At 58.3% G+C, this 461,373-nt stretch carries 408 protein-coding genes, 6 tRNA genes, 1 other RNA gene, 6 pseudogenes and 1 riboswitch (2 of these 422 cut by a window edge); of the genes and pseudogenes, 174 read left to right on the forward strand and 247 right to left on the reverse strand.

From position 1 onward, the window contains the following. Both argF and BKD70_RS06245 read left to right on the forward strand, forming a co-directional pair. Positions 1-181: the 3' portion of an ornithine carbamoyltransferase gene (argF, locus tag BKD70_RS06240; protein ID WP_047274302.1), read on the forward strand. The gene continues 740 nt to the left of window position 1, outside the view; the window shows 181 of its 921 coding nt (coding positions 741-921); its start codon lies off the left edge, out of view; it ends in the stop codon at positions 179-181. Beyond that, positions 178-1,287 carry an ABC transporter ATP-binding protein gene (locus BKD70_RS06245; RefSeq protein WP_047273996.1) on the forward strand — a complete coding sequence of 370 codons (1,110 nt, stop codon included), beginning with the start codon at positions 178-180 and terminating at the stop codon, positions 1,285-1,287. Before argF ends, BKD70_RS06245 begins: the two co-directional genes overlap by 4 nt. A 44-nt stretch (positions 1,288-1,331) precedes the next feature. On the opposite strand, the gene ybaK is transcribed toward BKD70_RS06245, so the two are convergent. Then, complete coding sequence (gene ybaK, locus BKD70_RS06250; RefSeq protein ID WP_047273994.1) at positions 1,332-1,802, reverse strand: Cys-tRNA(Pro) deacylase; 471 nt, start codon at positions 1,800-1,802, stop codon at positions 1,332-1,334. Positions 1,803-2,195: 393 nt separating this feature from the next. On the opposite strand from ybaK, the gene BKD70_RS06255 reads away from it, so the two are divergent. The 14 genes from BKD70_RS06255 (at position 2,196) to BKD70_RS06320 (ending at position 16,386) form a co-directional block, all read left to right on the forward strand. After that, positions 2,196-3,047 carry an MIP/aquaporin family protein gene (locus BKD70_RS06255; RefSeq protein ID WP_047273992.1) on the forward strand — a complete coding sequence of 284 codons (852 nt, stop codon included), beginning with the start codon at positions 2,196-2,198 and terminating at the stop codon, positions 3,045-3,047. Positions 3,048-3,134: 87 nt separating this feature from the next. Then, complete coding sequence (gene glpK, locus BKD70_RS06260) at positions 3,135-4,640, forward strand: glycerol kinase GlpK (protein ID WP_047273991.1); 1,506 nt, start codon at positions 3,135-3,137, stop codon at positions 4,638-4,640. Positions 4,641-4,775: 135 nt separating this feature from the next. After that, positions 4,776-5,531: a DeoR family transcriptional regulator gene (locus BKD70_RS06265; RefSeq protein WP_047273988.1), complete on the forward strand. Its 756-nt coding sequence runs from the start codon at positions 4,776-4,778 to the stop codon at positions 5,529-5,531. 231 nt (positions 5,532-5,762) lie between these two features. Next, positions 5,763-7,301 carry a glycerol-3-phosphate dehydrogenase gene (gene glpD, locus BKD70_RS06270; RefSeq protein WP_047274299.1) on the forward strand — a complete coding sequence of 513 codons (1,539 nt, stop codon included), beginning with the start codon at positions 5,763-5,765 and terminating at the stop codon, positions 7,299-7,301. A 308-nt stretch (positions 7,302-7,609) separates the two neighbouring features. Then, entirely contained in the window at positions 7,610-8,527 is a 918-nt protein-coding gene (locus tag BKD70_RS06275; RefSeq protein ID WP_047273986.1) for a glutamate/aspartate ABC transporter substrate-binding protein, read from the forward strand. A gap of 195 nt (positions 8,528-8,722) precedes the next feature. Then, complete coding sequence (locus BKD70_RS06280; RefSeq protein ID WP_047273983.1) at positions 8,723-9,469, forward strand: amino acid ABC transporter permease; 747 nt, start codon at positions 8,723-8,725, stop codon at positions 9,467-9,469. Continuing rightward, the gene (locus BKD70_RS06285) at positions 9,469-10,143 is read left to right on the forward strand and encodes an amino acid ABC transporter permease (protein ID WP_047273982.1); all 675 of its coding nucleotides are present in this window, start codon (positions 9,469-9,471) and stop codon (positions 10,141-10,143) included. Before BKD70_RS06280 ends, BKD70_RS06285 begins: the two co-directional genes overlap by 1 nt. Beyond that, positions 10,140-10,874: an amino acid ABC transporter ATP-binding protein gene (locus BKD70_RS06290; RefSeq protein WP_047273980.1), complete on the forward strand. Its 735-nt coding sequence runs from the start codon at positions 10,140-10,142 to the stop codon at positions 10,872-10,874. Before BKD70_RS06285 ends, BKD70_RS06290 begins: the two co-directional genes overlap by 4 nt. Before the next feature lie 115 nt (positions 10,875-10,989). After that, complete coding sequence (locus BKD70_RS06295) at positions 10,990-12,894, forward strand: ATP-binding protein (protein ID WP_047273978.1); 1,905 nt, start codon at positions 10,990-10,992, stop codon at positions 12,892-12,894. After that, positions 12,891-14,216, forward strand: coding sequence for a sigma-54 dependent transcriptional regulator (locus BKD70_RS06300; protein WP_047273976.1), 1,326 nt, complete (start codon positions 12,891-12,893; stop codon positions 14,214-14,216). Before BKD70_RS06295 ends, BKD70_RS06300 begins: the two co-directional genes overlap by 4 nt. A gap of 8 nt (positions 14,217-14,224) precedes the next feature. Further along, positions 14,225-14,551 carry a GlpM family protein gene (locus BKD70_RS06305; RefSeq protein WP_169835823.1) on the forward strand — a complete coding sequence of 109 codons (327 nt, stop codon included), beginning with the start codon at positions 14,225-14,227 and terminating at the stop codon, positions 14,549-14,551. Positions 14,552-14,664: 113 nt separating this feature from the next. Further along, positions 14,665-15,585, forward strand: coding sequence for an arginase (locus BKD70_RS06310; protein ID WP_047274297.1), 921 nt, complete (start codon positions 14,665-14,667; stop codon positions 15,583-15,585). Then, the gene (locus BKD70_RS06315) at positions 15,582-15,956 is read left to right on the forward strand and encodes a transporter (protein WP_047273972.1); all 375 of its coding nucleotides are present in this window, start codon (positions 15,582-15,584) and stop codon (positions 15,954-15,956) included. The genes BKD70_RS06310 and BKD70_RS06315 overlap by 4 nt, the downstream gene beginning before the upstream one ends. A gap of 10 nt (positions 15,957-15,966) precedes the next feature. Next, positions 15,967-16,386, forward strand: coding sequence for an EamA family transporter (locus BKD70_RS06320; protein ID WP_047273970.1), 420 nt, complete (start codon positions 15,967-15,969; stop codon positions 16,384-16,386). A gap of 28 nt (positions 16,387-16,414) precedes the next feature. Here BKD70_RS06320 and BKD70_RS06325 read toward each other — a convergent pair whose 3' ends face one another. Further along, a complete protein-coding gene (locus tag BKD70_RS06325; protein ID WP_047273968.1) occupies positions 16,415-17,176 on the reverse strand; it encodes a MipA/OmpV family protein in 762 nt (253 codons plus the stop codon). 227 nt (positions 17,177-17,403) lie between these two features. Here BKD70_RS06325 and BKD70_RS06330 point away from each other — a divergent pair, with 227 nt between their 5' ends. The 6 genes from BKD70_RS06330 to BKD70_RS06355 are packed head-to-tail and all read left to right on the forward strand — an operon-like array spanning position 17,404 to position 24,649. After that, positions 17,404-18,099, forward strand: a complete 696-nt coding sequence (locus BKD70_RS06330; RefSeq protein ID WP_047273966.1) for an MtnX-like HAD-IB family phosphatase — start codon at positions 17,404-17,406, stop codon at positions 18,097-18,099. Then, positions 18,092-19,486: an aspartate aminotransferase family protein gene (locus BKD70_RS06335; RefSeq protein ID WP_047273964.1), complete on the forward strand. Its 1,395-nt coding sequence runs from the start codon at positions 18,092-18,094 to the stop codon at positions 19,484-19,486. The genes BKD70_RS06330 and BKD70_RS06335 overlap by 8 nt, the downstream gene beginning before the upstream one ends. Further along, positions 19,483-20,361 carry a carboxylesterase gene (locus tag BKD70_RS06340; protein ID WP_047273961.1) on the forward strand — a complete coding sequence of 293 codons (879 nt, stop codon included), beginning with the start codon at positions 19,483-19,485 and terminating at the stop codon, positions 20,359-20,361. Before BKD70_RS06335 ends, BKD70_RS06340 begins: the two co-directional genes overlap by 4 nt. Before the next feature lie 15 nt (positions 20,362-20,376). Continuing rightward, a complete protein-coding gene (locus tag BKD70_RS06345; RefSeq protein ID WP_047273959.1) occupies positions 20,377-21,501 on the forward strand; it encodes a GNAT family N-acetyltransferase in 1,125 nt (374 codons plus the stop codon). After that, the gene (locus tag BKD70_RS06350; RefSeq protein ID WP_047273957.1) at positions 21,501-23,261 is read left to right on the forward strand and encodes a HAMP domain-containing sensor histidine kinase; all 1,761 of its coding nucleotides are present in this window, start codon (positions 21,501-21,503) and stop codon (positions 23,259-23,261) included. Before BKD70_RS06345 ends, BKD70_RS06350 begins: the two co-directional genes overlap by 1 nt. Continuing rightward, positions 23,258-24,649 carry a sigma-54 dependent transcriptional regulator gene (locus BKD70_RS06355; RefSeq protein WP_047273955.1) on the forward strand — a complete coding sequence of 464 codons (1,392 nt, stop codon included), beginning with the start codon at positions 23,258-23,260 and terminating at the stop codon, positions 24,647-24,649. Before BKD70_RS06350 ends, BKD70_RS06355 begins: the two co-directional genes overlap by 4 nt. 2 nt (positions 24,650-24,651) lie before the next feature. Here BKD70_RS06355 and metE read toward each other — a convergent pair whose 3' ends face one another. Continuing rightward, positions 24,652-26,964: a 5-methyltetrahydropteroyltriglutamate--homocysteine S-methyltransferase gene (metE, locus tag BKD70_RS06360; RefSeq protein WP_047273953.1), complete on the reverse strand. Its 2,313-nt coding sequence runs from the start codon at positions 26,962-26,964 to the stop codon at positions 24,652-24,654. Between the two features lie 107 nt (positions 26,965-27,071). Between metE and metR the strand changes: the two genes are divergently transcribed. Beyond that, positions 27,072-27,989, forward strand: coding sequence for a transcriptional regulator MetR (metR, locus tag BKD70_RS06365; protein WP_047273951.1), 918 nt, complete (start codon positions 27,072-27,074; stop codon positions 27,987-27,989). 33 nt (positions 27,990-28,022) lie between these two features. On the opposite strand, the gene BKD70_RS06370 is transcribed toward metR, so the two are convergent. Genes BKD70_RS06370 through BKD70_RS06380 form a run of 3 tightly spaced genes read right to left on the reverse strand, consistent with a single transcriptional unit; the run spans position 28,023 to position 29,677 of the window. Then, positions 28,023-28,553, reverse strand: a complete 531-nt coding sequence (locus BKD70_RS06370; protein WP_047273948.1) for a GNAT family N-acetyltransferase — start codon at positions 28,551-28,553, stop codon at positions 28,023-28,025. Between the two features lie 12 nt (positions 28,554-28,565). Next, a complete protein-coding gene (locus BKD70_RS06375) occupies positions 28,566-29,201 on the reverse strand; it encodes a LysE family translocator (RefSeq protein WP_371304168.1) in 636 nt (211 codons plus the stop codon). 32 nt (positions 29,202-29,233) lie between these two features. Continuing rightward, positions 29,234-29,677 (reverse strand): NUDIX domain-containing protein, encoded by a 444-nt coding sequence (locus tag BKD70_RS06380; RefSeq protein WP_047273944.1) that lies wholly within the window; start codon positions 29,675-29,677, stop codon positions 29,234-29,236. Between the two features lie 421 nt (positions 29,678-30,098). Here BKD70_RS06380 and BKD70_RS06385 point away from each other — a divergent pair, with 421 nt between their 5' ends. From BKD70_RS06385 to BKD70_RS06395, 3 genes are all read left to right on the forward strand, one after another. After that, complete coding sequence (locus BKD70_RS06385; RefSeq protein ID WP_047273942.1) at positions 30,099-31,718, forward strand: FMN-binding glutamate synthase family protein; 1,620 nt, start codon at positions 30,099-30,101, stop codon at positions 31,716-31,718. Positions 31,719-31,929: 211 nt separating this feature from the next. Further along, positions 31,930-36,942: a dermonecrotic toxin domain-containing protein gene (locus BKD70_RS25540; protein ID WP_047273940.1), complete on the forward strand. Its 5,013-nt coding sequence runs from the start codon at positions 31,930-31,932 to the stop codon at positions 36,940-36,942. 166 nt (positions 36,943-37,108) lie between these two features. Next, the gene (locus tag BKD70_RS06395; protein WP_047273938.1) at positions 37,109-38,215 is read left to right on the forward strand and encodes an OpgC domain-containing protein; all 1,107 of its coding nucleotides are present in this window, start codon (positions 37,109-37,111) and stop codon (positions 38,213-38,215) included. Between the two features lie 54 nt (positions 38,216-38,269). Here the strand turns inward: BKD70_RS06395 and BKD70_RS06400 are convergent, their stop codons facing one another. Then, entirely contained in the window at positions 38,270-39,700 is a 1,431-nt protein-coding gene (locus tag BKD70_RS06400; RefSeq protein WP_047273936.1) for an amino acid permease, read from the reverse strand. A gap of 369 nt (positions 39,701-40,069) precedes the next feature. On the opposite strand from BKD70_RS06400, the gene BKD70_RS06405 reads away from it, so the two are divergent. The 3 genes from BKD70_RS06405 (at position 40,070) to BKD70_RS06415 (ending at position 44,665) form a co-directional block, all read left to right on the forward strand. Next, positions 40,070-43,168, forward strand: coding sequence for a transglycosylase domain-containing protein (locus BKD70_RS06405; RefSeq protein ID WP_047273934.1), 3,099 nt, complete (start codon positions 40,070-40,072; stop codon positions 43,166-43,168). 133 nt (positions 43,169-43,301) lie between these two features. Further along, the gene (locus BKD70_RS06410; RefSeq protein WP_047273932.1) at positions 43,302-43,883 is read left to right on the forward strand and encodes a PadR family transcriptional regulator; all 582 of its coding nucleotides are present in this window, start codon (positions 43,302-43,304) and stop codon (positions 43,881-43,883) included. Continuing rightward, on the forward strand, positions 43,880-44,665 hold the full coding sequence (locus BKD70_RS06415) for a siderophore-interacting protein (RefSeq protein WP_047273930.1): 786 nt from the start codon (positions 43,880-43,882) through the stop codon (positions 44,663-44,665). Before BKD70_RS06410 ends, BKD70_RS06415 begins: the two co-directional genes overlap by 4 nt. A 51-nt stretch (positions 44,666-44,716) precedes the next feature. Here BKD70_RS06415 and BKD70_RS06420 read toward each other — a convergent pair whose 3' ends face one another. Both BKD70_RS06420 and BKD70_RS06425 read right to left on the reverse strand, forming a co-directional pair. After that, entirely contained in the window at positions 44,717-45,364 is a 648-nt protein-coding gene (locus tag BKD70_RS06420; protein ID WP_047273928.1) for a Pr6Pr family membrane protein, read from the reverse strand. A gap of 7 nt (positions 45,365-45,371) precedes the next feature. Then, on the reverse strand, positions 45,372-45,602 hold the full coding sequence (locus BKD70_RS06425; protein WP_047273926.1) for a VF530 family DNA-binding protein: 231 nt from the start codon (positions 45,600-45,602) through the stop codon (positions 45,372-45,374). A gap of 223 nt (positions 45,603-45,825) precedes the next feature. Between BKD70_RS06425 and BKD70_RS06430 the strand changes: the two genes are divergently transcribed. From BKD70_RS06430 to BKD70_RS06460, 7 genes are all read left to right on the forward strand, one after another. Next, on the forward strand, positions 45,826-47,862 hold the full coding sequence (locus tag BKD70_RS06430; protein ID WP_047273924.1) for a TonB-dependent receptor: 2,037 nt from the start codon (positions 45,826-45,828) through the stop codon (positions 47,860-47,862). A 179-nt stretch (positions 47,863-48,041) separates the two neighbouring features. Then, a complete protein-coding gene (locus BKD70_RS06435; RefSeq protein ID WP_047273921.1) occupies positions 48,042-49,016 on the forward strand; it encodes an L-tyrosine/L-tryptophan isonitrile synthase family protein in 975 nt (324 codons plus the stop codon). A gap of 48 nt (positions 49,017-49,064) precedes the next feature. Beyond that, a complete protein-coding gene (locus BKD70_RS06440; protein WP_047273919.1) occupies positions 49,065-49,916 on the forward strand; it encodes a TauD/TfdA family dioxygenase in 852 nt (283 codons plus the stop codon). 426 nt (positions 49,917-50,342) lie between these two features. Further along, positions 50,343-51,725, forward strand: a complete 1,383-nt coding sequence (locus BKD70_RS06445; RefSeq protein WP_047273917.1) for a carbohydrate porin — start codon at positions 50,343-50,345, stop codon at positions 51,723-51,725. Positions 51,726-51,863: 138 nt separating this feature from the next. Continuing rightward, positions 51,864-54,293: a glucose/quinate/shikimate family membrane-bound PQQ-dependent dehydrogenase gene (locus tag BKD70_RS06450; protein ID WP_047273915.1), complete on the forward strand. Its 2,430-nt coding sequence runs from the start codon at positions 51,864-51,866 to the stop codon at positions 54,291-54,293. 295 nt (positions 54,294-54,588) lie between these two features. Continuing rightward, on the forward strand, positions 54,589-55,833 hold the full coding sequence (locus BKD70_RS06455; RefSeq protein WP_047273913.1) for an aminotransferase class I/II-fold pyridoxal phosphate-dependent enzyme: 1,245 nt from the start codon (positions 54,589-54,591) through the stop codon (positions 55,831-55,833). A gap of 40 nt (positions 55,834-55,873) precedes the next feature. Next, positions 55,874-57,052, forward strand: a complete 1,179-nt coding sequence (locus BKD70_RS06460; protein WP_047273912.1) for an MFS transporter — start codon at positions 55,874-55,876, stop codon at positions 57,050-57,052. Positions 57,053-57,102: 50 nt separating this feature from the next. Here the strand turns inward: BKD70_RS06460 and BKD70_RS06465 are convergent, their stop codons facing one another. After that, complete coding sequence (locus BKD70_RS06465) at positions 57,103-59,445, reverse strand: GGDEF domain-containing protein (protein WP_047274295.1); 2,343 nt, start codon at positions 59,443-59,445, stop codon at positions 57,103-57,105. Positions 59,446-59,860: 415 nt separating this feature from the next. On the opposite strand from BKD70_RS06465, the gene lon reads away from it, so the two are divergent. The 7 genes from lon (at position 59,861) to cmoB (ending at position 66,473) form a co-directional block, all read left to right on the forward strand. After that, positions 59,861-62,290: an endopeptidase La gene (gene lon / locus BKD70_RS06470; protein WP_047273909.1), complete on the forward strand. Its 2,430-nt coding sequence runs from the start codon at positions 59,861-59,863 to the stop codon at positions 62,288-62,290. Between the two features lie 158 nt (positions 62,291-62,448). After that, the gene (locus tag BKD70_RS06475; RefSeq protein ID WP_047273907.1) at positions 62,449-62,949 is read left to right on the forward strand and encodes a hypothetical protein; all 501 of its coding nucleotides are present in this window, start codon (positions 62,449-62,451) and stop codon (positions 62,947-62,949) included. An 89-nt stretch (positions 62,950-63,038) separates the two neighbouring features. After that, the gene (locus BKD70_RS06480; protein WP_047273905.1) at positions 63,039-63,431 is read left to right on the forward strand and encodes a protease inhibitor I42 family protein; all 393 of its coding nucleotides are present in this window, start codon (positions 63,039-63,041) and stop codon (positions 63,429-63,431) included. Between the two features lies 1 nt (position 63,432). Continuing rightward, positions 63,433-64,068 carry a lysoplasmalogenase gene (locus BKD70_RS06485; RefSeq protein WP_047273903.1) on the forward strand — a complete coding sequence of 212 codons (636 nt, stop codon included), beginning with the start codon at positions 63,433-63,435 and terminating at the stop codon, positions 64,066-64,068. 87 nt (positions 64,069-64,155) lie between these two features. After that, entirely contained in the window at positions 64,156-64,665 is a 510-nt protein-coding gene (locus BKD70_RS06490; RefSeq protein WP_047273901.1) for a hypothetical protein, read from the forward strand. A 111-nt stretch (positions 64,666-64,776) separates the two neighbouring features. Beyond that, entirely contained in the window at positions 64,777-65,520 is a 744-nt protein-coding gene (gene cmoA / locus BKD70_RS06495; protein WP_047273899.1) for a carboxy-S-adenosyl-L-methionine synthase CmoA, read from the forward strand. Next, positions 65,517-66,473, forward strand: a complete 957-nt coding sequence (gene cmoB / locus BKD70_RS06500) for a tRNA 5-methoxyuridine(34)/uridine 5-oxyacetic acid(34) synthase CmoB (protein ID WP_047273897.1) — start codon at positions 65,517-65,519, stop codon at positions 66,471-66,473. Before cmoA ends, cmoB begins: the two co-directional genes overlap by 4 nt. Positions 66,474-66,489: 16 nt before the next feature. On the opposite strand, the gene tadA is transcribed toward cmoB, so the two are convergent. The 7 genes from tadA to treP form a co-directional block, all read right to left on the reverse strand. Beyond that, the gene (gene tadA / locus BKD70_RS06505) at positions 66,490-66,987 is read right to left on the reverse strand and encodes a tRNA adenosine(34) deaminase TadA (protein ID WP_047273895.1); all 498 of its coding nucleotides are present in this window, start codon (positions 66,985-66,987) and stop codon (positions 66,490-66,492) included. Next, a complete protein-coding gene (locus tag BKD70_RS06510) occupies positions 66,987-68,363 on the reverse strand; it encodes a multicopper oxidase family protein (protein ID WP_047273893.1) in 1,377 nt (458 codons plus the stop codon). The genes tadA and BKD70_RS06510 overlap by 1 nt, the downstream gene beginning before the upstream one ends. A gap of 140 nt (positions 68,364-68,503) precedes the next feature. Further along, entirely contained in the window at positions 68,504-68,770 is a 267-nt protein-coding gene (locus BKD70_RS06515; protein WP_047273891.1) for a PTS transporter subunit EIIB, read from the reverse strand. Positions 68,771-68,772: 2 nt separating this feature from the next. Next, entirely contained in the window at positions 68,773-71,295 is a 2,523-nt protein-coding gene (gene ptsP, locus BKD70_RS06520) for a phosphoenolpyruvate--protein phosphotransferase (RefSeq protein WP_047273889.1), read from the reverse strand. 59 nt (positions 71,296-71,354) lie between these two features. After that, positions 71,355-72,578, reverse strand: a complete 1,224-nt coding sequence (locus BKD70_RS06525) for a carbohydrate porin (RefSeq protein ID WP_047273887.1) — start codon at positions 72,576-72,578, stop codon at positions 71,355-71,357. Between the two features lie 69 nt (positions 72,579-72,647). Next, on the reverse strand, positions 72,648-74,294 hold the full coding sequence (gene treC, locus BKD70_RS06530) for an alpha,alpha-phosphotrehalase (protein ID WP_047273885.1): 1,647 nt from the start codon (positions 74,292-74,294) through the stop codon (positions 72,648-72,650). Between the two features lie 85 nt (positions 74,295-74,379). After that, positions 74,380-75,822: a PTS system trehalose-specific EIIBC component gene (treP, locus tag BKD70_RS06535; RefSeq protein WP_047273884.1), complete on the reverse strand. Its 1,443-nt coding sequence runs from the start codon at positions 75,820-75,822 to the stop codon at positions 74,380-74,382. A gap of 267 nt (positions 75,823-76,089) precedes the next feature. On the opposite strand from treP, the gene treR reads away from it, so the two are divergent. Continuing rightward, complete coding sequence (gene treR / locus BKD70_RS06540; protein ID WP_047273882.1) at positions 76,090-76,794, forward strand: trehalose operon repressor; 705 nt, start codon at positions 76,090-76,092, stop codon at positions 76,792-76,794. Positions 76,795-76,937: 143 nt separating this feature from the next. Here treR and guaA read toward each other — a convergent pair whose 3' ends face one another. From guaA to BKD70_RS06560, 4 genes are all read right to left on the reverse strand, one after another. After that, on the reverse strand, positions 76,938-78,515 hold the full coding sequence (gene guaA / locus BKD70_RS06545; RefSeq protein ID WP_047273880.1) for a glutamine-hydrolyzing GMP synthase: 1,578 nt from the start codon (positions 78,513-78,515) through the stop codon (positions 76,938-76,940). Positions 78,516-78,617: 102 nt separating this feature from the next. After that, positions 78,618-80,087 (reverse strand): IMP dehydrogenase, encoded by a 1,470-nt coding sequence (guaB, locus tag BKD70_RS06550; protein ID WP_047273879.1) that lies wholly within the window; start codon positions 80,085-80,087, stop codon positions 78,618-78,620. Positions 80,088-80,238: 151 nt separating this feature from the next. Then, complete coding sequence (locus BKD70_RS06555) at positions 80,239-80,787, reverse strand: hypothetical protein (protein ID WP_047273877.1); 549 nt, start codon at positions 80,785-80,787, stop codon at positions 80,239-80,241. Between the two features lie 102 nt (positions 80,788-80,889). Continuing rightward, positions 80,890-81,636, reverse strand: a complete 747-nt coding sequence (locus tag BKD70_RS06560) for a sulfite exporter TauE/SafE family protein (RefSeq protein WP_047273876.1) — start codon at positions 81,634-81,636, stop codon at positions 80,890-80,892. A gap of 80 nt (positions 81,637-81,716) precedes the next feature. On the opposite strand from BKD70_RS06560, the gene xseA reads away from it, so the two are divergent. From xseA to leuA, 3 genes are all read left to right on the forward strand, one after another. Then, positions 81,717-83,096 carry an exodeoxyribonuclease VII large subunit gene (gene xseA, locus BKD70_RS06565; protein ID WP_047273875.1) on the forward strand — a complete coding sequence of 460 codons (1,380 nt, stop codon included), beginning with the start codon at positions 81,717-81,719 and terminating at the stop codon, positions 83,094-83,096. A gap of 3 nt (positions 83,097-83,099) precedes the next feature. Then, the gene (locus BKD70_RS06570) at positions 83,100-83,924 is read left to right on the forward strand and encodes a M23 family metallopeptidase (protein WP_047273874.1); all 825 of its coding nucleotides are present in this window, start codon (positions 83,100-83,102) and stop codon (positions 83,922-83,924) included. Between the two features lie 330 nt (positions 83,925-84,254). Further along, entirely contained in the window at positions 84,255-85,934 is a 1,680-nt protein-coding gene (gene leuA / locus BKD70_RS06575; RefSeq protein ID WP_047273871.1) for a 2-isopropylmalate synthase, read from the forward strand. 101 nt (positions 85,935-86,035) lie between these two features. Here leuA and BKD70_RS06580 read toward each other — a convergent pair whose 3' ends face one another. The 21 genes from BKD70_RS06580 to trmJ form a co-directional block, all read right to left on the reverse strand. After that, positions 86,036-86,830, reverse strand: a complete 795-nt coding sequence (locus BKD70_RS06580; protein WP_047274293.1) for an amidohydrolase — start codon at positions 86,828-86,830, stop codon at positions 86,036-86,038. Continuing rightward, complete coding sequence (locus BKD70_RS06585; protein WP_047273870.1) at positions 86,818-87,966, reverse strand: pyridoxal phosphate-dependent aminotransferase; 1,149 nt, start codon at positions 87,964-87,966, stop codon at positions 86,818-86,820. Before BKD70_RS06585 ends, BKD70_RS06580 begins: the two co-directional genes overlap by 13 nt. Before the next feature lie 123 nt (positions 87,967-88,089). Further along, positions 88,090-89,559, reverse strand: coding sequence for a ribosome biogenesis GTPase Der (der, locus tag BKD70_RS06590; RefSeq protein ID WP_047273868.1), 1,470 nt, complete (start codon positions 89,557-89,559; stop codon positions 88,090-88,092). 140 nt (positions 89,560-89,699) lie between these two features. Further along, positions 89,700-90,851, reverse strand: coding sequence for an outer membrane protein assembly factor BamB (gene bamB, locus BKD70_RS06595; RefSeq protein WP_047273865.1), 1,152 nt, complete (start codon positions 90,849-90,851; stop codon positions 89,700-89,702). Beyond that, entirely contained in the window at positions 90,844-91,485 is a 642-nt protein-coding gene (locus BKD70_RS06600; RefSeq protein WP_047273864.1) for a tetratricopeptide repeat protein, read from the reverse strand. The genes bamB and BKD70_RS06600 overlap by 8 nt, the downstream gene beginning before the upstream one ends. A gap of 41 nt (positions 91,486-91,526) precedes the next feature. Next, on the reverse strand, positions 91,527-92,816 hold the full coding sequence (gene hisS / locus BKD70_RS06605; RefSeq protein ID WP_047273862.1) for a histidine--tRNA ligase: 1,290 nt from the start codon (positions 92,814-92,816) through the stop codon (positions 91,527-91,529). Positions 92,817-92,838: 22 nt separating this feature from the next. Beyond that, positions 92,839-93,948 carry a flavodoxin-dependent (E)-4-hydroxy-3-methylbut-2-enyl-diphosphate synthase gene (gene ispG, locus BKD70_RS06610; RefSeq protein ID WP_047273860.1) on the reverse strand — a complete coding sequence of 370 codons (1,110 nt, stop codon included), beginning with the start codon at positions 93,946-93,948 and terminating at the stop codon, positions 92,839-92,841. Positions 93,949-93,951: 3 nt separating this feature from the next. Then, a complete protein-coding gene (locus tag BKD70_RS06615; RefSeq protein WP_047273858.1) occupies positions 93,952-94,956 on the reverse strand; it encodes a RodZ family helix-turn-helix domain-containing protein in 1,005 nt (334 codons plus the stop codon). Further along, positions 94,956-95,714 (reverse strand): type IV pilus biogenesis/stability protein PilW, encoded by a 759-nt coding sequence (gene pilW, locus BKD70_RS06620; protein ID WP_047273857.1) that lies wholly within the window; start codon positions 95,712-95,714, stop codon positions 94,956-94,958. Before pilW ends, BKD70_RS06615 begins: the two co-directional genes overlap by 1 nt. 12 nt (positions 95,715-95,726) lie before the next feature. Further along, entirely contained in the window at positions 95,727-96,863 is a 1,137-nt protein-coding gene (gene rlmN, locus BKD70_RS06625; RefSeq protein ID WP_047273855.1) for a 23S rRNA (adenine(2503)-C(2))-methyltransferase RlmN, read from the reverse strand. 28 nt (positions 96,864-96,891) lie between these two features. Further along, a complete protein-coding gene (ndk, locus tag BKD70_RS06630) occupies positions 96,892-97,317 on the reverse strand; it encodes a nucleoside-diphosphate kinase (protein WP_047273854.1) in 426 nt (141 codons plus the stop codon). Between the two features lie 94 nt (positions 97,318-97,411). Then, positions 97,412-97,612 (reverse strand): Fe-S cluster assembly protein IscX, encoded by a 201-nt coding sequence (gene iscX, locus BKD70_RS06635; RefSeq protein ID WP_047273852.1) that lies wholly within the window; start codon positions 97,610-97,612, stop codon positions 97,412-97,414. A gap of 102 nt (positions 97,613-97,714) precedes the next feature. Then, a complete protein-coding gene (gene fdx / locus BKD70_RS06640) occupies positions 97,715-98,056 on the reverse strand; it encodes an ISC system 2Fe-2S type ferredoxin (RefSeq protein WP_047273851.1) in 342 nt (113 codons plus the stop codon). Between the two features lie 3 nt (positions 98,057-98,059). Continuing rightward, a complete protein-coding gene (gene hscA, locus BKD70_RS06645) occupies positions 98,060-99,922 on the reverse strand; it encodes a Fe-S protein assembly chaperone HscA (protein ID WP_047273848.1) in 1,863 nt (620 codons plus the stop codon). A 50-nt stretch (positions 99,923-99,972) separates the two neighbouring features. Further along, entirely contained in the window at positions 99,973-100,494 is a 522-nt protein-coding gene (gene hscB, locus BKD70_RS06650) for a co-chaperone HscB (protein ID WP_047273845.1), read from the reverse strand. 8 nt (positions 100,495-100,502) lie between these two features. Beyond that, positions 100,503-100,826, reverse strand: coding sequence for an iron-sulfur cluster assembly protein IscA (iscA, locus tag BKD70_RS06655; protein ID WP_047273844.1), 324 nt, complete (start codon positions 100,824-100,826; stop codon positions 100,503-100,505). A 62-nt stretch (positions 100,827-100,888) separates the two neighbouring features. Continuing rightward, the gene (iscU, locus tag BKD70_RS06660) at positions 100,889-101,275 is read right to left on the reverse strand and encodes a Fe-S cluster assembly scaffold IscU (protein WP_007929523.1); all 387 of its coding nucleotides are present in this window, start codon (positions 101,273-101,275) and stop codon (positions 100,889-100,891) included. 96 nt (positions 101,276-101,371) lie between these two features. After that, positions 101,372-102,586 carry an IscS subfamily cysteine desulfurase gene (locus BKD70_RS06665; RefSeq protein ID WP_047273840.1) on the reverse strand — a complete coding sequence of 405 codons (1,215 nt, stop codon included), beginning with the start codon at positions 102,584-102,586 and terminating at the stop codon, positions 101,372-101,374. 49 nt (positions 102,587-102,635) lie between these two features. Then, positions 102,636-103,127, reverse strand: a complete 492-nt coding sequence (gene iscR, locus BKD70_RS06670) for a Fe-S cluster assembly transcriptional regulator IscR (RefSeq protein WP_047273839.1) — start codon at positions 103,125-103,127, stop codon at positions 102,636-102,638. A 240-nt stretch (positions 103,128-103,367) separates the two neighbouring features. Further along, the gene (gene cysE, locus BKD70_RS06675; protein WP_047273838.1) at positions 103,368-104,144 is read right to left on the reverse strand and encodes a serine O-acetyltransferase; all 777 of its coding nucleotides are present in this window, start codon (positions 104,142-104,144) and stop codon (positions 103,368-103,370) included. Between the two features lie 2 nt (positions 104,145-104,146). Then, the gene (trmJ, locus tag BKD70_RS06680; RefSeq protein WP_047273837.1) at positions 104,147-104,917 is read right to left on the reverse strand and encodes a tRNA (cytosine(32)/uridine(32)-2'-O)-methyltransferase TrmJ; all 771 of its coding nucleotides are present in this window, start codon (positions 104,915-104,917) and stop codon (positions 104,147-104,149) included. A 143-nt stretch (positions 104,918-105,060) separates the two neighbouring features. Between trmJ and suhB the strand changes: the two genes are divergently transcribed. Next, entirely contained in the window at positions 105,061-105,876 is an 816-nt protein-coding gene (gene suhB, locus BKD70_RS06685; RefSeq protein WP_047273836.1) for an inositol-phosphate phosphatase, read from the forward strand. A 132-nt stretch (positions 105,877-106,008) separates the two neighbouring features. Here the strand turns inward: suhB and BKD70_RS06690 are convergent, their stop codons facing one another. From BKD70_RS06690 to queA, 6 genes are all read right to left on the reverse strand, one after another. Further along, a complete protein-coding gene (locus tag BKD70_RS06690) occupies positions 106,009-106,536 on the reverse strand; it encodes a glycine zipper 2TM domain-containing protein (protein ID WP_047273835.1) in 528 nt (175 codons plus the stop codon). A gap of 121 nt (positions 106,537-106,657) precedes the next feature. Continuing rightward, complete coding sequence (gene secF / locus BKD70_RS06695; RefSeq protein WP_047273834.1) at positions 106,658-107,572, reverse strand: protein translocase subunit SecF; 915 nt, start codon at positions 107,570-107,572, stop codon at positions 106,658-106,660. Positions 107,573-107,581: 9 nt separating this feature from the next. Then, positions 107,582-109,450: a protein translocase subunit SecD gene (secD, locus tag BKD70_RS06700; RefSeq protein ID WP_047273833.1), complete on the reverse strand. Its 1,869-nt coding sequence runs from the start codon at positions 109,448-109,450 to the stop codon at positions 107,582-107,584. Between the two features lie 67 nt (positions 109,451-109,517). Beyond that, on the reverse strand, positions 109,518-109,853 hold the full coding sequence (gene yajC / locus BKD70_RS06705; protein ID WP_047273832.1) for a preprotein translocase subunit YajC: 336 nt from the start codon (positions 109,851-109,853) through the stop codon (positions 109,518-109,520). Positions 109,854-109,895: 42 nt separating this feature from the next. Next, positions 109,896-111,011, reverse strand: coding sequence for a tRNA guanosine(34) transglycosylase Tgt (gene tgt, locus BKD70_RS06710; RefSeq protein ID WP_047277921.1), 1,116 nt, complete (start codon positions 111,009-111,011; stop codon positions 109,896-109,898). An 11-nt stretch (positions 111,012-111,022) separates the two neighbouring features. Continuing rightward, positions 111,023-112,084 (reverse strand): tRNA preQ1(34) S-adenosylmethionine ribosyltransferase-isomerase QueA, encoded by a 1,062-nt coding sequence (gene queA / locus BKD70_RS06715; RefSeq protein WP_047273828.1) that lies wholly within the window; start codon positions 112,082-112,084, stop codon positions 111,023-111,025. Positions 112,085-112,190: 106 nt separating this feature from the next. On the opposite strand from queA, the gene BKD70_RS06720 reads away from it, so the two are divergent. Further along, positions 112,191-112,275 (forward strand) — tRNA-Leu (locus BKD70_RS06720). A 93-nt stretch (positions 112,276-112,368) separates the two neighbouring features. Next, positions 112,369-112,698, forward strand: a complete 330-nt coding sequence (locus BKD70_RS06725; RefSeq protein ID WP_047273827.1) for a hypothetical protein — start codon at positions 112,369-112,371, stop codon at positions 112,696-112,698. On the opposite strand, the gene BKD70_RS06730 is transcribed toward BKD70_RS06725, so the two are convergent. After that, complete coding sequence (locus BKD70_RS06730) at positions 112,692-113,087, reverse strand: cytochrome c family protein (RefSeq protein WP_047273826.1); 396 nt, start codon at positions 113,085-113,087, stop codon at positions 112,692-112,694. The genes BKD70_RS06725 and BKD70_RS06730 overlap by 7 nt on opposite strands. A gap of 180 nt (positions 113,088-113,267) precedes the next feature. Here BKD70_RS06730 and BKD70_RS06735 point away from each other — a divergent pair, with 180 nt between their 5' ends. The 3 genes from BKD70_RS06735 (at position 113,268) to BKD70_RS06745 (ending at position 117,271) form a co-directional block, all read left to right on the forward strand. Then, positions 113,268-113,774, forward strand: coding sequence for a sigma-70 family RNA polymerase sigma factor (locus BKD70_RS06735; protein ID WP_047273825.1), 507 nt, complete (start codon positions 113,268-113,270; stop codon positions 113,772-113,774). Beyond that, a complete protein-coding gene (locus BKD70_RS06740; protein WP_047273824.1) occupies positions 113,771-114,739 on the forward strand; it encodes a FecR domain-containing protein in 969 nt (322 codons plus the stop codon). Before BKD70_RS06735 ends, BKD70_RS06740 begins: the two co-directional genes overlap by 4 nt. Before the next feature lie 99 nt (positions 114,740-114,838). Continuing rightward, positions 114,839-117,271, forward strand: a complete 2,433-nt coding sequence (locus BKD70_RS06745) for a TonB-dependent receptor (protein ID WP_047273823.1) — start codon at positions 114,839-114,841, stop codon at positions 117,269-117,271. Between the two features lie 41 nt (positions 117,272-117,312). Here BKD70_RS06745 and BKD70_RS06750 read toward each other — a convergent pair whose 3' ends face one another. Next, complete coding sequence (locus tag BKD70_RS06750) at positions 117,313-117,927, reverse strand: LysE family translocator (RefSeq protein ID WP_047273822.1); 615 nt, start codon at positions 117,925-117,927, stop codon at positions 117,313-117,315. Between the two features lie 159 nt (positions 117,928-118,086). On the opposite strand from BKD70_RS06750, the gene BKD70_RS06755 reads away from it, so the two are divergent. Further along, the gene (locus tag BKD70_RS06755) at positions 118,087-118,539 is read left to right on the forward strand and encodes an Lrp/AsnC family transcriptional regulator (RefSeq protein WP_047273821.1); all 453 of its coding nucleotides are present in this window, start codon (positions 118,087-118,089) and stop codon (positions 118,537-118,539) included. Between the two features lie 14 nt (positions 118,540-118,553). On the opposite strand, the gene BKD70_RS06760 is transcribed toward BKD70_RS06755, so the two are convergent. The 10 genes from BKD70_RS06760 to BKD70_RS06800 all read right to left on the reverse strand — a co-directional run bounded on the left by BKD70_RS06760 (position 118,554) and on the right by BKD70_RS06800 (position 132,090). Continuing rightward, entirely contained in the window at positions 118,554-119,108 is a 555-nt protein-coding gene (locus tag BKD70_RS06760) for a DUF924 family protein (RefSeq protein ID WP_099421423.1), read from the reverse strand. Positions 119,109-119,374: 266 nt separating this feature from the next. Beyond that, positions 119,375-120,733: a formyltransferase family protein gene (locus BKD70_RS06765; RefSeq protein WP_047273819.1), complete on the reverse strand. Its 1,359-nt coding sequence runs from the start codon at positions 120,731-120,733 to the stop codon at positions 119,375-119,377. Between the two features lie 3 nt (positions 120,734-120,736). Next, positions 120,737-122,323: a membrane protein insertase YidC gene (yidC, locus tag BKD70_RS06770; RefSeq protein ID WP_047273818.1), complete on the reverse strand. Its 1,587-nt coding sequence runs from the start codon at positions 122,321-122,323 to the stop codon at positions 120,737-120,739. Between the two features lie 84 nt (positions 122,324-122,407). Next, positions 122,408-122,635: a hypothetical protein gene (locus BKD70_RS06775; protein ID WP_047273817.1), complete on the reverse strand. Its 228-nt coding sequence runs from the start codon at positions 122,633-122,635 to the stop codon at positions 122,408-122,410. After that, positions 122,632-123,798, reverse strand: a complete 1,167-nt coding sequence (locus tag BKD70_RS06780; protein WP_052892205.1) for a CDP-glycerol glycerophosphotransferase family protein — start codon at positions 123,796-123,798, stop codon at positions 122,632-122,634. Before BKD70_RS06780 ends, BKD70_RS06775 begins: the two co-directional genes overlap by 4 nt. Position 123,799: 1 nt before the next feature. After that, entirely contained in the window at positions 123,800-124,579 is a 780-nt protein-coding gene (locus BKD70_RS06785) for an NTP transferase domain-containing protein (RefSeq protein ID WP_047273816.1), read from the reverse strand. After that, entirely contained in the window at positions 124,579-125,229 is a 651-nt protein-coding gene (locus BKD70_RS24130) for a gamma-glutamyl-gamma-aminobutyrate hydrolase family protein (RefSeq protein ID WP_099421422.1), read from the reverse strand. The genes BKD70_RS06785 and BKD70_RS24130 overlap by 1 nt, the downstream gene beginning before the upstream one ends. Then, complete coding sequence (locus tag BKD70_RS06790) at positions 125,226-128,279, reverse strand: PEP/pyruvate-binding domain-containing protein (protein WP_047273815.1); 3,054 nt, start codon at positions 128,277-128,279, stop codon at positions 125,226-125,228. Before BKD70_RS06790 ends, BKD70_RS24130 begins: the two co-directional genes overlap by 4 nt. Positions 128,280-128,342: 63 nt before the next feature. After that, positions 128,343-130,472: a sulfatase-like hydrolase/transferase gene (locus BKD70_RS06795; protein WP_080960305.1), complete on the reverse strand. Its 2,130-nt coding sequence runs from the start codon at positions 130,470-130,472 to the stop codon at positions 128,343-128,345. A 517-nt stretch (positions 130,473-130,989) separates the two neighbouring features. Further along, complete coding sequence (locus BKD70_RS06800; protein WP_047273813.1) at positions 130,990-132,090, reverse strand: polyamine ABC transporter substrate-binding protein; 1,101 nt, start codon at positions 132,088-132,090, stop codon at positions 130,990-130,992. A 587-nt stretch (positions 132,091-132,677) separates the two neighbouring features. Between BKD70_RS06800 and BKD70_RS25610 the strand changes: the two are divergent. Next, positions 132,678-133,103, forward strand: a pseudogene (locus tag BKD70_RS25610) (MCP four helix bundle domain-containing protein); the annotation flags it as partial. 3 nt (positions 133,104-133,106) lie between these two features. Further along, on the forward strand, positions 133,107-134,237 hold the full coding sequence (locus BKD70_RS06805; RefSeq protein WP_371913983.1) for a methyl-accepting chemotaxis protein: 1,131 nt from the start codon (positions 133,107-133,109) through the stop codon (positions 134,235-134,237). A 91-nt stretch (positions 134,238-134,328) separates the two neighbouring features. On the opposite strand, the gene cyoE is transcribed toward BKD70_RS06805, so the two are convergent. From cyoE to hmpA, 7 genes are all read right to left on the reverse strand, one after another. Further along, positions 134,329-135,216 carry a heme o synthase gene (gene cyoE / locus BKD70_RS06810; protein WP_047273811.1) on the reverse strand — a complete coding sequence of 296 codons (888 nt, stop codon included), beginning with the start codon at positions 135,214-135,216 and terminating at the stop codon, positions 134,329-134,331. A gap of 10 nt (positions 135,217-135,226) precedes the next feature. Further along, positions 135,227-135,553 (reverse strand): cytochrome o ubiquinol oxidase subunit IV, encoded by a 327-nt coding sequence (gene cyoD, locus BKD70_RS06815; RefSeq protein ID WP_047273810.1) that lies wholly within the window; start codon positions 135,551-135,553, stop codon positions 135,227-135,229. Continuing rightward, positions 135,554-136,180: a cytochrome o ubiquinol oxidase subunit III gene (locus tag BKD70_RS06820; protein WP_047273809.1), complete on the reverse strand. Its 627-nt coding sequence runs from the start codon at positions 136,178-136,180 to the stop codon at positions 135,554-135,556. A gap of 3 nt (positions 136,181-136,183) precedes the next feature. Further along, positions 136,184-138,208, reverse strand: a complete 2,025-nt coding sequence (gene cyoB / locus BKD70_RS06825) for a cytochrome o ubiquinol oxidase subunit I (protein WP_047273808.1) — start codon at positions 138,206-138,208, stop codon at positions 136,184-136,186. Between the two features lie 3 nt (positions 138,209-138,211). Further along, positions 138,212-139,150 (reverse strand): ubiquinol oxidase subunit II, encoded by a 939-nt coding sequence (gene cyoA, locus BKD70_RS06830; RefSeq protein ID WP_047273807.1) that lies wholly within the window; start codon positions 139,148-139,150, stop codon positions 138,212-138,214. Between the two features lie 799 nt (positions 139,151-139,949). Continuing rightward, positions 139,950-140,459 carry a disulfide bond formation protein B gene (locus tag BKD70_RS06835; RefSeq protein ID WP_047273805.1) on the reverse strand — a complete coding sequence of 170 codons (510 nt, stop codon included), beginning with the start codon at positions 140,457-140,459 and terminating at the stop codon, positions 139,950-139,952. A gap of 242 nt (positions 140,460-140,701) precedes the next feature. Then, positions 140,702-141,883: an NO-inducible flavohemoprotein gene (gene hmpA, locus BKD70_RS06840; protein ID WP_047273803.1), complete on the reverse strand. Its 1,182-nt coding sequence runs from the start codon at positions 141,881-141,883 to the stop codon at positions 140,702-140,704. 162 nt (positions 141,884-142,045) lie between these two features. Here hmpA and norR point away from each other — a divergent pair, with 162 nt between their 5' ends. The 3 genes from norR to BKD70_RS06855 all read left to right on the forward strand — a co-directional run bounded on the left by norR (position 142,046) and on the right by BKD70_RS06855 (position 145,293). After that, entirely contained in the window at positions 142,046-143,593 is a 1,548-nt protein-coding gene (gene norR / locus BKD70_RS06845) for a nitric oxide reductase transcriptional regulator NorR (protein WP_047273802.1), read from the forward strand. 316 nt (positions 143,594-143,909) lie between these two features. Beyond that, on the forward strand, positions 143,910-144,812 hold the full coding sequence (locus BKD70_RS06850) for a chemotaxis protein CheV (RefSeq protein WP_047273801.1): 903 nt from the start codon (positions 143,910-143,912) through the stop codon (positions 144,810-144,812). A 4-nt stretch (positions 144,813-144,816) separates the two neighbouring features. After that, the gene (locus BKD70_RS06855; protein ID WP_047273800.1) at positions 144,817-145,293 is read left to right on the forward strand and encodes a GNAT family N-acetyltransferase; all 477 of its coding nucleotides are present in this window, start codon (positions 144,817-144,819) and stop codon (positions 145,291-145,293) included. A gap of 4 nt (positions 145,294-145,297) precedes the next feature. Here the strand turns inward: BKD70_RS06855 and BKD70_RS06860 are convergent, their stop codons facing one another. The 3 genes from BKD70_RS06860 to BKD70_RS06870 all read right to left on the reverse strand — a co-directional run bounded on the left by BKD70_RS06860 (position 145,298) and on the right by BKD70_RS06870 (position 147,689). Continuing rightward, complete coding sequence (locus BKD70_RS06860; RefSeq protein ID WP_047273799.1) at positions 145,298-146,884, reverse strand: PAS domain-containing methyl-accepting chemotaxis protein; 1,587 nt, start codon at positions 146,882-146,884, stop codon at positions 145,298-145,300. A gap of 152 nt (positions 146,885-147,036) precedes the next feature. Next, positions 147,037-147,282, reverse strand: a complete 246-nt coding sequence (locus tag BKD70_RS06865) for a hypothetical protein (RefSeq protein WP_047273798.1) — start codon at positions 147,280-147,282, stop codon at positions 147,037-147,039. Between the two features lie 71 nt (positions 147,283-147,353). Next, positions 147,354-147,689 carry a hypothetical protein gene (locus BKD70_RS06870; protein ID WP_052892206.1) on the reverse strand — a complete coding sequence of 112 codons (336 nt, stop codon included), beginning with the start codon at positions 147,687-147,689 and terminating at the stop codon, positions 147,354-147,356. A 145-nt stretch (positions 147,690-147,834) separates the two neighbouring features. Between BKD70_RS06870 and BKD70_RS24135 the strand changes: the two are divergent. The 7 genes and pseudogenes from BKD70_RS24135 to BKD70_RS24140 all read left to right on the forward strand — a co-directional run. Next, positions 147,835-148,337: pseudogene (locus BKD70_RS24135) on the forward strand (transposase); the annotation flags it as partial. A 329-nt stretch (positions 148,338-148,666) separates the two neighbouring features. After that, on the forward strand, positions 148,667-151,333 hold the full coding sequence (locus BKD70_RS06885; protein WP_047277707.1) for a hypothetical protein: 2,667 nt from the start codon (positions 148,667-148,669) through the stop codon (positions 151,331-151,333). A 400-nt stretch (positions 151,334-151,733) separates the two neighbouring features. Then, positions 151,734-151,958: a hypothetical protein gene (locus BKD70_RS06890; RefSeq protein ID WP_047273795.1), complete on the forward strand. Its 225-nt coding sequence runs from the start codon at positions 151,734-151,736 to the stop codon at positions 151,956-151,958. 190 nt (positions 151,959-152,148) lie between these two features. Next, the gene (locus BKD70_RS06895) at positions 152,149-153,468 is read left to right on the forward strand and encodes an OprD family porin (RefSeq protein ID WP_047273794.1); all 1,320 of its coding nucleotides are present in this window, start codon (positions 152,149-152,151) and stop codon (positions 153,466-153,468) included. A gap of 82 nt (positions 153,469-153,550) precedes the next feature. Continuing rightward, positions 153,551-155,044, forward strand: coding sequence for a sensor domain-containing diguanylate cyclase (locus BKD70_RS06900; protein ID WP_047273793.1), 1,494 nt, complete (start codon positions 153,551-153,553; stop codon positions 155,042-155,044). Positions 155,045-155,163: 119 nt separating this feature from the next. Then, the gene (locus BKD70_RS06905) at positions 155,164-156,183 is read left to right on the forward strand and encodes a cache domain-containing protein (RefSeq protein ID WP_169859493.1); all 1,020 of its coding nucleotides are present in this window, start codon (positions 155,164-155,166) and stop codon (positions 156,181-156,183) included. Positions 156,184-156,195: 12 nt separating this feature from the next. Further along, positions 156,196-156,642 (forward strand): annotated as a pseudogene (locus BKD70_RS24140) (GGDEF domain-containing protein); the annotation flags it as partial. 75 nt (positions 156,643-156,717) lie between these two features. Here the strand turns inward: BKD70_RS24140 and lpxC are convergent. The 18 genes from lpxC to rsmI form a co-directional block, all read right to left on the reverse strand. Further along, a complete protein-coding gene (gene lpxC / locus BKD70_RS06910) occupies positions 156,718-157,629 on the reverse strand; it encodes a UDP-3-O-acyl-N-acetylglucosamine deacetylase (RefSeq protein ID WP_047273792.1) in 912 nt (303 codons plus the stop codon). A gap of 112 nt (positions 157,630-157,741) precedes the next feature. Continuing rightward, positions 157,742-158,959 (reverse strand): cell division protein FtsZ, encoded by a 1,218-nt coding sequence (ftsZ, locus tag BKD70_RS06915; RefSeq protein ID WP_047273791.1) that lies wholly within the window; start codon positions 158,957-158,959, stop codon positions 157,742-157,744. Between the two features lie 65 nt (positions 158,960-159,024). Beyond that, the gene (gene ftsA / locus BKD70_RS06920) at positions 159,025-160,284 is read right to left on the reverse strand and encodes a cell division protein FtsA (protein ID WP_047273790.1); all 1,260 of its coding nucleotides are present in this window, start codon (positions 160,282-160,284) and stop codon (positions 159,025-159,027) included. 15 nt (positions 160,285-160,299) lie between these two features. Next, positions 160,300-161,166: a cell division protein FtsQ/DivIB gene (locus tag BKD70_RS06925; protein WP_047273789.1), complete on the reverse strand. Its 867-nt coding sequence runs from the start codon at positions 161,164-161,166 to the stop codon at positions 160,300-160,302. Between the two features lie 4 nt (positions 161,167-161,170). After that, complete coding sequence (locus BKD70_RS06930; RefSeq protein WP_047273788.1) at positions 161,171-162,127, reverse strand: D-alanine--D-alanine ligase; 957 nt, start codon at positions 162,125-162,127, stop codon at positions 161,171-161,173. Beyond that, positions 162,124-163,584, reverse strand: coding sequence for a UDP-N-acetylmuramate--L-alanine ligase (murC, locus tag BKD70_RS06935; RefSeq protein ID WP_047273787.1), 1,461 nt, complete (start codon positions 163,582-163,584; stop codon positions 162,124-162,126). Before murC ends, BKD70_RS06930 begins: the two co-directional genes overlap by 4 nt. Further along, positions 163,577-164,647, reverse strand: coding sequence for an undecaprenyldiphospho-muramoylpentapeptide beta-N-acetylglucosaminyltransferase (murG, locus tag BKD70_RS06940; protein ID WP_047273786.1), 1,071 nt, complete (start codon positions 164,645-164,647; stop codon positions 163,577-163,579). The genes murC and murG overlap by 8 nt, the downstream gene beginning before the upstream one ends. Continuing rightward, positions 164,637-165,848 (reverse strand): putative lipid II flippase FtsW, encoded by a 1,212-nt coding sequence (ftsW, locus tag BKD70_RS06945; RefSeq protein WP_169835820.1) that lies wholly within the window; start codon positions 165,846-165,848, stop codon positions 164,637-164,639. The genes murG and ftsW overlap by 11 nt, the downstream gene beginning before the upstream one ends. Continuing rightward, a complete protein-coding gene (gene murD / locus BKD70_RS06950) occupies positions 165,848-167,194 on the reverse strand; it encodes a UDP-N-acetylmuramoyl-L-alanine--D-glutamate ligase (protein ID WP_047273784.1) in 1,347 nt (448 codons plus the stop codon). The genes ftsW and murD overlap by 1 nt, the downstream gene beginning before the upstream one ends. 5 nt (positions 167,195-167,199) lie before the next feature. After that, complete coding sequence (mraY, locus tag BKD70_RS06955) at positions 167,200-168,282, reverse strand: phospho-N-acetylmuramoyl-pentapeptide-transferase (RefSeq protein ID WP_047273782.1); 1,083 nt, start codon at positions 168,280-168,282, stop codon at positions 167,200-167,202. Then, positions 168,282-169,649, reverse strand: a complete 1,368-nt coding sequence (gene murF, locus BKD70_RS06960; RefSeq protein ID WP_047273780.1) for a UDP-N-acetylmuramoyl-tripeptide--D-alanyl-D-alanine ligase — start codon at positions 169,647-169,649, stop codon at positions 168,282-168,284. The genes mraY and murF overlap by 1 nt, the downstream gene beginning before the upstream one ends. Next, entirely contained in the window at positions 169,642-171,105 is a 1,464-nt protein-coding gene (locus BKD70_RS06965) for a UDP-N-acetylmuramoyl-L-alanyl-D-glutamate--2,6-diaminopimelate ligase (protein WP_047273779.1), read from the reverse strand. Before BKD70_RS06965 ends, murF begins: the two co-directional genes overlap by 8 nt. Then, a complete protein-coding gene (locus tag BKD70_RS06970; RefSeq protein ID WP_047273778.1) occupies positions 171,105-172,847 on the reverse strand; it encodes a penicillin-binding protein 2 in 1,743 nt (580 codons plus the stop codon). The genes BKD70_RS06965 and BKD70_RS06970 overlap by 1 nt, the downstream gene beginning before the upstream one ends. Continuing rightward, the gene (ftsL, locus tag BKD70_RS06975) at positions 172,844-173,137 is read right to left on the reverse strand and encodes a cell division protein FtsL (RefSeq protein WP_019823808.1); all 294 of its coding nucleotides are present in this window, start codon (positions 173,135-173,137) and stop codon (positions 172,844-172,846) included. Before ftsL ends, BKD70_RS06970 begins: the two co-directional genes overlap by 4 nt. Next, a complete protein-coding gene (gene rsmH, locus BKD70_RS06980; protein ID WP_047273775.1) occupies positions 173,134-174,081 on the reverse strand; it encodes a 16S rRNA (cytosine(1402)-N(4))-methyltransferase RsmH in 948 nt (315 codons plus the stop codon). The genes ftsL and rsmH overlap by 4 nt, the downstream gene beginning before the upstream one ends. Continuing rightward, entirely contained in the window at positions 174,078-174,533 is a 456-nt protein-coding gene (gene mraZ / locus BKD70_RS06985) for a division/cell wall cluster transcriptional repressor MraZ (RefSeq protein ID WP_047273774.1), read from the reverse strand. The genes rsmH and mraZ overlap by 4 nt, the downstream gene beginning before the upstream one ends. A gap of 356 nt (positions 174,534-174,889) precedes the next feature. Continuing rightward, an RNA gene (gene rnpB, locus BKD70_RS06990) (RNase P RNA component class A) lies at positions 174,890-175,243 on the reverse strand. A 140-nt stretch (positions 175,244-175,383) separates the two neighbouring features. Beyond that, entirely contained in the window at positions 175,384-176,256 is an 873-nt protein-coding gene (gene rsmI, locus BKD70_RS06995; protein WP_047273773.1) for a 16S rRNA (cytidine(1402)-2'-O)-methyltransferase, read from the reverse strand. Between the two features lie 218 nt (positions 176,257-176,474). On the opposite strand from rsmI, the gene BKD70_RS07000 reads away from it, so the two are divergent. The 4 genes from BKD70_RS07000 to BKD70_RS07015 all read left to right on the forward strand — a co-directional run bounded on the left by BKD70_RS07000 (position 176,475) and on the right by BKD70_RS07015 (position 179,919). After that, complete coding sequence (locus BKD70_RS07000; protein ID WP_047273772.1) at positions 176,475-178,247, forward strand: penicillin-binding protein activator; 1,773 nt, start codon at positions 176,475-176,477, stop codon at positions 178,245-178,247. Beyond that, a complete protein-coding gene (locus BKD70_RS07005; RefSeq protein ID WP_047273771.1) occupies positions 178,247-178,609 on the forward strand; it encodes a YraN family protein in 363 nt (120 codons plus the stop codon). Before BKD70_RS07000 ends, BKD70_RS07005 begins: the two co-directional genes overlap by 1 nt. Before the next feature lie 138 nt (positions 178,610-178,747). Then, entirely contained in the window at positions 178,748-179,341 is a 594-nt protein-coding gene (locus BKD70_RS07010) for a phosphoheptose isomerase (RefSeq protein WP_047273770.1), read from the forward strand. Next, positions 179,338-179,919, forward strand: coding sequence for a BON domain-containing protein (locus BKD70_RS07015; RefSeq protein ID WP_047273769.1), 582 nt, complete (start codon positions 179,338-179,340; stop codon positions 179,917-179,919). The genes BKD70_RS07010 and BKD70_RS07015 overlap by 4 nt, the downstream gene beginning before the upstream one ends. 120 nt (positions 179,920-180,039) lie before the next feature. On the opposite strand, the gene BKD70_RS07020 is transcribed toward BKD70_RS07015, so the two are convergent. The 7 genes from BKD70_RS07020 to rplM all read right to left on the reverse strand — a co-directional run bounded on the left by BKD70_RS07020 (position 180,040) and on the right by rplM (position 184,951). Next, positions 180,040-180,453 (reverse strand): ClpXP protease specificity-enhancing factor, encoded by a 414-nt coding sequence (locus BKD70_RS07020; RefSeq protein WP_047273768.1) that lies wholly within the window; start codon positions 180,451-180,453, stop codon positions 180,040-180,042. Positions 180,454-180,470: 17 nt separating this feature from the next. Next, a complete protein-coding gene (locus tag BKD70_RS07025) occupies positions 180,471-181,088 on the reverse strand; it encodes a glutathione S-transferase N-terminal domain-containing protein (protein WP_016779514.1) in 618 nt (205 codons plus the stop codon). A gap of 184 nt (positions 181,089-181,272) precedes the next feature. Further along, positions 181,273-182,052 carry a cytochrome c1 gene (locus BKD70_RS07030; RefSeq protein ID WP_047273767.1) on the reverse strand — a complete coding sequence of 260 codons (780 nt, stop codon included), beginning with the start codon at positions 182,050-182,052 and terminating at the stop codon, positions 181,273-181,275. Beyond that, positions 182,052-183,263: a cytochrome bc complex cytochrome b subunit gene (locus tag BKD70_RS07035; RefSeq protein WP_047273766.1), complete on the reverse strand. Its 1,212-nt coding sequence runs from the start codon at positions 183,261-183,263 to the stop codon at positions 182,052-182,054. The genes BKD70_RS07030 and BKD70_RS07035 overlap by 1 nt, the downstream gene beginning before the upstream one ends. Next, positions 183,263-183,862, reverse strand: a complete 600-nt coding sequence (petA, locus tag BKD70_RS07040; protein WP_047273765.1) for a ubiquinol-cytochrome c reductase iron-sulfur subunit — start codon at positions 183,860-183,862, stop codon at positions 183,263-183,265. Before petA ends, BKD70_RS07035 begins: the two co-directional genes overlap by 1 nt. 253 nt (positions 183,863-184,115) lie before the next feature. Next, positions 184,116-184,508 carry a 30S ribosomal protein S9 gene (gene rpsI / locus BKD70_RS07045; RefSeq protein ID WP_047273763.1) on the reverse strand — a complete coding sequence of 131 codons (393 nt, stop codon included), beginning with the start codon at positions 184,506-184,508 and terminating at the stop codon, positions 184,116-184,118. Positions 184,509-184,522: 14 nt separating this feature from the next. Further along, positions 184,523-184,951: a 50S ribosomal protein L13 gene (gene rplM / locus BKD70_RS07050; protein ID WP_047273761.1), complete on the reverse strand. Its 429-nt coding sequence runs from the start codon at positions 184,949-184,951 to the stop codon at positions 184,523-184,525. A 246-nt stretch (positions 184,952-185,197) separates the two neighbouring features. Here rplM and BKD70_RS07055 point away from each other — a divergent pair, with 246 nt between their 5' ends. Further along, a complete protein-coding gene (locus BKD70_RS07055) occupies positions 185,198-186,238 on the forward strand; it encodes an NADP(H)-dependent aldo-keto reductase (protein ID WP_047273759.1) in 1,041 nt (346 codons plus the stop codon). 286 nt (positions 186,239-186,524) lie between these two features. After that, positions 186,525-187,445 (forward strand): GlxA family transcriptional regulator, encoded by a 921-nt coding sequence (locus BKD70_RS07060; protein WP_169859498.1) that lies wholly within the window; start codon positions 186,525-186,527, stop codon positions 187,443-187,445. Between the two features lie 68 nt (positions 187,446-187,513). Here BKD70_RS07060 and zapE read toward each other — a convergent pair whose 3' ends face one another. The 3 genes from zapE to BKD70_RS07075 all read right to left on the reverse strand — a co-directional run bounded on the left by zapE (position 187,514) and on the right by BKD70_RS07075 (position 190,715). Continuing rightward, a complete protein-coding gene (gene zapE / locus BKD70_RS07065; RefSeq protein ID WP_047273757.1) occupies positions 187,514-188,608 on the reverse strand; it encodes a cell division protein ZapE in 1,095 nt (364 codons plus the stop codon). A 91-nt stretch (positions 188,609-188,699) separates the two neighbouring features. Beyond that, positions 188,700-190,055: a tryptophan--tRNA ligase gene (locus BKD70_RS07070; protein WP_047273755.1), complete on the reverse strand. Its 1,356-nt coding sequence runs from the start codon at positions 190,053-190,055 to the stop codon at positions 188,700-188,702. Between the two features lie 24 nt (positions 190,056-190,079). Next, positions 190,080-190,715 carry an alpha/beta hydrolase gene (locus BKD70_RS07075; RefSeq protein WP_047273753.1) on the reverse strand — a complete coding sequence of 212 codons (636 nt, stop codon included), beginning with the start codon at positions 190,713-190,715 and terminating at the stop codon, positions 190,080-190,082. Positions 190,716-190,854: 139 nt separating this feature from the next. Here BKD70_RS07075 and BKD70_RS07080 point away from each other — a divergent pair, with 139 nt between their 5' ends. Beyond that, positions 190,855-191,289, forward strand: coding sequence for a YhcB family protein (locus BKD70_RS07080; RefSeq protein ID WP_047273751.1), 435 nt, complete (start codon positions 190,855-190,857; stop codon positions 191,287-191,289). Between the two features lie 154 nt (positions 191,290-191,443). On the opposite strand, the gene BKD70_RS07085 is transcribed toward BKD70_RS07080, so the two are convergent. From BKD70_RS07085 to BKD70_RS07105, 5 genes are all read right to left on the reverse strand, one after another. Beyond that, the gene (locus BKD70_RS07085) at positions 191,444-192,160 is read right to left on the reverse strand and encodes an OmpA family protein (RefSeq protein ID WP_047273749.1); all 717 of its coding nucleotides are present in this window, start codon (positions 192,158-192,160) and stop codon (positions 191,444-191,446) included. A 101-nt stretch (positions 192,161-192,261) separates the two neighbouring features. Next, the gene (locus BKD70_RS07090) at positions 192,262-192,903 is read right to left on the reverse strand and encodes an MBL fold metallo-hydrolase (protein ID WP_047273748.1); all 642 of its coding nucleotides are present in this window, start codon (positions 192,901-192,903) and stop codon (positions 192,262-192,264) included. A 30-nt stretch (positions 192,904-192,933) separates the two neighbouring features. Next, positions 192,934-194,700 (reverse strand): DUF1302 domain-containing protein, encoded by a 1,767-nt coding sequence (locus BKD70_RS07095; RefSeq protein WP_047273746.1) that lies wholly within the window; start codon positions 194,698-194,700, stop codon positions 192,934-192,936. Positions 194,701-194,815: 115 nt separating this feature from the next. After that, positions 194,816-196,468, reverse strand: coding sequence for a fatty acid--CoA ligase (locus BKD70_RS07100; protein WP_047273744.1), 1,653 nt, complete (start codon positions 196,466-196,468; stop codon positions 194,816-194,818). Positions 196,469-196,571: 103 nt separating this feature from the next. Then, positions 196,572-197,201, reverse strand: a complete 630-nt coding sequence (locus tag BKD70_RS07105; protein WP_047273742.1) for a LysE family translocator — start codon at positions 197,199-197,201, stop codon at positions 196,572-196,574. 80 nt (positions 197,202-197,281) lie between these two features. Here BKD70_RS07105 and BKD70_RS07110 point away from each other — a divergent pair, with 80 nt between their 5' ends. The 3 genes from BKD70_RS07110 to BKD70_RS07120 all read left to right on the forward strand — a co-directional run bounded on the left by BKD70_RS07110 (position 197,282) and on the right by BKD70_RS07120 (position 200,122). Further along, positions 197,282-198,247 carry a 2-hydroxyacid dehydrogenase gene (locus BKD70_RS07110; protein WP_047273740.1) on the forward strand — a complete coding sequence of 322 codons (966 nt, stop codon included), beginning with the start codon at positions 197,282-197,284 and terminating at the stop codon, positions 198,245-198,247. Between the two features lie 30 nt (positions 198,248-198,277). Continuing rightward, a complete protein-coding gene (locus BKD70_RS07115; RefSeq protein WP_047273738.1) occupies positions 198,278-199,276 on the forward strand; it encodes a class I SAM-dependent methyltransferase in 999 nt (332 codons plus the stop codon). Between the two features lie 50 nt (positions 199,277-199,326). Continuing rightward, positions 199,327-199,446, forward strand: a riboswitch (yybP-ykoY riboswitch). A 91-nt stretch (positions 199,447-199,537) separates the two neighbouring features. Next, positions 199,538-200,122, forward strand: coding sequence for a TMEM165/GDT1 family protein (locus BKD70_RS07120; protein WP_047274281.1), 585 nt, complete (start codon positions 199,538-199,540; stop codon positions 200,120-200,122). A 49-nt stretch (positions 200,123-200,171) separates the two neighbouring features. On the opposite strand, the gene BKD70_RS07125 is transcribed toward BKD70_RS07120, so the two are convergent. The 4 genes from BKD70_RS07125 to BKD70_RS07140 are packed head-to-tail and all read right to left on the reverse strand — an operon-like array spanning position 200,172 to position 202,158. Beyond that, positions 200,172-200,993 carry a M48 family metallopeptidase gene (locus BKD70_RS07125; protein ID WP_047273736.1) on the reverse strand — a complete coding sequence of 274 codons (822 nt, stop codon included), beginning with the start codon at positions 200,991-200,993 and terminating at the stop codon, positions 200,172-200,174. Positions 200,994-201,038: 45 nt separating this feature from the next. Then, positions 201,039-201,665, reverse strand: a complete 627-nt coding sequence (locus BKD70_RS07130) for an SOS response-associated peptidase (RefSeq protein WP_047273734.1) — start codon at positions 201,663-201,665, stop codon at positions 201,039-201,041. A gap of 44 nt (positions 201,666-201,709) precedes the next feature. Next, entirely contained in the window at positions 201,710-201,970 is a 261-nt protein-coding gene (locus tag BKD70_RS07135; RefSeq protein WP_047273733.1) for a putative signal transducing protein, read from the reverse strand. Between the two features lie 5 nt (positions 201,971-201,975). Next, entirely contained in the window at positions 201,976-202,158 is a 183-nt protein-coding gene (locus tag BKD70_RS07140; protein ID WP_047273731.1) for a CPXCG motif-containing cysteine-rich protein, read from the reverse strand. 105 nt (positions 202,159-202,263) lie between these two features. On the opposite strand from BKD70_RS07140, the gene BKD70_RS07145 reads away from it, so the two are divergent. Next, positions 202,264-203,430 (forward strand): 1-acyl-sn-glycerol-3-phosphate acyltransferase, encoded by a 1,167-nt coding sequence (locus BKD70_RS07145; RefSeq protein WP_047273729.1) that lies wholly within the window; start codon positions 202,264-202,266, stop codon positions 203,428-203,430. Between the two features lie 132 nt (positions 203,431-203,562). Continuing rightward, positions 203,563-203,769, forward strand: a complete 207-nt coding sequence (locus tag BKD70_RS07150; RefSeq protein WP_047273727.1) for a hypothetical protein — start codon at positions 203,563-203,565, stop codon at positions 203,767-203,769. Between the two features lie 58 nt (positions 203,770-203,827). On the opposite strand, the gene BKD70_RS07155 is transcribed toward BKD70_RS07150, so the two are convergent. Then, positions 203,828-204,412, reverse strand: coding sequence for a YajG family lipoprotein (locus BKD70_RS07155; RefSeq protein ID WP_047273725.1), 585 nt, complete (start codon positions 204,410-204,412; stop codon positions 203,828-203,830). Between the two features lie 157 nt (positions 204,413-204,569). Here BKD70_RS07155 and BKD70_RS07160 point away from each other — a divergent pair, with 157 nt between their 5' ends. Together BKD70_RS07160 and mqo are read left to right on the forward strand one after the other, a co-directional pair. Further along, entirely contained in the window at positions 204,570-204,803 is a 234-nt protein-coding gene (locus BKD70_RS07160) for a hypothetical protein (RefSeq protein ID WP_047274279.1), read from the forward strand. A gap of 739 nt (positions 204,804-205,542) precedes the next feature. Beyond that, the gene (mqo, locus tag BKD70_RS07165) at positions 205,543-207,042 is read left to right on the forward strand and encodes a malate dehydrogenase (quinone) (RefSeq protein WP_047273723.1); all 1,500 of its coding nucleotides are present in this window, start codon (positions 205,543-205,545) and stop codon (positions 207,040-207,042) included. A gap of 86 nt (positions 207,043-207,128) precedes the next feature. Here the strand turns inward: mqo and BKD70_RS07170 are convergent, their stop codons facing one another. The 3 genes from BKD70_RS07170 to BKD70_RS07180 all read right to left on the reverse strand — a co-directional run bounded on the left by BKD70_RS07170 (position 207,129) and on the right by BKD70_RS07180 (position 208,611). Next, the gene (locus BKD70_RS07170) at positions 207,129-207,584 is read right to left on the reverse strand and encodes a hypothetical protein (RefSeq protein ID WP_047274277.1); all 456 of its coding nucleotides are present in this window, start codon (positions 207,582-207,584) and stop codon (positions 207,129-207,131) included. Positions 207,585-207,777: 193 nt separating this feature from the next. Further along, positions 207,778-208,065, reverse strand: a complete 288-nt coding sequence (locus BKD70_RS07175) for a PA4642 family protein (RefSeq protein WP_047273721.1) — start codon at positions 208,063-208,065, stop codon at positions 207,778-207,780. A gap of 51 nt (positions 208,066-208,116) precedes the next feature. Beyond that, positions 208,117-208,611, reverse strand: coding sequence for a hypothetical protein (locus tag BKD70_RS07180; RefSeq protein WP_047273719.1), 495 nt, complete (start codon positions 208,609-208,611; stop codon positions 208,117-208,119). Between the two features lie 182 nt (positions 208,612-208,793). On the opposite strand from BKD70_RS07180, the gene BKD70_RS07185 reads away from it, so the two are divergent. Continuing rightward, positions 208,794-209,201, forward strand: coding sequence for a hypothetical protein (locus BKD70_RS07185; RefSeq protein ID WP_047273717.1), 408 nt, complete (start codon positions 208,794-208,796; stop codon positions 209,199-209,201). 88 nt (positions 209,202-209,289) lie between these two features. On the opposite strand, the gene BKD70_RS07190 is transcribed toward BKD70_RS07185, so the two are convergent. Together BKD70_RS07190 and BKD70_RS07195 are read right to left on the reverse strand one after the other, a co-directional pair. Further along, a complete protein-coding gene (locus BKD70_RS07190; protein ID WP_047273716.1) occupies positions 209,290-209,850 on the reverse strand; it encodes a response regulator transcription factor in 561 nt (186 codons plus the stop codon). Continuing rightward, positions 209,843-211,105 carry an ATP-binding protein gene (locus tag BKD70_RS07195; RefSeq protein ID WP_047273714.1) on the reverse strand — a complete coding sequence of 421 codons (1,263 nt, stop codon included), beginning with the start codon at positions 211,103-211,105 and terminating at the stop codon, positions 209,843-209,845. The genes BKD70_RS07190 and BKD70_RS07195 overlap by 8 nt, the downstream gene beginning before the upstream one ends. A 270-nt stretch (positions 211,106-211,375) precedes the next feature. On the opposite strand from BKD70_RS07195, the gene BKD70_RS07200 reads away from it, so the two are divergent. The 9 genes from BKD70_RS07200 (at position 211,376) to BKD70_RS07240 (ending at position 223,215) form a co-directional block, all read left to right on the forward strand. Beyond that, the gene (locus BKD70_RS07200; protein ID WP_047273711.1) at positions 211,376-212,095 is read left to right on the forward strand and encodes an SIMPL domain-containing protein; all 720 of its coding nucleotides are present in this window, start codon (positions 211,376-211,378) and stop codon (positions 212,093-212,095) included. A gap of 420 nt (positions 212,096-212,515) precedes the next feature. Beyond that, positions 212,516-214,141 carry an ABC transporter substrate-binding protein gene (locus BKD70_RS07205; protein ID WP_047274275.1) on the forward strand — a complete coding sequence of 542 codons (1,626 nt, stop codon included), beginning with the start codon at positions 212,516-212,518 and terminating at the stop codon, positions 214,139-214,141. Positions 214,142-214,440: 299 nt separating this feature from the next. Next, complete coding sequence (locus BKD70_RS07210; RefSeq protein ID WP_047273710.1) at positions 214,441-216,039, forward strand: ABC transporter substrate-binding protein; 1,599 nt, start codon at positions 214,441-214,443, stop codon at positions 216,037-216,039. Between the two features lie 166 nt (positions 216,040-216,205). Next, positions 216,206-217,585 (forward strand): OprD family porin, encoded by a 1,380-nt coding sequence (locus BKD70_RS07215; protein WP_047273708.1) that lies wholly within the window; start codon positions 216,206-216,208, stop codon positions 217,583-217,585. Positions 217,586-217,661: 76 nt separating this feature from the next. Beyond that, positions 217,662-219,257 (forward strand): ABC transporter substrate-binding protein, encoded by a 1,596-nt coding sequence (locus BKD70_RS07220; RefSeq protein WP_047273706.1) that lies wholly within the window; start codon positions 217,662-217,664, stop codon positions 219,255-219,257. 75 nt (positions 219,258-219,332) lie between these two features. Next, entirely contained in the window at positions 219,333-220,343 is a 1,011-nt protein-coding gene (locus BKD70_RS07225) for an ABC transporter permease subunit (protein WP_047273705.1), read from the forward strand. A 10-nt stretch (positions 220,344-220,353) separates the two neighbouring features. Next, positions 220,354-221,265, forward strand: a complete 912-nt coding sequence (locus tag BKD70_RS07230; protein WP_047273702.1) for an ABC transporter permease subunit — start codon at positions 220,354-220,356, stop codon at positions 221,263-221,265. Positions 221,266-221,275: 10 nt separating this feature from the next. Then, the gene (locus BKD70_RS07235; RefSeq protein WP_047273700.1) at positions 221,276-222,244 is read left to right on the forward strand and encodes an ABC transporter ATP-binding protein; all 969 of its coding nucleotides are present in this window, start codon (positions 221,276-221,278) and stop codon (positions 222,242-222,244) included. Beyond that, positions 222,244-223,215, forward strand: coding sequence for a peptide ABC transporter ATP-binding protein (locus tag BKD70_RS07240; protein WP_047273698.1), 972 nt, complete (start codon positions 222,244-222,246; stop codon positions 223,213-223,215). The genes BKD70_RS07235 and BKD70_RS07240 overlap by 1 nt, the downstream gene beginning before the upstream one ends. An 84-nt stretch (positions 223,216-223,299) precedes the next feature. Here the strand turns inward: BKD70_RS07240 and BKD70_RS07245 are convergent, their stop codons facing one another. The 3 genes from BKD70_RS07245 to BKD70_RS07255 form a co-directional block, all read right to left on the reverse strand. Beyond that, positions 223,300-223,626: a hypothetical protein gene (locus BKD70_RS07245; protein WP_047273697.1), complete on the reverse strand. Its 327-nt coding sequence runs from the start codon at positions 223,624-223,626 to the stop codon at positions 223,300-223,302. A gap of 223 nt (positions 223,627-223,849) precedes the next feature. Further along, a complete protein-coding gene (locus tag BKD70_RS07250) occupies positions 223,850-224,797 on the reverse strand; it encodes a hypothetical protein (RefSeq protein ID WP_052892210.1) in 948 nt (315 codons plus the stop codon). A 407-nt stretch (positions 224,798-225,204) separates the two neighbouring features. Beyond that, positions 225,205-226,788 (reverse strand): peptide chain release factor 3, encoded by a 1,584-nt coding sequence (locus tag BKD70_RS07255; RefSeq protein WP_047273695.1) that lies wholly within the window; start codon positions 226,786-226,788, stop codon positions 225,205-225,207. Positions 226,789-227,127: 339 nt separating this feature from the next. Here BKD70_RS07255 and BKD70_RS07260 point away from each other — a divergent pair, with 339 nt between their 5' ends. The 5 genes from BKD70_RS07260 (at position 227,128) to BKD70_RS07280 (ending at position 232,166) form a co-directional block, all read left to right on the forward strand. Further along, complete coding sequence (locus tag BKD70_RS07260; protein ID WP_047273694.1) at positions 227,128-227,844, forward strand: ABC transporter permease; 717 nt, start codon at positions 227,128-227,130, stop codon at positions 227,842-227,844. Positions 227,845-227,868: 24 nt separating this feature from the next. Further along, complete coding sequence (locus tag BKD70_RS07265) at positions 227,869-228,762, forward strand: glycine betaine ABC transporter substrate-binding protein (RefSeq protein WP_047273692.1); 894 nt, start codon at positions 227,869-227,871, stop codon at positions 228,760-228,762. 9 nt (positions 228,763-228,771) lie between these two features. Further along, a complete protein-coding gene (locus tag BKD70_RS07270) occupies positions 228,772-229,425 on the forward strand; it encodes an ABC transporter permease (RefSeq protein WP_047273691.1) in 654 nt (217 codons plus the stop codon). Then, positions 229,422-230,579: a betaine/proline/choline family ABC transporter ATP-binding protein gene (locus BKD70_RS07275; RefSeq protein ID WP_047273689.1), complete on the forward strand. Its 1,158-nt coding sequence runs from the start codon at positions 229,422-229,424 to the stop codon at positions 230,577-230,579. Before BKD70_RS07270 ends, BKD70_RS07275 begins: the two co-directional genes overlap by 4 nt. 423 nt (positions 230,580-231,002) lie before the next feature. Further along, positions 231,003-232,166: a type III PLP-dependent enzyme gene (locus BKD70_RS07280; RefSeq protein WP_047273687.1), complete on the forward strand. Its 1,164-nt coding sequence runs from the start codon at positions 231,003-231,005 to the stop codon at positions 232,164-232,166. Between the two features lie 53 nt (positions 232,167-232,219). On the opposite strand, the gene BKD70_RS07285 is transcribed toward BKD70_RS07280, so the two are convergent. From BKD70_RS07285 to BKD70_RS07305, 5 genes are all read right to left on the reverse strand, one after another. Beyond that, positions 232,220-233,233: an alpha-xenorhabdolysin family binary toxin subunit B gene (locus BKD70_RS07285; RefSeq protein WP_139047528.1), complete on the reverse strand. Its 1,014-nt coding sequence runs from the start codon at positions 233,231-233,233 to the stop codon at positions 232,220-232,222. A gap of 18 nt (positions 233,234-233,251) precedes the next feature. Further along, positions 233,252-234,460 carry an alpha-xenorhabdolysin family binary toxin subunit A gene (locus tag BKD70_RS07290; RefSeq protein ID WP_047273683.1) on the reverse strand — a complete coding sequence of 403 codons (1,209 nt, stop codon included), beginning with the start codon at positions 234,458-234,460 and terminating at the stop codon, positions 233,252-233,254. A gap of 273 nt (positions 234,461-234,733) precedes the next feature. Continuing rightward, positions 234,734-235,948, reverse strand: coding sequence for a hypothetical protein (locus BKD70_RS07295; RefSeq protein ID WP_047273681.1), 1,215 nt, complete (start codon positions 235,946-235,948; stop codon positions 234,734-234,736). Between the two features lie 209 nt (positions 235,949-236,157). Next, positions 236,158-236,913 carry a tetratricopeptide repeat protein gene (locus BKD70_RS07300; RefSeq protein ID WP_047273679.1) on the reverse strand — a complete coding sequence of 252 codons (756 nt, stop codon included), beginning with the start codon at positions 236,911-236,913 and terminating at the stop codon, positions 236,158-236,160. A 3-nt stretch (positions 236,914-236,916) separates the two neighbouring features. Continuing rightward, entirely contained in the window at positions 236,917-237,597 is a 681-nt protein-coding gene (locus tag BKD70_RS07305; RefSeq protein ID WP_047273677.1) for a Fe2+-dependent dioxygenase, read from the reverse strand. 216 nt (positions 237,598-237,813) lie between these two features. Here BKD70_RS07305 and BKD70_RS07310 point away from each other — a divergent pair, with 216 nt between their 5' ends. Then, positions 237,814-240,132, forward strand: coding sequence for a TonB-dependent siderophore receptor (locus tag BKD70_RS07310; protein ID WP_047273675.1), 2,319 nt, complete (start codon positions 237,814-237,816; stop codon positions 240,130-240,132). A 122-nt stretch (positions 240,133-240,254) separates the two neighbouring features. Continuing rightward, the gene (locus BKD70_RS07315; RefSeq protein WP_047273673.1) at positions 240,255-242,789 is read left to right on the forward strand and encodes a sulfite reductase flavoprotein subunit alpha; all 2,535 of its coding nucleotides are present in this window, start codon (positions 240,255-240,257) and stop codon (positions 242,787-242,789) included. A 65-nt stretch (positions 242,790-242,854) separates the two neighbouring features. Here BKD70_RS07315 and BKD70_RS07320 read toward each other — a convergent pair whose 3' ends face one another. From BKD70_RS07320 to ptsP (BKD70_RS07335), 4 genes are all read right to left on the reverse strand, one after another. Further along, complete coding sequence (locus BKD70_RS07320) at positions 242,855-243,259, reverse strand: hypothetical protein (RefSeq protein WP_047273672.1); 405 nt, start codon at positions 243,257-243,259, stop codon at positions 242,855-242,857. A gap of 176 nt (positions 243,260-243,435) precedes the next feature. Further along, on the reverse strand, positions 243,436-245,178 hold the full coding sequence (locus tag BKD70_RS07325) for a PTS fructose-like transporter subunit IIB (protein WP_047273670.1): 1,743 nt from the start codon (positions 245,176-245,178) through the stop codon (positions 243,436-243,438). Further along, positions 245,175-246,131 carry a 1-phosphofructokinase gene (pfkB, locus tag BKD70_RS07330; RefSeq protein WP_047273669.1) on the reverse strand — a complete coding sequence of 319 codons (957 nt, stop codon included), beginning with the start codon at positions 246,129-246,131 and terminating at the stop codon, positions 245,175-245,177. The genes BKD70_RS07325 and pfkB overlap by 4 nt, the downstream gene beginning before the upstream one ends. Continuing rightward, on the reverse strand, positions 246,131-248,992 hold the full coding sequence (gene ptsP, locus BKD70_RS07335) for a phosphoenolpyruvate--protein phosphotransferase (RefSeq protein ID WP_047273667.1): 2,862 nt from the start codon (positions 248,990-248,992) through the stop codon (positions 246,131-246,133). Before ptsP (BKD70_RS07335) ends, pfkB begins: the two co-directional genes overlap by 1 nt. A 340-nt stretch (positions 248,993-249,332) precedes the next feature. On the opposite strand from ptsP (BKD70_RS07335), the gene cra reads away from it, so the two are divergent. Beyond that, positions 249,333-250,328 carry a catabolite repressor/activator gene (cra, locus tag BKD70_RS07340; RefSeq protein WP_047273666.1) on the forward strand — a complete coding sequence of 332 codons (996 nt, stop codon included), beginning with the start codon at positions 249,333-249,335 and terminating at the stop codon, positions 250,326-250,328. Positions 250,329-250,330: 2 nt separating this feature from the next. Next, positions 250,331-251,107, forward strand: coding sequence for a TatD family hydrolase (locus BKD70_RS07345; RefSeq protein ID WP_047273665.1), 777 nt, complete (start codon positions 250,331-250,333; stop codon positions 251,105-251,107). Between the two features lie 38 nt (positions 251,108-251,145). Here BKD70_RS07345 and ampE read toward each other — a convergent pair whose 3' ends face one another. The 3 genes from ampE to BKD70_RS07360 all read right to left on the reverse strand — a co-directional run bounded on the left by ampE (position 251,146) and on the right by BKD70_RS07360 (position 254,113). Continuing rightward, positions 251,146-251,982, reverse strand: coding sequence for a regulatory signaling modulator protein AmpE (gene ampE, locus BKD70_RS07350; RefSeq protein ID WP_047273663.1), 837 nt, complete (start codon positions 251,980-251,982; stop codon positions 251,146-251,148). After that, positions 251,979-252,542, reverse strand: a complete 564-nt coding sequence (ampD, locus tag BKD70_RS07355) for a 1,6-anhydro-N-acetylmuramyl-L-alanine amidase AmpD (RefSeq protein ID WP_047273661.1) — start codon at positions 252,540-252,542, stop codon at positions 251,979-251,981. Before ampD ends, ampE begins: the two co-directional genes overlap by 4 nt. Positions 252,543-252,634: 92 nt before the next feature. Next, positions 252,635-254,113 carry a DUF1631 family protein gene (locus BKD70_RS07360; RefSeq protein WP_047273659.1) on the reverse strand — a complete coding sequence of 493 codons (1,479 nt, stop codon included), beginning with the start codon at positions 254,111-254,113 and terminating at the stop codon, positions 252,635-252,637. A 352-nt stretch (positions 254,114-254,465) separates the two neighbouring features. Between BKD70_RS07360 and nadC the strand changes: the two genes are divergently transcribed. After that, a complete protein-coding gene (nadC, locus tag BKD70_RS07365) occupies positions 254,466-255,314 on the forward strand; it encodes a carboxylating nicotinate-nucleotide diphosphorylase (RefSeq protein WP_047274271.1) in 849 nt (282 codons plus the stop codon). Positions 255,315-255,335: 21 nt separating this feature from the next. Here nadC and BKD70_RS07370 read toward each other — a convergent pair whose 3' ends face one another. From BKD70_RS07370 to BKD70_RS07385, 4 genes are all read right to left on the reverse strand, one after another. Further along, positions 255,336-255,833, reverse strand: a complete 498-nt coding sequence (locus BKD70_RS07370; RefSeq protein WP_047273657.1) for a methylated-DNA--[protein]-cysteine S-methyltransferase — start codon at positions 255,831-255,833, stop codon at positions 255,336-255,338. Positions 255,834-255,835: 2 nt separating this feature from the next. Beyond that, positions 255,836-257,335, reverse strand: coding sequence for a DNA-3-methyladenine glycosylase 2 family protein (locus tag BKD70_RS07375; protein WP_047273655.1), 1,500 nt, complete (start codon positions 257,333-257,335; stop codon positions 255,836-255,838). 146 nt (positions 257,336-257,481) lie between these two features. Continuing rightward, positions 257,482-257,557 (reverse strand) — tRNA-Thr (locus BKD70_RS07380). 46 nt (positions 257,558-257,603) lie between these two features. Beyond that, on the reverse strand, positions 257,604-258,011 hold the full coding sequence (locus BKD70_RS07385; RefSeq protein ID WP_047273654.1) for a prepilin-type N-terminal cleavage/methylation domain-containing protein: 408 nt from the start codon (positions 258,009-258,011) through the stop codon (positions 257,604-257,606). A gap of 223 nt (positions 258,012-258,234) precedes the next feature. On the opposite strand from BKD70_RS07385, the gene BKD70_RS07390 reads away from it, so the two are divergent. From BKD70_RS07390 to yacG, 4 genes are read left to right on the forward strand one after another with little or no spacing between them, the layout of a single operon-like run. Beyond that, positions 258,235-259,440: a type II secretion system F family protein gene (locus BKD70_RS07390; protein ID WP_047274269.1), complete on the forward strand. Its 1,206-nt coding sequence runs from the start codon at positions 258,235-258,237 to the stop codon at positions 259,438-259,440. Positions 259,441-259,442: 2 nt separating this feature from the next. Further along, positions 259,443-260,303: an A24 family peptidase gene (locus BKD70_RS07395; protein ID WP_047273652.1), complete on the forward strand. Its 861-nt coding sequence runs from the start codon at positions 259,443-259,445 to the stop codon at positions 260,301-260,303. A 1-nt stretch (position 260,304) separates the two neighbouring features. Beyond that, a complete protein-coding gene (coaE, locus tag BKD70_RS07400; protein ID WP_047273650.1) occupies positions 260,305-260,928 on the forward strand; it encodes a dephospho-CoA kinase in 624 nt (207 codons plus the stop codon). Then, the gene (yacG, locus tag BKD70_RS07405) at positions 260,925-261,128 is read left to right on the forward strand and encodes a DNA gyrase inhibitor YacG (protein WP_047273648.1); all 204 of its coding nucleotides are present in this window, start codon (positions 260,925-260,927) and stop codon (positions 261,126-261,128) included. Before coaE ends, yacG begins: the two co-directional genes overlap by 4 nt. Before the next feature lie 64 nt (positions 261,129-261,192). On the opposite strand, the gene BKD70_RS07410 is transcribed toward yacG, so the two are convergent. Beyond that, a complete protein-coding gene (locus tag BKD70_RS07410; protein WP_047273646.1) occupies positions 261,193-261,882 on the reverse strand; it encodes an energy-coupling factor ABC transporter permease in 690 nt (229 codons plus the stop codon). 131 nt (positions 261,883-262,013) lie between these two features. On the opposite strand from BKD70_RS07410, the gene BKD70_RS07415 reads away from it, so the two are divergent. The 4 genes from BKD70_RS07415 (at position 262,014) to BKD70_RS07430 (ending at position 264,764) form a co-directional block, all read left to right on the forward strand. Continuing rightward, the gene (locus BKD70_RS07415; RefSeq protein WP_047273644.1) at positions 262,014-262,643 is read left to right on the forward strand and encodes a DUF1780 domain-containing protein; all 630 of its coding nucleotides are present in this window, start codon (positions 262,014-262,016) and stop codon (positions 262,641-262,643) included. Next, positions 262,640-263,167: an MOSC domain-containing protein gene (locus BKD70_RS07420; protein WP_047273642.1), complete on the forward strand. Its 528-nt coding sequence runs from the start codon at positions 262,640-262,642 to the stop codon at positions 263,165-263,167. The genes BKD70_RS07415 and BKD70_RS07420 overlap by 4 nt, the downstream gene beginning before the upstream one ends. A 55-nt stretch (positions 263,168-263,222) precedes the next feature. Continuing rightward, positions 263,223-263,396, forward strand: a complete 174-nt coding sequence (locus BKD70_RS07425) for a DUF3094 family protein (protein WP_047273641.1) — start codon at positions 263,223-263,225, stop codon at positions 263,394-263,396. Positions 263,397-263,462: 66 nt separating this feature from the next. Then, positions 263,463-264,764 (forward strand): NAD(P)/FAD-dependent oxidoreductase, encoded by a 1,302-nt coding sequence (locus tag BKD70_RS07430; protein WP_047273639.1) that lies wholly within the window; start codon positions 263,463-263,465, stop codon positions 264,762-264,764. Positions 264,765-264,845: 81 nt separating this feature from the next. On the opposite strand, the gene BKD70_RS07435 is transcribed toward BKD70_RS07430, so the two are convergent. Next, on the reverse strand, positions 264,846-266,243 hold the full coding sequence (locus BKD70_RS07435) for a glutamate decarboxylase (protein WP_047273638.1): 1,398 nt from the start codon (positions 266,241-266,243) through the stop codon (positions 264,846-264,848). 168 nt (positions 266,244-266,411) lie between these two features. Here BKD70_RS07435 and glsA point away from each other — a divergent pair, with 168 nt between their 5' ends. Both glsA and BKD70_RS07445 read left to right on the forward strand, forming a co-directional pair. Beyond that, a complete protein-coding gene (gene glsA / locus BKD70_RS07440; RefSeq protein ID WP_047273636.1) occupies positions 266,412-267,356 on the forward strand; it encodes a glutaminase A in 945 nt (314 codons plus the stop codon). Between the two features lie 23 nt (positions 267,357-267,379). Further along, positions 267,380-268,909: an amino acid permease gene (locus BKD70_RS07445; protein ID WP_047273634.1), complete on the forward strand. Its 1,530-nt coding sequence runs from the start codon at positions 267,380-267,382 to the stop codon at positions 268,907-268,909. 261 nt (positions 268,910-269,170) lie between these two features. Here BKD70_RS07445 and BKD70_RS07450 read toward each other — a convergent pair. From BKD70_RS07450 to rluD, 7 genes are all read right to left on the reverse strand, one after another. Further along, positions 269,171-269,247: transfer RNA gene (locus tag BKD70_RS07450), tRNA-Pro, on the reverse strand. A 94-nt stretch (positions 269,248-269,341) separates the two neighbouring features. Beyond that, positions 269,342-269,417, reverse strand: a tRNA-Lys gene (locus BKD70_RS07455). 5 nt (positions 269,418-269,422) lie between these two features. Beyond that, positions 269,423-269,499: transfer RNA gene (locus tag BKD70_RS07460), tRNA-Pro, on the reverse strand. 9 nt (positions 269,500-269,508) lie between these two features. Further along, positions 269,509-269,584, reverse strand: a tRNA-Asn gene (locus tag BKD70_RS07465). Between the two features lie 328 nt (positions 269,585-269,912). After that, positions 269,913-272,477 (reverse strand): ATP-dependent chaperone ClpB, encoded by a 2,565-nt coding sequence (gene clpB, locus BKD70_RS07470; RefSeq protein WP_047273631.1) that lies wholly within the window; start codon positions 272,475-272,477, stop codon positions 269,913-269,915. 120 nt (positions 272,478-272,597) lie between these two features. After that, positions 272,598-273,332, reverse strand: a complete 735-nt coding sequence (gene pgeF, locus BKD70_RS07475) for a peptidoglycan editing factor PgeF (protein WP_047273629.1) — start codon at positions 273,330-273,332, stop codon at positions 272,598-272,600. Further along, entirely contained in the window at positions 273,329-274,291 is a 963-nt protein-coding gene (rluD, locus tag BKD70_RS07480) for a 23S rRNA pseudouridine(1911/1915/1917) synthase RluD (protein WP_047274267.1), read from the reverse strand. Before rluD ends, pgeF begins: the two co-directional genes overlap by 4 nt. 148 nt (positions 274,292-274,439) lie before the next feature. Between rluD and BKD70_RS07485 the strand changes: the two genes are divergently transcribed. Continuing rightward, positions 274,440-275,453, forward strand: a complete 1,014-nt coding sequence (locus tag BKD70_RS07485) for an outer membrane protein assembly factor BamD (RefSeq protein ID WP_047273627.1) — start codon at positions 274,440-274,442, stop codon at positions 275,451-275,453. A 117-nt stretch (positions 275,454-275,570) separates the two neighbouring features. After that, entirely contained in the window at positions 275,571-275,798 is a 228-nt protein-coding gene (locus BKD70_RS07490) for a PP0621 family protein (protein ID WP_047273625.1), read from the forward strand. Between the two features lie 54 nt (positions 275,799-275,852). On the opposite strand, the gene thiO is transcribed toward BKD70_RS07490, so the two are convergent. From thiO to pilV, 5 genes are read right to left on the reverse strand one after another with little or no spacing between them, the layout of a single operon-like run. After that, positions 275,853-276,953 carry a glycine oxidase ThiO gene (gene thiO / locus BKD70_RS07495; RefSeq protein WP_047273623.1) on the reverse strand — a complete coding sequence of 367 codons (1,101 nt, stop codon included), beginning with the start codon at positions 276,951-276,953 and terminating at the stop codon, positions 275,853-275,855. Positions 276,954-276,986: 33 nt separating this feature from the next. Next, a complete protein-coding gene (locus BKD70_RS07500) occupies positions 276,987-277,388 on the reverse strand; it encodes a type IV pilin protein (protein WP_047273621.1) in 402 nt (133 codons plus the stop codon). An 11-nt stretch (positions 277,389-277,399) separates the two neighbouring features. Then, a complete protein-coding gene (locus tag BKD70_RS07505) occupies positions 277,400-277,942 on the reverse strand; it encodes a PilX N-terminal domain-containing pilus assembly protein (protein ID WP_047273619.1) in 543 nt (180 codons plus the stop codon). Between the two features lie 8 nt (positions 277,943-277,950). Continuing rightward, complete coding sequence (locus BKD70_RS07510; RefSeq protein WP_047273617.1) at positions 277,951-278,646, reverse strand: PilW family protein; 696 nt, start codon at positions 278,644-278,646, stop codon at positions 277,951-277,953. After that, the gene (gene pilV / locus BKD70_RS07515) at positions 278,643-279,116 is read right to left on the reverse strand and encodes a type IV pilus modification protein PilV (RefSeq protein ID WP_047273615.1); all 474 of its coding nucleotides are present in this window, start codon (positions 279,114-279,116) and stop codon (positions 278,643-278,645) included. The genes BKD70_RS07510 and pilV overlap by 4 nt, the downstream gene beginning before the upstream one ends. A gap of 261 nt (positions 279,117-279,377) precedes the next feature. Between pilV and BKD70_RS07520 the strand changes: the two genes are divergently transcribed. Beyond that, positions 279,378-279,884 carry a GspH/FimT family protein gene (locus BKD70_RS07520; protein WP_047273612.1) on the forward strand — a complete coding sequence of 169 codons (507 nt, stop codon included), beginning with the start codon at positions 279,378-279,380 and terminating at the stop codon, positions 279,882-279,884. On the opposite strand, the gene ispH is transcribed toward BKD70_RS07520, so the two are convergent. The 6 genes from ispH to murJ form a co-directional block, all read right to left on the reverse strand. After that, the gene (ispH, locus tag BKD70_RS07525; protein ID WP_047273610.1) at positions 279,881-280,828 is read right to left on the reverse strand and encodes a 4-hydroxy-3-methylbut-2-enyl diphosphate reductase; all 948 of its coding nucleotides are present in this window, start codon (positions 280,826-280,828) and stop codon (positions 279,881-279,883) included. The two genes, BKD70_RS07520 and ispH, sit on opposite strands and share 4 nt — an antisense overlap. Before the next feature lie 68 nt (positions 280,829-280,896). Beyond that, positions 280,897-281,334 carry a peptidylprolyl isomerase gene (locus tag BKD70_RS07530; protein ID WP_047273608.1) on the reverse strand — a complete coding sequence of 146 codons (438 nt, stop codon included), beginning with the start codon at positions 281,332-281,334 and terminating at the stop codon, positions 280,897-280,899. Continuing rightward, positions 281,327-281,845, reverse strand: a complete 519-nt coding sequence (gene lspA, locus BKD70_RS07535) for a signal peptidase II (protein ID WP_047273606.1) — start codon at positions 281,843-281,845, stop codon at positions 281,327-281,329. The genes BKD70_RS07530 and lspA overlap by 8 nt, the downstream gene beginning before the upstream one ends. After that, the gene (gene ileS, locus BKD70_RS07540) at positions 281,838-284,669 is read right to left on the reverse strand and encodes an isoleucine--tRNA ligase (RefSeq protein ID WP_047273604.1); all 2,832 of its coding nucleotides are present in this window, start codon (positions 284,667-284,669) and stop codon (positions 281,838-281,840) included. Before ileS ends, lspA begins: the two co-directional genes overlap by 8 nt. Further along, positions 284,666-285,616, reverse strand: coding sequence for a bifunctional riboflavin kinase/FAD synthetase (ribF, locus tag BKD70_RS07545; RefSeq protein WP_047273602.1), 951 nt, complete (start codon positions 285,614-285,616; stop codon positions 284,666-284,668). The genes ileS and ribF overlap by 4 nt, the downstream gene beginning before the upstream one ends. Positions 285,617-285,733: 117 nt before the next feature. Beyond that, entirely contained in the window at positions 285,734-287,272 is a 1,539-nt protein-coding gene (gene murJ / locus BKD70_RS07550; protein ID WP_047273600.1) for a murein biosynthesis integral membrane protein MurJ, read from the reverse strand. A gap of 251 nt (positions 287,273-287,523) precedes the next feature. Between murJ and rpsT the strand changes: the two genes are divergently transcribed. Next, a complete protein-coding gene (gene rpsT, locus BKD70_RS07555; protein WP_003443902.1) occupies positions 287,524-287,802 on the forward strand; it encodes a 30S ribosomal protein S20 in 279 nt (92 codons plus the stop codon). 137 nt (positions 287,803-287,939) lie between these two features. Here rpsT and BKD70_RS07560 read toward each other — a convergent pair whose 3' ends face one another. The 5 genes from BKD70_RS07560 to rplU form a co-directional block, all read right to left on the reverse strand. Next, a complete protein-coding gene (locus BKD70_RS07560) occupies positions 287,940-288,401 on the reverse strand; it encodes a CreA family protein (RefSeq protein ID WP_047273598.1) in 462 nt (153 codons plus the stop codon). Positions 288,402-288,414: 13 nt separating this feature from the next. Further along, the gene (gene proB, locus BKD70_RS07565) at positions 288,415-289,533 is read right to left on the reverse strand and encodes a glutamate 5-kinase (protein WP_047274265.1); all 1,119 of its coding nucleotides are present in this window, start codon (positions 289,531-289,533) and stop codon (positions 288,415-288,417) included. Between the two features lie 123 nt (positions 289,534-289,656). Beyond that, positions 289,657-290,883: an Obg family GTPase CgtA gene (cgtA, locus tag BKD70_RS07570; RefSeq protein ID WP_047273596.1), complete on the reverse strand. Its 1,227-nt coding sequence runs from the start codon at positions 290,881-290,883 to the stop codon at positions 289,657-289,659. 194 nt (positions 290,884-291,077) lie between these two features. Continuing rightward, positions 291,078-291,353 (reverse strand): 50S ribosomal protein L27, encoded by a 276-nt coding sequence (gene rpmA, locus BKD70_RS07575; protein WP_047273595.1) that lies wholly within the window; start codon positions 291,351-291,353, stop codon positions 291,078-291,080. 34 nt (positions 291,354-291,387) lie between these two features. Then, positions 291,388-291,702, reverse strand: coding sequence for a 50S ribosomal protein L21 (gene rplU / locus BKD70_RS07580; RefSeq protein WP_007901869.1), 315 nt, complete (start codon positions 291,700-291,702; stop codon positions 291,388-291,390). A gap of 241 nt (positions 291,703-291,943) precedes the next feature. Between rplU and BKD70_RS07585 the strand changes: the two genes are divergently transcribed. The 3 genes from BKD70_RS07585 (at position 291,944) to BKD70_RS07595 (ending at position 293,911) form a co-directional block, all read left to right on the forward strand. Then, positions 291,944-292,912 (forward strand): polyprenyl synthetase family protein, encoded by a 969-nt coding sequence (locus tag BKD70_RS07585; protein ID WP_047273592.1) that lies wholly within the window; start codon positions 291,944-291,946, stop codon positions 292,910-292,912. A gap of 153 nt (positions 292,913-293,065) precedes the next feature. After that, complete coding sequence (locus tag BKD70_RS07590; protein WP_047273590.1) at positions 293,066-293,407, forward strand: zinc ribbon domain-containing protein YjdM; 342 nt, start codon at positions 293,066-293,068, stop codon at positions 293,405-293,407. A gap of 231 nt (positions 293,408-293,638) precedes the next feature. Further along, a complete protein-coding gene (locus tag BKD70_RS07595; RefSeq protein WP_047273588.1) occupies positions 293,639-293,911 on the forward strand; it encodes a hypothetical protein in 273 nt (90 codons plus the stop codon). A 61-nt stretch (positions 293,912-293,972) separates the two neighbouring features. Here BKD70_RS07595 and BKD70_RS07600 read toward each other — a convergent pair whose 3' ends face one another. Together BKD70_RS07600 and BKD70_RS07605 are read right to left on the reverse strand one after the other, a co-directional pair. Further along, complete coding sequence (locus tag BKD70_RS07600) at positions 293,973-294,590, reverse strand: FKBP-type peptidyl-prolyl cis-trans isomerase (protein ID WP_047273586.1); 618 nt, start codon at positions 294,588-294,590, stop codon at positions 293,973-293,975. A gap of 143 nt (positions 294,591-294,733) precedes the next feature. Further along, a complete protein-coding gene (locus BKD70_RS07605; RefSeq protein WP_047273583.1) occupies positions 294,734-295,222 on the reverse strand; it encodes a TIGR00645 family protein in 489 nt (162 codons plus the stop codon). 142 nt (positions 295,223-295,364) lie between these two features. On the opposite strand from BKD70_RS07605, the gene BKD70_RS07610 reads away from it, so the two are divergent. Beyond that, positions 295,365-297,197: a hypothetical protein gene (locus BKD70_RS07610; protein ID WP_047273581.1), complete on the forward strand. Its 1,833-nt coding sequence runs from the start codon at positions 295,365-295,367 to the stop codon at positions 297,195-297,197. A gap of 9 nt (positions 297,198-297,206) precedes the next feature. Here BKD70_RS07610 and BKD70_RS07615 read toward each other — a convergent pair whose 3' ends face one another. Together BKD70_RS07615 and BKD70_RS07620 are read right to left on the reverse strand one after the other, a co-directional pair. Beyond that, entirely contained in the window at positions 297,207-297,524 is a 318-nt protein-coding gene (locus BKD70_RS07615) for a hypothetical protein (RefSeq protein ID WP_047273579.1), read from the reverse strand. A 161-nt stretch (positions 297,525-297,685) separates the two neighbouring features. Then, positions 297,686-300,124, reverse strand: a complete 2,439-nt coding sequence (locus BKD70_RS07620) for a Lon protease family protein (protein WP_047273577.1) — start codon at positions 300,122-300,124, stop codon at positions 297,686-297,688. 272 nt (positions 300,125-300,396) lie between these two features. Here BKD70_RS07620 and BKD70_RS07625 point away from each other — a divergent pair, with 272 nt between their 5' ends. The 5 genes from BKD70_RS07625 to BKD70_RS07645 all read left to right on the forward strand — a co-directional run bounded on the left by BKD70_RS07625 (position 300,397) and on the right by BKD70_RS07645 (position 304,136). Then, positions 300,397-300,885, forward strand: coding sequence for a DUF3015 domain-containing protein (locus BKD70_RS07625; RefSeq protein WP_019411892.1), 489 nt, complete (start codon positions 300,397-300,399; stop codon positions 300,883-300,885). A 75-nt stretch (positions 300,886-300,960) separates the two neighbouring features. After that, positions 300,961-302,814, forward strand: coding sequence for a DUF4105 domain-containing protein (locus BKD70_RS07630; RefSeq protein WP_047273575.1), 1,854 nt, complete (start codon positions 300,961-300,963; stop codon positions 302,812-302,814). Between the two features lie 15 nt (positions 302,815-302,829). Continuing rightward, positions 302,830-303,135, forward strand: a complete 306-nt coding sequence (locus tag BKD70_RS07635) for a chorismate mutase (protein WP_047273573.1) — start codon at positions 302,830-302,832, stop codon at positions 303,133-303,135. 89 nt (positions 303,136-303,224) lie between these two features. Beyond that, the gene (locus BKD70_RS07640) at positions 303,225-303,596 is read left to right on the forward strand and encodes a hypothetical protein (protein WP_047273572.1); all 372 of its coding nucleotides are present in this window, start codon (positions 303,225-303,227) and stop codon (positions 303,594-303,596) included. A gap of 45 nt (positions 303,597-303,641) precedes the next feature. Further along, entirely contained in the window at positions 303,642-304,136 is a 495-nt protein-coding gene (locus BKD70_RS07645) for a GreA/GreB family elongation factor (protein WP_047273571.1), read from the forward strand. Here the strand turns inward: BKD70_RS07645 and gdhA are convergent. After that, positions 304,133-305,470, reverse strand: a complete 1,338-nt coding sequence (gdhA, locus tag BKD70_RS07650; RefSeq protein WP_047273570.1) for an NADP-specific glutamate dehydrogenase — start codon at positions 305,468-305,470, stop codon at positions 304,133-304,135. The two genes, BKD70_RS07645 and gdhA, sit on opposite strands and share 4 nt — an antisense overlap. Positions 305,471-305,773: 303 nt before the next feature. After that, entirely contained in the window at positions 305,774-307,441 is a 1,668-nt protein-coding gene (ettA, locus tag BKD70_RS07655; RefSeq protein ID WP_047273569.1) for an energy-dependent translational throttle protein EttA, read from the reverse strand. A gap of 1,003 nt (positions 307,442-308,444) precedes the next feature. Between ettA and BKD70_RS07660 the strand changes: the two are divergent. Both BKD70_RS07660 and glyA read left to right on the forward strand, forming a co-directional pair. Continuing rightward, a pseudogene (locus BKD70_RS07660) lies at positions 308,445-311,594 on the forward strand (EAL domain-containing protein); the annotation flags it as partial. 131 nt (positions 311,595-311,725) lie between these two features. Further along, on the forward strand, positions 311,726-312,979 hold the full coding sequence (gene glyA, locus BKD70_RS07665) for a serine hydroxymethyltransferase (protein WP_047273567.1): 1,254 nt from the start codon (positions 311,726-311,728) through the stop codon (positions 312,977-312,979). Between the two features lie 81 nt (positions 312,980-313,060). Here the strand turns inward: glyA and yjiA are convergent, their stop codons facing one another. The 3 genes from yjiA to BKD70_RS07680 all read right to left on the reverse strand — a co-directional run bounded on the left by yjiA (position 313,061) and on the right by BKD70_RS07680 (position 316,449). Then, entirely contained in the window at positions 313,061-314,032 is a 972-nt protein-coding gene (yjiA, locus tag BKD70_RS07670; RefSeq protein ID WP_047273566.1) for a GTPase, read from the reverse strand. A gap of 137 nt (positions 314,033-314,169) precedes the next feature. Next, entirely contained in the window at positions 314,170-314,367 is a 198-nt protein-coding gene (locus BKD70_RS07675) for a YbdD/YjiX family protein (RefSeq protein ID WP_047273565.1), read from the reverse strand. A gap of 15 nt (positions 314,368-314,382) precedes the next feature. Continuing rightward, entirely contained in the window at positions 314,383-316,449 is a 2,067-nt protein-coding gene (locus BKD70_RS07680) for a carbon starvation CstA family protein (protein WP_047273564.1), read from the reverse strand. A gap of 169 nt (positions 316,450-316,618) precedes the next feature. Here BKD70_RS07680 and BKD70_RS07685 point away from each other — a divergent pair, with 169 nt between their 5' ends. After that, positions 316,619-316,990, forward strand: coding sequence for a PilZ domain-containing protein (locus BKD70_RS07685; RefSeq protein ID WP_047273563.1), 372 nt, complete (start codon positions 316,619-316,621; stop codon positions 316,988-316,990). 3 nt (positions 316,991-316,993) lie between these two features. Here BKD70_RS07685 and radA read toward each other — a convergent pair whose 3' ends face one another. From radA to katB, 3 genes are all read right to left on the reverse strand, one after another. Then, positions 316,994-318,361 (reverse strand): DNA repair protein RadA, encoded by a 1,368-nt coding sequence (radA, locus tag BKD70_RS07690; RefSeq protein ID WP_047273562.1) that lies wholly within the window; start codon positions 318,359-318,361, stop codon positions 316,994-316,996. Positions 318,362-318,407: 46 nt separating this feature from the next. Beyond that, positions 318,408-318,938 (reverse strand): ankyrin repeat domain-containing protein, encoded by a 531-nt coding sequence (locus BKD70_RS07695; protein WP_047273560.1) that lies wholly within the window; start codon positions 318,936-318,938, stop codon positions 318,408-318,410. A 63-nt stretch (positions 318,939-319,001) separates the two neighbouring features. Next, positions 319,002-320,543: a catalase KatB gene (katB, locus tag BKD70_RS07700; protein WP_047273559.1), complete on the reverse strand. Its 1,542-nt coding sequence runs from the start codon at positions 320,541-320,543 to the stop codon at positions 319,002-319,004. Positions 320,544-320,828: 285 nt separating this feature from the next. Between katB and mscL the strand changes: the two genes are divergently transcribed. Continuing rightward, a complete protein-coding gene (gene mscL, locus BKD70_RS07705; protein ID WP_047273558.1) occupies positions 320,829-321,242 on the forward strand; it encodes a large-conductance mechanosensitive channel protein MscL in 414 nt (137 codons plus the stop codon). Between the two features lie 66 nt (positions 321,243-321,308). Here mscL and BKD70_RS07710 read toward each other — a convergent pair whose 3' ends face one another. After that, positions 321,309-322,085, reverse strand: a complete 777-nt coding sequence (locus BKD70_RS07710) for a ferredoxin--NADP reductase (protein WP_047273557.1) — start codon at positions 322,083-322,085, stop codon at positions 321,309-321,311. 402 nt (positions 322,086-322,487) lie between these two features. On the opposite strand from BKD70_RS07710, the gene BKD70_RS07715 reads away from it, so the two are divergent. After that, positions 322,488-323,201 (forward strand): LuxR family transcriptional regulator, encoded by a 714-nt coding sequence (locus BKD70_RS07715; RefSeq protein ID WP_047273556.1) that lies wholly within the window; start codon positions 322,488-322,490, stop codon positions 323,199-323,201. Between the two features lie 167 nt (positions 323,202-323,368). Further along, the gene (locus tag BKD70_RS07720) at positions 323,369-324,493 is read left to right on the forward strand and encodes a methyltransferase (protein WP_047273555.1); all 1,125 of its coding nucleotides are present in this window, start codon (positions 323,369-323,371) and stop codon (positions 324,491-324,493) included. A gap of 105 nt (positions 324,494-324,598) precedes the next feature. Here the strand turns inward: BKD70_RS07720 and BKD70_RS07725 are convergent, their stop codons facing one another. Genes BKD70_RS07725 through BKD70_RS07735 form a run of 3 tightly spaced genes read right to left on the reverse strand, consistent with a single transcriptional unit; the run spans position 324,599 to position 327,275 of the window. After that, positions 324,599-324,766 carry a DUF2474 domain-containing protein gene (locus BKD70_RS07725; RefSeq protein ID WP_047273554.1) on the reverse strand — a complete coding sequence of 56 codons (168 nt, stop codon included), beginning with the start codon at positions 324,764-324,766 and terminating at the stop codon, positions 324,599-324,601. Between the two features lie 58 nt (positions 324,767-324,824). After that, positions 324,825-325,832 carry a cytochrome d ubiquinol oxidase subunit II gene (gene cydB / locus BKD70_RS07730; RefSeq protein ID WP_047273553.1) on the reverse strand — a complete coding sequence of 336 codons (1,008 nt, stop codon included), beginning with the start codon at positions 325,830-325,832 and terminating at the stop codon, positions 324,825-324,827. 3 nt (positions 325,833-325,835) lie between these two features. Next, positions 325,836-327,275 carry a cytochrome ubiquinol oxidase subunit I gene (locus BKD70_RS07735; RefSeq protein ID WP_047273552.1) on the reverse strand — a complete coding sequence of 480 codons (1,440 nt, stop codon included), beginning with the start codon at positions 327,273-327,275 and terminating at the stop codon, positions 325,836-325,838. Positions 327,276-327,685: 410 nt separating this feature from the next. Between BKD70_RS07735 and BKD70_RS07740 the strand changes: the two genes are divergently transcribed. Then, the gene (locus BKD70_RS07740) at positions 327,686-328,912 is read left to right on the forward strand and encodes an MFS transporter (RefSeq protein WP_371913981.1); all 1,227 of its coding nucleotides are present in this window, start codon (positions 327,686-327,688) and stop codon (positions 328,910-328,912) included. Positions 328,913-328,932: 20 nt separating this feature from the next. Here the strand turns inward: BKD70_RS07740 and BKD70_RS07745 are convergent, their stop codons facing one another. Beyond that, complete coding sequence (locus BKD70_RS07745; RefSeq protein WP_047273550.1) at positions 328,933-329,370, reverse strand: DUF4879 domain-containing protein; 438 nt, start codon at positions 329,368-329,370, stop codon at positions 328,933-328,935. 211 nt (positions 329,371-329,581) lie between these two features. On the opposite strand from BKD70_RS07745, the gene BKD70_RS07750 reads away from it, so the two are divergent. Together BKD70_RS07750 and trmA are read left to right on the forward strand one after the other, a co-directional pair. After that, a complete protein-coding gene (locus tag BKD70_RS07750; protein WP_047273549.1) occupies positions 329,582-330,877 on the forward strand; it encodes an NCS2 family permease in 1,296 nt (431 codons plus the stop codon). Continuing rightward, entirely contained in the window at positions 330,874-331,962 is a 1,089-nt protein-coding gene (gene trmA / locus BKD70_RS07755; protein WP_047273548.1) for a tRNA (uridine(54)-C5)-methyltransferase TrmA, read from the forward strand. Before BKD70_RS07750 ends, trmA begins: the two co-directional genes overlap by 4 nt. A 95-nt stretch (positions 331,963-332,057) precedes the next feature. Here trmA and BKD70_RS07760 read toward each other — a convergent pair whose 3' ends face one another. The 7 genes from BKD70_RS07760 to BKD70_RS07790 form a co-directional block, all read right to left on the reverse strand. Beyond that, complete coding sequence (locus BKD70_RS07760; RefSeq protein WP_047274263.1) at positions 332,058-333,350, reverse strand: TolC family outer membrane protein; 1,293 nt, start codon at positions 333,348-333,350, stop codon at positions 332,058-332,060. Positions 333,351-333,379: 29 nt separating this feature from the next. Then, positions 333,380-334,708: an HlyD family type I secretion periplasmic adaptor subunit gene (locus BKD70_RS07765; RefSeq protein WP_047273547.1), complete on the reverse strand. Its 1,329-nt coding sequence runs from the start codon at positions 334,706-334,708 to the stop codon at positions 333,380-333,382. Continuing rightward, the gene (locus tag BKD70_RS07770) at positions 334,705-336,459 is read right to left on the reverse strand and encodes a type I secretion system permease/ATPase (RefSeq protein ID WP_047273546.1); all 1,755 of its coding nucleotides are present in this window, start codon (positions 336,457-336,459) and stop codon (positions 334,705-334,707) included. The genes BKD70_RS07765 and BKD70_RS07770 overlap by 4 nt, the downstream gene beginning before the upstream one ends. Before the next feature lie 125 nt (positions 336,460-336,584). After that, positions 336,585-337,214 carry a heme acquisition protein HasA gene (locus tag BKD70_RS07775; protein WP_047273545.1) on the reverse strand — a complete coding sequence of 210 codons (630 nt, stop codon included), beginning with the start codon at positions 337,212-337,214 and terminating at the stop codon, positions 336,585-336,587. A 93-nt stretch (positions 337,215-337,307) separates the two neighbouring features. After that, complete coding sequence (locus BKD70_RS07780; protein ID WP_047273544.1) at positions 337,308-340,088, reverse strand: TonB-dependent receptor; 2,781 nt, start codon at positions 340,086-340,088, stop codon at positions 337,308-337,310. A gap of 176 nt (positions 340,089-340,264) precedes the next feature. Beyond that, positions 340,265-341,281 carry a FecR family protein gene (locus BKD70_RS07785; protein WP_047273543.1) on the reverse strand — a complete coding sequence of 339 codons (1,017 nt, stop codon included), beginning with the start codon at positions 341,279-341,281 and terminating at the stop codon, positions 340,265-340,267. Between the two features lie 86 nt (positions 341,282-341,367). Continuing rightward, positions 341,368-341,874 (reverse strand): RNA polymerase sigma factor, encoded by a 507-nt coding sequence (locus tag BKD70_RS07790; protein ID WP_047273542.1) that lies wholly within the window; start codon positions 341,872-341,874, stop codon positions 341,368-341,370. Positions 341,875-342,100: 226 nt separating this feature from the next. Between BKD70_RS07790 and BKD70_RS07795 the strand changes: the two genes are divergently transcribed. Continuing rightward, entirely contained in the window at positions 342,101-342,991 is an 891-nt protein-coding gene (locus tag BKD70_RS07795; protein WP_047273541.1) for a neutral zinc metallopeptidase, read from the forward strand. 55 nt (positions 342,992-343,046) lie between these two features. Here the strand turns inward: BKD70_RS07795 and BKD70_RS07800 are convergent, their stop codons facing one another. The 3 genes from BKD70_RS07800 to BKD70_RS07810 all read right to left on the reverse strand — a co-directional run bounded on the left by BKD70_RS07800 (position 343,047) and on the right by BKD70_RS07810 (position 345,179). Then, on the reverse strand, positions 343,047-343,637 hold the full coding sequence (locus tag BKD70_RS07800; RefSeq protein ID WP_047273540.1) for an HAD family hydrolase: 591 nt from the start codon (positions 343,635-343,637) through the stop codon (positions 343,047-343,049). Further along, on the reverse strand, positions 343,634-344,503 hold the full coding sequence (locus BKD70_RS07805; RefSeq protein ID WP_047273539.1) for an acyl-CoA thioesterase II: 870 nt from the start codon (positions 344,501-344,503) through the stop codon (positions 343,634-343,636). Before BKD70_RS07805 ends, BKD70_RS07800 begins: the two co-directional genes overlap by 4 nt. Positions 344,504-344,609: 106 nt before the next feature. Beyond that, positions 344,610-345,179 carry a GNAT family N-acetyltransferase gene (locus BKD70_RS07810; RefSeq protein WP_047273538.1) on the reverse strand — a complete coding sequence of 190 codons (570 nt, stop codon included), beginning with the start codon at positions 345,177-345,179 and terminating at the stop codon, positions 344,610-344,612. Between the two features lie 91 nt (positions 345,180-345,270). Between BKD70_RS07810 and BKD70_RS07815 the strand changes: the two genes are divergently transcribed. Next, positions 345,271-346,191: a histone deacetylase gene (locus BKD70_RS07815; RefSeq protein ID WP_047273537.1), complete on the forward strand. Its 921-nt coding sequence runs from the start codon at positions 345,271-345,273 to the stop codon at positions 346,189-346,191. Positions 346,192-346,476: 285 nt separating this feature from the next. After that, the gene (locus tag BKD70_RS07820) at positions 346,477-347,718 is read left to right on the forward strand and encodes a TIGR03862 family flavoprotein (protein ID WP_047273536.1); all 1,242 of its coding nucleotides are present in this window, start codon (positions 346,477-346,479) and stop codon (positions 347,716-347,718) included. Between the two features lie 43 nt (positions 347,719-347,761). Here the strand turns inward: BKD70_RS07820 and BKD70_RS07825 are convergent, their stop codons facing one another. The 4 genes from BKD70_RS07825 to BKD70_RS07840 form a co-directional block, all read right to left on the reverse strand. Beyond that, positions 347,762-349,096, reverse strand: coding sequence for a DEAD/DEAH box helicase (locus tag BKD70_RS07825; RefSeq protein WP_047273535.1), 1,335 nt, complete (start codon positions 349,094-349,096; stop codon positions 347,762-347,764). Positions 349,097-349,163: 67 nt separating this feature from the next. Beyond that, positions 349,164-350,054, reverse strand: coding sequence for a drug/metabolite exporter YedA (yedA, locus tag BKD70_RS07830; protein ID WP_047273534.1), 891 nt, complete (start codon positions 350,052-350,054; stop codon positions 349,164-349,166). Between the two features lie 125 nt (positions 350,055-350,179). Further along, complete coding sequence (locus tag BKD70_RS07835; RefSeq protein ID WP_047273533.1) at positions 350,180-350,791, reverse strand: PolC-type DNA polymerase III; 612 nt, start codon at positions 350,789-350,791, stop codon at positions 350,180-350,182. 28 nt (positions 350,792-350,819) lie between these two features. Further along, positions 350,820-351,296: an NYN domain-containing protein gene (locus BKD70_RS07840; protein ID WP_047273532.1), complete on the reverse strand. Its 477-nt coding sequence runs from the start codon at positions 351,294-351,296 to the stop codon at positions 350,820-350,822. 208 nt (positions 351,297-351,504) lie between these two features. Here BKD70_RS07840 and BKD70_RS07845 point away from each other — a divergent pair, with 208 nt between their 5' ends. Both BKD70_RS07845 and BKD70_RS07850 read left to right on the forward strand, forming a co-directional pair. Next, the gene (locus BKD70_RS07845; RefSeq protein WP_047273531.1) at positions 351,505-352,164 is read left to right on the forward strand and encodes a YciC family protein; all 660 of its coding nucleotides are present in this window, start codon (positions 351,505-351,507) and stop codon (positions 352,162-352,164) included. An 89-nt stretch (positions 352,165-352,253) separates the two neighbouring features. Then, positions 352,254-353,336 carry an endonuclease/exonuclease/phosphatase family protein gene (locus tag BKD70_RS07850; RefSeq protein ID WP_047273530.1) on the forward strand — a complete coding sequence of 361 codons (1,083 nt, stop codon included), beginning with the start codon at positions 352,254-352,256 and terminating at the stop codon, positions 353,334-353,336. 21 nt (positions 353,337-353,357) lie between these two features. On the opposite strand, the gene hrpB is transcribed toward BKD70_RS07850, so the two are convergent. Continuing rightward, complete coding sequence (hrpB, locus tag BKD70_RS07855) at positions 353,358-355,892, reverse strand: ATP-dependent helicase HrpB (protein WP_047273529.1); 2,535 nt, start codon at positions 355,890-355,892, stop codon at positions 353,358-353,360. 102 nt (positions 355,893-355,994) lie between these two features. On the opposite strand from hrpB, the gene BKD70_RS07860 reads away from it, so the two are divergent. Both BKD70_RS07860 and BKD70_RS07865 read left to right on the forward strand, forming a co-directional pair. Beyond that, positions 355,995-356,414, forward strand: coding sequence for a hypothetical protein (locus BKD70_RS07860; protein ID WP_047273528.1), 420 nt, complete (start codon positions 355,995-355,997; stop codon positions 356,412-356,414). Between the two features lie 14 nt (positions 356,415-356,428). Next, on the forward strand, positions 356,429-357,322 hold the full coding sequence (locus BKD70_RS07865) for a cation diffusion facilitator family transporter (RefSeq protein ID WP_047273527.1): 894 nt from the start codon (positions 356,429-356,431) through the stop codon (positions 357,320-357,322). Here BKD70_RS07865 and BKD70_RS07870 read toward each other — a convergent pair. Continuing rightward, positions 357,316-358,326, reverse strand: a complete 1,011-nt coding sequence (locus BKD70_RS07870) for a DUF6515 family protein (RefSeq protein ID WP_047273526.1) — start codon at positions 358,324-358,326, stop codon at positions 357,316-357,318. The two genes, BKD70_RS07865 and BKD70_RS07870, sit on opposite strands and share 7 nt — an antisense overlap. A gap of 396 nt (positions 358,327-358,722) precedes the next feature. Here BKD70_RS07870 and BKD70_RS07875 point away from each other — a divergent pair, with 396 nt between their 5' ends. Beyond that, entirely contained in the window at positions 358,723-359,220 is a 498-nt protein-coding gene (locus BKD70_RS07875; RefSeq protein ID WP_169835849.1) for an Lrp/AsnC family transcriptional regulator, read from the forward strand. A gap of 88 nt (positions 359,221-359,308) precedes the next feature. After that, a complete protein-coding gene (locus tag BKD70_RS07880) occupies positions 359,309-359,518 on the forward strand; it encodes a DUF2788 domain-containing protein (RefSeq protein ID WP_047273525.1) in 210 nt (69 codons plus the stop codon). Here the strand turns inward: BKD70_RS07880 and BKD70_RS07885 are convergent. The 4 genes from BKD70_RS07885 to BKD70_RS07900 all read right to left on the reverse strand — a co-directional run bounded on the left by BKD70_RS07885 (position 359,513) and on the right by BKD70_RS07900 (position 365,984). After that, complete coding sequence (locus tag BKD70_RS07885; protein ID WP_162493716.1) at positions 359,513-360,079, reverse strand: pseudouridine synthase; 567 nt, start codon at positions 360,077-360,079, stop codon at positions 359,513-359,515. The genes BKD70_RS07880 and BKD70_RS07885 overlap by 6 nt on opposite strands. Before the next feature lie 250 nt (positions 360,080-360,329). Beyond that, positions 360,330-361,802 (reverse strand): AMP nucleosidase, encoded by a 1,473-nt coding sequence (gene amn / locus BKD70_RS07890; RefSeq protein ID WP_162199724.1) that lies wholly within the window; start codon positions 361,800-361,802, stop codon positions 360,330-360,332. 84 nt (positions 361,803-361,886) lie between these two features. Continuing rightward, a complete protein-coding gene (locus tag BKD70_RS07895; protein WP_047273523.1) occupies positions 361,887-363,536 on the reverse strand; it encodes an acyl-CoA dehydrogenase family protein in 1,650 nt (549 codons plus the stop codon). Positions 363,537-363,611: 75 nt separating this feature from the next. Continuing rightward, positions 363,612-365,984, reverse strand: coding sequence for a hybrid sensor histidine kinase/response regulator (locus tag BKD70_RS07900; RefSeq protein ID WP_047273522.1), 2,373 nt, complete (start codon positions 365,982-365,984; stop codon positions 363,612-363,614). A gap of 288 nt (positions 365,985-366,272) precedes the next feature. Between BKD70_RS07900 and BKD70_RS07905 the strand changes: the two genes are divergently transcribed. The 4 genes from BKD70_RS07905 to BKD70_RS07920 all read left to right on the forward strand — a co-directional run bounded on the left by BKD70_RS07905 (position 366,273) and on the right by BKD70_RS07920 (position 369,798). Next, positions 366,273-367,070, forward strand: a complete 798-nt coding sequence (locus BKD70_RS07905) for a hydroxymethylpyrimidine/phosphomethylpyrimidine kinase (protein ID WP_047273521.1) — start codon at positions 366,273-366,275, stop codon at positions 367,068-367,070. A gap of 16 nt (positions 367,071-367,086) precedes the next feature. Continuing rightward, positions 367,087-367,710: a thiamine phosphate synthase gene (thiE, locus tag BKD70_RS07910; RefSeq protein WP_047273520.1), complete on the forward strand. Its 624-nt coding sequence runs from the start codon at positions 367,087-367,089 to the stop codon at positions 367,708-367,710. Between the two features lie 31 nt (positions 367,711-367,741). Then, complete coding sequence (hemL, locus tag BKD70_RS07915) at positions 367,742-369,025, forward strand: glutamate-1-semialdehyde 2,1-aminomutase (protein WP_047273519.1); 1,284 nt, start codon at positions 367,742-367,744, stop codon at positions 369,023-369,025. 224 nt (positions 369,026-369,249) lie between these two features. Then, entirely contained in the window at positions 369,250-369,798 is a 549-nt protein-coding gene (locus BKD70_RS07920; RefSeq protein ID WP_047273518.1) for a tetratricopeptide repeat protein, read from the forward strand. 50 nt (positions 369,799-369,848) lie between these two features. Here the strand turns inward: BKD70_RS07920 and BKD70_RS07925 are convergent, their stop codons facing one another. Continuing rightward, a complete protein-coding gene (locus BKD70_RS07925; protein ID WP_019411970.1) occupies positions 369,849-370,175 on the reverse strand; it encodes a DUF1820 family protein in 327 nt (108 codons plus the stop codon). A gap of 132 nt (positions 370,176-370,307) precedes the next feature. Here BKD70_RS07925 and miaB point away from each other — a divergent pair, with 132 nt between their 5' ends. The 5 genes from miaB to lnt all read left to right on the forward strand — a co-directional run bounded on the left by miaB (position 370,308) and on the right by lnt (position 375,727). Then, entirely contained in the window at positions 370,308-371,636 is a 1,329-nt protein-coding gene (gene miaB, locus BKD70_RS07930) for a tRNA (N6-isopentenyl adenosine(37)-C2)-methylthiotransferase MiaB (RefSeq protein ID WP_047273517.1), read from the forward strand. Positions 371,637-371,829: 193 nt separating this feature from the next. Then, on the forward strand, positions 371,830-372,849 hold the full coding sequence (locus BKD70_RS07935) for a PhoH family protein (RefSeq protein WP_047273516.1): 1,020 nt from the start codon (positions 371,830-371,832) through the stop codon (positions 372,847-372,849). Next, a complete protein-coding gene (gene ybeY / locus BKD70_RS07940; RefSeq protein WP_047273515.1) occupies positions 372,842-373,300 on the forward strand; it encodes an rRNA maturation RNase YbeY in 459 nt (152 codons plus the stop codon). Before BKD70_RS07935 ends, ybeY begins: the two co-directional genes overlap by 8 nt. A 41-nt stretch (positions 373,301-373,341) precedes the next feature. After that, positions 373,342-374,181 carry an HlyC/CorC family transporter gene (locus BKD70_RS07945; protein ID WP_047273514.1) on the forward strand — a complete coding sequence of 280 codons (840 nt, stop codon included), beginning with the start codon at positions 373,342-373,344 and terminating at the stop codon, positions 374,179-374,181. Between the two features lie 22 nt (positions 374,182-374,203). Next, entirely contained in the window at positions 374,204-375,727 is a 1,524-nt protein-coding gene (lnt, locus tag BKD70_RS07950; RefSeq protein WP_047273513.1) for an apolipoprotein N-acyltransferase, read from the forward strand. A 74-nt stretch (positions 375,728-375,801) separates the two neighbouring features. Here lnt and BKD70_RS07955 read toward each other — a convergent pair whose 3' ends face one another. Further along, positions 375,802-376,563, reverse strand: coding sequence for a YdcF family protein (locus BKD70_RS07955; RefSeq protein WP_047273512.1), 762 nt, complete (start codon positions 376,561-376,563; stop codon positions 375,802-375,804). A 155-nt stretch (positions 376,564-376,718) separates the two neighbouring features. After that, the gene (locus BKD70_RS07960; protein WP_047273511.1) at positions 376,719-377,012 is read right to left on the reverse strand and encodes a hypothetical protein; all 294 of its coding nucleotides are present in this window, start codon (positions 377,010-377,012) and stop codon (positions 376,719-376,721) included. Between the two features lie 236 nt (positions 377,013-377,248). On the opposite strand from BKD70_RS07960, the gene leuS reads away from it, so the two are divergent. The 5 genes from leuS (at position 377,249) to BKD70_RS07985 (ending at position 383,264) form a co-directional block, all read left to right on the forward strand. Further along, positions 377,249-379,855 carry a leucine--tRNA ligase gene (leuS, locus tag BKD70_RS07965; protein WP_047273510.1) on the forward strand — a complete coding sequence of 869 codons (2,607 nt, stop codon included), beginning with the start codon at positions 377,249-377,251 and terminating at the stop codon, positions 379,853-379,855. Between the two features lie 90 nt (positions 379,856-379,945). After that, positions 379,946-380,551 carry an LPS assembly lipoprotein LptE gene (gene lptE, locus BKD70_RS07970; protein WP_047273509.1) on the forward strand — a complete coding sequence of 202 codons (606 nt, stop codon included), beginning with the start codon at positions 379,946-379,948 and terminating at the stop codon, positions 380,549-380,551. 42 nt (positions 380,552-380,593) lie between these two features. Continuing rightward, positions 380,594-381,631 carry a DNA polymerase III subunit delta gene (holA, locus tag BKD70_RS07975; protein ID WP_047273508.1) on the forward strand — a complete coding sequence of 346 codons (1,038 nt, stop codon included), beginning with the start codon at positions 380,594-380,596 and terminating at the stop codon, positions 381,629-381,631. Between the two features lie 128 nt (positions 381,632-381,759). Then, positions 381,760-381,909, forward strand: a complete 150-nt coding sequence (arfA, locus tag BKD70_RS07980) for an alternative ribosome rescue factor ArfA (protein WP_047273507.1) — start codon at positions 381,760-381,762, stop codon at positions 381,907-381,909. A 50-nt stretch (positions 381,910-381,959) separates the two neighbouring features. Continuing rightward, entirely contained in the window at positions 381,960-383,264 is a 1,305-nt protein-coding gene (locus tag BKD70_RS07985) for a lytic murein transglycosylase (protein WP_047273506.1), read from the forward strand. A gap of 35 nt (positions 383,265-383,299) precedes the next feature. Here BKD70_RS07985 and BKD70_RS07990 read toward each other — a convergent pair whose 3' ends face one another. The 13 genes from BKD70_RS07990 to BKD70_RS08050 all read right to left on the reverse strand — a co-directional run bounded on the left by BKD70_RS07990 (position 383,300) and on the right by BKD70_RS08050 (position 395,715). Further along, a complete protein-coding gene (locus tag BKD70_RS07990; protein WP_047273505.1) occupies positions 383,300-384,253 on the reverse strand; it encodes an LD-carboxypeptidase in 954 nt (317 codons plus the stop codon). A 4-nt stretch (positions 384,254-384,257) separates the two neighbouring features. Then, positions 384,258-385,298, reverse strand: a complete 1,041-nt coding sequence (gene lipA / locus BKD70_RS07995; RefSeq protein ID WP_047273504.1) for a lipoyl synthase — start codon at positions 385,296-385,298, stop codon at positions 384,258-384,260. A 1-nt stretch (position 385,299) separates the two neighbouring features. After that, on the reverse strand, positions 385,300-385,953 hold the full coding sequence (lipB, locus tag BKD70_RS08000; RefSeq protein WP_047273503.1) for a lipoyl(octanoyl) transferase LipB: 654 nt from the start codon (positions 385,951-385,953) through the stop codon (positions 385,300-385,302). Then, complete coding sequence (locus BKD70_RS08005; protein WP_047273502.1) at positions 385,953-386,228, reverse strand: DUF493 domain-containing protein; 276 nt, start codon at positions 386,226-386,228, stop codon at positions 385,953-385,955. Before BKD70_RS08005 ends, lipB begins: the two co-directional genes overlap by 1 nt. Positions 386,229-386,307: 79 nt before the next feature. Further along, complete coding sequence (locus BKD70_RS08010) at positions 386,308-387,465, reverse strand: D-alanyl-D-alanine carboxypeptidase family protein (protein WP_047273501.1); 1,158 nt, start codon at positions 387,463-387,465, stop codon at positions 386,308-386,310. A 175-nt stretch (positions 387,466-387,640) separates the two neighbouring features. Further along, complete coding sequence (locus BKD70_RS08015; protein WP_047273500.1) at positions 387,641-388,639, reverse strand: septal ring lytic transglycosylase RlpA family protein; 999 nt, start codon at positions 388,637-388,639, stop codon at positions 387,641-387,643. Continuing rightward, complete coding sequence (gene mltB, locus BKD70_RS08020; protein ID WP_371913982.1) at positions 388,639-389,661, reverse strand: lytic murein transglycosylase B; 1,023 nt, start codon at positions 389,659-389,661, stop codon at positions 388,639-388,641. The genes BKD70_RS08015 and mltB overlap by 1 nt, the downstream gene beginning before the upstream one ends. Positions 389,662-389,666: 5 nt before the next feature. Next, complete coding sequence (gene rodA, locus BKD70_RS08025; RefSeq protein ID WP_047274257.1) at positions 389,667-390,770, reverse strand: rod shape-determining protein RodA; 1,104 nt, start codon at positions 390,768-390,770, stop codon at positions 389,667-389,669. Between the two features lie 31 nt (positions 390,771-390,801). Next, positions 390,802-392,697 carry a penicillin-binding protein 2 gene (gene mrdA, locus BKD70_RS08030; protein WP_047273498.1) on the reverse strand — a complete coding sequence of 632 codons (1,896 nt, stop codon included), beginning with the start codon at positions 392,695-392,697 and terminating at the stop codon, positions 390,802-390,804. 12 nt (positions 392,698-392,709) lie between these two features. Beyond that, positions 392,710-393,177, reverse strand: coding sequence for a 23S rRNA (pseudouridine(1915)-N(3))-methyltransferase RlmH (gene rlmH / locus BKD70_RS08035; protein ID WP_003444191.1), 468 nt, complete (start codon positions 393,175-393,177; stop codon positions 392,710-392,712). Between the two features lie 9 nt (positions 393,178-393,186). After that, positions 393,187-393,681, reverse strand: a complete 495-nt coding sequence (rsfS, locus tag BKD70_RS08040; RefSeq protein ID WP_047273497.1) for a ribosome silencing factor — start codon at positions 393,679-393,681, stop codon at positions 393,187-393,189. Positions 393,682-393,752: 71 nt separating this feature from the next. Beyond that, the gene (nadD, locus tag BKD70_RS08045) at positions 393,753-394,409 is read right to left on the reverse strand and encodes a nicotinate-nucleotide adenylyltransferase (protein WP_047274255.1); all 657 of its coding nucleotides are present in this window, start codon (positions 394,407-394,409) and stop codon (positions 393,753-393,755) included. A 34-nt stretch (positions 394,410-394,443) separates the two neighbouring features. Next, positions 394,444-395,715 carry a glutamate-5-semialdehyde dehydrogenase gene (locus tag BKD70_RS08050; RefSeq protein ID WP_047273496.1) on the reverse strand — a complete coding sequence of 424 codons (1,272 nt, stop codon included), beginning with the start codon at positions 395,713-395,715 and terminating at the stop codon, positions 394,444-394,446. Between the two features lie 177 nt (positions 395,716-395,892). On the opposite strand from BKD70_RS08050, the gene BKD70_RS08055 reads away from it, so the two are divergent. Both BKD70_RS08055 and BKD70_RS08060 read left to right on the forward strand, forming a co-directional pair. Next, positions 395,893-396,561, forward strand: coding sequence for a DNA-3-methyladenine glycosylase (locus tag BKD70_RS08055; protein WP_080960309.1), 669 nt, complete (start codon positions 395,893-395,895; stop codon positions 396,559-396,561). A 48-nt stretch (positions 396,562-396,609) separates the two neighbouring features. Then, complete coding sequence (locus BKD70_RS08060) at positions 396,610-397,926, forward strand: bifunctional DedA family/phosphatase PAP2 family protein (RefSeq protein ID WP_047273494.1); 1,317 nt, start codon at positions 396,610-396,612, stop codon at positions 397,924-397,926. 20 nt (positions 397,927-397,946) lie between these two features. Here BKD70_RS08060 and BKD70_RS08065 read toward each other — a convergent pair whose 3' ends face one another. Genes BKD70_RS08065 through BKD70_RS08075 form a run of 3 tightly spaced genes read right to left on the reverse strand, consistent with a single transcriptional unit; the run spans position 397,947 to position 399,635 of the window. Further along, the gene (locus BKD70_RS08065) at positions 397,947-398,549 is read right to left on the reverse strand and encodes an LON peptidase substrate-binding domain-containing protein (protein ID WP_047273493.1); all 603 of its coding nucleotides are present in this window, start codon (positions 398,547-398,549) and stop codon (positions 397,947-397,949) included. A 10-nt stretch (positions 398,550-398,559) separates the two neighbouring features. Continuing rightward, positions 398,560-399,276, reverse strand: a complete 717-nt coding sequence (locus tag BKD70_RS08070) for an LrgB family protein (protein WP_047273492.1) — start codon at positions 399,274-399,276, stop codon at positions 398,560-398,562. Beyond that, the gene (locus BKD70_RS08075; RefSeq protein ID WP_047273491.1) at positions 399,273-399,635 is read right to left on the reverse strand and encodes a CidA/LrgA family protein; all 363 of its coding nucleotides are present in this window, start codon (positions 399,633-399,635) and stop codon (positions 399,273-399,275) included. Before BKD70_RS08075 ends, BKD70_RS08070 begins: the two co-directional genes overlap by 4 nt. Before the next feature lie 170 nt (positions 399,636-399,805). Here BKD70_RS08075 and BKD70_RS08080 point away from each other — a divergent pair, with 170 nt between their 5' ends. Further along, positions 399,806-401,488: a C13 family peptidase gene (locus tag BKD70_RS08080; protein ID WP_047273490.1), complete on the forward strand. Its 1,683-nt coding sequence runs from the start codon at positions 399,806-399,808 to the stop codon at positions 401,486-401,488. Between the two features lie 61 nt (positions 401,489-401,549). Beyond that, positions 401,550-402,191 (forward strand): oxidoreductase, encoded by a 642-nt coding sequence (locus BKD70_RS08085; RefSeq protein WP_047273489.1) that lies wholly within the window; start codon positions 401,550-401,552, stop codon positions 402,189-402,191. A 4-nt stretch (positions 402,192-402,195) separates the two neighbouring features. Here BKD70_RS08085 and BKD70_RS08090 read toward each other — a convergent pair whose 3' ends face one another. The 3 genes from BKD70_RS08090 to mpl are packed head-to-tail and all read right to left on the reverse strand — an operon-like array spanning position 402,196 to position 404,451. Then, the gene (locus BKD70_RS08090; protein ID WP_047273488.1) at positions 402,196-402,483 is read right to left on the reverse strand and encodes a YceK/YidQ family lipoprotein; all 288 of its coding nucleotides are present in this window, start codon (positions 402,481-402,483) and stop codon (positions 402,196-402,198) included. Next, positions 402,476-403,105, reverse strand: coding sequence for a flavin prenyltransferase UbiX (gene ubiX, locus BKD70_RS08095; RefSeq protein ID WP_047273487.1), 630 nt, complete (start codon positions 403,103-403,105; stop codon positions 402,476-402,478). Before ubiX ends, BKD70_RS08090 begins: the two co-directional genes overlap by 8 nt. Next, a complete protein-coding gene (gene mpl / locus BKD70_RS08100) occupies positions 403,102-404,451 on the reverse strand; it encodes a UDP-N-acetylmuramate:L-alanyl-gamma-D-glutamyl-meso-diaminopimelate ligase (RefSeq protein ID WP_047273486.1) in 1,350 nt (449 codons plus the stop codon). Before mpl ends, ubiX begins: the two co-directional genes overlap by 4 nt. A 206-nt stretch (positions 404,452-404,657) precedes the next feature. On the opposite strand from mpl, the gene BKD70_RS08105 reads away from it, so the two are divergent. Continuing rightward, positions 404,658-405,722, forward strand: a complete 1,065-nt coding sequence (locus BKD70_RS08105; protein ID WP_080960304.1) for an RHS repeat-associated core domain-containing protein — start codon at positions 404,658-404,660, stop codon at positions 405,720-405,722. Between the two features lie 62 nt (positions 405,723-405,784). On the opposite strand, the gene BKD70_RS08110 is transcribed toward BKD70_RS08105, so the two are convergent. Next, entirely contained in the window at positions 405,785-407,671 is a 1,887-nt protein-coding gene (locus tag BKD70_RS08110; protein WP_047273485.1) for a sigma-54-dependent Fis family transcriptional regulator, read from the reverse strand. 345 nt (positions 407,672-408,016) lie between these two features. Here BKD70_RS08110 and BKD70_RS08115 point away from each other — a divergent pair, with 345 nt between their 5' ends. From BKD70_RS08115 to BKD70_RS08150, 8 genes are all read left to right on the forward strand, one after another. Then, entirely contained in the window at positions 408,017-409,537 is a 1,521-nt protein-coding gene (locus BKD70_RS08115; protein ID WP_047273484.1) for an aldehyde dehydrogenase family protein, read from the forward strand. A 113-nt stretch (positions 409,538-409,650) separates the two neighbouring features. Then, positions 409,651-411,099, forward strand: coding sequence for an ethanolamine permease (gene eat, locus BKD70_RS08120; RefSeq protein ID WP_047274251.1), 1,449 nt, complete (start codon positions 409,651-409,653; stop codon positions 411,097-411,099). 52 nt (positions 411,100-411,151) lie between these two features. Further along, entirely contained in the window at positions 411,152-412,552 is a 1,401-nt protein-coding gene (locus BKD70_RS08125; RefSeq protein WP_047273483.1) for an ethanolamine ammonia-lyase subunit EutB, read from the forward strand. Then, entirely contained in the window at positions 412,549-413,364 is an 816-nt protein-coding gene (gene eutC, locus BKD70_RS08130; protein ID WP_162199725.1) for an ethanolamine ammonia-lyase subunit EutC, read from the forward strand. Before BKD70_RS08125 ends, eutC begins: the two co-directional genes overlap by 4 nt. Before the next feature lie 257 nt (positions 413,365-413,621). Continuing rightward, positions 413,622-414,269, forward strand: a complete 648-nt coding sequence (locus tag BKD70_RS08135; protein WP_047273481.1) for a DedA family protein — start codon at positions 413,622-413,624, stop codon at positions 414,267-414,269. Positions 414,270-414,282: 13 nt separating this feature from the next. Continuing rightward, positions 414,283-415,095 (forward strand): zinc-dependent peptidase, encoded by an 813-nt coding sequence (locus tag BKD70_RS08140; protein WP_047273480.1) that lies wholly within the window; start codon positions 414,283-414,285, stop codon positions 415,093-415,095. Positions 415,096-415,196: 101 nt separating this feature from the next. Continuing rightward, positions 415,197-415,724: an inorganic diphosphatase gene (ppa, locus tag BKD70_RS08145; protein WP_016779241.1), complete on the forward strand. Its 528-nt coding sequence runs from the start codon at positions 415,197-415,199 to the stop codon at positions 415,722-415,724. A gap of 229 nt (positions 415,725-415,953) precedes the next feature. Further along, entirely contained in the window at positions 415,954-416,703 is a 750-nt protein-coding gene (locus BKD70_RS08150; protein ID WP_047273479.1) for an XRE family transcriptional regulator, read from the forward strand. 480 nt (positions 416,704-417,183) lie between these two features. Here the strand turns inward: BKD70_RS08150 and BKD70_RS24150 are convergent. The 6 genes and pseudogenes from BKD70_RS24150 to BKD70_RS08185 form a co-directional block, all read right to left on the reverse strand. After that, a pseudogene (locus tag BKD70_RS24150) lies at positions 417,184-418,345 on the reverse strand (IS3 family transposase). 215 nt (positions 418,346-418,560) lie between these two features. Then, positions 418,561-420,369 carry an AIPR family protein gene (locus BKD70_RS08165; protein ID WP_047277746.1) on the reverse strand — a complete coding sequence of 603 codons (1,809 nt, stop codon included), beginning with the start codon at positions 420,367-420,369 and terminating at the stop codon, positions 418,561-418,563. Then, a complete protein-coding gene (locus tag BKD70_RS08170) occupies positions 420,369-421,382 on the reverse strand; it encodes a PD-(D/E)XK motif protein (protein WP_047277749.1) in 1,014 nt (337 codons plus the stop codon). The genes BKD70_RS08165 and BKD70_RS08170 overlap by 1 nt, the downstream gene beginning before the upstream one ends. Further along, positions 421,382-424,201: a Z1 domain-containing protein gene (locus tag BKD70_RS08175; RefSeq protein ID WP_047277751.1), complete on the reverse strand. Its 2,820-nt coding sequence runs from the start codon at positions 424,199-424,201 to the stop codon at positions 421,382-421,384. The genes BKD70_RS08170 and BKD70_RS08175 overlap by 1 nt, the downstream gene beginning before the upstream one ends. 13 nt (positions 424,202-424,214) lie before the next feature. Continuing rightward, positions 424,215-425,660, reverse strand: coding sequence for an ATP-binding protein (locus BKD70_RS08180; protein ID WP_047277755.1), 1,446 nt, complete (start codon positions 425,658-425,660; stop codon positions 424,215-424,217). Between the two features lie 88 nt (positions 425,661-425,748). Continuing rightward, positions 425,749-427,350 (reverse strand): DNA cytosine methyltransferase, encoded by a 1,602-nt coding sequence (locus BKD70_RS08185; protein WP_047277757.1) that lies wholly within the window; start codon positions 427,348-427,350, stop codon positions 425,749-425,751. 29 nt (positions 427,351-427,379) lie between these two features. Between BKD70_RS08185 and BKD70_RS08190 the strand changes: the two genes are divergently transcribed. Then, on the forward strand, positions 427,380-427,793 hold the full coding sequence (locus BKD70_RS08190; protein WP_047277759.1) for a very short patch repair endonuclease: 414 nt from the start codon (positions 427,380-427,382) through the stop codon (positions 427,791-427,793). 31 nt (positions 427,794-427,824) lie between these two features. On the opposite strand, the gene BKD70_RS08195 is transcribed toward BKD70_RS08190, so the two are convergent. Both BKD70_RS08195 and BKD70_RS08200 read right to left on the reverse strand, forming a co-directional pair. Further along, positions 427,825-428,817 carry a hypothetical protein gene (locus tag BKD70_RS08195; protein ID WP_047277761.1) on the reverse strand — a complete coding sequence of 331 codons (993 nt, stop codon included), beginning with the start codon at positions 428,815-428,817 and terminating at the stop codon, positions 427,825-427,827. A gap of 390 nt (positions 428,818-429,207) precedes the next feature. After that, a pseudogene (locus BKD70_RS08200) lies at positions 429,208-430,358 on the reverse strand (IS3 family transposase). A 255-nt stretch (positions 430,359-430,613) separates the two neighbouring features. Between BKD70_RS08200 and BKD70_RS08210 the strand changes: the two are divergent. Continuing rightward, positions 430,614-431,150 carry a hypothetical protein gene (locus tag BKD70_RS08210; RefSeq protein ID WP_047277766.1) on the forward strand — a complete coding sequence of 179 codons (537 nt, stop codon included), beginning with the start codon at positions 430,614-430,616 and terminating at the stop codon, positions 431,148-431,150. A 725-nt stretch (positions 431,151-431,875) separates the two neighbouring features. On the opposite strand, the gene BKD70_RS08220 is transcribed toward BKD70_RS08210, so the two are convergent. Genes BKD70_RS08220 through tssA form a run of 16 tightly spaced genes read right to left on the reverse strand, consistent with a single transcriptional unit; the run spans position 431,876 to position 452,022 of the window. Next, positions 431,876-432,772 carry a serine/threonine-protein kinase gene (locus BKD70_RS08220; protein ID WP_186348509.1) on the reverse strand — a complete coding sequence of 299 codons (897 nt, stop codon included), beginning with the start codon at positions 432,770-432,772 and terminating at the stop codon, positions 431,876-431,878. Next, a complete protein-coding gene (locus tag BKD70_RS08225; protein ID WP_047277928.1) occupies positions 432,769-433,467 on the reverse strand; it encodes a PP2C family serine/threonine-protein phosphatase in 699 nt (232 codons plus the stop codon). The genes BKD70_RS08220 and BKD70_RS08225 overlap by 4 nt, the downstream gene beginning before the upstream one ends. Before the next feature lie 11 nt (positions 433,468-433,478). Next, the gene (gene tssM / locus BKD70_RS08230; protein WP_047277770.1) at positions 433,479-436,976 is read right to left on the reverse strand and encodes a type VI secretion system membrane subunit TssM; all 3,498 of its coding nucleotides are present in this window, start codon (positions 436,974-436,976) and stop codon (positions 433,479-433,481) included. Further along, a complete protein-coding gene (gene icmH / locus BKD70_RS08235; RefSeq protein WP_047277773.1) occupies positions 436,976-437,857 on the reverse strand; it encodes a type IVB secretion system protein IcmH/DotU in 882 nt (293 codons plus the stop codon). The genes tssM and icmH overlap by 1 nt, the downstream gene beginning before the upstream one ends. Positions 437,858-437,862: 5 nt before the next feature. Then, entirely contained in the window at positions 437,863-439,194 is a 1,332-nt protein-coding gene (tssK, locus tag BKD70_RS08240; RefSeq protein ID WP_047277776.1) for a type VI secretion system baseplate subunit TssK, read from the reverse strand. Further along, positions 439,191-439,694, reverse strand: coding sequence for a type VI secretion system lipoprotein TssJ (gene tssJ / locus BKD70_RS08245; protein WP_047277778.1), 504 nt, complete (start codon positions 439,692-439,694; stop codon positions 439,191-439,193). Before tssJ ends, tssK begins: the two co-directional genes overlap by 4 nt. A gap of 5 nt (positions 439,695-439,699) precedes the next feature. Then, positions 439,700-440,878 (reverse strand): type VI secretion system-associated FHA domain protein TagH, encoded by a 1,179-nt coding sequence (gene tagH / locus BKD70_RS08250; RefSeq protein WP_047277930.1) that lies wholly within the window; start codon positions 440,876-440,878, stop codon positions 439,700-439,702. 20 nt (positions 440,879-440,898) lie between these two features. Further along, on the reverse strand, positions 440,899-441,039 hold the full coding sequence (locus BKD70_RS08255) for a hypothetical protein (RefSeq protein WP_047277780.1): 141 nt from the start codon (positions 441,037-441,039) through the stop codon (positions 440,899-440,901). A 52-nt stretch (positions 441,040-441,091) separates the two neighbouring features. Next, positions 441,092-442,600, reverse strand: coding sequence for a sigma-54-dependent Fis family transcriptional regulator (locus BKD70_RS08260; RefSeq protein ID WP_047277782.1), 1,509 nt, complete (start codon positions 442,598-442,600; stop codon positions 441,092-441,094). A gap of 10 nt (positions 442,601-442,610) precedes the next feature. Continuing rightward, positions 442,611-445,199, reverse strand: a complete 2,589-nt coding sequence (tssH, locus tag BKD70_RS08265) for a type VI secretion system ATPase TssH (protein ID WP_047277785.1) — start codon at positions 445,197-445,199, stop codon at positions 442,611-442,613. 11 nt (positions 445,200-445,210) lie between these two features. Then, complete coding sequence (gene tssG, locus BKD70_RS08270) at positions 445,211-446,218, reverse strand: type VI secretion system baseplate subunit TssG (RefSeq protein ID WP_047277787.1); 1,008 nt, start codon at positions 446,216-446,218, stop codon at positions 445,211-445,213. After that, on the reverse strand, positions 446,182-447,948 hold the full coding sequence (gene tssF / locus BKD70_RS08275; RefSeq protein ID WP_047277789.1) for a type VI secretion system baseplate subunit TssF: 1,767 nt from the start codon (positions 447,946-447,948) through the stop codon (positions 446,182-446,184). Before tssF ends, tssG begins: the two co-directional genes overlap by 37 nt. Before the next feature lie 46 nt (positions 447,949-447,994). Further along, positions 447,995-448,411: a type VI secretion system baseplate subunit TssE gene (tssE, locus tag BKD70_RS08280; RefSeq protein WP_047277793.1), complete on the reverse strand. Its 417-nt coding sequence runs from the start codon at positions 448,409-448,411 to the stop codon at positions 447,995-447,997. A 13-nt stretch (positions 448,412-448,424) separates the two neighbouring features. Continuing rightward, a complete protein-coding gene (tssC, locus tag BKD70_RS08285) occupies positions 448,425-449,900 on the reverse strand; it encodes a type VI secretion system contractile sheath large subunit (protein WP_047277795.1) in 1,476 nt (491 codons plus the stop codon). 29 nt (positions 449,901-449,929) lie between these two features. Beyond that, the gene (tssB, locus tag BKD70_RS08290) at positions 449,930-450,436 is read right to left on the reverse strand and encodes a type VI secretion system contractile sheath small subunit (RefSeq protein ID WP_047277797.1); all 507 of its coding nucleotides are present in this window, start codon (positions 450,434-450,436) and stop codon (positions 449,930-449,932) included. A 32-nt stretch (positions 450,437-450,468) separates the two neighbouring features. Beyond that, positions 450,469-452,022, reverse strand: coding sequence for a type VI secretion system protein TssA (tssA, locus tag BKD70_RS08295; RefSeq protein WP_047277932.1), 1,554 nt, complete (start codon positions 452,020-452,022; stop codon positions 450,469-450,471). Between the two features lie 413 nt (positions 452,023-452,435). Here tssA and BKD70_RS08300 point away from each other — a divergent pair, with 413 nt between their 5' ends. From BKD70_RS08300 to BKD70_RS08315, 4 genes are all read left to right on the forward strand, one after another. After that, positions 452,436-452,678: an exodeoxyribonuclease VII small subunit gene (locus BKD70_RS08300; RefSeq protein ID WP_047277800.1), complete on the forward strand. Its 243-nt coding sequence runs from the start codon at positions 452,436-452,438 to the stop codon at positions 452,676-452,678. Then, a complete protein-coding gene (ispA, locus tag BKD70_RS08305; protein ID WP_047277803.1) occupies positions 452,675-453,562 on the forward strand; it encodes a (2E,6E)-farnesyl diphosphate synthase in 888 nt (295 codons plus the stop codon). Before BKD70_RS08300 ends, ispA begins: the two co-directional genes overlap by 4 nt. 133 nt (positions 453,563-453,695) lie before the next feature. Further along, positions 453,696-455,594, forward strand: a complete 1,899-nt coding sequence (gene dxs / locus BKD70_RS08310) for a 1-deoxy-D-xylulose-5-phosphate synthase (protein ID WP_047277805.1) — start codon at positions 453,696-453,698, stop codon at positions 455,592-455,594. A gap of 97 nt (positions 455,595-455,691) precedes the next feature. Beyond that, positions 455,692-457,554 (forward strand): TonB-dependent siderophore receptor, encoded by a 1,863-nt coding sequence (locus BKD70_RS08315; protein WP_047277807.1) that lies wholly within the window; start codon positions 455,692-455,694, stop codon positions 457,552-457,554. A gap of 38 nt (positions 457,555-457,592) precedes the next feature. Here the strand turns inward: BKD70_RS08315 and BKD70_RS08320 are convergent, their stop codons facing one another. The 6 genes from BKD70_RS08320 to ribE all read right to left on the reverse strand — a co-directional run. Then, positions 457,593-458,393, reverse strand: a complete 801-nt coding sequence (locus BKD70_RS08320; protein ID WP_047277810.1) for a cobalamin-binding protein — start codon at positions 458,391-458,393, stop codon at positions 457,593-457,595. Further along, a complete protein-coding gene (locus BKD70_RS08325; protein ID WP_047277812.1) occupies positions 458,393-458,812 on the reverse strand; it encodes a hypothetical protein in 420 nt (139 codons plus the stop codon). The genes BKD70_RS08320 and BKD70_RS08325 overlap by 1 nt, the downstream gene beginning before the upstream one ends. After that, positions 458,809-459,426, reverse strand: a complete 618-nt coding sequence (gene ribA, locus BKD70_RS08330; RefSeq protein ID WP_047277934.1) for a GTP cyclohydrolase II — start codon at positions 459,424-459,426, stop codon at positions 458,809-458,811. The genes BKD70_RS08325 and ribA overlap by 4 nt, the downstream gene beginning before the upstream one ends. Before the next feature lie 153 nt (positions 459,427-459,579). After that, positions 459,580-460,533 carry a thiamine-phosphate kinase gene (gene thiL, locus BKD70_RS08335; protein ID WP_047277815.1) on the reverse strand — a complete coding sequence of 318 codons (954 nt, stop codon included), beginning with the start codon at positions 460,531-460,533 and terminating at the stop codon, positions 459,580-459,582. A 15-nt stretch (positions 460,534-460,548) separates the two neighbouring features. Then, positions 460,549-461,049 carry a transcription antitermination factor NusB gene (nusB, locus tag BKD70_RS08340; protein WP_047277816.1) on the reverse strand — a complete coding sequence of 167 codons (501 nt, stop codon included), beginning with the start codon at positions 461,047-461,049 and terminating at the stop codon, positions 460,549-460,551. Continuing rightward, positions 461,046-461,373 carry the 3' portion of a 6,7-dimethyl-8-ribityllumazine synthase gene (gene ribE / locus BKD70_RS08345; RefSeq protein ID WP_047277819.1) on the reverse strand. It continues 149 nt past the right edge of the window, so 328 of the gene's 477 nt are visible here — the last part of the coding sequence; its start codon lies off the right edge, out of view; the stop codon is at positions 461,046-461,048. The genes nusB and ribE overlap by 4 nt, the downstream gene beginning before the upstream one ends.

Below are 461,373 nucleotides of genomic sequence, written 5' to 3' on the forward strand. Positions count from 1 at the left end.
GGATCTGGCGGCCGACGATGTGCTGTTCATGCACTGCTTACCCGCGCACCGCGGGGAAGAAATCAGCGAAGACCTGCTGGACGATCCCCGCTCTGTTGCGTGGGACCAGGCTGAAAACCGTTTGCACGCGCAAAAAGCGCTGCTCGAATTCCTTGTACAACCGGCGTACCACCACGCATGAGTCAACCTCTTCTGCTGAACCTTCGTGATCTGGCCTGTGGCTATCAGGGCCAGAGCGTTGTGCAAAACCTCAACCTGCACCTCAACGCCGGCGACATCGGTTGCCTGCTGGGCTCTTCAGGCTGCGGCAAGACCACCACCCTGCGTGCAATCGCAGGCTTTGAACCTGTGCATCAAGGTGAAATCCAGCTGGGCGGCGAAATCATCTCCAGCGCAGGCTTCACCCTCGCGCCGGAGAAACGTCGCATAGGCATGGTGTTTCAGGACTACGCACTTTTCCCTCATCTCAGCGTGGCCGACAACATTGCATTTGGTATTCGCAAACTGCCGAACAAAGACCGTATCACTGAAGAACTGCTCGAACTGGTCAACCTGAAAAACCTCGGCAAGCGTTTCCCCCATGAGCTTTCGGGTGGCCAGCAGCAACGTGTGGCGCTAGCGCGCGCCTTGGCGCCTGAGCCACAGTTGCTTCTGCTGGACGAGCCGTTCTCCAATCTGGATGGCGAGTTACGTCGCAAGCTGAGCCACGAAGTGCGGGATATTTTGAAAGCCCGCGGCACCAGCGCGATTCTGGTGACACACGATCAGGAAGAAGCCTTCGCTGTTAGTGACCACGTTGGCGTGTTCAAAGAGGGCCGGTTGGAACAGTGGGATACGCCTTACAACCTCTACCACGAACCGCTGACCCCTTATGTGGCGAGCTTCATTGGTCAGGGTTACTTTATTCGCGGCCAGTTACTGAGCCCGGAGTCGGTGCAAACAGAGCTTGGCGTCCTGCAGGGCAACCGCGCCTACACATGGCCAACGGGCGGCGCCGTCGACGTGCTGCTGCGCCCCGACGATATCGTCTATGCGCCGGACAGCGACCTGAAAGCCAGAATCATCGGCAAGACCTTCCTCGGCGCATCGACGCTGTATCGCTTGCAACTACCGACCGGCAGTCAGCTGGAATCCATCTTTCCAAGCCACGTCGATCATCTTCCAGGCGCAGAAGTTGGCATCCGTGTGGCGGCTGAGCACCTGGTGATGTTTCAAACCAGCGGCAGCACCGCTGCGCAAATCCCCCACACCGACTCAGGTGTAAGACGTTTGAGCAGCGCTCACTGAACCAGGTGAAGCACAAGCGACGTAACGCCCGCGTCGCCTGTGCTTCAAACCCGCCCAATATTCGCAAAGGTCGCCCGCGTCTGCTCTGCCAGCACTGAGGGCGCCAATTCGACCTCCAGCCCGCGTCGCCCGGCGCTCACATAAATCGTCTCAAAACCTTCAGCGCTGCTGTCTATAAAGGTACGCAAGCGCTTCTTCTGCCCCAGCGGGCTGATCCCGCCCAACAAATAGCCGGTCGAGCGCTGCGCCGCTGCCGGGTCTGCCATTTCGGCTTTTTTCACTCCGGCGGCATGTGCCAGCGCTTTTAGGTCAAGACTTCCGACGACCGGTACGACAGCCACCAATAATTCACCCTTTTCACTGCTGGCCAACAACGTCTTGAACACCTGAGCGGGCGCCAGGCCAAGCTTTTCCGCCGCCTCATGGCCGTATGACGCCGCTTTGGGGTCATGTTCATAGCTGTGTATCCGATGTTCGGCGCGAACTTTTTTCAGCAGGTCCAGTGCAGGGGTCATGAGCATTCCTGTCGTTCGGTGATGGCACACTTGAGTGGGTGGATTCTAGGGCAATTCGGGCCTCAAGACGCGCTGGAACGGGCGTTCCATATGACTTTCATATGAACTGGGCGCTGAATCGTTACATCCATCCCTACCAATTTGTAGTCTTTGCTTACAGAAAAACCAATACCAAAACATCCGGCAAAAGTCAGAATGTGAATGGTCGTTCACTTTCGACCTTTGACAGCAGTGTTTCTTGTCTATATTTTTTCGATTCTGAATATATCTGCCAAAATTATGTTCCTATTTACCCGCACACGAAAAACCGGGATAAGCCATTCCCGGTATGTGTGCAGCTCCACTGCCACCTGACTGACGACGTCAAAAAACAACAAAAACGAGGTTTTACACATGACGACTGCATCGCAGCACCCCACGCTTTCAGGCCAGTGTATGGCCGAGTTTCTCGGTACCGCACTTCTCATTTTCTTTGGTACCGGTTGTGTCGCGGCGCTCAAGGTCGCGGGCGCAAGCTTCGGCTTGTGGGAGATCAGCATCATCTGGGGCATTGGCGTGAGCATGGCGATTTACCTCACGGCGGGCGTGTCAGGTGCTCACCTGAACCCGGCCGTCAGTATTGCGCTGTGCCTGTTCACCGACTTTGAAAAACGCAAACTGCCGTTCTATATCCTCGCGCAGGTCGCGGGGGCGTTTTGCGCCGCTGCACTGGTGTACACGCTGTACAGCAACCTGTTCTTCGATTACGAACAAGCCCATCAAATGGTGCGGGGCAGTAAAGAGAGCCTGGAACTGGCGTCTGTTTTCTCGACATACCCGCATCCATCCTTGTCGACGCTGCAAGCCTTTCTCGTGGAAGTGGTGATTACCGCCATCCTCATGGGCGTCATCATGGCCCTGACAGACGACAAAAATGGTCTGCCACGCGGGGCAATGGCGCCTTTACTGATCGGCCTGCTGATTGCCGTCATTGGCAGTTCGATGGGCCCGTTGACCGGTTTTGCAATGAACCCTGCGCGTGATTTCGGGCCTAAGCTGATGACTTTCTTTGCGGGCTGGGGTGAAGTTTCGTTCACCGGCGCGCGCGATATTCCTTATTTCCTGGTTCCAATCTTTGCACCCATCGTGGGTGCTTGCCTCGGCGCAGCCATTTACCGCGGGATGATTGCCCGCCACCTGCCTGCCGTCGAACCTGTGGCAACGGATGCCCAAGCAAGCGCTGAAGTGAAAACCCAAGCGTCCTGATATCGACTTATGAAACGGGGCGCACGAGACTCTGCCCGTTATCTTCTCGCGCCCTGAACCCATTACTTCATTCTGCAAGGCAATCCCATGACCGACATTCAGAATAAGAACTACATCATTGCGTTGGACCAAGGCACCACCAGTTCGCGAGCGATCATCTTTGACCGTGACGCAAACGTGGTCTGTACCGCCCAACGCGAGTTCCAGCAGCATTACCCGCAAGCAGGCTGGGTCGAGCACGACCCGATGGAGATCTTCGCGACCCAAAGCGCGGTGATGGTAGAAGCCCTGGCGCAGGCCGGCTTGCATCACGACCAAGTCGCCGCCATCGGTATCACCAACCAGCGTGAAACAACCGTGGTGTGGGACAAGGTCAGCGGCCGTCCGATCTATAACGCCATCGTCTGGCAGTGCCGACGCAGCACTGAAATCTGCGAACAGCTCAAGCGCGACGGCCACGAACACTACATCAGCGAAACCACGGGCCTGGTGACTGACCCGTACTTCTCCGGCACCAAGCTGAAGTGGATCCTCGACAACGTTGATGGCAGCCGCGAACGCGCCCGCAAAGGCGAACTGCTGTTCGGCACTGTCGACAGCTGGCTGATCTGGAAATTTACCGGCGGCAAAACCCACGTCACCGACTACACCAACGCCTCGCGCACCATGCTCTTCAACATCCACACGCTGGAGTGGGACGCGAAGATGCTGGACATCCTGGACATCCCGCGTGAAATGCTGCCGGAGGTGAAATCGTCCTCCGAGATCTATGGCCGCACCAAAAGCGGCATCGCCATTGGCGGCATCGCGGGCGACCAACAAGCCGCGCTGTTTGGCCAAATGTGCGTTGAGCCGGGCCAGGCCAAAAACACCTACGGCACCGGTTGCTTCCTGCTGATGAACACCGGCACCAACGCGGTCAAGTCCACCCACGGCATGCTGACCACCATCGCCTGCGGCCCCCGTGGCGAAGTGGCGTATGCGCTGGAAGGCGCCGTATTCAACGGTGGTTCAACCGTGCAGTGGTTGCGCGACGAATTGAAGATCATCAACGACGCCCACGACACCGAGTACTTCGCCAGCAAGGTCAAAGACAGCAATGGCGTGTACCTGGTACCCGCCTTTACCGGTCTTGGCGCACCGTATTGGGACCCGTATGCACGGGGCGCCCTGTTCGGCCTGACCCGTGGCGTACGCGTTGATCACATCATTCGTGCAGCACTTGAGTCCATTGCCTACCAAACCCGCGATGTGCTGGACGCGATGCAGCAGGACTCCGGCGAACGCCTCAAAGCCCTGCGCGTGGACGGTGGTGCTGTGGCCAACAACTTCCTGATGCAATTTCAGGCTGACATTCTGGGGACCATGGTCGAACGTCCACAAATGCGCGAAACCACTGCGCTGGGTGCGGCCTATCTGGCGGGTCTTGCGTGCGGATTCTGGAGCAGCCTGGACGAGTTGCGCGGCAAGGCCGTGATTGAACGCGAGTTCGAACCCACCCTTGAAGAAGCCAGCAAAGAGAAACTCTACGCTGGCTGGAAAAAGGCCGTGAGCCGTACCCGCGACTGGGAACCCCACGAAGAAAACAACTAAGTCCCACGCTAAATACAGCAGTTGGCGCTTCACGCGCTGGCTGCTGCATGCTGGCTTGCTCTCACCTGCGAGTAGCAGACGGCGCTTTCCTGCGGCATCATGGTCGAATTTGCTTCGCCGCCCAAAGGAAACTCCATGAATCTGCCTCCACGCCAGCAGCAGATCCTCGAACTCGTTCGCGAGCGCGGCTATGTCAGCATCGAGGAAATGGCGCAGTTATTCGTTGTCACGCCCCAGACCATTCGTCGCGATATCAACCAGTTGGCAGAAGCCGATTTGTTGCGCCGCTATCACGGTGGTGCGGCGTATGACTCCAGCGTAGAAAACACCGCCTACGCCATGCGCGCCGATCAGATGCGCGATGAAAAACGCCGCATTGGCGAAGCCATTGCCGCCCAGATACCTGACCACGCCTCTATTTTTATCAATATCGGGACGACCACCGAGTCCATTGCCCGGGCACTGCTCAATCACAACCACCTGAAAATCATCACCAACAACTTGCACGTTGCCTCGATCCTGAGCGCAAAGGACGACTTCGAAGTACTGATTGCAGGGGGCAACGTGCGCCGTGATGGCGGCATCGTCGGCCAGGCCAGCGTCGACTTCATTAATCAGTTCAAGTTTGACTACGCCTTGGTGGGCATCAGCGGTATTGATTCTGACGGCAGTTTGTTGGATTTCGACTATCAAGAAGTGCGCGTATCCCAAGCCATTATTGCCAATGCCCGACAGACCATTCTGGCGGCGGACTCCAGCAAATTTGGTCGCAATGCCATGGTGCGCTTGGGGCCCATCACCCTGATTGATTGCCTGGTCACCGACCAACCGCCTGTCCCGGAGCTGGCGCAGTTGTTGGCACAGAACAAAATCCGCCTCGAAGTGGTTTAACCCCTCCTACGCAGGATCGGGGCTCGCGCTGGCCGAGCCGCTCGGGCGCTTCGCGGGTCAGTCCTGACCTGCCCACCCATCGTAAATGTTCGAAATTCTTCCTTTAGCCGGTCTTCGATGAGTTTTTTCAATCGAAGCAGGCTGGCTGTGCGCGTGTTTATCCGCTACCATTTTCGAAAATGAACATTAATGTTCGAATTCAAATATGCGTATTCAACGCGAGGCTCCTTCATGTCGCACACCACCTTGCCTGCCACGCCTCTTGCCGAGGTTTACGACGTTGCCGTGATTGGCGGCGGAATTAACGGTGTCGGCATCGCCGCAGACGCTGCTGGCCGTGGCCTGTCAGTGTTTCTCTGCGAAAAGGATGACCTCGCCAGCCACACGTCCTCAGCCAGCAGCAAGCTGATCCACGGCGGCCTGCGCTATCTGGAACATTACGAGTTTCGTCTGGTGCGTGAAGCCTTGGCCGAGCGTGAAGTGCTGTTGGCCAAAGCCCCGCACATCGTCAAACCGATGCGCTTTGTATTGCCACACCGCCCGCACCTGCGTCCGGGCTGGATGATCCGTGCCGGCCTGTTCCTGTATGACCATCTGGGCAAACGCGAAAAATTGGCCGGCTCAACCAGCGTCAAATTTGGCGCCGACAGCCCGCTAAAAGCGGAAATCACCAAAGGTTTCGAATACTCGGACTGCTGGGTTGATGACGCACGCCTTGTCGTACTCAATGCCATGGCTGCGCGTGAAAAAGGCGCTCATGTCCACACCCAGACCCGTTGCGTCGGTGCGCGTCGTAGCAAAGGCCTGTGGGAACTGAACCTGGAACGCGCTGACGGCAGCCTGTTCTCAATTCGCAGCAAAGCACTGGTCAATGCCGCCGGCCCGTGGGTGGCCAAGTTCATCAAGGACGACCTGAAACTGGACTCGCCTTACGGCATCCGCCTGATCCAGGGCAGTCACTTGATCGTGCCGAAGCTGTATGACGCGCCGAACGCGTTCATTCTGCAGAACGAAGACCAGCGCATCGTGTTCACCATTCCGTACATGGATCAGTTCACCATCATCGGCACCACTGATCGCGAATACACAGGCGACCCGGCCAAGGTCAGCATCACTGAGCAAGAAACGGATTACCTGCTGAATGTGGTCAACGCTCACTTCAAAAAGCAGTTGAGCCGCGACAATATCCTGCGCACTTACTCCGGGGTGCGTCCGCTGTGCAATGACGAGTCCGACAATCCGTCCGCCGTAACCCGTGACTACACGCTGGCTTTATCTGGGGCGCCGGGCGAAGCACCTTTGTTGTCGGTGTTTGGCGGCAAGCTGACCACCTACCGCAAACTGGCAGAGTCGGCGATGGCTCAACTGACTCCGTTCTTCCCCCAGATCAAACCCAGCTGGACGGCAGCCGCTACCTTGCCCGGTGGCGAAGACATGACCACCCCGGCGGCACTTAGCGCAGCCTTGGTCAGTAAACACAGCTGGCTGGATGCCGCTATCGCCAAGCGCTGGGCCATTACGTATGGCAACCGCGCCTGGACGCTGCTGGAAGGCGCTCAAGGCCTGGAAGATATGGGTGAGCACATTGGCAGCGGCTTATACAGCCGCGAAGTTGACTACCTGTGCAGTCAGGAATGGGCCCTGGACGCTCAGGACATCCTGTGGCGCCGCACCAAGCTGGGGTTGTTCACCACCGCCGAAGAACAGCAACACCTGGCCCACTACATGGCCAGCCTGAACCTCAAACACCGCAAGGTAGAAGCCGCTTAACTCTCCCTTTAACGCCCACCTCGATGTGGGCGTTTTTTTATCCCCGCGCGCCCTAATCATTCGGATTTCCGAACGCGGTCCTTCATACAAGTTCGGCTTTCCGGGCAACCGCATGTTCACGCCTGCCTGCAACAAACCTATAATCCCATATAAATCAAAGTGTTAGCTTTATTAACAGGATCTGGCACGACTCATGCTCTACACTCTGGGCCGACTGCTTAAACAGCCTTAGCCTGTTGAGTTGTTCGAAGTACATAAAGGGTCCAGTGAACTGGCTCAATAAAAAAAACAATGTCGAGGAACCACCGATGCGCATCGTCCCGCAACTTTTGGCCGCAGCCATTACTGCAGCCCTGATTAGCACTCCAGTTTTTGCAGCCGAATTGACCGGCACACTGAAGAAAATCAAAGAATCCGGCACCATCACCCTTGGGCATCGTGACTCCTCCATCCCGTTCTCCTACATCGCGGACGCTTCCGGTAAACCGGTGGGTTACTCCCACGATGTGCAACTGGCAATTGTCGAAGGCCTGAAAAAACAGCTCGACATGCCGGACCTCAAGGTCAAGTACAACCTGGTCACCTCCCAGACCCGCATCCCGCTCGTACAGAACGGCACCGTCGACGTTGAATGTGGCTCTACCACCAACAACGCCGAACGCGCCCAGCAAGTCGACTTCTCGGTCGGCATCTTCGAAATCGGTACCCGTCTGCTGTCCAAAAAAGACTCGCCATACAAAGATTTCGCTGACCTGAAAGGCAAAAACGTCGTGACCACCGCCGGGACCACTTCCGAGCGCATTCTCAAGGCCATGAACGCCGACAAGCAGATGGGCATGAACGTGATCTCGGCAAAAGACCACGGTGAAGCGTTCAACATGCTCGAATCGGGCCGCGCCGTCGCATTCATGATGGACGACGCCCTGCTCGCCGGTGAAATGGCCAAGGCCAAGAAGCCCACTGACTGGGCTGTAACCGGTACGCCTCAATCGTACGAAATCTACGGTTGCATGATGCGCAAAGGCGATCCTGACTTCAAAAAGGCCGTGGATGACGCCATCGTTGCGACCTACAAGTCTGGCGAAATCAACAAGATCTACGACAAGTGGTTCCAGCAGCCAATCCCGCCTAAGGGGCTGAACCTGCAGTTCCCGATGAGCGACGAGCTAAAAGCGCTGATCGCAAACCCTACCGATAAGCCTGCTGACGACAAGCCAAAAGCCTGATGCCGGTTACTACCGGGCGTGAATAATCGCGCCCGGTAGCCTTGATCACCCGCTGTACTCGCTACTGACTGCATTAGAGAGCACTCGACCCGCCGGTTGTCGAGCGGGGAGCGTGTGCCTGACGATCGTGTCAGGTGAGAACGGATTCCCTGAAGCAAGTGCTTGTGACTAGAACCATCTGAGGGGAGACCCTGCATGAATTACAACTGGGACTGGACCGTGTTTTTCAAGTCCACCGGCGTAGGCAGCGAGACGTATCTCGACTGGTTTATTTCGGGCTTGGGCTGGACCATCGCGATCGCTGTCGTCGCCTGGATCGTTGCCTTGATGCTGGGTTCGCTGCTGGGCGTGATGCGCACCCTGCCGAACCGCTTCATCGCCGGCATCGCCACCCTTTACGTTGAAATCTTCCGTAACGTACCGCTGCTGGTGCAGTTGTTCATCTGGTACTTCCTGGTGCCCGATCTGCTGCCGCCGGACTTGCAGGAGTGGTACAAGCAAGACCTCAACCCGACCACCTCGGCTTATCTGAGCGTCGTGGTGTGCCTGGGCCTGTTCACCGCCGCCCGGGTGTGCGAACAAGTGCGTACCGGTATCGAAGCGCTGCCCCGCGGTCAGGAGTCAGCCGCTCGCGCCATGGGTTTCAGCATGACGCAGATTTACTGGCACGTGCTGCTGCCGCAGGCGTACCGGATCATCATTCCGCCCCTCACCTCCGAATTCCTCAACGTGTTCAAGAACTCGTCGGTGGCCTCGTTGATCGGTTTGATGGAACTGCTGGCGCAAACCAAACAGACAGCCGAATTCTCAGCCAACCTGTTTGAAGCCTTCACATTGGCCACGTTGATTTACTTCACCTTGAACATGAGCCTGATGTTGCTCATGCGCCTGATCGAGAAGAAAGTCGCCGTACCCGGCCTCATGTCTCTGGGGGGCAAATAATGGACTTCTTTGATTTCAGCGGGATCGTCCCTGCCCTGCCGGGCCTGTGGAACGGCATGATCATGACCCTCAAGCTGATGGTGATGGGCGTGATCGGCGGCGTAGCGCTGGGGACCGTTTTGGCCCTCATGCGCCTGTCTTCAAGCAAGTGGCTGTCCAATCTGGCGGGCGCCTACGTCAACTACTTCCGCTCGATTCCGTTGCTGCTGGTCATCACCTGGTTCTACCTGGCCGTTCCCTTCGTGCTGCGCTGGATCACGGGTGAAGACACCCCGATCGGCGCCTTCGAGTCGTGCCTGGTGGCATTCGTCATGTTCGAAGCGGCGTACTTCTGCGAGATCGTGCGAGCGGGCGTACAAGCCATTCCTAAAGGCCAGATGGGCGCCGCCAAAGCGCTGGGCATGAGTTACGGCCAGGCCATGCGCCTGATCATCCTGCCTCAGGCATTCCGCAAAATGACCCCGCTGCTGCTGCAACAAAGCATCATCCTGTTCCAGGACACCTCGCTGGTTTACACCGTAGGCCTTGTGGACTTCCTCAATGCCTCGCGCTCAAGCGGCGATATCATCGGCCGCTCCAATGAGTTCCTGATCTTCGCCGGTCTGGTGTATTTCATCATCAGCTTTTCCGCCTCGCTGCTGGTCAAGCGTCTGCAAAAAAGGTTTGCCGTATGATCTCGATCAAGAACATCAACAAGTGGTACGGGGACTTTCAGGTACTGACCGATTGCAGTACTGAAGTCAAAAAAGGTGAAGTGGTGGTGGTCTGCGGGCCATCGGGCTCCGGCAAGTCGACCCTGATCAAGTGCGTCAACGCCCTTGAACCGTTCCAGAAAGGCGACATCGTAGTGGACGGCATTTCGATAGCCGACCCTAAAACCAACCTGCCGAAATTGCGTTCGCGCGTGGGCATGGTGTTCCAGCATTTCGAACTGTTCCCGCACATGACCATCACCGAAAACCTGACCATTGCTCAGGTCAAGGTACTGGGGCGCAGCAAAGCCGAAGCCACCAAAAAAGGCCTTGAGTTGCTGGAACGCGTGGGCTTGTCGGCCCACGCCCACAAACACCCTGGCCAACTGTCGGGCGGCCAGCAACAGCGTGTGGCGATTGCCCGTGCGCTGGCGATGGACCCGATTGTCATGCTGTTTGACGAACCCACTTCAGCCCTCGACCCGGAAATGGTCAACGAAGTGCTCGACGTGATGGTGCAACTGGCCCACGAAGGCATGACCATGATGTGCGTCACCCATGAAATGGGCTTTGCCCGCAAAGTGGCCGACCGGGTCATCTTCATGGATCAGGGCAAAATCGTCGAAGACTGTCAGAAAGATGAGTTCTTTGGCGATGTGAGCGCCCGCTCGCAACGCGCTCAGGACTTCTTGGGCAAGATCCTGCAGCACTGATAACTCAACCACCCGTCAGGGTGTTCGCCACACGCCTGTAACCGGGCGCAGCCTGCGCCCGGTTACAGCATTGGCCACCTCTTTATTGCGCAGTGGTTGACCCAAGGCATCTGTGATGAAATGCGACCCCACACTTTATCGCGGTGCCCCGCCCTCACTTGCCGTGAAACCTCGTCTGCTGCGCCATTGGCTGTTGCCGCCCCTGATTATCCTGCTGACTATCGGCCTCGGGTACGCGGGCTATCGCGTCAGCGAGCATTTCGGTATCCGCGCCCTCAGCGAAAACGGTGAACGCCAGCTGGAGCTGCACGCCCGCACCGTCGAAAGTGAACTCGGCAAATACACCTACCTGCCCAGCTTGCTGGAGCTTGAGTCCAGCGTATCGAAGCTGTTGGCCGACCCGAATTTGCAAAACCGCAACACCGTCAATCAATACCTAGAAGGCCTCAACCGCCGCAGCCGCAGCCGCGCCATCTATGTCCTCGACACCACGGGGCGGGTGCTGGCCACCAGCAACTGGCGAGATGCCGACAGCTACCTGGGTGAAGACCTGTCCTTTCGGGCGTACTTTCAAGACGCCGTACGCGGCCAACCGGGGCGCTTCTACGGCATCGGCAGTACCAGCGGCGAGCCCGGTTACTACCTGGCCCACGGTCTGGAAGAACAAGGCAAAATCATCGGCGTCGCGGTCATTAAAGTGCGCCTGGAAGCCCTGGAAGAACGCTGGCAGCGGGCACGGCTTGAAGCCTACGTCAGCGATGAGAACGGCATCATCATCTTGTCCAGCGACCCTACCCGGCGCCTGAAATCAGTCAGACCGCTTTCGGCCGACACCAAAGAAAAACTCGCGCGCAGCCTTCAGTACTACTGGTGGCCGCTCAACGAGCTGCAACCGTTGCAGCGCGAACAGTTGGCCGAAGGCGTCGAGAAAGTCACCTTCGCCACCAACAGCGAAGTCATCACCGATCATCAGCAAGTCAGCTACCTGGCGCAAACGCGCAACCTCAACGACACACCGTGGGACATCACCCTGCTCACCCCCCTGCAAGACCTGCGTCGCGAGGCGGCGAATCAGGGCATGCTGGTGGCGGTCGGTTTTGCCCTGCTGGCCTTCCTGCTCATCGCGTGGAACGAGCGGCGCAAGGTGATTGCCACCCGGCTGGCCGCACGCGAAGCCCTGCAAGAAGCCAACAATCAGCTGGAACGGAAAATCACCGAACGCACCACCCACCTGCGCGCCAGTAACGAACGCCTCAAAGGGCAGATACGCGAACGGCGTCAGGCCGAAGACACCCTGCGCCGCGCCCAGGACGAACTGGTGCAGGCTGGCAAACTTGCTGCGATCGGGCAAATGTCCACCAGCATTGCCCACGAACTCAACCAGCCCTTGGCCGCCTTGCGCACGCTCTCGGGCAACACGGTCCGGTTCCTGGAGCGTGGCGACTTGAAAGTGGCGGCTGAAAACCTCGGCACCATCAACAACCTGGTGGACCGCATGGGCCGTATCACCGCCAACCTGCGCTCATTTGCGCGGCGCGGCGACGACGATGGTCATGCCAGCCTGAGCCACGCCGTAGACGCCGCCTTGCAACTGCTCGATGCCCGGCTGGAAGCGTCGGGCGCAAGCGTGCAGCGTGATTTCAGCGACGCCCATTTGAAAATTGACCAGACGCGGCTCGAGCAAATCCTGATCAACCTGATCGGCAACGCGCTTGATGCCATGCAGGGCCAAAGCACGCCGCCGCACGTGTGGCTCGAAGGCGCTGTCAGCGAAGGCAAATATCGCCTGCAAGTGCGCGACAACGGCCCGGGCATTGACCCCGAAACCCGCAAGCACCTGTTTGAACCGTTCTTCACCACCAAACCCGGCGAGCAAGGGCTCGGGCTCGGCCTGACCCTGTCAGCCAGCCTCGCGGCCGCCGCCGGTGGCAGCCTGAGCGTTGAATTCCCGGCCAGCGGTGGTGTTGCGTTTGTCCTTTTATTACCGTTGCTGCAACCCGTTAAGGCCGAGCCGCTATGAACCCTGAATTAAGCGTCCTGATTGTCGAAGACGACCCCCATGTCCTGCTGGGTTGCCAGCAGGCGCTGGCCCTGGAAGACATCCGCAGCGAAGGCGTAAGCAGCGCCGAACAAGCCCTGGCACTGGTGGGTGACAATTTCCCCGGCATCGTCATCAGCGATATTCGACTGCCCGGCATTGATGGCCTCGAACTGCTCAAACGCCTCAAGGCCCGCGACCACAGCCTGCCCGTGGTGTTGATTACCGGGCACGGCGACATTTCCATGGCCGTGGGCGCAATGCGCGATGGGGCCTATGACTTCATGGAAAAACCGTTTTCCCCCGAGCGCCTGGTGGACGTCGTGCGTCGCGCGCTGGAACAACGCAGCCTGGCCCGTGAAGTGTGGTCGCTGCGTCGGCAACTGGCGGAGCGCGATTCCCTGGAAGGCCGCATCATCGGGCGCTCGCCCGCCATGCAACACTTGCGCGAACTGATTACCAACGTTGCTGATACGTCTGCCAACGTGCTGATCGAAGGCGAAACTGGCACCGGCAAAGAACTGGTCGCCCGCTGCCTGCACGACTTCAGTCGACGCCACCCCCAACAGTTCGTCGCCCTGAACTGCGGCGGCTTGCCCGAGAACTTGTTCGAAAGTGAAATCTTTGGCCACGAAGCCAATGCCTTCACGGGGGCGGGAAAACGGCGGATCGGCAAAATCGAACACGCCGACGGCGGCACGCTGTTTCTCGATGAAGTCGAAAGCATGCCCCTGAACTTGCAAATCAAACTGCTGCGGGTGTTGCAGGAACGCACACTCGAACGTCTGGGCTCGAACCAGAGCATTGATGTCGATTGCCGCGTGATTGCGGCCACCAAATCCGACCTCGACCAACTGGGCAAAGCCAACCAGTTTCGCAGCGACCTGTACTACCGGCTGAACGTGGTCACCCTCGAACTGCCGCCTTTGCGCGAGCGCCGCGAAGACATCCTGCAGTTGTTCGAATATTTCTTGCAGCAATCCTCCTTGCGCTTCGACCGCGCCGCACCCGAGCTGGACAACCAGACCCTCTCCAGCCTCATGAGCCACGACTGGCCCGGGAACGTGCGCGAGCTGCGTAACGTGGCTGAGCGCTTTGCCCTGGGGCTGCCCGCGTTTAAGAAAACCGGCGGCAGTGTTGCGCAAGGGCTGGGGTTTTCCGAAGCAGTGGAAGCCTTCGAGCGCAACCTGCTCAACGACGCCCTGCAACGCAGTGGTGGCAACTTGACCCAAGCCAGCCAGGAGTTGGGCATGGCCAAGACCACCCTGTTCGACAAAGTTAAAAAATACGGTTTGGCGCACTGATGGATCTGATTTTAAAAGCAGCCCTCGGGGCAGGCGTGGTCATCATTCTGGCCATGCTGGCAAAAACCAGAAACTACTACATTGCCGGGCTGGTGCCGCTGTTTCCAACCTTCGCCCTGATCGCGCATTACATCGTGGGCAAAGGCCGGTCCATCGAGGACCTGAAAACCACCATCGTGTTCGGCATGTGGTCGATCATTCCCTACTTTGTGTACCTGGCGGCCTTGTACGTGCTGGTCGACCGCATGCGCCTTGAAGCCTCGCTGGCGCTGGCAGCGGTGGCCTGGCTCATGGCCGCAACCGTATTGGTCAGCGTCTGGGTCAGGCTCCACTGACCCCAAACCGGCGGCGCCGCTCACCTCGCTGACACCTTGGCCCGTCCCTTGCATTTACCCCTTAACGCCCGCCGAGCTTGATCCGGCGGGGATTGAATGGGGTAAAGCTGACGTTGAACATTCTCGATCTCGATTCCAGCCTGACGGCGCAACCCGCCATCGCTGAACGGCTGCTGGATGGCCGTGCCACGCGCCTTGACCTGCTGGCGCTAGGCCCGCAACTGCGGTTATGGTCCACCGTGCGCACCTACCGGCGCTTCGAGCAGCAACTGAAAAAACGACCGCCGCGCCCGGCGCACCGGCCTGAACTGTTCTTTGTCGGTTCCGGCGACTATCACCACCTGACCCCGGCATTGCTCAGCGATTTGCCGGAGCCCGTCAGCCTGATCCACTTTGACAATCACCCCGACTGGGTGCGCCTGGCGCCCAAGCGCCATTGCGGTTCCTGGGTCAATCGTGCGCTCGAAATGCCCAACATTGCGCGCATCATCACCCTGGGCCCGTGCAGCGACGACCTGGAAAATCCGCAAATCAAGGGCGGCAATCTGGGCGCCCTGCAACGCGGGCACTTGCAACTGTTCCCCTGGCAGCACGCACCCACTCAAGTCTGGGGCCGCATCGGCGATGGGCCGGGCCATGAGCAACATGAAAACCTGCTGCACTGGCGCAACCTTGCGGACGAGGACTGGCCCGCGTTTATCGACGCCCTGATCGACGACCTGCCCACCGGGGCGGTGTGGATCACGATCGACAAAGACGTGCTGGCCAGCGAAGACGCCGCCACCAACTGGGATCAAGGCGGCATGCGCCTGACCCACTTGCTGCACGCCATCCGCGCCTTGGCCGCACGCACACGTGTACTGGGGATCGACGTGTGCGGCGAGTTTGCCAAGGCCCCGCACCGCAATTGGCTCAAACGCTGGGAGGCCAAATCCGACCAGCCCCCGCCGCAGCGTTGGAGCGAGCAGGACCTGCTGCGCAATGCCCACACCAACGAGGCATTGATCACACTGTTTGAGGAGCTTTTTCCGTGACCCTGATCGTGATTGCGCTGGTGGCGTTTTCCATCGTGCTCGATGTGATCGGGCAGCTGTGTTTCAAAATCGGCCTCGACCGCTTGCCTGAGCTGGAGGGCGGGTTCCGCCTCAATGCCTTCTGGGCACAAGTATTTAACGCCCCGATGCTGTGGGCCGGGATCGCCGCCTACGTGATCGAGTTTTTCGTCTGGCTGGAAGCGCTGTCGCGCGCGCCCTTGAGTCTGTTGTTTCCCGCCGCAGCCCTGGCGTATTGCGGCGTGGTGTTCGCTGGCAGCGTGCTGCTCGGCGAACACGTCAGTCGGCGCCGCTGGCTGGGCACACTGGTGATTACCGTTGGCGTGATGCTGGTCTGCATCGCCGGGACCTGAGGAGTTGAACATGCAATCTGAAAACACCCTGAGCACTGCCGCAGACGGTTGGCTTCACGGGCGGTTGGGCACCGTTGTGCTGTGGGCGCTGCTGATTGCGCTGGAAAGCAGTGGGCAGATCGCCACCAAAGTGGGCGGCGACCAACTGGGACAGATGGACTTCAGCCTGCAATGGCTCCACGCGGTGATGATGAACCCCGGCGTGTGGGTCGCCATTGCCTGCTACATCGGGGCGTTTTTCGTGTGGATGCTGATTCTGCGCCGCAGCAGTTTGTCGCTGGCATTCCCGTTGAGTTCGCTGGTGTTCGTCGGCGTCTTGCTCGGCTCGTGGCTCGGGCTGGGGGAACACATCAGTGTCCTGCACTGGGTGGGTGTGGCCGTGATCATGATCGGCATCGCCCTGCTGGCCGACGGAGAACCTGAGCATTGATCCGCCTGCGCACAGGGCGGCAGCAGGGTCAGAATGTATAACTGATGGCCGTCTGCACGCTGCCCTGGTTCACCTCGCCGCGCTCTTTGACGATGCTGCTGTCTGCGGCCGATCCCAGCAGGTGCATCCAGCTGGCACTGGCCACCAGCGACCAGTGCGCGGCCAGCGGGAACTCAAGGTTCTGGGTCAGGCTGATCTGCTGGAACCCGCCGCTGGCCTTGTACGCGCCGATGCCTGACGCTTGCGCTTCACGGCTGCTGACACCAAAAAACGTTGAGGTCTGACGCCCGTCTGCAAAATGAGCGGCTAATTGGCTGCTGCCAATAATCCCCCTCCCCAGCGGGTAACCCAACTCGCCACCGACTTGCCCCAGCACCCCGCCCTGACCGCCTGCGCCGCCGACCGCTTGCCCCAGCTTGGCGTACACCCGCCAGAATTCGGCCGGGCTGTACTGCACAAAACCGCCCAGTTGGGCCATGTCCGAGACATCGCGCAAACCACGCAACGAGCCGTTGGCATCACGCCCCGGCAGGTAGTTAACGAACGGCCCCACCGTCCAGTCGCCCGCCTGGAGCGCACGCCAGCTCAGGCCATCCTCGGTGTCCAGGCTGACATCGCCCCACTCCACATCGACATACGGCAACGGCACGGTTTCATAACGGCTGGCGCTCGGGTCATAAGGCTGATAACCCACGCCTGCACCGATTTCGCCAGTCGGGCCATCGGCGGCGAACACCCCCGCCGAACCGAACAGGACAAACAGCAAAACAGCAGGCAAGGGCGTTTTCATCTCAGGGGTTCCGTGGAGGTTCAGGCGCGCATCAATCCCTGTTTTGCCCACCCTGCGCAAGCACTGATGTTGTTTGTAGCAACCTACAAAAATTGTAGCTTCAACCCCCCCGCTGAACCCCCGTCTCGCTCAAAGCCCCGGCCCGCCGGGCGTGCGCAGGTTGGCACAGTCAATGCAATCCCCTGTTGCAAGCGCACTGTGCGCACCTCCTCCACAGGACAACGCAGATGATGCAATGGCATATCGTGTGTGACTTCGACGGGACCATCACCCGGACTGACGTCATCGACAACATTCTTCAGCGCTTCGCCGACCCGAGCTGGCAAGCCATTGAAGCGCAATGGGTGCAGGGCGAGATTGGCTCGCGGGAATGCCTGAGCCGCCAACTGTCACTGGTCAACGCGTCACCCGCGCAATTGCTGGCCTATTTCGACAGCGTTGAGATCGACCCAGACTTCCCGGATTTCGTCGATCACGTCATTGCACGGGGCGCCTCCCTCGAAGTCGTCAGTGACGGCATCGAACAAGGCATCGCACGGATTCTGGCCCGTCACTACGTGACCTTGCTGCCGATCCTTGCCAATCGGCTGCGTCAGGTCGACCAGCACAGCTGGCGCATCGATTTCCCCTACGCCAGCGATGCATGCCGCGCGGCCTCGGGTAATTGCAAATGCGCCTCCACCCCCGCAGGCAAACGCGTGCTGGTGATCGGTGACGGTCGCTCAGACATGTGCGTGGCCGCCAAAGCCGACTTTGTGTTTGCCAAGGACAGCCTGGCCGACCATTGCGAGCGCAATGGCATTCCTTACGCGCGCTTCGATTCGTTCGCTGAACTGCCCGCCTTGCTCGCCCGCTTGCCGAACCATGCCGCCAACGCCCCCCACTTTTCTCGTGAACAGCAGGAACTCTTCAACCATGTCTGACATCCGAATCGCCACCCCTGAAGACCAGATCCTTCTGGAAAAAGAAGCCAAATACTGCTCTTACGGCGACACCGTTCACTACATTGAGCCCCCGCGTATTTTCAGCCGCTGCGAAGGTTCCTACGTTTGGGACACCGAAGATCAAGCCTACCTCGACCTGCAAATGTGGTACTCGGCGGTCAACTTCGGGTACGCCAACCCGCGCCTGAACAACGCGCTGAAACAGCAAATCGACACCCTGCCGCAAATCGCCAGCCAGTACCTGCACAAGGGCAAAATCGAGCTGTCGGAGTGCATCGCCGTCGATGCCAAAAACAAATTCGGTCTGGACGGCCGTGTGCATTTCAACGTGGGCGGTTCGCAGTCCATCGAAGACTCGTTGAAAGTGGTGCGTAACGCCAGCAACGGCAAAAGCCTGATGTTCGCGTTCGAAGGCGGCTACCACGGGCGCACCCTCGGCGCGTCCTCGATCACGTCCAGCTACCGCTACCGTCGCCGCTATGGCCACTTTGGCGAGCGCGCCAACTTTATTCCGTTCCCGTACCACTTCCGTGGGCCGAAGGGCATGACCAAGGAAGAATACGGCAGCCATTGCGTGCAGCAATTCGCCCGTTTGTTTGAGACGGAATACAACGGCGTGTGGGACCCGAAAGTCGGCCAGAGCGAATACGCCGCGTTTTACGTCGAGCCGATTCAGGGCACTGGCGGCTACGTCATTCCCCCGATGAACTTCTACAGCGAGCTCAAGCACGTGCTGGATCAGCACGGCATCTTGATGGTGGTCGATGAAATCCAGATGGGCTTTTGGCGCACCGGCAAGCTGTGGTCGATTGAACACTTCGACGTCAAACCCGACGTGATCGTATTCGGCAAAGCATTGACCAACGGCCTCAACCCGCTGGGCGGCATTTGGGCCCGCGAAGAGCTGATCAACCCGACGGTATTCCCGCCAGGCTCCACGCACTCCACCTTCGCCTCCAACCCGCTGGGCACCGCCGTGGGCCTGGAGATGTTCAAGATGACCCACGAAGTCGATTACGGCGCGATGGTCATGGCCAAGGGCAAGCACTTCCTGGCCGGGTTGCAAGACCTGCAAAAGCGCTACCCGATCATCGGGGACGTGGACGGCCTGGGGCTGGCGCTGCGCTGCGAAATCTGCGGCCCGGACGGCTTTACCCCGGACAAAGCGACCCTGGACTACATGGTGGAAGAAGGCATGAAGGGCGACATCGACATCGATGGCAAGCGTCTGGGCCTGATTCTGGACGTGGGCGGCTACTACAAAAACGTCATCACCCTGGCCCCGTCGCTGGAAATCAGCTACGCAGAAATCGACCTCGGCATCGCCCTGCTCGACCGCCTGCTGCACCGGGCCATGCAGCGGTGAACGCGGCCGTTTCACTGACAGGCGCCATCGACTTGGGTGAAGGCGACGCCGGTTTCGTGATCGGCACCGGTGAGGTCGCGGTGTTGTTAATCCACGGCCTGACCGGCACCCCGACAGAGTTGCGTCGGGTGGCCATGGGCCTGGCCAAAGAGGGCTGTACGGTGTACGTCCCGACGCTGGCCGGGCATTGCGGCGACAACGCCGATTTGCAAGCCACGGGCTGGCAAGACTGGTACGCCAGCGCCCGCAACACCTTTGTCGGCATTCGCCAAAAACACGCTCAGGTGTTTGTCGGCGGGCTGTCCATGGGCGCGGTGATGTCGATGCACCTGGCTGCCGAACACCCTGGGCAGGTCGCGGGCTTGCTGCTGTATTCCACGACCCTGCGCTACGACGGCTGGAACATGCCAAAAGCGGCGGTGTTGACACCGCTGCTGATGGCGATTCCGTTTGGCGTGCACCTGTGTCGCTTCAACGAAACACCGCCCTACGGGATCAAAGACCCGCGTTTGCGCGCCATCGTTGAACGCCAGATGAAAGCAGGCGAAAGCAGTCATGCCGGGCTGTTGACCATGTCGGGCGTCAGCGTGCGCGAGTTGCATCGCCTGATCGCGGCAGTCAAACGCGCCATGCCCAAGGTGATGACGCCCGCGCTGGTGATTCATTCCCGTGAAGACGACATCACCAGCCGCTGGAATGCCGATTATGTCGAACGTCGCCTGGGCGGCCCGGTGACCAAGGTGCTGCTCGACAACTGTTACCACATGATTACCGTCGACTTGCAATACCGACGCGTGATCGAGTTAAGCGTTGATTTCGTGAGAAACCACAGCGCCGATTCAGAGGCCGCCGCGCCGTACGCGCAGCAGGCCTGACAACAAGGACGCCACATGATTGAAGCCCACGCCTTTTCATCGATTCAGGCCATCGAACGCGACGCCTGGAATGAGTGTTTTCCAGACGCGCTGGAGGATTGGGATTACATCGTGGCGGTAGAAAAGGCCGGCATTGAGGGGTTCAACTGGCGTTACCTGACGCTGTTTGAAGGCCCGACCCTGATTGCCGTCGCCACCGCCTTCACCACCTGCTATCGCCTGGACACCACTGTGCAAGGGGTTGGCAAGCGTTTTACCGAAGCACTCCATCGAGTGCTGCCGGGGCTGATGCAATTACCGCTGTATGCCATCGGCTCGCCGGTCACCGAACAATGCCGCGCCGGCACCGCCCGCCACATCACCCCGTCACAGCGCCCCGCGCTGTTAGGCCGCTTGCTGAGCCTCGCGCAGCAGGATGCCCGCGCGCTGGGCATCGGCCTGATGGCAGTCAAGGACGTGCCGAGCCATGACGACGATTGGGCAAACAGCTGCAAAGGCGCCGGGTTTCAGTCCATGCCCAGCTTGCCGAGCGCGCTGCTGCCTGTGCCGTTTGACTCGGTCGACGGTTACTTGGGTTCGCTGGGCAAATCCACCCGCAAAGACATGCGCCGCAAATGGCGCGCGCCGGGGCCGCAGGTCGAGTGGCGCAGCCACATCGACGACGTGCTGCCCGACGTCATGCGTTTGTACGAAGCCTCGCTGGCGCGCAGCGACCTGCAATGGGAGCGCTTACCCCCCGCGTATTTCACGGGTATCCTCCAGCAACTGGGTGACCGGGCCCTGTGCGCGCTGTACTGGATCGATGACACGCTGGTGGCCTTTAATCTGGTGCTGCTCGATGAGCACCGGTTGATCGACAAGTTTTTCGGCCACGACCTGGCGCTGACCCGCGAATACAACCTGTATTTCAGGAGCTGGCTGGTGAACGTCGACTACTGCATCCGCAATGGCATCGGGCTATACGAATGCGGGCAAGCCGGTTACGCCAGCAAGATTCGCCTGGGCTGCACGTTTGAAGGCAACACGCTGTTTTTTCGTCATCGCAACCGGCTAATCAATAACGCGCTCAAACTGGTCAAATTGTTTATCCGCCCTGACCGCCATGACCCTGCCATGGCCGCCGCTATAAGCGAGTCCTAATGCCGACCACGCCCGACGCATCGCGCCCCCCGCAACCGTTCAAGGTCTCGCGCTGGACCGTGCAACGCAAACTGGTGCTGGCCTTCTGGCTGGTGAGCGTGATCCCGACCATGATCGCCGCCGAACTGGCCGCCACCACGCTGTCGCAGATTTTCGACAGCAACGTGCGGGTCTGGCTGCAAGAGTCGACCAAGATCGTCAAGGATGAGATCAGCGAAATCCTCGCGGACAACGCCCGAGTGGCCAAGCTGTTCTTGCAGTACACGCACCCGCAGACCGACCGAACAGTCATTCGCCACGAACGGCTGACCGCCGACATTGCCGATGCCTTGGGTATCGATGTGGTCGCCCTGATTCGCGACAGTGACCACAAAGTGGTGTTCAGCACCGCCAGCGACAACATTGTCGATCAGATCAGTCTGGCGCCGAACGCGGTGTTGCAGACCATCAAGGTAGGCGAAGTGCCGACTGGCACCGTCGTCTCGACGTTCCCTACTACTCAGGACGGTGTGGATTACCAGTTATTGGTCGCGACCTACATGGACAGCAGCTTCCTGACCAGCGTGGCCGAAGTCCACTCGCTCGACTTGCGGCTCTATCTGCACAACCCCAGCGGCTTTGCCGAGATTTTCTCCAGCCAGCGCTTTGAAGACCGCCAACCCACGGTGCCTCAGGCCATTGAGCAAACCCTGCGCGACACCAAACTGCCCAGCGAACAGTTCACCAGCCGCTACAGCGGTTTGTACTGGCCGATTCTGAACGACACTGGCGAACTGCAAGGCGTGATTTACAGCGGCCTGCTGCGCCACACCAGCCTCGTAGGGCTGGTCAACCAGACCAACCTGTTTGTGCTTATTTTCCTGCTCGGTTCGGTACTCTCGCTGACGGTTGGCTGGCTGGTTTCCGAACGCCTGACACGCCCGTTGCGGGCGCTTTCCGAAGGGGTGCGCGCCGTCACGGCGGGGGATTACAACCAGCGCGTGGCGGTGTCCGGTAACGATGAACTGGCTGAGCTCAGTAGCACCTTCAACCACATGACGGTGCGTTTGGGTCAGCTGCATCACCTCGAAGCGCAACTGCGGCGCCGCGATCGCCTGCACGCGCTGGGGGAAGTGGCCATGGGCCTGGCCCACGAAATCCGCAACCCGCTGGGCATCATCAAAACCGCCACCCAATTGCTGCACCGGCGCGCCGACCTGGGCGACAACGACAAGCGCCACCTTGAGTACGTGGTCAGCGAAGTCACGCGCATCAACGACCTGATTACCGAGTTTCTCGACTTCGCCAAACCCAGTGCGCCCGTGCGCTGCGTTCAGCCCGCACAGCCTCTGGTGGAGGACATTCTGGGGTTCTGCAAACCTGAACTTGAGTCTCATCGCGTTGAAGCCCGCATCGATGATCAGGCACCCGGCGCCACCTTGTATGCCGATGCGCGGCAGTTGAAGCAGGCGTGCCTGAACCTGATTATCAACGCCATCGACGCCATGCCCGACGGCGGCCACCTCACCGTCGGCATTGCGCAGGAAGACGATTACACCGTCATCAGCATTACCGACACGGGCGAAGGCATTGCGCCCGACATGATGGAGCGGATTTTCACGCCCTTTGTGACGACAAAAGCCTCGGGCACAGGCCTGGGGCTGGCCAAGGTGTTCTCAATCATGGACAGCCACGACGGCCGCATCGAATGCGTCAGCGACAAAGGCGCCGGTGCCACCTTCAATCTGTATATTCCGGCCCACGGAGGGGATGAGTCATGAGTCATAACGTGCTGGTGGTCGACGACGAACCGAAGCTGTGCGACCTGCTCAGTTCGGCACTCAGCCAGAACGATGTGCAGGTGTTCACGGCAGGCAATGGCTTGCAGGCGCTGGCGATCCTGGAACAGCAAGACATTGACCTGGTGATCAGCGACTGGCGCATGCCGGGCATGGACGGCCCGCAATTGCTGGCCGAGGTCAAACAGCGCTACCCGCAGTTGCCCGTGATTGTGATGACCGCGTACAGCACCGTAAAAAACGCCGTCCAGTCGATGCGCAATGGCGCCTACGACTACATCGCCAAACCCTTTGACATTGACGAGCTGGACATCACCGTCAACAAGGCCCTGCAATTTCGCGACATCTTGCGCGACAACGCCCGCATGCGCGCAGAACTGGACGAACATCAGCACGTTGATAGCCTGATCGGTGACAGCCCGAGCTTTCGCCGCGTGTTGCAGGCCATCGACTCCGTGCGTGACAGCAGCGCCACCATTCTGCTGACCGGCGAAAGTGGCACCGGCAAAGAGATGGTCGCCCGCGCCATTCACAAGCATGGCAGCCGCGCCGACAAGCCGTTTGTCGCGGTCAACTGTGCGGCGATTCCTGAAGGTTTGCTTGAAAGCGAGATGTTCGGCCACCGCAAAGGCGCGTTTACCGGCGCCGTAGCCGACCGTGTCGGGCGTTTTCTACAGGCCGACAAAGGCACGTTGTTTCTCGATGAAGTCGGTGACATGCCGTTGGCGCTGCAAGCCAAGATTCTGCGCGCGCTGCAGGAGCGAGTCATCGAGCCGGTGGGAGATCCCCGCGAGCGCAAGGTCGACGTGCGAGTCATTGCGGCCACCCACAAAAATCTGCTGGAGGCCGTGGCCAATAAAGAGTTTCGCGAAGACTTGTACTACCGCCTGAATGTGTTCCCGATCCCACTACCCGCCTTGCGCGAGCGTGTGGAAGACATTGCCCCGCTGGCCCGCCACTTCGCCCACAGCCTGGGCGCGACGGCCGGTAAACGCATCACCGGCTTTAGCCCCGACGCCTTGCAGGCCATGGCCGAATACAACTGGCCGGGCAACATCCGCGAACTGCAAAACTGCGTTGAGCGCGCCACCATCGTGGCCACCAGCCAGACCATTGAAGACAGCGACTTGCCGCCGTACCTGTTTACCCCACAACCGAATCAACACGGCGCCGTACCGGAATCGGGCCCCAGCGTGCCGCCGGACCTTGAGGCCGCCTTGGCCGAGGTCGAGAAAGCGTACATCCTGGCGGCCTTGCAACAGGCCAACGGCGTGCAGGCGGCTGCGGCGCAATTGATCGGTATTTCAGAAAGAAGCTTTTGGTATCGACTGAAAAAGCTAAACATCCATGTCGAAAAAATAGCCCGCTAAAGTCAGACCACTTCAGCCCGTAGCTTGCGGGCGGCGGCCACCATGTTGATCAACGCAGCTTCGGTCTCGGCCCAGGCGCGGGTTTTGAGGCCGCAATCGGGGTTGACCCACAACCGTTCTGCCGGGATGCGCTGCGCGGCCTTGCTCAGCAATTTGACCATTTGCGCCGTGTCCGGCACCCGTGGCGAGTGGATGTCATAGACCCCCGGTCCAATGTCGTTCGGGTAATCGAACGCTTCAAAGGCCTCCAGCAACTCCATGTCCGAGCGCGAGGTTTCGATGGTTATCACGTCGGCATCCATCGCGGCAATCGACTGGATCACGTCGTTGAATTCGCTGTAGCACATGTGGGTGTGGATCTGGGTTTCGTCACTCACGCCCGAGGCGCACAGGCGGAAGGCTTCCACCGCCCAGTCCAGGTACTCCTGCCACTGCGCGCGGCGTAACGGCAAACCTTCGCGGAACGCCGCTTCGTCAATTTGCACAATCTTGATACCGGCTTTTTCCAGGTCGAGCACTTCGTCACGGATGGCCAGCGCCAATTGTCGCGCTTGCACGTGGCGCGGCACGTCTTCGCGCGGGAATGACCACATCAACATGGTCACAGGACCGGTCAGCATGCCCTTCATGACTTTGTCGGTCAGGCCTTGGGCGTACGTGATCCACTCCACGGTCATGGCGTTGGGGCGGCTCAGGTCGCCAAAAATGATCGCCGGTTTCACGCAGCGCGAACCGTAGCTCTGCACCCAGCCATAGTGAGTAAACACGTAGCCGTCCAGTTGCTCGGCGAAGTATTCGACCATGTCATTGCGTTCGGCTTCGCCGTGAACCAGCACGTCCAGACCGAGGCGCTCCTGAGTCTCTACGGCATTGCGGATTTCACTGTGCATGGCGTCGGTGTATTCGCTGGTCGACAACTTGCCCTGTTTGTACGACTGACGCGCCAGACGAATCGAAGCGGTCTGCGGGAAGGAGCCGATGGTTGTGGTCGGAAACGCTGGCAGGTTCAAGCGCGCACGCTGCACTTCAATACGTTCGGCAAAGGGCGATTGACGCTGGCTGTCAGCAGCCGTGATGGCCTCCAGGCGCGCTTGCACCGCCGGTTTATGGATGCGCGGCGAGTGGGCACGGCTGTGCTGTAGCGCGCGGCTTTCGGCCAGCGCCAGTTGCACCTTTGGGTCTTGCGGGATGTTCAGTGCGTCACGCAGCACGGCGATTTCGCTGCATTTTTGTTTGGCGAAGGCGAGCCAGCTTTTGAGCTCCGCGTCCAGTTGGGTTTCGCGGTCCAGGTCCACCGGGCTGTGCAACAGCGAGCACGAACCGGCGACCCACACATTGTCCCCAAAACGTTCTTCGGCCAGTTGCAATTGCGCCAAGGCGTTTTCCAGGTCGCAGCGCCACACGTTGCGACCGTTGACCAGCCCCAACGACAGCACTTTGTAGGTCGGCAAGCGATCCAGAATCCCGTGCAACTGGTCCTGAGCACGCACCAGATCAACGTGCAGCCCTTCCACCGGCAGGCTGACCGCCAGACCGAGGTTGTCTTCCAGCCCGCTGAAGTAAGTCGCCACCAGCTTTTTCAGGGGCGAGTACTGAAGAATGTGATACGCGCGTTCGAAGGCGTTTTTCCAGGCTTGCGGCAAGTCCAGCGACAGGATCGGCTCGTCGATCTGCACCCACTCCACCCCTTGCTCAGCCAGGCGCGAAAGGATCTGTGCGTACACCGGCAGCAGGTTTTCCAGCAGGTCGAGTTTGTCGAACGCGTTGCCTTTGGCCTTGCCCAGCCACAGATACGTCAGCGGACCGATGATGACGGGCTTGACCTTGTGGCCCAACGCCAGCGCTTCATCGACTTCCTCAAACAGTTCGTTCCAGCTCAGCTCGAAGCGCTGAGCCGGCGTGAATTCCGGGACCAGGTAGTGATAGTTGGTGTCGAACCACTTGGTCAGTTCCTGAGCGTACTGGCCTTGGCTGTGTTCGCCGCCGCAGCAGCTGTGGCTGGCGCCACGGGCCATGGCGAACAGGGTGTCCAGGGTCGGGCGGCCGTTGTTGTCCAGCGTGTTGGCGAAACGCGCCGGGATCGCCCCGAAGGTCAGCGAGTGGGTCAGTACCTGGTCGTACCAGGCGAAGTCGCCCACGGGCAGCAGATCAATACCCGCGTCTTTTTGCAGTTGCCAGTGTTTGGCGCGCAATTCACGGCCCACGGCTTGCAGCGCGGCGTGGTCGATGTCGCCTTTCCAATAGGCTTCAAGGGCTTTTTTAAGTTCGCGATCCGCGCCGATGCGTGGGAAACCAAGATTGTGGGCCAGGGCCATGACGGCATTCCTCCATGTCAGTAATGGCCCAATTATCGACAGACGGTGCAACATGAGACAAACTCAACGTTTTCGTGTTCATCATCAAAATTACTCATGGAGCACCCGTGCTGGAAATTCGTCACCTCAAAACCCTGCACGCCTTGCGCGAATCCGACAGCCTGGTGGAAGCGGCAGAACGCCTGCACCTGACCCAGTCGGCGTTGTCTCATCAATTCAAAGAGTTGGAAGAACGCATGGGCATGCCGTTGTTCGTGCGCAAAACCAAACCCGTGCGCTTCACCAGTGCCGGTTTACGCCTGTTGCAACTGGCCGACGCCATGTTGCCGCTGATGCGCAGCGCGGAGCGTGATATCGCGCGCCTGGTGGGCGGCACTGCCGGACGCCTGCACATGGCCATCGAATGCCACAGCTGCTTTCAGTGGCTGATGCCGACCATCGACCAGTTCCGCGATGCATGGCCCGAGGTGGAGCTCGATCTGGCCTCGGGGTTTGCCTTCGCCCCGCTCCCGGCGCTGGCCCGAGGCGACCTGGACCTGGTGGTGACTTCCGACCCGCAGGAGATTGCGGGCCTGACGTATGTGCCGTTGTTCACCTATGAAGCCATGTTGGCGGTGGCCAATCAGCACCCGTTGGCCAGCAAGCCGTTTATCGTGCCCGACGACCTGAAAAGCGAAACGTTGATTACCTATCCGGTGGAACGTGATCGCCTCGATATCTTCACCCGCTTTCTGGAACCCGCCGACGTGGAGCCCGCGCAAGTGCGCACCTCGGAGCTGACCGTCATGATGATGCAACTGGTCGCCAGCGGGCGCGGGGTCTGCGGCATGCCGCACTGGGCGCTGCATGAATACAGCTCGCGGGGCTATGTAAAGGCCAAGCGTCTGGGGGAAAAAGGCTTGTTCGCCACGCTGTACGCAGCCATTCGGGCAGACATGCTGGATGCGCCCTACATGCGTGACTTCCTGCTGACCGCCAAGGACACCTCGTTCTCGACGCTGGACGGTGTCAGCGCGGTGCGTTGACACCCGCTCTGCACCTGTCGACGCCGGGCGCAGCTATGCCGCTGCGCCTGCCGGGTCATCCGGTCGATTGACCTGCCGGCGCATGTGCACACGGTCGTAATAGTCCTCGCCCACCCTGATGGCGCAGTCTTCCAGGCCCGACTGTTGAAACCCGCAACGGGTGTACAGCGCCAATGCCGGGAGGCTGTTCGCACTCACCGTCAGCTCAATCACGTTGAGATCGGGTTCTTCTTCAGCCAGTGACAGCACGGCCTGCACCAACTGCTCGCCCAGCCCCTGCCCCCGGCAGTGCTCACCCACGTACAAGCCAAACAAGGTGGCCTTGTGCTGCATGTCTTCCCAAGGTTCGAACGCCAGACCGATAACCCCCACCAACTGCCCCTCCACAAACGCGCCATACAGCGTGCTCAGATCGTCGTCCAGCTGCGATTCCCACCAGCTCAACGGCATTGTTTCGCGACGGGTAATGCGGGAGACAAAGGCCTCGGGGTGGTGTGCGAACGCCGCAAGCATTAACTGGCGATACGCCCTGGCGTGTGAAGGGTTAAGCAGTTCTATAGCCATTACAGGTCCACGTCATACGGTTTTTCGTTGCTCCAGCATCAGTCTCACGGCCAGCGCAGCCAGCACCCCGCCCATCACATAACGCTGCACGGCCAACCACAGCGGGTTACGCACGAACCAGACGGCAATGCCGGAAGCGAACAATGCAATCAACAGATTCACGGTGAAACTGACGCTGATTTGCGTCAGGCCCAACAGGATACTTTGGATAAACAGCGAACCGTGCTCCGGACTGATGAACTGCGGAAAAATCGACAGGTAGAACATCGCCACCTTTGGGTTCAGCACACTGGTCAAGAACCCCATCAAAACCAGCCTTGACGGGGCATCCGGCAGCAACTCCCGGGCCTCGAACGGCGAGCGCGCGCCAGGCCGCACCGCTTGCCAGGCCATCCATAAGAGGTACAGCGCGCCTGCCCACTTCAAGGCTTCATAGGCCAGTGGAACCGCGAGGAACACGGCCGTAAGCCCGATCGCAGCCGCCAGCATGTGCACGAAAAAGCCGGCCACCACGCCTAGCAGCGACGTCACGCCCGCCTTGCGACCCTGACAGATCGAACGTGAGATCAGATAAATCATGTTCGGCCCGGGCGTCAGCACCATCACCAGACACGCGGCGGCAAACATCAGCACATCATGGGCAGGCATCAGGGACAGTCCTTGTCAGCAGTCAGTCGGGATCAGGCAGGAATAATCTGGCGGTAGAACGGCAAAATCACATCACGGGTCAAAGGGGCCAGGGTTAGGCCACCGTCCCCGCTCGGGTCAATCCACTGCACTTCCTCGATCTCCGCAGCCGGGGCCACGACCGTATCGATGTGCAGCAAAAACAGTTCGGCCTGCACTTCAAACCCCGGTTCATTCACCGCTGGCGCGCAAAAATGCCCCAAATAGGTGGCACGGGCCGGGTCGATCGTGAGCGCCAGCTCTTCTTCCAGCTCTCGGGCTAACGCGTCGATAGGTTGCTCATGGGCATCGATTTTGCCACCCGGCTGCATGAACGCCTGCGTGCCGCGCTTGCGCACCAGCAAGGTTTGACCGTCAGGGCCGATCAGCACGGCCGCCGCGATTCGAATGGTATTGGGAGGGATAGCGCAGGAAATATCTGAAGAACTCACAAGCATCAGCCAACTAACCAGAAAGAGCGCGAAGGATCACATGACTGCCCCCTGACGAAAAGACACAGATAGCGCGCTGCCAGCTTCAGTCTGTATGGTGAGGCCCTTGAAAGCCCCGTCATTGATGCGGTGTGCGTTCACGCCACGACTTTCGTCGGGATGCTGCGCCCTGCGAAATCTCGTTCAATGGCGAGTCTGCTTTCTGTACTGGCGCTTGCTTGATACAGGGCAAGCACCTCCCCGGGGAAACCTCCAGGCTAAAGAGAGGGTCCCAAGGGTCAGTACGCCATGTTTCAACGCCGCCTGAGCGAGCGCAGATTCATGTCGTACCGAGCCTGACCGCAGCGTGAGTCCCTGCTCGTGCTGCAGACGAGCCCTTCAGGCGCAATGGCCTGACTGAACAAATAAGCCTGAAACAGGAAACCGTATGAGCCTGTCACTGTTGAGCCGTTATGCGTTTTTTGCCTTTTGCGTGATATTCACGCTCGCCAGCCTGCCGTTCATGCACCACGAGTGGTTGTGGCCGTTTACCGCGGTCACCCTGGTGTTGAGCCTGATCGGTATTTTCGACCTTATGCAAACCCCCCATGCGGTGCGCCGCAACTACCCGATTCTGGGCAACATCCGCTACATGGTTGAAACCATCCGCCCGGAGATTCGCCAGTATTTGCTGGAGTCCGACAGCGATGCGCTGCCCTTCTCCCGCGCCCAACGCTCGCTGGTCTATTCCCGCGCCAAAAATGAAAGCGCTGATAAACCGTTCGGCACGCTGATTGACGTGTACCAGTCGGGCTTCGAGTTCATCGGCCACTCCATGCGCCCTGCGCCGCTGAGCGACCCGGCCAGTTTTCGGGTGATGGTGGGCGGCCCGCAGTGCACCCAGCCGTACTCCGCGTCGGTGTTCAACATCTCGGCCATGAGCTTTGGCTCCCTCAGCGCCAACGCGATCCGCGCGTTGAACCAGGGCGCCAAGCTGGGCAATTTTGCCCACGACACGGGCGAAGGCAGCATCAGCCCTTACCACCGGGAAAACGGCGGCGACCTGACCTGGGAACTGGGCAGCGGTTATTTTGGGTGCCGCACCGCCGACGGGCGCTTCGACCCGGAGCGCTTCGCCGTCCAGGCGCAAAACCCGCAAGTGCGCATGATCGAAATCAAGATGAGCCAAGGCGCCAAACCCGGCCATGGCGGGATCTTGCCTAAAGACAAAGTGACGCAAGAGATCGCAGAAACCCGCGGCATCATGATGGGTGAAGACTGCATTTCGCCGTCGCGGCACAGCGCGTTTTCGACCCCTATCGAGCTGATGCACTGGATTGCCCAATTGCGCGAGTTGTCCGGCGGCAAACCCGTGGGCTTCAAGTTCTGCCTGGGTCATCCGTGGGAGTTCATGGGGATCGCCAAGGCGATGCTCGAAACCGGCATCCTCCCGGACTTTATCGTGATCGACGGCAAGGAAGGCGGCACGGGCGCCGCCCCGGTGGAATTCACTGACCACATGGGTGCGCCCATGCGTGAAGGGCTGCTGTTCGTACACAACACGCTGGTAGGGCTGAACCTGCGCAGCAAGATCAAACTGGGCGCCAGCGGCAAAATCGTCAGCGCCTTCGACATCGCCAGCGTGCTGGCCATCGGCGCGGACTGGGCCAACTCCGCGCGGGGCTTCATGTTCGCCATCGGCTGCATTCAGTCGCAGTCGTGCCACACCAACCGATGCCCCACCGGCGTTGCCACCCAAGACCCCTTGCGCCAACGCGCACTGGTGGTGCCCGATAAAGCGCAGCGGGTGTTCCACTTCCACCGCAACACGCTTAAAGGGCTGGCAGAGATGCTGGCAGCGGCGGGCCTTGAGCACCCGTCACAGCTCCAGGCCAAGCACTTGGTACGTCGTGTATCGGCAACCGAGATCAAGCTGTTCTCCCAATTGCATGTATTTCTCAAACCCGGTGAATTGCTCACCGGCGAAGTGAATGGCGAATTTTATTCGCGCATGTGGCAAATGGCGCGCGCAGACAGTTTTGAGCCCAATGTGATTGCCGCCGCGTAAAGGTATATTCAACGACGCCGGGGCATATTAAACACATACCCCGGCCACCGAATGCCATTAAACCTAACCCCCTAACAGCGGGCAGTAAATAACTACTTTTGAATACTAAATACAGGTTCAAATTGTTACTTATCCGATCAGCCATTTAGACTTTTTACTCACCCTTAAACTTCCTAGACTCAAGGTCTTTTCACGCCATGGAAGTTTATACATGCCCACCTCTTCAGCCACGCCAGTGCCCGACCTTCAACAACTTGGCATTCATCACGACTTCATTAAAAACGCAGTCCACGAGCCGGTCAGACAAGCCCCCCAACAGGTCTTATCCCAACTGCCCGATCATGCCCTTGATATCCCGCGCTGGTACAGCGACGCGTCTGACGCTCAACGTGAAGCCTTAAAAGAGATACAGGCGCTTAATAATGTGTCACTCACGGCCCTCAATACGTACCTCAATCAAATAAGCTCCGTTGAAGCCTTCGCCAAACCTTTATTGACCACTGCGCTGTTCACGCGTTTCGGCATCGAGTGCGATGTCGACAACAACATCATTACCCAGACCACACTTAATTACTTCACCCAGGAAGTCACCCGCACGACCACGCAAACATTGTTGCAAGCGGCGTTGAATAACTTCGAAGACAGTCAGGCCCAGGCGGGCGGTATCCCCAAAGGCTCGCACCTGTGGAGTCATAAATCTCAGGGCAATGACACCTCGGCGCCGCGCCTGATTGATATACCCCCTGTTGAATTCGCGCAGTTGTGCCGAGAACTGGATATTGGCGGTCAATATCAGACGCACTTGACGACCCTCTTCAATCCCGCCGACAACGCCGCGAAGAACCAGCTGTTTAAAACGTTCGAGCGCCATGAGCGCAATGTCATGATGTTGCAGGCACAAATTGCCCTGATGAAAGGTGACATCAGCGCCTCGACACACTCGATGTTGCTGGGTTATTGCCGGGGGGATAACAACCCCGTCTTCCATGGTTTGCCATTAACCTGTAACGCCCTGCAAATGGACGACATTCCCTTCAACTCGATGATCCTGTCCCATGGCGACCCGCTTGAGCGTGATCGCCGCTGCGTGCTGTATATCCCCGGCGATCCGATCAGTTGCATCAAGGAATATGCATCTGTGCGTCTGGCTGCGACCGATTGGTTATATAAAATGCAGGACCCGGAATACCGGCGTTTCTTTATTCATCTCGCACCCCAACGCCAAAAACTGCAACTGACCAAACGCTTGAATGCGCGTTTTATCGACAAGAACAACGACCCGCTGGAGATGACGCGCAACCCGATCAGCACGAACCTGTTCAGTTATCTGTTTGAACTTAAAAAATTCCAGCTCATGAACGACGCACGCTTTATTGCCGTGCCCACGGCAGAAATAAATCGGCTCTCGTTACTTAACCGCATCGAACATTATTTCGATGTCGGCCTGAATGTTTTAAATATCGCCGCACTGTTTGTTCCCGGCCTTGGGGAAGTGATGACCGTGGTGTTTGCCGCGCAGATCATGACCGACATTTACCACGGCATCGAGGCGTGGGAACAAGGCGATCAGGCGCAAGCCTGGTCTTACACCCGTAGCGTATTGCTGAACGTGGCTTTTATCGCTGCCGCTGGAAAGTTGGCCAAGGAATTCAAAGCCGCCCCGGCCATTGAACGGTCGCCCCTTGTGGAAGAACTCGACACCGTTGAAATGCCGGACGGCAAAACACAGCTATGGATGCCCGACCTCGCCCCCTTTGAGCATGATGTACCGCCCCACGCCGCTGCCAAGGTTGATCAGCGCGGTCTCTATACCCATGAGGGCAACAGTTATCTGGAACTCGAAGGCAAGCAGTATCAGGTTCAATACCAGGCCAACAACACCTATCGCTTGAAGCACCCCACCCGGACGAATGCGTATTCACCATTAATCACGTCCAATGGCCAGGGTGCCTGGACACACGAGATTGACGAGATTCAAACGTGGGAGCCGGCCACATTTGTGCGCCGCCTCGATGTTGCCCTTCAGGGACTGAGCGATGAGCAAGCGCTCAACTTTTTAAAGGTGTCTGGCACAGACGAATCAGCCGTCAGGCAGAGTTTTATCGATCAGCAACCTCCCCCCGCGTTACTGAGTGATTGCATCCAGCGCTTTAAGGCACGTCAGGACCTCAATGAATTCATTACACGCATGCACGCCGGGGACGTGCAGGCCGACCCGTTGTCACAGCTTCAAGTGCTGACCCATCCCGAGATCTGGCCTGCCAACAAACGCCTGCGTTGCATCGACAGCGCGGGCAACACACTGATCGAATATGGGCCGGTTCAAGCAGGCAAAGTGCCTGTGATCCAAGTGCTCGACAGCCAGGTGCGCCAAGGCCAGTTGTTTAAAACGGTGCTCATGTCGCTGGACACGGCAGAAATCATGGACCTGATCGGGGTAGATCCCCTGACAGGCACCTTTGAATCGGATATCAACGAACAGGTCAGGTTATTGGGCTCAAGGGTTGCCAAACACACTGAATATCTGCGCGAAGACCTGCTCGATGTGCAATACCGGCAGTCTCAGGAATCGGATGATCCACTGATTCAAACGCTGACCCGCAACGCCCCGACGTTACCGCTCTCAGCGGCCAACGAAATCATTGGCGCGGCCACATCCAGTGAAATCGTTCACCTTGAAGAGGGACGCGTTCCCTTGCGTTTGAAAGAAGAAGCCCGGCTTTTCGAGCAGGAAAACCGCTTGATGCGTGCCTATGAGGGACTGTACTTCGAGCACGCGCCCTCCCTGGACACCCAAAAACTGATCCTGCACAGCCTGGCCGAGATGCCGGGTTGGCCGAAGGATTTGCGACTGGAAGTGCACGACAGCACGCTTTCCGGGACCGTGATCGATGAAATCGGTGCCCCGGATGCTTCCATTCGTAAAGTGCTGGTCAAACAGGGCACTCGCTACATCACCTACAACGGCGAGCATCAAGAGCTGCACGGGCTGGATAACCTGTACGCCTCAGTGCTGCACGCCTTGCCTGATGCGCAACGGGCCGCGCTGGGTTTTCCATCCACCGCTCAGGGGAAATTGCTGGAAGAAGCACTGCTGGAGCGCCCCATTCTTACCCGCGCCAAAGCCAGAAAATTACTGAACTTACCCCCACAAACCACGGCGCCTCACTCTCCGTTACGCCGGGTCAAAGGGCGCATGGGCTACCCTCGGCTTGAAGCCGAAGGCGCGCGTTGTGTTCGGGCCCCCTTTGCCTGTATGTCGATGCACCCGCGACGGATCAGGCATTTGACAACAAAGCTGTTCCCGGCGCACAGCACGGAGAACATCCAGGGGTTTATCGGCGTTGACAGCCTGTTCAGCCGTGCGGGGTTGAGCCGGCTTGAGGCCTTGAACAAAGAGTTCAAGGCGTTGAAGAACAGCCTGGCCGATTGGCAAAACGAACCCCTGGAGTTTGTACAGTTCAGCGATGAGCATATTCGGCCGGTGCACATACGGGACAAAGCGCGTTTTGCCGACAAGCTGATCAAATGCTGGCAGCGCCATCCGGAATCCGGTGCGCTGATGCATGGCTCACGTTTGGACTTCAGCAATATTCAGCTCGGCAAACTGCCCACGCTGGAGGCTGATTTCAGTCATGTCACGTCCCTGAAAATGAATAACCAGTACTTGCATTCCAGTTATGACGCCTTTTTAAAACGCTTCCCCAATCTGAAAGAACTCAGCTTTGAATCGACCCATCTGCGCGAACTCCCTGAATCACTCTTCACGCTGCAAGGGCTGAGCACACTCAAGTTGCACAAAAACAAGTTGGCGCTCACCCCGGCAGCGGCCAGCAAACTCGCCACCTTAAAGAACCTCAAGGTGCTGGACCTCAGCCATAACAAGCTGGAACACCTGCCTGACTTCAGCCAGATGACAGAGTTACGCAGCCTGAATGTCAGCCAAAACCGACTCACGCAATGGCCTGCGGGCGTTGACGATTTACCTTTTTTAACCCAGCTCGACCTGCGCGGGAACAGGATCACGACCCTGCCAGAAGGGTATTTCCAGCTACCCGCGGACAGGCTCAGGGGCACGTTCTTGCATGACAACCCGTTAAACGCCCGTACCCATGATTCCGTCAACGAACTCAGAAGCCGTTTCGGGCTTGCGCTGGAGTCGCGGGTGCATGCCCCTGACACGCCGCACCCGGCCAATCTGTGGATGGCCCCGGACTTGCCTGCTGCCGACGTCAGTTTGAAAAATGACCTGTGGGACGCTTTGAGTGCAGAACCCGGCTCTGAGAGCTTCTTCAAGGTCATTCGAGACCTGGTGGCCAGTGCTGATTTTGAGCGTGATCGCGCACTGTTGACCGACAGGGTCTGGCGCGTCCTCGAAGCTGCTGCCATCGACAGCGACTACCGCGCCAGCGTGTTTGCCCACTCGATTGAAAACGAGACCTGCGTTGACCGGGTGGCGACTATTTTCAGCCGCTTCGGGTACAGGGTCTTATTGCGCGAAGCCTTGTTATCGGAGGGCGCCGAAAAAGAGCTCAAACTGCTGAAACTGATGAAAAGCGAAGTTCGACTCATTGAGCTCAACGACATCGCTGAGACCCAGATCGCGTTGCAGCAAGAGGCCTATAACGCCGCGTTACGCCAGGCTGTATTGCCCACATCGGACATTGCACAGCTCAAGCCTGACCCGCTTGAAGTCAAACTGATTTACCAGGTTGACCTGGCCAAACGGCTTGAGCTGCTTTGGCAGCCTGCGCATATGAAGTTCAGGAATGTGTCGAAGATAACGCCAGCGCAAATTGAGGACGCTTACCAGATCATCGTCAACAAAGAGGCCTCGCCCGGTTTTATGGCCAATCAGCTGCTTGAACTGGAGCCCTGGAAAAACCACATTGAAGCGGCCTACAAAGGCAATATCAAAACCAGTAACGCGTTGCTCGACCAGCGCTATCTCAACCTTGAAACCTTGAGTGAAAAACACAAGGCATGGGTCGATGCCGTGGCGGCGAACAATCAGGACGCCGTGGCCATGCTGGAAGGCGAACTCAAGGAACTGGCGCAGACGTTAGTCATTGATGAAAGCAAGGTGTTCACGCAGACCACTGCGTTTGAGGGTCTCTACAATGGCGAATTGACCACACTGGCCAACATGAAGAAAAAAAACCTGGTGCAGATCACCCAAGGCATTTTGGATAAAAAGCCCCTCGAAACGATTAAAGAGGAGTGAGTGAGCAACTTTAGCCGCCCCGTCTGTAGCAATTAGAGACAATGCGTCATATCAAGACTTTGCATTTACCGCTAATTGCCTTCACCCTGCGCGCCGCCGTTGTGCGGCGCGCAACCTCTGCCGCGCCTGCGGGTCTTTTTATAACCTTTGTCTGAGTACTGCCGTGATGACGACCGGACGCGACCACCGCATCGATTTCTTCCGCGGGCTGGCGCTGATTTTTATTTTCTGGGATCACATTCCGCACAACCCGCTGGCCGAACTGACCGTGCGCAATTTCGGTTTCAGCGATGCGGCGGAAATTTTTGTTTTTCTGGCCGGATACGCCGCCGTACTGGCTTACGGCAAGATCGCACAACGTGACGGCTTCGTTCGGGCAGGGATCAAAATCCTGCGCCGTGCCTGGGTGCTGTACGTGGTGCACATTTTTTTGCTGGCAGTGCTGATGGGCATCGTGTTCTTCGCCAACAGCCACGTCGAAACCCGTGATCTGGTGCAAGAAATGGGCTTGCAGTACTTCTTGAGCAACCCGCAGCAGGCGCTCACCGATGAGCTGTTACTGCGCTTCAAACCCAACCTGATGGACCCGTTGCCGCTCTACATTCTGCTGTTACTGGGGTTACCGCTGGTGTTGCCCCTGCTGCTGCGCGGGTGCGCCGTGGTGGTGGGCGTTTCGTTTCTGGTGTACCTCACAGCCCCCTACTGGAACTTGGCCGCACAGGAAGGCGGCGTGTGGTTTTTCAACCCGCTGGCGTGGCAGTTCCTGTTTGTCCTCGGGGGCGCTGCGTCCCTGTGGGCGCAACGCGACAAGGCGCCAGATCTGCGTCCCCTGACGCGCCAACCGATGTTCATTGGCGCTGCGTTGTACCTGCTGTTGACCGGGCTGCTGGCGTTGTCCTGGAAATGGCCTCAGGTACACGATGCAATTATCCCGCTGTGGCTGGGCGAACAGCTCTACCCGATCAGCAAGACCAACTTGTCCCCTGTGCGTTTATTGCACTTTCTGGCGTTGGCGTATGTGGCGGCAAAACTGGTGCCCCACAGCCATTGGCTCAACCTCTGGGTGGCACGGCAAACCTGTCGGATGGGGCGGTATTCGCTGGAAGTGTTTTGTCTGGGGGTGGTGCTGGCGCCGCTGGCTGACATGCTCAATGCACTGGGCGGTGACACGCTGGCGATCAAACTGATCAGCGCCGTGTTGGGCGTGGGGATGATGGCGGTACTGGCAGCGTGGCTGGACTGGAACAAACAGTTGAATGCCACTGCAAAATAACCGTGCCGCAATGAGTTCACTCGCTCCGGCACGGTGTGTCACTGGGTCAGTGCATCAGCTTTTTTTCAGCTGCGCGCCCGGGTTCGGCTCGCTCACCTGAGTCGGCTGCAACTTGAACACGTAAAACAGCACGGTCAGCAGGATCAGAAACGCAGGCCCTACAAACAGCGCCACGCGTGTCTCCACGAAGTACGCCATCAGCCCGACCACCAACAGCAAGAACGCCAAAGCGGCATAGGAGCTGTACGGGTACAGCCACATGCGGTATTTGAGGGCGGCGGCTTCTTCCGGGCTCAGGTTTTTGCGGAAGCGCAGTTGCGCCAGCAGAATCATCAACCAGGTCCAGATCGCGCCGAAGGTGGCGATGGCCGTCACCCACACAAACACTTTTTCCGGGGCCAGGTAGTTCAACACCACGCCCAACAGCAACATCGCAATCGACAGCAGCAACGCCTGACGCGGCACGCCGTTCTTGGAGGTTGTACCGAAATTGGCAGGCGCCTGACCATTCTGCGCCAGGCTATAGAGCATGCGCCCGGTGCTGAAAATGCCGCCGTTGCACGACGACAATGCCGCCGTAATGACCACGAAGTTGATGATACCGGCAGCGGTCTTGATGCCCAGACGCTCAAAGGTCATCACGAACGGGCTGCCCTGGGTGCCGATTTCGTTCCATGGATAAATCGACAGGATCACGAACAGCGCGCCCACGTAGAACAACAGAATGCGCCAGAACACCGAGCCAATCGCGCTCGGAATGGTTTTTTGCGGGTTTTTCGCTTCACCGGCGGTGAGGCCGATCATCTCAACGCCCAGGTACGCAAACATCACCATTTGCAGGGACATCAGCACGCCCTGCACGCCATTGGGCATGAAGCCGCCGTGGGTCCACAGGTTGGAAATACCCAGCGCGACGCCATCGTTGCCAAAACCGAAGGCGATGATACCGATGCCACCGAGCACCATCGCAATGATGGTCACGATCTTGATCAGGGCAAACCAGAACTCGAACTCACCGAACGCCTTGACCGCGATCAGGTTGATCGAGCCCATGCTGATCAGCGCCGCGAGCGCCCAGATCCAGCGCGGGACATCCGGGAACCAGATCCCCATGTACACCGCCACCGCCGTGATTTCCGCGACGCAGGTCACCAGCCACAGGAACCAGTAGTTCCAGCCCGTCAAAAAGCCCGCCAACGGGCCCAGATAATCTTGTGCGTAGCGGCTGAACGAGCCGGCTACCGGGTTGTGCACGGCCATTTCGCCGAGCGCGCGCATGATCACCAGAATGGCCAGGCCACCGATGATGTACGACAGCATGATGGCAGGGCCTGCCATTTCAATTGCCTTGGCCGAGCCCAGGAACAGGCCGACGCCGATACAGGCGCCAAGCGCCATCAAGCGAATGTGACGCTCGCCCAGTTCACGCTTGAGCGGACCGCCCTGAGCGGTGTCGCTGTGGGGCTGGTGGTTGCCGACTGGCATAAAAGTACAACCTCATATTGTTATTGGATGTGGCATCAATCGGGCGCTCTATCAAGCCGGGCGTGTGGCCCGGCTCCCCTCTTGATCGGCCCGGACCTCGTGGGTCGGCAGGTCAAAAGGGAAATGCCCTACTGAGATCGGCGGCGAGTATTGCACAGCGTTGGTGCACAGTCATGCCCCTACCTAGGACGTATTTACCTTACTTGAAGGCTCTATCCCTACACTCTTGGGACAAACGCCTTACAGCCGCAAGTGGGGCAACGGGTGGAAATCCCACGCGAAGAACGGCACACAAAGTTCTCGTGCCCGTGGCCCACCGTCTACGCTTGATTCAAGCGCAGCCAAAATGCGCACGTGGATCGGTCAACTATGGGCGCACTGTGGCATTCAACCTCCAGCAAACTCGCAGTGCCTGATACGGCAGTGGAGGACGCCCCGTCCCCGGCCCCACGGCACCGCGGGCGGCGTTATGGCTGGATGGCGTTGGGCGTGCTGCTGTTGATCGCGCTGGTGGTTCTGGGGTTCGCCATCGAAAAAGAAGTGCGCACTTCCCGGCTACAGGCGCAAGCGTTCAGTCGCTTTGCCGCAGCCCTGAACTATTCGATGCACGCGGGCGCCAGCGACTCCATGCTGTATCCCGGCGCAGGGCCGTTCGACAAGCGCTTGGGTTACAGCTCGCTGGGCGACTTTTTGCCGCGCCTGTTAAAACGCGATTACGTGATTGCCGAGCAAACTCGCTTCTCGCCAGAACTGTTGAGCTACAGCAAGAAAGGGTTTTTCGTCCCCTACTCGGAAAAAATTCAGGCCGGGCTCTCCATTACGGATTGCTCGGGCGCGCCGCTGTACCACTACAACTACCCGCAGCAGCTGTATTCCGACTTCGCCAGTATCCCGCCCGTGGTGGTGCAGAGCTTGCTGTTCATTGAAAACCGCGACTTGCTCGACCCCGCCCAGCCGTTGGCCAACCCGGCGGTGGACTGGCCGCGCTTCGCCATGGCCGCCTGGTCACAGGTGGCCAAATTACTCCACTTGCCCGGCCAGTCAGCGGGTGGCAGCACGCTAGCCACCCAGCTTGAAAAGTACCGGCACTCCCCCGATGGGCTGACCGTGTCGGGCAGTGAAAAACTGCGGCAGATGGTTTCTGCCAGCGTGCGCGCATATCAGGATGGCCCCGACACCTTAAAAGCACGCCAGACGATTGTGCGTGACTACCTCAACAGTGTGCCGTTGTCGGCGGTGCCCGGGCATGGCGAGGTGCACGGTATGGCCGAGGGCTTGCGCGTCTGGTACGGCGCCGATTTCAACCAGGTCAATCAGCACCTGGCCAGCACCGCCAGCGACCCGCAAAGCCTGGCGCAACGCGGGTTGGCGCTGCGCGAAGTGCTGTCACTGATGATTGCCCAACGCCGACCTTCGCATTATTTGGCCAAAGGCCGCGACGAGCTGGCGGTGCTGACTGACAGCCATATCCGCCTGCTGGCCCAGAATCAGGTGATCAACCCTGCACTGACCACTGCGGCATTGGCCAGCCGTGTGGCTTACCGGGACTGGAACACCGCCCCGACGATCCAGCCGATCGAAACCAACAAAGGCATCAGCGTGGCCCGCGGTCGTTTGTCGGCCCTGCTCCAACGCCCGCTGTATGACCTTGACCGCCTCGACCTGTCAGCCACCAGCACCTTGCAGTACGACTTGCAGCGCCAGGTCAGCGAATACTTGCGCAAACTGGCCGACCCCGCTGTTGCCGGCAAACTCGGACTGCTGGGCGAGCGGTTGCTGACCCCCAGCAGCACGGCGCAGGTGCGTTACAGCTTCACCTTGTTTGAGCTGACGCCCGATGGCGCCCGCGCACGGGTGCAAACCGACAGCACGGACCAGCCGTTCGACATCAATGAAGGCAGCAAACTGGAGCTGGGCTCGACCGCCAAGCTGCGGGTGATGACCACTTACCTGCAAATCATCGCCGAGTTGCATGAGCGTTACGGGGGCCAGTCCAGCGCCAACCTGAAGAAAGTCCAGATCAATGAGCAAGACCGCTTGAGCCGCTGGGCCGTGGACTACTTGATCCGCGACCCGAACGCGAGCCTTGCCGGCATGCTCGATGCAGCGCTCAACCGCACCTATTCGGCAAATCCGGGGGAGCGTTTTTTCACCGGCGGCGGCATGCATCACTTCAATAACTTCCGCGTTCAGGACAATGGCCGCAACCCGACCCTGCGTGACGCGATCCGTGAATCCATCAACCTGCCGTTTGTGCGCCTGATGCGCGATGTGGTGCGTTACACGACGTATCAGGCGCCGAGCAACAGCGCAGAACTGCTCAAGGACGACCTCAACCCCCGTCGGCAGGAATACCTGGCGCGCTTTGCGGACCGTGAAGGCACCACCTACATGCTCAAGTTCTGGAAAAAGTACAAAGGCAAGGACACGCAGGCGCGCCTCGATACCTTTCTGGACAGCATGCACCCCACCCCTATTCGCATGGCGGCGGTCCACCGGTATCTGTTTCCGCGCGCCGATCAGGCGACCTTCAACAGTTTCGTGCGTTCGCATTTACGCAGTGACAAGGTCCCTGACGAGCGCCTGGCCAAGCTCTATCAAAGCTACGGCCCTGGCGCGTATGACCTGCCGGATCAAGGCTACATTGCCAAGGTCCACCCGCTGGACCTGTGGCTGATGGGCTATTTGCTGAACAACCCGCAAGCCACCTTCCAGCAAGCCGTCACCGCCAGCCAGTTTGAGCGTCAGGAGGTTTACAGCTGGCTGTTCAAAAGCCGACACAAGAGTGCCCGTGACAGCCGGATTCGCACGATGCTGGAGATTGAAGCGTTCCTCGATATCCACCAGCGCTGGCAGAAAGTCGGCTACCCGTTTGATCACTTGGTGCCTTCACTGGCCACCGCGCTGGGCAGCTCGGGGGATCGTCCGGCAGCGCTCTCCGAGCTGATGGGGATTATCTTGAACGATGGCGTGCGTTTGCCGGTGTTGCGCATCGATACCCTGCATTTCGCCGCCGACACCCCCTACGAAACCCGCCTGATCAATGACCCGGACAAAGGCGAGCGGGTCATGCCCAGTGAAGTGGCCAACGCACTGCGCGAGGCCCTGTCACAGGTGGTGGACGCCGGTACGGCACGCCGTGTGTCCGGCAGCTTTAAACAACCCGACGGCGCTGTGCTGGCCATGGGCGGCAAAACCGGCACCGGCGATAACCGCATCGAAAGCATGGGTGCTGGCGGGCGCCTTATCAGCTCCAAGTCGATCAACCGCACGGCGACCTTTGTGTTCTACATCGGCGAACAGCACTTTGGCACCCTGACAGCGTTTGTGCCGGGCCGCTCGGCCGAAGCCTTCACATTCACCTCCGCGTTGCCGGTGCAAGTGCTCAAAGGCATGGCGCCCATCCTCACGCCCTATCTGCAACCCGCCACCCACACGTTGTGTCATCCGCCCACCGCGCAGTTGTAACGCCTGCCCAAACACCCGCATCTGAAAAAACGCCGGCGCTCACTTGAGAATCGTTACCGTTCATCCTTTCAGCTTGAACACTCTTAAGATATATCTTAAGTTGTATCTAACTTATACAGAGAGCGAAGAGAACATGAGCGAACATCATCACCCCCACCACCGAGAGCATGGCGTGCACGCGGATGGTTTCGAGAAGCGCCCCGGCCGTGAACGCGGTGGACGAGGCCCTCGTGTGTTTGCCCCGGGCGATCTGAAATTGCTGCTGCTGGCCCTGATCGCCGAACAGCCTTGCCACGGCTATGACCTGATCCGCCAGATCGAAACCCTGTTCGAGGGCGCGTACAGCCCAAGCCCCGGCGTGATTTACCCGACCCTGACGTTCCTTGAAGAAAGCGAGATGATTCAGGGCGAAACCGAAGGCGGTAAAAAGCGTTATGCCATCACCGAGGCGGGTCGCCAGTCGTTGACTGAACAGGCGATTGCGCTGGACGGCGTGCGGATGCGCATTGACGTGAGCAAGCGCTCGCTGCGCGGCCATGACCGGCCGGAAGAAATCCACGAGGCCGTGCACAACCTGCGCCACGCCCTGCAAATGCACCACGGCCGCTGGAACCCGGAAGAAATCCTGCGCGTTCGCGACCTGCTCAACACCACCGCCAAAGCCATCGTCGACGGCCCCGTGACTCCCCGGCCCACGCAGGAGAATGCCCAATGAATGCCGCAACGCCGCAGACCATTCACCGCGTCATGCATGAAATCAAACGCCGAAAACTGACGGTACTGCGTCTCGTCGACCTGACCCCGCGCATGCGCCGCATCACCGTCGGCGGGCCTGAGCTGGCCGGTTTTATCAGCCTGGGCAGCGATGACCACGTGAAGCTGTTCTTCCCGCAAACCGCTGAAGAACAGGCGTCACTTGAAGGGCTGGAGCTGAGCGCCGGCCTGAAAAGCAGCAGCCTGCCACCGATGCGCGACTACACGCCGCGTCGCTTTGATCTGAAGACAGGCGAACTGGACATCGATTTCGTGCTGCACGGCGACGGCCCTGCGTCCACTTGGGCGGCGCAGGCGCAACCCGGCCAAACCCTGCACATCGGCGGCCCGCGGGGCTCAATGGTGGTGCCGGATATGTTCGACAGTTATCTGCTGATCGGCGACGAAACGGCCCTGCCCGCCATCGCCCGCCGTTTGGAAGAGTTGCCGGCCAACCGCCGGGCCACGGTGGTGGTTGAGGTCGAAAATGCGGCAGAAGAACAACCGCTCCAAAGCGCCGCGAGCGTTGAGGTGATCTGGGTCCACCGCGATCAGGCCACTGAAGACCTGCTCAAAACGGTCGCGCAATTGAAGATGCCCGAAGGCCATTTGTACGCATGGGTGGCGACCGAAAGCGCACTGTCGCGCAAAGTGCGCAGAGTGTTGCTCGACACCCATGGTTTGAATGACGAGTGGGTGAAAGCCGCTGGCTACTGGCGGCTGGACACCAGCGCCGAAGAATAAACCGCCTGGCGGATCGCTGGCACAGCGCCATGATTCACCGGCGCTCATCTCCTACTTCCAGCGATCCAGCCCCACCACGATGACGGCCACGACGATAAACCCCGCCAATATGCCGCTGGCATTCAGGATCGTCAGCGCGTAGCCCAGCTTGTCTACATCCACAAACGGATACGGGTAGACGCCTAACAGATGCCCGCGTAGCAGGATGTAGCCGAAGTACACGAGCGGGTACAGCACCCACAGCCCGATGTGACGGATACGCAGCGCCCCTTTAGGCACGCACCACCACCAATACAGCGCGTACAGCACCGGCATCACATCGTGCAGCAGCTCATTGGCGAGCCATTGCAGCCCCTCGGGTTGCCAAAGGTTGCGCAACAACAGGCTGTAGGCAACGCCCACCACGATCATGCTCACGCAAATTCCGCTGCTGACCTTGGGTTGCAGGAAAAACCGCCTGCCCGCCGAGTCAAGCCGCGTGGCTTGGCAGGTCAATACCGCTGCGGCCAGGGTGTTGGTGAGGATGGTGAAGAAACCGAAGTAATTCACCAGCCCGCCCAACAGGCTGGCGCCTGACGTCCAGCGCGCCATCAGGATCAGGTCGAGCTGAATCGCCAAGCCGCTCCAGCCGAGGATCGCCAGCCAGGAGCACAGCGTGCGTACAGTGGCTGCGCTGAATGTCGTCGGGCGAGAAGTCATCGGGCCGTCAAATATCGCGCTTGGTGCGGGCGTATTTCACATACAGCTTCTCAACCTTTTCCCGCGCCCAAGGGGTTTTACGCAAGAAGGTCAGGCTCGACTTGATGCTCGGGTCACTCTTGAAGCAGCGAATATCAATGCGTTGCGCCAGCCCTTCCCACCCGTAATGCGCCACCAGCGCGGTCAGGATGTATTCGAGCGTCACGCCGTGCAGGGGATCGTTGTTGGGTTCAGTCATGCCGAGCCTTAAGTAAGCAAAAGAAGGAAAGCCGCGCACCTTAGCCGAGCGCTGCCTCAGGGGGAAGTGCGAGTGCCCTGCCGCAGTTTAGCCCTGAGTGGGCATACGGGATGAAAGTTCCCCTTGGCGACCATTAAAGCGATGTTATATTGTAACTATTATTATCCCGATAGCGCGTACGCCGCGTCCGTTTTTCGCTGCCCACCTTGCCAAGGAACTTGCAATGTCGTCCCCTGCTTTGCCCCGCCCTCTTCGCCGTTTACCCCTCACCCCGTTGGCCGCCGCTCTGCTCATCGCCTCTCCCGCCTACGCTTTGGAACTGCAACCCCAAGTGATTACCGGCAACCCGCTGGGCAGCAGTCAACTGGCGTCCCCGACCACCGTGCTCGAAGGTGACGACCTGACCCTGCAACAGCAAGGCAGCCTGGGTGAAACCCTGAACAAGCAACCCGGCGTGTCGTCGTCCTACTTTGGGCCGGGCGCCAGCCGCCCGATCATTCGCGGCCTCGATGGCGACCGTATCCGCCTACTGCGCAATGGGGTGGGCGCGCTGGATGCCTCGTCACTGTCCTATGACCACGCCGTGCCGCTGGACCCGGTCAACGTCGAACGGATTGAAATAGTGCGCGGCCCCGCTGCCCTGCTGTACGGCGGCAATGCGATTGGCGGGGTGGTCAACACCTTTGACAATCGCATCCCCACCGAGGCCATTGAGGGCATTCAGGGTGCCGGGGAACTGCGTTATGGCGGCGCAGCCACAACGCGCAGCAGCGCAGGCAAACTCGAAGCCGGCGATGGCAGCTTCGCCTTGCACCTGGACGCGAATGCACGGACCTTCAATGACCTGAAAATCCCCGGCTACGCACGCAGCCGTCATGCACCGCAAAGCGAAGACGGCGACGAGAAGAAAGGCCGTCTGGGCAACAGCAATGGCCGACAGGATGGCGGTGCTGTCGGCGGTTCCTACACGTGGGACGACGGATACGCGGGCCTGTCCTACAGCAACTACGACGCCAACTACGGTTCGCCAGCGGAGCAGGATGTGCGCATCCGCATGAAACAGGACCACTACGCGTTCGCCTCAGAGCTGCGCAACCTGCAAGGCCCCTTCAGCTCACTGAAATTCAACGCGGGCTATACCGACTATGAGCACCGTGAAATCGAAGACGGCGAAGTCGGCACCACCTTTAAAAACAAGGGGTATGAAGCCCGGATAGAGGCCAGGCACGTACCCCTGGGCCCTCTTAATGGAGTGGTGGGTGCACAGGTCAATCGCAATGAGTTTTCTGCCTTGGGCGAGGAAGCGTTCGTCCCGCACACCGACACCCACAGCGGCGCGCTATTCATTCTCGAAGAGCTTCAGGCCACCGACCGCCTCACACTCAGCCTGGGCGGACGACTGGAGCACACGGTGGTTGACCCGGACGCCAAAGGCAATGAGCGCTTCAGCGCAGCGGACAGCTCAAAAAACTTCACCGCTGGCAGCGTCTCTTCAGGCGCAGTCTTTAGCCTGACGCCGGTCTGGTCGCTGGCAGCCACGCTGGGCTACACCGAGCGCGCCCCGACGTTCTACGAGCTGTACGCCAACGGGGCACACGTGGCCACCGGCACCTATGAAGTGGGCAACGCCAACCTGTCGAAAGAAAAAGCCGTCTCCAGCGACTTGGCACTGCGTTTTGACAACGGCACCCACACAGGCAGCGTTGGCGTGTTCTACAGCCATTTCTCCCATTACATCGGCCTTCTGGGCACAGGTCGCACGCTCAATGACGAAGGCGAACCTGACGCTGATGGCATGCCCGAATACACCTACTCCGGGGTTCGCGCACGTTTCACCGGGTTTGAAGCGAAAGATCACTGGAAGCTGGGCGAAAGCGCCTACGGTAAATTTGCACTGGAACTGTCGGGCGATTACACCCGCGCCACCAACCTCGACACCGGCCAAGCCCTGCCGCGGATTGCCCCCTTGCGCCTGAGCAGCGGTTTGCTCTGGGAGCTGGACCGCTGGCAGGCGCGGGTGGACGTCGAACACGCCAGCAATCAGGGGCGCGTCCCGGACAACGAGTCCGGCACCGACGGCTACACCACGTTGGGCGCCAGCGCCGGTTATCACTTTGATGTGGGCGGCAGCCAATGGCTGGCATTCGTCAAGGGCGAGAACCTGACCAACCAGACCGTGCGTTATGCCAGCTCGATTCTGCGAGACATCGCACCAGCCCCTGGCCGCAGCATTGAAGTGGGCTTGCGTACGACGTTTTAACGCAAGCGGCTAGCAAAAACGCCTGCGGCCCACGCCCGCAGGCGCTCGGCAACAGCTCTGGATCGGGCATGAGGTCATGACCTGAGCAAAAAAATAAAAGCAAACACCCGCAGAATCGCTACGCTCCCACTCCGTTCTCACTGTGTCACTGTTACATCCATGGAGCGTCAGGAGTCCCTATGAACGGAAGCTATCGTCACACCACTGCCTCAAAAATTCTGCATGAAATCCTGCACTACAGACGTCGTTTTTCCGGTAGCGATCAAGATATATCCCTGGAAAACGAACTCGTCATCCTCACCCAATTGCCGCGCATTCAGACATTTGTCAGCGCCAATCTGCCGATTCACTTCATCCTCCCGGCATTCCCCGCCAAATCCCCGAACCCCAACAAAGTGCTCGGCACCGTGCCGGACATGGCTGAAAAACTGGCGCTGACGTTTCTCAACGCGCTGTGCGAGAACATCAAAGCCCACTATGCGCCAGGCGCGAGGCTGACCATCTGCTCGGATGGGCACGTCTTTTCTGACCTGATCAACGTCAATGACGACACGATCAACACCTATCAAGGAAAGATCAAAGCATTGATTCACGATGAGCAGTTGAGCTGCCTGGACGTGTTGAACCTGGGGGATATCGACGAGTTCGCCGCCTTGACTGATGACTATGACGTGCTGCGCAGCACCTTGTTGCAAGGCTATGCAGACCCGCTGGAAGACATCCGCACGTTCCTGATCAACGATGAAGACGGCACCCGCCTGTACCGGGCCATTACGCGGTTTATGTTTGAAGACGGCTTGATGCCCGACTACCAGGGCTCCAAAACGGCACTGCAGCGGGACGCTCGACAGCGCGCCTATGGGGTGATTCAAAGCAGTTGGGCCTGGGGCAATTTACTGGCGCAGTGCTTCCCGGATGCCATCCGCCTGTCCATTCATCCGCAACCGGCATCGAGCCTGAAAATGGGCATTCACATGCTGCCCACTAAAGATGACTGGCTAACCCCGTGGCACGGCACGGCTGTCGAAGTGGACGGGACATTCTTGCTGATGAAAAAGACCGAAGCCGTGGAGTTGAACGCCGAACCGGTCTGGGTGGATGGCAAGCACAGCCACTACACGCTGGACTCGCGAAAGTCCGTCGCACACGCGTGAGCCGCCCCCTGCGTCTGAACGTTCACCCTCTGACTCCGGTAACCCGTTATGGAAAACACACACGCTTTCAAGGCCAGCCTTCACGCACCCTTTGGTTTACTGATCACCCCCGGCTTTGCGGGGCAAACGGCTGAACAACTGGACGTTGAAGTACTCAAACAGCTGGCGCGCGAGCACCACTTACTGATCCTGCGCGGATTTGCTCCGACCTTCGTCGATTCAGCCAGCTTCACCCGCTTTGCCGAGCAATGGGGTGAGATCAAGATGTGGCCCTTTGGCGCCGTGCTTGACGTCAAGGAACACCCGGACGCCACCGACCATATTTTTGATCACAGCCTGGTTCCGCTGCATTGGGATGGCATGTATAAGCCGACAATTCCTGAGTTTCAGTTGTTCAATTGCCTCTTTGCACCCGGCGAAGATGAAGGAGGTCGTACGACGTTTCTGGATACCCAAGGATTGCTGGCGCGCACGCCCAAAGCCGTGATCGAACGTTGGCGCCGCATCAGCGTGACCTACCGAATTCGCCAAGTGGTGCATTACGGCGGACAGGTGTGCTCGCCCTTGCTGGTGGAGCATCCGCGTACCGGCCAAACCGTCTTGCGTTACAACGAACCGGCTCAGGATGACGTACGGTTCCTCAACCGCCATGCATTGCACTACCACGGCCTCAGCCCTGAACAGGTGCAAGGGTTCGAGGAGGACTTGCAGGCCCGGCTGCATGACCCGCGCGTTTACTACCGGCATGCGTGGCAACAAAACGACGTGGTGATCGCCGACAACTTTTCCCTGTTGCACGGGCGCGAAGCCTTCACCGCGCGCTCCGCACGGCATCTGCAACGCGTGCATATTCACGCCAATCCCGTTTGCCATAACAGCGCCCTGCAACCACAGGGCTAAGCCGCAACCTCGCTCATCGTCGCGTTTGGCGATGAGCGAGGTCGGGGCCTGGCGCGCTACCCGGCGACGCAGTCATTAACCCAAGACGTGTAAAAAACACTGCCTGCGCCCCATTTCGTCTCCGTGCGAGGGAGATCGACGAAGTTTTTTTCACCCCGCATGCGTTCGCCGCCCTGACCCGGCAAAGCCAGCAAATACAGGGCCGTAAAGCCCTGAGACGATCGGTCGCAGCACACTGTTACCAATTACGAAATGATCCATGTCATTTAAAGTGCTGTTTCAAAACGTTACAGCACTTTATCATTCCATTTGTAGAGGCTGAACCGATTCATTCCGCCTCCAAATCCAGAAGGGCTAGCACTGTTTTTCTCAAGACAGCGCTACCACAGCCACAGCCATACCTACAAAGACTCGCAACCTCAACCTATGTCCAAATTTCAGATTTTGCGCAAACACAGTGCGTTGTTTCCTATTGCCGGGCAAAAAGCCGTGAACCTGATGGGCGGACTCACCGCTCTGGGGCTGGCCACCTGCGTCAACGCGGCCCCTGCTTTCGACAGCGATTCCAAATGGATGCTCGGTGACTGGAATGGCACCCGTAGCGAGCTGGAGCAAAAAGGCTACGCCTTCTCCCTCGATTACGTAGGCGAGGTAGGCTCCAACCTGCATGGCGGTTATGACCACGACCGCACCGCGCGCTACAGCGACCAGTTCGGCCTGGGCACGCACCTGGACCTGCAAAAGATTCTGGGGTGGAGCGATGCCGAGTTTCAGCTGACGATCACCCATCGCAGCGGCAACAACATCAGCAACGACCGCATCAATGACCCGCGCGTGGGCGGGTTCACCTCCGCTCAGGAAGTCTGGGGCCGCGGCCAGACCACTCGCCTGACGCAGATGTGGTATCAGCAGAAATTTTTTGACCAGAAGCTCGACATCAAAGTCGGCCGCTTTGGTCAGGGCGAAGATTTCAACAGCTTCCCGTGCGACTTCCAGAACCTCGCGTTCTGCGGCTCGCAAGTCGGTAACTGGGCTGGCAGCATCTGGTACAACTGGCCCGTCAGCCAGTGGGCGTTGCGCGTCAAATATCACCTGACCCCTGAGCTGTATGCGCAGGTCGGTGCTTACGAGCAGAACCCGTCCAACCTCGATCGCGGCAATGGTTTCAAGCTCAGCGGCAGCGGCACCCAAGGTGCGGTGTTGCCGGTTGAGTTGGTGTGGACGCCAAAAATCAACGGCCTGCCAGGGGAATATCGTGCCGGTTACTACTACAGTAGTGCCAAGGCAACAGATGTTTACAAAGATGCCAATGGCCAGCCGGCAGCCTTGAGCGGCGAAGCCTATCGCAGCAGTTCGAGCAAGCACGGCATGTGGTTGGGTGTGCAGCAGCAACTCACCAGCCGCGCCAGCGATCAGTCGAGGGGCTTGAGTGTGTTCGCCAATGCCACCGTGCACGACAAGAAAACCAACCCTATCGATAACTATGTTCAGGCGGGCATCGTTTACAAAGGCGTATTCGATTCACGCGCCAAAGACGATATCGGCTTTGCCATGGCACGGGTTCACGTCAACCCGGCGTACCGCAAAAACGCCCAGGCGACCAATCAGGCCCGTGCTGTCTACGATTTCGACAACGCCGATTACCTGCCACCCCAGGACACTGAATACAGCGCCGAACTCTACTACGGCGTGCACGTGACCAACTGGCTGACCGTTCGACCGAACCTGCAATACATCCGGCACCCCGGCGGCGTGAGCCACCTGGACGACGCGTTGATCGGCGGTCTGAAGATTCAAAGCTCGTTCTGATTCTGGGACGGACTCTCGCGACGAGCACGAAGCTTGAAGCTGACTCACAAGGACTTATTTCACTGATTCGCACCCGCCTGGCGCTGCGTTCTGCAGGGCCTGCGCGGGGACACTATCAACGTAACGGAGAACCACACTATGAGCACTGAAGGTGCTTCAAGTCGTAGCCGCCTGTTACCGACGTTGCTCGGTATCCTGCTGCTGCTAATGGGCCTGGCCATGCTGGTCGGGGGTATCAAGCTGGTCACGCTGGGCGGGTCGTTGTACTACCTGCTGGCAGGTATCGGCTTCGGTCTGTCGGGCGCATTGCTGATGGCGGGACGCCGCGCGGCGCTTGGCTTGTACGCAATCGTGCTGTTCGCCAGCACGGTGTGGGCACTGATGGAAGTGGGCCTGGACTGGTGGCAATTGGTACCGCGCCTGGCCCTGTGGTTTGCGATCGGTATCGTACTGCTACTGCCTTGGTTCCGTCGTCCGCTGACGGGCAGCCAATCGGCGCCGGTCACGACGGGCGCACTGAGCGTCGCCGTGGTACTGGCAGGCCTGGCTGCACTGGCCAGCCAATTCACCAGCCCCGGCGAAATCAAAGGCGAACTGGACCGCGATGCCGTTCCAGGCATGACCAACACCGCACCGGCCATGCCGGACGGTGACTGGCAGTCCTACGGGCGTACTGCCCATGGCGACCGCTACTCGCCGCTGAAAGAAATCACCCCGGAAAACGCCCACAAGCTGGTACCTGCGTGGACATTCCGTACCGGTGACATCCCGGGCGAAGGCGATCCGGGCGAAACCACGGCCGAGAACACCCCGCTGAAAGTCAACGGCATGCTGTACGTGTGTACCCCACACAGTCAGGTGATTGCCCTTGATCCGGACACCGGCAAGGAAATCTGGCGTTACGACCCGAAGATCAGCACGCAGAACGCTGAAAACTTCAAAGGTTGGGCCCACATGACCTGCCGTGGCGTGAGCTATCACGACGAAGCGGCCTATGCCAACACCGCCACCGAGCAGAGCGCTGCCGAGCCAGCGGCTGAAGCAGCCACGGCGACCGCCAGCAACTCGTGCCCGCGTCGCCTGTTCCTGCCGACTGCCGACACCCGTCTGATCGCGCTGAACGCCGACACCGGTAAAGTGTGCGAAGAGTTCGGTGACCACGGTGCCGTCGATCTGCGCCACAACATCGGTAGCTTTGCACCGGGCGGTTACTACTCCACGTCGCCACCTGCCGTGACCAAAGATCTGGTCGTGATCGGCGGCCACGTGACCGACAACATCTCCACTGACGAGCCGTCGGGCGTGATCCGTGCGTACGACGTACGTACCGGCAAGCTGGTATGGAACTGGGACAGCGGCAATCCGCAAAACACCACGCCGATTGCTGAAGGCCAGACCTACACCCGCAACTCGCCTAACATGTGGTCGATGTTCGCGGTCGATGAAAACCTCGGCATGCTGTACCTGCCGATGGGCAACCAAATGCCTGACCAATATGGCGGCGACCGTACCGAAGACTCCGAGCGTTACAGCGCCGGCGTAACTGCGCTGGACATCAACACCGGTAAAGTCCGTTGGTATCGTCAGTTCACGCACCATGACCTGTGGGACATGGACGTGGGCGGTCAACCGACCCTGATGGACCTGAAAACAGCTGATGGCGTGAAACCGGCTCTGCTGGCGTCCACCAAACAAGGCAGCATCTACGTTGTTGACCGTCGTACCGGCGAAGACATCGTACCGATCCGTGAACTGCCAGCTCCGGGCGGCGCTGTAGAAGGCGACCACACCGCACCGACCCAGCCACGTTCGGACCTGAACATGATTCCGCCGGAACTGACCGAGCGTGACATGTGGGGCGTGACACCGTTTGACCAAATGCTGTGCCGGATCAACTTCAAATCCCTGCGTTACGACGGCATGTACACCCCGCCATCGCTGCAAGGTTCGATCGTTTATCCGGGCAACTTTGGCGTGTTCGACTGGGGCGGCATCTCGGTTGACCCGATCCGTCAAATTGCCTTCCTGAACCCGAGCTACATGGCCTTCACCTCCAAACTGGTTCCCCAGGCGGAAGTGGCGGCAATGGGCCCGCGTAAAGGCGAGACCTCCGGCGTACAACCGAACAAAGGCGCGCCCTACGGCGTCATCCTTGAGCCTCTGTTGTCCCCGTTGGGCCTGCCTTGCCAGGCACCGGCATGGGGTTACGTTGCAGCGGTCGACCTGACCAACAACAACGTGATCTGGAAACACAAAAACGGCACCGTGCGTGACAGCTCGCCGGTACCGATCCCACTGTCGATGGGCGTTCCAAGCCTGGGCGGGACCTTCACCACCGCAGGTGGCGTAGCCTTCCTGAGCGGCACCCTCGACCAGTACCTGCGTGCCTACGACGTCCGTAACGGCAAGCAGCTGTGGGAAGGTCGCCTGCCAGCAGGCGGTCAGACCACCCCGATGACCTACACCGGCAAGGACGGCACGCAATACGTCGTCGTCATGGCGGGCGGTCACGGCGGTCTGGGCACCAAAAAAGGTGACTACATCATGGCGTTCAAACTGGCCGACTAAGTAACACGGCTCGTTAAAAGAGAAGCGGCTATCGAGAGATAGCCGCTTTTTTTGTGGGTGCAAGGTGCTACACCTTCAGCCCCGCAACAGAAAGTTTGACAAGGCCAGGCACATAAGTCGCGCTAACACTGACAACAATCCTTGTGATTTTAAAAAATACATTTATTTGTAGGCACATTCATAAAAATAAAAAAGAACCCACCTACAATCAATCCTCCACCACACCACATACTTAAAGTACTTCAAGGGCTATAAATATGCTTTTCAGCGTTTGGAAAACAGTGGGAGACACTCTATGCCGCCTATTTCTACGACCCAAAAAAACCAGTTCAACAACTATAAAAAAATGATCTCCTTGGCAGAGTCTGACTGGCAGAAGGCTGACCTCGATAAGGTATCCAACCTCAACGTTACCATTGAAGGCGTAAATTATTTAAAGGATCAACATGGCCGAAACTTCCACCATTTCTGCACCACCTCCTATCTTGGACTTGACTATCATCCCGCACTATTGAAAGGCGCAATTGATGCCCTCACCCTGACCGGTTCCTTGCGCATACCCAACTCAAAGAATCGATGCAAACTCAATATCCTGGAAAATTATGAGCAGGAACTATCATCACTTTTTTCCGCCCACTGCCTGAGCACGCTATCCTGCAGTGCGGCCAGCGCTGGCCTACTTCCACTGCTCGCCAGCGGAGTCTTCACTCAAAATACTGCTCCGTTGATGTGCTTCGACCAATATGCCCATTATTCAATGAATCACATCAAGGCTTCTTGTTCAGATGAAACGGAGGTTGTTACCTGCCCCCACAATGACATGAACTATCTGGAAAGCCTATGCAAGAAAAATAGACGCGTTGCCTATATTGCAGATGGCGTTTACAGCATGGGTGGGATCGCCGATATTGAAGCCATAAAATACCTGCATCATCGGTATGGTGTGTTTATTTACATAGATGATTCGCACGCCGTTTCAGCCGTAGGAAGACAGGGCTTAGGCTATGTCAGAACCCACATAAACACGCTTGATCAACACTGCATTGTTGTTGCCTCCCTGGCAAAATCATTCGGCGCCAGTGGCGGCGTAATTATGTTCGGCAACACCGAACACAAACAAAAAAGCCTGCGTTATGGAGGCCCGTGCAACTGGTCGCAAAGCCTTAATAGCGCCGCTATTGGTGCGGGTCGAGCATCCATAGCCTTGCACCTTACTGATGAACTGACAAACCTTCAAAACAAGTTGCTCGCCAACATCATGTACTTTGACAGCCTTATAAAAACAAAACAGAACGGCAGCTTTACACCTATACGTCTTATTCACTGCGGTCAGGCAGAGACTGCAACCCGTGCCGCCTCCTATCTGGCAGAAAATGGTTTCTTCACCGCCTCAGTATTTTTTCCGGTTGTCCCTAAAGATCAAGCTGCACTTCGTATTACGTTGCGAGCTGACATGTCCTCCGAACTCATCCAACAATTTTGCACTCTCGTGCATGCATATTGGCATCAGCATAATTTACCCACTTTGGCCCAACTATAAAAAATAAGCGGCCTCCATCGCCCACTCACAGAGAACCGCAATGATTAAAGCCGCAAACAGTGGCGTGATCGTCAGCATGGCCTGTATGACTGTTTTCCTGGCACAGCTAGGAATGATGATTTATTTGCCGGGCGTTCCTGCGATTGCATACTCCTTTCATGCGTCAAGTAGCGTGATTTCGTTGTCACTGCCAATTTACTTAGTGGGCATGGCTGCACCCATGTTGATATGGGGGCATTGGGGTGGGCGCTGGGGAACTAAAAAAGTGTTAATGGTTTCACTCCTTCTTTTCAGTCTGTGCAGCGCGTTACTGGCGCAAAGCAATACGATCGGGACGTTTCTGTTTTTGCGTTTCTTTCAAGGATTTGCTGCCAGCGGGATGTCAGTCATGGCACGCTCTTTGATCGCTCAGCGTTTCAAAGGTGCTCAACTCGCCAAGGCACTTTCCTGGTTATCCATTGCGTTCGTTATTTCTTTGGGAGTCGGGCAATACATAGGCGCTGTTTTAATAAATGCAGCGGGTTGGACTGCCACGTTCTGGCTTCTTGCACTCGGCGCGTTATTTCACACAGGATTATTTTTTTGGTTCATACCGGATTCACAACAACCCGAACGTTCCTCCACTGGCTGGAAGCTGTATCTGACGATAGTCAGACATGGCCCCTTCCTTACGCCGGCGCTGATGGGAGGATTGGGCTATGGGTTACTGATAGCGTTCAATACTGCCGCGCCCGCTATTTTTCAAACGGTTTATCAGTGGTCCGTCACGGATTACGGGAACTTTGGCTGGGCGATGAGTGTGGCTTATATGTCGGGATCGTTGAGCGTCAATCGCTGGGTGATGAGTCTCGGGCAATCACGGTTCAATACTCTGGGCATTCGAATCATGATGGCGGGGAGTACTGCCATGACGTGCGCAGTCATTGTTGCCCCCACTTATGCCCTGATGATGTGGCTCCCCTACTGTTTTATCGTTTTCGGTCAGGCGATCAACTACCCCGTCAGCTTGTCGCAAGCCAGTGAAAACACCCCTATTGAAGGGCCTTATACAATGGCTATGTGCGGTTTCATTCATCAATTGCTGGCTGCTTTTATAGGTATGACTGTCAGTCTGATTGACGCTAGAGAACCTTTGCATCTGGCTTTTATTTTCCTGTTATTGGCCTGTGTGATCGGGAAATTAAACTCGGTGAATCAACGTTTCATCAAGGCGAGTTAATGGAGTGATGCGACGTAACCGATGGAGCCGGCATGTCACGCCCCCCCATTTCAGGCCGTTTCTTCCAACCGTGACAGCCATGCTTCTAACGCCGACGCCTCCAGCGGGCGGCTGATGAGGTAGCCTTGGGCCGTGTCGCATTGCCAACGCGCCAGCAGGTCAAGGGTGTGCGGGTACTCCACGCCTTCGGCCACGACCTTCAACCCCAGGTTATGGCTCATCTCCAGAGTCGAGCGCACGATGACTGCGTCTTCGCTGGTCTCGTCCAGGTTACGGATAAACGACTGGTCGATTTTCAGCTCTTGCACTGGTAGCCGCTTGAGGTGCGCCAGTGACGAGTAGCCCGTGCCGAAATCGTCCACCGACAGCCCTATGCCACCCTCGCGCAGTTTTTCCAGCACGCTGAGGGAGTGCTCCGGGTCGCGCATGACCGCACTTTCGGTGATTTCAAAAATCAATTGCCCGGCCGATACCTGATAGCGCGAGAGCAAGGCGTCGACGCTCAACAGCAGGTCTTCGCCCTGTAAATCCGCCGCCGAGATGTTGAGGGACAGTTGCAGGTGCAGCCCTTTGCGATTCCACTCGGCCAGTTGGCGCACGCCCTCTTCGATGACCCAGTGCGTGAGCAACGGCATGCTGCCGGTGCGTTCGGCCAGCGGGATGAATTCGGCTGGCGACACCACGCCCAATTCGGGGTGGCGCCAACGCAGCAGGGCTTCAGCCTGTTGCACGTGGCCGCTTCTGATGTCGAGTTTGGGCTGGTACAGCAAAAACAGTTCGCCCTCGCTCGCCGCGCTGCGCACGTCGCGTATCAGCTGGATTTGCCGTTGATGGGCCAGGTCGCGGTCTTGCTGGTACACCTGCAAATAACCCGGCAGCGCAGCAGCATCGCGTCGGGCGAGGGCAGCGCGACTGATCAGTTCTTCGACGCTTTGCCCGTTGATCGGGTAGGCCGCAATGCCCATGCAGATTTCCAGCGACACCTCATGCCCATCGATGCTCAGGGGTCGATTAAACAGCCGGTAGAGCCTGTCGGCCATGGCCACGGCGGCATCGATCTGGGTGCTTTCCAGAAGCAATAAGAACTCATTGCCGGTGATGCGCGCGGCGGTGTCCCGTTCGTGCAAGGTGTCGAGCATGACGCGGCTGATTTCGCGCATGATCAATTCCAGGCCGTCCTGGCCGAAGCTTTCGTTGATCACCCGGTAGTTTTCGACCCCCAGATAAATCAGCACCACTCCCCTTCTCGCACTGATGGCGCTGCCCAGTCGCTCCATGGCCAGCGCGCGGTTGGGCAAACCGGTCAGCGCGTCGTGCAGCGCGTTATGCGCCAGTTGCTGTTCGCGCAGGGCGATGCCGCTTTGCATCGCGTTGATTGCCTTGGCCAAAAAACCCAACTCATCCTTGCGCTTGAGTTCGACCGGCACCTGATAATTGCCGCGTCCGATTCGCTGGGCGGCCTCGGCCAGCAAGCTGACCGGGCGCGACACCGCACGCGCCAACCACAGGGCGCCGAGCAACGACAGCAACAACGCGCCGAGGGATATCCACAAGAACTTGCGATCCAGTGAGTTGAACGCCTGCATCGTCTGGTCCAGCGGGCTTTGCAAGAAAGCCATTACGTGCCCGTTTTGCGGATCGTTTGAGGTGGTCAGTTGCAGCAACTGACCGAGAAAGCGTTTGTCCTGAAACTCGTTGAAATAGACCTGGGTGCCGACCGGGCGGTCCCTCATGAAGGTGGCGATGCTGGTGTTCATGGCGTCAGGCAGGGTGCTGCTGAGAACGCCACTTTCGCCCTGTTTGAGGGCCATGAATGACACTTCCAGGTTGCTCAACGAGCGCAGCTCGTGGGCAAACACGTCGTCCATCGGCATCCCCGACACCACCCGCACGACGGGCAAGGGGGTGAGCACCACGCCCTGGACCATCATGTAGGGGCGATTGTCCAAAACGCCGATCAACATGGATTGCGCGTGGCGGCGTGCGAGCCTCAAGTCTTTGGCGTAAGGAAAGCGCTGTCCGGGGGGCAGGCCTTTGAGGGTGCTGGTGATGATGCGACCGTTGAGGTCCAGTACGAATAACTCACTGCCGCGAATGCTCGGTTCGAATTCTTGCAGGGCGGCTTCGATTTGTGAGGGGCTGCCGTTGAGTGCCGCCTGGCGAAAGTCCGAGTCATTGGTCAGCCAGTTGAGGCCGTACTGGATCCGCCGCCAGCGTAAATCCATGAAGCGCTCGAACACTCGCGTGCCTGTGTGCAGCTGCTCTTCGGCCTGGTCTCTGGCAACGGTGATGGTCACGGTCTTAACCGCGAAATACACCACCCCCATGAGCAACAGCAGGAGCAACGCCAGAAACAGGCTGATACGGGCCTGAAAACTGTTGCGCAGCTTCATGGCGCGGCCTCGATCCACTGAGTCAATGCCTGCACCCACCTTGCGATGATTCCCTGAGGCATACGCGCTCCTTGTGCGCCCTGAAGGCAGCCACGGAAGCGGCCGCCCACTCCATCTTTATTGTTATGAATCGTAACTGTCGCCCAACAGAAGATCGCCTAATAATTTCGGGCCGTCTACCGTCAAGTTGTTGGCGACAAAGGCCTAGCGAATACGCGGGTGTACCCAGGTTTTATCAATCACCGGCAGAGGTTTTGCGCTGGCTGCCGGGCCCTTGCAAAAAGCCGTCCGGGCGCCATCGGCTACGCTACCGGCGCAGTCTTCGGCAGCGGCTAGAGGATGAAAAACGTTTCACCATTGAAACCACTGACACCGCGCCCCATCTAACCCCCATACCCCATTGCGCAGGTGCCCCATGAGCGACCAGCAAGATTTCCCGGATAACACCACTGAATACGCAGACATAGAACACACCGAATCCGTACACAAACCCCACTCGGTCGGGACTGAACTGGCATTGCCGGAGCAGAATCTGCCGGACAAGGTGTACATCATCCCGATTCACAATCGCCCGTTCTTCCCGGCGCAAGTATTGCCGGTCATCGTCAATGAAGAACCGTGGGCCGAAACACTGGAACTGGTCAGCAAATCACCTCATCACTCGCTGGCCCTGTTTTTTGTCGATACGCCACCTGATGACCCTCGCCATTTCGACACTTCCAGCCTCCCGGAATACGGCACGCTGGTGAAAGTGCATCACGCCAGCCGCGAAAACGGCAAATTGCAATTCGTGGCCCAGGGCCTGACCCGTGTGCGCATCAGCATGTGGCTCAAACACCACCGCCCGCCTTATCTGGTGGAAGTCGAATACCCGCAGCAGCCCAAAGAGCCCACCGATGAGGTGAAGGCTTACGGCATGGCGCTGATCAATGCCATCAAGGAGCTGCTGCCGCTCAACCCGCTGTACAGCGAAGAGCTGAAAAACTACCTCAATCGCTTCAGCCCCAACGACCCGTCGCCGCTGACCGATTTCGCGGCCGCACTGACCTCGGCAACCGGCAACGAGCTGCAAGAAGTGCTCGATTGCGTGCCCATGCTCAAACGCATGGAGAAAGTTCTGCCGATGCTGCGCAAGGAAGTCGAAGTCGCGCGCCTGCAAAAAGAAATTTCCGCCGAAGTGAACCTGAAAATCGGCGAGCATCAACGCGAGTTCTTCCTCAAAGAACAGCTCAAGGTAATCCAGCAGGAACTGGGCCTGACCAAAGACGACCGCAGCGCGGACATCGAGCAGTTCAAGCAGCGCCTTGACGGCAAAACCCTCACGGCTCCGGCGCAGAAACGCATCGATGAGGAAATGAACAAACTGTCGATCCTGGAAACCGGGTCGCCAGAGTACGCAGTCACCCGCAACTACCTGGACTGGGCAACGTCGCTGCCCTGGGGTGTGTTCGGGCAAGACAAACTCGACCTCAAGCATGCCCGCAAGGTGCTCGACGCCCACCATTCGGGGCTCGACGACATCAAAAACCGCATCCTCGAATTTCTGGCAGTCGGCGCCTACAAGGGGTCGGTAAGCGGTTCGATCGTGTTGCTGGTCGGCCCGCCGGGCGTGGGTAAAACCAGCGTCGGCAAGTCGATCGCCGAGTCCCTGGGACGACCGTTCTACCGCTTCAGTGTCGGCGGCATGCGTGACGAAGCCGAGATCAAGGGCCATCGTCGCACGTACATCGGCGCCCAGCCGGGCAAGCTGGTGCAGGCCCTCAAAGACGTCGAAGTGATGAACCCGGTCATCATGCTCGACGAGATCGACAAGATGGGTCAGAGCTTCCAGGGCGACCCTGCCTCTGCCCTGCTCGAAACCCTTGATCCGGAACAGAACGTCGATTTCCTCGACCATTACCTGGATTTGCGCCTGGACCTGTCCAAAGTGCTGTTCGTCTGCACGGCCAACACGCTGGACTCGATTCCGGGGCCTTTGCTCGACCGTATGGAGGTGATTCGCCTGTCGGGTTACATCACCGAAGAAAAGATCGCGATTGCCAAGCGTCACCTGTGGCCTAAGCAGTTGGAGAAAGCCGGGGTGTCCAAAAACAGCCTGAGCATCAGCGACAGCGCATTGCGGGCCGTGATCGATGGCTACGCCCGCGAAGCCGGTGTGCGTCAGCTGGAGAAGCAACTCGGCAAACTGGTGCGCAAAGCCGTGGTCAAGTTGCTGGAAGACCCCAAGGCGGTGATCAAGATCGGCCCCAAAGACCTCGAAGCGTCATTGGGCATGCCGGTGTTCCGCAATGAGCAGGTCATCAGCGGGACGGGCGTGATCACCGGGTTGGCGTGGACCAGCATGGGCGGCGCGACCCTGCCGATTGAGGCTACCCGTATCCACACCCTCAACCGCGGGTTCAAGCTGACCGGGCAATTGGGTGATGTGATGAAGGAGTCTGCCGAGATTGCATACAGCTATGTCAGCTCCAACCTCAAGCAGTTTGGCGGTGATCCCAAGTTCTTCGATGAGGCGTTTGTGCATTTGCACGTGCCCGAAGGCGCCACGCCCAAAGACGGCCCGAGCGCCGGTGTGACCATGGCCAGCGCGCTGCTGTCACTGGCGCGCAACCAGCCACCGAAAAAGGGCATCGCCATGACCGGCGAGCTGACCTTGACCGGGCATGTGCTGCCCATTGGCGGCGTCCGTGAGAAAGTCATCGCGGCACGCAGGCAGAAGATTCACGAGTTGATCCTTCCCGAAGCCAACCGCGGCCACTTTGAAGAACTGCCTGACTATTTAAAAGAAGGCATTACCGTGCACTTTGCCAAACGCTTCAATGACGTGGCCAAAGTGCTGTTCTAAACCGCTGAAAGCCACGGGCTACAGCGCCGCCATGCAAACATGACGGCGCGGTAGCACCGCCCGTGCAAGACTACCCCTGTCATTTCTGTCAGTAGACACAACACCCGTTCCCGACACTAATAGGCCCCAGAACCGTTAGCGTTGGATGGGCTTTGATCATGCCACTGCAACACCCTGCATATGGAAACCCTGCCGTTATATGGCACAAACTTCTGGGCAAGCCGGTGTTCAACCCGCGAACAACGGGCGAGCTAAGGGCTGAGGTGGCCTGCCGGCATCTATTCGAAGCGCAAGAAATTACCTTTGCCAGCAGCAAAAAAAAGATAGTGATCACCGCTGAGATCGAAGACTTCGGGTCGCCGCAATATCGCAGCTTGGCTTTGACCCTGGACGTCAATATCCAGTCCGGCATTTACCTGTACAAACGCGGGCAACCCGGCCCAATACGCGACATGTCCTACATTGAATGCATCGAGAAGGATGGCGATCTGGTGTATCACCTGACCCAGGCTGATATTGGCACCCTGCACCTGTCCGTCATCGAAAGTTGCTACAGCGCACGCCTGTTCACCTTTGAAGGCACTGATCACCTCAGCGACCCGTTCGAGGTCTGCGGCGAATTCACGGTGACCCCGCCTCACGCCGCAATGAGTTATTGAGCACCACGGGCAACTTTAGCCGCGTGGCATAGCCCGATTGCCGTCTTGGGTTATGCTGCGCGCTTGTTCTTGTCCCGATGGAGCCTTCAATGTCCCCCGCGCGTCTCATCCCCTTGCTCACCTTGACCTTGCTGACGGCTTGCGCCCAGCAACCGGCGCACAACGTGATTGTGGAAGAACAGAGTGACTGCCCGATGCAATTGCACACCGGGCAAAATCTGACGCTGACGCTGCCCAGCAACCCCACGACCGGTTACCGCTGGGCCATTCAGGATTCGGCAGGCGGCGTGTTGCGCAGCCTCGGCCCTGAAGTCTACAAAAGCGCCGACAGTGGCCAGTTGCTGGGCAGTGGCGGGCAATCCACCTGGCGCTTTCAGGCCTTTGCGCCGGGCACCGGTCGCCTGCGCCTGACCTATCAGCAGCCCTGGGAGCCTGAAGCAGAGCCCGCCCACGTGTTTGACTGCCCTGTCACGGTGAACTGACATGCCGTGGCTGATCCTCGCGGTCATGGGCGCCGCCGCCTACCTGTATGGCGTGCACATGCAGTCCACGCTGTTGTGCCTGCTGAGCAAACCCTTGCCCGTGCTGGCCTTGCTCGGTTGGCTACAAGACGCGCCGCCCAGCCTTTATCGGCGCTGGATCAGTATCGGTTTACTGTTTTCGTTGCTCGGTGACGTGCTCCTGGCCTGGCCCGTAGACCTGTTCGTGTTTGGCCTCGGGGCTTTTCTGCTGGCCCATTTGGCGTACCTCAAGGCCTACCTGGCCGATTGCCGACGCATCGCAGCGCTGCCTCTGCTACTGGCGCTGGTCGCCGGCGGCGGGTTGTTGAGCGTTATGGCCAGCCATGGCCTGGGGGATTTGCTGATCCCGGTCATCGTCTACGCCCTCACGATCAGCGCCATGCTGTGGCGCGCCCTCGCCCGATTGGGGACTGACGTGCCTGCGCGCTCGGCCTGGCTGGCAGCGGGCGGCGCACTGGCATTTGTAGTCTCTGACAGCCTGATCGGCATTGACCGCTTCGTGATCAAGTTCGGTGCCGCGCCCTACCTGATCATCCTCAGCTACTGGCTCGGTCAATGGGGCATTGCCGCATCGGTGTTTAGCCAGCGCAAACGCTGACCCTCCTGTCACTTATGACAGTAGACGCCATGCCCGTTGCCATCATTAATACCGTCTCTGCACACTCAATCAGTCAGCGAGGGTTCGATGATGGCCAATCACTTTTCTACGCGTGGCAAAGACAAAATCAAAGGCACGCTCAAACCAAACCCCAAGCAACCGCCACGCTCTAAACAGGCACTGATCAGCGATGCATCGGCCACCATTACGGACCGCGCCGATTTCAAGGCCGATGACATCATGTTGGGCAGCGGCCTCAAGACCCTGTCCATTGCGGCCTCGGCTGCAACCTTTGGCTCTTACGAATACCGGGTGATTAATTTCATTTTTGACCTGGGTATTGAAAGCGGTACACACATCTTCGAGCCGGGTGGAGCCGGACCGATCCGGGGCTTGTCGTATGTGGAGTTCGCGGTCGTGGGCGGCAATGAAATCTATTACAACTGCGAAGGAATCAGCGGCTCTTTGACGCTGGACATCATCGACCACGCGTACTACATCCGTGAGTTCACGTTCACCGCACAGGACAGCGAACAGAAAAACATCACCCTGACCGGCCATGTGAGCGTCTCGTCCTCGTTGTGTGAATGCCCCTGACACCCTGTCAGCACATTCAGAATGCTGCGCGGTTTATCAGACAGACCGCGCACTCCGGCGCCAACTTGGCTAAAATGCCGCCCCTTTTGAATTTCCATCGCCGGAACCCTCGTGAGCAAAGAACCCGACCGTATTTTCGCCCAGCCCCTGGCCCAGGTGCCGGACTTCGCCTTTAACGAAGACGTGGTACGGGTGTTCCCGGACATGATCAAACGCTCGGTGCCCGGTTACCCGACCATTGTGGAAAACCTCGGTGTGCTGGCGGCGCAATTCGCCCAACCCCACAGCGTGCTCTATGACCTGGGCAGTTCGCTGGGTGCGGTGACGCAGGCGTTGCGCCGTCATGTGCGCAGCGAAGGGTGCAAGGTGATTGCGGTGGACAACTCGGCGGCGATGGTCGAGCGCTGCCGCGAATACCTCAACGGGCAGAACTCGATGTTTCAGGAGCTGTTGCCGGTTGAGGTGATCGAAGGCGACATTCTTGCGCTGCAATTTGAACCGGCCTCAGTGGTTGCGCTGAACTTCACGCTGCAATTCATTGCCCCCGAGCAACGGCTGGCGCTGCTCGGGCGCATCCGCCAGTCGCTGTTGCCGGGCGGCGCGCTGATCCTGTCGGAGAAGCTGCGCTTCAATGACGCTCAGGAGCACGCCTTGCTCACTGACTTGCACATTGCGTTCAAGCGCGCCAATGGCTACAGCGATCTGGAGATCGCGCAAAAACGCAGCGCCATCGAAAACGTCATGAAGCCCGACAGCCTCGAAGAACACCGCGAACGCCTGCTGGCCGCCGGGTTCTCGACCGTCGTGCCGTGGTTCCAGTGTCTTAACTTTGCCTCGTTGATTGCCTTGCCATGATTGATCTTTCCCCTCTTGCCCGGCGTCTGGCCGGCACGCCCCTGGCCGAATGGGCCACCACGCTGCAGGCTCAGCTCGACCTCAAAATGGAGAAAGGCCACGGCGACCTTGAGCGCTGGCAAAGCGCGCTGGATGCGTTGCCCGACGTCAAGCCTACCGAGATCGACCTGCTCAACGGGCTGACCCTGGACACCGACTGCGACGACGACACCCGCGCGCAGATGCATCAGGCGCTGATGGGGCTGTCGCCGTGGCGCAAAGGGCCGTTCGACCTGTTCGGCGTGCATGTGGACACCGAATGGCACTCGGACTGGAAATGGTCGCGGGTCGCGCCGCACATCGACCTCACAGGCAAGCGCATCCTCGATGTGGGCTGCGGCAACGGCTACTACATGTGGCGCATGTTGGGCGCCGGCGCCCACAGCGTCATCGGCGTAGACCCGAACTGGCTGTTTTTCTGCCAGTTCCAGGCCGTGCAGCGCTTCTTGCAGCAAGAAGCCGCGTGGCATTTGCCCTTCCCGTTCGAAGACCTGCCAGCGAACCTCGAAGGCTTCGATACCGTGTTTTCCATGGGCGTGTTCTACCACCGCCGCTCCCCCATCGAGCATTTGCTGGCGCTCAAGGACTGCCTGGTCAAGGGCGGCGAACTGGTGCTCGAAACCCTGGTGATTGAAGGCGACGAAAATCAGGTGCTGGTGCCGGAAGACCGCTACGCACAAATGCGCAACGTGTGGTTCCTGCCGTCAATTGCGGCGCTGGAGCGCTGGTTGCGGCGCGCCGGTTTCAGCGAGGTGCGCTGTGTCGACGTGAGCATCACCACCGTGCAAGAACAGCGGGCAACGCCGTGGATGAAATTCCAGTCGTTGAGCGACTACCTCGACCCGAACGACCACAGCAAAACCATTGAAGGTTTGCCTGCGCCGATGCGCGCAGTGATTGTGGCCCGCAAGTGACCACGCGTTAACCCGGCTACAACGGCTGTTTGGCGCGGCGGGCCTTGAAAAAGTCGCTCAGGATCGCGCCGCATTCGTCGGCCAGCACCCCGCCTTCAAACAGCACCCGGTGGTTGAGAAAGCCCTGGGTGAAGAACTGCCCCTGACTCTGCACAATCCCGGCCTTGGGCTCCAGCGCGCCATACACCACGCGTGACACCCGCGAATGCACGATCAGGCCCGCGCACATGCTGCACGGCTCCAGCGTGACGTACAGCGTGCTGCCCGGCAGGCGGTAGTTACAGGCCGAGGCGGCTGCGGCACGTATGGCGACCATCTCGGCATGGGCGCTGGGGTCGTGACCGCTGATCGGGCAGTTGAACCCGCGCCCGATAATCTCGCCGTTTTGCACCAGCACCGCACCCACCGGCACTTCCCCCAGGGCCGCCCCCTGAGCAGCCAGTGCCAGCGCTTCACGCATGTAGTCTTGATCGCGGCTGCGGTCGATGATCTGGGGTTGACGCCCTTGTCGCATCAGGAAACCTCAATGGCGGCCATCAGGCCGGTTTCCATGTGGTCAATCACATGGCAGTGGAACATCCACACGCCGGGATTATCCGCCACCAACGCCACGCGGGCACGTTCGTTTTTACCCAACAAATAGGTGTCGGTGAAATACGGGGTGATTTTTTTGCGATTGGACGCCAGCACCTTGAAGCTCATGCCGTGCAAATGGATCGGGTGCTGGTACTGGGTCATGTTCTTCAATTCGAAGATGTAGCTCTGCCCCAGCTTGAGTTTGGCAATCGGCCGATCGGCGCAGGTCTTGTCTTTGATGTCCCAGGCAATGCCGTTGATTTGCCACAGGCTGGGGGGTTGATCGCCGTCTTGATTCTCGGACACCGAACCGACCCATTCAAAATTGAAGTTGAGCTTCTCGGCATTGGCCACATCCGGCTCGGCAATCGGGTTGGCCGGCAAGGCGGCAGGCCACTGGGTCGCGGCACCGGGGCTGGCCACCGCCCGCAACGTACCCAGGCGCACAGGCCCGTCACGCAGGGACAATTCTTCGCCTTCGGCGGGTGCCTTGATGGCCAGGCAAATGCGCATACCGGGGCCCAGCCAGTATTCCTTGCCCAGCGGCCGTGGCTCGATGGGGTTGCCGTCCAGCGCGTAGATCCTGGCCTCCACCCCCGGGATGTTGATGCGGTAGGTCAAGGTGTTGTCAAGGTTGAGCAGACGCACACGGGTGATTTGCCCGGCGGGCAGTTCGATGGTCGGCACATGGCTGCCGTTGATCGTGGACAGGCGCCCCGCCGTACCGCCGCGTGCGGCTTCGCGGGTGATGCTGAACGGCATGAACCCGCCCTCTTCATCCACGTGCCAGTTTTTGAGGCTCAAAGTGCGTTCGTGGGCAAAACCGGTCGGCTCGCGCTCCTCGACAATCAGGGGACCCACCAGCCCGCGACCCAGCTCTTCACTGCTGTTGACGTGCGGGTGATACCAGTAGCTGCCAGCGTCCGGCACACGGAATTTGTAGTCGAAATACTCGCCCGGCAGTACCGGCAACTGGGACACATAAGGCACGCCGTCCATCTCCAGCGGCAGACGGATCCCGTGCCAGTGAATGGTGGTGGGCACCGGCAGGTGGTTGATAAAGCGCACCCGCAGCCATTCGCCCTGACGCACCCGCAACTCGGTACCCGGTGCCGACGGACCAAAGGCCCAGGCTTCGGTCTGATGCCCGGGCACCAGTTCGACGTCCAGCGGTGCGGCAATCAGCTCGTAATCGTGGCCGGCCTCGGCGTCGGCCATTTTCCCCAGCCAGTAACGCGAAGCGCCACCCGCTCCGACACCCACCACGACCAGGCCGGCCAAACCACCGAGTATTTGTCGACGGGTAAAGGACATGGGCTCAACTACCTCTCGTATCGTAAACGGGCTTACGCCCCGCAAAAGGCGAATACGATACACCTGCAGTTGAGAAACAGTAAGGCCGGGGTGGCGAAGGGCCGCACCCACGCCCGCAAGCCTGAACCTCGACGAGGCGTTTACAGCCCTACGAGCACATGCACCACGCCATTGGCCAAGGGCATGACATTCGGTAATTGCTGCGCGTGCAGGGTCAGTTTCGAGGCATCGCACACTTGGACGCGCACGCGGGTAAGTGCGACTTTCTGTTCGGATGTAATGTTCTCGGCCCCGCCCAACGCCGCCAATACAGCACTGTCCAGCAACGACGAGGCCGGGCGGGTCACGTCGGGCACCAGATCCGGGGTCAGCGCTTTCCAGAGCGCCTGATGAAGTTTTTCAAACATGTTCAATGCTCCAGCACTAACGATTGAGGCTGTAAGGTGGCCCGCACGTGCTCGGCGCTTTCCAGCGCCAGCACCTTGTCGGCCAATGCCTTGCAGGCGGTGAATTGCACTTCGCGTACTCGTGCCTTGATGGCCGGGATCAGCGGCACGCTGACCGACAGTTCATCCACCCCCAAGCCCAGCAGCACCGGCACCGCCAACGGCTCGGAGGCCAGCGCGCCACACACGCCCACCCACTTGCCATGGGCGTGGGCGGCCCGGACCGTGTGAGCGATCAGGCGCAACACGGCCGGGTGCAAGCTGTCGGCCTGACGGGCCAGGCGCGGATGATCGCGGTCCATGGCCAAGGTGTATTGGGTCAGGTCGTTGGTGCCAATCGAGAAGAAATCCACCTCGGGCGCAAACAGGTCGGCCATCAAGGCCGCCGCAGGCACTTCGATCATGATGCCCAGCTTGGGCAACGCGCTGAGCCCCAGCCGCTGCGCCTCTTCCTGCAACATCTGCCGCGCGACCCGCAGCTCGGACAGGTGCGTGACCATCGGCAACAGGATGTGCAGTTGCGTCAGCCCGGCACAGGCCAAAATGGCGCGCAATTGGTCGCGCAGCAACTGCGGACGTTCAAGGCACAGGCGAATACCGCGCATGCCCAGGAACGGGTTGAGTTCACTGGCCATTGGCACGTAGGCCAGCGGTTTGTCACCGCCCACATCCAGCGTACGCACCACCAGCGGGTGTTCCGTGCCCACGGCGCAGGCAATCTCGCAATAGGTGGCCACTTGCTCGTCATGGGAAGGGGCGCGGCTGCGATCCAGATACAAAAACTCCGAGCGCAGCAACCCGACGCCGTGGGCGCCCAAGGTCATCGCGTGTTCAGCCTCCGCGCGCGAGGCAATATTGGCGGTGATGTCCACCGGGTGCCCGTCCAGGGTGCAGGCCGCCAACGACGCGAGCTGTAAATCCCGTTGTTGACGGTCCTCACGCAACGCGCGCTGCGCACCCAGTCGCTCCACCTGCCCCACATCAGGCTGCACGTGCAACTGACCCGCATCGGCGTCCAGCAATACCGGCAGGCCACTGGCCAGCGCCCGCACCTGAGGTGACACCCCGCACAATGCCGGGATGCCCAAGGCACGGGCCAGAATGGCGACATGGCTGGTGGCGCCGCCGCCCACGGTGACAAACCCCACGACTTTGCGGGTGTCGAGCCCGGCCGTTTGCGAGGGCGTCAGTTGTTCTGCCACCAATATCGCCTGATCGGGCAACGCCAGCGCACGGTCATCCACGCCGAGAATCCGTTTGAGCACGCGCAGCCCCACGTCTTCCAGATCCAGCGCCCGCTCAGCCAGTAACGGACTGCCCAGGCCCTTGAACAACGCCGAGGTGGCTTCGGTCGCATTGCGCCAGGCAAAGGCTGCACTTTTGCCCGCGTTGATCAGCTCGGCGGCATGCTCCAGCAAGCTCGGGTCTTGCAACAGCTGCTGATGCGCCCGAAAGATGTCGCGCTGCGCCGGGTTGGATGCGTTATCGCGCAGCCCCTGCAACTCATCGGCCGCCCGGGCCAACGCGTGTTGCAGCGCGGCGTGTTCGCGTTGCGCTTCGCAGGCATGTTCGTCCACCTCCAGCGCGCTCTGCGCCACCTGCACCACGTACCCGAACGCCGAACCGGTGGAGGCGCACACGCCGCGCAGCCCATCCGACACCTCGTCATGGGCGACAGGGTCGGGATCTGGGGCCAACACCACGTGCTCAACCTCTTCGCCACAGCCTTGGCTCAGCAGCTCGGACAACTCGCGCAGGGCCGCCTCGGCATCCGGCCCCGCCGCACTGAGGTAAACGCTGTCTGCATACGCGGTTTGCAACGCCATGATCGCCACCAGCGACTTGGCGTTGGCGCTGTCGTGCTGGCGATGCAGTTGAACACGTGCCGCAAAGCCTTTCGCCGCCTGGGCCAACACCCCGGCCGGTCGCGCATGCAGGCCATTGGGGTTGGGCAGCAACACGGCCTGCGAATGCAACACCGGGCTGTCTTCATGACCGGTTGCCCCATCGCCTTTACCCGCGTGCACTTGCACGTGCAAAAGAGGCTGCCCGGTCTGGATGTGCGCCTTGCCGTGCGCCAGCGCCTGAAAACCCTCACCGCTGATCACCAGCATCAGCGTCAGCAAACTGCGGGCATGCAGCGCCAGGTAGTCGGCATCGAACTCAATCAGCGGCTGCCCGGCCTCAACCCGCTGGCCTTCCTCAACCTGCGCGATAAAACCTTTGCCCTGAAGGTTCACCGTGTCCAGCCCAATGTGCAGCAGCACCTGCACACCGCTGTCATGGGTGATGCTCAGGGCATGCCCCGTGTGTTGCAGGTTGCTGACCACCCCGGCCAGCGGGGCGCATAACATCTGTGACGTCGGGTCGATGCACACACCATCGCCCATCAGGCGACTGGAGAACACCGGATCAGGGACATCGTCGAGCGCCAGCACTACGCCTGACAGGGGCGCCAGCAGTTCCAGTTGTGAGGGTGTGACCATGACTTCACCTGCAATAGAGAGTTTGAATGCCGAGGGCGTGCGCGCCTCGCCAGCGTCGCTTATTTCCACCAGTACTCGACCTGCAATCCCATATTTGAACCGTGCCGCGCCCTGCCAAACGCGCCGCTATCAGATAACGCCGACCCGGCGTCCAATCGATTGGCGGCCAGCTGTGCGGCTTTGTTCCAGCGGGCATAGGTGTAATACAGGCGAATTTCGGGGCGCTCCCAAAAGCCGGGCCCCTTGGGCGACCAGGTGGGCGCAAAGGTAAATTTGCTCAAGGTGCGGGTGCCGTCGGCGGCCTTGACCTGATCGTGGCCAAGCTCGGTGACCAGCTTGAACTGTTGACTGATCGCGTACGCCGGGCGCACACCCAGCGACAGCCACTCTTGATTGCCACCCTGGGGGCGAACGTCTTTTTGATAGACCGCCTCGACCTGACCGCCGAAGCGCGGCGTCACTTGCCAGTCAAAAAACTCCACCAGCCGATACCGTTTACTGCTGTTGTCCAGCCGAGTGTTGCCGGTGTAGCCAAGCCCCGTCCCTGGACCCTCGCCGTATTGCAGGGCAACGGTGTTGCGCCCCCCCAAAAAGGCGTTTTGCACGTGCTGCGCCGTGATCGCCCAGCCACTGTGGGCATCGGTGCGCCGGGGTTTTTCGAGGTAGCTCACACCGAACTCCAGCTCGCCTCCGGGGTTGGTCTTGAACCCGGCAACGTTGACGTCGTGACGGGTGACAGCCTGCTCCTGATAAAGGCTGTCTTTGCGCGAAAACGCATAGCTGTATTTCAACCCGCCGATCAGCACATCTTCGATGCCGCCGCCCGTGGCGCTCTGGTTCCAGTAGTAAAAGTCGGAGATGTGGATGTCATTGCGTTTGTAGTAGCGACGCCCGGCCCACAGCGAACCGCCATTGAGACGCGGCAGGTTCGACCATTGCGCGTACAGCTGGGGCATGCGCACCGAACCGTTCTCCCCTTGAAAGGTGAGCTGGTGGTTGTACTGGTTGTAAAACGAGGCCATGCCGTCGACGCTGAGCACCGAGCCGTCATCCAGGGTCAGGATGTCCTGGCGAAGTTCCAGCTCCGCGTACTGCTCGCACTCGTTACCCAGCCGGTATTTGGTTTCAGCGCCGGGCAGTTTGAAACACGATTGTTTGCCCCCGTTGAGCGAGTTGCCGACGCCGCTGCGCAGGTAACCCGAGAATTCCAGCGCCTGCGCCGGGAGCGGTGCCAGCAGGCATAACGATGCGGTAAGCACGCAGCGGTTGAGTGGTGTGTTCATAAAAGATGACCTTTCTTATTGTTATGGGTAAATCACAACGGCTAAACCGCTGGCAGGGGTTAGCCCGCGTCAGTCCTGCACGTGCAAGGCGAACGATTCGTAGGGCCGTAACGTGATGCGCCGCGTTCGCTGCGGGCAGTCGTCGTAGTTACTGATGAGCACACGCTGTTGCCGGTGTGGGTCGATGACCTCAGCGGGCAATTCGACATCGCAGGGCGTGCCGTAAAAGTTGTTGAGCACCAGCAATCGCTCGTTATCGCCCTGACGCAGGTAGGCCCAGACACGTGGGTGGTCCAGCAGCAACGGGCGGTATTCGCCGTGTTGCAGTAACGGCTCGGCACGGCGCAAGGCGATCAGGCGGCGGTAGTGGTGCAGCACCGACGACGGGTCGTGGCGCTGGTCTTCGACGGTGATGCGAGTGGCGTTGTCCGGCAGGTCTATCCAGGGTTTCGCGGTGCTGAAACCTGCATTCGGCTGGTGGTTCCATTGCATCGGCGTACGGCCGTTGTCCCGCGACTTTTGCATGATCGCGGCCATGCACCCGGCATGGGGTTCGCCTGCGTCGCGCTTGAGGCGGTAGATGTTCAGGGTTTCGACGTCGCGGTACTGCTCGATGTGCTCGAAGCCGGGGTTAGTCATGCCGAGCTCTTCCCCCTGATAGATAAAGGGTGTGCCTTGCAGGCCATGCAGGGCGGTGGCCAGCATTTTGGCCGACAGCACGCGGTGTTCGCCGTCATCGCCAAAGCGCGAAACGGCGCGCGGTTGATCGTGGTTACACCAGAACAGCGCATTCCAGCCGCCCCCGGCCTGCATGCCCTGCTGCCACTCGCTGAGGATGCGTTTGAGCGCGAGGAAGTCGACGTCGGCGCGCACCCACTTTTGCTGGTTCGGGTAGTCCACCTTCAAGTGATGAAAATTGAAGGTCATCGACAGCTCGCGGCGCTGCGGGTCGGAATAACGGATGCAGTGTTCAAGGGAGGTCGAGGACATCTCTCCGACACTGAGCAAGTCATGCCCGGCGAAGACTTCGCGGTGCATCTCTTGCAGGTACTCATGCACCCGCGGGCCATCGGTGTAAAAACGGCGCCCGTCACTGTCATCCTGGGCAAAGTCCGCGGGCTTGGAGATCAGGTTGATGACATCCAGACGGAAACCGCCCACGCCTTTGTCGCGCCAGAAACGCATCAACGTGTAAACCTCGGCGCGGACCTTGGGGTTGTCCCAATTGAGGTCGGCCTGGGTGTGGTCAAACAGGTGCAGGTAGTACTGGCCGGTTTGCGCCTCGTACTCCCACGCCGACCCGCCAAACTTGGAATGCCAGTTGTTTGGCTGGTCGCGCCAGATGTAAAAGTCTCGGTACGGGTTATCGAGGCTGCTGCGGGCCTGCTGGAACCAGGGGTGCTCGATGGAGGTGTGGTTGACCACAATGTCGAGCATCAGCTTGATGCCCCTGGCACGGGCTTCGAGAATCAGCAGTTCGCAATCGGCCATGCTGCCGTAGCTCGGGTCAATGGCGTAGTAGTCGCTGATGTCGTAGCCGTTGTCGCGCTGGGGCGAGCGCAGAAACGGCGTCAACCACAGGTAATCCACCCCCAGCCATTGCAGGTAGTCGAGCTTGTCGACCACCCCCAGCAAATCGCCAGTCGCGTTGCCGGCATGACTATGAAAACTCTTGGGGTAGACCTGATAGATCACCGAACGCTGCCAATCGTGCATGGGGGGAAGTTCCTTGTATTGCCTTGGGTTATCGCGGTTGCGCCTTTCAGGAGTGGCAGCCTGCCGCCGCCCCTCAAGTGAGGGTTCAGGCCACCCGGTAACCGGGGCGGATGATTTTCATGCTCAGCACACACGTCAGGGCAAACGGCACGACGATGGCCACCAGCATCCCGATGACGAACATCGGGATGTGCTCGGGGATGATCGAGATAAAACCGGGCAACCCGCCGACACCGATCGCCGAGGCCTGCACCTGATTGAGCGACAGGAAAATACTGCCCAGTGCCGACCCGGTGAGCGCCGCATAAAACGGGAATTTGTAACGCAGGTTGATGCCGAACATCGCCGGTTCGGTGATGCCGAAATAGGCGGAAATTGCCGAGGTTGACGCCATGCTGCGCTCGCGCAGGTTGCGGCTCATGTAGAACACCCCGAGCGCGGCACTGCCTTGGGCCAGGTTGGACATCACAATCATCGGCCAGATAAAGGTGCCGCCCTGCGTGGAGATCAACTGCAAATCGACCGCGAGGAACATGTGGTGCATGCCGGTAATCACCATCGGCGCATACAGCACACCAAAGATCAGCCCGCCGATCACCGGCGCCAGGTCAAACAGCATCACCAGGCCCTGGGTAATCAGAATCCCCAGATGCCGGGTGACCGGGCCAATCACGGCCAGCGCCAGCACCCCGGTGATGACAATCGTGGTAATGGGCACCACCAGCAGTTGAATGGCATTGGGCACCCGCGCGCGCAGCCATTTCTCGATCACGCTCATCACGTAGGCAGCCAGCAGAATCGGCAGGATTTGCCCCTGATAGCCGACTTTTTCAATCTGGAACACGCCAAAGATGTCGAAGTACGGCAGGCTCTGGCCCTCCAGCCCCGCCACCGCCTTGCCGTAGTTCCAGGCATTGAGCAGGTCGGGGTGCACCAGCATCAGGCCCAGCACGATGCCGAGGATTTCACTGCCGCCAAAGCGCTTGGCCGCTGACCAGCCGACCAGCGCGGGCAGGAACACAAACGAGGTATTGGCCATCAGGTTGATCAGGCTCCACAGCCCGTCCAGCGAGGGATAAGCGTCGAGCAGGGTTTTGTCGGCAATGAACATGCCTTTGGCGCCGATCAGGTTGTTAATGCCCATCAACAGGCCCGCAATGATGAGCGCCGGCAGAATCGGCATGAACACATCCGAAAACACCCGCACCAGGCGCTGCAAGCCATTGCCCTTGTCGGCGCCCATCTGTTTGACGTCTGCGAGCGTCGAGGCCGCCAACCCGGTTTGCTCGCGCAAGGCGGCGTAGACCTTCTCGACATCGCCGGGGCCGATCACCACCTGAAACAGCCCGCCGTTGAAAAAGGAACCTTTGACCAGATCGATCTGATTGAGGGTCGCGCTGTCGACCCGGTTTGCATCTTTGAGGGCCAGGCGCAAACGCGTGACGCAATGCGCGGCCTGTTGGATGTTCTCGGCACCACCGAGGCTGGTGATCAGCTCGCTGGCGATGGAAGAGTAATCGTGGCTCATGCCGGATCTCCTGCCTGGAATTATTGTTATGGGGCGTCGTTGAGGCAGCACGCTGAAACGAAAAATACTCGTCTGTACCAGTTAAATCAACAACTGGTACAGACGAGTTAAAGTATTGTATGTTTCGCTCGCCAGCACAGGACCGGGACTGAAAGACAAATCTGAAGACTGCGTGTGATGGCTCCCAATCTTTTATGGGACTTGCGCTACCTGAACCCTGCACTTAAGGTTCGGGCCCAGAGCACCCATCGGCATCGAGCCATCGCCATGACCAAATACAACCAGATCTACAGCGATCTGCTTGCCAGCATCACCAGCGAGCGCCTGCAACACGGCGCCCGCCTGCCCTCGGAAGCTGAATTGATGGCCACCTACGAGGCCAGCCGCGGCACGGTGCGCAAAGCGATTGAGCAACTGCAGGAACGCGGTTTTGCGCACAAGGTGCATGGCAAAGGGACGTTTGTACTGTCCACCCGCCCGATTGAGTTTCAACTGGGCGGCATCGTCAGTTTTCAAGAAACCTGGCCGCGGCTGGGTGAAAACGTCAGCACCGACGTGGTCGAATTCAGCCAGATTGCCCTTGAAGGCGCGCTGCACGCGCACATTGATGCCGAGGCTGGCAGTTCGATCACCCGCATCAAACGGGTCAGGCGCATCGATGGCAAACGCGTAATTCTGGACATCAACCACTTCGTGACCGACCTGATCCCGGGGTTGGACGAAGGCATCGCCCAGCACTCGATTTATGCCTACATCGAACAGCACCTGAAGCTGCAAATCAGCTACGCCCAGCGCACTATCGAAGCCGTGCCGCGCAACCAGGACGATCAGCAACACCTGGACATGGACGGCCAAAGCCATGTGATCGTGGTCAGCAACCAAACGTTTTTGCAGGACGGACGGCAGTTTGAGTACACCGAGTCGCGGCACACGCTGGACAAGTTTTACTTTTCCGATGTGGCACGGCGCTAGGCTCACGGGTTACGCGCAGCCTTGCGCTCGTCAGTAACCGCCACCCCGCTTAGCCGCACGGTGACAAAGCGCAGAAACAAAAAAGGCGGTCAACACTGAGTGTTGACCGCCTTTTTCACATTGAACCGGTTAACCGGCCAGGCTTATTCCCACTCAATCGTTGCCGGCGGCTTGCTCGACACGTCGTAGGTAACGCGGGAGATGCCTTCGATTTCGTTGATGATGCGACCGCTTACGGTTTCCAGCAGTTCGTAAGGCAGGTGTGCCCAACGCGCAGTCATGAAGTCGATGGTTTCTACGGCACGCAGGGCAACAACCCAGGCGTAACGACGGCCGTCACCGACCACACCCACCGATTTCACCGGTTGGAACACCACGAACGCTTGGCTGACTTTGTGATACCAGTCGGCCTTGCGCAGTTCTTCGATGAAGATGTGGTCAGCACGACGCAGGATGTCGGCGTATTCCTTTTTCACTTCACCCAGAATGCGCACGCCCAGGCCCGGGCCCGGGAACGGGTGACGGTAGACCATGTCGTACGGCAGGCCCAGTTCCAGACCCAGACGACGAACTTCGTCCTTGAACAGCTCGCGCAGCGGTTCAACCAGCTTGAGGTTCATTTCTTCCGGCAGGCCGCCCACGTTGTGGTGCGACTTGATGACGTGCGCCTTGCCGCTTTTGGCGCCAGCCGATTCGATCACGTCCGGGTAGATGGTGCCTTGGGCCAGGTACTTGATGTTGTCCAGCTTGCAGGATTCGGCATCGAACACGTCGATGAAGGTACGGCCGATGATCTTGCGCTTTTTCTCAGGGTCGGATTCGCCCGCCAGGTTGTTGAGGAACTGGTCCTCAGCGTTGGCGCGAATCACTTTGACGCCCATGTTCTCGGCGAACATGGCCATCACTTGCTCGCCTTCGTGCAGGCGCAGCAGGCCGTTGTCGACGAACACGCAAGTCAGCTGGTCGCCAATGGCCTTGTGCAGCAGGGCCGCCACGACCGAGGAGTCCACGCCGCCCGACAGACCGAGCAACACGTTGTCGGTGCCGACCTGGGCGCGGATGTTGGCGATTGCGTCTTCAGCGATCTTGGACGGCGTCCACAGGGCTTCACAGCCGCAGATGTCGAGGATGAAGCGCGACAGGATACGGCCGCCCTGTTTGGTGTGGGTCACTTCCGGGTGGAACTGAACGCCGTAGTAGCCGCGTTCGTCGTTGAACATACCGGCAATCGGGCAGCTCGGGGTGCTGGCCAGAATGTGGAAGTCAGACGGCATTTTGGTGACTTTGTCACCGTGGCTCATCCAGACGTCCAGGCCGAACAGGCCGTCGGAGTCGATATGGTCTTCGATGCCGTCGAGCAGGCGGCTTTTGCCGACAACGTCTACGCGGGCATAACCGAACTCACGCAGCTCGGAACCTTCAACCTTGCCGCCCAGTTGCTCGGCCATGGTCTGCATGCCGTAGCAAATGCCAAAGACCGGTACGCCCAGATCGAAAACGGCCTGTGGCGCGCGCGGGCTGTTGGCTTCGTGAACCGACTCCGGGCCGCCTGCCAGGATGATGCCTTTAGGGGCGAATTCGCGGATCGCGGCGTCGTCCATGTCGAACGGGTGCAGTTCGCAGTAGACACCGATCTCGCGCACGCGGCGGGCGATCAGCTGGGTGTACTGGGAACCGAAGTCCAGGATCAGGATGCGGTGAGCGTGAATGTCGAGGGCCATGACAAAATCTCGATTAATTTCAGAAACGACACGGGGCTGAATCAAACAGCCCCGGTTACTTAATTCGCATCGCACCCGGCATTGGCCTGGGTGCGATTACTATCAACCTACGCGATAGTTTGGCGCTTCCTTGGTGATCTGCACGTCGTGGACGTGAGATTCAGCCATGCCGGCACCGGTGATACGCACGAACTCTGGCTGGGTACGCATTTGTTCGATGTCGGCGCTGCCGGTGTAACCCATCGAAGAACGCAGACCGCCCATCAGTTGGTGAATGATCGCTGTCAGCGAGCCTTTGTACGGCACGCGACCTTCGATGCCTTCGGGCACCAGCTTCTCGGCACCCGCGGAGGAGTCCTGGAAGTAACGGTCGGAGGAACCCTGGGACTGCGACATCGCCCCCAGCGAACCCATGCCGCGATAGGCCTTGTAGGAACGGCCCTGGAACAGCTCGATTTCGCCCGGTGCTTCTTCAGTACCGGCAAACATCGACCCCATCATCACGCAGGACGCACCGGCCACGATGGCCTTGGACAGGTCACCGGAGAAACGGATGCCGCCGTCAGCGATCAGGGGAACGCCAGTGCCTTCAAGGGCAGCGGCCACATTGGCAATCGCGCTGATTTGCGGAACGCCCACACCGGCCACGATACGGGTGGTGCAGATCGAGCCAGGGCCGATACCGACCTTGACGGCGTCCGCGCCCGCTTCAGCCAGCGCCAGTGCCGCTGCGCCGGTGGCAATGTTGCCGCCAATGACTTGCACGTCAGGGAAGTTCTGCTTGACCCAACGCACGCGGTCGATCACGCCTTTGGAGTGACCATGCGCGGTGTCGACTACGACAACGTCAACGCCGGCAGCAACCAGGGCTGCAACGCGATCAGCGGTGTCTTTGCCGGTGCCGACCGCAGCGCCCACGCGCAGACGACCCTGGTCGTCCTTGCTGGCCAACGGGTAGGCCTTGGCTTTTTCGATGTCGTTGACGGTCATCATGCCTTTGAGGGCAAATTTGTCGTCAACGATCAGAACGCGCTCGATGCGGTGTTTGTGCAACAGCTCGCGGGCTTCTTCTTTGTCGGCGCCTTCCTTGACGGTGACCAGACGCTCTTTGGGCGTCATCACATCGCGTACGGAGGCTTCCAGACGGTTTTCAAAGCGCACGTCACGGGAAGTCACGATGCCGACCAGGTCGCCATTTTGCAGGACCGGAACGCCGGAGATGTTGTGCTGGCGGGTCAGTTCGAGCAGTTCACGGACGGTGGCATCCGCTTCGATCGTGATGGGCTCTTTGACCACACCGGCTTCGAAACGCTTGACCTTGCGGACTTCGTGAGCTTGCTGCTCGATGGTCATGTTCTTGTGGATGATACCGATACCGCCTTCCTGAGCCATGGCGATTGCCAGACGGGCTTCAGTTACGGTGTCCATTGCGGCGGAAACCAGCGGAATATTCAGTTCAATGCCACGGGTCAAACGAGTCTTGAGGCTGACTTCGTTCGGGAGAACCTCGGAATAACCGGGGACGAGAAGGATGTCATCGAAAGTGAGTGCTTCTTGGCTGATACGCAGCATCGCTGGGGCTCCCGAGCGGGAAAATGGAAGCGCGCCATTGTACTTAAAACACCTGTGCGGCTCAACGGAAACCTTTAGAGAGTTTTGCGCTAAGGGTCAATGATTTGCTGACTCTCAAGGCAGAAAAAATGCCCCGGCGCTGGCGCACGCGTTAAAGCTCCACCCTCACCCACGCCACGGGTTGATCCAGCCAGTCGGCAAACTCGTCCAGGAAGCTCTGTTTGAAACCCGCCTCGGCCCAATTATTGAAGATGAACCCCAGATTGGAGAACGCACAGGGCTGCAGGAACAGGAAACCATTGATGTCATCTTCATGGCCGCACAACGGGCACGTGAAGTTGTCGGTGCGCCCCGGCATCCAGTCTTCAAGGCTTTCGAACAGGGCCTCACCGACTTCCTTGCGACACTCGGCGCATCCGGCCTCTTCAAGAAACCCTTTGGCCGGGGTGTAGATGCAGCGCTTGGTAATGATTTCCAGACCATTGACCGGTTCACCGAACGGCAGCGCCTCGGGGTGCAGCACGACCTCGGCAGCGCCTGGCGCGATGGCATGGGCCATGCCGTTGCCGGTGCGACCGCAGGTGGTCAGGGCTTCTTCAATGATATTTTTGCGCACCAACCAGCGCACGATGGCGCGGGCGCGCGGCTCATGAACCGGCAAGGTGGAGATTTTGGGGACGATGATGCTTTGCGAATTCATGAAAAACGACACGTATAAAAAGAGAACAAAGCCAAAGGTGTAAACGCTGGCGCAGACTGCAAGGGTTTCAGGGGGCGCAGCTTAAAGCCTGATCCCCCGAGGTCAAGCGCTCAAGTAGCGCACGATCAGGGCAATGCCGCTGGCCAGCACCAGCCATGTCACCAGTCGCACAAAGGCCTCGCGGGACAATTTGCGCGTCAATCGGCGTCCCGTCCATAACCCGAGTGCCATTGCCGGTAACAGACAGACGGCCAATAGCAGCAGCGCGCCATCGGCGTACACCCCGGCCATCACAAACAAGATCAAGCGCACCACCGTGCTGCAACTGATCAACGCACTTTGCGTGGCCCGCGCCGCCTCTTTGGGCAAGCGTGCATTGAGGTACAGCGCATACAAAAAGCCGCCACTGCCAAACAATGCACCAAACAACCCGCCCACCGTGCCGGTCGGAATCGCCCAACCGGCCGCCACCTGCCTTGGCCGCGCCTTCACGGCCAGGCTGTAGATCGCATAGGCGCTGATGAAAATCCCCATCATCAGCAGCAACACATCTGATTTGAGGTTCAGCAGAAACACCACACCGACCAGGCAACCCAGCGCCATGCAGGGCAGCAAGCGTAAGAGCTCGGCGCGTGCCACGTCGCGACGCGCGGGCAACCAGTTCCCGAATGCCGCCACAAAATCGAGCAGCACCAGCAACGGGATGATTTTCGATAACGGCAGGCACAGGATCAACAGCGGGCCCGCCACCAACGCGGTGCCGAACCCGGCCACGCCAAATACGATGTACGCCAGCGCGATGGCCAGCTCCAACAACAACCACTCGCTCCCGGTGTAAGGCAGATCCATGGGACAACTTCCTTGTTTTTAGTGCGCGGACTGTAACCAGATACGTGCAGTGATAACAATCCGCCCTTATGATGGCCGACATGATTAAAGACCCCTTTGCAAGACTCAATCTGGACCGCGAAGTCCTGACCGTCAGCCAGCTAAACGGCCGTGCCCGAGTGTTGCTCGAAGACGTGTTCAGCAACATCTGGGTCGAAGGCGAAATCTCCAACCTCGCTCGCCCGGCGTCCGGCCACGTGTATTTCACCCTCAAGGACAGCGGCGCCCAGGTGCGGTGCGCGCTGTTTCGCAACAACGCTGCCCGCGTACGCCAAGCCTTGAAAGATGGCCTGGCGGTCAAGGTGCGCGGCAAGGTGTCGTTATTCGAAGGCCGGGGCGATTACCAACTGATCCTCGATACCGTTGAGCCTGCGGGTGACGGCGCGCTACGGCTGGCCTTTGATGCGCTGAAAGAAAAGCTCAGCGCCGAAGGCCTGTTCAGCGCTGAACGCAAGGTCGCGCTGCCCGCCCACCCGCAGCGCATCGCAATTATCAGTTCGCCCACCGGCGCCGTGATACGCGACATCATCAGCGTATTTCGCCGACGCGCACCTCAGGTCGAGTTGACCCTGATTCCTACCGCCGTTCAGGGGCGCGAAGCCACTGCGCAAATCGTGCGTGCGTTGAAAATTGCCGATGCACGTGGCTTTGATGCGCTGATTCTGGCCCGTGGCGGGGGTTCGCTGGAGGACTTGTGGTGCTTCAACGAAGAGGCCGTCGCCCGCGCCATCGATGCCTGCGTCACCCCGATCGTGAGCGCTGTCGGTCACGAGACCGATGTCTCGATCAGTGACTTCGTGGCCGATGTGCGAGCGCCTACGCCGTCTGCCGCCGCCGAGTTGCTGGCCCCGGATTCCAGCGACTTGCAACACCGCATTGAAAGCCTGCACAGACGCCTGGTGATGCGTATACGTGACCGTTTGATGCGTGAGCGCCTGCGCCTTGACGGGCTCGCGCGTCGCTTGCGTCACCCCGGCGAGCGTCTGCGCCAGCAAGCGCAGCGCCTGGATGACCTGGACATGCGCATGCGCCGCGCCTTTGAACGCAGCCTCAATACCCGTCGAGAGCGCCTGATTCGCCTGGAAACGCGCTTGGCCGGTCAACACCCCGGGCGTCAACTGGCTCTGCTGCGCCAGCGCCTCGACAGTCTGGCCGAGCGCTTGCCGCGCGCGATGCGCGAAGGCCTCAAGGCCCGTCGACTGCAGTTGCAAAGCCAGATGCAAACGCTGCACGTGGTCAGCCCGCTGGCCACCCTGGGACGCGGGTACAGCATCCTGCTCGACGAACGCGGCAACGCCATTCGCAGCGCCGGACAAACCCACAACGGCCAACGCCTGAAAGCCAAGCTGGGTGAAGGCGAACTCCATGTGCGCGTCGAGGACAACCACCTCACGCCTGTCACCCTTTCATTACTGGATTGATCGATGCTGCGTTTCGCCTCTGCTCTTTTGTTGCTATGCCTGACCGTCAACGCGAACGCGGCTGACAGTTACATCACCCGCCTGCTCAACAAACCGGTGCCGGGCGGTGTGGCCGTGATTGAACTGGGCAGCGGCGCGCAAGCGCCCAAGGCCACCTACCAGGGCAAACCGGTGCTGGTGGTCAAGGAACAGGACACCTGGCGTGCCATCGTCGGTATTCCGTTAACGGTCAAACCCGGCACTCAATCCATCAGCGCAGGCGGCCGTGACCTGAATTTCACGGTTGGTCACAAAAAATACCCCGAACAGCGCATCACCCTGAAAAACCAGCGTCAGGTCAATCCGAACCCCGCTGACCTCAAACGCATCGACAACGAGCTGGCCATTCAGATCAAGGCCTACCGCACGTTCAGCCCCACGACGCCGAGCAACCTGTTGCTCGACAAACCGGTCAATGGACCGCTGTCGAGCAAGTTTGGGGTGCGGCGCTTCTTCAATGGCGAAGAGCGTAACCCGCATGCCGGTCTGGATTTTGCCGTGCCCGCAGGTACGCCAATCAAAACGCCCGCAGCAGGCAAGGTGATTTTGATCGGCAATTATTTCTTCAACGGCAATACGGTGTTTGTTGACCACGGCCAAGGGTTCATCAGCATGTTTTGTCACATGTCGAAGATTGACACCCAGGTCGGGCAGCAACTGGCACGGGGCGATGTGGTGGGCAGGGTCGGATCAACCGGCCGCGCTACCGGACCGCACATGCATTGGAATGTCAGCCTGAATGATGCGCGCGTCGACCCGGCGATTTTCATTGGCGCTTTCCAGCCGTAACATTTGCACCGAGCGCGCAGAGCACAAAACGCTGGCAGTACTCCTTGAAGCGCAATCTAAAGCAACAATAAAAGACAATTGCGCTATTTACCTTCGAAAACCATTCATTTACGAGCATTCCTCTCAAAGTTTTTTGGCCGCTTGCCATCCTTACTGCCAATGGTTAGGGTTGAGGCCATGAAAACCTCTCACACCCTCATTCTGCAACGTCAACATCGCAGCCTTTGCCTCGTCAGCGCACGACTGCAAAGCTGATTGCGGTGCCTCGCCCCTCTGCTTTGTATCTCCGGTTAGCCGCCTTTTTTCGGCTCGTACAATAAGGATTGCCTGATGACCATGCTCAAAAACCCGTCTTCCAAGTACCGCCCGTTCCCCGTCATTGATTTGCCTGACCGGACCTGGCCGTCGAAAACCATCACTCAAGCACCTATCTGGTGCAGCTCCGATCTGCGCGACGGCAACCAGTCGCTGATCGAACCGATGGATGCGGCGAAGAAGCTGCGCTTCTGGAAGACGCTGGTGAGCGTGGGTGTGAAGGAGATTGAGGCGTCGTTCCCGGCCGCTTCGCAAACCGATTTCGACTTTGTGCGCACCCTGATTGAAGACGGCCATATCCCGGATGACACGACCATTCAGGTCTTGACCCAGGGCCGCGAAGATTTGATCGCCCGCACGTTCGAGTCGCTTCGCGGTGCCAAAAAAGCCATCGTTCACTTGTACAACGCGACCTGCCCGGCCTTCCGCCGCATCGTGTTCAACCAGGACAAGGACGGCATCAAGGAAATCGCCGTCAGTGCGGCCAAGCTGTTCGTCAAATACGCGTCGCAACAGCCCGAAACCCAGTGGACATTCGAGTACTCGCCCGAGACGTTCAGCGCCACTGAGCTGGAATTTGCCAAAGAAGTGTGTGATGCCGTGATTGAGGTCTGGAACCCGACCCCTGAGCACAAGATGATCCTCAACCTGCCTGCCACGGTTGAGTGCGCCACGCCGAACATTTACGCCGACCAGATCGAGTGGTTCGGTCGCCATATCAACCGTCGTGACAGCGTGATCATCAGCCTGCACACCCACAACGACCGTGGCACCGGTGTGGCGGCCACCGAACTCGGCCTGATGGCGGGCGCCGACCGTGTCGAAGGCTGCCTGTTCGGCAACGGCGAGCGCACCGGTAACGTCGATCTGGTAACCGTGGCATTGAACATGTACACCCAGGGCCTGGACCCGCAACTGGACTTCTCGGACATCGACGGCGTGCGCAAAGTCGTCGAAGAGTGCAACCAGATTCCGGTTCACCCGCGCCACCCGTATGTGGGCGACCTGGTGCATACCGCCTTCTCCGGCTCGCACCAGGATGCCATCCGCAAAGGCTTCGCTCAGCAGAAGCCAGACGCGTTGTGGGAAGTACCGTACTTGCCAATCGACCCGGCAGACATCGGTCGCAGCTACGAAGCCGTGATTCGCGTGAACAGCCAGTCCGGCAAAGGCGGCATTGCCTACTTGCTCGAGCAGGAATACGGCATCAGCTTGCCGCGCCGCATGCAGATCGAGTTCAGTCAGGTGGTGCAACGTGAAACCGACCGTCTGGGCCTTGAGATGACGGCCCAGCAGATCCACAGCCTGTTGCACAGCGAATACCTGCAAGCCAACACGCCTTACGCGCTGGTGAGCCATCGCTTGCAAGAAGAGAACGGCCACAGTGCTGTCGACGTCGAGGTGTCTGCCAAGGGCGCGGGCGAAACCAACCTGCGCTGGAGCGGTAAAGGCAATGGCGCTTTGGAGGCACTGGTAGCAGGCTTGCCGGTCAAGGCCGAGATCATGGATTACAACGAGCATGCCATCGGTGCGGGCACCCACGCCAAAGCGGCGGCCTACATTGAATTGCGGGTCAACGGCGAGCGCGCCGTGCATGGCGTCGGCATCGATGAAAACATCACCACCGCCAGCTTCAAAGCCCTGTTCAGCGCACTGAACCGTGCCCTGAGCGAAGCCGAAGCAAAAGCCGCTTAACGCAGGCCAGCGACACAAAAGCCCCCATGGTGAAGGCCATGGGGGCTTTTTTTGCGCGCTACACCCTGAACGCCCTCACCGCCCGGCTGGACGGTGCGCCATCAGACTTTCAGCTCGAACGCATCGGCATCCAGATCCGCCGGAAAACGCTCACGGTAGGCGGCCAGTTCACCGGCGTTCAAGCTGACCTGGAACACGCCATCCGCCTCACCTGCGCTGAGCAGTGACTCGCCCTGAAAATCGAGAATATGGCTGTCACCCGTGTACACCAGTCCCTTGCCATCGGCTCCGACCCGGTTTACGGCGGCGACATAACACAGGTTTTCAATGGCCCGGGCAGGCAGCAGGCGATTCCAGTGCAGACGCCGCGCCCCCGGCCAGTTGGCGGTGTAAAGCAACAAATCGGTGTCATGGGGATCGCAACTCCAGACCGGGAAGCGCAGGTCGTAACAGATCAATGGCCTGATGCGCCAGCCCTTCACTTCGAACTGAACCTGACGTTCACCGGGGGTGAAGTGTTCGTGCTCGCCTGCCATACGGAACAAGTGACGTTTGTCGTAGTGCAGCACGACACCGTCCGGGCGGGCCCACAGCAGCCGATTACGATGGCTGCCATCCGCCGCTTCAATGATGATGCTGCCTGTCACAACGGCATCGAGTTTTTTGGCTTGCTCGCGCAACCACGTGGTGGTCGGGCCATTTTCTGCTTCAGCCAGGGCTTTGGAGTCCATGCTGAAACCGGTGGTGAACATTTCAGGCAGTACCACCAGGTCCGCGCCCGCGGCCTGCTGCAGCAGGTCGTCGAAATGATCGAAATTGGCCTGACGGTCATGCCAGGCCAGGGTGGTCTGAACCAGCGCTACAGTTAAATCGGGTAAACCACTTAGATCACGCATAGTTTTTCTGCTGCTTCACGCAGCGTCTCCTCGCGTTTTGCAAAACATAGGCGAACCAGCCGCTGCCCTTCGGGCGGGGTCTGGTAGAACACCGAAACCGGAATCGTCGCCACGCCATGTTCGCGGGTCAGCCACACGGCCATGTCGACATCATTAAGGTCCGGACGAATAAGGGAGTAATCAACCAACTGAAAGTAAGTCCCCGCCACCGGCTTGAAGGTAAAGCGCGATGGGCTTAACAAATCACAAAACAGGTCGCGCTTGGCCTGATAAAAAGCAGGCAGTTCTTCGACGTGCTGCGGGCAAGCGGCCATAAAATCGGCCAGCGCATATTGCAGCGGCGTCACCCCACAAAAACTGACGTATTGGTGCACTTTACGCAGCTCTGACGTCAGGGCGGGCGGCGCGACCACATACCCGGTTTTCCAGCCGGTGACGTGGTAGGTCTTGCCGAAAGAACTGACAACGAATGCGCGATGGTACAACTCGGGATGTGACAAAACACTGACGTGGGGCACCCCGTCGAATACCAAATGTTCGTACACCTCATCGCTGATGAGGTAGATGTCACGGTGTTCGATCAGTTTTGCCAACTGGTCCAGCTCCCCGCGGCTGATCAGCGCCCCGCTCGGGTTGTGGGGGCTGTTGAGGATAATCATGCGCGTACGGGGGCCAATGGCCTCACTGAGTTTTTGCCAGTCGATGGAGAAATCATCCAGTGCCAGCGGCACGTGAACGCAACGGCCACCGGCCAGCTCTACGGAAGGCTCGTAACTGTCGTAACAGGGGTCAAACACGATGACTTCATCACCAGGGTGAATAACAGCCTGAATGGCACAGAAAATGGCCTGAGTCGCACCCGGCGTGATGGTCACTTCAGCGTCCGCATCGACCGTTACGCCATAGCTGCGACTTATTTTGGCGGCCACTTGCTGACGCAGCGCGGGCAAGCCGGTCATCGGGGCGTATTGGTTGTGACCACTGGCAATGTGTTGACCGACAGCATCACGCAAGGCTTGCGGGCCATCAAAGTCAGGGAACCCCTGAGACAAGTTGAGGGCGCCGGTTTCAGTCGCGAGCTGCGACATGCGCGTGAAGATGGTGGTGCCGACGTTCGGCAACTTGCTGGTGATCATGGCCGTTCCCTGTTGAGTTCCCGGCACTGACTGCGGCACAGGACCCACGGAGGATAGCCCAAACACCAGACACGAAAAAGGGCCCGTCAGGACCCTTTCTCATTACGCGTGGAGGTTGCGCGATCAGCGCTTGTCTTTGCGTTTTTTCTCGGCTTTCTTGTGGTGCGACATCATGCGGCGCTTCTTGTTGACCTGACGGTCGGTCAACGAGTTTTTGTTCGCCTCGTACGGGTTCTCACCCCCTTTGAACTCGATGCGGATCGGCGTACCGACCAGCTTCAAGACACGACGGTAGGTGTTTTCGAGGTAACGGACATAAGACTTCGGCACCTTCTCAACCTGGTTACCGTGAATCACGATAATCGGCGGGTTGGCACCACCCAAGTGGGCATAACGCAGCTTGATGCGACGGTTGTTGACCATCGGCGGAGCGTGCTCGCCCACGGCATCTTCAAGGATCTGGGTCAGGCGGTTCGTTGGCCAGCGGGTCACCGCCGACTTGAAGGAGTTCTGTACCGACTGGTACAGGTTACCCACGCCCGTGCCGTGCAGCGCCGAGATGAAGTGGATGTCGGCAAAGTCGACGAAGAACAAGCGGCGTTGCAGCTCGGTCTTGACGTAGTCGCGCTCGCTCGGGGTCATGCCGTCCCACTTGTTGATCGCGATGACCAGAGCCCGACCGGCCTCCAGCGCAAAGCCCAACAGGTTCAGGTCGTGATCCACCACGCCTTCGCGCGCGTCCATGACAAAGATCACCACGTTGGCGTCTTTGATCGCTTGCAGGGTTTTGACCACGGAGAATTTTTCGACTTCTTCGTGGATCTTGCCGCGCTTGCGCACACCGGCCGTGTCGATCAGCGTGTACTTCTCGTCGTTACGCTCAAACGGGATGTAAATACTGTCACGGGTCGTGCCCGGCTGGTCGTACACGATAACCCGGTCTTCACCGAGCATGCGGTTGACCAGTGTCGATTTGCCGACGTTCGGACGACCGATGATCGCGATCTTGATGCCGTCTTTCTCGCCCGGCCCAGGAATGCGCTTGGCTTCCTCGCCTTCAAGAACGATTTCCGGTTCGCCTTCTTCGGCATCGTCTTCGTCACGCGGGAACGAGGACAACGCCACTTCGAGCAACTGCGAGATACCGCGGCCGTGGGCACCGGCGATCGGAATCGCGTCGCCCATGCCCAACGGTGCGAATTCTGCGCGAGCCATGTCCGGGTCGATGTTGTCGACCTTGTTGGCAACCACATAGGAACGCTTGTTTCGTTTGCGCAGGTGTTCGCCGATCATCTGGTCAGCGGCAGTGAAACCCGCCTTGGCATCTACCAGGAACAGCACCACATCAGCTTCTTCGATGGCCAGCAGTGACTGCTCGGCCATCTTTTCGTCCATACCGTGCTCGTCACCGGAGATACCGCCGGTGTCGACCAGAATGTAGGAACGCCCTTGCCACTTGGCCTCACCGTATTGGCGATCACGGGTCAGACCGGACAAGTCGCCGACGATGGCGTCACGTGTCCTGGTCAGGCGGTTGAACAAGGTGGACTTGCCGACGTTTGGTCGGCCCACCAGGGCGATTACGGGAACCATGCGGCTCTCCACTTCGTTATTTCAGAAAATACAAAAGCCGCTGCAAGGCAGCGGCCAGAGTTCGGAACAGCACAAAAATGTGCCGCAAACCTTGCCAGAGCAAGGCTGCCCGAGGCCCTAGAGCCTCAAGCATAGACGCCTTAGCGAATGGTCAGGGCTTCCAGTTTGCCGCTGTTACCAAACACGTAAATCATGTCACCGACCACCAGCGGACGTGCCCGCAGGCCATCGCTGTCAATGCGGGTACGGCCTACGAAACGACCATCAACCTGGCTCAACAGGTGCAGATAGCCTTCCATGTCGCCGACCGCTACATAGCTGGAGAAGACTTCCGGTGCCGACAGCTGACGGCGGGCCAGGGAATCGTTGCTCCACAGGGCGGTGGTCGAACGCTCGTCGACGCCTTCAACAGTGCCGGACGCCAGGCTGACGTAGACGCTGCCAAAACCTTGTGCGACACCGGCGTAGCTGGAAGCATCACGCTGCCACAGCACACGGCCGCTTTCCAGTTCCAGTGCCGCCATGCGGCCCTGGTAACTGGCAACGTACAGCGTGCCACCAGACAGCAGCAGGCCACCGTCGATGTCAACAATGCGCTCCAGTTCGGAACGGCCTTGCGGGATGGCAACACGCTGCTCCCAAACGGGCACGCCATTGCGAGTGTCCAGCGCCACCACTTTACCGGTGGAAAGACCTGCCACCGCCAAATGGTTGGTGACCACAGGAGCCCCCGTACCCCGCAGGGTCAGAACACCCGGCGTGCTGTCGTAGGTCCAGCGCTGGTCGCCGGTCGAGGCATCCAGGCCGATCAGGCGGTCGTCCTGGGTTTGAACCACCACCACGTCACCGTTGGTGGCAGGCGGAGCCAGGACTTCGCTGGTCACTCGGGAGCGCCACTTTTCTTCGCCAGAGCTGGCGTCAAGCGCAACCACTTCACCTTGCAAGGTACCCAGCAGGACCAGACCGTAACCCGCGCCAACAGCGCCGGAAACAGGCAGTTCAAGGTCCTTTTTCCATTTGACGTCGCCGTTCATGCGGTCCAGCGCCATCACGACACCGGTCACATCGGCCGCGTACAGGGTATTACCTTCAACGGCTGGCACCAGCATGTTGTAGGTTTTGCCCTGGCCGTCGCCAATCGAGCGGCTCCACTGCTTTTGCAAAACGACTTCTTCTTTGAAGTCGGTCAGCGCGGCCGGTGGCAGTTCTTTTTTGCTGTTGCTGCTGCAACCCGCGGCCAAAATGGCCAGAGCCAGCAATGCTGCATGTTTCCAACGAATCACGTTACGCATCCCCTTTGGCCAGGTCGTCGAGCTTGATTTGTAAGCCGCCGACTGCCGCCTCATCCGAGAGCGCCGCCTTGGCTTTTTCGTAGGCTGCACGCGCGTCATCAGTGCGACCTTGCTGAACCAGCAGGTCACCCTTGAGCTCTTCACGGCTGGCCAGGAATGCTTTGTCCGAATCACCTTCAAGCAGCTTCAAGGCTTCATCAACCTTGTTCTGTGCAGCCAGAACCTGGGCCAGACGCTGACGCGCGACTTCGCCCAACGTGGCATTGGCAGGCTTGTCGACGATGATTTTCAGCTCATTGGCCGCGTCATCCAGCTTGCCGCTGTCAACCGCCACCTTGGCAACAAACAGACCACCAAATTGCGCGTAGGCGCTGCCGCTGTATTCGTTCTTCAGCTTGTTGGCCAGATCAGCGACTTGCGCGGCATCAGGCTGGCCGCTCGGCGTCAATGTGGTTTCAAGCAGTTGTTGGTAGAGAATCGACGCACCCTGCGACTGATTGCTCTGATATTTGTGCCAAGCCTGCCAGCCGAACACCACCACCAGCGCCAGCAAGCCGCCAGTGACCAGGGGTTTGCCGTTGCGCTGCCACCAGTCTTTCAACTCGCCCAGCTGATCATCATCGTTACTCGACACCCCAACACTCCTTATTCGATAAATCGGCTGTTTTTACAGCTTCAACCCTGCACGACGCAGGTGGCCAAGTGCTCTGAAAGAGCATCCCAGGCAATAGTTTGTTGTTCACCCTGGCCACGCAGGGGTTTGACGCCTACCACTTGCCGGGCCAATTCGTCGTCGCCCAGGATCAGCGCATACAGCGCGCCGCTCTTGTCGGCCTTCTTGAACTGGCTTTTGAAGCTGCCCGCACCGGCATTGACTTGCAGGCGCAGGTTCGGCAACTGATCGCGAACACGTTCGCTCAAGGCCAGTGCGGCCAGTTCAGCAGCTTCACCGAAGGCGCACAGGTACACATCGACCTGGCGCGAGATTTCTTCAGGGATTTGCTCAAGGGTTTCCAGCATCAGGATCAGACGCTCGATGCCCATGGCGAAGCCCACGCCGGAGGTCGGTTTGCCGCCCATTTGCTCAACCAGACCGTCATAACGCCCACCGGCACAGACAGTGCCCTGGGCACCGAGTTTGTCGGTGACCCACTCGAATACGGTCTTGCTGTAGTAATCAAGCCCGCGAACCAGTTTCGGGTTGATGACGTAAGGAATGCCCGCCGCGTCGAGACGCGCCTTGAGGCCCTCGAAGTGCACGCGGGACTCTTCGTCGAGATAGTCCACCAGCTTCGGTGCGTCAACCAGAACGGCCTGTGTGTCAGCGTTCTTGGTGTCGAGAACACGCAGCGGGTTGGACTTGAGACGGCGCTGGCTGTCTTCGTCCAGTTCGCTCAGGCGCGAAGTCAGGTATTCAACCAGCGCGGCACGGTAGCGGGCACGGGCTTCGCTGGTGCCCAGGCTGTTGAGTTCCAGTTTGACCGCGTCACGGATACCCAGCTCGCCCCACAGGCGCCAGGTCAGCACGATCAACTCGGCATCGATGTCCGGACCGTCAAGGTTGAACACCTCGACGCCCACCTGGTGGAACTGGCGATAACGGCCCTTTTGAGGACGCTCGTGGCGAAACATCGGGCCGACGTACCACAGTTTTTGCACCTGACCGCCGCCGGTGATGCCGTGCTCAAGCACAGCACGCACACAGGCCGCAGTGCCTTCGGGGCGCAGGGTCAGCGAATCGCCGTTGCGGTCTTCGAAGGTGTACATCTCTTTTTCGACAATGTCGGTCACTTCACCGATGGAACGCTTGAACAGCTCGGTGAACTCGACGATCGGCATGCGAATTTGCTTGTAACCGTAGTTATCCAGCAGACGCGCGACCTTGCCCTCAAAGAAACGCCACAGGGGCGTCTGCTCGGGCAGGATGTCGTTCATGCCACGAATGGCTTGCAGTGACTTGCTCACAGAAAATCCTTAATTCGTTTGATTAGCCGCGCGCAATAACAGCTGCGTCGGCTTCGACCTTTTCGGCCGCTTTCTGTCGGATCAGTTTTTCAAGCTGGTCCACCAGATTTTCATTCGTTAATTTCTGCGACGGCTTGCCGTCGATGTAAATCAGGTTTGGCGTACCGCCGGTCAAGCCCACATGGGCCTCCTTGGCTTCGCCGGGGCCGTTGACCACACAGCCGATCACAGCAACATCCAAGGGGACCAGCAGATCATCCAGGCGCCCTTCCAGCTCGTTCATGGTTTTTACCACGTCGAAGTTCTGGCGCGAACAACTTGGGCACGCAATGAAGTTAATGCCACGGGAACGCAAACGCAGGGATTTGAGAATGTCGTAGCCGACTTTCACTTCTTCTACCGGGTCGGCGGCCAGCGAGATACGAATGGTATCGCCAATGCCCTCGGCAAGCAGCATACCCAGCCCCACGGCAGATTTCACTGTGCCGGAACGCAACCCGCCTGCCTCGGTGATTCCCAAGTGCAAAGGCTGAACGATTTCCTTGGCCAGCAGGCGATAGGCCTCAACGGCCATGAACACATCGGACGCTTTGACGCTGACTTTGAAGTCCTGAAAATTCAGGCGCTCAAGGTGCTCTACGTGACGCAGTGCTGACTCGACCAGCGCGGCAGGGGTCGGCTCGCCGTATTTCTTTTGCAAATCTTTTTCGAGGGAGCCGGCATTCACGCCGATACGAATCGGGATACCCCGATCACGTGCTGCATCCACAACGGCACGTACACGGTCTTCGCGACCGATGTTGCCGGGGTTGATACGCAGGCAATCGACACCCAGCTCGGCCACACGCAATGCAATGCGGTAGTCAAAGTGAATATCGGCGACCAATGGCACCTTGACCAGTTGCTTGATGCGGCCAAACGCTTCGGCAGCATCCATGTCCGGGACGGAAACCCGCACGATATCGACGCCTGCGGCTTCAAGGCGATTGATCTGAGCAACGGTCGCTGCAACATCATTGGTGTCACTGTTGGTCATGCTCTGAACCGCGATAGGGGCATCGCCACCTACCGGTACAGAGCCGACCCAGATTTTGCGCGATTCGCGACGTTTGATGGGTGATTCGCCGTGCATGACTTATTGACCTAGCTTCAGGCGAGCAGTCTCGCCACTGGTGAAAGGAGCCACATCCACTGCTTGACCGTTGTAGGTCACTTGCGCACCCCGGGCATAGCCCAGACGCAGGCTGAGTGGAGGCTTGCCGCTCACTTCAAGATTTTCGCCCTTGCGCTTCAGACCGCCAAACAGCACTTTGCCGTTCGCATCGGTGACCTGAGTCCAGCAATCGGCGGTGTACTGCACGCCCACCTTGCCAGCACCTGCCACTGCAGGGGCCGCTTCAGTGACGGGTGCAGCGGGAGCGGCCGCGGAGGCAGGCGCTACCGGCGTCACCGGTGTTGGCGTTGGCGCTGTTTGAGCCGCCGGCGCAGGGGTTGCAGGCGCGGGCGCAACAGCAACGGGCGCTTCGGGTACGCCAGGCAGTGCTAACGCAGTCGCGCCCGTCTGGTCGCCTGCGGGTTCGGCCGGGACAGCCGCATCGCCTTCGGTTTTGGCTTCAGCGACGGCCTGATCTTCCGGTTCATCCAGCGGATGGATCTGGGTTGTGCCGTCCGCGCCTTCCACTTCAACGTGCTCAGGCGTGAGGCCAACAAGGTCTTTGGCGCGCATGGACGTCTGGTCCTGCCACCAGAGAAAGCCGCCGCCGATCACTGCCAGCAGCAGTAACAGGCTGACAATACGCAAGATGGTATGCGACACACGCACGGGCTCTTCGATTCGGCCAAGGCTGTGAACGCTGCTGCCGGTCGAATCCGTCCCTGTGTAGACATCAAACTCATGCACCAGCGCAGCCTGGTCCATGCCCAGCAATTTGGCATAAGCGCGGATGTAGCCACGGGCAAATGTATGACCCGGCAATTTGTCGAACGCGCCCGCCTCAAGATTACTCAGGGAGCTGACCGTGAGATTGAGCTTCAAGGCAACTTCGGCCAATGTCCATCCATTGTTCTCCCGGGCCTGACGCAAGGTCTCGCCGGGATTGACTCGTGTCACTGCTGGAACTTCGGGTTGCGCCGCTTTCATCATTGCTCCGACAGGTATTGCTGATATTCCGGCGTGCCGGGATAAAGTCGTTTTAGTTGCTGGCCAAACGTGGCAGGTGTGGCACGGTCTTCGAAGACAGTCGCCAACCGCGCGCCGAGCAATAGACTACGTGCATTTTGCCCACTAAGCAGGCTAAAACGATCGTAATAGTCACGGGCAGGCACATATTGCCTGTCCTGATACGACAGCTCGGCCATCTCCAGCAAGGCTCGCGGCTGCTTCGGATTCCGACGCAGAGCTTTTACCAGATGCTGGCGCGCCACTTCGGCTTGCCCAAGCTTGAGCGCCGTTATACCCAAATTTTCGTAAACACGGGAGCGTTCGGGGTAAAGATTATCGGTGGCGGCTTTCTGAAACTGCGCAAAGGCCTCTTGATAGCGTTGCTGCTCAAACAGGAAACTGCCGTAGTTATTGAGCGTACGCGCGTCTTGGGCACGGGCGCTCAGCGATTGACGGTAACTGTTCTCTGCAAGCTCGGGTTCCATTTCGGACTGATACAGCAAAGCCAGTGCGGCGAGGGTGTCCGGGTCACGCTTGTCGAGTTCGAGTGCCTTACCCAGCGGGATCTTCGCCTGCTCGGCCAAACCTTGCTGCAAATAGCCGAGCCCCAGTTGCACATACGCCTGACGCGCTGCATCACGGCCCTTGTCGGTGCTCAACGGGTTTGATCCACCCGATGAAACGCAGCCAGCCATTACGCTGACCAACACCACACAAAGCGCCGCGCGCAGGGTCATAGCGTTCCTCTCTTAAGGCCGGGCGGCTGCGTTTTGCGCCAGATCGGCTTCAATCGAAGCAATGTGGCGCTCGCTGCGGCGCGTCCGGTCATTGACCTGCCCCACCAACTGCCCGCACGCCGCGTCAATGTCTTCACCACGCGTGGTACGCACGGTCACGTTGTAGCCCGCGTTTTGCAGCAGCTCCTGGAAACGGCGAATAGCGTTGTTGCTAGGGCGCTCATAACCGGAGTGAGGAAACGGGTTGAACGGGATCAGGTTGATCTTGCAGGGCGTGTCTTTGAGCAGTTCGATCATTTCACGCGCGTGATCGACATGGTCGTTCACGTCTTTGAGCAAGGTGTACTCAACGGTCAAAACGCGCTTCTCACCCAGGGTCGCCATATAACGACGGCAGGATTCCAGCAACATTTTGAGCGGGTACTTTTTGTTGATTGGCACCAATTGACTGCGCAGTGCGTCATTGGGTGCGTGCAGCGACAACGCCAGCGATACATCGATGTGCTTGGCCAGCTCATCGATCATCGGCACCACGCCAGACGTGGACAGGGTTACCCGGCGCTTGGAGATGCCATAGCCCAGGTCGTCCATCATCAGGTGCATGGCAGCGATAACGTTGTCGAAGTTCAGCAGCGGCTCGCCCATGCCCATCATCACCACGTTGGTGATGGCGCGGTCGATGGTTGCCGGAACGCTGCCAAAGGATTTGTTGGCAATCCACACCTGGCCGATGACTTCAGCGGCCGTGAGGTTGCTATTGAAACCTTGCTTGCCGGTGGAGCAGAAACTGCAATCCAGGGCACAGCCCGCCTGGGACGAAACGCACAAGGTGCCACGTTTGCCCTGGGGAATATAAACGGTCTCGACGCAGCTGCCGGATGCCACGCGAACGACCCATTTACGGGTACCGTCGGTGGATATGTCCTCGCTGACGACTTCAGGACCGCGAACCTCGGCAATGGCCTTGAGCTTATCGCGCAAGGCCTTGCTGACGTTCGTCATGGCGTCGAAATCATCGACGCCAAAGTGGTGAATCCACTTCATGACCTGACCGGCACGGAAACGCTTCTCCCCGATTGAGTCGAAGAATTTCTCCATTTCCGGTTGAGTCAGACCCAACAGGTTAGTTTTGCCAGTCGTTGCAATCATGTCTTCACCCTCACTCACAAGCCGATGCTTATCGAGTGGTTACTTCAGTAGCTGCGAAAAAGTAAGCGATTTCGCGAGCAGCGGCTGCTTCGGAGTCGGAACCGTGAACAGCGTTAGCGTCGATGGATTCAGCGAAATCGGCACGAATGGTGCCAGCAGCTGCTTCTTTAGGGTTGGTAGCGCCCATCAGTTCACGGTTACGAGCGATAGCGTTTTCGCCTTCCAGAACCTGAACAACAACCGGACCGGAAGTCATGAAGGCAACCAGGTCACCGAAGAAACCACGTTCGCTGTGCTCAGCGTAGAAACCTTCAGCTTCGGCTTTGGACAGTTGCTTCATTTTCGAAGCAACAACGCGCAGGCCAGCGTCTTCGAAACGAGTAACGATCTTGCCGATAACGTTTTTAGCAACGGCGTCAGGCTTGATGATGGAGAAAGTACGTTGAACAGCCATGGTGTAACTCCAGAAACAGTGATTGAAGCGAAAAATTAAACCCGCGAATTATACGCGGGTTCAGGGGTATTGCATAATTACGTGCGTTGCAGGCTTAGTCAGCCTCTTCGATCCACAACCCCTGAATGGCTTCGAGGACCTTTTCCCCTCCGCGATCAGGGACGTCATCGAAGTCTGGCAGCGCCATCACCAGATTGCGCAGCTTGACGAAATTCACCGTCAGCGGATCAACATCCGGATGAGCCTCAGCCAGCTGAATCGCGATTTCCTGTACATCAACCCATTTAAGGCTCATGACACTTCCTTTAAAAGCAGAGTCTTATACCGCTCAGAACCTTGGCGCGGCTGAAAAGAGGGAATGACCCGAATCAGCCAGCGCACCCCGGCAGCGATCGAATCAGTGCGGCGCTTCGGCAGCATGATTAAGCGAATACTTAGGGATTTCGACCGTCAGGTCTTCGGTCCCGACCTTGGCCTGACAGCTCAGGCGCGAGTGTGCCTCCAGGCCCCACGCGCGATCAAGGTAGTCTTCTTCGAGCTCGTCAGCTTCTTCCAGCGAATCAAACCCTTCGCGAATGATGCAGTGGCAAGTGGTACAGGCGCAGACGCCACCGCAGGCGCTTTCGATCTCAATGTGGTTGTCATGCGCCACTTCGAGGATTGACTTACCGGTCTCGGCCTCAACAACCATACCGTCCGGGCAATGCTCGGCGTGTGGCAGAAAAATGATCTGCGGCATCAGTTATTCCTCGATTTCATTCAGGTTGCGCCCGGCCAGAGCCGCCTTGACAGTCAGGTCCATACGGCGGGCAGCAAAGGCATCGGTCACGTGCGACAGACGCTTGGTCTGCTGCTCAATGGCGTAACCATCGGTGCCTTTTAACAATTCGGACAATTGCTGCATGTGCAGCTCGATCACCTTGCGCTCTTCAGCATCAAGCAGGCGGTCACCGTCCACCTCCAGCGCGGCTTGCACGGCTTCGATCAGGCGCTGCGCATCGACTTGTTGCTCACGCAACACGCGAGCCACTTTGTCGTCACCTGCGTACTGGAACGAATCCTTGAGCATTTTGGCGATTTCACCATCCGTCAGGCCGTAGGACGGCTTGACCTGAATACTGGCTTCAACGCCCGATCCCGTTTCACGGGCTGACACGCTGAGCAAACCGTCGGCATCCACCTGGAAAGTCACGCGGATTTTCGCGGCACCTGCGACCATCGGCGGTATGCCACGCAACTCGAAACGCGCCAACGAACGGCAGTCGCTGATCAGCTCGCGCTCACCCTGCAGGACGTGGATCATCATGGCCGTCTGGCCATCTTTGTAAGTGGTGAAATCCTGAGCTCGCGCGACGGGAATCGTGGTGTTGCGGGGAATGACTTTCTCCATCAGGCCACCCATGGTCTCAAGACCGAGCGACAACGGGATCACGTCAAGCAGGAGCAACTCCCCCCCCTCACGTTTGTTGCCCGCGAGCGTATCGGCCTGAATCGCTGCCCCAATGGCAACCACTTGATCCGGGTCGATGTCAGTCAACGGCTGACGGCCAAACATGTCGGCGACTGCCTCGCGCACCCGCGGGACGCGCGTCGATCCACCCACCATGACCACGGCCTGCACATCTTCGACTTCGATATTGGCGTCGCGCACGGCTCGGCGACAGGCTTTGAGGCTGCGGGCGACCATTGGCTCGATCAGCGCATCGAGCCTTTCGCGGGTCAGCTCGGCAGACCACTGTCCAAACGTAACCGTCACGCTCGATGCATCCGTCAGCGCTTCCTTGGCCGCGCAGGCGCTTTGCAGCAGTTGACGCTGAGTGCCGGGGTCCAGATCAGCCGACAACCCTGCCTGCTCGACTATCCAACTGGCGATCGCATGGTCGAAATCGTCACCCCCCAGCGCGCTGTCGCCGCCGGTCGCCAACACTTCGAATACACCGCCGGTCAGGCGCAGGATTGAAATATCAAACGTGCCGCCGCCCAGATCATAGATAGCGACAACACCTTCAGCAGACTGGTCAAGACCGTAAGCCACCGCAGCAGCAGTCGGTTCATTGAGCAAACGCAACACATTAAGACCAGCCAGCTTGGCCGCATCTTTGGTCGCCTGACGCTGAGCGTCGTCAAAATAAGCGGGCACCGTAATCACGGCACCGACCAATTCACCACCCAGTGTTTTCTCGGCACGCTCGCGCAATACCTTGAGGATTTCCGCCGATACTTCGACCGGGCTTTTGGGCCCTTGGACCGTATCGATGAACGGCATGTGCGACTCACCGCCCACAAAGCGGTAAGGCAGTTGCTCGCCCAGTTGCTTGACGTCGGACAGACCACGCCCCATCAGGCGCTTGACCGACAACACCGTATTGAACGGATCGGCAGAAGCCGCCAGGCGCGCTGATTCACCCACCTCTACGCGGCCAGGGTGATAACGCACGGCTGAGGGCAAAATGACATTGCCACTTGCGTCAGCCAAAGGCTCGGAAAGGCCACTGCGCAACGCAGCAACCAGCGAATTGGTGGTGCCCAAGTCGATCCCCACAGCCAGACGTCGCTGGTGCGGTTGAGGACTTTGGCCGGGTTCGGCGATCTGCAGTAGGGCCATCGTTATCAGGACTTATCTGTAATCAGGCGTGCAATCGGAAAAGCACGGAGTTAATCGTCGAGGCGCTCTTCTAGCTGGCGCACTTCGTAAGTGAGCTTGTCGAGGAACTGCATGCGCCGCATCAGGCGTTCGGCCTGTTCACGCTGCGCAACATCATCCCAACAAGCAGCGAAGCTGTCGTTCAAGGCTTGCTGAGCGTCTTTCAGTCGACGCTTGAAAGCTGCAATACCTGCCATGTCGGCGGTGTCGTGCAAGTCTTCAAGTTCTTCGCGCCACTGCATCTGCTGCATCAAAAATTCAGGATCGTGCACCGTTGCTTCCAGAGGCACGTCATTACCCTTGAGTTCGAGCAAATAACGCGCGCGCCTGGATGGGCTTTTGAGTGTCTGATAGGCCTCGTTAAGGCTGGCGGACTGCTCCAGCGCCATGCGCTGCTCCCGCTCGGAAGCATCAGCAAAGCGATCCGGGTGAACACCGCGCGCCAACTCACGGTAGCGCGTAGCCAACTGATCGAGATCCAGATTGAAGCTCGGCTGCAGTTCAAACAAAGCAAAATGACAAGGAGTACCCACGACTGGCCTCAAATGTTGAAGCTCTCGCCGCAGCCACATTCGCCACGCACGTTGGGGTTATTGAACTTGAAGCCTTCGTTAAGGCCTTCCTTGACGAAATCCAGCTCGGTGCCGTCAAGGTAGGTCAGGCTTTTGGGATCAATGATCACTTTTTCGCCATGGGTTTCAAACACCTGATCGTCTTCGCCCACTTCGTCGACAAACTCCAGCACATAGGCGAGGCCGGAGCAGCCGGTGGTGCGAACACCCAGACGAATCCCCTCACCCTTGCCGCGCCCATCAAGGGAACGGCGAATATGTCGGGCCGCCGCTTCTGTCATGCTGATAGCCATCGTGACTCCTTACCTGTTGCCAGTTTCTTCACCACATGTGCGCCATATTGGGGCGCAATGGATCAGATCAAACCTTTCTTCTGCTTGTAGTCGCGAACGGCGGCCTTGATGGCGTCTTCAGCGAGTACAGAACAGTGAATCTTGACGGGCGGCAGCGCCAACTCTTCAGCCAACTGAGTGTTCTTGATGGTCTCTGCTTCGTCCAGAGTCTTGCCTTTCATCCACTCGGTCGCCAGGGAACTGGAAGCAATGGCCGATCCGCAACCGTAGGTTTTGAACTTGGCGTCTTCGATGATGCCCTGCTCGTTAACCTTGATCTGCAAGCGCATCACGTCGCCGCAAGCCGGCGCGCCGACCATGCCGGTACCGACATCCGGGTCTTCCGCGTTCATCTTGCCGACGTTGCGTGGGTTCTCGTAGTGGTCAATGACCTTTTCGCTGTAAGCCATGGTACTAATCCTCACTCATCAGAGAGTCGCTCTTGAGCCACTGTAAACGCTGCTATTCGCTGCATTTACAGCGGCTGTCTGCGGCGACTTGAAATATCAGTGCGCCGCCCACTCGATTTTCGAGATGTCGACACCGTCTTTGTACATGTCCCACAGTGGCGACAGTGCGCGCAACTTGGTCACCGCCTCGCACACTTTCTGCGCGGCGTAATCGATTTCTTCTTCCGTGGTGAAACGCCCGAACGTGAAGCGAATCGAGCTGTGAGCCAATTCATCGTTACGACCCAGCGCACGCAACACGTAAGACGGCTCAAGGGAAGCCGAGGTACAGGCCGAACCGGAAGACACGGCCAGATCCTTGAGCGCCATGATCAGCGACTCGCCTTCAACATAGTTGAAGCTCAGGTTCAGGTTGTGCGGCACGCGCGCAGTCATGCTGCCGTTCACGTACAACTCTTCGAGGTGTTCAACCTGCTTGAAGAAACGATCGCTCAACGCCTTGATACGCACGTTTTCAGCCGCCATTTCTTCTTTAGCAATCTGGAACGCTTCACCCATGCCCACGATCTGGTGGGTCGCCAGCGTGCCGGAACGCATACCGCGCTCGTGACCTCCGCCGTGCATGGTGGCTTCGATACGCACGCGAGGCTTGCGGCTGACGTACAGGGCGCCGATGCCTTTAGGGCCATAGGTTTTATGAGCCGAGAAGGACATCAGGTCGACTTTGAGCTTGGACAGGTCGATTTCTACCTTGCCCGTGGACTGAGCGGCATCAACGTGGAACAACACACCGCGCGAGCGAGTCAGCTCACCAATGGCAGCGATGTCGTTGATGGTGCCGATCTCGTTGTTCACGTGCATGACCGAGACCAGGATGGTGTCTTCACGCAGGGCCGCTTCAACCATGGCAGGCGTGACCAGACCGTCTTCACCCGGCTCGATGTAGGTCACTTCAAAACCTTCACGCTCCAGCTGACGCATGGTGTCGAGTACGGCTTTGTGTTCAATTTTGTCGGTAATCAGGTGCTTGCCTTTGGACGCATAGAAGTGCGCAGCGCCCTTGATGGCAAGGTTGTTGGCTTCGGTCGCGCCGGAGGTCCAGACGATTTCACGCGGATCGGCGTTAACCAGATCAGCGACCTGGCGACGTGCGTTCTCGACCGCTTCTTCGGCCTTCCAGCCAAAAACGTGGGAGCGCGAAGCCGGGTTACCGAAGTTCCCGTCAACCAGCAGGCAGTCGCTCATTTTTTGAGCAACACGCGGATCAACCGGGGTGGTGGCTGAGTAATCAAGGTAAATCGGCAATTTCATGGACTATCTCCTAAATCAGGCTGGCTGGCGCACCGTCGTTTTTATGCAATCACTCGACGGCGGACGCTTCGATCTTATCCAGGTGCGGCGCTTTGCCATTACAGCGGCGCTGATCCTGACGCTGGGCTACTTCTTGTACCTCACGGCGAGTAACAAGATCAGCCAAGCTGATACCGCTGAGAAACTCGTGGATTTGCAGGCTCAGGTCGCACCACAAGTGGTGTGTCAGGCAGGTATCGCCAGCATGGCAATCGCCCAGACCCTGGCAACGTGTCGCATCGACAGACTCGTTGACTGCATCGATCACCTGGGCAACCTGAATACCTTGCATATCGCGCGATAGCTGATAGCCACCGCCTGGGCCACGCACACTGGAAACCAGACTGCTGCGGCGCAACTTGGCGAAAAGTTGCTCAAGGTAGGAAAGGGAAATGCCCTGGCGTTCGGAAATATCGGCCAGGGACACCGGCCCGTGCTGTGCGTGCAACGCCAAATCGAGCATTGCAGTTACGGCGTAACGGCCTTTTGTAGTCAGTCTCATGGACAGGTACCACGGAATTCGGAATGGGGGCGAGTATGCTATTCCCGAGTATTTAAGTCAACTATTAGACCTAGTACTTTAGTCGGGATTACCCGCAAAACAGCGCGCGCATTGTAGCAGGCTATGCGACGTAATGGCACACGAGCGATGCTGCGTTTGCAGTGCGCTCGTTGCCGCAAACCTCAAGAAAGAAGCAGATTGCGCCGCAGCCATTCACAACCGCCTGGAACCACTAGCGACCTAACCGGGCTTGACTTCATCTTTACCCTGAACACAAGCGAAATCTTCCTCGCGCAACGCGGGCAAATCCTTGGCGCAGTAGGTACTGCCCAGCTCCTTCAGGGCCCCGCACATACCATCCAGCTTGCCATCGACGGCTTGCAAATGATCCAGCAATTGCGCAATAGCCCGCGCCACAGGATCGGGCATGTCCTCGCTGACACCGTAAGCATCGAAGCCGATTTTCTCCGCCATCGCCTTACGCCTGGCTTCAACGTCACCCTCGGCCTTGATGATAATTCGCCCCGGAATCCCAACAACCGTCGCACCCGCCGGCACCGGCTTGGTGACGACCGCATTCGAGCCCACCTTTGCGCCTGCACCCACCGTAAATGGGCCCAGCACCTTGGCGCCCGCACCGACGACGACACCGTTCTCCAGCGTAGGATGGCGCTTGCCTTTGTTCCAACTGGTGCCACCCAGGGTTACACCCTGATAAAGCGTGACGTCATCACCGATCTCTGCGGTCTCGCCGATCACAATCCCCATCCCGTGATCAATGAAGAAACGACGACCCACCTTGGCACCCGGATGAATTTCAATGCCCGTCATCCAGCGGCCGAAGTTAGAGACCAGCCGCGCCATCCACTTCCAACCTGCATGCCACAACCACCCCGACAATCGATGAAGCCAGATGGCGTGCATGCCCGGGTAACAGGTCAACACTTCAAACGCATTGCGCGCAGCAGGATCGCGATGAAACACACTCTGGATATCTTCACGCAGACGCTCGAACATCTTCAATCCTTGCGCTTGAGCAGCTCGCCACGGGCTGCTTTTTGGGTTTCGGTCAGAATGCCACGCAATATATTCATCTCGGCACGACTTACCGAGCTACGGCCATACAAACGACGCAGGCGCGCCATCAGGTGACGCGGTTTTTCAGGATCGAGAAACTCGATCGCCACCAAGGTCTGCTCCAGGTGTTCGTAGAAACGCTCGAGCTCATCCATCGTCGCCAACTCTCCACTTTTGGTGGAGGCGACTTCATCCTTCTCGACCTTGCTCGGCTGCCCCTGCGCAGCCAGCCACGACATGCGAATTTCGTAGCTCAGCACTTGCACAGCCGCTCCCAGGTTCAGCGAGCTGAACTCAGGGTCCGACGGAATGTGCACATGATAATGACAGCGCTGCAACTCTTCATTGGTCAGGCCGGAATCTTCGCGACCGAAAACCAAGGCTATCTCAGCGCCTTGAGCCGCCTCATCCACGACCTTTTGCCCGCATTCGCGCGGATCCAGCAGCGGCCAGGGAATCCGGCGATCACGCGCACTGGTGCCCAGGACCAGATTGCAACCCACCAGCGCCTCTTCAAGGGTCGCAACCACTTGAGCATGCTCGAGGATGTCACCGGCGCCCGAAGCGCGCGCATCCGCCTCGTGATGAGGAAACAGTCTTGGCTCTACCAGAACCAATCGCGACAAGCCCATGTTTTTCATGGCACGCGCAGCACCGCCGATATTGCCGGGATGACTGGTATTGACCAGAACGACACGAATATTTGACAGCAATGGAAGCGCTCACAGACCGTTAAGAGGGTGCAAATCTTACCTAAGCCCATCACCTTACGCCACGAAAGCTAACGCAAACCTTCATATGCCAAACTTTTCTGCTAGAATGTTCGGCTTTCTTTAACGACCTAGGTGAAACGTCCATGCAGCCCATGCTGAATATCGCGCTGCGCGCCGCCCGCAGCGCCAGTGAATTGATTTTCCGCTCCATCGAGCGCCTGGATACCATCAAGGTTGACGAAAAAGACGCCAAGGATTACGTCTCTGAAGTCGATCGTGCTGCCGAACAGAAAATCATCGACGCCTTGCGCAAGGCTTATCCGACCCACGGCATTCTCGGTGAAGAAACCGGCCTGCATGCGGGCAGCGGCGAAGGTGCTGACTACCTGTGGATCATCGACCCGCTCGATGGCACCACCAACTTCCTGCGTGGCGTTCCGCACTTCGCTGTCAGCATCGCCTGCAAATACCGCGGCCGCCTTGAGCACGCCGTCGTCCTTGATCCGGTTCGCCAGGAAGAATTCACCGCCAGCCGTGGTCGTGGCGCTCAACTGAATGGTCGCCGCCTGCGTGTCAGCGGCCGCACCAGCCTGGAAGGCGCCCTGCTGGGTACCGGCTTCCCGTTCCGCGACAACCAAATGGATAACCTGGATAACTACCTGGGCATGTTCCGCAGCCTGGTAGGCCAAACTGCAGGCATTCGTCGCGCCGGTGCTGCGAGCCTGGACCTGGCTTACGTCGCAGCAGGCCGTTTCGATGCATTCTGGGAGTCCGGCCTGTCCGAATGGGACATGGCTGCGGGCGCCCTGCTGATTCAAGAAGCAGGCGGCCTTGTCAGCGACTTCACCGGTAGCCACGATTTCCTTGAAAAGGGCCACATCGTTGCCGGCAACACCAAGTGCTTCAAAGCCGTACTGACTGCAATCCAGCCTCACTTGCCGGCCTCGCTGAAACGCTAAGCGAACCGCGCAAACCAAAAAAGCACCCCTCGGGGTGCTTTTTTTTGGGCACTACTTCAATACACCTTGATCGCTGCGCCCGCCGATAAACGGCCAGAGGCTGAAACTGACTCTACAGCCTCTAGAGCGGTATCAATTGAGTATGAGCTTGCCCTGCTTGTCGACGGCAATTTCGCTGCCCGGCTCGTGATCCATCCGAACCTTGCCTTCCTTGCCATCCAGCACGTAACGCACGTCGTAACCCACCACCTTGTCACTGATGTCGTTGACGGTATTGCAGCGGGTTTGAGTCGTGGTGTACGTATCGCGGTTCTGCATGCCTTCCTGAACCTTGTTACCGGCATAGCCACCGCCTACGGCACCCGCAACGGTCGCAATCTTCTTACCGTTACCGCCACCCACCTGATTACCCAACAAACCACCCGCCACGGCACCAATGACGCTGCCAACAATTTGATGCTCATCCTTAACCGCCGCACGACGCGTTACGGTTACGTCCTTACACACCTCGCGAGGGGTTTTAATCTGTTGCTTGACCGGCTGAACAGCCAGCACCTGCGCAGACTCAGGGGCTTTAACCAAGCTGTAAGTAGCAACAGCACCACCGGCAGTGACACCGACAGCACCCAAAACAGCACCTACCAGCAAAGATTTATTCACGTGAACCTCCAGGCCTTTCTACGCAGGAACAATCCCGCGCTAATCCCAGCCTTGGAGCATAAAAAAAGGCGCGAGTTCAATACTCGCACCTTTTTAGTGACCATTGGCCATCAACGAACGGTCATGGACGGTCGTCGATTTCCTTTTCACTCGCCGCGGGCGGAATCAGGTCCTCAGCATTGAGGTTCAGCCAGATCAGCACCACGTTGGCGATGTAGATCGACGAGTAAGTACCCGCCAACACACCGACAAACAGGGCAATCGAGAAACCCCAGAGATTGTCGCCACCAAAGATCAGCAGCGCCGCAATGGCCAGCAACGTGGAGATCGACGTCGCCATGGTCCGCAGCAGGGTCTGCGTGGTCGAGATGTTGATGTTCTCGATCAGGCTCGCCTTGCGCAGCACGCGGAAGTTCTCCCGCACCCGGTCAAACACAACAATGGTGTCGTTGAGCGAGTAACCAATGATCGCCAGCACCGCCGCCAGCACCGTCAGGTCAAACGTGATCTGGAACCACGACAACACGCCCATGGTCACGATCACGTCATGCACCAGCGAAACAATTGCACCGACCGCGAACTTCCACTGAAAGCGGAACGCGAGGTACAACATGATGCCGCCCAAGGCCATGAGCATGCCCAGACCACCCTGGTCGCGCAGCTCTTCACCCACTTGCGGGCCCACGAACTCGACGCGCTTGATCACGGCCGGGTTGTCGGTATCCGCCTGACCCAGCGCCGCCGCAACCTTGTTGCCCAGCAAAGGGTCATCGCCCGGCATGCGCACCAGCAAGTCAGTGGTCGCACCAAAGCTCTGCACTACCGCATCGTGAAAACCAGCTGTCACCAGCTCGTTGCGCACTTTGGTCAGATCAGCCGGCTTCTCGTAGGTCAGCTCGATGAGCGTACCGCCAGTGAAGTCCAGGCCGTAGTTCATGCCTTTGTGGAACATGCTGAACAAGGCCAGCACGGTAAGCAGCACAGTGACGCCGAACGCAACGTTGCGAACGCCCATGAAGTTGATTGTACGTAACATGGCAGCCCCTTAAATCCACAACTTCTTGAAGTCCCGACCGCCGTAAACCAGGTTGACCAACGCGCGGGTCACCATGATGGCCGTGAACATCGAGGTAAAGATCCCGAGGGACATGGTCACCGCAAAGCCTTTGACCGGCCCGGTACCCATGGCAAACAGAATCCCGCCGACCAACAGGGTTGTCAGGTTGGAGTCGACAATCGCCGTGAACGCGCGATTGAAGCCTTCATTGATCGCCCGCTGCGGCGTCATGCCATTGGCAATTTCCTCACGGATACGCGAGAAGATCAGCACGTTGGCGTCGACCGCCATACCCATCGTCAATACGATACCGGCGATACCCGGCAGGGTCAGCGTAGCCCCCAGCAAAGACATCAAAGCCAGCAGCAGTACCATGTTCCCCGCCAGCGCCACCGTCGCAATCACACCGAAGAAGCGATAGATCGCGATGATAAAGATGGACACAAACAGCATGCCCCACAGCGACGCATCGATACCCTTGGTGATGTTGTCAGCACCCAAGCTCGGACCAATGGTGCGCTCTTCAGCGAAGTACATCGGTGCAGCCAGACCACCGGCACGCAGCAACAGCGCCAGCTCGGAAGCCTCACCCTGACCGTTCAGACCGGTAATCCGGAACTGACTGCCCAGCGGCGACTGAATGGTCGCCAGACTGATGATCTTTTTCTCTTCCTTGAAGGCCTGGACCGGCACTTCTTTCTCGACACCATCGACCACTTGCTTGGTGTAGGTCGTCACCGGCTTCTGCTCGATGAAGATCACCGCCATGCTGCGACCGACGTTGCTGCGCGTGGAACGACTCATCAACTCGCCACCATGACCATCAAGCTTGATGTTCACCTGTGGACGACCATGCTCGTCAAAACCTGCCTGCGCATCCGTTACCTGATCACCGGTGATGATCAAACCACGCTCGATTTGCGCGGAAGGACGATTGCCTTCACGGAACTCGAACGTTTCGGAAGTGGCTTTGGAAGCGCCCGGCTCTGCCGCCAGACGGAACTCAAGGTTGGCCGTCTTGCCCAGAATACGCTTGGCTTCGGCGGTGTCTTGCACGCCCGGCAGCTCGACCACGATGCGGTTAGCACCCTGACGCTGAACCAAAGGCTCGGCAACACCCAACTCGTTCACCCGGTTACGGACAGTGGTCAGGTTTTGCTTGATGGAATATTCACGGATTTCCGCCAGCTTGGCCGGGGTCATCGCCAGACGCAGCACCGGCTGGCCATTGAGGTCGGCAGCGGTAATGTCGAAATCGTTGAAGTTTTTGCGAATCAGGCTACGCGCTTGCTCACGGGTCGCTTCGTCGGCAAAGCCCAACTGAATGGCGCCATTGAGTTGCGGCAGACTGCGATAGCGCAGCTTGTCTTTACGCAACAGGCTTTTGACGTCGCTTTCGTACACTTTCATGCGCGCGTCAACGGCCTTGTCCATGTCCACTTCCAACAGGAAATGCACACCGCCCGACAAGTCCAGACCCAGCTTCATCGGGTGAGCACCCAGATTACGCAGCCATTGCGGCGTGGTCTGAGCCAGGTTCAGTGCAACGACATAGTCGTCACCCAATGCCTTGCGCACCACGTCTTTGGCCGGCAACTGATCGTCTTTGCTCGCCAGGCGCAACAAGCCGCCCTTGCCGTTCTGGGCCAGTGTCGCGCCTTTCACCGCAATGCCAGCATCCTTGAGCGCCTTGCTCGCACGCTCCAGGTCAGCATCAGTGACTTGCAGCGCCGTGCTCGCGCCCGACACCTGAATTGCAGGGTCATCCGGGTAGAGATTGGGAGCGGAATAAATAAAACCGATCGCCAGCACTGCCAGGATCAGTACGTATTTCCACAGAGGGTATTTGTTCAGCATCAATCACGCCGCCCGCTTAGAACGCGGGGCGCCTTGCGCGCCCCGTCGATTGTTAAAAGTTGAAACTTTAGATCGCTTTCAGCGTGCCTTTAGGCAACGTGGCGGCTACAGCGCCCTTCTGAATTTTCAGCTCGACAGTGTCAGACACTTCGATCACAACAAAAGCGTCAGTCACTTTGGTGATTTTGCCGGCGATGCCGCCAGTGGTAACGACTTCGTCGCCTTTTTGCAGGTTACCCAACAGGGCTTTCTGCTCTTTGGCGCGCTTGGCCTGCGGGCGCCAGATCATCAGATAGAAGATGACCAGGAAGCCGACCAGGAAAATCCACTCAAAACCAGTACCGGCTGGGCCAGCAGCAGGTGCAGCAGCGTCCGCGAAAGCGGGAGAGATGAAAAAGCTCATTAAGCACTCCAGTTGCAAAAAGTGTTTCTTAGGGTCCGAAAATCAGTCCAGGGGCGGTACAGGCAACCCGCGCTTGGCATAGAAGGCATCGACAAAGGCGGCCAATGTACCCTGTTGAATAGCCTCGCGCAAACCAGCCATGAGCACCTGATAGTGCCGCAAATTGTGGATGGTATTGAGCATGCTACCCAGCATTTCACCGCACTTGTCCAGATGATGCAGATAAGCACGGGAGAAGTTCTGGCAGGTATAGCAATCGCAGGTCGGATCCAGCGGCGAATCATCATGGCGATGGAACGCGTTGCGGATCTTCAACACACCGGTGTCGATAAACAGATGCCCATTGCGGGCATTACGGGTTGGCATCACGCAATCGAACATGTCCACACCGCGGCGCACACCCTCCACGAGATCTTCAGGCTTGCCAACCCCCATAAGGTAACGAGGTTTGTCAGCTGGCATCTTGGCGGGCAGGTAGTCCAGCACCTTGATCATCTCGTGCTTGGGTTCACCCACCGACAGTCCGCCAATGGCCAGACCATCGAAGCCGATCTTGTTCAACCCTTCCAGCGAACGCTCGCGCAGGTTCTGGTGCATGCCACCCTGAACGATACCGAACAGTGCCGCCGTGTTATCGCCGTGGGCGTTTTTGGAACGCTGAGCCCAGCGCAACGACAGCTCCATCGAAACACGGGCCACGTCTTCATCGGCCGGGTACGGGGTGCACTCGTCGAAAATCATCACCACGTCAGAACCCAGGTCACGCTGGACCTGCATCGACTCCTCCGGCCCCATGAACACCTTGGCACCATCGACCGGGGAAGCGAACGTCACGCCCTCTTCTTTAATCTTGCGCATGGCGCCAAGGCTGAACACCTGAAAGCCGCCCGAGTCGGTCAGGATAGGCCCTTGCCATTTCATGAAGTCATGCAGGTCGCCGTGCTTCTTGATGACTTCAGTGCCCGGACGCAGCCAGAGGTGAAAGGTGTTGCCCAAAATCATCTGCGCGCCAATCGCTTCGATATCGCGCGGCAGCATGCCTTTGACCGTACCGTAAGTTCCTACCGGCATGAACGCAGGGGTTTCCACCACACCACGCGGGAAGGTCAGACGACCGCGACGCGCCTTGCCATCAGTGGCCAGCAGCTCGAAGGACATACGACAGTTGCTCATGCTTGATCCTCTGGGGCCGGGGCGGGAGCCGTCGGCGCAGGATTGCGGGTGATGAACATTGCATCACCGTAACTAAAGAAGCGGTACCCCTGCTCAACCGCAGCCTTATAGGCCGCCATGGTTTCGGGGTAGCCGGCGAACGCCGAAACCAGCATCAACAGCGTGGATTCCGGCAAATGGAAGTTGGTCACCAGCGCATCGACCACATGAAACGGCCGGCCAGGGAAAATAAAAATGTCCGTGTCACCACTGAACGGCTTGAGCGTACCGTCGCGCGCGGCACTTTCGAGCGACCGCACACTGGTGGTGCCCACCGCAATTACGCGACCGCCGCGCGCGCGGCAGGCGGCCACGGCGTCGACCACCTCCTGACCCACTTCCAGCCACTCGGTGTGCATGTGATGGTCTTCAAGACGCTCAACCCGCACCGGCTGGAACGTGCCCGCCCCTACGTGCAACGTCACGAATGCGGTCTCGACACCTTTGGCGGCGATGGCCTGCATCAGCGGCTCATCGAAATGCAGCCCGGCGGTGGGCGCTGCCACAGCACCAAGACGTTGAGCGTAGACCGTTTGATAACGCTCGCGGTCGGAGCCTTCGTCAGGACGATCGATGTAAGGCGGCAGGGGCATGTGCCCGACACGGTCCAGCAACGGCAGCACTTCTTCAGCAAAACCCAGCTCGAACAACGCATCATGGCGCGCCAGCATTTGGGCCTCGCCACCGCCATCGATGAGGATTTTCGACCCCGGCTTGGGCGACTTGCTGGAGCGCACATGCGCCAGCACCCGGTGGCTGTCGAGCACGCGCTCGACGAGGATTTCGAGCTTGCCGCCGGAGGCCTTCTGGCCAAACAGGCGGGCCGGAATCACCCGGGTATTGTTAAACACCATCAAATCGCCCGAACGTAAATGTTCAAGCAAATCAGTGAATTGACGATGAGCCAGCGCCCCGCTTTCCCCATCCAGGGTCAGCAGGCGGCTGTTGCGGCGCTCCGCCAAAGGATGGCGTGCGATGAGCGAATCAGGGAGTTCGAAAGTAAAGTCAGCAACGCGCATGATAGGTTTCGTCTAGCAGGGCCGGGGAGTTTAACGGACTTAGCAAAAATAGACCAATAAGTTGTTGACCGACCTAAAGCTCATCTCTATACTTCGCCGCCATTGAGCCCTGATGGCGGAATTGGTAGACGCGGCGGATTCAAAATCCGTTTTCGAAAGAAGTGGGAGTTCGAGTCTCCCTCGGGGCACCATCTTAAAAAAAGACCTTGAAATTCAAGGTCTTTTTTTTCGCCTGCAGAAAAGTGAACGCTGCCATACGGCACCTTCTAACAGGAAATCCCAACATGGAATCGTCGCTGGAGACTGTCGCCCTTTTCTCTCTGAAATTGGTCTATGAGACCGACGGTCATAGCCCAATTCTGCGTGACGACCCGGTGATGGATGACTATCAGCGCGAAGTGTTTGCGTTGCTGGTGCGCAAAGACGACGCCCCTGGCATTCAGGCAAAAGTGGCGGATTGTCTGAGCCAGGCGCTGAACGCGTTAGGCGGCACACAAAAGCCCTTGGGACGCGAACTGCACAAGCTCGCCACCGCCTTCGCACAGGCTCAAACCCTGGAGCAAATGGGCACGCCGCTGACTTACCTCACGAGTTACTTGAAAGACATTCAGTGATCGGCGTCCTGAAAGGTCTCCAGGTAGGCCAGCAGGTTGTCGATTTTTTCCTGATCGCTGATCCCCCAGAAAATCATGCGCGTACCACTGACGACCTTCTTCGGGGCTTCGATGTAGGCCGCCAGCTTGTCCTTGGTCCACACCACGCCTGAATGCTTCATGGCATCGGAGTATTGATAATCGGCGGTTGCCCCGGCAGGCCGTCCGATCACGCCATTGAGTTGCGGGCCAAAACCGCCCCGGGCGCCTTTGCCGATGCTGTGGCAACCCGCGCACATTTTCGTGAATAACCTGCCGCCCGCTTCAGCATCCCCCGCTGCGACGGCCGCTGAGCTCAACATTCCGGCAGCGACAATCAGGGCCAGGCCTGGCAAGACGGGGGATTTCATGGGCGACTCCAGTCAGATGTTGCAAACAATGTCAGTGACCAATTATGCCCGCACCCGCGGCGTCTCTCCAATCACGACCCGACACCGTTGTGTATGCATCCGCGCACGCAGTGATTGCAGTGGCCATCATCTCGCCGCTACTATTGAGAACTATTCGCACTCACATCTGGACGCCAACCGGTGCATTCTCCTTCGACCAGCAAGCTGGGTTTCTTTTTCAGCGATCATCATCGCTGGTTGCTGCAACACATTCAGCGCCGGTTACGTAATCACGCCGACGCACAGGACACGGCGGCGGACACGTTTTGCCAGTTGCTGGCGGCCCAAGTGGACCCGGACAGCATTGAGCAACCCCGTGCTTACCTCTCGACCATTGCCCGGCGGCTGATCTTCGATCGACACCGGCGACGCCAGCTGGAACTGGCCTATCTGGAGCGATTGGCGCTGTTGCCGGAAGCCGTCGCCCCCTCGCCAGAAGAACAACTGCAACTGACCGAAGCACTGATTGCCATTGACCGCGCGCTCGACGGCTTGCCGATGGCGGTCAAAGCCACATTCCTTTACAGCCAGCTCGACGGTTTGAGCTACGTGGCCATCGCTCAAAAGCTGGGGCTTTCAGAACGCACCGTCAGCCGCTACATGAAGCAAGCCTTGCGCATGTGCTACCTGTGCGAGGCCAGCCAATGAGCAAGCCGCAACTGGACCCGATCAGCGAACAGGCGATTGACTGGATGGTCAAACTGCGCGCCGAGACGCCCACGCCGGATCTGCTCAAGCGCTTCACGTGTTGGCTCAATCACGACCCGGCTCACCAGCAGGCGTGGACCACGCTGCAAAACCGCATCGGCGCCTCGTTCAACCCATTGCGCGCACTGGATAACCGCGTACCCGGCCAGGCCAGCGAAGCCCGCAAGGTCCTGCTTCAACCCCACACCACGCGGCGTGACGCCTTGCGCATGATCGCAGGGCTGGGAGTACTGGGCGGCGGTGTATGGCTCGGCGCAAAAAGCCCGTCTGGTGTTTCCTTGCTGGCCGACCTGTCAACGGGCCGCGCTCACCGTCAAGACTTCAATCTGGCAGATGGCAGCCACTTGAGCCTCAATGCCAACAGCGCCGTGGACCTACACTTCGATGCCGCTCAACGCCTGCTCATCTTGCGCCGCGGCGAACTGGTGATTCAGGTAGCGCCCGATCCACAACGGCCCTTGCGGGTGCGTACGGCGCAGGGTGAAGTCCGCGCCTTGGGCACGCGTTTTCTGGTGTCTCAAGAGCACGGAGTCAGCCGTGTGGTGGTGCTGCAGCATGCCGTTGAAACCCGCCTGCCCAACGGCGCAACGCTTAACCTGCAAGAAGGCCAGTCAGCGCTGCTGCATGCCGACCGCATCACCCCGGTGCCCGGTGAACAACGCCAGCGCGCCGACTGGCAAAGCGGCAGGCTGAACGTGCTGGATGCTCCGCTGGAGCAGGTCGTGGATGCGTTGAGGCCTTATACCCGTGGCTTCGTACGCGTGGCGCCCGAGGTACGGCAATTACGCGTACAAGGCGTGTATCCGCTCAACGATCCCCAGCGGGCATTCGCCGCACTGGCAGAAACCCATGCCATTCGCGTGGATCACTACAGCCCATGGCTGACCGTGATCAGTGCCCGATGAGAGTGTTGTTTTCTTTTTGAACATTAATCGTATTTGTGTCCGGTTTTCATTTCTCATCCCACCTATCTCCTGACACCTTCACACGATCAGGAGAATGCTGTGATCAACCCGTGGCCCAACGCCCTCTGCGTTGCCGTTGCTCTGGCAACGGTGGCGAGCCCTGCACTGGTTCAGGCGCAAGACGTGAATTTCAACCTTCCGGCTGGCCCCTTGGCCACTACCCTCAATGCGATTGCCAGCCAGAGCGGGAACATCATCTCCCTTGAACCCGCCCTCGTGCAGGGCAAACAGGCACCGGCTGTGGTCGGGCGCATGTCGCCCGAGCAGGCGATAGACGCGGCACTGGCAGGCAGCCGTCTGCAATTGCGCATCACGGGCCAGGGCAACTTCAGCGTCGAACCGGCTCCGCAAAACGGCGATGCCCTGCAATTGGGGGTCACCCGTGTCGTCGAGCAAAGCCGCGACGCCACCACTGAAGGTTCCGGGTCTTACACGGCCCAGGCGGTCACCATCGGCAAGGGTTCACACAGCCTCAAAGAAACACCACAGTCCGTCACCGTGATCACCCGCAAAATGCTCGATGACCAAAACCTCAACACCATCGATCAAGTCATGGAAAAAGTCCCCGGGATCACCGTGTACGACTCTCCCATGGGCGGTAAGTACTTTTACTCGCGCGGATTTCGCATGAGCGGCCAGTATCAGTACGACGGCGTGCCGCTGGACATCGGCAGCAGCTACGTACAGGCCGACAGCTTCAACAGCGACATGGCAATTTATGACCGGGTTGAGGTGTTGCGCGGTGCCGCCGGCATGATGAAGGGCGCGGGCGGCACGGCGGGCGGGGTCAATTTTGTGCGCAAACGCGGCGGGTACACGCCGCACACGCAACTCTCGCTCTCGGCGGGCACATGGGACAACTATCGCGGCCTTGTGGACACCGGCGGGCCCTTGAATGAGTCCGGCACGTTGCGAGGCCGCGCCGTAATGGCCCAACAAACCCGCCAGTATTTTTATGACGTCGCTGAACGCCGCGACCAGATTTACTACGGCGCCCTTGATCTGGACCTCACCCCGGACACCACGCTCGGCCTAGGCCTGGCGTATGAAGACGTAGATGCCACCCCGTGCTGGGGTGGGTTGCCGCGCTATGCCGACGGCAGCGACTTGAAGCTCAAACGCTCCACCTGCCTGAATACCGCGTGGAATAACCAGCGCAGCAAACGCACGACCGTCTTCGGTGACCTGACCCACACCCTCAGTGACAACTGGGCACTCAAGGTGGCCGGGGTGTATTCCAAAAATACCCAGGACATGGAATACGCCTTCCCCAGCGGGCCCGTTCCCGTAGGTGCTACCCACACCAACACGCTCATGCTGGGGAGCATTTACGACTACGATCAGGTCGACTACGGCTTCGATGCCTATGTCGATGGCACGTTTGATGCCTTCGGCCAAGCGCACGAACTGATCGTGGGCGCCAACGCCAGTCGCTCGCATAAAGATGACTTCTACGCCGTGGCGGCCCTGCCCCAGCGCCAGGACATCTTCAATCCGGATCACCATCTGCCACGGCCGGACGAGGGCTACTACCTTGCCAATGCCTCGCGGGGCGGCCCGGTGGACATGCGCATCCAGCAATATGGCGCCTACAGCCTCGCCCGACTGAAACTGGCCGATCCTCTGACCGTTGTGGTTGGCAGCCGGGTCAGCTGGTACTCATCGGACAGCGACTCCACCACCTACTGGCGCGGTGAAGGCACCCCGGTCAACTCAAAAGCCAGGGAAAGCGGGCAAGTCACCCCCTTTGCCGCCGTGTTGTTCGACATCAACGATAACCTCACCACTTACGCCAGCTATACCGACATTTTCACCCCACAAGGCGGCTACAAAACCATCGACGGCAGCAGCCTCAAACCGTTAATCGGCAAAAGTTACGAGCTGGGGATCAAGGGCGAATGGTTCGAAGGACGCCTCAACAGCTCTTTTAACCTGTTCCGCACCGAGCAAAACGATGCCGCGCAAGATGATCCGTTGTGCCCGGACAGCAGTTGCTCACTGAACTCCGGCAAAGTCCGCGCCCAGGGCTTCGAGGCAGAAATCAGCGGCGAAGTTATCGAGCGCCTGCAACTGCTGGCGGGCTACACCTACACCCAGAGCAAAGTACTGGAAGACGCCCAGCCCGATCAGAAAGGCCTGGCCTACACCTCTTACGTGCCGCGTCACCTGTTGCGGGTGTGGGCCGATTACGCACTGACGGGCGCCCTGGAGCGCGTCACGTTAGGGGTGGGCGTCAACGCGCAGAGCAGCAATTACCGCGTGTCGCCCATCAGCGGCAACGACGTCAGCCAGGCGGGTTACGCGGTATGGAACGGGCGCATTGGCTATCGCATTGATGACACCTGGTCGGTGGCGCTCAATGGCAACAACCTGTTCGACAAACGCTACTACGCCAGTATCGGCACCGAAGGGTTCGGCAACTTCTATGGCGAACCGCGTAACGTCGTCATGTCGCTCAAGGCAGACTTCTAAGCCCTGCACCGTCGCTGCCCTGACACACGGGCAGCGACGGGTTACAGCATCTGCTCGGCCAGCAATATCAGGGCAATCAGGATCATGATGGCGCCCGAGGTCTGACTGACCCGTTGCGCCGCGCCGGGCCGGGTTTGCAGCACCGCTCGGGCGCCGAATCCAACCAGTAAATACACAACGCCGCAACTGACCGCATGCAGCCCGCCCAGGGCTACGATCTGCGCAGGCACTGGCCATGTCGACAGGGGGTCGGTGAACTGCGGCAACAGCGCCAGAAACAACAAAAACACCTTCGGATTCAAACCGCTCACGCACAACCCCTTCCACGCCCAACGTGACCAGGAGTCCGCCACCTGAACGCTTCCGGACACCGGGGTTGCGGGGTTTCTGAGCATCCCCACGCCAAGCCAGAACAAATACAGCGACCCAGCCACGGTCAGCACCTTGAGAATCATCGGATTGCTGGCCATCAACCCGCCGACGCCCGCCGCGACAATGATCGTCGCCAGTAAATGCCCCGACAACAAACCTGCCACCGCAGGCGTTACCCAACGGCCGCGCATGCCCGCCGAGATGGCATACGCCCAATCGGCGCCAGGGGTGATGATGAACAGGAACGACACCGCCCAGAACGCGGCCAGAACACTGAGAGTCACGAGATAAGCACCTTCTAGGGGCCAAACAGGGTTAAAGGGCAAGCCAGACGACTGAGGCCGCTCGTGGCGAAACCGACCGATAGAAGATTAAGTAAATGCTGCTAGGATTACTTTGCGTTTATCCCCGACCAGCGCGACACAATTAGAAGGTTCTTCTCAGTGGATCGAATTGACCGAAAGATTCTTGCTGAACTGCACACCGATGGCCGGCTTTCTCTCACTGAATTGGCTGATCGCGTGGGCCTGAGCCTGTCGCCGTGCCATCGTCGGGTGCGGGCACTGGAAGAAGCCGGGGTGATATTGGGGTATCGGGCTGTGCTGGCGCCCAGCGAGCTGGGGCTGAACTTTTCGGCCATGGTGTTCGTGACCTTGCGCGAAGTCACGCGTCAAGCCGTAGCCGATTTCGAGGCTGCACTGCCAGACATCCCGCAAATCGTCGAAGCCCAACGGCTGTTCGGCGACCCGGACTACCTGCTGCACGTCATCGCCAAAGACTTGCCGGCCTACCAGCAGCTCTACGACGAACACCTCAGCGCATTGCCCAACGTACAGCGCCTGGTGTCGACACTGGTGATGAAACGGGTCATCCATGACCGTGTGTTGCCGCTGTAACACAACAGGACGACCTACCCCGCAAAGCCTCCACTCTCCAGATAAGCGCGCTCAGCCTGCGTCGTCACCCGTCCCAACACCTCATTGCGATGAGGAAAACGGCCGAATGTTTCGATGATGCCTGCGTGCTCTTTGGCCCATTTGAAATCCTGGGGCTCCAGGCCTTGATGCAGTTGCAACGACAGCTGCTGATCGACAGGGTCTTCAGAGTGCTCGAACGGCAAGTAACAGAAAATACGCAGATCAGCGGCCACCTGCCTGTCCATCCCGCCATCGATCATCTGCCGCGCGTAAAACCGCGCCAACGGGTCAGTGGCAAACATATGCGCCGTCCCTCTGAACGCGTTGCGCGGGTATTGATCGAGCAAAATCAACAACGCCAGCGCGCTGTCAGGCGCCGCAGACCAATGCTCCAACTCCCGCCGCGCGGCGTAAAAGTGCGCAGTGTAAAACGCATCACGAAACCGCTTATCAAACCCTGCATCCTTGGCAAACCACTGTTTTGGGCCTGCGTTTTTCCAAAACTCAAGGACTGTGCCTGCAGAAGGCTGAGCATCACGCTTCACCATGTTCATCACTTTCCCCGCCGGTCATTAAATAAACAGGATTTACTTTGCCGCTACAGCATAGAACCAGAACCTCGAACAAGGTGCATGATCCGGCTGTCGCAAAAGGAAAAGCGCGATAACAATTCAGCTTTATGAATTGCGAAATGGGTCGCACAGGCGCAGAGTCGTACAACCCGCTGGATTAAACAGACACTCTTTTGAAAGACCGCCTTGCCGGACGGTGGCAAAGCGGCGAAACAGCACAATACGACTACAGCATGACAACGTTAAGCTTTGAACATTCGATCAAATACTGCGTCCTGTATCCGCTCATGCATAAAATGATAGGTCATGCTTGAACTTTCGTTTTGCGAAACAGCCTTCACATCCGTAAACCCCAATGTTTTGATGATAGCTTCGCGCAATACACGAGCACGCAACCACGGATCTACAAACGCATACGTTGCTCGATACAACGTCTTCAAATCTTTACCAGAACGACTGACATCGATATTAATCACGGGCAAGTATGAAGCCTGAATAATATCGCCATCATCTATGCCGGGCGCCATATAAAAACACGTCGCTGAGGTTCGTCCTTTAACCAATTCGGACCACAATGCACAATCGGCTCCCCGCACATCAGGCAAATAGCCGGGATGAACATGCACAAACTTCAGATGTGGCATGTCCAACAGTGCTTTGGGCACGATGCCGCCCCCCGTAAACAACAAGGTGGTCTCAGGCAGTGCGGCCAAATAACTGTGCAGGGCATTGTCCTTCAAGCCATTTATCATGAGTTTTTCAATTGAGGACGAATACGTCCTCAAATCCTTCACTGCCAAGGCTTCATCGACAATTGCATCGGAAAACCCCAGTGAAGATTCGATACTCCGTTTTAGGCTGTTGAAAAGTTCAGACTCCTTTATTTGCAAGGCTCGCGACCAGTAATGGATGCTGCTTTTCTGGCGATAGTGAGCGTACGCAAGTCTCGCTGTACCCGGTAAAAAACGGCCGATGGGTTTTGCGCTGGCGAGATCATTTGCGGAGATAAGATGAATGATTTTTTTGGGTTTTAAACCCATCCCTTTAAGCGTAGCCAAATAAGCTCGGGCTATCGGGCCTTCCCAAAACAAAACCGTAACATCCAGCTCTTTTAACAGTGGTTTAACAGGCGACAACTGGGAAGGTGTTTCTGCCGTGCTAGACGCTGCAAACCCATTTAGAAATTGATCCGCCCGAGTATTAATAAACGATACTAAATCTTCATTTACTTCAGTTGATTGCGTCTTGACGAACGCCAACAACTTAAGGACTGCATTTAAGCGTTTAAGCGCTACAACAGATTGACCCGCCTGCTCCAGACGTAAGAAGTCCCTAACGAGAAGAAGAAGCGCCAACTCTAGATACGGAACATCTAACCAGCGGTGCGTCGCCCTCCCCCCCGTTGACAAGTAACTCTCGTAAAGTCCGCGCGAAATTTCAACACGCTTGGATAGAAACTCTAGTGTGTCCAGCGCGTGTTCAGCACATACTGATGCTTCTGCAACCGCTTTTAACGCGCAGGCCGTGTCAAAGTATGCCTCTGCAATCGGCTCTGGCTTAAGCGTCTCTAGACGGCTACTAATAGCCTGTTCAATTAACATAATTTATTCAGCCTTTATTATTTTTTGATGCAGCACTTGCAAAATATTGGCCGATGTCCAATACAGGACCATGCCTGCTGGAAAGGAATAAAACAGAACGAAAAAACCCAACCCCATCAACAATGACGTCATCGTTTGTTTGAAAGAAGTCTTTGCTCCGGAGGCCGAGGCCACTTTGATACTCAGCAGCGTCGTGAGGGCCATCAGCACTGGTAGCAAATTAAAATAGGCGCCCAACACAGGCAAATCGATACCCCACGAGAACAACTGATCCGGCTCTGCCAGTGTTTTAATCCACAAGAAAGAAGCATCGCGCAGTTCAAAAGTTTGCCCTAACAAGTGATACAAAGAAACAAACACAGGCACTTGAATCAAAATGATCAGCAGCGGCTTCATTCCGGCTAGCGGGCTTACATTGTTGCTTTCGTACAGTTCTAAAATGCGCTCACTTTGTTCACCGCCTTTGTAGCGACGACGAATATCTTCGAGCTGCGGTTGAAGACGTGCTTGAACCATTGCGAATTTTTTTTGTGCCGTCATGGCATTTTTGGCTATCGGGTACATGGCCAGACGCACTAAAACCGCGAGCAGTATTATTGACAACCCCCAACTGCCTATCACTGCATGAATGAACTGAAGGACTTTCATAATGAACAGACTCAGCCCGCGTAACCAGTCCCACAAACCAGAAAACAATACGCCACCCAGATCCGGATTCGCCTCCGTTAAAGCACCGTAGGCTTTACCCCCACCGAATACATTCCAACGGTAGGTTTGCGTGGAAAGTTCTTGCGATTTCTCAATGGGTAATTCAATAAAAATTGACGTTAAAAAACTGGCTGGCATCTGCTTCGACTCAGACTGCTCAGGCGCTTTGGCTGTCCACTGCAATGGCTTCTGCGATGCGTTCGTCGGGACTAAAATCATAGCCAGGTAGCGACTCTCCAACCCTACCCAGTCCCAGTCGGTAAGCGAACTGGATGAGAATTGGCTGGGTTCGTCTTCACCTCCTAGCCGGACTGTCGACACACCTTGCGCGGTGTTATAGACCAGCTGGGTGAAGGAATAAATGCTTTGCCCCATTCCCAGTCCGGAGACGGGTTTTTCTCCAACACCCGGCCCAACTTGTAATTCCAAGTGATCTCCGTCTGCACGATGGGCCGCAGGCAACTCCAGACTTACATCAAAATCTGCACGCCAGGCGTGCTCGCTCAACCGCCAGGTCTTCTTCAGAACAAAAGGCAACTGGGGGCTTTTAAGGCTGAGTACAACCTCTTGCGAAGTCTGCTGTTCTAAAGTCCATCCTTGCGCAAGTTGCTCCCACTCCTGCAATGGCTTGCCAGCCAATTGGCCTTGTAACGCAAAAAGTTGCCCCGTGGGCGCTGCCATATCCTGTAATTGGTCGTCAGCATTCTTAACGCCTGGAAGACGCCAGTGATCAACGTTTCCTGTAGACAGATCGAAGGTTATGTCAAGACTGTTATTTTTTAACGAAATACCTTGCGATTCATTGGCTGTCACACTGAAAGCACACAGCAAAAGCAACCATGCACTCAAGAGGCTAAGGTATTTATTTTGATAATTTGGCATGAGAGAAGGTGTTCTTAAATACTTAAAAAGACATTAACCCGCTATTGCTGATTTACAGCATTAGCGGGCTAAGCATAGATGAAGTTAAACTTCTTCTTCAGACTTGTTTTTTTTGAGCGTGTCTTTACGCAGCCCCAACACACGCAACAAACGGTGCCAGTACAACTTCAATACCATCGCAATGGCGGCTACTGCTCCCAAAATCCCTTGCAACAACGCACTGCCAGTACCCGGATCCAGGTAGGCAAATGCATTGATTGGCAATAACGCCAGACACACTAACGCAACCAAAGAAGCATCAATTTTTTTCACAACCCTTCACCCCTGCCATTCACCAAAGAAATCAGATAGTTTGCAGCAACCTCACCGCTTGTACCTGAATTAAAAATCCAACGTTCACGCGCAGCGCAAATTGAGGCCCGTAATTTCTTCGAATTTTGGACCATCTCATGGGCCAACTGACCGGCTTGCTCCAAGCGGTCAGTCGACAACACAACACCCAACTGCTCTCTCACCTGCACTTCGAGCGGCTCAAGACCCAGCGCAGGATAGTCGTTATTTAATACCTTACGCGGTACATCAACAAAGATGACCGGTCGTTCAAGCCCAAAGGCAAATTCCAAAGCAGCACCTGACCAGTCACTGAGCATGAGATCAGAGCTCAACAAAGACGCCCGTCCATCACCATCTTCATCCAGACTAAACAAAGGCTCTTCACGGTAGTGCTCAGCAATCTGTTCCAGCTTTTGCGCAGCCAGCTTACGAGTCCGCGGATGAGGCCGCAGTATAACTCTGCAACCGGCCTCAATCAGCGGACGTATGACATCAATGCCATGACGTTCGAAGACACCGTTTTCACCCCACGTAGGTGCAACCAGTACTTGCACAGGATGCCCAGGGTCTTTGCCTTCCAGTGCATGGCTGCGTTCTTTCAAGAGCGTATCAAGTCGTCCGTACCCATGCTCGATCAACGCCTTGGGTTTCAGCCCATAGGCCACTTCACGTGCTCTGGTCTCGTCGATGTGATGCGGTCCCACACACAAGATTGAATCAAAGTGGTCGAAAGCCGCCGCTCTGTAAATCATGTGTGTGCTCACAATTGAGTGATGCACATACACGTAATGCACAGAAAACGGGGACCGCTTTATATGGAAGCTCTGAAGATCCGGCATAGTCATCAACAACACGTCGGCTTCGAGGGTCGCAAAAAAAAGGGTCCGCACACTGCCTTCGCCAATATAAAAAGCGCGCATGCCGGGTAAAGGATTGAGCAACAGCGGATCATTCTCAGCAGAAGTGACATACACCACATCCTGTGAATGCCGGGCCTGCAGACTGACGTAGATCGGCTCAAAGTAAGACCAATAACCGCGCCCTTCCGAATAAATGACAATGCTCCGGTCTTTAGCAGATAACCGCTTGAAGGCCTTGAGGCTTTTCCATTCCCGGAACAGCTTTTTTAAAGCGGCAAGCATTTTAGTGCTTCAGCTGGATAAATGAATCCAGCTCACCCGTGCTAATCATATGGTGATACTGATCAAGGTCTTCGACTGTGTCGACTTCCAACCAGCCGTTCTCAGTGTAAGCCGCCTTGGCCAGCCATCCAGCGTTGATGAGTTCTTGCAGAAAAGTCGTCATGTACATGTTGTCGAAATTTTTTCCATCACGAAGCACATCACGATCCAGCGCGTTCCAGAACTCACGAAACGCACGAACACAATCCCCTCGGACCTTGATCAACCCCATGTATTGACCTTGAATTTCATCGTAGCTTTTGGGTTTTTTACCTAGCTCAACAATATGATCTTCAGGGTCAAGTTTCAGCGTTTCAGCATCGGACAGTGGATCGTCCATACGGATGGACCAAAAACGACGCCACTCGGTGTCAATCGACACCCCGAGTGGAGCCTCCACCGCCAACAACGCTTGCAATACGCGCTCTTCGTAAATGATATCGCCATAAGCGATCAATAAATCCCGACCGTCCTGCATCCACTCTTCTGCACAGAACAGAGTCGATACCATGTTGGTCTCTGCAAATCTGGGGTTGCGGTACAGATGAACCCCCTCTGCTTTTAATCCTTCGGCGCAGTAACCACCGACAAGCGCAATGTCGTTAAGACCACAGGCACGTAATACATCAAGTTGACGGTGCAGCATCGGGCGTCCATGCAATTCAACCATGCATTTTGGACGATCATCCGTATAGGGCCGCAAACGAGTCCCCTGACCGGCGGCTAAAATGATCACACGCATCAAATCTGTCCTTGGTTTAAGTAAAGCTGACGAATAAGTTGTGCATCCAGGCGTGCATTTTCAGAAGCCCTCTCGGGGTGCCACATGATACCAATCCACGGCAAAACCTTATGGGAAAAAGCTTCTACCGTTCCATCGTGAGCAACGACCTCTGCCGTGCAATCTGCGGCAATTGATTGCGGTTCAATCCCCCAGTTATGAAAACTATTGACGCTTTGGTACTCGTCAAAAACAGAACACCTTGCGGAGTCAAATTTTCGTACCGAGTGCGTACAGCCTGCATGACCAGAAACGGGTAGCAAATCGCCGCCCAAGTAATGATTGAGCATTTGCATGCCTCGGCACACACCCAGCACAGGCAGAGTGTTGATCCGCGCCCAGTTGAGCACTTCAAATTCAGTTTTGTCTCGTTCAGGTGCCGAGCGCTGTGCGCCTGCCAAATGCGCAAGATCATTGCCTCCGCTCAACAAAACACCCTCAATACCCTGTCGCGACAACCAATCAGCCGGGCGTTGCAATGTATTGGGCACAGGAATCAGATCCATCCCCAAGCATTCAAATAACGTCGTCCAGGCTTGGTCCAAACAGTCGCGGCGTTCGCAATAACCTGCGACCTGCTCAACGCGCTGTGTAATGGCTATGCGTTTCAATGGATAACCCTGATAGTGCGATTACCCGCGTTGAGGTCGAGTTCTTTCGCGGACGCAAGTTTACGAAACAAGGCCTCCCCAACCCCCAGTGCAGCCGGTAAACCAAATTCAGCGGCACGAATCGCCATATGAGAGTTAGCCCCTCCATACATAGTGATCAAACCTGCGATTTTCCGGCTAAATAGCCAGTCGTATCCCGGATCTGCCTGAGGAATCAGCGCAATTTTCCCTTCCAGATTCAACTCATCGCGCTCGAGGCTCAAATCAACACAGCTGCCTTGCACCCGACCACTGCCCACAAAGTTTGGCTGTGTCGAAGGGTACAAGAACACCTTGAAATCCTCTACTTTGCACAACAAAGGCGGCAGTTCGATCGACTTTATCTGCATGTAGCGGCTCAATCCCTCCCGAGCAAGTTGCGATAACCACTTCTCCGTTTCCACGTCATCGAGAACACCACTGCGCAATGACAAAATCGCATCCAGCTCGACGTGAGCCAATGCTTCACGTGGCACACCTAACGTATTACCCCACTCTGCAAGCTCATCGAGCGCCAACGACAAATTCCGACTAAAGGCGAACTTCGCTGACTCTCGCCCTTCAATGGCTTGCCTTAAAAAGCGCTCTAATTCTTCGACCGTACAGTTGAGTCCCTCGCTGACCAAAGCATCACAGAATCGTTGCCGGGCACCATTCCATAGTTGACCCGATGCGTGATCCAAACTGGTATGAGGCGTGCTGTTATTCACAATCGGGCGCAGATAACGCTCTGCGTCAGCACGATAACTCAATGAATTTATATCGTAAGTACCGGGTCGCAAATGACCGTATTGCTGAACAAACATATCCCACGACAGCGTGCCGGACGCACAGGCTTGTGCATCATCAGACAGCTGATGACTAACCGTGCGGATCGAATTCAGGAAATCGTTAAGCTCGGCTTCGCTCAAAATCCTGGCATTCACGGCTGAGCGCAAAAGCGTAATTGCTACAAACGCACTGCGCGCCAAATGTGCAAAAGGCAGGGTTCCATGCAACCGGCAGTCGTGCAATAACATCCAGACTTTATCCAGAGGCGGCAAGGCCTGCTGCCTGATCTGCTCAAAACGCAGCTCAAGCTTGGCGATATGTGCATAGTCCTGATCGTTACGTTTCAATGCCTGGGCGCTGATTTCTCGAAGCGAGTCACGCAACTGGTCAACTTCGCTCTCAGAAAATCCACCCTGTTCAATCAATCGAATGCGCCAATGATCGAAGTCGAGTGCAAAGCAAGTCGGGACAACATCGAACTCAACTTTGTCATGCAGGTGGGGGTTGGACTCTAACCAGCTCAGATAAAAATCAACGAGACGCTCAGCCAGAGATTCATTCAGCGCTGCGGGCACGAATGAGTTAAAACTGGCGCGGATATCCACATAAGGATGGCCCGCAAAACTCACCAACAAAGGTTGAGGGCGCACATCCCGGTAACCATATTCAGCACGTTGGGCCGCCCATGTATCGTCCATGATCAAATGTTTATAAAGACTTGTCGCCAAAGCGCCGGGCTTGGTCCCAATAATTTCAGCGGGGTTCCAGTCGGGCATCACCCCAAACAGAGCCTTGCGGCCCACTACAAAAGGCGAAGGCTGCTGCAGCTTGATGAAACGCTCCTCAGCCTCATTGAGCAGGGCGAAGATCTGTTCGTCGCCACCATCATGAACCGAGTGCTCAACCGCGATGGGCCTGACTTGCAGAATATGCAGTCCACCCTGGGGTGTAATTGCAAACTCAACATCCAGTGAGTCGTAATTAAGCAACGACTCTATCTCGCGCAAGGCAGGCAGCAAGTCGCGTACCCGCACCGGGATGTTGGCACTTGATGAACAAGCATCGCGCCGAACCACGAGAGTTTTATGCTCTTGGCTACTACCGCTGGTTATCGATTCAGTGCTGCCGCTAACATCGTCATAATTGATAACGTAATACGGCGCCCCGTCGCTCAGGCTTCGAGTAAAAACCACACCGCTCGCGGTGACATTTTCAAGCATGGGTTGAACCAACACCTGATTTTCAGGATTGGTATCGGTGTAGGACGCAATGACATGTTCAATGGCATTAGACAGCGCTTGCAGATTTGCCCCTTCAATATTCAGCAGGCTTGAGTAAGCGCCTGCGTTCGAATTGGCAAAACCATCTTCAGACAACGCGCTGCTTCGGATGACCAAACGTTGCGAGGTGAATTGCGACTCGATAGCCGATAACACGACAGACTTGTTTTGAAGCCACTGATCGACCGTAAAACTGACTTGATCTTCAATGCGACTGCATTTGACCATCCGTCGCAATCTTCTCAACGTTTGCGCTTTAGTCCCCAGTACAAAGTGCGCAAGATCCTGTGGCTCGTTCAGCTCTGCCCACTGTCCGTGAACGTCAACTGATTGAACAGAAAAACCTGAAAGACGCATGGCTTCTATGAGGTCGGAGAGGTTGCCGGATCGCAGATGTTGGCGTAGATCCACCTTAGACTCGTGCAGATACTGAAGCGCCTGCCGGCCAAACTGAACACATCCCACAAACTCTGCTGACGCCAGGTCCGGAGGGATATCTGTGCCCAGACGCATCACCGTCTGCCCATGAAGGCATGTTTTTTCACAGCGCTCTATGTCCATCCGAGTACGCCCGGCATATCGCGTGCGCCAATGGCTATCGACCGCAACGGTGATATCTGCCTCACACCGACGTAGTTCTTGAACCAGGCTTTTTCGGATCAAAATATCGGAATAAAAGACGAGGCATTTTTCCTCAGCCTCCACATCAACTTCCAGCAAAGAGTACGCAGCGCCGGACGTCTCCCAATCAGCATTGATCCAGTATTTCAAGCCCGGGTAGCCTTGCTGGATCGATTCGACTTTGTATCCGCCCACAAAATGAACAGCTGCCTTTAAAGGCTCAACCGCCCGCAACAGCCAGTCGAGCACCCGCGCATGCCCTGACGCATTGCGTAGAGCTGCGTGTTCGTCACCCTGATAAGGCTTTCCTGCGCCGAGGATAATTACTGCTGACTGCATGGGACCGACCTGACCTTTTTCAATAAACGTATTTAATGGGCAAAACTGAACCACGGATTTTGCTTACCAGTTCACAGCACCTGCGCTCCAGTAACCGAATGCCCAGCAATTTCTGGCCGGATCCACTCTTTGCGGAGCGCTCGCTGCGGCTAACTGACAGGATTTGATATCACCGTGGGCAATCAGCTTGTAGTCAACCCCATTTGAGCTATAGAGATATTGCAACGTCGGTGAATCCGTATTCGTAGGATCCTGAATCAACTTCGGGATGTACGTCGGGGCAAGTCCACGGATCCAGTCCGGCGCAGAGCGTCCCCAACTGGAATAGATGCCGTCCCACTGATCACTCTTTGGATACGCACCGTTCACTTCATAATAACGGGCCAGTGCTGCATTAAGCTGCCCCAAATCATCCAACCGTTGTTCGTACAGTGCACCTGGCCCACCAAATACCACTTCACCACTCTTTTTGAATGCACTCACAATATCGGCCTCGCGCAAGAGCTTCGCCGTTTTTTGCTCATCGAAGGTGTAGGAGGATTTAGCGTCTTTAACTACATCAATATAAAGATATGGGTCTGTTTTCACATCTCGGTCACCCAACAGATCAAGGCCAGGATAACGATCACACTCAGCGGAAGGTGTCTGCGACTTCAAGCACAATGTCTTGGCCAAGTCACTTAGGCTGACAGGGTCATTATTAACACTCATGGCTTCATTATTGACTGACTCAGCCTTTACCATCAGCAATGGGCGGTAGCGATTATAACCCCACAGAGAATGACCATTGATCGTGTAACTATCTGGTGCTTCTTCGAAGTAATGTGCGACAGCACCATGATCACTCTTTAACACCAGCAACGTTTTATCGTACACGCCTAATGCTTTTAGTTTTTCAATTACACCTGCGGCCTGCTGAAGTGAGCAACGGGTTTCGTTCAACAGGCCCTGCAAGTTTTGATTCGCAGCAAACCACTGCGCATCGTCGCTTCTGTATTGACAGGTCTCGTCAAAATCAACTGGGAAATGGGTATGTAAGAAATGCATATAACGCACAACGCGAGGTGATTCGCCAGTTTTGAGCTTATGCGTCAATTCAATTAAATCATCAACCTGCAACGTACCTTCGGCATCCCAGGACGCCCCCTTGTGCTCCGTCATTCGCTCAAGGTTGTATTTGCCAAGTAATGTTTTTTTCAGGTTTGCCACACCATCCCCAACAATACCTGAAAGGTATCCCGTGCCTACACGCGCCGCAGCATAGGTGTAGATATCAAAGGCATTGGACAACTGCTGTCCTTGCAAACGTTTAGCCAGAGCGCCGGGGGCGACTCTGGCATTGACGTCAGGATTAAAATCACCATAGACGCCGTATGTCATCACGTCAGACTGTGCGTTAATTTCGCGCTGAATCGAATTTACATTGTCCTTTAATTTCTTATCGACCTCTTTCGAATTTTCCGACAAGGCTCGAAAATCTATATTCCCCAATACTTCTGACCGAAGGGAAGCAACCGTTGCAGGCGCAGTGGAAACAGCATTATTGAAGAAAACAAAATCCCCAAACACTTTTTTCAGTTCGGGATCAGCCTCCAGTACGCGCGCAGCTACATTGCCTGCAAGCCCATCAAAGCTTAAGACCAGCACGTTACTTTTATTTGAAAGCGTCAAGAAACGTTCAACGGACTGATCAGCATCCGGTCGCGTCATCATGTCGTAAAACGTTGGCATGGCAGCGCCTACAGACCCGACAGTCAGAACGACTGCAAACAACTGCACGGCCGACTTCAGACGTGTAAACGTCAATACCGTCATCACCAGCGCACTTAGGCTAACAATGACAAGATTCAAGGTATGGGTAGGTAATTTATCCAGTTCAACCATTCCCGCACGCTCAACCAGCGGAAAAATAAAACCGGCAATAATCACCCAGAACAAAACGTAGTACATCACTAAATCAGACAACCACCTCAACTTCAAAGCGCCAAGTACGACTGCCATCAACACTAAAAATAAAGCCCCAACCCCCCACACAATTAAAACAACTTCTATAAAACTAAACGCATTTAAGTTGACGTCACTTCCAGCCAAATAAACTGCATAAAGTGGTATGCAAACACCAATGACTAACGCTAGCAAAACCGGCAGCGCATAGTGCTTTACATAATTACTCATCATACTTTCAACATCCATAATTCAGTATTCTTCGCAGCTACAATGCCGGAATATTAATTTTTAGTGACAAAATAATATCACTAAGCTACTACCTGCGCACGAACAAAATAGACACATCCCCCCTCACTCAAAGCATTTCCCCTACTGTACAAAGCGAAGATCCGACTGCCTCAATCTCCCCCCCAGGGAAATCCGTCGAAGGCTGAATCGTTTACCCCAGCCGACTAGTATCGAATAGCGATACGCCAAATAATTCAAAAAGATGCCACCCCGATTTACTTACTATTCGTTTGGCCAATATAAATTTTGTGACAATTTATTTTTCTTACGGCTGGGTAGATCTTTGAAGAACGGGTGCGTATCAAACCTACGGCGTGGTGAAGAGACTTAAATCCACAGTGGCATCTACACCTTGAACTCCCTTTGAAAGTGAGCACACCCAGTCGAGCTCTCACCCGACTGGTTCGTGCAATCAACTGACCCCAGCCCAGCACTTTTCGCCAGTTCTAATGGATGACTTGAAACATGCCCCTCGTCACTTGTCCGACTTAATACTGGTCCAGACGCGTGTGCGTACCCGCTCCAGCTTTTGCGGCAACGGTTGCACCACGTAGAGGGTTTTCAGGGCTTGCGGGGTGGGCGTGAGGTTGGGGTTGCCGGTGATGTCTTGGTTGATCAGCGCGAGGGCGTCTTTGTTGGCATTGGGGTAACCGAGGAAATCACTGATCGGGGCGATGACGTTAGGGTCCAGCAAGGTATTCAGAAATGCGTGGGCTTCGTCGACATTCTTGGCGCTTTTGGGGATGGCGAAGGTGTCAAACCAGATCGGCGCGCCCTCTTTCGGCAAGCGCCAATCGACCACCACTCCATTGCCCGCCTCCTTGGCCCGGTTACCAAATTGATAGAAGCTGCCGGAGTAGCCAATCGCCACGCAAATATCGCCGTTCGCGATGTCTGTCATGTATTTGGCGGAGTTGAAGTAAGTCACGTAAGGACGGATTTTCATCATCAAGGCTTTGGCTTTTTCATAGTCCGCCGGATTCTGACTGTTGGGGTCCAGCCCGAGATAATGCAGGGCCAATGGCAGGATTTCCGATGCGGAGTCGAGCATGGCGACGCCACAGGATTTGAGCTTCTCCATGTTCTCGGGCTTGAACACTAAATCCCAGCTGTCTACAGGTGCGTCGTCGCCCAGCGCCGCCTTGACTTTGGCCGGGTTGAAACCAATCAGCACCGTCCCGTACATGTAGGGAATGGCGTACTGATTACCGGGGTCGTTTTGATCCAGCAACTTGAGTAGTTCAGGGTCTTGATGCTGCCAGTTAGGCAATTTTCTGCGGTCCAGTTTTTGAAACACGCCGGCCTTGATCTGGGTGTCGAGGAACTGGTTCGACGGCACCACGAGGTCGTAGCCCGAATGACCTGTCAGCAATTTGGCTTCCAGCGATTCGTTGGTGTCGAAGGTGTCCCACGTCACCTTGATGCCTGTTTGCTTGGCAAAGTCCTTGGGCACGGAAGGCAGGATGTAGTCCGCCCAGTTGTACACCCGCAGCTCACGCTCATCTGCCTGTGCCGAGCCAGCCATTAATGCCAGCCCGCAGACGGTAGCATTCAGTACGCATTTCAGTGCATTCATCACGTGTTTCCCCAAATGGCGTGAGAGCGATCATTGTTATGTGCTGTGCACGGCAGTCACTCGCGAAAGCTGTTGAGACCGTATGCTTGGCGGCGATGCTGTTTTGATTCTTGCCGCGGACCTTGCAGGTTCACAGGGGCAGGCAGGCCAAAAGGGGATGATTGTGGCCACGAGGTCGCATCACGCCGTTAAAAAACCGTCACTCCAGGTTCAGCAATTGTCATGTTCAGGCATCCGCGACCGCGTCCGGGGGTGTGAAGACAGTCTTGAGCGCCATGCAGGCGTTTGCCCCCCTTTCGCATGGCTGAACTAGCCAAACCCAACAAGCAGCGAGCGCGGCGGCTGGCGAGAACGACCACGGGCTGGCGCACACTTTTTCACAAATTACTTTGACCCTGAGATCAAGTTACCGGACAGGCGGGCGATAGCATTCCGCTATCACTCTTTGGTGCGAGTATTTTCGCGCCGCTGTCTTACCTGCAAGCCCGCTTGCAGGCTGCCTTTGATGTTTAGGATCACTGATGAATTTACGTAACATGAATATCGCCCCACGCGCATTGCTGGGGTTTTCCCTGATTGGCACCCTGATGCTGATTTTGGGGATTTACGCCCTCACGCAAATGAGCAAAATCCATCAAGTCGGCCAGAACATTGCCACCAGCGATATGCCCAGCCTGGTTGGTCTCAGCGACTTCAGTTACTTCAACCAGCGCCAGCGCGTACTGAGCTATCAGCTGCGCGACGAGCCTGATCCCGACGCTAAAACCCGTGTATTCACTGAGCTGCAATCGCTGGAAGACCGCACCCGCAAAGCAATGGCTGACTATCTGCCGCTGATCAGCAGCCCGCAAGAGCGCGCCAGTTATGAACAACTGAGCCGCGAGCAAGCGCAGTACCGAACCCTCGAAGCACAGCTGATACAGTTGGCGCGCAACGATCAACAGGACGAATTGAAGCGCCTGCAGGCCGGTCCCTTGAGCGTGGTTTCGCGCAATATCAGCGCCGCGATCGAATCGATGCTGGACATCAACTCCGCGCAAAGTGCCCGTGCTTATCGCCAAAGCACTAACGACTACGACACCACATTCAACTTCACCATCGCGCTGTTGTTGCTCGCGACCGGGCTGACCGTCCTCTGCGCCTGGCGGTTGACCCACAGCATCACCCACCCGATCGGGCAGGCGTTGGAAGCGGCGCAAGAGATTGCCAAAGGTGACCTGACACGCCCGATCACCGTGGAAGGCCGCGACGAAGCGGCTCGCCTGTTACTCGCCATGCAGAGCATGCAAAGCACCCTGCGTGACACGCTGCTGCACATTTCCGGGTCTGCCACGCAACTGGCCTGTGCGGCCGAAGAGCTCAACAGCGTGACCGACGAAAGCGCCCGCGGCCTCACGCAACAAAACAATGAGATTCAGCAGGCCGCGACCGCCGTGACCGAAATGACCAGCGCAGTGGAGGAAGTGGCACGCAATGCGGTCAGTACCTCTGAAGCGTCTAAAAGTGCAGCCGACTCGGCGGGCGATGGCCGTGATCTGGTGCAAGAAACGGTTACCGCCATTGAAAGCATGGGCAATGACGTGCAAAGCACAGCCAATCTGATCGGGGAGCTGGCCAAGGAGTCGCAAGACATCGGCAAGGTGCTGGACGTGATTCGCGGCCTGGCCGACCAAACCAACCTGCTGGCCCTCAACGCCGCGATTGAAGCGGCGCGCGCGGGCGAAGCGGGTCGCGGTTTTGCCGTGGTGGCCGATGAAGTTCGGGCGCTGGCTCATCGCACGCAGCAATCGACCAGCGAAATCGAGCACATGATTAACAGCATTCAGGGAGGCACTGAGCACGCGGTCAACTCGATGCGCCAATGCACCGAGCGCGCCGAGTCGACGCTCAACATCGCCCGGGGTGCGGGACTGTCCCTGGAAACCATCAACGGGGCCGTCATCGAAATCAACGAGCGCAACCTGGTGATAGCCAGCGCCGCCGAAGAGCAGGCTCAAGTTGCGCGGGAAGTGGATCGCAACCTGATCAACATCAACGACCTGTCCGTACAGTCCGCCAGCGGCGCCACTCAGACCAACCTGGCCAGTAACGACCTGTCACGCCTGGCCATTGACCTCAATACCATGGTGGCTCGATTTAGCCTCTGAGGCGGGTTGAGCAACCCGGCCTGAGAAGACAGACTGCAAAAAAAATCCCCGCGCTTCTTTCGAAGGGCGGGGATTTTTTTATCCGGGATGCTTAGTGCGCGTAAGTCAGTAACAACTCCGTCGGCACTTTGAAATCCAGGGACATCATGACGCTCAGCGCGGTGATGGTGAAGATCGAGAACACGAACAGCTTGCGTGCCCAGACCTTGTCGTCGACGGCTTTGTAGCCCGTCCACGCCATGTACAGCCAGTACATGCCCATCGCGGCTGCCACGGCCATGTAGCTCATGCCGGCGTAACCGCCGAGGGTGAGCATCAGGGTCGCGATCAGGAACGCGAGGATGTAGAGCAGGATGTGCTTCTTGGCGACCTTGATCCCGCGCTTCACAGGCAACACCGGAATCGATGCAGCCAGGTAGTCATTGAAGCGGAAGATCGCGATGGCGTAGGAATGCGGCATCTGCCACAGGCTGAACATCACCAGCAATGTCAGCGCGGCCAGGTCGAAGCTGTTGCTCACAGCCACGTAGCCGATAACAGGCGGCATCGCACCCGACAGACTGCCAATCAAGGTGCCGTGAACCGACTTGCGCTTGAAGTACAGGCTGTACAAACCGACGTAAATCACGAAACCAATCGCGGCAAACAACGCTGCCAGCGGGTTGGCCACGCGGTACAGCAGTACAAGACCGGCGACCCCGAGCAAGGTGGCGTATACCAACGCCACCTTGAGGGAGATCAGGCCTTGCACCAGTACGCGGTTCTTGGTGCGGTCCATCTTGATGTCGATGTCACGGTCGATGCAGTTGTTAAACACGCAACCGGACGCAACCACCAGGGAGGTGCCGATCACCGCGGCCAGGAACAGGGCAAGATCGAAATGCCCCTTCGAGGCCAGGAAGAACCCGCCTGCCACAGAAAGCACGTTACCGAAAATGATCCCCGGTTTGGTGATTTGGATAAAGTGCTTAAAGGACATCGGGCTTACCTCACTTCGCCATCATTACAGTGTGGATGCTGAACATGATCCACAGGGACAGGCCGACCAACAGCACAATAACCAGCGCCGAGAACACCAGCGCGGCGACGTTATTGCGTTGTGCAGGCGAACGGTCCAGGTGCAGGAAATACACCAGGTGAACGACCACTTGAATCACGGCGAACAACAGCACGATCGCCAGCGTGGTCATTTTCGGCAGGGTTGGGTACATCACCAGCCCGAACGGAATGACGGTCAGGATCACCGACAAGATGAAGCCGATTACGTAGGACTTCACGCTGCCGTGGTTCGCGCCTTCAGAATGTGCGTTAGCCATTTACAGAGTCCCCATCAGGTAAACAACGGTGAATACGCAGATCCACACCACGTCCAGGAAGTGCCAGAACAGGCTCAGGCAGCTCAGACGCGTCTTGTTGGTCGCCGTCAGGCCCTTTTTCTGGACCTGATACATCATGATCGCCATCCAGATCAGACCGCTGGTCACGTGCAGACCGTGGGTACCGACCAGGGTGAAGAACCCGGACAGGAAGCCGGAACGGCTAGGCCCAAAGCCTTCGGAGATCAACAGGTGGAACTCGTTGATTTCCATGGCGATGAAGCCTGCACCGCACAGGAAGGTCAGGGCCAACCAGAACAGCACCTGACTTTTCTTGCCCTTGAACAGCGCCAGCATGGCGAAGCCATAGGTGATCGAGCTGACCAGCAGCAGTGCGGTTTCACCCAGCACGTACGGCAGTTCGAAGATGTCGTGGCCCGATGGGCCACCCGCTACGTTGTTAACCAATACCGCGTATACCGCGAAGATCGACGCAAACAAGATGCAGTCGGTCATCAGGTAGAGCCAGAAACCAAATACGGTTGTCTCGCCCGAGTCGTGGTGGTGGTCATCGTGCCCATGGTCGTGACCATGGGCCTGTCCAGCATGAGTCGCTAAGTTCGACATGGTTTATGCCTGTTCCAACTTGGTTTCAACACGGGTAGCCGGAATCTTGCCAGCGGCTACCAGACGCTTGTGCTGCTCGGCTTCGATGCGCTCGATGGTTTCCACCGGCACCATGTAGCCTTGGTCATCACGGGCCGCGTGGATCGCGAAGTACGCCACGGTGCCAACCAGGCTGACGATCGCCAACCACCAGATGTGCCAGATCATTGCGAAACCGAATACGGTCAGCAGTGCGCCCATCACCACACCGGTCGCGGTGTTGTTTGGCATGTGGATCGGTTCGTACTTGGCCGGAGCCTGGTACGCCGTACCGTTTTCCTTGGCTTCGGTGAACGGATCGATACCGTCGGCTTTTGGCAATACAGCAAAGTTGTAGAAAGGAGGTGGCGACGAGGTCGACCATTCCAGGGTGTGGCCATTCCATGGATCGCCGAATTCGCAGGCGTTCTCTGGCTTGTTGCGGTCACGGATGCTGACGTACAGCTGGATCAGCTGGCACGCAATACCCACGGCGATCAGTGCAGCACCGACGCACGCCACGTACAGGTAAGGCACCCACTCAGGGTTGGTGGTGGCGTTCAGACGACGGGTCATGCCCATGAAGCCCAGTGCATAGAGCGGCATGAACGCAACGAAGAAGCCGGTGATCCAGAACCAGAACGCTGCCTTGCCCCACTTCTCGTTCAGTTTGAAGCCGAACGCTTTAGGGAAGTAGAAGCTGAAACCTGCGATGTAACCGAATACCGCGCCGCCGATGATCACGTTATGGAAGTGAGCAATCACGAACAGGCTGTTGTGCAGTACGAAGTCAGCACCCGGGATGGCCAGCAATACGCCTGTCATACCGCCGATGGCGAAGGTCACCATGAAGCCCAGTGTCCACATCACCTGGCTGGTGAACTGCAGACGGCCGCGGTAGATGGTGAATAGCCAGTTAAATAGCTTCACACCCGTCGGGATGGAAATCAGCATCGTCGCCAGACCGAAGAAGGCGTTGACGCTGGCACCCGAACCCATGGTGAAGAAGTGGTGCAGCCAAACCATGAAGCCCAGGATCGAGATCGCGCCACTGGCGTAGACCATCGAGTGGTGACCGAACAGACGCTTGCCAGTGAAGGTCGAGATGACTTCAGAGAAGATCCCGAACGCCGGCAGAATGAGGATATAAACCTCAGGGTGACCCCACGCCCAGAACAGGTTGACGTACATCATTGGATTGCCACCAAGTTCGTTGGTGAAAATGTGGAAATCCAAGTAACGGTCAAGTGTCAACAGCGCCAGGGTAGCGGTCAGGATCGGGAACGAAGCCACGATCAGAACGTTTGCCCAGGTGCAGGTCCAGGTGAAGATCGGCATGTCCATGATCTTCATGCCAGGGGTACGCATTTTCAGCACGGTGGCCAGGAAGTTAACCCCGGTTAACGTCGTACCTAACCCCGATAGCTGCAGTGCCCAGATGTAGTAGTCCACACCCACGCCCGGACTGTACGCCAGACCTGACAACGGCGGATACGCAACCCAGCCGGTCTTGGCGAACTCGCCGACGCCCAGCGACAGGTTGACCAGTACCACGCCCGACACCAGGAGCCAGAAGCTCAGGGAGTTCAGGAACGGATAGGCAACGTCACGCGCGCCGATCTGCAGCGGCACTGCAAGGTTCATCAGGCCGGTGAAGAATGGCATCGCCATGAAGATGATCATGATCACACCGTGAGCGGTGAAGATCTGGTCATAGTGTTCAGGTGGCAAGTAGCCAGGCGAACCTTCAGTGGCCATGGCCAGTTGGGTACGCATCATGACGGCGTCGGCAAAGCCACGCAGCAGCATGATCATGGCAACGATGATGTACATCACGCCAATTTTCTTGTGGTCGACTGACGTTAGCCATTCGGACCACAGGTAGGTCCACTTTTTGTAGTACGTGAGTGCTGCAACCAACGCCAGACCACCGAGCAGAATCATAGCGACGGTAACCATCACTATCGGCTCGTGGAACGGTATGGCGTCCAGACTTAATTTACCAAACATCGTTTACTCCTCTGCCCCGGCAGCTGAATGCGAACTGGTGTCCAAACCTTCGGTCCCGGCCACTTCTTTCTTCTCGTGCTGCACCGGCTTGCCTGGTTTCATGCCTTCATACTTGTCGATGATGGTCTGGAACAGGTTCGGTTTGACCGAGGAGTAGAGCTCAACGGGATTGTTCTGACTTGGCTTGGTCAAGGCTTCGTATTCAGCTGTATCAAGCTGTTTAGGTGACGCTTTGACTTCACTTACCCACGCATCGAACTCAGCCTGGGAAGTCGCGATTGCTTTGAATTTCATGCCAGTGAAGCCCGCACCGCTGTAGTTGGCAGAGATGCCATCGAGCTCGGCGTTCTTGTTAGCAATCAAATGCAGCTTGGTCTGCATACCGGCCATGGCGTAGATCTGACCGCCCAGGCCTGGAATGAAGAACGAGTTCATGACCGTGTCGGACGTGATACGGAAATTAACCGGTGTGTTGGCCGGGAACACGATCTTGTTGACGGTGGCGATACCCTGTTCCGGGTAGATGAACAGCCACTTCCAGTCCATGGCCACCACTTCGATGGTCACAGGCTTGACGTCAGACTCAATCGGACGATACGGGTCCAGCGCGTGGGTCGACTTATACGTGATCACACCCAGCGCGATGATGATCAGGATTGGCACAGTCCAGATCACAACTTCGATCTTGGTGGAGTGAGACCATTTTGGTGCGTAGGTGGCGTTCTTGTTCGACGCGCGGTATTTCCACGCGAAAACAAGGGTCATCAAGATGACCGGCACCACGACCAAGAGCATCAGCAATGTAGCAGTGATGATCAGATTCTTTTCATCGACGCCGATCTGCCCCACCGGATCGAGCAACGTCATATTGCAGCCTCCCAGCAACAACATGCCGAAAAGTGGCAATAAGCCAAAGAGTCTGGGGTACCTTTTTTTAGTCATCTCACGACCTCTAAAACAGCTTGCACAATGCAGTTGGTTTTTTCCGCCAACACTTCACCCTGCCAAGGGTTGGCAATTTTCCGGATTGAATAAGGGCCTGCTTCATCGCGGTGAAGCGACTGGGCAAATCCTGGGTTAGCAGTGATTTCTTATTCGATACTGGGTCAAAGGCCTTGTCAGACCAATTCCATTTGGTGCGGAACTTAGAAGGGTTGCCAGTACCTTGGGAGTCGCATGGGAAGCCTGTAACAACCACCCAGGCGACCTTCAACTTCCCGCTTGGGCTCAGGGATGAGCAGGCTGGACGTTCAGTGCGGGCGATTGTAGTTAGGTAGCTCTCTATAAACCATGTCTCATCCCGAAATAATTATTCTCGGCTGTGGTAACAATCCCCCACTATTATTACGCGCCGCGTTTGAAGCCCCTCCCTGACGCGCCTGTAGCACGCCCTTCCCCCTTAGCTGAATCCGCCCCTTTTTAGCGCACGAAAACTCATTCCCCATCGGGCCAAAACGCCCAAACAAAAAGGCTTGCAGCGTTTTTGATGGCGCCTTGCATGGACCTTTTCAAGCCCTGCTACAGCGTCAAAACGCCTCATGGGTGGTGAAACCAGTGAGACGTTTCAGCCGCGTATTGTGAAATGAAAACATCCCCTGTGACAATTTCTCCGTGACAATATGTCGCAGTGCTGCGCACCCCTTCACTGCGGCGGATCACACCCTCTTCACCTTTTTCATGGACGAAAAAAAGCCTCGCCCTTGCGCACAAGAACGAGGCGGCTGCAACCTGATTTAGGGTTTCAGGCAGGTTTGCTGCGATTGCGGTAAATGCCCAGCGGCACCAGCACGGCCGTCAGAACGAAAGCCACCAGCGCCCACTGCGCCAGCGACAGGCCCAGCACAGGCGGATACGGCGTCGAACAGAAACCATCAACCTGAAAACCCAGCGGGAAGACGGCAGCCAAAGGCAAGCCGTCCACAATCGGTTGCAGGGTATCCAGACCGCAACTGACCGCAGGGTTAGCCAGGATGTACACGTGGCGCCCCGCCGCGACGATCCCGCCAATGGCGCTTAATACCACCAACCCCTCAAACACCGTCATGCTGCGCCGGGTGCGCATGGCCGCGCCAATGAAGGCAAAAATTGCGATCAGCAGTAACGCATAACGTTGCAGGATGCACAGCGGGCAAGGCGCCTCACCGAGCACGACCTGCATATACAGCGCACCACCAATGAGGGCGAGGCAAATCAGCCCCAGCAAGACCAGAAAGCGCTTTTCGCGCCCCAGTCGCATCATGTCGTCCGTCATCGTGTTTCCTTTTGCCTGATTGTCCAAGGGCCGTCCGGCCGTCACAAAGCGCGCAGTTTACACCCAGACCTACAGCATGGATGCAGGGCAACTGCAGGAAGAGGATTAACAACGGGCGCGATTAAAGCGCGATTAACAAAAAAACCCGCAGCCATCGCCTGCCCCTCATCACGCTAGGCGCGAGGTCAACAGACGATCACTACGGGGCGCGTTGGCCGTTTATGGGCTCGGCCAGTAACGGTTTATTCCAGCGCAGCAGCCGGGCCGAAAAACTCGTAGCGGCTTTGCTTTTCAGGCACACCCAACGCCTTGAGCTGACGCTTGATAGCGCTCATGAAGCCCTTGGGCCCGAGGAAGTAAGCATCGACATCACGATCGGCCGGCAACCATTTTTCCAGCAGTTCGGCGTTCAACAGGCCCACGTGATCGGCGCCCGGTCCCTGCCCGTCATGTTCGGCATAGCAGTAAAAACGCTGCAATTGCGGGTATTGCTCGGCCAGCTCATCCACCCAGCCGCGGAATGCGTGCACCTGAGCGTTACGCGCGCAGTGGATGAAATGGATGGGCCGCTGCGTGGTCAACGCCCTTTCCAGCATCGGCAAGGTCGGCGTAATGCCTACGCCGCCGCTGATCAGCACCAGCGGTTTTTCACTATCGGTCAATGTGAACTCACCCGCTGGCGGGAACAACTCCACGACGTCGCCCACTTGCAAACGGTCATGCAGGTAATTGGACACCACCCCGCCCACCTCGCGCTTGACGCTGATGCGATAACGACCCACCTGCGCCAGCGCCGATAACGAGTAGTTGCGACGGGCTTCGACACCGTCGATGTCCAGTTTGATACCAATGTACTGACCCGGCTCAAATTCGAGGATCGGCTGCTGGTCAACCGGCCGGAAGTAAAAGGAGGTGATCTCGGCGCTTTCATCGATCCTGGCAGCCAGCTTGAACGCGCGACCGCCCCGCCAGCCGCCCGGCGCAGCGGCCTTGGCATCGTAAATGGCCGCTTCGGCGCCGATCAGGATATCGGCCAGTTGCCCGTAAGCAGCGCCCCACGCCGCCAATACTTCAGGGGTCGCGATGTCACTGCCCAGCACTTCTTCGATCGCACGCAACAGGCACTTACCGACAATCGGGTAATGCTCGGGCAGGATTTGCAGTGCCACGTGTTTGTTGATGATCCTGGCGACCAGATCACCCAATTGGTCGAGCTGATCGATGTGGCGGGCGTACATCAGCACCCCGGTGGCCAAGGCGCGGGGCTGATCACCGCTGGCCTGATTGGCCTGATTGAACAACGGGCGTACCTCGGGGTACTCCGACAGCATCATCCGGTAGAAATGGGTGATTAAGGCCTCACCGCCGCTTTCCAGCAGCGGTACGGTGGATTTGACGATGGCACGATCCTGAGCAGTAAGCATAAAGGTGACTCCATAGCACGTAGGCAGTAACTAAAACTTGATGACCATTGAGGTATCAGAATCCGTGCCAACTTTTAAACCCTTTAAAAACAGCGAGTTAAAACAATATTAGTCATTATGACTCAGGCTGATTTATAGTCGGTTCGACTACATGAGGTCAAAATGACTGCAAAACTTCTGCTCACCACGTTATTGCCCCTAGTCGCTGACCTGTCCCGCGAACTGCCAGAGAGCGAGCGTTACCGCCGCTTGCTTGAGGCCATGCGCGCTCTGCTGCCGTGCGATGCCGCCGCCTTGCTGCGCCTTGATGGCGAGTGGCTGGTGCCGCTGGCGGTTGACGGCCTGAGCCTCGACACCCTCGGACGACGCTTCAAGGTCAACGAACACCCGCGCTTTGACGTGTTGCTCAGCAGCCCCGGCCCGACACGATTCCCCAGTAATTGCGACCTCCCCGACCCGTACGACGGCCTGGTGGACGGGCTGGCCGAGCATCTGGAAATTCACGATTGCATGGGTTGCCCGCTGTTCATTGACGAGAAACCCTGGGGGCTGCTGACCCTGGATGCCTTGGACCCTAAACGCTTCGAACCCATCGAGCTGGATGCCCTGCAAGCCTTCGCCAGCCTCGCGGCCGCTACGGTAAACGTGGCCCAGCGTATTGAACGGCTGGCGTTGCGGGTGGAAGACGAACAACTCAAGGCAGAGCTGTACCGGCAGGCCAACGGCTCCCCCCACAAAGAATTGATAGGCCAGAGCAAAGCCCACAAACGCCTGATCGACGAAATCGCGCTGGTGGGCAGCAGTGACCTGACGGTCCTGATCACCGGCGAAACGGGTGTGGGCAAAGAGCTGGTGGCGCAAGCGATTCATGCCGCCTCACCACGCGCTGACAAACCGATGATCAGCCTCAATTGCGCGGCGCTGCCCGACACGTTGGTCGAAAGCGAACTGTTCGGCCATGTGCGCGGTGCCTTCACCGGTGCCACCAACGATCGACGGGGCAAATTCGAACTGGCCAACGGCGGCACGCTGTTCCTCGACGAAGTGGGCGAACTGTCACTCACCGTGCAAGCCAAACTGCTGCGCGTGCTCCAAAGCGGCCAGTTGCAACGTTTGGGATCGGATCAGGAGCACCGCGTCGACGTTCGCCTGATCGCCGCCACCAACCGCGACCTTGCTGAAGAAGTGCGCAGCGGCCGCTACCGCGCCGACTTCTACCATCGCCTCAGCGTCTACCCACTTAAAGTACCCGCCCTGCGCGAACGCGGGCGCGACGTGTTACTGCTCAGCGGCTTCTTCCTTGAGCAAAACCGCTCACGCATGGGCCTGGGCAGCTTACGCCTGAGCCCCGACGCGCAAGCCGCGCTGGTGCATTACGACTGGCCGGGCAACGTGCGCGAGCTGGAACACCTCATCGGCCGCAGCGCCCTCAAAGCCCTCGGCAACTGCCCGACACGCCCGCGCATACTGACCCTCACCGCCCACGACCTGGACCTGCCCTCCACCCGCGTCACCGAGGCGGCCCAACCCACACCCACCACAATGGCCGAGACAACCGGCGACCTGCGCCAAGCGACTGAGCACTACCAAAGAAACCTCATCAGCGCCTGCCTGGAACGCCATCAACACAACTGGGCCAGCGCTGCGCGTGAACTGGGACTGGACCGGGCCAATCTGGGGCGATTGGCCAAGCGGTTGGGGTTGAAATAGGTTTGGGCACCTCAGTGCGTTGTCATTCAGCGAACAGGCCGACAGATGGGTTGAACGCCTGAGACGGCGGCCCAACACCTGCGCGTTTTTTTTGCGCTGCGCGTGAGAGCGTGGGCTAATCGCAAGATCGCAGATGCCTTAAGGAAACACGGGCCGTTTACAAACTTTTCGCGCAGGCGACCGGCAGACAATCCACCCTAAACCGGGATTGATCCGGGGGTTTTGCTAAAGACCCTTCCACTTAGGTCGATAACCCTGTATCGCTCGCCGCTGTTGGCTTATGGCCCGCGCGCATTTCTTTACACAGAAGGTTTTTATGTCATCCCACAACGCCCGCGCAGATTCTCTTTCGCTTCTGCTGTTCACTTTGCGCAGCGGCAAGCTGATGGCGATTAACTTGCTCAAGGTCAGCGAAATCATCCCCTGTCCGCCACTGACGAAAATGCCGGAGTCGCACCCGCATGTGAAAGGCATTGCCGTGCTGCGCGGGGCTTCGCTGGCGGTGATTGACTTGAGTCGTGCCATCGGTGAGCAGCCGCTGGAAGACCCTAACGGTGGCTGCCTGATCGTCACGGATGTCAGCCGCTCCAAGCAGGGGCTGCATGTGCAGGCGGTGAGCAAGATCATTCATTGCCTGAGTACCGACATCCGCCCGCCGCCCTATGGTTCGGGCGGTTCGCGCTCGTTCATTACCGGCGTGACGCGGGTCGATGACGTGCTGGTGCAGGTGCTGGACATCGAAAAAGTGATTCACGGCATTGCGCCTTCGCAGATCGTTGAGGACCCGGACGCCGTGACCATGGAAGAAGCGGAATTGCTGGCCAATGCACGGATTCTGGTGGTCGATGACAGTCAGGTCGCCCTGCAACAATCTGTGATTACCCTGCGCAATCTGGGCTTGCAGTGCCATACCGCTCGCAGCGCCAAAGAAGCTATCGACCGCTTGCTGGAACTGCAGGGCACGAAAGATCAGATCAACCTGGTGGTGTCGGACATCGAAATGTCCGAGATGGATGGCTACGCCTTCACCCGAACGCTGCGCGAAACCCCGGACTTCAGTCACTTGTATGTGTTGTTGCACACCTCGCTCAACAGCGCCATGAACAGCGAGAAAGCGCGCCTCTCCGGGGCAAATGCGGTGCTGACCAAGTTCTCGTCGCCAGACCTGACCAAGTGCCTGATTGAAGCCGCCCGTACCGTCGCCGCTCAAGGGTATTGAACCCGTGAGCGGGGCGTGCCTGCTGCTGCGCAAGGACTTGCGCGCCCCTTTGCCGCCCGCTCAGCCCTGGCCTGAAGGCTTCACGCTGAGCCCCCTCAACCCGAGCCTGATTGAGCCGGTTCATGCCTTGCTTGTTGCGGGCTACGCCGACGGACAGGGCAGCGTGCTCCCCTTGCAGGCATGGCAGCAGGCGCTGGGTCGCGATGCCGACTACGATCCCACGCTGTGTTTTGTGCTGCGACACGCCGCACGCGTGGTGGGGGTTGCGCAGGCCTGGACCAGCGCGTACCTGAAGGATTTGGTGGTTCACCCTGCGTATCGCGGGCGCGGACTGGGCAGCACGCTGCTGGAACATGTGTTTCTTGCGTTCCGCCAGCGTGGCGAAGCCTGTGTCGACCTCAAGGTCATGGAGCACAACCTCCAGGCCCGCGACCTGTACGCCCGCCACGGCATGGTTCTGGTCCAGCGTGAAACGCTTTGACGGCCTAGCGCCGGGACTGCCAGAAGTCCTGAGCCAGGCTGCGTAAGGCTGCCGCCAGAGCGGACACATCCCCGGAGTTGCGCTGGCTCTGTTGCCCGGCGTTGACCGTGACCTCGCAGGCGCTGCGAATCCCTGCGATGTTGCGGTTGATGTCTTCACTGACCACGCTTTGCTCTTCAACGGCCGAGGCTATCTGCACGCTCATTTCGGTGATTCTTTTGATTTGCAGGCTGATGCCGTCCAACGCACTGCTGGCCAATTGCGCTTGGCTGGCGCTGCTTTGCGCGTACTCGCTGCTTTGCTGCATCACCTGCACCGCGGCCCGCGCACCGTTTTGCAGGGTGCTGATCATCTGCTGAATTTCGCTGGTGGACTGCTGAGTGCGCTGCGCTAGACCGCGCACTTCGTCCGCCACAACCGCAAATCCGCGCCCCTGATCGCCCGCACGGGCTGCTTCAATGGCAGCGTTGAGCGCCAGCAGGTTGGTTTGCTCCGCGATGCTGCGTATCACCTCCAACACCGATGAAATATCACTGCTGTGGTTTTCGAGGTGATGAACCACTTCAGTGGCTCGCACCAGCTCAGTGGCCAAATGCTGCGCCGAGGTGCGACTTCTGATCACCAGGTCGTAGCCTTCGCGGGTTTCATGCTCGACACGATCAGCCGCCTGCGAAGCCTGCTGCGCATTGCTTGCCACTTGGGCCACACTGGCCGCCATTTCGTTAATGGCGATAGCGACCTGATCGGTTTCCAGTTGCTGATGCAGGGTGCTGTTGTGGCTGCTTTGCAGGTGCTCCACCAGTTCACCGGCGTGCCCGGCCAAGCGCTGGGAAGCGTCACCGATACGCCCGACCACAGCCCCGACCTGGGCTTGCAACATGTGCAGTGCGAACTCGATCTGCCCGAGTTCGTCTTGGCGGCCGGTATAGATCTGCTGGCTCAATGGGTTATCCCCCACGTCCTTGGCGCGACGGGCCAAAGCGCTCAAGGGTTTGAGCCCCCACGCGATGGCGGCCGAACTGAGCACGCTGCCCGCCAGCCAGAGCCCTAAACCGGCTGGCGGATTAATCTGCGGCAACATCACCGTGCCGATCGCCATGACAGCACCCAACACGGCACTGACCAATAACGCTATTTTGCTGGTCAACCCCAACGTGGGCAGACGCCTCCACAACGGCATCGGCCCTGCGCGCAGAGCGGCATAACACGCTTCAGCCACCGCAACCCGCTCCGGGGTTGGGTGAGTACGCACCGATTGATACTCGACGGTTTCGCCGTTTTGCATGACCGGCGTGACGTAGGCGCTGACCCAATAATGGTCGCCATTCTTGCAGCGGTTTTTCACCATCCCCATCCATGAGCGTCCAGCCTTGAGCGTCTGCCACATATGGCTGAAGGCAGCAGCGGGCATATCGGGGTGACGCAGCACGTTGTGGGTGCTGCCCAGCAACTCACTCAACTCATACCCGCTGACGTTTATAAAGTCGGGGTTGGCGTAGGTGATACGGCTGTCGAGGTCGGTGGTGGAGAGGATGTTAGCGTCGGGTGCAAAATCAACGGATCGGCCGGTAATCGGTAGATTGATTTTCATAACAGGCGCGCTCGAAATATTGGGAGGAGTCGGCAGGGCTGTCGACTCTAAGCGCACCCATTAACGAAATACTGATCTGGCGCAGGTTCGCCGACGTTAATCGGTAAACCACTAAAAATCGGCGATATGCGCCGGTTTTCCGACGTCAAAAATTAACGTTTGCCCATGGTTTTACGGGTGCCATGGGGTGGCGCGCCCGGGGTTTTGTCATGACCGCCCTTGCCCGACTTTTGATACCAGGGCTGGTTGTCTTTTTTGGCCTGGGCGAAGGCCGACGGGTTGAACGGAAAGCTGAATGTAGGAACGGCCGGTTTGTCGGCGGCGTTCGCAGTGGCTTCCAGCTCGGCCGGTTCAGCCGCGAGGGTTTCAGGAGCCGTCGGTTGTTTGGAGGAAGTCATGAAAGCTCCGGAGGATGCGGGGTAGGAAGAAAGCCGCGCAGTATACCTGCCATCCTCTCCCCGCGTTGCACTCAGAGGTAGGAAATAGTCAGCACGCCGTTGCGCACGCCTTGCTCTTGACTGTAGGCGGGAGTGTTTAGCTTCTGATAGGACGCGACAAACGGTAAATGTCCCGTGCGGTAGGCATTGCTTGCCATGTTCACCGCCAACACCACATTGGGCGCAACTTCGATCAACTGCGTTTGGTTACCATAATCCACGGTTCCCGAACGACCATGCTCACACCCTGCTTCCACAATCCTGCCTTGAAAATGGACGGTGCCACTCATGGCAGCCGTTTCAGACACCGCCTCATTGGACAACCCGAACAAGACACAAGCCGCCAGCCCCAGCGCACATACTTTCATTCACATCCCCCCGGTCCAGAGACGCATCGACGCCCCTCTCTAATACCAGCGCATCGACCAAAACCTTGTTTTCTTGAGTGAAACGCTGAGAAAGACTTCCCGATTTGGCAAAATCACCGACCACCAATCGCCGAGCTTTTCGATGATGAAACAGATGACGTTTGCCGACGCCGAGTACGCTGGACAGCGCAAACAAACTCGTAAGGAGTGGCCCCTGATCGAGATGGATCAGTTGCTGCCTGGAAGGGTTTGATTCCCTGATTAAGCCCTGAGGCGGCCGCCCTGCCTATCCTCTGATGACGATGCTGCGGGTTCATTTGATGCAGAACTGGTTCGGCTACAGCGATCCGGCGATGGAAGAAGCGCTGTATGAGACGACCATCCTGCATCAGTGTTCAGGCATCAGTCTGGAGCGTATTCCAGACGAAACCACCCTTCTCACACTTCCGTCTTCTGCTGGAGCAGCACGAGCTGGCGTCCGGAACTGTCGGCTTCATGAATGGTTATTTGGGTGACCATGGCTTGTCGTTGCGTCAAGGTACCCACGTCGATGCCACGCTGATCAATGCGCCCAGTTCGACCCATAATAAGGACGGCAAACTCGACCCTGAGATGCACCCAACCAAGAAGGGCAACCCGTCCTATTGGTGACGTTGTTCGCTCTGTTAAACCTGTGGATGGCACGCCGATATGTGTTGGCGAACGCAGGAAAGGTGCGTGTGTAGAGCTGGAAATGACCGCTGCAAAGGACTTTGCAGCGGTTGGAACGGCTGAAAAACGAAGGTGATTGAGCAATTTTCTACAAACGTCGTTTTTTGGAAAGTGCTGACGGCTCGATAGTCGAAAAACATACGGCCACTTCAGAGCATCCCTAACTCTGAAATCAATTGGTACGTCAACCTATTAAAACTGATAGCAGGCGATCATCCATAATCGGAATATCTTAAGGCGTCAACAAACTATCAGAGTTGACCGCCATGAAAAAAACAGGCCATGAGAAAACTGAATACACGCTATCAACATGGATGACAGACCTCAGCCATATTATTGCTCCACTCAAGTTAAATATTATGTCGCTGCCTTCTACCCATAACGCAGGCATGGATAAAAAAGCCACCAGCGGGATAGAAGAGGGCTGGATAGCTTGTCAAAATGACACATTTTTATTCCAACTTTCAAACGGCATTCGAGTTTTCGATATACGTCTAAAGCACGCCATAGAAGGTATATTTTTCAGCCATAACGGATGGACCTCAACACGCACCATCAGCAAACTGATTGCTGACTGTAACCACTTCTTCAACGTGGACTACGCATCAAAAAAAAATGAAATCATTATTCTAAACTTCCACGACTTCGAGAAATTCACAGAGCAAGACTATTCGGAAGTATTCTTGCAGCTAATCAATGGGTTTTCAGGTAAAAACAGTGCAGTAAAGATTTTGCCACGTGCAGCGAGTGATTTAACGCATGCTCAAATACTGACGGATTACCCAGGCTGCAATATTATTATCGCAGGGCACCAGTTCGGCATTCACACCGAATGCTGGAACAATATCCCTCACTACTGGATAGGGCAAGATGTACCTTCACTGGCTGAACTCGACATATTCATTGACCGGCACACCAAACCAACCCACAAAAATGATCTTTGGTCCCTACAAGTTGTAAAATACTCAAATACTTACGGACCCGAAAATCTGGCCGGCTATATCAATATTAAATTCCAGCCGTATCAAAACACAATAATAAACAGCAATATCATCAACGTGGATTTTTTTGAAAAAAGTCTTTTAGTTGACTATTGCATACAGGCTAACATCTACAAAGGTGAAAGGGCGCTTGACAAAATCCCGCCTACCACTCCCGTGTTTCGTCATGCCAATTGGATAAGACCATGGCATACGTGCTTTGTATCATTCGAAGAATCCACTGACAACTTCACAGTCACCCATCATATTTACACAATCGATGACGGAGAGGAACAGAGACTTGAAAATCAACACTCTGCAGTTCAAAACTTAGAGTTAAACCTCGCTCCGGACACCTTGTACACACTAAAAGTTTACGGTGTTGACTTTGCAGGTAATTATTCCCCACCGCTGACCCAAACCCTTACTACCTTTGACGAACCGACCGATGATAAAAAACCCTTGACCCCTCTTATTACGGCAACCCAACGGATTGGCAAGTTCGGGTGTGCAATGTATTGGGGTGAAGGCCAAACGGTAGACTGTTATGAAGCTTACATTTATGGAGAGGGTGACATCGATGAGGGCAAACCAATTAGAGAACCACTTCTATCAAAATTTGTGTCCCGATGGGCAGGTGGGACCATGTTTGAAAACCTTCCAGACTACAACGCCTATCAAATGGCGGTACGTGCAGTTAACAGTTACGGCACCTATGGCGACTACTCTATTAGGCGGGTAGAACCCTACAAACCATCAACACGCCCACCTACGGCGCCGTCCGAACTAAAATATGTTTATGACTCGGTGGGGCAGACTTTACATATCACTTACATCAAAGGTGACGCCAAGGTCGGCACAGTATTTCACACATTGATCATTGAAACCAACAGTGAACAATGGCAGGAAACCATCTACAAAGAATCTTTTACTTTTCCACTGGGTCTGTCAATTGACTTTAAACTCACACTCTACTGCACCGATCAAGATTACAACCATTCAACATCCATTTCCTTAACAGGCAACACGAGGGAAAGTGGAAATGACTCACCTGAATTTATTACAGACCAATTTGTGACCCGCGACACATTAACTTCAGGTTCCACCACGTGGTCGGGCGCCCGGAATATAGCACAGTATAAAATCCACCTTTACGACATCTCGGCGATTGAAGACGAAAAAAACACCAAGGAAGGCACAATTATTGCCCCCCCCATTAGGGAAGTTTTGTATTCAGGCAGCGAACTCTGCTACACGTTTAATGATTTAACATCACTAAAGCCATACCATGTTTTCGTCTGGGGTATTAACGCCTATGGAACCGAAGGACACAGATCTTTTACTAACAATACATTCATGCACGCCAGCCCTTATGCCGACCAAGAGAAACCGACGCCCCCCTTACATCTCACAGCCTCCTATAGCACGATGAATGGAAATCTTCTCGTTTTTTTTAACCTGTCGTCTGACAACAATAAAGTTGATCACTACATCGTTACTATCAACGATAGTGTGATAAAAAAAAATGCGTCTCCCATTCTGGGCTTTCACTCCATAACCCATCCACTGCAAAGAAACATCGCATATACCGTATCTGTTTATGCCGTCGATCCAGACAACAATCGCTCAAGCGTTGTATCAATCCACGGAACAACATCCGATGAGGACACTCAAGACTCGCCCCCTACAGACAGCTATGTGCTCCAGGCTAAACGCACTGAAAACAATACAGCCCAACTTACGTGGGGCTACATACATAATGCCCGCTATCTATGCATCACGTACTACCTGATCACAGAAAACGGTGAAATAGCGCAACCCTTAGTACACACGGCAGGCAAGAGTATTGGAGTGAACCTGCATAACATCCAACCTGACAAAAAATATAAAGTCGCTGTTATCGGCGTGAACAGTTACGGGAATACTGGAACGCTTAAATTCATCGAATTTTAAGCTATAGATATAGAAAACTGCTCTCCATTTTCTTTATCTCCGCCGAGCCGCTTCGAAATAAAAAAGCATACAAGGCCGGGTTTTCCCGGCCTTCCCCCAAGAATGGCCTTGCATCAGGAATAGGATTCCATTCTTTTTGGTCACGCCCTCAATAAGCAATCGAAGTTAAGCCCTCCCAGGCAAGAAGCCTTTTTTATAAAGCCGTGTTCATATCGATAACACGTCAAGGACGGCGAGCGGCGCCCTTGCAAAGTACCGAACCCTTACTCTACCTCTGCGTTTTCAAGGTTTGTTACTCAAAACGCAAAAGTCCTTATCCAGAGCAGGGCTTTTTCGGGGTGGGGGTTGCCTATATTTTGATCGCACCACACAGAACTTGCTCAGCAAGAAGGTCTTTGAAATGTCCAGCAGTATGGGTATGGCCAGCGTTTTCGCTTTGTCGTCTTTGTTGTTGTCGCCTTTGGCCATGGCGGAAGAATCGCCAGCGTTCGTTGCACAAAATGCAGCCCGCGCAGCCGCCTTTGAACAGCACCAAAAAGAACTCGCCGCCAGCCACCAACACGAGGCACAGCCTCAGCACACGCAGATTAAAGCCAGCACCAGCGATGACAGCAAGGACAGCTGATTCCCTCCATAAAGTCTTCCCGACCCAGTCAGTCACGGCCTTTATATGTGACTGATTGTTTCAAAAGCCGCTACTATAGCGGCTTTTTTTTGTTCTCAAAAAGCCGTCACGGCGTTTGGCGTCTTTCAAAAAGAGCCCGAATTTCTAACGAAAATAAAAACTGCCATCACCCAAAAGGAGCTACTGACCGGTGAAGAACGCACTCAAATTCAGCCCGCTATTCCTAGCGCTGGCTGCAACGATCCCGACCCTTGCTTACGCCGATGATGAAACGGCAAAAGACGGCTTTTTTGAAGGTTCGAGCCTCAAGCTGCATTTTCGCAATTACTACATGAACCACGATATTCGCAGCCCCAAAGCGGATGACAGTAAAGAGTGGGGCCAAGGGGTCATTGGGCGGTTCGAGTCGGGCTTTACCCAAGGTGTGGTGGGCTTCGGGCTAGACGCTTACGGCATGCTCGGCCTGAAACTCGACGGCGGTGGCGGTACGGACGGCAGCAGCATCCTGCCGGTCAGCGACGGTAGTGGCAAAGCGCCTACCGCGTTTTCGTCCGCTGGCGCAGCGCTAAAAATGCGCGCCTTTGACACTGAGTTGAAAGCGGGCGACATGTTCCTCACCAACCCGGTGATCGCCGGTGGCGAGACGCGCATGCTGCCGCAGACCTTCCGCGGTGTGACACTTACTAATCACAGCCTGGATGGCTGGATGTTCGAAGGCGGCCAGGTCAGCTTCGAAAAACCTTACAACCAGAGCGGCATGCGCCGCCTGACGACCATGTATGGCAACCTCGATGGCCAGAACAGCAAGCACATGAACTGGGCTGGCGCCTCGTGGAGCGGCGTGCCTGAGCTCACCAGCAACCTGTATGCGGCCGAGTTGCAGGACATCTGGAACCAGTACTACTACGATCTGGATTACACCTACGCCCTGACCGATAGCGTCAGCCTGAACCCGGGGCTGCACTTCTATCACACTCAGGACACAGGCAAGGCCCTGCTGGGTGACATCGACAACAACACCTTCAGCCTGCATTTTGCCGTGGCTGTCGCGGGGCATACGGTGACCGCGGTGTACCAGCGGGTCAATGGCAACACGCCGTTTGACTACATCTATCAGGGCGACAGCGTTTATCTGGATAACTCGCAGCAGTATTCGGACTTCAACGGGCCGAACGAACGCTCGTGGAAGCTTCAATACGAATATGACTTTGCCGGCGTGGGCCTGGCCGGGCTGACGTCCATGATTTCGTACTCGCGCGGCGAACTTGACCTGACCAAGGTTGACCCCAACAGCGTGGGTTACGGCAATTGGTACAACGCTGACGGCAAGCACGCCAAACACTGGGAACGCGACCTAACCGTCAAATATGTGCTGCAGGAAGGCCCGGCGAAAGACCTGGGCGTCGCGTTGCGCTGGTCGGCCAACCGGGGCAATGAGGCGTATCAGGCGGTCGACAGCAATGTCGATGAATACCGCGTCATCATCGACTATCCTCTTGATGTGTTTTAAACCCTGATACAAAGCCAGCGTTTACGCTGGCTTTTTTGTGGGGGGGTGCTCATTTAGGGGCTGTCTAGAGGCCGACCGCAGCATGGCAATAACCCACCACTCATCTAAACCACCGATCACGCAGGGCTGGTTGTTGATCGCCATGACGGCGTGCGTCATAGCCATTCTCAGCATCAATGCGTTTTTGCTGATGCGCGAGCATCGCAGCGTTGAACTGGCGGCCATCCGTACCTCGCTCAACATTGTTCGCCTGATCGACCGCGACGTCCAAAACACCGTTGAGCAATACGACTCCGCACTCAGCGCGCTGATCCGTGTGTCGAAGCGTGGCGACCTTGGCAACCTTTCCCAGCCGCTGAAGCAAATGTTGATGTTCGATAAAGCTGAAGAAACACCCGACAACGGTGGCTTTTTCATGCTCAACGCCCAAGGCGATCTGGTGGTCAGCTCCCTTGCCGATTACACGCCCGGTAAAAACTACAGTCATTGGCAAAGCTTTATCGAGCAGCGTGACTCATCCGGCAATGACCTGTTTATCTCCCACCCCTTCCCGACCGAGGCCACTCAGGGAGCGTGCTGCATCAGCTTCAGCCGTCGAATTTCCGGTGCCGACGGTTCGTTCCAGGGTGTGGCGATCGCCCAAATGAAGGTCGAGTACTTTCGCTCGTTGTTTCAAAAGCTGGATCTCGGGGCCAACAGCACCATCAGCCTGATCAATACCGACGGCACCCTGCTCATCCAGCAACCCGGCCGTGACAATGCCCGGGACGATCTGAGCCACGACCCGATCTTCAATCGCCTGTTGAAGGAGCACAAAGGCAGTTTTATTGCGGTCTCCAGCAAACACGGCCAAGAGGAGCTGTACAGTTTTTCTGAGGTCGGCAAGCTGCCGTTGGTGGTGGTGGTTTCACTGGCCACTGAAGACGTGTTCGCCAGTTGGCGGCGCAATGCGTTGTTGGTCGGTTGTGTGACGCTGATGCTGTGCATCACCTTGCTCGGCCTGACATGGCTGCTGGGGTGCGAACTGCAATTACGACGCAAGGCAGAGCAGACGCTGGAAGCGATGATACGCACCGACCCGCTTACCGAACTGGCCAACCGCCGAAAACTGGATGAAACCCTCACGACTGAGTGGCTTCGCGCTCAACGCACTCGCAAACCGCTGTCGCTGATCATGATCGACGTCGATCATTTCAAGTCGTTCAATGACACTTACGGTCACCCGTACGGTGACGAAGCCTTGCGCCTGGTTGGCAAAACCCTGAAGACTTTCGTACGACGCTCAACTGATCTGGTTGCCCGTTATGGCGGCGAAGAGTTCGCCATGGTCCTGCCCGACACCCACGCCGAGGGTGCAGCGCAGCTCGCAGAGCGTATTCGTCACACCATTGAGCAACTGCCCCCCATTAAACCGGGCGGTATCCCGATCACCGTGAGCCTTGGCACCTGCACCCAACTGGTAACAGCGGACGACTCGCAAACCCGTTTTTTGCATTGTGCCGATCAGGCGCTCTATCAGGCCAAGAAAAATGGACGTAATTGCGTGGTCAGTCGCAACGCCGCAGGCGACGCTTGAGCCAATCAGCCCGCACGCTGGTTATGGGGTCATTTTTTTCAACTCAAAGACCTTGAAATTTGGCGAGCCGTACTTATTGTGCGCTCATGAACACCCGGCCCGCCTCTGAGCAACATATCGTGAGCCAACGCCTGCTCATGACCTTCGCCAGCCTGTCGATCATGGCGATTTTGAGCATTGTCGGTTTTTTTATTCACCATGATTACATCGACGACAAAAAACAGGCGACGCGCTCAGCCTCCAACATCGTGCAACTGGTTGATCGCAACATCAGCGAAGTCATGCGCCTTTATGACGACGTGCTGAACGGGATGATTAAAACCTGGCAAAGCGCCCCGTTAAACTCACTGCCTGAGGATATTCAGCATCAGCTTCTGTTTAGCAGAGCGCAGGACGCTCCCTCGGACGATGGTTTTTTTATCCTCAATGCCCACGGCGTGGTGGTCGCGGACTCGCGAACCGCTATTGCGTCACCGGCTGACCTTAGCGATCAAGCGTACTTTACCGCTCACCGTCATGGCTCACGCGATGCGCTCTTCATCAGCCCCCCCTTCAAGACCGGCCCCGATGTGGATGACTGGAACATCGCGTTCAGTCGCCGTATCAGTGCGCCTGATGGCACCTTTCTGGGGGTCGGGGTTGCACAAATGAGGCTGGAATACTTCTATGAGTTATTTCAGAGCCTTGAGCTGAGCCCGGATGACACTATCAATCTGATGAGCAGTGACGGGACGCTGATAACCCAGTATCCCGTGACTATCCGCCCCCTTTTTGGCACCTACGTCGGTTGCCTGCCCGGCATCCAGCGACTTCTCGACGAGACCGAGGGCAGTTTCATCGCAACCTCGCACATCTATGGCGTAGAGCGCTTGTACAGTTTTTCACGGGTTCGCAATTTACCCCTGGTTGTCGTCGTAGCTTTGTCTACAAACAGCATTTTTGAAGGCTGGCGCATGACCACTTGGGTGGTGGGTAGCTTTGCTGCACTGCTATGCCTGTCTCTGATCTGGATGACCTGGATGCTGAACCGCGAAATGCGCTTGCGTCAGCATGTTGAAACCGAACTCGAAGGGCTGGCCACTACTGACCCTCTCACCACATTGGCCAATCGTCGGACGCTGGATGCGCGGCTGGCCTAGGAATGGCGGCGAGCGCAACGCGCAGGTTGCTGTATTTCACTAATCATGATGGACATTGATCACTTCAAGGCCTTCAACGACACCTACGGGCATCAGGCCGGTGACGACGTCATCCGCAAAGTCGCCCAGCAGATCAAATCACAGGTACGGCGCCCCTCCGATCTGGCAGCGCGGTATGGCGGAGAGGAGTTTGCGGTGTTGCTGGTGGACACGGACACGCGCGGCGCCCGGCAAATTGCCGAAGGGATACGCAAAGCGGTGGAACGGATGGCGCCGATTACTGATGGAGGCGCCTCAGTGACCATCAGTTTGGGCACTTATACCCGTCAGGTGAGAGCCGGTGACACGCTGCAAGAGCTGGTGCGCAAAGCGGATGCAGCGCTGTATGAAGCCAAGCACAGCGGTAGAAACAGGGTTGTCAGCGTCAGTGAGCAGCAACGCGAGCAAAACGTCGCTTAGCCCCTCGCACCCTTTGGGGGCATAAAAAAAGGCCACCCGAGGGCAGCCTTCAAAAACTAGAGAAAGAAGTTTTACTTAAACCGCCGCAACCGGACGCATGTACGAAATCGGTGCAGTGCTGGCATCTTCAAAGGTCACGACTTCCCACGCATCTTTCTGCTCAATCAGCTTGCGAAGCAGCTGGTTGTTCAATGCATGGCCAGACTTGAAGCCCTTGAACTCGCCGATCAGGCTATTGCCCAACAGGTAGAGGTCGCCAATGGCGTCGAGGATCTTGTGCTTCACGAATTCGTCCTCATAGCGAAGACCGTCTTCGTTCAGTACACCGTCCGCGTCGACAACGATCGCGTTTTCCACACTGCCACCGAGTGCGAGGTTGTGCTTGCGCAGGTACTCGATGTCACTCATGAAGCCAAAGGTACGGGCGCGGCTGACTTCTTTTACAAACGAAGTGCTTGAGAAATCCACGCTTGCACTTTGTGTGCGATTACGGAAAACCGGGTGATCGAAATCGATCTCGAAAGTCACCTTGAAGCCTTCGAAAGGGACAAAAGTGGCGCGTTTGTCGCCATCTTCAACGGTCACTTCACGCAGGATACGGATGAATTTCTTCGGCGCGTCCTGTTCTTCCAGGCCGGCAGATTGAATCAAAAATACGAAAGGTCCAGCGCTACCGTCCATGATAGGGACTTCAGACGCGGAGAGTTCGACGTAGGCGTTATCGATCCCCAGGCCAGCCATGGCCGAGAGCAAGTGCTCTACCGTGTCTACTTTGGTATCGCCGTTGACCAATGTGGTCGACATGGTTGTCTCGCCGACGTTTTCCGCGCGAGCAGGAATCTGCACCACAGGGTCAAGGTCTGCACGACAAAACACGATGCCGGTGTCCACAGGCGCAGGCTTGAGGGTCAGGTAGACCTTCTCACCGGAGTGCAGGCCGACACCTGTGGCACGGATAATATTTTTCAGGGTGCGTTGTTTAATCATGGCATTGGCCGCTTCAGCGCAAATTGCGAACTGGTATCAACAAAGGCTGGCGATAATAGCAGACCGAGCCTTTGCTGAACACCAATCACCTTAATCCCCCTGATTGATTTCATTAATCAGCCTGTCGACGCAGGAAAGCCGGGATGTCCAGGTAATCCAGATCGTCTTGAGGATTGAGCTTGGCAGCGGTTGTCGCGCCTTGCTGGGCCTGATTACGCATCACGGTCGGACGGTCGAGGTCACGGTAGTTAACCGATGGCAGCTCCTGACGGGTTTCCTGACGAACGTCCTGACGCGCGGCTGCGGCCTGAGCCGAAGAAGCGGCGTACGACGCCTGTACCGTGTTGTCGATCACCTTGACCGGCTTCTCGATTTTCGCGCCCAGACCGGTTGCAACCACGGTCACGTGCAGTTCGTCGCGCATGTCCGGATCGATTACGGTACCGACCTTGACCATCGCGTGCTCGGAAGCGAAAGCTTCGATGATGCTGCCCACGTCGGAGTATTCACCCAACGACAGGTCAGGACCGGCAGTGATGTTCACCAGGATGCCGCGCGCGCCTTCCAGGTTCACGTCTTCGAGCAACGGGTTGCGGATCGCCGCTTCAGTGGCTTCACGTGCACGGTTAGGACCGCTGGCGCAGCCAGTGCCCATCATCGCCATGCCCATTTCGCTCATCACGGTGCGCACGTCGGCAAAGTCGACGTTGATCATGCCCGGACGCTTGATGATGTCGGAGATACCGCGAACGGCACCGGCCAGTACGTCATCGGCCTTGGCGAAAGCCGACAGCAGGCTGGCGTCTTTACCGAGAATGGTGAGCAGTTTTTCGTTCGGAATCGTGATCAACGAGTCGACGCTTTCAGACAGCAGACGAATACCTTCGTCAGCGATCTGCATGCGCTTGCGACCTTCGAACGGGAACGGACGGGTCACTACCGCAACGGTGAGGATCCCCATTTCCTTGGCCACTTCGGCAATGATCGGTGCAGCACCGGTACCGGTACCGCCGCCCATGCCCGTGGTGATGAACACCATGTTGGTGCCCTGCAGCACTTCAGCGATGCGCTCGCGGTCCTCAAGAGCAGCCTGACGGCCAACCTCGGGGTTCGCGCCGGCACCCAGGCCCTTGGTCACGCCAGTGCCCAATTGCAGGATGGTACGGGCACCAATGCTTTTCAGCGCTTGGGCGTCCGTGTTGGCGCAGATGAATTCCACGCCTTCGATGTTGCTCTTAACCATGTGGTTAACAGCATTGCCACCGCCACCACCAACACCGATAACCTTGATTACCGGGCTTTGCGGGATGTTGTCTACGAGTTCGAACATTTTCCCTCTCCTTACCTTCTCTAGTTTTTTTCGCCTACTTCTACTGCTGGTAAATCGTTTGTTGCTTAGAAATTGCCCTGTACCCAGCGCTTAAGGCGCTCAAGGACAGGGGCTTTCTGTTCTTCACTGCTGTAACTGTCGCGGTTGCCTAATCCCGACAGAGAAATGCCATCGGACTGTTTTTGCAGCCCGTATTGCAGCAAGCCCACAGCCGTGGAGTAAATCGGGTTACGCACAACATCGGCCAACCCTTTGAAACTGTGTGGCACGCCAAGACGCACAGGCATGTGGAAGATTTCTTCGGCCAGTTCGACCGCGCCTTCCATCTTCGAGGTGCCTCCTGTCAGGACGATGCCCGCAGGGATCAAATCTTCGTAACCGCTGCGGCGCAGCTCAGCCTGGATCAGGCTGAACAGCTCTTCGTAACGAGGCTCGACCACTTCGGCCAGGGCCTGGCGCGACAGCTCGCGCGGTGGACGATCACCCACGCTTGGCACTTTGATGGTTTCACCGGCGCCTGCCAGCTTGGCCAGCGCGCAGGCGTAGCGAATCTTGATTTCTTCGGCGTACTGGGTCGGGGTGCGCAACGCCATTGCGATGTCGTTGGTCACTTGATCGCCGGCAATCGGGATCACCGCGGTATGACGGATCGCACCTTCGGTGAAAATCGCGATGTCAGTGGTGCCGCCGCCGATGTCGACCAGGCAAACGCCCAGCTCTTTTTCATCATCGGTGAGTACCGAGTAGGCCGACGCCAGTTGCTCAAGGATGATGTCATCCACCTCAAGGCCACAGCGGCGCACGCACTTCTCAATGTTTTGCGCAGCATTCACGGCGCATGTCACCACGTGCACCTTGGCTTCCAGACGTACGCCCGACATGCCCAGTGGCTCACGCACGCCTTCCTGGTTATCGATCACGTAGTCCTGCGGCAAGGTGTGCAGCACGCGCTGGTCTGCCGGAATGGCCACTGCCTGGGCAGCATCGAGCACGCGCTCAAGGTCGGCCGAACTGACTTCACGGTCGCGGATCGCCACGATGCCGTGAGAGTTCAGGCTGCGAATGTGATTGCCTGCCACGCCGACAAACGCCGAGTGAATACGGCAACCGGCCATCAACTGCGCTTCTTCCACTGCGCGCTGGATCGACTGCACAGTGGATTCGATGTTCACCACCACGCCCTTCTTCAGGCCACGGGATGGATGGGTGCCGATACCAACGATTTCGAGTTGGCCGTCGGCCGCGACTTCGCCTACCAGCGCAACCACCTTGGAGGTGCCGATATCCAGGCCGACGATCATTTTGCCGCTTTGCACATTTGCCATGGGTCCTGCCTCTTCTTAATTCTTCGCGATAGCGGGTTGGGCTATCGTGGGTGCCACAGGTTCCCGCCAGCCGACGGCCAATCCGTTGGCATAACGCAAATCAATGCGCGCTATGTTCGTAATCTGTTCTTTCAGCGTTTTTTCATAGATGGCTATGAAGCGACGCATTTTCTCTACCAGGTGATCGCGCCCCAACAGCAGCTCGATGCCCGGCCCTGCACTGCCCGCCCCGGTGGTCAGGAACCAGCTACCGCGCTCACGCAGTTCCAGCCGGGCTATGGAGAAGCCCATCGGACGCAGCATCTGGCTCAAAACCTGATACTGCTGCATCACTTGCTGCTGAGCCCGTTGAGGGCCGAACAGCTGCGGCAAATGTTCGTAATTGGCCAGTTCACGCGGGGTGAAGGCCTGCCCCTGGTTGTTCAGCAGTGCTTCATCGCCCCACCGTGCAACCGGCAATTGTTCTTCAAGACGGATCACCACTTGATCCGGCCAGACCCGCCGCACTTCGGCGTGGGCAATCCACGGCATCTGTTCCAGCTCGGTGCGCATGGCTTCCAGGTCGACCGTGAAAAAGCTCGCGGCAATGTAAGGTGCGATGCGCTGTTGCACGGCCTGCTGGCTGATGTAGGTCAGGTCGCCCTGCACGTTGACGTTAGTAATCGGCCGGTCTGCGTAAGGCATGAGCCGTTGCGCGCCTTCATAAGTGCCGAAACCCAACGCCACCAGCAACACCGGCCAGAACAGCGCTTTCAAAAAGCCGAAATTGGCTTTTGGCAGGCGCGCCGACATCGGCTCTTTCGCCACCATTCGGCTCGCGCCACGCGGCACCGGCTTGCGGCCGGGAGCGAGGGGTGGCTGGCGATGCTGGGCGCCTTGCATGGACTTAACCTCGCCGCTCTACACTGGCTGCCAGAATCGACAGCACCAACTGTTGAAAATCGAGACCGGCAGCCTTGGCCGCCATCGGCACCAGGCTGTGATCGGTCATGCCCGGCGCGGTGTTGACTTCCAGCAGCCAGAACTGGCCATCGGCGTCCTGCATGACATCCAGACGGCCCCAACCGGCGATACCGATCGCCTCACAGGCTTTTGCCGTGAGGTCCATGAGCTCTTGCTCCTTGGCGCTATCGAGACCGCATGGCACGCGATACTGGGTATCGTTGGCCACGTATTTGGCGTCGTAGTCGTAGAACGTATGCGGGGTGCCCAGGGCAATCGGAGGCAACACCTGGTCACGCAGGGTGGCGATGGTGAACTCAGGACCCGAGATCCATTGTTCGACCAACACTTGCGAATCGTACTTGCTGGCGTCGGCCCATGCGCTGATCAACTCGTCAACGCTGTTCACTTTGGCCATACCGATACTTGAACCTTCATGGGCCGGTTTGACGATCAAAGGGAAGCACAGTTCCTTCGCCGCAGAAATACAATCGGCTTCAGTGCTCAATACGGCATGGCGCGGGGTCGGAATACCCAGGCTGTGCCACACCTGTTTGGTGCGCAACTTGTCCATTGCCAAGGCTGACGCCAGGATGCCGCTGCCGGTGTAAGGAATGCCAAGGCATTCCAGCAGGCCCTGCATGCTGCCGTCTTCACCGCCACGGCCGTGCAGAATGATGAACGCACGGTCAATTTTTTCGTGGGTGATACGGGTGATGAAGTCATCGCCCACGTCAATGCCGAACGCATCCACGCCGGCGCTTTGCAGCGCATTCAAGACGGCATTGCCAGACTTGAGCGACACTTCACGCTCAGCGCTTTTACCGCCGAACAGCACCGCTACGCGGCCGAAGTCTGCGGGGGCAATGGTCGAAAACAGGTTGGCGTAGGCTGCAGTCATTTCAACTTCCCTTCGCTGGCTGCCACGGTAGCACCGGCAAACAACGGACTTTTAATGAGTTGCGGCGCCAGACGACCGATATCACCAGCCCCCTGACACAGCAGGATGTCGCCCGCGCGCAACAGCGGCTTGACGATCGGCGCCAGCTCAACGCCGCGCTCAATGTAGATCGGGTCCAACTGGCCGCGTTGGCGGATGCTGTGGCACAACTGGCGGCTGTCAGCACCCGGGATCGGTTCTTCGCCCGCCGGGTAGACTTCCATCAGCAACAGCACGTTGGCATCGGCCAGCACCTGCACAAAGTCGTCATACAGATCGCGGGTGCGACTGAAACGGTGCGGCTGGTAGACCATCACCAGACGACGCTCAGGCCAGCCACCCCGTACGGCTTTGATCACGGCGGCGACTTCAGTCGGGTGGTGGCCATAGTCGTCGACCAGCATCACGCTGCCGCCGTCGACTGGCAGTTCGCCATACACTTGAAAGCGACGGCCCACACCCTGGAAGCCCGACAGACCCTGAACGATGGCGTCATCGCTGATGCCTTCATCGCTGGCAATGCAGATGGTCGCCAACGCATTGAGCACGTTGTGGTTGCCCGGCATGTTGACCGACACATCCAGCGGCTCACGGTCAGGGCGCAGCACGGTAAAGAATGTTTGCATGCCTTGCTGGCGTACATTAATTGCACGCACGTCAGCGTTTTCGCTGAAGCCATAGGTCACGGTCGGGCGCTTGACCAGCGGCAGGATTTCACGCACCACCGGATCGTCCAGGCATAGCACGGCCAGGCCATAGAACGGCAAGTTGTGCAGGAATTCGACGAAGGTTTTCTTCAGTTTGTTGAAGTCGCCTTCATAGGTCGCCATATGGTCAGCGTCGATGTTGGTGACCACAGCTACCAGCGGTTGCAGATGCAGGAAACTGGCATCGCTCTCGTCGGCTTCGGCAATCAGGTAACGGCTGGTGCCCAGCTGTGCATTGGTGCCTGCTGCATTCAGCCGACCACCAATCACAAATGTCGGGTCCAATCCACCGGCGGCAAACACGGAGGCCAACAGGCTGGTGGTGGTGGTTTTGCCGTGCGTACCGGCCACGGCAATCCCGTGACGATAGCGCATCAGTTCAGCCAGCATCTCGGCACGCGGCACGACCGGAATGCGGCGCTCAAGCGCGCTGGCCACTTCCGGGTTCGAGGTATTGACGGCACTCGACACCACCAACACATCGGCGTTGGCGGCGTTTTCGGCGCGGTGGCCGATATAAATGTGCGCACCGAACGACTCAAGGCGTTCGGTCACAGGCGATGCATTCAGGTCAGAGCCCGACACCTGATAACCCAGGTTCAGCAACACTTCAGCGATACCGCACATGCCCACGCCGCCGATACCGACAAAGTGGATGCGACGGATACGGCGCATTTCCGGTTGTGGCATGGCTTTTTGATTCTCAACCATTGGCCACCTCCAGGCAGATATCGACAACGTTGCGGGTCGCATCAGGTTTTGCCAGGCGGCGAGCATTGGTCGCCATGCTGTTCAGTCGTTCCGGTTGCATCAAAACCTCTGTCAGGCGTGCAGCCAGATCGGCTGCGCCAGTCGTCGCTTGTGGCATCAGGAAAGCCGCGCCTTCCCGGGCCAAAAAGTCGGCATTACGGCTCTGATGGTCGTCAATCGCGTGGGGCAACGGCACCAACAGCGAAGGCAGACCGGCCGCAGCCAGTTCACTGACGGTCAGCGCGCCTGCGCGACAAACCACCAGGTCGGCCCAGCCATAAGCGTGGGCCATGTCTTTAATGAAAGGCTGTACTTGAGCCTCCACACCAACCGCTGTGTAGCGCTCGGCGGTAATCTGGTCGTGTTGCTTGCCGGCCTGATGAAACACTTCAGGACGCACCTCGGCCGGCACGTGGGCCAGCGCTTCAGGCAGCAACTTGTTCAGCGGCTCGGCCCCAAGGCTGCCGCCCAACACCAGCAAACGTGCCTTGCGACCGTGCAAAGGCGTGCGTGGCGCCAGGGAAAACAGTTCGGCGCGCACCGGGTTGCCGGTGGTGCGGCGTTTGTCTGAGGGCTCAAAGGTCTCCGGGAAAGCTTCGAGCACGCGCTGCGTCATCGGCAATAGCAGGCGGTTAGCGGTGCCGGCCACGGCGTTTTGCTCATGGATGATCACCGGAACGCCACAGGTTTTGGCGGCTAAACCGCCGGGGCCAGTCACGTACCCGCCAAAACCCAGCACGCACACGGGCTTGAGCTGACGAATGATTGCACGCGCCTGCATCAACGCCTTGAGCAATACGAAGGGCGCCTTGAGCAACGACAGTTTGCTCTTGCCCCGCAGGCCGGTGACGTTGATCCGGTGCAAGGTGAAACCGGCGGGTTCAACCAGTTCGTTTTCGATACCGCGCGGTGTACCGAGCCAGTGCACGGTGTAACCACGGGCTTCAAATTCGCGCGCACAGGCCAAAGCCGGGAACACGTGTCCGCCGGTGCCGCCTGCCATGATCAGCACATTAGCGCCCATGGTTCGGCTCCTCTGCGAAGTCGCTTTCTTTAAACTCGGTGTCTTCACTGCCCAAGTGGGTACGACTCTCCCACTCAATGCGCAGCAACAACCCCATGCACACACAGCAAATCACCAACGAACTGCCGCCATAACTGAGGAACGGTAGAGTCAGCCCTTTGGTAGGCAGCAAGCCCACGTTCACCCCGATGTTGATCAGGAATTGGCCGATCCACAGGAAGGACAAGCCGTACGCCATGTAGGCCGCGAAATATTGCTTGGCGCGCTCGGCCCACATTCCGATGTACATCCCGCGCACACAGACAAACACGAACAGGGCCACGGTGAGGAGCGAACCCACCACGCCCAGCTCTTCGGCCAGCACGGAGAACACGAAGTCGGTATGGGCTTCGGGCAGGTAGAACTGCTTCTGTACGCTGTTGCCCAGACCGACGCCGAACCACTCGCCACGACCAAACGCGATCAGCGCCTGAGTCAACTGATAGCCCGAACCAAACTGGTCAGACCATGGGTCGGTAAAGGTGATCAAACGTGCCATCCGGTAGGGTTGCGCCTGAACCAGCACGAACACCGCACCTACCGCGAGTGCCACCATCAGGGCAAAGCGGAAAAGCCCAACCCCGCCCAGAAACAGCATGGCAGCCGCCGCCCCCATCATCACCACAGTGGCGCCGAAGTCGGGCTCCATCAGCAACAGGCCCGCCATGGGCAGCAACACGATGAACGGTTTGAAAAAGCCCATCCAGCTTTCGCGGACTTCTTTCTGGCGGCGCACCAGGTAACCGGCCAGGTAAATCACCACGAAGACCTTGGCAATTTCAGACGGCTGAACGTTGAAAAAACTGAACCCGATCCAGCGCATCGAGCCGTTGACCTCACGCCCAATGCCGGGCAACAGCACCATGACCAACAGGCCAAATGCTCCGACCAACAACATCCAGCCCCAACGCTGCCAAGTCGCAATCGGGACCATCATCGTCAGGATGCAGGCACCGAGACCGAGCACGATGTAAAACAGGTGGCGAATCATGTGGTACAGCGTGTTGCCCGATTGCAACGCCGCCACTTCGGACGATGCCGAGGTGATCATCACCAGACCCAGGCCCAGCAGGGCCAGGCAACCGGCGAGCAGCGGGAAGTCGAGGTCAATGCCACGGCCCGTGATCAGTGGTGAAGGATAGGGTTTGAGGACACCGAAGATCATGCCAGGGCCCCCACTGCACGGGCGAACAACTGGCCGCGCTCTTCGTAGTTTTTGAACATGTCGAAACTGGCGCAGGCGGGCGATAGCAAGACAGCATCACCGGGCTGGGCCAGCGCGCGGCATTGGGCAATGGCCTCATCCAGCGAAGCAGCGCGTACTTGAGGCACAGCATCGCCCAGTGCGTCGGCGATCAGGTCGGCATCCCGGCCGATCAGTACCACGGCACGGCAGTAACGGGTCACGGAATCACGCAGACCGCTAAAGTCGGCACCTTTGCCGTCACCCCCGGCGATCAGGACGAGCTTGCCGTCCATGTCCATGCCCAGACCGTCGATGGCGGCCAATGCCGCGCCTACGTTGGTCGCTTTGGAATCGTTGTAGTAACTCACGCCGTCCAGCTCGCGAACCCACTGGCAGCGATGCTCAAGGCCAGTAAAAGTGCGCAAGCTCGACAGCATCGCGTCGAACGGCAACCCCACCGCATGGCCCAGCGCCAGAGCAGCCAGGGCGTTGGCTTGATTGTGGGCACCGCGCACTTTCAGCTCACGCACGGGCATGAGGTTTTGAAATTCAAAGGCGAGGTATTTTTCGCCGTTTTCTTCACGCAAGCCGAACGCTTTGAAATCCGGTGCGCCAAGACCAAATGTCCAGCACGGCAGGCCGTCACTCATCAGCGGGCGGGTCAGCGCGTCCTGACGGTTGACCACCACTTGGCGAGCCCCCCGGAAGATCCGGTGCTTGGCCAAGTGATACGCGGGCAAGCCACTGTAACGGTCCATGTGGTCTTCGCTGACGTTGAGCACGGTGGCCACTTCAGCGCCCAACTGATGGGTGGTTTCAAGCTGGAAGCTCGACAGTTCCATCACGTACAACTCAACGTCGTCGCTGAGCAGGTCGAGTGCGGGCATGCCGAGGTTGCCCCCGACCGCCACACGCTTGCCTGCCGCCACTGCCATCTCGCCAACCAGTGTCGTTACGGTGCTCTTGGCGTTGGAACCGCTGATTGCAACGATGGGCGCTTTCGCGTTACGCGCGAACAGGTCAATGTCACCCGACAGCTTCACGCCGCGGGCAGCCGCTGCTTGCAAAGCCGGGGTAGCCAGCGCCAGGCCCGGGCTCACATACAGCTCGTCGGCACGGCACAGAAACTCGACATCCAGCTCGCCACAACGCACTTCCACTTGCGGGTAGTCACGGCGCAGCGTGGCCAGCTCCGGTGGGTTTTCCCGCGTGTCGGCGACGGCAAACGACACGCCCTGACGCGCCAGGAAGCGCACCAGGGACATGCCGCTCTTGCCGAGGCCGACAACGATGCGGAAGTGGTCAGAAGCGATCAGAGACACAGGTTCTACCTCAGCTTCAATGTGGCAAGGCCGATCAACACAAGAATCACGGTGATGATCCAGAAACGGACGATCACACGCGGCTCGGGCCAGCCCTTGAGTTCAAAGTGGTGGTGAATGGGCGCCATACGGAACACACGCTTGCCGGTCAGCTTGAAAGACGCGACCTGGATCACCACGGAAAGGGTCTCCATCACGAACACGCCCCCCATGATGAACAACACGATTTCCTGACGCACGATGACCGCGATGGTGCCCAACGCGGCGCCCAGCGCCAGCGCGCCGACGTCGCCCATGAAGACTTGGGCCGGGTATGTGTTGAACCACAGAAACCCAAGACCGGCGCCGATCAACGCGCCGCAGAAGACGATCAATTCGCCGGCACCCGGCACGTAAGGGATCAGCAGGTAGTCGGCAAACTTCACGTTGCCCGACAGGTAGCAGAAGATGCCCAGCGCCCCACCCACCATCACGGTCGGCATGATTGCCAGGCCATCGAGGCCGTCAGTCAGGTTGACTGCGTTGCTTGAGCCCACAATCACGAAGTAGGTCAGCACCACGAAGCCAATGCCCAACGGAATGCTGGCATCTTTGAGGATCGGCAGGATCAGGGTGGTTTCGACCGCGCTCGGTGCTGTCATGTACAGGAAGATCGCGGCGCCCAGGCCGAACACCGATTGCCAGAAATACTTCCAGCGGCTCGGAAGGCCGCGGGAGTTTTTCTCGATCACTTTGCGGTAGTCATCGACCCAGCCGATGGCACCGAACAGCAGGGTGACCAGCATCACCACCCACACATAACGGTTGCTCAGGTCTGCCCACAGTAGGGTGCTGATGGTAATGGCGGACAGAATCAACGCGCCGCCCATGGTGGGGGTGCCGGATTTTGACAAGTGCGATTGCGGACCGTCGTTACGCACAGATTGGCCGATTTGACGGTTTTGCAGGGTGCGGATCATCCACGGCCCGAGGCACAGTGACAAAGACAGCGCGGTCAGTACCCCGAGAATTCCCCGCAGGGACAAGTACTGGAAGACCGCGAAGCCTTTGTAGAACTGTTGCAGATACTCCGCTAGCAGCAGCAGCATTAATGTTTCTCCCCGCTGGAACCGCACAGCGCCGCAACGACGTTTTCCATCGCAGCGCTACGCGAGCCCTTGATCAAAATAGTGGTGTTTGTTTCGTGCTCAGCGCGAAGCGCCTTGATCAGGTCAGCCTGATTGGCGAAGTGACGAGCCTGGTGTCCAAATGCAGCGACGGCATGAGCCATCATCGGCCCCACCGCATAGAGCGCTGAAACCTTGTCGGCGGCATAAGCGCCTACTTCACGATGTCCTTGCTCCGCCCACTCACCCAGCTCGCCAATATCTCCGAGCACCAGGACGGTGCGGCCGGAAAAGGCGGCGAGTATATCAACGGCAGCGCACATTGAGGTGGGGTTTGCGTTGTAAGTGTCATCAATAATTCGTAGTCCGGACGGGGTCAGTTGAGCCACAGCCCGCCCCTTGACCGGTTGCACCGCGTTCAAGCCAGAAACGATGCCAAACAGCGAGACGCCCAGCGCATGAGCTGCCGCCGCTGCGGCCAGGGCATTGGCCACGTTATGACTGCCCAACAGGTTGAGCTGAACGTGTTCCACGCCCGCCGGGCTGTGCAACATAAACGCCGGGCAACCCCGTGCATCACGGGTCAATTGGCTGGCATGAAAATCCGCTTGAACATTGCTCAGGGCGAATGTCAGGACCTTGCGCTCACCGGCACGGGCCTTCCAGATACCAAATGCCTTGTCATCCAGATTGAGCACAGCAACGCCGTCAGCCGCCAGCCCTTCGATGATTTCCCCTTTGGCTTCGACGATTTTTTCCGGGCCGCCAAATTCACCGACATGCGCAGTGCCTGCGTTGTTCAGCACCGCCACGTGCGGGCGCGTGAGACCGACGGTGTACGCGATTTCACCCAGACGCGACGCGCCCAGCTCAATAACGGCGGCTGTATGCTCGGGCGCCAGCTCCATGAGGGTCAATGGCACGCCGAGGTCGTTATTCAAATTACCCTTGGTTGCCAACACGGGACCGCGCGTGCGCAGGATGCATGCCAGCATTTCCTTGACCGTGGTTTTGCCACTGGAACCTGTAATCGCAGCCACCGGCTTGTCATAGCTAGCACGATTCAGCGCCCCCAGTTGGCCCAACGCAACGCGGGTGTCTTTGACGATCAATTGGGGCAAGGCCGACTCAGGCACTTCCCGCTCGACCAGCGCGGCAACAGCGCCCTTGGCCGCCACTTCGTTCAAGTAGTCATGCCCGTCAAAACGCGGGCCTGTCAGGGCAATGAACAATTGCCCCTTGGTAATCGCACGGCTGTCGATGCTCACACCCTTAAAGGTTGCATCCGCGTTAAGCAGACGCCCCGCGAGGGCTGTGCTGACTTCGCTCAACAACAAAGGCTTAAGCATGGTCGGCCTCCCAGGCGAGCAAGGCATTTTCGGCTTCGACCAGATCGGAGAAAGCATGGCGTTCGCCGTTGATTTCCTGATAGTCCTCGTGCCCTTTACCCGCCAGCACGATTACGTCATCTGCATTGGCGCGGGCAATGATCTGCGCAATGGCTTTGCCACGCCCGGCAACGAAGGTGACGTTGGAGTCGTCGGCAAAACCGGTGCGGATATCAGCGAAAATCTGCGCAGGGTCTTCAGTGCGCGGGTTGTCGTCGGTGACCAGAACGGTGTCAGCCAAACGCTCTACCACCTCAGCCATCAGCGGGCGCTTACCGCGATCGCGATCACCGCCGCAGCCAAACAGGCACTGCAATTGGCCTTTGGCATGAGGACGCAGGGCCAGCAGAACTTTTTCCAGCGCGTCAGGGGTATGCGCGTAATCAACCACGACCAACGGCTTTGAACCGCCGCCCAAACGCTGCATGCGACCGACCGGACCTTCCAGCTTTGGCAGCACGTTTAAAATTTCATCCAGCGGGTAATCCAGCCCCATCAAGGCACCAATGGCGGCCAATACGTTGCTCAAGTTAAAACGACCGAGCAAGGCACTGCGCAGCAGGTGCTCACCTTGAGCCGTTCTCACGGTGGCACGCACACCGTCATCGTCAAACGTGGCGTCGTAACAATACAAAGAGGCACTGCTGTCTTCGAGGCTATAGCTGATCAGGCGGGAGTCGTGCTGTTCAGCGGCGAGTTCGCGACCAAACGCATCATCCAGATTCAGTACCCGGCAGCGCAGGGTGGACCATGCAAACAGCCGGGCCTTGGCCTGCGCATACGCCTGCATCGTGCCGTGGTAGTCCAGATGATCGCGCGACAGGTTAGTCAGTACAGCCACATCAAATGCCAATGCACTGACCCGCCCCTGATCCAGACCATGGGAGGAGACTTCCATTGCCACCGCTTTCGCACCGGCTTTTTTCAGGTCCGCCAGCATGGCCTGCACGGCAATCGGATCGGGCGTGGTGTGGCGTCCGCTCTGCAGCGCGCCATAAAAGCCGGTGCCTAACGTGCCGACGATGCCGCAGTGCTGGCCTAACAAATCAAGCGCTTGCGCCACCAGTTGTGTAACGCTGGTTTTACCATTGGTGCCAGTGACACCCACCAGATTGAGGTGATGGCTCGGCTCGCCATAAAAGCGCCCGGCGATGTCCGACAACTGCGCAGCAAGGCCTTTGACCGGAATTAAAGGCACGGAGGTGATGGGCAGTACGGAAGCGCCATCCACTTCATAAGCAACAGCGGCCGCGCCTCGGGTCAAGGCATCGGCGATGTGTTCGCGACCATCGAGCTTGCCGCCCGGCACGGCAAGGAACAGGTCGCCCGCACGCACGTTACGGCTATCAAGGGTCAACTCGCGGATCAACAAATCGTGACCGGCGTGAGGAAAAATTTTGTTCAGGCTCAAGGACATTAGCCGCGCCCTCCTTTGGCTGCCGCAGCGGCCGCCGCTGCTTGTTGCTCTGCCGCAGTCGGCAGGTTATCGGGCGTGACGTTCATCAGGCGCAGGGTGCCGGACATAACCTTGCTGAATACCGGCGCCGATACCAGACCACCGAAGTAACCGGCTTTGCTCGGCTCGTCGATCACCACCACGATGGCGTAACGCGGGTCGTTCATTGGGCCGAAGCCTGCAAACAACGAGCGATAGGAGTTCACGGCGTAGCCTTTGACGCCGCCAGAAGAAGTCTTGCGCGCCGTCCCTGATTTGCCGCCCACATGGTAAGCCGGCACTTTGGCACGCCACACACCACGGGGGTTTTCGATCACTTCCTGCAGCATGCCCTGCACTGTTTTTGCAACTTGTTCGGGCATCACTTGGGTGGACTGAACCGGTTTGTCGGTTTTAAGCAGTGTCAGGGGCGCCAGTTTGCCGTTGTTGGCCAGTGCCGAGAACGCATGCACCAGCTGAATCGCTGTCACCGATACACCGTAGCCATAAGACAGCGTGGCGGTTTCGGCTTTGCGCCATTCGCGGTAGTTCGGCAGGTTGCCTACACGCTCGCCGGGAAAGCCGAGCCCGGTGTCTTGCCCCAGGCCCATTTTCGCCATCTGACGGAAAATCGCCTCACCGCCAATATCGAACGCGACTTTACTCATGCCCACGTTACTGGAGTTGATCAGGATGCCCGTCAGGTCGAGGATTGGCCCTTCGGTACGCGATACGTCACGAATGGTGTATTTGCCGAGCTGCAACGTACCGGGATAAACCTCAACCTTGTCGGTCGGCTTCCAGCGACCGGTTTCCAGCGCAGCACTCATGGAAATCGGCTTCACCGTCGAACCCGGCTCGAACACGTCGATCATGGCGCGGTTACGCATCATTGCCGGTTGCAGGTTGCGGCGATTGTTCGGGTTGTACGTAGGCTGATTGACCATGGCCAGAATCTCGCCGGTTTTTACGTCCATGATCACAAGGCTGCCTGCCTTGGCACCGTTTTCGACCAGCGCGTTGCGCAGCTCCCGGTTAGCCAGGTATTGAAGGCGCAGGTCAATCGACAACGCCAAGGTCTTCCCTGCCTTGGCGTTTTTGGTCACTTGCACGTCTTTGATCAGTCGCCCGCGTCGGTCCTTGATGACCTGACGCTTGCCCGCCACGCCCGCCAGCCACTCGTCGTAAGCCAGTTCAACGCCTTCCCGGCCTTTATCGTCGATATCTGTAAAGCCGACCATGTGGGCTGTCACTTCACCCGCCGGGTAGAAGCGACGGAACTCTTCAATGCCATAAACACCTGGCACCTTCAGATCGAGAACGGCCTGGCCCTGCTCCGGGGTCAAGCCGCGCACCAGGTAGATAAATTCTTTGTTGGCTTGCTGCTCAAGACGCGCCGTCAGGACTTTTGGATCCTGGCCCAGCGCATGGGCCAGAGCCGGCCAGCGATCTTTGGCAACCTGCATTTCCTTGGCGTTGGCCCACAAGGTGGTTACAGGTGTACTGACCGCCAACGGCTCGCCATTGCGGTCGGTAATCAGGCCACGGTGAGCAGGAATCGGAATATGGCGAACGCTGCGCGCATCGCCCTGACCTTTAAGGAAGTCATGGTCGATCACTTGCAGATAGACGATCTGGCAAGCGATCGCGCCTACCAGTAGCGCCAGCAAAGCCAGCACCAAGCGAAAACGCCACGGGAAGAGTGCGCCTTCGAGTTTGATCATGGCGCCACCATCCGAACTTCTGCTGCGCCAGGAATGCGCATCTTCAGCTGTTCGCTGGCCAGGGTTTCAATACGGCTGTGGGCCGTCCACGTGCTTTGCTCAAGGATCAGACGACCCCATTCGGCCTGCGCTTTATCACGCACACTCAATTCGCCGTACAGGGTGTTGAGCAGTTGACGGTTCCAGTGCGCACTGTATGAAACGCCGACCGCCGAAACCAGCACGCCAATAAACAACAGCAGCATGAAGAAGCTTCCGCCGGGAAGTGGCTTGGCAAAGAGCTTGTTCAACGAAGCTTCTCCGCAACGCGCATGACAGCACTGCGTGAGCGCGGGTTGGCTTTTAGCTCTGCATCGGAGGCCGTCAGGGCCTTGCCATGAATTTTGATTTTAGGAATAAAAGCAACGTGCTGAATGGGCAGGTCGCGAGGCAGGTTGTCTGACTCGCCCTTGACCAGCTTGCGCATGAACTGCTTGACGATGCGGTCTTCCAGGGAGTGGAAACTGATGACGACCAGACGGCCGCCGATTTCCAGTGATTCCAGAGCGGCCTCAAGGCCCGCTTCCAGATCACCCAGTTCGTTATTGACGTGAATGCGCAAGCCCTGGAACGTGCGGGTTGCCGGGTTCTTGCCCTTTTCCCACGCGGGGTTAGCCACTTTCAGGACTTCAGCAAGATCAGCCGTGCGCTCGAACGGCTTGCTTTCACGCCGATCGACCACTGCACCCGCCATACGCCAGGCGTGACGCTCTTCGCCATATTCTTTGAAAACGCGGGCTATTTCTTCACGGGTCGCCGTGTTCACGAATTCGGCAGCGCTTACACCTTGCGAAGGGTCCATACGCATATCCAGCGGACCGTCGTTCATGAAGCTGAAACCGCGCTGCGGGTCATCGAGTTGAGGCGAGGACACACCCAAATCCAGCAAAACGCCGCTGACTTTGCCAGCCAGTCCACGCTCAGCCACCTCAGCGCCCATCTCGGCAAAGCTGCGCTGCACAATGACAAAGCGGCCGTCTTCGGCCGCCAGCGCTTGCCCCGTGGCAATCGCTTGTGGATCTTTATCAAACCCGAGCAGGCGCCCCTGCGGACCGAGCTTCTGGAGTATCAAACGGCTATGTCCGCCGCGACCGAAGGTGCCATCCAGATAGCATCCATCAGGACGTACGGCGAGAGCCTCTACGGCTTCGTCGAGCAGTACGGTGATGTGGTTGAAGCCGCTATCTATAGTCACAGAATTAAATCACGCAGTTCGTCAGGCATCGCGCCCGGTTGTTGAATAGCTGCAAGGTCAGCGGCAGAAACAGCTTCCCAGGCATCCTCGTCCCACAGTTGAAACTTGTTCAGCTGGCCCACCAACATCGCGCGCTTTTCCAACTTGGCATATTCACGCAAGCGCGGCGGCACCAGAAAACGACCACTGCCATCGAGCTCAAGGTCGACGGCATTACCAATCAGCAAGCGTTGCAGCCGGCGGTTCTCTTCACGCAACGAAGGCAATGCCCGCAGCTTGGTTTCAATCAATTCCCACTCATCGAGCGGGTACACACATAAGCAGGGATCTACCGCATCAATGGTCACAATCAGTTGCCCGGAGCTACGCGAAATCAACTCGTCACGGTACCGGCTCGGCATTGCGAGACGGCCCTTTGCATCGAGACTGATTGCATTGGCTCCACGAAACACGGCTGCGTTTCTCCAAATATTAGCGTTTTACGTCTAGAAAACCCACTTTATGCCACTTTTCGCCACTTGCGCACACTATAGGAATGCGCCCACCACACCGTCAAGGCGCGACCCGAAGGAAAACCCTTACAGAACTGAGATTTAGGTGGGTAAATAGACGTACAGCAGCAAGGCGAAGGAATATTTGACGAGTGATAGCCAATGAACTCAAAGCTCTGGACTTCAAACTTAAAGTAGTTTGTTAAGACTAAGAACTTTTTGTCATTACTTCGTGAAATTTTCGTGTGTTTGAAGCGAGGGGGTTAGAGCGGGTCTTGAATATTGCCAACTGCTCGCAGTGCAAGCAGGAAAAAAAGGTGGAGAGTCGATCTGTAAGCCGGGTTCTGTCGTGAACAGTCATTCGTCTACGATGGCCATCACTGGACATCTTTAGCAACCTACCCGGTTCCAGCGCGGGCCACGCCTTGGAACCCTATTTGGTCTTGCTCCAAGTGGGGTTTACCTAGCCACGAACTGTTGCCAGACGTGCGGTGCGCTCTTACCGCACCTTTTCACCCTTACCGGCGCCGAAGCGCTTAGGCGGTTATTTTCTGTGGCACTTTCCGTAGGCTCACGCCTCCCAGGCATTACCTGGCACTTCGCCCTATGGAGCCCGGACTTTCCTCCCCCCCCTAATTTTCATAGAAGGCAGCGACTGTCCAATCGACTCTCCGCCGCGAAGATTAACGGCACAAAGCGTATAGGACAAGCTTTAAAAACCGTAAAAGGCGCACAACCACCGATCAGAAAACGGCCCGCGCGCCGGCAAAACATCAAAAACACGCTATGGCCGACCTAACACACCGGGCTTTCAATTCACTTTTTGCTTCTCAAGTGCCACTTGATACAGCACGTTCTTGCGCTCACCGGTAATTTCAGCGGCCAACGCTGCCGCACGTTTGAGGGGCATTTCCTTGAGCAAGAGATCAAGAATACGCATGGCTTCGCTGCTGATTGCCTCTTCGCTTTCAGGGGCGGTCCAACCAGCCACCAACACGACACACTCTCCGCGCTGTTGATTGCTGTCACTTTCGACGAACTCACGCAGCTCAGCCAATGGCAAACCCTTGAGCGTCTCGAAGGTCTTGGTCAGTTCCCGGGCCAACAACGCCGGACGATCCGGACCAAACACCAGTTCCATATCTTGCAGACACTCAAGAATGCGATGTGGCGCTTCATAAAAGATCAAGGTCCGTGGCTCTTCTTTAAGCCGTTCAAGTCGCGTCCGACGGCCAACCGCCTTGGCAGGCAGGAAGCCTTCGAAGATGAAGCGATCAGAAGGCAGCCCGGCAGCCGATAAAGCCGCAATCAGGGCGCAGGCTCCTGGCACGGGTACGACAGGAATGCCTGCAGCACGTGCCTGGCGAACGAGGTGATAGCCCGGATCAGAAATCAACGGCGTTCCGGCATCCGAGATCAGCGCGACGTCTTCGCCTGCCAGCAACCGCTGAATGAAGCGACTGCCTTCATCGCGCTCGTTGTGTTCGTGACACGCCCCCAGCGGCGTGGAAATACCGAAATGCTGCATCAGGCGTAGCGAATGGCGCGTGTCTTCCGCTGCAATTAGCGAGACATCACGCAATACTTTGAGCGCCCGCGCACTGATATCGTCCAGGTTACCGATGGGCGTGGCCACCACATAAAGTGAGCCAACAACGGAATTCACAACACCTGGAGCAGTCAAAACGCACACCTCAAAAGAGTTAAAGGCGCCATTGTAGCGCGTAGAGCCGTGCTCGCAGCACCTTTGAGGCGTGACAGAAAAGACATATACGGAAAAGATTGTCCGCCACAGACGCCTGAAGTCATCTAAATTTAGGCTTTATGGTCTGTAACATCGCACCCCGGCCAGCGCTTGGGTACACTTCGCCCCCTTATTTGATCGAGTATCAGGAACACTACATGATCGCTTGCCTGCGGCTGTTCACTGCCCTCTGCCTCGCTGCCTTGTTGGCGGCTTGTTCCAGCTCGCCCTCCTCTAGCCTTGGCGAACTTCCCCGTACGCCTGATGCCAGCCTTGAGCAGTTGCTCCAGCAGGCAGCACAGAGCCAAAACCCGGAACAGGCTGCGTTGCTGAGACTGTCTGCCGCCGACTTGGCCTATAAACAGCATAATTTTGATCGAGCCCAGCAGATCCTGGCGCAGGTTACGCTGGAGCAACTCAAACCTGCCCAGCAAGTATTTGCCAGCACACTGTCTGCCGAGCTGGCCATGAGCCGCAATCAAACCAAAGAAGCGCTGGTCGCCCTGAGCCATCCAAGCGTCGCGCGACTCAATGAAATGCCTGCCGATTTGCAGGTACGCAGCCACACCGTCCACGCCCGCGCACTGGAAGCGGACGGCCAGACACTGGCGGCCGCTCGCGAACGCGCGGCAATGAGCCAACTGCTGACCGGTGATGCTGCCAACAGCAACAACGATGCAATTTGGTCACTGGTCGCAGCACTGCCGGTCAATGAGCTGCAACCCCAAAGCAACGACGTGCTGGGCGGCTGGATGTCACTTGCCCGCGCCGTTAAAAGCGCAGGCACACTGGCAGACCAGCAAAACGCAATCGATCAATGGCGCGCTCAAAATCCGGCGCACCCTGCAGCCATCCAACTTCCGACCCCGCTGGTCAAGCTCAAAGAACTGGCCAACCAACCCTTGACCAAAATCGCCCTGCTGCTCCCCCAGGACGGGCAACTGGCATCGGTGAGCAAGGCGTTGCGCGACGGTTTCGTGGCGGCCCACTACCAAGCCCAGCAAGCCGGTCAGAACCCGCCCGAGATTCTGTTCTATGACAGCTCGCGCATTGGCTCACTCGACAGTTTCTACAGCAAAGCCCAGGCTGACGGCGTTCAACTGGTCGTCGGCCCACTGGAGAAGCCACTGGTCAAACAACTGAGTGCGCGCTCACAACTTCCTATTACCACCCTCGCACTCAATTACAGCGAGGCGTCGCAAACACCGCCACAACTCTTCCAATTTGGCCTGGCCGCTGAAGATGAGGCCCGTGAGGTTGCACGTCGTGCCCGGGCAGACGGCCTGACGCGAGCAGGCGCCATGGTGCCGCAAGGCGAGTGGGGCAACCGCGTACTCAAAGCTTTCCGTCAAGAATGGGAAGCCAATGGCGGCACCATCGTTGGAGTCGAGCACATCGACAAGCCAGTCGCACTGGCCCAGCAAGTGGCTGACCTGGTGCAACTGCGCAAGAGCGGCAACTCAAGCGATCCTTCCCGCCGTCAGGACATGGAATTCATTTTCCTGGCCGCCACCCCGCAACAGGCACAGCAGATCAAACCTACGCTCAACTACCAATATGCAGGTGACCTGCCTGTGTACGCCACGTCTCACGTCTTCAGCGCCAGTGGCGATCAGAACCAATACAACGACATGAATGGCATCCGCTTTTGCGAAACACCTTGGCTGCTAAACCCGTCCAACCCTTTGCGTCAGCAAGTAGCTGCCCAATGGCCGCAAGCAGGCGGCAGTTTGGGCCGGCTGTATGCAATGGGCGTTGACGCCTATCGCCTGACACCCAGCCTGGGTCAGTTGAAAGCATTACCAGACAGCCGCATTGACGGCCTGTCAGGCAGTCTGAGCATGAGCCAGAGCCAACGAATCGAGCGCCAACTGCCTTGGGCTGAATTCGTCAATGGCCAGATTCAAAATCTGCCAGACACTCAACACTGATGCCCCAGCGCTCACGCCAACAAACAGGCAAAGATGCCGAGCGCCTGGCGCAACGGCATCTTGAGCAGCACGGATTACGCTTGCTGGCCCACAATTGGCTATGCAAGCGCGGGGAGCTGGATCTGGTCATGCTCGACGGCGATACAGTAGTATTCGTCGAAGTTCGTTACCGGCAACATGCGCAGTGGGGCGGAGCCTTGGCCAGCATCGATGCGCGCAAGCGACAAAAGTTGATACTGGCCGCTCAAACCTTTTTGCAGCAAGAATCCCGGTGGGCCAATAACCCTTGCAGGTTTGACGTTATTGCCATCGACAGCTCGACACCCGACATGAACTGGCTACGCAACGCCTTCGACAGCTGAAGGGCTGGCGGGCCGATTCAAAAACCCTTTATTCAACGATTTTGCTTTGCTTGGCAGGCTGTACATTTTTTGTACCGGGAAGTCACTCAGGAATACCTGGATTACGCCCGAACTGCCGCCCTACTTAAGGTCACATAGATGGACATGCAATCCCGGATTCGCCTGCTTTTTCAGGCCAGTATCGATACCAAGCAGCAGGCAATGGAAGTGCTTGCACCGCACATCGAACAAGCCAGCCAGGTGATGGTTAATGCCCTGCTAAACGAAGGCAAAATGCTGTCATGCGGCAATGGTGGTTCGGCGGGCGATGCTCAGCACTTCTCATCCGAACTGCTCAACCGTTTCGAGCGCGAACGTCCGAGCCTGCCCGCTATCGCATTGACAACTGACAGCTCGACCCTCACCTCAATCGCCAATGACTACAGCTTCAACGAGATTTTCTCCAAGCAGATACGCGCCTTGGGCCAACCGGGCGACGTACTGCTGGCAATCTCCACAAGCGGCAACTCGGCCAACATCATTCAGGCCATTCAGGCCGCGCACGACCGTGAAATGACGGTCGTGGCCCTGACCGGTCGTGATGGCGGCGGCATGGCCTCGCTGTTGCTGCCCGAAGACGTTGAGATCCGCGTGCCCTCTCTGGTCACCGCACGCATCCAAGAAGTCCACCTGCTGGCGATCCACTGCTTGTGCGATCTGATCGACAGCCAACTGTTCGGGAGTGAAGAATGACTTTTAATCGCCTTGGCTTAGTAGCCCTGACCTTATGCCTGGGTTTGACTGCCGGCTGCAGCTCGGTGCTGACGGCGACCCGCGACAAACCTATTGAAGATGATCGCGGCACGCGCACCTTCGGCAGCAAGATCGACGATTCATTGATCGAAACCAAAGTGGCGGTGAATATCGCGAAAGCCAATCCTGACCTGGATAACGGCTCACACATCGTTGTCACCAGCTACAACGGCATCGTTCTGCTGGCCGGGCAAACCCCGCGCGCCGATCTCAAGGCGCAAGCCGAACAGGCAGCCGCCGCTGTTCAGCGCGTTAAAAAGGTCAACAACGAACTGCAGGTCATGGCCCCCTCTTCGATCCTGGCCCGCAATAACGACGCCTGGCTAACGACCAAGATCAAATCGCAAATGCTGACTGATGGCGCGATCCCCGGCTCCAGAATCAAAGTCGTCACCGAAAATGGCATTGTTTATCTGCTGGGTCTGGTAACCAAACAGGAGGCCACCCGCGCCACAAACCTGGTTCAAGGCGTATCCGGCGTGCAAAAAATCGTCAAACTGTTTGAATACATCGACTGATCCAACCCGAACGCTGGTGCCGAGCCACGAAACAGATTACGGATCGGCACACGTTCGACAGACAAGACCCTGAAAATCAACACGCACAAAAAAGGCGACCTCGTGAGGTCGCCTTTTTTATTACTTCACCACTTTCAGACTTGGCCGACCGCTAGGACGCGGAGGCTCGCTGCCCGGAGGCGGCAAATCGTCATCCGGTTCGATCTCGTCATCAGCCTCAAGAGCTTCTTCCAGATCAAACACCATGCCTTGGCCATTCTCACGGGCGTAGATCCCCAGAATGGCTGAAATTGGCACGTACAGCGTGTGAGGCACACCCCCGAACCGCGCTTCGAAACTGACCGCTTCGTTATCCATGTGCAGATTACGCACAGCGGCAGGCGCAACGTTCAACACGATTTGCCCTTCACTGGCAAAACCCTGAGGCACTTGCACCTTCGGGTATTCGGAATTTACCAACATGTGCGGCGTGCAGTCGTTATCAACAATCCACTCATAGAGCGCACGCACCAGATAAGGTCGACTTGAATTCATCAAGGGCTCCTAAAGCCTTAGCGCATGTCGCGTTCGACACCAGACAAGCTTGCCTGGAAAGCCTCACGCGCAAACTGGCGCTCCATATAATCAAGCAGCGGCTTGGCAGGCCGCGGCAGTTCAATACCCAAAACAGGCAAACGCCAGAGTATCGGCAATAGACAGCAGTCGACCAGACTTTGCTCGTCACTGAGGAAAAAAGGTTTGTCAGCAAATAACGCAGACACGCCCGTCAAGCTCTCGCGCAGCTCTTTACGCGCCTGTACACGCGCAGGCTCTTTGGTGCGCGAATCCAGAATCAGGTCCACCAAGGCGCACCAGTCACGCTGGATACGATGGATCAGCAGGCGGCTGTTGGCACGTGCGACCGGATAGACCGGCAGCAAAGGCGGATGCGGATAACGCTCATCCAGGTACTCCATCACTACAGTCGATTCCCACAACGCAAGGTCACGATCGACCAGCGTTGGCAAACTGCCGTATGGGTTCACTTCGATCAGTTTTGGCGGTTGACGACCCGCCTCCACACTAATGATCTCGGCGCTGACACCTTTCTCGGCGAGCACAATGCGCACTCGATGGGAATAGTGGTCGGCGGGGTCGGAGTAACAGGCCAACCGATTGGTCACGCCCATGGCGGTCCTCCTCGCTTGTTGAAATGATCAGAAGCAGAAAAACGAAAGCGCCCGAGGTGCGTCTCCAGTAACTGCATGATGATGGCACACACGATCAAACGACCTTGTGTACCACAACCAGCCCAGCTACCTGTTCAGAGACACCCTCGGGCGCACACGTTAAACAGCAATGCGTGTAACGATATCAGTGCACGTCTTTCCAGTACTCACGCTTGAGCAAATAAGCGAATACAAAGAAGAACGCCAGATAGAGCAGAACGTACGTGCCGATGCGCTGATGCTCCAGCTTCACCGGGTTGGCCGAATAGGCCAGGAAGGTCACGAGGTTCTTGATCTTCTCGTCGAACTGCTCTTCAGTCAGCGTGCCGGTTTTTGGCAGTACTGTCAGCTGGTCGCACGCTTCGTGTGTCAAAGGCGTGCCGGTGAGCGGATCATACTGCTTCTTGCCGTCTTCGACGATCTGAACTTGCTTGCAGCCAATCACCTGACGCCCTTGAAGCGGCGCCAGAACGTTTGGCATGCCCACGTTCGGGAAGACCTTGTTGTTCACACCCCAAGGGCGCGACGGGTCTTCATAGAACGAGCGCAAGTAGCTGTAGAGCCAGTCAGTGCCACGCACACGCGCCACCAGGGTCAGATCGGGCGGTGCCGCGCCGAACCAGGCCTTGGCATCTTCAGGCTTCATGCCGATGTCCATGTGATCACCGATCTTGGCACCGGTCATCACCAGGTTTTCGAGCATGACGTCGTGAGGAATGCCCAGGTCGTCAGCAACCCGCTCATAGCGCTGGAACTTGGCACTGTGACAGCCCATGCAGTAGTTGGCGAACGTACGTGCGCCGTCCTGCATGGCAGCCTTGTCAGACACATCAATGTCGACTTTGTCGAGCTGGACACCCTGCTCCGCAGCGAAAGACAGTGCAGGCATAACAGCAAGCATCAATACAGCAAATAGCTTTTTCATCAGCCAGTCACCCTTTCCGGAACCGGTTTGGTCTTCTCAAGCCTGGTGTAGAACGGCATCAAAATGAAGTAGGCGAAGTACAGGAAGGTACACACCTGCGACAGCAACGTGCGGCCCGGGGTCGGCGCCAATACGCCCAACACACCCAAAATCACGAAGGAGATGCAGAATACCCACAGCCAAATTTTGCTCATCCAGCCTTTGTAGCGCATGGATTTGACAGGACTACGGTCCAGCCATGGCAACACGAACAGCACCGCGATCGCTGCACCCATGGCAATAACGCCCATGAGCTTGTCAGGGATGGCACGCAAAATCGCGTAGAACGGAGTGAAGTACCAGACAGGCGCGATATGTTCCGGTGTTTTAAAGGCGTTCGCTTGTTCGAAGTTCGGCTTTTCGAGGAAATAACCACCCATTTCCGGGAAGAAGAACACGATCGAGCAGAAGACAAACAGGAACACCACTACACCGACAATGTCTTTGACCGTGTAGTACGGATGGAAAGGAATGCCGTCCAGCGGGATGCCGTTTTCATCTTTGTGCTTCTTGATATCCACGCCATCCGGGTTGTTTGACCCGACTTCGTGCAAGGCAAGAATGTGCAGCACCACCAGCCCTAGAATCACGATAGGCAGAGCCACTACGTGCAAGGCAAAGAAACGGTTCAGGGTAATACCGGAGATCAGGTAGTCACCACGAATCCACTGAGTCAGGTCGTTACCGATGACTGGAATTGCACCAAACAGCGAGATGATCACCTGGGCGCCCCAGTAGGACATTTGCCCCCAAGGCAGCAGGTAACCCATGAAGGCTTCAGCCATCAGGGCCAGATAGATCATCATGCCGAACAGCCAGACCAGCTCACGCGGCTTCTGGTACGAACCGTAGAGCAGGCCACGGAACATGTGCAGATACACCACGATAAAGAACGCAGATGCCCCCGTAGAGTGCAGCAGGCGCAAGATCGAGCCATATTCAACGTCACGCATGATGTATTCGACAGAAGCGAATGCTTCTTCTGCCGACGGCGTGTAGCTCATGGTCAACCACACACCGGTTACGATCTGGTTAACCAGAACCAGTAACGCGAGCGAGCCGAAAAAGTAGAAGAAGTTGAAGTTCTTCGGTGCGTAATACTTGCTGAGATGGTCTTCCCACATCTTAGTGGCCGGGAAGCGTGCATCTACCCAATCCATGAACTTGCTCATTACGCGTTCTCCCCTTCGAGACCAACGACAATGATGTTGTCACTGCCCTCTACGTAGTAGTAAGGCGGCACTGGCAGGTTCAAAGGCGCAGGTTGCGACTTGTAGACACGACCGGCCAGGTCATAGTGCGAACCATGGCAAGGACAGAAATAACCACCCACCCAATCTTTACCCAGGTCGGCAGGTGCGACTTCAGGACGGAACGTCGGCGAGCAACCCAAGTGCGTGCAAATACCGATCAACACCAGAATTTCCGGCTTGATGGAACGGTATTCATTTGTTGATTTTTCAGGTTGGTCGGATTGTTTGGATTCCGGGTCAGCAAGCTGGCCGTCAATCTTTTTGAGATTCGCCAGAATCTCTTCAGTGCGGCGGACAATGAATACCGGCTGACCACGCCACTCAGCAATCATCTGCTGACCTGGCTCAACCTTAGCAATATTGACCTTCACCGGTGCGCCAGCGGCTTTCGCCTTGGCACTGGGGAACCACGACCCCACAAACGGGACTGCCGCCCCCACCGCTCCTGCAGCACCCACCACGGATGTGGCTGCTACGAGGAAGCGACGCCGGCCGACATTTACGCCGTCATTGCTCATTCAGTCCTCTCCCATCAGCTTTGTGGCCTGTTAAATCAGGCATCTACTAAGTAAAAATCTGAACTTATAAAAATTTTGCAGAATGGTAATGAAAAGCCCCTACTCTGACAAGGTAATTACCGATCTCGGTCGGCTACAAGCCTTGTAGTATAGGCATTTGCTGGATGTGGCAAGTTGTCACATGCATAAATCATCACCCATAAAAAACGCCCAGCTCCGAAGGAGACTGGGCGCTTTTGAACGAAGCTGCGAATTAACGCTTCGAGTACTGCGGACGCTTACGCGCTTTACGCAGACCGACTTTCTTACGTTCAACTTCACGAGCATCGCGAGTTACGAAGCCTGCTTTGCGCAGAGCGCCACGCAGAGTTTCGTCGTATTGCATCAGTGCGCGAGTGATACCGTGGCGGATTGCGCCAGCTTGACCACTTACACCACCGCCGATCACGGTAACGAAGATGTCGAATTTCTCAACAGTCTCAGTCAATTCCAGCGGCTGACGAACTACCATGCGGGCAGTTTCGCGACCGAAGAAATTATCCAGGGAGCGGTTGTTGATGGAGATGTTACCAGTACCCGGACGCAGGAAAACGCGTGCGGTTGCAGTCTTACGACGGCCAGTGCCGTAGTTTTGAGTCGCCGACATAATGAACTATTCCGTTAAAACTTCAGTTCTTGGGGCTGCTGAGCAGTATGAGGGTGAGCAGCGCCCGCATAGACTTTCAGCTTACGGTACATGTCGCGACCCAGCGGGTTTTTAGGCAGCATGCCTTTAACCGCGGTCTCGATCACGCGCTCAGGAGCTTTGGCGATCAGCTTTTCGAAGTTGATCGACTTAATCCCGCCCGGGAAACCGGAGTGAGAGTAGTACATTTTGTCAGAGGTTTTGGCACCAGTGACACGGATCTGCTCAGCATTGATAACAACGATGTAGTCACCGGTGTCAACGTGCGGAGTGTATTCCGGCTTGTGCTTGCCACGCAGACGGCTCGCGATCTCGGTGGCCAGACGACCCAGGGTCTGACCAGCAGCGTCGACGACAAACCAGTCGCGCTTTACTGTTTCTGGTTTAGCAGTAAAAGTTTTCATTCTTTATAGCCTCAGGGGCCGCCCTGTAAATTAGACGGCGGATCTTACTGAATAGTGCGTACTTTGACAAGTCAAAGGCAGCCGGGTACAGACGCTATCGGGGGCTCGGGTCAGCGCGTCCGTTCAACGGCAAGATTCTTCGGCAGGCGGCGCATCACTTCCACTGCAGAAAGAGGTCGGCAATTATCCAGATTGCGGAAAAAATTACAACCTGCTTTTATGATTCTTTCCCCCAAGGAGCTCCCTATGGACTACCGCCAGCTAGGCCGAACCGACCTGAATGTCAGCGCAATTGCCCTCGGAACCATGACCTGGGGCGAGCAGAACACCCAGGATGAAGCCTTCGCGCAGATTGAGTACGCAAAAAACGCAGGGATCAATTTCATCGACACCGCCGAAATGTACCCGGTGCCACCCAAGGCCGAGACCTACGCCACCACCGAGCGTTACATAGGCAACTGGTTCAAGGCCCGCGGCGATCGTGCCGACTGGATACTGGCCAGTAAAATCGCCGGCCCCGGCAATGGCATCGACTACATCCGCGATGGCCAGCTCAAACACAACCGCACCCATATCGTCCAGGCGCTGGATGCGAGCCTCAAACGCTTGCAAACCGACTGGATCGACCTCTACCAGCTGCATTGGCCCGAGCGCAGTACCAATTTCTTTGGCCAACTGGGCTATACGCACCATGCTGACGAGCAGTTCACTCCGCTTGAAGACACCCTCGAAGCCCTCGACGAGCAAGTAAAAGCGGGCAAAATCCGACACATCGGCCTGTCCAACGAAACCCCGTGGGCCACGATGAAATTCCTGCAACTGGCCGAAAGCCGGGGCTGGCCGCGAGCCGTTTCAATCCAGAACCCTTACAACCTGCTCAATCGCAGCTTTGAAGTCGGCCTGGCTGAAATCGCCATTCGCGAACAGTGCGGCCTGCTCGCCTACTCCCCGCTGGCGTTCGGGATGCTCTCCGGCAAGTACAACGCAGGCGCCCGCCCTCCAAAAGGGCGCCTGAGCCTCTACAGCCGCTTCTCGCGCTATTCCAACCCGCAAGCCGTGGCTGCCAGCGAGCGCTATGTGGCGCTGGCTCGTCAACACGGCCTGGATCCGGCGCAAATGGCCCTGGCTTATGTGACGCAACAGCCGTTCGTCACCAGCAATATCATTGGCGCAACCACGATGGCGCAACTTGAGAGCAATATCGACAGCATCAAAATAAAACTCTCGGACGAAGTACTGGCAGGTATCGAAGCCATTCACAAAGCGCAGCCAAACCCCGCGCCTTGACACCTGCCCCGTAGCGGCGGCTGGCGATGGCTTGCGCCGCCACCGGCCGCCACTGCGTCGCTGGCCAGGTGACACGCGACTTGAACGGACGAAAGTCCACGTGGCGCAAGGCGGCTGCCATGAAACGGGAACAGCCCCTAGACACACAGGATAAAAAATAAGACGATCCAGCCGTAAGTTGACCAATTTCACCTATAAGAATAATCAAATCATGTCTACTCATCTCACCGCGCCCTTGCGGCGCGTCAGCATATTGGCCATCGATCGGGTTTTTGCCTCGACACTGATGCAAGCCAAGGATTTCTTTCACCTCGCCAGCCTGCGTCACGGCAAACAGCTTGGCCAAGGCCTCAACGCCACCTTCGAAACACGGCTCGTCAGCCCGGACGGCCTGCCTGTCAGCAGTTTCAGTAATGTGATGCTTCCAGTGGACGGCAGCCTCGAAGACACAGACATCATCATCCTCCCCGCCTTTTGGGACGATTTCGACACACTGTGTGAGCGCTATCCGCAAATTTTGCCCTGGTTACGCGCACAACACGCACGCGGCGCCGTGCTCTGCGCAGAAGCCACCGGCGTGTTCTGGCTGGCAGAAGCCGGTTTGCTGGAGGGCAAGGAAGCGACAACCTACTGGCGATTTTTCAACAGCTTCGCCGAGCGTTTCCCGGGCGTTCATCTGAATCAAGACAAACACCTGACAGATGCTGACAATTTGTATTGCGCAGGAGGGCCGACCTCAGCCTGCGACCTTTACATTTACCTGATCGAACGCTTCTGTGGCGCCAATATTGCCCAGGCCGTCGCACGCGACATTCTGTATGAAGTGCAACGCAACTACGCCCCCGGCCGCATTGGGTTTGGCGGGCAGAAGCTGCATCAGGACGTGATCATTCTGCAAATCCAGCACTGGCTCGAAGAACACTTTGCCGACAAGTTCCGCTTCGAGGACGTGGCTCGCGAGCATGGCATGAGCATTCGCAATTTTATGCGGCGCTTCCAGATGGCGACAGGCGACAAACCCTTGCATTACCTGCAACGCCTGCGCATAGAGACCGCCAAAGGGCTGCTTTCGGCCACCCGCAAAAGCATCAAGACCATCAGCTACGACGTGGGGTACGACGACGCCAGCTTCTTTGCGCGCTTGTTCCGGCAACACACCGAGCTGTCACCCAACCAATACCGCCAGCAATTTCAACAAGCCGCGTAGCCGGCCGCAACGCACATCGCCAAACAAAAAAGGCCTGCATCAGCAGGCCTTTCTCATGAAGTGCTCGACTAAGGCTTGTGCGCCCGCGTCAGGTATTCGTGGGATTGCATCTCCAGCAGACGACTCAGGGTGCGCTGGAATTCAAAATTCAGACGCCCGCCCTTGTACAAGTCCTTGAGCTCGACTTCAGCCGAAATGATCAGCTTGACGTTGCGGTCGTAAAATTCGTCGACCATGTTGATGAAACGGCGCGCAATATCATCCGTTTTCACGTCCATCTGCTCAACGCCGCTGAGGATCACCGCATTGAAGATCTTGCCCAGTTCAATGTAATCGTTCTGGCTACGAGGGCCATCACACAGCTCGCGGAACTCAAACCAGGCCACGTCATCGCACGTACGCAAGGCGCGAATGGTGCGGTTCTCGATGATCAAGTCATCGTTTTCCACAGCACGGGTCGAGTTATGTGTGAGCGCTTTAAAGCTCTCGCGCAGAGACTTTTCCGACGCTTCATTGAGCGGAAAGTGAAACAGCTCAGCTTGTTCCAGATGGCGCAGGCGGTAGTCCACACCACTGTCAACGTTGACGATCTCGGTGTTCTGCTTGATCAGTGCAATGGCAGGCAAGAAGCGCGCGCGCTGCAAGCCGTCTTTGTACAACCCATCAGGCACGATGTTAGAAGTCGCAACCAGAGTGACACCGTTTTTGAACAGCTCTTCCATCAGCGTCCCGAGAATCATGGCGTCGGTAATGTCCGACACAAAGAACTCATCGAAACAAATCACCCGCGCCTCGTCGGCAAAACGCTTGGCAATGATGGTCAGCGGGTTTTTTTCGCCATTCAGGGTGCGCATTTCTTCATGCACACGCTTCATGAACCGGTGGAAGTGCGTACGAACCTTCTGCTTAAACGGCAGGGCATCAAAGAACGTATCAACCAGATAAGTCTTGCCCCGCCCTACGCCACCCCAGAAGTACAGGCCTTTGACCGGCGTCTGGTCCTTTTTGCCGAACAGCTTGCCGAACAGGCCCGGCTTGCTCTGCGAAGAGGCAACCAGATCGTCGTACAGACGCTGCAAATGGCGTACAGCGTTTTCCTGCGCGGCATCGTGGAAGAAGTCCGGGCGTTTCAGATCAGCTTGATATCGTTCTAGAGGCGTCATAATTCGTTAGCAAGGCAACAAAAACGGGCCGTCACTGTAGCGACGGCCCTGGGGAATGGCAATCGGACCTGAGGCGAATCGCCGCACTTTCTTAATCCTGTGCAGGCACCAGCGCCGCACGCAGTGTCTCGATGGCGGCATCACGGGCGACGCTGTCGGCGAATTCCGGGCTGTCCGCCACGCATTCTCCTGCCAGCCACACACTGAAACTCGAGTCCTGGGTGCGCACGTCCAGCGGCTCGCCGGATTGCAGTTGCTTGGTCACCTGCCCCGCCGCTTTACCATCGGCAAAGCGGCGCGACAGCAACAATTGCTCACCGTCGGTGGCCAGCATGCGGAAGCGGAAGCTGCCGTCTTCGTCACGGAAGCTGACAAAGCGCGGGCCTTTGCTGGCTTTCTTCTTGGTCGCTGTCGTGGCCTGCGCCGCACTGACAAACGAACGCAGGCCGACGGCTTCGCGTAACTGCGCCAGGAAAGGCGTTGCAATGGAACGAGCCTTGCGAGCTCCGGCCAGCAGGATGTCTTCCATGTCGGATGGGCGCGACATCAATTCGTGATACCGCTCGCGAGCCTCGCCCAATTCGGCGTCCAACAGTTTGAACAGGCGCTCCTTGGCTTCACCCCAACCCAAGCCCTGCAACAGCTCGCTGCGGAACTCTGCCGTCTGCGCGGGCGTGGAGAACGCCTGATACAGCGTGAACAAATGCGAGTTGTCCGGATCCTTGGCTTCGCCCGGCGCACGGGAGTCGGTCACGATGCGCGAGATGGCGTTTTTCATGTCTTTGGCGCTGGTGAACAACGGGATCGTGTTGTCGTAGCTTTTTGACATCTTGCGCCCATCAAGGCCGGGCAAGGTGGCAACGCTTTCTTCAATCAGCGCTTCAGGCATGGCGAAAAAATCGTTGCCGTTGCCAAACAGGTGATTGAAACGCTGGCCGATGTCACGGGCCATTTCAACGTGCTGGATCTGGTCGCGACCGACCGGCACCTTGTTGGCATTGAACATCAAAATATCGGCAGCCATCAGCACCGGATAGCTGTACAAGCCCATACTGATACCGGCGTCCGGGTCTTCGCCGTTTTCCAGGTTTTTATCCACCGACGCCTTGTAGGCGTGGGCGCGGTTGAGCAGGCCTTTAGCCGCTACGCAGGTCAGCAGCCAGGTCAGCTCAGGAATCTCGGGGATGTCTGATTGACGGTAAAACGTCACGCGCTCGACATCCAGACCGGACGCCAGCCAGGTCGCCGCGATTTCCTGACGCGAGCGCTGGATGCGCTGCGGGTCATCGCATTTGATCAGCGCGTGATAGTCCGCCAGGAAGTAAAACGAGTCGGCGTTGCTGTCACGACTGGCCACGATGGCCGGGCGAATTGCACCGGCATAGTTGCCCAGGTGCGGCGTACCGGTGGTGGTAATACCGGTGAGGATTCGAGTACGAGTGGTCATAGGTAATCGCTTATCAGACTGCAATCAATTCGAAAGGCGTGGCAGCACCAACTCTTTGAGTTCAGGCAGCTTGCCGTGAAAAAAGTGTCCGCATTCTGCCACTTTCAGCAGCTCATGGGGGCGCGAGAGGTCTTCGGACCAGTCGTAAACCAGTTGCGGATCGATCACTTCATCGGTTTGTGGCTGGATCACGGTCAATGCGCATTCGTGGGGCAACGCATCTTCGTCACGCAGACGCATCACCGCCGGTGCAATCATGAACACGTGTTTAAGGGCTTCGCCTTCGGCTTCAAGCCGGCCGCCCAAACTTGCAGCCACAAATCCGCCAAACGAAAAACCCAGCAACGTGATCGGCAGATCCGGGTGTTTGGCACGCAGCCAATGAGCCGCCGCCAACGCATCATCGACTTCACCGGTGCCCATGTCATGGCGGCCTTCACTGGCGCCGGTGCCACGATAATTAAACCGCAAGGTAGTCAGGCCAGCATCGCGGGCCGTGCGTTGAAGGGTTGAAACCACTTTATTCATCATCGTCCCACCCTGTACCGGGTTTGGATGGCACAGCAGCGCAAGGCCTTTTGCTTGGGGCTGATCGAGGTATAACGCTTCCAGATGGCCCACCGGGCCATCAATCAAAAGGGGGGTTTCGCGGGTAAGCAAGAAGGAACTCCGTGACCTCAAATTGGGTCGACTCGTCTAGCTGATAGATTCTGTCTGACATATTTGCGAGTGCATCGCGGTATACAGCGCAGGTCCGAGCCGTTAACGTAAAGCAAAGCCGTTTATAGAGGAAGGACTCGTGGAACACTCGCTCTTGATTTGGTTGTTGCCGACTCTAGCCTTGGTTGCAGGTGTCGCCATTGGTTTTCTGGTCGCTCGTCTGCTGCCCAATGCCGCGCCTAACCGCACGCAGCGCCAGCTAGATGACATCCAGGAACGTTTTGACAGTTATCAGAATGAAGTGGTCACCCACTTCAACAGCACCGCCAATCTGGTGAAGAAACTCACTCAGAGCTATCAGGATGTGCAAGACCATCTCGCCGAGGGTGCCAACCGTTTGGCTCTCGACGAGCAGACTCGCCAACGCCTGCTGGCCGCACTGCATTCCGAAGCGCCTCAGCCGCACCGCGAGCGCCTTACCCCGCCGCACAGCTCAGAGCCGCCATTGGACTACGCGCCGAAAACCCCGAACGCCCCCGGCATGCTCGACGAGCATTACGGCCTGAAGAAGTAATTCATCCGGTAAAGCGTTCACCAAAAAGCCCCGCGACCTGATAAAGATCGCGGGGCTTTTTGTTGTGCATCGGGCTGTGACCGCTGAAGGCTTGCATGGCAAACCGTCTCACAAAACCTGCACGCTCTCCGTCAAAAACGGCTAAAAGCGAGGCTTACGGGTATTGCTGAACCTGACCTTGTTGCTGGTAGTTCATGCCTGGAATCGGCGCCAAGGTGATCTGAACACGTCGGTTTTGAGCCCGGCCATCAGGGGTCGCATTGCTGGCAATCGGGTCCGCAGGACCTTTACCCGTGACAGACAAGTACTGGCCACTGACACCCTGAGACGTCAGATAAGTGGCAACGCTCTGCGCACGCTGCTGAGACAGCTGCATGTTGTAGTTGTAGTTACCGGTGCTGTCGGTGTAACCGACAATTTGAATCTGTTGCTGGTTATTGAGTTGCTTCAACGAGTTGGCCAGGCTATTGAGCGGCTGGTAGAAACTGGGCGAAATGTTCGCTGAGCTGGTCGCGAACGTAATATTGCCCGGCATGACCAAAGTGATGTTGTCACCCTGACGCTGAACTTCTACACCGGTGTTGGCCATACTGGCGCGCAGTGCAGCTTCTTGCTTGTCAGCGTAGTAGCCATAACCCGCGGCCCCCAGACCCGCAACGGCAGCGCCGATCAGTGCGCCCTTGCCACGGTTGTTGTGGTCAATGGCAGCCCCCGCCACTGCACCGGCCAACGCGCCCAGCCCGCCATACTTGGCCGTCTTGCTCATGCCCGTCGATGCCTGACCCTGATTGTCATACGGGTTGGGCGAGGCACAGCCCGCCAGCAAAGCAATGGCACTGGCGGCCACGATCAAACGACTTGAAATAAACATGGTGAAGCTCCTACTCAATACTTTCTGGGGGGCAAAGGTCGTTGGCAATGGACCTCTGTGGGCGTTTGAACACAGCCAACGTTAAAAATTCCATTGGCTGATCAAGCACGTACAAACGGGTTTTCGCGCATCTCATCGCCCAGACGGGTGTCAGGGCCGTGACCCGTAATCACGGTGGCATCTTCATCCAGCGTATACAGACGCTGCTTGATGGAACGTACGATAGTTGCCTGATCGCCACCCCACAAATCCGTACGGCCAACACCACGACGGAACAGCGTGTCCCCGGCAATCAACAGTTTTGCATCAGCAAACCAGAAGCTCATGGAGCCAGGCGTATGCCCCGGCGTGTGAATCGCCACGCCACACCCGCACGCCAGTTCTTCATCGTCGTCAAGCCAGCGATCCGGTGACGGCACCGGTGTATAGGGGACGCGAAACAACGTGCACTGCATTTCAAGGTTGTCCCACAGGAACTGATCCTCTTTGTGCAGATGCAACGTCGCCCCGGTTTTCTCCTTGAGCTGACCCGATGCCAGGAAATGGTCCAGGTGCGCATGGGTGTGGATGATGCTCACTACCTTCAAACCATGCTTCTCCAGGCGCGCCAGAATCAATTCATGATCGCCACCCGGGTCGACCACAATGGCCTTTTTCGTCACCGGATCGCCGATGATCGTGCAGTTGCACTGCAAAGGGCCGACGGGGAAAGTTTCACGGATCAGCGCAGGCGGGTTATTCATGGTTCCGGGTTCCAAAGCGGATAAAACGGTTTAAAACTTGACCCCGACGCTTAACGCCATGAAGTCGCGATCACTCAAGGTGTTGTAGCGGCCGCCAAAAAAATTGGTATACGACACGCTGCTGGTGTAGGTGTTCTGGTATTCGGCATCCAGGCCGATACTGACCGCTTTACGGCCTTCTTCGAACGTGGCCGCGGGGCCGGGTGCGTAACCGCTGACGTCGTGGGACCACGCCACAGCGGGCTTGAGATTGATGCCCGGCAGCACGCTGTTGTATTCCCACACGGCCCGCGCCCGATAGCCCCACGAATTGGCCGTGGTAAAGCCATCGTTACCCTCCTGACCGAACACCGGGTCGCGGCCATAGCGCTTATCGGATCGGCTTTCCAACCCGGCAACGTGAGTAATGCCAACTTCCCCGGTCAGAATCAGCCGATTGGCGCCCATGGCGTTGTCCAGAATGTGCGTCAGCGAGGTCTGAAACTGAGTGATCTCTTTACGCCGATAGCCTGCGGCATCGGCCCCCGGCGTCACGCTCAACGGGGACGCATCCGCCAACCCCGGCAGCAAGGTGACAGTGGCGTACAGCAAATCATCGGTATTGAGTTGCACCGGCGCATTTGGACGATAGCTCAACTCCCCTTTCCACGCCGTGCCTGTGGATAACGTGGTTGCGAAACTCATGCCGTACAAACGAATGTCTTCGGGGTATTCGACGTAGTAACTGGCATTGCCCGCGACCTGCATCGACCCCAGGCTGCCAGCGGCAGACGCCGCGTTGTACACCGCCTGCGAAGCCGCACGGCCGCTGATGATCGGATCACGGCTGTGGTAGTTCATGAAGAACGCGCCGAACTCGGTGTCCAGCGGGTCGAAGCGATAGTGCATGGCCAGTCCGAACTGCCCGCTGTTGCGCGCGTTACGATCCGCATCCCGACGCACCAATACACCTTCGTTGTTGATGTCGACCCCGGCCGAGGTCAGCGCCGCCAGGTCGGCCACCGCCAGGGCTGAACGCGCGCTCATCACCCGGTAGTTGCCGCTACAGCCGTCCGCAATCACATCCGATTGCGAGAAAAATGTCCCGCAGTTGTCGGCCTCGGACTGCTCCCAGTCCAACTGATAAAAACCTTCCACCGATAACCGGTCAGTGAGATTTTGCGACAGGTAGAACAGGTTGACCGGCACCAGGCCGTCCTTGTACTCGGTGCCAGGACGGCGATAAGCCGACGCATCAGTCGGATTGATGGCATTGATCCCGCCGCCGATGAAAGCACTTCCCCCCCAACTGACCACTTGCTTGCCCAAACGTACGGCGCCGGGTTGATCGGCAATCACATAGTTGTGGTACACGAACGCATCCAGCCACTGCGCGCCAGCGGATTGCGCCGAGGCACGACGGCCTTTGTCGCTGATGTCCTTGAACGGGCGGCTGTCATCTTGCAGTTCGAAGTCGTACCAATACTTGCCACGCACATAGAGGCCGCTGTCGCCATACTTCAGCTCCAGCCCGTGAACCCCCATGAATAATTTGGAAAAGGTTTCGCCGCGCTTGAAGTTCAATCGGCCATCGTCAGAAATTTGCGAGTGGCCAGTGCCACCATTATTGGCACCGATCAATGACTGATCGGCCTTGGCGGTCGACCAACTGGCGCCAATCGATAACTCGGAATCGAGCTGAGCTTCGACGTCCCCGACGTTAAAGCTCAGCCCCCAGGCGGGCCCGGCGAGCGTCGCGGCAAAGCTGACTGCCAGCGGCAGTTGGGCGCGACGCCAGAACCGGTTGACTGAGGGCATTGATACTTCTCCGAGGGCACGTCGCAATAGGCCCGCAAGGATGAAGGAAAACCAGATTTTGACAAGATCCTCGACGCATATGCCCCTCACCCGCGGTCGTTGCATGCTTCAGCGGCTACAGGGTTTGTGAAACCTGATGGCGAATCCTTTTTTTATCGAGCTTGCCGACACTGGTCTTGGGGATTTCAGTCACCAGCACGACCTGAGCGGGCACTGCCCAAGGGCGCAGAGAACCCGCATCGACAAAAGGCTGAAGGTGGTCTTTGAGCGCCTCAGCATCCAGACGGGCATCTTCTGCCAGCACCAGCATTGCCACTGGCCTCTCGCCCCACTGCGCATCGGGCACACCCACCACGGCCACCTCCCGCACCTGCGCGTGACGACCGATCAAGTCCTCCAGTTCCAGCGACGACACCCACTCGCCACCGCTCTTGATGACGTCCTTGATCCGGTCACGAATGTCGATCGCCCCGCGACGGTCTAGGGTTGCCACGTCGCCGGTGTGCAGCCAGCCGCCCGCCCACAACTCGGCGCCCTTTTCGGGCTCATGTAAATAACTGCCGGTCAGCCACGGCGCACGCAATACCAGCTCCCCTTGGGTTTCGCCGTCATGGGCGAGGAACTGCCCTTGCTCATCCACAAGGGCCACTTCCACCAGCGGCCCCGGCACCCCTGCGCGAATTCTGTGACTGATGCGCTCGTCCTCCGACCCCGCCCATGCATGGTCGTCCAGGTGCGCGCAAGCCACCAGCGGACCGGTTTCAGACATGCCGTAAGCCCCCATCAACTCAATGCCGCGGGCCTTGGCAGCGGCGAATAGCGTACGGCTCAATGCGCTGCCGCCGACAATGATTTTCCACCCATTGAAATCAGTGCCCTGGGCGTTTGGTGCGTTAAGCAGCATTTGCAAAATGGTCGGCACGCAATGAGAAAAGGTCACCTGTTCGCGTTCCCAGAGCGCGACTAACCGTTCCGGCTCATATCGCCCCGGATACACCTGCTTAAGCCCCAGCAGGGTGGCCAGATACGGCATGCCCCACGCATGCACGTGAAACATCGGTGTGATCGGCATGTACACGTCGCTGCCGCCGAGCAACCGTTCAGCTGGCACGCTGCCGAGAATGGTCGAGATCCCGAGGGTGTGCAGCACCAGTTGCCGGTGGGTGAAATACACCCCTTTGGGATTACCGGTGGTGCCTGTGGTGTAAAACGTGGTGGCCACCGAGTTCTCATCGAACTCTTCAAACCTGTAGTCAGGGCTCGCGGCCGCCAGCAGTTGCTCGTACTCCCCGACGCAATTGGGCAACTGCCCTGCGGGCTCAAACGTGTCCGTCAGCAACAGGGTTTTCTCGACCGTGGTCAATTGCGCGGCGATGCTTTGATACAGCGGCACGAAATCACTATTGACCAATACAAACCGGTCTTGCGCGTGGTTCATCGTGTAAAGGATTTGTTCGGCAGATAAACGCACGTTGAGGGTGTGCACCACCGCTCCGAGCATCGGAATGGCGAACATGCATTCCAGGTAACGATGGCTGTCCCAATCCATCACCGCCACGGTGTCACCTGCTTTGACACCGGCAGTTGTCAGCACATTGGCCAACCGGGCAATCCGCTCGTTGAGGGTGTCGTAGGAATAACGCCGCAGGTCGCGATAGACGATTTCCCGCGACGCTTCATAGCGCCGCCCGGACAACAGCAATTGCTTGATCAGCAGCGGGGCTGCATGCGCCGCTTGGGTGGGCGCAATAATGCGAGTCTGCAACATGAGAAACCCCCAATGAGAAAACGATCAACGTCGCCTTGGGGGTAACTCTAGTCGGCAGTGACAAAAACCCATTAATTCACAGCGGTGATCGGGGCTTAAAGCCTCAGTTCATTTCGGTAAAGGCCAGTTTCACACCCAGCGCGACCAAAACAGCGCCCATGGTGCGATCAAACCAGTGGCCCATGCGCGCAAACCCTGTGCGTACACGTTGATGACTGAACAGCATGGCCACCATGCAGAACCACAGCCCGGTCGCAACAGCCAGGTACACGCCATACCCGGCCTGAATCGACAGCGGCGTATGCGGGTTAATCACCACCGTAAACAGCGACAGGAAAAACAGCGTGGCCTTCGGGTTCAAGCCATTGGTCACAAACCCCGACGTGAACGCGCCGCGCGCCGTGCGTTCACCCACCGGCAGCGAAGTGGCCACGGCGGCAGGATCAGCGGGTTTGGCACGCAGCGCCTTGATCCCGATGTACAGCAGGTAAGCTGCCGCCAGCCATTTAAGTGCGTTAAACAACACAATCGATTGCGACACGATGATGCCGATGCCAAGCAGCGAATAACCGACATGAACAAAAATCGCCGTGCCAACCCCGAACGCCGTGAACATGCCTGCGCGGCGACCGTGGGTCACGCTTTCACGCACCACCACGGCAAAATCCGGCCCCGGGCTGGCCACCGCCAACAGATGAATCAGGGCGACGGTCAAGAATTCTGTCCAATACATGCACGGCTCCATTACAAATTGTTTCTTCTGATAGGCTCGCCACATTACGCCTTCATTTCACCGCACAAAAGGTACAGTTGATGACTAACACTCGCCGCGCCGTGTTCCTGGATCACACCTCACTGGATCTGGGCGATCTGAACCTCAGCCCGTTGCGTGAATGCCTGGGCGATCTGCACCTGTACGCCGACACCACCCCTGAAAACGTCATCGAACGCTTGCAAGGCGCCACCGTGGCCATCAGCAATAAAATCCTGCTGGACGCTGACACCCTCGCGGCGTGCCCGCAGTTAAAACTGATCCTGGTCGCCGCCACAGGCACCAATAACATTGACCTGGAAGCCGCACGCGCCCACGGCATCGTTGTGGCAAATTGCCAGGGTTACGGCACGCCCTCGGTGGCGCAACACACCTTGATGTTGCTGCTCGCACTGGCCACACGCCTGCCCGACTATCAAAAAGCGGTGTCTGCCGGGCAATGGCAAACGGCCAAACAATTCTGCCTGCTGGACTTCCCGATTGTGGAGCTGGAAGGCAAAACCCTTGGCCTGTTGGGTCATGGCGAGCTGGGCAGCGCCGTCGCAAAACTGGCCGAAGCCTTTGGCATGCGCGTGCTGCTCGGGCAAATCCCCGGGCGACCGGCACGCGCTGATCGGATGCCACTGGATGAACTCTTGCCGCAGGTCGATGCGTTGACGTTTCACTGCCCGCTCAACGAACACACGAGGAATTTGATCGGCGCCCGAGAGTTGGCACTGCTCAAGCCCGGCGCGTTCGTGGTCAACACTGCTCGCGGCGGCATGATCGACGAACAGGCCCTGGTAGACGCCCTGCGTAGCGGCCATTTGGGTGGAGCCGCCACCGACGTGCTGAGCGTAGAACCGCCCCGCGACGGCAACCCGCTGCTGGCGGCAGACATCCCGCGCCTGATCATTACGCCCCACAGCGCCTGGGGCAGCCGTGAGGCGCGGCAGCGAATCGTGGGCCAATTGACTGAAAACGCTCACGCGTTCTTCAACGGTACAGCGCTGCGGGTCGTCAGTTGATAAACTGCGCCCCTTTTTGAGGAGCAGATTATGGATCCGCGCAGTGAAGTACTGCTTCGTCAGCCTGATTACTTTCAGGGCGAGGTGCTCTTGGTGGGCCTGCCACCTGACGACGTACTCGGCCGCTTACCGAACGCCCACGGCTGGTGCTGGCACGCTGGCGATCAGGCCGCGCTAGAGGCTCGCTTTGCCGGGCGCGTGCATTTTGGGGTCGATGTTCCGGCGCGCGCGTTCGACACTGCCGTGGTGTATTTGCCCAAGTCCAAAGAGCTGAGCGACTACGTACTCAAGGCCGTGGCCGCACGCCTGCCCAATGCCGATGTGTTTCTGGTGGGCGAGAAGAAAGGCGGCATCGAAGGCGCCTCCAAACAGCTGATCCCGTTCGGCAAGCCGCGCAAGCTCGACAGCGCCCGGCATTGCCAGTTGTGGCAAGTCACCGTGGTCAATGCGCCGCAAGCACCGGTCCTGGCAGACCTTGCGCAACATTACGAGCTGGCACTGGAAGAAGGCCCGCTGAACGTGGTCAGCCTGCCCGGCGTGTTCAGCCACGGCCGTCTGGATCGCGGCAGCGCCCTGCTGCTGGAGCACCTCGACAAACTGCCCAGCGGTCACGTACTGGATTTTGGCTGCGGCGCAGGGGTATTGGGCGCAGCGGTCAAGCGTCGCTACCCGCACAACAGCGTCACCCTGCTCGATGTGGACGCGTTTGCTACCGCCAGCAGCCGCCTGACGCTGGCGGCCAACGGCCTGGACGCTGAGGTGATTTGCGCAGACGGTATCGATGCCGCGCCGATGGAACTCAACACCATTTTGAGTAACCCACCGTTTCATGTGGGCGTCCATACCGATTACCACGCCACTGAAAACTTGCTGCAAAAATCGGTCAAACATCTGAAAAAAGGTGGCGAACTTCGGATTGTGGCCAATAGCTTCCTGCGCTATCAGCCACTCATTGAAGAGCAATTCGGGGCCTGCACCGTCAAGGCTGAAGGCCAGGGATTTCGGATTTACAGCGCGAAGCGTCGATAAAACAAATTAATAAACAAGGCTTGCCGGATCGGATTTGCATAGGCAGAATCCGCTCCGTCCTAGGGGAGTAGTCTCCCACGAGCGCCATGCTCGTCCGGCATACGTCAACATACTTGGTCAACAGACCATGGCGTATGCGACCCAGGAGTCCGCACAGACGGACCGGGGTTTGACAAGACCTATGACACGAACACCTTACCCGGGGCGGGAAGGCTGTACGTGTCATAGCCGTGTCGACCCGCCCCTGGAAACCACCTGATGATGCTCGACTCCTTACTCGTTCCGACTGCAATCGTTGCCTTGGCCGAAATCGGCGACAAGACGCAGCTGCTCGCCCTCATTCTCGCCGCCCGCTTTCGCAAGCCTTGGCCAATCATTGCCGGCATCGTGGCCGCGACCCTGGCCAACCACGCCGCCGCAGGTGCGGTAGGTGCCTGGTTCGGCAGTTTCTTCTCGGATGTGACCTTGCACTGGATCCTCGCAGCCAGCTTTGCGGCCACCGCACTGTGGACGCTGGTGCCGGACAAAATGGACGATGACGAAGCGAGCACGGCCCGCAAATTTGGCCCGTTCCTGACCACACTGATTGCGTTTTTCATCGCTGAAATCGGCGATAAGACCCAAGTGGCGACCGTAATGCTGGCCGCTCAATACCCGGATCTGTGGCTGGTGATTATCGGCACAACCCTGGGCATGTTGATTGCCAACGTGCCGGTGGTGCTGGCAGGTAACTTTGCGGCCGACAAGTTGCCGCTGACCCTGATTCGCCGGTTGGCGGCGACCGCCTTCTTCGTACTGGCCGCGGTGGCAGTGTACAAGGCGATGGCGATCAGCGGCTGGGTGTAGCCCCCATCACCGGCCCTCTTCTTCGGGAAAGGGCCGGCAACGTCAAGGGTTACTGGGTTTTTGGCGCTTGCTGATACAGCGGCAACACCTTGGGAATCGCCGCTTCTAACGCGGCAATCCGGCTACTCGACGCCGGGTGGGTGCTCATGAATTCAGGCGGCGCACTTTGCGACGCTTGCGCCATTTTCTGCCACAAGGTGATGGCGGCATTCGGGTTGTAGCCCGCACGCGCCGCCAGCTCCAGACCAATCAGGTCTGCTTCGTTTTCGTTACTGCGGCTGTTAGGCAACGTCAGGCTGTAATTGACCACGGTATCGGCCAGTTGCAGGCTGTCCTGCCCCAGCCCCAGCAATGCACCCGCACCCTGCTTGGCCATTTCGATGCCGTACGCTTTGGACATCGACTCGCGGCCATGTTCGCGCAATGCATGGGCAATCTCATGGCCCATGACCGCAGCGATTTCATCGTCGTTGAGTTTGAGCTGATCAATGATCCCGTTATAGAAAATGATCTTGCCGCCCGGCCCGCAGCTGGCATTGAGCTCATCACTTTTGATCAGGTTCACCTCCCAATTCCATTGCGCCGCATCCGGGCGAAAGGCCGGGACCTGGGCAATCAGCCGGTTGGCGATCGCTTGCAAGCGCTTGGCATTGGTACTGGTTTTGTCCAGAACACCTTTAGTATTGGCTTCGCTGACGGTTTGTTGGTACGACTGGGCGTACATTTGATCCACTTGCTGACTCGACAGCATGCTGAACATGTACTGCTTGCGCTCAATGCCGACCGCACCGGCATTGGTGGTATTGACCGACTGACAACCGCCGAGCAACAGCCCTGCGCCAACCACGCACACTACCGCTAATTTACCCATCACGACTCTCCATAAAGATGGCGCGCATCGTAGCAGACACGCGCCTCAACCCGGCGTCAGACACTCGGGGGCATTAAGCTTGGGATCATTGACCAGATTGGCCAGCGGGCGCTCGCGCAACGGTGATTGCTGGCTGGCCAGCAGCGCCTGTAACACATGCAAAGGGGTTTGAGGATCCAGCCAGGCTTGCTGACCCGCCTCATCCAGAATCAACGGGCGACGCTGACTGGCCGCTGCCTGAGTAATAACAGCCGTGCTCAACCATTCGTGCCCTTGCACCGGATAGGCCTCCCAAATCGCCGCAAAAAACAGTGATGCACCTTCACCGGGCGTCAGCCAGTACGGCCGTTTGCGCGTGGTGCCGCGCCACTCATAAAACCCATTGGCCGGCAGCAGGCAGCGACGCAAGCGAAAGGCGTCACGGAACATGGGTTGTTCCGCAACGGTTTCAGCTCGGGCATGGGCCGGTGTGCGAGACAGGTCCGTCAGCCAGGCCGGGGTCAGGCCCCAACGCGCCCGGGCCAGGGTTCGCTGGCCCGGCGCTTCGCCTGCGCGCAAGATCAACACCGCATCATTGGGCGAGATATTCCATTGCGCCTGCTGATCCGCCGGAAAACCGGGCAAGGCTGCAAATGCAGGGTTCCAGCGAAACAGGGCAAAACGTCCACACATGGGGCTGTACAACTCTTTTCTATATAGCAGTGAACAAAAGGCCGTTAACACTCCAGCACATCGGGGTAGCTATCAGGCTCGTCGCCCTCAAAGGGCGAGGCGGCATTGTACGCATCGATCAGCTCGCGCGCGTAACGGGCGTGATCATCGGCCACGGCCAGTCCCAACAAACCCAGTGCCGGTAATTCGCCCGTGCCGCCGATCAGGTCACGCCCCTGAAGGGTCGCCGTAACCCCTTCGCTGGCGAGCATGCCCAGCAACAGCTCGGCTTCCATCAGGTTTTCAGGCTCGTAGATGCGCTGCATGACGGCTACTCGTTTTCGCTACGGACATCGAGCATCCACTCATGACCGTCGGTCTGGAGAGTGAAGACAATCGGCCGGCAGCACACCGGGCAGTCTTCAATGTAGGTCTGGTCACCGCCCGAAAGATCCAGCACCGCTTCTGCCAGCTCACCACAATAAGGGCAATCGTACTGTTCGGTTTCAAGCATCGCGGTCTCCAGAGTGACTTGTGCGTATAATCGCCGGTCTATTTGCAGGGCTATTATTTTTGGCCTGCCTTGTTTACTTACCCTAGCCGTTTCCAACAAGAGAGCATGATGGGCGAATTCGATACCATCCGACCTTACGACGACGCCGAAGTCCCAGCCGTGCTGGCCCGGCTGCTCAGCGACAAGGCGTTTCTAGATATCCTGACCCACTTTCGCTTCCCGCGCCTGGCTGGCGCTTTCGGCTGGCTGTTAAAACCTCTTATAGCGCATCGCCTGCGTAAAGAGTTCGCTGGCGTGACCTCTGTCGCCACCTTGCAAGACAAAGTCGAAGTGTACGTCGACCGCACCATTGAACACGCGACCGATGGGGTGACCTACTCCGGCGTCGAGAATTTGAAGTCCGGCACTGCCTACCTGTTCCTGGCCAACCACCGCGACATCGTGATGGACCCGGCCTTCGTCAATTACGCGGTTTACCACGCAGGCCTGCCGACGCCACGTATTGCCATCGGCGACAACTTGCTGCAAAAGCCGTTTGTCAGCGACCTGATGCGCCTCAATAAAAGTTTCATCGTGCACCGTTCGATCACCGGACGCCGGGAAAAGCTCGCGGCCTATCAATTGCTGTCGGCGTACATCAATCACTCGATCCGCAACGATGGCGTCTCGATCTGGATTGCGCAGGCTGAAGGCCGCGCCAAAGACGGCGACGACCGCACAGATTCGGCCATCCTGAAAATGTTCCACATGAGCCGCAAGAACGAGCCGTTTGGCGAGGTGGTTCAGTCACTGAACATGACCCCCGTGTCGATCAGCTACGAATACGACCCGTGCGATCAGGCCAAGGCACGCGAGCTGTATATCCGTGCCACCACCGGCGCTTACACCAAAGCGCCTGGCGAAGACGACACCAGCATCGCCAATGGCATCACCGGTTACAAAGGCCGCGTGCACGTGAACTTTGCTGCCCCCGTGACTGAGTTTTTCGAAGACAGCAAGCTGTTGGCCGCCGAAATGGATCGCCAGATCCTCGGCGGCTATCGCCTGTTCCCGGCGCACTACCTGGCGTATGCGCAGTGGGATGACGCAGACCCGCAACTGCAGGTGCCTGACGCCGCACAGGTGTTCCCGGCAGATGAATTGGCCAAGGCCCGACAAGAGTGGCAGCGCCGTCTGGACGCTTGCCCGGCCGAGCACCGCCCTTACCTGGTGCTGCAATATGCAATGCCGGTGCGCAACCAGTACCGCATCAAGGCAGGCCTGCCCTTGTAAAGCCCGCGTCTGTGGTCGCTGCCTCGTGTTGTACGGCGGCGACCACAGGCCCAACGCCTAAATTCTGCTGTCACCGTATCGTCATGTTAAGCGGTCACTCTGTGGCCCCTCGACACCGACACGGAGCTTGTCATGCTGCACGCAGAAAACCAGGATCGCCTCTATCTGATCGCCCCCAGCGACGAACAGCAGGCGTTGATCGAAGGGTTAGCCTTTAACGTTCAGGATCAGCATTGGCTGGTTTATTGCGCCCTCAGCGGTCACACCCATGTCGACTTGCCCGAACTGGACTTGCTCACGGGCGTCAGCCGTCTGGAGCTGTACGCCGAAGCAGCTTGAACCCTTCGCGCACAAAAAAGCCCGAACTCACCGAGTTCGGGCTTTTTGCTTTCTACCGTTACTCGCCCAGCAAACGACCCACTGAAGGGTCTTTGAATACGCGGGTCAAGGCATCGCTCAACACGTCGCTGACCAGCTTGGTGTTGGTTTCCTGATTCGGCGCCATGCCGAAACGCTGATCCAGCGACGCACCGTACCGACCGCTGTAAGTACGGCCGCCGTTCTTCACATCAGAACGGAACGTAGCGCCAATGGTCGCTTCAGTCACGTACATGGAGTCTTTGGGGGACTGGTACTTCAGTTCAGCCAGGGTCACCGTCAATTGCGGGGCATTCATCGCATTGGTGGTCGGGGTGTAACCCAGCAGGCGGACGGCGGCTTCAGCCTGGGCTTGCAGTTTGGGGATCAGGTCCGCACTGCTGACACTGATCGCGCTGGTTTCCGGGTACATGCCACCGCGGGTGCCCAGCGTCGGCGACGGACGGCCATCGACCACGCGGACAACCACTGGCTGGCCGCGGCCGACTGGCGCGAGCTGAGTGGTCAGCTTGGGTTGCGGGCTAAGTTGTTGCGGGCTGTGGGCGCAGCCGACCAGCGTCAAACTGGTCACAGTGATCAAACCGAACAACAGGCGTTGCAACATGCTCATCTCTCCAGGGCAAGGTCAAACTGGTCGCCAGTATAGCGGGGCCAACGGCCTGCAAACCAGCCGCTTGCTGTCACCCGGCTGTCATGCGCAGTACATCAGTGCGTCACGTCAACGTGGCAATCTCGGGGCACTACTGAAAGAGGGGTTTGCCATGAACTGGTTAAAGTCGTTGTTGAGCACCACCCGCCCCCACCGCCACTTTGCACGCCTGGACAGCAGCGGCCGCTGCCGCGCGTTCAAGCACTGCACGCAACCGCCGGTCGGCGATGGCTGGGTCGAAATCTCAGAAGTTCGGCTGAACTGGTTGCACCAGGTTTTACCGCCTGACGCCCGTGTGACCTCGCCTGCAACGCGTTCAAGGGTGCAACCGATGTGGGGTGTTTGACTCAATCACCAATAAAAGTCATTTAACAGGATCAATTGCCGACGTTTCTTCGCTACAATCTCCCCCCGATTATAAGGACGTCTCCTGATCGGGCCCCGCAACACCGTTGATACGCAGGTATCAGCACCCCAAAATCGCCCACAGAGAGCCGCCCACACAGACTGTGTAGCGCTGGCGCTTGCTTTTTTTCATGCAAACCACCACCTGTTAACAGTCTGCAGAGCTGCCATGTTGCTCGGCCACTGCGTTGTTCGCCCGCTATGCCACACCTGCCTTGCAGGTCGTACACGGGTTTGGTGCCAGGCATGCGGCAGCCCTTTTTTGAGGTTCACGTCTTCAAAAGAGCGTGAAAAAAAACGGGTTTTCACAACTTCACAAGAGTGTGGCGAGCAAATGAAAAGTTTTGCGTCTGAACATGCACCATTAGCGTCTGTTACAGCCCCATCCAGCAGGTCTGAAGTCAGCTTTACCGCACACGACTAAAGCCTGTCCGCTTACGGATTTGGTTGCCCAAACGGACGCTCTTGACCTTAAGTCGAATTGCCTCCCGCCCTGTGAAGTGCGTTCATATGAACCTTCAAGGCCCGGTTGGTGGCGTCCGCTGAAGCAGCAAGCAATTGCGATGAATCGGACATGGCGATCCTGGCCACGCGTGACCCGAGGCTCCACCTGATCCACGCCTCGGACCACCTGGCAGCTATGCCGTCAATTTGGTGCCGTAGATTTTGGAGACGCGTTAATGGCGCATAACGAAGCAGTCGACGTAGTACTGGTTGGAGCGGGCATCATGAGTGCCACCCTCGCCGTACTGCTCAAAGAGCTCGACCCCGGCATTTCGCTGGAAGTAGTAGAGCAAATGGACTCAGGTGCTGCGGAGAGTTCCAACCCGTGGAACAACGCAGGCACCGGCCATGCCGGGCTGTGTGAGTTGAACTACACGCCCCAGGCGGCCGACGGTTCGATCGACATCAAAAAAGCTGTGCACATCAATGCGCAGTTCGAAGTCTCGAAACAGTTTTGGGCCCACCTGGCGCAACAGGGGACCTTCGGTTCCTGCAAGTCCTTCATTAGCCCGGTGCCTCACCTGAGCTTTGTGCAAGGCGAAAAAGGCGTGTCCTTCCTGAAAAAACGTTTTGACGTGCTGAGCCAGCACCATGCGTTTGCAGACATGGAATACACCGAAGACAAAGCCAAAATGGCCGAGTGGATGCCGCTGATGATGCCGGGCCGCCCGGCAGATGAAGTCATTTCGGCAACCCGTGTGATGCACGGTACAGACGTCAACTTCGGCGCCTTGACCAAGCAGTTGCTCAAGCATCTGGCCAGCGCTGCGGACACGCAAATCAAGTACAGCCAAAAAGTCACTGGCCTCAAACGCAATGGCAGCGGCTGGACGGTGAGCGTCAAGGACATCAATAGCGGCAACACGCGCCATATCGATGCCAAGTTCGTGTTCCTGGGCGCAGGCGGTGCCGCCTTGCCATTGCTGCAAGCCTCGGGCATCGAAGAAAGCAAAGGGTACGGCGGCTTCCCGGTGAGCGGCCAATGGCTGCGTTGCGACAACCCGGAAGTGGTCAAGCACCACCAGGCCAAGGTGTATAGCCAGGCCGCAGTGGGCTCGCCGCCGATGTCGGTTCCACACCTGGACACCCGTGTCGTGGACGGCAAAAAATCCCTGCTGTTCGGGCCTTATGCCGGCTTCACCACCAAGTTCCTCAAGCATGGCTCGTTCCTCGACCTGCCGATGTCGATTCGCCTGGGCAACATCGGGCCAATGCTCGCCGTTGCGCGCGACAACATGGACCTGACCAAGTACCTGGTCAGCGAAGTGCGGCAATCGATGGAACAGCGCCTGGAATCCCTGCGCCGTTTCTATCCACAGGCCAAAGCCGAAGACTGGCGCCTTGAGATTGCGGGCCAGCGGGTTCAGATCATCAAGAAAGACCCGAAAAAAGGCGGTGTGCTGCAATTCGGTACCGAACTGGTCGCGGCCAAAGACGGTTCCCTGGCGGCACTGCTGGGTGCGTCACCGGGCGCATCGGTGACGGTATCGATCATGCTGGACCTGATCGAACGTTGCTTCGCGCAAAAAGCCACGGGCGAATGGGCTGCCAAGCTCAAGGAAATTTTCCCGGCGCGGGAAAAGGTGCTGGAAACAGACGCCGAGCTGTACCGTGAAATCAGCACCCGTAACTCCGAGTTGCTGGAGCTGGTGGCGCCGAACACCAGCATCGCGTAACGCGACCTTCGGGTTTCAGCGTCACGCTTAAACCCTCACCCTTTTTTGGGGTGAGGGTTTTTTATTGTTCGCGCACCGGTGCCGGATCACGGCCCCATGGTGAACAGGACGTGCGTTCCGCCGTTCCTCACAAAGTCATCGTCGTCAGTCACGGGGATCAACTCCGCGCTACAGAGGCTCAATACCTGCCCCGTCGAACGGGCATTGACCTGACGATTGCCTCTCGGATGGTCCGGGGTGAGATGGCTAAAACTGAACATACACACGCGCTCACCCTGGCGATAACTGAACGACTCATTGCCACGCGATTGCGGCAAATAGTAGGTCAACTCCTGACTGCCACCCGGCTCAATGACAAAATCATGCCCGGCATTGGCCGGGCTTTCCAGCCACGAAAAATCCTTCCCGGGGGCAATCGCCGCAGAGGTCGCATTGTGAATCTCGACCTCAAGCACCTCATCCAGGGCCATTGCCGGCGAGGCCATCACCCCCAGGCTCAACCCCATCAACAGCCGAGTAATAAACCGTTTTATCGCTTTCAACGTTGAAATCCTTTCACTGTTTTTTGCACCGCCCATCCTCCTGATGAGCAGCGAACAGACTGCCTGTCGACTTGAGTATTGATCGCCCACGAAAAAACACCCGGCGATCAAGGCTGCCAGGGGTGTAAGACAAATCGGTAATAAGCGAAGAGTTTGGCGTCGCAGCCTTAAAGGCTGCGACAACCGGCATACGTCAGGCGCGGGCGTTAGCGATCAGTTCGATGTACTCGGCAGCGTTGCGCTGATCCTTGATCACATCCACGAAGGTCTGGCCGTGTTCGTCCTTGCCATCGAGGTCAAAACCGGCTTCTTTAAAGAACGTCAGAAAACGCTCGAAATCGTCGATACGCAATCCGCGATAGGCCTTGATCAATTTGTGCAGCGAAGGGGACGTCGCGTCCACGGGCTCGAAGTCCAGGAACAACTTGATCTGCTCATCGCCGATCTCATCGCCAATCAACTGTTTCTTGTCTTTACGCATGTCCGACTCCAGCTTGCTGATACTTCACGGGGCCCGCAGTTTACCCAAGCCTCAACGAGCGCGCACGCTGCCGGTGTGCAAGTCAGCCCAGATATGGCCGTTGGCATAGGTCAAAAACTGGCAATACACCGTGTCATTGCGCAGCAGGTCCATCACCACGCGGTACTGCGTCATGGGGTACGACAGCGTCAGGGTTCTGGTTGTGCTGTCAAACGCGGGTTTTTTCAGGCTTTTGCTTTCTCCGTCAAACGAGATCAACACCTCGCGCACCGTCGCGCCCTGGCTCATCGGTTTGCCTTTCAAGCGGACAAACAATGGCGAGGTCACGGGAATCGGCTGTTGATTGGACTGGCGTTGACTGCCCACAACCACCGAATAGGACGTCACCAGCATTAACTGCTGCTGTTCAGGTTTTTCGGTGCGCAACTGCTGGTCATCAGTAGGCAAAAACTGCGAGTGCAAGAGTTGAGTTGTCGCAGGCGCAGCAGTCAAAGGCAGGCTGGCCATCAACACAATAGGTGCAACGTAACGCGATAAACGGCTCATGACGTGCTCCGCAAGTCGAAGCCAGCACTCTAGCACGCTGGCTGCCACTGTTTAGTGCGCAGAACCGCACGTCGCCACTGTCATTTCTGACAGGGTGACTGACCCAGGTGGATGTGGATTACTGAGAAGGCTTCATTTGCACATGATTTTTTTGCTGTTCATATCATTCACAAGGAAGATTTATGAAAAGTGAAAAGGGTACAAACGTTGGCAAAAAAGATTTGAAAGAAAAAGCCCATTACACGCCGCCCTCAACCACCACCCTACCCGCTCCCCAAGTACCGGAGTCAGACGCCAGTGTGCTGCACTACTCAGGGGGTGTAGGTTACTACGCCGTTCATATCGGCACTTCGGCACTCGTCGCAAATGTAACCCTGGAACTGATCGTCCAGCTCTACAGACAACAGAACAACGGCGGCAACACGTGGTTTTACGAGCACACGGTGACAGCAGAGGAAGCCAGTGCACAAAAAGCGGTGATTAATATCCACCGCGCCATCTTAAATCCGAACAATTACGAAACCGTCACCCTAAGTTATGAAGTGAGCGGTCAGACTTCCAGCGGCGTCACATTTACCTTGGCTGAATAATCGTCATAGGTCTGCAGGTTTCCCGTTTGCAGGGGCATGTGAGCTGCAAACGGGAACGCACGGCCTCTGTTCAAAAGCCGGCAGCCAGTCAGCGACGTACTGGTCGCTTCTGCAATTTGCGCTGCAAGGTGCGGCGGTGCATGCCCAGGGCACGGGCGGTGGCCGAAATATTGCCTTCATGCTCGCCCAATACGCGCTGGATGTGCTCCCACTGCAGGCGGTCAACCGACATGGGGTTGTCCGGCACCAGAGCATCCAGATCAGCATGCTGGGTCAACAGGGCGGCCAGTACGTCGTCGGCATCCGCAGGTTTGCACAAGTAGTTGCACGCGCCCCGCTTGATCGCTTCAACGGCAGTGGCAATGCTCGAATACCCCGTCAGAATCACCACCCGCATTTCCGGGTCAAGCTCCAGCAACTTGGGCAGCAACACCAGCCCCGAATCACCGTCCATTTTCAAATCCAGCGCAGCAAAATCAGGCAGATCCTGCTTGGCCAGCTCTAACCCTTCCTCCGCAGAACCCGCCGTGCTGACGCGAAAACCGCGCCGGCTCATGGCGCGTGCCATCACACGGGTGAACGTTGCGTCATCATCCACCAACAACAGATGCGGCAGTTCTTCGCCTTCGACCTGGATTTCTTCACTCATTTTCGTTTCCTCGGGCGACACGAGGCAGGCGCAGCTCGGTGAGCGTCCCGCCATCCTCATGACTGTAGAGTTTTACCGAGCCGCCGGCGCGTGTCACGCTGGCTTTGCTCAAAAATAGGCCAAGGCCGAAACCTTTGCCCTTGGTGGTAAAAAAGGGTTTGCCAATTTGCTCGGCGATAGCCAACGGTACACCTGCACCGTGGTCGCGGATACTGATGGTCAAGTCCACCGCATCCCAGTCCACCGTGACTTCAAGGCCTTCCGGGCAAGCGTCTGCTGCATTGTTGAGCAGGTTAAGCAAGGCCTGAGTCAAATCCGGCGGTGGCGCCAGACGCGGAACCGGGGCATGCCCCAGGCACTTGAAGCGATAGGTCGCTTCAGGGCGCATCAAATGCCAACGATTCAACGCTTCATCCAGCCACTGGGTAACGTCCTGAACTTCAACCGCCAAGCGACGATTTGCTTCTGCCGCGCGCACCAGCTGTTGCAAGGTTTCCTTGCACAATTTGACCTGATCTTGCAAAACGCTCAGGTCGTCCTGTAACTCTGGGTCCGGGTGTTCACGGCGCATTTCCTTGAGCAATACGCTCATGGTCGACAGCGGCGTACCCAGCTCGTGGGCCGCGCCTGCTGCTTGGGTCGCCACGGCCAACAATTGCTTGTCACGTAGCCCCTCCTCACGGCGCAGCGCCCGCAACTCCTCCTGACGCCGCAGCTCTTCGGCCATACGCGCAGCGAAGAAGGTGATGACGGCTGCCGAGAGGGCAAAACTCAGCCACATTCCGTAGATCTGTAATTTTTCGCGGAAGAAAGCGCCCGTATCCAGCGGATAGGACTGCACCAGCAGCAACGTGTAGAGCGCCAGCGCGATCCCGGACAATGCCACGGAAAACCGCCACGGCAGCGTCACGGCAGCAATGGTCAACGGCACCAGGTAATAAGAAACGAACGGATTGGTCGAGCCGCCGGAGAAATACAACAGTGCGCTGTGGATAAACAGATCACACGTCAGTTGCAGCGCGTATTCCAGCTCGGTGACAGGCCAGGTGGTGCGCAAGCGGATTGCGGTAAACGCACACAACAGCATCGAGCACCCGAGGGTTATACACAGCTGAAACCAGGGCAGCGGCAACCAATCAAACAGGTAGGCGATCCCCACCGAACCCGCTTGGGCAGCGAGGACCAAGGTGCGGATAATCGTAAGGCGCCAGAGGTTCTGACGGGCAGCAGACATTAACTGTACGGGGGCGAGCATGAGCTCTCCTGATGAGCGCTCCAGGCGGATCGCCGGGAGTATAACCAAGCTGATGGCCCCGCAGGCAAAAGTGCGGCAATGGGCCACAGTGTTTTTTCACAAATACGGGCTACTCACCCCGCGCTTGCACACGGTATGCCGTCTGAAACCCGACAGGTCGCATATGTATTGAAAATGTAAACAGGCGAACTGAATCCGGCGTTCTACAGTCTGATGCTTCAGATGCAGGCCAGCACGCCTACGCCTGCCGATCTCATTCAAGGAGCCTTCATGTCCACTTTCCCTCGCACTGCCGCCCTTCTGACCCTGAGCCTCGGCGCACTGGCCAGCCTGCCCGCACTGGCTGCCGATGATTTGCATTACAACCAGGTGTCTTTGCGCGCCGAAGCCAGTCAGGAGGTTGCGCGCGACTTGATGATCGTTACGCTCTATACCGAGGCGCAAAACGCCGACGCCGCCAAACTGGCCGCTGAAATCACCACGGCCATGAACAAGGCAATTGGCCAGGCCAAGCAGGTCAAGGACGTGACGCTGCGCCAGGGCAGTCGCAACAGTTACCCGGTCTACGACAACAAATCGCAAAAGATCACCGGTTGGCGTGAACGCGCCGAACTGCGTCTGGAAAGCTCCGATTTCGCAGCCCTGTCCAAACTCACTGGCGAGCTGATGCAAACCCTGAAAATGGGCAACATGCAGTTCGCCGTCGGTAATGCTGCGCGCAAAACCAGCGAAGATGCGCTGCTCAAAGAGGCGGTCAATGCATTCAAGGCTCGCGCCCAATTGGCCACAGACGCGTTGGGCGGCAAGGGCTACAAAATTGTCAGCCTGAACCTCAACAGCAACGGCTATCCGCAGCCGTTCATGCGCGGCCCGATGATGATGAAAGCGGCCGCCGCCGACATGGAATCCGCACCGACCCCGGACATCGAAGCGGGCACCAGTGAAGTCAGCATGAGTGCCGACGGTGTGATTGAGGTGCAAATGCAGTAACCGCTCGATTCACAACCTGTAAGCCCCTGAGACGGCCACGCCTCAGGGGCTTTTTTGCGTGCGCGAAAAACCCTACAGACCCTTCATGCGCAGAAACCAGTGAAGACTTACGCAACAAATCATCTCTGACTGACAGCTTTTTAACGAGAGAGTCTAGATAAGTAACAGTCACGCCCCAAAATCGTGCAACGACGGTTTCAGCGCTGCCTACAAACATTACAAAATGCGTCAAAAAGCCGGACGCAAACGATCAAATGCGTCATAAATTACATAAAAGCGACATTCTTGTACGATCGTTCCACGAATTACCGGTTCAAGGCAGAAGGCATCTTGCAATGGGTATGGGCCGTGCATAAGTATCGCCGGGTCGACTCACAAGGTCGCCCTCAAACCAAAAATGACAAAAATCATGAGGCCACCATGTTCAAACACGCGGTCATTCCGTTTTTAGTGGGCGCCAGCCTGCTGGCAAGCGCACCTTTCGCTCACGCGGCGTCCAATCTGGTGTTTTGCTCTGAAGGCAGTCCAGCCGGTTTTGACCCGGGCCAATACACCACCGGGACCGATTTCGATGCAGCGGCCGAGACCATTTACAACCGTCTGAGCCAGTTCGAACGCGGCGGCACCAAGGTTGAACCCGGCCTCGCCACGAGCTGGGACATCTCCCCCGACAACCTGACCTACACCTTCCATCTGCGTGACGGGGTCAAGTTCCACACCACCCCGTACTTCAAGCCCACCCGCGAGTTCAATGCCGACGACGTGGTTTTCACGTTCACCCGCATGCTCGACAAGAACATGCCGTTCCGTAAGGCATACCCGACCGAATTCCCTTACTTCACCGACATGGGCATGGATAAAAACATCGCCAAGGTGGAGAAAATCGACGACAAGACCGTCAAGTTCACGCTGAACGGTGTCGATGCCGCGTTCATTCAAAACCTGGCCATGAGCTTTGCCTCTGTGCAATCTGCCGAGTACGCCGAAAAACTGTTGAAAGAAGGCAAACCGTCGGACATCAACCAGAAACCGGTAGGAACAGGCCCGTTCGTATTCAAGAGCTACCAAAAAGACTCGAACATCCGCTACACCGGCAACAAGGACTACTGGAAGCCAGAAGACGTCAAAATCGACAACCTGATTTTTGCCATTACCACTGACCCTTCGGTGCGTATCCAGAAGCTCAAAAAGAACGAATGCCAGGTCACCCTCTTCCCGCGTCCAGCCGACCTCAAGGCACTCAAAGAAGACCCGAACCTGAAAATGCCTGACCAGGCAGGCTTCAACCTTGGCTATGTCGCTTACAACGTGATGGACAAAATCAAGGGCAGTAACGAGCCTAACCCGATGGCTCAACTCAAGGTCCGCCAGGCGCTGGACATGTCGGTCAACAAACAGCAAATCATTGACTCGGTGTATCAGGGCGCAGGTCAGTTAGCCGTTAACGGCATGCCACCGACCCAGTGGTCGTACGACGACACCATCAAGGACGTCCCGTACAACCCCGAAAAAGCCAAAGAACTGCTCAAGGAAGCGGGCATCAAGGAAGGCACCGAAATCGTCCTGTGGGCCATGCCGGTGCAACGACCGTACAACCCCAATGCCAAGCTGATGGCTGAAATGCTGCAGTCCGACTGGGACAAAATTGGCATCAAGGCCAAGATCGTCAGTTATGAATGGGGCGAGTACATCAAGCGTTCCAAAGGCGGCGAAAACGGCGCCATGATCATCGGCTGGAGCGGCGACAACGGTGACCCGGACAACTGGCTTGGCGTACTGTTTGGCTGCGATTCACTGAGTGGCAATAACTTCTCCAAGTGGTGCAACCTTGATTACGACAAGCTGATCAAGGCGGCCAAAGGCACGACAGATGTTGAAGAGCGCACAAAACTGTACAAACAGGCGCAGCAACTGCTCAAGGCACAAGTGCCGATGACACCTATCGCGCACTCGACGGTATATCAACCCATGCGCAGCAACGTGCAGGACTTCAAGATCAGCCCGTTTGGCTTGAACTCGTTCTACGGGGTCAGCGTTACCAAGTAAGCAAGGACCTGGCAGTGCGGTTCAGCACCGCACTGCTATCTCTGCCAGGACGGCGGAAATCCCCTTCATCCTGAAGCCACTCTGTACTACAGCAGAGGCTATAGGACGCCGAGACATTTCCTACGCTCCTGTCAGGCCCGACGCATTTACGCATGTCCATCGACCGCTTATGGTTTTTGAACACATGTTGTATTGCGCCGAGGTAAACGCCGTAGCTGATGATGTCGACGCCCTGAGAACAACGACCGTGCAAGGCGTTTGCTCAGGACTTAATAACAAGAAAAAGGATTGGGATCGCAATGCGTAACCATTTGGTTTTATCGGCTTTGCTCAGCGCAGGCGTCATAGCAGGCAGCCCTCTGGCACACGCTGCAAACAGCCTGGTGTTCTGCTCTGAAGGCAGCCCGGCCGGATTTGACACCGCGCAGTACACCACCGCCACGGACAACGATGCCTCCAACCCGATTTACAACCGCCTGGCCGAATTTGAAAAAGGCGGCACCGCCGCCGAGCCAGCGCTGGCGACCCGCTGGGACATTTCCGAAGATGGCCTGACGTACACCTTCCATCTGCGCCCGAACGTAAAGTTTCACACCACCAAATGGTTTACCCCGACGCGCGACTTTAACGCGGACGACGTGCTGTTCACGTTCAACCGCATGCTTGATCCCGAACACCCGTTTCGCAAGGCGTATCCCACCGAGTTCCCTTACTTCAGCAGCATGAGCCTGGACAAGAACATCGCCAGCGTTAAAAAGACCGACCCGATGACCGTCGTCATGACACTCAACTCGGTCGACGCTGCATTCATCCAGAACATCGCCATGAACTTTGCCGCGATTCTGTCTGCCGAATACGCCGATCAACTGCTCAAGAAGGGCAAGCCAAGCGAGATCAATCAAAAACCGGTCGGCACCGGCCCTTATGCGTTTCAGCGTTATCAGAAAGACTCGAACATTCGCTACGTCGCCAACAAGGACTATTGGGACCCGAGTCAGGTCAAGCTCGACAACCTGATTTTCTCAATCAACACCGACGCCTCGGCGCGCATGCAAAAGCTGCGTAAAAACGAATGCCAGGTCTCGCTCAATCCCCGCCCGGCCGACGTGGCCAGCCTCAAAAGCGACCCCACACTGCAGGTCATCGAAAAGCCCGGTTTCAACCTTGGCTACATCGCCTACAACGTGCAGCACAAACCGTTCGATCAACTTGAAGTACGTCAGGCGCTGGACATGGCCGTGAACAAGGACAGCATCCTGCAGGCCGTGTATCAAGGCGCTGGCCAGAAAGCCGTGAACGCCATGCCGCCGACGCAGTGGTCCTACGACGACACCATCAAGGACGCGCCTTATAACCCTGAAAAAGCCCGCGAAATGCTCCGCGCCGCCGGGGTCAAGGAAGGCACTGAAATCACCCTGTGGGCCATGCCGGTGCAACGCCCGTATAACCCCAATGCCAAGCTGATGGCTGAAATGCTGCAATCGGACTGGGGCAACGTCGGGCTCAAGGTCAAGATCGTCAGCTACGAATGGGGCGAGTACATCAAACGCACCAAAAATGGCGAGCACGACATCAGCCTGATTGGCTGGACCGGCGATAACGGTGACCCGGATAACTGGCTGGGCACCCTGTACAACTGCGATGCCATTGGTGGCAACAACTACTCCATGTGGTGCAACAAGGAGTACGACGCATTGGTCAAGAACGCCAAGATCATCACCGACCGCGATCAGCGCACAGTCTTGTACAAACAGGCCCAACAGTTACTTAAACAGCAAGTCCCGATCACCCCCATTGCCCACTCGACGGTTAATCAGCCGCTGAGCGCCAAAGTGCAAGGGTTCGCCGTGAGCCCGTTTGGCCGTAACGCTTTCTCCGGCGTGAGCATCGCCGACTAACCCCTACCCGACTCTTGTCAGTGTCTTCAGGCCGCTTGGGGCGGCCAGGAGAACACTGTAGCCAAGTGACCCTTGGCAAACGTTTGCAATGTGCTAACTCGTTCCACAACAGCCAGCTCAATTCATAAAGAGCGGCAATAAAAAAAGAAGCAGAGGAGCCTCAACCATGAGAGTCACAAGCAGCGCGTTACTGGCCTTATCCATCAGCAGCCTTGCGGCGATGGCGAATGCCGAAGAGGTAAGTCAGACATTTGTGCCCACGCAATTGAAAACCGGTGCCAGCAGCCAAAGCGAAGCCAACGGCTTTATCGAAGGGCAAAGCTTGAGCGGCACGACCCGCAACTGGTACGCCAACGAACTCAAGCGCAATAACGGCCGCTTCACCTACAACGATCACGGCGTCGAAAAAACCACACCGCGCCGTATCAACTGGGTGCAAGGCACCATTCTTGATTACAGCTCGGGGTTCACCCAGGGCACCGTTGGCTTCAGCACCGAGGTCGCGGCCTACAACGCAATCGCCCTTGACCGGGATGTGAATGACATCGCCGGCAAGAACAACCGCACCCTGACCCACAGTGACGGCGATGCCGTTGGCCAGTGGAGCAAGCTCGGGCTGGCGAACGTCAAGGCCCGTATCTCCAACACCACGCTGGTGGTGGGCCGACAGAACTTCAGCAGCCCGACCATCGATGTGATCGGCAACCGTGCCCTGCCGTCCAGCTTCCAGGGGGTAGCCCTGCATAGCGAAGAGTTCAACAACCTGTCCTTCGACGCGGGCTCTTTTGACCGCGTCTCGCCGCGTACCGAACAAGGCTTGAAGAAGTTTCGCAGCGAATACGGCGCTACCGGGGTCGAGACCGATCGCGCCAGCGTCGCCGGCCTCAACTATCAACCGTTCCAAAGCCTGAAGACCTCGCTGTACGCCACGCATGTTGAAGACTTCTGGAACCAGTACTACTTCGGTGCCGTGCATGACCTGGGCGACAACGCCGTGCTGGGGTTGAACACCAACTTCAACTACTACAAGACCCTGGACACGGGCAGCAAGGCCATGGGGGAGATCAACAATGACACCTTCAGCCTGGCATTCGGTCTGACCCATCAGGCGCATACCGTGACCCTGTCCTACCAGCAAGTGATCGGCGACGAGTACTTCGACTACCTGCATGAAACCAACGGCATCTACCTGGCCAACTCCCTGCTGTCGGACTTCAACGGCCCGAACGAGAAGTCGGTGCAACTGGCTTACAGCATCAACATGGCGCAGTACGGCATCCCGGGCCTGAAGTTCAATGCCTACCACGCGCGCGGCTTTGACATCGACGGCACCAAATACAAAGGCACCGCCTACGACGTCAAGAACATGAACGGCGAAGACCACTCCGAATACAGCATTGGCACGTCATATGCTATTCAAAGCGGACCACTGAAAGCCACGGCGATTCGTGCGACCTACACCACGCACCGCGCCAGCCGGTTCCAGGCCGATGGAAACATCAACGAGTTCCGTTTGGTTACCACCATTCCGTTCAACATTCTTTAACCACCTGGCGGCTGTGCCTGGCGCGACACGTCAGGCACAGCCGCTACGCTGGCCCAACCGATTGAAGAGGGTTGCCATGAAACGACTTCCACTACGCTCGGCCCTTGCCGTGGCAGTGTTCAGCACCGCGCTCAGCGTTTCAGCCAAACCGTTGGTGGTCTGCACTGAAGCCAGCCCCGAAGGTTTCGACATCGTTCAGTACACCACTGCCGTCACCGCCGATGCTTCGGCCGAGACCATCCTCAATCGTCTGGCAGACTTCAAACCCGGCACCACCGACGTAGAACCCGCCCTCGCGGAACGTTGGGAGATCAGCCCTGACGGATTGGAGTACACCTTTTACCTGCGCCCCGGCGTGAAATTTCACACCACCAGTTACTTCAAACCGACCCGCACCCTGAACGCCGATGATGTGGTCTGGAGCTTTCAGCGCCAGCTGGACCCGAATCACCCGTGGCACGACAAATCGCTGGTCGGCTACCCCTACTTTGAAAGCATGGGGTTTAAAAACCTGCTCAAGAGCGTCGAAAAAGTCGACGACATGACGGTCAAAATCACGCTCAACCATGCCGAATCGCCCTTCTTGCGCGACATCGCCATGCCGTTCAACTCGATCTATTCGGCCGAATACGCCGATCAACTGCTCAAAGCCGGCAAAACCAGCGAGCTGAACAGCAAACCCATCGGCACCGGCCCGTTTATTTTTGTGCGCTATAACAAGGACGCGCAGGTCCGCTTCAAAGCCAACCCTGAGTACTTTCGCGGCAAACCACCGAGTGATGTGCTGATTTTCGCTGTCACCACCGACAGCAACGTGCGCCAGCAAAAGCTCAAAGCCAACGAATGCCAGATCGCGCTGTACCCAAAGCCGGATGAAGTCGGCAACATCAAGAAAGATCCGAACCTGAAAGTCGACGAAATGGCAGCGCTGATGACCAGCTACATCGCCATGAATACCCGCCACAAATACCTGGACGATGTGCGCGTGCGCAAAGCCATCGACATGGCATTCGACAAAGAGACGTACCTGACTTCCGTTCACGGCAAAGGCAACGCGATACCGGCCATCAACCCCTACCCGCCCACAATGCTGGGGTTCAACACCGCCATTGAACACCCGCCCCGCGACCTGGACAAAGCCCGTGCCCTGCTCAAGGAAGCCGGGGTGCCCGAGGGGCAGGTCTTTACCCTCTTTACCCGCAACGGCGGCGGCCCGACCAATCCTAATCCGATGCTCGGGGCCCAGCTATTGCAGTCAGACCTTGCCAAGATCGGCATCAAACTGGACATTCGCGTCATGGAATGGGGCGAGATGCTCAAGCGCGCCAAAAATGGCGAACATGATCTGGTGTCCACCGGCTGGGGCGGCGACAACGGCGATCCGGACAACTTCCTGACCCCGCTGCTCAGCTGCGAAGCCGCCAAAAATGGCGAAAACTACGCCCGCTGGTGCAACAAGGACTTTGAAGCCCTGATCACCAAAGCCCGTAACATCACTGAACCCGCCGAACGGGCGGCACTCTATGAACAGGCCCAGGTGCTCTTTAATCAGGACCAGCCCTGGATCAACGTCGTACACCCCATGCTCTTTACCGCCCGACGCAACAACGTCGAGGGCTATGTACTTAGCCCGCTGACGAACAACAACTTCGCCACCACCCGGGCGAAGTAGAACAATAAAACACCCGCCAGCGTTCATCCGGGCCCTGGCGGTCCTGCCTAACCGGCTGATGAGGTACACCACACGATGTTTAGTTTTATTGCCCGCCGAATAGGGCTCCTGATCCCTACGTTCTTCGGCATCACCCTGCTGACGTTCGCCCTGATTCGCATGATCCCCGGCGATCCGGTCGAAGTCATGATGGGGGAACGTCGGGTCGATCCAGAGATGCATGCTCAGGCCATGGAACGACTGGGCCTGAACAAACCGCTCTACGAACAGTATTTCGACTACGTGACCAAGCTCGCCCACGGCGATCTGGGCGAATCGTTGAGAACCCGCGAAAGCGTGTGGACCGAATTTACCGCGCTGTTCCCCGCCACCCTTGAACTGTCGATGGCCGCGCTGTTGTTCGCCGGTGTACTCGGGCTGCTGGCCGGGGTCATCGCAGCGCTCAAGCGAGGCTCGCTATTTGACCATGGGGTGATGGGCATCTCCCTCGCGGGGTATTCGATGCCGATCTTCTGGTGGGGCCTGATCCTCATCATGTTCTTCTCCGTGAGCCTGGGATGGACCCCGGTGTCCGGGCGTATCGACCTGCTCTACGACATCGAGCCCAAAACCGGCTTCATGCTGATTGACACCTTGCTCAGCGATGAACCCGAAGCCTTCTGGGACGCGTTGCACCACATGATTCTGCCCGCCATCGTGCTGGGCACCATCCCGCTGGCCGTGATCGCGCGCATGACCCGTTCCTCCATGCTCGAGGTGCTGCGCGAAGATTACATCCGTACCGCCCGCGCTAAAGGCCTGTCACCCGCACGCGTGGTTTTCGTACACGGCTTGCGCAATGCGCTGATCCCGGTATTGACCGTGGTAGGCCTGCAAGTCGGCACCCTGCTGGCGGGCGCTGTACTGACTGAAACCATCTTCTCGTGGCCGGGCATCGGCAAATGGCTGATCGAAGCCATTGGCGCCCGGGACTATCCCGTGGTGCAAAACGGCATCCTGTTAATCGCCTGCCTGGTGATTCTGGTCAACTTCGTGGTGGACATCCTCTACGGCTTTGCCAACCCTCGCATCCGTCATCAGCGCTGAGATCATGACCATGAGCACACCTACCCCTGCTACCGCCGTGGATCAAAGCCTGCTTTATCCATCGCCTTACAAAGAATTCTGGCACGCGTTTTCCCGCAACAAGGGCGCCGTGGCCGGCCTGATCTTCATGAGCATCATCGTGTTCTGCGCGATTTTTGCGCCATGGGTCGCCCCGCATAACCCGAGCGAGCAATACCGCGATTTCCTGCTGACGCCACCGGCGTGGCTTGAAGGCGGGCAAATGCAATTTCTGCTGGGCACCGATGAACTGGGCCGTGACTTGCTGTCGCGACTGATCGAAGGCTCGCGCCTGTCCCTGCTGATCGGTCTGTCGTCAGTGGTCATCTCGTTGATTCCGGGTGTGATCCTCGGCCTGTTCGCCGGGTTTTTCCCGCGCTTTCTCGGCCCCGGCATCATGCGCTTGATGGACATCATGCTGGCCCTGCCTTCATTGCTGCTGGCGGTGGCGATTGTCGCCATCCTCGGCCCTGGCCTGATTAACACCGTGATCGCCATTGCCGTGGTGTCGTTGCCTTCTTACGTACGCCTGACCCGCGCAGCGGTCATGGGCGAACTGAACCGCGACTACGTGACCGCCGCCCGTCTGGCGGGTGCCAGCCTGCCGCGCTTGATGTTCGTCACGGTACTGCCCAACTGCATGGCGCCGCTGATCGTTCAGGCCACCCTGAGTTTCTCTTCGGCCATCCTCGACGCAGCGGCCCTGGGCTTTCTGGGCCTGGGCGTACAGCCGCCAACCCCCGAGTGGGGCACCATGCTGGCCTCGGCCCGCGATTACATCGAACGCGCTTGGTGGGTCGTCAGCCTGCCCGGCCTGACCATTTTGCTCAGCGTGCTGGCAATCAACCTGATGGGCGACGGCCTGCGCGATGCGCTGGACCCGAAACTCAAGAACGCCGCCTGAGGAGATTCCCATGTCACTGTTAGAAATCAAGAATCTCAACGTCCGTTTTGGCGACGCCAAGGCGGTGCCAGTGGTCGACGGGTTGAGCCTGTCTGTGGATAAAGGTGAAGTACTGGCCATCGTCGGCGAATCGGGTTCGGGCAAATCCGTGACCATGATGGCGCTGATGGGGTTGATCGAGCACCCTGGCCTCGTCACCGCCGACGCACTGAACTTCGACGGTAAGAACATGCTGACCCTGAACCCGCGTCAACGGCGGCAAATTGTCGGCAAGGACATGGCCATGGTCTTTCAAGACCCCATGACCGCACTCAACCCCAGCTACACCGTGGGCTTTCAAATCGAAGAAGTGCTGCGCCTGCACCTGAAAATGTCCGGCAGGGCCGCACGCAAACGCGCCATCGAGCTGCTGGAAAAGGTTGAAATCCCCGGCGCGGCCAGCCGCATGGACGCCTACCCGCACCAATTGTCCGGGGGCATGAGCCAGCGCGTGGCAATCGCCATGGCCATTGCGGGCGAGCCCAAATTGTTAATTGCCGACGAACCCACAACGGCACTCGACGTGACCATTCAGGCGCAAATCATGGACCTGCTGCTCAACCTGCAACGCGAGCAGAACATGGGCCTGGTGCTCATCACCCACGACCTGGCGGTCGTGGCTGAAACCGCCCAGCGCGTGTGCGTGATGTATGCAGGCCAGGCGGTGGAAATCGGTCAGGTGCCGGGGTTGTTTGACGTCCCCGCGCACCCTTATAGCGAGGCGTTGCTGGCCGCCATTCCGGAACACAGCATGGGCGCTTCACGTCTGTCTACCCTGCCCGGCATCGTGCCGGGCCGCTATGACCGCCCGCAAGGCTGCCTGCTGTCGCCGCGCTGCCCGTACGTTCAGGACACCTGCCGTCAACAGCGTCCGGCGCTGGAACCCAAAGCCAACAGCCAGGTGCGCTGCTTCTTCCCCTTGAATCAGGAGGTGGCGTAATGACTGTCGTTCTTACCGCCCGCGACCTAACCCGTCACTACGAAGTGTCCCGTGGCCTGTTCAAGGGCCATGCACTAGTGCGCGCCCTCAATGGCGTGTCGTTTGAACTGGAAGCAGGCAAAACCCTGGCCGTGGTGGGAGAGTCCGGATGCGGCAAGTCCACCCTTGCCCGCGCGCTGACGCTGATTGAAGAGCCGTCGTCCGGCTCGCTGAAAATCGCCGGGCACGAGGTCGCCGGGGCTAACAAGGCCGAGCGCAAACAGCTGCGTAAAGACGTGCAGATGGTGTTCCAAAGCCCCTATGCGTCACTTAACCCCCGTCAGAAAATCGGTGATCAACTGGCCGAACCCCTGCTGATCAATACCTCGCTGAGCGCTGCCGAACGGCGCGAAAAAGTGCAGGCAATGATGAAGCAAGTCGGCTTGCGGCCTGAGCATTATCAGCGCTATCCGCACATGTTCTCCGGCGGTCAACGCCAGCGAATCGCCTTGGCCCGCGCCATGATGCTGCAACCCAAAGTGCTGGTGGCCGACGAACCGACGTCCGCCCTCGACGTATCGATCCAGGCACAAGTGCTCAACTTGTTCATGGACCTGCAGCAAGAGTTCAATACAGCCTATGTGTTCATCTCGCACAACCTGGCAGTGGTGCGGCACGTAGCCGATCAAGTGTTGGTGATGTACCTCGGCCGCCCGGTGGAAATGGGGCCCAAAGAGGAGATCTACACTCGGCCGCTACACCCCTATACCCAAGCGCTGCTGTCAGCCACCCCGACCATTCATCCCGATCCGCTGAAGCCGAAAATCAAGATCGTCGGGGAGCTGCCTAACCCGCTTAACCCGCCTTCAGGTTGCGCATTTCACAAGCGCTGCCCCTATGCGACAGCGCTGTGCAGCACGGATGAACCCGCATTGCGCTTGCTCGATAACCGCCAGGTGGCCTGCCACTACGCCGAGCAATTCCTCACTTAATACGGGCTAAAGAATACGAGCTAAAGAAAAACGCGCCTGTTCAGAGGCGCGTTTTTTATTCAGCTGTTGGAGGAACCTCAAGGACTAGTACTGACCATCGCTGGACTTGCCGTGATCAACACTGTCATCGTCCTTGCGATCGGTCTTGCCGTCCTCGCTATGGGTGGTGCTGTCAACCGCGTCTTCATCGCCATCGACCTGATCATCATCCCCCGCGCTTCCTCCCTGCCCTTGATCACCCGGTTCGGATTCCGATTTGTAAATCGCATTGACCGTTGGCCCCGGCACACCGGTTGCAGAAAACCCGGCGGCCTGACCTTGCAGCGGATTGCTCGCCCACGCCGTTGAGGCGCTCACTGTCAGCAACATCATGATTTTTAACAACATGACAAAACGTTGATAAATCCTCATGTAGAACTCTCCCTGAATGCTCAAGCGCACGCGTGAATAGCTGAGACGTCACCGCTGTTACGCCTCGTGGAGGTTTTAAAAATAGTCGCTGAAAGACGTCTTCGCCAACTTTCAAGGCGAGCATTCCAAAACGTGACCGTTAGATCAGCTCGTACTAGAGGTTATCGCTGATCTTTATATAGCCACGTTTATGCACGAAAACGGGCGCTGCTTTTAATCGACTTTATTTAACTTCAGGAAACCCCCAAGCACCGTCATCGCCTTTAACGCCTTGAGTCGTGCTGCCATCTTTGAACGTAAACAGACCGGTATTGTCATTAAAGCTATCGCCATTCTCATAGGTCGTAACGCCATCGGCTGTAGTGATACTTCCGTCACTATTTTTTTGCGCACCTTCAGGCAGTGTGTCTGAGCCTCCTGAACCCTTCTCATCACCTTGCGCGCCTTTCCCGTCCGGAAACGTCCACTCACCACTGCTATTTTTTACACCTTGCACGGACTCGCCCGTAGAAAAGGTGTAGATGCCCGTTTTGTTGTCCAATGTATCGCCCGTTTTCGAGACCCAAACACCATCCGCTCGGGTGGTACTGCCATCAGGATGCTTGACCGAACCATCAGGCATAACGGTAGTGCCGTCGGGATGAGTAACAGAACCGTCTGCATTTTGCTGACTGCCTTCGGGGTGTTTAACGGTTCGCTTGCCGGTAATCTGATCAACAACGATCTCAACAGCAGCAGGCGCAACGAAATTCGCCAGAATGAACTGCAGGGCCTCGCTGATCTGGCCTCGACCACCACCCGTGGTTGCCGGATTGGTTACGGGAGGCTTAACCGGGGGCTTAACGGGAGGCTTGACTGGAGGTTTTACAGGGGGTTTCACCGGTGGCTTTATCGGAGGTTTTGCCGGGGGGGAAACAGGAGGTTTAAACGGCGGCTTCGTGCCGGCTGGATGCCCCGTTAGCTTCGGAGGCTTCAAAGGTTTAAGACTTAACTTCAAGCTCGCCATCTTCGCGTCTGAAACGTCGCTTTCTTCTGTTTGCGCGTCATTGTGCGCCGAACCAACAGTCAAGCCATCCTGCTCATTGAGCAACTCACATTCCTCTTCATCGACACGTTTAGCCGTGTCGTTTTCCTTTATTTGAAAGCCTGGTTTATCGTCGAATCCATTCATGTCTTTATCGTCCTTAAAGCCATCATCTTGACAGCTACCTTCTTATTCAACTTACCTACATTGGCAGTTGAAGTTGTTATGCATCTATTAAGAAACACTAAAACGAAACTGCCTAAAAGCGAGTGCTCACACAACAAAGAGCATTAATACAAGACTCATCTCTGCTTGTACGACAACACCCCTCAGACTTTTCTGTAGGATTGCGCAAACAACATGCTCCTGTCGTGTGGCTACCCCACCCGTCCCACTCAACGCTGCTGTGTTGAGCGTTATCAACGCGTCCGTTTTTCGATAGGCCTAAATGCAATCAGAACCGAACTCAAAAAAAAGACCCAAAAAAAATGCCAGTCAGCAGAACTGACTGGCATTCAACGCAGACATCGCCTGCGTTATCGAGGGGTCACACCTTAGTGATGCTCACGTGTCGCGCGGAACTTCACATCAGGCCAACGCTCTTCCATCAATGCGAGGTTAACCCGCGTCGGTGCGAGGTAGGTCAAGTGACCGCCGCCGTCGAGCGCAAGGTTTTCCACCGCTTTGACGCTGAATTCTTCCAGCTTCTTCTTATCGCTGCATTCGATCCAGCGCGCCGACCACACCGTGATCGGCTCGTAGGAGCATTCCACTTTGTATTCTTCCTTCAGACGGCTCGCTACCACGTCGAACTGCAGCACACCCACCGCACCCAGAATGATGTCGTTGCTGCGCTCGGGGAAGAACACCTGAGTGGCGCCCTCTTCGGCCAGTTGCTGCAAACCCTGGCGCAATTGCTTGGACTTGAGCGGGTCGCGTAGACGTACGCGACGGAACAGTTCCGGGGCAAAGTGCGGGATACCGGTAAAGCTCAGGCTCTCGCCTTCGCTGAACGTGTCGCCGATCTGGATGGTGCCGTGGTTATGCAGGCCGATGATGTCACCAGCGTAGGCTTCTTCGAGCTGTTCACGCTCCGAGGAGAAGAACGTCAAAGCGTCGCCGATGCGCACATCCTTGCCGGTGCGGACGTGGCGCATCTTCATGCCTTTTTCGTACTTGCCCGAGCAAATACGCATGAAGGCGATTCGGTCGCGGTGTTTTGGGTCCATGTTCGCCTGAATCTTGAACACGAAGCCGGTGAATTTTTCTTCTTCCGGCTCAACCGTACGCTCGTTGGCCACACGGGCCAGAGGCATTGGCGCCCAGTCCACCACCGCATCCAGGACATGGTCGACACCGAAGTTGCCCAAGGCTGTACCGAAGAAGACAGGAGTCAGTTGACCGTCGAGGAATTCTTGCTGGTTGAATTCATGGCAGGCGCCCTGGACCAGTTCCAGTTGATCGACAAAACGGTCGTACTCGTCACCCAGATGCGCACGCGCCTCGTCGGAGTCGAGCTTCTCGATGATTTTGACGTCGGTGCGTTCGTGGCCATGACCGGCGGTGTACACAATGATGTAGTCGCCCGCCAGGTGATAAACACCCTTGAAGTCGCGGTAGCAACCAATCGGCCAGGTGATCGGCGCCGCCTTGATTTTGAGTACGGCTTCGATTTCGTCCAGCAGCTCGATCGGGTCGCGGATGTCCCGGTCGAGTTTGTTGATGAAGCTGACGATCGGTGTATCACGCAGACGGCAAACGTCCATCAGGGCGATGGTGCGCGGTTCGACACCTTTACCGCCATCGAGCACCATCAAAGCAGAGTCGACGGCTGTCAGCGTACGGTAGGTGTCTTCCGAGAAGTCTTCGTGGCCCGGGGTGTCGAGCAGGTTGATCATGTGGTCGCGATACGGGAACTGCATGACCGACGTGGTAATCGAGATACCCCGTTGTTTCTCCATTTCCATCCAGTCGGAGGTGGCATGGCGGTCGGACTTTCGCGATTTCACCGTACCGGCAACGGCAATGGCCTTGCCCATCAGCAAGAGTTTCTCGGTGATGGTGGTTTTACCCGCATCGGGGTGGGAAATGATGGCGAAAGTGCGGCGTTTCGCGACTTCGGCGGCCTGATGGGTCATGGGAAATCGCCTGACGATTGATTCAAAAAAGGGCGCGTATTATAGCCCAAATCCGGCATCCGCAGCCACCGTTGGTGCCTTGGTCTGAATCACAAGGGTGGCAATGTGCCGTAAAAAATGTGAACCTTTTGAGCGGTGGAGGCGTCCACTCTCCTGATAAGACATACCGTCAGGGGCTGAAATATCAGCAAGTTAGCCTGACGAGGCTGCGCTAATGACAGGCGATGCCGGCGTTTACTCTGCCCCCGCCTGTTGCTCTTCGCGAACACATTGTCGGCAGCCAGGAATGGCGTTGCCACACGAGAATGTGTCCGCCGACTAAAAAAAAGGAGTCCGCCTGTGGCTAATCGCTATGGAAAAGGGCTTATAGGTTGCGTGGCAGTTGTCGCCCTCCTGGCCCTGTTGGTCCATTGGATCGGCATCAGCACTATCGAACACTATCAAGATGATCTGTTGTTCTACCTGCAAGCCCATCTGTACCTCGTACTCGTTTCAATGCTCGCCGCCCTCCTCGTAGGGATACCCGCCGGCATTTTCCTCAGCCGACCTTCAATGGCCGGACGTGCGGAACGCTTCATGCAAGTCTTCAACATCGGCAACACCGTCCCGCCGCTGGCTGTACTGGCCATTGCACTGGGCTTTCTGGGGATCGGTAGCGGCCCCGCCATCTTCGCCCTGTTTCTCGCCTCGTTGCTGCCCATTGTGCGCAACACCTACGAAGGCTTGAAGAACGTCCAGGGTTCACTCAAAGAAGCCGCCGTCGGCATTGGCATGACCCCGCGCCAAGTGCTTTGGCGCGTCGAGTTACCCAACGCCGTGCCCATCATCATGGGCGGTGTGCGGGTTGCACTGGCGATCAACGTCGGGACTGCGCCACTGGCGTTCCTGATCGGCGCCAACAGCCTGGGCAGCCTGATTTTCCCCGGCATCGCCCTCAACAATCAGCCGCAATTGATCCTCGGCGCCGCGTGTACTGCGCTGCTGGCATTGCTGCTCGACGGCTTGGTGATACTCATCAGCCGCCAATGGTTGGAACGCGGTCTGCGACCTGTTTAGGTCGGGCTGAGCATAGGAAAACCCATGAAAAAAATAAGCTTGTTTTTAGGCTGCATCCTGCTGTGCGCAGGAATTGTGCAGGCCGCTGAAAAACCTTTGATCCGCATCGGGGCACGGGTATTCACCGAGCAAACACTGCTCGCTGAAATCACCTCGCAATACCTCAACGCCAAGGGCTATAACGCGCAAGTCACGGGCGGGCTGGGCAGCAGCCTGGCACGGTCGGCCCAGGAATCGGGACAGCTGGACATGGTGTGGGAATACACCGGGGTCTCGCTGGTGGCGTACAACCACATCACTGACAAACTCGACAGCCAGCAATCCTACGACCGCGTTAAAGAAGTCGACGCCAAGCAAGGCTTGATCTGGCTGCACCCGTCCAAGTTCAGCAACACCTTTGCATTGGCGCTACCGCAAAAAGTGGCTGAGCAATACCCGCAGATCAACAGCATCAGCGACCTGAACAAAGCCCTGCGCGACCCTGAGCACGAAACGGCCTTGGTGGCGCTGGACACCGAATTTGCCAACCGTTCTGACGGACTGGGCGGGCTGGTCAAGCTCTACGACATGGACTTGACCCGTCGCAACATTCGCCAAATGGACGCCGGTCTCGTCTACACCGCGCTGAAAAACAGCCAAGTGTTTGCCGGTCTGGTCTACACAACCGACGGCCGTTTGAGTGCGTTCAACCTCAAGCTGCTGAACGATGACCTGCATTACTTCCCGGACTACACCGCCGCTCCCGTCGTGCGTAAAGCCTATCTGGATCAGCACCCGGATCTCGAAAGCCTGCTCAAGCCGCTGGCCGACCTGTTTGACGATGAAACCATGCGTCAGCTTAACGCCCGGGTCGACGTGGACCACGAAAGCCCGTCCAAAGTGGCCGCCGACTTCCTGCGCCAACACCCGCTCAACTGAGGAGAAGACATGGAATTTCTAAACGCCTTTTCCCACATGGACTGGACGCTTGTACTGCACCTCACATGGCAGCACATCACCCTGGTCGGCATCGCCGTCACCTTGGCCATTGTGGTCGGCGTGCCGTTGGGCGTGCTGATGACGCGCTTCCCGTCGTTAGCCGGGCCGATGCAGGCCAGCGCCACGGTGCTGCTGACCATCCCGTCCATCGCCCTGTTCGGCCTGCTGCTGCCGTTCTACTCCAAGTTCGGTCAGGGCCTGGGGCCGATGCCGGCCATCACGGCCGTGTTCCTTTATTCACTGCTGCCCATCATGCGCAATACCTTTCTTGCGCTCACCGGTGTTGAACCGGGCATTCGTGAAGCCGCCCGCGGCATCGGCATGACCTTCGGCCAGCGCCTGCGCATGGTCGAATTGCCCATCGCGGTGCCGGTGATTCTGGCCGGTGTACGCACCGCTGTCGTGATGAACATCGGGGTAATGACCATCGCCGCCACCATCGGCGCCGGCGGTCTGGGTGTACTTATTCTGGCTGCCATCAGCCGCAGCGATATGTCGATGCTGATCGTCGGCGCCGTGCTGGTCAGTGTACTGGCCATCATCGCTGACCTGCTTTTGCAATGGCTGCAACGCTCGCTGACTCCAAAAGGACTGCTCAAATGATCGAACTTCAAAACCTCAGCAAAACCTTCCAAAGCAACGGCAAAGATGTCAAAGCCGTCGACTCGGTAAACCTGACCGTCAACGAAGGCGAAATCTGCGTATTCCTCGGGCCATCGGGTTGCGGCAAAAGCACCACGTTGAAAATGATCAACCGCCTGATCAAGCCCACCTCCGGCAAGATTCTGATCAACGGTGAAGACACCACTGACCTCGACCCGGTGACCCTGCGTCGCAACATCGGTTACGTGATTCAGCAGATCGGTTTGTTTCCGAACATGACCATCGAAGAAAACATCACGGTCGTACCCAGGCTGCTGGGCTGGGACAAACAGAAGTGCCATGAGCGGGCACGTGAATTGATGAGCATGATCAAGCTTGAACCCAAGCAGTATCTGCACCGCTACCCGCGCGAGCTGTCGGGCGGCCAGCAACAGCGCATCGGCGTGATTCGCGCCCTGGCCGCTGATGCCCCGCTGCTGTTGATGGATGAACCGTTCGGCGCCGTTGACCCGATCAACCGTGAAATGATCCAGAACGAATTCTTCGAGATGCAACGGGCGCTGAACAAGACCGTAATCATGGTCAGCCACGACATTGACGAAGCCATCAAGCTGGGCGACAAGATTGCGATTTTCCGGGGCGGCAAGCTGTTGCAGATGGACCACCCCGACACCCTGCTCGCCCACCCTGCCGACGAGTTTGTCAGCAACTTTGTCGGTCAGGACAGCACCCTCAAGCGTCTGCTGCTGGTCAAGGCTGAAGACGCAGCCGACAACGCCCCTTCAGTCAGCCCTGAAACCCCGGTGGGCGAAGCACTGGAACTGATGGACGAACTTGACCGTCGCTATGTGGTGGTCACCTGCGCCGACAACAAGGCGCTGGGTTATGTACGGCGTCGCGACTTGCATCGCCAGACCGGCACATGCGGGCAGTTCCTGCGCGAATTCACCGCCACGGCGGCGTCCGAGGAACACTTGCGCATCCTGTTGTCGCGCATGTACGAATTTAACCGTTCGTGGTTGCCGGTAATGGACACCGAGCGTGTGTTCCAGGGTGAAGTCACCCAGGAATCGATCGCGGCTTATTTAAGCTCCGGTCGTTCACGTGGCGCCAAGACCAGCATCGTGTCCCCAGCCGAGACCGCACTGGCTTAAATCGCATCCCGCAGGCGCAATCCGCTCCAGGCTCTGCCTCCCGTTTCATTGCAAACCGCTATGAAACGGGAGCAGAGCCTTGCGCCTGCGGCCTCTGGGCACCTCTAAAAACGCCTTATTGAACATCCCCTCCCTGCCACGGTCGGTTACTTAAACCGCCGGTAAACAGCCTGCGACGAACTCGTGCAAAAACGCGACATTTTTTGTTGATCAATGGGCAATCACCCCCTACAGTTCGCGCCGAACATCCATGCTGGAAACGATCCATCCGGCTCAAGTACTGACGACGAGACAGCAAGGTTCATTTACCTTTTTTGCTTTCGGCGGACATGCCTTGGGAAGTAGGCGAACCAAAGTGGGGATACGGAGGATGTTCAGTTGCGCCCATTTATTGATGACGTTTGCCACCAGGAGTCCCTCAGCATGTCGATTAAGGTCGAAGACTATTACGCGCGCGATACCTTTCAGAAAATGAAAGCGTTCGCTGACACCCAAGAAACCCCGTTCGTGGTAATCGACACCGCGATGATCAGCCAGGCCTACGATGACCTGCGCGCAGGTTTCGAATTTGCCAAGGTGTACTACGCCGTCAAGGCCAACCCGGCGGTTGAAATCATCAACTTGCTGCGCGACAAAGGCTCGAACTTCGACATCGCTTCGATCTATGAGCTGGATAAAGTGATGGCACAGGGCGTGAGCCCGGATCGTATCAGCTACGGCAATACCATCAAAAAATCCAAAGACATCCGCTACTTCTACGAGAAAGGCGTGCGCCTGTTCTCCACGGACTCCGAAGCCGACCTGCGCAACATCGCCAAAGCCGCGCCTGGCGCCAAGGTGTATGTGCGCATCCTCACCGAAGGCTCGACCACCGCTGACTGGCCGCTGTCACGCAAGTTTGGCTGCCAGACCGACATGGCCATGGACTTGCTGATTTTGGCCCGCGATCTTGGCCTGGTGCCTTACGGTATTTCGTTCCATGTCGGCTCCCAGCAACGCGACATCAGCGTCTGGGATGCCGCCATTGCCAAGGTCAAAGTGATTTTCGAACGCCTGAAAGAAGAAGACGGCATTCACCTGAAGCTGATCAACATGGGCGGTGGCTTCCCGGCCAACTACATCACTCGCACCAACAGCCTCGAAACCTACGCTGAAGAAATCATTCGTTTCCTGAAAGAAGATTTTGGCGACGACCTGCCGGAAATCATTCTGGAACCGGGCCGCTCCCTGATTGCCAACGCGGGGATTCTGGTCAGCGAAGTGGTGCTGGTGGCCCGTAAATCGCGCACCGCTGTGGAGCGCTGGGTGTACACCGATGTCGGCAAATTCTCGGGTTTGATTGAAACCATGGACGAAGCGATCAAGTTTCCGATCTGGACGGAAAAGAAAGGTGAAATGGAAGAGGTGGTCATCGCGGGGCCCACCTGCGACAGCGCCGATATCATGTATGAAAACTACAAGTATGGTCTGCCACTCAATCTGGCTATCGGCGACCGTCTGTACTGGCTGTCGACCGGTGCTTACACCACAAGCTACAGCGCCGTTGAATTCAATGGTTTCCCTCCGTTGAAGTCTTTTTACTTGTAATCCCACACGCCCATGCAGCCATGCTGCATGGGCGTTTTGCTCTGACGCTTAAATCAAACACGCACCTGACGCAACACTGAAATAAACGTGGTCAGGTGAGTTTGCAATGAAACAATGTCGCACTCGTCAGCTGTTTGAAAAAGACGACACTCTCTTAGAAACACCACCAGACTTTCCACGACCAGCCCCACTTGTTCTACCCATTGCGTTCTTGCCGTCAAGACGGCGTCATAGGATTCAAGTTTTTCCTTGCGCGCCTGCAACGCCTTGATTTTCTCTTGAACTTCGTGGCGCTCAAGGTTGTTGGCGGATATATTTTTCGACAACCGCACGAGGGCTTCGCCCAAGGACACCAGCTTTGCCGCTGCACCAAACATATCCAGGTACTTCTCTAATCGCTGCAGTCCTAATTTGATAATTTCAACATCAAGCTTGGGAACCAGTGCCTGCGACACTAACATCTGCAGCTCTTCGGCAGTGGGGAGGGCTTTTTTAATATGCTCCTTCCAAAAATCAGTCTCGAGTAATTCTTTAGCAGCTTTGATGGCATCCCAATCTGCCTGCAGTTGTTCACCCGTGGCTTTCAATGCGGCTTCACGTGTCACCAGTGCCGTGAGGCGAGCCTCATCATAGTCAATCATATCGCCTGCGAAGTGATCCAGCGTCAATGCGCCTATTTCTGCCCGGTTGGCCTCAATCAAGCCTTGGGCGGCCTCGACTTTTTGCACAACGTGGCGCAATCGTTCCTGGCAGAACGCGTTCAAGTCTTCAAGGCCCTTGGCCTTCAATTTGGGGTCCAACGATGAAGCTTCAGCAATCCCTTTATATTGCTTGGCAATATCGCTGATACCTGCACTGGACAGTGACGCTTCGAGTGCGATGGCCTGATCGACTAAAGAGCGACTATGGCTATTAATCAGTAGTTGCGCCCGCATCACACGCTCCTGCAAACCAGGAAGTGTAGCAAAAGTATTACTTGCAACCGCACTGTTAAACACACTTACAGCCCCTTTGACGGCGACCATATTTAAAGCGGGATAGAGATTCAGGTTTGTGATTCCGTTCACGTTTATATTCCTTATAAATCAGGGTTGTAGCAGTTCATTGAACGCTGTGGAAATTTGCGCAGAGTAGCCCTTGATACTGGTCCAAGGATTAATAACCATAGAAAAATGCATTGCAAACTTATGGAGCTCCAACAGGGTATCTACTTTTTTCAAGGATTCGCTGGCGTCATCTAGGTAAGCAGCTATATACGTCCATATTTGCGACAGCTGCTTGGCACCCACTTCAGCCCCTAACATTTGTCCTTGCAGATCAACAAAGTGCAGTTGAAGATCATCAAGCAACTCAGCTAACTTATCGGCAGATTTAAGCTTCTCTAACAACTTGCGTCTATCAGCAATAAGTTGATTTTTTTCCTTCCGGATTTTTTCAGCCTTACTGCCAAAAACTCCCCCCGTTACCACAAGCCCGAATGGCCCCAAAACCAAGCCTGAGAAAGAAGCCCCTACCGCGTTTTTGTAAGCACTGGCAAGCGCATCGATTTGCTCATTGAGCTGTAGAACTTCTTCAAGTAATGCCTGACGCTCATGCTCTTTGCCCGAGTTTTTATAGGCCATCATTTTGGCTTTAACCAAAGGGATCAAATCATCGGACAAACCTTTCTCAAAGCCCTTGGCCAATGCCCCAACCTGCTCGACAGACTTGATAAAACCGGTTGTACTCTTCTTGGCGTCTGCTAAATACCCCACCATCTTTTCAATGGCGAGCTTCTCTGTACGGTCTAGCCAGATAGCGTGAAACTTTTGTTGTTCTTCCTCGGTCAGATCTTTTAAAGTCCCTTCCAGCTGTCGCCCTAATTCAACAGTCCTTATAAGCGATACAACACTTTCGCCCGTGGTTATAAAATTAGCTGCGAATTTCTCCAGTTCTCTCGCGACTTCTTTACTGCCCGACTCTACGGCGGGCCACGTATTAGCATGCGCCACGGTGCGCTCATTCAGCTTTAAAATATCTTCTGGCGACAAGCCCTCAATTTCAATACGATCATAATTCAAACGCTTTCTGACCACGTCCAGCGAGAGCGGTAGCATTTTGGCAAAAGCGACATACTTACGCGTATTATGAATATCCTCTCGCCGTATTATAAAACCTATATCTTTTGGATCAACAGCAGACCGCGTTTCCCCCGCCACTAACTTAATGTATTCCCCCGGCAAACGAATGGCTGCCACATCAACACTTAAATCACTGATACTTTCCAAGTCAATATCCAACGCCAAACTATCCATTTTTTAGCACCTTTAATTTATGAGCCTGCTCTTAACAGCCTAGAGCCAAACCCAACTTACTCAACACGACTAAAGCATCAAAGATTGTAGGAGGATGACACATCTGGATATGAGAAGTGGCGAAAGACAATAGGGTTACACTTGGAAATAAAAGCACCTTTGAAATAATTAAAATAGTAAGCCCCCCCTCTAATTCAGCCCACTCCGTGTGTGCAAGAGGCGTCGGCACGCTAAGTTTTACTGTGCCCATGATATGAAAGGAATAGTCATACACTACCCCGCCGTCCAGTCATCGCGCTCCAATATGGTTGTAAATGAATTGTAGACTTGCTCAGTCAGTGATTTAACGCGCAACCAGGTTTTCATCAGCCTCACGAGATTTATTTTCAGTTGGGTGAGGTCTGACAGGTGGCTCACCTGCTTCAAATACTCATTCACGCCCAACACATACCACTTGAGGGGGTCCCACGCCTGCTCCATCTCGCGGCAGGTCACGGCGGCAGCCATAAAGCGTCCGCGTAGCTCAAAAAATCGTTGTTGGGACACGTATAGAATCGTGCCCAAAGCGTCCTGCGGCAAATGGGCGAAGACTAAACGCCCGCGCTCGACAACCAACCGATGAATCTCCCCTCTCACTATTCCGGCCTGGCGGCTGAATACACCTGAACTGGCATCCAGACTGAACCGTGGCATCATGCCGGGTGCTGTTTCCGTAATCAGCCGTTCATAATCAGTGACCCGCGTATTTAGCTGCTCATCTATCGCGCGCAAATCAGTCTCAAAGGAGGCACTGACTGGCAGATTATTTACGTGCGAATAGGCCTCTAAAAGCGCAGCAACTTTTGGCATCAACACGTTCACCAGGGTGTTATTGAATGCACGGCATTGGGTGAAGATGGTGGTATTGAAGAAGCCTCGTATATCCGGCTGCTCGTGAACCCGATTTAAACGTATACCTTCAAGCGCAGAACGCTGTTGATCAGTCAACGCAACAAGTTGCAGATCCCCTTCGTTACGTTGAAGGTCTGCGGATTGCCCTTCCGCGATCCCATCGATATCTTCAACCAGTTGAAGAAAACGCTCCGGGATGTCTCCTGCCAATTGGTTCATGCTGTCGCATGCAACTTTGACGGCATGTTCAAGGTTGGTCCAGGCCTTGGTGTGCGTCAGTACCTGTTGATGAAAACTCACTATTTGTTCCGGCTCAAGTCCTTCCAGACCCACAGCCCGTGGGGGATACAGCCGCTTTACGCTCTCAAGAGTCGTGGGCAGGAGGCGTGCATGGTCAACATATAATCGAATATTTTCAATATCCGTGCGCCTAAATAAAAACCCTCTGTCGGCACGAGGAATTCCACTTATGCGTACACCCGCCAAATACTGCATAAAGCGCAACGGTACGACAATCGATTGCTCGAACACGCCCGATTGTTCATAAAATTCAGACCCGACAATAGATTCCAACTCATCGACATAATGCTCAGACATCGTGCAACTCCTGTTCAATTAATACAGATGAACAAGACTAAGCCTAACCACGACGCCCGCAATACAGGCCAAGCGCTAAATCCTGTAAGAGAGTGCGCTGCGTGACAGCGCTATTGACCATTGCACTAACTATTACTATTGCGTCTGTAGTGCAATAACTATTTAACGCAGATCTTCTTTAAACTTGCGCCTGCCAGAACGGCATCTGATCACGCGAGTTGAAGTTGTGCCACGCGCTGTGCAAAGTCTGAGGCCATTGAACGAATGCGCGCATCCGGCGCCTCCATGAGGGATCGCTGAGCAACGCGCAAAAAATTCAGATTCCCGCCAGCGAGCGCCTTGCGCAACCATTCAAGGGCTTCGTCGACTTGCCCACGTTGAGCCAGGACAGCGGCATGGCTGAACTGCCCACGAAAATCTCCGCCCTCAGCCGAACGTTGGTACCACTGCCAGGCGGCTTTAAGGTCCTGTGCACAGTACTGACCGTCCTCCAGATAACGGCCCAGCAAATTCATCGACTTGGCGTGCCCCAGCTCAGCCGCCTGCCGGTACAAGGCCATGGCGGCAAACTGATCCTCTGCTACGCCGCGCCCCGTGGCCAGCAAGTTGGCGTAGTTGTACATGGCCCAGTCCAGTCCGGCTTCGGCTGCCTGACGGTATTCCAGACTGGCCAGAGTCAGATCCGAAGGCCCGCCCCAACCATGCTCCCAACAGCGACCGAGCATGTTGCGCGCCATCAGGTGGCCCGCGTTGGCTGCGATCTGGAACCAGCGCCTGGCCAACACCGGGTCACGTTCGATGCCTTGCCCGTCGAGCAAAATCTGCCCCAGCAACGCCTGGCCATCGACGATGCCTTGCTTGGCTGCCAGCAGGATCGCCTGAGCCGCCCGCGCAGGATTTTCAGCCAACATGGCGCTGAGCTGTTCGCCATCGAGCAATTCCTGGCGGCGTAGTTGAAAACTCATGGGTTATACCTCAACCCAGCGGCGCAGCAGGTTGTGGTAGGTGCCGGTGAGCTGAATGAGCGAAGGGTGATCAGGCACGTCACGGGTCAGTTGCTGGATCGCGCCGTCCATTTCGTACAACAGCGTGCGTTGGCTGTCTTCACGCACCAGGCTTTGGGTCCAGAAGAAGGAGGCAAACCGGGTGCCCCGCGTGACGGCGTTGACCTTGTGCAGGCTGGTGCCGGGGTACAAGACCATGTCGCCAGCGGGCAATTTGACGTGCTGTACGCCATATGTGTCCTGAATCACCAGTTCGCCGCCGTCGTAATCATCGGGGTCGTTGAAGAACAGGGTCGACGACAAATCCGTGCGCACCCGCTCAGGATTGCCCTTGGGCTGACGCACCGCATTATCGATGTGGAAGTCGAAGCTGCCGCCTGCCGTGTAACAGTTGAGCAACGGCGGGAACACTTTATGCGGCAAGGCGGCTGACATGAACTGCGGGTTCTGCCACAGCCGATCAATCATGGCCGCGCCAATTTCTTTGGCGAGCGGATGGCCTTCCGGCAATTGCAGATTGTGCTTGGCCTTGGCGGACTGATAGCCGGCCGTGATTTTGCCGTCAGCCCAGTCCGCCTGCTCCAGTGCCTCGCGAATACGCAGGACTTCTTCACGGGTAAACAAGCCGGGAATATGCAGGAGCATGACGCAGTACCTGATAGCAAAGAGATGGCAATGGTATTGATTCTTATTGATCGTGTAAAACGCTGATCGAGGCAGGAGACGAACGAGTGTGAAAAAACCGTAAAGCAAAATTGTAAAGAATGTAAATTTCGCGCTAATAGTAATTGATCTCAATTGATAGGCAGAATTGTTTGCACTATATTTCTCTGCTCAAATTCTGGGGGAAGGGATCTAACGATGTTGCGCCAACCAATAAAAATACCTGTCAGCTCGCCGCGTTTGCTGGCTTCGGCCATCGGTGTAGCAATCACTGCAACCTCTGCCGCGCACATGGCTCAGGCGGCTGAAAGCACCGAAAGCAAGGCACAGGGCAACAGTATTTCCCTTGGCGCAACCACCGTGACGGGGGAGCAGCAGGACGCCTATCAAACTGAAAAGGCAGACTCCCCAAAATACACGGCCCCCCTGATCGACACCCCGCGCTCGATCACCGTGATCCCGCAGCAACTGATCAAAGACACTGCGGCCACTTCGCTGCAAGACGCCTTGCGCACCGTTCCGGGTGTTACGTTCGGCGCTGGCGAAGGTGGCAACCCGCAAGGCGACCGCCCCTTCATTCGTGGTTTTGATGCCCAGGGTGATACTTATCTGGATGGCGTGCGCGACACCGGCGCACAAAGCCGCGAAATCTTTGCCGTAGAAAACATCGAAGTCGCAAAGGGACCGAACTCTGCCTTCGGCGGACGTGGCGCGGCAGGCGGCACCATCAACCTCGTGAGCAAAAAAGCTCATTTGGGTAATTCTTTCGATGCGGGTTATACCTGGGGTTCGGATCAAACCCAGCGTTACACACTGGATGGCAACTACCAGTTCAGCGACACAGTAGCAGGCCGTTTAAACCTGATGAGCCACGAAAGCAACGTTGCCGGACGTGACAACGTTAACTACGACCGCTGGGGTATCGCCCCGTCGCTGGCCTTTGGCCTGGGCACTGACACGCGCGTTAACATCGATTACTACCACATGGAAAGTAATGACCTGCCGGACTCAGGCATTCCTTACGGTTTCTCTGTGGGCAAGACTCACACTGCCGCGAGCCCCGACAAGCCGAACGACGGCGGCGACAGCACGAACTTTTACGGTTTGACTGATCGTGACTTCCGCAAAACCCGGACCGATATCACAACACTGGCCTTCGAGCATGATTTCAATGACAGCCTGACTGTCAAAAATACGCTGCGTCATGGCAACAGCATGCAGGACTACATCCTGACGCAGCCGGATGACAGCAAAGGCAACGTGAACAATGGCAGCGTTTGGCGCAGAGCCAACTCGCGAGTAAGCAATACTGCGACGACAACCAACCAAACAGATCTGTTTGGTGATTTCTACGTTGCAGGCTTCAAGAACAGTTTTTCCACCGGGATTGAAATTAGCCGCGAAACCAGCGACAGATCCTCTTATAACGTCAATACCGATACCATTGGCAGCACCAGTGTCGCTGATTCAAGCTGCACGCCGGGGATGATCGGATCACCAAGTGGTTATAACTGCACCTCTCTGGGTAACCCGACACCGAACGACCCATGGAGCGGCGCAATCTCGCGCAACTATCTGGGAACGGCCACGTCCAGCAATACTCGCGCTCTATATGTAATGGATACGCTGGAACTGTCGCCTGAGTGGCTACTGAACATGGGCCTTCGTTACGACCATTTCGAGACCCAGTACAAAACTCACGCACTGGATTCAAAAACCAAAGCACCGGTGACCTATAAAGGTGAAGACACCAGCGACTTCTTCTCCGGCCAACTGGGCTTGGTCTGGAAAGTAAGACCGAACGGAAGCATCTATGTTTCTTACGCCACGTCAGCTACCCCACCCGGATCAATGTTGGGTGAAGGCATGGAAGGTAACGCACTTTCAGGTTCTCCTGAGCGCAGCGGAGCATTCGCCAGTAGTGACCTTGAGCCCGAAGAAACAACTAACTACGAGCTCGGCACCAAGTGGGATGTGTTCAATGACCGCCTCTCTCTGACCGCTGCTATTTTCCGTACAGAGAAAGAAAACACCCGAGTTCAGGTCGACACTGCATCTTACGAAAACGCCGGTAAAACCCGTGTAGACGGCATCGAGTTGTCTGCCAGCGGCAAGATCACCGACAAATGGCAAGTGTTCGCCGGTTATAGCTACCTTGACGCCAAACAGCAGGACGGCGGCCCGTTGAACAAGGCTACCGATGGCAACAAGCTGCCTAACACGCCGCGCAACAGCGCCAGCCTGTGGACTACGTACGCCATCACGCCCAAGCTGACTGTAGGTGGCGGCGCGTTCTATGTAGACGACGTGTTCGGCAACGTTGCCAACACCACCTATGTGCCGTCTTATACGCGCTACGACGCCATGGCCAGTTACAAGCTGAGCAAAAACGTCGACCTGCAACTGAACGTACAAAACCTGACCGACAAGACCTACTACGACAAAGCCTTCTCGACCCACTTTGCTAATCAGGCACCGGGCCGTACGGCTTTGCTGACCACCAATTTCCACTTCTAACCAGATGTCACGTTAAACCAAGCCCCGTCCATCCCATGGCCGGGGCTTTTGTGTGCAAGCCGGATCACTTTCGGTCTCGACGTATAAAACAAGCATTCAATTGAGCAAGCAAGGCGGTCGTTGTGTTCAAGAAAACACTGTTTCAACTGCACTGGTTTTTCGGGATAACCGCCGGTCTGGTGCTGGCCCTGATGGGCATTACCGGTGCAGTGGTGTCGTTTCAGGACGAACTGCTGAACGCGCTCAACCCGTCTGTACTCAAGGTCGAAAAACTCGACAGCGGCGTGCTGCCACCTGCCGAGCTGGTGCGCAAGGTCGAGGCCACGGAGGGCAAGCAGGTCGCGATGTTGTGGGTCGGTATCGACAGTGACAGCGCCGCCCGCGTGTTCTTCACCCCGCCGCCGGGCGAGCGACGTGGGCAGATGCGCTATGTCGACCCCTACACCGGGACTTATCAGGGCGACGCCGTGGGTCAGGATTTCTTCGGCCTGATGCTGCAATTGCACCGTTTTTTGGCCATGGGCCAAACCGGGCGGCAAATCACCGGCGCTTGCACCTTGATGCTGATTTTCTTTTGCCTCTCCGGACTGTACCTGCGCTGGCCGCGTAAAGCGCTGAACTGGCGCGCATGGCTGACGCTCGATTGGGCGAAAAAAGGCCGTAGCTTCAACTGGGATTTGCACGCAGTGGCGGGCACCTGGTGCATGGTCTTCTATCTGCTGGCTGCGTTGACCGGGTTGTCATGGTCCTACGAGTGGTACAACAAAGGCTTACAAACACTGTTTGGTGATTCGCATCAGGGCGAGCAACGCAAAGGCGGCCGTGGCCAGCGCGGCCCGGCCGGGCCGGCTCCCGTGGCCGATTACGAGGCAATCTGGGCCAGCATTCAAAAAGCCGCTGGCCCTGAGCTGAGCCTGTACAACGTGCGCATGCCACCGGCGGCCGGTCAGCCTGCGACCGTGTTCTACCTGAGAACCGACTCGCCCCATGAGCGTGCTTTCAACCAGATCGTGCTTGACCCGACCACCGGCGCGATCAAAAAGCACGAGCGCTACGACGATAAAAGCTACAAGGCGCAACTGCTTACCAGCCTCTACGCGTTGCACGTCGGCAGTTACTGGGGCCTGACCGGGCGCATCCTGGTCACCGTCGCCAGCTTGACCATGCCGCTGTTTTTCATCACCGGCTGGTTGTTGTATCTGGATCGACGCCGCAAAAAGCGTCAGGTCAAAGAGGCCCGTAAAGGGTTGGCTGGCAACAGCAGCGATGCGTCTTCCTGGTTGATCGGCTTTGCCAGTCAAAGCGGATTTGCCGAACAACTGGCCTGGCAAACGGCAGGCCAGTTGCAGTCGGCAGGGCTACCGGTACGGGTGCAGCCGTTGGCGGCACTCAGTGAAAAAGACTTGCAGCACGCGGGCAACGCCCTGTTTGTGGTCAGTACCTTTGGCGACGGTGAAGCGCCGGACAACGCCCGGGGCTTTGAACGCAACGTGCTGGGCCAACCTTTAAGCCTGCGCACGCTCAAGTATTCAGTGCTGGCCTTGGGTGATCGCCAATACCCGCACTTCTGCGGGTTTGCGACACGCATTCAACAGTGGCTCAGCGAGCGCGGCGCGCAGGCATTGTTCAGCCCGGTGCAGGTCGACAGCGGCGACCCCGATGCGCTGCATCAGTGGCAACAACACCTCAGCCAACTGACGGGAGGCGCACCCAGTGTCCCGTGGCAAGCGCCCAGCTACAACAACTGGACCCTTGAACAGCGCGACCTGATCAACCCCGGCAGCCGCGGCTCCAGCGTGTATCTGCTGGGGTTGCGTGCGCCTGACGCCCATTACCGCTGGCAAGCCGGCGATCTGGTCGAGGTCATGCCGCGCCAGTGTGCGTGGGCAGTTGAACACTTCCTTGAAGGCCTTGGCCTGAGCGCCGACAGCCCGGTACAACTGGCAGGCCTGCAAGAAACACTGGCTCAAGCTCTTGCTAGCCGCCAACTGCCGGAAAACCGCGGGCATCTGGTGGGCATGCATGCACAAGCGTTGGTCGATGCCTTGATCCCGTTGAACATGCGCGAATACTCCATCGCCTCGATCCCGGAGGATGGCGTGCTGCAACTCATCGTGCGTCAGGAACGGCATGCGGACGGGAGTCTGGGGATTGGTTCAGGCTGGTTGACAGAGCACGCGCCTGTGGGGTCGAGCATCAACCTGCGCGTGCGCCGCAACAGTGGTTTCCACCTGCCTGCTGAAGCTTGCCCGCTGATATTGATCGGCAACGGCACTGGTCTGGCCGGTTTGCGCAGCCTGCTCAAGGCCCGGATCGCTGCGGGCGAACAGCGTAACTGGCTGTTCTTCGGAGAGCGCAATGCCGCCCATGACTTTTACTGCCGCGAAGAGCTGCATGGCTGGCTGGCCAACGGGGATCTGGAGCACCTGAGTCTGGCGTTCTCCCGGGATCAGGCGCAGAAAGTGTATGTGCAGGACCGCGTTCGCGAAGCGGCTGACGAGATCCGGCAGTGGCTCGCTGAAGGGGCTGCCCTTTACATCTGCGGCAGTTTGCAAGGCATGGCGGCGGGGGTTGATCAGGCATTGATCGACATCGTGGGAGCAGAAGCATTGGAACGCCTGATAGAACAGGGTCGTTATAAGAGAGACGTTTACTGATCAATACCCCTCAGCCTTTAACAGCGGCTGAGGGGCATTCAGAACATCGCGTCACGTCATGCCGTCTATTCTGTTTTCTTTATAGGCAATCCGGCTTCTTTTCGGGCATCCATAATAGAGTCCGTGTTCATGCAGTGTTTAAGTTCGCAATTATTGGTGTAGTTGCACGCGTCAACACAGGGAAAACTGCGCTGGCTATTATTGGCATCCAAAAGCGTGCACACATCGGCCGAGTTACCTTCAATCGTGCCATTCGCATTAATATCTTTGCCGAAAAACAAACAGGTCACGCTTCCCCCGCCAATGGGCAACATATCGCAGGGTACGCCACCCACCAACACCCATTTACCCTCACACAAAGCGGCGGCAGAAGCCGTCGCGCTGAACGTCATGAACGTAGAAAACAAAACACCCAGCGATGCTGAAATAATACGTTTGAACAGTTTTTTAGAATTGTTATAGCTCTTCATAATTATCAACTCAGGTTTGGTTAATAAAATAAACCGTAAAGACCGGTTCATTTATAAAACTACACCCGCGTTTACCCACGCATCAAGCACCTCCTTTGCGCCCTCGAACAGGCACAATAAAAAACCCCTGCTTATTAAATAAGGCAGGGGCTTTTTATGCTCAGCGTAATGATGAGTCAGGTAGAAGCCGTTTCCAACGCCATTTCCACTGGCTCCGGCCGTTTAATCACGGCATAGACCACCGCTGTCAGCACACTGCCCGCCACAATGGCCAGCAAGTACAGCAGCGCGTGGTTGATGGCATTGGGGATCAACATCACAAACAGCCCGCCATGCGGGGCCATCAACTTGCAGCCGAAGTACATCGACAACGCTCCGGTCAACGCGCCACCCAGCACGCTCGCCGGGATCACGCGCAACGGGTCTTTGGCCGCAAACGGGATCGCGCCTTCCGAGATGAAACACATCCCCAGTACCATCGCTGCCTTGCCGGCTTCACGCTCGGTCTGGGCAAATTTGCGACGCGCGATCAGGGTCGCGATACCCAGGCCTATCGGCGGCACCATGCCCGCCGCCATGGTGGCCGCCATCGGTGCATAACTTTGCGAAGCCAGCAACCCGACAGAAAACGCGTACGCCGCTTTGTTGATCGGGCCACCCAGATCGACGCACATCATGCCGCCCAACAACACGCCCAGCAGGATCGCGTTGGTGGTGCCCATGCTGTCGAGGAAGTGGGTCAGCCCTTCGAGCATGCCCGCCACCGGTTTGCCCACCACGTAGATCATCACCAGCCCGGTAAACAGGCTGGCGAATAACGGGATGATGAGAATTGGCTTTAACGCTTCCAGACTTTGCGGCAGACGCGCGTAGCGGTTGATCGCTTTGGCGCAATACCCGGCAATGAAACCGGCAATGATGCCGCCAATGAAACCTGCACCCAACGTGCTGGCCAGCAAGCCGCCAATCATCCCCGGCGCCAGGCCCGGACGGTCGGCAATCGAGTAAGCGATGTAGCCCGCCAGCAGCGGCACCATCAATTTGAACGCGGCATCGCCGCCAATCTGCATCAAGGCGGCGGCCAATGTGCCGGGCTCTTTATACGCGGTAATGCCGAAGACGAATGACAGGGCGATCAGCAAACCGCCCGCCACGACCATCGGCAACATGAACGACACACCCGTCAGCAGGTGCTTATAGACCCCGGTCTTCTCCGATTTGACAGGCGCCTCGGCGCCGGACGCCGCGCTCTCTACACGCCCCTCGCTCAAGGCTTTTTTCAGTGTGGCTTGCGATTGTTTAAGGGCAATGCCCGTCCCGCAGCGGTAGATTTTTTTGCCGGCGAAACGCTCGGTGGGCACCTCAATGTCAGCGGCCAGCAACACCACATCGGCTTCACGGATGGCCTGGGCGCTCAGCGGGTTTCTGGCACCCACCGATCCCTGGGTTTCGATCTGCACCTCATAGCCCAGTTGCTTGGCCGCTTGCTGCAAGGCTTCGGCGGCCATGAACGTGTGGGCCACGCCGGTCGGGCACGCCGTCACGGCGACGATTTTGGGGGCATGGGAATGGGCAGGCGCTGCGTCTTGCCCAACGGGATCGACCGCCGTGTAGACCTGCGCTTCTTCAACGCCCCGACGCAGTATCCCTTCCACATCCTGCAAGGCTTGAGCCGGGGTGCTCTGGAATATGCGTTTGCCAATAAAGCGCTGCATGTCCAGCGGTGTGCTGCTGACCACCAGAATCCACTCAGCCTCGTCGATGGTGGCTGCCGACAATTGGCGTTCCGGGTGCTTGGGGTCATGCACTTCGACACTGGTGCTCCACCCCTGACGCTGCGCCGCGGCGTCCAGCAATCGGGCACACAACACGCTGGTTACCATGCCGTTGGGGCAACCCGTCACAATGGCTAATTTCATGAGCTTGCCTCTTGTTCTTCTGTCAGGGGATGCACGCGCACGCCACGTTCGAGTGTCGCCAGTTGCGCCCTATCGCTGATACCAAAACCGATCTGGGTAACCGCCATCGCGGCAATCGCCGTGGCAGTGCGCAGTGTCTGTTCAGGGGAGTGGCCGCTGAGCAGGCCGTGCAGCATGCCCGCGAGCAGTGAATCACCAGCACCCACGGTACTGGCGACACTCACTTTGGGCGGCAATGCGTGCCAGGTCGGGCCATGGCTGAACCAGTTCACACCCTCGGCCCCTTGTGAAATCACCACGTGCTCGACGCCCTGGGCGTGCAGGCGGGTTGCCGCTGCGACCTGTGACGCCAAACTGCTGATATCCGCGCCCAGCGCGTCGCTCAGTTCTTCGGTGTTGGGTTTGATCAGCCACGGTCCCGCGTTCAAACCGTGTTTCAAGGCTTCCCCGCTGGTGTCCAGAATCACTTTCAAGCCCATGGTCTTTAGCCGCAGCAGCAGTTCATACAGCCACTGCGGGCTGACCCCTCGCGGCAAACTGCCCGCGACCACCACAGCGTCATGGCTGGCGGCAATCAGGTCGAGCGTGTCGAGCAGGGCTTGCTGCGCGGCCTCGCTGACCTGCGGGCCCGGCCCGTTGATGTCGGTGACACGGCCATCGTCTTCGGCCAGTTTGATGTTGCTGCGGGTCTCACCGGGCACGCGGATAAACGCGTCGACAAAACCGCGACGGGCAAACAGCGCATTGAAGGCGTGTTGATTGTCTTCACCGAGAAAGCCGCTCACGGTGAGTGTGTGGCCCAGATCCGCCAGCACTTGCGCCACGTTGACGCCCTTGCCGGCCGCATGGGTCAGCATCGCCTGGCTGCGATTGACGTCGCCCGGCTGCAAGTGCGCCACGCGCACCGTCAGGTCCAGCGCCGGGTTGAGGGTGAGGGTCAGAATCTTGGCCATCAGAGCGCTTCCACCAATTGACGTACTTCGTCCGGGCTGCCCACGCCTAATGCGTCGGCGGCCAGGGTTTTGAGACGGTCCATGCTCAGCTCGCGTACCCGCGCCTTGACCTCGGGAATGCTGCGCGCCGACACACTCAGTTCATCGACCCCCAGCCCGACCAGCACGGGAACGGCCAGCGGATCAGCCGCCAGTTCGCCGCACACTCCCACCCACTTGCCATGGGCATGGGCGGCGCGCACGGTGATGTCGATCAGTTGCAAGACAGCCGGGTGCAAGCCGTCGGCCTGAGCCGACAAGGTCGGATGGCCACGGTCGATGGCCAGCGTGTACTGCGTCAGGTCGTTGGTGCCGACACTGAAGAAATCCACCTCTTTGGCCAGCACCGGCGCCAGCAAGGCGGCAGACGGCACTTCGATCATGATCCCCAGTTGCAGGTCAGCGACCGGGATTTCCTGACGCAAGCGCTCGGTCATGTCGCGGGCAGCGCGCCATTCGGCCACGCTGCCGACCATTGGGAACATGATGCGCAGCGGGCGGTTGTCGGCCGAACGCAACAAGGCGCGCAACTGGCTTTCCATGACCTGCGGGCGCTGCAACGTAAGACGAATGCCGCGCACGCCCAAAAACGGGTTTTCTTCCTTATCAATCGGCCAGTACGGCAGCGGCTTGTCGCCCCCCACGTCCAGCGTACGCACCACCAGCGGGCGGCCGTTGAGGCCATCCAGAACCCGGCGATATTCGGCTTCTTGAGTGGCTTCATCCGGGGCTTGGGAATGGGCCATGAAAATCAGCTCGGTGCGCAGCAGACCGATGCCTTCAGCTCCTTGCTCGACGGCACTGGCCACGCCTTTGCTTTCACCGATGTTGGCAAACACTTCCACCGCGTGCCCGTCGCGGGTCACGGCAGGCTCATGGCGCAATGCACTGGCGGCCTGCAAACGCTGTTCACGACTGTCACGCTCTAGCGTTGCGCGTTGCAGGGCCTCGGCGTCCGGCGCCACATGCAGGCGTCCGCTCTGACCGTCGATCAACAAGGGCGTGCCCGGTGCCAGCAACAATACGGCGTCGCCTGCACCGACCAGCGCCGGAATGCCCAGCGCACGGGCGACGATGGCACTGTGGGCCGTCGCACCACCGCGCGCAGTCAGAATGCCCGCCACCCGCGCCGGGTCGAGCCGCGCCACGTCTGAAGGTCCCACTTCATCCATCACCAGCACGTAAGGCTGATCGGGTTCGGGCGGGGTTTCGATGCCGCACAACTGCGCCAGCACGCGGCGGCCAATGTCGCGCAAATCGGCGGCACGCTCGGCCAACAGCGCATCCTGCAACGCCTCTTGCTGACGCGCCGCCGCTTCAATCACCGACATCCACGCCGCTTCAGCGCTTTCGCCTTGCTTGAGGCGGTTATCGACGTCATCGGTCAGCTCGGGATCATCGAGCATTTCCTGATGGGTGATGAAAATTTCGCGAATGGCCTTGGACTGGCTGCGCTGAATCAGCGTTTCGATGTCCTGACGTACTTCGGTCAACGCGTGTTGCAAACGCTCGCGCTCCACCACGGACGATTCACCGCGCACCGGGTAATCCAGCACTTGCAGCACGTGAACATGCGCCGGGCCAATCGCGATGCCCGGGGCGGCCGGGATGGCGTTGATCACACTGCCGGGCGCCGGGGCGGTCAGCACGTGAGCCACGTCCGCTACGGGGACGGGCGCTTCGCTGAGGGCTGGCAACGGCTCGACGTCTTCGCCCAATCCTTCTTCGATAGCCGCCAGCAGGGGGGGTAGCGCGTCGCTGGCAATGCCCGGCTCGGCCACAAACTCCAGCACCTGGCCGCGACGGGCCCCCAGACTCAGCAACTTGCTCAAACTTTTGGCCGACACGGGCGACTCATGGCCCCCCACGATGCTGACGCGAATCTCGCCCTCAAAACTTTTGGCCAACTGCGCGAGCACTTTAGCCGGGCGCGCATGCAGCCCGTGCGCGTTGGCGAGGGTAATACGCGCACTCGGCCAGTCGGCCGGCAATTCGCCCCCCAAGACTTCAAGCACGGCGCGGCGGCTGGTGGCATTGCCCAATTCGTGACCGCGGCCTTCGATCAATAAGGCACACAGCCGCTCCAGCAAGGCCTGGTGAGCCTCCCCCAGGCTGGCGAGGCAGAACAGACCGCTGAGCGGCTGGCCCAAGTAGCGGATCGGTTTGTCGGGCGTGACGAAAGCCAGCCCCGGCCGCCTGACCATTTGCTCGCTGTGCAGCCACCACAGGCCATCCCCCAGCGGCAGCGCTTCAACCTGCTGCAACACCGCAGCGAAGCCGTTATCGACGCATTCAGCCTGACGCAGCAAACGTGCCCCGCGCCAGACCAACTCTTCAAAGTCGTCTGCCGAGACGCCCAAGCCAATCATTTGCGCGTCGAGCGCCAGTTCCTGAGGCGCGCCTTGAAGCAATTTGAGCAGGGCCTGGGCCGAACTCGCGCGTCGTAAGGCTTCGCCCAGATCGGTTTCGCCCAAGGCACGGGTCAACAGTTGCAACAAACGCAAGTGCTCGTCGGACTTGGCAGCAATGCCGATGGCCAGGTACACGATTTGCCCGTCGCCCCAGTCCACGCCTTCGGGGAACTGCAACAGGCGCACGCCGGTGGTGAACACCAGGTCGCGGGTTTCAGGGGTGCCATGGGGAATCGCGATCCCCTGCCCCAGAAAGGTCGAGCCCTGAGCTTCACGCGCTCGCAAACCGTCCAGATAGCCTTCGGCCACTAAGCCATCAGCGACCAGCTTCTCGGCGAGTAATTGCAACGCAGCAGACTTATCCACAGCCGTCTGGCCCATGGATATCTGCTCTATGGTGAGCTCGAGCATGCGTTCTCCTTTCCTGGCGCTCCGTGGCGCCCGGTATTGTTTTGAATTAAGTCAGCTTAGGCCGCTCGCCCCCAAGTGTGTCACCGGATGTGTGGCACGCACATCAACCTGAGGCTTACGTCGATTAAACAGGCTTGCTGAAACGTTTAATCATGAATGTGCGGCACGTTACTGCATAATCGTCCGCGCTTGAAGCCCAACCTGTCGCATTGACTCGCGTCAGGTAGACGATGCAGTAAAAAAATACAGTAGCGATAAGGCAGACGTTGGTCGGCTGCCTTTATCGGGTAGGATTGGCCAGAATGTCGGCATGTACTACAAAAAATAAGGAATTATCGGCGTGAAGCTCAGCGATATCGCTCAACTGGCAGGTGTTTCCGTGACCACCGCCAGCTATGTCATCAATGGCAAGGCTGAACAGCAACGCATCAGCAGCACGACGGTGGAACGGGTGCGCGCTGTGGTTGAAGAACATGGTTTTACGCCCAACCCGCAAGCGGCGGGTTTGCGTAGCCGCCACAGCCGCACCCTGGGTTTCATCCTTCCCGACCTCGAAAACCCGAGTTACGCGCGCATTGCCAAGCAATTGGAACAAGGCGCCCGGGCCCGTGGCTATCAACTGCTGATCGCCAGTTCAGACGACGCGCCCGAGAGTGAGCGCCAATTGCTCAAACTGTTCCGTGCGCGCCGCTGCGATGCCCTGTTTGTGGCCAGTTGCTTGCCTGAAGAAGACGACAGCTACCGTCAATTGCAAGATCTGGGGATGCCGATCATCGCGATTGACCGCACGTTGCCAGCAGACCGCTTTTGCTCAGTCATCAGCGATGACCGCGAAGCCAGCATGGCCTTGACCCGCAGCCTTTTGCAGCCGATGCCGCGTCAAATTGCGTTGATCGGCGCACGCCCAGAGCTAAGCGTCAGCCAGGCCCGCGCGGCAGGGTTCAAACAAGCCCTGGAAGGTTTTGACGGTGAAGTGCTGATCGAGCACGGGACTGCGTTCAGCCGCGAATGCGGTCGACGCATCATTGATGAATTACTGGCACGTCTGGGGCATTTCCCTGACGCGTTGGTCACGACGTCGTACGTGTTGCTGCAAGGCATGTTTGACGCCTTGCTCGATCACCCGGAACACGCAGCACCTACGCGCCTGGCGACCTTTGGTGACACGCAGTTGCTGGACTTCCTGCCGTTGCCGGTCAATGCCATGGGCCAACAGCACCCCTTGATCGCCCAAACAGCGCTCAACCTCGCCCTGGCTGCCATTGAAGAACACCACTACGCGCCCGGCATTCACGCCATTGCCCGTACCTTCAAGCAGCGTATTCATCAGGCCTGAGCATGCAACTGATCGACACCCACACCCACCTCGATTTCCCGGTGTTCGATGCCGACCGCGCGCCGCTGCTGGCACGCAGTCGGGCGTTGGGTGTCGAGCGCATGGTGGTGCTGGGCGTTTATCAGAGCAACTGGCAACGGGTGTGGGATTTGGTCCAAACCGACAGTCAGTTGTATGCCGCGTTTGGGTTGCACCCGGTGTATCTGGACACGCATCGCCCCGAGCACGTCATCGAACTCGGGCAATGGCTCAGTCGGCTGGCCGGGCAACGCCAAGTGTGCGCCGTGGGCGAAATCGGCCTCGATTACTTTCTGCCGGCGCTCGACCGCGAACGCCAGCAATCACTGTTTGAAGCCCAGTTGCAGCTAGCAGCTGACTTCCGGCTTCCGGCGCTGCTGCACGTGCGCCGGAGCCATGCGCAAGTCATTGCCACCCTCAAACGCTTCAAGCTGCAACGTGGCGGGATTATTCATGCCTTCGCGGGCAGCCGGGAGGAAGCTCGCGAATACATCAAGCTGGGGTTCAAGCTGGGCTTGGGCGGCGCCGCGACCTGGCCGCAGGCCCTGCGTTTGCGCAGGGTGCTGGCTGACTTGCCGCTGGACACGGTCGTGCTGGAAACCGACTCGCCCGACATGGCGCCGGTCATGTTCGCCAACCAGCGCAACAGCCCGGAGCACCTGCCCGCCATTTGCGAAGCCCTGGCTGAAGTGATGAACCTAAGCCCCGAACGGCTGGGCGAGGCCAGTACGGCCAATGCCTGTGCTGTGTTTGGGTGGTAAACGCACACCCGTAGCCGTGTGCGTCGGGGCGGATTCATTCAGAGCAACAGTGTCCACACGGCAAAACCGGCGTACCAGAGCAACGCAGAGCGCAGCAATAACTCCCACAACGCATCCAGGCTGGATACCCCTTCCGGCCCGGTCTGCGGGGGCGGGATTTCAGCCGCAGCGCACCCGGCCTTGTCGATCAGTTGGGCGGCGCTGATTTCCCAGCTCAGCAACTCATGCAGCATGACGCGGCTGACGGCGGCAAAGTTACCCACCAGTGCAAAGCTCGCCGCCAGCAGGCGCACCGGCAGCCAGTCAAAGGCATGGCGCAGTTGCTGGGCACGTTCAACCAGCTCCGGATTTTTGCCATGCTCGACCGCCAGCGCCAGCAAGCGATAGCTCAACGCAGCCACCGGGCCCAGCAGGAAGTACCAGAAGATCACGGCAAAAAAACTTTGATAGGCCTGCCACAGCAGGTGCCCCTGCACGTTCTCCAGCAATTGCTCGCCAGTGTCGGCGCACACGTCAATGTCGCGTTGAGCCACATGGGCGGCCGCTTGCAAATCACCCCGACGCCACGCGTCGCGAAATGGCCCCAGCCCTGCCAACACATCCCCGCGGCCCAGGCTGAACACCAGCACCAGCACATGCACCGGCAAGGCCAGCAAGCCATACGCCACGGGGTCCAGCACCACCAGCAGCAGCCCCAGCAGCATCACCGGCAACAGGACAAGAATGGCCAATACCCACCACGGCCTGTTTGCCAGACGGGTCGACGCCTCCAGCTTGTGCAGCTCTCGCACCCAGCCGCTGTCGCGCTGAAGACGTTGACGCAAGGCCGAAAATTTTTCGATCAGGATCGCCAGCAGTAACACCACAAAACTCATTGTTTCTCTCCTGTGTGCGGCAGCTCACGGCGAAAACGCGCCCAATCAAAGCAAGGGCCCGGATCCGTCTTGCGCCCCGGCGCCACGTCACTGTGGCCACATATTCGCTGGGGGGTAATTTGCGGATAGTGCTGTTGCAGTTGTCGGGTCAGGGCAATCAATGCCTGATATTGCGCGTCGGTGAACGGTTGGTCGTCCGTGCCTTCCAGTTCGATACCCAGCGAAAAGTCATTGCACGCCTCACGCCCTTCAAAGCTGGAAATACCCGCATGCCAGGCGCGGTCCAGGCACGACACAAACTGCGTGATCTGGCCGTCGCGTTCAATCAGAAAATGCGCGCTGACGCGTAGCGCCTTGATGCCTTCAAAGTACGGATGTTCGGTGACGTCCAGTCGGTTCTGGAAAAAAGCCTGGACCTTGCCCGTCGCAAACTGCCCGGGCGGCAAGCTGATGTTATGGATCACCAACAGGGAGATTTCGCCGTCAGGGCGCTCATTGAAGTTGGGCGACGGGCACCGGTGCACGCCTTCGCACCAACCGCTCGCGGGGTCCAGCTGCATAACCGCTCCTTGTTCGTTGAAAAACCAAAGGCGCAGTATGCCGCGATGCGCGCTTCAATTGGCAGCTATCTGTGGCGCCGATGTCGCACGGTTTATTGCGCCTGGCGCTGGTGCAAGCTGCCAATGACCGATTCCAGCGCACGATCGAAGAGTAAACGGTCATCCAGCAGCAAGACCTTGCCGCTGCGCAACTGGGCAATCAAGTCGGTGCGGCTTTGTTCCAGTACTTTCAGGCCGGTGCGGTTGACGAAAATATGTTTGCCACCCGGCTCCAAAATGGCAATCAGCTTGCAGCGCAGTCGGAATTCTTCGTTTTCCTGCAATTCGATCCACGTCCCCAGCCGTAACTGGCTGACCAGCAGCAGGCCCAGATGGTCTTGCTCATCGAGGGCCTGTGAGGCAGCGAGCGCTTTTTCAGGCGCTTTCAGACGCGCGTGTTCAGCCTCGCGCGTGCGCTGTTCCGACAGCTCGATTCGGCCACGTTCAGCCTGGGTGAAGACCAAAAACTCATGCAACAACGAATCCAGCAGCGCGGGGTTATCGCCCGAATAAGACGCGAGCTGTTGCACGACGCGCTCAATCTGGCGAAACAGCGGGTCGCTGCGCTCATCGGTGCGCACGTCCCAGCCGATGGCCGCGGCAGCGATCACATTCAACAAGCGCCGGGCCGCATGGGTGTCGCAGCTGAAAAAATTCTGATCCCGTTGCGCAATCTTGCGCAAGGGTTCCTGCAACAAAGCAATCTGGCTTTTCAGCGCCGGCGAGAGATTTCGATCCTGAGCAATGTACTCAAACAGAAGCCCAACCAGATTCTGCGCTTCTTGCACGTGCGCGGGCGGCGGCGCGTCCTGGGCCTTGGCCCCGCAACAGGCGTCGTTGTCAGCCAGTGAAGGCAGTACGCCCGTGGCAATCAGCAGCTGATTGGCGTCGGCATACAGCTGGCCGGTGTGGCTGAGCAGGTAGGTTTCGAACAGTTGCAGCATGATCAGCTTGACCTTGAGGTCCATGCCCTGCTCACGTTCGGCCTGCAAAAAGTACTCACACAACATGGCCGGCCCCAACGGATTATTGTGCTCATCCAGCGGCAGGTTACAGAGGGTTGCAAGGCGCTGGGTCAGTTGGCAAAGCGCCATTTGGTCACGCGTCATGACCTGCGCCACCATCGCGTTAACGACTTGCGTGCGCTCCAGGTCATTGGATAACAGAGAGAACGTGCCCTCGGCGGGCGCGGCGCCATGCAGGGTGCGCTCACTGACATCAGGCTGGGTCAGGCGGGTAAACGCGTCAAAAAAACGGTCCAGGAATCCGCGTTCGATGTGTTTGCGCTTGAGCCTGACATCGCGCATGGCCTCAAAAAACAGGCTTTGCTCGGCGTCGCTGCGGGCGTTGTCAGCCATGGCAAACAGGGTTTCGTCGGCGTTGTCGAACAGCACTTGCAGGCCGCTCTTGAGTTGCTGCGCTGCCTTGTCATGGACCTGCAACAAAATGACAGGCAGGCGTGCGAGCGGCGAATGCGTCGCCAGCTCCGCTATCGCCTTGTGGGCAGCTCCCACTTTCCCGTCATTGTGCATCCAAGCCTCCTGGAACGATGTGTCGCTTGCGGTGGGCGTGCACGGGACAAAGCCGCTTTTGACGCTCGCAAACAGAAACCGGCCAGCCCAAGATGCGCTCGCCGGAAGATCTGAAATTAGGACTTGATGGCATGTCAAAGCTATGACGCCAATTACAAGGCGCGGATTATCTTGCAAAAGACGCGCCTTGTGCTACCCGACTGGCTGAATCATTTGCCAATCGGTGAAAAAAACGTTTCTGAACCTTAAAAAACAGCACAGTTGCCGCCGTTTACCCACCGTGCAGCGCGCCACCTTGGGTTCGTTCGCGGCATGGCCCTATAATCGACGCACTTTGTTTGTGGAGTTCGTTATGCCGAATTTACATCTGGCCGATCTCACCGCCGAGATCGAAGCCAACGTACGCCGTGCGCTTGCCGAAGACATTGGGAGCGGCGACATCACTGCGCGGTTGATTCCGGCAGAACGCCTGGCCAAAGCCACGATCATCACCCGCGATGCCGCCGTGATCAGTGGCACCGCATGGGTGGACGCGGTGTTCCGCCAACTGGACCCTCGCGTTGCCGTGCATTGGCAGGTTGTCGATGGCGAACGCGTCAGCCCCAATCAAGTGCTGTTTCACCTCGAAGGCCCGGCCCGCTCCCTGCTCAGCGGCGAGCGCAGTGCGTTGAACTTCCTGCAAATGCTATCGGGCGTCGCGACCCACGCCCGCCAGTTGGCTGACCATGTGGCCGACACCCAGGTCAAATTGCTCGACACCCGCAAAACCCTGCCGGGTTTGCGTCTGGCGCAAAAGTACGCCGTGACCTGCGGTGGCTGTCATAACCATCGCATTGGCCTGTACGACGCGTTTCTGATCAAGGAAAACCACATCGCCGCCTGCGGCGGCATCGCTCAGGCCATCGACGCGGCGCATAAAATCGCGCCCGGCAAACCGGTGGAGATCGAGGTCGAGAGCCTGGATGAACTCAGAGAAGCGCTGGCCGCAGGGGCTGACATCATCATGCTCGACGAGTTGAGCCTGGACGACATGCGCGAAGCCGTGCGCCTGAACGCGGGCAAAGCCAAGCTGGAAGCCAGCGGCGGCATCAATGAAAGCACGTTGCTGCCCATTGCCCAAACGGGCGTGGACTACATTTCGATTGGCGCCATGACCAAGGATGTCAAAGCGGTCGACCTGTCGATGCGGTTGAGTTTGTAAGGCGCCAGCGGCTGCGGCGCATTACGTCAGATCGAAGGGCTGATGCGCCCGCTCATGCTCCAGCAGCCACTGCTTGGCCGCGAGCCCGCCGGCAAAGCCCGTCAGTTTGCCGTTGCTGCCGATCACCCGGTGACACGGGATGATGATCGGAATCGGGTTGCGACCATTGGCTGCGCCCACCGCACGCGACGCGGTGGGCCGCTGGATCTGCTGCGATAACTGGCCGTAACTGGTGGTCACCGCGAAAGGAATAGTGGTCAGTGCTTGCCAGACCTGCTGTTGAAACGGCGTACCTTGTGGCTTGAGCGGCAAATCAAAGGTCAGGCGCTCGCCTGCAAAATACGCGTCCAGCTGTCGGCGCACGTGCGCCAGTTTGTGCGGCGCATGCAGCCAGCCTTCCTCCGGAGCATGCACCCGGCGTTCACATTCGAAGCGCACTTCTCTCAGGCCCTCATCGTCAGCCACTAAAAATAGCGGACCAATGGGCGACGGCATTTGCGCGTAGTAGATCTGCGTCATGGTTAAACCCTCCGTGCCGCAGCCGCATCGGTGGCTGCGCGCCATAAGTACATCACTGAATAGGCCCGCCATGGCCGCCAGCTTTCGGCCAGTTCGAGCAGGGCTTTGGTGCTCAACGGGGGGCCGTCAGGGTTGGCTTCGCGGCGTAAAATCAGATCGGCCGCCGGGAACGCGTCGGGGTGTTTGAGCACGCGCATGGCAATGTAATGCGCGGTCCACTCACCTATGCCCGGCAGTTGCACCCAGCGACGGATGAAGGTTTCGAGCGGCTGTTCAACCGCAAAATCGACCTGTCCATTGATCAGGGCGCGGGCAATGCCCCGGATCGTATTGATGCGCGCCTGAGTGATACCGAGTTGATCCAGATGGGCGTCGGCCAATTGCTGCGCCGCAGGAAACAGGCGATTGAGCCCTGGGATACCGGGCATTTCAACCGGTGTTCCAACCCGTTGCACGATGCGGCTGGCCAACGTGCGCGCGGCAGCCACGCTCACTTGCTGGCCCAACACCGCCCGTACGGCCACCTCAAAGCCATCCCAGCCGCCCGGCAAACGCAAGCCCGGGTAGCGTTCGACCAGCGGGGCGAGTGCCGGGCTGGTACTGAGGGTTTGCGCAATGGCCTGAGGGTCGGCATCCAGATCGAACATGCGGCGAATGCGGGCAACCACATTAAGGAGTTGGGCCGGCGCGACGTTGTACAACTCCAGGCGCAAGGCATGCTGCCCCGCCGGCGCGGCGCTGACCCGCAGCCACCCGGGCGATTGCGGCGGGCCGAACACCCGCTGATAACTCTGGGCGTCAACAGACTCGATACCCGGCAATGCACGATTGAACAGGAAACCCAGCACGGCCTTGAAGTCGTAGGGCGGGCGATAGCCAAGGCGCAGCACCATGGCCGCATCGGCCCGAATGGCTGGGCTGCGCCTGAACGCCCGAGGCTCGGCATGGTTGGCTTCGGCAAACGCCGAATTGAAACGCCGTACACTGCCGAACCCCGAGGCCAGGGCGACGTCAGTGATCGACAATGCGGTTTCGGTCAGCAGTTGTTTGGCAAACAATAACCGTTGGGTGGCATGCACCGCGATGGGCGGCGCGCCCAGGTATTTCACGAACAAGCGGCGTAACTGCCGAGCCCCTACATTCAAACGTTCGGCCAACACATCCAGCGGGTGATCGGCTAAAAAACCTTCGTTGATCAGCTTCAGGGCACGCGTCACCAAGTGCTCGCTGTGCGACCACAACAGATTGCCCGGCGCCAGCTCGGGGCGGCAGCGCAAACAGGGACGAAACCCCTGGGCCTGAGCCGCCGCCGCACTGGCGTAATACACCACGTTCTCAGCCTTGGGCGCACGGGCCGGGCAGACGGGACGGCAGTAAATACGCGTGGTAAGCACGGCCGTGAAAAACACCCCGTCAAACCGCGCATCGCGGCTCAAGCGGGCGATTTCGCAGGCGGCGGTAGACGGTGTCAGCGCGGTGTGGGGCGAGTCGTGTGTGTTCATGGCCCGCACAATAGCACCGGACTTTTGGTGAATCTCGCCATTTTCGGACGTCAATGTTGACCGCCGATCAGGTCACCCTGGCGCCTTGAACCGGCCAAACGCGCCCCATAAAAAACGCCCTGCTGAAGACAGGGCGTTTTATTGACTGGTGCCGGAGACAGGAATCGAACCTGCGACCTTCGCGTTACGAGTGCGCTGCTCTACCGACTGAGCTACACCGGCGGTGGCAGCAAAACTATCACTGCCAATGAAATCGGGCAATTCGTGGCTATTTGCAGGCACCGCTGGTCAGGCACGTGCCGCTTTGGGTCCAGACCAGCGCATTACCAGCGCCACTCAAGGCCGGGACCATGACGCTGGTCCAGCCGCCAGCCGCTTGAGTACCGGTCATGGTGATCACACCATCAATCACGGTCATGCCGGCAGCGAGGTTGTCGGTGGCATCTGCGGGGCCGGGTATGCCGTGGGTGCCCGCATCGCATTGGGCCAGATCATTGGTTTCGCTAAAGCACAGTGCAACCGCCGTTTTGTAGCTGTTGCCGAGCGTGTTCACCTCAGCAAACCGCGCTTTCATGGTGTGGTCGTTGTAAGCAGGCAATGCAAAAGACGCGATCAGACCGATGATCGCTACCACGATCATCAGCTCAATCAAGGTAATACCCTGTTGTTGTTTCATGTACGGCCTCCGAAAAATAAGTCGCCGCCAGGCGACCCGATACAAGGTCAACGCTGAGCCGCTAAAAAAGTGCGCACAGGCTACCAAGGTTCGTTGTCAGAAGCTTCTGAACAACAGCGTTTGACACCTTTGGAATTGCACTGGCACAGGTGACGACTGTGGCGCTGTCTAGTCTTTGACACGCACGGCGCAACTGAACGCGCCACTGTTCAAGGACGACAGCATGGCCGACACGTATTTGTATCGCTGGGAAGGCAAGGATGCCCACGGCGCCACTCTCACCGGGGAACTCAGCGCCAGCGGGCACGCCCAGCTTCGCGCCCAATTGCGGCGCAAAGGGATCACGGTGCGCAGCATTCGGCGTCAACGCACCTCACGCCGTCGCGCTGGCAGGTCTGTCAACGCGTCAGACATCACCCTGTTCAGTCGCCAACTGGCGACGCTGATCCAGTCGGGCGTGCCTCTTTTGCAAGCGCTGGAGGTAATTGGCAAAGGGTTCGAGCAGTGCGCCATGCGCCAACTGATGATCGAACTGACGCGCGACATCGCCGCCGGAACCAGCCTCACCGCCGCCCTGCGTAAAAAACCGGAGCACTTCGACACACTGTTCTGCAATCTGGTGGAAGCCGGGGAACAAGCAGGCGCGCTGGAGGTGATGCTGCAACGTATCGCGACCTACAAGGAAAAATCCGACACGCTGAAGAAGAAGATCAAAAAAGCCATGACGTATCCCATCGCCGTGTTGCTGGTCGCATTACTGGTCAGCGGCATCCTGTTAATAAAAGTCGTGCCGCAATTTCAAGGGGTGTTTGCTTCGTTCAATGCGCAACTCCCCGTCTTTACCTTGTGGGTGATTGGCTTGTCAGAGGCATTGCAACACCACGGCCTTTGGCTTTTACTGGGCGCCGCTGGCGCTGCCGTGATCGTCCGTCATCGTTACAAGGCCTCAGCTACCCTGCGTCATCGACTGGACGCCCTGTTGCTGAAAATCCCTGTCACCGGGCAGTTATTACACCTGTCTGCGATTGCCCGATTTGCCCGCACCCTTTCCACCACCCTGGCCGCCGGCGTGCCTTTGCTCGACGCGCTGGACTCAGTCGCAGGCGCGACGGGCAATAGTGTGCTGAAAGAGGCCGTGCTGCGGCTCAAGCAACACGTTGCCACGGGTACGCAGATTCATGTGGCCATGAGCAGCAGTGGCGCATTCCCGGACATGGCGATTCAGATGACAGCCATTGGCGAAGAGTCCGGCACACTGGACAGCATGCTCAATCACGTAGCCACCTATTATGAGAGCGAGGTCGACACCCTCGTCGATAACCTGACAACGCTGATGGAGCCCGCAATCATGGTGGTACTGGGGATTGTGGTGGGCGGTCTGGTCATTGCCATGTATTTACCGATTTTCAAACTGGGCCAAGTGATTTGAGCATGATCGATTTTTTAAGCATCCACCCTGCTGCGTTGATCGCGGGTGCCTTGTTGCTGGGCCTGTTGGTCGGCAGTTTCCTGAATGTACTGGTCTGGCGATTGCCGAAAATGCTTGAGCAGGACTGGCAGTCTCAGGCCCGTGAAGTGCTAGGGCTTGCCCCTGCGGACGATAAAACGACCTACAACCTGTGCCTGCCGGCGTCTCACTGCCCTGAATGCCAGCACCGCTTACGCCCCTGGGAGAACATCCCGCTGCTCAGTTATGCGCTCTTGCGCGGCAAGTGCTCGCAGTGCAAAACCCTCATCAGCCCCCGCTACCCCCTGACCGAGCTGGCGTGCGGCCTCGTGTCTGGCTTTATTGCCTGGCATTTTGGCTTGACCCTTCAGGCTGGCTGGATGCTGTTGCTGACTTGGGGCCTGATCGCCATTTGCCTGATCGACGCCCGGCATCAAATCGTGCCCGATGTGCTGGTACTGCCGTTGCTATGGCTCGGACTGCTGCTCAACAGCTTCGAACTTTTCACCACGCTGTCACAGGCCGTTTGGGGGGCAGCGCTGGGTTACCTGAGCTTGTGGTCGATTTTTTGGTTGTTCAAATTGATGACGGGCAAGGACGGCATGGGCCATGGGGATTTCAAGTTGCTGGCCCTGTTTGGCGCGTGGGGGGGCGTATCGGTCTTGCCGTTAACGATCCTGTTGTCATCGCTGGTCGGGGCGCTGGTGGGCGTCAGTTTGTTGCTGTTGCGCCGCGCTCATCGCGCGACGGCCATCCCCTTTGCCCCCTATCTGGCCATTGCCGGGTGGATTGCATTGCTCTGGGGTGGTCAAATGACCGCTTTCTATTGGCAACTTGCGACGTGAAATGAAGACCGCATCTTCCAAACCCTGGATTCTGGGCCTGACCGGCGGGATCGGCAGCGGCAAAAGCGCAGCGGCCGAGCACTTTGCCGCGCTGGGCGTTCATGTTGTGGATGCCGACCACGCGGCACGCTGGGTGGTCGAACCGGGTCGTGCGGCGCTGAAAAAAATCGCTGAGCACTTCGGTGCCGATGTTTTGCAGGCCGACGGGCAACTGGATCGCGGCGCCCTGCGCACACTGATTTTTGCCGACCCGCAGCAACGCCTTTGGCTGGAGGCTTTGCTACACCCGTTGATCCGCGATGAGATTGCTCAGAACCTGGCTCAGGCGACATCGCCCTATGCGATCCTGGTATCGCCGTTGTTGGTCGAATCCGGGCAACACGCGACGACCCAGCGGGTGCTGGTCATTGATGCTCCCCAAGCCCTGCAAATTCAACGAACCCTGTTGCGCGACAACACCAGCGAAGATCAAGTCCGGGCCATTCTCAAGGCACAGGCCAGTCGTGAAGAACGACTGCGCCATGCCGATGATGTGCTGGTCAACGACAACGATTTGAAGGCGCTACAGACGGAAGTCGAGCGCTTGCATCACTACTATTTAACTTTGCGTGGAGGCCAATCATGACCAAACCAATGACCGTAGACTGCCCGACGTGCGGCACTGCCGTGGAGTGGACCCCTGCCAGTGCATTCCGGCCTTTCTGCTCGGACCGTTGCAAACTCATCGACCTGGGCGCATGGGCCAGTGAAGAACACAAAATCCCGGTCAGCCCGGATGCAGAAGATGACATGTTTTCAGAAGAGTTGACGCCGCGTATTCATTGATTCGCGCTGCTGCCCAAGGCTGCGAGCCATTCAACCGACGCGCTCGCAGCCTCTTGGAAGCAGGTTATTTGTTGGATCCGTCATCCTTCCATGGCGCTGCGAGGTAACGCGTGCGATTGAAGGTTTCAAGCCACTCCGGGCAAAACACCACCAGCGCCGTGACCAGCATCCCGTTGATAAACGCCTCGGGAAAGATGATCAACCAGAGATAACCGATAAAGTCCTCCAACCATTCCGGCATGACAAACAGGCCATCCAGCCACAGCACGCCCAAGCCCGCCAACAAACACAGCAAGGCCGCAAGCGCCGCTGCAAAAAAACCTGAGCAAAAAATGTACACAAACGGGTTGCGTGGTTGCGCGCGCTCGACCAGGTGCGCGCAGGCCTCCGTGACGACAATGGGCAACAGAATCAACAGCACGCCATTGATGCCCATTGCAGCCAGATCCTGCCGCCCCAACAGGACCAGTCCTATTTGCGCCATCAACGCGCCGACGATGGCCAGCGGCCAGTCCAGCAGCAAAGTGACGACTGTCAGGCCGATAAAGTGATAGGAGACGCCGGTGTCAAAGTCGCGACGCACCAGCCACAGCAAGAACAGCGCGAACACCGTGCCAAACAGCAAATGCTGACGCCGCGTGTCGGCAAACAGTTCGACCCACGGCGCCCGCAGGATGGCCCACAGCACTACAGGCACGTACAACAACCAGCCGATCACCATCGTTGGCGCAGATAACACCTGGCTGGTAATCATGCACGCACCTCCCACTCAACCGTGTTCACGTACACCGTTCTACCCTCCCTGTCAGATGACCCTGTATGTCATGCGGCTCAGTCTACACCCGCACTTCCAGTCACACCTGTTTCGAGGCTAAGCTGCGTCCCATGGACGACTCTGATTATTTACGCCTGTTAACCATTCAGGCCGAGCAAGCCAATGCCTTTTTGTCTAATGCCCGCAAATGGGAGCGTGAGCGTTGGGTCTGCCAGCGCCTGCTGCAAGGCTTGAACATTAGCTACCACACGCAAGATTTCACACAGCCCGATCAGGAACCGCCTGATGTGCTGTTTCGCGATGCACGCTTTGAAGTGTTTTTTGTGCTCGACGAAGGGCGACGTCTCAGTGATGAATGGCGTGACGAGCTGCAACGTCGCCGCAATGCCTACTCACTGAGTCAGCTCGTGCGCCGCGAGGCCCGCCCCAAACGTATTCCGGCCAGCAAGTTGCTGCAAAGGCTGGGGCCGACGCTGCACAAAAAAGCCACCAATTACCGTGAACGCGACCTTGATCTCGGGCAGTTGGACATCATTGCGTTTTCCAGCCTCAAGCGCGAAGTGCTCGATCTCAACAGCCACTTCCCGCCACCGACCGAGTACCTGCGCATGGGCTGGCGCTCACTGTCACTGGTTGGACCGACGTTCGCCCGGGTGCTGTTTGCACAACCCGACGCCCCAGACTTTTTGCGCGGCAATTTGGGGCGCAGCATTATTTTCGATGTCGGGATCAGCCTGTGAGCCCTTTGCAAGCACTGATGGCTGAAGTGCCGCAAACCGGTCGCGTACGCTGGATTGGGGTCCGTCCTCAATCAGGCGCCGACCTGGTGGTGCTGGACGCTGTGGAGGCGCGTCGCGAAGCCGGACTGACGGGCGATCATGCCCGGCCCGGTGCGCGCAATGCACGACAAGTCACGTTGATTCAGTGGGAACACTTGGCGGTGATCAACGCCTTGCTGGGGCGTCCCACCGAAAACCCGGTATTACCTCAGGATTTGCGGCGCAACATCGTGGTCAGCGGCATCAATTTGTTCAGCCTCAAAGGCCGACGCTTTCGCATCGGACGCGCAATATTCGAGACCACCGGCTGGTGCCAACCGTGCGCCCGACTGGAGCTACGACTCGGCGCGGGCACATTCCAGGCGGTACGTGGTCACGGGGGCATTACGGCAAGGGTTATAGAAAGCGGGATCATTCGTCTAGACGACGAACTGCGGGTCGAGCCTTTGGGTCCCAACGGCTATGCTTCCTTTCATCCCGGTTAATCCTTTGCTGTAGCTTTTACACATTCCGCAACGTCTATCTGACGAGGCAAACTCTATGTCCAGTCGCCTGAAACCAGATGACCAACAGCGTGTCGAAGAGTACCTGCAACTGCCACAACACCAAGTTGAGCGCCGGCCCTTCAGGCCGTGGATGCTCCTTGGCGTGGTGCTGATTGTGGTGATCGGTCTGGGCTTTTTGAGCCGCCTCCTGAGTTACCTGGCGCTATGAGCTGCAGTGCGCTCGCCCACGGGACTCAGGCACAGAATTTTTTTTCAAGCCTTGTGAGTGATACCTATGTCCCATCGTATTGTGATTGTCGGCGGCGGCGCCGGCGGCCTGGAGTTGGCGACCCGCCTGGGCAAAACCCTGGGTAAGCGCGGCAAAGCCAGCGTAACGCTGGTCGATGCCAACCTGACCCATATCTGGAAACCGCTGCTGCATGAAGTGGCCGCTGGCTCGTTGAACTCCTCCGAAGACGAACTCAACTACGTCGCCCAAGCCAAATGGAATCACTTTGAGTTCCAGTTGGGCCGCATGAGTGGTCTTGATCGCGAGCTGAAAAAGATCTCATTGTCGGCAACCCTCGACGAAAAAGGCGAAGAGCTAGTGCCTGCCCGCGAACTGGGCTACGACACGCTGGTGATCGCAGTGGGCAGTACCACCAACGATTTCGGCACCCAAGGCGCGGCCGAGCATTGCCTGTTTTTGGACACGCGCAAACAAGCCGAAAAATTCCACCAGCAATTGTTGAACCACTACTTGCGCGCGCATGCGGGGCAAACCGATGCGATTGAAAAAATCAGCGTGGCCATCGTGGGTGCGGGCGCAACGGGTGTCGAGCTGGCAGCCGAACTGCACAACGCGGCCCATGAACTGGCGGCTTATGGCTTGGACCGTATCAAGCCGGAAAACATGCACATCACTGTGATCGAAGCAGGGCCCCGTGTACTGCCGGCGCTGCCCGAGCGCATCGGTGGGCCGGTGCATAAGACGCTAGAGAAACTGGGCGTTACCGTCCTGACCAATTCGGCCGTGAGCGAGGTGACGGCTGACAGCCTGATCACTAAAGAAGGCCAGGTGATTCCCGCGAGCTTGAAGGTATGGGCCGCCGGTATTCGTGCGCCCGGTTTCTTGCAAGATATTGCCGGGCTGGAAACCAACCGCATTAACCAGTTGGTCGTGCGCCCTACCCTGCAAACCACACGCGATGACAATATTTTTGCGTTCGGCGATTGCGCGGCTTGCCCGCAACCGGGTACCGACAGGATGGTGCCGCCTCGCGCACAAGCCGCTCACCAGCAAGCGTCACTGTTGGCCAAATCGTTGAAGATGCGCCTTGAAGGCAAATCAGACCTGCCCGATTACCACTACCGCGATTACGGCTCGCTGATCTCACTGTCGAGTTTTTCAGCTGTGGGTAACTTGATGGGCAGCCTGATGGGCACGGTCATGCTCGAAGGCTGGCTGGCGCGGATGTTTTACATCTCGCTGTACCGCATGCACCAAATGGCGCTTTACGGCACATTCCGCACGTTGATGCTGATGCTGGGCAGCCGCATCGGACGCGGCACGGAGCCACGCCTGAAACTGCATTGACCCCACCCGTCGCCGCGGCGGCCATGCGTCAAAGCTGCGAGGCATGAAAGCTCGCAGCTTTGATAGCAACGCACACGGTCATCAGCGTCCTGCGTGATTACCCGCCTCGGCTTCACGGCCTTTGAACCCGTGGGGCTGATGCTCATCAAAAAACTTGATGTCCCGCTCAAAGTCCGCCAACAACAGTTTGGCCATGTCGATCGACAGCCCCTGACGTACCAGAATCCGTTGCACTACGACGTTTTCAACATTGGCCGGCAGGCTATAGGCCGGGACCAGCCAGCCCCTTACCCGCAATCGATCTGCCAGATCGTAAAGCGAGAAGTTGGTTTTCACGCCGGGCTTTAAACGCCAGGTCAGCGCCGGGATGCCCAGTTGTGGATCGCCGTTGTACAGCATTTCAAACGGCCCGATCTTCACCAGTTCACGGGCCAGAAATTGCGCCGTTTCGTAACACGCCGAATGAATGCGCTCATACCCTTCTCGGCCCAACCGCAAAAAGTTGTAGTACTGCGCGATGATCTGCCCGGCCGGGCGTGAAAAATTGAGGGCAAACGTCGGCATATCGCCCCCCAAATAGTTGACGTGGAATATCAGACCTTCCGGCAGGTCCTGCACGTCTCGCCACACTACCCAGCCCGCCCCCAAAGGCGCCAGGCCGAATTTATGCCCGGAAGTGCTGATGGATTTGACTCGCGACAAACGGAAATCCCACTCAATATCCGGCGCACAAAATGGAGCCAACATGGCGCCGCTGGCGCCGTCGACATGAATCGCCACATTCAGGCCATTGCGTTTTTCCAGATCATCCAGTGCATCGGAGAGCGGCTTCACGGTTTCATACAGGCCGGTAAACGTCTGACCAAAAGTCGGCACCACCACGATGGTGTTTTCATCAATGCGCTCAAGCATGTCCTCGGGGGTCATGAACCATTGCCCGTCTGACATGGGCACTTCACGTATTTCAATGTCCCAATAACGCGCAAATTTGTGCCAACAAACTTGTACCGGGCCGCACACCATGTTCGGGGTGGTGGTCTGTTTGCCCGCTGCTTTGCGGGCCGCTCGCCAACGCCACAATGCTGCCAGACCGCCCAGCATGCAGGCTTCACTGGAGCCGACTGTGGAGGTGCCGATGGTGGTCGCTGCGCTGGGTGAATGCCAAAGATCCGCCAGCATATGAATGCAGCGATTTTCGAGTTCAGCCGATTGTGGGTATTCATCCTTGTCGATCATGTTCTTGTCGATGGACAGGTCCATGAGCTTGTGAACTTCATCCTCCTCCCAGGTCTGGCAGAAAGTCGCAAGGTTCTGGCGGGCGTTGCCGTCCAGATACAGCTCATCATGGACCAGCTGGTAAACCTCGCGCGCAGACTGCTCGGCTTCGGGGAACAGTTTGGTTGCCGCGGCATGCGCCAATGCCGATGAACCAAAAACGGGATCCGTGTCGCTATGACGTTTGGTGCGGTGCAGCGCCATGGGAACTCTCCTTGAGTGATGGACCGTGGCTGGCCGACCTCCTCTTCACTGGCTCAGCGTAGGGCTAAGAGCATAGACAAGCATTTTGACTTTGCCCTGCCTGCGGGCATGCCCGGATATTCCGTCCTATAGTTGCCGGCGACCCAACGTACGCACGGAGCGAGCGCAATGAAAACACAACCCGTAACGGTTGACGGTTCAGTCACCCACGCACTGCATGAAGCCCATCAACGTTTTGCCAATAACCATCACGGAAAAAACGCCAGTTACATCCCGTATCTGGCCTCGGTCCCGGCCAACCTGTTCGGCATCAGCATCATGTTTTGTGATGGCACTCATGCCGAAGTTGGCGACACTGATTACGCCTTTGCCATTGAGTCGATTTCAAAGGTGTTCACGCTCGCCCATGTGCTGGATGACATCGGCCCGCAGTCTTTGCGCAGCAAGATTGGCTGCGACCCGACTGGCGAACCGTTCAACTCGGTGGTAGCCCTTGAGCTGCATAAAGGAAGGCCGCTGAACCCTTTCGTCAACGCCGGAGCCATGGCCACTGTCAGCTTGCTCAAGGCCGAAAATGCGACCGCGCGCTGGGCGCAGATTGAGTCTACGTACCAGGCCTTCGCCGGACGCGATCTGACCGTCAACGAAGAGGTGTACGCCTCTGAAGCCTCGACCAATCAGCACAATCGCGGCATTGCCTGGCTGCTTCAAAGCTACGGTTATCTGTATGCCGACCCAATGGAGGTGTGCGATGTGTATACCCGCCAATGCTCGGTTGCGATCACCTGCCAAGACTTGGTCACGATGGGGGCAACACTGGCCAATGGCGGGGTTAACCCGGTTACCAACACGCGCGTTGTCACGGCCAAAACCATTGCTCCCATCCTCGCGGAAATGACCCTGAACGGCCTGTATGACACCACGGGCGACTGGTATTACAAGGTCGGATTGCCGGGCAAAAGCGGAGTGGGCGGCGGGATTCTGGCAGTGGTGCCGGGAGTCTGTGCGATCGCCGCTTTTGCTCCACCGCTGGATGTTGCGGGCAACAGCGTGCGTGGCCAACTGGCTGCCGAACACCTTAGCCGCACGCTCAATTTGAGCTTGCTGCACTGACGCAAAATGTGAAGGGAGGCGATATGGCTACCACCAGTAAAGCTAAAACTTACATGTCATGGCTGACCATCTGTTTCATGATGGTTGCCGCTGTTGCCAGTATTCGTTCATTGCCCAGCATGGCTGTTTACGGCCTGGGTTCGATTTTTCTCTATGTCATCCCGGCGTTACTGTTTTTTATCCCGGTGTCATTGGTTGCGTCTGAACTGGGCACCGGCTGGAACGGCGGGATTTATGGCTGGGTCCGACAAGCCTATGGTGACCGACCCGGGTTTTTCATCATGTGGTTCATGTGGATTCAGGTGGTGGTGTGGTACCCGATAGTGCTCGGGTTCGGAGCCAGCACGATGGCGTACCTGATTAACCCGGAACTGGCCAAGAGCGGGGTGTTCACGGCTGCGGTGATTATTGTGCTGTATTGGCTGTCGACGTTCGTTGCCCTCAACGGCCTGACAACTCTGTCGAAGCTGACGTCGTGGTTCATGCTTTTGGGAACGGCGCTGCCAGCCGCGCTGCTGGTACTGTTGGGCGTGGCCTGGCTGGTACTGGGACACAAATCCGCTGCGCCCTTAACCTGGGACGCGTTGATTCCAGCGATTTTCGACACGCACTCCACCGTAAAAACAGGTTCACACAACCTGCATCCGGATTTGTGGCGTGAGTTCACAGGCGCCATCACGGGTCTGGTGTTGATTGTCAGCAACTTCCTGGCGTTTGCCGGTATCGAAATGAACGCCATTCACGCTCGGGAACTGCGCAATCCGCAAAAGGAAATGCCCCGCGCAATTCTGCTGGCCTTCTTTATGATTCTGTTGGTGTTTATCCCCCCGACGGTCGCGATTTCACTGGTGGTACCGGCGGACTCCACGAGCCTGACGGCGGGCGTTATTCAGGCTTACGCGGCTTTCTTCGAAGGCTTCAACATGCCCTGGGCCACGCCAATCATGGCCATTTTGCTGATCATCGGTGCATTGGGCGGGGTACTGGCGTGGACGGCCGGACCTTCCACCGGTCTGTTGTTTGTGGGCAAGGCGGGAATGCTTCCACCGGTGATGCAAAAAGTGAACAGCAAAGGCGTGCAGAAGAACATTTTGTATTTACAAGCGCTCATCGTGACGCTGCTCTCGACGATTTACATCTTCATCGACAACGTATCCGATGCGTTCTGGATGATCAGCGCCATGGCTGCACTGATGTACCTGATCATTTACGTGTTCATGTTTATGTCCGCCATGAAGCTGCGTAAAACCCAGCCAGACGTTAAACGCGGTTACGTGCTCAAAGGGCTGCATGGCTGGTGCTACCTGGGGTTGTTTTCAACCTGTGTGGCCTTGATTTTCGGGTTTATTCCACCGAATAACTTCAGCAGCATGCCGTTCTTTGAATATGCAGGAATCTTATTGCTGGGCTTGATCGTGGCAGGTACACCCCCGTTTATCTTCTACGCCCTGCGTAAGCCATCATGGCAGATGGTGCCCAAGTCTGAGGCCGATCAATATTCGGCAGCGTTGCAGGACTTGCAGGATGCAGACGAAAAGGGAGTTAACCGCTAGCACAGAACGCTCCCGCGGCCGTTGCCTATGGGAGCGTCGCCTGCAAACCCTGCCCCCCAGGGTCTGCAGGCGTGCATTGGCGACTGCAGCGCTCTGGAACGTAGCTTCGGGGGCTACGGTTCGCCATGACCAGGAGCCAGTACCCAGCACAATGATTTTTTGAAGCAAAAAAAAAGCGTCCCTAAGGACGCTTTTTTCATGGCGCTGATGCGATTGGCATCAGCGCCTTATTTTCTACACCCATTACTGCCGGGCAGAAAATGGTCGGGGTAGGGGGATTCGAACTCCCGACATCCTGCTCCCAAAGCAGGCGCGCTACCGGACTGCGCTATACCCCGGTAAAAAAAAGGCACCTTCAAAGAGGCGCCTTCTGCGATCAGCGCTTTTGGCCTCTGATCTTAAGATCTAACCCCAGCGAACTGGAGCCAAAAATGGTGGGTCGTGTGGGATTCGAACCTACGACCAATTGGTTAAAAGCCAACTGCTCTACCAACTGAGCTAACGACCCAAAAATGGTCGGGGTAAGGGGATTCGAACTCCTGACATCCTGCTCCCAAAGCAGGCGCGCTACCGGACTGCGCTATACCCCGGCTTGAAAATGGCTCCACGACCTGGACTCGAACCAGGGACCCAATGATTAACAGTCATTTGCTCTACCAACTGAGCTATCGCGGAACTACATATTTCAATCTACAACGGTGTTGCTTTACTACTTTGTAACTCTTTGCAATTCTCGTTGACTTCAGTGCATCGCTGCGTTGTCGTCTCTGAGGCGGGCCATTCTACAACCTTTCAAACCCTTGTCAACCATTTTTTTTCGTTAGAAGACAATGATTTAGCGCTTCTAACTGACACCTTGGTTTGGGCCAAGTTGCCGTTGCTGGTGACTGACTGCGGGGCGCACTTTACTCGCGTTTCCCTTACAGATCAACACCCTATGTAAAAAAATTCAAAAAAAGGGCCTCGCACTGCGAGGCCCCCTTTAAAGCACCACTTGCCCGCCTTACGCGAAGACGATTTCGTCGTCTTTCACACTGGCCACTACCGTGGTTCCCGGCAGGAACTGACCCGAGAGAATCAGTTGTGCCAGCGGGTTTTCGATCCAGCGCTGGATTGCACGTTTCAGAGGACGTGCGCCATACACAGGGTCGTAACCGACCGCGATCAGCTTATCCAGAGCCTCCTGGCTCAGCTCCAGGCTAAGGTCGCGTTCAGCCAGACGGCTGCGCAGGCGACCCAACTGGATCTCGGCGATGCCGGCGATCTGATCACGGGCCAGAGGCTCGAAGATCACCACTTCGTCGATCCGGTTCACAAACTCCGGACGGAAGTGAGTACTCACCGCATCCATCACCGCAGCACGCTGTGCCTCACGGTCCCCTACCAACTCCTGGATCTGTGCCGACCCCAGGTTAGAGGTCATCACGATCACGGTATTGCGGAAGTCGACCGTGCGACCGTGGCTGTCAGTCAACCGACCGTCTTCAAGCACTTGCAGCAGTACGTTGAACACGTCCGGGTGGGCCTTCTCGACCTCATCCAGCAGGATGACCGAATAAGGCTTACGCCGTACGGCTTCGGTCAGATAGCCACCTTCCTCGTAACCCACATAGCCTGGTGGAGCACCGATCAGTCGAGCCACGGAATGTTTCTCCATGAACTCGGACATGTCGATCCGCACCATCGCCTCTTCGGTATCAAAGAGGAATTCGGCCAGCGCCTTGCACAACTCGGTTTTACCGACACCGGTTGGGCCAAGGAACATGAACGAGCCGCTCGGACGGTTCGGGTCACTCAGGCCAGCGCGGGAACGGCGCACGGCGTTGGACACGGCCACAACCGCTTCGTCCTGACCAATCACGCGCTCGTGCAGCAAGCTTTCCATCTTCATCAGCTTGTCACGCTCGCCTTCAAGCATCTTGGACACAGGAATCCCAGTCCATTTCGACACCACTTCAGCGATCTCTTCTTCAGTCACTTTGCTGCGCAGCAACTGGTTCTCGGTCTTGCTGTGCTCGTCGACCATTTGCAGGCTGCGTTCCAGATCCGGGATGATCCCGTACTGCAATTCGGCCATGCGATTCAGGTTGCCGCTGCGGCGAGCCACTTCCAGTTCCTGGCGAGCTTGCTCGATCTTTTGCTGGATCTGGGCAGAGCCTTGCACTTCGGCTTTTTCCGAGGTCCAGATTTCTTCCAGGTCGGAATATTCACGCTCGTGGCGCTCAATTTCTTCCTGCAATTTCTCAAGACGTTTTTTCGCCGCCTCGTCTTCTTCTTTCTTGAGCGCTTGCGCTTCAACTTTCAGTTGAATCAGACGGCGCTCCAGACGGTCCAGCACTTCAGGCTTGGAATCGATCTCCATGCGAATACGGCTGGCGGCTTCGTCGATCAGGTCAATCGCCTTGTCTGGCAACTGCCGATCCGTGATGTACCGATGACTCAGCTTGGCCGCCGCAATGATGGCACCGTCGGTAATCGCGACTTTGTGGTGCACTTCATAGCGCTCTTTCAAACCACGCAGGATCGCGATGGTGTCTTCTTCGCTCGGCTCGTCGACCAGTACTTTCTGGAAGCGACGCTCAAGCGCAGCATCCTTTTCAATGTACTGGCGGTACTCGTTAAGGGTGGTTGCACCGACACAGTGCAACTCGCCCCGCGCCAGCGCAGGCTTGAGCATGTTGCCCGCGTCCATGGCGCCCTCGCCTTTACCGGCACCGACCATGACGTGCAGCTCGTCAATGAACAGGATGATTTGACCTTCCTGCTTTGACAGTTCGTTAAGCAGCGCTTTCAGACGCTCTTCGAATTCACCCCGGAATTTGGCGCCCGCGATCAACGCACCGATGTCCAGCGACAGTAGGCGTTTGCCTTTAAGGCCGTCAGGCACTTCGCCGTTGATGATCCGCTGAGCCAGGCCTTCGGCAATCGCGGTTTTACCCACACCGGGTTCACCGATCAGGACCGGGTTGTTTTTGGTCCGGCGCTGCAACACTTGAATGGTGCGTCGGATTTCATCGTCACGACCGATTACCGGGTCAAGCTTGCCTTCTTCAGCACGCTTGGTCAGGTCAATGGTGTATTTGTCCAGCGCCTGACGGGACTCTTCAGCATTGGGGTCATTGACCGCTTCACCGCCGCGCAGGTTGTTGATGGCGTTTTCAAGGGCTTTTTTGCTCACGCCCTGGCCCAGCAACAACTTGCCCAACTTGCTGTTTTCGTCCATTGCCGCCAGCAACACCACTTCGCTGGTGATGTACTGGTCGCCTTTTTGTTGCGCCAGACGGTCCGCCTGATTCAACAGACGCGCCAAGTCCTGCGACATATTCACGTCGCCGGTGGGGTTCTGTATTTTGGGTAGCTGGTCGAGCTCTTTGGTCAGCTCTTTACGCAGGCTGTTTACATCGAAACCGACTTGCATCAGCAGAGGCTTGATCGAACCGCCCTGCTGCTCCAGTAATGCCTGCATCAAGTGCGCTGGCTCAATTGCCGGATGATCAAGGCCGACGGCCAATGACTGAGCATCGGACAACGCCAATTGCAACTTGCTGGTTAATCTATCTATACGCATTCGTCACCTTCCTTATGAGCAGGCCGGAGGGATGGAAACTCCTGAATGAAGAAACCTGCCAGATACCTTAGTAGATGCGGGCAATTCTGGGAGTTTCAAGCGTACGGTGAGTGACGCAGATCAGCTGGACGGCGTTTCGATCCAGACCAGCGAAGCAAAGCGGCCAGTACGGGAACTGCGCCGGTAGGAATAGAAGCGCGGGTCGTTGACGGTGCAAAAGCCTGCGCCGTAGACAGCTTCAATACCGCAGCGAGCCAGACGCAGACGCGCCAGCTCATAGATGTCGGCCATATAACGCCCGGCATTGACACTTGGCACGAAGGCCGAGGCGGCCTGGGGCATGTCTTTAATAAAGACATCACGCACCTCGCCCCCGACTTCAAACGCCGCGGGACCGATCGCGGGTCCAAGCCACACAAGTATCTCCTGGGGCTCAACATGGAGGCTGCGCGCGGCGGCTTCAAGCACACCGGCTGCCAATCCGCGCCAGCCCGCATGCGCCGCAGCGACGCGTGTACCGGCACGGTTGCAGAACAGTGCAGGCAAGCAGTCGGCGGTCATGACCGTACACGCCACGCCGGGCGTGGACGTCCAGCTGGCATCGGCTTCAACGATGCTGGACGGATCGGCAGGCGCAACGACAACCCCGTGAACCTGGCTAAGCCAAGCGGGCTGTACGTTAAAAACGTGGGTCAGGTGTTGGCGATTTTGAGCAACGGCGCAAGGATCGTCGTCGACATGGTCACCCAGGTTGAAGCTGTCGAACGGCGCCTGGCTGACGCCGCCCGCACGGGTGGTCACGCAGGCCCTGATGCCTGCCGGCGCAGGCCAGTCAGGAATCAGGAACGCGCTCATCCGATGAACGCCTCACGGTCTTGCTTGAGCAGTGTCAACAACCAGACAAAATCGTCAGGAAGTGGGGATTCCCAGCTCATGCGCTTACCGGTCGTCGGATGGTCCAGCTCCAGGAAGCGCGCATGCAAGGCCTGACGCGGGAAGTTCTTCAGGGATTCGACCATGGTCACACTGGCTGCCGGCGGGATACGGAAACGACCGCCGTAGGCAGGATCTCCGACCAACGGGAAGTTGATGTGAGACATATGCACACGGATCTGGTGCGTACGCCCGGTTTCCAGCTTGACCCGCACGTGGGTGTGGGAACGGAAACGCTCAAGCACGCGGTAATGACTCACCGCCTGTTTGCCGCCTTCCATTACCGCCATGCGCTGGCGTTGCTGGCCGTGACGGCCGATGGGCGCGTCGATCTTGCCCCCGGCGGTGACGACACCGATGACAATGCACTCGTATATCCGGCTGACACTGCGGCTCTGCAATTGGGCAACCAGCTGCGTCTGCGCCTGGATGGTCTTGGCGACCACCATCAATCCGGTGGTGTCTTTGTCCAGGCGATGCACGATCCCCGCACGCGGCACATTAATAATGTCCGGTACGTGATGCAGCAACGCATTGAGCAAAGTGCCATCGGCATGCCCCGCAGCCGGGTGCACCACCAAACCCGCGGGTTTGTTGATGACCAGGATGTCATCGTCTTCGTAAACGATGTCGAGGGGAATGTCCTGGGCGATCCACTCACCCTGGGCTTCCTGCTCTGCAGTCAGCTCCAGGATGTCGCCACCATGCACGATGTCGCGGGGACGTATGACGTCTCCGTCCACAGTGAGGCGGCCGTCTTTGATCCAGGCGGAAAGGCGCGAGCGCGAGTGCTCAGCGAATAATTGTGCGGCGACTTGATCGAGGCGTTGGCCGCCCAATTCGGACGGCACCTCTGCGCGAAGTAGTATTTTCTCGGACATGCTCATCAGGACGGCGCCAAGCCTTTGGTTTCGGCTGCGCGCTTGTGGTTAAATACGGCGTCTTTTGCCCCGAGGCTTTTCACGGGGCGCTCATCATAACAGGACGGCCTCGCCCAAGACAGCGGCCGTCATAGGGACGCAAGCCGCCATGCAAGTGAGACACCTGCTGCTGATCGCCATCCTCGCACTGACCGCCGCTTGCTCGTCGACAAAGGAAGTCGTTGACGAAAACCTCAGCGAAGTCGAGCTGTACCAGCAGGCACAGGCCGATCTGGACAACCACAGCTACACCAGTGCAACCGCCAAACTGAAGGCACTTGAGTCACGCTACCCGTTCGGCCGTTATGCCGATCAGGCTCAGCTTGAACTGATCTATGCCTACTATAAAAACTCCGAGCCGGAAGCTGCCAAGTCTGCCGCAGAGCGGTTCATCCGCCTGCACCCGCAGCACCCGAACGTTGATTACGCCTACTACCTCAAAGGCTTGACCTCGTTTGACCAGGACGTTGGCCTGCTGGCGCGCTTCCTGCCGCTGGACATGACCAAGCGTGACCCCGGCGCGGCCCGTGACTCGTATAACGAGTTCGCCCAGCTGACCAGCCGCTTCCCCAACAGCCGCTACGCGCCTGATGCCAAGCAGCGCATGATTTACCTGCGCAACCTGCTGGCGGCTTATGAAATTCACGTGGCCCACTATTACCTGACCCGTCAGGCCTATGTGGCTTCGGCCAACCGTGGCCGGTACGTGGTTGAGAACTTCCAGGAAACCCCTTCGGTCGCTGACGGCCTGGCGGTGATGGTTGAGTCTTATCAGCGCCTGCACCTCGACAAACTGGCTGACACCAGTCTTGAAGTGCTCAAAGACAACTACCCTAATCATCCGAGCCTGGTTGACGGTCAGTTTGTGCCTCAAGTGTCCGAGTCTGACAACCGCTCTTGGTTGAGCAAGGCTACGTTGGGCCTGATCGAATCCAGCACGCCTCTGCCACCGGGTGAAACCCGCGCCAACCAGGACGTGCAGAAGCAATTCCAGGATGCGAAAGACGCTATTCCTGCCGAGCTGAAGCCTAAAGATTCAGACGGCAATGTCATCGAAGAACCAGAATCGGAAGACACCAGCCGTTCATGGTTCAGCTACATGACGTTCGGTCTTTTCGACTGATCGTCACACTCAAGAAAAGAGCCTTTCGGGGCTCTTTTTTTTGCGTCGCATTTGGTGCTGGGCGCCTACACGGTCCTTGGCTAAACTGGCGCATCTTTTCTCAAATAGCGATTAGCCATGTTTCGTTTACTGATCTGGGTGGCCTTGATTGCTGCCGGCGTGTGGTTGTGGCGCAAATACAATGCGGGCCTTACCCCCACCAAAAAACCGGTCGACCCCAACGCCCAACCGATGGTGCGCTGCGCCCATTGCGGCGTCCACTTGCCACGAGACCGCGCACTGAGCCAACAACAAGAGTGGTATTGCACCCAAAACCATCTTGAGCAAGGCCCGGGCAAACGCTGAGCAACGGGGTCGCAGCCTGCCAACGCAAGGCTGCGAGACAGCCGCCGTTATCGCTCAGAGTCGCCCTGCAGGGGCGTACGGCGCCGGATCAATGATAGGCGTGCGCTCCAGCAACAAATCTGCAAACAACTGGCAAGACGCGGGCGCCAACACCAACCCGTTGCGGTAATGCCCGCAGTTCAGCCAGAGCCCCTCAAAACCGGCGACCGGCCCGATATACGGTATGCCTTGCGGCGAACCCGGACGCAATCCGGCCCAATGCGCCACGGGCTCGGCATCCGCCAACGCAGGAATCAACGCCACGGCCGACGCTTTCAAACTCTCCAAGGCCGTCTGGGTCGGCGTTTTGTCGAAGCCTTCATGCTCCAGCGTGCTGCCAATCAAGATATGGCCATCACGGCGAGGAATGGCGTAGCGGCCGTTGGCCAGAACCATGCACGACAAGAAATCCGAAGCACATTTGTACAAAATCATTTGGCCTTTGACCGGCTCAATGGGCAGTTCTATGTCCAGATGCTTGAGCAGTTCACCGCTCCAGGCCCCGGCAGCCAATACCACCGCATCCCCCAATACGGAGCCATTAACCGTATTGACGCCCGTAATCCGCTCCCCCTCCCTGACAAAGCCCAGCACCTCGGATTGTTCGTGAACCGTGACATTGGGCATCGCTTGCAGTGCCGCTTTTAGTGACTTAACCAGCCGCGGATTGCGCACATTCGCCACGTCCTTCATATAAACAGCACGGGAAAAACCGCCGCCCAATACCGGAACATGGCTTTCGACCGCCGCGATATCCACAGCACTCAAAGGTCGACCGGCTTGCCGGGCCCATGCCAGCGCTTGAGCCTCATCGTCCAGATCAAGCCAGTAAAGACCCGTGGTATGCACTTCCGGATCCAGCCCGGAAGTCGCCAGCAGACGCTGCGCCAAATGCGGGTAAAAATCCTGGGACCAGTGAGCCAGCGCTGTGACGGCCGGGGTGTAACGCCACGGATACAGCGGGGACACGATTCCACCGCCCGCCCAGGAAGACTCCTGCCCCACGCCACCGCGCTCCAGCAAAATCACTTGCTCGACGTCTGCGGCCAGATTAAACGCAGTCAGCAGCCCGATCACTCCACCGCCGACAATCACTACCCGTTGATGCCTAGCCATCTATCAGTCCAGCCCTTATTCAAAAGTAATGGGTCAGCGCCCCCAACATTGCTGCGCGGTGATGCCCGGGGCCGCCTGGGTTATAGCGCTCAGACCTGTATGCGCCAACGTGAAGTTGCCACAAGGATCATCTGCCATGGGCGAGCCGTCTTTTCGTGTGGCTATCAATAAAAAGGCATGATCCGAAAGGTCTGACGTGATGCTGTAGTTCTCATTGCCAGAACTGATATCCGGCAGACCGCTATATAACCCGTTTTTCGTGTAGAACCGCTCTAGACTTTGGGCTTGCTCAGAGAGCATCACGACAATTTGAGACCGGTGCACCCGCTTCACATGATCGCTGTAAAGCGGATAAACAAAGGCCCCAAGGATACCGATGATCGCCACGGTGATCATCATTTCGATCAGCGTAAAACCTGTATTAGGCCTAACCATGTGTTCATTCCCTATTGAATTTGTCGCCACATAACCCGACGAAAACGCTGCCGGACAGGCCCGGCCTCCCCGTCCTGCACCGCCTGATGGCGCGCATAAACACTTTCGAGCACAGTGCGAGACAGCCCTCGAAGGCCAATACCGGTTATTCGATAGAGATAGACAGAGCCGTCCTTTTCAGACTGAGAAAGCGGGATGCTGAGCCCCAGAAACTGAATGCCATACAACCCATCCTGCGTTTGTACCCAGTTAATGCCTGACTGAGGATCGAGCCCTGGTGAACGCTGGCTTCTCGCCTCAACAGGGGGCGCGCAGCGGCTCGGCGAAGTACACTCCGCCATACCGGACCAATGAGCTTGCAACCACGTCTCACCGACGTGCATCGCCGCTTCGGCCCCTTGAAATGATTGATTGGCAGCCCGTATGGCACCCGCCATTTTCTCTTGCTGGCCCGCGCTTTCCATCGCAGAAAGCCCCAGAAAACCGAGCAACATCAAAAAAACCAGACTGGCCAGCAGCACCATGCCTTTTTGCGAACGTAATACGGGCGGCATAACTGTTCCTACCTCTGCCGGTTACGAACGGCGACCAGCACATGGTAGGTCTGGTCTTTTACCCGGGCCCCGGGATCTCTCAAGGTCAAGGCCAGGCGCACGCTGCGAATGCTCGTGGCATCGGCGGGTCTGGACTCATAGCGCACAACCGCATGCTCGTTGGCTGAGCTGGAGACACCGAAGGTCACCTCAAACGCGGCAACATTGTCCAGTAGCACGGTGTTACTGAGCCCGCTCTTGAGTTGGCCTTGCTCAAAACGATAAGTAACCCGACGTACCGCAAAGCCTGTTTCTCCAGGCCCCCACTCAGCCTGTGCGCCAGCAAAAACCTGCGCGTGGTGTTTGCAGTCCGTCACCACCGTCCAGTCAGGCTTGCCGGACTGAGGTCCGACGTCGGCGCTGATCATGTGCAGCGCTCCAGAACTTGAAGTGCCTTGCCATGAAACGGGTGTCGCAAACGCAGCAGGCGCATCGATGATGTGGTTCACCGGCAAGCAGCCAAACATGCCAGCCATGCGAATCTCCTGAGCCATTTTGCTCAGCACGTAACGGGCATCCTCTTGCAGTTGCGCGGAAGCTGACTGAGCCAAAGAGGTCTGCCGGGCACTCAAGAACACCTGCGTCATCCCCAGAACCAGCAGCAAGCCCAAAACCATCGCAATCATCAGCTCAATCAGGCCAAATCCCGACTGGCGCTTTCTCATGACGGGCTCGCAGGCGGTATGCCGGGCAGCTGGCTGTTGAGTGTGAATGACTGCAAGGCGCCCTCGTTTTTCTCTGCACGCGAGTCGTCCCAGCGAATGTGGATACTCACTTGCCGGTCATTCAGAGAAATCTCGCCTCGGGCGCTCTCCCCGCCGAAAGCCTGTATGTTGCGTTTGAATTCGCTCAGATCCTGAGTGACGACCCCCGTAACGTTGGAGTTCAGGGCCACGCCATAACGCCCGGAAAAGCGATAGTCCCCTGCAGAATTGGCGCGCATCCGATCCAGCATGTCGTACGCGATGAAACTGGCCTGAGTGCTCATGCGCGCGCTGTCGGTGTATTTCAGTGCACTGATTTGCGCGCCTGCGGCCCCCAAGAGGCCCACGCCTAAAATAAGACCGGCTACCAGCACTTCAATCAGGGTCATGCCGGCTTGTCGTTTTTTACTGCCCCGCCGCTTCTGGCTCATCCCTGACCACCTGTTTTAACGGCACGTCCCGCGCCGCATTGAGCACAGCCTAGACCCGCGCTCAGCGCTCATGGATCAGAAAAGGGTGAGCTCGACTGTAGGATTGTTCGCTTGATTGCGTACGCTTCAAGCAATCGCAAGGCATAAACATCGGGCAATGATTGGACGACCGCATTTTAGGTGGCTGCCCTGTCGCAACCGCTATACCTAAGGGTGTTCACCACAAACAAGTCCAGGGAGGACGCTGTGTATCAACGAGGGATGAGTTTGATTCAACTGGTGATTACCCTGTCGATCGTCGCCACCACTGCACAATTTGCCAGCCCGGCCTACCACATGCTCACAGAACAACAACGACGCCAAACCACGGCGGAGCAATTGGCCGGCAGTTTGCGCAAGGCACGCAGCGAAGCGCTGATACGCCATCAGTACGTGGTGGTTCACGCGCGGGAGGGTGACTGGAGCAAAGGATGGAGAATGGTGCTTGATGTAAGCGGTCAGGGCCACGCCGACAAGAACAACCCGGTACTGGCTGAAACACACAACAGTCGCCTGATCCCCATAGCGGGGAACTCGCCGGTCAAACACTACGTGCGATTCAACCCGCTGGGCGAGCCATTACTGAATGCGGGGAGTTTTCAGGCAGGCACCCTGCATGTGTGCCAGACAAAAGAAGAGCTGAGTCACTATCAGGTTGTGCTCGCAAAAAGCGGGAGGATCAGCCTGCGCAACCAAAAAGCTGCGCAGGCATTGTGTGCAATGGCTTAGGTGATGGCGCGAACCCGCAACTCTTTGGGCATGGAGAATGTGATGTTCTCTTCACGGCCAGCCAATTCGTCGGCCCCGGTGGCGCCCCAGGCGTGCAATTGCTGAATCACGCCGCGCACCAGCACTTCCGGCGCCGAGGCACCCGCGGTGATGCCAATGCGTTCAACGCCATCGAACCAGCTTTTTTGCAGGTCTTCAGCACCATCGATCAGGTAGGCCGGGGTGGCCATGCGCTCTGCCAGCTCCCGGAGGCGATTGGAGTTGGAGCTATTGGGACTGCCCACCACCAGCACCACGTCGCACTCGTCAGCCAGTTGCTTCACAGCATCCTGACGGTTTTGTGTGGCGTAGCAGATGTCATCTTTACGTGGGCCACCAATGGCCGGGAATCGCGTACGCAGGGCATCGATCACCCGGCTGGTGTCGTCCATCGACAGCGTGGTTTGGGTCACGAAAGCCAGTTTTTCGGGGTTGTGCACTTGCAGGTTGGCGACGTCTTTTTCGTCTTCAACCAGGTAGATAGCGCCGCCATTGCTGGCGTCGTATTGCCCCATGGTGCCTTCAACTTCCGGGTGACCGGCGTGGCCAATCAGGATGCATTCGCGGCCATCACGGCTGTAACGCGCCACTTCGATATGAACCTTGGTGACCAAGGGGCACGTGGCGTCGAACACTTTCAGGCCGCGCCCGGCAGCTTCACTGCGCACGGCCTGAGAAACGCCGTGGGCACTGAAGATCACAATGACGTCATCCGGCACCTGATCCAGCTCTTCAACGAAGATCGCTCCGCGCGAGCGCAGGTCTTCGACGACAAATTTGTTGTGCACCACTTCGTGGCGAACGTAGATAGGTGGGCCGAATACTTCAAGAGCGCGATTGACGATCTCAATCGCTCGGTCCACCCCGGCGCAAAAACCACGGGGGTTGGCGAGTTTGATGTGCATGCTAGGCCTCGTGGGACGCGCAGAAAGATAATGCCAAACAGGCCCAGCCATTTAGCCGGGCACTGGATTTACAGCGCTTTGACGTCTTTGATTTCGACTTCGAAGGTCAGGGTTTTACCTGCCAGCGGATGGTTGAAATCGATGGTGACCTGGTCGTCGTCAAACGCTTTGACCACGCCGGGCAACTCGGTGTTTGCGGCGTCATTGAAGATCACCAGCAACCCTTCCGACAGTTCCATGTCCTTGAACTGCGAGCGCGCAATAATCTGCACATTTTGCGGATTGGGCTGACCGAATGCATTCTCCGGCAGGATCTCAAGTGTCCGCTTGTCGCCTGCCTTGAAGCCGAAAATAGCCGCTTCAAAACCCGGCAACAGATTGCCATCACCGACTTTGAACGTTGCAGGGTCTTTGTCGAACGTACTGTCGACCGTGTCGCCATTCTCCAGGCGCAAAGCGAAATGCAGGGTGACTTCCGTGTTCTGGCCAATACGAGGCTCAGTCATGAACGGGTTCTCCGGACTTTTTACTTTTGAACATATCCAGTGCGAGCATTACCGCACCCACACAGATTGCGCTGTCGGCAAAGTTGAATGCAGGGAAGTACCAGCGGTTTTGCCAGTGCACGAGAATGAAGTCGATGACATGGCCGTAGGCAATGCGGTCATACAAGTTGCCCAATGCCCCGCCGAGGATCAACGCCAGCGCAATGGCCAGCCACGTGTCATCACGCCCCAGGCGCTTGAGCCAGACCACCAGTACGGCACTGACCACCACGGCAATCAGGGCAAACAGCCAGCGCTGCCAGCCGGCACTGTCAGCCAGGAAGCTGAAGGCTGCGCCCGTGTTGTAGGCCAGCGTCCAACTGAAGTAATCCGGAATGATGACGACCTGTTGATACATCTGTAATGCGCTGTCGAAATAAACCTTGCTGGCCTGGTCAATGACCAGGACCAGCAGGGTCAACCACAACCAGCTCAGGCGCCCGAAGCGCCCGGCAGTGCGGGCATCAGGCATAGTGACGTACCTCGCCGGCGCCGCTGATGTTGTCCACACAGCGGCCGCAGATTTCCGGATGCTCCGGGTTCACGCCAACGTCTTCACGGCAATGCCAGCAACGGGCGCACTTGGCGTGGGCAGATTTGACCACTTTGAGCTTCAGGCCTGGCACCTCAGTCACCACCGCATCCGCCGGGGCCGATGCAAACGGCGCAACGCTAGCTGTGGAGGTGATCAGCACGAAGCGCAGCTCATTGCTCAGCTTGGTGAGGTCGGTTGCCAGTTCATCTTCGGCGAACAAGGTGACTTCAGCCTGCAAGTTGCCACCAATGGCCTTGGCCGCGCGCAGGTTTTCCATTTCCTTGTTGACCGCGACCTTGACCGCCATGATCCGCTCCCAATAAGCGCGGTCCAGTTCAGTCCCTTCAGGCAGCTCGGTCAGGCCCTGATACCAGGTATTGAGCATCACCGATTCGTTGCGCTCGCCCGGCAGGTATTGCCACAACTCGTCGGCAGTGAACGCCAGGATCGGAGCGATCCAGCGCACCAGCGCTTCGGAGATATGGAACAACGCGGTCTGGCATGAGCGACGGGCCTTGCTGTTGGCGCCCGTGGTGTACTGACGGTCTTTGATGATGTCGAGGTAGAAACCGCCCAGCTCTTGCACGCAGAAGTTGTGCACTTTGGAGTACACGTTCCAGAAGCGGTATTCACCGTAGTGAAGTTCCAGCTCGCGTTGCAGCAGCAGTGCGCGGTCCACCGCCCAACGGTCCAGTGCCAGCATTTCTTCGGCAGGCAGGATGTCGGTGGCCGGATTGAAACCGGTCAGGTTCGACAGCAAGAAGCGTGCAGTGTTGCGGATACGTCGGTAGGCATCGGCGCTACGTTGCAGGATCTGGTCGGAGACCGCGATCTCGCCCGAGTAGTCCGTCGACGCGACCCACAGGCGCATGATGTCGGCGCCCAGCGTGTCGTTGACTTTCTGTGGCGCAATCACGTTACCCAAGGATTTGGACATCTTGCGACCGGCCTCGTCCACGGTGAAACCGTGGGTCAGCAGTTCGCGATAAGGCGCGTGATTGTCGATGGCGCAACCGGTCAGCAACGAAGAGTGGAACCAGCCGCGGTGCTGGTCGGAACCTTCGAGGTACAAGTCGGCGCGCGGGCCGGTTTCATGGCCCATCGGGTGTGAACCGCGCAGCACGTGCCAGTGCGTGGTGCCCGAGTCGAACCAGACGTCCAGGGTGTCGGAGATCTTGTCGTACAGCGGCGCTTCATCGCCCAGCAACTCGGCGGCGTCCATCTTGAACCAGGCTTCAATCCCTTCACGCTCAACGCGCTTGGCGACTTCTTCCATCATTTCGACGGTACGCGGGTGCAGTTCGCCGCTTTCCTTGTTCAGGAAGAACGGGATCGGCACGCCCCAGTTGCGTTGACGCGAGATGCACCAGTCCGGACGGTTGGCAATCATCGAGTGCAGGCGCGCCTGACCCCAGGCCGGAACGAACTGGGTGTCTTCAATGGCCTGCAACGCGCGGGTGCGCAAGGTATCGCCGGCTACCGGCTCTTTGTCCATGCCGATGAACCACTGCGCAGTGGCGCGGTAGATCAGCGGAGTCTTGTGACGCCAGCAGTGCATGTAGCTGTGGCTGATGGTTTCGGTGTGCATCAGCGCACCGACTTCGGTCAGTTTTTCAACAATGGCCGGATTGGCTTTCCAGATGAACTGGCCGCCAAAAAACTCTAGCGACGGCACGTAAACACCGTTGCTTTGAACCGGATTGATGATGTCATCGTTGACCATGCCGTAGGCTTTGCAGGTCACGAAGTCGTCTACGCCGTAGGCCGGAGCGGAGTGAACCACGCCAGTGCCCGCGCCCAGTTCGACATACTCGGCCAGATAAACAGGCGACAGACGATCATAGAACGGGTGACGGAAGTTGATCAGTTCGAGCGCGGCACCGGTGGTGGTGGCAATGACCGACCCTTCCAGGTTGTAGCGTGCCAGGCACGCTTCGACCAGTTCTTCAGCCAGCACCAGCAGCTTGTCACCGACGTCGACCAGCGCGTAGTTGAACTCCGGGTGCACGTTGAGCGCCTGGTTGGCCGGGATGGTCCACGGGGTGGTGGTCCAGATCACGATCGAAGCCGGTTTGCTCAAGGCCGCCAGACCAAAAGCCTCAGCCAGCTTGGCTTCGTCGGCAATCGGGAACGCAACGTCGATGGTCGCGGATTTTTTGTCCTGATATTCAACTTCAGCTTCAGCCAATGCCGAGCCGCAGTCGAAACACCAGTTCACAGGCTTAAGGCCCTTGAACACGAAGCCCGCCTTGACGATTTCAGCCAAGGCGCGGATTTCACCGGCCTCATTCTTGAAATCCATGGTTTTGTACGGGTTGGCGAAGTCACCCAGCACACCCAGACGGATGAACTCGGATTTCTGGCCTTCGATCTGCTCGGTGGCGTAGGCACGGCACAGCTCGCGGGTTTTATCCGCAGGCAGGTTTTTGCCGTGGGTCACTTCAACCTTGTGCTCAATCGGCAAACCGTGGCAATCCCAGCCCGGCACGTACGGCGCATCGAAACCGGCAAGGGTTTTCGAGCGAATGATCATGTCCTTGAGGATCTTGTTCAGCGCGTGACCGATGTGGATCGTGCCGTTGGCGTACGGAGGACCGTCATGAAGAACGAACTTCGGACGATCCTTGCCAATCTCGCGCAACTTCCCGTACAGGCCAATGCTGTCCCAGCGCTGCAAAATTTGCGGTTCGCGCTGTGGCAGGCCGGCCTTCATTGGGAAGGCTGTGTCCGGAAGGTTTAGCGTGGCTTTGTAGTCGGTCATTTCAGGCTCTTTTTAAGCGGTTGACCCTGCCAATAGGCTCGGGCGGCGGCGACGTCCGCATTGATCGCCGTCTTGAGCGCCTCCAGGGAGGCGAAACGCTGCTCATCACGCAGCTTGTGGTGGAATGCCACGGTCAGGCGCCGGTCATACAGATCACCGGTGTAATCCAATAGATGTACTTCAAGATGGGCACTGCCATCCCCTGAAACGGTGGGCCGCACGCCAATATTGGCGACGCCGGGCCAGGTTTTGCCGTCGATATCGACACTGGCCAGGTAAACCCCGGTCAGCGGCACGCGACGACGCTTTAATTGCACGTTGGCCGTTGGCGTGCCGAGTTGACGCGCCAGTTTCTGCCCGTGCAACACGCGTCCGGCGATCTGGAACGGACGCCCGAGCAAACGCTCGGCGAGGGCGAAATCAGCATCGGCCAGTGCATCACGCACTTTGGTGCTGCTGACGCGCATACCGTCAAGCTCAACGGTTTGCGCCGCCTCGACGGTGAAACCTTGCGTGAGGCCCGCCTGTTGCAAGAAGTCAAAATCCCCAACCCGGTCACACCCGAAACGGAAGTCGTCCCCGACCTCAAGGTGCTGCACGCCCAGACCATTGACCAGAATCGTGTCAACGAACTCGGCAGCGCTGAGTTTGCTTAAACGCTGATTGAAGGCCAGGCACAGTACCCGATCCACGCCGGCATCTGCCAATAGCTGCAGTTTGTCACGCAAACGTGCCAGACGTGCCGGCGCGGTTTGCGGGGCAAAGAATTCGCGCGGCTGGGGTTCAAAAATCACCACGCAGCTGGGCACACCCAACTCCAGCGCACGTTCACGCAGCCGACCCAGGATTGCCTGGTGACCACGGTGTACACCGTCAAAGTTGCCAATAGTGGCGACACAGCCCCGATGTTGGGGCCGCAGATTGTGAAGGCCTCGAACCAGCTGCATAACGCGCTTCTTGCTCATAAAGTGGCCGATTATAACCACACCCAGCCTGCTACAACAGGCAACAGCGCAAGGCATTTAGGCCAAACCCCTAAAACAGACGCCTGACCGGTAATAACCTTACATAAGGGACTTGCGGGCGAAATCCTTCAAACGCAAGCCCAGGACCAGCAACATACCGAAATAAGCCAGCACGCCAGCGACGACCAAAGCCCCCAAGCGCAAAAAGCGCTCCAGCATATGACCTTGGTCCCATGCGGGCATCAGTTGCATCAAGCCCAGCAAAACGCCCGACATGACAGCGACTGCCAGTACCAGCTTGAACAGGTACTTAGCCCACCCTGGCTGCGCTACAAAGAGTTTTTGACTGCGCAACTGCCAAAACAGCAGGCCAGCGTTAATACAGGCCCCCACACTGATGGCCAACGCCAGGCCCGCATGCTGCAAGGGCACAATGAATACCAGGTTCAACAGCTGGGTCACAATCAAAGTGAAGACCGCAATTTTGACCGGCGTACGGATATTTTGTTGGGCATAGAAGCCCGGAGCCAGCACCTTGATCAAAATAATACCGAGCAAACCGACCGAGTAAGCAATCAGCGCCTGCTGGGTCATGACCGCGTCACGGGCACTGAACTCACCGTACTGGAACAATGAAACCGTCAGCGGCTCGGACAAAATGGCCAGCGCGAGGGCGCACGGCAACACCAATACAAAACACAGGCGCAGCCCCCAGTCGAGAATCCGCGAATACTCATGCCGGTCTTTATTGGCGTAGGTCTTGGACAACGTAGGCAAAAGGATCGTCCCCAGCGCCACGCCCAGTACACCCGACGGCAACTCCATCAAACGGTCCGCGTAGTACATCCACGACACCGAACCTGCGACCAAAAAGGACGCAAAGATGGTGTTGATGATCAGGGATATCTGACTGACCGAAACCCCCAAAATGGCTGGCAACATTTGCTTCATGACCCGCCACACGCCGGTATCGCGCAAATTGAGGCGAGGCAGCACGAGCATGCCGATCTTTTTAAGGTGCGGCAGTTGAAACAATAACTGCGCCAGACCACCGGCCAGCACGGCCCAGCCAAGGGCCATCACGGGCGGATCAAAATAAGGTGTCAGGAACAGCGCAAAAATAATCATGCTGACATTGAGCAGAGTCGGCACAAACGCCGGAACCGAGAAACGGTTCCAGGTGTTCAGGATCGCACCCGCCAGCGACGACAGCGAAATCAGCAATATATAAGGGAAGGTCACCCGCAGCATGTCACTGGTGAGCTGGAATTTTTCCGGCGTGGTGGCAAATCCCGGCGCCGTCGCCCAGATCACCCAGGGCGCGGCCAGCATCCCCAGGATCGTGACAATCGCTAATACCAGCGTCAGCAAACCGGCCACATACGCCACGAAAGTGCGGGTCGCCTCCTCGCCCTGCTGATTTTTGTATTCCGCAAGAATGGGCACGAACGCTTGAGAAAAGGCCCCTTCAGCGAAGATCCGGCGCAACAGATTGGGCAGTTTGAATGCGATGAAGAACGCATCCGTAGCCATACCGGCGCCAAAGGTGCGGGCAATGATGGTGTCTCGGATAAAGCCCAAAACCCTTGAAATCATGGTGATGGAACTGACGGCAGCCAACGACTTGAGCAAATTCATTGAAAGAGTTTTTGCCTATAGAGAAAAAGAGCAGGCGAACAAAGCGTCCACTTATGCGATACTGCGCGCCGCAACAGCACAGAGCCAAGCTCGCGAGTTTACAGGTCAAGCGCCGGAAATAAATCTCCCGTCTCCCTCGATCAACCACTCAGCGGATCGTATCAAACGCTCTTGACAAGCCTTCACGTCATCGGCATGATTCGCGGCCTATTTTGTTTGCTATTTTCTAAAGTCTTTCGAGGAGCTCGACGGTGGCCAACACACCTTCCGCCAAAAAACGTGCAAAACAGGCTGAGAAGCGTCGCAGCCACAACGCCAGCCTGCGTTCCATGGTTCGCACCTACATCAAGAATGTAGTTAAAGCCATCGACGCAAAAGACGCCGCTAAAGCACAAGCTGCTTATGTTCTGGCTGTTCCTGTTATCGACCGTATGGCCGATAAAGGCATCATCCACAAGAACAAAGCTGCTCGTCATAAGAGCCGTCTGAATGGCCACGTCAAGGCGTTGAACCTTGCGACCGCCGCTTAAGCGTTAAGCTTTTTAAAAAACCGACCTCAGGGTCGGTTTTTTATTGCCTGCGATTTAGAGCACACACCACCACCCTGACCGCCACCACAAAACACAGGCAAAAAAAAGCTGCGATTAACGCAGCCTTTTTATAAAAGTTACTGATGCGGCCACGGCAGAATCGGGATCGCCGTTACTGCATTCTGCGGACTGCCTTCAATCAGGCGATCGCTGTACACCAGGTACACCAGCGTATTGCGTTTTTTGTCGAGGAAGCGCACCACCTGCATGGTTTTGAACACCAGCGAGGTGCGCTCCTTGAAGACCTCATCACCGTCTTTGAGATCCCCCTTGAAGCTGATCGGGCCAGTCTGGCGACAGGCCAGCGAAGCCTCTGCACGATCCTCCGCCAACCCCAGACCACCTTTCATGCCACCCGTTTTAGCGCGGGACAGATAGCAGGTTACGCCTTCGACCTTGGGATCATCGAACGCCTCGACCACAATGCGATCGTTAGGGCCAACCAGCTTAAACACGGTCGATACCGTGCCAATCTCTTCCGCCGATGCCAGTAACGGCATGGCCAACATCAAACCCAGCAACCCTTTAATCAAGCGCATTCAAACCTCACATTCAAACCAGAATCAGGTTATCGCGATGAACCAACTCCGGTTCCGCCATATACCCCAACAAGCTGACAATCGCATCCGACGACTGCCCGATAATTTTTTGCGCTTCCGCAGCGCTGTAGTTGGCCAGCCCGCGGGCAACTTCCCGGCCGTCCGGCGCTACGCACACCACCATTTCTCCGCGACGAAAACCACCCTGAACCGCCTTGACGCCCACCGGCAACAGGCTTTTATGGCCCTGCGACAGGGCCGCGACAGCCCCTTCGTCCAGCACCAGCGTGCCGCGCGTTTGCAAATGCCCTGCCAGCCACTGCTTGCGCGCTGCCAACATGCCGCGTTCCGGCGACAACAAAGTGCCAATGCGCTCACCCGCTTTAAGACGATCCAGCACCCGCTCCAGACGCCCACCCACAATAATGGTGTGCGCCCCGGAACGCGCCGCCAGACGGGCCGCACGCAACTTGGTCTGCATACCCCCGCGCCCCAGCGCACCTCCCGTGCCGCCCGCCACCGCATCCAGCGCCGGGTCATCCGCGCGCGCTTCATAAATCATTTGCGCGTCAGGGTTCGTGCGCGGATCCGCATCAAACATGCCGTCGCGGTCGGTCAGGATCACCAACAGATCGGCTTCGACCAGATTGGCCACCAGCGCCGCCAAGGTGTCGTTGTCTCCGAAACGAATCTCATCGGTCACCACCGTGTCGTTTTCGTTGATGACCGGGATCACGCCCAACTCCACCAGGGCACGCAAGGTACTGCGAGCATTCAGGTAACGCTTGCGATCAGACAAATCGTCATGGGTCAGCAGAATTTGCGCGGTGTGGCGCGAGTGCTCGGCAAAGCTCGATTCCCAAGCCTGCACCAACCCCATCTGGCCGATGGCTGCCGCTGCTTGCAGCTCATGCATGGCACTCGGTCGCACCGTCCACCCCAAGCGGCTCATCCCGGCCGCCACCGCGCCCGAAGACACCAACACCAACTCAACGCCAGCTTCGTGCAGGGCCACCATTTGCTCGACCCACACACCCATTGCCGCGCGATCCAGACCTTTGCCATCTGCCGTCAGCAGTGCGCTGCCGATCTTGACGACCCAACGCCGCGCACCTGTCACCTTGCTCCGCATCATGTTCCAACCTATGCCTGAGAGCAGCGCGACCGAGCGCTACCCGTGGAATTTTTGTGATTACCGTTTCGTAGATGCTAAAACGCCGCTCAATTGAGCGGCGCTGTAGTTTACTGCAACGAATCAGTCGCGGACGTAAATGATTTCTGGACCATCGTCGTCTTCAACATCTTCTTCATCCCAGTCATCGTCACCGATGTCGTGGACGCTCTTCACACCACTGCGACGCAGGGCACGCTTGTCATCCAGCGCCTGCAACTGCGCACGCGCCTCGTCTTCAATGCGCTGATCCAGCTCGGCCAGCTCTTCCTTATAGGCAGGATCATTGGCCAGGCGGTCTGCGCGATCTTCGAGGTAACGCATGATGTCGTGGCAGAGCTTGTCAGTGCCGATTTTGGCAATGGCCGAAATCACATACACAGGACCGGTCCACTCAAGGCGATCAACCACCTCTTTCACCACCGCGTCGTGCTCTTCCTGAGGCAGCGAATCGCACTTGTTCAAGACCAGCCAGCGATCACGATCAGCCAGGGCCGGGCTGAACTTGGTCAGCTCGTTAACGATGACTTCAGCGGTATCGGCAGCGCTTTCCGAGCCTTCAACCGGCGCCATGTCCACGAGGTGCAGAAGCAAGCGGGTACGCGCCAAATGCTTGAGGAAACGAATCCCCAGGCCTGCACCATCAGAGGCACCTTCGATCAACCCCGGGATGTCAGCAATGACAAAGCTTTTCCAGCGATCGACGCTGACCACACCCAGGTTGGGCACCAGCGTGGTGAACGGATAATCCGCCACCTTTGGCTTGGCCGCAGACACCGAACGGATAAAGGTACTTTTACCGGCATTCGGCAAGCCCAGCAGACCGACGTCAGCCAGTACTTTCAACTCAAGCTTCAAGTCACGCTGCTCACCCGGCTTGCCCGGCGTGGTTTGGCGCGGCGCGCGGTTGGTACTGGATTTGAAGCGCGTGTTGCCCAGACCGTGCCAGCCGCCCTGAACCACCATCAGCTTCTGACCCGCCTTGGTCAGGTCGCCAATCACTTCTTGCGTGCCAGCATCAATGACGGTCGTACCGACCGGCACGCGCAGGATCAGATCGTCACCCTTGCGCCCCGTGCAATCGGTACTACCGCCGTTCGAGCCACGCTGGGCATCGAAGTGACGGGTGTAACGGTAGTCAACCAAGGTGTTGAGGTTTTCGTCGGCGACCATATAGATCGAGCCGCCATCACCACCATCACCCCCGTTAGGGCCACCGTTTTCGATGAATTTCTCACGACGGAAACTCATGCAACCGTTACCACCGTCGCCCGCTTTTACCTTGATCGATACTTCATCAACAAACTTCATAACAAAACGCCTCTCGTCATCAGGACGAGCCGATAAACATAAGACATAAGACTCTTGCAAAAATGAGCGCAGCGACCTCAATCAACGACCGTTAAATCCAGCGCCAGCAGCCCATACAAACAGTTTTGCAAGAGACTCATCCCACAAACGAAAAAGCCCCGTCGCAAGACAGGGCTCTTCCAGCTACCAAGCTATTACGCTGCGACGACTTCAGTCTTCGGAACGATGCTTACATAGCGACGACCGAAGGCGCCTTTAACCTGGAACTTGATCACGCCTTCCACTTTCGCGAACAGGGTGTGATCTTTGCCCATACCAACGCCGTAGCCAGCGTGGAATTGGGTACCGCGCTGACGCACGATGATGTTGCCTGGAACGATAGCCTGGCCGCCATACATCTTCACGCCAAGGCGTTTGGCTTCTGAGTCGCGACCGTTACGGGTACTACCACCAGCTTTTTTGTGTGCCATGAGTCAATTCTCCTAGTGAGGAATTAGGCTGAAATTAAGCCTGAATACCGGTGATTTTGATCTCGGTGTACCACTGGCGGTGGCCCATACGCTTCATGTGGTGCTTACGACGACGGAACTTGATGATGCGGACTTTATCGTGACGACCTTGGGAGATCACCTCAGCCACAACAGTGGCGCCAGGAACAACTGGAGCGCCGATGTTCACGTCGTCGCCATTGGCGACCAACAGAACGCGATCAAAAGTTACGGATTCGCCGGTAGCGATTTCCAGTTTTTCGATCTTCAGGTATTCACCTGGAGCTACTTTGTACTGCTTGCCACCAGTAACGATTACTGCATACGACATGGTATTTCTCCGATAATCCTGCTCACCCAGCGCTTTATAGGTAAAGGTATTGGCTGGCATGGCTGCATGGGGCTGGAACGGCCCAAGTGCAATTGCGTAAGGCAGGTGCTGCCCAGGAAGTTCAGGGTGCGCGATTGTACGCAAGGCAAGAGGACGTTGCAAGGGGCCGCCCATCGCGCCTTGACAGGCCATCCCCCCCGACCTAGCATGCCGCGCAACCCTTCTGGAGCACCTGTCGCTGATGCAACCCCAAGCTTTCTACCGCGCGGTGGCGGACGATTTTAGCGCCGTCGACGGCATCATCAAGAAGCAGCTGACTTCACGCGTACCGCTGGTCTCAAAAATCGGCGACTACATTACTTCGGCCGGCGGTAAACGCCTGCGTCCTTTATTAGTGTTGCTCTGTGGCAAAGCGCTGGGCCGCGAAGGCGATGACTTGCGCCTGCTGGCGGCAACCATCGAGTTCCTGCACACCGCCACCCTGCTGCACGACGACGTGGTGGACATGTCCGGCATGCGCCGTGGCCGCAAGACCGCCAATGCGACGTGGGGCAACGCGCCGAGCGTACTGGTGGGCGACTTCCTGTACTCGCGCTCCTTCGAAATGATGGTTGAGCTGGGCTCGATGCCGGTGATGAAGATCCTGTCGCAAGCGACCCGCATCATTGCCGAAGGCGAAGTGCTGCAACTGTCAAAAGTGCGCGACGCCAGCACCACGGAAGAAACCTACATGGAAGTCATCCGCGGCAAAACCGCGATGCTCTTCGAGGCCTCGACCCACAGTGCCGCGGCTCTGGCCGGTGCAACACCCGAACAAAGCGAAGCATTGCGCATGTTCGGCGATCACTTGGGCGTGGCATTTCAGTTGGTGGACGACCTGCTCGACTACCGCGGCGACGCCGAAACCTTGGGCAAGAACGTGGGTGACGACCTGGCTGAAGGCAAGCCGACGCTGCCCTTGATCTACACCATGCGCGAGGGCACGCCGGAACAAGCGGCACTGGTTCGTCAAGCCATTCAGAAAGGTGGCATTGAAGACCTGGAAAGCATCCGCGACGCGGTTGAAGCCTCCGGCTCGCTGGAATACACCGCACAACTGGCCCGCGACTTCGTTGCCCGCGCCATTGTTTGCCTTGAAGCCCTGCCGCCGAGCGAATACCGCGACGCGCTGGTCGAACTGAGCGAATTCGCGGTCGCCCGCACACACTGATCCACACCCGGCGTCAGCCGCTCCCGCTCCCAAGGCCTTCACACGAGGGTCTTGGGCAGTGACGCCAAGCGCATCCCCCGCACTTTCCCCGCCCGCCGACAAAACCCTATACAATGCGTGCCTTTTAGCCATCCTGACTTTTAAGGAGCGCAAGTGAGCACTTTGCCACCCTGCCCGAAATGCAATTCCGAATACACCTACGAAGACGGCGTACAGCTGGTCTGCCCGGAATGCGCCCATGAGTGGTCTGCCAACGCTGAAGCGGAAGTCGACAGCGACGTAAAAGTCTACAAAGACTCCGCTGGCACTGTCCTGAACGATGGCGACACCATCACCGTGATCAAGGACCTGAAAATCAAAGGCACCTCGCTGGTGGTCAAAGTCGGCACCAAGGTCAAGAACATCCGCTTGTGCGATGGCGATCACGACATCGACTGCAAAATCGACGGCATCGGCCCGATGAAGCTCAAGTCCGAGTTCGTACGTAAAGTCTGATTTCTGCGCCTTTCCTTCCTGCGCCTGGCGCAGGAAGGTGTTGTTTCCCCGCTCTGCTCCCTATCCCGCTTCCTCCCCTGCCACTGCCTGGTTCAAGACGCGATATCAAAGCGCCAGCCACTTTGACCGGTAGCAACCTCTTCGCAGAAAAACCGGAAATCCGCCAATAGGCACTTGCTATTAATTGAATAAGAATTATTCTCATTGATATCCATCAAGGAGATGACACCCATGACTTATTTAATAGACGCTTGGCTGGACCGACCACACCCGTACCTGCGAATCCTGCATCGGGAAACCGGGGAAGTGTGTGCCGTACTGGAAGAAGACGCGCTGACTGAATTGCAGGATCAGGGCGACCTGGACTTTTCAGGACTTAACTCAAGCGAGCCGGGAGTGCTTAAAGAGTTGGTGCGAAACTTGTTTCTATTCTGTTACGCCCGGGCGTTGCGCCCTGTCGGCTCGGCTGACACCCATGAGCACCAGGCCAAACTAGAACTATGAAGCCAAACGCGTAATGACGGGCTGGCCAACAACCCGTCATTACCGCTAAACCGTGGCGTTCTTACAGAACGTCCAGCAGCTCAACGTCGAATACCAGCACGCTGTGCGGTGCGATGCTGCCAACGCCTTGGGCGCCGTAAGCCAGTTCGCTCGGCACGTAGATGCGCCATTTGCTGCCGGCGTTCATCAATTGCAGGGCTTCAGTCCAACCAGCGATCACGCCACCAACCGGGAACTCGGCAGGCTGGCCACGCTCGTAAGAGCTATCGAACACAGTGCCGTCAATCAGAGTGCCGTGGTAGTGAACACGCACGGTGTCTTCACGGGATGGCTTGGCGCCTTCACCTGCTGTCACCACTTCGAATTGCAGGCCGGACGCCAGGGTGGTGATGCCGTCTTTCTTCGCGTTTTCAGCCAGGAAAGCCTTGCCTTCGCCCGCTGCGGCTTCTGCCTTGGCAGCCGCTTCAGCTTGCATGATCTCGCGGATCACTTTGAAGCTGGCGGACATTTCTTCCTGGCCAACACGGCTTTCTTTACCGGCGAACGCGTCGGTCAGGCCTGCCAGAATGGCATCCAGGCTAACGCCCGGCGGCGGGTTGTCGCGCAGTTGGTCGCCCAACTGACGGCCAATGCCGTAGCTGACGCGGGTTTCGTCGGTCGACAGATTTACTTCGGACATAACACTGCTCCGCTGTGGGACGCTGCAGGCCAGTCAACTGAACGACTGACCCAAACGCCCTGAACCAAAAAAGGGCGAGCAGACTAACACAGCCCCCAAAGCCTTCGCAGCCCGCGTTGTGCAGGCGCTACCGGCGCCCGGCCTCAATGCTTGGTGATCTTGTCCAGATACCCCATGGCAAATGCCGAGATCACAAATGTCATGTGGATAATCACGTACCACATCAGGTACTGGGGCTCGATATTGCGCGCATCCATGAACACCCGCAGCAGGTGAATCGAAGAGATCGCCACAATCGAAGCCGCGACTTTCATTTTCAGCGATGTGGAATCCATCGTGCCCAACCAGCTGAGCTTCTCTTTGTGCTCGTCGATGTCCAGTTGCGAAACGAAGTTCTCGTAACCCGAAATCATGACCATGACCAGCAGGCCACCCACCAGTGCCATGTCGATCAGCGACAGAATGACCAGGATCAAGTCCGACTCAGATAGCGCAAACACGTTCGGAATTACGTGAAACACTTCCTGGAAGAACTTCAACGCCAGCGCCAGCAGGCCCAGCGACAAACCAAAATAGATCGGCGCCAGAATCCAGCGCGACGCGTACATTGCATTTTCGATAAAGCGTTCCATTGAAACTCACAGGAAGTGAAAAAATGGGCGCGAGTATATCAGCGGGAATTCACTAGAGATAAAGCCCCGGACACAGTCTGTAAAAACTTTTTCTGCTAGTGTCCACCTACTCGGCATCGTTTACGGACAGGAAACCTGAAGAATGGATCTGCGATTCCCCTTGGCTGGTCTCGGACTCTCATTGGCGCTGCTCGCCACGGGAGGCTGCTCACCGGATGACCAACACCCGCTCGCCAGCCTGGAAGAAAGAACCGCCCAATTCGAACAGAACCTGGACACCATCAAAGACCAGCCACTCAAAGATGCCGTCGCCGACCTTGGCGGGTCGCTGCTGTTGCTGGAGCGGGCGCGGCTCAAGCTGCAAGACAAGCCGATTGAAACCGAATACACCACAGACGATCTGGCACTGCTCAACCACTACCCCAGCATTCAGGCGCTGACGGACACCTACATCAATGGCCTGTTTGTCCTGCGTAAAAATGCCAGTTCCGACTACCTGACCGATCTGGAGCCGGTGTTCCCCTTCCCGATCAACAGCGCCTCCGAATTCCCGTTCCCCCACGCTCTGGAATGGCAATCCGTCACCTTGAGCAATAAACAAGAGGTGCCGTTCCAGCCCGAGTGGTCCGAAACCGATCCCGGCATTCAGCTAAGCCCTTCGAGCGCCAACCTGAGCAACCCGGACGACCTGACCGTCACCTACCCTTACATCGACGGCGTTGAGACCGAAAACAGCCAGCAGCCGCAACCGGTGATGCTGCATGGCAAGGTAGAAGTGATTGCGCCGGGCAACGTCGTGCATTTCAAGCTCAACGACAAAGACGTGGGCCAGACACGGACCGATGGCACCATCAGCGTGACCCTGTTAGCGCTGGGCAAAAACTTCGCTGAAGTCGAGATCCACAACAGCGCCGCGCCCGCCGAGGCTGTGGGGGACACCGAACTGAACCCCTTGATCATTCAGGCCCGCGATCAATCAGGCCAATTCCTCTCGCGCGCAGGCTCGATCAACGAAAATGCCGAGCAACTGGCGTTTTACCAGCAACAGCTGGCCGAGATGCTCAAGCAAACCGCCTGGAGCGAAGCCTTCGAACGACAGTTGGCAGACGAAGAAAAAGCCTTCGAGCAAAAACACCCCAACCACTACAGCAAGGTGTACTTCAACGGCACTGTCGACACGCTGGACATCAGCGTCATGGACTTCTCCAGCGCCACAGTGACCCGCAAAGCCCTCGACCTGCCGGTACGTCGGCTCGATAAAACCGTGATCAGCAAAGAGGTTCAGCCTCTGCCGCTATCGGTCGTGGTGTACGACGACCAAGCGCCTGCGTACCTGAAAAACGCCAACCTCGACCCTGAGCGCTTCAAAAAGACCGTGACCATCAACCAGTCCATTGACGACGCCAGCGCCGCGACGCTGGAGTTCAGCCACCCCGCTACGTTTAATGACGAGTTGGTCGGCCTGCTGCCCGACGCCTCCGAAGCCCCGGTCACGTTCTTTGCCGAAGATGAAAGTGGCAAACGCAGCGAACCGCTGGAGCTGCCGGAAGAAGCCTTCGATGTCGACCCGCACACTGGCGTCATCACCTACGACCTGAACTTGTTCCCGGAAACCCCGGCCTACGCCATTGGTTCGATGCCCATGTACATCGCCGCAGTCGACAAGCAGGTGCTGAACATAGAGCACCTGCCCACAGGGCTGGAGCTCAAGGGCAACGCACTGATAGTCGATCAAAAGGCGTTCCCCTCGGATGCTTGGCGGTTCTACGCCAAGGACGCCACCGGCAACTACCTGAAGGAAGTGCTGGCCGTGAGCCACAGCGCAGAGGCAGAAGGCCCTGCGCTGTTTGACGTGCATTACTTCTATGGCCAGCCGACCCAATTGGAAAGCTATGCCCGCACCGACCTTACCCCCGTGGAATACGGCTTTGAGGTCAAGCTCGACAAGGTACCGGAGGTCAATCCGCCCCACTGAAGCCTTCCATCAGCGAGACGCGTGACAGCGCGCGCCGTTGATTTGCCGTAGCTGGGCCTGCACATGCAGGCACCAGATCTGCGGATCATCCGCCAGCTCATAGCCGTGCAGGGTCAGGCTTTCGACAATGGATTCAAGGATGGTTTCGGCCGCGCTCGGGCCGGGGAACGGGCCCTGGGACTTGATCGTGGTGGGCTGCTCGCCCGCCAGTCCGGCAGCGAACAGCAACGTCCACATACCGGTGCCGCCTGCCAAGGGGCGTACGCTGCACTCGATACGCGTGACCAGCCCCAGGCATCGACGGGTAAGACAAAGGTTGCGCGACATGGCGGCGACCCTCGGTGGTTCCTGTATTCAGCCGCACACAACGGGCTGCATCGTTCCAGTGACGACAGTGGAGGTCCATGTGCTGAGAATAGAAGAAAAACGGCGCCCGCCAAGGCGCCGTGACCAACGGAAAGTAAAACGCGTCACCACCGCAGAGGGCGTTACACGGTTTTTTTAGCTGCCAGGGTTTCAGCGATCAGTTCTTTTTCCGCCTCTTTGAGATCTTCATCGCTGATCATCTCTGCAATCACCCGCAGGCGTTCGACCACCCGCGCATTGACGCTGCCCTCCGGGAACTGACCTTCAGCGTCCGGCTCGCCCGCAGGCTCGCCCACCAGCAAGCTCAGGGCTTCATCCGCCTGACGCACCGCGTACACGTGGAACTTGCCTTCGCGCACGGCCTGCAACACTTTCTCATCCAGCATCAAGGTGGCAACGTTGGCTTGAGGGATGATCGCCCCCTGCTCGCCGGTCAGCCCGCGGGCCTCGCACAGACGGAAGAACCCTTCGATCTTCTCGTTGACCCCGCCCACCGCCTGCACTTCACCGAATTGGTTGATGGAGCCGGTGATTGCAAAACACTGCTTGAGCGGCGTTTTGGACAGCGCGGAAATCAACGTGCAAGCCTCGCCCAGCGAAGCACTGTCGCCGTCCACGTAGCCGTAGGACTGCTCCAGCGCGATGCTGGCCGAAATCGCCAGCGGGAACTCCTGGGCATAACGACTGCCCAGGTAGCCGGTCAAGATCATCACGCCCTTGGAGTGAATCGGCTGCCCGAGGTTGACTTCGCGTTCGATGTCGACAATTCCGCTGCCGCCCGGGTACACCGTGGCCGAAATCCGCGCCGGCACGCCGAACGCTGAATCCCCCACTTCCAGCACGGTCAGGCCATTGCATTTGCCGACAGCGGCGCCATCGGTGTCGATCAGGATGATGCCTGCCAGCATGTCATCGAGAATCCGCGCCGACACACGCCCGGTGCGGGTGGCCTTGGCCTTGAGCGCACGTTCGATGTGCCCGGCGTCGGTCATTTCATCGTTGGCCAGATGACGGATGAAATCCGCCTCGCTGACCAACTGGAACAGATCACCGATACGAGCCGACAACCGCCCCTGATGCTCCGCCAGCCGCGCGCTGTAGGTGGCCAGTCGCGCAACCGCATCGGCCGTCAGTGGCGCCATGCCTTCTTCAGACGTGCGCGTGGTCAGCAGCTGTGCAAACTGCTCAAGGCTTTCGTCGACCATCGGGATGTCTTCGTCGAAGTCCACCAGCACGCGGAACATCTCCTGGAAGTCCGGGTCGAGGTCTTGCAACGTGTAATACAGCTGACGGGCACCAATGATGATGACCTTGACCTGCAACGGGATCACTTGCGGGGTCAGCGTCACGGTCGCCAGGCGGCCCATTTCACCCAGCGGCGACTCCATTTTCAGCTTGCGCGATTGCAGCGCGCGCTTGAGCGCATCCCACACGAACGGCTCACTGAGCATCTTCTCCGCTTCAAGAATCAAAAAACCGCCATTGGCACGGTGCAACGCACCCGGCCGCAACTGGCGGTAGGTGGTGTAGAGCGCGCCCTGATCGGTGCTGTATTCAATACGACCAAACAGGTTGTCGTAGGTCGGGTGCGGCTCAAACACCACCGGGGCGCCGCCGCTCATCGGCTGACCGACCACCAGGCTTGGCAGGTATTGCTCTTCGAGCAGCTTGCGCGCCTGCGCATCGGTCTTGCTGTCGTCGACCAACTGCTCGACCACGGTTTTGAGCAGATACACCTGCATGGCCTGCAAATAACCGCATACCGCACCGTTCTCGGCGTACTTCTGCGACAGCGGCGCCAGCAACGGTTGCAGCGCCAGGGTGATGGTTTCTTCGTTCAGGTGACGCAACTGGTTGTTGGACTCGCGCTTCCATTGCGGCAGGCTCGCCAGCTCTTCGTTAAGACGCTCTTCGAGCTGCGAAATGTCTTCGTGAAAACGCTCGCGCTCTTCTTCGGGCAACTGCGAAAACTCGGCTTCATCCAGCGCCTTGCCATCGCTCATCGGCGTGAAGGCGACGTTGCTGCTGTCGCGGTACAGCGCCACGCCTTTCTCCAGCGCCAGGCGCTCGATCACGTCCAGCGCCCGGTCATACCGCTGGTTGAAACCCCGGTCGATGGCGCTTTTGCGCTGTTGGTACGTCGGGTGTTCGAACACCGCCGGGAAGGTCGACAGCAAGTTATCGATCAACCCATTGATGTCCGCGATGAACGCACCGGCGCCACTGGCCGGCAACTCCAGCGCCCGCGGTTCACGCGGGTCATCGAAGTTGTTGACGTACACCCAGTCGCTGGGCGACTTCAGGCGCTTGCCTTCAGCCTTGAGGTAACGTTTGACGAACGAAAAACGCCCGGTGCCGGGCTCGCCCATGACAAACACGTTGTATCCCGGACGCGGCATGGCCACGCCAAACTGCAAGGCTTCGACCGCACGCTCCTGGCCGAGAATGCCGCGAAAAGGCTCCAGATCATTGGTGGTAGAGAAGCTGAACTGTTCAGCGGAAAACGGACGGGTCAGCGCGTCAGGCGCTAGACGCAAGCTGGCAGCAACAGAATCAGGCATCGGGCTTCCTTACATCGGGCGGGGCAGATGGCAGCATTCTGGCGCTGGCCGTACGCCACTGGCAAGGCGCACGATGCGCGAATTCCCGAGGCCCTGTATTTGCGGGATTAAACTGCGCTCGATCAATGATTGTTTTGCAAAAAATAACGGAACCTGCAGAACGTGCCTAGACTCCAAGGTGTTACGCGGCCGGAAGTCATAACTGGCCCGTACTGGCGCTTCAGGGCCAGACACCCTTGTCCATTGGTTGCACACACATAGAGAACAAAGCTATGAAACGGATTCTTCTCGGTACTCTCTTCACTGTTGTTTCCCTCAATGCCATGGCTCAAGCACCAGGCGGCCCAAACTGCGGTTGGGGCAACATGCTGTTTGAAGGCCAGCGCGGCACACCGGCCCACTTCCTGGCCTCTACCACCAACGGCACCTCCGGCAACGCCACTTTCGGCATGACGTCCGGTACCAACGGTTGCACCACCAAAGACGCGCTGACCTACGGCGGTAAATCGTGGATTGCCATGAATGGCATGATGAACGAGCTGTCCGAAGACATGGCTAAAGGCAACGGCGAAGCACTGACCACCTACGCGGTGGTACTGGGTGTCGCCCCTGAAGACCGCGAGCATTTTGCTGCTGTCACCCACGAACACTTCCAGCAAATCTTCAGCAAAGCTGACGTGACGGCCGATGACGTTCACAACAACACCCTGGCTGTCCTGAAAAGTGACGCACGCCTGTCCAAATACGCCACTGCTGCGTAAATGAGACCTGCCCGCTCCTTTCGGAGCGGGTATTCTTGCGCTTCATTTCTCTTTGCCTGACAACAGTTGCCCACCATGCTCAAACGCCTTGCCTATCTGGCGCTCTGTGCCTGCGCCCCGTTATATGCCGCGCCCCAAATCGACAATCAACGTGTGCAGCAGTTGGCCAACGACCCTTTCTGGATTTCCCTCGGGCATTACGAAGCCCGCACACTCGGAGGCTGGCGCAGTTACGTCAGCGACGACAAATTCTTCATCGCCCCCGACGGCGCCCAACACCCGGACGCAGAACTGCGTGCCACCGTCGAGGCGCTGTATTCGCCGTTGAGCCTGGGGGATAAACACCCGCAGTGCGTGTACCCGGCCCGCACCCGCTGGCTCAAGGCCCAATTGAACCTGACCGACCTGCCGCCAGCCCCCTGCGCGGAGTTCACGCAATGGTTCAAAGACGTGGCCCCGCACAGCACGGTCATGATTTTCCCGGCGGCCTACCTCAACAGCCCCTCATCGATGTTCGGTCACACCTTGCTGCGCATCGATCAGGCGGACGTGCAAAGCAACAAGACCGCGCTGCTGAGCTATGCAATCAACTTTGGCGCCTACATTGAAGGCTCCGACAACAGCATCCTGTATGCCTGGAAAGGGCTGGCCGGTGGCTACCCGGGCCTGTTCGCGCTGGTGCCGTATCAGGAAAAACTGTCGGAATACCGCAGCCTTGAAAACCGCGACCTGTGGGAATACCGGCTCAACCTGACCCCCGAAGAAACGCAACGCATGGTCGAGCACGTGTGGGAGCTGAAACAAATCCAGTTCGACTACTTCTTCTTCGATGAAAACTGCTCATATCGCTTGCTGGAGCTGCTGCAAGTGGCGCGCCCCGGCCTGCAACTGACCACCCAATTCCCGCTGACTGCCATCCCCACCGACACCGTCAAGGCCGTCAAGGAAGCAGGCCTGGTCGAAAGTATCGAATACCGGCCGTCCCGCGAGCGCGAGCTGCTGGACCGGGCCAAAGCCCTCGACCCTGAAGAACAGCAATGGGTGCTGCAGGTCAGCGCGGATCAGAAACAATTGCAAAACCCGGATTTCAAAGCACTGCCCAGCGCGCGTCAGGCGTTGATTATCGATGCGGCGTATCGCCTTGAACGCTACCGCGCCAACGGCCTGGAGCGAGACACCGACCGTTCGCAGCGCAGCTTTGAACTGCTGCGCGCGATCAACCAAAATCCGGCCCCGCAGCTGCATGTCGAAAAACCCGAGCTGCCAGAAAACGGCCACCAATCGCGTACCTGGCAAGTGGGCGTCGGCAGCCGTGATGACAAGGCTTTTGGCGAGTACGGCCTGCGCATGGCCTACCACGACCTCAACGACAACGCGCCGGGCTTCCCGTTGGGCGCGCAAATCGAAATCCTGCAACTCAAACTGCGCCAGTACGAAGGCAACCACTGGCAAATCCAGCAGTTGGACCTGGCCAACATCCGCTCCCTGACCCCGCGCAATGACTTGCTCAAGCCGTGGTCCTGGCAAGTGGGTGGCGGGCTGGAGCGCGTGCTCGGCAAACATGGCGATGAAACCCTCGTCAGCCACGTTAACGGCGGCGCAGGTGGCACCTGGCAACTGGCTGACGAGGTACTGGGTTTTGCCCTCGGCACCGTGCGCGTGGAGCACAACAACGACTTCGCGGCGTTCGTGTCACCTGCGGCGGGCTTTAACACCGGCGTGCTGTGGCGCAACCCGATCGGCAACCTGAGCCTGGAAGCCAAGGGCGATTACTTCACCAACGGTGAAATACGCCGCACCTTAAGCCTGAATCAACAATGGGAACTGTCGCGCAACCTCGGTTTACGCCTGACAGCCCAGCGCGAATTCAGCCACCTGACCTCGCCAGTGAACGAAGTGATGCTGGAAGTGAAGTGGTATCACTACTGATGGGAGCTTCACCACATGACAGTCACGTGCCACAGCCTTGAAGAAGTGCGCTCACACATCGACGAACTGGACCGCCAGATCGTCGGCCTGATCGCACAGCGCGGGGCGTATGTTTCGCAGGCTGCGCGGTTTAAAAAGGACAGCAACGCGGTCAAAGCCCCGCAACGCGTGGAGCAGGTTTTCCTCAAAGTCAGGGCATTGGCCGACGAACTCGGTGCCAACCCGCAGGTCACCGAACAGGTGTACCGCGCCATGATCGCGGCCTTTATCCAGCAGGAACTGGCTGAACAGTCAGCTCTCGGGGCTCAACCTGATCACTGACATCGCATTGACATCGGCTTGACGCCCCACTCACAGATCCCGGCCTACACTCACCGCATCAGCCGTTCAACGGTGCACTGAGGTGGGTTATGTGGCGCAGGTGTGTGGGGTTGGGGATGCTGATTGTGCTGTTGGCCGGGTGTGAGACCACCCATCAGGACCTGCTGGCCAAAGGGTATCCTCCCGCCTTTGCAGACGGTTTCGATGATGGGTGCAGCAGTGGCCGGCAAGCGGCCGGGGTGATAACGGGGGAATTCAAGAAAAACGTCCCGCGCTACCTGAAGGATTCGACCTACGCTCAAGGGTGGGATGATGGCTTTCGCCAATGTAAGGCCATGCGCGAAAACCAGGACCGGGAGCAATATCAGGACCGTCATTGGGATGAGCGCGAACGCGATTGGCAACACGAGAAGGATGTCGACGCTGCTCGTGCTTATCGCTCGCACTCATCTGAACCTTGATCGGCCCGCGGGCTCTCAACCTTATCGCCATAAGGGACAGTTGCCATGAGCCGCGCATTTGTAAACGAAGACAGCGCTGCTGACCACGCCAATGCCCCCATTGAGCGTCAGGTCAGCAGCCAGCCCAATTACGTCACCGCCCAAGGTCATGCTTTATTGCAGGCCAAAGTCAGTGAGCTACAGGCTGAGCATGCTCACGAGGCGGCGAAAGGGGATGAGGCCGACAAGCAGCGTTTGGCTGATCTTGATCGCGACCTGCGCTATTTCAATCAGCGCTTGCTCAGCGCACAGGTGGTCGCGCCCGCGACTTCGTCGCAGAAGGTGCAGATAGGCAGTTGGGTGACGTTCGTCGATGAACACGACAATGAGCAACGGGTGCAACTGGTCGGCGAAGACGAGGCCGATGCCACGAAGGGTTTAATCAACTGGGGCTCGCCACTGGGCCGTGCGCTGTTGGGCGCAGGCCCCGGCGATGAAGTGTTGTGGCTTCGACCTGCCGGGGATTTGCAGGTCGAGATCGTTCGCGTGGACCCGGCTTAAACCACGCCCTGCGCGAGCATGGCATCGGCCACTTTGACGAAACCGGCGATGTTGGCGCCTTTGACGTAGTTGATGCGGCCGTTTTCTTCACCGTAGTGAACGCAGGCGTGGTGGATCGATTGCATGATGTTGTGCAACTTGCTGTCCACCTCACCCGCCGTCCACAGCAAGCGCATGGCGTTCTGCGACATTTCCAGACCGCTCACGGCCACACCGCCCGCATTGGAGGCTTTGCCCGGTGCGAACAAAATGCCCGCCTCGATAAACAGGTCCACCGCTTCCAGCGTGGTCGGCATGTTGGCGCCTTCGGCCACGCACCCACAGCCATTGCTCAGCAATGTGCGAGCGGCTTCGGCGTCCAGTTCGTTCTGTGTTGCGCAAGGCAGCGCAATGTCACAGGGCAGATGCCACGGATGCTGGCCCGCCAGAAATTCCAGACCAAATTGCGCCGCCAGTTCGCTGATACGTCCGCGCTTGACGTTTTTCAGCTCCATCAGCGCTTCCCACTGCGCGTCGTCCAGACCGGCTTCGCAATACAGGGTGCCTTCGGAGTCCGAGAGCGAAATGACTTTGCCGCCCAGGTCCATGACTTTGCGCGCGGCATATTGCGCCACGTTACCCGAGCCGGAAATCGCAACCCGCTTGCCATCAATACGCTGGCCGCTGCGCTTGAGCATTTCCTGCGCAAAATAGACGCAGCCAAACCCGGTGGCTTCCGGGCGAATCAGGCTACCGCCGTAGCTCATGCCTTTGCCGGTCAATACGGAGGTGAACTGGTTGCTCAGGCGTTTGTATTGGCCAAAGAGGAAGCCAATCTCACGGGCGCCGACGCCGATATCGCCAGCGGGCACGTCCACGTCCGAACCGATATGGCGGTACAGCTCGCTCATGAAGGCCTGGCAGAAACGCATGACTTCCGCGTCGCTCTTGCCCTTGGGGTTGAAATCCGAGCCACCCTTGCCGCCGCCCATGGGCAGCGAGGTCAGGGAGTTTTTGAAGGTTTGTTCAAACGCCAGGAACTTCAACACCCCCAAATTCACCGACGGGTGGAAGCGCAAGCCACCTTTGTAAGGGCCAATGGCGCTGTTCATCTGAATGCGGAAGCCGCGGTTAACCCGCACTTTGCCTTCGTCATCCACCCATGACACGCGAAACACAATTGCCCGCTCAGGTTCGCAAATACGTTCGAGAATCCCGGAAGTCAGGTAGTGCGGATTGGCTTCGAGAAAAGGCCACAGGCTGCGCAGGACTTCTTCCACCGCCTGGTGGAATTCTGGCTGGTCTGGGTCGCGTTTTTTGAGGCGGGCAAGGAAGTGCTCGACGGATTCGATCATGGGTAAGTCTCGGCAAATTTATTGTCGTTAAACGGAGATTGGCCGGAACTTTATCAATTCATGTCGCACCGCGACAGCGCAAAATGTCGCAGTTCTGAATTTAAATGGTGCTTTTCTATAAATAGCGATGATTTTTAGAGGTTTTGCGCACCAAAAATGTGAATTCTGTACCCACTTCTGCACCCCTTTTAAGCGTTAAACCGGTGAAATCCTGAAACGTGGCAAGCCGGGCCCTGACGGCGGAAATAGCACACGCCAAAAAAAACGGAGCCCCATGGGGCTCCGCTTTTGTAAAAACCGGCCTTACTGAGCCAGTTTTTTGTGGCGCACGCGGTGCGGCTGGGTGGCCGCCTCACCGAGGCGCTTTTTACGGTCAGCTTCGTACTCGGTGTAGTTACCTTCAAAGAAGACCGCTTGCGAGTCGTCTTCGTAGGCCAGGATGTGCGTCGCCACACGGTCAAGGAACCACCGGTCGTGAGAGATCACAATGGCGGCGCCAGGGAAGTCCAGCAGTGCTTCTTCAAGCGAACGCAAGGTCTCAACGTCAAGGTCGTTAGACGGTTCGTCGAGCAGCAGCACGTTGGCGCCCTCTTTCAGGGTCAGGGCCAGGTGCAAGCGACCTCGCTCACCACCGGACAGGTCCTTGACGAACTTCTGTTGATCGCCCCCTTTGAAGTTGAAACGCCCGACATAGGTACGCGAAGGGATTTCATAGTTGCCGATGCGGATGACATCCGAACCGTCAGAAATGGCCTGGAACACCGTCTTGCTGCCGTCCAGGTCATCGCGGCTCTGATCAACGCACGCCAACTGAACGGTTTCACCGATTTCGATGCTGCCCGAATCCGGCTGCTCTTTGCCCATCAGCATGCGGAACAGGGTGGATTTACCCGCACCGTTACCGCCGATCACGCCAACGATGGCGCCTTTAGGCATGGCGAACGACAGGTTGTCGATCAGCACGCGATCGCCGTAACCCTTGGAGACGTTCTTGAACTCGATCACCTTGTCACCCAGGCGCGGACCGGCCGGGATGTAGATTTCATTGGTCTCGCTGCGCTTCTGGAATTCCTGCGATTGCAGTTCTTCAAAGCGTTGCAGACGGGCCTTGGATTTGGACTGACGCGCCTTGGCGCCTTTACGCACCCATTCCAGCTCGTCTTTCATGGCCTTTTCGTGGGCCGACTGTTGCTTGGATTCCTGGGCCAGACGATCGGACTTGGCTTCAAGCCAGCCCGAATAGTTGCCCTCGTAAGGAATACCGGCGCCGCGGTCGAGTTCCAGAATCCAGCCGGCTACGTTGTCCAGGAAGTAACGGTCGTGCGTAATCGCAACCACGGTGCCCGGGAAATCGTGCAGGAAGTGCTCCAGCCAAGCGACGGAGTCGGCGTCCAGGTGGTTGGTCGGTTCGTCGAGCAGCAACATGTCCGGGGCCGAGAGCAGCAGGCGGCACAAGGCCACACGACGCTTCTCACCACCCGACAGGTGTTCAACCTTCGCGTCCCATGCGGGCAGGCGCAGCGCGTCGGCGGCGACTTCCAGCTGGCGCTCCAGGTTGTGGCCGTCGCCCGCTTGCAAGATGGCTTCAAGCTTGGCCTGTTCGGCGGCCAGCTTGTCGAAGTCGGCATCCGGGTCAGCGTATTCGGCGTAAACCTGGTCCAGACGCGCTTGGGCGTCCTTGATCACGCTCACGGCCTCTTCAACCACTTCGCGCACGGTTTTGCTCGGGTCCAGTTGCGGCTCTTGCGGCAGGTAGCCGATGTTCAAGTCCGGCATTGGACGGGCTTCGCCGTCGAACTCGGTGTCGACGCCAGCCATGATTTTCAACAGGGTGGATTTACCCGAACCGTTCAGACCGAGTACGCCGATCTTGGCGCCCGGGAAAAACGACAGGGAGATGTTTTTCAGGATTTCCCGCTTCGGCGGAACAACTTTGCTCAGCCGATGCATGGTGAAAACGTATTGAGCCATGGTGAACCTAGCGTCAGTGACAGGTGATTAAGGCGCGAGCAATGCACGGCTCAGGCCATAGCAGAAGGACAGGGATTGATCTGGGTCAATGCCTGTTCATGTAAAAAGCCTGAGTGTAGGAGCCCTTGTGCCCCCGCGTAACCGGCAAAGCTACCTGAATGCGCAGTGCAGGGCAAACCAGCGCCCACCAAGGGGCTGGCACTTTGCCACAGTCCAAGGCATGCTAGCCGCCCTTTGGGCGTCCCGCTTATAGTGCGTATCGCACCATTGCAGCCAATCGCAGGATCACAGCTTGCCCAACGTCACACCGTCTAACCCCGCGCGTGCTCCAGGCCCATGGCTCGGCACCCCCGTGCGCGGCACGTTAAAAGGCGCGCTGGCCACGTTGGTCCTGCTTTTACTGGGCATGTTGTTCTGGCTGCTGATCGAGCAATTTCAGTCCACCGTCGAGCATCAGCGCCAATACAGCGCCACGTACAGCACCGACCTGGCAGATCACGTCAACCTGAGCATGGGCCTGCGGGCGGAGATGGCACTCAAACTGCTGCCTGCCCGGCCATCCCCGGTCACCCTGCAACAGTTGCGCGCGCAGGCCAGCCAGATGGTGCAGTCGCTGCCCTCGTTGCAAAGCCTGGCCCTGCTCAGCCCTGAGGGCGAGGTGCTGCTCGACAGCGGCGGCATCAGCCCGGACGCCGCCTATCTGCGGGACTGGATCAAACATAATCAATCGCGCAAAAGCACCGACGGCTATTACTTCAGCAACAACAGCGACGCCAGCACCCTTTATTTACTGCTGGATAAACCCGACCGCCCGACGCGCGGCTACTGGCTGCTGCGCCTGAACCCGGACCTGCTGAACAAACTGACCCAGCAAACCATTCACGGCGACCGGCCGCAGTGGCTGATCGAAAATGCGCTGACCCATAAAGTGCTGCGCCACAGCGCAGTGCCGGTTACACCGGCTTCCACCCTCACCGCACAGGATCAGGCCGATACAGTCGTGTTGATGCCGTTGAGCCACAGCGACTGGCAACTGCGCGGGCTGTTCAATAAAGAGCAGGTGGTCGAGCAACTGCTGCCCGGACTCATCGGTAAATGCCTGCTTGGCCTGCTGTTTTCGCTGCTACCGTTGATCGCACTGATCAACCTGCGCCGCCGCCAGCGTCAGGCCCATGAAGGGCGTCGCCGTTATCACGACATATTTGAAGGCACCGGCGTCGCCCTGTGCGTGCTTGACCTCTCGAGCCTGCCGGGCTTTCTCGAACGCGAGCAACTGTATGACAGCGCTGCGCTCAAACACTGGCTGAACAACAACCCCGTGCAGCGCCAGCATTTGTGCGAACAGTTACGCATCACTGAAGTCAATCAGGTGGCATTGCACTTGCTGGACGTGGATTCGTGCGAAGGCGCCTGGGAAAAGCTGATCAACGGTTGCCCGAACACCACCTCGGCCATCAGTTATCAAGTCATCGAGGCCGTGCTCAACCACCAACAGCAACTTGAGCTGGAAATCACCCTCGTCGACGCCAAGGGGCAGGACCAGCATTTATGGCTGGTGCTGCGTTTGCCGCAAGACCGCAGCGATCATCAGGCCGTGATCTTGAGCATCAGCGACATCACCAGCCGCAAGCTGATCGAGCTGTCGCTGCAAGAGCGCGAGAGCTTCTGGTCGGATGTGGTGCGCACCGTGCCGGACCACTTGTACGTGCAGGACGTCATCAGCCAGCGGATGATTTTCAGCAACCACCATCTGGGCCACACCCTGGGCTACAACGCCACCGAATTGCAGCAAATGGGCGCTTACTTCTGGGAACTGCTGCTGCACCCCGAAGATGCCGAGCATTACCACCTGATGCGCAAGCAACAGCGCCACAGCGGCTACGCGCACCTGCTGCAATGCCAGTTGCGTTTTCGTCATAGCAACGGCGTGTGGCGGCGCTTCGACATCCGTGAACAGGCGCTGGCGCGAGACGCCTACGATCAAGTCACGCGTATCGTCGGGGTGGCCAAAGACATCACCGATCAGATCGAAGCCAGCGAATCGTTGCGTGACAGCGAGCAACGCTACCGGATGCTGGCCGAAAGCATCAGTGATGTGATTTTTTCAACCAACAATGCGTTGAAGCTCAACTATGTCAGCCCGTCCGTCCAAACCGTACTGGGCTTTGACGCCGAATGGGTGTTCACCCACGGTTGGCAATCAACCATTGCCAACCCGCAACAACTGGCCGGTGTGTACAGCCTGATCGAACAAGTCAGTCGCGCGCTGGACAAGCCCGAACAACTGGCCGCCCTGCGCACCCAACTCGACACTCAACTGTTCCTGTTCGATTGCCTGCGGGCCGACGGGCGCAAGATCCCCATCGAATTGCGTCTGGTACTGGTGTGGGATGAGAACGATGCGTTCGAAGGCATCCTCGGGGTCGGACGTGATATCAGTCAGCAACGCCGCGCCGAAAAAGACCTGCGCATGGCCGCCACGGTATTTGAGCACTCGACCTCGGCCATCCTCATTACCGACCCCGCGGGTTATATCGTGCAGGCCAACGAGGCCTTCAGCCGAGTCAGCGGCTACGCCGTGTCGCAAGTGCTCGACCAGTTGCCGAGCATGCTCACCGTCGATGAGCAGCAACAGGCGCATTTGCACTACGTGCTCAAGCAACTGCACCAGCACAACACGTGGGAAGGCGAAATCTGGCTCAAGCGCCTGAACGGTGAACACTACCCGGCGTGGGTCGGCATCACGGCCGTGTTCGATGACGAAGGCGATCTGGCCAGCTATGTGTGCTTCTTCAGCGACATCAGCGAACGCAAGGCCAGTGAACAGCGCATTCATCGCCTGGCCTATTACGACGCCCTGACCCACCTGCCAAACCGCACGTTGTTCCAGGACCGTCTGCACACCGCGCTGCAACAGGCTGAACGCAATAAGTCGTGGGTGGTGCTGATGTTCCTCGACCTTGACCGGTTCAAGCCGATCAATGACTCGCTGGGCCACGCCGCGGGCGATCGCATGCTCAAAGACATGGCCATTCGCCTGCTTGCTTGCGTGGACAACGACGACACCGTGGCGCGCATGGGCGGCGATGAATTCACCCTGTTGCTGCAACCCCGTGCGACCCGCGAGATGGCACTCAACCGCGCCATCAGCGTCGCTGAACAGATCCTCGCCAGCCTGGTGAAGCCGTTTGTGCTGGAGAGCCGCGAGTTCTTTGTCACGGCCAGTATCGGCATCGCCCTGAGCCCGCAGGATGGCAACGAGCTCAGCCAGTTGATGAAAAACGCCGACACGGCGATGTACCACGCCAAGGAGCGTGGCAAAAACAACTTCCAGTTTTACCAAGCGGACATGAACGCCAGCGCCCTGGAGCGGCTGGAGCTGGAAAGCGACCTGCGCCATGCCTTGGAGCAGCAAGAGTTCATCCTCTATTACCAACCGCAGTTCAGCGGCGACGGCAAACGCCTGACCGGCGTCGAAGCGTTGCTGCGCTGGAACCACCCGCGTCGTGGCCTGGTGCCACCGGGCGACTTTATCCCGGTACTTGAAGAACTGGGGCTGGTGGTGGATGTGGGCGACTGGGTGCTGGCCGAGTCGTGCCGTCAGCTCAAGCAATGGCACCAAGCCAAAGTGCGCGTGCCGAAAGTCTCGGTCAACATCTCGGCGCGGCAATTTTCCGACGGCCAGTTGGGCACGCGCATCGCCACTATTCTCAAGGACACCGGCCTGCCCCCGGCCTGTCTGGAGCTGGAACTGACCGAGAGCATCCTGATGCGCGAAGTGAGCGAGGCGCTGCAAATCCTTGCCAGCCTGAAAATCCTCGGCCTGAGCATTGCCGTGGACGACTTCGGCACGGGGTATTCGTCGCTCAACTACCTCAAGCAGTTCCCTATCGACGTGCTGAAAATCGACCGTACCTTTGTCGACGGCCTGCCCGAAGGTGAACAGGACGCGCAGATCGCCCGTGCCATCATCGCCATGGCCCACAGCCTGAACCTGGCCGTGATCGCCGAAGGTGTCGAAACCCACGAGCAACTGAATTTCCTGCGTGAACACGGCTGCGATGAAGTGCAGGGCTATCTGTTCGGGCGCCCCATGCCTGCGCGGCAGTTTGAAGCCCATTTCAGCCAGGAAGCCCTGCCGATGTTCGAGTAAGGCTTCAAAACCCGCTAAAAACCCGTACCTGAAAGCCACTTGTCTGCCACATGATTGCCTTTCATATGCCAGATAAAACCCGTTGGGTTAGAATGCCCTCCTTTTTCCGCCCCCGATCCTTGAGGACCGCCATGTTCAGCCGTGATTTGACACTTGCCAAGTTCGACGCCGACCTTTTTGCCGCCATGGAGCAAGAAGCTCAGCGCCAGGAAGAACACATTGAGCTGATCGCTTCGGAAAACTACACCAGCCCAGCGGTGATGGAAGCTCAAGGCTCGGTACTCACCAACAAATACGCCGAAGGTTATCCGGGCAAGCGTTACTACGGCGGCTGCGAATACGTCGACGTGGTTGAACAACTGGCCATCGACCGCGCCAAGGAACTGTTCGGTGCCGATTACGCCAACGTTCAGCCCCACGCCGGTTCCCAGGCCAACAGCGCGGTGTACCTGGCGCTGCTGTCGGCCGGCGACACCATTCTGGGCATGAGCCTGGCCCATGGTGGTCACTTGACCCACGGCGCAACCGTTTCGTCCTCGGGCAAGCTGTACAACGCGGTGCAGTACGGCATCGACGCCAATGGCCTGATCGACTACGACGAAGTCGAGCGTCTGGCCGTTGAGCACAAGCCAAAAATGATCGTGGCCGGTTTCTCCGCTTACTCGCAGATCCTGGACTTCCCGCGCTTCCGTGCCATCGCTGACAAAGTCGGCGCTTACCTGTTCGTGGACATGGCCCACGTGGCCGGCCTGGTTGCAGCGGGCGTTTACCCGAACCCGGTTCCGTTCGCGGACGTGGTCACCACCACCACCCACAAAACCCTGCGCGGCCCACGCGGCGGCCTGATCCTGGCCAAAGCCAACGCCGACATCGAGAAGAAGCTGAACTCCGCTGTCTTCCCGGGTTCGCAAGGCGGCCCGCTGGAACACGTGATCGCCGGTAAAGCCGTGTGCTTCAAAGAAGCCCTGCAACCTGAGTTCAAGGTTTACCAGCAACAAGTGGTGAAGAACGCCCAGGCCATGGCTTCGGTGTTCATCGAGCGCGGTTATGACGTGGTTTCGGGCGGTACTGAAAACCACCTGTTCCTGCTGTCGCTGATCAAGCAGGACATCTCGGGTAAAGACGCTGACGCCGCACTGGGCAAGGCCTTCATCACCGTGAACAAAAACTCCGTGCCGAACGACCCACGTTCCCCGTTCGTGACCTCGGGCCTGCGTTTCGGTACACCGGCTGTGACCACCCGTGGCTTCAAAGTTGAAGAATGCCGCGAGTTGGCTACCTGGATCTGCGACATCCTGGACGACATCACCAACGAAGCCGTGATCGACGCCGTTCGCGAGAAAGTCAAAGCCATCTGCAAGAAGCTGCCGGTTTACGGCAACTGAGTGTCACTGGCTAAATAAAAAGCCCGGCGCGTGAGCCGGGCTTTTTTATGAGTGCTGCAAAGAAATGAGGCGGGCGCCCTCTCACTCGCTCCCGAGGCGCGCAAACCCCTCGCGAATCTTCTCTTCGGGCAGGTCGTCGGCAATAAACACCATCACACTGTCACGCACCTCTCCCTCAGCCCACTCCGTGTCCCAGTCAAAGCCATACAACTTCAGCACCCCTTGAAACACCAGGCGCCGGGCCTCGCCCGCGATATTGAGTACGCCTTTGTAACGCAGCAGTTGCGTGCCATGGTCTTCAAGCAGTTCATTCATGAATTCGCTCAGGCGATCGATGTCCAGCGGCTTGTCAGTGCGCAGCACCAGGCTGGAGATACGGTCAACAGACGCTGCCGGCTGCACCGGACGTAAACTCACCGCGCCGCCCAAGTCGGCATTAAGGTTAAAACCGCGCACGTCCAGCAACTCCGCCAGATCGATTTTGCCGTGCTCGACCACGCGAATCGGTGCGCGACGGTTGATACGGGTCAACCGCTCACTCAGGGCATCGAAGGTCGCGTCGTCCACCAGGTCGCGCTTACTCACGAGCAAACGATCCGCAAAGCCAATCTGGGCCTGGGCGATGGTCTGCGTCAGGTGAACCTGCGCATGGGCCGCATCCACCAGGGTGATAATGCCGTCCAGCAGGTAGCGCTCACGCAGTTCTTCATCGATGAAAAAGGTCTGCGCCACCGGCGCCGGGTCGGCCAGGCCAGTGCACTCGATCACCAACCGGTCAAAGGCAATCTCGCCGCTGTCCAGCCGCTCAAGCAGCAGGTAAAGGGCTTTGGTCAGGTCAGTATGGATGGTGCAGCACACGCAGCCATTGGCCAGCGTCATGACCTGCACCGGTTCGTCGCCCAACAGTTGGGTGTCGATCCCGGCATCGCTGAATTCGTTTTCGATCACGGCAATTTTGAGGCCGTGTTCGGCCTTGAGCAGGTAACGCAACAACGTGGTTTTGCCAGCCCCCAAGAAGCCGCTGAGGATGGTGACGGGGATGGGAGAGGACATGCAGTCTCCTTGAAGATGGGTGTGCAGATACGAAAACAGGAGCGGGCCTGTTCGCCAAGACACGGGGCATTCAACAGGATCGTTGACTGGCACCACACCTTCACGAACACGCCCGCTCCTGCACAAGGGCTAGCGGGTTAGCAGCACTTGGGGCCACCCTTGCCGCCGTACCGGGCCTCCTGGCGTTCGCGGAAGAACGCCTCATAACTCATGACCGGCTTGTCCGGGTGTTTAGTGCGCATATGCTCGACGTAATTGTCGTAGTCAGGCATGCCGACCATCAGGCGTGCAGCCTGACCGAGGTATTTACCGAGGCGACTCAGGTCGTTGAACATGTTTGCAGCCCTCTGTCACTCTTGCGGCATGGCCTGGAATGGCGCTTCTTTATCGGTACGTTCTTTGGTGCCCCAAGCGGCAATGCCGACTTTGAGCGCATAGAAGAGGATGCTGAAGACCACGAACAGGAACAGCACGGTCAAGCCCGCGTTGGTGTACGCGTTGATAATCACGTGCTGCATCTGGTCGATGTTTTTGGCCGGGGCAATCACTTGGCCCGCGTCCAGCGCCGTGCTGTATTTGTTGGCCAGCGCCAGGAAGCCCACCGCCGGGTTGGCATCGAACAGCTTGATGAAGCCTGCCGTGGTGGTGCAGATCAGCAGCCAGACCGCAGGCAGCATGGTCACCCAGATATAACGCTGGCGCTTCATTTTGATCAGCACAACCGTGGCCAGCATCAGCGCGATACCTGCCAGCATCTGGTTGGAGATACCAAACAGCGGCCACAAGGTGTTGATGCCGCCCAGCGGATCGATCACGCCCTGATACAGCAGATAGCCCCACATCGCCACACAGCCGGCCGTGGCAATCAGGTTGGCGGGCCATGATTCGGTGCGTTTGAGGGCAGGCACGAAGCTGCCGAGCAAGTCTTGCAGCATGAAACGACCGGCACGCGTACCGGCATCGACGGCCGTCAGGATGAACAAGGCCTCGAACAAAATAGCGAAGTGATACCAGAACGCCATGGTGTTCTCGCCCGGCAACACGTGGTGCAGGATTTGCGCGATACCGACTGCGAGGGTCGGTGCGCCGCCCGCACGTGCCAGAACGGTGGTTTCACCAATGTCCTGAGCCAACGCCGTCAGTGCATCCGGCGTGATTGCAAACCCCCAACTGGTGACTGTTTGCGCCACGCTGACCACGTCCGAACCGACGATCGCAGCCGGACTGTTCATGGCGAAGTACACGCCTGGCTCGATCACCGAAGCGGCAACCATTGCCATGATGGCGACGAACGACTCCATCAACATGCCGCCATAGCCGATGTAACGGGCGTTGGTTTCGTTATCCAGCAACTTGGGCGTGGTGCCCGAGGAAATCAGTGCGTGGAAACCCGAGACCGCACCGCAGGCAATGGTGATGAACAGGAAGGGGAACAGGCCGCCTTTCCAGACCGGGCCATTGCCATCGATGAATTGGGTAACGGCTGGCATTTTCAGCTCGGGCATGGTGATCAGAATGCCGATCGCCAAGGCCACGATGGTGCCGATTTTAAGGAAGGTGGACAGGTAATCGCGCGGAGCCAGCACCAGCCATACAGGCAGCACTGCCGCGACAAAACCGTAACCGATCAGCATCCAGGTGATTTGCACGCCCGTGAAGGTGAACACGTGCGCCCACTCAGGGTCGGCGGCGATCTGGCCCCCCAGCCAGATAGAGCCCAGCAGCAACAACACACCCACGATGGAGATTTCACCAATGCGGCCCGGGCGGATGTAGCGCATGTAAATGCCCATGAACATCGCAATCGGGATGGTGGCCATCACCGTGAACATGCCCCACGGGCTTTCAGCCAGGGCTTTGACCACGATCAGCGCCAACACCGCGAGGATGATGATCATGATCAGGAAGCAGCCAAACAGCGCAATGGTGCCCGGCACCTTGCCCATTTCTTCACGCACCATGTCGCCCAGCGAGCGGCCATTGCGGCGTGTGGACATGAACAGCACCATGAAGTCCTGCACCGCACCGGCCAGCACGACGCCAGCAATCAGCCAGAGCGTACCGGGCAAGTACCCCATTTGCGCAGCCAGCACCGGCCCGACCAACGGTCCGGCGCCTGCGATGGCGGCAAAGTGGTGTCCGAAAAGAATGTGTTTGTTGGTCGGCACGTAGTCCAGACCGTCGTTGTTGACGACCGCAGGCGTGGCCCGGCTCGGGTCCAGCTGCATCACCCGGGTGGCAATGAACAGACTGTAATAACGGTAAGCGACCAGATAGATGGCAACGGCGGCCACCACGATCCACAAGGCGTTGATCGCCTCACCCCGACGCAATGCCACTACGCCAAGGGCGCAGGCTCCTACAATTGCCAGCACCAGCCACGGAATGTGGCGGAGCAGGCTATTTTTATTATTCATTTTTATATTCCGGCCAGTTGGACAAGAAGGACTGCCCCCGGAGTTTAGCGCTCCCAGCACTAAAGACCACCCCCTGACGTTGGTCTAGAGCCTTCTTAGCGCGGTTTTTTTCATCACTGGCAATCGCCGGATCGGGACTATAGTTCAGGCACGCCCGGAGGATTTGACCATGCACACGCAGCCTGATGAACGTCGGCACTTTACCCGTATTGCATTCGATGCCCAGACCCGCATTAGCCAGGGGCCGCTGCACTGGTCGGTCAAACTGCTGGATGTATCGCTCAAGGGGCTGCTGATTGAAAAGCCGCTGGACTGGCACCCTGGCCCAGATTCTGTGTTTAGCGCCGACATCCACCTCAACGATGAGACGCACATCATCATGGACGTGCGCCTGGCCCACGCCGAAGCCCACAAACTGGGCTTTGAATGCACCCGCATCGACCAGCAGTCGATCAGCCACCTGCGTCGAGTGGTCGAACTCAACCTGGGCGATGAAGCGCTGCTTCAGCGCGAGTTAAAAGCCTTGATCAGCGAGCAGTGAACGTTATTCAAACAGGGCATCGAGCGCCTGCTCCAGGCGCGTCACCCCGATGATCTGCAAACCGGGCGGTGACTCTTTCGGGGCATTGCCCTTGGGGACGATGGCGCGTTTGAAGCCATGCTTGGCCGCTTCCTTGAGACGCTCTTGCCCGCTCGGCACCGGACGCACTTCGCCCGACAGGCCGACTTCCCCGAATACCAGCAAATCGTGGGGCAACGGGCGATTGCGCAAGCTCGACATCACCGCCGCCATCAAGGCCAGGTCAGACGCCGTTTCAAGCACTTTCACCCCGCCCACCACGTTGAGGAATACGTCCTGATCGTGGGTCGGGATGCCACCATGGCGATGCAACACGGCCAGCAACATGGCCAACCGGTTCTGATCCAGCCCCAATGTCACGCGCCGCGGGTTGGACATGTGGCTGTCGTCCACCAGCGCCTGCACTTCGACCAGCATCGGACGCGTGCCTTCCCAGGTCGCCATGACCACACTGCCCGGTACTTCTTCCTGCGCGCGCGTCAGGAAAATCGCTGACGGGTTGGACACTTCTTTCAGGCCTTTGTCGGTCATGCCGAACACGCCCAGTTCGTTGACGGCACCAAAACGGTTTTTCACCGCACGCAGCAGGCGCAAGCGTCCATCGGACTCGCCTTCGAAATACAGCACGGTATCGACCATGTGCTCCAGCACGCGAGGCCCGGCCAGCGCGCCTTCTTTGGTCACGTGGCCGACGAGGAAAATCGCCGTGCCACTGGATTTGGCATAACGCACCAGCAACGCCGCGCTTTCACGCACTTGCGAAACGCCACCCGGGGCCGATTGCAGTTGTTCGGTGAAAATGGTCTGGATTGAGTCGATCACCATGACCTTGGGTTTTTCGAGCTTGGCCGTGGCGATGATGCTTTCGATGCAGGTCTCGGTCATCACCTTGAGGCGGTCCTGCGGCAGCCCCAGGCGGCGGGCGCGCATGGCCACTTGCTGCTGGGACTCTTCGCCCGTCACGTACAACGCTGGCATGCGCGTGGCCATGTGACAGAGGGTTTGCAGCAGGATGGTGGATTTACCGATACCCGGATCGCCACCAATCAGCACCACAGAGCCGTCGACCAATCCGCCACCCAGCACGCGATCCAGCTCGCCGGATGCTGTGGAAAAACGCGGAATCTCTTCGATGCTGACTTCCGCCAGGGTTTTGAGCTGGGCTTGCTGCCCGGTCCAACCGGTGCGACCGCTGGGCGGTGCCGCAGAACCGCTTTCCACGACGGTTTCGACCAGCGTGTTCCAGACACCGCACTCGCCGCACTGCCCGGCCCACTTGGGAAACGTTGCACCGCACTCAGTGCAGCCGTAAATGCGCTTGGGCTTGGCCATCTGAACTCCACGGAAAAAAACGCGATGATAGCCCACTCGGCCTCAATCAGCGCGCCACCGGCATGCGGATTTCACCCTTGGCCAGCCGAGCGGCACTGTTACCCAACGGATCTTCGGCATTCAGGTCCGCGCCGTGGTGAGTCAGTTCGTTAAGCAACTCCACACGCTTAAACAGCCCCGCGTACATGGCGGCAGTCTGGCCTGCCTGGTTACGCTGGTCCGGGTTGCACTCGGTGGCCAGCAACCGGCGGGCAATCTTGAGCTCACCTTTGAAAATAGCGCCCATCAAGGCGGTGTTACCGCGTTTGTCCTGCACGCAGGCATTGGCCCCGGCGGCCAGTAAACGCTCGACCGCGTCGGACTGGCCGTGATACGCCGCCAGAATCAACGCGCTGTAGCCTTTGCTGTCCTGAGTGTCGAGGGCGTACCCCGACTCAATGAAGGTTTCGAGCATGGCCACATCACCTCGGCGGGCAGCGTCGAAGTAATAATCCTGAAGTTGCACGCGCATGTCCGGCTCATCGGCCTGAGCGCAGACACTGATAAACAGCACGGCGAACGGTATAAAAAAACGCATGGTGCGACCTCCCGGAGGTAAACCCTGCAACCACTGCCCAGCAGCGATTACAGGGAGTGCGTATTAGTCGACCAACTTGGCAGCCAGTGCCTTGACGCGGCTCAGGTCACCTTTTGCGACGTGGGTTACACCGGTTCCGTACTCAGGGTCCGCTTTATAGAGAAAGGACAGGATGATGTGTTTGCTTTCATCGTCCGTTGTCGCCAGCGAGCCGCCGAAACTGTCAATCAGGTCCTGACGGTCTTTCTTGCTGAATGACCGGTACAGATCGCCCGCCTGTTTGAAGTTCTGCTCACGCGCGATCTTCGCTTGCTGAGTCGTCCCCGACAGGGCCATCTCGCTGTAACGCGCGGTTTGCGGCTCTTGACGCGGTTCCAGGCGGCTCGGCTGGTAGTTCACACCCGTGGTGGTGTGACCGAGGTTCATCGCGCCATCCTGGTTGCCATTGTTGACGGCTACACGGGGAGCGTTGATGGGTAATTGCAGGGCGTTGGCCCCCAAACGGTACATTTGCGTGTCGGCGTAAGAGAAGACGCGGCCTTGCAGCAGACGGTCCTCCGACGGTTCGATACCCGGCACCAGGTTGGCAGGCGCCATGGCAACCTGTTCGGTTTCCTGGAACACGTTGGCCGGATTACGGTTCAGGACCATCTGACCCACTTTGCGCTCCGGCACATTCGGCCAGATCTTGGTGGCGTCCAGCGGGTCGAACTCGAAGGATTTCAGGTCTTCAGGCTTGAGCACCTGCACGTACAAGTCCCACTTGGGGAAGTCGCCGTTTTTGATGTGGGTGACCAGATCATTGCTCATGTGGCTGTAGTCTTTGCCCTGAACCTCAGTCACCTGTTTCGGATCAAGGTTTTTCTGCCCTTGCAGGCTTTTCCAGTGGAACTTCACATACCGCACGTCGCCCTTGGCATTCACCAGTTTGTACGCGTGGACACCGTTACCGTCCATTTCACGGTAGCTGGCCGGCGTGCCTGAGTTGGAGTACAGCTCAGTCAGGGTACGGGTCGCTTCCGGTACATGGGAGAAGAAATCGAAACGACGGGAATCATCATCCAGGTTGGTCCGCGGGTCAGGCTTGAAGGCATGCACCATGTCCGGGAACTTGATCGCGTCACGGATAAAGAACGTCGGGAAGTTGTTGCCGACCAAGTCCCAGTTACCGTCTGCGGTATAGAACTTGGTTGCAAAACCGCGTGGGTCGCGCAAGGTTTCGGGCGAGTGGTTGCCATGCACCACCGCCGAGAAACGCACAAACACCGGGGTGACTTCACCGCCAGCAAACACTTTGGCTTTGGTCAGATCGCTGAGGTCGTTGGTCACGGTGAACGTACCGTGAGCACCCGCACCACGGGCGTGTACGACCCGCTCAGGGATGCGCTCACGATCAAAACGCTGCAGCTTTTGCAGCAGTTGGACATCTTGCAACAGCACCGGGCCGTTGGCCCCGGCGGTTTGCGAATTCTGGTTATCGCCTACGGCAGCGCCGTTATCGCGGGTCAAGGTGGCGGCATGGACAGAAGCCGACAGTAGGCTGGCGCTCAACACACACAGCACGCGTCGCTGTGAAAACAGTCCGAAGCCAAGGGAGGTGGTCATGCGTAGATCCTCTAATCATTGGGGGCGCATCAACGTGCACGGTGCAAAGGCTAGAGGTCGGCGGGGCAAAGTCTAAATAGAAAGGTCTCAAGCAACCCATTAAGAAAAAAGTCTGGAGTTGAACCTCTGAGTCGCGTATTTGGCGGGCGCTGCCGAGTATTTGAAAACTTATGACGTACTGGCCGGTCGATAACAAACGCGTAGCCGCAAACAGCCAATCGGGCAAGATCCCCAAGGCTGATTTACACTGCGTTAACCAACCTCATCTGTAACAAGGAATAACCTATGGGCGTGATAAGTGAGTTCAAGGCCTTCGCGGTCAAAGGGAACGTGGTCGATATGGCCGTCGGTATTATCATCGGCGCGGCATTTGGCAAAATCGTTTCATCCTTCGTCGGCGATGTGATCATGCCTCCTTTGGGTTTGTTGATCGGTGGCGTGGATTTCAGTGACCTGGCCATTACGCTCAAAGCCGCCGTGGGCGATGCCCCGGCCGTTGTGCTTGCCTACGGTAAATTCATCCAGAGCGTGATCGATTTCATCATTGTGGCATTTGCCATCTTCATGGGCGTCAAGGCGATCAATCGCCTCAAGCGTGAAGAGGCTGTCGCGCCAAGCGCACCGCCGGTGCCAACCAAAGAAGAGGAGTTGCTGGGCGAAATTCGCGACTTGCTCAAGGTACAAAACAATCGGCCTTAAACCGGCTGTTAAAAAAACGGCGCCATCAGGCGCCGTTTTTATATGAGCGTCACTGAGGGAGCAGCCTTACCAATAGTTCTCGACCGCTATCTGCCCCGGCTTTCGCGTCAAGCTTAGCCGCATGGCTTTGTGTTTTAAAAGCGCGCGAACATCCTCAATCATTTGAGGATTACCGCATATCATCACCCGTGAATGCTCAGCCGTTAACGCTACACCTGCAGCACGCTCTAACTCGCCACTTTCAATAAGCGATGTCATTCGCTGATTCAATGCACCCGCGACTTTTTCACGTGTCACAACAGGCACATAGATAAACTTGTGCGCATATTCAGCCAAATACTCTCGCTGCATTAGTTGATGAATCAACGGCTGATAAGCCAGTTCTTTTTCTTCACGCGCACTGTAAACAAGAATGACGCGCTCGAACTTCTCCCACACTTCAAAGTCCTGAAGAATCGATAAAAATGGCGCCACCCCTGTGCCGGTTGCCAATAGCCATAAGTCGCGGCCATCCACAAACCGATTCAAGGTCAAGTACCCAAACGCCTGCCGATCAACCAGCAACGTATCACCCACTTGCAAACGGCTCAGCTCGCTGGTGAATTCGCCCCCCGGTACGACAATGGAGAAAAACTCGAGGAAGTCATCATGGGGCGACGACACCATCGAGTACGCGCGCCAGACCGTACTGCCGTCGGCTTTGGTCACGCCCAGCCGGGCAAACTGGCCTGCCGTGAAACGAAAACCCTTGTCCCGCGTGGTACGCAGGGTGAAAAGGCTCGGGGTCATAGGACGAACATCAAGCAGGGCCTGACGGGTGAATTTTTCTGCGCTGGCAGTCATGGTGCACTCCATTGGCTAGTGCCCTAGTGTCGCGCAAACGCCCCATAAGAAACACCGACGATTTGTGATGGCATTGTTTTGCCATCATCTAAAACGCGTTTTAAATAAACATTTTAAACATGGCGTGAATCGCACAAGTGTCATGTTCTTGGTGCAAAGCCGGCTACGAGAACAAGTAAGGTTTAATGGCGTCAAAAAATACGCACACTCATAGCATGCATAGGGAAATCATATGAGCATGCACTTTGTATCGAATATCGATACTCGTGCTTTTGCACTAATTGCGGCAGTTAAACTTATTTTAGAAACACGACCAACTGCTTTGAATTTTCCTACAGATCTCAACTACTATGACAACGTTGTTCAAATTGGATCACATAACAAGGGGCAAAGGATCTCCTCATGAAGACCTATCAAATAGCCTACGAAAATCAGTGCATTAGCCATAAAACTGAAAGTCAGCTGATCGATTACACACTCAAAAAGATACATATGTATGGTTTTGAATACTTTCTGTTTCGGTTAATCCCCCGTTATGGAAATATCGTTACGCATAGTAAAACGCTGACTAACTATCCAAAAGAATTTATTGAACAGTACGAAAGCAATCATTATGTACAAAGAAACCCTATTGTCATCCATTGCCAGTTATCCATCTCGCCCATCATCTGGGACGAAGAGGTGTTTCATGACGTTCCCGAATTATGGGAGAGCACTCAAGCGTACGGTTTGAATCATGGATGGTCACAATCGGTGCACGACTCCAGGGGCGTTGTCAGCATTCTGAGTCTGGCCCGCTCAAACACGCCGCTCACGGAGCTCGAATTCGCCGAGAAGGCTGCTGATGTGCTGTGGCTGTGCAACCAACTGCACACGTCCATGACCGCGCGATATTTGCCCCGGCACGAGCCGCCCCCTCAAGCCAATCGCCTTTCTGCGCGTGAGTCCGAAGTCTTGAAGTGGACGGCGGAAGGCAAAACCGCTTTTGACATTGGCATGATCCTGAGCCTGACCACGCGGACGGTGAATTTCCATATCAGCAGTGCCATCCGCAAAATGGGCGCGAACAATAAAACGTCAGCCGTGGTCATCGCGACCAAGTCGGGCTTGTTATAGCCAAACGCCTGAGTGGCTCACATCCATCCCTTCACCTGATAAACGCGTCAGGTAATCCCCTGCAAAAAAAAGTAAAATCGCGCACACCTGTAAACCCCACGGACGCCAGTGTTGATTCTTGCCCTCAAGGCACAGACGCCACTGTCGATTCCCCAGAGTTTGTTCAAATGCCTGTGCTCGACACCCCGTTCGCCCAACTCCACTTGATCCGCCAGCCTGAACAACAGAATGAGCCGCTTCAGGCCTTCGATGCTGCGGACGAGTATTTACTCAATCACCTGGCCGAACAGAATCTGCCCAAAGGCAGCCGTGTCCTGGTGCTCAATGACAGTTTTGGTGCGCTGGCTATCAGCCTGGTCGGCTCGATGCATGTCACCAGCAGCAGCGACTCGTTTCTGGCTATCAAGGCCCTGGAAAAAAACCTCACCCGTCATCAGTGTGCATTCGATGCCGTGACCGTCATTGCTGCGAGCCAGCCTCTGATCGGGCCGTTTGATTGCGTTTTAGTCAAAGTGCCGAAAACCCTGGCGCTGCTCGAAGAACAACTGATCCGTTTGCAAGGCCAACTGGCGCCGGGCGCCCAGGTGATTGCGGGCGCCATGATCAAACACTTGCCCCGCGCCGCCGGCGATCTGTTGGAACGCTTTATCGGGCCGGTACAGGCCTCATTGGCCGTGAAAAAAGCACGATTGCTGAGCGCGACAGTGGAAGACAAAGAGCCTTTCACCTCACCTTATCCGACCCGCTACCGGCTCGATGAGCCCGCCATCGAGTTAATCAACCACGCCAACGTCTTCTGCCGCGAGGGCCTGGACATCGGCACGCGGGCGTTTCTGCCGCATCTGCCCAAAAATCTGGGGGCTGCGCGGGTGGCGGATCTTGGGTGTGGCAATGGCGTTCTGGCGATTGCCAGTGCGCTGAGTAACCCGGATGCGCATTACACCTTGGTCGATGAATCGTTTATGGCGGTGCAGTCGGCACGTGAAAACTGGCAGGCGGCACTGGGTGATCGCGAGGTTGTCGTGCGGGCGGATGACGGCCTGGCTGGCCAGGCGCCGCAATCACTGGACGTGGTGCTGTGTAATCCGCCATTCCATCAACAGCAGGTCGTGGGCGACTTTCTGGCCTGGCGCATGTTCAATCAGGCCCGCGATGCACTGGTGGTGGGGGGTGCGCTGTACATCGTCGGCAATCGCCATTTGGGCTACCACAGCAAGTTGGCGAAACTGTTTCGGGGTGTCGAACAAGTGGCCGCGACGCCCAAGTTCGTCATTCTCAAAGCGCGCAAGTAAAGCGTCCTGCGATCACGGACTGCGGGTATAGCAAGGCGTGTGCATAGATAAAAAAACCCGCCGAGGCGGGTTTTTATCTGTACTGCAAGGCAACGGGATGGGAATTCAGTGGCTTTTCATCCCGGCCGCCGACATAAACAGGCGTACCAGCATGGCAAACACCGCCAGGCTCGCCACACTGGCGGTCCAGATCACCAGCAACCAGCCAATGCGTTGCCACAGCGGCTTCTTCTCGCACTCTTGCACGTCGTTCAGATAATCTTTTCCAGCCATGTTCAGCACTCCTCTGCAGGCAATGGCTGCGACCCTCAGGCCGCAGCGGCCCATGCGACTAGTGGTAACCGTCTTCGTGGGTCACCTTGCCGCGGAACACGTAGTAGCTCCAGTAGGTGTAACCCAGAATAAACGGAATGATGAACAGGGTTCCGACCAGCATAAAACCCTGACTTTGCGGCGGCGCCGCTGCATCCCAGATCGAAATCGCAGGCGGGACGATGTTTGGCCACAGGCTGATACCCAGCCCGCTGTAACCCAGGAAAATCAGCACCAGGGTCAACAGGAACGGGGTGTAGTGGGCATTACGGGCGATCGCTTTGAGCAATGCGTACATGGTCACCAGTACCAGAATCGGCACGGGCAGGAACCAGAACAGATTAGGCAACGTGAACCAGCGAGCCGCGATGTCGGAATGCGCCAGCGGTGTCCACAGGCTCACAACCCCCATCAGGACCAATACCGCCAATGCCAGAGGGCGACCCAACTTGTGCATGCGCTCTTGCAGGTGGCCTTCGGTTTTCATGATCAGCCAGGTGCAACCGAGCAAGGCATACGCCACGATCAGCGCAATCCCGCAGAACACGGTGAACGGCGAGAGCCAGTCCAGTCCGCCGCCAGCGTACTGACGATTGACCACCGGGATGCCATCAATGAACGCCCCCAGCGCGACACCCTGGAAGAACGTCGCCGCAATCGAGCCTCCGATGAACGCCTTGTCCCAAATGTGGCGCTTCTCGGCGCGGGCCTTAAAGCGGAACTCAAAGGCCACGCCGCGAAAGATCAGGCCGATGAGCATGAATATGAGTGGCAGGTACAGCGCCGACAACACCACCGAGTACGCCAGCGGGAAAGCGCCATACAACGCGGCCCCGCCCAGTACCAGCCAGGTTTCGTTACCGTCCCATACGGGCGCAACCGTGTTCATCATCACATCGCGGTCTTTCTCGCCCTTGATGAACGGGAAGAGGATGCCGATCCCGAGGTCGAAGCCATCCATGACCACATACATCATGATCCCGAAGATGATGATGATTGCCCAGATAAGTGGCAGATCAATACCCATGACTCAATTCCCCTTGTTCAGGCTGTCGCTGTGACCTTCTTCTGTGCCTTCATGGGCAGCAGACAAAGGACGGGCAGGCGTGCGTTGCTGACCTGGACCACCGGACGGGTGTTCGTCGCCTTCGTGAGTCACCGGGCCCTTGCGCACCAGACGCATCATGTAACCCAGCCCTACCCCGAACAGTGAGAAGTAGACCAGCACGAACATGATCAGGGTGATGCTCATCTGCGTGACACTGTGATTGGACGACGCATCGGCGGTGCGCATCAGCCCGTAAACCACCCACGGCTGACGCCCCACTTCCGTGGTGAACCAGCCTGCCAGGATCGCGATCAGACCGGACGGCCCCATCCACAACACCAGACGCAGGAACAAGCGGTTTTCGTAAAGGGTGCCGCGCTTGCGTAACCAGACACTCCACAGACCGATGAAGATCATGATCATCCCCAACGCAACCATGATGCGGAAGGTGAAGAACACAATGGTCGAGTTCGGACGGTCAGCGGCCGGGTAATCCTTCATGGCCGGGATCTGTTTATCCAGGCTGTGCGTGAGGATCAGGCTGCCCAGGTACGGCACTTCGATCTTGTAGTCGGTGGTTTCGGTTTTCATGTTCGGGATGCCGAACAGAATCAGCGGAGTTGGCTCACCGGGTTTGTTTTCCCAGTGACCTTCAATCGCCGCGATCTTCACGGGTTGATACTCCAGGGTATTCAAGCCATGGGCATCGCCGATCAGGGCTTGAACCGGTGCAACCACCAGCGCCATCCACATGGCCATGGAGAACATCCGGCGAATGGCCGGTGTATTACGGCCGCGCAACAGGTGCCAGGCCGCTGAGGCCCCGACAAAGAACGCTGTCGCCACAAAGGCTGCGGTGGCCATGTGTGCCAGACGGTACGGGAACGACGGGTTGAAAATGACCGCCAGCCAGTCAACCGGGATCACGCGGCCGTCGATGATTTCGTAACCCTGCGGCGTTTGCATCCAGCTGTTGGAGGCCAGAATCCAGAAGGTCGAAACCAGTGTCCCGAGGGCCACCATCGCGGTTGAGAAGAAGTGCATGCCGCGACCCACGCGGTTCCAGCCAAACAGCATGACGCCCAAAAAGCCCGCTTCAAGGAAGAAGGCCGTGAGCACTTCGTACGTCAGCAGCGGCCCGGTGACAGACCCCGCAAAGTCGGAAAACTGCGACCAGTTCGTGCCGAACTGATACGCCATGACCAGACCGGAAACCACGCCCATACCAAAGTTGACAGCGAAAATCTTCGACCAAAAGTGATACAGATCGCGGTACGTGTCGTCACGGGTTTTCAGCCACATGCCTTCGAGCACCATCAGATAACTGGCGAGACCGATGGTAATGGCGGGGAAAATAATGTGAAACGATACGGTAAACGCAAACTGAATTCGGGCGAGATCTAAAGCCTCCAAACCGAACATAAGCTTTCCTCTATCAGGTATCAGGTCGTTCAGAACACAGGCACGGCGCCCGTATCCAACTGTCCCGCAGGCCTGGGCCAGTGCGAATCGGTGTTCGCTCTTTCAACCAAGGCACGAAGGGGATCTGGCCGGCTGGCCATTCCAGATAAAACGCGAGGTGTTTTGATCTGGATCAAGCATTGCTGAAAGAGTAGTCCATTCTGGTCGAGCGGCTAATGTGGTTTGTTGTCGCGTGACATGATGTCCCAGGCCCCGGAATAGACCGTTGCAAGAAGTGCAGGTAATCGCTGGAACACGGTTTATGAGCGCCCGTTGGTCAGCTTTTCCGCGCACTACTTCGCGTCATCACTTGTTACAGATTAATGATAATCTCGCGCTCTCCCCTGCCCGCACCAACGGCCCTCTTCTTGATGACTACCCCGCCTTTATTGCTGCGCCATCACCGACCGTTTGTCGCCTTTTGGTTTGCCCGCATCTTTACCGCCAGTGCGTTTCAAATGCTGACCGTGGCCATTGGCTGGAACCTCTATCAATTGACGGGCAACGTCATGGACCTGGGCTGGGTCGGGCTTATCGAATTTGCCCCACGCGTGATGTTCATGCTACACACCGGGCACGTGGCCGATCGCTATGACCGCCGCAAAGTGGCGGCGCTGTGCCAAACCGTACAGGCCATGATTGCACTGACACTGGCCATCAGCAGCGCAAGCGATCACGTGACGCGGGAGATGATCTTCCTGCTGGCGTTTCTATTGGGCAGCGCGCGCTCTTTCGAAATGCCCAGCACGCAAGCCCTGTTGCCTTCGATCGTACCGGTCAGTCTGTTCCCCCGCGCCGTGGCCGCTGCCCAAGCGGCGCAGCAATCGGCCACCATTATTGCCCCGGCATTTGGCGGTTTGCTCTACGCCTTTGGCAGTGTCTGGGTGTATGGCCCCTCCGTTGCGCTGTACCTGATTGCCGCGCTGTTGATGAGCAACCTGCCTGCACGGCAAGCGGCACTGAACAAAGGCAAGGCCACGCTGGACTCGCTATTGGGCGGCATTCGCTTCATCCGCCGTCACCCGGACGTGCTGGGCGCGATCTCACTGGATTTATGTGCCGTGCTACTGGGCGGCGCAACGGCGCTCTTGCCGGTATTTGCCAAAGACATCCTGCTCACCGGCCCGTGGGGCCTGGGCATGTTGCGCTCGGCACCGGCAGTGGGTGCGCTGATGATGTCATTGTGGCTGGCCCGGTTCCCGGTAGAACGCAAGGTCGGCCGCATCATGTTTACGGCCGTGGGCGTGTTCGGTGTCGCCACCATTGCGTTCGGGCTGTCGACATCCTTCTGGTTCTCAATGGCAGTCCTGGTCGTGCTCGGCGCGGCGGACATGATCAGCATGGTGATTCGCGCGTCGTTCGTGCAACTGCAAACCCCGGATGAAATGCGCGGCCGCGTCAGCGCCGTCAATGGCCTGTTCATCGGTGCATCTAACCAGTTGGGTGAGTTCGAATCGGGCGCGACAGCTCATTGGCTGGGCACCGTGCCCGCAGTGGTAATGGGCGGGGTCGGAACGCTGGTCATCACCGGGCTGTGGATAAAATTGTTCCCGGGTCTGGCCAGACGCGACCGCATGCTGGAAGAAAAAGCCCCGTAGTCGCGGCGTTTGGGGCACACCTACTTTATATAGAGGCGCGCACTGAGCCGGTTATGCGGCGGCACCAGCGAGGTGTTAGCAAACTCGAACCAGCCGCCATCGGTGTTACTCAAGGTGAACGTATACAGGTAGCCCACCGTGGTCCCTGCACCGTTGCAGGTCACGAGCCCCTCGCCCTGGTTACACACCGGAGTGCGTGTGCCATCGACCTCATGGCCATTGAACGTTACCCACGGCTGATGACCGCCATAGCCCCGCTCCAGCACATGCACGCGGATGTTGGCGCCATGGTGCGTGCGATGGGTGGTGTCCGTGCCGCGCACTTCCTCTGCAGCGCCCGATTTAGACACCACCTGCAAAATCTCGACCCCGCTCAAGGGCAGCGCTGGCGCCGCCTGCAGACCTGCACTGAGGAACAGGCTCAAACAAGCCAAAACAGCGTTGATGGTGCGCGTCATAAGTCCCCCGAAAAACTGGCACACAGTATGCCTGTCCCCCAGTCGTTACAAAACATCGCCGCTCAACCAAACCAAAGCAGCCATCCGCTGAAGCTGCTGGTATGATGCGCGGCTTTTTCCGACAGACAGAAAATCTTCAGGCGCTACAAGTCTGTGCTTTGCTGTTGAAAACGATTTAATAACGGCGCCTGGGGGCGCCACGGGGACTGGCATGCTGGAAAGGCTGTTTCAACTCAAGGCACACAACACCAACGTGCGGACCGAGATTCTTGCGGGTATCACCACGTTTCTGGCCATGGCCTACATCCTGTTCGTAAACCCGAGCATCCTCGGTGAGACCGGCATGGATAAAGGCGCCGTGTTTGTCGCGACCTGTCTGGCGGCAGCCATCGGTTCGGCCATCATGGGCCTCATCGCCAACTACCCGATCGCACTGGCGCCGGGCATGGGGCTGAACGCCTTCTTCACCTACACCGTGGTCCTGCACATGGGGCACACCTGGCAGGTCGCACTGGGTGCCGTCTTCATTTCTGCCGTGCTGTTCTTCCTGTTGTCGATCTTTCGCATCCGCGAATGGATCATCAACAGCATTCCGCTGCCCCTGCGCTCGGCGATTGCTGCCGGCATCGGCCTGTTTCTGGCACTGATCGCACTGGGTAACGCGGGCATCGTAGTGGCCAACCAGGCCACGCTGGTCGGCATGGGCGATCTGACGCAACCCAAAGTCGTCCTGGCCTCCCTGGGCTTTGCCGTGATCGTGGCACTCGAAGCCCTGAAGGTCCGTGGCGCCGTGCTGATCGGGATTCTGGGCGTGACCGTCGCGTCCATCCTGATGGGCGTGACCGAGTTCGGTGGCGTGATGTCGATGCCGCCTTCGCTGGCCCCGACCTTCCTGCAACTGGACATCAAAGGCGCACTGGACATCGGGCTGATCAGCGTGATTTTTGCCTTCCTGTTCGTCGACCTCTTTGACAACTCGGGCACCCTGATCGGCGTTGCCAAACGCGCCGGCCTGATGGGCAAAGACGGCCACATGCCAAAAATGGGCCGTGCCCTGATTGCTGACAGCACCGCGGCCATGGCCGGTTCGTTGCTCGGTACTTCGACCACCACCAGCTACATCGAGTCGGCAGCGGGCGTGAGCGCCGGTGGCCGTACCGGCCTGACCGCCATCGTGGTCGGCATCATGTTCCTGCTGGCGCTGTTCTTCTCGCCCCTGGCGGCCAGCGTACCGGCCTTCGCCACCGCGCCAGCCCTGATGTTCGTGGCGGTACTGATGATGAGTGGCCTGGCCGAAATCGAATGGGACGACGTAACCGTTGCCGCACCGGTGGTCATCACCGCGCTGGCGATGCCGTTCACGTACTCCATCGCCAACGGCATTGCCTTCGGCTTCATTTCCTGGACCGTGATCAAGTTGCTGTCGGGCCGCGCACGCGAACTGAATGCACCGTTGATCATTCTGTCGGTCCTGTTCGTGGTCAAGTTGGGTTGGTTTTACGCATGAGTGCCTTGCCGTTTGATTCTGCAACCTATGCCGTCGAACTGGAGGCCAAGGCCAATCGTCTGCGTGAGTTACTCGCGCCGTTCGACGCGCCACAGCCTCAGGTCTTCGACTCGCCGATGGAACACTTCCGCCTGCGCGCCGAATTCCGCCTGTGGCGCGAAGCGGGCGAGCGTCACTACGCGATGTTTTCCCCGCAAGACAAGCGCACGCCGATCCTGATCGACACCTTCCCGATTGCCAGCCTGCGCATCAATCAATTGATGCCGCAGCTCAAGGCTGCCTGGAAAGCCAGCGCCGCGTTGAGCCACAAACTGTTTCAAGTCGAGTTCCAGACCACGTTAGCCGGCGATGCGATGGTTACCTTGTGCTACCACCGTCCGCTGGACGAGCACTGGCAGAACGCCGCCGAACAGTTGGCCAAAGACCTCGACATCAGCGTGATTGGCCGCTCCAAAGGCAAACGTGTGGTGATCGGTCGCGATCATGTGGTGGAGAAACTCGACGTGGCAGGCCGCACGTTCAGTTATCAACAGCCCGAAGGCGCGTTCACCCAGCCCAACGGCACCGTCAACCAGAAGATGCTCAACTGGGCTTACGAAGCGCTGGGCGAGCGTTCGGACGACTTGCTGGAACTGTATTGCGGCAATGGCAACTTCACCCTGCCGTTGGCGACCCGCGTGCGCAAAGTGCTGGCCACTGAAATCAGCAAGACCTCGGTGTATGCCGCGCTCAACAACCTGCGCGACAACGCTGTGGATAACGTCACGCTGGTCAGGTTGTCGGCTGAAGAATTGACCGAGGCGCTGAACGAAGTGCGTCCGTTCCGCCGCTTGCAGGGCATTGACCTGAAAAGCTACGACTTCGGCAGCGTATTCGTTGACCCGCCGCGTGCCGGCATGGACCCGGACACCTGCGAACTCACCCGCCGCTTCGATAACATTCTGTACATCTCGTGCAACCCGCTGACCCTGGCCGAGAACATCGCCCAACTGCACGACACCCACCGCATCGAGCGTTGCGCGGTGTTTGACCAGTTCCCGTGGACCCACCACATGGAATCGGGTGTGCTGCTGGTTCGCCGGTAACCCCCAAAAACCACAGCCCTGCGCGCCTCGTCGGTGACTACTTTGCAACCTGTAGTCACCGACGAGGCGCGAGGCAGCGTCAAGGGTTGGCGTTTTCAGGGTTGAAAATACCCGGCCATCTGCTGCAAATCCCCTTCATTCAATAGTCCGGCGTAATACTTGAGTTGCACCCGCGCCAGCAAATAAGCGTAACGCGCCTGCGCCAAATCCCGCTTCGCACTGAACAACTGCTGCTCTGCGTCCAATACGTCCAGATTGACCCGCTCCCCGCCCCGTACGCTTTTTTGCGTCGCTTGCACCAGGGCACTGGCGGAGTCCACTGCCATTTCATATGCCTGCACCTTGGCCGCCGCGCTGTTGTTAAGGTTGAACTGTTTGCGCAGGTCAACCAGCGTGGCCGCGGTCTGTGCGTCCAGTTCGTACTGCGCCTGAGACAATTGCCGCGCCGCCTGACGCGTGGAAGCCGACACCGAGCCCCCTGCAAACAACGGCACACGTAGCTGAATGCCTACGCTGTTGGTGTCGTATTTCTGGTTATAGGTACTTTCTGAATCGGAGCTGGACTGCCGGCTGCTGGCATACAGGCTGAGTGTGGGCAGATGACCGGCCCGCTTGCGCTCCACTTCGTACTCGGCCGATGTCAGTGCATGATGTTGCGACGCCAGTTCAGGGTTATTGGCCAATGCCAGTTCGCGCCAGTTTTCAAAACGTTGGGGCTCCAGTGGCGGGACAGTGAAAGGCGCCACCAGCGGGTCGAGGTCTTCAACCTGCAACGGGTTACCCAACATCGCTTCCAATTCACGCAACGCAGCGTCCTGATCGTCCTGCGCTTCGATTTCTTGCGCCACGGCCATGCTCAGGCGCGCGCGGGTTTCCAGCACATCGGTGCGCGTTCCTTCGCCGCCTTTGAGCAAACGCTGGTTCAGTTGCAGGCGCTCGGCATAGGCGCGCTTTTGCGCACGGCTCAACTCAATATGCTCGCGGGCCAACAGCGCCTGGCTGTAGGCACTTAGCACGCGAACCAACAGGTATTGGCTTTTGCTGCGAAAGCGCTCATCCGCGAACAACGCTTGCGCCGCACCTTGTCGGAATCGGGCATAGGCTTCGTAGTCCAGCAACGGCTGCTGCAAGGTCAGGGTCGACGCATAACTGCGGTAGTCACGGTCAGTGCGCATGTCAGCCTGGGTGACCTGCGAAGCATTACGCGAGTTGTTGTAGTTCCACGACAACGTCGGCAATAACGCTGAGCGACCCAGGGCGCGGTTTTCCTCCCCCGCTGCCCGTTCTTCAATGGCCGCCTGAAACGTCGGATCGTTACGCACGGCCAAGTCATACGCCTGGAGCAACCCCAACGCGTGCGCCGAGGGCATCGAACAGCCGCAGGCCATGACCACCGCGTAAAAAAGTCGGCGCACGCTCATTCCTCCACCAGCGCCATGTGGGTGCGGTCGAGCAAGGGCTTGAACACGTAGTTGAGCAGCGAACGCTCGCCCGTGCGCACGAACGCTTCCACCGGCATGCCCGGACGGATCTGCAAACCGGCCAGCTGCTTGAGCCCGGCTTCGCTGACTTGGGCACGAAGCGTGTAATACGGTTCGTCAGTACGTTGATCCACCTGGCGATCCGCCGACACCAGCGTCACCTCACCCGCCACCCGGGGCGTGGTGCTCTGGCTGAAAGCCGAGAACATCAGTTCAACCGGCAACCCGGCATGCACCTTGTCAGCCAGTTCAACGGGCACTCGCGCCTCCACCAGCAAGGGCTCGCCTTGCGGGACGATTTCCATCAACGCCTGACCGGGCTTGATAACGCCACCTTCGGTGAACACGTCCAGCCCCACCACAATGCCCGACGCAGGCGCACGCAGCTGACTGTTGGCCAGTTCGAACTCTGCCGAGGCCAGCCGGTGACGCAGGTCTTCTGAACGCACCCGGGTCTCGGCCAATTGTGTGCGGACTTCCTTTTGATACTCCTCGGCCAACTGACGCACTTTCAGACGCATCTCTTGCACGTGTCGCTGTAACTGCCCGCTGCGCCCGTAGTCTTCGCTGATCGACCCCAGCACTTGGGCATACACGCGCTCACTGTCCAGCAGCCGGTTGCGTGGGATGTAACCGTCGCGGGCCAGTTCACGCAGGCCTTCCAGCTGTTCAGTCAGGGCCGTGCGTTGCAGGATTTTATTGGCCTGGGAATCACGCACCCCACGCAGTTGCGCCTCGGCGCCTGCGATGCTTTCACCGATGCCCTGCTGATCCAGCAGCAATGCCTGACGTCGGCTATGGAATAACTGCGCTTGCAACGCCAGATTGGGCGCCACCTCGGGCTCATCCTGGTGGGCCAGCAGTTCGGGCGGGAAGCTCACGTGTGTGGCGCCATCGGCCTCGGCATTGAGCCGTGCTTCGCTGGCCAGCGACGCATAAAACTGGCTACGCAACGACTGCGCCTGCCCCCGCAGAGGCGTCTCCTTGAGGCGAATCAGCACCTGCCCGGCCGTCACGCTGTCACCTTCGCGCACGTCAATGCGCGCCACAATTCCGCCGCTGGGGTGTTGCACCACTTTGCGGTGCCCCGAGACCATGACGTTGCCTGAGACGGCTATGCCTTTATCGAGAGGCGCCAGCGCGGCCCAACCGAGAAAACCGAGAAAACCGCCGAGCATCAACAGCCACCCCAACCGCGCGTAGCGGCGGTCATCCAGTTGCAGGACGTTACGGTCGTCCAGCGCTTTAACGTTCGTAAAACTCATGCCTTGCCCGCCTCTACCACACCGAGGCGGTAGCTCACGTTCATGGCCGGTTTCGCAGGGCGCGCTTGCCCCGAAGCCGGTGCCGCCAGCACGCTGGCGGTCGGTCCGAACGCTTGCAGTTGCCCGTCACGCAAGATCAGCAGTTGATCGGTGAGGGTCAGCACATTGGGCTTGTGGGTAATCAAGATCAGCGTTCGCTTCAGGGTTTTCAGCCGGGTAATCGCCTGCAACAACGCCTGCTCTCCCGCGTCGTCCAGATTGGAATTGGGCTCGTCGAGGACGATCACGGCGGGCAAGCCGTACACGGCACGCGCCAGCCCGATGCGTTGCTTTTGACCACCGGACAACCCCGCGCCGCTGTCGCCCAGCACGGTGTCGTACCCCTGTGGCAATTGCAGGATCAGTTCATGGACGCCCGCCATTTGCGCAGCGGCCAGCACCTTGTCGGCATTGACCTCTGCAAAGCGTGCGATGTTGTGCGCGATGGTCCCTGCAAACAGTTGAATGTCCTGAGGCAAATAGCCCAGATGCGGGCCGAGTTGGTGTTTGTCCCACTGCGACAAGTCCGCGCCGTCCAGCCGTACCTTGCCCGTGACGGGCTGCCAGACCCCCACCAGCAATCGCGCCAGGGTGGACTTGCCGCAGCCTGAAGGGCCGATGACGCCCAGCACTTGACCGGCGGGCAACGCGAAACTCAGGTTGGCCAACGTGGCGCGCCGGGTGCCCGGTGCGCAGGCGCCCAGTTGCTCGACGGACAATTCACCTGTGGGCGCAGGCAATGCCATCCGACGCGGGCGCGGCGGATAGGCCTGCAACAACGCCTCCAGACGTTGATAGGCCAAACGGGCGGACGACCACTGCTTCCAGACGCCAATCAACTGATCAATCGGGCTGAGCACGCGCCCCATCAGGATCGACCCTGCAATCATCATCCCCGCCGTGATCTGCCCCTGCACGGCCAACCATGCCCCGAGCCCCAGCACCAGCGATTGCAGGGCCAGGCGCACACCTTTGGACCAGGCGCTGACGGTGGCGGTTTTTTCACTGGCCAGGTTTTGTTGCGTCAAAAACGCGGTGTGCTGTGCCAGCCAACGCTCGCGCAGGGTGTCGAGCATGCCCATGGCCTCGATCGTTTCGCTGTTGCGCAGGTGAGCGCTGGCCTGCTGCGTGGCCTCCACCGACCATTCGCTTGCGGCTTTTAAAGGGCCGTGCGAAACCCGCTGGTTGATCCATGCCAATAGCATCAGCACCACGGCCCCGCCCAAGGCCAAAAGCCCCAGCCACGGGCTGAACATGAAGATGACAAACAGATACACGGGGAACCACGGCGCATCGAAAAACGCGAACAGCGCATTGCCGGTCGCAAACTGACGCAAGCGGGTGAGGTCACTCAGCGCCTGCCCGGCGGCGGGGCTGGCGGTGCGTAATTGCGCTTCAAATGCCGCGTCATACACCCGCTGATTCAGGCGCATGTCCATTTGCGTGCCGAGGCGGATGACCACCTGGCTGCGCACCCACTCCAACGCGCCCATCAGGGCGAACAGCCCGAGGATCATCAGCGTCAGCATTAACAGGGTCATGAGATTGCCCGATGCCAGCACCCGGTCGTACACCTGCAACATATACAGCGCGGGGGCCAGCATCAGTAAATTGATGACGGCCGAGAACAGGCCGATGTTGAAAAAAGCACGCTTGTAGGCCGTCAAGGCAGCCAGCATCTCGTTGGCGACGTGGGCATTGTGCCGGGTCATGAAGCGATTCCGTGAGCGATGAACCAACAAAACCGCGCACGCTGGGGGGAGCATGCGCGGCACAACGGCGTCCTGTCAGCCGTCAACCGTCAACCGTCAACCGTGGCGACAGGACAAGACGGGGTTTACGCCGCCAATGCCCAGTCCTGAGCCACCTCTTGCACACCCACCAGATCGATATCGGCGGCCAGCGGTGCGTCGGTGTGTGCCAGACCGGCGGCGGCCAGGTCGTCGAAGGTGGAATCGGTGGACAAGCCGAACCCGCTCAGCAGGTTGTTGAGTGCCCCTTCCAGGCCCGAGACGTCGCCTTTCATCAGGCCATAGATCACGTCCTGAACAGCGTTGCCTGCCCGGCCGGCGTCACTGGCCGCGGAGAGGTCGAGGCCGTTGAAGGAAGCGGTGTAGTCGTTCAAACCGAAATCAGTGCCGTTTCCACCCTGCAGCCCCGTGCCCAAGGTAACGGTATCCAATTCGCCCCACAGGTAATGGTTCATGTTATCGCCCGGGGAGACTTTGGGATCGAACACATAGTTGAGCCCCTTATCGGTGTCGCTTGCGGCAATAAATGCATATTCCGAACCCTGTGCACCGTGCGTTGCATATTGCTCACCCGTCATTGCACGCCCACCGGTATTAAAGCCGCCCGTATTACCGGTGCCATGGCCAGCAGTCGTAAACCCGGTCGACCACGCGCTCAATGCATCCTGAACCGAGAAAGCCCCAAATGCAGAGTTGTAAGTAATCGAAATAGTCATACTTGATCCTTTTCAATGGACAGTTAATAACGCTGCGCACACACGCGCACTTTCACTCGAGATGAGCAAACCTTTAAAAACTCAGGGCATCACTTAGAACTTATATTCGAGCATTCCGCTGAGCGTGCGCCCGCGCGCGAGGCTCACATTATTGGCGTCGCCCATGGCCACGAAATAGGCTTCGTCAGTGGCGTTTTCCAATACCAGTGTCAGGTTCAACGCATCGGTTGCCCAATAACTGGCATACAGGTCATACACGCTGTACTTGGGCCACGTCGCTTGTTCCAGGCTCTGATAGTTATGGGTATTGATATCTGAACCGTTGCCGGGGCTATAACGCAAACGGACACCGGTATCCAGACGACGCTCAAGAAACCGTGCGCCGACCGTTAAAGAGCCGCGGTCAGCTGGCATGTAAGCCGCCGCGCCCATGACCCCGCCGCAACTGACTTTATTATTACGCTCGTCATTATCCAGCCATTCCGTTTCGTGCACGGCACGTAAGCTCCAGCGCCCGTTAGGCAATTGAAACCGTTCATAGCCACTTTTTAATTTTTTACCGGTTTTTTTGGCGCCACCCATAAAGTAATCTTTCGAACAAAAATCGTTACTACCGATCATGTGCGTATAACTGAAGTTGGTATACATGCGCCCCATGTCGTAGTTGAGTTGATATTCAACGCCTCGGAAACGTGTATCGCTCAAACTGTTAACGTAGGCCAAATCACCAAAATTACCCGTGGCCGTTTCTTCCGGCAACATGATGCCGTACTGCATGAATGAAAAGTTCTTGATGCGGTTATCAAAGTACGAAACTTTCATACCGAGACGGTCATTATTAAAAAACAATGATTCTTTAAAAATGTTGAATCCGACTTCCCAATCCCGAGATTCTTCAGGCTTCAGGAACGGGTTAGGAAATACCCGTTCAGGTGCATTGCCGCCGTGAGGTCGTCCGGTCATGAAGACTTCTGTCACGGCGGGCGGGCGCCAGCCTTTACCCCAGTGGGTGTAGAGCTGCAACCAGTCCACCCCCGGTTTGACCGCGAGACCGAAGGTGGGTGAAAACTTGCCGTCCGTGCGATCAATGTCATAAAGGTCTTCTGTCCGAACGGCCGGACCGCTGCCGATCACATCGACCCCGTTTTCGTGACGGATGACTTTTTTGCGATACAAGGTCATGCCGGTTTCGCCTTCTAGCCGGTAGCGGTCATAACGCAGCCCCCCACTGACTGTCAGCCAGCCGTCATAGTCGTATTGCAGATGACTGAAAAGGCTGGCCATGCTGCGCTTGCCCGCAGGGTCCGCACCTTCGATGTAAGGCAACGTTGACTCGTTTTTGGCAGAGACTTTGTGGGTCTTGGGTTTGAACGTGTCCTGATACATCTCCAGGCCATACGTCCAATTCAACTGACCCCACGTGTCGAAATTAAACAGCGAGGTATTTTGTGCTTGCAGCCCCCATGTGTCGGTACGGAAACGATCCTTGTACGCATCGAATGCGTTGTCGGCGGTCGCCATATGCCGTGCATTCGCACGTTCCAGCTCTGTGCTGACGAAATACAGCTTGCTCTTGAAATCAATCAGCTCGTTGTCCGGGTTGTAGCTGTAGTCAACGGCGTAGTTGGCAGTGCCCAGATTGTTTTTACTGTGGCGCACATAGTCGTAACTCTTCTGATCCGGGGTGGCGTAGGTCCACGAATCATTACTGTCGCTGTCGGTGTTCAAGTAGCTCAGTTGTACCCGCTGATCATTGGGCAGATTGAGCCCGAACTTGACCATTTGTGAGCGTGTCACACTACCCGCATCGCCCACTTCGCTGTTCAACCAGTCGTTCCAGGCTTCACGCCTGTATTTTTTGACCCGGATTGAATCCCCCAGGTTGTCCGCATTCTGTCTTCCGCTGCGGTAATTACCAAAATGGCGCTCGCTATACGCAAACAACGCATCGCCAATGTCATTACCGAATGCGAACACGCCGCCGCCATTGAAATAGGTGCCATTACCCATTTCGCCCAGGCCACTGCCCGCACGAACACGGCCGCCAAATGATTTGCCGTCCTTGAGAAATTCGCTGGCTTCCAGCGTTTTGAAGGTGGCAATCCCGCCGATTACCGCCGCACCGCCCATACCCGATTGCGAGCCTTTTTCAATCTCGATGCTGGAGATCATTTCCGGATCGATCAACATCACTCCATTGCGATGTTGATGACCATTAACGTTGAAGTTCTGACGCATACCGTCAACGTTCATGTTGACGCGGCCGTAGTCCTGCAGGCCGCGGATATTCACTGATAACCCCGGATCGCGTTGATCCACTGCCGTGTACACGCCGGGCGTTTCTTCCAGCATGTCAGCGGCGTGACGTGGCGCACGTTTACTGATTTGCTCGCCGGTGATGACGGAAACCGCTTCAGGCGTCTGATACACCCAGTCAGCGCTATTGCCTTCGGCCTCGCTGGCAGAAATAGAGGTGGTGCCCAGGGCCAGCGCGCCGGTGGGGTTGCCGTCCACCCGGGTCAGGGTGACTTGGCGCTCGCCCGTGAAGCGGTATTCAATCGGGTTGCTGCCTACCAGTCGCGCCAGGCCTTCCTGTACCCCGAAGTCGCCTTTGAGTGCCGGGGCATGCAGACCTTGCAGCAGGTGGCTGTCGAACAGCACTTGCAGACCGGCCTGCTCGGCAAATTGCAGAACCGCTTTGTCCAGCGGCTGGGCCGGAATATGAAACGCAATGAACGTTTGCTGCACTGCGCTCTCGGCTTTTTCAGCCGCCTGAGCAGGCGCCTGCGCTGCCAACGACGCGAACACACCGACATGAACTGCAAAGGCTAACCGGCTGGCGGCCCCTACCCCTTTGCGCTGATTGAACACCATTCTTGTTATCCCCAAACGTGCACGATTTGCATTGCGAATGAATCTCAATAGCAAGACGTGCGAGCAGGGAAAACTCAGTAAGGGTTTTTGCGATTAATGTTCAAAAAGGTAAAACGGGGCTGCGATTCGCTGATGGCTCGCAGCCCCGTGTTGCCGATTAATGGCAGCATCACCGGTCAATAAATCAGACTGACACCGGCCAGTTCGACGCGTTTGATGTGCAGTTCGCGGGTGAGGGTGTGCAGCGCGCCATCGAGCATTTCAAGGCGGAAAACACCGCTGACCTGCCGACTGGCCAATGCCGGGTTGGCCAGTACGACCTGGCCGGGGCGATAGCGGTTGAGCTGCTCAATCACTTGGTCCAGCGGCTGGCGGTCAAACACCAGCACGCCCCGGCGCCAAGCGGTGGCTGAACTCAGGTCAAAGCCCGGCAACAACTGCACGCCGCGCTGTGGGGTATAGCGCGCACTTTGGCCTTCTTTGAGTACCTGTTGCGCGGCGCCCCCGCTGGGTGGCGATTGCACGCTGACCGCCACGCTGTGTTGCAAAACGCCGACCCAGGCCTGATCCGCGCCTTGGCGCCCGACAACAAACTGGGTGCCCAGGGCCTGGGTCTGCCCCCCGGCACTTTGCACCACGAACGGTCGGGTTTCGGCCTCGCCCATGGGCGCAACGTCAAACACGGCGGAACCGGCCAGCAAGCTGATGCGCCGCTCGTGGGTGTCGTAGTCAATGCGAATGGCACTCGACGCATCCAGTTCCACCGAGCTGCCGTCATCCAGTTGCACAGTGCGCAACTCGCCCGTGCCGGTTCGATAGTCAGCCTGCATCTGCACCAGCAGGTTCGGCCCGCCAACCCACGCCACTGCCAGCACCATGCAAACTGCCGCCGCACGCCCTGCCCAGCGCAACGGCCGACGGCGTCGAGTAACGGGCGCAGGCCGGGCACGCGGCGACTCGGGCCGTGAACGATGAGCCGCGGGCTTGAGTGGGTGCGGTTCCAGCGCCAACTCGCCCAGCGCCGCCCATGTCTGCTGCGCAAACTGCAGCGCAGGCCCATGACGCTCATCACACGCCAGCCACTGCGCCAAGTGCGCCTGCGCCTCGTCACTCAACGCGCCCGCGTGCAGACGCACCGCCCACTCGGCGGCCGCCTGCGTAATGATCTGCTGCTCGGGGCCTTGGCTATTCACGTATGAATCTCAAATTCTCGTTAGGTATAGGCAGTGACGTCTTGCGTGAAGATTTTCAGTAAGCCATTCGTCGATAGGTAGGAATATTACTGCTCCGGCGTCTGCAGACGCTGCATGACATAAGCCAAGGCTTTGGACAGATGCTTTTGCACTGAGCTATCAGAGATTTCAAGGTGACGCGCCACTTCAGCGTGGGTCATGCCTTCGATCCGGTTGAGTCGAAATATTTCCTGAGTTCGCTCGGGCAGTTCGCAAAGCGCCTGCTTCAAGGCTTTGCGCTGTTGCTCGGCCATTGCCTGGGCCTCCAGCCCTGCCATTTCATCCTCAATTTCAGCCAAGGCTTCATGGCTTACCGAGTCGGTTTTTCGACGGGTTTCCTGACGGATGTGGTCCACCAGCAGGTTGCGCGCCGTGCGGTAAAGGTAACCGGGAGAGTTGTCGATTTTCGCTTTTCGTCCATGCTCAACCATACGCAGGAAGCTTTCCTGCACCAGATCGGCAGCGAGCTGTGGGTCACGTACCTTGCGCGCCAAGTACCCGCGCAGGGTGCTGGCATGCTTGAGGAACAAGCCCTTGAGATCCATATCCGACAAACCGACTCCCTGGAGCATGAAGGAAAGGGGGCGTCATCTTACTTTTTGTCGAGAATGATTTTCAATTGATATTCAGTTTCACTGCCGTCGACCTGAACTTATCACGGCGACGTCATCGCACTAAGTGCCACACTTCGCGGTCACTGCAAGGGCGTCTGACGACCGGGCTGGCGCAGCACCCCGTCAGCAACAACACTTATGAACAAGATTGATAGAGGACACCTCCATGCTGTGGAAAAAAGGCCGGCGTAGCGACAACGTTGAAGACGTGCGCGATCAAAGCACCGGAAGCGGCGGGATGCGTATTGGGGGCGGTAAAGGCTTGAGCCTGATGGCCGTGGTGGTCATCGTCGGTTTCGGCCTGCTGACCGGGCAGGACCCGATGCAAATTCTTGGGCAATTGAGCGGCCAGTTAACCGAGCAATCATCGCCGCAGGTCTCGCAACAAACCGGTCATGCACCGCCGGCCAACGATCAACAAGCCGAGTTCGTGCGTGCCGTGCTGGGCGATACCGAAGACACCTGGCGTCAGGTCTTTCAGCAGTCCGGTCGCACCTATAAAGACCCGACATTGGTGCTGTTCAGTGGCCAGATCAACTCGGCGTGTGGCTTCGCCTCTTCTGCCAGCGGCCCTTTTTACTGCCCGGCCGACCAGAAAGTGTACCTGGACATGAGCTTTTTCCAGGAGATGGCTCAGCGCTTTCAGGCCGCAGGTGATTTTGCCCAGGCGTATGTGATTGCCCATGAAGTCGGTCATCACGTGCAAACGTTGTTGGGGGTGTCGTCAAAAATGCAAATGGCCCGCCAGCAAGGCAAACCCATGAAAGGCGATGGCGGTTTGCTGGTCCGTCAGGAGTTACAAGCGGACTGTCTGGCAGGCGTGTGGGCCAGCGTTGCGCAAAAACGCTTGAACTGGCTGGAGCCGGGAGACATCGAGGAAGCGCTCAACGCGGCAAACGCCATTGGTGATGACCGCTTGCAGCAACAAGGCCAGGGTCGCGTGGTGCCGGACTCCTTTACCCACGGTACTTCGGCGCAACGGGTGAAGTGGTTCAAGACCGGCTTTGCACAGGGCGACATCAATCAGTGCGACACCTTCTCCGCTGCCCGCCTGTAACTGCCGGGGCGCGGGATGCCAGGGCTGATCGCCCTGGCATCAGGTCGCCCGCTAATCAGGCCACGAGGCGCCGCAATTCAAAACAATCCCTGGCATGCCAGTCGGCCAGACCGGGCCACGGGTTTTCAGGGACATTGACCAGCACCGTCTTGCTGCCCGCAGCACGCCCGCATTCAAGGTCAAAACGGAAATCCCCCACCATCACCATTTGCGCAGGCTCAACGCCCCACGCCTTGGCCAGTTTCAGCAGGCCATCCGGGTCGGGCTTGTGGGCCGCGTTGTCACGTCCCAACACATCGTCGGGAGCAAAACACTGATCCAGACCAATGGCCTTCAGGGTGATTTGCGCCAGCTCCTGAGCGTTTCGGGTCAAAATCCCCAAGCGCACGCCCCGCTCGGCCAGGTCAAGAATCAACTCGACCGCCCCGGGCGCCGGGGTGGAAGCCAGCGCCAGCTCGCGCTCATGCTCCAGCAGCCAGGCATGCTTGGCGGCCGACTCGGCGGCCGGTAAACCGGCGAGGTGGGTGAGGATGTCTTCATCGTCCGGGATGGACAGTTCACGATGAATCAGCTTGAAGTCATGCACCGCTACAGTCAGCGTGCCGTCCATGTCGAACACCCAATGCTTTACGTCTTTTAGCGTCATGCCCAGTCCTTGCGATGGCGAATTAAACCTTCCTGAGTGACCGACGCCACCAACTGCCCGGCGCGGTTATACACACTGCCACGGGAGAACCCGCGAGAATTACCGGCCCACGGGCTGTCCATGGCGTATAGCAACCAGTCGTCAGCGCGCAGATCGGCGTGGAACCACAGGGCGTGGTCGAGACTGGCCACTTGCATATCTTTTTGCCAGACGCCTTTGCCGTGAGGCAGCAGCGAAGTCGTGAGCAAGCCGAAGTCCGAAGCGTAGGCCAGCAGGTACTTGTGCAGCGCGGGCGTGTCGGCCAGCGCGCCGTCTGCGCGAAACCAGACGTATTTGATCGGGTCGCTGACCTTGGGGTTGAACGGGTCTTCCCCCACCACCGGCCGAAATTCGATGGGCTTGGCACACAGCAGTTTTTCGCGCATGGCCTCGGGAATCAGGTGCGCGCGCTGACGAATAAGGTCCAGCTCGGAAGGCAGATTTTCCGGGCCGACTACATCGGGCATCGGGATCTGGTGCTCAAACCCGCCTTCGTCGTATTGAAACGATGCGCTACAGGTAAAAATCGGTTGGCCCTTCTGGATCGCGGTCACCCGACGGGTGCTGAAACTGCCGCCATCACGCACGCGGTCGACTTGATACACCACGGCCAGCCCGGCATCGCCGGGCCGCAGAAAGTAACCATGCATCGAATGCACATGCCGGGCGTCTTCAACCGTCTGGCTCATGGCGGACAGCGATTGACCGAGCACCTGACCGCCGAACAACTGGCGAAAGCCCAAGTCCTGACTGCGGCCGCGAAAGAGGTTCTCTTCGATCGGTTCCAGGGTCAGCAAATTGACCAGATCATCCAACACTTGGCTCATTCAGTTTTTCCTCACACAGAGCAATACCGGCGCAATCTTCGCTGCGACGGCCACACAAAATTCGGCACTCGCCGCTTAACCTACAACTTGAACGTCATTTGCCTGCTTATCCGTGCAGCGTTTCCAACCATTGCGCCCGACTGATCCGATACAGCACGTGGGGGCGCAAGGGATGGCCCTCGGGGATCTTCGGGTGTTCAAAATCACCCGCCAGATCACGCTGCATGCCGATGGCCTGCATCACTTTCTGCGAGGGCAGATTGGCCTCGGTGGTAAAGGACACCACTTGATCCAGCGCCAGCCGGTCAAAGGCACAGCGCAACACCGCCCACGCAGCTTCACTGGCGTAACCCAACCCCCAATGCTCGGGCGCCAGGCGCCAGCCAATCTCGACAGCAGGGGTGAACGGTGCGTCGAATCCGACATTCAATAAACCGGTAAAACCAATAAACGCACCGCTGTCCTTACGCTCCAGAGCCCACAGTCCGTAGCCATATTCAGCGAAGTGGCCGCGAACACGGCCGATCAGCGCGGCGCTTTCGAGGCGGCTCAACAGTCCCGGAAAATAGCGCATGACCCGCGGGTCGGCGCACATGGCCGCAAACGCTGCCAAATCCGTGTCTCGCCACGGGCGCAGGCGAAGACGGGCACTTTCGAGTTCCTGAATTTGCTCCATCAAACCCCTCCGATTTAATACCGGGCTTTTCATGTGTCGGGCAGTGTACCGCGCTGTTAAGATCCGGCGCTCGTTCCGACGTGAAATCCCCATGCCTTTACCGCTGATTTATCACGATGACTACAGCCCGGCGTTCCCGCCCGAGCATCGTTTCCCGATGGATAAATTCCGCTTGTTGCGCGACCACCTGGTGGAAACCGGGCTGACCCGGGACGCCGACCTGCTTCGCCCCGCGCTGTGCCCTGTGGATATCCTCGCCCTTGCCCATGATCCGGCGTACATCGAGCGCTATATGGCGGGCGAGCTGGCCCGTGAAGACCAGCGGCGTCTGGGCCTGCCCTGGAGCGAAGCCCTGGCGCGGCGCACCATTCGCGCCGTCGGCGGCTCTCTGCTCGCCGCCGAGCAGGCATTGAGCCACGGGCTGGCCTGCCACTTGGCCGGCGGCACCCATCACGCCCACTACGACCACCCGGCGGGGTTTTGCATCTTCAATGATCTGGCGGTCATCAGCCGTTACTTGCTCGAAAGCGGACGTGTCAGTCGCGTGCTGATTTTCGACTGCGACGTGCATCAGGGTGATGGCACGGCGCGCATTCTGGACACTACGCCGGAGGCGGTTACCGTTTCGCTGCACTGCGAAAAAAACTTTCCGGCGCGCAAGGCGCAAAGCGACTGGGACATCGGCTTGCCCATGGGTATGGGCGATGCCGCCTATTTGCAAGTGGTGGATGAAGCGCTGAATTACTTGCTGCCGCTGTATCAGCCGGATTTGGTGTTGTACGACGCCGGGGTCGATGTGCACCAGGACGACGCGCTGGGGTACTTGAAACTGACAGACGCAGGCGTGGCCGCACGTGATGAAGCCGTGATGCGGCATTGCCTGGGCCGGGACATACCGGTGGTCGGGGTAATCGGCGGGGGCTACAGCAAAGACCGCAAGGCGCTGGCGCGCCGTCATGGGATTCTGCACCACAGCGCGCACAAGGTCTGGTGCGCAATGGGCTGCGATTAATTACCCACAATGCCTGTGGAACCGCTTGTGGATAACCTGAGTGAAAGCCCTTGCAGGCCATACAGAACGTGGCCTGCAAGGCGCTGTGTGTTTTTCGTACAGATGCAGTCGTGATGCCCGTTTTGGGGTGGCGGGAAGCGCTAGACCAGAGGCTTGAACCGTGACGTCGCCGGACGTGAAGTGTGAGCGTTGAACGGGCGTACACCGCCCCCTTGCTCGGCAGCGACTACGGGTTGGCGCAGTCAGGTAGAATGCGCCGCTTATTTCGCCGATTTGCAGCTTGCCATGACTGACGCCCTCACTTCCCTTCCCCCTCATGTCGCCATCATTGGCGGTGGCCCGGCGGGCCTTATGGCCGCTGAAGTGCTGAGTCAGGCGGGTGTGCGAGTCGATCTGTATGACGCCATGCCGTCGGTCGGGCGCAAGTTTTTACTGGCTGGGGTCGGGGGCATGAACATCACGCACTCTGAAGCGTATCCCGCCTTCCTGTCGCGCTATGCCGAACGGGCGCCCCAGATTGCGCCCCTGTTGCGTGCCTTTGATGCCGATGCGCTGTGCCGCTGGATTCACGATCTGGGCATCGAGACTTTCGTTGGCAGCTCGGGCCGGGTGTTCCCCACCGACATGAAAGCCGCGCCGCTTTTACGCGCCTGGCTCAAGCGATTGCGCGAGTCCGGCGTGGTTATCCACACCCGCCATCGCTGGTTGGGCTGGCGAGCCGATGGCGCATTGCGCATCGACAGCCCGGAAGGCGAAAAACACATTACCCCCGACGCAACCGTCCTGGCGCTGGGGGGCGGCAGTTGGGCGCGGCTGGGGTCCGATGGGGCGTGGATGCCGCTGCTCGCTGAACGCGGGGTCTCGCTGGCAGCCCTGCAACCGAGCAACTGCGGGTTTGATGTCACAGGCTGGAGCGAGGTACTGCGCACCAAATTTGCCGGTGCACCGCTGAAAAATATCGCCATTGCACTGGAGCATCACAACCCGCGCTTGGGTGAATGCGTGATCACGGCCAGTGGCATCGAAGGCAGCCTGATTTACGCGTGGTCGGCGCCGATTCGAGAAGCGATCAACCGGCAAGGGGCTGCCACGATTCTGATCGACCTGTTGCCGGGCAAGGCTGTGGATAACGTGGCAAAGGCGCTCGCCAAACCTCGTGGCTCACGCTCGATGAGCAAACATCTGCACAGCCAGTTGGGTCTGGACGGCGTGAAAGCCGCGCTGCTGCGCGAATTGGCGCCCGCTGAATGTTTCGCAGACCCGGCGCAACTGGCCCGCGCCATCAAAGCGTTGCCGGTGCAGTTGATTAAGCCACGTCCGCTGGACGAGGCCATCAGCAGTGCAGGCGGTGTGACCTTTGAGGCGCTGGACGAACACTTGATGCTCAAACCGTTGCCGGGGGTGTTCTGCGCAGGCGAGATGCTGGACTGGGAAGCGCCAACAGGCGGCTACTTGCTCACCGGCTGTTTCGCCAGTGGCCGCGCCGCCGGGTTGGGGGTTTTAAGCTGGCTGCACCCTCAGGCCTGATTCAAAACCGCTACCCGCCAGCGCGAGGTAGCGGTTAAAAACCTTACTTGCGTTTGCGCGGGCCGGTGTTGAATACGGGCACTTTACGCACAGGCTTGACCGAGGGTTCAGCCGGGGCCACTTCGCCGCTGTCGACCCATTTGCCCAGGTTACGTTTACCGCCACCGCCGGACGTTTTGGGCTTTTTAGGCTTCTTCGGCTTTTTGATCACCTGACCCGAGGCGTCGGTTTCGGGCACGCGGTGCTCTGGTTCGAAATCCTGTTCTTCATGGCGCGGCAGCGTTTGACGAGTCAGCATCTCAATGGCCGAAAGCATGTTCACCTCATCGGCGCACACCAGCGAAATCGCCTCGCCCTTCTGACCGGCGCGACCCGTACGGCCAATGCGGTGGATGTAGTCCTCGGCCACGATCGGCAGGTCGAAGTTGACCACCAGCGGCAAGTCTTCAATGTCCAGACCACGGGCCGCGACATCGGTGGCCACAAGAATCTGCACTTCACTGGCCTTGAAACGATCCAGCGCGCGTTGGCGCGTGGCCTGCGGTTTGTCGCCATGGATGCCGTCAGCGTTGATGCCCAGCGCTTGCAGCTTGCCCACCAGGTCATCCACGCCATTGCGGGTTTTGGCGAACACCAGCACCTGCTTCCAGCGCTGGGTGCGCAGCAAATGCAGGAACAGCTCGGCCTTGCGCTTCTTGTCGACCGGGATAACCCACTGCTTGACGCTGCTGGCCGCGACGTTGCGCGGGCTGACTTCAATGCTCAGCGGGTTGTCGAGCATTTGCTCGCCCAGCGCGCGGATCGCATCCGAGAACGTGGCCGAGAACAGCAAGGTCTGACGCTTTTTCGGCAAGGCGCGATAGATGTCGCGCAGTTCTTCGCTGAAACCCAGGTCGAGCATGCGATCGGCTTCGTCCAGGATCAGGGTTTGCAACTGGTTGAACTTGATTGCTTTCTGGCGATACAGGTCAAGCAGGCGACCCGGCGTGGCCACCAGCACATCAACGCCTTTGCGCATTTTCATCATTTGCGGGTTGATGCTGACGCCGCCGTACACCGCGTAGGTGCTCAACGGCAGGTGTTCGGCGTACTGGCGAATGCTTTCGTGAACCTGCTCGGCCAGCTCACGGGTCGGCACCAGCACCAGCGCACGCACGGAGTTGCTGGCGACTTTCGGGCCTTCCATGGTCAGCGACTGCAACAGCGGCAGGGCAAAACCGCCGGTTTTACCGGTGCCGGTCTGGGCGGCGGCCATCAGGTCGCGGCCCGCCAGCACGGCGGGGATGGCTTGGGCCTGAACCGGGGTCGGGGTCTGGTAGCCGAGCGTCTCAAGGGCGCGCAGCAAGGGTTCGATCAGGCCAAGGGAGGCGAATGTCATGGGGATACCGTCGAAAAAGGTCAGCGCGTGGGTGCAGAGGTTGCAATGGCGCGCAGTTTACCCTAATTCAGACGGGTTTCTGCTTGCGCCACTGCGGTAACCCGATCAACACCACCGCACTGATGATGACCGCCATCGCCAGGCACTCTTCAAAACCGATGGTCTCGCCCGCAAAGGCAATGCCAAGCATCACCGCCACGGCCGGGTTGACGTAGGCGTAGCTGGTGGCGGCTGCCGGGCGTACGTTTTTAAGCAAATACATGTAGGCACTGAACGCGATGATGGAGCCGAAAAACACCAGATACAGCAAGGCTCCCCAGCCGGCGGCTGTCGGCATTTGCGTCAAACGCTCGCCGCTCAACAGGCTGCCGAGGAGCAACACAGCGCCCGCCGTGAGCATTTCCGCAGCGCTGGCCATTGGCCCGGCCGGCAGTGGCAAGTGACGGCTCCAGACGGAACCGAAGGCCCAGGCCGCCGCCGCAAACAGGATCATGGCCGCACCGAGCGGGCTGGCTTGCAGGTTGGAGCCGAGGTTGAGCATGGCAATACCGATCAGCCCGAGCACAATCCCCGCCCACTCCAGCCGCGTATTGCGCGCGCCCCAAAAATAGCCGAACAGCAACGTGAACAACGGCACGGTGGCCACGGCCAACGCCGCTACCCCCGACGCCACGCCCGAGTGCTCGGCCAGGGTCACGCCGCCATTGCCGCAGGCCAACAGCAGAAAGCCGATCATCGCCGCCGAACGCCACTGCACCCACGTGGGCGCAGGCGACCCGCGCCAGCGCATGAACGCATACATCAAGCTGCCCGCCACGAGGAAACGCACCCCGGCCATCATCAGCGGCGGCCAGGACTCAATGCCGATACGGATCACCAGATAAGTCGACCCCCAAATCACGTACAACGCGAAAAAAGCACCGATCAATTGCAACGGGAAACGACGTGCGGCAGGCATGGTTCAGCTCAAAGGCAAAGGCAGGGGATCTGGAAGTCTAGACATCGGAGCCGTGCAACAGAAGTAACAGATTGCATCAAAAGCGGCCGTACACTTTTTGCCGCCAGGGGGGCGCTACGTGAGCGTCAGAAACCCCGGTAGCGCTTGAGGTGATCGTTGATCTTGGCGGCCGGCACTTTTTGCAAGCTGCACAGCAGGTCATGGTTCAACTCACGCAGACCATGCTGTTCGCGCAGTTGCCGGGCCAGGTGCGCGGTCAGGTTGGCGGCCATTTCGGCGTCGGCCATCGCCCGGTGCGCCTTGCCGGTGTGAGGCAGGTCAGCGAACGTGGTCAGCGTGCCGAGTTTGTGGTTGGGGGCGGCGGGCATCAAACGCCGCGCCAGCAGCAGCGAACAGGCAAAGTTCTGCAAGCGGGTTCGCTTGATGCGGCCCATCTCGAAATCCCAGAACTTTTGGTCGAACGCGGCGTTATGCGCCAACAACGGGGTGATGCCGACAAACTCGTTGACCTCGTTCATCACTTGCTCGGCCGAAGGCGCGGTGCGCAACATGGCGTTGCTGATACCCGTCAACTGCTCGATAAAACCCGGCACGCGCACACCGGCGTTCATCAGGCTCTGGTAACGCTCGACAATGCGCCCCTGCTCCAGAATGACCACGGCAATTTCAGTGGCCCGGCAGGTGCTGCTCGGTGAAATGCCGGTGGTTTCAAAGTCGATGACGGCGATACGTTCCAAACGGGGTCAATCCTGTAAAAAGTGAGCGTTACTTAAGCAGCAAATTGCCTTCGATCGGCACGTAGCGGGTGGCCGCGCGGATCAAGGAGTTGGCGGTCAGGCCCGGCACGCCGTATGCCACGGTTTCAACCCCGTGCTTGTTGGCAATGCGTTCAAGCAACAGGTCGAAGTCGCCATCGCCGGAGGCCAGCACCACTTCGTCCACATTGGCGGCGGCGTCCATGATGTCGATGGTGATGCCGACGTCCCAGTCGCCTTTGGCCGAGCCGTCACTGCGCTGGATATAAGGCTTGAGCTTCACCGTGAAACCGAGGTTGCGCAGGATTTGCTGAAACTGCTGCTGTTTGCTGTCACCGCGGTCGATGGCGTACGCATAGGCCTCAACAATCTCACCCCGCTGGCTGATATCGGCCCACAGCGCGGCGTAATTGAAATGGCAGCCATACGCCTGGCGAACCGTGTAATAGAGGTTCTGCACATCTGCAAAGACTGCAATTTTTTTCACCGGGACCACCTCAAGGCGTCCAGGCAAATGGGCGCACGACTGAAAACAAGTGCGGCAGTATGCCAGCCCGTGCAGGGTTTGCGTGGATAAACCGCCCGCCGCGCCCGATACGGCGTGCGTCTGACAGCAACTTAGGCACTTGCATTTGCTTGATGCCGGGCTTGATCGGTTAAAGTGGCGCACCGCTTTTGAATGCTGATACTGAACCATGAATCCGCTGAATGTTATTCGTGACGCCCTGTACTTCTTCCAACGCAATCTGGGCCAGATTGTGACGCTGTGCTTGCCGCTGGTGATTCTTGAGGCCGTGCTGCAACAACTGGTCGACCACGCCACGGGGCCGAATGCGTCGCCCGGCTACGGGTTGGTCGTCGGCTTGTTGGTGTACCCGATCTACACGGCGGCCCTGATCCTGTTTCTCGACGCGCGCAGCCGGGGCGAAAGCCCGCGCAACCGTGACCTGCTGGCCCGTGCGCTGCAACTGTGGCCAAAGTTCGCGCTGCTGGCAGCCATCAGCACCTTGCTCATCGTGCTGGGGCTGTCGATGTTTTTTGTCCCCGGCATCTACCTGACCGTCGTGTTTGCGTTCGCCGAATACCAACTGGTGCTGCGCGACGAGCCACCGCTGGCCGCCTTGAAGTCCAGCTTCGAGCTGAGCCGTGGCCACTTCTGGCGCATCTTCGTGTGCATTCTGGCGGTGCTGGGGCCTTTGATGCTGCTCAAGGAAACAGGTTTTTCGGTGTACCCGCCAGCCGAAAACCCGGTGCTGTCACTGGTGCTCGAAAGCATCAACAGCTTCTTGCAGCTGTTTCTATCTGTGGTCCTATTCCGTTTATTTATGCTAATTCGAGAATCTTCTGACAAGTAAAAGAAGGTTCACCTACAAGCCTGCCAGTGGGATGCCGAGCATGGGGCGCGTATGCTCGGCCTTCTGCGCAACCTTTATAAGCCGAGTCCATGTCACGTCTTTTGCGTAATACCGTACTGGGTGTGTTGCTGACAGCAGCGCTGTTGGCGTGCCTGATCTACAGCCTGACGTGGCGCCCGCAGGCCAGGGAGGTGCTGCCCGTCAGCTGCCCTGCCACGGCCCCGGTGCTGGTGCCCGGTCAGGCACTCAAGGTCATGACCTGGAACGTGCAATACCTGGCGGGCAAGCGTTACGTGTTCTGGTACAACCTGAGCGACGGCAGCGGGCCAGATACCCGCCCCAACCGCGAAGACATGGCCTTCAGCCTGGATCAGGTGGTGCGCGTCATCCGCGACGAAAAGCCCGATCTGGTGTTGCTGCAAGAGGTCGATCAAAACGCCAAGGCCAGTGCGTATCAGGATCAGCTCAAACTGTTGCAGGAGCGCCTGATCGACCTGTACCCCTGCAGCGCGCAAGCATTCACCTGGAAAGCCGACTTCGTCCCCGACCGACACATTTTTGGCAGTGTCGGGCGCACCCTGGTGACGCTGAGCCGCTTCCAGATCGAACACGCCGAACGCGTGCAATTACCGGTGGCCGAGGCCAACATCGTCAGCCGCCAGTTTCAACCCAAACCCGCCCTGCTGGTCAGCTATCTGCCCCTCAACGACGGCGGGCAACTGGTGGTCATCAATACCCAACTCGACCGCCCGACGCTGAACAACAGCAACCTGCGTCGACAAATGCAGGCGACCGCTGCGGTGGTGGACAAGTTTGAGGGTTACGGCACCCCCTGGCTGATCGGCGGGGACTTCAACTTGCTGCCTATCGGCCAGTTTCTGCGCCTGCCCGCCGAGTTGCGCGCAGGTTACTCGCCTGACAGCGAGCTGCACCTGCTGTGGGAAAAGTACCCAATGATTCCCAGCAACCCTGAAGCCACCGGCATCGACCGCGAACTGTGGCTCACGCATTTCCCGAACAATCCGCGTGTCGAAGAACCCGATCGCACCCTCGATTACCTGTTTTACAGCCCGAAACTCAAACGCATCGAAGGCTACGTGCGTCAGGAAGACACGCTCACCATTTCTGACCACTTGCCCGTTGTCGGCCGCTTTTTACTGCCGCTGGACTGAACCGGCCCCGCCCGTCAGCGGTCAGGTTTTTCTGGGTTTGATGCGCGCCGTGGCTTCAGCCACGAGTGGATCGTCGGGCCAGTAGTGTTTGGGGTAACGCCCTTTCAGGTCTTTTTTGACCTCGGCATAGGTGCTGCGCCAAAAGTTAGCCAAGTCCTGCGTCACCTGCACCGGCCGCCGCGCTGGCGACAGCAGGTGCAATTTCACTACCTGCCGCCCGCCCGCAATACGCGGGGTATCCGCCAGCCCGAACAGCTCTTGCAGGCGCACAGCCAATATCGGCGGGTGTTCGCTGTAGTCCAGCCGCACCGATGAGCCAGACGGCACTTTGATGTGATGGGGCGCCTGCTCCTCTAACCGTTGCGGTAATGGCCACGGCAGCCGGTTATGCACAATGCTGGACACATCGAGGCTGGCGAAATGGCTGAGCCGCGAGACACGTGTCAGGTACGGCGCCAGCCAGTCTTCCAGGCTGGCCAAGAGCGCCGCATCACTGACATCCGGCCAGTCACTCTGGCCCTGAGCCTCAAGGTCCAACTGACGCAACAGGCCTACTCGGGCTTGCCATTGACGCAGCTCCGGCGTCCACGGCAACAGTTCCAGGCCTTTGCGTCTCACCAGATTGACCAATGCCTGTGTGCGCGCGGTTTCGTCGAGCCCCGTCAACGGTTCGCGACTCAACACCAGCTCACCCACTTTGCGTTGACGCTCAGCGCGCAACACGCCTTCGCGCTCGTCCCAATCCAGTTGGTCGATCACGCTGACCTGCTCACTCAACACATCGTCCAGCAACGCGGGATCAAACTCTGCCGCCAGGTAGATACGCTCTTCGCGCTGCCCCTGGCGGCTGCCGAGGTCGGCGATGACCAGCCACGGCTGCTTCATCAGGGCATCGACCTCGCTGAACAACGCGGCCCGGCCATTGGCCAGACGGTATTCGGCGCCGCCGGGCTTGCGCTGCTGGGCGATGCGGTCGGGATAAGCCAAGGCCAGCAAGGCGCCGAGCCAGCGCGGGTGCTCGGGATCTGCCACCGGGCGGGCCGGTTTGCCGCGTAACTGCGCACGGTACTGGCGCGCCAGTTGTCTGGCACGCTGTACGCCGCCCTGCCCGCCCCGCGCTGCGCGGGCCTCACCGTCCAACAAGGCCAGGCGGCTGTGCACATCGGCCCCCGCGCCGCGAAGAATATCCCGCTCACCCAACAGCGCGGCGACGTGACAGGCCATGTCTGCCAGGCCCCATTCCTGACCGCGTAATAACAAGTGCGCGATACGCGGGTGCGCCGGTAACTCGGCCATCGCCTCGCCATGCGCCGTGAGGGTGCCTCCTTGATTCGACGCAGGGTTCATGGCGCCCAAACGCTCCAGCAACTGTTGCGCCTGTGCATAACTTGCTGCGGGCGGGGCATCCAGCCAAACCAGCTCTTGCGCACTGACGCCCCAGCGCGCCACTTGCAGCGCCAGCCCCGCCAGATCGGCCTGCATCATCTCGGCAGTGCCATACGCCGCCAACTGCGCGTGCTGATCTTCTGACCACAGGCGATAACACACGCCGGGCTCCAGTCGCCCGGCGCGACCAGCCCGCTGCGTGGCGCTGGCGCGGGAAATACGCTGGGTGTCGAGGCGCGTCATGCCACTGCCGGGATCGAAACGCGGGACACGCGCCAGCCCCGCATCGATCACCACCCGCACGCCGTCGATGGTGAGGCTGGTTTCCGCAATATTGGTGGCCAGCACCACTTTGCGCAGGCCCGAAGGCGCCGGCTCGATAGCCGCCCGTTGCGCTGCCAGCTCCAGTTCGCCGTGCAGCGGGCACAGCAGAATGTCGCTCTGTGACTCCAGCGCTTGTGCTAATTGTTGATGAACCCGCCGGATCTCTGCCTGACCGGGCAGAAACACCAGCAGACTGCCCGTTTCATCATTGAGGGCGTCCAGTACGGTCTGAACCACCCTCGGCTCGATGAACTCACCGGGCACGAACGGACGGCCCCAGCGCATGGCGACCGGGTACATGCGCCCTTCGCTGCGTAAGATCGGGGCGTCGTCGAGGACGCTGGCAAGCCGCTCGCCCTCAAGCGTGGCCGACATCAGCAAGATTTTCAGCGGCTGTTCATCGCGAAACAGCTCGCGGCCGTTGAGGCTCAGGGCCAACGCCAGATCGGCATCCAGACTACGCTCATGGAACTCGTCGAAGATCAGCAGGCCGACGCCCTCCAGCGCCGGATCCTGCTGCAAACGCCGGGTAAGGATGCCTTCGGTGACCACTTCAATGCGCGTTGTGGGGCCCACTTTACTGTCGAGGCGGATGCGGTAACCGACGGTCTCGCCGACCTTTTCACCCAGTTCGCTGGCCAGCCGTTCGGCCGCAGCACGGGCAGCGAGGCGTCGGGGTTCGAGCATCACAATCTTCTGCCCCGCCAGCCACGGTTCGTTGAGCAAGGCCAAAGGTACACGGGTGGTTTTACCGGCGCCGGGCGGTGCTTCAAGCACGGCTTCGTGACGTTGAGTCAAGGCGTGGCGCAGCGCGGGTAAAACTTCATCAATCGGCAGAGAAATCATGGTGGCTCCAGAACAGTGCGGCGAGTATAACGGCGAACAGTTCGGCATTAAGCACCGTCTTGATGCCGGGATCGGCCCTTCAAACGTTTATGAGGTTTTGAGATGCGTATGTCTTCGCGCGTGATAGGTGGCGTTGTGATTGCCGCCCTGCTCACTCAACTGACTGCCTGCGGCAGTATTTTCTTCCCGGACCGTCGCGGGCAGATCGACGGCAAGATCGACCCGATGATTGCGGTGCTCGATGCCGTGGGCTTGCTGTTTTATGTGATCCCGGGCCTGATCGCCTTTGGCGTCGACTTTGCCACGGGCGCGATTTACTTCCCGCCAGGCAAAACCGCGCACATCGCCCCACAAAAACTGCAAGACGCCATCGGTGCGGACGGCAAGGTGGATAACAGCAAGCTGCAAACGATCCTTGAGCGTGAACTGGGCGGCAGCTTCCCACTCGACGATCCACGCCTGATCCAGCACACGGGCAGCGTGCAGCAATTGGCCCTTTACGGCCTTGCCCCCGCCGCCTGATACAAGGAACGTTCATGACCAGCAGCCCGGAACACGCGCGCCTGTTACGCCTTGCTACCCGAGCCTCGGTGGCAGTGGCGAGCCTTTTGATCGTGACCAAGGCCATCGCCTGGTGGCTCAGCGGTTCGGTCAGCATGCTGGCCGGGTTGACCGACTCGTTGCTGGACGGCGTGACGTCGTTTCTCAATCTGTTGGCCGTGCATTACGCCTTACGCCCTGCCGACGATGACCACCGCTACGGCCATGGCAAGGCCGAGTCCCTCGCCGGGATGGCGCAGGCGCTGTTTATTGCCGTAAGCGCCGTGCTGATTGCGATTCAGGCCATTGAGCGCCTGAAACACCCCGAGCCCATTGGCGCGCCATGGATCGGCATTGGCGTGATTGTGTTCTCGCTGGTGATGACCGTGGCGCTGCTGGTGTTACAGCATCGGGTGGTGAAGGCCACCGGGTCGAACGCGGTGCGCGCCGACTCGCTGCATTACCGCTCCGACCTGCTGCTCAATGGCAGCATTCTGGTGGCGCTGGTGCTGGCCAGCTTCGGTTGGCCGCAGCTGGACGCGTGGTTTGGCCTGGGGATTGCGGGATACATCCTGTGGAGCGCGATCCAGATCGCCCGCCAGAGTTTTTCCGTGTTGATGGATGAAGAGTTACCGGCTGACGTCAGCCAGAACATGCTGGAACTGGCCTGCAGCGTACCGGGCGTGTTGGGGGCACATGACCTGCGCACGCGCATTTCGGGGAATATCTGGTACGTGCAATTGCACCTTGAATTGCCCGGCGAGCTGACACTGTCGGTAGCTCACGACCTCAGCGACCGCGCCGCCGAAGCGATTGAGCGCCGTTATCCACAGGCCGAAGTGCTGGTGCACGCCGACCCGCAGGAAGTGGTCAAACACCGGGCTCAGTAAGTGACCTGATAACCGCGGCTGCTCAGGCAGTTGCCCTGCGCCTGACGGTAGGTTTGCACCACCGCCGGTGAAGGCGCGTAGGTCACGCTGGCGGGGTTAAAGCCGCTCTGGTCGACGGCCCAGCGGTAACAGTCGTAGCGATCCTGATCCACTTGCGCAGGTGTCTGGCCATTGGCCGGATAGGCCACCACGTCGTAGCCGCTGCTCAGCGGTTGCGGTGCGGCCACGGGGATGGGCGCTGGTGGTTGCACCACGATGTAGTCCTGCGTCGCGGGTTGATAAGCGTAATAAGCACCGGCGGCGAGAAATAACAGCGAGCTGCCGATCCACACTTCACGCGCGTAATCGGGCAGATAGCCTACGCGGATCCCGTAGGGCGGCTGCACCACGACATAACGCGGGCCGTGGGGGCGATACCAGTAACCGCCGGAGTAGAAATAGTCCTGCCCACGGTAGGGTACTTGCCAATAGCGGTCGGGAAAGCGGTCAACCCTGTAGCCGGGACGATAGCGAGGGCCCGGCCCCCAGCCATTGCCATGCCCGTCCGGCCGCCCCTGCCAATGGCTGTCATCGGGACGCCCGTTATTGAAACCGGGGTTTGGGCCGTAGCCGGGCCGTGGGCGACCTTGCCACTGGGAATAGTCGCCGGGACGCCGGGGAATATCCTGATAGTGACCCTGGCGCGGTGGCTGAGTCTGCTGCACGGAATCAGGTCGCGCCTGAATGCTTAACTGATTGCCGGGCGCTGACGGGCGATGTTGCGCCCCGTCGCCCTGAGGACGACTTTGCCATTGGCCACCTTGCGGCTGACCATGGCCGCCGGGCTGCGGGTTGTAATCGGGGCGCGAGGGGGCGTTCGCGCCTTGACCGTGAGGGCGCTGCTCGCCGCCGTCGGGCCGACCTTGCTGAGGATGGCCTTCACCCCGCTCATCAGCCACCACATGACCGCTGACACCGACACTGAGCAAACTGACGACAGCCAAACGCCAGAGACGCGATTTCATGATGTTCCTCACTGCAGGTAGGGGCGTAACGATAAGACTGGAAATCCGGGAACCGGTTCGGCGGCAGGTTAGCAGGTCCGGCACTTATTTTTGTGCCATAAAAAAGGGCGACCCGTCGGCCGCCCTTTGAATTTTTTCGTCCTGGCTCAACACGTGTGGTGTTGGCTCACCTCGCTCCGTCTTGTGGACAGTGCGTAGCCCGGGGGCCGGGGCAACCCTGTGGGGTTGGCGGCCGCGGCTGGCCTGATTCGGCGGGCCGCAGTGGACTCTATGTCCGGGCAGTGATTCTGGTGTAAAGCATAGGCCTGTGCAGACGGCACACGATTGCGAAGATTGCTCAATAAAACATTACTTGCGCAATTTTTGACTTAAGGTGGATACTTTCACGCAATAGTTATGACAAAGGGTAACTTCGTGAGCAAACTCGACCGATACGACTTGAGTATTTTGGCGGAATTACAGCGTGATGCACGCATCTCCAATCAGGAACTGGCCGAACGCATTGGGCTCTCGCCTTCGCCGTGCTCAAGACGGGTCAAGCAACTGGAAGACGATGGCTACATCTCGCGACAGGTCGCCTTGCTGGACCGTAAAAAGCTGGGGTTGAGCCTGACCGCCTACGTACTGATCGGCATGGACCGTCATACGCCAGAACGTTTCGAGAATTTCGAATCCGCCATCCGCAGCCTGCCCCAAGTGCTGGAATGCAGCCTGGTGACCGGGGTTGACGCAGACTATCAGTTGAAAATCGTGGTGCCGGACATGGACCACTATCAACAGCTGTTACTGGGCCATCTGACCCGGATCGAGGGCGTGACCAGCGTGCGTTCGAGCTTTGTGCTCAATCAGGTGCTCAACAGCACCGAGTTGCCGCTCACGCACTTGCGCACGTAAGCCGCCACCGGTTACGGGTCACTACCCGCCGCGGGCATTGGCGTATACTCGCCCGGCTTTTCACCCCCGATGACGCTGGAGAACACTGATGGATCCTGCCGTATTTGAAGAGTGGATGATGACGATTCTGGTCAGCATCCTGATCATGTTCATGGCTTTTATCGTCTGGGATCTGGCGAAGAAGTCCAAGGCCGGGCGTTTCGGCTCGTTTATCCTGTTTTTCGTGCTGGGGCTGGGTGTGGCCGCGTTCATCATCAAAAGCGTGGTGATCGGCTTGATTGAGTCTGGCGCGCTATAGCCGCGCCGGCACTTCCCTGTACTGCCCCTGCTCCAGGCCCTCGATGCTCCAGTCGCCAATGCGCACACGCACCAGCCGCAACGTCGGTAAACCGACAGCGGCGGTCATGCGCCTGACCTGACGGTTACGCCCTTCGCGAATCACCAGTTCCAGCCAGGCCGTCGGCACACTTTTGCGAAAGCGCACCGGCGGGTTACGCGGCCATAGCTGCGGTTCTTCAAGCGCCCGCGCCTCGGCGGGCAACGTCTTGCCGTCGTTGAGCAGCACCCCGTCGCGCAGCTGTTGCAATTGCTCCGGGGTGGGCTCGCCTTCTACTTGCACCCAATAGGTCTTGGGCAGTTTGTGTTTCGGGTCCGCGATCCGCGCTTGCAACTGGCCATCATTGGTCAGCAGCAGCAACCCTTCACTGTCCCGGTCCAACCGTCCGGCCGGGTAAATGCCGGGGATGGGGATAAAATCCTTGAGCGTCGCTCGCCCGCCTTCGTCGCTGAATTGAGTCAGTACATCAAACGGTTTGTTGAACAGGTACAGCTTGGGCTCAGCAGGTGGCGCCTTGGCCACGCGACGACCGGCGGTGTGAGGTTGAGGGCTTTTAGACGCCGGACGGCGTGGGGCGGGACGAGCAGGACGGGACATGGCACACCGGACATCTAGCGATCAGGGCGGGCAATGCTAGGGGCTGTTCCCGTTTCATTGCAAGCCGCGTCGCTGAATCCCATTTAGCCAGGCAAGGCGCAGCGCGAAGGGAATGGGGGTTCCCTTCTCAAGCTCTGCAACGCAGCCTGGCTAAATGACCATCACCCATCACCCATCAACGGAACGGCGGTTCGTCGAAGCTGCGCAATTTGCGCGAATGCAACGAGTGCAGCTGATTGCGCATCAAGTCCACGGCGGCAATGCCGATCTTCAAATGCTGGCTGACCGCGCGCTCATAAAACGCGTTGGCCGAACCGGGCAATTTGATTTCACTGTGCAGCGGTTTGTCCGAGACGCACAGCAGCGTGCCATACGGTACACGCAAGCGATAACCTTGCGCGGCGATGGTGCCGCTTTCCATGTCCACGGCCACGGCGCGAGACAGGTTAATCAGTGGACGTTCCTGCGCCCAGCGCAACTCCCAGTTACGGTCGTCGTAGGTCAGCACAGTGCCGGTGCGCAGACGCTTTTTCAGCTCATCGCCATGCTCGCCCGTGACCTGCGCCGCCGCTTCTTGAAGCGCCAACTGCACCTCGGCCAGGGCCGGGATCGGAATGTTCGGCGGCACCACACGATCAAGAATGCCGTCGCGGCGCATGTAGGCGTGGGCCAGCACGTAGTCGCCAATGGTTTGCGACTGACGCAGGCCGCCGCAGTGGCCGATCATCAACCAGCAGTGCGGACGCAGCACCGCCAAATGGTCGGTGATGTTTTTCGCATTCGACGGGCCAACCCCGATGTTCACCAGCGTCACGCCATGGCCATCGCTGGCTTGCAGGTGATACGCCGGCATTTGGTAGCGGTGCCACACCACCCCGGCCGCAATGGCTTGCGCTTCGCCGTAGTCCATGGATTTTTCGATCAGCACATTGCCCGGCAGCACCATGCGCACAAAGCGCGGGTTATCGCGCAGTTGTTCAAGACCGTGGAGGATGAACTGGTCGACATAACGGTGGTAGTTGGTCAGCAGGATCCACGGCTGCACATGGCGCCAGTCGCTGCCGGTGTAATGCACCAGCCGCCGCAGTGAGAAATCGACGCGGGCGGCATCAAACAGCGCCAGCGGCAGCGGGTCGGTGTTTTCCCAGTCGTACAGGCCATCCGCGATGCCATCCGTGGCAGCCGACAGGTCGGTGCTCGGGAATACCCGCGCCAGCGCGGCGGCCGTCACGCCGGAGCCCGCGAGTTCGTCGCCCTGCTCTACCACGTACGGGTAAGGAATGTTTTGCTGACTGACGCCGACCTCGACGTCAACGGTGAAGTCGCGCATCAGCGGCACCAGCTGTTCCAACAAATAATTACGGAACGCGGCGGGATGGGTGACGGTGACGCTGTACGTGCCGGGCAATTGCACCTTGGCATAGGCGCGGGTGATAACGGGCACTTCGCCATGAAAGCGGTAGGTCAGCCGCAGTTCCGGGTAGCGGAACAGGGCGCGCTCTTGCGCAGACGGCTCGATGCGGTCTTTGAGATAACGCTTGAGTGCCTGGCTTAACGCCGTGGTTGCGCGCTCATGCAAGGCTGCGAGGCGGTCGACAGCCTCTTCAGCGGTGGGGACGACAATAAAAGCTTCAGTCACGATGAGCATCCTGTCTTCTGAACGGGCAGGCCGTTATCTTGCCTGCATCGCTGAGCAAAACACAGCCCGTTACAAGTCGCGGTGGCCGACCAATCAGCCCACGGACGGCGTTGAGCGCGCCACGATGGCCGCGACGTTCAAGCCGCGCGGCAAAGCGCCATAGGTTCGCGCGCTGCCATGCAGGCGGCTGGCGATAAAGGCGTCACTCACGTCGCTGTTACCGGCTTGGAGCAGTAATGTCGCCTGTAACCCCAACGCGATGTCTTCGGTCAGTTGCCGGGCGCGGTATTGAATGTCGTCGGTGTCCTTGAACGCGGTTTTGAGCTGCGCGATGTGCTGCGCCAGTCGCCGGTCGCCATGCCCGTCACCCAGTTCCATGAACAACGCGTCCAGCACACCCGGCTCTTTGGACAAGGCGCGCAACACGTCCAGGCACTGCACGTTGCCCGAGCCCTCCCACGTTGAGTTGACCGGGGCTTCGCGGTACAGGCGCGGCAAGATGCTGTCTTCGACATACCCCGCGCCGCCCATGCACTCGGCAGCTTCATTAATCATCGCGGGCGCCCGTTTGCAGATCCAGTACTTGCCCACGGCAGTCACCAGGCGCGAGAACTTCGCCTGCTGCGGGTCGTGCGGATGATCCAGTGCCTGCCCCATGCGCAAACTCAAAGCCAGCGCCGCTTCGCTTTCCAGCGCCAGGTCCGCCAGCACGTTTTGCATCAACGGCTGCTCAGCCAGTACCCGGCCACCCACGGTGCGGTGCGCACAATGATGGCTGGCCTGGGTCAATGCCTGACGCATCAAGGCGCTGGAACCCACCATGCAGTCAAACCGGGTCATGGCCACCATCTCGATGATGGTCGGGACGCCGCGCCCTTCTTCGCCCAGCATCCATGCCAGCGCCCCGCGAAATTCAACTTCGCTGGAGGCATTGGAGCTGTTGCCGAGCTTGTTTTTCAGACGCTGGATGTAAAACGCGTTGCGGGTGCCGTCCGGCCGGTGGCGCGGCAGCAAAAAGCAACTCAGGCCCTTGTCAGTTTGCGCCAGCGTCAGGAAGCCATCGCACATGGGTGCCGAGCAAAACCATTTATGGCCCAGCAGCTCATAGGCCTGGCCCGGCCCCGGCGCCCCGACCGGGTAAGCACGGGTCGTATTGGCGCGGACATCGGTGCCGCCCTGTTTCTCGGTCATGGCCATGCCCAGCGTCACACCGGCCTTCTGGCTGATGTCGACGTTGCGCGGGTCGTAGTGGGTCGCGAGTACTTTGGGCAGCCAGATCTGCGCCACATCCGGCTGCAAACGCAGCGCGGGGACGCTGGCAAAGGTCATGGTCAGCGGGCAACCACTGCCGGCTTCAGCCTGGGTATGCAGGTACGTCATGCACGCCCGGGCCACGTGGGCACCAGGGCGCGGGTCCGTCCAGGGCAACGACGGCAAGCCGTGTTCAATCGCCGTGCGCATCAGCTCGTGATACGCGGGGTGAAATTCCACCAGATCGATCCGATGACCAAAACGGTCATGGCTGACAAACACGGGTTTGTTTTCGTTGGCCAGAAAGCCCGCGGCCATCAACGGCCCACCGGCCAGTGCGCCGTATTCGTCGATGCGCGACTGCGCCCAACCGGCGCCAAAGCGCTGACCCCACGCTTGCAGCGGCAGGTCGATGCGGTACAGGTTAACGCCGTCCAGGGAGGGCGGCTGGTTGGTGACTTCGTGGGTTTCTGCGTACTGATGCAAATTCATTGCGCGGGCTCCTGGGAATCATGCCAATGGAGCCAGTGAAGCACGCATTGCCACCTTCACAAGTGGCATAAGCGCCTAAAACTCGACGCTTTTGTCCTCATCGCCGGTTAACAGCCGTTGTGCCAATGCCTGTTGCAGGTCTTCGAAACGCAGCGGTTTGATCAGGAAATCGGTGATGCCCTCCACCTGCGTGCGTGCCGTTTGCGCAGCGGCCTGGGACTCAAACAACGCCAGCACCGGCAACCGGGCGCATGCGGCCAGCGTCAGCAGCTGGCTGCCCATGGATGAGCCGGACACGTGACTGAACGGGCACGCCAGCAACACCGCATCCACGCGCTCCCGGCGCAACGTGTCGACTGCGTCTTGACCGCTTTGCGCCGTCAACACCCGGTAACCCGATTTGAGCAGCATCGCGCGTAACACCGCCGAGTTGGCGGTGTTGTCTTCTACCAGCAAAACGACGTATTGCTCGGGAAAACGCATCGGCATTTGTACGACTTGCGCTGTTTCGAGCGGCGATTCCATTTCGATGGACAGCTGAAACTGCGACCCCTGACCCGGCTGCGAATGATGGGTCAGGTGACCGCCGAGCAGTTCAACCAAACGCCGGCAAATCGCCAGCCCAATGCCCAAGCCGCCATATTCCCGGGTCATGGACCCGTCGACCTGGAAGAAGTGCTGGTACAACTCGGCTTCTTCCTGATGGACAAAGCCGATGCCGCTGTCGATCACGTTAAAGGCCAGGTTCCAGCGACCCGGCCCGGCGGTTTTACCCGTGACGCGCAGGATGACCCCGCCCTGATGGGTGAACTTGATGGCGTTATCCAGCAAGCACTCCAGGCACTGCCGGATCTTCTGGGCATCGCCCAGCCAGGTGTCAGGAAGGGTGCGGGCCACTTCGTGGGTGAAGGAAAGCCCTTTGGCCCGGGCTTTTGGCCCGAACTGGTCGTGCAAACCCTGCAACAGCTCGCCCAGACTGAAACGGTCGCTACGGGCCGACAGGCGACCGGCTTGCAGCTCGGTCAACGTCAAAATGCCATTCACCATGCCCATCATTTCTTTGGCCGAGCCTTCAGCGGTCTGGGTGTACTGCTCAAGTTCGGGCGTCATGTCCAGCGTCTTGATCAACTCCAGAGAGCCAATCACACCGTTCATGGGCGTGCGCAGCTCATGGGTCACAGTGGCCAGGAACTCATCCTTGAGCTGGTTGGTGCGCTCCAGTTGCTGGTTCATGGCCGCCAGTTTTTGCCCGGACTCTTGCAGGGTCCGGGCCTGCAAGTCGCGCATGGCATTGATGCGGTCCGCCAGCGCCAGCGACAGCAGCCCGACTTCAATCGCCGAACCGATCTGGCTGGCATACATGGTGAGAAATACATTCGGCAGATAGCCCAACACCATCAACGTGTTGACCAGGCCGCCGAGCAAAAAGGCGGTCCAGGCGATGACGAAATAACGCGCCACCCGCAGGCCGCGGCACCACGCCACGATCCCGGCCACAAAGATGGTGAAGATAAAGGCCAGCGCCAGACCGGTGGCCAGTCGCAACGAAATCGCGTAGCTGGTGGTCAGCGCCAGCACCATGACCAGCGCGCCGACCGCCATCAGCAGCATCAGCGCACGGTCGAGCCAGCGGCTGTGGCTGGCGGTATGCAGGAAGGTGCGGGCGAACTGACAGCCGAAAAAGGCTGCCGAACCGATCAGAAACGGCGTCGCCGCGTTCGCCCACCACGGGTTGTCAGGCCAGAAATACTGCACTGCGGCGCCATTGACCGACAGTTGATACAGGCCAAACGAGGCAATGTAGAAGATGTAATAGAGGTAACTGGTGTCACGCACACTGATGTAGATAAACAGGTTGTACACCAGCATGCCGAGCAGTACGCCATAGATCAGGCCGAGGATGTAGATGCGCACGGGCTGGTCTTCGAGGTAGGCCTTGGCAGACCACAGCGTCAACGGCGCCTGAATGGAGCCTTCGCTGGCCAGACGCAAGTACACGGTCTGGGTGTGGCCCGGAGAGAAATTCAGCTCGAACAGGTAGTTGTTTTCTTTGACCGGGCGGCTGTCAAAAGGCAGGGCATCGCCGGTGCTCTGCGTCAGTTCGAATGCGCCGTCGGCGTTTTGCTGATACAGGTCGATATGGTCCAGCGGCGGGTACGCCAGCTCCAGCAACCAGGACGTACTGGCTTGCGGGTCACGCGGCTGATAGTTGAAATCGACTTTAAGCCAGAACACCGAATGCGAGTAACCCGCGTTCAGGGTGTCTTTTTTATGGGGTTGCAAACGTTCAGGATGGGCCACGATATCGGCGATGGTCGCTTGCCCGGCCACATCTTCATAGACGTGCATCTCACGGCCCAAGGGCAGACGTTGAGTGGTTTCGTCAAAGGTGATTGCGCTGGCCAGCGCTGGCAGCCAGCCCATCAGGAAAATAAAAAAATAGCGCATACAGCCCCAAAATGGCCTGCCCGATTGCGTCTTTGGGCCTCCTTTCCCTTTGAGACGACGTAAACCAGCATTACCTGTTATTCGTTTGAGGGTCACTCTAGCACAGCAGCTAATGGCAAATACACATCACGTAAACATTCAATGCACAGCGTCTAGATCAAGCCTTACAGCGATACTGAGCCTGCAAAAATACAATCTGATACGGTAGTTTTTTCCGAAACTGACGTGAGAAAAATCGCCACACCCTGAGCCGCCCGCAAAAACGGTTTGGTGGTAAGCTCGCGCACCATGAATATCTACAGCTCTCGCCCTGTTGTCCTCTGTCTCTCCGGCCATGACCCCAGTGGTGGCGCCGGCTTGCAGGCAGATATCGAAGCCCTGCTGGCTCAAGGTTGTCACGCCGCTCCGGTGGTCACCGCCCTGACTGTGCAGAACACCGTTAACGTCAGCGATTTCCGCGTGCTGGATCGTGAGTGGGTGCAGGCGCAAGCCGCTGCCGTGCTCAGCGACTCCAACGTGGCCGCGTTCAAGCTCGGCATGCTCGGCTCTTTAGAGATGGTCGACACCGTCGTCGAGCTGCTCAAGGCCCACCCGCACGTGCCGATGGTCTGCGACCCGGTGCTGCGCGCAGGCGGCGGCGGGCGGCTGGGCAAGGACGAAGTGGGGTTCGCCATGCGCGAGCGCCTGCTGCCCCTGGCCACTATTGCGACCCCTAACTTGCCCGAAGCCCGCATTCTGGCCGAGCTGCCGGAGGGCAGCGCCGACGCGTGTGCCGAAAAACTCCTGCCGTACTGCAAGCACCTGCTGATTACCGGCGGGCACGGCGATGAACACGAAGTGCACAACCGCCTGTACAGCCGCGACGGCAGCCGTCACACCTTCACGTGCTATCGCCTGCCTGGCAGCTACCACGGTTCGGGCTGCACGCTGGCCAGCACCCTTGCCGGGCGCCTGGCCATTGGCGAGCAGTTGGTCAGCGCGGTTGAAACCGCGCTCAACTACACGTGGCGCACCTTGCGTGACGCCGAGCAATTGGGGCAGGGGCAATTTGTGCCGCGCCGCTTGCCGCTGGACTTTTGCTCGTAACACAAGGGGCCGCACCATGAAACTGCGTGGACTTTACGCAATCACTGACAGCCAACTGCTGGCAGGCAAATGCCTGACGTACGTGGAGGCCGCCCTTGATGGCGGTCTGACATTGCTGCAATACCGCGACAAGAGTGCAGATGACGCCCGCCGCCTGCGCGAAGCCGAGGCATTGCGCGAGCTGTGCGCACGTTACGGCGCGCAGCTGATTATCAACGATGACGCCGAGCTGGCGGCGCGGCTGGGCGTTGGCGTCCACTTGGGTCAGACCGATGGCCCGCTGAACCCGGCCCGCGCCCTGCTGGGCCGCAACGCGATCATCGGCTCGACCTGCCACAGTCAGATCGAACTGGCTCAACAGGCCGCCCAGGAAGGCGCAAGTTACGTCGCGTTTGGCCGTTTTTTCAATTCAAGCACCAAGCCCGGGGCGCCGACCGCTACGCTGGAACTCCTGGATCACGCCCGTGCGCAGCTCACTGTGCCGATTTGCGTGATCGGCGGCATCACCCTGGAGAACGCCGCGCCACTGGTCGAACATGGCGCCGACCTGCTGGCCGTGGTGCACGGGCTGTTTGGCGCCGAGACGGCGCAGGCCGTTACCCGCCGCGCCCGTGCCTTCAACGATTTGTTATCACTTTAACTACCGAATCCTGATTCAGAGAGAGCCCACCATGTCTCGTTCCGAAACCCTGTTTGCCAACGCTCAAAAACACATTCCCGGCGGCGTGAATTCGCCAGTGCGGGCCTTCAAGAGCGTCGGTGGCACCCCGCTGTTTTTCAAACACGCCGAAGGCGCCTACGTGACGGACGAAGACGACAAGCGTTACGTGGATTACGTGGGCTCGTGGGGGCCGATGATTCTGGGCCACAGCCACCCGGACGTTCTGGACGCCGTGCGTGCGCAACTGGAGCACGGCCTGTCATACGGGGCGCCGACCGCCATGGAAACTGAAATGGCCGACCTGGTGTGCTCCATCGTGCCGTCGATGGACATGGTGCGCATGGTCAGCTCCGGCACCGAAGCCACCATGAGTGCCATCCGCCTGGCGCGTGGCTACACCGGCCGCGACAACATTCTCAAGTTTGAAGGCTGCTACCACGGTCATTCCGACAGCCTGCTGGTTAAAGCAGGCTCCGGCGCACTGACACAAGGCGTACCCAGCTCGGGCGGCGTACCGGCGGACTTCGCCAAACACACCCTGACCACCACGTTCAACGACATCAACGCCGTGGAAAAACTGCTGGCCGACGTCGGTGACACCGTCGCCTGCATCATCGTCGAGCCTGTGGCCGGCAACATGAACTGCGTGCCGCCAGCGCCGGGCTTTCTGCAAGGCCTGCGTAGCCTGTGCGACCAGCACGGCGTGGTGCTGATTTTTGATGAAGTGATGACGGGCTTCCGCGTCGCCCTCGGCGGTGCCCAGGCGCACTATGGCGTGACACCGGACTTGAGCACGTTTGGCAAAATCATCGGCGGCGGCATGCCGGTTGGCTGCTTCGGCGGCAAGCGCGAAATCATGGAATGCATCGCACCGCTGGGCCCGGTCTATCAGGCAGGCACCCTGTCCGGCAACCCGCTGGCCATGGCCGCTGGCCTGACCACGCTGCGCCTGATCAGCCGTCCGGGCTTCCACGCCGAGTTGACCGACTACACCACGCGCCTGCTGGACGGCTTGCAGGAACGAGCGGATGCGGCCGGTATCCCATTCGTTACCACCCAGGCAGGCGGCATGTTCGGCCTGTACTTCAGTGGCGCAGACGACATCGTCACCTTCGACGACGTCATGGCCAGTGATGCCGACCTGTTCAAGCGCTTCTTCCACTTGATGCTTGAAGGCGGGGTGTACCTGGCGCCGAGTGCCTTCGAAGCGGGCTTCACGTCCATTGCCCACGGCGATGCCGAGTTGAAGTTGACCCTGGACGCCGCAGAACACGCATTCGCCGCCCTGAAGTGATCCGCCAAAACGACAAGGGTTGTGGCCCTTGTCGTTTTTTTATGCCCGTAATGCACTGATCTTTTAACCCACTCGTCCAAAATCGTCTTAAATCAACCGATATCACGTTCGCGCAGCAGAAAAACGAGTAAAGACTTTGTAAGGTTGCCTCGGCTTATTTCATAATGCGCGCCTATACATCCCTTGGTCGGGCCCGCCCGTCTTTCAGAGGTACGTCGATTCCCATGAACCGCACCGGCCGCGCCCTTGCAATGGGCTGCCTGTTGCTCCTACAGCCGTTGCTTGCTCAGGCAGGCGGTAACTCGTTGTTGATCCCGGCGATGGGTCGCTGCACCCTCAATACTCAGCCAGAGAATCTGGAAGAGGCGCTCGCCGCGTGCGTGCAAGCGGCAAAAGGCGGGGATGCAGAAGCCGAATACGAGTTGGGCGAGTTCTACTACGACGTCAATAATCCCAAGCGCGACCTCAACCAGGCCCTGAGCTACTTCGAACAAGCGTCGCTCCAAGGCCACGCCATGGCTCAGTTCAAGCTCGGCACCATGTTCTACAAAGGTGAAGGTGTACCGGCCAACAACATTCAGGCGTATATCGTGCTGAAAATGGCGGCCGTCAATGGTGCGGAAGACGCACTGGACACCGCGGATGAAGTGGCCGAACAAATGCCCCGCGACCAGCTCGAAACCGCGACCCAGGTGCTGGGACAAATCTTCCGCAAATACCTGATGGAACTGCAATCGACGGACGCCCGTTCGCCGTTTTCGCCATTGCCTTGAGTTCCGGCAGCCCAGGGCTGCCATCTGCATGACTTATCCAGACGCGAGCCTTACTTCTCCGGCATCGGAAACGGAAACGGCATCACATTGCTAACGCCCCGCGCCTCGCTGATTTTGGGCGTGCCCAGGCGTTCCACTTCGTCGATGCGCACAATCGAATGCATTGGCACAAAGCTGCGCACAACGCCTTCGAACTGGGCCTTGAGTTTTTCTTCGCTCGGGTCAACGACCATTTGCGTGCGCTCACCGAAGACGAATTCTTCTACTTCCAGGAAGCCCCACAGATCACTTTGATAGATCTGCTTGGCGTACATTTCGAACACCTGTCCCTGGTTGAGGAAAATCACCTTGTAGATTGGAGCTTCACGTTTGGTCATGGAGGGCGGGTAAACATCTGAAGGTATAAAAGAGGGCGCGAACTATAGCATAGCCTCCTGACGCACAGCGCTAGGAAGCAACGGCTATGCCCCCTATAATGCGCGGTTCTTTGAACCACTTGATGAACACCCATGGCCAAGAAGCTTTACATCGAAACCCACGGTTGCCAGATGAATGAGTACGACAGCTCACGCATGGTCGATCTGCTGGGTGAACATCAGGCCCTGGAAGTCACGGCGCGCGCCGAAGACGCTGATGTGATCCTGCTCAACACCTGTTCCATCCGCGAACGCGCCCAAGACCGCGTTTATTCGCAACTGGGTCGCTGGCGCGAGCTGAAACTGGCCAACCCGGAGATGGTAATTGCGGTTGGCGGTTGTGTGGCAAGCCAGGAAGGCGCGGCGATCCGGGATCGCGCGCCTTACGTGGACGTGGTGTTCGGTCCACAGACCCTGCACCGCCTGCCTGAGATGATCGACGCGGCGCGCATGACCAAGCTGCCACAGGTCGACGTTTCGTTCCCCGAGATTGAAAAGTTTGACCATTTGCCGGAACCGCGCATCGACGGCCCCAGCGCCTATGTCTCGGTAATGGAGGGGTGCAGCAAGTACTGCACGTTCTGCGTCGTGCCTTATACCCGCGGCGAAGAAGTCAGCCGTCCGTTCGATGACGTGGTAGGCGAAGTGATTCACCTGGCTGAAAACGGCGTGCGTGAAGTGACCCTGCTCGGGCAGAACGTGAACGGTTATCGCGGCCTGACCGACGACGGTCGCCTGGCCGACCTGGCTGAACTGATCCGCGTGGTGGCGGCGGTCGACGGGATCGAGCGTATCCGCTACACCACGTCGCACCCGCTGGAGTTTTCCGACAGCCTGATTCAGGCCCACGCCGAAGTCCCGGAACTGGTCAAACACCTGCATTTGCCGGTGCAGTCGGGTTCGGATCGTATTCTGTCGGCGATGAAACGCAACCACACGGCGCTGGAATACAAGTCCAAGTTGCGCAAGCTGCGCGCCGCCGTGCCGGGTATCTGCATCAGCTCCGACTTCATCGTCGGCTTCCCCGGCGAGACCGAAAAAGACTTCGAGCAGACCATGAAGCTGATCGAAGACGTGGGCTTCGATTTTTCTTACTCGTTCGTGTACAGCCAGCGCCCGGGCACGCCCGCCGCCGACCTTGCCGACGACACGCCCGAAGAGCGCAAGAAAGAACGCCTGAACGCCTTGCAACATCGCCTCAACCAGCAAGGTTTCGAGATCAGCCGACAAATGGTGGGGTCCGTCCAGCGGATTCTGGTGACCGATTACTCGAAAAAAGACCCCGGCGAACTGCAAGGGCGCACCGAGAACAACCGCATCGTCAACTTCCGCTGCGATAACCCGCAGTTGATCGGCCAGTTTGCGGACGTGCATATCGATGCCGCTCAACCCCACTCGCTGCGGGGCTCGCTGCTGAACTGAGCCAACGCGCAGTCGCTGACCCCTGATCGACAAGATCCTCGATGTTTAAAGGGCAGACACCTGCCTTGCGGACCATCGCAGCGGGCGTCAGCGACTACAGATTTTACGTGGTATCAGTAAGCCCTTTCGTCCATGACCTGCTAGCGTTATCCTTCAAACCATCTCAATTGCCTCAGGGCGGCTAAAAACGACTTTGAACGCACCCATCGAACCACATCGTTTTCTCCTCGAGCCTTTTGAGGCTCGCCGCTTCGCCAATCTGTGCGGGCTATTCGACGAGCATTTACGTTTGATCGAACAGCGCCTGGCCATCGAAATCCGCAATCGCGGCAATCAGTTCGAATTGATCGGCGACCCTAAAACCACCTCCTCGGCAGAACACCTGCTGCGCCGCCTGTACCGCGAAACCAAAGCCACCGAGCTGTCGCCGGACATGGTGCACCTGTTCCTGCAAGAATCTGCCGTCGAAGACCTGGCCAGCAATCCCGTGGCCGACCCCAGCGTGTCGTTGCGCACCAAAAAGGGCATGATTCGCCCTCGCGGCATCAATCAGCAGCGCTACGTCAAAGAGATTCTGGGCAACGACATCAACTTCGGTATCGGGCCGGCAGGTACGGGTAAAACCTATCTGGCGGTGGCGTGTGCCGTGGATGCCCTGGAGCGCGAGCAAATTCGACGCATCCTGCTGGTACGTCCGGCGGTCGAAGCGGGTGAAAAACTCGGCTTCCTGCCCGGCGACCTGTCGCAGAAAATCGATCCGTACCTGCGTCCTTTATATGACGCCCTGTACGAGATGCTCGGCTTTGAATACGTGGCCAAGCTCATTGAGCGCCAGATCATCGAAGTCGCGCCGCTGGCTTATATGCGCGGCCGGACGCTGAACAACAGCTTCATCATCCTCGACGAGAGCCAGAACACCACCGTCGAGCAAATGAAGATGTTCCTGACCCGCATCGGCTTCGGCTCCACCGCCGTGATTACCGGTGACATTACCCAGATCGACCTGCCTAAAGGCACCAAATCCGGGCTCAACCATGTCATCGAAGTGCTCAAGGACGTACCGGGCATCAGCTTTACGCATTTCCAGTCCAAAGACGTCGTGCGCCATCCATTGGTGCAGCGCATCGTGGAGGCTTATGGTCGCTACGAGCAGGAAGCCGCCGACAAATTGGCCGCCCTGCCCGCTGCCAAGGATTACCGCCACGATGCTTGAGCTTGATCTGCAACTGGCGACCCAGGCCGTCACACCGAGCGAAAGCCAGTTCCGCCAATGGTGCGAGCTGGCCTTGCGCCAGCGAACTGCTGACTCGGAAATGACCATCCGTCTGGTGGACGAAGCGGAAGCCCGCGAATTGAACCACACGTGGCGCAACAAAGATTACGCCACCAACGTGCTGTCCTTCCCGGCCGATGTCCCCGACGAATTCCTCGATATCCCGCTACTCGGCGACCTGGTGATCTGCGTCGCTGTGGTTGAGCGCGAAGCCGCCGAACAAGGCAAGGAACTTGAGGCCCACTGGGCCCATCTAGTGATTCACGGCTGCTTGCATCTTCTGGGTTACGACCATATAGACGATGACGAAGCCGAAGAAATGGAAGCACTGGAACGAACGTTGCTTGCAGAACTGGGTCACCCAGACCCGTACGCAGACGACGAAAACTGATCAACACCACTGAAACTACCAAGGGATACGAGTAAATCGCTATGAGCGAAGACCGATCGAGCAACGGGCAAAAGTCATGGTTGGGTAAGCTGACCCAGGCCTTTGCCCATGAGCCGAAAAACCGCCAGGAGCTGCTTGAGCTGCTGCGCGAAGCACACCAGAACAAACTCTTGGACAGCGAAGCGCTGGCCATCGTCGAAGGCGCCATTCAAGTGGCTGACCTGCAAGTGCGCGACATCATGGTGCCGCGCTCGCAGATGATCAGCATCAAGGCGACCCAGACACCCCGTGAATTTCTCCCGGCGATCATCGACGCGGCGCACTCACGCTACCCGGTGGTCGGCGAAAGCCACGACGACGTGCTCGGCGTATTGCTGGCCAAAGACCTGCTGCCGCTGATCCTTCAAGAGAACGGCGACAAGTACAACATCAAGGATCTGCTGCGTCCGGCGACGTTCGTTCCCGAGTCCAAGCGCCTTAACGTGTTGCTGCGTGAGTTCCGTGCCAACCATAACCACATGGCCATCGTCATTGACGAGTACGGCGGCGTGGCCGGTCTGGTGACGATTGAGGACGTGCTCGAACAGATCGTCGGCGACATTGAAGACGAACACGATGTCGAAGAAGACAGCTACATCAAGCCGCTGCCAAGCGGTGACTTCCTGATCAAGGCCCTGACCCCGATCGAAAACTTCAACGAGTTTTTCGACAGCGACTTCTCCGACGACGAGTTCGACACGGTGGGCGGCCTGGTCATGAGTGCGTTCGGGCACTTGCCAAAACGCAATGAAACCACTGAAATCGGCCCGTACCGCTTCCGCATCCTCAATGCAGACAGCCGCCGTATTCACTTGATTCGCCTGACGCCTATCGCCCGCTAAACCTCCAACACCAAGGATTGAAATGCGCTGGATAACCTCCCCCGGCTGGCCCGGTAACTTGCTGGCTGTGGTCGCCGGCGCACTCACCACCCTGGCGTTGGCACCGTACGACATCTGGCCGCTGGCGCTGGTCGCCCTGGCCCTGTTCTACCTCGGCTTGCGCGACCTGTCGCCACGTCAGGCGCTGGGCCGGGGCTGGTGCTTCGGTTTCGGCCTGTTTGGCGCGGGCACCAGCTGGATCTACTACAGCATTCACAACTTCGGAGGCGCGTCAGTCTTGCTGGCGGGCCTGCTGATGCTGGCATTCACTGCCGCCATTGCCTGGTTCTTTGCCCTGCCCGCGTGGCTATGGGCGCGCTGGATTCGCCGCAATGAAGCCCCGCTGGCGGACGCCTTGGCCTTTGCGGCCCTGTGGGTCATGCAAGAAGCCTTTCGCGGCTGGTTCCTCACCGGGTTCCCGTGGCTTTATTCCGGTTACAGCCAACTCGACGGCCCTCTGGCCGGGCTCGCGCCGCTGGGCGGCATGTGGCTGATTTCCTTCACCTTGGCGCTCACTGCCGCCCTGCTGTGCAACCTCCCCCGGTTGATCCGGGCCAAACGCAAGGCTTTCATCGCCGCCGGAGCCGTGCTGCTGGTCGGCCCGTGGATCATCGGTAGCGCCCTCAAACACCACGCTTGGACCAGTCCTTCGGGCGATCCGCTGAGCGTGGCGGCGATTCAGGGCAATATCGAACAAAGCATGAAATGGGACCCGGCGCAGTTGAATGCGCAACTGGCCCTGTACCGCGACATGACGTTCAGTTCCAAGCGGGTCGACCTGATCGTCTGGCCTGAAACCGCGATCCCGGTACTCAAGGAAAACGCCGAAGGCTACCTGTCAATGATGGGGCGCTTTGCTGCCGACCGGCATTCTGCCCTGATCACCGGTGTGCCGATCCGCCAGGAAGTGCGTCACGAACCGCGCTTCTTCAACGGCATTACGGCCGTGGGCGAGGCGGATGGCACCTACCTGAAACAGAAACTGGTGCCGTTTGGCGAATACGTGCCGTTACAGGATGTGCTGCGCGGGCTGATTGCGTTCTTCGACCTGCCGATGTCCGACTTCGCTCGCGGGCCTGCGGAACAAGCGCTGCTACAAGCCAAGGGCTATCAGATCGCACCGTTCATTTGCTACGAAGTGGTGTACCCGGAATTCGCTGCCAGCTTGGCGGCCAAGAGCGATGTGCTGCTGACCATCAGCAACGACACCTGGTTCGGCACCTCGATTGGCCCGCTGCAGCATTTGCAGATGGCCCAGATGCGCGCGCTTGAAGCTGGCCGCTGGATGATCCGGGCAACCAACAACGGCGTCACCGGGCTGATTAACCCTTACGGGCAGATCACGGCGCAAATCCCGCAGTTCGAACAGGGGATTCTCTACGGCGAAGTGGTGCCGATGCACAACCTCACGCCGTACCTGCAATGGCGTTCGTGGCCGTTGATTATCCTGTGTGTGGTGCTGATCGGCTGGGCCCTGATAACCAGCCGCATTGCCAAGACCGTGTGAGACGCCGCGTGTCGCAGCCAACGCTTGAGGCTGCGACACGCACAGGGTAGCTACCTTCCAGCGCGTGCTCCGGCTCAGCGGTAAAACAACGGGTAAGCCACTTGCCCCACCGCCTCGTTCAGCAACTGCCCGGACTGCCAGATCGATTTGAATTCTGGCATCCATCCACCCAGAGGCCGGGCGTTGTCTCGGCCCAAAAAGCCCACCGGCGCTGCCACCACTTCAAACCCGGCCTTTTCGAAACTCCAGACGGCACGCGGCATGTGCCACGCTTGCGTGACCACCACCACGCGCTTGATGCCCTGAGGCAGCAAGAGATCGGCCGTCATTTGCGCGTTTTCCCACGTCGTGCGGCTGCGCTCTTCTTTCCAGCGCACTTGCACACCAAAGTCATCGCGCAAGGAGTCTGCCATCAACTGCGCCTCACTCGGCGGCGTGCCGTAATGCAGGCCGCCCGTGGTCACCAGCGGCAGCCCGGAAGCCTTGGCCAGTCGGGCCGAGTAACGCTGACGTTCTAGCCCGGTGCCCGTCGGCTGATCGCTGCCCCACGCCGGATCGCCCCGCTCACGCCCGGACCCCAGCACCACAATCGCATCGGCACGCGTGGCCAAAGTCGCCCAGTCACTTTGCGCCAGTGCCGGTTCACGCTCCAGCGCGCGGGCGCTCCATTCCACCACCACGGGCAGGCTCATCAACCAGAAGCCACCCACCCCCACGACGAACAACGCCCCGGCCAGCCGCGGGCGCGAACGGCGCAGCCACCAGGCGAGCACAAGGATCAGTAAAAGAATGCCGGGCGGCAGAAGCAGTTGTTTAACGAAATATCGAATAGGCATCGAGCATCTCCAAAGATGCCCGAAGCCTAAGGGGGTTGATCCGATGCAACAACAGGCACGTGAGTGACTTGGATATAAACGCCTGCTTTATCAACCCTGGGACACGTAGGTGACGCCACTCGCTGTATCACGGACTCACGACGTAAAAAGTCGCCCTAGCCCTTGGCTTGCTTGACCCGGTCCTTCAGCCAGATGACATTGGCTGCCGACGGGGTTTCCTGCACATGACTGCTGCCATGCGAACGTCTATCCACCTCGCGTTCGCTCCGGTTTAAATACGCGTTAATCAACTCCAGTTCAGCATGACTCAAACCTCGCAATTCCACTTCGGCAGGGTGTTCGTTACGTAATTGCACTGCCGTTTGCGCTGAATCGAGAGCCACGTCCAAACGATTGATCAGACGCTCATACACCTGTGACGTTTTCGCTTTGCGTTGCGTTCTTGCCATCCGCTCACCTCATTGAAGGATATCAATCTCCCCTTTGAGCAAGCTTAGTCGCGTGCACAAAACCGGTGAGGTGCAGCGACCAACGGAAGGACGAGGCAATCAGGGTTTCCCTCGATAGAGTGGGGTCATGTATGCTACGGGGCTTCCTGTAACCCCTACTCCAACTTGACCGGGCAACACAATAGCCGGCCGTATGTTGAAGAGGATTAGGCCACCCTTTATCAGTACAAGTAGCCATGCACGAACAATATCAGCCCCGTGAAATAGAAGCCGCCGCCCAATCATTCTGGGACAACCAAAAGTCCTTCGAAGTCAGCGAAGATCCAGGCAAGGAAACCTACTACTGCCTGTCGATGTTCCCGTACCCGAGCGGCAAGCTACACATGGGGCACGTGCGTAACTACACCATCGGCGACGTGATCTCCCGTTACCAGCGCATGCTCGGCAAGAACGTACTGCAACCTATGGGGTGGGATGCCTTCGGCATGCCGGCTGAAAACGCCGCGATGAAGAACAACGTCGCACCGGCCAAGTGGACGTACGAAAACATCGAGTACATGAAGACCCAGTTGCGCAGCCTGGGCCTGGCGGTTGACTGGTCGCGTGAAATCACCACCTGCAAGCCGGACTACTACCGCTGGGAACAATGGCTGTTCACGCGCCTGTTCGAAAAAGGCGTGATCTACCGCAAAAACGGGACCGTGAACTGGGACCCGCTGGACCAGACCGTTCTGGCCAACGAGCAAGTGATCGACGGCCGCGGCTGGCGTTCGGGCGCGCTGATCGAAAAACGCGAAATCCCGATGTACTACTTCAAGATCACGGCCTATGCCGATGAGCTGCTTGAAAGCCTCGACGAGCTGACGGGCTGGCCTGAGCAGGTCAAGACCATGCAGCGCAACTGGATCGGCAAATCCCGCGGCATGGAAGTCCAGTTCCCTTACGACGTCGACTCCATCGGCGAGCAGGGCACCCTCAAGGTCTTCACCACCCGCCCCGACACCCTGATGGGCGCCACCTATGTGGCCGTGGCGGCCGAGCACCCGCTGGCCACCCAGGCGGCACAGTCCAACCCCGAGCTGCAAGCGTTTATCGCTGAATGCAAAGGCGGCAGCGTGGCTGAAGCCGACATGGCTACCCAGGAGAAAAAGGGCCTGCCGACCTCGCTGTTCGTCCTGCACCCGCTGACCGGTGAGAAGCTCCCGGTGTGGGTCGCCAACTATGTGTTGATGCACTACGGCGACGGCGCAGTCATGGCCGTTCCTGCTCACGACGAGCGCGATTTCGAATTCGCCACCAAATACGACCTGCCGATCAAGTCGGTCGTGCGCACCAGTGCGGGCGACGCCTCCCCTGCGCCTTGGCAGGACGCTTACAACGAACATGGCCCACTGATCAATTCCGGCGAATTTGACGGTCTGGATTTCGACGCAGCCTTTGCGGCAATGGAAGCAGCCCTGAGCGCCAAAGGTCTGGGCCAGTCGCGCACCCAGTTCCGCCTGCGCGACTGGGGCATCAGCCGTCAGCGCTATTGGGGTTGCCCGATCCCGATCGTTCACTGCGACAGCTGTGGCGACGTTCCGGTGCCAGAAGACCAATTGCCGGTTGTATTGCCTGAAGACGTCGTACCCGATGGTGCCGGCTCGCCATTGGCCCGCATGCCTGAGTTCTACGAGTGCAGCTGCCCGAAATGCGGCGCCCCGGCCAAGCGTGAAACCGACACCATGGACACCTTTGTCGAGTCGTCGTGGTACTACGCGCGCTACGCCTCGCCTCACTACGAAGGCGGTCTGGTCGAAAAATCCGCCGCCGATCACTGGCTGCCGGTTGACCAATACATCGGCGGTATCGAACACGCGATCTTGCACCTGCTGTATGCGCGCTTCTTCCACAAACTGATGCGCGATGAAGGCTTGGTCAGCTCCAACGAGCCGTTCAAGAACCTGCTGACCCAAGGCATGGTGATTGCCGAAACGTATTACCGTCGCGAAGCCAACGGCGCCCTGACCTGGTTCAACCCGGCAGACGTCGAGCTCGAGCGTGACAGCAAGGCCAAAATCATTGGCGCCAAGCTGATCAGCGACGGCCTGCCGGTTGAGATTGGCGGCACTGAAAAAATGGCCAAGTCCAAGAACAACGGCGTTGACCCGCAATACATGATCGAGCAATACGGCGCCGATACCTGCCGCCTGTTCATGATGTTCGCGTCGCCACCTGACGCCAGCCTTGAATGGTCGGACTCCGGCGTTGAAGGCTCGCACCGCTTCCTCAAGCGCGTCTGGCGCCTGGCGCATGCGCACGTTAGCCAGGGTCTGCCCGGCGCACTGGACATCGGCACGCTGAATGACGAGCAAAAAGTCATTCGTCGCGCCATTCACCAGGCCATCAAGCAAGCCAGCCAGGACGTGGGCCAGCACCACAAATTCAACACCGCCGTCGCGCAAGTGATGACCGTGATGAACGTGCTGGAAAAAGCGCCGCAGGCCACCGAACAAGACCGCGCCCTGTTGCAGGAAGGTCTGGAAACCGTGGCCTTGTTGCTGGCCCCGATCACCCCGCACATCAGCCACGAGCTGTGGAATCAGCTGGGTCACATCGGCGCCATCATCGACGCACCGTGGCCGACGTTGGACGAAAGCGCGCTGATTCAGGACACGCTGCAACTGGTGATTCAGGTTAACGGTAAACTGCGCGGCCAGATCGAAATGCCTGCCGGCGCCAGCCGTGAAGACATCGAAGCGGCGGCCCGGATCAACGAAAACGTGCTGCGTTTCACCGAAGGCCTGACCATCCGCAAAGTGATCGTCGTGCCGGGCAAACTGGTTAATATCGTCGCCAGCTAAATTGGAACAGGCGCCCGCCTCGTGCGCGGGCGCCCAACAAAACCTTCCGGGCCGCTTCGTCGGTCCATCTGGTTTCAAGGGGAGCAACACATGATCAAACGCAACTTGCTGGTGATGGGCCTCGCAGTCTTGCTGAGTGCCTGCGGCTTTCAGCTGCGCGGCACCGGCACCAATCAGCTGTCGATTACCGAACTCGACGTCACAGCCCGTAATGCTTACGGCGATACCGTGCGGGAGTTGCGACAAGTGCTGGAAAACAGCGGCGTGAAAATCACCGCCGCTGCGCCTTACCACCTGATCCTCACCAACGAGCAAGACAGCCAGCGCGCTGCCAGCTATGCGGGCAATGGCGGTTCGGTCGAATACGAATTGACCAAAGTGCTGAACTACGAGATCCGTGGCGAGCACAACTTGCCGTTGCTCAACAACAAGATCGAAGTGCACAAGGTCTACCTGCAAGACAGCAGCAACATCACTGGTTCTGGCCAGGAAGCGTCCATGATCAGCACCGAGCTGCGCCGTGAACTGGTGCAACAAATGGTGCTGCGCCTTGAGCAGCTGACCCCGGAACAACTGGCCAAGCTGCAACAAGTGGCTGACGAGAAAGCACGGGCTGAAGCCCAGGCCATCGAAGCCGCGCGTCAGGCACAAGATGCGATTCCTCAGCAGTCGCCCCTCGAAGTTCCTGAGCAATAAGGTATACGGGGCGCTCAGGCGCCCCGTCATCTATCAAGTCCTATGAAACTCGCCCCCGCCCAACTCGCCAAACACCTGCAAGGCAGCCTGTCGCCCGTCTATATCATCAGCGGCGACGACCCGCTGTTGTGTCAGGAAGCCGCAGACGCCATCCGCAGCACCGCCCGCCAACAAGGTTTTGATGAACGCCAAGTGTTCAGTGCTGACGCCAGTTTTGACTGGGGTTCATTGCTGCAGGCTGGCGCAAGCATGTCGTTGTTTGCCGAAAAACGCTTGCTGGAGCTGCGATTGCCCTCCGGCAAACCCGGCGACAAAGGCGCGGCAGCCCTCATCGAATATTGCTCGCGACCCGCAGACGACACCCTGCTGCTGATCAGCCTGCCAAAACTCGATGGCAGTGCGCAGAAAACCAAATGGGGAAAGGCGCTGGTGGAGGGGGCGCACACACAGTTCGTACAGATCTGGCCGGTGGACGCCAATCAATTGCCGCAATGGATTCGCCAGCGGCTGTCGCAAGCAGGGCTGGCGGCGACCCATGATGCTGTGGAATTGATCGCCGCACGGGTAGAAGGCAACTTGCTGGCAGCCGCTCAGGAAATCGAAAAGCTCAAACTGATGGCTGAAGAAGGCCAGATCACGGTCGAGACCGTGCAGGCCGCGGTCGCAGACAGTGCGCGTTTCGATGTGTTCGGGCTGGTGGATGCGGTGCTTAATGGTGAGGCTGCCCATGCATTGCGCATGCTTGAAGGCTTGCGCGGTGAAGGTGTCGAGCCGCCCGTGATCCTCTGGGCGCTGGCTCGCGAGCTGCGGGTCTTGGCCAACATTGCGTTGCAATACAGCCAAGGCATTCCGCTGGACAAGGCGTTCAGCCAGGCACGCCCGCCGGTGTGGGACAAACGCAAACCGCTGATGAGCAAAGCCTTGCAACGTTATTCAGCTCAGCGCTGGGCGCAGCTATTGATGGACGCGCAACGCATCGATGCACAGATCAAGGGTCAGGCGGCAGGTTCGGCCTGGAGCAGCCTCAGCCGATTGACGCTGCTGATGTGTGGGCAACGTCTGAACTTGCCAGCGGAATAACCAACCAGCCTGAGTGGCCGCTATAAAAGCACGAAACAGCCGGTCAACGCCTGCACGTAACGACGCTGGACAGATCAAACAATCTGGCCGATGATTTGCGCCTGTTCAACCCAGCGAGAGTCATTGCCATGAGCAAACGCCCCAACAAGGCCAAATCCATCGTCACCCAACCCTTGTTCCGCAGCCGCCAGGAACGCCCCGCCAAAGGCAAAGGCAGCTACCGCCGCGAAGCCTTCCAGTCGAGAGACCGGGAGGCTTTTTACTTTCTGGCTGCCTGACGGCGGGAATGTTAAGGTCTGCATCTGATTCGCATTACCTGGACCTGCGCATGCCCTTAAGTCATAAACGCCGTTGGCCGATGCGCCAACTGATTGCTGCTTCCAGCGTCATCCTTTTAGTCGCCTGCGCAGAGAAACCCACCGCAGCCGATGCTCAACCCCTGCCTGTGACGCCTCCCGCGCCCGCGGTGACCACCAGCGCTCCCGTTGCAGACACCCTTGAAATCCAGCCCGCCCAAAGCTTCAGCGAATGGCAAGCCAACTTCCGTGCGCAAGCCCTGAAGGCAGGGATCAACCCGCTGGTTTTCGATAATGCCTTCAAAGACATCACCCCCGACATGGGCGTCATCAAGGCTGATCGCAGCCAGCCCGAGTTCAGCCGCCCGGTGTGGGAATACCTCGAAGGCGCCCTTTCGCCGCTGCGCGTGCGCAATGGCCAGCGATTGCTGGAGCAAAATGCCGACCTGCTGAGTCGTATCGAAGAGCGCTACGGCGTTGACCGCAAGGCACTGGTGTCGGTGTGGGGCATGGAAAGCAACTTCGGCACTTTTCAAGGCAACAAATCGGTGATCCGTTCCCTGGCCACCCTGGCGTATGAAGGCCGCCGCCCGGAATTCGCCCAGAGCCAACTGATCGCTGCCCTTAAGATCATCCAGGAAGGCGATATTTCGCCCGAGAAAATGCTCGGTTCATGGGCAGGCGCGATGGGCCAGACCCAGTTCATCCCCACCACCTATGAAACCCACGCGGTGGATTTCGACGGCGATGGCCGTCGGGACATCTGGAACAGTTCGGCTGACGCGCTGGCTTCCACGGCTCACTACCTGCAAAGCTCCGGTTGGAAGCAAGGCCAGCCTTGGGGATTTGAAGTGAACCTGCCGAGCGGGTTTGACTACGCGCTGGCTGACGGAACCGTTCGTAAAAGTGTCAGCGAGTGGCAAGCGCTTGGGGTTCGGGTGCCTGAGACCGACAGCGGTTCAGAACAACTGAGCGCCACGTTGTTGCTGCCCGCCGGATACCGGGGACCGGCATTTTTAGTGCTGGATAACTTCAGGGCCATCCTGCGCTACAACAACTCTTCGTCGTATGCGCTGGCGGTGGGCCTGCTGTCTGAGCGCTTCAACGGTGGTGGCATCATCAAAGGGGACTGGCCCAAGGATGACCGCCCGTTGAGCCGCAGCGAACGTGTCGAGCTGCAAACCCTGCTGAGCAACCGCAACTACGACGCGGGCAAGGCTGATGGCATCATCGGGGCAAACACCCGCAAGGCGATTCGCAGCGCGCAGCAAGCGCTGGGCTGGCCCGCGGATGGCTACCCTTCGCATAAGTTGCTGGAAAGTTTGCGCCAACAATAAACGGCCTGCGCCACCCCTCTCCCGCCGGGAGAGGGTCAAGGCGCGATCGAAACGACGTCCTGCTCTAACACCAACTGCTGGTTATCTGCATCCAGACGTACAAGCGCGCCCATTGGCAAGGTCAGGTTGGGGTCGCAATGCCCGCTGCGCCATCCCGCGAGTACAGGCACACCTAGCGGCCCAAGCTCCTGCCCGATCAGCCGCATCAACGCCTGAGTGTCCACTCCGGCCACATCCCCCACCAACACACCCCGAACCCGCGCCAACTTGCCCGCTAACCGCAGTTGGGTCAGCAGACGGTCAATCCGGTACAGCGGTTCGTTGACGTCTTCAATGAACAAAATGATGCCGTCTGCGTCCAGCTCGAATGCGGTGCCAAGCGTGCCGCAGATCATGGCCAGGTTGCCGCCCAACAATCGTCCACTGGCCACGCCCGGCGCCACGGTGGTCAACGCAAACGCGGCGGGATGGGTCAAGACGGCGCCTTGCCGGCCACTGATCATGTCCAGCAGGGAGGATTCAGTGGGCGCCTGCTTATTGCCCAGCAGGTCGGCGTTCAGCATCGGCCCGTGAAAGGTCACGAAGCCTGCATAACGGGTGATGGCCAGATGCAGCGCCGTGATGTCGCTGTAGCCAATAAAAGGTTTGGGATGGCGTTTCAGGAGCTCGAAGTCGATGCCATCGAGCAAACGCGGGCTGCCATAGCCGCCGCGCATGCACAAAATCGCGTCGATGCTGTCGTCGGCAAAGGCGTCGTGCAAATCGTGCAAACGGATAGCATCAGCGCCGGCCAGGTAGCCGTCTTTTTCCCATACCCCCGGAAAAACCCGCAGTTGATAACCGCGTGCCTGTATCCATTGGGTGGCAAGGTGAAGATCGAGTTCGGCTGGGCCAGCCGGGGCGATCAGGCCGATCACCCCGCCAGCACGCAGCGCGGGCACCGCGCCGTGGGCCTTGTCAGACACCTGCGCGGTGAACCGGCTGTTCATGGTTTTACTCACTGACCAGCATGTTCTTGACCAGTTTGGCCTGCTCATCCGCGTGGTACGAGGAACGAACCAACGGCCCGGAAGCAACGTTTTTGAAGCCCATTTTGTAACCTTCCTCGGCGAACCAGGCGAAGGTGTCCGGGTGCACAAAACGCTGAACCGGCAAGTGGCTGCGCGACGGTTGCAGGTACTGGCCAAGGGTCAGCATGTCGATGTCGTGCTCGCGCATGCGCTTCATCACGTCGATGACTTCTTCATCGGTTTCGCCAAGGCCCAGCATCAGGCCGGATTTGGTCGGGATGTGCGGCATCATTTGTTTGAAGCGCTGCAGCAACGTCAACGACCACTGGTAATCGGAACCCGGACGCGCCGCCTTGTACAGACGCGGGACGGTTTCTAGGTTGTGGTTGAACACGTCAGGCGGCTCGGCGGCCGTGATGTCCAGCGCTACGTCCATGCGGCCACGGTAGTCGGGCACCAGGGTTTCAAGCAGCACGTTGGGTGACAGCTTGCGGATTTCGCGGATGCAATCGGCAAAGTGCTGGGCACCGCCGTCACGCAGGTCGTCACGGTCCACCGAGGTGATGACCACGTACTTCAAGCCAAGGTCAGCAATGGCGATGGCCAGGCTTTGTGGCTCATTGACGTCCAAAGGCTTGGGTCGACCATGGCCGACGTCGCAGAACGGGCAGCGACGGGTGCAGATGTCGCCCATGATCATGAAGGTGGCAGTACCGCCCGAGAAGCACTCACCGAGGTTCGGGCAGGACGCTTCTTCGCAAACGCTGTGCAGTTTGTGTTTGCGCAGCAGTTGCTTGATACGGTCGACTTCCGGGGAAACCGGGATGCGCACCCGAATCCAGTCAGGTTTTTTCGGCAATTCGGTGGTCGGAATGATTTTGACCGGGATACGCGCCACCTTTTCGGCACCGCGCAGCTTGACGCCGGTCTCAACCTTGGAACGGGCCTCGCTGGCGCGGGCTGCACGTTCAGAGATGTCCAGCGTAGGGATCAGGGTTTCAACAGCGTCTTGCGCAGTAGTCATATCAATCGATTCCGCCCGTCAGGGTCGTCTGCTCAGCATAGTCGAGGTGTTTGACGAGCTGCGCGCGCAGCCGGGCACGCACCTCGGCAAATTCAATCGGGCCTGCATGGTCGCGCAACTGGGTCATCGCCAGCCCCGCGTAGCCACAGGGGTTAATCCGTCGAAACGGTTCCAGGTCCATATCCACATTCAGGGCCAGGCCGTGGAAAGAGCAGCCATTGCGGATCCGCAGGCCCAGTGAGGCGATTTTCGCGCCATTCACATACACGCCCGGCGCATCGGGCTTGGCGTGTGCGCTTACGCCATAGCTGGCGAGCAACTCGATCAGGCAGCGCTCCATCCGGCTGACCAGTTCGCGAACCCCAAAGCCCAGACGTCGCACGTCCAGCATCAGGTAGGCAACCAACTGGCCGGGCCCGTGATACGTCACTTGCCCGCCGCGATCTGATTTGACCACCGGGATATCACCCGGCAGCAGCAGGTGCTCGGCCTTGCCGGCCTGCCCCTGGGTGAATACTGGCGGATGCTCCACCAGCCAGATCTCGTCTTGCGTCTCGGGCCGGTCTTTGCGTTGGTCAGTGAAACGCTGCATGGCCAGCCAGGTGGGCTCGTAATCCAGCAACGCCAACTCGCGAAAACCCAGGGCCCGCGACATCACAACACCATGTGAACGAAGCCAGTGGCCCGCAGTTCGCTGTTGATGTTGTACAGCTGGTCCTGATCCGTGGCCACAATGTGCAGCTGGATGGTGGTGTACTTGCCGTTGGTGCTCTGGCGTTCGTCAATACGCTCGTCGTTGATCGTTGCGTGTTTTCGCACGATCACGAGGATTTTGTCCTTGTTACCCACACCTGTGTCACTGATCACCTTAACCGGGTAATCGGTTTGAGGAAATTCGATCTTTGGCGCCTTTACTTCGTTATCGCTCATGGCGTATTGGCCTCGTAAGCCCGGAACTACAGACATGACCCCGCGCCGGGTAAGCGCAGGGTCACACAGGTGGGTGCAATCAGTTGAACAACCCGTAGAAGAATAGACGGATGCTATCCCACACGCGGCGGAAAATGCCACCTTCCTCAACCGGCTCAAGTGCGATCAAGTCCGCACTGTGAACAACTTTATCGTCGAGTTTGACTTCAACCTTACCGATCACGTCACCTTTGGCGATGGGCGCCATCAGTTGAGGGTTCATGGTCATGCTCGCGGCCAGCTTTTTCAATTGGCCTTTAGGCAGGGTCAGGGTCAGGTCGTTGGCCAGACCGGCTTTGACTTGGCTGGTGGTGCCTTTCCAGACAGGAGCCTGAGCCAGCTCGGTGCCTTTCTGGTAGAAGGTCTGGGTTTCGAAGAAGCGGAAACCGTAGGTCAGCAGTTTTTGCGTTTCGGCCGCACGGGCCGCTTCGCTGTTGGTGCCGAACACCACGGCGATCAAACGCATGCCGTCACGCACTGCCGAAGACACCATGCAGTAGCCGGCTTCATCGGTGTGACCGGTTTTCAGGCCGTCAACGGTCTTGTCGCGCCACAGCAACAGGTTGCGGTTAGGCTGCTTGATGCCGTTCCAGAAGAACTCTTTCTGCGAGTAGATCGCGTAGTGAGTCGGGTCTTCGTGGATGATCGCGCGGGCCAGCAGCGACATGTCATGCGCCGACGAGTAGTGATCAGGGTTTGGCAGACCGGTCGGGTTCATGAAGTGACTATTGGTCATGCCCAGCTCGGCTGCGGTCTTGTTCATCAGATCCGCGAAAGCGTCTTCACTGCCGGCAATGTGCTCAGCCAATGCAACGCTGGCGTCGTTGCCCGACTGAATGATGATCCCGTGCAGCAGATCGCTGACCGACACCTGGGTGCCGACCTTGATGAACATGCGCGAACCACCGGTGCGCCAGGCGTTCTCGCTGACCGTTACCGGATCGTTCTCGCCAATCTGGCCACGACGGATTTCCAGCGTCGCAATGTACGCGGTCATCAGTTTGGTCAGGCTGGCCGGGGGCAGGCGCTGGTCGCCATTGTTTTCAACCAGCACGTTGCCGCTACTGGCATCCATCAGTACGTAGGATTTGGCGGCAAGCTGTGGCGGCGACGGCATCATTTCGGCTGCCCAGGCGGCAGGCGTAATGATCAGCGGGACAAGCAGGCACAGGCGTTTGGCAAAGGTGGTGATGTTCATCCGTCTCTCGAAATTGTTGATGGAAACTTACCCTCGCGGGCAAAACTGTTCTGACAGCCCTTAGAGGGGCTGTCGCGTATTCAGTTGCAGGCACGGCCCTCGCAGGGCTTTTGTTCTTTGTCGCTGCAACTGCGTTTGGGCCCCGAACCTTCGGGGCCCAACGCGTTAATCAGTGTTACTGATCCGATGTCACAACGCTTGGCTGGCCCAAATTGGCCAGTCGCACGCTGTTTTGCGCTTGCTGTACTTCGCCGGCCGAGGCAATCGGCCCCAGCCGCACACGGTGCAAGGTCTGCTGATTGCGCACAATCGAGCTAATAAATACGGGGGCACTGACCATGCCACTGAGCTTGGAACGAAGCAACTCTGCGGCATCCGGGTTGGCAAAGGCGCCGACCTGCAAATACGTGCCCTGCCCGTTGGCCATGCGCGGCACCGGCACAACATCCGTGGCGTGTTGCTGCGCAGGCGGTGTCCATTGCTCGACCTTGCCCGTGGCAATGGTAGGTCCGGGTGCATTCTGGGCCATTTTCGGCTCATTGAGCATCAGCGGCGCAGGACGACCGCGCTGCGCCCACCACTGCTGCGGGTCGATGCCTTCGACTTTGACCCGCGCCGTACCGGTTTCGGCGTAGCCGAGCTTTTTGGCCGCCGCGTAGGACAAGTCAATGATGCGGTCCGAATAGAACGGGCCACGGTCATTAACCCGCAGCACCACGGCTTTACCGTTGTCCAGGTTGGTCACTTTGACGTAGCTGGGCAGCGGCAGGGTTTTGTGCGCTGCGCTCATGCCGTACAGGTCATACACCTCGCCATTGGCAGTGTTCTGACCGTGAAACTTGGTGCCGTACCAGGATGCCGTACCTGACGCCACGTACGTCTTGGACTCTTGCATCGGGAAGTAGGTCTTGCCCAGCACGGTATACGGGTTGGCTTTGTACGGCCCGGTGTGCAGGGTGGGCGTCGCATCGGGGATACGCGAGACGTCTACGTCCCACCACGGCGCGCCGTCCTTGTGTGCCCGGTTGATGTCCAGACCGGGCGTGGCGCGGACTACCGGGGCCGACTTTTGCTGCGGCGCGGTGGAACGACTGCTGGAGCAACTCACCACCAGCAACGCGACGGCGGCGCAGGCAGCAACTTTCAACGGTGTACGGATCGCTAGAAACGGCATTACTTGTTGCCCCGTGCTTGAACCAGCAGGTCGGACAGTTGGTGCACTGCCATGGCGTACATCACGCTACGGTTGTAACGCGTAATCGCATAAAAATTCTTCAGGCCCATCCAGTATTCAGGGCCGTTTTCGCCTTCGAGACGGAAGGCGGTGACCGGCATGTCGTCACGCAGCGCATCATGACTCGACCACCCCAGCGCTCGCAACTCCCCGACCGTTTTCACCGGCTCGATGCCTTGGGTCAACCCTTCGTCGGCGCGATCGCCTTGCACATCAGCCCGAATGACCACCGGCTCGCCCGCTACCCAGCCATGGCGCTTGAAGTAGCTGGCAACACTGCCGATGGCGTCGTCCGGGTTGCTCCAGATATTAATGTGGCCGTCGTTATCAAAGTCCACGGCATAGGCGCGAAAGCTGCTCGGCATAAATTGCGGCAAGCCCATCGCACCGGCGTACGAACCTTTGAGGGTCAACGGGTCGACCTGCTCCTCGCGGGCCAGCAGCAGAAATTCGCGCAGTTCTTTGCGGAAGAATTCAGCACGCGGCGGGTAATCAAAGCCCAGGGTCGACAGCGCGTCGATTACCCGGTAGCTCCCTGTGTTACGGCCGTAGAAGGTTTCAACACCAATGATCGAGACAATCACTTGCGCCGGTACGCCATATTCCTGCTCGGCACGGGCCAGCACGGCTTCGTGCTCACGCCAAAAATCGACACCGCGCGCCACGCGGGCATCCGAAATGAAGATCGGGCGGTATTCCTTCCACTGCTTCACGCGCTCGGCCGGACGCGAAATGGCATCAAGGATGCTCTGCTTGCGTTGAGCCTCGCGAAAGACGTCCATCAGCTGTTCACCGGCGAACCCGTAATCGCGGGTCATCTCACCGACAAACTCAGCCACCTGGGGCGAGCCTTCATAGTCGCCGGCCACTGCGCCTTGCGCCGCCCCGAACAGACCTATCAGGCCTACCCAGGACGCGTATCGAGCAGCCCAGCCACGCATTACTTGCATTGAATTCTTCACCTTAATCAAACTTGCGCGATCCACTTGCGATGCGTGTGGATCGACATCAAAACCCCAAACGCTGACAGCAGCGTAACGAGCGAAGTTCCGCCGTAGCTAATGAACGGCAATGGCACGCCCACCACCGGCAACAGGCCACTGACCATACCGATGTTGACGAAAACATAAACAAAAAACGTCATGGTCAGGCTGCCGGCCAGCAATTTGCCGAACAGCGTCTGCGCCTGGGCCGTAATCACCAGGCCACGACCAATCAACAGCAGATAAATCAGCAGCAATGCGCAAATGCCCACCAAGCCGAACTCTTCGCCCATCACCGCAATAATGAAGTCGGTGTGGCTTTCAGGCAGGAAGTCCAGGTGTGACTGGGTGCCCAGCAACCAGCCTTTGCCAAACACACCGCCCGAACCAATGGCGGCCTTGGACTGAATGATGTTCCAGCCGGTGCCCAGCGGATCGCTTTCAGGGTCGAGGAAGGTCAGCACGCGCTGCTTTTGATAGTCGTGCATCACGAAAAACCACATGGCGACGGCCACCGGAACCGTGGCCGCCAGCACGCTGAGAATCCAGCGCCAACGCAGCCCGCCCATGAACAGCACAAACGCGCCGCCCGCCAGTACCAGCAGCGCAGTACCGAGGTCGGGCTGACGCACAATCAACGCAAAGGGCACGCCAATCAGCATGAGGCTGATCGCCACGTGTTTAAGCTGCGGGGGCAAGGTGCGCTTGGAGAGGTACCAAGCGATGGTCGCTGGCATCAGAATCTTCATGAATTCCGAAGGCTGGAAACGGATCACCCCCGGGATGTTGATCCAGCGCGTGGCCCCCATGGCGTTGTGGCCCATGACGTCCACGACCACCAGCAGCAGCACGCCGATCAGGTAACCAATCGGCACCCAGCGCGCCATGAACCGGGGTTCAAGCTGGGCAATGATGAACATTGACACCAGACCGATACCAAACGAGGTGGCCTGCTTGCTCAGCAGGTCCCAGCTCTTGCCGCTGGCCGAGTACAGAACGAACAGACTGCCAGCCGCCAGGGTCAACAGCAGAATCAGCAGCGGGCCATCGATGTGCAAACGCTGCAACAGCGAGGCACGTCGACGCATCACATCCTCACTGGAGAGCATGCGATCAAAATTACTCATCACGGGCCGTAACCTCCGCCTTTGAAGGGCTGGCGTACTCAGGTTTGAGCTTGCCTTGTGCATCCAGCAACCAGGCATCCATGACCTTGCGCACGACCGGCGAAGCCACGCGGCTGCCCGCCTCACCGTTTTCAATCATGACCGAGACCGCAATTTGCGGGTTGTCGGCCGGGGCGAAACCGACGAACAGCGCGTGGTCGCGGTGGCGTTCCTGAACCTTGGAACGGTCATATTTTTCGCCCTGCTTGATCGCCACCACCTGCGCCGTACCGCTTTTGCCGGCGATCAGGTATTGCGCCCCCACGCCCGCCACACGGGCAGTCCCGCGGGCGCCATGCACCACTTGCTGCATGCCATGGCTGACCTTGGCCCAGTTGGACGGGTCGCGCAGCACGATGTCCGGCATCGGGTTCGGGTCAACGGGCGGCACGCCCTCGATGGTCTTGGCCAGGTGCGGGCGGATCCATTTGCCTTTGCTGGCAATCAGCGCGGTCGCTTGCGCCAGTTGCAACGGCGTGGACTGCATGTAGCCCTGACCAATCCCCAGAATCAGGGTTTCGCCCGGAAACCAGGCCTGCCGCCGCGTCGCCCGCTTCCACTCGCGGGACGGCATTAAGCCTGCGGACTCTTCGAACATGTCGAGCGAGACTTTCTGGCCAATGCCGAACTGGTTCATGTACGAGGACAGACGATCAATGCCCAGCTTGTGAGCCAGGTCATAAAAGTAAGTGTCGTTGGAACGCATGATCGCGGTGTCCAAATCCACATAGCCATCACCGCTGCGGTTCCAGTTACGGTACTTGTGATCGTAATTGGGCAGCATGTAGTAGCCGGGGTCGTAGACCCGCGACGAACCGGTGATCACGCCGCTGTCGAGCCCGGCAATCGCCACCGCAGGCTTGATGGTCGAGCCCGGCGGGTAAAGGCCGCGCAGAATGCGGTTGAACAGCGGACGGTCGATCGAGTCACGTAACTCGGCATACGCCTTGAAGCTGATGCCGGTGACAAACAGGTTGGGGTCGAAGCTCGGCTGACTGACCATCGCCAGTACTTCGCCAGTATTCGGATTCAACGCCACCACTGCGCCACGGCGCCCGGCCAGCGCTTCTTCGGCGGCTTCCTGCAATTTGATGTCGAGGCTGAGCACGATGTCCTTGCCGGGGATCGGGTCCGTGCGCTTGAGCACACGCAACACCCGGCCACGGGCGTTGGTCTCGACTTCTTCGTAACCCACCTGACCGTGCAGTTCAGCCTCATAGAAGCGTTCGATGCCGGTTTTACCGATGTGATGGGTGCCGCTGTAATTCACGGGATCGAGGGTTTTAAGCTCTTTCTCGTTGATCCGCCCCATATAGCCCACCGAATGCGCAAAATGCGCGCCCTGCGGGTAGTGGCGCACCAGTTGCGCGACCACTTCAACCCCGGGCAGGCGGAACTGGTTCACGGCAATCCGGGCGATCTGTTCTTCGGTGAGCTCAAACAGAATGGGCACCGGCTCGAATGGCCGACGCCCCTGCCGCATGCGCTTTTCAAACAAGGCGCGGTCTTCTGGCGTGAGCTGCAACACTTCGACGATCACATCGAGCACTTGCTGCCAGTCACCGGAACGTTCGCGGGTCATGCTCAGACTGAAGCTGGGCCGGTTGTCCGCGATCACCACACCGTTGCGGTCGAAAATCAGGCCACGCGTCGGGGGAATGGGCTGCACGTGCACCCGATTGTTTTCAGACAGGGTCGAGTGGTACTCGTACTGCACGACTTGCAGGTAATACAGGCGCGCGATCAACGCACAAATGAGCGCCACCACCACAATTGCGCCGACCACAACGCGGCTGCGCACAAGGCGTGCGTCTTTCTCGTGGTCTTTGAGGCGAATTGGCTGAGACATTCGGGACGCTGACTATTTGTGATAAGGGTGCCCGGACAAAACCGTCCAGGCGCGATACAACTGCTCACCAATCAGAATCCTTACCAACGGGTGCGGCAACGTCAACGGCGACAGCGACCAGCGCTGATCGGCCCGTGCACAGACTTCCGGCGCCAGCCCTTCAGGGCCGCCCACCATGAAGTTCACCGTGCGCGAGTCCAGGCGCCAGCGGTCCAGTTCGACCGCCAGCTGCTCGGTACTCCAGGGTTTGCCATGCACTTCCAGCGTGACGATACGCTCACCCGGACCGACTTTGGCCAGCATGGCCTCGCCTTCCTGACGGATGAAGCGGGCCACGTCGGCATTTTTGCCGCGGGTGTTGAGCGGTATTTCCACCAGTTCAAGGGCCAGCTCGGATGGCAGACGCTTGGCATATTCATGCCAGCCTTCTTCCACCCATTTAGGCATACGCGAACCGACAGCGATCAAACGCAGGCGCACAGCTAACCCTTACTCTTGGTCTTTGTTGAGCTTGAGGAAATGCTCGTGGGTGTTTTCCGGGCTGTGGTGAGCAGCGCTGCCTGCACGGCTTTGCTCAGCACCGGCCCACAGACGCTCCAGGTCGTAGAACTGGCGCGCACTGGCGGTCATCATGTGAACGATCACGTCGTCCATGTCCAGCAGAACCCAGTCGCTGTCGCCCTTGCCTTCTTCGCCCAACGGCTTGACGCCCAGCGCTTTGACCGCTTCGCGGACCTTGTCCAGCATCGCGCCGATTTGACGGTTCGAAGTACCGGTGGCGATGATCATGAAGTCAGTGATGCTGTGCTTTTCGCGCACGTCGATGATTTGAATGTCTTGGGCCTTGACGTCTTCCAGGGCCGTCACCGCCACTTTGACCAGCTCTTCGCCTTTCAGGATTTCGGTCGGTTGGGCTTTTTCCGGCAGAGGGGCGCTCTTGAACGTGCCTTTGCGCTTAACTTTGCTTACATCTTTGTTAGTCATATAAAACTCGTTTTGCTCGTATGTTCGGGTGTTTCAATACACGTTGTTATCGCGCCTTGAAACACGCCTTTTTAGTTCGACGCACGGTACAGTCCGTGCGCATCGATGTAGGCCAGGACCGCGTCGGGCACCAGGAAACGTACCGACTTACCGCTGGCCAGCAGTTGACGGATCTGGGTGGCGGAAACCGCGAGCGGTGTCTGCCAGACGAATGCAATCTGTCCGCTCGACCCTTTCAGGGCCAGCGGGTCGCTTACCGAGCGCGCTGCCAGCAGGTTGCGCAAGGCATCCGGCGGTTCGCTGTCGGCATCCGGGCGCTGTAGCACCAGGATATGGCAATGCTGGAGCAACTCTTCCCAGCGGTGCCATGTAGGCAGGCCGCAAAACGCGTCCCAACCCAGCAATAAAAACAACTGGTCCTGCGCGGCCAGCTCGGCCCGCATCAGTTCCAGGGTGTCGATGGTGTAGGACGGTTTGTCCCGTTGCAGTTCCCGGGCGTCCACCACCAGCGTAGCCACACCTTCGACGGCGCACTCGACCATCGCCAGACGGTCGTGCGCAGACACGTGCGGCGTGTCACGGTGAGGCGGCCTGGCATTGGGCGTCAGACGCAGCTCGTCGAGCCCCATCATCTCTGCCACTTCCAGCCCGCCGCGCAAATGCCCGATGTGCACCGGATCGAAGGTTCCACCCAACACACCTATGCGCCGGGGTAACGCGTCGTTCATCGGTGCCTCCACTGCCGCTTCAAGGTCGATCAAGTCAGACCGGCTCCTGACCGCGCAGCTGTCCGTCACCGACCACAATGTACTTCTCGCAGGTCAGACCTTCGAGCCCCACCGGGCCGCGGGCGTGCAGCTTATCAGTAGAAATGCCAATCTCCGCACCCAATCCGTATTCAAATCCATCAGCGAAGCAGGTCGGGGTGTTGAGCATGACCGAACTGGAGTCCACTTCGGCCATGAAACGCCGGGCGTCGCCCTGATGTTCGGTGACAATCGAGTCGGTGTGATGGGAGCCGTAGTGATTGATGTGCTCAATGGCAGCGTCCAGCCCGTCGACAATACGGATCGACAGAATCGCGTCCAGGTATTCGGTGTGCCAGTCGTCTTCAGTGGCCGGCACCACGTCGATCAGCGCTTGAGTACGCTCACACCCGCGCAGCTCGACACCCTTGGCGCGGAACTCCTCGGCCATGGCAGGCAAAAAATCTGCCGCGACGGCCTGATCCACCAGCAATGTTTCCATCGCCCCGCAAATACCGTAGCGATAGGTCTTGGCGTTGAACGCAATGCGCCGGGCCTTGGGCAGGTCGGCATGAGCACTGACGTACACATGGCAAATGCCGTCCAGGTGCTTGATCACCGGCACCCGCGCATCACGGCTGACACGTTCGATCAAGCCTTTGCCGCCACGGGGGACGATCACGTCCACGTATTCGGGCATGGTAATCAACGCGCCGACAGCCGCCCGGTCGGTCACTTCAACCACTTGCACCACCGCCGGCGGCAGCCCGGCCTCGGCCAGACCTCGCTGGATACAGGCGGCAATCGCCCGATTGGAGTGAATGGCCTCGGAGCCGCCGCGCAAAATGGTGGCATTGCCGGACTTCAGGCACAGGCTCGCGGCGTCGATGGTCACGTTGGGACGCGACTCATAGATGATGCCAACCACGCCCAGCGGCACGCGCATCTTGCCCACCTGGATTCCCGAAGGGCGGTAGCTCATGTCACGAATGGCGCCGACCGGGTCCGGCAGGCTGGCCACCTGACGCAGACCGACGATCATGCCGTCAATGCGCGCCGGGGTCAGGGCCAGACGCTCCAGCATGGCGGGTTCAAGACCATTGGCCCGGCCCGCCGCCAGATCCTGCTCATTGGCGGCGGTGAGTTCCGGTCGCGCAGCGTCCAATGCAGCGGCAGCCGCCAGCAAGGCACGGTTTTTTTGCCCGGTGCTGGCACGGCCAATCACACGGGAAGCTTCACGGGCAGCGCGACCCAAACGGGTCATGTAGTCAAGAACGGACTCAGTCATGGTCTCAATGGTCTTGGCAGAGAGGAAAGCGGCCGATTATAGCGGTCAAGCCGCCTCACGCACAGCGGTGGCAGGCGGATGGTCGAAATGGACTGCAAATACACAGCGTTCAGCGCGGATTAAGCAGGTCTTGCTATGATCTGCGCCCTTTGCGCCACTGATGTGATAGCCCTGAAGATGCCTACGATGCTGCCGGATGCCTTTTTCGACCGTGATGCCCAACGCGTTGCCCGCGAACTATTGGGCAAAGTCATTCGTCACCGGGTCAACGACCTGTGGCTCAGTGCGCGGATTATCGAAACCGAAGCCTATTACTGCGTCGACAAAGGCAGCCATGCCTCACTGGGTTACACCGAAAAGCGCAGGGCGCTGTTTCTTGATGGCGGGCACATTTATATGTACTACGCTCGCGGCGGCGACTCGTTGAACTTCAGCGCCCACGGCCCGGGCAATGCCGTCCTGATCAAATCGGCCTACCCGTGGGTCGACGAGCTGTCCGGCCCGCTCAGCCTGGCGCTCATGCAGCGCAACAATCCCGACTCGCAGGGCCGCCCGCGACCCGACCACAAACTCTGCGCCGGGCAAACATTGCTGTGCAAGGCGCTGGGTCTGAAAGTGCCTGAATGGGATGCAAAATGTTTCGACCCCGAACGTTTACGGGTCGATGACGTCGCACAACAACCCTCGCAGGTGATTCAAACCACACGCCTGGGCATCCCCCACGGGCGCGATGAACACCTGATGTACCGCTTTGTCGACGCTGACTACGCTGCGTATTGCACGCGTAACCCGCTGCGACGCGGCCAGGTTGAAGGCAAGGACTACGTGATCCTGGATCACCCGTGATTGCCACTGCCCAAACGATTTAACCGACGATCAAAAGGAAATTGAAACATGGGCCCATGGCTCGATAGCGTAACTGGCTGGCTGACAGCCAACCCGCAGTGGCTGGGCCTTGCGGTGTTTATTGTGGCGTGCGTTGAATGCCTGGCCATTGCCGGGATTATTGTGCCGGGCACCGTGCTGCTGTTTGCAATCGCCGTCATGGCGGGCAGCGGTGCCCTGTCACTGGGCGAAACCTTGCTGCTGGGGTTTCTCGGCGGACTGCTCGGGGATGTCGTGTCTTATGCGCTGGGCAGACGCTTCCATCAAAACATTCGGCGCTTGCCTTTATTGCGCACCCACCCCGAGTGGATGAACGGCGCCGAAAGTTACTTTCACAAGTACGGCATCGTCAGCCTGCTCGTGGGACGTTTCATCGGCCCGCTACGGCCCATGCTGCCCATGGTCGCAGGGATGTGCGACATGCCCGTCCCGCGCTTTATCGGGGTCAGCCTGCTGGCCGGCATCGGCTGGTCGGTGGCGTACCTGCTGCCTGGTTGGGCGACCGGCGCCGCGATCCGCTTGCCATTACCTGAAGGCTTCTGGCCCCAAGCGGCGATTGTCGCGGTCGGGCTGGCGGGGTTGCTGGGGCTGAGCATCAACGCCAGCATTCGGCGCCAATCCAAAGCGACCTTGCTGATCGGCGCCCTGAGCCTGGTGCTGCTGCTGGCGGTGTTCATCGGCTACCCGTACATGACGGCTCTGGATCAGGGCATTTCTGCGCTGGTGCAAGAGCATCGCAGCAGCGCCATGGACATGGCCGCCGTGCTGGTGACGCAGATCGGCAACTTCCGCACCCAGTTTCTGGCGGCGGCGCTGGTGTGCATCATCCTGCTGCTGACCCGGCAATGGCGCGCGATGATTTTTTTCGGCGGGGTGACGCTGTTCACTGCGCTGGCCAACACTTTCACCAAGCTGTTCTTCGCCAGGGTGCGCCCTGACGTGTTGGTGGATCCGCTGACCAGTTACAGCATGCCCAGCGGCCATAGCTCCGGCGCGTTTGCGTTCTTTGTCGCGCTGGCAATTCTGGCCGGGCGCGAGCAACCTCAGCGCATGCGCATCACGTGGGTGCTACTGGGCTGCCTGCTGGCGATCACGGTCGCCATGTCGCGGGTGTACCTCGGCGCTCACTGGCCAACTGACATCATGGCCGGCGCGCTACTGGCGATCACGGTCAATGCGTTTGGACTGGCGCTGTGCCAACGCTTCATGCCGCTGAGCCCCGTCCCGCAGAAAGTCTGGTGGCTGATTTTGCCCGCCAGCACGGCGCTGTATGGCTTTTTCATGCTGGCGCACATGTCCAAAGAGCTGCTGCGCTATGCGTACTAACACCCCGCGTGGGGCGAGGATCAATTGAGGGTTTCGCCCTGAGAATCGCCCTGCATTTCGTCCAGCAGCACCTGAATGCCATCCAGACGCTGCTGGGGGTCATCGACTTGCAGCAGTTGTAACTTGTCCTCCTCGGCAAAAGGCAGCAAATAGGCCAGTTGATTGGCCAGCGACTGCTGCCCCTCGACTTCGGTGTTCATGTTCAGGGCCGCCACCATCGGGTGCTCGGCCAGCGCCTTGAGCAGCGCCAGCAAATCCTGATCTTCCTCTTCAAGCGGTTGCTCGGGGATTTCGTCCAGCCACTCAACCTCCGCTACCAGCAACTGGTCACGCTGGCGTTCTGCACTCAGCACCCCAAAGCGTCGCCCGCCTTCGACCCGTATGCCCAACAGGCCATTCTCCTGTTGCTGAAAGTCGCGGATCAGTGCTTCACACCCGATCAGGGCAATGTCGTCGGGGGCGTCGCCCACTTCACTGCCCTCCAGAATGCACACCACCCCAAAACCGGTGCCCTGCTTCATGCAGCGGGCAATCATGTCGAGGTATCGCGCCTCAAAAATTTGCAGATCCAGTACACAACCGGGAAAGAGCACAGTCTTGAGAGGAAACAACGGCAATGTCATGTCTACGTCCTTACACCACAAGGCTGACGGCAAGCGGTAAAAAGACCGCCGTGCCCACACCCATTAAACTCATCGCCAACGCCGCAAAAGCGCCGCACTCTTCGCCTTCCTGCAAGGCCACGGAGGTTCCGACTGCGTGAGCCGTCATGCCCAGCGCCATGCCCCGCGCTTCGGCACTGTGAACCTGCAACAGGCTCAGCAGGCCCGGCCCGACAATCGCACCAATGACCCCGGTAATCAGCACAAACACCGCCGCCAACGCGGCGACACCGCCGATTTGCTCAGCCACCAGCATGGCAATGGGCGAGGTCACCGACTTGGGCGCCAGGGTCATCAGCACCATGTGCTCAGTGCCGAACCACCAACCCAGCAACACCACCAGGCCGGTCGCAAACACGCCCCCAATCACCAGCGTAGTAAAGATGGGCCAGAACAGTTGGCGGATTCTTCGCAAATTCAGGTACAGCGGGACGGCCAGCGCCACCGTGGCGGGGCCCAACAGGATGCTCAGGATGTCGGTGCTTTTGCGGTACTCGTCGTAGCTCAGGCCGCAACTGAGCAGCACGCCGATCACCAGCAGCATTGAGGCCAAAACCGGTTGCAGGAAAATCCAGCGGGTTTTTTCGAACGCCGCCAGCACCAGTTGGTAAGCGCCCAGGGTGATGCCAATGCCGAACAGCGGATGGTGGATCACGGCTTGCCAGGCGCCTTGCCATTCCAGGGTCATGGCCGTTCCTCCGCAGACTGATGACGCTTGAGCAAGCGCTGCATCAGCACGCCCACGAACGCCATCGACAACAGCAGTGACAGCACCAGCGCGCCGACAATCGCCCAAAAATCGGCGGCGATGTCACTGGCGTAGACCATCACCCCCACGGCGGGCGGCACCAGCAACAACGGCAGGTAGCGCAACAGACCGCTGGCTGCCTGGCTCAAAGGCTCGCCAACCTGGCCGCGCACGATCAGAAAGGCCAACAGCAGCAACAACCCGATGATCGGGCCGGGCAACACAGGGATGAACAAATGATTGAGGGCAGTGCCGAGCAATTGAAACAGCACCAGCCAGGTCAGGCCGCGTAACAACATCTCTCGTCTCCAGCGATCTTTTTTGCGCCGCATTATAAGCACGCTCACCACGCACTGGCTTGGCTAAAGGCAAGAGCGGCGCGTGAATATCTCAGGATGTTTCATGTCGCCCTATAGAGCGGCTTCCATTGCTGCGGCATACTCGGTGGCCTAACTTTCCGGATCCTGCCATGCGCCCATTTGTACCCCTTGCTCTGACTTTGCTGCTGACGGCCTGCGGCGACGGCGACTCGCTGTTGCCCCCGGACGCTCGCCTGCCCGATGGCGGGCGCTATCGCGGTGAAGTGGTCAACGGACTATTGCAGGGCCAGGGCCGCATCGACTACCCGAACGGCACTTGGTACGCGGGCGAATTCAGCAATGGCGTGTATCAGGGCCAGGGGGAATGGCATGCCAGCAATGGCGACGTGTACCGCGGCAAATTCGAGGGTGGCCTGTGGAACGGGCAAGGCAGCCTGACCACCCACGACAGCGAGTACGTCGGCGGCTTCAAGCAAGGGCGCCGCGAAGGTGAAGGCACCCTCAAACAAGGTGGCATGAGCTATCGCGGCGCTTTCAAGGATGACCAGTTTTCCGGCTTCGGCCACCTCGAACTGGAAGACGGCAGCGAGTATCAGGGCCAGTTCGCCCAGGGCAAACCCCATGGCGAAGGCAAGCGCAGCGATGCCAGCGGCAACGAATTCACGGGTACCTTCGTCAATGGTCAGCTCGAAGGCACTGGTATTTTCAACAGCGCCGAAGGGGATCAATACGAAGGCGAGTTCAAAGACAACCAGCTCAACGGCAAGGGCCGCTTCGAAAACGCTGACGGCGACGTGTGGATCGGCGAGTTCAAGGACGGCGCCCTGACGGGCCAGGGCGAGTTCATCGGCGTTGACGGCAGCCACTATCGCGGTCAATTCAATGAGTGGCGCTTCAATGGTCCCGGCCAGCTCGACATGGCCGATGGCAGCCGCTATGTCGGTGACTTTGCCAACGACACGTATCAGGGCTATGGCACCCTGACCCTGAGCGACGGCACGGTAGAGAAAGGCTACTGGATCAACGGGCTGCGCGTGCGCGACGAAAAAGGCGAGCTGTTGCCGGACCCGCTTGAGCTGGGCCTGCTCAATCAGGGCGCGTTGCTCGACCGGGCCCTCAAAGCGGTTCCACACTCCACCCCGGCCGTCGAGCTGTACAGCCTGGTGCTGGGGGGCGACGGCAAGCAAAGCGTCTTTCTGCGTGAAGCTGATTACGTCAGCGACATGCTCACCAGCCGTTTCGGCAGCCGCGGCAACATCAGCCTGGTCAACCATCGCGACCACTTGATGGATCGCCCCATGGCCACCCGCGAAAACCTGCACCGCGCCGCCAAGACCCTGGCCGAGCGCACGGGCCCGGAAGACCTGGTGTTCATCTACCTGACCAGCCACGGCACCCACGACCATGAACTGGTGCTCGACCAGCCGCGCCTTGAACTGGCTGACCTGCCCGCCGACGAATTGGCCGCCGCGCTTGCCCCTTTGAAGCATCGCGACAAGATCATTGTGATTTCTGCCTGCTACTCGGGCGGGTTCATCCCGGCGCTCAAGGATGAAAGAACCTTGATCATGACCGCCTCCGAAGCGGACAAGGTGTCGTTTGGCTGCTCGGAAGAAGCCGACTTCACTTACTTCGGCAATGCCCTGTTCGCGCAGGCCCTGAACCAGACCGACGACCTGCAGCAGGCGTTCACTCTGGCGAAACAATACGTTGCCGAGCGCGAACAGGCCGACAACTTCGATGCTTCAGCACCTCAACTCTGGGCACCGAAAGGCGTCTTGAACCACTGGCAGCGCCTGCGCGAGCAACAAGCACGGCAAGCGTTGCATTAATCCGATGGAACAGCATGGACGCCGCGAGTGACTAAGCTGAATGTATCAAGGGAGAATTCGCATGTACCTGACGCCTCAGCACATCCTGCTTGCGGGTGCCACCGGCCTGACCGGTGAGCTGTTGCTAGACCGTTTGCTTAACGAACCGACGGTAGAACGCGTACTCGCCCCCTCGCGCAAACCCCTGGCCGACCATCCGCACCTGGAAAACCCGGTGGGCGACCCCGCCGTGTTTCTGCCCCAACTCAGCGGCCCGGTCGATGTCGCGTTCTGCTGCCTGGGCACCACCATCAAACAGGCCGGTTCCGAAGAAGCCTTTCGCGCCGTGGACCACGACATGGTCGTGGCCTTTGCCAAGCGCGCGCGTGAAATGGGCGCCAGGCATTTGATCGTCATCAGCGCCATTGGCGCAGACCCGGAGTCATCCATTTTCTACAACCGGGTCAAAGGTGAGATGGAGCAATCCTTGCGAGCGCAGGACTGGCCTCAGTTAACCATCGCCCGCCCATCTCTGCTCATCGGCGAACGCCTGGAAGAACGCCCGGCAGAGAAAATTGCAGGTCTTTTTTCAAAATTGATCCCCGGCAAATACCACGGCATTGAAGCCTGTGAACTGGCCCGGGCACTGTGGCGACTGGCGCTTGAAGATCAGCAAGGCGTGCGGGTGATTGAGTCCGACGAACTGAGAAAACTGGGCAAGTAACCCGTTACAGCCCGCCGTTGGCCTGGACGCCGACCCCCAGCACGGTCAACACCGACAACGGCAACAAAAGCGTATCCAGCAAGGCGCTGGCAGGCAGGTCCAGCCCCGGATAACGCGGGGGCTGGGCGCCAAAGCGGTCTTGCGCACAGCACCCGCCTTGCATCGCATACCAATCGAGCCGCGTACCCGAATACACCACCGGCGCCCCCGGCTTGGCGGCGTCCAGCGTGCGAACGCTGGCGCAACCGCCAATGTGCAGGAGCATCAACCCGCCCAGCAGCGCCTTACTCATCGCCGCCCACATGGTGCTCGCCCCAGCGCGGGAGCATGTCCTGCGGGATATTGAGCAGGTTAAGAATGCGCGCGACCATAAAATCAACCAGATCATCGATGGTCTGCGGCTGATGATAGAAACCCGGCGACGCGGGCAAGATGATGGCGCCCATGTTCGACAGCTTGAGCATGTTTTCCAGATGAATACTGGAGTACGGCGCTTCGCGCGGCACCAGAATCAACTGGCGACGCTCTTTGAGCGTCACGTCCGCCGCCCGCTCGACCAGGTTGTTGCACGCGCCCGTGGCAATGGCCGACAGCGTGCCCGTGGAACACGGCACCACCACCATCGCGGCCGGCGCGCCGGAACCCGAGGCCACCGGCGACATCCAGTCTTCCTTGCCGTACACACGGATCTGCCCGGCAGCCGCCCCGGTGTATTCGGTCAGAAACGTCTGCATGGCCTGCGGCTTGGGCGGCAGGTTAACGTCGGTCTCAGTCGCCATGACCAACTGTGCGGCCTTGGAAATCAGGAAGTGAACCTCGCGGTCTTCGCGCACCAAGCAATCAAGCAAACGCAATGCGTAAGGCATGCCCGATGCACCGGTTACGGCCAGGGTGATGCGTTCCGGGCCACTCATTGCAGCGCGTCCGCCAGCTTGCCGTGTAGCCCGCCAAAGCCGCCGTTACTCATGATCACCACGTGGGTGCCAGGCTTAACGCGGGTTTTGACGTCGGCGATGATAGCGTCCAGCGAGTCGCAGACCCGGGTCGACACAGGGCTCGATGCAACCGTTGCCGCCAGGTCCCAGCCCAGATTGGCCGGTGCATACCAGACCACGTGATCGGCCTGGGCCACGCTCTGCGGCAGGCCATCCCGGTGGGCACCCAGTTTCATGGAGTTGGAACGCGGTTCAATGATCGCCACCAACGGGGCATCGCCGATACGCTTGCGCAACCCGTCCAGCGTGGTGGCAATGGCGGTCGGGTGGTGAGCGAAGTCGTCATAAATCGTGACGCCCTTCACCTCGGCCACTTTTTCCATTCGGCGCTTCACGCTTTTGAAGGCGCTCAGGCCATCAATCGCCATGCTCGGCACCACCCCAACATGGCGGGCAGCCGCCAGCGTGGCCAAGGCATTGGCGACGTTATGCTGGCCGGTCATGTCCCACTCGACAGTGCCCTGAACCACGCCCTCGAACAGCACGTCAAAGCGCGAACCGTCGTCGCTCAACAGGCGGGCTTGCCATTGACCCCCTTCGCCCGTGGTTTGCACCGGGGTCCAGCAGCCCATGTCAATCACCCGCTGCAAGGCAGGTTCAGTGGTTGGGTGAATCACCAGGCCTTCGCTGGGGATCGTGCGCACTAAATGGTGAAATTGCCGCTCGATCGCAGGCAGGTCGGGGAAGATGTCCGCGTGATCGAACTCAAGATTGTTGAGGATCGCGGTGCGCGGACGGTAATGCACAAACTTGGAGCGTTTGTCGAAGAAGGCGCTGTCGTACTCATCGGCCTCGACCACGAAAAACGGCGTGTCGCCCAACCGCGCCGACACGGCAAAGTTTTGCGGCACGCCGCCGATCAGGAAGCCCGGCGCCATGCCGGCATGTTCCAGTACCCAGGCCAGCATGCTGCTGGTCGTGGTTTTGCCGTGAGTCCCGGCCACCGCCAGCACCCAGCGGCCTTGCAGCACGTGATCAGCCAGCCATTGCGGCCCGGACACATACGGCAGGCCTTTGTTGAGCACGTATTCGACCGCCGGATTGCCACGCGACAGCGCATTGCCGATCACCACCACATCAGGCGCGGGGTCCAGCTGGGCGGGGTCGTAGCCTTGGGTCAACTCAATGCCTTGAGCTTGCAGCTGGGTGCTCATCGGCGGATAGACGTTCGCGTCGGAGCCTGTCACGTGATGGCCCAGTTCTTTGGCCAAAACCGCCAGCGAACCCATGAATGTGCCGCAAATACCAAGAATATGAATGTGCATAGTCGACCTCGAAAATCATCGGCGAAGGGTAGCGTAGAGCACTGTTTTTCGCACTCACTAGCTGAACGGGCCCTGCAGAAAAAGCGCTTCGACAGTTTTTCAATCCCTCCGCCCCCTCTCGGCGTGATAGACCTATCACTTCTGCTAGTACCGTTAACCTAGTCAACCTTGGACAATCAGAAGGGAAAAACAAGGAGGTGGGCCGCATGAAGAATTCACATAAAGCTGTTGTGTGTCAGTATCGCTATGACCCATTGAATCGATTACTCACCCAATCGTTTCCATCCGAACCCAGCACTACGACATACCTGTATGCCGATAATAGGCTTGCGACGGAAGTTCAAGGCTCTACAAGTTCTACGCTAATGAGAGTAATGGGCGAAAACAGAGTGATAGCACAGCACCGTGCGCACAACGGAATCAAAGACACTGTACTACTCGCTTGTGACGCCCAAAACTCCCCTCTCGTAGCAAGAGCCGAACTTGACCACGAGCAGCACGCCTACACGGCGTATGGCTTTAGCCCTGACAACATCAATTCAGTTTCTCTACTGGGCTACACCGGGGAACGTCAAGACGTTGTAACCGGCCACTATTTACTGGGTAGGGGGCGCAGGGCATACAACCCTGTATTGATGAGATTTAATTCACCCGATCTTCTAAGCCCATTTGAGAGAGGCGGCATTAACAGGTACACCTACTGCACAGGAGATCCAATAAACCTTATTGACCCTGAAGCAACCAATGCCATCAGTCATTTTTTCCGTTCTTTTTTCAAAGCATTCAAAGGCGCTAGCAAAAAAACCAGCGAACCGGTAGAGCAAGTTTTAGAGGACGGCAGCGTGCTTATTGGTTACCACGGAGCTAGCAACGAGCAAATAAACCAACTGATAAGCCAGGGTTTACATAACAACTATGTACCCACACGCAGCGGCAGAGAAGTATTTGGCCGTGGCTTCTATGTCACTCGCAAACCAGAGGTCGCTAGAGTCTATGCTAATAAACTTGCACTCTCACGGGCCAAAAGAAAAACCGGAAGCGTCGTTGCCGTGTATTTAAAAAACCCAAAAGACAAAATTCATGGCATTGACCAACACTTCACTTTTGCCACCCTCTCCAAGAATCCAACTTACAAAAACCTTATTAAACTCATTGAAAAAAATGATGACATTGTATTAAAGAACAAGATCCACCCCCACATCACATTGATCAAACTACCCTCTGCCAAACACTTGCCAGCTGTTATCAATCGAGAACTTAGAATGAGGTAAAACAACAACCCATTCAATACACCCTAAAAGTGCTCGCTCATGCAAAACGAGCACTTTGGCCTTCAGCGCTCAATCCCATGCTTGCGCAGCTTTCTGTACAGCGTATTGCGGCTGACCCCCAGTTGCAGGGCGGTATGCGTCATGTGCCAGCGATGCAACTCCAGCGCCATCAGCAAGGCCATTTTCTCGGCTTCATCGAGCGGGTGTTCAGACGCCTCAGGTTCTTTGGGTAGCGCCTTGCGCAGATTGGCGGGCAGGTCCTGCAACCTGATACGCCCGTCTTCACATAACGCCGCCAAGGTACGCAACACGTTACGCAATTGGCGGACGTTGCCCGGCCAACTGAAATCAAGCAGCGCCTGACGGGCCTGAGGGTCGATCTCCAACCGCTCCGGCCCCGCCTCCTGCGCCAGCAGAAAATCGAGCAGCTGCGACTTGTCACTGCGATCACGCAAGGCGGGCAAGGCAATTTCCAGCCCGTTGAGCCGGTAGTACAAGTCTTCGCGAAAGCTGCCCTGCTCCACGCGTTCCAGCAAATTGCGATGGGTGGCGCTGATGATGCGCACGTTGACGGCTTGCGGCTCGCCACCGATCGGCACCACCAGACGGTCTTCCAGCACACGCAGCAAACGGGTCTGCATGGCCAGCGGCATGTCGCCGATCTCATCAAGAAACAACGTTCCGCCATCGGCCTGTTGCAACTTGCCCTGCATGCCTTCCTTGCGGGCACCGGTAAAACTGCCGCCGCGATAGCCGAACAATTCACTTTCAATCAGGCTTTCAGGAATCGCCGCGCAGTTGAGCGCCACAAAGGGTTGGTCGGTGCGCAAGCTGGCCAGATGCACCGCTTTGGCGAAGGCTTCTTTGCCCGAGCCGGTTTCACCATTGACCAACAACGGTACGTCGCGCTCGAAGACCCGCAGCGCCCGGCGAAAATCGGTGTGCAACGCGTCGTCGCCCAGGCAGATCCCGCTCAGGCGCGCGGGTGCGGGGTCAGGTTGAACGCTGACTGGCGCGGGTTGAGCGCGCGCCAGGCCCCGCAATGCGGCGAATAAATAGCGACCATCGCGGGTGCAAAGCGGCCAACTGGCGCTGGCCTGCGGGCTGGCGCGGGCGAAGAGTTCGTCGCGCGGGCAATCAAATACCTGATCGATGAGTTGCCCCACCAACCCGCCGCGCACATGACCCAACAGGTTCAAGGCGCTCTGGTTGACCGCAACAATCACGCCCTCGCCATCGAACGCCAGCATGCCTTCGCTGAAAAGCCCTACTGACTGCGCCTGGAGGTGAAAACGCAGCAGCCATTGGTCTTCAAAATGACGCAAGAAGTAACTGCTTTCGATGATTTTCGCTGACAAGTTGACCAGCGCCATGGTGTGGAACTGGCTCTGGCGCGACACGTCGTGACGGGCCGAGGACACGTCCAGCACGGCCAGCAACTCGCCCTGCGGGTCAAACACCGGGCTGGCCGAACAGGTCAGGCCGGTGTGACGGCCGCGAAAGTGCTCGTCCTGATGAATGGTCAGCGCCTGTCGCTCCACCAGGCACGTGCCGATACCGTTGGTGCCTTCACGGGCTTCACTCCAGTCAGCCCCCAGCCATAACCCTGCGCGTTCGAACACCGTGCGCTCTGTGGGTGCGGTCACGCAGTTCAGGATCACGCCCCGGGCATCGGTCAGCAGGACAGCATGACCAGCGCCCGATAATTGTTGATGCAGGCTGTTCATTTCGTGAGTGGCAATGTGCAACACCTGCTGCAAACGCTCGCGCCCTTCCAGGATGCGGCCGTGTTCCAGCACCGTCGGGGCGACGGTGTGTGCGGGGTCGAGGTGATAATCCTCCAGGCAGCGTTGCCAGGAGCGAACGATGGACGGGTCGCATCCCTGAGGACGGCCCTGCGTGACATCGATGACTTGTCGGGCGTGCCGACTGATATCTGCACTGTGCATTTTTATTATTCTCCGCTCTGTCTCGGCGGTCTCGGCGTGTACAGGGCAAATGCCCCACGTGCTGCGCCCGAGTACCAGTCCAAACCGAGCCCCCAGCATCCTCTTGCGTCCAAAGCATTGCAATCGCCATCTGACTGACTGGTCATGCGCTGTACCGTTTTTGGCACACAGTGTCACCCCGACTGTACCAGCCGTGTCACAGACAGACGTCCCGTGCCATGACGGGAGCGCCCGATAGCCCCGTTTTAGAGCACTCAACGGAATCTGGCCCGGCCTTTGCTCCGGCTTAGGGCAGCGCCCGAGCGCGTCCTCCCATAAGCACAAAAAAGCCAGGAGACATTCACCATGCGTTATGCACAACCCGGTACTGAAGGCTCGATCGTCTCGTTCAAGAGCCAATACGGTAACTACATCGGCGGCGAATTCGTGGCTCCCGTCAAAGGTCAATATTTCACTAATACCTCACCGGTAAACGGCAAACCCATTGCCCAGTTCCCGCGCTCGACCGCAGAAGACATCGAAAAAGCCCTCGACGCCGCCCACGCCGCCGCGGATGCGTGGGGCGCGACGTCGGTGCAAGCGCGCTCGCTGGTGTTGCTGAAAATCGCCGACCGCATCGAACAAAACCTTGAACTGCTGGCCGTCACCGAAACCTGGGACAACGGCAAGGCCGTGCGCGAAACCCTGAACGCCGACGTGCCGCTGGCAGCCGACCACTTCCGGTACTACGCCGGGTGCATCCGCGCCCAGGAAGGCAGCGCCGCCGAAATTGACGGCAACACCGTGGCCTACCACATCCACGAACCGCTGGGCGTGGTCGGGCAGATCATCCCGTGGAACTTCCCGCTGCTGATGGCCGCCTGGAAACTCGCCCCGGCGCTGGCAGCCGGTAACTGCATCGTGCTCAAGCCTGCCGAACAAACACCGCTGAGCATCAGCGTGCTGATGGAGCTGATTGGCGACCTGCTGCCGCCGGGCGTGCTGAACGTGGTGCAAGGCTTCGGCAAGGAAGCAGGCGAAGCGTTGGCCACCAGCAAGCGCATTGCCAAAATCGCGTTCACCGGCTCGACCCCCGTGGGCGCGCACATCATGAAATGTGCCGCTGAAAACATCATTCCTTCGACCGTTGAATTAGGCGGCAAATCGCCAAACATCTTCTTCGAAGACATCATGCAGGCCGAACCCTCCTTCATTGAGAAAGCCGCTGAAGGCCTGGTGCTGGCGTTCTTCAACCAGGGCGAAGTTTGCACCTGCCCGTCGCGCGCACTGGTGCAAGAGTCGATCTACGACGAGTTCATGAAAGTCGTGATGAAGAAAGTCGAGGCGATCAAGCGTGGTGACCCGTTGGACACCGACACCATGGTCGGCGCACAAGCGTCCGAGCAGCAATTTGACAAGATCCTGTCCTACCTTGAAATCGCCAAAAACGAAGGCGCGCAATTGCTGACCGGTGGCGCTATGGCCAAACTCGAAGGGGATCTGGCCACTGGCTATTACATCCAGCCGACCCTGCTCAAGGGCACCAACAAAATGCGCGTGTTCCAGGAAGAAATCTTTGGCCCGGTGGTCAGCATCACCACCTTCAAGGACGAAGCCGAAGCGCTGGCCATCGCCAATGACACCGAGTTCGGCCTGGGAGCCGGGCTGTGGACCCGCGACATCAACCGCGCCTACCGCATGGGCCGGGCGATCAAGGCAGGCCGCGTCTGGACCAACTGCTATCACCTCTACCCGGCACACGCCGCGTTCGGTGGCTACAAGAAGTCCGGCGTTGGCCGTGAAACCCACAAGATGATGCTCGACCATTATCAGCAGACCAAAAACCTGCTGGTGAGTTACGACATCAACCCGTTGGGCTTCTTCTAACGGCCTGATTTGCAGGAGCGAGCGAGCCTCGCTCCTGCAGACTTGCAGATTGGCCCTTCTCTTGCTTCACACCCTGTCAAATTTTCCAAACAATAAAGAACAGGTGAATGCACATGCCTAGCGAACCCATCGCCGCCGCAGCGGCACCCTCTTCGGTCGACTTCGAAAAAGTCGGCTCCGATTACTTTCAACAACGCGAACTGAAAAAAGGCGCCGCCGGCTGGGTCCTGCTGGTAGGACTGGGCGTGGCGTATGTGATCTCCGGCGACTATGCCGGCTGGAACTTCGGTCTGGCCCAAGGCGGCTGGGGCGGTATGTTCCTCGCCACCTTACTGATGGCCACCATGTACTTGTGCATGTGTTTCTCGCTGGCCGAGTTGTCGTCAATGATCCCCACAGCGGGCGGCGGCTACGGCTTTGCCCGCAGTGCATTCGGCCCGTGGGGCGGGTTCCTGACCGGCACGGCAATCCTCATCGAGTACGCCATCGCCCCGGCCGCCATTGCCGTGTTTATCGGCGCTTATTGCGAGTCGCTGTTCGGGATTGGCGGCTGGATGATCTATCTGGCGTTTTACATCATCTTCATCGGCATCCACATTTTTGGGGTCGGTGAAGCGCTCAAGCTGATGTTCATCATTACCGCCGTGGCCGCCATTGCCCTGGGCGTGTTTCTGGTGTCGATGGTGCCGCACTTCAGCGTTGCCAACCTGCTGGACATCCCGGTGACCGAGGCCAAAGGCGCCAGCCCGTTCCTGCCGTTCGGTTATGTGGGCGTGTGGGCCGCCATCCCGTATGCGATCTGGTTTTTCCTCGCCGTCGAAGGCGTGCCGCTGGCCGCCGAAGAAACCAAAAACCCCAAACGCGACCTGCCGCGCGGCCTGATCGGCGCCATGCTGGTGCTGGTGACGTTCGCGCTGATGATCCTGGTCATCGGGCCGGGCGGTGCCGGGGCGCATCATTTGATGGCTTCGGGCAACCCGCTGGTGGAAGCCTTGAGCAAGTCCTATGGCGGTTCCACCTGGATGGGCGGTTTCGTCAATCTGGTCGGGCTGGCCGGTTTGATCGCCAGTTTCTTCTCGATCATCTACGCCTATTCGCGTCAGATCTTCGCCCTGTCCCGTGCAGGCTATCTGCCACGCAAACTGTCCGAAACCAACAAAAGCAAGGCGCCGGTACTGGCCCTGATCATCCCCGGCATCATCGGGTTTGGCCTGTCACTCACCGGACAAGGCGATCTGCTGATTCTGGTGGCCGTGTTCGGGGCGACCATTTCCTACGTGTTGATGATGGCCGCGCACATCACCCTGCGCATTCGTCGCCCCAAAATGGAGCGTCCGTACCGCACACCGGGCGGGATTTTCACCTCCGGCGTCGCACTGGTGCTGGCGTGCGTGGCGGTGGTCGCCGGTTTCCTGGTCGATCCGCGCGTGGTGATTGGTGCGGCCGTGATCTATGGCGTATTAATTGCCTACTTTGCGTTCTACAGTCGGCATCACTTGGTCGCCGGTACACCTGAAGAGGAATTCGCGGCCATCCAGAAAGCCGAAGAAACCTTGCACTGATCGCTGAGTAGCCCGCCAGACGCCCCGCGTCTGGCGTCAAGGAGCACCCTGTATGGCAACGTTTTCCCATGCGGTAGGTACGCAGACTTACCGCTTTGACAGCCTCAAAGAGGTGATGGCCAAGGCCAGCCCGGCACGCTCCGGCGATTTCCTGGCGGGCGTGGCCGCGCAAAACGATGGCGAGCGGGTCGCGGCACAAATGGCACTGGCCGACATCCCGCTCACGCATTTCCTGCACGAAGCGCTGATTCCTTACGAGACCGATGAGGTCACGCGGCTGATTATCGACAGCCACGACGCCCAGGCTTTCAGCGGGGTCAGCCACCTGACCGTCGGCGGGTTTCGTGACTGGCTGCTCAGCGACGCCGCCGATGAACACAGCTTGCGCGCCCTTGCGCCGGGGCTGATGCCGGAAATGGCAGCCGCCGTGTCGAAGATCATGCGCGTTCAGGACCTGATTCTGGTGGCGCAGAAGATCCGCGTCATCACCCGCTTTCGCGGCACGCTGGGCCTGCACGGCCGCCTGTCAACACGGCTGCAACCCAACCACCCCACCGATGACCCGGCCGGGATCGCCGCGAGCATTCTCGACGGCCTGCTTTACGGCAATGGCGATGCCATGATTGGCATCAACCCGGCCACCGACAGCATTGCCTCGATCTGCGACCTGCTGAAGATGCTGGACGCGATCATTCAGCGCTATGAGATCCCCACTCAATCCTGCGTGCTGACCCACGTCACCACCTCTATTGAAGCGATCAACCGCGGCGTGCCGCTGGATCTGGTGTTTCAGTCCATTGCTGGCACCGAGGCGGCCAACGCCAGTTTCGGCATCAACCTGAATATCCTGCAAGAAGGCTATGACGCCGGGTTGAGCCTCAATCGCGGCACATTGGGTAACAACCTGATGTATTTCGAGACAGGCCAGGGCAGCGCACTGTCGGCCAACGCGCACGCGGGCGTCGATCAACAAACCTGCGAAACCCGCGCCTATGCGGTGGCGCGGCATTTCAAACCGTTTTTGGTCAACACCGTGGTCGGCTTCATCGGCCCCGAGTACCTGTACAACGGTAAGCAGATTATCCGCGCCGGACTTGAGGACCATTTCTGCGGCAAGCTGCTCGGGGTGCCGATGGGGTGTGACATCTGCTACACCAACCACGCCGAAGCGGATCAGGACGACATGGACACCCTGTTGACCTTGCTCGGCGTGGCCGGGATCAACTTCATCATGGGCATTCCGGGCTCGGACGACATCATGCTCAACTACCAGACCACCTCGTTCCATGACGCCCTGTATGCGCGCAAGACGCTGGGCCTCAAACCCGCGCCCGAATTTGAGCAATGGCTGAGCAAGGTCGGTATTTTCACCCAGCGCGATGGCCGCATCGAATTCGGGCATCAACTGCCACCGGCATTCCGCCAGGCGCTGGCCCATTTGGGAGGTCGTTGAACATGGCCCACACACCCAACGACAGCACAAACCCTTGGCTGGCACTGCGCCACCTGACGCCTGCACGCATTGCGCTGGGCCGCACCGGCACCAGCCTGCCGACCCACGCCCAGCTGGACTTCCAGTTTGCTCACGCGCAAGCGCGCGATGCGGTGCATTTGCCATTCGATCATGCGAGCTTGAGCGCTCAACTGAGCGAGCGTGGCCGTGACAGTCTGTTGCTGCACAGCGCGGCGGCCGATCGTCACAGCTATCTGCAACGCCCTGACCTAGGGCGCAAGCTTCACGACACGTCAGCGCAGATTTTGCGCGATTACACGCACGCCAACCCCGGCGGCGTCGACGTGGCGGTGGTGGTGGCGGACGGACTTTCCGCGCTGGCAGTCCACCGGCACACCTTGCCTTTTCTGGCACGCATGGAGGAGCACATCGCCAGCGATGGCTGGTCGATGTCGCCGGTGGTGCTGGTGGAACAAGGCCGGGTGGCGGTGGCGGATGAAATCGGCGAGCTGCTCGGCGCCAAAATGGTGGTGATGCTGATTGGCGAACGGCCGGGGCTCAGCTCGCCGGACAGCCTGGGCCTGTATTTCACCTACGCGCCCAAGGTCGGGCTGACCGACGCCTACCGCAACTGTATTTCCAACGTGCGGCTCGAAGGGCTCAGCTACGGCATGGCCGCTCATCGGCTGGCGTATCTGATGCGTGAAGCCTGCCGTCGGCAGCTGTCAGGCGTGAACTTGAAGGACGAAGCGCAGGTTCAGACAGTGGAAACGGACACGCCCCGCCAAAATTTCCTACTCAGCGATCAATAAATCCGGCGATTTGTCGCTACCCTGTTGACCTATAGTCACTGTCGAGCCGCGCAAAGCGGGCATCGACAGTCGCTACGGGGCCTCAAAAAAAATCTGTCCCCAATACACGCTTCGCTACAAACTCTAGAAGCAGAAGTTGCTTCAATCCGTATAATCCGTCCGGTTCAAAATGTACGAAAAAACTACACCCTCTGTAGTTCATTACCTTTTTCCCCGCACAGACCTGCTGAGCCGGGTCATCAACACAGGTGCTTTACATGGATTTCAACCCGATCGACATCATCCTGCACCTCGATGTGTACCTCGACATGCTGGTTAGAGATTACGGAGTGTGGATCTACGCCATCCTGTTCCTGGTGATTTTTTGCGAAACCGGCCTGGTGGTCATGCCGTTTTTGCCGGGTGATTCGTTGCTATTTATCGCAGGCGCTGTGGCCGCGGGGGGTGGCATGGACCCGGTGCTGCTCGGTGGTTTGCTGATGCTGGCCGCGATTTTGGGAGACAGCACCAACTATGTCATCGGACGAACGGCAGGCGAGCGGCTGTTCAGTAACCCGAACTCCAAGATTTTCCGTCGCGATTATCTGCAAAAAACCCACGACTTCTATGACCGCCACGGTGGTAAAACCGTGACCATGGCGCGCTTCCTGCCGATCATCCGAACCTTCGCTCCGTTTGTTGCCGGTGTGGCACGCATGCCCTACCCGCGCTTTTTCGGCTTTAGCGTATTCGGCACCATCCTGTGGGTTGGCGGCCTGGTGACCCTGGGTTACTTCTTCGGCAATGTACCGTTCATCAAGAAAAACCTGTCGCTGCTGGTGGTGGGCATCATCCTGCTGTCACTGGTGCCGATGATTGTCGGTGTGGTGCGCAGCCGTCTGGGGCGCACCCCTTCCAAAGCCTGATCGAGACAAGCCCATGTGGTCACTGAGCGAATGGAGACGCCAGAGGATACTTGCCCAGCACCCGGTCGCCCCGGATGCCTGGCATGAGGTGCGCCAACACCTGAGCATCCTCGATGGTCTGGATGACAAACAAGACACCTGGCTGCGAGAGCACAGCGTGCTGTTCTTGCAGGACAAACACCTGACGCCGATGCCCGGGGTTGAACTCACCGAGGTCGGCCGGCTGCTGCTGGCCGCGCAAGCGCAATTGCCGCTGCTGAACCTGGGTGAGCTGGACTGGTATCAGGGCTTTCACGAAATCGTGCTCTACCCCGACGATTTCGTCAGCCCGCAGCGTCACCGCGACGCCAGTGGTGTGGAGCACGAATGGGAAGGGCATCACAGCGGCGAAGCCTGGGAGCATGGCCCGGTGGTGCTGGCCTGGCCGGGCGTGCTATCGAGCGGTGGCTGGGAAGGTTACAACCTGGTGATTCATGAGCTGGCACACAAACTCGACATGCTCAACGGCGCCGCCAATGGCATGCCGCCCCTGCACAGCAGCATGAACGTCAGCGACTGGTCCCACGCCATGCAAGCGGCCTACGACCACCTCAACCATTACCTCGATCACCACAACCCCGATCACGCGCCCATCGACCCGTATGCGGCCGAAAACCCGGCGGAGTTCTTTGCTGTCATCAGCGAGTATTTCTTCAGCGCCCCCGATCTGCTGCATCAGGCCTACCCGCGGGTTTACCAGCAACTGAGCCTGTTTTATCGTCAGGATCCATTGACCCGCTTACAAATGCTTCAGCGTGAACATGTCGGATACCGCGCACAGCACTGATCGCCCAAGCGTGACGTCGTTGCAGGAATACGCCTATAATCGCCGCCACTTTTTGGCCAAATCGGCCAAGCAAACTGGCCTACTAACGGGGGCACCGCCCAATGAGCTACAGCAAGATTCCGGCTGGCAAAGACCTGCCGAATGACATCTACGTCGCTATCGAGATTCCGGCTAACCACGCGCCGATCAAATATGAAATCGACAAAGACAGCGATTGCCTGTTCGTTGACCGCTTCATGGCCACCCCGATGTTCTACCCGGCCAACTACGGCTTTATCCCGAACACCCTGGCCGACGACGGTGACCCGCTCGACGTGCTGGTCGTGACCCCTTACCCGGTTGCACCCGGTTCGGTTATCCGTGCTCGCCCGGTCGGCATCCTGCACATGACTGACGACGGCGGCGGCGATGCCAAAGTGGTTGCAGTGCCTCACGACAAGCTGTCCCAGCTGTACGTGGACGTTAAAGAGTACACCGACCTGCCACCTCTGCTGATCCAGCAGATCCAGCACTTCTTCGAGAACTACAAAGACCTCGAAAAAGGCAAATGGGTGAAAATCGAAGGCTGGGGCGACGCTGAAGCCGCTCGCGCCGAGATCACCAAATCGGTTGCTGCCTACAAAGGCTAAGTGTTGAATCACTGGCTTCGGCAAGTGCCTACACTTGAAAACCCCGGTCTTCCGGGGTTTTTTATGCCCGCTTAAACACGTTAAAACAGCGTGTTCACCCCGTACAAATGAGTCGCACATTAAACGTAGGAAAAGCCTCTAGAAATGGGCGATCCGTCTGATTCTTACGTGCTTTTTTGAACGTTTAGTTTATTTAAACGGCGACTTCTTCTCCGTAAACTCCGCCAGCATGAATACATCCGGTGATCGTCTAAGACTCCTCTTAAGGGAGTGCCATTTATCCGCTTCGGACTTCGCTGCCAATCGCCGCGTTACGCCGCAGCACGTCAACAACTGGTTCAAGCGCGGCATCCCCATGGCTCGGCTTGACGAAATCGCTGAGCTTTTGTGTGTGAACAGTCGCTGGCTGCGTACGGGTGAAGGTTTAAAACACCCCAAAGGCCCAAGCGCGCCTGAACCGCGTGCATCAGCAGAAGCGCAACCCATGCCCCTCAAATCCGCCGTGTCACCCGACACCAGCGATGTCTGCATCGCGTTCTATAACGAAGTGTTAGCGCCCGATGGGGCCGGAACACGCGTCATGGAAATTCCCAACCACCACGTGCGCCTTGACCACTCGATCTTGCAGGCTGCGGAGGTGAATCCGGAACACGCCATTTGCGTCCCCATGATTGGCAACAGCATGACGCACAAAATACAGAGCGGTTCTACCCTGGCCATCGACACCAGCCTCACGCACATCGTCGACGGCGAAATTTACGCCCTCGAACAGGACGGCATGTTGCGCATCAAATACGCGTACCGCCTGCCGGGTGAAGGGCTGCGCCTGCGCAGCCACAACCTCAGTGAATACCCGGACGAAAGCTACTCGGCCGAACAGATCCAGGCTTTGAATATCCGCATATTGGGCTGGGTATTTTGGTGGTCGACCCTCAACACCCGCAGGCCCGCCGTGCCACACACGCTTGAAGACAACTGAAGGACCACCCGCACTGCCGGAAAACCCGGACCGGTTTTAGCTGGGAAACCTTCGCGAAGTTGAGTATGCTGCGCCGCACACTTTGCAACCGCTGCGAGCGGTTCGCACGACCAGACGGCCACACGCCTCTGCGTCCACATCCACATGCCTTTGCGCTGGATGTCCACATTGAAGGTGGGTACGGTTTACCAAAAATAAACCACATCCTCCCCCGAGAAGCCGGCCACAAGCCGGCTTTTTAATTGTCCGAAATAATCCTATCCCATCCGAGAATCTTCCTGATAGCGTAGCTATTCCGGGGGTTCTAAGCATTCCCCTGTCCGATGGTGTTCAAAGCCATTCGATCTCATCCGACGATGAAGTGGGGGGACAGGTGGGGGGATAAAACGGAGACAGGGGAAATCTAATGGGTAAGCTGAATCCGAAACAAGTCGAAAACCTGGTCGAACCCGGCACCTATGAAGATGGTGATTGTAGTGGTCAACTAACCCCGGACACGACGTTAAGTTTTTTCTCGGCCTGAGCGGGCGTTAGCCCGCCATTGAATGTATGAGGCCGTATCCAGTTGTAGCGATGCATCAAATAATGGCTGATGTCCTTTTGCGCCTGCTGAACCGACATGTAACCCACCGAAGGTATCCACTCGGTTTTCAAACTCCGAAATACACGTTCCATCGGCGAATTGTCGTAGCAATTACCCCGGCGACTCATGCTCTGGCTGATGCGGTACCGCCACAAACGCTGACGGAAGTGGCGACTTCCATATTGCGACCCCTGATCTGAATGGAACAGCAATACTTGAGGCTTCCCGCGTTCTCATAGGCCATATCCAGCGCTTTGGTGACCAAGTCAGCATCCGGGTTTCCTGACAACGCCCAGCCCACTATCCGGCGAGCATAGAGATCCATAACCACAGCCAGGTAATGCCATTTACCTTGCGCCCAGATGTAGGTGATATCACCGCACCAAACCTTGTTTGGCTCGGGAACATCAAACTCACGATTCAGTGTGTTTGGAATATCAGGCCGCTCGACCGTTGCTTTTTTGTAGGCATGAGAGCCCGGTTGCTTGCTGATTAACCCTAGCTCCCGCATCAACCCACGCACCTTGAAGCGACCAATTTGCTCGCCATCTTCCTGCATCATCGACACGATACTGCGGCTGCCAGCAGCGCTTCGACTTTGGGTGAACAGTTCGTTAACGCGACTGCGTAAACGAATGCGCTCAACGCTCGGGGTCAACCTTCTGAGGCGATGAGCGTAGTAAGTCGAACGGGTGACTTCGAACACCTCGCACAAGCTTTCAACGGGTTCGTGGGCGCTTAGCTGATGAATCAGCACGTACGCTCGAGATCTTCCGACATCAAGAGCGCGGTAGCCTTTTTTAGTATCGATTTCTCTCGTTCGAGACGAGCGATTCGAACTTCCAGCTCCTGGATTTTTTGCTGCTCTGGGGTCAACGCTTTGCTCTGCGGGGTGACGCCTGTGCGTTCCTGCTGAAGCTGGCCAACCCAACGGCGCAGAGCCGACTCGCCAATGCCGAGTGAGCGACTGGCTTCGATGAAGCTGTAATTTTGCTTGAGTACGAGGTCAGCAGCCTCGCGTTTGAATTCAGCGGAAAAGACACGGCGTTGTTTGGTCATCTGACACCTCGATATGGCGAGCATTCTCGCCTAAATGGGTGTCCGGTTTCATTTGACCACTACAAAATGTCTATTTGATCTATAGTCCAAGGCTCCACTACACGCACTCATTGCTGTGATCCTAAGGTTTCCATGAAACTCATCAATACCTACGAAGACCGTGACGAGGCAGAGGAAGCAGCAGATAGTTCCGCCCGAAACTTGCATTGAGTCATTCAGGATATTTCGGGAATATCAGTCGCCGCTTCCGAATACCTGAAATCTCTGACTTGCCACCAGCACTCAAGCTTCTTGGCCCATTCCGAAATCATCTTCCCGTCAGCACCACGATGAAGCGCTTCATTCACCTCATACGCCCAGGTTGCCAGCTGTCTTTGCAGTTGGGGTGAAATGCCCTGCTCCTGCCAGACTCTATCAAAATCAAAGTTTTGTCCCAGCTTGAGTGCAAGAACGGAAATAGTGTAAACCGTTATATTGCCCTGAAATGCAGGAAATAGAGGTCTGATTACCTTCTGAGCGGACTTGAACAAAATGGCCTGTGCAATCATGTCCTTAAACTTCTTCTGATCCGGAATCACGTCCTCTCCGGTATTCTCCCGCTCTCCCAACTCATCCATAAAGGCCTGAAAGTTCTTCTGACTGCCTAACCCTACCACGTGTGGTTTCTGCTCCCATGTAAACAGAAATTTCGCCAGATCCGGTTTGGTGATCTTGCGATAGGGTGGGATGGCTATCTGCAGCTTTTTCTTTTGAACAACTGTTGTCGCTTCTTTTTCTAGCATCACCTTATAACTACCAGCGGATCGCTCATAGAACCAGCGTCCCACACCATCCGGGCAGTATGTGCGCATTGAAAGCTTTTCTAGCTCGCGATGAAATGGCTTGTTTGCGGAAAGATCGGATTGTTTTACGACGTTCTGGCTATTGGCATAGCGAGAAATGTTAGAAATCAGTTCCTCGTCATTTCCCTGACCATTTCGAAGCACAATGATCTTCGCAGGAACTCGGACGTTGCTCAGATCTATGTCGGGATTTTTTTTCTTGGCGAAATAGATGGATGCTGTCGTCTGCCCCCCGTTGACGATTTGCATACCCTGAAGCCACAAAATACCCGTCGAACCATCAGCGGTACGATCCAGCTTCGCAGCATCGGCTACAACAACGATGCCATTGTTGTAGGCCATGAAACGGTCCGGATTGTTCCGCAAACTGTCCCGGATCCCCTTGTTTACACCTCTGCTGCCAACACCCAGAAACGAACGCACGTTTGCTTCGAGAATGCGCGGCCCGTACTTCTCGTAGAGAAAGCGCAGAGCCTCACCGGGTATTGCAGTCAGGGCATAATCGTATTCGTCGTCACCAGCACCGGGAACCCATACACTCGGCAATGCTGTACCGCAAAGGTCCTGAAAGTTGACCACTAGCTCATCCCGTGGTCGGCCCTGCTGCCAATGGTTGAACAGACGGTGAATATCCATGACTTCAAGGCGTACCTGCTTGCCCTCGATATCTTGGGGCGCATAGTTCCTTGTCTTAACCTGACCATCGGTAATTACGAAAATCCGGATGCTATCCAGAGTTTTGAATATACGTTCAACTTCTGTGACAAGCGGATACGCCTCGTTGGTTTCATCAAGCTCTTCTGAAAGCTTGCCCGTGGCGCAAAATTTGAGAAAGTGCAGACCTTGCTTCGCCGCTCTGCCAATTTCAGGGTCCGGGATGTCTTCAATGTCCTCAAGCCCCTTATAGAGACTCACGAACAGATCCAGTCGATCGGGATTCCCCTGTTCGTCGGTTGTGTCCGAGACAGAATAGCCACTGATTTTGACCTTGTAAGATCCGACCTTAGCACCGTAGTGGCAGACCGTAGGCTCAAAGGTTATTCCCTCGTCGGCCATATGCGTCATCACATGTTCAGTAAATAGGGCCTCTGCAGGCACAGGAGCTTCCCCCGGTGCAACATCCTTCACAATTTCTTCTCGAATCGATGCCTGCGTGTCCCGCAGAAAATCCACAAGTTCCATCAAACGACTCCAAGTTGCTCAAGCACATCCGCCAAGGGATGGTTATCGGCGAGTATTAATGCAAGGTCGAGCTCGTACTGCGCTCGGCGAATGGCTGTTGGGATGCCGAAAGGAGTCAGCCTCGGAAACTCCCCATCAACGAGATGCACCCTTAACTCGCTGAGCGAAAAGCGACGACTGTAGTTCTCTGCCTGCATGTCCAGATACCCCGCCTGATGAAGTGCCTGCTCGAAAAGCCTGGTCGCTGCGGCATCAGGCTCCAGCAGACAGCGCAAATCCGCCACAGACTCGGGAAGTGACATTCCAGAGTCCGTCGATCCGAAGCGAAGTGCTGCAAGGAAGAGTGGGGGACATTGGGATTCGTCGAGTTGATCCAGGGAGGCGATCCTCACCGGAAAGCCTTCCGTTGCCATTGTGGACTTGACCTCTATCGCCCCCGTACCAATTTGAAAGTCATGAAGCCCATCGAGTGGTCCTTTCCACCCTTGTACAGCGGAGAAAAGCAGCACGCCTTCATCAAGCAGTTTACGCAGCAGACAGAGCTCACCCACAAGCCCCAACTCGGCTTCGGGCCCCAGCCCTTCCCGTCCTTTTCGCATAAATTCCTGCCACCCGCGCACTCTTCCAAGCAGTCGCTGATACACAAGTTCTTCGGGACAGTCATTGGCGGACTCCAGTAGTCCGCATACATCAGAGACAACAGCTGCAAACAGCTCCAGGCTGCCTTCAGGTTGACGGACAATTGCGAGCCAATGGTAATCACCTGCGGCCTCCCCCAGCCCGACCCTTTCAATGCGAAATCCCTGCCCCTGAGGCAATTGTGAGGTCGGCGCCATCCTGCAGTTCGCAAAACCGACCAGAACAGCCTCCTCATTGCCCGGCGCATGCCTGGCTGCCTTGATCCTGATTGTTGCTCTCTGAAACAGATCAATCGACCGCCATCCCGGAGCCGACGCGTTGCCGGGGAGGGCCCGCCAGATACCAAGCAACTCGGAACTACTCACTGCCGCCATTACTGTTGCTGCTCCCACATGAGGTTAGTGACGACATAGGGCACAGATTTGCCCGCATTGCTGGATGGAAAGCTGATTGCGAATGCGACGACAGGCAGATCAACTCCCGAGACATTAGAGTCCTCTGGGTCAAGAAGGTACATAAGCAAAAGCCCTCTTTCGGGATGCGGGGCTACTTGACCACGTCCCTGACCACGAACACGTCTGATATAAGGTCCGCTTGGCCTCTCGGGCAACTCCTTGCCTCTGGAACGACCGGGGTCGGGCTTCCAGTCCGTCCGAGTCCACTCAAGAGCGGCATTCCACGACGACTCATCAAGGTCCAGGGCTTCATCCTTAGGAGAAAGCAGACGACCGATCGAGTACTTGTGGTCAGCCTCTTGAGACCTGTTTATTCGCTGCATTCGCTTTACCGCAAAGCCTGCAACATCCTCGGTGCCGGCAACCCCTCCCCCGATAACGGCAACTGTCCAGGAGGTAAGCTCTCCTGACCGGTTCACCTCCTCAATGAAGTTCGCAAGCAGGTCACTTCTCACTTTTCGGGAGTCTGGGTGCGTCTGATACGCCCTCAGAAAGTCGACGACGGGCTGTGCCGGAATACCATTCCAGCTAACCCCGCTCCAACTATCGCTCCGACCGTTTCGGCTCTGGGGAGGGATCGATGATCCCTTGCCCATGGTACTTACAAGAGAGTTGAAAGCCGCGATATTCTGTTCGAGCTGGGTGGGTTCCTTGAAGAAGCTGACCGTCTCGACAATGTCCCCACTGAAAGACAGATACAGTGTTTTGGCGGTCCTCATTTTCAGGGGTGAGGTCACCATCAACACCGGGTGAGAAACGACCTTGAGGCCATACTGACGTGGTGTCAGCCCGCTATCTCTCATGAAGTCGAATTCGGCTCTCAACTCTTCCGCTGCGTCGGCAATGTGCTCGAACCATTCAACCAGATCCGGCGTGGTGTAGAGGCGACATAAGTCCAAGTAACCTGGCCGATAGCCGAACCACCGTCCCATCTGCATCAGCGTGTCGTACATTTTGGAAGCCCGAAGAAAATAGCTAACACACAGGCCTTCAAGCGTAAGTCCTCGGGCCAGCTTGTCTCCTCCAATTGCAATGACCTTCAGCCCAGTAGCGCTATCTACATAGTCCAGCGCATCCTTTGCAGTACCATTGATCATGCGCACATCGATCTGCTCAAGCAGATCAGGCAACGCTCGCTCTATCTCGAGCCAGTCGTCAGCTTTGCACCGAGAGCCCTCTCCCACTTGCTTTTCAATTTCGTGGCTTGTCGTCCGGATGTCTCTATCCCACAGGCTGCAGAGTTCGGCCAGAACGCCTTCATGGTCGATGCGCCTCCTGAGCCGCTGCTTCAACTGCATGATGTAACTGCGAACTTGCCCGTGTACATGCTGCTGAACCAAGTTGAATCGCGTGACGTGTACTAGCATCGAGCTGTGTTCGGCCCCCTGCCCCCGCAGTTGACGAATGGTGCATGCCAGTATGAATGCTTGTATTGCCTCGACCAGCGAAGGAGGAATGACGTCGGAAGGCACATAACTGCTTTTGTGCCCGACAGGCATCCAGCCGCCCTTTCCGTCAGTGGAGCAGTGATCCATGACTGGACGAACCAGATCGAGAGTGCCGATGCGTCCATTCTCCCCCGCCAGTCCGAACACCCTTGACGGGCCGATATAGCTGGATGGCGCGGACAGATTGGTGATGAATGCTGCCGGGAACAGATCGGGCCCTTCCTTTACCGTCTCTCCCTGCTCGTGGATATAGATGTTTGCAAACGGAGTGGCCGTATAACCGATATAGGCCTTTCTCGAGAAGGAGTGCAGTATCTGGCGAATCAGGCTGTTAATAGCCGTGGGTTCATGTTCGAGATCGGGCTGTCCGTTTTCGTCTACAACCTTCTCACCGGTATCCACCGATGCATGATCCGCTTCGTCATCAACGATCAGCAGAGGGAGATGGGTTACCAGTGGACGACCGGTTTCCGGATCCGTCGTTTCTGCAACATGCTTGTGAATCCATTTCAGCAGACGCTGCAGAACCGTCTTGTTCTTCTTGACGACGAACAACCACGGTTTCTGTTCCGGCGAGACACCAAGATTTCTAACAAACTTGGTGTTGAAGTCCCCAGTCTCGGTCCTGTTGGTAACGTACTGGGGACGCAACGCAGGAGAGGGGTCAATTTTTCCAACTCCGATGGCTACGTTTCCCTCTCCCTCTATGGGGCTGGTTTCATAGCCAAGAAACCCCTCATCCAGTCGCATCTGAGTCTGGGAGCGCAGGTTGTTGTGAAGCCCTGCCAGCACGATAATGATTTTGTATCCAGCATCCGCCGCCTTGCAGATAAGCCCCGTATAGTTCCCGGTCTTGCCGGACTGCACGTGGCCGACAACCATGCCTCGACGATCCCAAGGGCCTTCACGCCCAGGATCCTCCAGCATAGAAAGAACATTGTCGGTGGTTTCATCGAGTGCTTCCACAGCACTCCATGGCAGCTTCTTTTCCTGCCACTCTCTGTACCGGCGCCAGTAACGCCACTCCTTCTTGACCTCGCTGGTCAGCCAGGGGACATGCCCGGCCATGTCGACAAGAGAGGAGTCCTTGCCAACCCAGATACTGAACCTTCTTATGAGCTCATCAGTGACGGCCTCGCGATCCAACCCCTCGCCCTTGCTGGGCATGATCTTAAGGACCATGTCGATTTTTTGCGAAATGAGTGCAGGGGTAATCGCCAACTTGCCCTGCTCGTCCACAATCATCTCTTGAACAAACTTAACCACACTCCATTTGTTGTCTTCGGACATTCGTCGCAGCTCCTTAAAAATTGTCGGGCAGGGCATCCACCAATGAAGGAAAAGCATGGAAAGGCTCCGTTGTCCGAAGCTGCTCCCTGGCAGAAGAAGCGGAATATCCTTTCTTCTCGATCATACTGCGGTACATGACCATCAAGACCTCATTGACCTCACTCGACGGGGTCTTCTCAAAGCCTGTGCAGGGCGTATCCCTATTCTCCGCCGTATCGATCCATATTCTCTGAACAGGGACCGTCTCCTCTATGACCCGCAACATCGCTCTGATCTGCGGAAGCAGCCCTCCCGCATCATCCAGTACGTCTCGTATCGCGGGGTGGTCACTGTCTATTCGGTATCGTATTCCACTGGCGAGGCGCTCGACCTTCCAGGCTTCGGCAACCTGTTTATTTCCAAGCAAAGTGGGCCGGCCTCTGTGGGCGAAGGCTCGGCGCGCACGTCCACGCGTAGCTTCGGCAAGACGGGTCAGCCAGTCTCGAAGATAGACAGGGGGTCTGGCTGTGGACTTGCGGATGTCGATCTTCCAGTCGGCGTCTGAAGAGTTGGGTATATCCAGACGAATTCTTGCCAACCGGTGAGCTTCGTCCTTTGTCCAAGACCTACCGGTCCCCAGCCCCAGCCAACTGCCTGCAACGAGAAGGCGCTCGTTGCGGTAAACATAAAACCCCTGCTGGGCCGTCCAGCCTTCAGGGCCACCCAGCACTTCAAAATCCTCGCCAGAGAGCATGTCCTTGTGCGGCAAAACATGGCATTCGGCTTCAATCCCCTTGAGTGTTGGGTGCTTGAATACGGGAGGGTTGTAGGGTTTTCCCGGATGGTCCGCCATGAAGGGATCCCAGGGTTTTACTAGCTGTCCGTTGAGCAGAATTCTGAGACGTGGTCGGGTTCCTTCTAGATACCTGTGGAACACCATTCCAAGATGCTGCTCGACCTTGTCGGCCAGGTTCAAAAAGTCCTGAACAGTACTTCCCGGAGTAACGATCCGATCCAGCTCCTCCCACAGGACCAGAGTCCCGCGACCGGCTTCAGAAAGCGGCACTACATACCCTTCAGAGCCGGGATGGGGCCCCTCCAGCAGATGCCAGCCGCCATCGGAGCTGTTTGCAAGATAGTCAAGGTCCCAGCGCAGAGCTTGCATGCCATCCACGCCAATAGTCGCCATGGTTAGTCTGCGGCACTGTGAAAAAGACGCCGTCTTGAGACCCAGCCCAAAGCGACCAAGATCAGACGTTGCTCTCTCTTCAAGAGGGTTGCGCTCACCAAGCCTCATGGCCAGATCAAGTCCGGCAGCCGACATTCCGGCGCCGTTGTCCAAGCAGGTAATTCGACTCTCTGTCTGAGCCCAGACGAACTCGATTCTGACTTCCGAGGCGCCTGCTGCAACGCTGTTGTCAATGATGTCAGACAATGCTGTCTGCGTGTTGTAACCCAGCCCTCGCAAAGCCTCGACCATTGCACTGGCCTTGGGCGGAGCATTTCGGCTCTTGAATGTGTGCGACAAAATAACGCTCCCTGTCGTGCCTGCGGTGGTGGGTTAAAATCTACTTCGCGTTTTTTCCGCTTCGAACGATCCGGGCAACAATATCTGCAATCTGCCGAGCCAAAAGCGGCGGAACCGCATTACCCACTTGATGGAACTGTTGTGTTCTGTTGCCCAAGAAAAAGTAGTTGTCGGGAAAAGTCTGCAGTCTTGCAGCCTCGCGAACAGTCAAACTTCGGCACTGCCTAGGGTCGTAATGAATAAAATAGTGACCATCCTTAGCAATGTGGCTAGTTATTGTCGTGGAAGGAATACCTGCTCTCTGGACACGAAAACGGTCACTAAACTTTCCGCTTGTCCAGTTCTTGTGATCCGGCGCCAGCCCGGGAAGGTTGAAATCCTGATGCCCCTTGGGCGAGTCCCTGTAAGTCTCGGCAAAAGCGGCAGCGTAAACATACCTGCGCAGATCGGAGCTCATGTGCCCCCTAGCCTCGTGATTAAGCCAGTACTTCAGTCTCGGGTCATGCAGCCAGCCATCGAGAAGGGTTCCCGTCACTCCATTACGGGCGTTTTTTTTCAGTACCCGCAGGCCGCCAGCGTTCAAGTCGCGACCGTCATAACTGCTGGCAAGAATGCCAAGCCTGGTTGCCAGCGCAAGTCTTTCAGGTGTCTCACTTACTAGCTGAACGCACTCATGATTCAGTTCCTTCAAATGCTGACGCACTATGTCCGCCCACGCATCGGGAGAGTCTTTCAGCTTGGTAAGGGTGCTGCGCAACGGCGGCAGACAACCAATTATCTGATCTATTGTTGGCCCCGAAACAGGGGACAGCTTGTGATCGCCAAGTGCATCTAGGTACTCCTCCGAAACCCCGAGAAGTATCACTCGATGCCTGGCTTGGGGAACGCCGTACTCCTCAGCCCGAATGATGTAGTTGCTTGGTTCGATGCTGTCCGGATCCGCTCCACTTTCGTAGATGTCATCGGCGACGAGAGAACAGATTCTGTACTTAGGACCATTATCGCTTTCTCCAAACGCCGCATCCGGGTCTGCAAGGTCTCGCAAAATCTGGGGAAACATCGGCTCGCCAGCGACCTGTGATGAAAGAATGCCTTTCACGTTTTCCATCACGAAAACTGCAGGCCTCTTTTTCTGAATGATTCTCAGGTACTCGCGATAGAGGAAATGTCTGTGATCATTTTCTGCACGATAATCCACCTTCCCACGATTTCTGGCTCGACCTACTATTGAATAGGCTTGACATGGAGGTCCCCCAATGAGAACCCATGGCCTAGTTTCATCGAGACGGCTTGCCAGCATTTTGTCGAGTCCGGTGTTGCCCGCTTCGGTACCCAGTTCCAGCAACTGTGCTTCGTTGTCGGCATGCCTCCAAGCCTCAAGACTCTTGGCCGTGTAGGGTTCAGGAACATCTGCCGTTTCACAAAAGTTATAGTAATCCTCGAGGGCTTCGGGTTGTTCACTCTTCAGCAGACGATAGAAGGCCCTGAGCCGGAGAGTGGAACGCGCGGAAACCTCCATTTCGGCCGATACCTTGATCTCGAAGGTGTCACCGTTAATGTCCGAATGAGAGGAAAAGCCCTCCCCTAGACCTCCGGGGCCAGCAAAGAGATCCACAACCTGAATGGGATAGGTACGACTCATGAAACCACGCTATTTTGAGAAAGTACGAAATGGATGTAGTTGACCGCGTCACGAGATCCCGAATGATGTCCGGAATCAGGGGAAAGGACACCAAACCGGAACTGGCTGTCAGGCGATTTCTGCATGCACATGGTTACCGCTTCCGACTGCATCGCAGGGACCTGCCAGGAAAACCGGATATTGTACTGCCTCGACTGAAAGTCTGCATTTTTGTGCACGGGTGTTTTTGGCATCGCCATACCGGCTGCAAGTACGCAGTATTGCCAAAAACACGCGTCGATTTCTGGACAGAAAAACTAGAATCTAATGCGGATAGAGATCGTAAGGTAATGCAGGAGCTGGGCAGCAACGGATGGTGCGTTTTTACAGTATGGGAATGTGAGCTCAAAAATCCCGAGGAGGCATTGCGCACACTGCTCGAGCGCCTGAAGACTCTGGAGTAGCCGCACTCGAGGGCAACGGAGATTAACGCCCTCACAAGGCCTCATCCAAAACGAGCAATACGCCTGCAACCCACGGATGGCACACCCACCCACCTGATTGGTTTTTTCTCAGATACTGGTTCAGAGATCCCGATAGAATTTTATTGATATCCGTCACGTGATACCCCAACACGAGTTCCGCGTGAGCAGCTCGATCTCCCGGATTGTCTGCAAAGTATCGCAGGAGATCTAGGGCTACCGTGCCGAGCTTGCCGGTGCGCTCTACAAGCACCCTCTCTTCAGGCGATCTTGTACTTGCAGGCGTAGGAAGGATGGATTCTTCATTCCAAAGAGTGCTGTCAAAAGGCCCGACTAAACTTGGAGTAACTGTGCCCTTTTCCAGAGGGCGATAGGTGCCGATAGCTCCCTGAATTTGGCCCGCAACGGCCCTCAGGTCCATATCGTCTATTTCGGGAATCTGTATCTCGTCTGTTGCCGTCCAGTCCCAACCCTGCAGACTTTCATCTTCGGCAATTGAATCAACTTCTATATCTGACTCAGAGGTACCAGACGCTTGGACTGAATTCACTGAACATGCAACAGCGCTTGATATTTCGCTGCAAAGTAATCGGGTCTGCAGCTGTCTGCTTAAACTTATGGAGTCGTGTTTCTCGCACAGGAAATCCACTAGCAGCTCGCGTGCGTCCTGCTCTAGCCCCACGAACGCAAGGGAAGAAACTGCGCGCACAACCCCATCAGGCAGGTTATCTTTGAAAAGCGCGCGAAGAAGCTCAGAGCACTCCTCTCTTCGCGCTGGAAGGGACTTTGGCACCAGATGTGCGACAAGCACTCCCCACTCAGCCCTATCGAGGCGCTGATCGTGACCCAAGATATCAATCTCGTTTTCGACGTGAATGCAACCGTCCTCTACTGGCCACAGCCGCTCTCTGTAGACAACGGCAAGCTGCCGCCCATCGATCTGGAGAGGGCCTGTAATGCGGTCAACTTCCTGCCCGCTAGACATCACCCTTACCGTCACTTCCATATCCCTATCGCCTAATCGATAAGTTAGCAACACCCGGCATCCGAATGCTGGCCGCATGCCGCATCATGCCTAGAAAGAATGCTATTTCCAAGAAGAGTTGATTCCGGCCGGGGCTGAAAAAAGCCCTCACGGGCTCGAACATGAGATCTGCAAGCGCGCGTGGGAGGGTTCAGCGAAAACGATACGGCGTTGTATCCCCACCTGGCATCTCCATTCGGCAGGTCTGGGAGATTGCCTCGCCACGATGAGATCGGCTTTCGTCTCGTACTAAAAGCGCTTCATCAAGTAGAATTACTGCGTAAAAAACTCTTGCCACACAGGAACAATGTTCCCAGCATTACGCACGGCAACGCAGCACCCTAAAGTGACGGATGAATCGCCCCGGATTCTTTAGACACTTTGCAAACTCATTGCGTAACGCTTTTCAAACTCTACCGGTGACAGCTGATTGTTGAAACCATGGCGGCGTTTTGCGTTGTAGAACATCTCGATGTAATCAAACACATCACTACGAGCATCTTGCCGCGAGGTGTAGATTTTCCGCTTGATCCGTTCCCGTTTCAGAAGCTGGAAAAAGCTCTCGGCCACGGCGTTGTCATGACAGTTGCCTCGGCGACTCATACTGGCAACCAAATTGTTCGCTTTCAAAAAACTGCGCCAATCAGAGCTGCTGTACTGGCTGCCTTGGTCGGAGTGAACCATCACCTCCTGTTTCGGTTTTCGCCTCCAAACCGCCATCAATAACGCATCAATGGCCAAATCACTGGTCATCTGCGACTTCATTGACCAGCCAACGACCTGACGAGAAAACAGATCCAGCACCACTGCCAAATACAGCCAGCCTTCATACGTACGAATGTAAGTGATGTCGGTGACCCAAACTTTGTTGGGTTCTACGACATCAAACTGGCGCTTCAGTAAATTGGGTGAGGCGACGGCTGGCTTACCGCCGTATTTGCCAGGGCGGCGTCGATACCCTGTCTGAGAGCGCAGACCTTCAAGACGCATCAGCCTCGCCACACGATGCCGACCACAATCCTCACCGACTTCGCGCAGATCGTCATGGACTTTGCGATAGCCATAAACGCCGCCGCTCTCCAGCCAGGAATGCTTGATCAAACCCAGCAGTCGCTGGTCGTCTTTGGCGCGTACAGATTACGGCTCAGACAGCCAGGCGTAATAACCGCTGGGATGGACTTTCAGCGTCAGGCAAAGCCGTCGAATGGAATAATCGCCCGCTCGCTGCTTGATAAAGGCGTACTTCAACCGCACTCCTTGGCAAAGTACGCGGCGGCCTTTTTTAAGATGTCTCGCTCTTCGGTGACCCGCTTGAGTTCGGCTCGCAGACGACGCAGTTCAGCGTGCTGATCATCATCCTGCTGCCGTTCTTGTTGAGGTTTGCTGTAGCGCTTTACCCAGGCATAGAGGCTATGCGTCGACACGCCGAGACGAGCCGCTACATCAGCGACAGGCAACTTCTTTTCGGTCACTTGATTGACCGCTTGGATTTTGAATTCTTCGGGGTAACGCGGGTTGCTCATGGCACCTCCTAATTGGCCTCAGTTTAAGGCAAAGAGGTGTCTACGAAACCCGGGGCGATTCAGTTTCAAACCGTCGAGTTTTCCAGCCTCCGCAAGTGCAACAACTGGCGTGAAAAGAACCTAGAGACACCGTTCCTTTATGTGATCAAAACGCCTGACTGTAACCGTGAGAGCTGCATTGAGCTTTCCAAGCGCTACTTCTTAACCAAACACCGCGTGTACCCAGATCTATTTGAGCGCCCTTAGTGGGACGTCGTGACCGAGGCAGAACTGCAACAGCTTGCAGAGACTCGCATTGTGCGGGAAACCCGCGAGCGCACAGGGGTACCGCTTTCTGTTCAAGTTGGCGGCGGTAAATACGACGTCACCATCGTTCACTTTGACAAGCCAATGCGTGACCGCGTTGAGATCATCAAGGGCGACCTGAGCCGCGAAGAAGCTTACGAATTCATTCGCCACTACGGCATCGATGTCGTTACAACGGTAATGACACCAACCGAAGACGAAATGAGGCCAGTGACCAAAATGAATCAAACCGAGCGCCAGCAGCTGATCCTTAACACGTTGCTAGACACCATCAAGCCAGAAAAAACTGGCTGGCGAGAAATTATCAAAGCCATTGAAGCGCTGAACGTAATCAAGCCAGACGGCTGGTTGGAAGTACGCGACGTGCTTCAATACGCCATGGATCAAGGTCGCATCGCTCGCCCTAAGTTCGATCCGTATGCCAACGACGAGTATTACTTTGCAGTCACCCCCTCTAACCCTGCCAACACGGAAGCTGAGGAATAAGCACACGTTGACGTACTCGTTGAGAGGAAGAACTGATGACGAGCTATGGTGTGTATTGCATAAGGCAGCTCATCAAGAAGCGCCTAAGAGCCGGGGGCCTAACAATAGAGCATCGCACAGCTATTGCGTATGAATCCCCGGCGCATAGCAGCCAGCGGCACAAACCTCCCCTCATCGGGGGGTTCCGGTAAATACCACTCAACCGGGTATACGGGATACGGGACTAACGACATGTACCCTCGAAAGCCAGACGCCTCACTGCACGACCCGTCCCCGGCATACCTGCGTGGCCTTCTGGAGACCGCAGGCATCACCCAAGAAGCAGCAGCAACTGCACTCGGCATCACGGACCGGGTTATGCGCTACTACTTGAGCAGACAAGAGTCGGCCACCTACCGACCAGCGCCCTATGCAATCCAGTACGCACTTGAGCAACTGGCTGCGTACGCTGCGAAGAAGCGAAGCGTTAAACGCGCTTGAACCTGGGAGGGTCGCCGACTCCGCATTACTCGCGTGGTAGCCAAAGGCAGGTAGCATCATAAGAGACGGCTAACCCGTTCACCCTTGCACCCCCAGCCGAGGTTAACCCTATAATTTGGTAACGCAGAACCTACATGGGGGGACAAATGGGGGGACAAAAGCCGACAAAACCGGATAAACCAGCAAAATAAGGCTAAAACTTAGAAATAACGCCGGCCACAAGCCGGCTTTTTAATGCCCGCCGATTACGTCCCGCGCTTAAAGCACCAGCGCTTTTTCGCGGGTTTCAGCGCCTCACTCAGTTGCTCAATGCTCACCGTTCGCTGCTTAGGGTCCTGCTTGATCGCCGTTTGCAGCGCCGACCAGAATTGACTTGGCAGGTGCCGGGGCTTTTTGTGCGGCGAGCGCTGGGGCGGATACTCCGACAGTGCGGGTATGCGCGGATTGAAGGGCGGTTTGCCCGTGGCCAGTTCATGCAGTAAGCAACCCACGCTGTAGAGTTCAGCCTGGCGCGTTAACGGGCCGCCGTGTCGCAGTTCGGGCGCCGCATAACCGGGCGTCCAGGCGTTGAATCGGGTACGGCTCAACGACGCCAGCCCTTGCAGTTGCCCCGCTTCGCTTTGTCCAAGCCCGAAGTCAAACAGGCGCACGCCCTGCTCGCTCAGCAGTACGTTGCCGGGTTTGATGTCGCCATGCAGCACGCCGTGTTGATGGGCGTGCGCCAGCACCGAGAGCAAGGGCAAGCCGATTTCCTGCAACTCGTGCAGGGGCAAGCCCAAGGGGCGCTCGCACAAAACGCGGTCGAGGGTCGGGCCGCGCAGCAGCTCCATCACGATAAATCCCCGATCATGCTCGGGGTCGATGCCAAAGCTATACAGGTGCACGAGGTTGGGATGGCGAACCTGACGCATCAGCGCAAATTCGTTGAACAGCAGGGCATTGGCGTCGGGCGCGTGGGCGAGTTCGTCATTGAGGATTTTCAGGGCCACGTCGGCGTACGGATCACCTAACTGCTCCTGCAACAGGTCGCGCGCGCAGTAGACCGCGCCCATGCCACCGGCGCCCAGCAAACGCTCCAACCGGTAGCGGCCACCCCATAAGCGTGGCACCTCCCACGTCCCCGTCAGAAGCGGTTGAGTCATTGAGCGATCACCACGGCACTCAAGTTATCCCGCGCCTCGCCCGCCAGCACGGCGTCGAACAAACGCGCCAGGCCGGTGTGCGGGGCGTCTTCATTCATCGCCTGCCCTAACATTTTCGGGCTCAAGTCTTGATAAAGGCCGTCGCTGCACAACAGGAACACATCCCCCGGCTGAACAGCAAACGCCAGAATATCCAGCGTCAACCGCTCCCCGGCCCCCACCGCACGGGTCAAGGCCCGTGCATCGGGATGCGCCATGGCCTGCCCGGGGCTCATGTGTTCTTGCTCCATCAGTTGCCGTGCAAAGGAGTGATCACGAGAGAGTTGGTACAGCCGCTGTTCGCGCCACAAATAACAACGACTGTCCCCGGCCCAGATACACGCCCCCTGCTGCCCTTCGAGGATCAAGACCACCACGGTGCTGCCGCTGACAGTGCCCGCCGAGTCAGTAATCAGGCGGTGATGGGTGTCGTGCAGGGACTCGCGCACGGCCTGCAGCCGTGACTCAAAATCCGTTTGCGCAGGCAGCGCGCCCAAACAGCTGACCAGCCTCAGGCTGGCAAGATCACCGTGCGAGTGGCCTCCCATACCGTCCGCCACCGCCCAGAGCCCCTGCTGCGGACGGTCGAGAACGGCGTCTTCGTTACGTGTGCGCACCTTGCCCATGTCCGTGCGCGCAGCGCTTCGCCAAGTCATCCCGGTGGGCTTCACAATTGCGCCGGCAAGCGAAAACTGCGCAGCACTTGCAGGTCAAAGGGGTTGGGCGTGCGCTGGCTCGTCAGCAGGTAGTTGGCCCGCAGACCGCCCACCTCCGCTTGCAGCAACATGACGTCGCGACCGCTCAGGTAATCCACCTGCATCAAGTCCAGCACCCTGAAAAACGACCACGGGCCGGTGCTTTTTTCGATGCCCAGCGGACGCCCCGCCGCTTTCTCCAACACCAGGCTGGTGCGCCCGTTGTTGATCGACGTCGGCCATTGCAGGGTGGTGGTCACAATAGGGCCATGCCGGTATTCAATGACTTGATCACCGAAACGCAACTGCGCGCGGCTCACGCTGGAGTCCAGGCTGTAGGGTTCCAGGGTGAACTGCACTTGCGGCTGCGACGGGTCCTGCGCGAAGAAGCCCTGTCGAATGATCTGCGCTGTGGCGATTTGTTCAAAGAAGGCGGCCGACATCGGCAAGTGCTGGCCGTCCATGCTGCGCAAACGGTAGTTGCCCGCTTCGCCAGCGACGAACGGTTTGAGCCAGTTATCGAAGAACTGCTCAACCAGCCCCTGGCCTTTGAAAAACTCCCGAAAGTCGTTGAGCGCCACATCACTGCTGCTGTGGGCACTGAAGGGGTAACGTCGGTCGATGGCGCGCGTATAAAACCTGTACAGCTCGTATTTGTAGCGCTTATCCACGAATTGATAGGCATCGTTGAGCACCAGCCTCCAGGTGTTTTCAGCCACACCGTTGAACCAGCGATCCAGCGGACGCGGCAGACGTTGAGCGCTCTGGCGCAGGTGGCTCAAGGCATCTCGCTGGCCGCTCATGCGCTGGCGGGCGATTTCATAGGCCGCGTTATCCGGCGCACTGGCGCTGGCCAGTCCGGCCATTTGCGACTGCAGATCGGTCAGCCCGGCCAACAGAGGCAAGAGGCTGCCAGCGGGGCCGTTGTTGTCATCCAATAACTGATGAAGCGGCTCGAACTGTCGCTGCAAGGCTTTTTTGGCGGTGTCCGGCACGTGATCCGACACCGCCTCAGCCCCCTTGGCCGCCACGTCTGCGGCAACCGTAACCGCTCCTGCCAGCGGCCCGGCAGCGGGGGCGGAGGGCAATGCCGGTAACGCGTCGCCCAACGTGCTGAAGCGTGTGTTTTCCCGCACCGCCAGCAGCATGCGCACCACCGGCGAGTTGGCAGAGGTCATCCCGGCCAGTTGCTCGGCACTGTCCCGTGCGTCATCGAACGGCTCCAGCCCCAGATGCCCGACTGCCGCCGTCCACTGTTCGGCGTAATCGTGGAAGTAGAGTTGTTCCAGTTCAACCATGAGCTTGCGCATGTCCATCGCGCTGATGCTGCTGCCCTCTCCCAGCACCCAGTTATCGCGCAGAATGCCGCTCACCAGGCTTACGCCCTGGATCGAAAAATACTGTTGATAACCTTGGCGCGTGTAAAACCCCGGAATCTCATAATCGGCGCCGCTGAACAGATGACCTTGCGGCCCCAGGTGCTGAGCAAGGCTGTAAGGCGGCAAGGATCGTGACTGCTCGCGCAGCGTGCGATAGACCACGGTTGCCAACGACTCACTGCGCAGCACCTGACGCGCTTGAGCAATCAGGGCCGTATCCAGCACAGGCTTTATCGGGGTTTTCAGTAACCGTTCGAAGTGCTGATTCAGGCCGTTCTGCACCTGTGTCAGGCCGCGATAGCGCATCGACCAGTCGTTGGCCACCCACCCCTTGAGCCAGGCGGGGTCGCGCTTGTCACTGACGTCGAACATCAGGTAGGCGCGCAGGCTGTTGAGCAAGGAGTCGCGGTTGCTCAAGTTGGCGCGAATCTGTTGTTCGAGCTGTTGGATAACCCGTGGCATCAACTCGGTTTGCAAGGTGTGTTGATAAGCACGTTCGACCCGCTCGCGCACCTCTGCGCCTTGATACAGCCCCGTGCGTTCATACAGGGCCGTGTCCAGTGGCGAGGCAAAGACCTGGGTGGCGGCGTAGTGCGTGTCCAGGGTCTGAAGAACTGCCTTGGCATCATCACGGGGGCTCAACTGCCCCTGTTGTTGACCCCATTGCTGGGCCAGCTGTCGCAATTGTTCAAGACGCCCGTGGTTGGATGAAAAGCTGGCGGCCCACAACATGCCCAAAGCAGCCAGCACGCCCATGGCCGCCATGTAGTGGAAACGCTGCCCCCAATGCAGGCGTCGGCGCTCGCGCTTGTCCAGTTCGGCCAGTTGCGCCTCGGGGAACATCACGCGGCTGAGCAGATGATGGATGAAGTAAGCATGGCCCGAGAGCATCGCGGGCATCGCCCGGGTGTGCTCCACGCCAGCCCCGGTTTCATCAGGCTGCGGGACATGAGGCGCGCTGGTCAGATAAAAACCCCGCAGCGGGCTGGCCCGTTGATAGCGGTTGCCGGTGAACGTCATGTCGGCAAACACACACAACTGCGTCGCGACGTCACTCAATTGCCGAGGGAAGTCCAGCATTCGCCCGCGCCGCCGGGTATCGCGTTCTTGATGCATCCGCGCGATGACCTGGCTGTTAAGCCGCACCAACAACGCCTCGCACTCGCTACGCATGAGCGCTGCACCGCCCTGCCCCGACTCAAAGGTGGCACCGAATACCTGAGCACGTTCTTCACGGGTCAGAGCCTCGAAAAACTCGGTAAAGCCGGGTATCAGGTCGGTCTTGGTCAGCACCAGGTACACCGGCAACTCGATGCGTAATACCTGATGAACGTCTTGCAGCCGTGCCCGGATCTGATCCGACAGCCCGGAGAGCCTGTCGTGACTGGCCTGCATCAGGCTGTCCACCGGGACAGTCACCAGCACCCCGTTCAACGGTCGCTCGCGTTTGCGTTTGCGCAGCAGGCCCAGCAAGGTCTTCCAGCCGCTGGCATTAACCGGTTCATTGCCCTGGGTCAGATAGCCCCCGGCGGTGTCGATCAGCACCCCGTGTTCGGCAAAGTACCACTCACAGTCCCGCGTACCGCGCAGGTCGCGGGTGAGGCTGCGATCAAGTTTATTCAGTGGAAACTCCAGCCCGGAAAAATCGAGCAGGCTGGTCTTGCCGGCGCCTTGCGGCCCGAGCACCACGTACCAGGGCAGTTCGTCGCGCCAGCGCTCACTACGCCCTTTGTACACGCTGGTGTTTTTCAGGGTGTGCAGCGCTTGCTTGAAACGCTTGCGCAGGGTTTTGCGTGCGGCCTCGGCGTCGAGTGCCTCACGCGCTTGAATCTGGCCTTCTTCGCTGTCTGCCATGGCTTTTTTATGCTGGCCTGCACGCCAGCTGACAAACACCATGGCCAGCCCCCACACGAGGATCAAGACACTGATGCTCAACAACCGCGCCACGGGGTCGGCCCAAAACTTGTGATCGTTTACGGCCAGCAACGGCCCGCCCCACCACACCAGCAGCGCAACGGACAGCACCAGCAAGAGGCTCCAGAGCCATGTTTGTGTCAGTAACGCTGCGGCTTTTTTCAACACACTTTTCATCATGACTTCCTGTTCGCAACTGCAGGCTGGTCCGCTGCAACGTGCTGTTCGTAAGGTTGCATCACGGCTTCACGCTGTTGGCTCAGCACCCAGGCGAACCCGGTGTACATCACCGTCAGGCAGCTCAGGGTGAACGTGACCCATAACCAGCGCGGCACGAGGCGTACCGCACTGCTGCGCGGTGCGTTCAGGCCTTGCCAGTGAGGCGAGACTTCGCGGATGACATCGCCGCGCAAATGACGGATCTGGCGATAGAGGTTGTCGCGTATCGACTCCAGTTCGAGGGTCCCGCGCGTCTCCACGCGAAAGCGCCCCTCGAACCCCAGCGACAGGCAGACATACAGCAACTCAAGCAAATACAGGTTCTTCGCGGGCTCGCGGGAAAACCGCTCAATCAGTTGAAACACCTTCTCGCCGCCAAAGGTTTCATTGTGAAAACTGCCCAACAGACTTTTTTGCGACCAGTCCAGCTCATTGCCCCACACCGTGGTGCAGATGGCTTCGTCCAGCACCGTGCACAGGACGTACCGGGCGTTGATGACCTGCCCGCTTTCACACCCCGCATGCAGGGCGTTGGTTTCGAAGGCCTTTATTTCTGTGCTGAGCCGGGCATGCAGGACCAGCAGGTCGTTTTGCGCCCTGTGGTCGTCGATCCCCACCACAAATGACAGCACATCGCTGGCTGCCGCGATCAGGGGATTAAGGCCGACACTGATGTGCTCAGTCGGTTTGAGCTGTGCGTTGTAGACGATGCGTTCATCGATGTTTTCAATGCGCGGCACTGGCTCGCTGTCGGTCAGGGCAACGTGTCGCGGCGCTCTGCCGTAACGGTCCAGCAACAGGGTTTTGGCATCGTGCGAATAAGGCGTCTGCGTGTTCATGGGAGTCAGTTCCTGATGGCCCAAAAAGTCAGTTCAAGCTGGGCAAACTCGCCCGACGCATGAAACGCAAAACCGCCCGAGCGCTCCATTTGCGCCAGGTCATCGGCTGTCAGTTCGAGCACGAAATAGGTTTGGTCGGCGTGATACGGCAATTGCCGGGGCGCGACCGCCAGCGGCTTGAGCTTGAAACCCGGCAGGTGCAGGTTGACCAAATGGCGGATGTTTTCCACCGGGCCAATCTTCAAGTGCGCGGGCAACCTATGGCGCAAGGCTTCGTTGTCACACGCGGCCCTGGCCACCACCACGAACGTCGTCGTGCCCAGTTGCGAAAGGTCATCAAACTGCGCGACATGCACGCCGTATTGACGCGGCTGCAGCACCAGTTCAATCGCGTGTTGTTCGAGCACCATCGACAGCGCCTCGCGCAACGCTTGCATCAGCGCGCGGAAGCTATCGCCCTGATTGCTGTGCTGGTAGTGGCTGTGCAAACGGGGACGCTTGGTCTCGCTGGCAAAGGTCGACAGGTCACCCAGCAACGCCAGCAGCACGCAATACAACTCCTCGGGGTGCACTTGTTCGAGCTGCAAGTAGTGCAGCAACACCAGTTCGCTGCGGTTAATCAGTTGCAGCATCATGAAGTCACCGACTTCGGCGCCTCCCACTTTGCCGTTCGAGCGAATCCGCTCGGCCAGCTTCTCGGCCCGGTGGCCGAGCATGCTGATGACTTCCTTGAGACACGACTGCACGTATCCCGAGCAGTGCGTGTGGAGGTAGGTGGGCACACACTGCGTATTGAGCCTGATGACGCCGTCGGGCGTGGTGTCCTGGATCTCGCACACTTGCAATTTGACCCAGGCCTGATCGCTCTGCTGCGCGCCCAGCAGCAAGCGAAAGTCCGGCCGCCCGCAACTGATCGGGCTGATGGCGTTCTCACCCGCGTTGGAGTCTGCAACCTGTGCTTCATAGCGGGTGTAGCGCGACAACACATCGGCGTGGTCGGTGCGACGCGCCTCGATGTGGTTGCCTGTGACCAGTGGCAAGGCCAAGTACACAGGGGTTTGCCCGGTATTGGGCGGGATATCGAGCGCGAGAGGCTGGTTATCGCCGCCCAGCTCGAACAGGCTGCCATCCGGCAGCACGCCGGACGCATGGCTGATGACCAGCTTGCTCATGTTGAGAAACTGCACATCGATCTCCAGCCTGAAAAACCCCCAGAGGTAACGACCCAGCATTTGGGTTCGGGTTTTCAACTGGTGATCGTAATAACGGTCGCTGTGCTGGAAGTGTTGCGGGCGCAGCAGCAGGCCTTCCTCCCAGATCACTTTATGCACATTCATGCGTCATCACCTGCATCAGGGTTCACGTCATCGGCGCGACGGATGCCTGCTTGATCGAGCACCAGGTGTGCTTGCGTGATCTGCTCGGGGCTCAAGGTGATCACATAGCGCCATCGGGTTTGCGGCAAGTCGCGATACGCGGCCAGCACACCGACATAGCGGCTGACGGGGGCAACACTGAGCTTGTGCGAAACCGTCTCGCCGGGACGCAATTCGAGTTCTTCGCTGATGAGCAGGTCTTGAGCCAAGACGCTGTCGGCGCGTTCATACACGCTGAAAAAATCAGCGTTCTCAAACGCCACGGGATGCTTGAGTTCGAGCAGCCGAATGACAACCGGTGAAGCGCGCCCGTGTACGTCCGGGTTGACCTGGTCACTGGCGCTCAGGGTCAGGTCCAGTTTGGTGACGCTCGAATACGGCGACAGCGCGCTGCAACCCGCCAACAGCAGCGTGAGCAGCACCATCGGTGCCTTGAAATGAACAGCAGTACAACGCGGCATCGGCCTCATCCTTGCGGGGTCTGGTGAAGGGTGGAAATCAAACGCACTTGCTCTTCGTAGGCCTTGGCAAAATCCCGGGCCAGCAACCGCTCGGTCCAGTCATCGTCCTGTTGCAGCGCCTGGTGGTAGCGCCCAAACGCACGCCATCGACTGCCCGCGGTGGCCAGCAGCGGCGGGCGGCCATCACGCTCGAAACGCAAGGTCAGTTGGCGTGGGGAAAAGTGCTCAAGACAGCCACGCATCGCCGCACGGCTGGCGCTGAGCAAGGCCACTTGATGGGCCTGCACATCACGAAATGCGCCCGTAACCGATTGCTCTGGCGTCGGCTGATGAGGCGCGCGAGGCCCCAGCAACTGCCTCAAGGCATGCTGCGCATCGTGGGACGATTTGAGCGGGTTTCGCGCCGCTCCCGGCGCAACGGTGTGCGCCAGACGCAACTCATTTTTCAATTCGCCACGCGTCCACATGCACTGTTGCAACCCGGCGACGCACTGCTTGAGCAACCCGGCGACATTCAGTGCCAGCGACTCTCTGCCCGCCTGATCAAGGGCGCGCGCGTCCACGCCCAGCGCCTGGCCAAACGCCTCCCAAAACGAATCAGCCGGGGATGCTCCCGGGCCTTGCGCTGAAACCTCGTCGGGCTGCGTGGGGGCAACCAGCCGCGGGACGATCAGGTGTTCAAGGTCAACAGGGGTGAAACCAACGTGATGGTCGTGCTGCCCCCCCGGCTCTTCCCCGAACGGTGAGGCAAACGCGTTTTCCCGAAGCACTTGCAACACGTCTGGCTCGATAAACGCATCATCCGGGATCAGGCTGCCTGCGGGTTGCGGCACGCCGACCTGTTCCAGGCGCACCTCCAGCGGCGGTTCCAGCCGGGCCCGAATAGACAGGCCGGCAAGGCCGAACACATCGCCGTGATTAATCAGCTGCAACTGGCCGGGAGGCAGATAGGCCTGTCCGCCACTGATCGAAATGCCGTTGGTACTCACGTCCTGAATGAAGTACGCACCGCGTTCATGGCTGATCCGCGCATGCTGGCCGGAGACCGTCCCGGTTGCGTCCGCGAGCACCCAGTCGCATTGATGACTGCGGCCAATGACGCCGCCCGCCGGGGTGAATCTGTACTGACTGGGTTGGCCCGTCGCCATCGGCGACGTGGCCAGCAAGTCAAAAACCAGTTCCATCATGATGCTGCTCCTGAGGGTCATTTACCGCGATTGATGGCGTGCGGATCACCCAGCGGGCGATAGTCGCTGTCAGTGAAGGTGTAATTGCCCTTGCAGCCGCCCAGCGCGCACAACAAGGCCAGCGTCAGCACCACGTGCAGTCGGTGGCGAACCGTCATCAACTCATCTCCATTTAGTGGCCGGGCCTCGAACCCATGGCCCGCGCGGGGATCACGAGGCATAGGCGCGAATCTCATCGGAATTGATATTCAAACGCCCCAGCCGGTACAGCAGCGTGCGCCGTGCAAGGCCCAGTTCCTGGGCGGCCAACGTCTGGTTGCCGGCGTTGCGGCGTAAACAGTCGAGCAGCAAACCGCGCTCCATAGCGTCCATGCGCTTACGAAAATTCAGGCGCCCTGACTCATCGTTCAGCTCGCTGGGCAGGGCAAAATGCTCGGCCAACAGCTCATGCCCGTCACACAGCAAGACCGCACGCTCAACCAGCCCCTTGAGCTCGCGCACATTGCCCGGAAAGGCGTAACAGGCCAGTTGCGCCATGGCGCTGTCTGCCAGCACCACCGGGCGGCGCTGTAGAAATGCGCAGGTTTGGGCCGCGAAATGAGTGGCCAGATCGTAGATGTCCCGGCCGCGCTCACGCAGGGCAGGCAGGACCACCGGAAACTGGGCGAGGCGGTAATAAAGGTCTTCACGAAAACGCCCCTGACTCACCCGTTGCTTCAAGTCACAGTGGGTGGCCGCAATGATGCGAACGTCGATGGTGTGGCTTTCATTGCAGCCCAAAGGCCGGATTTCACCTTCTTGCAGCACACGCAATAACTTGGCTTGCAGCGCCAGGGGCATGTCACCGATTTCGTCCAGCAACAGGGTGCCGCCGTGGGCGGCATCGAACAGCCCTTTGCGGTCACGGTCCGCCCCGGTAAAGGCCCCTTTGCGATACCCGAACAACTCGCTTTCGAGCAGGTCCTCAGGGAACGCGGCGCAGTTCTGCACGATGAAGGGCTGCGCACGCCGTGGGCCACTGTCGTGAATGGCCCGTGCGACGACTTCCTTGCCCGTGCCGGTCTCTCCCAGCAGGAGCACGGTGTACGGGCTGTGCACCACGCGATTGATCAATTGATAGGTTTTGCGCATCACCGGGCTGGAGCCGATCAGGGTCCCGGCACTCACACAGCGGCCCAACGGTTTGCCCTGTTGCGGGCGGCGCTCCAAGAGGCTCATCTGCATCAAGGCGGCGCTGCCCAAGGCGCCTAATGACGGGGCATACCCTTGCAGCGGCATGTGCGTGCAACTGGCCAGCATCCATACACCGGCCACGGTCTGACGTGAATCGCGCATTGGCACGGCCAACAGCGAACGCCAAGGGTCGCCAGCACGGGGCAGGAAATCGATATTGTGCAGACGGCTGTCGAGGTTGCTCAGGTCCACGACCCTGTTTTGGCTAATCGCGTATTGCAGCAAAGGCTCTTGGCAATGGTCGGCAGAGCGTCCGGAGCCCAACGCCGGGTGCAGCGTTCCTTCCAGCCACTGAGCCTTGAGTTCCAGCCGTTCGCGAGAGGCATCGAGCAGGTAAAGCTGACTCAACTGGCACCCGGTGAGTTGTGCCATGGCCTGGGCACTCTGACTCAGCAGCGTGCTGCTGTCGGTGCTCTGTGACAGGCGGGAGAAGTGGGCCAGCAGGGCTTCGGCATACTCCAGCGGCTGCGGGATTTGACTAAACATCACGCGCCCCTCACTCACAGTCACATAACACGCGGGACTGGGCGTCCAGCGTGATATGTACAGAGGTAAGGGTTTGCCCGCAGGCGAGAGCGTCCAGTATCCGATCCGCGACCAGCGGCAGGACATGAGCGTCCAGCAGGTCATCGATCAATCGGGCGCCGCTATCACTTCGCGTGCAGCGTTCGACCAAATGGTCCACCAGACGCTGGCAATGGCTGAACCGCAGATGACGCCGCGACAGACGTTCGCCCAGCCGCACCAGCTTGAGCTCAACCAGTTCGCGCAACACTGCGCCGTTCACCGGGTAATACGGCACCACCCGCATCCGCGCCAGCAGGGCCGGTTTGAAGTGCTGGCTGAGCAGCGGGCGGATGTGCGCTTCAAGCTCCTCGGCGTCAGGGTGCGCACCGTTTGCGCACAGCGCTTGAATACGCTCACTGCCCAGGTTGGAGGTCATCAGAATCAACGTATTGCGAAAGTTGATCTCACGTCCTTCGCCGTCGTTGACCACCCCTTTGTCGAAGATTTGATAGAACAGATTCAGGACGTCGGGGTCCGCCTTTTCAACCTCGTCCAGCAACACAACGGAATACGGTTTTTGCCGCACGGCTTCCGTGAGCATGCCGCCCTCGCCGTAGCCGACATAACCGGGCGGCGCGCCAATCAAGCGCGAAACGGTGTGCTTCTCCTGGAACTCCGACATGTTGATGGTGGTGACAAAGCGCTCGGCGCCATACAGCAGATCGGCAAGCGCCAGCGCGGTTTCGGTCTTGCCCACACCGCTGGGGCCCACCAGCAGGAAAACCCCGACAGGCGCATCGGGTTTGTTGACCCCCGCCGCTACAGCCCGCATGGCGCGGTCCAACTGACCAATCGCCTGTTCCTGACCGAGAATGCGGGCGCGTAAATCTTGTGCGAAATGTGCGACCTTGACGCTGTGCTCTCGGGCCAATTGCGTCAGCGGCACGCCCGTCCACGCACTGACCACTTCGGCCACCAGGCGTGGGCAAACCTCAAAACTGACCAGCCGCTCACGCAGATGGGCCTGACTCAAGGCGTGCTGGGTCGCCTGAAGTTCCGCTTCCAGTACCGGCACCTGTTCGAGCGCCTGCGGCTCATCTTCCTCACGGGCCTTGGCCAGACGCTGACGCAGTTCCAGCAAGCGCTCGGCCAACGCGCGCTGCGCAAGCCAGGCGTCATTGAGCGCGACCTGTTCAGCGTCGACCTGTATCAGCCGTTGCTCCAGCGCCTCCAGTGCAGCGCTATCCACCACCAGTCCCGCTTCGGCATCCCGTCGCAAGGCATGAACCTGACGCTCACCCTCTGCGAACTCGGCCCGCAGGCGTTCCAGTTGTTCCGGTGCCGCCGCCAGACTGATGCGCACGCGGGCACAGGCGGTGTCGAGCACATCCACGGCTTTGTCAGGCAGTTGGCGTCCGGCCAGATAACGCGCCGACAAGTGGGCAGCCGCCACTACCGCATCGTCGCGCAGGTAAATCCCGTGGCTTTTTTCATACACGTGCGCCAGGCCGCGCAGAATGGTCACGGCCTCGCTGACAGTCGGTTCGTGCAGCTGCACCGGCTGAAAGCGCCGGGCCAGTGCGGGGTCTTTTTCGAAGTATTTTTTGTATTCGCTCCACGTGGTGGCCGCGATGGTGCGCAGTTCGCCACGGGCCAATGCAGGCTTGAGCAAGTTGGCAGCGTCCGAGCCCCCGGCATTGCCCCCCGCGCCAATCAGGGTATGGGCTTCGTCGATAAACACAATGATCGGCACGGGGGAGGCTTTGACCTCGTCGATGACGCCCTTGAGACGACGTTCGAATTCTCCTTTCACGCTGGCGCCCGCTTGCAGCAAGCCCATGTCCAGCGACAGCAATTGAACGCCCTGCAACACCGGCGGCACTTCGTTGGCCGCGATGCGCAACGCCAGCCCTTCCACGATCGCGGTTTTGCCCACGCCCGCTTCCCCCACCACAATCGGGTTGTTCTTACGACGCCGCGCCAGGATGTCGATCATTTGCCGGATGGCGTCGTCACGGCACAACACCGGATCGAGCTGCCCGGCCCGGGCCTGGGCCGTGAGGTCATGGGTAAAGCGTTGCAACAGGGATTCACCGCCTACCACCGCAGACGCCGGGCTGCCTGACACCTGTTGTGACAAGGCAAAGGACTTCAATCGTTCGGTATTGAGCGCGGACAGCAGCGCGTAATACCGGCTGCCCGCATAACGCAAAGGGTTACCCAGCAGCGCCAGCAGCAAGGCCGCCTGATCGACGTGCGCTTGCTTGAGTTCAAGGTGGGCGACCAGCAAGGCATCTTGCAGCCACTGAATCAGTTCTGGAGCAAACACCGGATTGCGCGATGCGCCCTGTTCAGTGCGAGGCTGTAAGGCTGCATTTAACTGCCCGGCGTCGATATCGGCGTCGAGCAAGGCACGCATCAGTAAACTGTCGGGCCGCTCCAGCAGGCCCAGCAGCAGATCCTCCACCACCACCAGGTGTGCACCCCGCCCCACGCAGCGCTCGGCGCACGCTTCCAGGTCACGGCGGGTTGCCGGGTCCAGCGCTTGAATCAGGTCTTGCAGGTCAACGTTGATCATGTCATCCGTCCTTAATGAAGTGTGCTGTTCAGGGTCACGACGCCGTCCGCCCGCTCGCGCCCCAGCCAGCTGGTCCAGCCGAGACGGCAGGTGTTGTGCGCGCCAATACGCAGTTCGCGCACTTCTTCGTGGCGCAGTTGCAGCCGGATGTCGTAGTCCAGCGGGTCACGCAAGGTGAATCGCACCAGCGCGCACAGCGGCTGATAGCCCTCGCCAATCGGCAGAAATTCGTGGAAGCGTTGCCAGTCCAGGTCGCGGATGTGAATGCGGAATTTGCCGCTGCGGTCGCGAACCCTTTCCCCCAGCACCAGGCTGTCACCGAGTTGGTGATTGCCCAGGCCCAAGGCATTGCGTTGCTCAGGCGCGATAACGACTCGGCGCTCGATGCATTGCTCGATCGTCAGCGCCGCGTGCTTGAAGTAGTAACGCAGCACTGACTCAATCAGGGCCGCCGAATGTGCCCGCAAACTCAGGAGCCCGAGATAGGGCAGCAAGCGCCGCCAATTCAGCCCTTGCGCCTGACGAATCTGTTCGCCACCCAACCCGATCAGGGCGAATAACTGGCTGGAAAACGGGTCTGTCGCGCCTCGTTGAAAGCGGGCGCCGTAGCGGTATTTGCGCCAGATCGGCAACATCAAACGCTGTAAGCGATCATGAAAGAGATCCAGAAACCCGCGCGTGACATTGGCCTCGTCGCCCTCCTCCAGCGCTTGCTCGGCGTAAAACGCGGGCAGCGGAGAAGACGAGCCCACCAACCCCATGAGGTTGAAACACAAACGCGCGCGAAGCTGGCCGTGTTCGGTAAAAAACGTCACGTGCTCAACATCACAGCCCGGAAACCCCAGGCTGGGGTTGGCAACGAATTCAAGACGCTCGTACAGCGCGTCATCGCTGATGTCCGGATTGCCTTCACGCAATCGGTCCATGACCAGCAACACCGCCTGATACAGCGAGTACTCTCGTATGCGTGTGGACAGCCCGCTCAAAGCAGGGGCTGCAAGCCCATGCGCGGTGTCCATTGGTAGCGATCTCCCTGGGTACTGGTGACGCGCAGCTCGTGGTAAGAGTTGAGGCTGGCGTAAAGGGCAAAAAACTCGTTGAGCACAGAGGCGAAAACAAACACGTCGCCCTCACCGATATAGCCTTGGGGGTCTATCGTCAGTTCGGTACGCACGCCCCGTAGCGGCAAACCACGGTGCAGTCGGTCCACGTGTTCGTGGCGGATGGACGTGAGGCCGTTCAGCAGGTTCTTGCTGACACGCTCGGCCTGCTCGTCGTAGTAGCGCGGCAGGTCGTAGGTTTCGAGGATCACCTTCAAGGCGTCCACATTGGCCAGCGACAAATAGTTGAGCGACATGTTGCTGATCAACTTCCAGAGAAAGTCGCGGTTGATCGGCGGCGCATAACTGGAGGTCACGCGGGTGATGTTGCGAAACGCCAGCCCCTCGGGCATGTCTTCGCCCGGCAGGCAAATCGCGCCGGGCGCCAGCCCTCGCGCCAGGTTCTGGTTGGTGCAGGTCATCTCCACCGACAGCGTTTCGCTGTGCTCGGGCTGACGTACGCCCACGCTCAGAAAGGTGTCGAGCCCCTCATGCACCTGCGAGGAACGCTGGCGGATGCTGTAATGGGCATGGGCTTGCGACACATCGAAACTGGGATCGTGTTCAAACGATTCGAACGGCACATAGCTCTGTTCACCCGCACCGCCAGACCGCCAGCCGCTGACATGGTCGACAGAAAACACGGCGCAGTGCGCGCTATCGAGCCTGGATGGCATCAACAGATACTCGTCCTGCTTGCCGTCCAGCCGAATCGGCATTGCATCGTGGGCAAACAAATTGACCACAGGCGTGCAATACAACTTCACGTTGTCACGGGTCGGCCGCAGGCGTTGAGCGCTGTGCTGGCGAATCAGAAAACGCAGTTCGAGGCTGCGGGTTTGTTTCAGGGTCTCGGGCGCCAGGCTGTGGATAACGTCCAGCCCGCTCAGGTCGACGAACAAAAACTTGTCCTGAAACGCAAAGTATTCCTGCAAGTAGCGATACCCGCGGAATGTGTTCAGCGGATAGGGAATCAGTGCTTGATCCTCCGCAAAACCCACGGGCTGCAAGCAGTCGGGGGGCAATGTGAATACGCCCAATTGCTCCCCGAGATCATCCTTGGCCAGCACGGTGACGTGATCCACGTGACGCAGCAGACCGAGGTAAAGCGTTTGGCTGATATAGCGCTCGCCCGCCAGGTGCAGGCGCAATTGGCTCACGTCCAGTTCACCCAGATGCCCCGGGCACGTCATGTCCAGTTGCAGGCTCAACAACGCACCGTCGCCCGTCACTGAATGCGTCAGCCCGGTCAGTTGCAAAGGCAACAGATCGGTGGCGTAGCAGGTGCGAAACTGACAGCTCACGCCTTTGAGCGGCAGGCTGGCCACTCCCGTATCGCGAGGCACCCGCAGGGCAGGCCCGGCCTGCTTCAACGGGTCAAATTGCAACAGGCTAAAAGCCGGCAGCGGCCGCATGTAGTTGGGCCACAGCAAATGCATCAGCGAGTGACTGAGCTCGGGCAGTTCGTCATCGAGCTTCTGGCGCAGGCGCCCGGTCAGAAACGCGAACCCTTCGAGCAACCGCTCCACATCCGGATCACGCCCCGCCTGCCCCAAAAAGGGGGCCAGTGCCGGATTGCGCTCAGCGAAGCGACTGCCCAACTGGCGTAATGCCGTGAGCTCGCGTTGGTAATACTGGTTAAAAGACACGCGGGTTACCTGATCATTGGCGACATCAAAAAGTGAAAACGCTGATTCAAAGCAGTGACTCGACCCGAACCTGCCCGCTGCCATCGAGCTGAGCCGAGAAGCTGACTTGGCGACGTAATCCCTCAACCTCCAGCAACGCCTCAATGGCGAAACTCAAGCGCAGGGGGTGCCGGTCGCGTGGCAACGAGACGACCCGCACCTGAGTCAGGCGCGGCTCGTACTGTTCGATGAAGGTTTCAATGGACTGACGGGCCTGCGACAACGCCGTGTGCAGGCTGACGCTCATGTCGTTTAGATCGGGCAGGCCGTAGTCGGGCAACGTTTGCACGCTGCCCGCTCGGGTACTGAGCATCCGGGTCAACTGCGCAGCCACCGAGGCCATGACAGCCCTCTCGCGGCTCAGCCCCGCACGCCTCTGTGCATCGCCTTTCAAGCGCTCGAAAAGGCTGCCGTATCCCGTCATGCCCGCCCCTGCGTCACTCTTTGTCCAGCTTGCCGACCAGCGACAGGGTGAAATCAGCGCCCATGTACTTGAAGTGCGGGCGCACGTTCAGGTTGATGCGATACCAGCCCGGCTCGCCGTCAACATCACTGACGATGATTTGCGCCGCCCGCAGCGGGCGACGACCACGCACTTCAGCACCGGGGTTTTCCTGGTCCGCGACGTACTGACGGATCCATTTGTTGAGTTCGATCTCAAGGTCGGTGCGCTCTTTCCAGGAACCCAGTTGCTCGCGCTGCAACACCTTGAGGTAATGCGCCAGCCGGTTAACGATCATCATGTAAGGCAGTTGGGTGCCCAGTTTGTAGTTCAGCTCTGCTCGCCTGCCTTCTTCGCTGGCGCCAAACAACTTGGCTTTCTGCACTGAACTGGCGGAGAAGAAAGCCGCGTTGTCACTGCCCTTGCGCATGGTCAGGGAGATGAAGCCTTCTTCCGCCAATTCGTATTCACGGCGGTCGGAGACCAGCACTTCGGTCGGGATCTTGGTTTCAATCTCGCCCATGCTTTCAAAGTGATGCAGTGGCAAATCTTCGACAGCCCCACCGCTCTGCGGGCCGATGATGTTCGGGCACCAACGGAACTTGGCAAAACTGTCTGCCAACCGGGAGGCAAAGGCATACGCGGTGTTGCCCCACAAGTAATGCTCGTGGCTGTTGGCGACGGTCTCTTTATAGACAAACGTTTTGACCGGGTTTTCCAGCGGGTCATACGGGGTGCGCAGCAAAAAGCGCGGCACGGTCAACGCCATGTATCGCGCGTCTTCAGACTCCCGAAAACTCTGCCATTTGGCGAATTGCGGCCCGCCGAAGTGGTCTTTCAGGTCTTTGAGGTTGGGCATCCCGGTAAAGCTTTCCAGCCCGAAAAACTGCGGCCCAGCCGAGGCAATAAACGGCGCGTGGGCCATACAGGCGACGCTGGACACGTATTGCATCAGTTTGATGTCTGGCGAGCTTGGGGACAGGTAGTAGTTGGCAATGATTGCCCCGACCGGCTCACCGCCGAACTGACCGTATTCAGCGGTGTAAATGTGCTTGTACAAACCCGATTGCATCACTTCGGGCGAATCTTCGAAGTCGTCCAGCAGGTCGGCTCTGGACACGTTGAGGATTTCGATCTTGATGTTTTCGCGGAAGTTGGTGCGCTCCACCAATACCTGCAAGCCGCGCCACGCAGATTCCAGCGACTGGAAGTCCGGGTGGTGGACAATTTCATCCATCTGCTGGCTGAGCCGGGCATCAATCTCGGCAATCATGCGGTCAACCAGGGCTTTCTTGACCGGCTCGCCCTGGTTCTGTGGCTTGAGCAGCTCTTCAATAAATGCCGCCACCCCGCGCCTGGCAACGCTGTAGCCGTCGTCCTGGGGGGTCAGTCGGGTCTGGGCGATGATGCCATCAAGGATGCTGGCATTCGGTTGCTGATCGTGTTGCTGCGATGCGGCTTGCGTACTCATGACGTGGTATTCCTTTGCTGATGGGGGGCTCAAATGTCCGAGGCGGGGGAACCGGACAGGTCCAGCTCGCTCAACACCCGCGCACGGGATTCGTCATCGGCCAGTACCCCTTCAATTGCCTTGCGGAAACTGGGCGCATTGCCCAGCGGGCCTTTGAGCGCAACCAGGGCTTCGCGCAACTCCATCAGTTTTTTCAGCTCGGGCACTTGCTCAACGAGGCTTGCAGGGTTGAAGTCCTTCATCGCATTGACCCGCAGCGCAATCCCCAGCTCATCAGGGCCACCGTCGTCCTGCAGACGATTGGGCACACTCAGGTTCAAGGTCAGGCCTTGTTTGGCCAGCACTTCATCGAACGTCATTTTGTCGATGGCGATGGGTTTGCGGTCTTCCAGCTTGCGCTCGTCGAACCGCTGAACGTAGTCGCCCAGCACCAGTAATTTAAGGGGCAGTTCAATTTCTTCCTGAGCCCCGCCCGTCGCGGGTTTGAACGTGATGTTGATACGTTCTTTAGGTGCAACCGAGCCTTCTTTGGCCATGATGTTTTCCCTTATGCGTATGGCCCAAAGGCCTATTCAAGTACCACTTCAAGGTCGAGGTGGCACAACCTGCGGTACAACTCATCCTTGCGTTCGCGCACGTCATGACTCTGTGGCAACAGCTCGCAACAACGGCGCCAAAGGCTGAGCACCTCCAACACAAGATCGGGCTCCCAAGCCTGCAAGCCGGAGCGCTGAAGCAGTTGGTCGAGCATGTCGAGCTGGGTCTGAGCGATTTCGTATTTGCGGTTTGCTAAGCACAACCGTGCCAACGCCAGCTGCCAGAAAAAACGCACGCGCCCACCCTGGGCTTGGGCCAGGCCACTTTTGAGTGATTGAACGGCGGGTTTGAAGCCCTGGGAAAGCGCCACCTCTTGCGCGTGCTCAAGGGCCAGCTCCCACGCGGGCTGTTCCGCGCCGGGGGCCTCGCTTTGCGGGACGTCGTCTTGCACATGCGGCATGACGTGCGTGACGAACCAGGCCCGTGTCTGCTCATCGGCAAACGGTTGGCCATCGCTGAAGCGCAGGGTTTCCAGCCCGGGCAAGCGCTGCAGCAACAGCGCCATGTGCAGCTCGACTTCACGCATCGCACGTTCGGCATTCAATGCTTCAAGGCACCTCCAGACCAGACGTTGGCCGTCAAACCAGAACGGTGCCTTGCTCAGGCTGGACTCCAGCTCCACCAACACGTCAGCGAATTGCCCGCGTTCAAAGCGCTCGTTGAAGGTGTTCAGTCGATCTTTTGCCAACCCTCGCACCGGCGTGATCTGTTCCCCGTTGCGTTCGGGCACGGCGTCAATGGCCATCCAGGTCAGGGTTCGATTCAGGCGCAATGCGCGCACGTCCGTCGCGTTTTGCTTGAGCCACCAGGCACACAGCACTCGGGCGCTGTCCTGTTGGGCACGCAGTGCTTTGTGGGCGTCTTTTTCATTTTCGATCGGGGTTTGGCTGTCAACCAATTGGGCAGCCATCTGCTTGACGTGGGCCACCGCCGCCGCGATGGGCCCGGGATCAGGCGAATGGATCCCCGCCCGCTCGACCATGCGGCTTAAACGTCTGCAGAGCGGGAGCAACAAGGGCACCTCGTCGCCCAAGTGCGACGCCAGACTGCATTCGAGCGCCATCAGCAAGTCGAGCAAACGCTGAAACAACGGCAATTGCTCTTTGACCGGGATGTTTTCGTTCAAGGCATCATTGAGGCGCGACACCAGCCAACTGACGGCCGCTGCCCGGGTCCGTAATTTGCGCGGGTGGATCTGTGCCCAATGCTGCACACACAAGTGATGCAGCAACCCGACACCAGCGAGCAGCCCGGCAAAGGATTCACGTTGATATAAAGCCCACGTCAGCCATGCCGCCACCCGCAGGTCCCTGGACTGATCGCGCAACAGGACTTCGCTCTGTTGCTGCACCATCGACCAGTCAACCGGCGTGTGTTCGTGCAAGGAGTGGGCCTTGGCCAGCTCCCGCTCCAACGCCTCGAACTCAGGGGAAAAACGAACGTCGTTACCCGCAAAGTTGTCAGTCGCCACGGGGTCCTTGACCAGTCCGACAATGCGCGCCAGAGACTTGCTGGTATACGTCACGCCCCCACTCTCCTCACCCATGGTGAAAAACGTAGCGTTGCCTGAGCTTCCATGAAGATTGCCATTGGCCACTATCCGAGTCCGTTCAAGGGACGCGACGATAGGTGAATGACTGACGAAAAAAAGTAGGAAATTTCGGCATTTCTATAGGAAACGTCTTAGTAATTTAAAAAAACTCACAAACCCTCGATTGGTTAAAAAGCCGTCAACGCCAAGTGTCTTTTTCCTACAAAAAATCTGGACGTTTTCACCGTCAGCCTAAGCTCTGAAAGTCAGCTCCTGTAGTTCCACACAAACGTTGTGAAACCTGCGGGCAGGCCCGACGCTACGGCAGGCCACCTACCGTCGGATTTGCCCCAAAACCCGCCGTCTGCTAGTGTCAGCCGGTTTTAACGCCTACCGAGAATGCCGCCATGGCCCGCAAAAAAGCTTCCCTGGATTTCGAGCAGTCCCTCGCTGACCTGCAAACACTGGTCGAGCGTCTGGAAAACGGCGAGTTGTCGCTGGAAGACTCCCTGACAGCATTCGAGCAAGGCATCCGCCTGACCCGCGAATGCCAGGGCGCACTGGCCCAGGCCGAACAGAAAGTGCAAATCCTGCTCGAACGTGATGGTGAATTGGCCCAAGAGCCATTTGATGCGGAACAACCCGAATGATTGATGCTTATCAAGCCAGCAGCCAGGCCCGTGTCAACGCGGCCCTCGAACGCTTGTTTGTCGCTCCGGCACCGGAGCTGGCCCGCCTGTACGAGGCGATGCGCTACAGCGTCATGAATGGCGGCAAACGGGTGCGGCCGCTGTTGGCCTACGCCGCTTGCCAAGCCTTGGGCGCTGCCCCTGAGCAGGCCAACGGTGCAGCGTGCGCAGTGGAGCTGATCCACGCCTATTCGCTGGTACACGATGATTTGCCGGCCATGGACGACGACGATTTGCGCCGCGGCCAGCCCACCACCCACAAAGCCTTTGACGAAGCCTGCGCGATTCTGGCCGGTGACGGCTTGCAGAGCCTGGCATTTACCGCCCTGCTCGACCCGCACATGAACACGCTGGACGCTGACACCCGACTGCGCATGGTCTCTGACCTGGCGATGGCCGCAGGCCCGGCGGGCATGGTCGGCGGGCAAGCCATTGACCTGGGTTCGGTCGGGGTCAAGCTCGACCGGACTGCCCTTGAATACATGCACCGCCACAAGACCGGCGCCCTGATCGAAGCCAGCGTCCAGTTGGGCGCGCTGGCCAGTGGTCACGCCCGCCCTGAAGACCTGCACGCTTTGAACATCTACGCGCGGGCCATTGGTCTGGCGTTCCAGGTTCAGGACGACATCCTGGATGTTGAGGGAGATACGGCTACGCTTGGCAAACAGTCAGGCGCCGATGCGGCCCGCGACAAGCCGACCTATCCGTCCTTGATGGGGCTGGCAGCGGCCAAAACCTATGCGCTCGAATTACGCGATCAGGCCATTAACGCCCTGCGACCATTTGATGCAGCTGCCGAGCCTTTGCGTGAGCTTGCACGTTACATCGTGGAGCGCCGCCACTAAAAAGCGGCGCAACACCTCTTTTTCCGACCGGCTCTACGGCCAAGGTCTGACTAACGAGCTCCAGACTCCGTGGGCAGCTTCCGTTGCATAAGGTAAACTGCCGCCTCTTCTTATACCTATAACGATTCGCCTGATGCCAACGACGTTTCATGAGATTCCCCGCATACGCCCGACCACGCCCCTGCTCGACCGAGCCGGCACGCCTGCGGGCCTGCGCCGGTTAGCCGAAGCCGAGCTGGAACCTTTGGCCGATGAATTGCGCCAGGAACTGCTCTACACCGTCGGTCAGACGGGTGGGCATTTCGGTGCCGGCCTGGGCGTCATTGAACTGACCATTGCGTTGCACTACGTGTTCGACACCCCGGACGACCGTCTGGTGTGGGACGTGGGTCATCAGGCGTATCCGCATAAAATCCTGACCGGACGCCGTGAACAAATGGCGACCTTGCGTCAGAAGGACGGCGTGGCCGCGTTCCCGCGTCGCTCCGAGAGCGAGTACGACACCTTTGGCGTCGGCCACTCCAGCACCTCAATCAGTGCAGCTTTAGGCATGGCCATAGCCGCCCGCCTGCAAAACAGTGATCGCAAGGCAATTGCCGTGATCGGTGATGGCGCCCTGACCGCTGGCATGGCGTTTGAAGCCTTGAACCATGCGCCCGAGGTCGACGCCAACATGTTGGTGATCCTCAACGACAACGACATGTCGATCTCGCGCAATGTCGGGGGGTTGTCCAACTACCTGGCCAAAATCCTGTCCAGCCGGACGTACGCCAGCATGCGCGAAGGCAGCAAGAAAGTGCTGTCGCGCTTGCCGGGCGCGTGGGAAATCGCGCGCCGTACCGAGGAATATGCCAAAGGCATGCTGGTGCCCGGTACGCTGTTCGAAGAGCTCGGCTGGAACTACATCGGCCCGATTGACGGCCATGATTTGCCGACGCTGATCGCCACGCTGCGCAACATGCGTGACCTCAAAGGCCCGCAGTTCCTGCACGTTGTCACTAAAAAAGGCAAAGGCTTCGCCCCGGCGGAAGCAGACCCGATTGGCTACCACGCCATCACCAAGCTCGAACCTCTGGACGCACCGGTTGCAGCGCCCAAAGTGGCCAGCGGGCCAAAATACTCCGCGGTCTTTGGCGACTGGTTGTGCGACATGGCCGCTGCGGACCAGCGCCTGGTGGGGATTACCCCGGCGATGAAAGAAGGCTCGGACCTGATCAAGTTCAGCGAGCGCTTCCCGCTGCGTTATTTCGACGTGGCCATCGCTGAACAGCATGCGGTCACTCTCGCGGCCGGCATGGCCTGCGAAGGCGCCAAGCCGGTCGTGGCGATTTACTCGACATTCCTGCAACGCGGCTATGACCAACTGGTGCATGACGTCGCGGTGCAAAATCTGGATGTGCTGTTTGCCATTGACCGTGCCGGTCTGGTAGGTGAAGACGGCCCGACCCACGCGGGCAGTTTCGACCTGTCGTACCTGCGTTGCATCCCGGGCATGGTCATCATGACCCCGAGCGATGAAAACGAATTGCGCAAAATGCTCACCACCGGCCACCTGTACAACGGCCCGGCAGCAGTGCGCTACCCGCGGGGCACGGGGCCGAATGCGCCCATCGAAAAAACCCTGGAGCCGCTGGAAATCGGCAAAGGCGTGATTCGTCGCCACGGCTCAAAAGTCGCGATGCTGGTGTTTGGCGTGCAACTGGCGCAAGCCCTGCAAGTGGCCGAAACCCTCGACGCGACCGTGGTCGACATGCGCTTCGTCAAGCCGATGGATGAAACTCTGGTGCGCGAGATGGCCAACAGCCACGAGCTGCTGGTAACGATCGAAGAAAACGCCATCATGGGCGGTGCGGGGGCGGGTGTCAGCGAGTTCATGGCCCGCGAAAACCTGCTCAAGCCAATCCTGCACCTGGGCTTGCCCGACGTGTACGTGGAACACGCCAAGCCAAGCCAGATGCTGGCCGAGTGCGGCCTGAACGCGGCCGGGATCGAAGCATCGGTGCGTCAACGCATGGAACTGCTGGGGCTGTAAACCCGCTCAGTCGTTAGCAAAACGAGGTGATCGGGTTCCCCCCGATCACCGCCTCGTCCCTTGTGAACCACGACGGGGACCACAGAATTCGGAACTCATGAAATCGCTTCGCCTAGCGGCCCTGATTCTCGGCAGCATCCCGGCCAGCCCCTTGCTGGCAGACACCGCGGATCGCGAAAACGCCCTCAAACTCCCGCAAACACTGATCACCGGCAACCGCCAGGTGCAAGCGCGTTCGGACAGCACCAGCGCCAACAGCGTGTTTACCCGTGAGGATATCGACCGCCTGCAACCCACAAGCCTGACCGACCTGCTGGGCCGAGTTCCGGGTGTGCAAGTGGCGCGCAGTGGCGGACGCGGTGCATTGCCGGGTATCTACATTCGCGGCACCAAATCGGCGCAGAGCCTGGTGCTGGTTGACGGCCAGCGCATGGCCAATGCCACCTCGGCCGACAGCAACCTGCAATACCTGAACATCGACCAGATCGAGCGCGTCGAAGTGCTGCGCGGCTCGCGCTCAGTGGTGTATGGCAGCGATGCGATTGGCGGGGTGATTCAGATCTTTACCCGACGCGGCGCCGAACAGCCCCCGCAACTGCGCTTGCACAGCGCCATGGGCAGTTATGGCAGCTCACAAAACAGTGTGGGCATTTCAGGCGGTGACGCTCAGACTCGCTTCAACCTCAGCGGTGCGCTGGAAAACACGGCCGGCATCGACCGCACGACCGTGTCCTACCCGGTCGACAACGACCACGATGCCTATCGCAACCAATCGGTCAGTTTGAACCTGAGTCACCACCTGAGCGACCGCCTTGAGATCGGCCTCAGTGCCGTCAAGAGCGAGGGTAAAACTGAACTTGATGCGATGTTCGGGCAAAAGGCCTATAGCGATTTCGACATCAGCAGCGTAGGCAGTTTCGTTGACGCACAGTTCTCCGAACGCTGGAATTCGCGCCTCGAACTCGGCCACAGCGAGAACCGTGAAACGACGCGCGACAAACTAAGCCCCGACCTTTATAGCTTCAACACCTATCGCGATTCCCTGAACTGGCAAAACAGCCTCGCGCTGGACGATCTAAACAGCCTGATGCTGGGCCTCGACGCGTATCAGGATCGGGTTCGCAGCAACACCGACTTCGACAAAGACAGCCGCTGGAACCGCGCGGTATTTATTCAGCACCGTTTTCAGGGCGAGGGGTTTTCAACGGAGCTGGGGCTGCGACATGACAAAAACCAGCAATTTGGCAGCAACAACACCTGGAGCGCGAGCCTGACGGTGCCGCTCAATGCCGATAACGATGTGCTGATGTCCTACAGCGAAGGTTTCAGGGCGCCTACGTTTAACGATCTGTATTACACGGGCTTCGGCAACCCAACGCTCAAACCTGAACACTCAAAAAGTTATGAGTTTCAATGGCGTAGCCAACTGAGTGATACCAGCCGGCTGGAGACGTCCCTGTATCGCACCGATATTCGCGACGCGATTGAGTATTTAAAAAAAGGGGAACAGTCCTTCCCTCATAACATAGGGGCTGCACGCATCACCGGTTTAGAAAGCGCGCTGCACCAGGAGTGGTTCGGCTGGCAGAGCAGCCTCGGTGTCGCCATCATCGACCCGCGCGACCGCGACACCGGTAAAACCCTGAGCCGCCGGGCGCGTCGTACATTGAACCTTGATCTGGATCGACAGTTTGACCGCATCGGCGTAGGTGCCAGCTGGCAAGCGGTCAGCAGCAGCTATAACGATGAGCAAAACCAGCAGCCGCTTGGCGGGTACGCCCTGTTGGGCGTGCGTGCCAATTGGCTCGCCAGCTCAGAGGTCAGGCTGGACCTGAAAGTCGATAACCTGCTGGACAAGACTTTCACGCGCGCGTTGTACAGCTATGAAGGTGACTATTACGGCTATCGCGAAGAGCGGCGCAGCGTGCAGCTGGCCGTCACCTGGACACCCCGCCTGTAAACGCCGTGCCGGGTCACGCTCGCACGGTGCCTCAGTGGCTACGGTCTAGGTTCGGCCAGTTGTTCGCATAAACGGGCCGTGGCTTCGATCATTTGTCCGCTCGGGCGCTCCAGACCTTTATCAGCCAGTAACAGCAACCGCCCTTGCTTCACCGCTTCGAGCTGCGGCCAGGCTTTCCAGGCATCCAACTGCGCCTGAGTGCCTGCAATGATCACGTCGGGATTGCGTTGCAACACGGACTCGACGCTGACCTGCGGCGCGGGCAATGACACGTCCGCAAACACATTGCGCGCCCCGCACAGGGCCAGTGCATCGCTGATGATTTGACCGCCGCCCACGGTGTACAGGGGCCGATCCCACACTTGATAAAACACGCGCAACGGTTGTTCGCGGGCGTGTTGCTGGCGTAGCTGCTCCAGACGTGCCCGCAACCGGGCGGCCAACTCACGACCGCGTTCGGCGCGATTGAGCGCAGTCGCCACCCCTTCGACCTGATCGATCAACTGCGTCAGGTTTTTCGGTTCGGCGGTAAAGGTGGGAATGTTCAAGCGTTTCAACTGGTCGCGCTGCGCCACGCCAACGCTACCGGGCCAGAGCAGAATCAAGTCCGGGCGCAGGCTGAGCAAGCGCTCCATATCCAATTGGCCATAGCCACCGACCGAGGGCACATTCACCAGCTCAGGCAAGGTCTCGCCCGCCTCCAGCCGCCCGACGAGCAGATCGGTTGCGCCCAGTTCCACGACGATTTCAGAGAGTGAGGGCGCCAGGCTGACCACCCGCGTGGCCGCCATGGCCTGAGTGCCCACGGCCAGCAGCAGAACCGCCAGCCACAGGCGCATCAGCCGACCTGACGGGGGATGCGATAGAGGTAAAACAGCACCAGCGTTGACAACGCCAGCAGCAACAGCGGCACGCCTTCGAGACCGACAAACACGCCCAGCGCGGCGATCCAGGCGGGCAACCCGGCGGCCAGCAATGCACGACGCCGCACGTGCGCCAATGCATCCCAGGCGGCAGGTTCCTGGTCTGTGTCGAGGGACTTTTGCAGGTCAATCAGGCCATGTTTATACGGCCCGAACGTGCGCAGGGTCACGAACATCGACAACACGCCCGCAATAAACAGGGGCATGGCCAATTCAGGCCACAGCGGTTCGGCGCTGCCGAAAAAACCGTTGACCAGTACCAGCGGCAAGCAAGTCAGCACCAGCTGTTGCCACCAACTGAAACTCAGGCGCCGACGACGCTGGCCCCGCGTCACGCCGGGTCTGCCTCGTTCTGGTGCTGATTGCCCATCATGTGCCCGAGCTTGTTGGCTTTGGTCGCCAGGTACAGTTTGTTGTGCGGGTTTTGCCCGGTGTGCAAAGGCACGCGCTCGGCCACGGTAATGCCCATGTCGGTCAAGGCTTTGACCTTGCGCGGGTTGTTGGTCATCAAGCGCAGCGACGTCACGCCCAAGTGTTCCAGCATCGGCAGGCAGATGGCGTAGTCACGCTGGTCAGCGGCAAAGCCCAGACGTTCGTTGGCTTCTACGGTATCGGCACCACCGTCCTGCAATTGGTAGGCACGCACCTTGTTCAGCAGGCCAATCCCACGGCCCTCCTGACGCAAGTACAGCAACACGCCACGGCCTTCACGGGCGATGGCCTGCAAGGCGGCTTCGAGTTGAGAGCCGCAATCGCAGCGCTGGCTGAACAGGGCATCGCCGGTCAGGCACTCGGAATGCACGCGGCCCAGAACCGGCGCACCGTCCGCCACGTCGCCCAGACTGAGCACAACGTGTTCACGGCCCGTGGCCTTCTCAAGGAAGCCATGCATGGTGAATTCGGCAAAGGGGGTAGGGAGTTTGCAAGCGGCAACAAAAGCGACGGGCACCGTGTGCTCCTGATCAATTTGAGGACTGGAAATTCGCAGAGGCGGCATTGTAACAGGACGTTCCTACAGACGCTTAGGCTGAATTATCGAGGATAAATATCTAAAAGTTTGATGGGACACGCGGCATGGCGGCGGCAGTGACAGACGCTCGCCTTAAAAATGCTGATAGCCACGGGTTGTCGGGGTGATGTCCTGCCCGTGTGCATCCAGCACGCCAACGCCCTGCCCTTCAACCACCCGGCCGATCACATGCACCGGCCAGCCATCGGCCAGCAATGTGGGCAATTCAACAGCCGGTAGCGTAAACGCCAGCACATAGTCATCGCCGCCGCTTAACGCCGCTTGCTGTGCGGCCGCGTCGCCCAGAAACTCCTGCAGCGCCAGCGAGATGGGCAGGCGGTCGTGCTCAATCAGCAGCCGGACGCGCGACGCCTGCGCAATGTGCCCGCAGTCAGCCAGCAAACCGTCCGAGATATCCAGCGCCGAGGTCGCCTTGCCACGCAGCGCCTGGCCCAACGCCAGTTGCGGCTGCGGTGACCAGTAGTGTGCCAGCAGCGGCTCGGCGATAAAGGATTCGGCGCTGCGCTGGCCCAGCACCAGAGGCAAGGCCCCGGCGGCATTGCCCAGCTCACCGCCCACGCACAGCAGATCACCCGCCCGGGCGCCGCTGCGGGTCAGGGCCTGGCCCGCCGGGACGCGACCGAACACGGTCAACGTCAGGCACAACGGGCCACGGGTGGTGTCTCCACCGATCAGGCGCACGTTGCAGCGTTGCGCCATCTGGTTCAAACCCCGGGCAAACGCGTGCAGCCAATCGGCGGCAACCGACGGCAGGGTCAGGGCAAGGGTAAACGCGAGGGGAGTTGCGCCCATGGCCGCCAGATCACTGGCCGCCACCGCCAGCGAACGCTGACCGAGCAAAAAAGGGTCGCAGGGGTCTGCGAAATGCACGCCAGCCACCAGCGTGTCAGTGGAGATTGCCAGCTGTTCCCCGAAGGGAACCTCCAGCAGGGCGCAGTCGTCGCCAATGCCCAACGCAACGCCCTCGCCGCCCTGCGCACAAGGCGCGGCAGCGAAAACGGTGCGGATCAGCTCGAACTCGCCCATGGCCGACAGCGCTGTTTAGCGCTTGAACGCCTTGACTTCAGCTTCACGCAGGCGCGGTGCCAATTTGTCCAGTACGCCGTTGACGAACTTGTGCCCGTCAGTGGAACCGTACACTTTGGCCAGCTCGATGCCTTCGTTGATGACCACACGGTAAGGCACGTCCACACGCTTGATCAGCTCCCAGGTGGACAGGCGCAGGACGGCCAGTTCAACCGGGTCCAGCTCTTCGATGGTGATGTCCAGGCACGGGGCCAGAGCAGCATCGATATCGGCTTTGTGCGCAGGCACGCCGTGCAGGATTTCGCGGAAATAGGCGGCATCCACGTCGGTGAAGTCGTTATCAACGCGAAACTGCGCTTCGATCTCGTTCAGCGAGTGCTTGGCCATGTGCCACTGGTACAGCGCTTGGGTCGCGAGCTGACGTGCTTCACGACGTTTAGCGCTTTTGGAGGGCTTGCCAGCGTCCGCAGGTTTTGGATCGCGCGGGTTGAAACGATCGCTTTCGTCGGAAATCACTTGGCCTCCAACTGCGCCAACAGGCTGACCATTTCGAGGGCGGACAAGGCGGCTTCAGCGCCTTTGTTACCGGCTTTGGTGCCGGAACGCTCGATGGCTTGTTCGATGGAGTCAACGGTCAGCACGCCGAATGCAACCGGTACGCCGAACTGCATGGACACCTGAGCCAAACCCTTGGTGCACTCGCCGGCCACGTATTCGAAGTGCGGAGTACCGCCACGAATCACAGCGCCCAGGGCGACAATGGCCGCGAACTCATTGCGCTGGGCAACTTTTTGCGCAACCAGCGGGATTTCAAACGCGCCAGGCGCACGAATGATGGTG

The organism is Pseudomonas sp. BS-2016 (genome assembly GCF_001806145.1).
In the GTDB taxonomy this organism is placed as follows: Bacteria; Pseudomonadota; Gammaproteobacteria; order Pseudomonadales; family Pseudomonadaceae; genus Aquipseudomonas; species Aquipseudomonas lundensis.

Coding starts and splice junctions, on each gene's coding strand:
- BKD70_RS06245 (WP_047273996.1), top strand. CDS start 178: ATGAGTCAACCTCTTCTGCTGAACCTTCGTGATCTGGCCTGTGGCTAT.
- ybaK (WP_047273994.1), bottom strand. CDS start 1,802: ATGACCCCTGCACTGGACCTGCTGAAAAAAGTTCGCGCCGAACATCGG.
- BKD70_RS06255 (WP_047273992.1), top strand. CDS start 2,196: ATGACGACTGCATCGCAGCACCCCACGCTTTCAGGCCAGTGTATGGCC.
- glpK (WP_047273991.1), top strand. CDS start 3,135: ATGACCGACATTCAGAATAAGAACTACATCATTGCGTTGGACCAAGGC.
- BKD70_RS06265 (WP_047273988.1), top strand. CDS start 4,776: ATGAATCTGCCTCCACGCCAGCAGCAGATCCTCGAACTCGTTCGCGAG.
- glpD (WP_047274299.1), top strand. CDS start 5,763: ATGTCGCACACCACCTTGCCTGCCACGCCTCTTGCCGAGGTTTACGAC.
- BKD70_RS06275 (WP_047273986.1), top strand. CDS start 7,610: ATGCGCATCGTCCCGCAACTTTTGGCCGCAGCCATTACTGCAGCCCTG.
- BKD70_RS06280 (WP_047273983.1), top strand. CDS start 8,723: ATGAATTACAACTGGGACTGGACCGTGTTTTTCAAGTCCACCGGCGTA.
- BKD70_RS06285 (WP_047273982.1), top strand. CDS start 9,469: ATGGACTTCTTTGATTTCAGCGGGATCGTCCCTGCCCTGCCGGGCCTG.
- BKD70_RS06290 (WP_047273980.1), top strand. CDS start 10,140: ATGATCTCGATCAAGAACATCAACAAGTGGTACGGGGACTTTCAGGTA.
- BKD70_RS06295 (WP_047273978.1), top strand. CDS start 10,990: ATGAAATGCGACCCCACACTTTATCGCGGTGCCCCGCCCTCACTTGCC.
- BKD70_RS06300 (WP_047273976.1), top strand. CDS start 12,891: ATGAACCCTGAATTAAGCGTCCTGATTGTCGAAGACGACCCCCATGTC.
- BKD70_RS06320 (WP_047273970.1), top strand. CDS start 15,967: ATGCAATCTGAAAACACCCTGAGCACTGCCGCAGACGGTTGGCTTCAC.
- BKD70_RS06325 (WP_047273968.1), bottom strand. CDS start 17,176: ATGAAAACGCCCTTGCCTGCTGTTTTGCTGTTTGTCCTGTTCGGTTCG.
- BKD70_RS06330 (WP_047273966.1), top strand. CDS start 17,404: ATGATGCAATGGCATATCGTGTGTGACTTCGACGGGACCATCACCCGG.
- BKD70_RS06335 (WP_047273964.1), top strand. CDS start 18,092: ATGTCTGACATCCGAATCGCCACCCCTGAAGACCAGATCCTTCTGGAA.
- BKD70_RS06345 (WP_047273959.1), top strand. CDS start 20,377: ATGATTGAAGCCCACGCCTTTTCATCGATTCAGGCCATCGAACGCGAC.
- BKD70_RS06350 (WP_047273957.1), top strand. CDS start 21,501: ATGCCGACCACGCCCGACGCATCGCGCCCCCCGCAACCGTTCAAGGTC.
- BKD70_RS06355 (WP_047273955.1), top strand. CDS start 23,258: ATGAGTCATAACGTGCTGGTGGTCGACGACGAACCGAAGCTGTGCGAC.
- metE (WP_047273953.1), bottom strand. CDS start 26,964: ATGGCCCTGGCCCACAATCTTGGTTTCCCACGCATCGGCGCGGATCGC.
- BKD70_RS06370 (WP_047273948.1), bottom strand. CDS start 28,553: ATGGCTATAGAACTGCTTAACCCTTCACACGCCAGGGCGTATCGCCAG.
- BKD70_RS06375 (WP_371304168.1), bottom strand. CDS start 29,201: ATGCCTGCCCATGATGTGCTGATGTTTGCCGCCGCGTGTCTGGTGATG.
- BKD70_RS06380 (WP_047273944.1), bottom strand. CDS start 29,677: ATGCTTGTGAGTTCTTCAGATATTTCCTGCGCTATCCCTCCCAATACC.
- BKD70_RS06385 (WP_047273942.1), top strand. CDS start 30,099: ATGAGCCTGTCACTGTTGAGCCGTTATGCGTTTTTTGCCTTTTGCGTG.
- BKD70_RS25540 (WP_047273940.1), top strand. CDS start 31,930: ATGCCCACCTCTTCAGCCACGCCAGTGCCCGACCTTCAACAACTTGGC.
- BKD70_RS06395 (WP_047273938.1), top strand. CDS start 37,109: ATGACGACCGGACGCGACCACCGCATCGATTTCTTCCGCGGGCTGGCG.
- BKD70_RS06400 (WP_047273936.1), bottom strand. CDS start 39,700: ATGCCAGTCGGCAACCACCAGCCCCACAGCGACACCGCTCAGGGCGGT.
- BKD70_RS06405 (WP_047273934.1), top strand. CDS start 40,070: ATGGGCGCACTGTGGCATTCAACCTCCAGCAAACTCGCAGTGCCTGAT.
- BKD70_RS06410 (WP_047273932.1), top strand. CDS start 43,302: ATGAGCGAACATCATCACCCCCACCACCGAGAGCATGGCGTGCACGCG.
- BKD70_RS06415 (WP_047273930.1), top strand. CDS start 43,880: ATGAATGCCGCAACGCCGCAGACCATTCACCGCGTCATGCATGAAATC.
- BKD70_RS06420 (WP_047273928.1), bottom strand. CDS start 45,364: ATGACTTCTCGCCCGACGACATTCAGCGCAGCCACTGTACGCACGCTG.
- BKD70_RS06425 (WP_047273926.1), bottom strand. CDS start 45,602: ATGACTGAACCCAACAACGATCCCCTGCACGGCGTGACGCTCGAATAC.
- BKD70_RS06430 (WP_047273924.1), top strand. CDS start 45,826: ATGTCGTCCCCTGCTTTGCCCCGCCCTCTTCGCCGTTTACCCCTCACC.
- BKD70_RS06435 (WP_047273921.1), top strand. CDS start 48,042: ATGAACGGAAGCTATCGTCACACCACTGCCTCAAAAATTCTGCATGAA.
- BKD70_RS06440 (WP_047273919.1), top strand. CDS start 49,065: ATGGAAAACACACACGCTTTCAAGGCCAGCCTTCACGCACCCTTTGGT.
- BKD70_RS06445 (WP_047273917.1), top strand. CDS start 50,343: ATGTCCAAATTTCAGATTTTGCGCAAACACAGTGCGTTGTTTCCTATT.
- BKD70_RS06450 (WP_047273915.1), top strand. CDS start 51,864: ATGAGCACTGAAGGTGCTTCAAGTCGTAGCCGCCTGTTACCGACGTTG.
- BKD70_RS06455 (WP_047273913.1), top strand. CDS start 54,589: ATGCCGCCTATTTCTACGACCCAAAAAAACCAGTTCAACAACTATAAA.
- BKD70_RS06460 (WP_047273912.1), top strand. CDS start 55,874: ATGATTAAAGCCGCAAACAGTGGCGTGATCGTCAGCATGGCCTGTATG.
- BKD70_RS06465 (WP_047274295.1), bottom strand. CDS start 59,445: ATGAAGCTGCGCAACAGTTTTCAGGCCCGTATCAGCCTGTTTCTGGCG.
- lon (WP_047273909.1), top strand. CDS start 59,861: ATGAGCGACCAGCAAGATTTCCCGGATAACACCACTGAATACGCAGAC.
- BKD70_RS06475 (WP_047273907.1), top strand. CDS start 62,449: ATGCCACTGCAACACCCTGCATATGGAAACCCTGCCGTTATATGGCAC.
- BKD70_RS06480 (WP_047273905.1), top strand. CDS start 63,039: ATGTCCCCCGCGCGTCTCATCCCCTTGCTCACCTTGACCTTGCTGACG.
- BKD70_RS06485 (WP_047273903.1), top strand. CDS start 63,433: ATGCCGTGGCTGATCCTCGCGGTCATGGGCGCCGCCGCCTACCTGTAT.
- BKD70_RS06490 (WP_047273901.1), top strand. CDS start 64,156: ATGATGGCCAATCACTTTTCTACGCGTGGCAAAGACAAAATCAAAGGC.
- cmoB (WP_047273897.1), top strand. CDS start 65,517: ATGATTGATCTTTCCCCTCTTGCCCGGCGTCTGGCCGGCACGCCCCTG.
- tadA (WP_047273895.1), bottom strand. CDS start 66,987: ATGCGACAAGGGCGTCAACCCCAGATCATCGACCGCAGCCGCGATCAA.
- BKD70_RS06510 (WP_047273893.1), bottom strand. CDS start 68,363: ATGTCCTTTACCCGTCGACAAATACTCGGTGGTTTGGCCGGCCTGGTC.
- BKD70_RS06515 (WP_047273891.1), bottom strand. CDS start 68,770: ATGTTTGAAAAACTTCATCAGGCGCTCTGGAAAGCGCTGACCCCGGAT.
- ptsP (WP_047273889.1), bottom strand. CDS start 71,295: ATGGTCACACCCTCACAACTGGAACTGCTGGCGCCCCTGTCAGGCGTA.
- BKD70_RS06525 (WP_047273887.1), bottom strand. CDS start 72,578: ATGAACACACCACTCAACCGCTGCGTGCTTACCGCATCGTTATGCCTG.
- treC (WP_047273885.1), bottom strand. CDS start 74,294: ATGCACGATTGGCAGCGTTCGGTGATCTATCAGGTCTACCCCAAGAGT.
- treP (WP_047273884.1), bottom strand. CDS start 75,822: ATGAGCCACGATTACTCTTCCATCGCCAGCGAGCTGATCACCAGCCTC.
- treR (WP_047273882.1), top strand. CDS start 76,090: ATGACCAAATACAACCAGATCTACAGCGATCTGCTTGCCAGCATCACC.
- guaA (WP_047273880.1), bottom strand. CDS start 78,515: ATGGCCCTCGACATTCACGCTCACCGCATCCTGATCCTGGACTTCGGT.
- guaB (WP_047273879.1), bottom strand. CDS start 80,087: ATGCTGCGTATCAGCCAAGAAGCACTCACTTTCGATGACATCCTTCTC.
- BKD70_RS06555 (WP_047273877.1), bottom strand. CDS start 80,787: ATGAATTCGCAAAGCATCATCGTCCCCAAAATCTCCACCTTGCCGGTT.
- BKD70_RS06560 (WP_047273876.1), bottom strand. CDS start 81,636: ATGGATCTGCCTTACACCGGGAGCGAGTGGTTGTTGTTGGAGCTGGCC.
- xseA (WP_047273875.1), top strand. CDS start 81,717: ATGATTAAAGACCCCTTTGCAAGACTCAATCTGGACCGCGAAGTCCTG.
- BKD70_RS06570 (WP_047273874.1), top strand. CDS start 83,100: ATGCTGCGTTTCGCCTCTGCTCTTTTGTTGCTATGCCTGACCGTCAAC.
- leuA (WP_047273871.1), top strand. CDS start 84,255: ATGACCATGCTCAAAAACCCGTCTTCCAAGTACCGCCCGTTCCCCGTC.
- BKD70_RS06580 (WP_047274293.1), bottom strand. CDS start 86,830: ATGCGTGATCTAAGTGGTTTACCCGATTTAACTGTAGCGCTGGTTCAG.
- BKD70_RS06585 (WP_047273870.1), bottom strand. CDS start 87,966: ATGATCACCAGCAAGTTGCCGAACGTCGGCACCACCATCTTCACGCGC.
- der (WP_047273868.1), bottom strand. CDS start 89,559: ATGGTTCCCGTAATCGCCCTGGTGGGCCGACCAAACGTCGGCAAGTCC.
- bamB (WP_047273865.1), bottom strand. CDS start 90,851: ATGCGTAACGTGATTCGTTGGAAACATGCAGCATTGCTGGCTCTGGCC.
- ispG (WP_047273860.1), bottom strand. CDS start 93,948: ATGCACGGCGAATCACCCATCAAACGTCGCGAATCGCGCAAAATCTGG.
- BKD70_RS06615 (WP_047273858.1), bottom strand. CDS start 94,956: ATGAAAGCGGCGCAACCCGAAGTTCCAGCAGTGACACGAGTCAATCCC.
- pilW (WP_047273857.1), bottom strand. CDS start 95,714: ATGACCCTGCGCGCGGCGCTTTGTGTGGTGTTGGTCAGCGTAATGGCT.
- rlmN (WP_047273855.1), bottom strand. CDS start 96,863: ATGATTGCAACGACTGGCAAAACTAACCTGTTGGGTCTGACTCAACCG.
- ndk (WP_047273854.1), bottom strand. CDS start 97,317: ATGGCTGTTCAACGTACTTTCTCCATCATCAAGCCTGACGCCGTTGCT.
- iscX (WP_047273852.1), bottom strand. CDS start 97,612: ATGAGCCTTAAATGGGTTGATGTACAGGAAATCGCGATTCAGCTGGCT.
- fdx (WP_047273851.1), bottom strand. CDS start 98,056: ATGCCGCAGATCATTTTTCTGCCACACGCCGAGCATTGCCCGGACGGT.
- hscA (WP_047273848.1), bottom strand. CDS start 99,922: ATGGCCCTACTGCAGATCGCCGAACCCGGCCAAAGTCCTCAACCGCAC.
- iscA (WP_047273844.1), bottom strand. CDS start 100,826: ATGGCTATCAGCATGACAGAAGCGGCGGCCCGACATATTCGCCGTTCC.
- iscU (WP_007929523.1), bottom strand. CDS start 101,275: ATGGCTTACAGCGAAAAGGTCATTGACCACTACGAGAACCCACGCAAC.
- BKD70_RS06665 (WP_047273840.1), bottom strand. CDS start 102,586: ATGAAATTGCCGATTTACCTTGATTACTCAGCCACCACCCCGGTTGAT.
- iscR (WP_047273839.1), bottom strand. CDS start 103,127: ATGAGACTGACTACAAAAGGCCGTTACGCCGTAACTGCAATGCTCGAT.
- cysE (WP_047273838.1), bottom strand. CDS start 104,144: ATGTTCGAGCGTCTGCGTGAAGATATCCAGAGTGTGTTTCATCGCGAT.
- suhB (WP_047273836.1), top strand. CDS start 105,061: ATGCAGCCCATGCTGAATATCGCGCTGCGCGCCGCCCGCAGCGCCAGT.
- secF (WP_047273834.1), bottom strand. CDS start 107,572: ATGTTACGTACAATCAACTTCATGGGCGTTCGCAACGTTGCGTTCGGC.
- secD (WP_047273833.1), bottom strand. CDS start 109,450: ATGCTGAACAAATACCCTCTGTGGAAATACGTACTGATCCTGGCAGTG.
- yajC (WP_047273832.1), bottom strand. CDS start 109,853: ATGAGCTTTTTCATCTCTCCCGCTTTCGCGGACGCTGCTGCACCTGCT.
- tgt (WP_047277921.1), bottom strand. CDS start 111,011: ATGTCCTTCGAGCTGCTGGCCACTGATGGCAAGGCGCGTCGCGGTCGT.
- queA (WP_047273828.1), bottom strand. CDS start 112,084: ATGCGCGTTGCTGACTTTACTTTCGAACTCCCTGATTCGCTCATCGCA.
- BKD70_RS06725 (WP_047273827.1), top strand. CDS start 112,369: ATGGAATCGTCGCTGGAGACTGTCGCCCTTTTCTCTCTGAAATTGGTC.
- BKD70_RS06730 (WP_047273826.1), bottom strand. CDS start 113,087: ATGAAATCCCCCGTCTTGCCAGGCCTGGCCCTGATTGTCGCTGCCGGA.
- BKD70_RS06740 (WP_047273824.1), top strand. CDS start 113,771: ATGAGCAAGCCGCAACTGGACCCGATCAGCGAACAGGCGATTGACTGG.
- BKD70_RS06760 (WP_099421423.1), bottom strand. CDS start 119,108: ATGGTGAAGCGTGATGCTCAGCCTTCTGCAGGCACAGTCCTTGAGTTT.
- BKD70_RS06765 (WP_047273819.1), bottom strand. CDS start 120,733: ATGTTAATTGAACAGGCTATTAGTAGCCGTCTAGAGACGCTTAAGCCA.
- yidC (WP_047273818.1), bottom strand. CDS start 122,323: ATGCCAAATTATCAAAATAAATACCTTAGCCTCTTGAGTGCATGGTTG.
- BKD70_RS06780 (WP_052892205.1), bottom strand. CDS start 123,798: ATGCTTGCCGCTTTAAAAAAGCTGTTCCGGGAATGGAAAAGCCTCAAG.
- BKD70_RS06785 (WP_047273816.1), bottom strand. CDS start 124,579: ATGCGTGTGATCATTTTAGCCGCCGGTCAGGGGACTCGTTTGCGGCCC.
- BKD70_RS06790 (WP_047273815.1), bottom strand. CDS start 128,279: ATGCAGTCAGCAGTAATTATCCTCGGCGCAGGAAAGCCTTATCAGGGT.
- BKD70_RS06795 (WP_080960305.1), bottom strand. CDS start 130,472: ATGGATGTTGAAAGTATGATGAGTAATTATGTAAAGCACTATGCGCTG.
- BKD70_RS06800 (WP_047273813.1), bottom strand. CDS start 132,090: ATGAATGCACTGAAATGCGTACTGAATGCTACCGTCTGCGGGCTGGCA.
- BKD70_RS06805 (WP_371913983.1), top strand. CDS start 133,107: ATGCTGGACATCAACTCCGCGCAAAGTGCCCGTGCTTATCGCCAAAGC.
- cyoE (WP_047273811.1), bottom strand. CDS start 135,216: ATGTCCTTTAAGCACTTTATCCAAATCACCAAACCGGGGATCATTTTC.
- cyoD (WP_047273810.1), bottom strand. CDS start 135,553: ATGGCTAACGCACATTCTGAAGGCGCGAACCACGGCAGCGTGAAGTCC.
- BKD70_RS06820 (WP_047273809.1), bottom strand. CDS start 136,180: ATGTCGAACTTAGCGACTCATGCTGGACAGGCCCATGGTCACGACCAT.
- cyoB (WP_047273808.1), bottom strand. CDS start 138,208: ATGTTTGGTAAATTAAGTCTGGACGCCATACCGTTCCACGAGCCGATA.
- cyoA (WP_047273807.1), bottom strand. CDS start 139,150: ATGACTAAAAAAAGGTACCCCAGACTCTTTGGCTTATTGCCACTTTTC.
- BKD70_RS06835 (WP_047273805.1), bottom strand. CDS start 140,459: ATGACGGACGACATGATGCGACTGGGGCGCGAAAAGCGCTTTCTGGTC.
- hmpA (WP_047273803.1), bottom strand. CDS start 141,883: ATGCTTACTGCTCAGGATCGTGCCATCGTCAAATCCACCGTACCGCTG.
- norR (WP_047273802.1), top strand. CDS start 142,046: ATGACTGCAAAACTTCTGCTCACCACGTTATTGCCCCTAGTCGCTGAC.
- BKD70_RS06850 (WP_047273801.1), top strand. CDS start 143,910: ATGTCATCCCACAACGCCCGCGCAGATTCTCTTTCGCTTCTGCTGTTC.
- BKD70_RS06860 (WP_047273799.1), bottom strand. CDS start 146,884: ATGAAAATCAATCTACCGATTACCGGCCGATCCGTTGATTTTGCACCC.
- BKD70_RS06865 (WP_047273798.1), bottom strand. CDS start 147,282: ATGACTTCCTCCAAACAACCGACGGCTCCTGAAACCCTCGCGGCTGAA.
- BKD70_RS06870 (WP_052892206.1), bottom strand. CDS start 147,689: ATGAAAGTATGTGCGCTGGGGCTGGCGGCTTGTGTCTTGTTCGGGTTG.
- BKD70_RS06885 (WP_047277707.1), top strand. CDS start 148,667: ATGAAAAAAACAGGCCATGAGAAAACTGAATACACGCTATCAACATGG.
- BKD70_RS06890 (WP_047273795.1), top strand. CDS start 151,734: ATGTCCAGCAGTATGGGTATGGCCAGCGTTTTCGCTTTGTCGTCTTTG.
- BKD70_RS06900 (WP_047273793.1), top strand. CDS start 153,551: ATGGCAATAACCCACCACTCATCTAAACCACCGATCACGCAGGGCTGG.
- lpxC (WP_047273792.1), bottom strand. CDS start 157,629: ATGATTAAACAACGCACCCTGAAAAATATTATCCGTGCCACAGGTGTC.
- ftsZ (WP_047273791.1), bottom strand. CDS start 158,959: ATGTTCGAACTCGTAGACAACATCCCGCAAAGCCCGGTAATCAAGGTT.
- ftsA (WP_047273790.1), bottom strand. CDS start 160,284: ATGGCAAATGTGCAAAGCGGCAAAATGATCGTCGGCCTGGATATCGGC.
- BKD70_RS06925 (WP_047273789.1), bottom strand. CDS start 161,166: ATGCAAGGCGCCCAGCATCGCCAGCCACCCCTCGCTCCCGGCCGCAAG.
- BKD70_RS06930 (WP_047273788.1), bottom strand. CDS start 162,127: ATGACTGCAGCCTACGCCAACCTGTTTTCGACCATTGCCCCCGCAGAC.
- murC (WP_047273787.1), bottom strand. CDS start 163,584: ATGGTTGAGAATCAAAAAGCCATGCCACAACCGGAAATGCGCCGTATC.
- murG (WP_047273786.1), bottom strand. CDS start 164,647: ATGGGCGCTAATGTGCTGATCATGGCAGGCGGCACCGGCGGACACGTG.
- mraY (WP_047273782.1), bottom strand. CDS start 168,282: ATGCTGCTGCTGCTAGCGGAGTATCTGCAACAGTTCTACAAAGGCTTC.
- murF (WP_047273780.1), bottom strand. CDS start 169,649: ATGCTTAAGCCTTTGTTGTTGAGCGAAGTCAGCACAGCCCTCGCGGGG.
- BKD70_RS06965 (WP_047273779.1), bottom strand. CDS start 171,105: ATGTCCTTGAGCCTGAACAAAATTTTTCCTCACGCCGGTCACGATTTG.
- BKD70_RS06970 (WP_047273778.1), bottom strand. CDS start 172,847: ATGATCAAACTCGAAGGCGCACTCTTCCCGTGGCGTTTTCGCTTGGTG.
- BKD70_RS07000 (WP_047273772.1), top strand. CDS start 176,475: ATGATCGCTTGCCTGCGGCTGTTCACTGCCCTCTGCCTCGCTGCCTTG.
- BKD70_RS07005 (WP_047273771.1), top strand. CDS start 178,247: ATGCCCCAGCGCTCACGCCAACAAACAGGCAAAGATGCCGAGCGCCTG.
- BKD70_RS07010 (WP_047273770.1), top strand. CDS start 178,748: ATGGACATGCAATCCCGGATTCGCCTGCTTTTTCAGGCCAGTATCGAT.
- BKD70_RS07015 (WP_047273769.1), top strand. CDS start 179,338: ATGACTTTTAATCGCCTTGGCTTAGTAGCCCTGACCTTATGCCTGGGT.
- BKD70_RS07020 (WP_047273768.1), bottom strand. CDS start 180,453: ATGAATTCAAGTCGACCTTATCTGGTGCGTGCGCTCTATGAGTGGATT.
- BKD70_RS07025 (WP_016779514.1), bottom strand. CDS start 181,088: ATGGGCGTGACCAATCGGTTGGCCTGTTACTCCGACCCCGCCGACCAC.
- BKD70_RS07030 (WP_047273767.1), bottom strand. CDS start 182,052: ATGAAAAAGCTATTTGCTGTATTGATGCTTGCTGTTATGCCTGCACTG.
- BKD70_RS07035 (WP_047273766.1), bottom strand. CDS start 183,263: ATGAGCAAGTTCATGGATTGGGTAGATGCACGCTTCCCGGCCACTAAG.
- petA (WP_047273765.1), bottom strand. CDS start 183,862: ATGAGCAATGACGGCGTAAATGTCGGCCGGCGTCGCTTCCTCGTAGCA.
- rpsI (WP_047273763.1), bottom strand. CDS start 184,508: ATGTCGGCGACTCAAAACTACGGCACTGGCCGTCGTAAGACTGCAACC.
- rplM (WP_047273761.1), bottom strand. CDS start 184,951: ATGAAAACTTTTACTGCTAAACCAGAAACAGTAAAGCGCGACTGGTTT.
- BKD70_RS07055 (WP_047273759.1), top strand. CDS start 185,198: ATGGACTACCGCCAGCTAGGCCGAACCGACCTGAATGTCAGCGCAATT.
- BKD70_RS07060 (WP_169859498.1), top strand. CDS start 186,525: ATGCAAGCCAAGGATTTCTTTCACCTCGCCAGCCTGCGTCACGGCAAA.
- zapE (WP_047273757.1), bottom strand. CDS start 188,608: ATGACGCCTCTAGAACGATATCAAGCTGATCTGAAACGCCCGGACTTC.
- BKD70_RS07070 (WP_047273755.1), bottom strand. CDS start 190,055: ATGACCACTCGTACTCGAATCCTCACCGGTATTACCACCACCGGTACG.
- BKD70_RS07085 (WP_047273749.1), bottom strand. CDS start 192,160: ATGTTTATTTCAAGTCGTTTGATCGTGGCCGCCAGTGCCATTGCTTTG.
- BKD70_RS07090 (WP_047273748.1), bottom strand. CDS start 192,903: ATGAATAACCCGCCTGCGCTGATCCGTGAAACTTTCCCCGTCGGCCCT.
- BKD70_RS07095 (WP_047273746.1), bottom strand. CDS start 194,700: ATGCCCTCAGTCAACCGGTTCTGGCGTCGCGCCCAACTGCCGCTGGCA.
- BKD70_RS07100 (WP_047273744.1), bottom strand. CDS start 196,468: ATGTTGCAGACTCGCATTATTGCGCCCACCCAAGCGGCGCATGCAGCC.
- BKD70_RS07105 (WP_047273742.1), bottom strand. CDS start 197,201: ATGTATTGGACAGAATTCTTGACCGTCGCCCTGATTCATCTGTTGGCG.
- BKD70_RS07110 (WP_047273740.1), top strand. CDS start 197,282: ATGACTAACACTCGCCGCGCCGTGTTCCTGGATCACACCTCACTGGAT.
- BKD70_RS07115 (WP_047273738.1), top strand. CDS start 198,278: ATGGATCCGCGCAGTGAAGTACTGCTTCGTCAGCCTGATTACTTTCAG.
- BKD70_RS07120 (WP_047274281.1), top strand. CDS start 199,538: ATGCTCGACTCCTTACTCGTTCCGACTGCAATCGTTGCCTTGGCCGAA.
- BKD70_RS07125 (WP_047273736.1), bottom strand. CDS start 200,993: ATGGGTAAATTAGCGGTAGTGTGCGTGGTTGGCGCAGGGCTGTTGCTC.
- BKD70_RS07130 (WP_047273734.1), bottom strand. CDS start 201,665: ATGTGTGGACGTTTTGCCCTGTTTCGCTGGAACCCTGCATTTGCAGCC.
- BKD70_RS07135 (WP_047273733.1), bottom strand. CDS start 201,970: ATGCAGCGCATCTACGAGCCTGAAAACCTGATGGAAGCCGAGCTGTTG.
- BKD70_RS07140 (WP_047273731.1), bottom strand. CDS start 202,158: ATGCTTGAAACCGAACAGTACGATTGCCCTTATTGTGGTGAGCTGGCA.
- BKD70_RS07145 (WP_047273729.1), top strand. CDS start 202,264: ATGATGGGCGAATTCGATACCATCCGACCTTACGACGACGCCGAAGTC.
- BKD70_RS07150 (WP_047273727.1), top strand. CDS start 203,563: ATGCTGCACGCAGAAAACCAGGATCGCCTCTATCTGATCGCCCCCAGC.
- BKD70_RS07155 (WP_047273725.1), bottom strand. CDS start 204,412: ATGTTGCAACGCCTGTTGTTCGGTTTGATCACTGTGACCAGTTTGACG.
- BKD70_RS07160 (WP_047274279.1), top strand. CDS start 204,570: ATGAACTGGTTAAAGTCGTTGTTGAGCACCACCCGCCCCCACCGCCAC.
- mqo (WP_047273723.1), top strand. CDS start 205,543: ATGGCGCATAACGAAGCAGTCGACGTAGTACTGGTTGGAGCGGGCATC.
- BKD70_RS07175 (WP_047273721.1), bottom strand. CDS start 208,065: ATGCGTAAAGACAAGAAACAGTTGATTGGCGATGAGATCGGCGATGAG.
- BKD70_RS07180 (WP_047273719.1), bottom strand. CDS start 208,611: ATGAGCCGTTTATCGCGTTACGTTGCACCTATTGTGTTGATGGCCAGC.
- BKD70_RS07185 (WP_047273717.1), top strand. CDS start 208,794: ATGAAAAGTGAAAAGGGTACAAACGTTGGCAAAAAAGATTTGAAAGAA.
- BKD70_RS07190 (WP_047273716.1), bottom strand. CDS start 209,850: ATGAGTGAAGAAATCCAGGTCGAAGGCGAAGAACTGCCGCATCTGTTG.
- BKD70_RS07195 (WP_047273714.1), bottom strand. CDS start 211,105: ATGCTCGCCCCCGTACAGTTAATGTCTGCTGCCCGTCAGAACCTCTGG.
- BKD70_RS07200 (WP_047273711.1), top strand. CDS start 211,376: ATGTCCACTTTCCCTCGCACTGCCGCCCTTCTGACCCTGAGCCTCGGC.
- BKD70_RS07205 (WP_047274275.1), top strand. CDS start 212,516: ATGTTCAAACACGCGGTCATTCCGTTTTTAGTGGGCGCCAGCCTGCTG.
- BKD70_RS07210 (WP_047273710.1), top strand. CDS start 214,441: ATGCGTAACCATTTGGTTTTATCGGCTTTGCTCAGCGCAGGCGTCATA.
- BKD70_RS07215 (WP_047273708.1), top strand. CDS start 216,206: ATGAGAGTCACAAGCAGCGCGTTACTGGCCTTATCCATCAGCAGCCTT.
- BKD70_RS07220 (WP_047273706.1), top strand. CDS start 217,662: ATGAAACGACTTCCACTACGCTCGGCCCTTGCCGTGGCAGTGTTCAGC.
- BKD70_RS07225 (WP_047273705.1), top strand. CDS start 219,333: ATGTTTAGTTTTATTGCCCGCCGAATAGGGCTCCTGATCCCTACGTTC.
- BKD70_RS07230 (WP_047273702.1), top strand. CDS start 220,354: ATGAGCACACCTACCCCTGCTACCGCCGTGGATCAAAGCCTGCTTTAT.
- BKD70_RS07235 (WP_047273700.1), top strand. CDS start 221,276: ATGTCACTGTTAGAAATCAAGAATCTCAACGTCCGTTTTGGCGACGCC.
- BKD70_RS07240 (WP_047273698.1), top strand. CDS start 222,244: ATGACTGTCGTTCTTACCGCCCGCGACCTAACCCGTCACTACGAAGTG.
- BKD70_RS07245 (WP_047273697.1), bottom strand. CDS start 223,626: ATGAGGATTTATCAACGTTTTGTCATGTTGTTAAAAATCATGATGTTG.
- BKD70_RS07250 (WP_052892210.1), bottom strand. CDS start 224,797: ATGAATGGATTCGACGATAAACCAGGCTTTCAAATAAAGGAAAACGAC.
- BKD70_RS07255 (WP_047273695.1), bottom strand. CDS start 226,788: ATGACCCATCAGGCCGCCGAAGTCGCGAAACGCCGCACTTTCGCCATC.
- BKD70_RS07265 (WP_047273692.1), top strand. CDS start 227,869: ATGAAAAAAATAAGCTTGTTTTTAGGCTGCATCCTGCTGTGCGCAGGA.
- BKD70_RS07270 (WP_047273691.1), top strand. CDS start 228,772: ATGGAATTTCTAAACGCCTTTTCCCACATGGACTGGACGCTTGTACTG.
- BKD70_RS07275 (WP_047273689.1), top strand. CDS start 229,422: ATGATCGAACTTCAAAACCTCAGCAAAACCTTCCAAAGCAACGGCAAA.
- BKD70_RS07280 (WP_047273687.1), top strand. CDS start 231,003: ATGTCGATTAAGGTCGAAGACTATTACGCGCGCGATACCTTTCAGAAA.
- BKD70_RS07290 (WP_047273683.1), bottom strand. CDS start 234,460: ATGGATAGTTTGGCGTTGGATATTGACTTGGAAAGTATCAGTGATTTA.
- BKD70_RS07295 (WP_047273681.1), bottom strand. CDS start 235,948: ATGTCTGAGCATTATGTCGATGAGTTGGAATCTATTGTCGGGTCTGAA.
- BKD70_RS07300 (WP_047273679.1), bottom strand. CDS start 236,913: ATGAGTTTTCAACTACGCCGCCAGGAATTGCTCGATGGCGAACAGCTC.
- BKD70_RS07305 (WP_047273677.1), bottom strand. CDS start 237,597: ATGCTCCTGCATATTCCCGGCTTGTTTACCCGTGAAGAAGTCCTGCGT.
- BKD70_RS07310 (WP_047273675.1), top strand. CDS start 237,814: ATGTTGCGCCAACCAATAAAAATACCTGTCAGCTCGCCGCGTTTGCTG.
- BKD70_RS07320 (WP_047273672.1), bottom strand. CDS start 243,259: ATGAAGAGCTATAACAATTCTAAAAAACTGTTCAAACGTATTATTTCA.
- BKD70_RS07325 (WP_047273670.1), bottom strand. CDS start 245,178: ATGAAATTAGCCATTGTGACGGGTTGCCCCAACGGCATGGTAACCAGC.
- pfkB (WP_047273669.1), bottom strand. CDS start 246,131: ATGGCCAAGATTCTGACCCTCACCCTCAACCCGGCGCTGGACCTGACG.
- ptsP (WP_047273667.1), bottom strand. CDS start 248,992: ATGCTCGAGCTCACCATAGAGCAGATATCCATGGGCCAGACGGCTGTG.
- BKD70_RS07345 (WP_047273665.1), top strand. CDS start 250,331: ATGCAACTGATCGACACCCACACCCACCTCGATTTCCCGGTGTTCGAT.
- ampE (WP_047273663.1), bottom strand. CDS start 251,982: ATGAGTTTTGTGGTGTTACTGCTGGCGATCCTGATCGAAAAATTTTCG.
- ampD (WP_047273661.1), bottom strand. CDS start 252,542: ATGCAGCTGGACCCCGCGAGCGGTTGGTGCGAAGGCGTGCACCGGTGC.
- BKD70_RS07360 (WP_047273659.1), bottom strand. CDS start 254,113: ATGCACAATGACGGGAAAGTGGGAGCTGCCCACAAGGCGATAGCGGAG.
- nadC (WP_047274271.1), top strand. CDS start 254,466: ATGCCGAATTTACATCTGGCCGATCTCACCGCCGAGATCGAAGCCAAC.
- BKD70_RS07370 (WP_047273657.1), bottom strand. CDS start 255,833: ATGACGCAGATCTACTACGCGCAAATGCCGTCGCCCATTGGTCCGCTA.
- BKD70_RS07375 (WP_047273655.1), bottom strand. CDS start 257,335: ATGAACACACACGACTCGCCCCACACCGCGCTGACACCGTCTACCGCC.
- BKD70_RS07385 (WP_047273654.1), bottom strand. CDS start 258,011: ATGAAACAACAACAGGGTATTACCTTGATTGAGCTGATGATCGTGGTA.
- BKD70_RS07390 (WP_047274269.1), top strand. CDS start 258,235: ATGGCCGACACGTATTTGTATCGCTGGGAAGGCAAGGATGCCCACGGC.
- BKD70_RS07395 (WP_047273652.1), top strand. CDS start 259,443: ATGATCGATTTTTTAAGCATCCACCCTGCTGCGTTGATCGCGGGTGCC.
- coaE (WP_047273650.1), top strand. CDS start 260,305: ATGAAGACCGCATCTTCCAAACCCTGGATTCTGGGCCTGACCGGCGGG.
- yacG (WP_047273648.1), top strand. CDS start 260,925: ATGACCAAACCAATGACCGTAGACTGCCCGACGTGCGGCACTGCCGTG.
- BKD70_RS07410 (WP_047273646.1), bottom strand. CDS start 261,882: ATGATTACCAGCCAGGTGTTATCTGCGCCAACGATGGTGATCGGCTGG.
- BKD70_RS07415 (WP_047273644.1), top strand. CDS start 262,014: ATGGACGACTCTGATTATTTACGCCTGTTAACCATTCAGGCCGAGCAA.
- BKD70_RS07425 (WP_047273641.1), top strand. CDS start 263,223: ATGTCCAGTCGCCTGAAACCAGATGACCAACAGCGTGTCGAAGAGTAC.
- BKD70_RS07430 (WP_047273639.1), top strand. CDS start 263,463: ATGTCCCATCGTATTGTGATTGTCGGCGGCGGCGCCGGCGGCCTGGAG.
- BKD70_RS07435 (WP_047273638.1), bottom strand. CDS start 266,243: ATGGCGCTGCACCGCACCAAACGTCATAGCGACACGGATCCCGTTTTT.
- glsA (WP_047273636.1), top strand. CDS start 266,412: ATGAAAACACAACCCGTAACGGTTGACGGTTCAGTCACCCACGCACTG.
- BKD70_RS07445 (WP_047273634.1), top strand. CDS start 267,380: ATGGCTACCACCAGTAAAGCTAAAACTTACATGTCATGGCTGACCATC.
- clpB (WP_047273631.1), bottom strand. CDS start 272,477: ATGCGTATAGATAGATTAACCAGCAAGTTGCAATTGGCGTTGTCCGAT.
- pgeF (WP_047273629.1), bottom strand. CDS start 273,332: ATGAGCGCGTTCCTGATTCCTGACTGGCCTGCGCCGGCAGGCATCAGG.
- rluD (WP_047274267.1), bottom strand. CDS start 274,291: ATGTCCGAGAAAATACTACTTCGCGCAGAGGTGCCGTCCGAATTGGGC.
- BKD70_RS07485 (WP_047273627.1), top strand. CDS start 274,440: ATGCAAGTGAGACACCTGCTGCTGATCGCCATCCTCGCACTGACCGCC.
- BKD70_RS07490 (WP_047273625.1), top strand. CDS start 275,571: ATGTTTCGTTTACTGATCTGGGTGGCCTTGATTGCTGCCGGCGTGTGG.
- thiO (WP_047273623.1), bottom strand. CDS start 276,953: ATGGCTAGGCATCAACGGGTAGTGATTGTCGGCGGTGGAGTGATCGGG.
- BKD70_RS07500 (WP_047273621.1), bottom strand. CDS start 277,388: ATGGTTAGGCCTAATACAGGTTTTACGCTGATCGAAATGATGATCACC.
- BKD70_RS07505 (WP_047273619.1), bottom strand. CDS start 277,942: ATGCCGCCCGTATTACGTTCGCAAAAAGGCATGGTGCTGCTGGCCAGT.
- BKD70_RS07510 (WP_047273617.1), bottom strand. CDS start 278,646: ATGAGAAAGCGCCAGTCGGGATTTGGCCTGATTGAGCTGATGATTGCG.
- pilV (WP_047273615.1), bottom strand. CDS start 279,116: ATGAGCCAGAAGCGGCGGGGCAGTAAAAAACGACAAGCCGGCATGACC.
- BKD70_RS07520 (WP_047273612.1), top strand. CDS start 279,378: ATGAGTTTGATTCAACTGGTGATTACCCTGTCGATCGTCGCCACCACT.
- ispH (WP_047273610.1), bottom strand. CDS start 280,828: ATGCACATCAAACTCGCCAACCCCCGTGGTTTTTGCGCCGGGGTGGAC.
- BKD70_RS07530 (WP_047273608.1), bottom strand. CDS start 281,334: ATGACTGAGCCTCGTATTGGCCAGAACACGGAAGTCACCCTGCATTTC.
- lspA (WP_047273606.1), bottom strand. CDS start 281,845: ATGCCTGATGCCCGCACTGCCGGGCGCTTCGGGCGCCTGAGCTGGTTG.
- ileS (WP_047273604.1), bottom strand. CDS start 284,669: ATGACCGACTACAAAGCCACGCTAAACCTTCCGGACACAGCCTTCCCA.
- ribF (WP_047273602.1), bottom strand. CDS start 285,616: ATGCAGCTGGTTCGAGGCCTTCACAATCTGCGGCCCCAACATCGGGGC.
- murJ (WP_047273600.1), bottom strand. CDS start 287,272: ATGAATTTGCTCAAGTCGTTGGCTGCCGTCAGTTCCATCACCATGATT.
- BKD70_RS07560 (WP_047273598.1), bottom strand. CDS start 288,401: ATGCGCTTGATTAAAGGGTTGCTGGGTTTGATGTTGGCCATGCCGTTA.
- proB (WP_047274265.1), bottom strand. CDS start 289,533: ATGCGGAGCAAGGTGACAGGTGCGCGGCGTTGGGTCGTCAAGATCGGC.
- cgtA (WP_047273596.1), bottom strand. CDS start 290,883: ATGAAGTTTGTTGATGAAGTATCGATCAAGGTAAAAGCGGGCGACGGT.
- rpmA (WP_047273595.1), bottom strand. CDS start 291,353: ATGGCACACAAAAAAGCTGGTGGTAGTACCCGTAACGGTCGCGACTCA.
- rplU (WP_007901869.1), bottom strand. CDS start 291,702: ATGTCGTATGCAGTAATCGTTACTGGTGGCAAGCAGTACAAAGTAGCT.
- BKD70_RS07585 (WP_047273592.1), top strand. CDS start 291,944: ATGCAACCCCAAGCTTTCTACCGCGCGGTGGCGGACGATTTTAGCGCC.
- BKD70_RS07595 (WP_047273588.1), top strand. CDS start 293,639: ATGACTTATTTAATAGACGCTTGGCTGGACCGACCACACCCGTACCTG.
- BKD70_RS07600 (WP_047273586.1), bottom strand. CDS start 294,590: ATGTCCGAAGTAAATCTGTCGACCGACGAAACCCGCGTCAGCTACGGC.
- BKD70_RS07605 (WP_047273583.1), bottom strand. CDS start 295,222: ATGGAACGCTTTATCGAAAATGCAATGTACGCGTCGCGCTGGATTCTG.
- BKD70_RS07610 (WP_047273581.1), top strand. CDS start 295,365: ATGGATCTGCGATTCCCCTTGGCTGGTCTCGGACTCTCATTGGCGCTG.
- BKD70_RS07615 (WP_047273579.1), bottom strand. CDS start 297,524: ATGTCGCGCAACCTTTGTCTTACCCGTCGATGCCTGGGGCTGGTCACG.
- BKD70_RS07620 (WP_047273577.1), bottom strand. CDS start 300,124: ATGCCTGATTCTGTTGCTGCCAGCTTGCGTCTAGCGCCTGACGCGCTG.
- BKD70_RS07625 (WP_019411892.1), top strand. CDS start 300,397: ATGAAACGGATTCTTCTCGGTACTCTCTTCACTGTTGTTTCCCTCAAT.
- BKD70_RS07630 (WP_047273575.1), top strand. CDS start 300,961: ATGCTCAAACGCCTTGCCTATCTGGCGCTCTGTGCCTGCGCCCCGTTA.
- BKD70_RS07635 (WP_047273573.1), top strand. CDS start 302,830: ATGACAGTCACGTGCCACAGCCTTGAAGAAGTGCGCTCACACATCGAC.
- BKD70_RS07640 (WP_047273572.1), top strand. CDS start 303,225: ATGTGGCGCAGGTGTGTGGGGTTGGGGATGCTGATTGTGCTGTTGGCC.
- BKD70_RS07645 (WP_047273571.1), top strand. CDS start 303,642: ATGAGCCGCGCATTTGTAAACGAAGACAGCGCTGCTGACCACGCCAAT.
- gdhA (WP_047273570.1), bottom strand. CDS start 305,470: ATGATCGAATCCGTCGAGCACTTCCTTGCCCGCCTCAAAAAACGCGAC.
- ettA (WP_047273569.1), bottom strand. CDS start 307,441: ATGGCTCAATACGTTTTCACCATGCATCGGCTGAGCAAAGTTGTTCCG.
- glyA (WP_047273567.1), top strand. CDS start 311,726: ATGTTCAGCCGTGATTTGACACTTGCCAAGTTCGACGCCGACCTTTTT.
- yjiA (WP_047273566.1), bottom strand. CDS start 314,032: ATGTCCTCTCCCATCCCCGTCACCATCCTCAGCGGCTTCTTGGGGGCT.
- BKD70_RS07675 (WP_047273565.1), bottom strand. CDS start 314,367: ATGTTCAACGACCTGAGTCGCCTCGGTAAATACCTCGGTCAGGCTGCA.
- BKD70_RS07680 (WP_047273564.1), bottom strand. CDS start 316,449: ATGAATAATAAAAATAGCCTGCTCCGCCACATTCCGTGGCTGGTGCTG.
- BKD70_RS07685 (WP_047273563.1), top strand. CDS start 316,619: ATGCACACGCAGCCTGATGAACGTCGGCACTTTACCCGTATTGCATTC.
- radA (WP_047273562.1), bottom strand. CDS start 318,361: ATGGCCAAGCCCAAGCGCATTTACGGCTGCACTGAGTGCGGTGCAACG.
- BKD70_RS07695 (WP_047273560.1), bottom strand. CDS start 318,938: ATGCGTTTTTTTATACCGTTCGCCGTGCTGTTTATCAGTGTCTGCGCT.
- katB (WP_047273559.1), bottom strand. CDS start 320,543: ATGACCACCTCCCTTGGCTTCGGACTGTTTTCACAGCGACGCGTGCTG.
- mscL (WP_047273558.1), top strand. CDS start 320,829: ATGGGCGTGATAAGTGAGTTCAAGGCCTTCGCGGTCAAAGGGAACGTG.
- BKD70_RS07710 (WP_047273557.1), bottom strand. CDS start 322,085: ATGACTGCCAGCGCAGAAAAATTCACCCGTCAGGCCCTGCTTGATGTT.
- BKD70_RS07715 (WP_047273556.1), top strand. CDS start 322,488: ATGAAGACCTATCAAATAGCCTACGAAAATCAGTGCATTAGCCATAAA.
- BKD70_RS07720 (WP_047273555.1), top strand. CDS start 323,369: ATGCCTGTGCTCGACACCCCGTTCGCCCAACTCCACTTGATCCGCCAG.
- BKD70_RS07725 (WP_047273554.1), bottom strand. CDS start 324,766: ATGGCTGGAAAAGATTATCTGAACGACGTGCAAGAGTGCGAGAAGAAG.
- cydB (WP_047273553.1), bottom strand. CDS start 325,832: ATGGGTATTGATCTGCCACTTATCTGGGCAATCATCATCATCTTCGGG.
- BKD70_RS07735 (WP_047273552.1), bottom strand. CDS start 327,275: ATGTTCGGTTTGGAGGCTTTAGATCTCGCCCGAATTCAGTTTGCGTTT.
- BKD70_RS07740 (WP_371913981.1), top strand. CDS start 327,686: ATGACTACCCCGCCTTTATTGCTGCGCCATCACCGACCGTTTGTCGCC.
- BKD70_RS07745 (WP_047273550.1), bottom strand. CDS start 329,370: ATGACGCGCACCATCAACGCTGTTTTGGCTTGTTTGAGCCTGTTCCTC.
- BKD70_RS07750 (WP_047273549.1), top strand. CDS start 329,582: ATGCTGGAAAGGCTGTTTCAACTCAAGGCACACAACACCAACGTGCGG.
- trmA (WP_047273548.1), top strand. CDS start 330,874: ATGAGTGCCTTGCCGTTTGATTCTGCAACCTATGCCGTCGAACTGGAG.
- BKD70_RS07760 (WP_047274263.1), bottom strand. CDS start 333,350: ATGGCCTGCGGCTGTTCGATGCCCTCGGCGCACGCGTTGGGGTTGCTC.
- BKD70_RS07765 (WP_047273547.1), bottom strand. CDS start 334,708: ATGAGTTTTACGAACGTTAAAGCGCTGGACGACCGTAACGTCCTGCAA.
- BKD70_RS07770 (WP_047273546.1), bottom strand. CDS start 336,459: ATGACCCGGCACAATGCCCACGTCGCCAACGAGATGCTGGCTGCCTTG.
- BKD70_RS07775 (WP_047273545.1), bottom strand. CDS start 337,214: ATGACTATTTCGATTACTTACAACTCTGCATTTGGGGCTTTCTCGGTT.
- BKD70_RS07780 (WP_047273544.1), bottom strand. CDS start 340,088: ATGGTGTTCAATCAGCGCAAAGGGGTAGGGGCCGCCAGCCGGTTAGCC.
- BKD70_RS07795 (WP_047273541.1), top strand. CDS start 342,101: ATGCTGTGGAAAAAAGGCCGGCGTAGCGACAACGTTGAAGACGTGCGC.
- BKD70_RS07800 (WP_047273540.1), bottom strand. CDS start 343,637: ATGACGCTAAAAGACGTAAAGCATTGGGTGTTCGACATGGACGGCACG.
- BKD70_RS07805 (WP_047273539.1), bottom strand. CDS start 344,503: ATGAGCCAAGTGTTGGATGATCTGGTCAATTTGCTGACCCTGGAACCG.
- BKD70_RS07810 (WP_047273538.1), bottom strand. CDS start 345,179: ATGGAGCAAATTCAGGAACTCGAAAGTGCCCGTCTTCGCCTGCGCCCG.
- BKD70_RS07815 (WP_047273537.1), top strand. CDS start 345,271: ATGCCTTTACCGCTGATTTATCACGATGACTACAGCCCGGCGTTCCCG.
- BKD70_RS07820 (WP_047273536.1), top strand. CDS start 346,477: ATGACTGACGCCCTCACTTCCCTTCCCCCTCATGTCGCCATCATTGGC.
- BKD70_RS07825 (WP_047273535.1), bottom strand. CDS start 349,096: ATGACATTCGCCTCCCTTGGCCTGATCGAACCCTTGCTGCGCGCCCTT.
- yedA (WP_047273534.1), bottom strand. CDS start 350,054: ATGCCTGCCGCACGTCGTTTCCCGTTGCAATTGATCGGTGCTTTTTTC.
- BKD70_RS07845 (WP_047273531.1), top strand. CDS start 351,505: ATGAATCCGCTGAATGTTATTCGTGACGCCCTGTACTTCTTCCAACGC.
- BKD70_RS07850 (WP_047273530.1), top strand. CDS start 352,254: ATGTCACGTCTTTTGCGTAATACCGTACTGGGTGTGTTGCTGACAGCA.
- hrpB (WP_047273529.1), bottom strand. CDS start 355,892: ATGATTTCTCTGCCGATTGATGAAGTTTTACCCGCGCTGCGCCACGCC.
- BKD70_RS07860 (WP_047273528.1), top strand. CDS start 355,995: ATGCGTATGTCTTCGCGCGTGATAGGTGGCGTTGTGATTGCCGCCCTG.
- BKD70_RS07865 (WP_047273527.1), top strand. CDS start 356,429: ATGACCAGCAGCCCGGAACACGCGCGCCTGTTACGCCTTGCTACCCGA.
- BKD70_RS07870 (WP_047273526.1), bottom strand. CDS start 358,326: ATGAAATCGCGTCTCTGGCGTTTGGCTGTCGTCAGTTTGCTCAGTGTC.
- BKD70_RS07875 (WP_169835849.1), top strand. CDS start 358,723: ATGACAAAGGGTAACTTCGTGAGCAAACTCGACCGATACGACTTGAGT.
- BKD70_RS07880 (WP_047273525.1), top strand. CDS start 359,309: ATGGATCCTGCCGTATTTGAAGAGTGGATGATGACGATTCTGGTCAGC.
- amn (WP_162199724.1), bottom strand. CDS start 361,802: ATGCTCATCGTGACTGAAGCTTTTATTGTCGTCCCCACCGCTGAAGAG.
- BKD70_RS07895 (WP_047273523.1), bottom strand. CDS start 363,536: ATGAATTTGCATCAGTACGCAGAAACCCACGAAGTCACCAACCAGCCG.
- BKD70_RS07900 (WP_047273522.1), bottom strand. CDS start 365,984: ATGCGCTATTTTTTTATTTTCCTGATGGGCTGGCTGCCAGCGCTGGCC.
- BKD70_RS07905 (WP_047273521.1), top strand. CDS start 366,273: ATGAATATCTACAGCTCTCGCCCTGTTGTCCTCTGTCTCTCCGGCCAT.
- thiE (WP_047273520.1), top strand. CDS start 367,087: ATGAAACTGCGTGGACTTTACGCAATCACTGACAGCCAACTGCTGGCA.
- hemL (WP_047273519.1), top strand. CDS start 367,742: ATGTCTCGTTCCGAAACCCTGTTTGCCAACGCTCAAAAACACATTCCC.
- BKD70_RS07920 (WP_047273518.1), top strand. CDS start 369,250: ATGAACCGCACCGGCCGCGCCCTTGCAATGGGCTGCCTGTTGCTCCTA.
- BKD70_RS07925 (WP_019411970.1), bottom strand. CDS start 370,175: ATGACCAAACGTGAAGCTCCAATCTACAAGGTGATTTTCCTCAACCAG.
- miaB (WP_047273517.1), top strand. CDS start 370,308: ATGGCCAAGAAGCTTTACATCGAAACCCACGGTTGCCAGATGAATGAG.
- ybeY (WP_047273515.1), top strand. CDS start 372,842: ATGCTTGAGCTTGATCTGCAACTGGCGACCCAGGCCGTCACACCGAGC.
- BKD70_RS07945 (WP_047273514.1), top strand. CDS start 373,342: ATGAGCGAAGACCGATCGAGCAACGGGCAAAAGTCATGGTTGGGTAAG.
- lnt (WP_047273513.1), top strand. CDS start 374,204: ATGCGCTGGATAACCTCCCCCGGCTGGCCCGGTAACTTGCTGGCTGTG.
- BKD70_RS07955 (WP_047273512.1), bottom strand. CDS start 376,563: ATGCCTATTCGATATTTCGTTAAACAACTGCTTCTGCCGCCCGGCATT.
- BKD70_RS07960 (WP_047273511.1), bottom strand. CDS start 377,012: ATGGCAAGAACGCAACGCAAAGCGAAAACGTCACAGGTGTATGAGCGT.
- leuS (WP_047273510.1), top strand. CDS start 377,249: ATGCACGAACAATATCAGCCCCGTGAAATAGAAGCCGCCGCCCAATCA.
- lptE (WP_047273509.1), top strand. CDS start 379,946: ATGATCAAACGCAACTTGCTGGTGATGGGCCTCGCAGTCTTGCTGAGT.
- holA (WP_047273508.1), top strand. CDS start 380,594: ATGAAACTCGCCCCCGCCCAACTCGCCAAACACCTGCAAGGCAGCCTG.
- arfA (WP_047273507.1), top strand. CDS start 381,760: ATGAGCAAACGCCCCAACAAGGCCAAATCCATCGTCACCCAACCCTTG.
- BKD70_RS07985 (WP_047273506.1), top strand. CDS start 381,960: ATGCCCTTAAGTCATAAACGCCGTTGGCCGATGCGCCAACTGATTGCT.
- BKD70_RS07990 (WP_047273505.1), bottom strand. CDS start 384,253: ATGAACAGCCGGTTCACCGCGCAGGTGTCTGACAAGGCCCACGGCGCG.
- lipA (WP_047273504.1), bottom strand. CDS start 385,298: ATGACTACTGCGCAAGACGCTGTTGAAACCCTGATCCCTACGCTGGAC.
- lipB (WP_047273503.1), bottom strand. CDS start 385,953: ATGTCGCGGGCCCTGGGTTTTCGCGAGTTGGCGTTGCTGGATTACGAG.
- BKD70_RS08005 (WP_047273502.1), bottom strand. CDS start 386,228: ATGAGCGATAACGAAGTAAAGGCGCCAAAGATCGAATTTCCTCAAACC.
- BKD70_RS08010 (WP_047273501.1), bottom strand. CDS start 387,465: ATGAACATCACCACCTTTGCCAAACGCCTGTGCCTGCTTGTCCCGCTG.
- BKD70_RS08015 (WP_047273500.1), bottom strand. CDS start 388,639: ATGCCGTTTCTAGCGATCCGTACACCGTTGAAAGTTGCTGCCTGCGCC.
- rodA (WP_047274257.1), bottom strand. CDS start 390,770: ATGCGTCGACGTGCCTCGCTGTTGCAGCGTTTGCACATCGATGGCCCG.
- mrdA (WP_047273498.1), bottom strand. CDS start 392,697: ATGTCTCAGCCAATTCGCCTCAAAGACCACGAGAAAGACGCACGCCTT.
- rsfS (WP_047273497.1), bottom strand. CDS start 393,681: ATGACTAACAAAGATGTAAGCAAAGTTAAGCGCAAAGGCACGTTCAAG.
- nadD (WP_047274255.1), bottom strand. CDS start 394,409: ATGAACGACGCGTTACCCCGGCGCATAGGTGTGTTGGGTGGAACCTTC.
- BKD70_RS08050 (WP_047273496.1), bottom strand. CDS start 395,715: ATGACTGAGTCCGTTCTTGACTACATGACCCGTTTGGGTCGCGCTGCC.
- BKD70_RS08055 (WP_080960309.1), top strand. CDS start 395,893: ATGCCTACGATGCTGCCGGATGCCTTTTTCGACCGTGATGCCCAACGC.
- BKD70_RS08060 (WP_047273494.1), top strand. CDS start 396,610: ATGGGCCCATGGCTCGATAGCGTAACTGGCTGGCTGACAGCCAACCCG.
- BKD70_RS08065 (WP_047273493.1), bottom strand. CDS start 398,549: ATGACATTGCCGTTGTTTCCTCTCAAGACTGTGCTCTTTCCCGGTTGT.
- BKD70_RS08070 (WP_047273492.1), bottom strand. CDS start 399,276: ATGACCCTGGAATGGCAAGGCGCCTGGCAAGCCGTGATCCACCATCCG.
- BKD70_RS08075 (WP_047273491.1), bottom strand. CDS start 399,635: ATGTTGTTACGCGGCCTGACCTGGCTGGTGCTGTTTCAATTGCTCGGC.
- BKD70_RS08080 (WP_047273490.1), top strand. CDS start 399,806: ATGCGCCCATTTGTACCCCTTGCTCTGACTTTGCTGCTGACGGCCTGC.
- BKD70_RS08085 (WP_047273489.1), top strand. CDS start 401,550: ATGTACCTGACGCCTCAGCACATCCTGCTTGCGGGTGCCACCGGCCTG.
- BKD70_RS08090 (WP_047273488.1), bottom strand. CDS start 402,483: ATGAGTAAGGCGCTGCTGGGCGGGTTGATGCTCCTGCACATTGGCGGT.
- ubiX (WP_047273487.1), bottom strand. CDS start 403,105: ATGAGTGGCCCGGAACGCATCACCCTGGCCGTAACCGGTGCATCGGGC.
- mpl (WP_047273486.1), bottom strand. CDS start 404,451: ATGCACATTCATATTCTTGGTATTTGCGGCACATTCATGGGTTCGCTG.
- BKD70_RS08105 (WP_080960304.1), top strand. CDS start 404,658: ATGAAGAATTCACATAAAGCTGTTGTGTGTCAGTATCGCTATGACCCA.
- BKD70_RS08110 (WP_047273485.1), bottom strand. CDS start 407,671: ATGCACAGTGCAGATATCAGTCGGCACGCCCGACAAGTCATCGATGTC.
- BKD70_RS08115 (WP_047273484.1), top strand. CDS start 408,017: ATGCGTTATGCACAACCCGGTACTGAAGGCTCGATCGTCTCGTTCAAG.
- eat (WP_047274251.1), top strand. CDS start 409,651: ATGCCTAGCGAACCCATCGCCGCCGCAGCGGCACCCTCTTCGGTCGAC.
- BKD70_RS08125 (WP_047273483.1), top strand. CDS start 411,152: ATGGCAACGTTTTCCCATGCGGTAGGTACGCAGACTTACCGCTTTGAC.
- BKD70_RS08135 (WP_047273481.1), top strand. CDS start 413,622: ATGGATTTCAACCCGATCGACATCATCCTGCACCTCGATGTGTACCTC.
- BKD70_RS08140 (WP_047273480.1), top strand. CDS start 414,283: ATGTGGTCACTGAGCGAATGGAGACGCCAGAGGATACTTGCCCAGCAC.
- ppa (WP_016779241.1), top strand. CDS start 415,197: ATGAGCTACAGCAAGATTCCGGCTGGCAAAGACCTGCCGAATGACATC.
- BKD70_RS08150 (WP_047273479.1), top strand. CDS start 415,954: ATGAATACATCCGGTGATCGTCTAAGACTCCTCTTAAGGGAGTGCCAT.
- BKD70_RS08165 (WP_047277746.1), bottom strand. CDS start 420,369: ATGGAACTTGTGGATTTTCTGCGGGACACGCAGGCATCGATTCGAGAA.
- BKD70_RS08170 (WP_047277749.1), bottom strand. CDS start 421,382: ATGGCGGCAGTGAGTAGTTCCGAGTTGCTTGGTATCTGGCGGGCCCTC.
- BKD70_RS08175 (WP_047277751.1), bottom strand. CDS start 424,201: ATGTCCGAAGACAACAAATGGAGTGTGGTTAAGTTTGTTCAAGAGATG.
- BKD70_RS08180 (WP_047277755.1), bottom strand. CDS start 425,660: ATGGTCGAGGCTTTGCGAGGGCTGGGTTACAACACGCAGACAGCATTG.
- BKD70_RS08185 (WP_047277757.1), bottom strand. CDS start 427,350: ATGAGTCGTACCTATCCCATTCAGGTTGTGGATCTCTTTGCTGGCCCC.
- BKD70_RS08190 (WP_047277759.1), top strand. CDS start 427,380: ATGGATGTAGTTGACCGCGTCACGAGATCCCGAATGATGTCCGGAATC.
- BKD70_RS08195 (WP_047277761.1), bottom strand. CDS start 428,817: ATGGAAGTGACGGTAAGGGTGATGTCTAGCGGGCAGGAAGTTGACCGC.
- BKD70_RS08220 (WP_186348509.1), bottom strand. CDS start 432,772: ATGACTCAACCGCTTCTGACGGGGACGTGGGAGGTGCCACGCTTATGG.
- BKD70_RS08225 (WP_047277928.1), bottom strand. CDS start 433,467: ATGACTTGGCGAAGCGCTGCGCGCACGGACATGGGCAAGGTGCGCACA.
- tssM (WP_047277770.1), bottom strand. CDS start 436,976: ATGAAAAGTGTGTTGAAAAAAGCCGCAGCGTTACTGACACAAACATGG.
- icmH (WP_047277773.1), bottom strand. CDS start 437,857: ATGAACACGCAGACGCCTTATTCGCACGATGCCAAAACCCTGTTGCTG.
- tssK (WP_047277776.1), bottom strand. CDS start 439,194: ATGAATGTGCATAAAGTGATCTGGGAGGAAGGCCTGCTGCTGCGCCCG.
- tssJ (WP_047277778.1), bottom strand. CDS start 439,694: ATGCCGCGTTGTACTGCTGTTCATTTCAAGGCACCGATGGTGCTGCTC.
- tagH (WP_047277930.1), bottom strand. CDS start 440,878: ATGGAACTGGTTTTTGACTTGCTGGCCACGTCGCCGATGGCGACGGGC.
- BKD70_RS08255 (WP_047277780.1), bottom strand. CDS start 441,039: ATGACGGTTCGCCACCGACTGCACGTGGTGCTGACGCTGGCCTTGTTG.
- BKD70_RS08260 (WP_047277782.1), bottom strand. CDS start 442,600: ATGTTTAGTCAAATCCCGCAGCCGCTGGAGTATGCCGAAGCCCTGCTG.
- tssH (WP_047277785.1), bottom strand. CDS start 445,199: ATGATCAACGTTGACCTGCAAGACCTGATTCAAGCGCTGGACCCGGCA.
- tssG (WP_047277787.1), bottom strand. CDS start 446,218: ATGGACACCGCGCATGGGCTTGCAGCCCCTGCTTTGAGCGGGCTGTCC.
- tssE (WP_047277793.1), bottom strand. CDS start 448,411: ATGACGGGATACGGCAGCCTTTTCGAGCGCTTGAAAGGCGATGCACAG.
- tssC (WP_047277795.1), bottom strand. CDS start 449,900: ATGAGTACGCAAGCCGCATCGCAGCAACACGATCAGCAACCGAATGCC.
- tssB (WP_047277797.1), bottom strand. CDS start 450,436: ATGGCCAAAGAAGGCTCGGTTGCACCTAAAGAACGTATCAACATCACG.
- BKD70_RS08300 (WP_047277800.1), top strand. CDS start 452,436: ATGGCCCGCAAAAAAGCTTCCCTGGATTTCGAGCAGTCCCTCGCTGAC.
- ispA (WP_047277803.1), top strand. CDS start 452,675: ATGATTGATGCTTATCAAGCCAGCAGCCAGGCCCGTGTCAACGCGGCC.
- dxs (WP_047277805.1), top strand. CDS start 453,696: ATGCCAACGACGTTTCATGAGATTCCCCGCATACGCCCGACCACGCCC.
- BKD70_RS08315 (WP_047277807.1), top strand. CDS start 455,692: ATGAAATCGCTTCGCCTAGCGGCCCTGATTCTCGGCAGCATCCCGGCC.
- BKD70_RS08320 (WP_047277810.1), bottom strand. CDS start 458,393: ATGCGCCTGTGGCTGGCGGTTCTGCTGCTGGCCGTGGGCACTCAGGCC.
- thiL (WP_047277815.1), bottom strand. CDS start 460,533: ATGGGCGAGTTCGAGCTGATCCGCACCGTTTTCGCTGCCGCGCCTTGT.